Origin of the sequence: Roseburia hominis A2-183, from assembly GCF_000225345.1 — a bacterium.
GTDB lineage: Bacteria > Bacillota > Clostridia > Lachnospirales > Lachnospiraceae > Roseburia > Roseburia hominis.
Genome location: NC_015977.1, coordinates 2,075,586 through 2,536,958 on the forward strand (window position 1 = coordinate 2,075,586; position 461,373 = coordinate 2,536,958).

The window sequence follows — 461,373 nt, forward strand, 5'->3', positions numbered from 1 at the left end:
CGTTTCTTCCATTTCAGGACCACCGCTGTTCCACATCTTTCTCTCTTCGCCGTACGCTGCACACATTTCATCGTAGCTTCCAGTCTGAGTATCAAATGCATCTGCGTACTCTGCCTGCATCTCAAGTACTCTTGCCTGCTGCCAACCTACTGCCGGTGCAGCCGGTTTGTTGATAGGATTCATTGATAATTTAATTCCCCCATTTTGCAGCTCCTTTATCCGTGTGCATTCTTTTTAACAAATACAGCACAAATTCCCCGATCAAACATCTGTATTTGTATTTTCAGCACACTCCCGACACCTTTATTATAGTACATTATGTTTAATCGTTAAACAAATATCAGTCTATTCTACTTGTTTTTATATTTTTTCACTAAATTTATTTTTATTTTTGTTTGATAGCAAAATGGCTCAAAATTATTCAAAAAAATCGTTTGTTTTGCAATATTTTTTCTGTAAATTCATGTGAAACAAAGCGGACAAGTCCGCTTCAAGATTCCTGAATCCCTTAATCTTTGAGGTACTTGTTACGCTTTGCGCGCCAGATGCATTCTGCTTTAGCAGACATATTCCACATGCATCTGGTCGCATCCTCGCGGAGCGTTTTTTGCTTTATTGGAACATTACAGAGTAAATTTCCTATAAAGCAAAAAGAGGCTATCATATTCTCTAATATGATAGCCTTCCGTCTAGCGTAGTACCCTGCAATTGCAATTACCACGTAATCATTTATTCATTTCTTGGATCTAATCCACAGTTATGTGCAAAGAAGTGAGCTCCTCTGCGTAATGCATCTTCTGCGTCATCCATTACTTTGCTGTAGTGGATAAATGCATGAAGAGCTCCTTTATATTCATGATATTCAGCCTGAATTCCATTATTTGTAAGAATCTCATAAAGTAACTTACTGTCATCTCTTAATGGATCAAGCTCTGCTGCAACAAGGAAACACGGTGGGACATCATGTGTAAGATCATTTGCATAAATGTGGAAATAAGGACAATCAAAACGGTTTACATCAGGAGCAATATAACAAGATGGTGAAGATAAATCAGCTTCACTCATTCCATCCCACTTTCCGCCATGCTGATAGCTACTAATACTACTCATTAAGCCATATCCACCATAGTATAAGATATTACCTTTAATCTTGGACACATCAAAGCCTTCATCTCTTAAACACATGCAGACTCCCATCGCCATATTTGCTCCGCCGGAATCTCCTGCAAATCCAATTTTCTCCGGGTCAATTCCATATTCATCCGCATGCTCTGATACATAATGGCATACTGCAACACATTCTTTGATCGCACGAGGATATTTAATTTCCGGCGCAAGGGAATAGTCAATACCAATCACAACACATCCTGAATAAGCTGCAAGCTTTCTCTGTGCCATACTGTGTGTATCATTATTTCCTTCTACAAATCCACCACCGTGCATAAAGAAGATAACCGGAAGTTTCTCTGCTTTCACCGGACGAAGTAAACGTACCGGTACTTTATCTCCTTCATACGGCACATCAAAGTCAACTGTCTCTGCCATCACAGGACCGCCAGTGTTCCACATCTTTCTTTCTTCATTGTATGCTGCGCGCATCTCTTCGATCGTGTTTACCAGCGATGTATCAAATGCAGCTGCATACTCTTCCTGCATTTCTAATACTCGTGCCTGCTGCCAGTTCACTGCCGGTACTGCCGGTCTGTTCTTTGGATTGATTTGCAGTTTAATTTCTCCCATTTTGTAACTCCTTTCTCCATGTGACTTATTTTGACAAATCCGTCACAATACCTCAACATTGCTCATCTGTTTTTGTATCTTTTATACACTTCTGATACTTTATATTATAAAGTATTTTTTCACTATGTCAAATAAGTATTTGCATTTTTTCTATTTTTTTACTGACAAAGTCAACTCCGGTACCTGACTCTATCTAAATAAATAAAGCTGGTATCAAGCACTCCATTATACTTTTTTCGGATACCAATAATATTGTATGTTTCTCTATTTTATATCTGAAGAAATTTCATAATTCATAGACCTTGATTTTGCTGATGTTGCGGAGCATATAAAAAACAACTTACCTCGATCCGATATATATTTTGACAATAAATATCCACATCCAAAGGAGATAAGTTGCAAAATATGTATCGTCAACAATCGTTAATTAAGACCAGTTCTATGAATGGATTATATCTATCGTGAATTCACCTTGGATTTCTTCAAGATGGATCTTAATTCTCTGCCTAAAAATGCATCCTCTCTTAAATTTTCCAAGTTCAATTCTAATGTAATGGGGCTTTGTTTAACCATGCACGTAAATCTTGGAATGTCTCTTCGTAAGACCTAATATGCCTTAAAAGAACTTTACAACATTGACATATCCCACCAACAGGTAGCTAACTTCTGTAAGACAGTTGCTGTCTGCATCAAACCATTCGTAGACAACTACGATTACAATGCAAGAAAAATCTTTACTGCCGATGAAACCTACATAAAAATCCGTGGAATTAAAGCATACATCTGGTTTATTATGGATGCTGCCAGTCGTTCCCTTTCTTGGATACCGCATATCTACGGAGCGCGACGTTGGTGCATGCATTCTTTCGATGCGTATGGCTTTCAAACACGTCTCCAAGCTTCCTGAAAATTTCAAATTTATCGCTAATGGTTACAGCGCATATCCTCTTGCCGCCCAACAGTTTTATCGTGAGTTCAAAGAAGATTTTAAATTTGATATCACCAGGATTATCGGTCTTACAAACGGCGATGAAGTTTCTAAAGAATACCGCCCTTTCAAGCAGATGATAGCGCGACTTAATCGCACTTATAAAGCTCTCTATCGTCCAACCAACGGTTTTGACAACGTAGACGGAGCCAACTATGATCTAGCGCTTTGGGTTGCTTACTATAACTTCCTTCGCCCTCACAAACACAATAAATACAAGGTTCTTAATGATGTTGAGATGCTACATGGTGCTTCAAACATGCCTGGAAAATGGCAACTTCTAATCTTTCTCGGTCAACAAACAATCCTGAACTTACAAAACGGCGAAGCCGCTAACTGTTCTTAGATTAAGAGCCAAAGGTAATAACCCAGCCATCAGAACCACAGGTTCTGACAAGACATTTATGCCTTTGCCCTTGATGGCACGAAAAAGAACTGCTACACTGCTGTAATCGACATAAGAAAACAACTGTTCTTAAGTTCTTCGCCGTCGGTAATCGACCTACAGCGGTTCTTTTTCGTGCTGTCAAGGGTGGCGGCAAGCTGCCACTACCTATAATATCTACAGTTTTCAAAGTTCATCTGAGCCTTTTTCTTTAACTCGGTTTTTTCATTGGTCATTTGACACTATCGCAAGCCACAGGTCTACAGCAGGATTTTTGCTCTGTGGGACCCGAAAATCGCCGATTTACGGGTCCCACGGAACAATTTTAGCTCCCTGTGCCCAAAAACTTCGTTTTTTGCTGCTTTCTTCCCGCTTTTATCGGCATTTTCGGGTCCCAGACGGCTATTTTGTCTCTGTAGACCCGTGCATACTCCCGGACATCTCATTGTTCCTGACAAGACATCAAAAAAACAAATACAGCTTTCCTGACAAGGCACTAAAAACAGGACTCCTAACAACACAACAAAAAACAAATACAGCTTTCCTGACAAGGCAAAAAACGGTCCATGACATGCGTCACAGACCGTTTCTGTTACATTTTCTAGTTCTCATTCATCTTCGCAAGCTTCGCCGCCTGGTCCGCCGCGATACATGCATCGATGATCTCCTGGATGTCTCCGTTCATGATCTTATCCAGCTTGTACAGGGTAAGATTGATTCTGTGATCCGTCACACGTCCCTGTGGGAAGTTGTAGGTACGGATCTTCTCGGAACGGTCACCGGTACCGATCTGGCTGCGGCGCATCTCAGCCTCTGCATCATGGCGCTGCTGCTGCTCAATATCGTAGAGCTTTGCCTTTAAAAGAGCAAACGCTTTTGCCTTATTCTGGATCTGTGACTTCTCCGTCTGGCTGTACACGACGATACCGGACGGGTAGTGGGTCAGACGCACCGCAGAATCGGTCGTGTTGACACACTGTCCACCGTTTCCGGAGGCACGCATAACGTCGATACGGATATCCTTCTCATCAATGACAATATCAATGTCGTCGTCCACTTCCGGCATTACCGCCACACTGATCGTGGAGGTGTGGATACGTCCGCCGGACTCCGTCTCAGGCACACGCTGTACGCGGTGCACACCGGACTCATACTTCATCAGGGAGTATGCGCCCTGACCGTTGATCATAAAGGTCACACTCTTCATACCGCCGATGCCGGTCTCGTCCGCCTCAACAATCTCGGTCTTCCAGTTCTTGCTCTCTGCATAATGCTGATACATACGGTAAATCTCCGCAGCGAAAAGTGCCGCCTCGTCCCCGCCGGCACCGGCACGGATCTCCACGATAACATTCTTATCATCATTCGGATCTTTTGGAAGAAGCAGAATCTTTAACTCATGCTCCAACTCCTCCACACGCGCCTTGGCATCGTTTAATTCTTCCTTCGCTAGCTCACGCATCTCCTCGTCGGACTCCTCATCCAGCATAGCGAGGGAATCCGCAATATTCTGCTTGCACTGCTTGTACTCCTTATATGCAGCAACAATCGGTGCCAGATCGCTCTGCTCCTTCATCAGCTTGCGAAAACGCTCCGGATTGTTCGCGACATCCGGCTCACTGAGCTCGCTCATCAATTCTTCAAAACGAATCAGTAAATCATCCAACTTATCAAACATAACAAACATCCTTTCTTATCTCAAACACCAGACAACCGTCTGCACCAACTATGCAAAATTCTCTCCAATCCCGCAATCAACTAAAGCATTCCGGTCACCACACGGTCTTTTCTCGCCAGATCCTTTATCACCTGCACATCATGGAACCCGATCTCCCGCATAAGTGCAGACACCTTTTGCCCCTGATCGTAGCCGATCTCAAACAACAGATGTCCTTCCGGGTTCAGATACTGCTTACACTGTCCGATGATCTTCCTGTAAAAATACAGACCGTCCTCCTTGCCGTCCAGCGCTTCCATCGGCTCAAAATCCCGCACCTCCGGCATCAGCTTTGCAATCTCATCCGTACAGATATACGGCGGATTCGAGACGATCACATCAAATGTCCCCGTCACATGGTCAAACAGGTCGCTGTGTTCAAACAACACCGGCACATCATTGAGCCTTGCATTTTCCTTCGCAACATTGAGCGCCTGCTTGGATATGTCAACCGCATACCCCTCCACATCCGATACATTGTGCAGAATACTGACAATCACGCATCCGGACCCGGTACACAGATCCAGCACACGCATTCCGGGGCGCACGACCTTCAGCGCCTCTTCCACCAGAGTCTCTGTATCCTGTCTTGGGATGAGGACACTGGAATTTACTTTGAACTTCAGTCCCATGAATTCTGTCTCACCCACAATATACTGCAGCGGGACATGCTCTGCGCGCTTGCGCAGCGCAATCTGGTACTCGCTCATCTGCTCTTCCGGCATCTCCTCTGCCATATGAAGATAATAAAAACTGCGGTCGATCTTACACACCATTTCGAGCAAAAACCATGCATCGGTCTTTGCCTCCGCAATATCTGCCATGGACAGAACTTTCTCCCCCAGATTTACTGTCTCACGATACGTCATTTCCAACCTCCATCATGCCTGTTCCCGGATCTCTTTCACATAAGCCTTCCAGTCAAACACCGCCTCAACAGAAGCAATTCCGACCTCAATCATCGAATCATCCGGCTCTCTGGTTGTAATCCGCTGCAACAGGAGCCCCGGCTTGCTGAACAGATTGACAAGCATATGATCCGAGCGTCCGGCAAGCCGGATAAACTCGTACGATACCCCCGCAATCACCGGAATTGACACCAGGCGCAGCAGAAGCTGCAGGATCCGGTTATCCACGCGGATAAACAGAAAGAAGACTATGCTGATCAGCATGACAATCAGCAGAAAGCTTGTTCCGCAGCGCTTGTGCAGACGGGAACTCTTCCGCACATTCTCCACCGTAAGATCCATCCCCTGTTCAATACAGTTGATGCATTTGTGCTCTGCGCCATGATACATATAGACACGCTTAATATCCGGCATCAGTGAAATTGCCGCCACATATCCGATAAAGATGGTAAGGCGGATCACGCCTTCCAACAACGCAAGAAGCGTCTGCGATGTGATAAAACGCTGAAAGAATACGGATATGTAATAAGGAAGCACCATAAAAATCGCCACCGCAAGCACAATGGAAATTGCCACCGTACCGCCCATCAGCGCATTCTCCTGACGCTTTTCCTTTTTCTTCTGTTCCTCTTCCGTCGGCGCCGGCTTTTTGGCTCCGGCACGCTTCTCCGCTTTCCGGGACCCGCTCTTTTCCTCCTCTTCCTCCTCGAAAAAGGACGCCGAGAACGTCAGTGTCTTCATCCCCAGTACCAGCGATTCTATAAAACTGAACACGCCACGTAAGATCGGCATGTTTCTTATTTTCTTATTTTTAATCAGCCCTTCGTACGTCGAAGTCTCGACGACGATCTCCTGGTCCGGCTTGCGCACGGCTACCGCGTATTTTTCCTGATTCTTCATCATTACGCCTTCCATGACCGCCTGACCGCCAATTCCCGAATATCTCATAGTCAAAAACCCTGCTTGTGGCACACGAACCGTGCCGTATTCTATAAGGTAAAAAAGGTTGAGATTAAACAACCTCAACCTTATCTGTAACCGTTTTCACTTAGGAGCATAACGCTTCGCGCGTCATACTACTGCTGCTGCATACCATACTTCTTATTGAACTTATCAATACGTCCGCGAGCCTGAGCTGCTTTCTGCTGGCCTGTGTAGAACGGATGGCACTTGGAGCAGATCTCAACGTGGATATCTTCCTTTGTTGAACCTGTAACAAATGTGTTACCGCAGTTACATGTAACAGTTGCCTGATAGTAATCTGGATGGATTCCTGCCTTCATGATTTTCACCTCTTTATAATCTTATCGTTATTATGTTCCTGTCTGTCTCTATTCTCTTATGCCCGTATGCCCGATCCGCATATGGCACTTATTGCAAAGAATAGTCCCGAATAAACAGCGTTGTTATTTTATCATGGTTTTTACAAAAAATCAAGTTCTTTTTATACAATCCGGTTCTTTTTCACCATATGGATATATTCCTGATTGTTGCGCGTGCGGGCAAACATGTTCAGAATGTTCTCCACCGCCTCGTCGGTGCGCATACCGTTGATCGCCTTGCGCATGATCTCGACAGCCTCCTGCTCCTCCGGCTCCAGCAGCAGATCGTCGCGCCGTGTTCCCGACTTCACAATGTCGATGGCAGGGAACACACGCTTCTCGGAAAGCTTGCGGTCAAGCACCAGCTCCATGTTGCCGGTTCCCTTAAACTCCTCGAATACCACGTCGTCCATCTTGCTTCCGGTATCCACCAGCGCGGTGGCAAGAATCGTGAGGCTTCCTCCCTCACGCATGTTCCTGGCTGCACCGAAAAAGCGCTTCGGCATGTGCAGCGCCGCCGGGTCAAGACCTCCGGATAACGTACGTCCGCTTGGCGGAACCGTGAGGTTGTAGGCTCTTGCCAGTCTCGTAATGCTGTCAAGCAGGATCATGACATCCTTTCCGTGCTCCACAAGGCGCTTCGCCCGCTCGATCACCATCTCGGATACACGCTTGTGATGCTCCGGCAGCTCATCAAACGTAGAATAAATCACTTCCACATTCTCCCCGACAATCGCTTCCTTGATGTCCGTAACCTCCTCCGGTCTCTCATCGATCAGCAAAATAATCAGATGCATATCCGGATTTCCCTTTGTCACTGATTTTGCAATCTCTTTTAATAAGGTGGTCTTACCTGCCTTCGGCTGGGATACGATCATACCGCGCTGTCCCTTTCCGATCGGCGATACCAGATCCACAATGCGCATTGCGACACTGCAGCCCGGGCGCTCCAAGCGGATTCTCCGGTTCGGGAAAATCGGCGTCAGATCCTCAAAATTCTTGCGCTTCTGCGCGACACCCGGATGGTAACCATTGACCGATGAAACATATAACAGCGCCGAAAACTTTTCCTGCTGTGTCTTCACACGGGTATTGCCCGCCACGATATCGCCCGTCTTCAGATTAAACTTGCGGATCTGTGACGGCGATACATACACATCGTTCTCCCCGGGAAGGTAATTCTCACAGCGGATAAATCCATATCCGTCCGGCATAACCTCTAAAATACCGTTTGCCATAATTCCGCTGTCCAGATTCGAGATCGTCTCATCCACTGCACCGCTCTCCTTCGGGTTCTCCCGTCCCTCTCTGGGTTCCCGCGCCGGCCGCTGCTGCGCCTGCTCTCGCTGCGGTGTCTGCTCACGCTGCGATGTCTGCTCACGCTGCTTCGTATTCTCCTCTTTGCTCTGACGCTCGTCCTCTGCAACCATCAGATCTACCAGATCACTCTTTTTCATGCCGGAGATATTTTTGAGTCCTCTCGCTTTTGCAAGATCACGCAAAACAACGGCTGACAAGCTCTCATACTTTTCTCTCATCCATTCGCTCCTGTTCTTATCAATCTGCTATTTTCCTCTATGCTCTCAATCGTATTGGGAATCGTGTCTGAATTGACAAAATGAATTTACAATATGCGTATTATACAACACTTTTTCCAAAATAGGAAGTCCTAATTTCCTTGATTTGTCAAAATGATAATGGTATGATTTACGTATTGGTTTCTATATAAAAATACACTTTATATACAGGAGATTATATCATGGAGAATCAGACAATGACACTTGCCGAGAAGGCACTTCTTATGCACGAAAAATGGAACGGAAAGCTTGAGACCATCGCAAAATCCAAAGTAAACTCCCGCGAAGATCTCGCCATCGCATACACGCCAGGTGTTGCCGAGCCCTGCAAGGTAATCGCCAAAGACCCGGAGGCTGCTTACAAATATACCATGAAAGCCAACACCGTCGCCGTCATTTCCGACGGAAGTGCAGTTCTCGGTCTCGGCAATATCGGCGCATATGCCGCCATGCCTGTCATGGAGGGAAAATGCGTTCTGTTTAAGGAATTCGGCGATGTCAATGCCGTACCGATCTGTCTCGACACCCAGGACACGGAGGAGATCATTGCCACGATCAAGAACATTGCTCCCGCATACGGCGGCATCAATCTGGAAGATATTTCCGCACCGCGCTGCTTTGAGATTGAGGAGCGCCTGAAAGAAATGCTCGACATTCCGGTCTTCCATGACGACCAGCACGGCACCGCCATCGTTGTGCTTGCCGGCATTATCAACGGTCTGCGTGTTACAGGCAAGAAAAAAGAGGACTGCCGCGTCGTCGTAAACGGTGCCGGTTCCGCGGGCGTTGCCATCACAAAGCTTCTGCTCACCTACGGTTTTCGCCATGTCACCATGTGTGACCGCGAGGGCATCATCGGCAAAGATTACCCGAACTTAAACTGGATGCAGCAGAAAATGACCGAAGTCACCAACCTTGAGGATCAGCACGGCACGCTTGCCGACGCCTTAAAGGGTGCTGATATTTTTGTGGGTGTCTCCGCACCGAACATCGTTACCCCGGAGATGGTTGCTTCCATGAATCACGACTCCATCCTGTTCGCCATGGCGAATCCGGTTCCTGAGATCATGCCGGATGTGGCAAAGGCTGCGGGTGCCAGAATCGTCGGAACCGGACGCAGTGATTTCCCGAATCAGGTCAACAATGTCGTGGCATTCCCGGGCATCTTTAAGGGCGCTCTCGAGGGACGGGCAACACAGATTACCGAAGAGATGAAGCTTGCCGCCGCAGAGGCGATTGCCGGTCTTGTGTCCGATGAGGAGTTAAACGACGAATTTATCATGCCGGAAGCTTTTGATCCCCGGGTAGCACAGGTGGTAAGTGAAGCCGTCCGCTCTCACATCGTGCGTTAACCGGACGTATCATGAACGACGCGCGTTACTATTCCCTCAATACTTATTTACGCCAGACATTTGGCGAAAAGGTCTACCGCCTGTCTCTAAACGGCGGCATGACCTGCCCGAACCGCGACGGCAGCATCGATACCAGAGGGTGCATCTTCTGCAGTGCCGGAGGAAGTGGTGATTTTGCCGCCTCCCCGCAGCAATCTGTCACTGAACAGATTGCGCAGGCAAAGCTTCTCCTTCTGGAAAAAACAAACTGCCGCAAATATATCGCCTATTTTCAGGCATACACGAACACCTACGCTCCCGTCGGTGTTCTTCGTGCGCTTTACACGGAAGCTCTCGCACAGCCCGACATTGTGGCGCTCTCCATCGCCACCAGATGTGACTGTCTGCCGCCTGAGGTTTTAGATCTGCTGGCAGAATTAAATACCATAAAACCAGTCTGGGTGGAGCTCGGTTTACAGACCATCCACGAACATACCCTGCATTTGATACGCAGCGGTTTTTCACTCGCCCAGTATGAGCAGGCGGTATCCGCGCTTCACGCGCGGGGCATCAAGGTCATAACACATCTGATCTTAGGTCTGCCCGGTGAGACAACCGAAGATATGCGCGCTTCCGTGCGCTATCTTGCCGCACATCCGGTCTTCGGCGTAAAGCTGCAGCTGCTTCACGTCTTAAAGGGTACCGATCTTGGAACGCACTACAAAACCAATCCATTTCCGCTGTTTACGCTGGAGGAATACTGCGACCTTATCGCAGACTGCCTTGCCCTTCTTCCACCGGAAATGGTCATCCACCGTCTGACCGGCGATGGACCGCGCCGCCTGCTCCTCGCTCCGCTGTGGAGCACGGACAAAAAGCGCGTGTTAAACACGATAAACAGGCAACTTGTACAGCGCGATCTCTGGCAGGGCAAATATTATAGAAACGAGGAAACACATGGCTGAACCATTTACCATATACAAACTGACCATTTTAAATATGCTGGATAAGGTCGATTTTCCGCTGACCAACACGCAGATCTCCGACTTTTTTCTGGAGCAGGAATACACGGATTATTTCCGGGTACAGCAGGTCTTAAACGATCTCGCAGACTCCGGTCTGATCCGCACGGAATCCACACACAGCAACACGCAGTATTACATCACCGCCGCGGGGCGTGAGACGCTCGGCTTTTTCCGCGACAAGCTCACGGACGCGATCGAGCATGACACCATCGCCTATTTTGAAAAAAATAAAATGGCGCTCCGCACCGTCAACTCGATCATCGCAGACTATTACAAGACGCCGAATCAGGACTATGCCGTGCGCTGTCAGTTCCGCGTCCACGATACCAACTTAATCGACCTGACACTGACCGTCAAAAACAAAGAACAGGCGGAGGCGATCTGCAACAACTGGAAAAAACAGAACGAGGATGTCTACGCATATCTGATGGACATTCTGATGCAATAGACACAGATATTTTTCACAGACAGAAGGGAGTCCTTATTTTATGGGAAAAAGTGCTTTCAAACCCGGCAACATGCTCTATCCGCTGCCTGCCGTCATGGTAAGCTGCCAGTATCCCGGCGCATCCGATCCGGAATGCAGCAATCCTGCCCTCGCAGGCAGACCGAACATTCTTACCGTTGCCTGGGCAGGCACCGTCTGCACGAACCCGCCGATGCTCTCCATCTCCGTTCGTCCGGAGCGCTACTCCTACCACATGATTGAGACCGCCGGTGAGTTCGTGGTAAATCTCACAACCGAAGCGCTTGTACGTGCCACCGACTACTGCGGCGTGCGCTCCGGCAGAGACGTCGACAAGTTCAAGGAGATGCATCTGACGCCGCTTGCCTCCCGTGAGGTATCGGTTCCCGGCATTGCCGAGAGTCCCGTCAATATCGAATGCCGTGTGCGCCAGATCACGCCGCTCGGCAGCCACAATCTGATCCTTGCGGACGTCGTCGCTGTCACCATCGATGACGCGTATATGGATGAAGCCGGCAAATTCCACTTAAACGACACCGGGCTGATCACCTACTCGCACGGAGAGTATTTTCTTCTCGGGAAAAAGCTCGGCACATTCGGCTACAGCGTCCGGAAAGACACCCCGGGCAAAAAGGGAAACGGTGCAAAAAAAGGAACTCCCGGGACAAAACGGACTCCTGCAACAAAAGAGTTTTCTGCCAAAAAGGGAACTTTGTCAAAAGGTGGGCAGCAAGAAAAGCATGAAAAAGGATCAAAATAAATTCAGATAACGAAGGGATTTTTACGATGAAGATAAGATTTGGTATTGTAGGCTGCGGTTTTCTCGGAAACATTGTCGCAAACGCCTGGAAGGATGGTTTTCTGGAAGATTATGAGCTCGTCGGCGTGACCAGCCGCTCACAGGAATCGCGCGATAAGACCGCTGCGGAAACCGGCTGCAGATCCTGTCGGGATCTTGCAGAACTGCTCTCCTTAGAGCCGGAATATATTGTGGAGGCAGCGTCCGTGGAAGCTGTCCGGGATATGGCATGCACCGTACTCGAACACGGCGTCAGCCTCGTTCTCCTCTCGATCGGTGCGTTTGCCGACGCTGCCTTTTACGGGCAGGTCAGGGACGCAGCCCGCAGGGGATGCGCCAAAGTCCATCTGGCAAACGGCGCGATCGGTGGTTTTGACGTCTTACAGACGATCACTTTAATGGCGCAGGCGGGAAAGCTTGACGAGACCGCCGGCATCGAGACGCACACCGGCGCCCGCGGTTTTCGCAATACACCGGTCTGGGCGGAACACCTTTTAACCGATACCGAAAAGACGACTGTCTTTACCGGCAGCGCCAAGGAGGCGATCGCAACCTTTCCGCGCCGCGTCAACGTCGCCGTCGCCACCTCGCTCGCCACGACAGGACCGGACATCACGCAGGTAACCATGCACTCCGTTCCGGGCTGGACGGGCGATGACCACTGCATCACCGCAGAGATCGACGGCGTCAAAGCCACCGTGGACATCTGCTCTTCCACCAGCGCAATCGCCGGCTGGAGCGCGGTAGCCCTGCTCCGCAATCTCGCCTCGCCGGTTTGTTTTTATTAACGCCTGCTAATTTCCAAAAAGTCCTGACATCCAGTCATTGAACTCTTTTACTTTTAATGTCACGGAATCGACCGCATCGGAAAGCTCTCCGGCACTCTCGAGCATTTCCTGCGTCGTTCCGATGGCATCATTGATACCATCCACATCGACCTGCTGCAGTTTATCTGCCGCCTCACTCATTGCTGCCGTCATCTGACTCATCCGGTTGACAAAAAATCCACCCGCAATGAGCAGAATTACCAGCATTACCGCCAGCAGCCCGCTGATAAGCTTCTGCATTTTCAACTGTTTTTTCATCACTTCCAACATTTCTTCCATATTACAATCTTACCTCCGTTTCTCACTCATCCAACACTGCTTCTATACTATCTCATAAACGGACTGTTCATCAGTTCCTGTTTTGCTACTTCCATCGCACGTGCCACACTGCCCGGCGCAAACGGATTCGACAGATTTGCATAGCGCAATGTCTCCAGATAGCTCATGCTTCCGCCGCATTTGCAGAGATTTAAGTAATCCTGCCATGCTGTCTCGTGGTTCTCATAATTTTTCTTTTTGAACTCCATCGCTCCCATCGTCGTCAGCGTATAGTTGATATAATAGAACGGATAGAGATAGATATGCAGCTTGTGGTACCAGAAACCACCGCGGTCAAAGAAATCATCCGCGTCGTATTTTCTCCACGGCATATACTTCTCTTCCAGCTTCTTCCACTCCGCCGTGCGCTCCTTCGGCGTCAGATCCGGATTGCTGTAGCAGATGTGCTGGAACTCATCCACCGCCACACCGAACGGCACAAATGTGATCGCATCCATCAAATGTGCAAAGCGGAATTTATCTGCATCTTTTCCGAAAAATGCCTCCGCATACGGATAGGAAAACTGCTCCATCGACATGGAATGAATCTCCGCAATGTCGGTAGACTCTGAGTAGTACTCTGCAATCGGCTGGCTGCGCATTGCCATATATCCTGCAAACGCATGTCCCAGCTCGTGTGTCAGCACCTGCATGTCAAAGATTGTCTGATTAAAATTGGAGAACACAAACGGTGCCTGATAATCCGGAAGAAATGTCATATATCCCGTAGCAGCTTTTCCCGGCTTATTCTTCAAATCCATCAGTTCGTGCTCAATCATAAAATCAATGAACTCTCCAGTCTCCGGGCTGATCTTATGGTACATCTTCCTTGCCTCTTCCACCATAAAATCATCATCTCCCGCAGGAACGGCATTTCCATCCGGAAATACACGCTTCTCATCATAAAACATCAATGTATCCACACCAATCCGCTTCGCCTGCGCCGCATAGAGCTGTTCACACAGCGGTACGAGTTCCGTACGCACCTGCTCGCGGAACGCTGCCACCTCTTTTTCCCCATAATCCGTGCGTCCCTGCTGCATGTACCCCACCGGAATAAAGTTGGCATAGCCGAGGTTCTTCCCCATCTGATTGCGGATGGTAATGAGTTCCTCCCAGATCTCCTCCAGCCGCTTCTCATTGCTGTGGTAAAAATCAGAATATGCCCGCACAGCCGCACGCCGTACTTCTCTGTCCTCATGTTCAAAATACTTCTGTACACCATAGAGATTAAGCGTCTGCCCTTCAAATTCGATCGCCGCCGTTGCCATGATCTTCTGATATTCGTTTGTCAGCTTCGCCTCCTGCTGCATCAGCGGAATATTTGCCTCACAGAAAGTCTTCCTGTTCAGTTCCTTCTGTGCAAAATACTGTTTCCCGTACTCTTTCTCGATGTCATCGCGAAACGGACTATTCATCACTGCCGCATCAAATGCAAGAAACTTCGGCATCACGGTCGGTATGGTATTGTTGATATATTCGTCTTCCTTCTCATAATAAGTATCCGTCGTATCTAATGTATGGCGGATGGACGCAATCGTGCACGCAGTCATAAGCTTATTCTGCACGCGCTCTGCCTTCTTTAAGAGTTCCTTTAATCCCTCATAGGAGGCTGCCTCCTGTACCTGTTTTACCAGTTTTTCAAAAAGCTGTTCCACTTCTGTGAAATCCGGTCTCTCGTATTTCAGTGTTGAAAATGTAAAATCTGCCATATGCTCCTCATTTCTGCGCACCCCATCGCAGCAATTCTTCTCCTGCAATATCCGTAGCGCTTCTCTCTTTTTCGTTTTATTCTACGTTCCGCAGCTTTTCCTGTCAAGCAACAGCCGGTAACCGGCGTCCATGAGCACCATGCATAAAAGCATCAGAACCGCATAGCCTGCCAGATAGCCCGGGTTCCCCAGAAACGACGCCAGCCACTCCAGCGGCGATCCGGGCGAAGGCACATTCACAAACATGTAATTGGCATGAAACTTTTTGTCAAACAGGTAAACCGGCGGCACAACCACCAGAAGAAATACGATCACCTTCCACAGCGCCGCAAGCCGCGGGATAATGTTGTGCTGCAACAGCTGGCAGATCACGTAGAGCACAATCCCGGCATGGAAGGTAAATCCCTGTATCGTAATAAAATGAATCGCCGGATAGCGCACCCAGTCCGGGAATAAAAGCGCAAGCACGGTTCCCGGCAGACACAGGGTATAGAGAACCTGTCCCAGCCAGTCCCATTTGAAAAAGGCGTGAAGACAGCACAAAAACCCTGCCATGCTGCACAGGTGAAGCGGCAGTTGATACAGCGACATTTTCCCGATCAGAGCCAGCACCGCAATCCGGTACACTTCCAGTCCCACCAGAAAAATGCCGATTCCTCTCTCCGCCAAAAGCCTGCGCCGTCCTCCCCATCGCTTATAATAATGGAGGAACAGCAGTAAGAGCCCCGCGCACACGCCCAGCCATAATAAATGTACCGGACCAAAGTGGGAAAATCCCACCCCGTCCGGTATCTCATCTTCATATGTGAAAAAATAGGAAAGATCAATCCCCAGTCGTCTCATTTTCACACGCTTCTTTCACAGTGTTTTTCTCCGCGGAATTTCCCTCCGCCTAGTCTCTCTTTGCAACTTCTCCTTCTGTCGAATGTTCCTCCGCAGATTCTCTCTCTGCAGATTCTGCTTCTGCCGAATCTCTCTCCGCAGATTCCCTCTCCACAGAGTCTCCTTCCGCAGAATGTTCCTCCGTAGTATCTGCATTCGCCGGACTCTTATGCGTCTCATCCGCAGATTCTTTCTTCACAAACTTAAGCCGCGCCAGCTTCTCGCTCCACCATGCGCGCCAGCGTGCATGCCTTTCTGCCCGCGCCTCCTTCCGCTGTCTGCGGCGCTCGTCCCGCTCTGCCTTCTTCTGCGCTCTCGCCTCTTCCTTTCTGGTAAACTTCGCCTGCTTTTTCTCCTGCTTCGCGAACGCCCTTTCCTTCAGACGCACTTCCTTTAGCGCTGCCTTCTCGATCTCTACGATATAGCGGTTCGCCTTCTTGCGGTTCCTCCGGTCCATCCGGTACGGATCATACAGGAAGTAGGACAGTGCTCCGATCATGAGCACCACAACACCTGCCACGGCGAAAACCGGTACCAGAAGCGCATATTCCTCAAAACCAAGTTCGTAGCAGGTAAACGTCACGAGCATAACCGGAAACAGCAGCAGATACACGCCCTTCGTCAGCACCGTAAAAAACAGTGACTGCTTCCTCCCGTTGGAGAGCAATGCCCCCTCAATGGCCGTATAAAATGCCATAAAAATGCAGATCTCCGACCCGAACCCGTGCAGTATGCCGCAGATCGCGATCAGCACGAGCGACAGGAAAAACATGGCAAACGCCGTGCCCTGATACCACGCATTGCGGTACTCCGTCATCCCCTGCAGCTTGTCCTCACTGATCCCGTGCATCCGGTACACTTCCGTGCGGATGCGCTCCTCGAACTGCTCGTTGTACCGCTGCTCTTCCTTGGTATTGCGCAGATGATTCTCCACCGACAGGCTCATCCGGTCAATATATTCCTGCTCCTGCCGGATCCGTCTGCTGCGCAGCTTCTCGATCTCACTCTGTCTCTGGACCTCTTCCTCAAGGCGCATGACCTTGCCGATGCGCGGATTCTTCACTGTGATATCCGAGTAATCCGGCTCCATATCCGCGATCCGGACCCGCGCGCCGGTCTGCCAGACCTCCGCCTCATTTTCCGATCTCTCCGCCGGCTCTATGCTCGCCGATAACGTCTCTTTCGCCGATGTGCTCCCTGCCTCCTGCTCTGCCGGTGTGCTTCCCGCTGCCGTCTTTTCCGCTTCTGCGCTTCCCGCCATCGTCCGCGCCTTTTCCCCTGCTTTTTTCCTTCTGCGGCTCATTTGTACTCCCCTTTTCTTCATTCGTACTCTTTTTTCTCATCTTAGCACAGAATCCGTTGGATTACAAACGGGGGATTATCATTCGATTACTGCACCTCAAGGTAGGAGTAGCCCATCAGGCTCTCATCGACCTCGCGCGCGACCTCGCGTCCCTCGCGAATCGCCCAGACGACAAGGGACTGTCCTCTGTGCACATCGCCCGCCGCGAACACATTTTTCACGCTGGTCTCATAGGCGCCCTCCGCCGTTGCGACGTTGGTTCTGCCGTTTAAGTCCACACCGAACGCGTCCGCCACATATTTTTCCGTGCCGAGGAATCCGGCAGCGATCAGCACAAGATCCGCTTCCATCTTCTGCTCGCTTCCCGCAACCTCGGTCATCGTCACACGCCCGGTCTTCTCATCCCGCTTCGGTTCGAGCTTTACAGTGACAAGCCCGCAAAGATTGCCGTTCTTGTCTTTTAAGAATTCCTTCACCGTCGTCTGATAGATCCGCGGGTCGTGCCCGAACACCGCAATCGCTTCCTCCTGGCCGTAATCGGTCTTTAACACCTTCGGCCACTCCGGCCACGGATTATTCTCCGCGCGCTTTGCCGGTGCCTGCGGCATCATCTCAAGCTGTGTCACGCTCGCGCAGCCGTGGCGGATGGACGTGCCCACGCAGTCATTTCCGGTATCGCCGCCGCCGATAATGACCACTTTTTTCCCTTTTGCGGAGATATAGCTGCCGTCTTTTAGCTCAGAATCCAGGAGACTCTTCGTCGTTGCTTTTAAAAAATCCACGGCGAAATAGATTCCCTTGGCGTCCCGTCCCGGTGCCTTGATGTCTCTCGGATTCTTGGCGCCGCACGCTAAAATCACACGGTCGTACTCCTTTAACAGCTTGGAGGACTTTACATCCTTTCCGACATTGGTGCCGGTCACAAAGGTGATGCCCTCCTCCTTCATGACGGCAACCTTGCGGTCGATGACCCATTTTTCCAGCTTCATATTCGGAATTCCGTACATCAGAAGTCCGCCGACTCTGTCGTCCCGCTCATAGACCGTCACAGAATGCCCGCGCTTGTTGAGCTGATCCGCCGCCGCAAGCCCCGCAGGACCGGAGCCGATCACCGCGATCTTCTTGCCGGTGCGCACTTTCGGAGGCTTTGCCGCCGCATAACCCTGCTCATACGCATTCTCGATAATTCCGTGCTCGTTCGCCTTGCAGGTCACCGGATCTTCCCAGTGCCCGCAGGTGCAGGCAGCCTCGCAGAGTGCCGGACATACCCGGGAGGTAAACTCCGGGAAATTGTTGGTCTTCTTCAGGCGGTTGTATGCCTGCTCCCAGTTCCCCGTGTATACAAGATCATTCCACTCCGGAACCAGGTTGTGCAGCGGGCATCCCGAGGTCATCCCCATGATGTTCATTCCCGCCTGGCAGAACGGCACGCCGCAGTTCATGCAGCGCGCGCCCTGAATCTGTTGTCTCTCTTTGGACAGAGGAATGTGGAACTCATTAAAATTTTTGATCCGCTCCTTCGGCTCAATGGCGCGGGCATCTTCTCTGTCATATTCCATAAATCCTGTTGGTTTTCCCATAATTCTTTCCTTTCTCGAAAATGCATGAGTCACACATGTCAAACGACACCTGCTCACACACTATCCACGCGTATTTGCATAAAAAGCCTCAATCTGTGCCTGTTCGGAAGAAAGACCTTTCTCCTCCATCTGAACAATCGCCATAAGCATACGGTTATAGTCATACGGTATGACTTTCTTGAACTTCGGCAGATACTCGCTGAAATTATCCAGGATCTTCTTGCCCTTTTCCGAGTTGGTCAGCGCCACATGTTCCTTGATCATGTCCTTTAATTCCATGACATCATATTTGTTGGAAATCTCCTGGCTGAATACCATTTCCTTATTCATTCTTGTGTAGAGGTCATTGTCCTCATCGAGCACATAAGCAATACCGCCGCTCATGCCGGCAGCAAAATTCTTGCCGGTCTTGCCGAGCACGACGACACGGCCTCCCGTCATATATTCACATCCGTGGTCTCCGACACCCTCCACGACTGCGGAAGCTCCCGAGTTGCGCACGCAGAAACGCTCGCCTGCGACGCCGCTGATAAACGCTTTTCCGCTGGTTGCTCCGTAGAGCGCCACATTACCGATGATGATATTCTCATCCTTCTCATACTTCACGCCCGCCGGTGCATAGACGACAAGCTTGCCGCCGGATAATCCTTTTCCAAAGTAATCGTTGGAATCGCCGACCAGCTCTAACGTCAGTCCCTTCGGGATAAAAGCTCCGAAACTCTGTCCGCCGGCACCGTTGCATTTTACAATGAAGGTATCCTCCGGCAGTCCCTCTCCGCCGTACTTCTTCGTGATCTCCGAACCGAAAATCGTACCAAAGGAACGGTCGGTGTTCGTCACCTCCACATCAATGCTTCTGCGCTGCTTCTGCTCTAACGCACCCTTTAACTGTTTTAAGAGCACGGTCACATCCTTGGACTTCTCCAGTTCAAAATCATAGACATGCTTCGGGTCAAAGGTTACTTTCTCCTTCGGTCCCGCAAACGGGTTGTTCAAAAGATTGGAGAGATCGATCTCGCGGTCGCGTCCCGAAAGATCCTCGCGCACCTTAAGCAGATCGCTTCTGCCGACCATCTCGTCGATCGTGCGGCATCCGAGCTTTGCCATATACTCCCGCAGATCCTGTGCGATAAAGCGCATAAAATTCTCCACATATTCCGGCTTGCCGGCAAAACGCTTCCGAAGCTCCGGGTTCTGTGTCGCAATACCTGCCGGACAGGTATCCAGGTTACAGACGCGCATCATCACGCAGCCTAAGGTCACAAGCGGCGCTGTGGCAAATCCGAACTCCTCCGCTCCGAGCAGCGCTGCCGTAGCGACATCGCGGCCGCTCATCAGTTTGCCGTCCGTCTCAATGCGTACTTTGTTGCGCAGTCCGTTCATAATCAATGTCTGATGTGTCTCCGCAAGACCAAGCTCCCACGGAAGTCCCGCATTGTGGATCGAGCTGGACGGAGCCGCACCGGTACCGCCGTCATAGCCGGAGATCAGGACAACCTGTGCGCCTGCCTTTGCAACGCCGGCTGCGACCGTACCGACTCCCGCCTCGGATACCAGTTTCACGGTGATGCGCGCATCACGGTTCGCATTCTTTAAGTCGAAGATCAACTGCTCCAGATCCTCGATCGAGTAGATGTCATGATGCGGCGGCGGGGAGATCAATGATACACCCGGTGTGGAAAGTCTGGTCTTTGCAATCCACGGATAGACCTTCTTGCCCGGCAGGTGTCCGCCCTCGCCCGGCTTTGCGCCCTGTGCCATCTTGATCTGAATCTCCTGCGCGCTCACCAGATACTCACTGGTCACACCGAAACGTCCGCTCGCCACCTGCTTGATCGCAGAGCAACGGTTGACCGGGCTGTTCTTGCTCGCAAGACGGTCTGCATCCTCTCCTCCTTCGCCGGAGTTGGACTTGCCGTGCAGACGGTTCATGGCGATCGCCAACGTCTCGTGCGCCTCCTTGGAGATGGAACCGTAGGACATTGCCCCCGTCTTAAAACGCGTCACGATGGAATCGACACTCTCGACCTCCTCGAGCGGCACGCCCTTTTTCGGGTAATTGAAATCCATCAGACCGCGGAGCGTGATCTCTCTCTCTTCTTTATTCACAAGCTCTGTGTACTGTTTAAAGAGTTCGTAGTCGCCGCGCTTTGTCGCCTCCTGAAGCAGATGAATCGTCGCCGGATTGTAGAGATGCGGATCTGCGCCGCTTCTCATCTTGTGGCGTCCTCTGCTGTCCAATGTGAGATCCGTCTCTAATCCCAGCGGATCGTACGCCGCCGAGTGAAGCTCATTGACGTCATCCGCAATATCCTCCAGCGTAATGCCGCCGATCGGGCTGACCGTATTCGTGAAATACTTGTCAATCACATCCTTATTGATACCGATCGCCTCGAAGATCTTGGAACCCTCGTAGGACTGGATCGTCGAGATTCCCATCTTGGATGCGATCTTGACGATGCCGTTTAAAATCGCTGCATTGTAATCCTGAACCGCCGCATAATAATCTTTGTCCAGCATATGCTCGTCCACCAGCTGTTTTACGGTATCCTGTGCCAGATACGGGTTGATCGCACAGGCTCCGTAGCCGAGGAGCGTCGCAAAATGGTGTACCTCACGAGGCTCTCCGGACTCTAAGATCATGGCAACCGCCGTTCTCTTTTTCGTCTTTACCAGATGCTGCTGCAGTGCTGATACAGCGAGCAGTGACGGGATCGGCACATGGTTCTCGTCGATGCCGCGGTCGGAGAGGATCAGAATGTTCGCTCCCTCACGGTACGCACGATCCGCCTCCACAAACAGACGCTCGATCGCCTTCTCCAAGCTTGTATTCTTATAGTAGATAATCGGCAGTACTTCTACCTTGAATCCGTCGACCTTCATCGCCTTGATCTTCATCAGGTCGGTGTTGGTCAGAATCGGGTTGTTGACCTTCAATACCTTACAGTTCTCCGCCCGCTCCTCCAAGAGGTTGCCGTCCTCGCCGATGTAGACGGTCGTAGAGGTCACGACTTTCTCACGGATCGAGTCGATCGGCGGGTTGGTCACCTGCGCAAACAGCTGTTTGAAGTAATTAAACAGCGGCTGATGGTCACTCGCAAGCGCTGCAAGCGGTGTGTCAATACCCATGGCGGATGTACCCTCGCCACCGTTTTTCGCCATCGGCAGGATCGCCTCGCGCAGAGATTCGTAGGTATAACCGAATGCCTTCTGCATGCGCTGGCGCTCTTCCTTGGTATACTCCGGCACACGCTCATTCGGGATCTTTAAATCCTCGAGTTTTAAGAGGTTGCGGTCAAGCCACTCACCATATGGCTGCTTGTTCGCGTAAGTCTCCTTGAGTTCGTCGTCATCGATGACTCTTCCCTTGACGGTATCCACGAGCAGCATCTTGCCCGGACGCAGACGCTCCTTTACCACAATCTTCGTCGGGTCGATGTCCAGCACGCCGACCTCGGAGGAGAGGATCAGATAATCATCATCCGTAATATAGTAACGGGAAGGACGCAGACCATTGCGGTCAAGCACGGCTCCCATCATATCGCCATCGGAAAAGAGGATGGATGCCGGTCCGTCCCACGGCTCCATCATCGTCGCGTAATACTGGTAAAAATCCTTTTTCTTCTGCGACATGATATTGTTGTTTGCCCACGGCTCCGGGATCATGATCATGACTGCGAGCGGAAGCTCCATACCACTCATCACGAGGAACTCCAGCGTATTGTCCAGCATCGCGGAATCCGATCCCTCACTGTTGATGACCGGAAGCACTTTCTGAAGTTCGCCTTTTAAGTGCTCGGACTCCATCGTCTCCTCACGGGCGAGCATCTTATCGGCGTTGCCCTTGATCGTATTGATCTCACCGTTATGTACGATAAAACGGTTCGGGTGCGCTCTCTCCCAGCTCGGGTTCGTGTTCGTGGAGAAACGGGAATGCACGGTTGCAATCGCCGACTCGTAATCCTTATCCTGTAAATCCGCAAAAAACAGACGAAGCTGCTCCACAAGAAACATTCCCTTATAGACGATCGTACGGCTGGAAAGGGATACCACATAGGTATCGTCGTTGGACTGCTCGAAGACTCTTCGCGCCACATACAGCTTGCGGTCAAACGCCAGTCCCTTCTCCACATCCGCCGGACGCTTCACAAAACCCTGCATGATATACGGCATGCAGTCCACCGCTTTCTGTCCCAGCTTCGTCGGATCGGTCGGAACTTCACGCCAGCCGAGGAACTCCATTCCCTCCTTGCCGACAATGACCTCGAACATCTTCTTGGCACGGTTGCGCTTTAACTCGTCCTGCGGGAAAAAGAACATGCCGACACCATAGTCTCTCTCCTCACCGAGTTCGATTCCAAGCTGTTTTGCCGCCTTGGAAAAAAACTTGTGGGATATCTGCAGCAGAATACCGACACCGTCACCGGTCTTTCCCTCCGCATCCTTGCCTGCTCTGTGCTTTAAGTTCTCAACGATCTTTAACGCATTCTCCACAGTCTCGTGTGTCTTGATTCCCTTAATGTTGACAACCGAACCGATACCACAGTTATCGTGCTCGTAACCCGGATCGTACATTCCGGCTGCCTGCTTCCCCGCATCCGATACCGAGAAACGGTTGAGGGCGTCCTTCTTATAAGTGGTCTGCTCTTTCATAATCAGCTTCCTTTCTGCATTCTGTATTCCGATCAGCTGTCTTTACTGCACGGACAGTTGTCTTTACCGAATTTGTTATATCCTAATATACAACTTTCTCATTTGTTTGTCTACCAGTTTATTCTTATAATTGTCTGATTATTTGTATATAATGTTTATTTTTTATTATTATCAGATATTATTCATTATTTTTTGTATAAATAATTTTCTCACACACAATTCAACATATAAAAGCCCGGAAAAAATTTTGCATGCAAAACTTTTTCCGGGCTCTTTTTCTGCCTTTTCTTAAATTGTATCTGAATTATAACACCATTTTATGCGGTAACCGTATTCTCCAGATCTCCCACCAGATACTCCATGATGTCGCACAGCGTCACGATTCCGGTAACCCCGCCGTAGGCGTCTGTCACAACCGCAAAATAATTCTGCTGCTGTTTCATCTGCTCAAAAAGCCGGTTTGCCTTCATGGAATCCGCTGCCAGCATCGGTTTTTGTACCGCGCACTGCATCACTTTGTCACGCGTGTGGTCTTTCATGCGGAAATACGCTTTTCCATCGAGGATTCCCACGACATCCTCGCTTCTCCCCGCAAAGATCGGATAATAGGTATGTACGCTCTCCGCCAGAATCCGATCCCAGACGGCTTCATCCTCCTCCGTGGACAGAGATACCATCTCCCTGCGGTGCGTGCAGATCGTTCCGACCGCAATATCATCAAACCCGAACACGTTCTGTATCATCTCTGTCTCCTCGGTCGGAATGGTTCCCTGCTCTCTTCCCTCGGCGAGCAGCAGCCGGATTTCCTCCTCCGACACCGTCTCCTCTTCCTCCTCCGGGTCAATGCCAAACCGTCTTAACCAGAAATTGGTCGATGCGGTAAGAAGCCACACCAGCGGTGCAAAGATCTTCGCCACCAGGGAGAGCATTCCTGCCATTTTAAGCGCCAGCTCCTCCGCCTTTTTCATCGCCACCCGCTTCGGCACAAGTTCCCCGAAGACCAGATTAAAATACGCTAAAATCAATGTAATCACCACGATGCACGCGGATTTTAATGCCTCCTCTGCAACCGGTATTCCGGTGCCCCTCAAAAGCGTCACCAACGGCTGTGCAAAGTTTTCCGCGGCAAACGCACTCTGTAAAAATCCGGCGAGCGTGATCGCCACCTGGATCGTGGCAAGGAATTTTGCCGGCTGCTTTATGAGCGCCTCCAGCTTTCCGGCACGCCTGTCTCCCGCCTCGCAGAGCTGTCGGAGTTTTAAATCACTCATCGAGATTACCGCAATCTCCGCGCTTGCAAATACGGCATTCAAAAAAATCAAAACCATCAATAAGAATATGGGCTGCAACATGTCTGCTCCTTTCTGTTTCCGGCGTCCTGTGATACGCCCTCCTGCTGCCTGTTACGTGTTGTGTCATTTACGCACAAAAAGGTATGACCTTCCGGTGTCCAAAAAAGACCTCCGGTAAGCCATACCTTTACCTATTCATAACACTGCATGGAGCAGCCGTATTCTCTTTTTAAAAGCCTGCATATCTGTGTATCGCTGTCACTGTCCGCACTATCGTCCATGAAACTGTCACTCTCCTTCCTGCGATGCTAAATGGACCGGGGATCCCGCCATTCACGTCATTTAACATACCACAGGAAGCTATAACAGTCAATAACTGCACCTCTACAGATACTGCTAAGGTTTCAGGCAGCGGACGTTTTCTCCTCTTCCTGCCGCACTCCGCCCTTTTTCACCAGCAGAACCGCAAACGCTGCCACCGCAAACAGCAGCACCGTCACTGCAACACCTGCCGCTGTGGGCTGGTAGGCAAAGTCCAGCCAGCCAGTCTCGCTGCGCACAACCGCCATCACATTCGCCCCGATATGCGCCAGAACGGGCGCATACAAAAAGCCGGTTCTCTCCAGCAGCCACGCGAGCAGCAGACCTAAAATGCCCGCATACAAAAACTGTACCACGTTCCAGTGCATCACGCCGAAAATAACCGCCGAGAGCACGATTGCCGGCGCACTGCCGCACAGCAGGGATAGTCTTCTCTCCACGACACCACGGTACAAAAGCTCCTCCGCCAGCGGAATCACGAGGCAGGAGCCGAGCAGTTCAAACACAACCCCGCCGGCAAAAAACGCCTGATTCGCGCTTTGAAAGCCCGCGGACGCCTCAATGAGCGGCGTCATGGCAATCACGTTGTTGACAGCCATGCCAAGAGATGCTCCTGCAAGCAGTGAGCCTGCCACAGTGCAGAAAAACCTTGCGTCCGGTCTGATGCCGCGCCTGCCATAGACAGTCTCCCGCGCAGCGCGATCCTGCCCGTAATGCATCCAGACGAACGGAATCGTGGCAGCCGCGCAGAGCATCTGCCGCAGCATGTAGGATTCCTCCCCCGCGCCGAGCAGCAGCGTCAGAAAAAAGTAGGCAAGCGATGACACCACATAATAGATACCGATCGGATATATGATTCTCCAGATTTTATAAGCACCTGTCGTCTTCACTCTGCCTCTCCCTCTCCCGCTGCGTCATTCTCAATGTATGTCTCCACCTCTTCGATGCGGTCGAAGACCGCCTCCGCACCTGCGGCGAGCAGTTCTTCCCTGGTACCGAAGCCATAGCTGACACCGATACAGCGGATTCCGAACGCCTTTGCTCCGGCAGCGTCATACTTCGTGTCCCCGATCAGGCACAGTTCGTTTTTCCCGATATGGCTGCCCGCCATGCGGCGCCCCAGTTCCTCGAGCACTTCCGCCTTCGTACTGATCGAGCCGTCCAGCGTGGAACCTACCACCTCATCAAAATATCCCAGCAGATCAAAGTGCTCTAATATTCTTCTGCACGCTGTCTCTGGCTTTGAAGACGCAAGCGCAAGCAGATAACCATGCTCCTTGAAGCGCGCGATCGCTTCCCTGACGCCGTCGTAGAGGCTGCACTCGAAGATTCCCTTTACGTCAAACCGCTCTCTGTACTTTTCCACAGACTGCCACGCTTCCGCTTCCGTCATGCCATACTTTTCGCGAAATACCGGATCTAAGGGCGGTCCGATAAAGCAGCGCAGCTTCGTGCGGTCCGGCTCATCGATCCCGTAGGCGCGCAGTGCGTATTGCACGCACTTTGTGATGCCCTCCTCGGAATTGATGATCGTTCCGTCCAGATCAAATAATACAGCTTTTATCATCGTTATTTCTTCGTTCCTTTCGTGTCGCGGCCCGCCACATGCAGCCGGTTTAACATCACAGGCTTTCCTTTTACCTCCGTCTGGGCGCTCTCACCCTCGCCGAGCAGATGAATCGCAGTAAGCGCATCTCCGTCCGCAAGCCGCATGCCGCGGACGCCGACCGCACCCTTTTTCTTCTCCGGAATGGTATCCACCGCAATCCGAAGGAAGAAATCGCGCTCGGACTGCATGACGATCGTCTCATTCCCGGCAACCGGATGCACGAAAAGCACCTCGTCCCCGTCGGTAAGCTTCGTCGCCGCGGTCGTGCGCTTTGCAACGTCAAACTCGCTTCCGTCCACAATCTTAAGCATCGCCGTCTTCGTGCCAAAGATCAGCCTGTGGTTGCAGATCGCTCCCAGATTCGTGATATAGACAAAGTTCTCCTCACTGCTGTTATAATTGCTCAGATTGTCAATCGGCGTTCCCTTGTCGCGGAACTTGCCGAATGGCAGATCCAGCACCTTGAGCAGATGCATCTGTCCCTTGTTCGTAAAAATGCAGATCTTATCGGTATTCTTACAGGTCAGCACATAGCGGTTCTCCGCATCGGCCGCCTCGCGGTTGCGTTCATACGCCGCCACGTCGATCGTCTTCGCGTAGCCAAAGCGATCCATCAGGAATACCACGTCCATCTCCTCAATCTTCTTCTCCTCGACAACCGCCTCTTTGAGATTGTCAATGACAGTGCGCCGCGGTCTGCCATACTCCTTTTTGTAAGCTTCCAGCTCGCGGATAATCACCTTTGCCATCGCCGCACGGTTGCTTAAGATCTCATTGTACTCCGCAATATTGGCAAGCGTCTTCTCGTGCTCTTTCATCAGCGCCTCGATCTCGAGTCCGATCAGCTTGTACAGACGCATCTCTAAGATGGCATCCGCCTGGCGCTCCGTAAAACGCAGGCTCTGCGCGTCCTTTTGGGACTGCGCCGACTTAAAGGCAATCCCCTCGATGATTCCCTCGGTCAGACAGGCTCTCGCCATCTTGACGTTCGCACTGCCGCGCAGGATCTCGATGATAAGATCGATCACATCGCAGGCGTGGATCAATCCCTCCTGCACTTCCTTCTTCTCCAGCTCCTTGGCAAGCAGCGTTGTATACTTTCTCTTTGCCAGCTCATACTGGAAATTCACATGATGACGTATGATCGGCACAATTCCCATCGTCTCCGGTCTTCCGTCTACCACCGCAAGCATATTGACACCGAACGTGTCCTCAAGCTTGGTCTTCTTATATAATAGATTCTCCAGATTGGCAGCGTCCGCTCCCTTGCGCAGCTCGATGACAATGCGGATGCCCTCCTTGGAGGACTGGTTTGTGATATCCACAATGTCATTCGTCTTCTTCGTCTCCACGAGGCTGTAGACATCGTTTAAGAACTTTCCGATATTTGCACCGATCATCGTATACGGAATCTCGGTAATTACCAGGCGTTCCTTTCCGCCTTTGACCTGCTCAACCTCCACTTTTCCGCGGATCTTGATCTTCCCCACGCCTGTGGAGTAGATGGCTGTCAACTCGTCCTTGTTGGCGATCACACCGCCGGTCGGAAAATCCGGTCCCGGGATATACTGCATCATCTGCTCGGTGTTGATGTCCGGATTCTTCATATAGGCAATCACACCGTCAATGACCTCGCCGAAATTGTGCGTCGGAATGCTCGTCGTCATGCCAACCGCAATTCCCTCCGCACCGTTGATCAGAAGATTCGGCACCTTTACCGGCAGAACCTCCGGCTCTTTCTCCGTCTCGTCAAAGTTCGGCACAAAATCCACGACATCCTTGTCAAGGTCTGCTAAGAACGCCTCCTGCGTCAGCTTCTGAAGTCTCGCCTCCGTGTAACGCATGGCAGCCGCTCCGTCTCCCTCGATGGAGCCGAAGTTGCCGTGTCCGTCCACCAGCGTCTGTCCCATTTTAAAATCCTGTGCCAGCACCACCAACGCACCGTAGATCGAACTGTCTCCGTGCGGGTGATACTTACCCATGGTATCCCCGACAATACGCGCACTCTTACGGTACGGCTTGTCATAGCGGATGCCGAGTTCATACATATCATAAAGTGTCCGCCTCTGTACCGGCTTTAACCCATCCCTGATATCCGGCAGTGCACGTGAGATAATCACGCTCATTGCATAGTCGATATAGGATTTCTGCATCAGCTCCGAATACTCGGTGCGGATAATCTGTTCTTCCTGTTTCATGGTAATCCTCATTTCCTGCCGCTTCTTCCTGCGGCTCTCTCATCCCGCGCATGATCCTGCCGCACGGTATCGCATCTGTCATGCGTCCACGGTCGCATCCGTCGCATGCTCATAGATAAAGGTCTTGCGCGGCGGCACGTCATTGCCCATCAGAAGTTCCGTGATGTCGGACGCCATACGGCCGTCCTCGATCTCAATCCGCTTTAACAGCCGTCTCTTCGGATCGAGCGTCGTCTCCCAGAGCTGCTCCGCGTCCATCTCGCCGAGACCTTTATACCGCTGCAGCGTAAAACTGCCCTTGTGGCTCCGTCTATAGCGCTCCAGCGCCTCATCATCGTAGAGGTACTCTTCCTCGCCGCGGCTTGGAATCGCCTTGTAAAGCGGCGGCATTGCCACATAGACATGTCCCTCATAGATTAACTCCGGCATGAACCGGTAGAATAACGTCAAAAGCAGCGTGGAAATATGCGCTCCGTCGACGTCGGCATCCGCCATGATGATAATCTTGTCATAGCGGAGCTTCGTAATATCGAAATCATTGCCGTAGCCCTCGGAAAATCCGCAGCCGAACGCATTGATCATCGTCTTAATCTCCGCGTTGGCTAAAATCTTATCGATGCTCGCCTTCTCCACGTTTAAGATCTTACCGCGGATCGGCAGAATCGCCTGAAAGCTGCGGTCTCTCGCTGTCTTCGCGGAACCTCCCGCAGAATCTCCCTCGACGATAAAAATCTCGCAGATCGATGCGTCCCGGCTCTCGCAGTTCGCAAGCTTGCCGTTGGAGTCAAAGGAGAACTTCTGCTTTGTCAGAAGATTTGTCTTCGCTTTCTCTTCGGTCTTGCGGATCTTCGCCGCCTTTTCCGCACAGGAAATGACGGTCTTAAGCACTTCCAGGTTCTTGTCAAAATAGAGCTGGATCTCGTCGCCGGTCACCTTCGCCGTCGCCCGCGACGCGTCCTGGTTATCCAGCTTCGTCTTCGTCTGTCCCTCGAAGCGCGGATCCGGGTGCTTGATGGAGACGACTGCCGTCATGCCGTTGCGCACGTCCGCACCGGTAAAATTGGCGTCCTTATCCTTTAAGATGCCAAGCTCTCTCGCATAGGCATTAATAACAGTCGTAAACACCGTCTTAAAACCGGTGATGTGTGTTCCGCCCTCCGCGTTGAAAATATTATTACAGAAGCCCAGAATATTCTCATGAAATTCGTTCGTGTACTGGAACGCCGCCTCGACGGTAATGCCCTCAGTCTCTCCCTTAAAATACACGACGTCATGCAGAACTTCCGTGCTCTTGTTGAGATCCTTCACAAACCCCTTGATGCCTTCCGGCTCGTGGTAGACGATATGCTCGGTCTCCTCCCCTCTCCGGTCCTCATAGATGATCGTAAGCTCCGGGTTTAAATATGCCGTCTCATGCATACGGCTCTTGACCTCGTCCTCCTTGAAACGCGTCTTCTCGAAAATCTCCGGGTCCGGCAGGAAATTGACCTTCGTTCCAGTCTTCTTCGTCTTACCGATCTTCGGAAGCAGTCCGTTCTCAAGCTCCACCACCGGCACACCGCGCTCATAGCGGTCGTGATGAATGTAGCCGTCTCTGCTGATCTCGACGTCCATATAGGTGGACAGTGCATTCACGACCGAGGAACCCACTCCGTGCAGTCCGCCGCTGGTCTTGTATGCGGAATCGTCAAACTTGCCGCCCGCATGCAGCGTCGTGTACACAATTCGCGCTGCCGACACGCCCTTCGCGTGCATGCCGACCGGCACGCCTCGTCCGTTATCTTCCACTGTACAGGAGCCATCCGCCTCCAATGTGACATATATGGTATCGCAGGCACCCGCCAGATGCTCGTCCACTGCGTTGTCCACAATCTCGTAAATAAGATGATTCAGACCCTTTCTGGACACGCTTCCGATGTACATTCCGGGTCTCTTCCTTACGGCTTCGAGTCCTTCCAGAACGGAAATACTACTCTCGTCATAAGTCTCTTTCTTTGCCATGTTCTTCTTCCTTTCCTTGACATTCCTCTGGATAATATAACATACTGGGAAAACCCGTGCAAGCAACAGAACGTATGTTTTGTAAAAATTTTCTATTTTTGTGCAAACAGACGAAATACGCGGAAAAGAATCCGATTGCTTTCTTTGTCCGCGTATTATCATTTGCTTTTCTGTTGTATCTTACATGTTCATCAGCTCGGCTGCCTTATCCTTCAGATCAGAGGAAATCTCCTTCACCGAATCTGTGGATGCGGCGATCTCCTCGGTGCTTGCCGCCAGATTGGTCATCCGCTCATCCACTTCCCGGATAATCTCTGTCAGATGATCCGACTCCTCCAACAGCTTTCCGATCGCCTGACTGATCTCATTCTTGTTATCGTTGCTGTCGTTTGCGGTTGCTCTGCTGTTCTCCGAGAGATTCTTGATCTCCTCCGCCACCACCGCAAATCCTCTGCCTGCCGCACCGGCACGGGCAGCCTCGATGGAAGCGTTCAGTGAGAGCAGATTGGTCTGGTTGGCAATCTTCGTGATGTCGTTGTTGTTGTTCTCAAGCTTATCCAAAAGCTCCGTGATCGCCTCAAACGACTGCCGCATCTCCTGGCAGAATCCGGTCACGCCGGTCATCGCATCCGTAATCGCCGTGCTCTCGCTCGCATTGCTGCTATTCCCGGCAGCCATCTGCCCGATGGCGGAATCCAGTTCCTGAAAATCGGAATTCAGTCCCTCGATAATTCCTGCAATCAGATCGCTTCTGCGCTGGATCTCCACATTCGCCTGCTGGCTTTCCTCCGCAGCCGCCTGTGCCGCACGCCCTCTTTCCTCCGCCTCGTTCTTGATAAAATGAATACAGGAATTCTCACTGTTGCACCCGTTGTAGATCGCTGTCGCCATATCCCGGCAGGTCTTATAACCGCAGGCGCTGCAGTCGATCGCACGATCCATCGCCGTCTGCTTGTTCAGACGGCTGTATACTGCTTCTAACTCCTGGCCCTCCGGCACGCGGATCTCATTCCCCTTCGACCGGTCGGTATACCGGCGCGTAAAATCCGCCGGTTCAAGCTGCGCAAACTGACGGTTCAGCTGTGCCAGCCGCTGCTTCGACGTCGCCGATCTCGCCCACGGTCCCTTGACCTTCTTGCTCTTCTCCCGGATCTTATGCAGCTCGTAGAGCACATCATCCCCGGCAGTCTTCTCCGGCTCAACGCCCGTACCGTAGATGCATCCCATCGCACAGTTCAGCGCATCGACCATAAACGGCAGCTCCTTGTGCTCTGCGACACGCTTGCGATAGGCATCCAGGAATTCATAGACATGGCGCTCTCCCTCAATCTGCCGGATAAATACATCCTCTCCGCAGAACCAGTAGACATTCTCCTTCAGTCCTCCCGGCATCGGATAGATCGAGCCGAGACCGTATTCGATCTCATCGCTGACCCCCGGTCCACTGATCCGGTGCTTCCTGCAGTAATCCATCAGATGATCGAATGTCACATTATAAGAAACATAGCCGTCTGTATCCGGATCGGAAATCTCGTTCTTCTTCGCAATGCACGGACTGATGAACGCAAGCTTGTCCGTGATATGTAAATACTTCTTCGCGTAGATTGCCGCACACATCATCGGGCTGTGTACCGGCATCAGCTTCGGAAGCAGTTCCGGTGCATACATCTCGATGTAGTTGACCACCGCAGGACACGGCTGCGAGATCCCGCCCGTAAACTGATTCTTCGTAATATAATTGATATACGCCCAGGTCGTAATGTCGGCGCCAAAGCTGACACTGATGATCCGCTTTGCCCCCATCTGTCTTAAGCCGCCTAAAATCTGCTCATACTCTCTGGGATAATTCGCAAGAAATGCCGGCGCCAGAAGCAGTGAAATGGATTCGCCTCTCTGCAGATCCGCAAAAAACTGCTCCGTATCATCGGCATATTCCCTCGCCTGATGTTCGCAGGCATCAAAGCATGCACCACAGTTGATGCACTGTGCATGGTTGACCTCAATGCGCGGCTTCCCGTCCACCACGACAGCCTGATTCGCTGTCAGAACGGGACAGACCGAAATGCACCGGTTGCACCCAATACAGTTCTCATTCGTGTAAACATAGCCAGCCATAACTCTTCCACTCCCTTATGCTGTCTTTTGTTTAATTTTAACATATAGCATATATTTTTTCAACTAATTTAGTGCATTTTCACTATTCTTGACATACTGCATGTGGGAAATGACCATCATTGCAATCTTGAATGTCATCGCATCATCAAACTTGCGGATATCAAGTCCGATGACCTTCTCCAGGCGCTCCAGACGGTACACCAACGTGTTCCTGTGCACGTAAAGCTGTCTTGCCGTTTCAGAGATATTCAGATTGTTCTCAAAGAATTTCTGGATCGTTGTCGTCGTCTCCTCGTTGAACACATCCGGAATTTCATCCCCGAATACCTCATGAATAAACATCTCGCACAGAGACATCGGGAGCTGATAGATCAGTCTGCCAATACCCAGATAACGGTACGCGATCGTCTCTTTTTCCGCGTAGAAGATTTTTCCCACCTCAAGCGCCATCTTTGCCTCCTGGTAGGATTTCGCAATATCCTGCAGGTTGTTCACACGGTTGCCGTAGCCGACCCGGACGCGTACCATCGCCTCCGCATGCATATTGTCCACGATCATTGACGCCAGGGACACCAGATCCTCGTCCTCTCCCATCTCTCTGGTGTCTTTGATGAGCACAATGCTCTGCTCGTCCACCTCAGTCACAAAATCCCTGGTCTTCGCCGCGAACAGATTCTTGACCAGTTCGATCGCTGTGGCGTCCTTCTTCCCTTCCAGCTCGATCACAAATACCACGCGCTCCGCCTGTTCGATGTGAAGCTTCTGCGCCTTGTTGTACATATCTACCACAAGCATATTGCCGAGCAGGATATTCTGCATGAAGTTGTTCCGGTCAAACTGCTCCATGTAAGCAGACACAAGCGTCCGGATCTGGCAGACCGCCAGTCTTCCGACCATGTACGCGTCCTCCGCAGAAGATTTGGTCAAAAGGACATATTCCAGTTCCCCGTCCACATACACCTTAAAGAAATGACATCCGGACAGCATCTGGCTCTCCGCCATGGAACCCGCAAAAGAATTCACAGCGTACTCCATATCCCCTTCCGTTTCAAACGTCGCTGCCACCTGCTTTCCCTTATCCGTATATAGTGCCAGATCAATCTTGGAAATCTCTTTTATCTCATCTAATGCTGCCTGTATCTTGTGATTCGAAATCATGTGTCTCGCCTTTCCTGTCAAATATTACTGTACATTGACATGCCTCATGTGTTCCATACGTTAATAAAAACTGGGTACAACATGTGCACCCAGTTTTACTTTTAAGTCCTATTCAATTCTAACGGATTAGTTGGTAATTGTCAATTCTGTTTCTTTGTCGAATACGTGAATCTTCTCCGGATCAATTGCCATCTTGATGTGGTCGCCCATACGTGCAGTTGTTCTGGAATCAACCTTTGCAGTCATGCTTGCGCCTGCAACTTTGAAGTATAACAGTACCTCAGAACCTAATAACTCATATCCTGTTACATCTGTCTCGAATGCAGCATCCTTATGAGCCTCGATCTCGATCTCGGAATCACCGATATCTTCCGGTCTGATACCCATAACAACAGTCTTGCCGTTGTATCCGCCGTCAGCTAACTTCTTAGCTTTTGCAGGAGGAAGAACAACTGTTGTGTTCTCGAAGGAAAGGCTTACTTTCTCACCCTCAACCTTGCATACAGCATCTACGAAGTTCATCTGCGGAGATCCGATGAATCCTGCTACGAATAAGTTATTCGGCTCGTTGTATAACTTCTGCGGGGAATCTACCTGCATGATAACGCCGTCCTTTAATACGACGATTCTGGTACCAAGTGTCATAGCCTCGGTCTGATCATGTGTTACGTAGATGATGGTTGCTTTTAATCTGTTATGTAAGGAAGCGATCTCGGAACGCATCTGTACACGAAGCTTTGCATCCAGGTTGGAGAGCGGCTCATCCATCAGGAATACCTTCGGGTTACGTACGATGGCACGTCCCATGGCAACACGCTGTCTCTGTCCACCGGAGAGAGCCTTCGGCTTACGGTCTAATAACTTCTCAAGGTCAAGGATCTTTGCAGCCTCCTCAACTTTTCTCTTGATCTCATCCTTCGGAACTTTTCTTAACTTAAGACCGAATGCCATGTTGTCGAATACGGTCATATGCGGATACAGAGCGTAGTTCTGGAATACCATTGCGATATCACGATCCTTCGGCTCTACGTCGTTCATGAGCTTTCCGTCGATGTAGAACTCACCGGAGGAGATCTCCTCAAGACCTGCGATCATACGAAGTGTAGTAGACTTACCACATCCGGAAGGTCCTACGAAGATAATGAACTCCTGATCCTCTACTTCAAGGTTGAAATCCTTAACAGCCTCAAAGCCGTTCGGATATACTTTGCAAACGTTTTTCAATGATAAACTTGCCATTGGTACGATACCTCCTAAAATTTGTTCGTTTTTAACTACTCTTACTATACAAAAAAAACAGCCAAAATACCATAGACCGCCTACACAAAGAATTTTTGCTTTTCTTGTAGAATGTCACAGTGTTTTGGTTGTTTTTTCTATTCTTTCGTCAAACCGACAGGTTTTCCATCAAAAAGTAAGCACTTTGACGAACGCATTACTGTTTTCCAGTGCTTCCGAATCCGCCGCGGTTTTTGTTGCCGAGGCTCTCCACCTCGTCAAACGTGATCTTCGGCTGATTTTCAAAAATGCGGAACTGGCAGATGCGGTCATTGACGTGAATCACCGTGTCGCGCACCGCATAGACCGGCATCCGCCACATATCGTCATCCCCGCAGTAGGTGCCATCGATAATGCCGCAGCTGTTCGTCTGGATGATTCCGTAATTTTTGAAAGTGGAGCTTCTCGGTACCACATGCGCCTCATAGCCCTCCGGAAGCTCCATGGCAACGCCGAGTGGAATCAGACAGAACTCCCCCGCTTTCAGTGTCACTTCCTCAGACGCCCGAAGATCGATCCAGTCCGACTTTCCGTCAATATAGGTCAGACGTTCAATCGCATCCGTAAAATATTTAATCCTGATCTGTGGCATGTATGTTCCTCCTGTTATGTCGATTTCTTTATGTTTCCCACTCCGGGGCGCCATGTCGCATTTCTATGCTCCCCACTCCGGGGTGCCATGTCGCATTTCTATGCTTCCCACTCCAGGGCACTATGCTCTGCACGCCGGTCGCGCATCATCAGTTCCCGCACTGCTTCTTTTGCCGGCTTATCCTCAAAAAGCACACAGTTGACTTCCTCGATGATCGGCATATCGACCCCGTATTTTTTTGCAAGCGCGATCGCCGCCTTGGCGGAATACACGCCCTCGACCACCATCTTGACCTCATCCATCGCCTGCTTCATGGTATAGCCCTGCCCGATCAGCATTCCGGCTTTGCGGTTTCTGCTGTGTCTGCTCTCACATGTCACGATCAGATCTCCGATTCCGGTCAGACCGCTCAGTGTCTCCGCCTTTGCCCCCATCTTGATGGCAAGACGCGACATTTCCATGATTCCGCGCGTGATTAACGCCGCTTTGGTGTTGTCCCCGTAGCCGAGTCCGTCCGCCATACCGGCTGCCAGTGCAATGACGTTCTTCAGGGAACCTCCCAGTTCCATGCCGAGCACATCCGGGCTTGTGTACACGCGGAACACCTCATTCATGAAAATATCCTGCACGCCCTCTGCCACCTTGCGCTTCTTTGCTCCGGCAACAACGGTCGTCGGCAGTCCGACGCCAACCTCCTCGGCGTGGCTCGGTCCGCACATCACGGCAACCTCCGCCGCAGGTACTTCCTCTTCTACAATATCGGAGAGCGTCATCAGCGTATTTTCTTCAATGCCCTTTGCCACACAGACAATGATCTGTCCCGCCTTCACAAAAGGCGCCATGCTTTTTGCCGTGCTTCTGGTGAATACAGACGGTACCGCCAGAATCAGATATTCCTTATCTTCCACTGCCGCCTTAAGATCCGTGGTAAATTCCATATCCTCCGGAAGCTTCACTCCCGGAAGCTTATCCACATGCTCATGCCGTTCGCGCAGCATCGCGATCTCCGCTTCCACAATCGACCACACCGTCACCTGGCTGCCGTTGGTGTGCAACACTTTCGCGAGCGCCGTCCCCCAGCTTCCCGCTCCGATTACCGCTACTTTTGCCATATCTTTTATTTCCCCTCCTGTTTGTTCTTCTTGAACGTGAACTTATTCTCCGTGCCGTGCAGCAGACGTCCAATGTTACTCCTGTGACGCCACAGCGCCATCGCCGTAAAGCAGGCGCTCACCACATAGAACTCCGGGAGATATGCGGCATCGATATGCAGATATCCCATATGTCCGAAGATCAATACCTGCACCAGATAACTCGTCACCACCAGAATCGATCCAAGGGACACATATCTTGTGATCGCGATGGAACCGATGAATAAGACCAGACAGACCGGTGCCGCCATCGGGCACACAGCGAGAATCATGCCCGACGTGCAGGCGATTCCCTTTCCACCCTTGAACTTGAGGTAAAACGGAAAATTATGTCCGAGCACAGCTCCGAAGCCGGCATACAGTTCCAGAATCCTGACTGCGTCCGGGTAAGCGTTCCGGAACAGAACCTTCACCAGAAGAACCGCCAGAATTGCCTTGCACAGATCTCCCGCAAACGTGATCAGTCCCGCCTTGATTCCAAGCACGCGCAGTGAATTTGTCGTCCCCGCGTTGCCGCTTCCCTCATTGCGGATATCAATCCCCTGGCTTTTTCCGTAGAGATACCCCGTCTGAAACAGTCCAAACAGATACCCGATTCCCAATGCAATAACCCTTGCTCCTATCATCACTGCTCTTCCTTTCTCTCCCGAATAATGAATTTCAGTGCCGTTCCGCGGAAACCGAACGTCTCACGGATACGGTTCTCCAGATACCTGGTGTAGGAAAAATGCATCAATTCCTTATCGTTGACGAAAATCACGAAGGTCGGCGGCTTTACCGCAACCTGCGTCGTGTAGTAGATGCGCAGACGTTTTCCCTTGTCTGACGGCGGCTGCTGCATGGCAACTGCCTCTGTCACGATCTCGTTTAAGACACCGGTCGCCACACGCATGCTATTGTTCGCAATAACCACATCAATCAGCTCAAAAATCTTATTTAAGCGCTGTCCTGATTTTGCGGAGATAAAAATAATCTCGGCATACGGCATAAAGCTTAAAATCTGACGGATCTTCTCCGTGTGACGGTAGATCGTCTTGTCATCCTTCTCGATCGCATCCCACTTGTTGACCGCGATGATAATTCCTTTTCCGCGCTCGTGTGCGATTCCGGCAATCTTGGCATCCTGCTCCGTGACGCCCTCCGTCGCATCGATCACGATGATGCAGACATCCGCCCGCTCCACCGCTGTCACCGCACGGATGATGCTGTAGCGCTCGATCTCTTCCTTAATCTTATTCTTCCGTCTAAGACCTGCAGTATCAATAAAGACATATTCTTTTCCGTCGTAGGTAATGTCGGTATCAATCGCATCGCGTGTTGTTCCCGCAATGTCGGAGACAATCACACGGTCCTCCTGTGCCAGCTTGTTAATGAGGGAGGACTTGCCGACATTCGGCTTACCGATGATCGCAACCTTCGGGCGCTCGTCCTCCTCCTCGTCCTTCGCATAGTCCGGGAAGTGTTTGACCACTTCATCCAGCATATCTCCAAGTCCCAGCATGGATGCCGCCGAGATCGGGAACGGATCGCCGATGCCGAGATTGTAGAACTCATACACATCCGGCATGAACTTCTCAAAGCTGTCCACTTTGTTGACCACAAGCACGACCGGCTTGCCGGAGCGTCTGAGCATATCTGCCACCTTGGAATCCGAATCCTGCAGTCCCTGTCTGACATCCGTGAGGAAAATAATCACGTCCGCCGTCGCAATGGCAATCTCCGCCTGCTCTCTCATCTGCGAGAGAATGACATCTCTGCTGTCCGGCTCAATACCGCCGGTATCGATCATCGTAAAATGATAATCCAGCCAGTTGACGTCCGCATAGATACGGTCTCTTGTCACTCCCGGCGTATCCTTTACAATTGAAATTCGCTCTCCTGCAAGTGCGTTGAACAGTGTGGATTTTCCAACATTCGGACGCCCTACAACCGCTACTACGGGTTTACTCATCTATCTGACCTTTCCTTTCTATAAAAAACAGTATCATCCATCTTCTTACTGACAGGCAGACTTCACCTGTCCCTATCATAATCCTGACCGCTTGATTTTACAATATCTGTCCCGACTTGTAAAGCAGTTTAACAAAGGCAGGCAAGAGGAACTGCCGCAATAAGCATAGACCTCTTTGTGGGATACGTAATATTATTAGAAAACCAGCCCTTGGGATTTCAGATGAAAATGCAAATGGAAATTCGGTTCAACAAATGTGGCATTTCTAACCAACCGAATGTTTGCATCTTCGATGATCCGTGTCTTTCCAAGTTTGGAGCACTCCGCGGGTCATGTCCGCATCCCGGAGACAATTTGTAGGACTTTTTTGTGTGTCCCTTATGGCACCTCTGAACAAAACATAACCGCGCGAAGCCGCTGTCTGAGTCGGCATCTGCCCTATTTTCAATAGCAGATGCCGGCGAGTTCGGTTCGCGCGGTTTTATATTGTCTGTGAAGAGGTGCCATTAGGGACACCAGAAAGTCCGCCCATTGTCTCCGGTGTGTCGGACATACACCCGTCGGATTGTCCAAACGTGGAAGAGACACGGAATCCGATGCAAACATTCAGCCGGAAGAAATGCTCACATTTTTCTCAAACGAATTTCCACCTGCATTTCCACATGAAATCCCCAAGTATGTTTCTAAACCATATTACTTATCAACACAAAGCACAATATGCTTATTGCGGCAATTTCTCTTCCTGCTGTAGTTCTACTGCATCATGTCTTGGTTCGTCATCAGCTTCCACTCGTCATTTGTGATGCCAAGTTTCTCAAGCGTCTCTACGATATGCACGCAGTCCGGTCCGAACGTCAGATACAGATTGCCGCCCGCTGTCATCTCCTGCCCGTCCACAGCTTTTCCTTCCAGCTTCTCTAAACTGTTGTGATAGTCATAATAATACATCCAGTTGTCAACATACCTGCCTGTACTATAATATTCCAGTTCAATGTTGCTGTAGTACGTGTCTTCCGGCTGCTCGCAATACTGATAATACTTCGCCAGATTTCCATCCTCGATATCCGCCCGGATGGCCTTTAAGATCTGCTCAATCTCCTTCTCGGAAAACATGTGCGTATTGTTAAGCCCCGTAGAAGTATACAGATCCATATATCCAGAGGTAAACCGGCACTCTGAATTTCCGATACCAAAAATCTCACGCTCCAGATTCTCCGGCTCGCTCTCCCACGCAAGGATCTGCTCTGCCGGTGTACTGTCAGCACCCCCATCCGCCTCAGGCAGTGGAAGTGCATACCGCCGCTCCACCTTGGAACCATCCTGCATATAATACAGGAACGTTGTATAATAAAATCCCGAACCGGTACGTTCTACCTCCTGATAGGCATCCTTATTTGCAATAATCTGGCGCTGCAGCTCCGTCAGTGTCGCAAGTTCTTCTCCTTTCACCTGCACCGGATAATCCAGATAGACGAACGCCGTCTCCACATCCGCCACCTCCGGCACATAGCGCTCCAGACCGAATGCATCCATTTCAAACAGGGATACAAACACCACTGTGATCACGGCAGTCGCCGCCCACTCCAGCACGCGTTTTCTGCGAAATACCCTGAAATTCTTTTCCAGCAGCATCTCTGCTCCAAAGAAAAAGAGGAAACCCATCACCACACTGCAGAGCAGCAGCCACGGATATTTGCGCAGCTGCGGCAGATCCGTGAGCATGGATATGACCGTGACACCGACGACCAGACCTCCGCAGATTGCCGCTCCCCAGCGGAATACCGGCTTGATGATCCCGATGCTGACCCAGTCGCCCGCCGTCTCGATCTGCCGCCTCTTATACATCTGGCAGGCCACCACGACAAGCACAACTGCTGCCGCCGCATAGATTCCGATGAGCGGCATGCCCGTGATCTTAATGCCGGTAATTCCATTCCCATTCTCCGTGTAGATAAGACTGCTGCGAAGATTATTGTTCAGATAATAAAGCGGCGATAAAATGCAGCTTTTTCCCGGATTCCATGCATTCTCAATCCCGTAGCTGATGGTTTCAATCACCTTTGCAACAATAAACATGCATCCCACATACAGATAGTTGACGATCACATAATAGCATGGCATTGCAAACGCCTGCCCTGTGAACATCGCCACGAAAACCGCAAGTGAGTATGCAAAAAATGTCACACCAGCCTGTGCCAACAGCGCAGCGAACAGATACTGTATACAGGTAAACTGGTTTGCCAGGCATACGAGCACTGTGATAAAGAATGTGATGATCTCCGGCACGATCAGAAAAATGAGTCCTGACAGATAATTCGTCACATAAAGTTCCAGCCGGTTGACCGGCAACGCATGCATCATATTGGCGCTTTTTGCCGAATACAGATAGGAAAACACTGCCAGCGCCGCTGCCACTGCGAAGAAAAAGACCGGCAGAGGAGGGATCATCCGGTGTACTGCCAGCTCCACCAGCTGATACATGCGGTAGGTTGTGTCCTCGTTCCCCGTTCCATAATAGTAGTACGGACTGGCAGCCTTCTGCCACACCCATACGGGAATCACCACAAGGAGATATATCTGGTAAAGCAGCCACAGCGGCCAGAAATGCGTGAAGTTCTTCTTAAATATCGTGCGGTTAAAACAGGATGTCTTTGACTTCATAATCTGCCCCTCCCATCTCGTAGATAAATATTTCTTCCAGTGTCAGCGGCAGTACATCCACAATCGTCGGATTGCAATATGACAGTGCCGCCTCTGCTTCCTTTGGATCTCCCTTTACGATCATGGTATACACACGCCCTGTATTTGCCATGTGAAGCACCTGAAAATGTTCCGGAAGCTTCGGCATTCCGCTCTGACACGCCACCTGGATTTTCGACACACTTCCCTGCAGGTCGCTCAGTGAGCGCTCGATCATGATTTTTCCATGATGCATGATACCGACATGGTCACACACATCCTCAAGTTCACGCAGATTGTGGGACGATACAAGCACGGTCATCTCTTTCTCTGCGACCTCCGACAATATGATGCTCCAGATCTGACGCCGCATCACAGGGTCGAGTCCGTCCACCGGTTCGTCCAGAATCAGAATATCCGGCTTGCAGCAGATGGCAAGCCAGAATGCCACCTGTTTCTGCATTCCTTTCGACAGCCGTCTGATATTGCGCTTCACATCAATATTCGGGAAAAACTCCTGCATCCGGTAAAACAGCTTTCCATCAAAAGACGGATAGATCCCCTCATAAAAACGCTTCATCTCCATCGTGTCTGCCTGCATGAAATAAAACAGTTCGTCTGGTATGTACGCGATTTTTGATTTGACCGCCTTATTCTCATATACATTTTCCCCGTCGATCTGCACCTCTCCCTGATCCGGACGGTACACCCCCGTCAGGTGGCGGATGAGTGTGGACTTTCCTGCTCCGTTCGGTCCGACCAGACCGTAGATGGCTCCCTTTTCCACGTGCATGTCCACACCGTTTAGCGCCACAAATCCGTCAAATGCCTTTTTTAATCCGTTTACCTGAATCATACCTTCTCTCCTCCCTCTGCCGCATGTTCGATCCGTGTGATCAGATCGCTCCTGCTCACTGACAGGAAACAGAGCTCCTCCACCACTTCATCGAACTCTTCCAGCAGTTCATGCTGTCTCGTATTCAGGATTTCCCTGTGCTCCGCCACAAACGTTCCCTTCCCGGCAACCGTGTATGTATATCCCTCGCTCTCCAGATCGCGATACGCTTTCTGAATCGTATTGGGATTGATCGCCAGTCCGGACGCCAGTTCGCGGACAGACGGCAGCTTCTCGTTTGCCGAAAGAGAATTTGTGATAATCAGCTTCCGAAAGCCATCCTTGATCTGTTCATAAATCGGTTTGGAGTCCCGGTAATTTAACTGAATCAAATCATAACCTCCCATCTGTACCAACTGTACTATTTGTCTTAATACAGCTACTATAGCATGGAAGGTTCCCTCATACAATAAAGATAATCCTATGAAATTATTAACTTTTATTTAACTTCGGCATCAGCCCAGATATGCACACAGGAGTTTGAAGGTGTTCTTCACGCCGTCCACATGGCTTCTCTCGTAGCCGTGCGACGCGTACACGCCCGCGCCGATCAGTCCGTGGCGCACGTCATAGCCCGCCGTCAGCGCCACATCCGCATCCGATCCGTAATGCGGGTAGACGTCCACCGCAAAGTCAAGTTCCTCGCGCTTTGCCGCCGCAATCAGTCCCGTCACGACGTCGTAGTGATACGGTCCGTGGCTGTCCTTCGCGCAGATGGACACCTGTGTCTCCTCGCAGGCAAGACCGTCTCCAACGCAGCCCATGTCAACGGAAATAACCTCAGTCACACCCTCCGGAATCGAAGCGGCTCCGCCGTGTCCGACTTCCTCAAAGACGGTGATGTGCTGGTAGATCATGCGCTCCGGTGTGACATTCTCTTCCTTTAAATATCTCGCATAGCCAAGCAGGATGCCGACGCTAAGCTTATCGTCCAGGAAACGGCTCTTGATGTAGCCGCTCTCTGTGACGGTCGTGCGCGGATCAAAGCAGACGATGTCTCCCGTCATGATGCCGAGTGCCTCCACGTCCTCTCTGGAATGTACCTTCTCGTCCAGCACGATCTCCGTCTCGTCAAATGTACGCTTCTTGTCATTGTAATCGCCGTTGACATGGATGGATGCATTGGCAAGCTGCAGGGTTCCCTCGTAGACCTTTTCCCCGAAGCGGGTATGGATTCTGCAGTTCTCCGCCTCGGCATTGTTGGCGTTCATTCCGCCGACCGGTGTCACGCGCAGTCTGCCGTTGGACTTTATCTCCGCTACCATGGCGCCGAGCGTGTCAATGTGTGCCTCGAGCATCACGGCATTCTTTTTGTCCTTGCCGCCAAGCGCCACAAGCACGCCGCCTTTCGTGGTCAGTTTCGGCTCATAGCCGAGCTTCTGGTACTCTTTCATCACATAATCCGCCACCTCTGCAGTGTATCCGCTCGGACTGTCGATTGCCAGAATCTTCTTTGTCTCCTCGACCATATATTCCACATATTTTTTTGTCTTCATCTTTTTTCTCCTTTTCCGCTTTCTATTTGATTCTATCTACAGACCATACCTGAAGGACGATCTTATACATCCTTATTTCAGGTACAGAAATCCGCCCAGATTTCCGCGCTTTCCATGACTTGCGCGGTGGGAAAACAACAGCTTTGGATTGCAGCAGGTACAGATGTCCGTCACTGCCAGATGCTCTTTTCGCACGCCCGCCTCCTGAAAAATGATCTCGTTCGCCTTCCAGAGATCCAGCTGGTATTTTTTGTCTGCGTGAGCCATCCCGACGCTGTTCTTCTCACTCTCTGCCAGAATCTCCTGCTCATGCCCCGGAAATTCCTCCGCGAAAATATCTGCCACATCTGCGCTCACCTCATAGCAGTCCTTGCAAATGGACGGACCGACCGCGCAGACCACATCCTCTGGTCTGGTGCCGTATGCCTCCTGCATGGCAGACAGAGTGACCGCTCCCATGCGCGCCGCCGTGCCTCTCCATCCGGAATGGCTCATTCCGATGGCGCGGTGTACGGGATCCACCACATATAACGGCACACAGTCCGCGTAGAACGTCGACAGGACAAGTCCCGGCTCATCCGTAATCAGTCCGTCCACATCCCGGTAGTCCCGCTCTCTGGTCAGTCCTTTTCCGGCGTCCGCTGCCGTGACGCGGCGCACATTGACGGTATGTGTCTGATCCGAGCAGACAAACTGCCCCACCTCTGCCCCGAGTGCCCTCGCCAGGCGCCGGTAATTTTCACGCACCGCCGCCTCCTCATCACCTCTGGTAAAGCTTAAATTCATCGTAGAAAAAATGTCTGTGCTGACACCTCCGAGCCGTGTTGTAAAACAATGCTCCACGATCCCCGTGCGCTCCAAAAGGGGATATTTTAGCAGCAGAAGCCTGCTGCCGTCCTCATTTTCATGCCAGTCCTCCCGCAAAACCGGTTGTTCTGCTGGTTTTCTCACAAACGCTGTCAAGTCTCATCCTCCCGTCATCCCTGAAATTCAAATGCATGTTTCACAAGCCGTACTTCCCCGTCCGTTCCAAGCACCGCCGCCACATCAAAGCGGCAGGGCGTCGTCTCCCCATATCCGTGCGTCAGGCAGTAATATTGCGCCGTTCTGCTGATGCGGCGCTGCTTCGCCCGGTCCACCGCCTCCAGCGGATCGCCCGTCTGCCCGTCTCTGCGGTATTTCACTTCCACAAACACCAGGTATCTGCCATCGCGGGCGATGATGTCGATCTCTCCCTGCCGGCATCTGAAATTGTATCCAATCAGCTCGTATCCCTGTTCCTTCAGATACTCCCCCGCCCGTCTCTCATACGCTGTTCCCGTCTGCCGCCTGTTCATCCGGTATCCTCTCTCCCTGCCTTTCGTCCGATCCATCACCACGTTCCGCCGTCCGGGTTCTTCCCGTGCCTTCTGTTACCATCACGGCATCTGTCATCTGCCTACAGTAAGCCGGATTCTTTGAGTTTTCCCTTCATGCGGTCCATATCGTCCACAAAGACAAGGATCTCCGCGACCACCTCGTAGAGTTCCGGCGGAATCGTATCCCCGATCTGAAGTCTGGATAAGGTCTCCGCCAGCTTGTTATCCTGATAAAACGGAACATCGTTTTCTTTTGCCGTCTCAATGATGCGCTCCGCCACCTCGCCTTTTCCGACTGCGAGGATCTTCGGCGCCACCTCGCCCGGATTGTAGGCAACGGCGACCGCCGTCTTTTCTTTTCCTGCAATATGCTTGTTCTCCGCCATCGCCACATCCTCCCTTCAAAGAATCCTGCTTTCCTATGCTCTTACATCAAAAGAATAGCGGTGCAGGCTTCCCACCGTCGCCTTTCCTTTCTTTACGATGTTCTCCTTGAAACTGATGTCTTTTTTCTCATGTGTGACCGTGATGGAAGACTGGTAGCCCTTGCTCTTAAGACGCTTGTTCAGCACTTCCAGGTGCTTTTCCACCAGATCATAGGAGGCATCATCCTCCAGATAAAAATTGGTGCGTACGCTGCGGTTCTGCATCCGCACTGAGACGTCCGTGGAGCCGAGCTGCTCCATGTCCAGATGTAAAAATGCCGTCAGTTCCGCATCCGGATCGCGCAGATTCTTCCGGTTCGCATAGACATAGAGTTCCCCGTTCGCATTTTGTCCGGACATCTTTAACGGCAGCTGCACATAGTGATAAATCTGGTTCATCTGATTCATGAACTCCAGATTGCCGTGAACCTGCGATGCCGTCTGCAAAAACGTATTCTGCGTGCTTCCGGTCGCCCGAACCGCCTCCTCCATCTGGGAAAGCTGCTGCTCTAAGCGCTCATACAGCCCGCTCACCTTATGCTCCTGCTTTAATTCCTCCGGCTGCAGAAGCCACTGCTTCTCGATCACACTGCGGAAAATGGTCTGAAATTCCTTTCCGGCAAAAAGCTTCTGCATTCCCGCAAAGCCGAACCCGCCATTCTGTGCGAGCGCTCTGCCGAGCTTCTGTAAAAACTGTTCTGCCGTCAATTTTTCATTCAAGACCGGCTGCTCCTGCGCCGCTTCCTCCTGCGCCATCAGTTTCGCCACCTCCGGACCTTCTTCCGAGAGCGTATCCACAAAGACTTCCTCCTGCTCTCCGCCGGCAAAAATCTCCTCGTTGCCAATCAGAGCCGGAATGTTCCGAAGCATTTTTCCCAGATGCTCGATCTGCTCCTTCGACAACAGTTCCCCGACTGTCCCCGGAGTCTCTGCCGTCCTTCCATATGTCAGTTCCGCGGTCACTCCGACCCCTGTCTCTGCTTCTGCCGCTGCGCCCTGTCCCGCTGTCTCCGTGGTCGAAGCGGCACCTGCCTTCTCCGCCACTGCCGATGCCGCTGCGGTTCCCTGTTCCGCCGCCGTGGGCGCGCCCGCCTCTGCTTCTGCCACCGTGGCTGCATTTTCCTGTCCCACTGCTTCCGCGATTACTCCGGCGCCTGCCTCTGCTGCGGAAGATTCCTGTCCCGCTGCCGCGGTCACTCCGGCATCTGCCGCTTCCGCCCCGGGCATAAAAATATCGAGCATTTTCTCATAGAGAGAAAACGCCGTCTCCGGCGAGAGCGCCTCGTCCGAAAGCAGTTCCATCATATGTCCCGCTGCCAGATCCATCTCTCCCACGAGTGCCTGCCGGTCGGACAGATAATTTTCAAACTGCGCCGCCATCTCCTCCGTCACCGGGAGTCCGAGCTTCGTCATCTGCACGATGGTCTGCACATTGGCATCCGGATTCGCGCCAACCAGCTTCGCCATATCGAGAATGCTCTGTCTGTCGATCGACATCTGCTCCTGCATCATCGTATCCACCATCACAAGCGTCCGGTCCGTCGCAGGCACCTGCGCCGCCGAAAGCGCGTTGAGCAGAATCGGATTGCTGACATTTCCAAGCTCGGTGTACGGGCGGATCGCAATCGTCTGCCCGTCATTGGCGCGCACCTGGAAAAACATGCTCGAGCCCTGCTGTAAATCCATTTTTCCGTCCAGCCGCGCGGTGATGGTCTGTCCATTGCCCAGCGCCAGCGTCACTTTTCCGCCGCGCACACTGTTGATCGTCCCCTCGAAAATACTTCCCGCGGAGAGATCCCCGATCGTCGACACCAGTTTCTGAACGCTCTGCGCCCCATGCAATTCTTCCGTTCCGTTGGCCACATTCCGGCTGTACTGTCCTACCAGATCCGATATCTGCATGTATGTTCCCTCTTCCCGTCTAAACCTCTACAAAATTTCCAATAAAGCTCCGGCGATGAATCGACGTCGGACCGTATTTTTTCAGCGCCGCAATATGTTCCGCCGAGCCATAACCCTTATTCGCGGCGAATCCGTACCCCGGCATGATCTTGTCGTACTCCACCATCAGCCGGTCCCTGGTCACTTTTGCCACAATGCTGGCTGCGCCGATCGAGATGCTCTTGGCATCTCCCTTGATGATTGGCACCTGCCGTATCGCAACCCCGGGTATCGCCACCGCATCATTTAATAATATATCGGGTGCATCGCCCAATTTGCTTATAGCTTCCCGCATCGCCTCGTACGTTGCCTGCAAAATGTTAATCTCATCAATGCGCTCCGGTCCCACCATGCCGATGCCGACCGCCACCGCTTTTTCCATAATCACATCGTACAGTTCCTCTCGCTTTGCCGCTGAGAGCTTCTTGGAATCGTTGATATAGAGGATGTCGCAGTCCTTCGGCAGAATGACCGCTCCCGCCACAACGGGGCCGGCAAGCGGACCTCTCCCCACCTCATCAATCCCACAGATACGCGTATACATCCCGTACTCGCGCTCATACCTCCACAGCCGGTCAATCCTTGCACGCTCCGCCTCCAGCTTTGCGAGGCGTCCGTTCGCCTGCTCGATGAGCTTTTGTACGCCCGCGCGCTCGTCCGACCTGTATTTTTCGATAAAAGAAGGCAGCATGTTCTCCTCTGCCGCCTTGAATTCTTCCCTGATTTCTCCGATCTTTTTCGTCTCCATCTGCTTCCTCTCCCGCCGTATGTTCCCGCTGCCTGTGCTAATCGGGCCGCTCCAGTGTGATCCTGCCAAGCTTTCCGCTGCGGAATTCATCAATCAGAAGCGTCGCCGCCTTGCTGTAGTCAATCTCGCCGCCCTTCGCCACACAGCGGCGGTTCTCCGCAATCCCACGCAGGATCTCTGCCGGCGCCGCCGTCTCGTCGATATCCAGCTCCTCCGTTCCATAGCGCGCCTGAAGCGCTCCCGGATAGTAGGCGGTCAGCACTTTGATCAATTCCAGGGACAGCTCATCGATGTTTAAAATCTCATCCTTGATGGCACCGATTAACGCCAGTTTTAATCCGACCGTCTGGTCTTCAAACTTCGGCCATAAGATTCCCGGTGTATCCAGAAGTTCTACATTCTTGTTCAGCCGGATCCACTGCTTGCCCTTTGTAACGCCTGGCTTGTTGCCGGTCTTGGCGCACGCCTTTCCGGCGTAGGAATTGATAAACGTGGATTTCCCCACGTTCGGGATTCCAACGACCATCGCCCGCACCGGACGGTTCATGATGCCGCGCTTTCTGTCGCGCTCGATTTTCTCCTTGCACGCCTCCATGACGACCGCCGTCACCTGCTTCATGCCGTTTCTGTTTCTCGAATCCAGGCTTACCACATAATAGCCCTTCTTCTGAAAATACGCACTCCACAGCTTTCCCGCTTCCTCGTCCGCAAGATCCGACTTGTTCATAAGGATCAGCCGCGCTTTGTTTCTGCCCAGTTCGTCAATGTCCGGATTCCGGCTGCTGAGCGGAATCCGCGCATCGACAAGCTCGATGACCAGATCGATTAACTTAATGTCTTCCTGCATCTGACGCTTTGCCTTCGTCATATGCCCCGGGTACCACTGAAACTGCATAATTACTCTCCATTCTCTTACTGTCTGTTTTATAAAAATCCAAAGTCCTTAAACGGTGCCACGCGGAACCAGACTTTTCCGATAATATATTCCTTCTTAATGTTGCCGATGTTGGCATAGCGGCTGTCCTCGCTGTTATTGCGGTTGTCGCCGAGCACGAAATACTCGTCCTCACCCAGCGTGATCTCTTCCGCCGCCAGTCCGGCATCCTCCATCTGCGCCACATCCACATCTTCCGCAAACAGTTCGCCGTTGACATACACTTCGCCGTTCTTAATCTGAAGCGTATCCCCCGGCACCGCTATGACGCGCTTGATGTAATAATGTGACTTTTCATTGCCGTTCGGTAAAAATACAATCACATCGTTCGGCCTGGGATCGGTTACTTTGTATATAAAACGGTTGACCAGAATCTCATCCCCGCCGTTTAGCGTCTCCGCCATGGACTGCCCCACGACACTCGTCCGCAGTCCGACAAAATATACCAGTGTAAACGCTACCAGCAGTGTGATCGCGATCTCAATGATCCACACACACGCTTCCTTCACAACCGACATATTCACTTTTTTCTTCTGTCTGCCAAAGTTCAGTCCGCTTCTACGTCTGCGCATTCTTATCCTCCATGTGCCGTGTGCCCGCCGCACACGATTCCTGCTTTACTTTAACACAAACCCTGTGGCTTCGCAATTTAATTTTGGTGCCTTATAATACGAAAAAAACCGGAACACACTCCATATGGAATCCTGTTCCATACAAAATATGTCCCGGCTTCTTAGCGCTGCATTGTATTATTTTACAAGCTCTTTTACCTTTGCCTTCTTGCCGACACGGTCTCTTAAGTAGAATAACTTTGCACGTCTGACTTTACCCTGACGAACAACCTCTACCTTCTCAACGTTCGGAGAATGTAACGGCCAGGTCTTCTCTACGCCGACACCGTTAGAGATCTTTCTGACTGTGAAAGTCTCGCGGTTGCTTCCGCCCTGTCTCTTTAAAACAGTTCCCTCGAATACCTGGATACGCTCACGGTTACCCTCTTTGATCTTACCGTAAACCTTTACCGTATCACCTACGTTAAACTGCGGTACTTCTGCCTTGAGCTGCTCTGCTTCAATGCTCTTAATGATTTCACTTGCGTTCATTTTGTGACCTCCTGATTCATTGGATGTTCTTAATACGTCAATTCGTAACAGAGGACCATCTATTTATTCACAACTATTCCAGTATAACACAGATTGTACGGATTGCAAGCATTTTCGGCAAATATTTTCATTCTCTCTCTTCACGCTCCATCCAGTAGATGCGTCCCTTAGAAAAACAGAGTCCCAGGGCCTCCTGCAGTCCTTTGGATGCATCATTGCCGATCTCAACCTGACCGTAGGGTCTCTCACCGCGCTCTAATCCGAGATTGATCATATATGTCTCAAGTGCCATGCCGATCCGGCGTCTGCGGTACTCCGGCGAGACGAAGAGCATCCCGATGCCGCCCTCCGCGTGCATTCCGATAAAGCCCGCAAGCTGCCCGTCCACAAACGCACCGAAGAGCGCTCCTTTTTTGATCCGGTCTGTCACATACGCCTCATCCGATATCGTATTGTAATCGCGCACCACCGCGTCTAAGTGTTCCATCGTAAGCGGACGGATGACCACGCCGTTTTCAGCCGGTTTGCCGTCCATGCGGTACAGTCCGGTGACAGGCAGCTTTTCGTGCTTTGTATACACGATCTGGTTGCAGGTCATCGCCGTGCGAAATCCCAGATATTTTTCTGCCGGTTCCGTCATGAACTCCTGATGCAGCACCAGAAGGCCGCTCTCCTCCCCGGCGTCCCCGTGTAGAATTTCAAGCATCCTGCAGCCGGCTTTGATGTCCTCCGCCGTATGAAAATACGCCCCACTGACTTTATCCTGCAGACAGATATTTTTCCCTTCTGCAAAAACAAGGCGCGCCTGCCCGCGCGCAATCAGCTCGGTCATATCCACATGCAGCAGCTTGTCCCCGGCAAGCACCTTTTTGCAGGACATCAGTCTCTCGTAGCCTGCGTAGAGATCCGGCCGCCTCTCCTGTGTGCGGCGCTCCGCCTCCTGTCTGCGCCACTCGGCAATTTTTCTCTGATTGCCCGACAGCAGCACCTTTGGCACCTGCTTTCCGTGCCATTCCTCCGGGCGGCTGTACTGTGGATACTCTAACAGATCGCCCTCGAAGGACTCCGTCTCCCCGGACTCTCCGTTCGCCAGTACCCCGGGCACCATCCGTGAGATCGCGTCTATCATCACCATCGCCGGAAGTTCCCCGCCGGTCAGCACATAATCGCCGATCGACACGTAGTCCGTGACGGTCTCCTCTAATACACGCTCGTCGATCCCCTCATAGTGCCCGCACAGGAAAATAAGATCTTCCTCCTTCGCGAACTCCTTTGCCATCTGCTGGTTGAACACGGCTCCCTGCGGCGTCACATACACCGTGCGCACCGGTCTGTCCCGCAGCTCCTCCGGCTGCCGGCTCCTGATTTCCTCGCAGGCTGCCTTCCACGCATCGTAGACCGGCTGCGCCTGCATCAGCATGCCGGCTCCCCCGCCGTAAGGATAATCGTCAACTTTTTTATGTCGATCCGCCGTATAATCCCGGATGTTGACTGCATTCACGGACAGCAGTCCCTTTTTTGCCGCACGTCCAAGGATGCTCTCCGAGAGTCCCTGCGTCACCATCTCCGGAAACAGTGTCAGAATATGATAATTCATGCTGTGCCTCCTATTTTCGGTTGATGTCAAGCAGTCCCGGAAGCAGATGCACGCACATCTGTCCCTGCTCTACGTCCACATCGCGGATGCAGTCCCTGATCGCCGGAATGAGCACTTCCTCCCCGTCTGTCATGGAGATCACATAGACATCGTTCGCGCCGGTCTGCATCACATCCGACAGCGTTCCCAATTCCTCACCCTCGTCCGTCGACACCTTCATGCCGATCAGATCTGCAATAAAGTATTCGTCCTTTTTCAGCTTTACCGCGTTCTCTCTCGTCACATAAAGGCTCTTTTTGCGATATTTTTCCACATCATTGATATCATCAATTCCCTTAAATTTGAGAATCACCATATTTTTAAAGAACTTGACGCCTGCAATCTCAAGTTCTAATTTTTCTTTTCCGGTATCCAAAATCACATTTTTGAGTTTTTTGAAGCGCGCTGGATCGTCCGTTGTCGGAAATACCTTGACCTCCCCACGCACCCCGTGTGTCGTCGTGATGACACCGACCTGCAATAAATCTTCCATGCATGTCCTCCGTTTCTGTCTCTGATATCCGCAGTAGCCGCAATATGAACAAAGGAGCTGCCACCCCATTATCTGGCGCGACAGCTCCTCTGACCTGTTACTGCATGATCTCTACAATAACTTTCTTCTCTTCCTTTGAGGCAGCAGCCTTCACAACAGAACGGATTGCCTTGGCAATGCGTCCCTGTTTGCCGATTACCTTGCCCATGTCGGACTGCGCAACGCGCAGTTCAAGCACGATGGCTTTCTCATTCTCTGTCTCTGTTACGACGACCTGATCCGGATAATCGACGAGTGATTTCGCAATTACTTCTACTAATTCTTTCATTAGGTCCACCTCGCGAATCCTATTTCTCGATGCCTGCGCTCTTGAAAATACGAGCAACTGTATCGGTCGGCTGAGCTCCGTTAGCTAACCACTTCTTTGCTAACTCCTCATTTACATGATACTCGCTTGGATCTTTCGTTGGATCGTATGTTCCGATCTCCTCGATGCACTTGCCATCTCTCGGGGATCTGGAATCTGCTACTACGATTCTATAGAAAGGAGCTTTCTTCTGTCCCATTCTTCTTAATCTGATCTTTACTGCCATTACTTTCACCTCCTTAAATTTGCTTAACTGATCTATTTAGAATGCGTTATACGCAATTTCTAACATTAAAACGGAAGCTTGCCGAACATTCCACCACCGCGTCTGCCCTTCTTCATCATGCCAGGCATCTGCTTCATCATCTTCTTCATCTGTTCAAACTGCTTCACCAGACGGTTGACCTCCGCAATATCGACACCGGCTCCCACCGCAATACGGCGCTTCCTGCTCGGATTCAAAAGGGAAGGATTCTGTCTCTCCTCCGGCGTCATGGAATAGATGATCGCCTCCGTGCGCGATAAGCTCTTCTCGGCTGCTGCCTCGTCAATATCCGGCATCTTGCCTGCGCCCATCCCGAGTCCCGGCATCATACCGAGGATACTGGACAGACCGCCCATCTTCTTCATCTGACTCATCGACTCCAGATACATCTCAAAGTCAAATTCGTTCTTGCGCATCTTCTGCTCAATCTTCTTCGCCCGCTCCTCGTCAAAGTCCTCCTGGGCTTTTTCGATGAGGGTCAGCACATCGCCCATACCGAGAATACGCGATGCCATGCGATCCGGGTAAAACTGCTCCAGATCCGAAAGCTTCTCTCCCATACCCGCATAAAAAATCGGCTTACCGGTCACTGCCCGGATGGAAAGCGCCGCACCGCCTCTGGTATCACCGTCGAGCTTTGTCAGAATGACTCCGTCGATACCGATGCGCTCATCAAAGGTCTTCGCCACATTCACCGCATCCTGTCCTGTCATGGCGTCCACCACAAGGACGGTCTGATGCACTGTGACATTTTCTTTTATCTGAATCAACTCTGCCATCATATCTTCATCGATGTGAAGACGTCCGGCAGTATCGATGATAACGATGTTAAAATCGTTCTTCGCGGCATGTTCCATCGCCGCTTTTGCAATGTTCACCGGGCTGTTCTTATCGCCCATGGAAAATACTTCCACGCCCTGCTTCTGTCCGTTGATCTGTAACTGTTCGATCGCTGCCGGCCGATAGACATCGCCTGCCACGAGAAGTACCTTCTTGCCTTTCTGCTTGAACTTTCCGGCAAGCTTTGCTGCTGTGGTCGTCTTACCTGCTCCCTGAAGACCGGTCATCATGATGACGGTAACTGCCTTGCCGGGCTGCAGTGTGATCTCGGCTGTCTCCGAGCCCATCAGCTTGACCATCTCTTCGTTTACAATCTTGATGACCATCTGCCCCGGGTTCAGTCCGTTCATCACGTCCTGTCCGACGGCACGCTCCTCCACGTCCTTGACGAACTGCTTGACGACCTTGAAGTTGACATCCGCCTCTAAGAGCGCCATCTTGACTTCCTTAAGCGCTGTCTTGACATCCGCTTCCGTCAGCCGTCCCTTGCTGCGCAGGTTCTTGAATACATTTTGAAGTTTTTCAGATAAGCTGTCAAATGCCATCTATAACTCCTCTAATATCTGATTGGAAATCTGTTCAATCTCCACGATCACTGCCTCGTCATGGCTCTCATGAAACTGCTTCGTCAATGCATGAATCTGTTCCACGCTGCGCTTCGCCGACATGAACTTTGCGATCAGATGAAGCTTCTCCTCATACCCCTCAAGGGTCTTCGTACACCGCTTCACCATATCGTGAACGCCCTGTCTGCTGATACCTTCCTCGTCCGCGATCTCTCCGAGAGACAGATCATTGAACACGAAATCCTCATAAATTCTTCTCTGATGTTCGTTCAGCAGTTCTCCGTAAAAATCATACAGATACGCCTGTTCAATCTTCTCTTCCATCTGAAATCCCACAATCACGCCGTATCCGGCATCTCTCACTCATTGCCACCGTGATAGAATAGCATAAAAGGAAAAAGGTGTCAAGTATTTTTTCTTGACACACTTTTTCCTTCTTTTTACACCGCCATCGCCGTCTGCACGATCATGCAGAACAGGCATGCCGCCGCACAGATTCCGTAGAGAATCTCACTCTTTCCTTCTGTTGAAAAAAATCCCACGCCGGCCACCACGAACCCTGCTCCCGCGGCAATGACCGGCCACATGAAAAGACCGAAGGCAGTACCGCTCCATCTGCAGATCACAAGCGCCGCAGCAAAACCGCACGCTGCCGCAACAAGCCAAACCATGATCTGTTTTATCCATCTGCGCATAGGGATACCTCCATACCTTCGGTTTTCATTTTATAAGAAGATGTATTTGCACACAAACAGTACCGCCAGCACATACATCAGCGGTGTGATCTTCTTTGCCTTACCGCATACGACATTGATGATGACATAAGAGATAACGCCGATCGCAATACCCTCGGAGATGCTGTACATGAGCGGCATTGCAAGCAGGCATAAGTATGCCGGAATTGCCTCTGTCATATCCGTGAACTCGATGCTTGTCACCGTAGACACCATAAGGAAGCCGACGAAGATCAGAGCCGGTGCTGTCGCAAAGCTCGGGATCGAGCAGAAAATCGGGGACAGTACCACAGAGATCAGGAATAAGAATCCGGTCACTACAGAGGAGAGACCTGTTCTTGCTCCTGCTGCCACACCGGAGGAACTCTCAACAAACGTGGTGGTTGTGGAGGTACCGAGCACAGCGCCTGCGGTGGTTGCAACCGCATCCGCCAGCAGCGCTTCCTTGATGCGCGGCAGCTTGCCGTCCTTGTCCAACATATCCGCTTTATTTGCCACACCGATTAACGTTCCGAGTGTATCAAACATATCTACAAACAAAAATGCACATACAACTGCGATGAAGTCAAAGACACGCACATTGGAGAAATCCAGTTTGAAGCACTGTCCGAATGTCTGACCGATCGCGGTCAGGTCGGTAAATCCGAGCGCCGGGTATAAGGAATAAAAACCGGCTTCCGCATCCGGAACATAGATTCCTGCCGCCTGACAGATCATTCCAAGCACCCAGGTAATAACGATACCGAATAAAATCGCGCCTTTTACGTTCTTAATGTACATAATTGCAATCACAAACAGACCGATCAGCGCTAACAAAGCACAGATGCCGGCAGTCTTGAAATTGCTGGTAAAGTCAACATAGGAAACAAGTGTGGAGCTGTTCGCCACTACGATGCCGCCATTCTGCAGACCGATAAATGCGATAAACAGCCCGATGCCGACGCTCACACCTTTTTTCAGGTTCAGCGGGATCGCATTAAAGATTGCTTCACGCACATTGGTCAAAGAAAGTACGATGAAAACCAGACCTTCCACAAAAACAGCCATTAAAGCTACCTGCCAGGAATATCCCATCGCACCGCAGACCGTGTATGCAAAATACGCATTCAGTCCCATCCCCGGTGCCAGTGCAAACGGATAATTTGCAAGGAGCGCCATCGCCATGGTACCAATAAATGATGCCAGCGCGGTTGCAATGAGCACTGCTGTCTTATCCATTCCCGCCGCTGCAAGCATGGTCGGGTTGACTGCCAGAATGTACGCCATCGTCATAAAGGTTGTGATACCTGCCATGACTTCGGTCTTGGCTGTCGTGTTGTTTTCCTTCAGTTTAAACCACTTTTCTAACATTTTCTTTCTCCTCCTCTTTGTTTACAGACTCGTGCGCACCAGCTTCGGCTTATAACCTTTCTTCTCCAGCGCTTTCATGATCTGTTTTTTGTGCTCGGTGCCAAAGCTCTCGAGCGTAATACGGAGTTCCACTGCCGCGCTGCGGTTCGTTGTCACAAACTGGTTGTGCTCCAGTTTGATGACGTTGCCCTGCTCTGCGGCAATCGCTGCCGAAACCTTGGACAGTTCTCCCGGCTTATCCGGCAGAAGTACCGACACGGTGAAGATACGGTCGCGGAAAATGAGTCCCTGCTGTACCACGGAGGACATCGTGATGACGTCCATGTTGCCGCCGCTTAAGATCGATACCACTCGTTTGTCGGAAACATCCAGATGTTTCAACGCAGCTACGGTCAGCAGACCGGAGTTTTCCACAATCATCTTGTGATTCTCCACCATATCCAGGAAGGCCACGACGAGTTCATCATCCTCCACCGTGATGATGTCATCCAGATTTTTCTGGATATACGGGAAAATCTTGCTTCCCGGCGTCTTGACCGCCGTGCCGTCCGCAATGGTGTTGACCTGCGGCAGCGTCGTTACTTTTCCTGCCGCGAAGGAAGCCTGCATACAGTTCGCTCCCGCCGGCTCCACGCCGATGACTTTGATCTTCGGATTCAGAAGCTTCGCCAGTGTGGACACACCGGTTGCCAGTCCGCCCCCGCCGATCGGAACCAGAATGTACTCCACCAGCGGAAGCTCCTTAAAGATCTCCATGGCGATCGTTCCCTGTCCGGTTGCCACTGCCAGATCATCGAACGGATGGATGAAGGTATATCCCTCCTTGTCCGCAAGCTCATATGCCTTCTGGCACGCCTCGTCATAGACGTCTCCGTAGAGCACGACTTCTGCGCCGTAACTCTTGGTACGGTTCACCTTGATGAGCGGTGTGGTGGTCGGCATGACGATGACTGCCTTGCAGCCGTAGCATTTTGCTGCGTATGCCACACCCTGCGCGTGGTTTCCCGCCGATGCCGTGATCAGCCCCTTTGCACGCTCCTCATCACTTAACGTGCTGATCTTATAATATGCGCCTCTCACCTTGTATGCCCCGGTGAACTGCATGTTTTCCGGCTTAAGGTAAACCTTGTTGCCGGTCTGCTGACTCCAGTAATCGCTGTATACCAGCTTTGTCTCAAGTGTCACTTCTTTGACTTTTTCACTTGCTTCCTCGAACTTGTCTAATGTCAACATCCGCTTTTCTCCTCTCCTACTTCAAATAATGCGTTTACGAACTGGTTGGAATCAAACTTCTGCAGATCCTCGATCGTCTCCCCGACGCCGATATACTTGACCGGAATGCCAAGCTCCGAGTGGATTGCCACTGCGATACCGCCCTTTGCCGTGCCGTCCATCTTTGTTAAAATAATTCCCGTGATGTCGGCGCACTCGGAAAACTCTCTCGCCTGGTTTAACGCATTCTGTCCGGTCGTCGCATCGAGCACCACGAGTGTCTCACGGTACGCATCCGCATATTCTTTTTCCAGAATACGATTGATCTTTTTTAATTCCTCCATGAGGTTCTTCTTATTATGAAGGCGTCCCGCCGTATCACACAGCAGAACATCCGCATTTCTCGCCTTGGCTGCCGCCACCGCATCGTAGACGATCGCCGCCGGGTCTGCGCCCTCCTGTCCGCCGATCATATCCACACCGGCGCGGTTTGCCCACTCCTGCAGCTGGTCTCCCGCCGCTGCGCGGAAGGTATCCGCTGCCGCAAGCACGACCTTTTTCCCCTGGTCCTTGAGCTTTCCCGCCAGCTTTCCAACGGATGTGGTCTTGCCCACGCCGTTGACACCGATCACGAGAACCACGGATTTCTCCGTCTCAAAGCGGTATGCCGTCTCGCCGACATCCATCTGCTCCTTGATGCTGTTAATCAGAAGTTCCTTGCACTCTGCCGGATCTTTGATGTGATTCTCCTTCACTTTTTCCTTGAGACTCTCAATGATCGACTCAGTCGCATTGACGCCGATGTCTCCCATAATCAGAATCTCCTCGATCTCCTCATAGAAATCATCGTCAATGCTGGAAAATCCACTGAAAATGGAATCTATGCCGGATACGATATTATCTCTCGTCTTGCTGAGGCCCTCGACCAGACGTCCCCAGAAGCCTTTCTTTTCCTCGCCCATAATGTACTCATTCCTCCTGCTATTTGTCGAGATCGCCCTCGATCAGATTCACGGATACCAGGGTGGATACACCCTTTTCCTGCATGGTAATACCATACAGACGGTCTGCCGCCGCCATCGTGCCGCGCCTGTGCGTGATCACAATGAACTGCGTGCTCTTCGTCAGCTTATGTAAATACTTTGCAAAACGTCCGACGTTGGAATCGTCGAGCGCCGCCTCGATCTCGTCGAGCAGACAGAACGGGGACGGCTTTAAGTTCTGGATGGCGAACAACAGTGAAATCGCCGTCAGGGACTTTTCTCCACCGGACATCTGCATCATATTCTGCAGCTTCTTTCCCGGTGGCTGCGCGATAATGCGGATGCCGCACTCCAGAATATCCTCGTCCTCGACCAGTTCGAGCGTTCCTTTTCCACCGCCGAACAGCTCCTTGAATACCTTGTCAAACTCGGTCTGGATCTCCGCGAACTTCTCCAGGAACTGCTTGCGCATGCCGGTATCGAGTTCCTCAATAATGCCGACCAGCGTCTTCTCCGCCTCGACCAGATCGTCATGCTGGGTCTTCAAAAATCCGTAGCGCTCCGAGATCTCCTTGTAATCCTCGATCGCGTTGACATTGACATCGCCCAGCTTGCGGATCTCGTCCTTGATGGACGCGATCATCTTCTTCATCGCCGCAAGATCCGTGTATTCCTCGTTGCGGAGCTCCATCGCTGCATGCAGGGTCAGCTCATACTCCTCCCACATGTAATTGTTCTGATACTCGTGCGCCTCCTCCAGCTTTTCACGCTGGCTGTTCAGACGGAAAATCTCCTTGTCCAGATCGGAGATTTTCTTGGAGATGTCTTCGCGCTTCTGGAAAAATCCCTTGTATTCCGAGGACATTTCTTCCCTGCGCGCCGTGTGCTCCTTCAGTGCCTGCTCCAGCTGCTCGGAATTGTCCTTTGACGCCAGGATCGTCTTTTTGATCTCCTCAATATCGTGGCGCTTCTTCTCCGCATCCGCCTTCGCTTCCTTCGCCTCCGTGACGAATCCCTCGCGCTCTTCCTCGTAACGTCTTATCTCTCCATTCACACGCTCCAGATTCTGCAGAACGAACTCTAACTTCTGGCGCACGGCAGCTTCCTTTAACTGTACATCGGATACTGCCTTCTGGGCTTCTTCCTCTCTGCCCGCATTTTCATCCAGAATCTTCTGGAATCCGGCGCTCTCCTCCTCGATCTGTGCCTCCCGCTCCTTTGCCGACTGCAGTTCCTCTGCAATCTTGTCCTTGTTCTCCGCAATCTCACGGAGCTGGCTCTCAATCTCACGGTTCTCCATCTGTAAGCCTGCAAACACGTTCTCGCTCTCGTTCTTCTGCTCCATCGCGCGCTCCACGTTCATCTTCGCGGTATTCTGCGCAATGTACGCCTCCTGCAGGCTCGCCTTATTGCTCTCGACGTCCTCCGCAAGCAGGCTCTGCGCCGTCTTGATGTCCTCCAGACGGTTTTTAAGCTCTGCAATCTGTTTATCCAGATCTTTTACGTTCTTCTCGAGTTCTTCAATCTCGCGGTTTCTTGCGAGCAGATTGCTGCTGTTCTTAAACGCTCCACCTGTCATTGAACCGCCCGGGCTTAAATATTCTCCCTCCAGCGTCACAATATGTAACGAGTAGCGGTTCTTTTTCGCCAGCTTGATCGCATAGTCGATATTCTCCGTCACGATCACTCTGCCAAGCAGATAAGCGGTCACTCCAGCATATTTTTCCTCCGTCTTCACGAGGGTATTGGCAAGACCGATGACTCCCGGCTCCTTTAAGGCATCCGTGTTTTTAAAGTTGCCCTTGCCGTCCACACTCGTCAGCGGCAGAAACGTCGCCCGTCCGTACCGGTTCTGCTTTAAGTAGGAGATCATCTGTTTTGCCGTCTCCTCGTCCTCGGTCACGATGTTCTGGATATTTCCGCCAAGCGCTGTCTCAATCGCCGTCTCGTACTTTTTGTCCACCTGGATCAGATCGGAAACAACACCAAGGATTCCCGCGTTGCGGCTCTTCTGCTCCATGACGCGGCGGATGCTGTTGCCGTAGCCGTCATAGCGCTCCGCAATATTTTTCAAAGACTCCAGACGGGACTGCTGCTTATGGTACTGTGCAACCGCGCTCTCCAGCTTCTGATTGGCTTCCAGGGACTTGCGCTTCCACTCCCGGTTCTGCTCATCCATCCCGGCAGCGTTTTTCTTCAGTTCTGCGATCGACGCGTTCACCGCATCGAGCTCCTTCTGATAGCTTTCCAGAACGGAGATAAGATCCGCCTCCTCGGTCTTGCGCGCAAGCAGACGCTGCGTCAGCTGCGCCTTGCGGATGTTCACCTGCTCCATCATCGTGTCGTAGCGCTGCTGTCTCGCCTTGACGGATGCCTTGCGGTTCAACAGTTCGATAATCTCATTCTTGCCCTTTTCAATGCCCTCGGTGCAGCGCGCGATCTCCTCCTGAATGTTCCGCAGCTGCTCTGCCGCCGTCTCCTTTTCCGTCGCCGCAGCTGCAAGCTCTGTGTCGAGTTCCTGCTTTTCCGCTTCGTATGTACCGCGCGACTCGATGCGCTCCTGCTTTTCCCGATCGATCGAGTCCAGACGGCTCTTTAAATGCTCATCGGTCATCTCCGCCGTGTGGATCTGCTCATTTAAGACATTGATCTGTCCTTCCAGCTTTCCCTTGGTCACGGTGGACTGGCTCATCTCCTCACGAATGGATGCAATCTTGTCATCCATGGAAGCCATGTCCTGTTCCAGCTTCTCGTATTCACTCTTGATATTCTCGTAAGACTGGCTGGCTTCCTTCGATTCCTCGTCCGCGATGTGATATTTTCCTTCCACTTCCTTAAGCTGCGCCTCAATGCGCTCCACTTCCAGAAGGAACATATTCACATCATATTCTTTTAATTCTTCTTTTTTCTTCAGGTAGATGCGGGCTTTCTCCGCCTGACGCTCCAACGGCCCGACCTGGCGCTCCAGCTCGGCTAAAATATCATTCACACGAACCAGATTCTCGCGCTCATTCTCCAGCTTTTTCTGTGCTGTCGCCTTGCGCTTTTTATATTTTACAATGCCGGCCGCCTCGTCGAACAGCTCTCTGCGCTCCTCCGGCTTACCGCTTAAGATGCGCTCGATCTGTCCCTGTCCGATGATGGAGTACCCCTCCTTGCCGATACCGGTGTCGTAAAAAAGCTCCGTCACATCCTTGAGTCTGCACGGACTTCCGTTGATCAGATACTCGCTCTCGCCGGAGCGGTACACACGTCTGGCCACGGTGACTTCCTCAAAATCAATGGCAAGCTGATGATCCGAATTGTCCATGGTAATCGCCACATAGGCATAACTTAACGGCTTGCGGTTCTCCGTACCCGCGAAGATGACGTCCTGCATGCTGGCGCCGCGAAGCTGCTTGGCACTCTGCTCTCCGAGCACCCAGCGCACAGCGTCCGCGACATTACTTTTTCCACTGCCGTTCGGTCCGACAATTCCCGTAATTCCGTTATGAAAATCAAATACGATCTTGTTCGCAAATGATTTGAATCCCTGCACTTCAATGCTCTTAAGATACATATAAACCTCTCTCTTTCATCCAGAGCAATGCCTGATATGCCGCCTCCTGCTCCGCTGCCTTCTTGGTATGTCCGCTTCCCTCGCCGATTGTCGTATTCCCGATCACCGCCTCCACCAGGAAACGTTTGTCGTGATCCGGTCCCTCCTCGCCGATGAGTTCATAGTGAAGCGGTTCCTCGTAATGCCCCTGTACCACTTCCTGCAGAATTGTCTTGCTGTCATAGAACAGCTTCTTGTGTTCAATATCCGTCAGAATGAAGCGGTGGATAAAAGCTTTTGCCGGCTCAAAACCGCCGTCCAGATAGATCGCACCGATCACGGCTTCCAGCGCATCCGAAAGAATCGACTTGCGTCCTCTTCCGCCGGTCAGATTCTCCCCCTTGCCCAGATACAGATACTTTCCAAGGTCAATCTCCCTGGTGCACAGCGCAAGCGTCGGCTCACAGACGATGCTCGCGCGCAGCTTTGTCAGATCGCCCTCCGGGAGATCTGTATGCTCCTTGTAGAGGAACTCACTCGACACGACCTCTAAGACCGCGTCTCCCAAAAACTCCAGCCTCTCATTATCCGAAAGCTTCTTCATGTGCTTCTCATTCGCAAAGGAACTGTGTGTCAGCGCCTGCTGCAACAGTCTCTGCTCGTTAAACTCATAACCAATCACTTGTTCCAGTTCTGTCAGTTTTGACATTTCATTATCCTCCTCGTCTCTTTCGGAGGTCTTTTCTTGCCCTACAGCCTTTGTATAGAGTAAGAAAAAGCCTCAAAATCTCTGTGCCCCGCGGCAACGCCGCCATGCGGGTTCCTCTTATCAACAAAAGCCCTTGCTTTCCGGACAAGGGCTTTATGACACATCATCAAATTGTCTCTTATGAGTTTAAAGCATTCTTGATCTCTTCTACTGCATCTGATACGGTCACAATATGTTCTGCGTCTTCATTTGCAATCTCAATGTCAAATTCCTCTTCAATCCCCATAATGATCTGAAAAATATCGAGGGAATCTGCTCCGAGATCATCTACGAATGTGGTCTCCATCGTGATCTCCTCTTCATCCACATTCAAAACCTCTGCAATGATTTTTTTCAGCTTTTCAAATTCCATAACCTACATTCCTTCCTGTTCCGCAGAACTTACTATATTTTTCCTGATCTTTCCATTGATGTCCTCTTCTTTGAACGTCACACACTGAAAAATAGAATTCGTAATCTCTTTTGCTTTTGCACTTCCGTGCGTCTTGACCACAAGACCATTCAGTCCCAGAAGCGGTGCACCGCCGTACTGTGTTGCATCGAAAGTCTTTAACGTAGACTTTAATGCCGGCAATGCAAGTGCTGCACCAATTTTACTCTTCAACGTGCTCATCATGCCTTTCTTGATGGCACCGATTAACGTACTGCTGAGTCCTTCGTACAGCTTTAAGATGACATTTCCAACGAAAGCCTCGCAGACAATCACGTCCGCCTCTCCCTTTGGAATCTCTCTCGCCTCAATGCTTCCCACAAAATTGATGTCTTCACACGCCTTCAGCAGAGGAAATGTCTCCTTCACAAGAGCATTGCCCTTCTCCTCCTCTGCGCCGATATTGACAATCGCCACTCTCGGCTTCTTCACTCCGAGAACATTCTCCATATAAATGGAACCCATCTTCGCAAACTGCACCAGATGCGAAGCTCTCGCATCCACATTCGCTCCACAGTCAATCAGAAGAGAGACTCCCTTCTCCGTCGGAATCAAAGGTGCAAGCGGCGGTCTCTCAATGCCTTTGATGCGGCCGACAATCACCTGTCCGCCGACTAAGATCGCACCGGAACTTCCCGCTGACACAAATGCGTCTGCTTCCTTCTGCTTTACCATATTCATTCCAATGACAATGGATGACTGCTTCTTCCTGCGGATTGCATTCACCGGCGGCTCTGCAGTCTCTATCACCTCTTCTGCATGTACCACCTGAATCTGATCTTCGGGGTACGTATACTTTGCCAGTTCTTCCCGAACGACATCCTCCTGTCCTACCAGGAGCACCTGAATATCCGACCGTGCGTTCACGGCATCCACTGCGCCCTTGACCGGCTCCGCCGGTGCGTAGTCTCCGCCCATCGCATCCAATACGATTCTTGTCCTCACAGCCCCGCTGCTCTGCTGCATACTCCATCTCCCATCTGTCCTGCCGGAGTCTAGTTCTCCACGCCTACTAATGAATATACTATAACTCTTTCTATAAATCAACAATAAAAAATACGCTTATTTCTAATTGAAAAATTCCTGATTTCGTTCCTGCTCCGCCTCCAGATCTTCCGCCGACATATACTTGCGGAAAATGCGCTCCAGGATAAAATTCGCCACCAGGATGTAGACTGCCGGAAGCAGTATCATAAGCCACGGAAGCATCCACAAGCCAAAGGCGCTCGCTGCCAGAAGCACCAGAAGAAGCAGCGACCACGGAAGATTCGCCACCGCAATCAGCGCCGCGTTCTTAAACGACTGCCCCAGACTGTTCTCAAAGCGTGCCATGTAGGCAAACAGATATACCGCCAGCATCACGACAAGCACAATCAGTACCAGGAAAACCACATACAGCACGCCGCTCTTTTGTCCCTGCGCAGCAAACTGATACATAATATAGCAGTCCAGTCCCAGAAACAGAACCACTCCTGTCAGAATCAGCGCTGCGAGCGCCGCCTGCTTAAAGTTGCTCTTAAACGCATGCCAGTATTCCTTCCACAGATAGCTTCTTCCGTGCCGGATTACCTTATTGACCGCATAATAGAGCGCCGTCGTTGCCGGTCCCGCCAGAAACGATGTCAGCCAGCACAGAATCCATCCGAATACTGATGCGCTCTGCCATGCCAGGAAAAATGTCGTTGCCATCGGGATGCAGCAGAACACCCACAGCACGCTTAGGATCACACAGTCAACCACCTTACTGAGTCCCTGAAAAAACTTATTATCCAAATTAAAAAAATCACCCATATGAATCCTTCTTTCTGTCTCCTATGTTTCTCCTGTTATTTTCTCATAACATGACACGATCGCCCGAAGCGGGACGCCCCAGTCACGCTCGCCTCCGGCGTCCTGTGAACATCCGAATATCATGCTGACCAGCTTTCCGTTTTCATCAAAAACCGCCGATCCGGAATCCCCGTCGGTAATCGCCATGCGCACTTCCGTCTCCTTCTCTCCCCGTCCCCACAGGAATTCCGTCTCTTTCCGAAGAAGACTTCCCGTCAGCATGTGGAGCACATTGCCTTCCTGTCCGATGCGCACGATTCCGACCGGCAACTCTGCATTGCCAAGTTCTTCCCAACTCGCAAGATCATACGCCACCGTCTTTAGCTTTTCCTGCACTTTCTTTGGAATCGCCGTCCGGTCAACCGCCACGACGCCCACATCATAAACATCGTCGGTACCCGCTTTGCTTCCCGTAACGCAGGTTCCATCATAAAAATACACATCCCAGTCGTCGTACTTTGCTATGACATGGCGGTTCGTACACAGATACACCGTATCTTCCGTCATTTCCATAATAAAACCGGAACCCGCGGTATGTCCTCCCTCCGGCGTCCCGTGATAAATCTGTACCACCGACGGCAATGCCTGCTCCAACACCGCTTCCATAGTGTCTTCCGCACCGTCCGTCTCCACCCCGGTTCCTTCACTGCTCTGTACCGCTTGTTCCGTTCCCGTCCCGGTCTGCCCGCTGCCCGGTGCCATTTGTTCTGTTTCCGCTCCAGTCTGTCCGCTGTCTTGCGGCATCTGTTCCGTGCTCTGCGGTATCTGCTCCGTTGTCCTGCTCTCTTCCCCGGCAGCATCCTGTGTCTGTTCTGCACAGCCTCCCAGTCCCAGTAAAAGCCCTATACCCCAAAGCGTCAGCACTGCCTTCATCCTGCATCTATGCACTCTACGCATTTCTTCTTCAATCCGTTTCCACCAGTTTTTCTCTTGTACCATATTCATTTATTATAGCTTTCCATAACGCCCCGGTCAAGGAACAAAAGGCGCAGCACAAAGTGTTTTCCTATAAAGAAAAAACAGCCGCGTCTCCGCGGCTGTTTTTCCCTAAAGAATCATTTTAGTAATTGTACTCGGATGCATACTCACCATACATTGTGGTCTCGTCTGCATTGTAGTTGTTGATGTCAACAACGCTTCCGTTCTCAATCTTAAATACATTCCAGATGGTACCTGCCTGATTCAGAGGTACATTGTACTCTTTCACAAGAACAGATCCCTGGTATACCTTTACGTTTGCGCCAGACTCAGACATCTTTGTGGATGTAGCGTCATAACGATCTGTAAAGTCTTTTACAGAGTAATAGTAAGTAGCATCTGTACGTGCATTTACGATGGTTACCGTCTCCGGTCCGTAGGAGCTTACATCATCCACATCCAGGGATGCGATCACGTTACCGTCCGTATCTCTCTCTACCTTATTGTAGTAAGCGATGTGGAATACAGAGTTGGCATCATCTAATCCAACCAGGTGGGAATCGAGATCTCTCGGTGTCTCACCCCAGGTAAGAACGATTCTGAATTCTGTGCTGGTAACCTCGCTTGTGCTGGTCGGGCTTAATACGCCTTCGCATGCACCAATTGCATTGGAGCTTGCTACGTTTACAAAAGTGGATACGAATCCGTCTCTTGCGAACTCAAGGGTGTAGTAACCTCTCTCAAGAGAGAAGCTGTAATTGCCGTCTGCATCTGTGGTGGTCGTAGCGATCACATCACCGGACTGATTGTTCCAGTTCGCACGTACATTTACGGTTACACCTTCAATACCAAGACCTGTGGTTGCATTCTTTGCAACGCCTGCAACGGTATTCACACCGCTCATATCAGAGCTCAACAGCTGGAATGTTGGCAATGTGAAGCTTCCATTGTCAGCGTTGATGCTGATGGAGTTCACTGTCAAGGTTAAGTAACCAACAGCTGCTGCCTGAACGGAGTATACACCCGGTACGAATTCCGGAATCTCATAGTAACCGTTTGCGTCTGTGGTAATCTCATAGTAACCATCGCCTACAACCAGACCATTCTCCGGCTCCTCTGTCTCCTCTGTAGACTCTGTTGCCTCCGTAGACTCTGTTGTCTCTGTAGCTTCTGTAGACTCTGTTGTCTCTGTGGCTTCTGTAGACTCTGTTGTCTCTGTAGCTTCTGTAGACTCTGTTGTCTCTGTAGTTTCTGTGGACTCTGTCGTCTCAGCCGTTGTCTCAACAGACTCTGTAGCTGCTTCTGCTTCCTCTGCTGTTGCATTGAAGCTTGTCAGTCTGAATGTAACTGTTGCGCCTGCAACCGGTGCACCTGTCTCCGGGTTTGTCAGACGACCGTTTGTTCTGATCGGTGCTGTGTTGGTAGAAGTATTGTTGCCGTTGTCAGCGCTTCCTGTATTAGAAGATCCGCTGTAAGAAGACTCTGTGTAGCTGGATGTTGCTACTACAGCTGCGCTCGCATCTCTTCCCTCTGCTCTACCGAACTTTAAGTAATGCTTGTAAAGCGCAAGCACATCGTAACCGAATGCTGCCTTTAAGTCCGGATATCTGTCTGCGTATGCTCTTGCATCAAAGGTGCCGAAAGAATTTCTTCCCTCATTAAAGCCGTATTTGATGTAGTGATTCACATATGCATCCCAGTTATCGCCGAATGCCGCATCCAGATCCGGGTATGCTGCTCTGTATTTCTGTACGTCGATAAGTGCTGTGCTTGTTCTGCCCTCGCTCTTACCAAATGTCTTATAATGCTTGTACAATGCTGTCTGATTCGTACCGAATGCATCCTTGAGATCGCTGTAGGTCTCAGAATAATACTGTGCATCAAATACATCTCTCAATGTTGCTGCAGATACGGTTGCCGTACCTCCGAATGTCAACACACCTGCAAGAACAAGTGCTGTAATTCTGCGAGCCATTCCGCTTCTCTTTGCGGAGCGCTTCGTTTCTGTCTCGTTCAATTCCTTCTTCACTAACATTTCCTCCTTGTTGTTGTGACGTTACATGTATCATTGTAAATATCTGGAACAAAAAAAGTAACCACTTTTTAACAATTTGTTAACACTTTTTTTCAATACCAGAACAGAGTATACGGAGTTTCCATGAGAACCAAGTGTGCGCTTGCCGCACACTTGCGCGCCCTCGCGGTATGCAAAGCATTATTTACCTCACCGCGAGGTGTGCATCCCCGCGGAGCGTTTTTGTGTAATAGGAACGGAGTTTCCTATTACACAAAAAAGAGACCCGGCAGATCCGGATCTCCTCTGTACCGCTGGAATTAGTCCTGCGGAATGATTTCTTTTTTGTTGTAAGAGCCACAGTTCTTGCATACTCTGTGAGGCATCATCAGCTCTCCACACTTGCTGCATTTTACTAATGCAGGAGCAGTCATTTTCCAGTTTGCTCTTCTTTTATCTCTTCTTCCTTTGGAAGATTTATTCTTCGGACAAATAGACATTTACTTACACCTCCTTAAATTTGTTAAAGACATCTTGGATTGCTGCCATTCTTGGATCCAGTTCTGTTCTCTGGCAATCGCAGTTCCCCTTATTCAGGTTCATTCCGCACACCTTGCAAATTCCTTTGCAATCTTCTCTGCACAGAACTTTCATCGGCCAGTTCACCAAAATCTCTCCATAGATAAGCTTATCTATATCCAGATTTAATCCAATCAGGTAGTCTGTTTCTTCCATTTCATCATCCACAACTTCCGTTCCGTCCATGCGGAGCTTCTTGTCGATGACAATGTGGATGTCCGTCGGAACTTCCGTAAGACATCTGCTGCACGGGATTGATACTGTAAGATCCGTCTCCCCGCTCAAAAGCAGCTCACTGCCCTCGCGGTTCGCAATCCTGAGATCAAACGGCGCGCTCTTCGTGATCGGGAACTCACCAAGCCTCGATACAAACGTATCCTGCTCGATATGAACCTTCTCGGTAACTTCTCTGTTCTCACAAGATACAATCTCTGAAATATCAATCTGCATGGTTTACTCCTTCGCCTCATACATATGAGGTTTTCACACCTAACCAATTATACATAGGCGTCCCTGGTTTGTCAATCACTTTTTTGCTTTTTTGTCAAGGAATTTCCCTTGACAGCAAAAACTATTTTACAAGCGCTACAGTCTCTCTTGCAATCGCAAGCTCCTCGTTGGTCGGGATCACGCATACCTTTACCTTGGAATCCGCGGTAGAGATGATCGCCTCGTCGCCGTGGGTTGCATCGTTCACTGCCTGATTTACCGTCACGCCGAGATAACCGAGATAAGACATTACCTTCTCACGAACCAGGTTCACGTTCTCACCGATACCCGCGGTAAATGCGATGGCATCTACGCCGTTCATTGCTGCGACATAGGAGCCGATGTATTTTGCCACACGATAGCTGAATACCTCGATCGCATTGGTTGCAAGCTCGTTGCCTGCCTCGTGTCCTGCCTGCAGGTCACGGAAGTCAGAGGAGAGACCGGACATTCCCTGTACGCCGGACTTCTTATTTAATACATTCATGATACCTTCGATATCAAGATTCTCTTTCTTTGCGATGAATTCCATGATCGCCGGATCAATATCACCGGAACGTGTTCCCATGACAAGTCCCTCAAGCGGTGTCAGACCCATGGAGGTATCTACGCACTCGCCGTTTAATACGGCACTGATGGATGCGCCGTTGCCGAGATGTGCCACGATGATCTTGGAATTTTTAAGATCCATACCAAGGAACTCTGCGGTACGCTTAGATACAAAGCTGTGGCTTGTTCCGTGGAAACCGTATCTTCTGACCTTGTATTTCTCATAATACTCATGAGGCAGACCATAGAGATATGCTTTCTTCGGCATTGTCTGATGGAAAGCGGTATCGAATACGCCAACCATCGGTACGTTCGGCATCAGCTCCTTGCAGGCATCGATACCGATCAGGTTTGCCGGGTTGTGAAGCGGTGCAAGATCGTTGCACTCCTCGATTGTCTTTAATACTTCCGGTGTCAGAAGTGTAGATGCTGCGAACTTCTCTCCACCGTGTACGACACGATGTCCGACAGCATCAATCTCGGAGAGACTTGCGATTGCGCCGGTCTTCGGATTCACCAGTGCATCTAAAACCATCTGGATTGCCTGCTTGTGTGTCGGCATTGCAGCTTCTGTAATCTCTTTGTCCAGTCCGGTCTTCTGGTATACCAGTCTTCCGTCGATTCCGATTCTCTCACAGAGACCTTTTGCCAGTACCGCTTCGCTCTCAGAATCGATGAGCTGATATTTTAATGAAGAGCTTCCACAGTTGATAACTAATACGTTCATAATATCCTCCTTGTTTTGCGAAGCAAAATCCGAGCCCTCTGGCGAGGAGAGGATCTGCCTCCTTGTTTTGCAAAGGTCTGTCTCTCACAGACCGCATATAGTTTTAGTATACGCTTGTCACGCCCGCGAAACAAGCCAGTAATTGCCAGTTTCTTTGTACAAAATGAAAAACAGCCTGACAAAAATTTAACAGTCACACCCCGCTTTCGTGTTCGTCAACCCGCACCGCGTGCACCACAAACCGCAGCCCGTCACCCGAGCAGGTGGACAGTGTCAGAACCTTGTCATCCTTTCCCACCGCAACGCCCGTATCCTTGTAGGAAGACTTAAGCAGCTCTGTGAGGAACCCGTCAAAAGTCTCATCCGGCAGATACCCGGTCGTATAGACGTCCGAATCTTCCGGGACATCACTGTACGCAAAAATCTGGTAGCGGTAGGCTGCATCCTCCGTAAACACGGTAAAATACGCATTTTTTTCATAAAAGCCGTCGTTTTTATATTGTTTCAGCGAACCGAACATGCTTCCGTTTTTCATGTTGTGCCCGTACAGAATCGTGTGGCAGTCGTTAAAATCGGGGACATTGTTCCCCTCCATAAAAATGCAGCCGGATTTCGACGCATTTCCATAGAGATCGGTATGCAGGTAGGTCTCGTCATCCCCGGAATACAGAGTGGGATAATTGATCTGCTCTATATTGTCAAAATAAATCCAGCCGGTCACATCCGGATTTGCTTCCTTTAGCGTCTCAAAATCCACCTGCAATGCCTCATACCATGCCGGCAGCTCCTCTCCCTCCTCCGCCGGATCATCCGAAGATGTCCCCGGCTGTCCGGTCACATAAGCCTCGCGCAGCGCCTCGTAGGTATCGTCCGCCCGCTTGTACGCGAGCAGCGCCGGGATCAGTTCATAAAGGGCTGCCGCAATCAGCAAAAGTCCTGCCGCAATCAGAAGAATCGCTCCAATGTTTCTGTTTCTCTTCACGTGAAATGCTCCTTTTTCTTTTTTTCTATTTCACAGTATGCTATGATAGCTACAGTTTTTATTACATTGCAGTACGGGAGGATCCGCCATGAACGTCATTGGCATTATCGCAGAATACAACCCATTCCACAACGGGCACGCCTATCAGATCGCGCATGTCAGAAAAAATCTTCACGCCGACTATATCGTTGTCGCCACAAGCGGCGACTATGTACAGCGCGGAGAGCCCGCCCTTCTGGACAAATACACCCGTGCCCGCATGGCGCTCTCCTCGGGTGCAGATGTCGTGCTCGAGCTTCCCGTACTCTGGTCCACCGCTTCCGCAGAGCTTTTCGCGGACGCCGGAATCTCCCTCTTTGAGAAAACGGGCTGCGTAAACGGCATCTGTTTTGGCGCTGAGAGCGGCGACCTTGCCCTCCTTCGCCGCATTGCGGACGTTCTCGCGGATGAACCGGCGGATTTAAAGGCTTCCCTGAAGCACAACCTAAAATCCGGCAGTACATTCCCAAAGGCAAGGGAAGCTGCCCTGCTCTCGTATTTTTCCGGCTCCGCCGGTCAGGATGGCGCCCTGCCCGTATCCGCAGAGGCGCTCTCCTCCCTGCTCGCCTCCCCGAACAACATACTGGCTCTGGAATACTTAAAAGCGCTGCGCCGCCGCGCGTCTTCGATCACGCCCTATCTGCTAAAGCGGGAAGGCGCCGCGTACCACGAAACATCCATCCGCTCCGGCGCCTCCGAAGTCCCGGCCTCCGCATCCGCGATCCGGCATACACTCTTCGCCGGTGGCGCCGGAGCATCCGAAGATTCTGCCGACGGGATTCTGCATCATGCCATGCCGCAGGAGGCACTGTCCATCCTGCAGGACTACCGGGCAGATTTTCCGCTGCTGTGCGCCGATGACTTTTCCAGCATTCTGGGTTATCTGCTGTTAAGCAGTTCTGCCTCACAACTCGCCCGGACCGCCGATTCCTCCCCGGAATTTGCCAACCGCATGCGAAACCAGCTTCCTTATTATACCTCTTTTTCCTCCTTCGCGTCACGGTTAAAAAGCAAAGAAATGACTCTCACGCGCATTAACCGCATTTTGCTGCACTCCATCCTTGGCATTACTTCTTCCGATTACGCATGCGGCAATGCCCTGGATAAAATTCCCTATCTACGCATTCTCGGCTTTCGGAAAAGCGCCGCTCCCCTGCTTGCCGCACTAAAAGCCTCTGCTGCAGTTCCGCTTATCACACGGCCGTCGCAGGCGCCAAAGCTTTTGTCCCCGGATGCCATGCAGGTGTTTGAGCACGATGTATTTGCCGGGAATCTCTATCTGCAGATGCGCAATCAAAAAGGCGGCACGCCTCTGCGCGCCGCCCGCATGCAGGAGCATGACGTTCCCCCCGCCTCCGAATATCAGCGGCAGATCGTCATCCTGCCATAGTGCAGTCTCATTTTTTTGTCTTTTTTCCAAATACGGCGGCGGACAGCAGTGCTACCAGCGGGACCGTACACACGATACCCACGCTTCCCGCAATGCACTGGATAATCTCGATCGCCACAAAGTCCGTATTCATCAGCTGCTGAAAGCTGACGTCATAGGAGTAGATCATCAACATCATGTTCAGCGATGTCCCGGCGACTGCCAGGATTAGCGTGTTCGCCATGGTTCCCATCGCGTCTCTTCCGATATTCATCCCGGAGGCAAACAGCTTCGCCATGCCAAGCGACCGATCCACCTGATGGATCTCCGCCACCGCGGAACAGATACTCATCGCCACATCCATCACGGCTCCCATACACGAAATCAGAATACCGCACAAAAACAGATCCCGGATCTTCAGTTCCGTGGTGCTTGTGATCAGAAGCAGTGTCTCCGCCTCATCCATCTGGTAAGTCGTAATCGACATGGCATTCTGCGCGATCAGTGCAAACACTGCTCCCGCAAGCACACCCAGCATGCTTCCGATTGCCGCCACAACCGTCTTGGTCGAGATGCCGTCTATCAGGAAGAAACTGACAAAATTGCAGACCAGAATGAGCAGGATAGTGACCGCCAGCGGCGAGTAACCCTTCAGCGCAAGCGGCAGTAAAATCCAGAGGATACATACCACGGTAAACGCCAGCCCCGCCACAGATTTTGCACCTTTTTTCCCTCCGATCAATACGAGAAGCAGCACAAACGCCACGATGCAGCCAATCATCTGCGGAACGCGGTAATAATTGTAGACCGAGACCTGATATTCGTCCTCCCCCGTCGTGTCGATGCGGATGGAGATTTTATCCCCCTCCGCCACCCTGACGTTGTACAGGGAGCTGAAATAATTTTCCACAATAGCCGTGTCGCCCTTGTAACGTCCGGTAAGGATCTCTACCTCCAGCGTCATACTTCCCCGCCAGATTCCGTCCATCTCCTCATCCACCGTCTTGTGATCCTCCACAACCCGCAGGACTCTTCCGACCTCATAGTCCGTCCCCGCCATGTTGCTGCTCCTATAAACCGGTCTGTCTTTATTCGCGAACCAGATCAGTCCGCAAAAAGCAACGGCAGCCAGTGCCAGAAGCACCAGGCTGCGTATCTTGCTCTTTTTGAAATTCATGTTTTAACCACCCTTATTTCAAAAATATCCTTTTTTTGCGTGCTGCCGCTGCAAGCAGAACCATACCTGCAAGAAGCATCATCACTGCTACTGCAAGCGGAGTGTCATCCCCCGTCTGCACTGCAGGCATCTGATCCAGCACCACCACATAATCGGATGCATGTACAAAGGTAAGCTCCACATTTCCGTTTGCATCTACTTTTCCGGAAGATGCCAGTTCCAGCCGTCCCTTTGCTTCATTGTAATAATATAACTTTGCATACATGCCCGCATACTGTGTTCCCACCGGCAGCGTCATCACTGCGGTAAAACCGAATGCGCCGTCATGGTTTAAGCTGATCTGGAAATAATCTCTTCCCGCCGCGGTCTGTCTCGCAAGCGCATCCGGCACGGCATGGCTGTTGATCGTCACGCCAAAGTCCATATCCGGAACCGTATCCGATGTCACGTTTCTTCCGTCAATCGTCCACACGATTCCATTTGCCAGCCTAAATACCAGACGTACATCCCTTCCGCGCACTGCCGCAATGACATCTCCCGGCACAGAAACACCGTCTGCAAGGAGAACCGTGACTGTGCTGCCGGCGGATGCCGCTGTCACTCTGTTTCTGACCGGATCCCAGTCATTCTGCGAAGCAACCGTCACCGCATCTGTCGTCTGTCCGTCCGATACAGTCACGCTGCCGCTTACACTTCCTCCATTTCCATTTCCGTCCGCGCTGTCAGTTCCGCTGTCTGACGAACCTGTATCTCCCGGTGTCTCCGTATCCGGTGTCTCGGTATTGCCCGGCGTCTCCGTGTCATCCGGCATCTCCCCGGACGTCACTTCCACGATCTCATCGCAGTTTCTTACACGCAGACAGGTCACTGCCTCGTCCGAGGTTCCCTCCGGATGTGCATAGACCACGCCGACCGCCGACACGCGTTTTCCTGTCGACACAACCGATGCGAGTTCATTCTTTCCTGTCGTTGCCGATAAGATATATCCGTCGATGAAAATATTGGCATTGACGCCGCTGCCGTCATCCAGCCAGAACTGTGATACGCCGGTGCCCGCCGCATCATAGAGTACATCCGTTACCGTTCCCTCCACCTGTACCAGCTTACCGCCGGACTTTTCATAGTCCATGGCGTCTTTTGCCGACAGTTTCTCCGGTGCAATCACCTTCGGCTCCTCGTCCAGAATCCGGCTGCTTATCACCTTAAGCTCTTTATCGCCCTGGTAGGCGTCCACATATCCGGTAATCTCCACCTTGGTTCCGATGGCAAGTCCGCTCTCCGCATACGGGAAAATATCAATTCCCGCGGTGTCGTCCTGGATATAGATCGTATCAAAGAAGGTGTTGCCCTCCACGGCTGTTCCTGCGGTCACATAGCCTTCCACGCGGTAGACATCGCCCGCCGTACCGTTCTTACGCACTTCCGCAATCGTAGACAGCGGAAGCTCCACTTTCACTTCATCTAAAATATTTTCTGCAATCGTGCGGTTTAAGTATGGCAGATCCCAGATATTGTCCAGCTCCGCCTTCACCTCAAAGTCGGAAATAAATACGGTTCCCGCAACAAAGACATTTGCACCGCTTCCCAGTGTCTCATGTGCGAGTGCTACCATATTGCCTTTTTCCACATACGTCGGGCTTCCGGTAACTCTGTTTCCCGCATCATCCTTGCAGTCGATCGAATACGTTGTATCATATCCGCTCACAAGCGCTTCCGCACGTCCGGCTGTCACCGCATCCGCATCCAGCGCCACGGTACATCCGCTGTACGCACTGTACTCCTGCTCCTCGCTTGCGCCGCGCAGATATCTGGAATCCTTGTTGTAGGTTCCTTTCAGATATAAGCGGTACGGCTGTCCGCCGTTGTTCGTCTCATCGTACGCCTCGTCGCTGTTTAATCTGGTCGATGCCCCGATCGCAGCCAAAAGCTTATTCATCTCTGTCGCTGTCTGTCCCGAAGTAGAATCCTGATAATCGGCAATACCGCAGGTAATCAGCGTACCGCCATTGTCGGTATAGTCTTTTACCATCTGGATAAAGCTGTCTTCAAAATGCGACACGGTGTAATCTCCGGCATTTGCTGTCCCGGATTTCTTCGCCGGTGCCGAGATCACAAGCAACGCACAGTTTGCAAGCATCTCCGGCGTAATCTCGTCTGTGACCACTTCCACCTTGACGTTCTTTGCTCCCGCAATCGCCGTAAAGTTTCCGACGTTACCGCCATAGTAACCGGTCACATAATCGTTGTAATGGGTTCCGTCGATGATAACCTTTGTCACCATCTCCGGTGTCGCGTAGCTTAATTTTAAGACGCTCTTGTATACCTTCTGCACGCCGTTCATCGTCGCATGCACAACTGCTGTCATCTCCATGCTGCCGACGCCGTCATAGGTATAGTCAAAGCTGTAGCTTCCCGTGCTCATGGATGCGACGCTTCCCAATCCTGCTGCGGCAAGATCCGCCTCATGTACGGTCTCTCCGCCCACCTCAAACGTTATGGAATCAATCGCGAGCTCGCTGTTTTCATTATTATAGAGTCCAAGGTTCACCGTCAGCGGCTCTCCCCTTACCGGAAGCACCTCGTCCGTGGAAAAGCTGTCAATTCCTGCCGCCTCCACAGAGCCTACCCATACCGGTGCCGTCACGGCGATATCACTGTCCGCTTCCACAACCTTAATATAGTAATAGGAATAATCATTTTTCACATCAAAGGTGACCGTCTCCTCGTTTCCGGAAACATTTTTCTCGGCAAGCACCAGTCCTCCGTTTGTGATGACCTGTACTTTACCGATGGACGCATCCGTCGGATCACTTAAGTCAACGGAAAGATGTACGGTATCTCCGGTCGCTCCATCCTCTAAAATGGAACCCATGATGTAGCCGTCCAGCGTGTAATAGATGCTGAGGTCGTTATCCTCTGTCGCATACACGCGGTAATTGCGCATGGCATCGTAAATATTTTCCTGCGTCAGGCTGTCCACAAGGACAACGGAACGCGCCGTGTTTGCATCGCCCCACAAGCCCTTATGGTTATCCTGGTTGTTGGTCGGAGCAAGATGCCAGCCCTTGTCCAGCGCGCGCTGGTAATACTCGTAGGACGGGAAGTAACCCGAACTTCCGATCGCACCCTCGCCGTTTCCGACCTCGATCGTCGTAATCAGCTTGTCGATCTCCTCGTCATAGTATGCGAAATCGCTGAAATCACCGAACGTCGTTCCCGGGTGGTTAAACTGGCTGATGGAATCCGGCTGTGTCTTTAAGGTCGCGTAATAATTCTGCAATGCCGTGCTGTAAGTCTTGTACTCATTCTGGGTACGGCTCTGGAAGCCTTCGGTGTTAAACGTATTGATGTGTCCAAGTCCGTTCGACCAGGTCATCTCAAACCCATAGATGCACACAAATCCACTTGTCGTATACTGCGTGGCAAGCGCATGGCCTTCCTTCCATTCCTCACTCATCGAGCCGTCCGAGATGGACGCGCTGTCCGCATTGTCAAACGAGTTGGAGTGATCTGTCACCGCAACAAAATCCAGATTGTCAACGTTCGTTGCATGCTGGTATGCATCCTCACAGCTTCCCGCACCATCCGAATAGGAAGTGTGGGAATGTAACTGTCCAAAGTAAATCTGATATTTTTCGTTTGTGCGCTCGGTAAAGGAAAGTGTGAGCACACTGCTGTCCAGGTAACCGTCTTTGACGGCTTTCACCTTATAGGTAACCGGAAGCTCTGTCAGGGCGAGCTTTTCGGTATAATCCTGCCAGGTTGCACCGTCGTCCGCGGAATACTGAATCGTCGCACCCTCGGTCTCACAGGTGAGGTTCACCGCGGTATTTTTCACCACGCTGCCGCCGTTCGGCGTTGCTTTTACCGTTGCCACCTGTGCCTGCTGATAAGAGAATGTACGGCGGATGCTGTCCTTATAGCCGTCCTTTGTCGCATAGGCAGTCACAACTGCCGGAAGGTCTGCAAGCTTTGGCTTCGCCGACGCATCATAGATCTGCTCCGCGCCGCCGTTTACACTGTAATGGATTGTTACACCCTCCGTGGCGCTTGTCAGTGTCAATTCACTGCCCACAGCTACCACGCCGCTCTGCGGTTCTGCTGCCACATATCCGCAGAGATCTGAGGCGATCAGCGGATTGCCTGTCACTGTCACCGTGTCCATACGGATCACTCCGCCCGCTGCCGGTGCCTTATCTCCCTTGGCAGAAAGGCTGCCCGGGACCATGCGGATGTAGAGACGGTCTGCATTCGCCGCCTCGTTCGGAATATCAAACGTGAACGAAATATAGTTTGCCGGCGCAAGGCTTGTCTTTGCCACACCGTCGGTAATTTTCTCCGCGGCGCTCACTTCCTGCGGCTCACCGCCCACGTATTTCGTGTACTTATAAGCATAGGTTCCTGTGGAAAGGTTTTTAAAATCCACACCGTCCGTAGAATACTGCATCTGGAAGGAACCTGCTCCGGTGTTGCTTGCGCGAAGCCGGAATGCGAGCACCATGTTGGCATAGCCCGTTGTCGGCATCACAAACTGCGCATAATCATTGCTTCCGCTTCCAATGCCCTTTCCTCCCATATAATAGGAAGTCGAACCGGTGGAAGTGCTTGTGGCCTCGGTATACGGTGCCACTGCCGTTCCATTTACCACCGCCGAATATATAGCATCCGCATCCAGCAGATCATTTGCATTGAGAGAATCTCCTGCAATTCCGGTATCTGCCGTCACACCTGCCGTCTTGTAATCTGCCGTTCCGGACCACTGTGCCACGTTTTCCGTGACGGACTCGTCCGCACGGATATGAACCGACGGTGTTCCCTCATCGATCAGATAAAAATAGAATACATACGCCGCATCCGAAGATGATTTGTAGCTGTATGTCGTAAAACCGCTGTAATATTCCAGATACTGTTCTGTGGTATTATTATATTTTGCGTTGGCATTGATCACATAGTATCCGCCGTTCTCATTTGCCTTCTGCAGCTTCCAGAGACTGTAATCTCCCGCCGCGTCCGCAAACGTCACGGAGCTGCCCGTTGCGCCGGACGTCAGATATTTTCCACCGCATGTAAACGTATAATAGCCGTTTTCATCCACGGAAACCGTAAGTTCTGCCGCATCTTCCGGAATGGCAAGCGCACCATCCGCCGCAGTCGCTGACACGCCCTTTAACTTCTTGCCGCTTGCGGTCTGGGAGAGCACGCTTCCGGTTCCGTTGTTCTCGTAATAGAGGGCGACAATATTTCCGTCCGAAAGTGTGGTGGCAAGTGCTGCCTCCTTGCTCTTTGCACCCTGTTTTACCGTGTAGGCAAATTCTGCCGTCTCACTCGTCTCATAACCTTCGAGTTCGGCTGTCGCGTAGATCGTCACATCTTCCTCGATCACAAGCGCTTCGGTGTATGTCTTGTCTGCACTGTCCAGATCGGTATGGTATGTGATCGTTGCTCCCTCCGTCGCACAGGAGAGCTCCACCTTCGTACCGGCTTCCACATCTCCCGGCTCCACGGAAGCTTTGACTTTGGAACAGACCGTTCCGTCTGTCGCCGCCTCGCCCTGTGTTCCGGTGACTACAATGTTGTTGATGCTGGTCACACCGTTCGTGCCGACTGTACTCTGGTTCACACTTGTATTTCCCTGCATTGTCACACGCAGTGTAAACGCTTTTCCGGACAGTGCCGCCGGGAGTACCGTCTGCTGATACACCGGGGCAAGATCCGTACTTAAGGTCACATCCGTTCCGCTGATCTTTGTCCAGCTTGCTCCGTCAATGGAATATTCCAGTGCAAAGTTGGCAGGACCGGTTCCGCTGGAGCGCATGTCTGCAGAAAATTTTAAATCTGTGTAACCTGCAGCATTGACCGCAACCGTAAAGCCCGCTCCCTCGCTCCATCCTTTTGCTGCGATTCCCTTGCTGAATCCGCTGTAAGATGCTCCGCTTACGTCAAGCGTTCCGCTGCCCGCTGTCGCTGCTGTCGGAAGTCCCGCTTCCGGTGCCGCCGTATAACTGAAGGCCGCAAGGCTTTCTGCACCCGCCGTCTGGATGAGCGCCGTATTCTGGTCTGCCCCAGACTCCGTATTCTGTACCGCATCCGCCTGCGCTGCACCATCTGTCTGCGCTGCATCCGTCTGCACTGCACCCTCTGCCTGCGCTGCGTCCGTCTGACCGGCGTTCCCTGTCTGCGCCGCACTTTCTTGATTTATTGTGTTCTGTGCACCTTCCGTGCTGTCTGCTCCGCTCTCCTCTGCCGGTGACGGATTTTCCGCCGCTTCACTTCCGGCCGCTGTCTGCACCTCTGCTGCCATAGCAGTAACAAAAGACGCATCTCCTGCTACTGTCGAAAACACCATGCAGACTGCGAAGAAAAGCGCACATAAGTTTTTCCAATGATTCTTTTTCTTCATTTTCACAACTATCCTCTCATTTTCTTGTATGTAAAATAAACTGTAACGTTTATGAATCTTCTCTTCTACCCTTGTCCGGTAAAGCCTTGTAAAAAAAGTGTAAAAAAGAATCTCGCTTGCGAGATTCTCCGCGCGCGAGCGGTTCGCAAAGCGATATTTTCCCTACCGCGAGCTGCGCATCCTCGCGGAGCGTTTTTTATTTCATAGGAAGGTTCTACTTTCACACATGAATGTATCACGGTATTTCCTATGAAATAAAAAAGGGCTGATGCACCCTGCATACATCAGCCCTCTTTGGCTCTTCCTAGTGATGGAACAGACGGATTCCCGTAAATGCCATCACCATATGATATTTATTGCAAGTCTCAATCACATGATCGTCGCGGATGGAACCGCCCGGCTGTGCCACATACGCAACGCCGCTTCTGTGTGCGCGCTCGATGTTGTCGCCAAACGGGAAGAACGCATCCGATCCAAGAGATACCTCTGTGTTCTTATCCAGCCATGCCCGCTTCTCCTCTGCGGTAAACACAGGCGGCTTTTCTGTAAAAATATTCTGCCATGCGCCTTCTGCCAGCACATCCATGTAATCCTCGCCAATATAGAGGTCAATGGCGTTGTCCCGGTCTGCACGTTTGATGCCCGGCTTAAACGGAAGGGAAAGTACCTGCGGCGACTGACGCAGCCACCAGTTGTCCGCCTTGGAACCGGCAAGTCTCGTGCAGTGGATTCTGGACTGCTGCCCCGCTCCGATACCGATCGCCTGACCGCCCTTGACATAGCACACGGAATTGGACTGCGTGTATTTTAAAGTGATCATCGCAATGGCAAGATCTCTCTTCGCCGCCTCCGGAATCTCCTTGTTCTCCGTCACAATATTGTCGAAGAAATGTTCATCGATCACCAGCTCATTTCTTCCCTGCTCAAATGTGATTCCGAACACTTCCTTATGCTCGATCGGTGCCGGCACATAATCCGGATCGATCTCAATGACATTGTAATTGCCGTTTTTCTTCGCTTTTAAAATCTCAAGTGCCTCATCGGTGTAACCCGGGGCAATGACGCCGTCCGATACCTCCCGCTTGATGACAAGCGCTGTCTCCTTGTCGCAGACATCCGAAAGAGAGATAAAATCACCGAACGAGGACATGCGGTCTGCGCCGCGCGCACGAATATAGGCATTTGCAAGCGGTGTAAACTCCACATCCATGTCATCCACCCAGTAGATCTTGCGCTCCACCTCGGAAAGCGGAAGTCCGACTGCCGCGCCCGCCGGCGACACATGCTTAAAGGAGGTCGCTGCCGGAAGACCGGTTGCCTTTTTTAACTCGGACACGAGCTGCCAGCCGTTGAATGCATCCAGAAAATTGATATAACCCGGTCTGCCACAAAGCACCTTGATCGGCAGTTCGCCGTTCTCCATATAGATTCTGGACGGCTTCTGGTTCGGGTTGCAGCCATATTTTAATTCTAATTCTTTCATGATCCTATTCTCCTCACACGTTCTTGTTGATGATTCTCGTCTCGTATTTTCCGTTCTCAATCTCAATGTAACGCACAAACAAAGATACTTTATTGTCTGCGTTTAAGTTCTCCCAGACCGTGTTTGTGAAGGTGTCGATGTCTCCCTCGATGCCGACAAGCTTCGGCTCTCCCTCAAAACTCGGCAGCGGATTGCCGTCTCCCATGTATGTATGGATAAAATGTCCCTCGCCGGCCACCGGATTCTGGTATGCAAACGTATAGCGGTTGCAGGCGTCCGGATTGCCGTTGTTACTCTTTAAAATAGACATCGCGTAGTTGTAGGTATTGTTCTCGATGTGCATGATACCGGAAATCCGCGGTGTATAGTTCGGTGCGTCCGGCTCAAACTCTCTGGTGCGCAGCGCCTGCTCGAATGTCTGCTGCTTGTCCATCAGTTCGTAAATCGTATCGGTCTGATCGCCGTTTGTCACGATCGTCTTGTTGCCAAGCACGCGGACCGGTGCATAAATGATGAGACTCGGATCTGTCAGCTTGGACGGATCAAATGCCTGTGTGCGGATTCCTTCACCATCCTCCACAAAGACCCTGTTGCGGCTGTTCTCGCTTCTTCCCATGATAAAGTATGCGGTTACCGCATATTTTCCATCCCCGGATCTGCCAATCACAATTCCTCTTCCCGGATATGTATTGGACGAAAGTTCCTTCGCAAGTGACATCATCTTCATGATTTTCCTCCTTCACATCACACATTGCTACATTGATTGCCTTCTTCCATCTTATCATGCGGATTTTCTTTTTACAAGGAATGCGCTGTCATTAGTATCATGAATTTATTTACTGAATTCTATTAGTTTTACTTATCTATATCGCGAAGCGCCTGCATCAGAAGCCCGGCGCGGTTCTTCCACCTGTGCCGCTTTTCTGCCATCCGATATCCCCGCTCCGCCAGCTCTGCCATCCGCACCGGATCCTCAAGCAGGCTTACCACCTGATCCGGAAGCTGTTGTAACGCCCTCAGGGAGTAAAAGCAGATATTTTCTCCGTCCCGGCACTCTTCCCGCAGATACCGGCTGTCGTCCGTGAGCGCCGCCGTTCCCTGCAGCATCGCCGTAAAGACGCGGTCATGTGCTCCGTCTTTAAACCAGGGCATCACGTTTAACGCGATCCTGGCGTCACGCATCGCCTGCACACACGCCGCCGAGTTCACTTTTCCGCCACTCGTCCGCACGTTCTGCGGCTTTTTGCAGTGAATTTTCTCCCAGTCTGCTCCGAATACCCGCACTATGATACCGGCATCCGCGAGCGTCTGCACTACTTTTTCCCGGAAATAGCTGCGGACAAACAGATCAATCCAGATCATCCCGGACATCGCTGCGCAAAGCTGCTCTTCCGGCACTGCCCCAAGCTCGTTGCGGATGTGCCGCTCCATAACCGCATCTACAGACTGCGCGGGATCCGCGATCAGATCTTCCGTGATCCGCCGGTAAAAGATCCGATAATCGTCATCCAGCGCCTTTACTTTTTCCTCCAGCATCTCCATCGACACATAGTTGGCCGCAAATACAAGGTCAAAGGTTCTCTGCCCATACAGCACAGGCTCTGGCACATCCGCTCTGTGCGTTCCGTGTTCCCCGTCTCCATGCGAAAAAAGAAGTTCATTGCCCGCCAGCGGCAGGAACTCCACCTTCACCCCCGGGTAAAAACGCCTCACATAGCCGACGTGCTCTCTGTCCACACAGAATACCCGCATCCGCTCCCCGGCTTCCTTCAGACAGCTGTGATAGTAGAGCGGATGATCCACCAAGATATTTAAGACGGGAAGGTTCTCCTCCTGCCAGATACTGCGTCCGCTCTCCGCCTGAAACACAGCCTCCCCGCGCAGCCCGATGAAATTAAAGGTGACAAGTGCCGTCTCTTCCCGGTCCAGAAAATGCAGCATTACATCCATCGACTCATACATCCGCTCATAGTCGATAAAGCAGGTCTCATACCCGTTCCTCTCCAGTTCTCGTGCAATCTGTTCGGAAAAATATCCCAGCGTCTCCACCGCATTTTTTATGAAAATGATTTTTCTGATCTCTGCCATTCTGTGCTTCCTCTGTCCGGATAAAGGAAAAACAACCTCCCTGAATCATCCTTTCGGATTCTGTCTGATCAGAGAAGGTTGTTTTCTATCACTTATTTTCCATGACTCATGTTCGTTATATTTTAATTCTTGAAGCTGTGGATCGGCGCCGGGATTCTGCCGCCGCGGTTGATGAACGCGTCACAGGAGAACTGGTTCACCGGCATGATCGGCGCATAGCCAAACAGTCCGCCAAATTCTACCGTATCGCCCACCCCTTTTCCGATAACCGGAATCAGGCGCGCCGCAGTCGTCTTCTGGTTGACCATGCCAAGCGCCATCTCATCGGCAATCATACCGGAGATGGTCGTCGCCTTGGTGTCTCCCGGAATCGCAATCATATCGAGTCCCACGGAACATACGCAGGTCATCGCCTCAAGCTTCTCAAGTGTGATCGCTCCTGCCTGTACCGCATCGATCATGCCCTGATCCTCGCTGACCGGAATAAAAGCGCCACTTAATCCGCCGACATAGGAGGAAGCCATCACGCCGCCCTTTTTCACCTGATCGTTCAGCATGGCGAGCGCCGCAGTCGTTCCCGGTGCTCCCGCATACTCAAGTCCGATCTCGCAGAGAATGTCCGCCACGGAATCGCCGATCGCCGGTGTCGGCGCCAGAGACAGATCCACGATACCAAACGGGATATTAAGAAGTCTGGATGCCTCCTGTGCCACCAGCTGTCCGACTCTCGTCACCTTAAACGCCGTCTTCTTAATGGTCTCACAGAGCACCTCGAAGTTCTCGCCGCGCACTTTTTCCAGAGCAGTCTTCACCACTCCCGGTCCGCTGACACCGACGTTGATGATCGCATCCGCCTCCGTCACACCGTGGAACGCGCCTGCCATAAACGGGTTGTCATCCGGTGCGTTGCAAAATACAACAAGCTTCATGCAGTCCGCAGAATCGCGGTCCTTTGACTGCTCCGCAAGCTCTAAGAGAATCTCTCCCATCAGCTTGACTGCATCCATATTGATGCCGGTCTTCGTGGATGCAAGGTTCACCGAACTGCAGACACGCTCTGTCCGGCAGAGTGCCATCGGAATCGAGTGAATCAGCATCTCATCCGCCTTCGTCATACCCTTCGACACCAGCGCCGAATAGCCTCCGATCAAGTTCGCCCCAACCGTCTTGGCTGCGCGGTCCAGCGTGTCCGCAATCGTCGCAAAATCCTCCGGCGTCTTGCAGGCTGCACCGCCCACCAGTGCAATTGGTGTCACGGAGATACGCTTATTGACAATCGGTATCCCGTACTCGTTCTCAATCTTCTCTCCGACTGCCGCCAGATCCTTCGCCACGGTCGTGATCCGGTTGTAGATATTCTCATTGAGCTTTTTTAAATCAGAATCAATACACTCCAAAAGACTGATACCAATCGTGATGGTACGGACATCGAGATTCTCCTGCTCCACCATCTTGTTGGTCTCATTTACTTCCCATATGTTAATCATTCCGTCTATCCCTTTCTGTGGACATTATGTCCATCGGTCGATCTTCCTGCACATTTTCCTAGATTCTGTGCATTTTTTCAAAAATCTCTTCCTTCTGACATTTGATGGACACACCGATCTGCTCCCCTACCGCATCCAGATCCTTCTGGCAGTCCCCGAAAGATCTCGATGACTGACTCATGTCCACAATCATCATCATGTTAAAAAATCCGGACACGATCGTCTGCGAAATATCCAGAACATTGATATGATTCTCCGAAAGATAGGTACATACCTTTGCGATAATACCGACGGTATCTTTTCCAACGACTGTTATGATTACTTTGTCTACTGTATTCTCCATGCCAATCTCATTCCTCCTGCTTCCACGTTATCACTTTATCGTATTAACACTGATTATAATACACAGGGCTTTTATAAGTCAATGCTTTTAGATTGCTTTTGTGCCAGGGCAGCATCATCATTCTCTTATTCACCCGGTAGACGCGCACACCGTCCGTCAGCCGGATCACAAGCTGATCGTGCGTCACCCGCCGGAAAAACTGCACGCTCTGAATTCTCTCCCCCGGGAAAAACAAAAACCCATACGGGTCGAGTCTGCCGGTGAGATCATTCACCACGATCACAGAAATGCCCGTCCTGCCGAAATGAATGACAAAATGCTGCACCTCAAGCATCGTCGCCATCATCGTCCGCATAAAGGAATACTTTGGCAGAATCACCGCATAGATTGATGCATGGTCGGTGTAAGGAATATTCCTGGCGTATAGATAATTCTGAATATCGGATTCTTTGATCATCTTGTTCGTACTACCTCAATTCCGGCGCCTGCCTCCAAAAGAGCTCTTCGCCTGTTTCTTTTATGATATCCGTGTCTGCCGGCATATGCAATTTCTTTTCTCCCACCTTAGAACCGCACCAGCTCGGACGGCTCGTCTCTCTTTGCCACATACATCGGAAAATCATCCCCCTTATAAGGATTATCTCCCATCGCCACTTCCAGCCGTACCGTCTCGTACGCAAGTTCCGCATAGTTATTTTCCTTGGACAGATGTCCTAAAAAGACCGTGCCGAAATGATCGTGCAGCACCTCCCCGAGCAGCCGCCCGGAAAGCTCGTTGGACAGGTGTCCCTTCTCTCCGAGAATACGCTGTTTTAACGGATACGGATAACTTCCGACCTGCAGCATATGTACATCATGATTCGCCTCGAGAAGAAGCACGTCCAGCCCCTTTAACTTCTCCACAATATGGTCGTCATAAATTCCCAGATCCGTCATGACCGCCATGGATTTTCCGGGCTGCTTCATCTTATACGCCACCGGCTCAGCCGCGTCATGTGAGATGGCAATCGGCTCGATCGTCATATCTCCGATCGTAAAATCCTCCCCCGCATGAATCTCATGAAACAGGGCGGGATCGATCGTTCCGACGGATTTGGTGTGCAGTATCGCATCGATCGTCCCCGGAGTCGCATACATCGGCAGACCGTAACGTCTCGCAAGGACGCCAAGTCCTGCGATATGATCCACATGTTCATGTGTGATCAGAATTCCCTGCATCTCTTCCGTTTTCAGATCAATCGAATTCAGACCGGATTCAATCCGCTTTCCGCTGATTCCGGCATCCACTAAAACATGACATTCATCTGTTCCCACGCAGATACAGTTGCCACTGCTGCCGCTTGCTATACTGCATAATTCCATTTTATTTCTTCCACTCTCTATCTGTTAATTTCCTGCCAGCGAAGCTCGATCTGGTCTCCCTCGGAGAGCACTGCCGAATACTGTGCCTGCTGTCCGTTCAACTTTGTGATGATCGCTCTTCCCGCAGATGCCGTTAAATCAAAATCGTAAAAATCAAAAATATCTACAAAGATGTAGCTCTTCTTTCCGGTCAGACGTACCGGCTGCTGATTGATAAACACAACCAGTCCCAGATCCGTCTTCTGCGAAGCCTGCTGCACTTCCCCTTCAGCCGGCTGCTCCACAGCGCTCTCTGCTCCCGTGGCATCTGTCACAGATGAAGGTTCCTGTGACATTCCATGCTCCGCTTCCTCCGCCTCTGTACCGGTCTGTGCCTCACTCTCTGCGGCATCCACTTCCTCTACCGTCTCAGCCAGAGTCTCGTCCGCTGTCTGCTCCGTCCCGCCAGCCGCAGCCGTCACAGGCTGCTCCGCAACCGGAAGTTCTGCCGGATCCACCGCCGCTGCTCCGAAAGAAAGCACCACCCAGTCCACGGAAAAGTTCTCGTACACAAGACTCTCCATGGTTGCCACGCGGTTATTCACAAGAATCTCATGATCCATGTCCACTTCCACATCCATGAATGCCGCCAGCTGCTCCACGGTATAAAAGCTTCTCGTCTCAACCGCATCGCCCTCTTTGATCTCATAGGACGGCAGTTCCAGACTTCCGTTGACTTCCAGGCACTTCGGACAGCGCACGATCCTGCCGTTGACGATTACCTTCATCTCCGAAGAGGAATACTCATCCAGCTGCTCTAAGGTACATACCGCCGCTTCGCCCTGTGTCGACGCTTCGATCACGATGTCGCTGTTCGGTTCCAGCGGGGTGTTGATGTTGACCAGACGGTCATTCATATAGATCTCTGCGGACTCTCCCAGCTCACCTCTGACAATCCGCGGAGTGCCGTTCACGGTGAAATTGAGTTCCTTGCCGCGCTTCGGGAACAGTTCCTCATTCGGGAAACCGGCCTGCAGGGCTGCATCCACGATTGTCAGCTTATTGTTGTCATACAGCTTGATCCGCTCCCCGTTAAAGCGCACCATGATAAAGCTGTTTCTCTGATCGTAATAATTTAAGCAGATACCGATCGGCGTGACGAGCAGCGGATCCTTCTGGATCTCTGTCTGAAGAAACGTCACTTCCTGCAGCACTTCCTCACCGCGCAGCGCTACACGCTCTGCCGGCAGATCCAGCTTCTTGGCAAGCATCTCCGTGTAACCGTGGATCTTACCGCCGCCGCCGACGATAAACGCCGCACTGACGCTCTTGTCTCCGTTCAGCTCCTTGATCTTCGCCGCTACCTCGGTCGTCATCTTATCCACCACCGGCTCCGTCAGCTTCCACACATCCTTCGACGGAATCGTGTGCTCGATCATCATAATATCCTTGTAGGTCACCTGATCGTCCATACCGCTCGAGAGCTTGATCTGCTCCGCCGTGTTGAAATCCACCAGATAACTCTGCACGATCAGCTCAGTGATCTCATCCCCCGCAAGCGGAATCATACCGTATGCGATGATGCTTCCGTCTCTCGTCACGGAAATATCGGATGTTCCCGCACCGATATCCACGAGCGCAATATTTAACAGTCTGTAATTCTCCGGAATCGCCACATTGATCGCCGCAATAGGCTCCAACGTCATGTTTGCCACGGTCAGACCCGCCATACCGACTGCCGCGTACAGACCGTCCACAACATCCTCCGGCAGGAACGTCACGATGATATCCTCGCTGATACGTTCTGCCTTATGGGATTCCAGACTGGAGAACGGTTCATCATTTAAGAAATACTTCATGACGGAATAACCCACACAGTAAAACTTGTAGCGGGTATCGTTCATTTCCTTTAAAATGGACTGTGCCTTTTCAATTCCAAGCAGATCCAGTGTATGAATATCCTCGCCGGTAACGACCGTCTCCTCCGGGAAATCATAGCTGATGTTGGTCGTCACCGTCTTTAACACACGGCCTGCGGCTGCAATACACACTTCGGTCAGTTCCTGCCCGATCTGTGACTCCAGCTCCTCCTTCACCTTGGCAATGGTATGCCCCACGCGTCCGATATCATGGATCTGGCCGTCCAGCATGGCACGCGTCTCGTGCTCAAGCATATACTGTGCCACCACGACAAATTCATTCTCCGTCTTATAGCCTACGGTTCCCACCACATTTCTCGTTCCAATATCAAGACCAAACACCAGCGGCTGGTCGAATACGCTCGTATCGCTCATCTGCAGTATCTCCTAATCTCTATTTCTTCTCCGAAAGCGCCCTGTCAATCTGCGCAAAAGCCTCCGCCACACTGCCGTTGTTGTCAATCACAACCCTGCAGTGCTCCCGGTAGACTTCCTCCGTCAACTGGCTGGCAAAAATCCGGTCTACCTTTTCCGTGGAATATCCTCTGCTTGCCATCAGGCGTTCTCTGCGAATATCCTCTCTGGTATAAATATACCAGAGTTCGTCACAAATTTCATCATAATGTTCTTCAATCAGAAGCGCTGCCTCCAGCACCAGAAGCTTTCGTTTTCCACCCTGCTTTTCTCTCGCCGCCTCTTTTTCCACATAGACGCGCACCGCCGGGTGTACAATGGCATTCATCTGCCTGCGCTTCGCCTCATCGGAAAAAATGACTGCCGCCAGTTTCCCCCGGTTCAGTCCGCCCTGCGGCAGGAAAATATCCTCCGCGCCAAACGTCTCACAGATCCTGTCATAGCACTCCGTCCCGGGAGACATCAGCTCATGGGCGATCTCATCCGCAAGCATCACGCGGGTATCCGGCTTCTTCGCCAGGTATCCCAGTATTTCCGACTTGCCGGCTCCTACACCGCCGGTAATTCCTATAAATCTCATCGTTTTACTGCACCTCTATTTTGCCTGATACCAGTCACTTCCCGCATGCACATCAATCTCAAGCATCACCGACAACTGTGCTGCCCCGTGCATCTCTTCGGCAAGAATCTTACGCACTTCCTGCTCTTCCTCTACCGCTGTCTCCACCAGCAGTTCATCGTGCACCGTCAGAATCAGCCGGGATTTTAACCCCTCCGCCAGCAGGCGGTCATGCACCCGGTTCATGGCGATCTTGATAATGTCCGCCGCCGTTCCCTGTATCGGGGAATTCATCGCAATGCGCTCCCCGAACGAACGCTGCATAAAATTGCTCGAAGAAAGCTCCGGAATCGGACGTCTTCTTCCGAACATCGTCGTGACATAGCCTTTTTCCTTTGCCTCCGCCACCAGTCCGTCCAGATACCCCTTGATCTTCGGATAGGTCTCAAAATAGCGCTCAATGTACTCCGCCGCCTCTTTCTTCGTGATGGAGAGATCCTGGCTGAGTCCGAAGGAGCTGATTCCGTAGACGATACCGAAATTGACCGCCTTGGCATTGCGGCGCTGCAGATCGGTCACCTCGTCAAACGGGATATGGAATACCTGCGACGCCGTCGTCCGGTGAATATCCTGTGCATTCCGGTATGCCTCGATGAGCTTCTCATCCCCGGACAGATGCGCCAGCACGCGCAGCTCGATCTGGGAATAATCCGCGTCCACAAACACAAAACCGCTCTTTGGCAAAAATGCCTTGCGGATCAGTCTTCCCAGTTCAATCCGCATCGGGATGTTCTGGAGGTTCGGCTCCGTGCTGCTAAGGCGTCCCGTCGCCGTGATGGTCTGATTGAAGGACGTGTGGATTCTTCCGTCCTCTGCGATATAGTTCACCAGACCGTCCGCATAGGTGGACTTTAGCTTGGTCAGCTGTCTGTACTCCAGAATATCCGCCACAATCGGGTAATCCGGCGCCAGACGGTCCAAAACATCCGCCGCCGTCGAATAACCGGTCTTCGTCTTCTTGCCGTTCGGCAGGGAAAGCTTTTCAAATAAAATCACACCGAGCTGCTTGGGAGAATTGATATTGAATTCCTCCCCGGCTTCCTCATAGATCTTACGCTCGAGTTCGTCAATGCGCACGGCAAGCTTGTCTCCGTACTCCTTTAGCGCCTCCCCGGACGCAATGATTCCCTCTTTTTCCATATCTGCCAGCGTGAAGACAAGCGGCATCTCGATCTCGCGAAACAGCGCTTCCATTCCGGTGTCCGCAAGCTCTTTTTCAAGCGGCTCCCTGGTCTTGTATGCCACGTATGCCATATAGCAGACGCACTTTAAAAATTCCTCCGGCTTTTTCTCAGCCGCCTTCTCATACGTGAGCTTCTCTATGAGATCCTTTCTCGACAGAATCATCAGTCCCGCATAATCCTTGGCAATGTCCTCATACGGATATTCATTCTTAATCGGGTTTAAAAGGTAGGCCGCGATCGTGTTGTCGAACAGGTTCTCCTCCGAGATCGTTCCAAGACATTTTTTCTCAAGCATCCCCAGTTCCTTTAACTGCGGCTTTAAGTCAAGTGTCGCATAGGAAGCGGCTGCGCTCCCCGCAAACAATTCACGGATCTTACGGCAGGGAAGTGCTTCCGATGCCTCCACGTAACAGATTTCCTCCTCACCACATGCAACTGCAAGTCCGAGAAAATCCGGGATATGACAGCTTCCTGCCGTCTCCTGCTGCCCCGCCTCTTCGCCGGAGTTCTGCATCGCAAAGCTGCCAAACAGATTCATCTGACCGTCAGCCTCCGTGTGGGCGTCATGCGTTTCCTCCTGTGGCACCACATAGAATCCACATGCTTTTCCACGCAGGGATGCAAAAAATGCTTCTGCCTCCTGCGCCTTTTCTATCTTCTTAAAATGCTCCTCCGCCGTATTCTTCGGTGCTTCCACGGAGAATCTGCCGAGGAGATTCTTAAATTCCAGTCTCTTACACAACAAATAGGCTTCCTCTGTATACAGATCGGAAACCTGTTCTAAATGCGCGTCCGCAAGCTTGTAGGCAATGTCCGCATCGATATCGATCGTCGCCAGCGTCTTGCTCATCTGCGCCATATCATAATGCTCTTTTAAATTCGTGCTTGCTCTCGGCGGCTTTAATTCATCCACATGTGCGTAGGCATTCTCAATACTGCCGTATTTTGCGATGATCGCCGTCGCTGTCTTCTCGCCAATGCCGGGAACTCCCGGAATGTTGTCGGAAGTATCACCCATCAGTGCCTTCACATCAATAAACTCCGTCGGCGTCACCTGATACTTCTCGAGGACTTCCTTCGCGTTGTAGTCCTCAATCTCGGTTCCCGTCCTCTTCGTCTTCGGGATCCGGATCTTGATATGATCTGTTGCAAGCTGCAGAAGATCACGGTCACCGGATACGACCGCAACCTCCACGCCTGCCGCCTCACTGCGCTTTGCGATGGTTCCAAGCAGATCATCCGCCTCGTAACCGCCTTTTTCAACGATGGTCACACCCATCGCGCGCAGCATCTCTTTCATCAGGGGTACCTGCTGCTTTAACTCTGCCGCCATCGGCTTGCGGGTACCCTTGTATTCCGCAAACATCTTGTGGCGAAACGTCGGCTCAGACACGTCGAACGCAACCGTCAGGTAATCGGGCTGCTCCTCCTCCAGTATCTTGAACATGATATTTAAAAATCCGTATACCGCGTTCGTGTGAAGTCCCTCGGAATTGGTCAGATCCGGGATTCCGAAAAATGCCCGGTTCAAAATACTGTGTCCGTCAATCAATACCAGCTTTTCGCTCATTTCTGTCTCCGTTTCTAGATTGCTCTTGTATACTTCTTCAGCCACTCATTCTCTTCCGGTGTCATGTACGGAGAGAGTGTCTTGTATACCATTGCATGATAGTCATTTAACATCTTCTTCTCACGTCCCGTCATCTCGTCCGGATCAATGGCATCCAGATCAATCGGTGCGTAAGTAATATTTTCAAAATTCATGAACTGACCGTACTCGTTTTTCTCCGCCTTGTGGCATACCAGTTCGTTCTCGGTACGGATACCGTACTTGCCTTCCAGATATACGCCCGGCTCATCCGTCGTGACCATACCCTCTTCCAGCGTGCCGTTATCATGGCGCTCCGGCACCACTCTCCAGCGGAAGCCGTTCGGTCCCTCGTGCACATTCAAAATGTAGCCCACACCGTGTCCGGTACCGCACTTGTAATCAATGCCCATCTGCCAGAGCGGCCCGCGGGATAAAATATCCAGATTCAGTCCGGTGCAGCCGTAGAGGAACTTGGCGTTTGCAAGGTTCATGTTGGAGCGGCATACCGTTGTAAAATGCAGCCGCATCTCGTCTGTGATCGGTCCGAGCGCCATCGTTCTTGTGATGTCGGTCGTTCCCTCGAAATAGTGTCCGCCGGAATCCACCAGCAGGAAGCCTTCCGGCTTTAACTCGGCATCCGATTCCGGAGTCGCCGCATAGTGCATCATGGCAGCGTTCGGTCCGTATGCACAGATCGTGTCAAAGCTTAACTCGATAAAGTTATCCTGCTCTCTTCTGCGCGCCTCCAGGTAATCCGATGCGGAGATCTCCGTCATCGGAATCTTGCCGATATTGGTCTTCAGCCAGTACATGAATTTGGTGAATGCCACACCGTCCTTCACATGTGCCTTGCGGATATTCTCCACCTCGACCGGATTCTTGACCGCTTTCATGATCTCGGTCGGGTTCGGCTGGTCCACAATGCGGATCTCTTTTTTCAGGCTGCTGGTAATGCGGTAGTTGACCGTATTGCCATTCATCAGTACGCATGCGTCCGCCGGGATCTCTTTCACATAATCATAGATTGCATCGTAAGGTCTGGTTGTGATGTGATTCTCCTTCAGATATGCTGCAATCTTCTCATCCACAACTTCTTCCTGTAAAAACCAGATGCACTCCTTGTCGGTAAGCACCAGGTAGGACAGGATGACCGGCACGTAATCGATGTCTCCGCCGCGGATGTTTAACAGCCATGCTATATCGTATAAGGAAGTCAGAATATGCACATTGGCTCCCTCTTTTTCCATTACCTTGCGCAGATCCGCGATCTTGTCTGCCGTGCTCTTGCCGGAGTACTTCTCCTCAAGCAAAAACAGCGGTTCCTTAGAAAGCGCCGGGCGATCCTTCCAGATCAGATCAATCAGATCCTCCGTCACGTACAAAGACCCCTTCTTTTTCTCCGCAATGGCGAGAAGCTTTCTGCCCCAGCTTCCGTTCACCACTCTGCCGTCAAATCCGATGCAGCCGCTCTCCGGCAGTTCTTTTTCAACGAACTCATCCACGGTCGGCACACCCTCTTCCCCCATGCGGTAGAGCATCACGGTACTTCCGGCAAGCTGCTTTTCCGCCTGCACGAAATAGCGTCCGTCTGTCCACAGTCCTGCCTCTGTCAGGGTAATGACCGCCGTGCCTGCCGATCCGGTGAAACCGGTGATAAACTTTCTGGCTTTAAAATGCTCCCCTACATATTCGGACTCATGAAAATCGGCGGTCGGTACAATATAAATATCGATCTTCCGCTTTTTCATCTCCTCGCGCAATGCGCTTAATCTTTCCTGAATCATAGTATTCTCCATTCCGGAGCGTCTATCCGCTCCATTTTGTTCTAAATATCTGTGTACTCAAAGAACTTTGTATCAATCTCCGGATAAGACCGTTTCAACGAAATCGGTCTTCCGGAACGGTTCAAAAAGCAGTGGGAACTTGTTCCTGTAGTGCGAAGTTCTCCCGTCGCCTTATCCGTCATCCGGTACTCCACTTCCATCTTGATTCCGTTATACTTGGTAATCCGCGGCTCAATGACAACCACATCATCAAAATGAACCATGCTGTGATACTCGCAGGACACCGACAGCACCGGGCTGATGATCTCCATCGCCTCCATCTCCTTATAGGAGAGTCCGATCTGCTCCATCAGATCCATGCGCGCCTCTTCCATCCATTTGATATAGTTGGAATGATGAATGATGCCCATCTGATCCGTCTCGTAATACTTGGCGTGATGCTCATAAGGCCGAATCTTGATCTCATCCACCTGTTTTCCATAGAGTTCGATTTCCTTCTCTGACATCTGAATTCCTTCTTTCCTTGCAATACATAGACCAATGGCGGCTGCTTTACTTCGCCGGGCAGCCCGCTCATTGCCTACGCGTACATTATCCCACATCCCATTTAAAATTTCAATATCCGCAGACAGCGTTCTAAGCTTCCTTCCGTTCGCTACGACCGGCTTTTGGGCATGTGGCAATTTCCTCTTTTATCTCATTTTATCTCTAATCTTCAAAATATTCTCTGTAGTCATCCTCATTCGAGAAGAGCATGTATTCTCCGTTTACATATCCCATATAGCCTGCCGCTACAACATATCCTTTCATAAAAAATACACTCCTTTCGTCATCTGATAAAAGGAGTGTATCGCATCATGTGTCCAATTCTTTGGACACATGATCCTGTTTATTATCTTTAACAGCTTTAATAAGTAATATTATCAGAATACACTTCGGGATTTCATGTGGAAATGCAGATGGAATATTCGTTGGAGAAAAATGTGAGCATTTCTTCCGGCTGAATGTTTGCATCGGATTCCGTGTCTCTTCCACGTTTGGACAATCCGACGGGTGCATGTCCGACACACCGGAGACAATGGGCGGACTTTCTGGTGTCCCTAATGGCACCTCTTCACAGACATCGGCTTCGCACGGTTATGTTCTGTTCAGAGGTGCCATTAGGGACACACACAAAAGTCCTACAAATTGTCTTCCGGGATGCGGACATGACCCGCGGAGTGCTCCAAACTTGGAAAGACACGGATCATCGAAGATGCAAACATCCGGCTGGTTAGAAATGCCACATTTTTTGAACCGAATTTCCAGCTGCATTTTCATCTGAAATCCCACGGTGTGATATTCTGATAATATTACTTATCCCCAAAAAGAGTTCTATGCTTATTATTGCGGCAATCCTCTTCTGTCATCAGTCCTTTGATTCCACCACAAGAAGAATCCCGCTCTCAAACGAGATCTCTGCCGTATCTGCCACGATCTCGTTGCTCACGCCAAGCGAACAGAATCCACGCAGGCAGGCGTCCGTGAGGGGATATTTAAATCCCTTCAGCGTCAGATGCTCCACACATTCCGTATAGGGAATGAGCGACACATACGTTCCGAACTGTTCCTTTCTCGCAAGAGTCATTCCCCGGTCAATCATACAGATGCGGTTATGGGCATCGCAGATCTGGATGGGAATCCCCGCCTTTAGCCCAATTCCAAGCAGTTCGATATTCCCCAGCACATGATCCAGCCGTGTCCCCGTCGCTCCCAAAAGCGTGATGCGCTCTGCTCCGCGCCGGATCGCAAGCCGGATTGCAGACTCGGTATCCGTGTCGTCCTTCTCCGGAATCAGCTTCTGGATCGCCACACCGGGCAATGTCTTAAAATAAGCAAGAGCCTCCGTTCCCACGGAATCGAAATCCCCGACAATCACATCCGGCACCCGGTGGCTGCGGTACAGATATTCCATTCCGGCATCCGCAGCGATAACGGCATCCGGCTTCTCTTCCTCAAACCATCTGTCCGCAAAAGAATCGTCGATCGTTCCGCCTGAAATTATTACAAAATGTTTCATACGCTCCCCCGCTTTTCTCCCGCCGTTCCTTAAGAATTTAAAATATCCAGAAACATCTGGGTGTTTTCAGCGACATCTCCGTTAAAAACAGCGCTTCCCGCCACGATGATGTTGGCGCCGGCACTCATAATCTCCTCCACGTTGGAGAGATTGACCCCGCCGTCCACCTCAATGTCTGTTTTCAACCCGCGCGCATCAATCATTTTCTTAAGATCACGAACCTTCTGCAAGGTATACGGGATAAACTTCTGCCCGCCGAATCCAGGGTTCACCGTCATAATCAGCACCATGTCCACTTTTTCAAGCACATACTCCACCGTCTGCAGCGGCGTAGCAGGATTTAACGCAACCCCCGCAAGAATCCCCCGCTCTTTGATGGAAGCAATCGTGCGGTCCAGATGCTTGCAGCTCTCTGCATGCACGGTAATCAGATCGGCTCCGGCTCCGACAAAATCCTCAATATAGCGCCCCGGCTCCTCGATCATCAGATGCACGTCGAAGATCCGGTCCGTACAGGGACGGATGGAGCGGATTACCGGAAGTCCGAAGGAAATACTTGGCACAAACATTCCGTCCATGACATCAATATGTACATACTGTGCCCCTGCCTCGTCCAGTTCACGGATCTGCTCTCCCAGTCTTGAAAAATCTGCGGATAATATGGATGGCGACAAACAATTCATCTCTCTTACACCCTTCTTTTTAATATTTCTTCTGTTCTTTTAATTCCTGATATAACTGCCTGTAATTCTCATAACGGAGCCGGCTGATTTTCCCGGCTTCCACCGCCTCTTTTACCCCGCAGTCCGGCTCCCCGATATGACTGCAGCCCTTAAAACGGCAGTTTGGCTCATACTCCTCAAATTCCGGATAATACCACCACAGATCTTCCTTTTCCAGTCCCGGAATATCCAGCGTGGAAAATCCCGGCGTATCCATGATGTAAGTCTGCTCTTTAATCGGAATAATCTCCGAGTGGCGGGTCGTATGGCGGCCTCGCTCAATCTTTCTGCTGATTGCCCCAGTCTCCATCTGGCGCTCCGGCTGCAGACAGTTGATGAGCGATGACTTGCCCACACCCGAGGGTCCTGCCACCGACGTCACCTTTCCTTCCAGCCGCTCAAGCAGCACATCGATTCCCCGCTGCTCTCTCGCCGAGGTATACACCACCGGATAGCCACACTGTTCGTAGACATCCGAAAACGCGTGCAGCTCCTCCCCGGTCAGAAGATCACACTTGTTAAAACAGATCGTAACCGGCACCTTCTGATATTCCATCATAATCAGAAAACGGTCCAGCAGATTAAAATTTGGCTTCGGCTTTGCCGCCGCAAAAATCACAAGCGCCTGATCGATGTTGGCAACCGCCGGACGGATCAAGGCATTTTCTCTCGGAAGAATCTCCTCAATATTTCCAAGCATCTGCTCCTCATCCAGCACAGCAATCGTCACGTTATCGCCCACCAGCGGCTTGATCTTCTGGTTGCGGAAAATTCCTTTTGCCTTACATTCATAAATTCCGGATCCCGCTACGTGAACGTAGTAGAATCCGGAAATTCCTTTTACAATCTTTCCCTGCATATTCTTATCCATTATGATTCCGGTGTAAACTGGTAGGTGCTCGTGGTCTGATCGTTGATCTTGTTGCCATTTAAATCCAGCCATGAGATCACCAGATAGCCCTCTTTTGCAAGCAGTCCCGTCTTGCTGATGGAAAAATCATCTGTGATCGCCTTATTCCACTGTCCCAGCACATTGCCGGAAGTATCATACAGCGTGATTGTTGCGCCGGATACGTTGGACGTATCGCCCGGCAGGTTGATCGTCGCCTTGAAGCTGTAGGTCGTTGCTGTCACACTCTGGGACGGTGACGGTCCCATGCTTACCGTGATCGTGATGTCGCTGCCTTTTTCCACCTGCTTGCCCGGATCAATACTCTGATCCATGACAATGCCTTCCGGGTAACTATCACTGTACGCCGTCTTGACCGTCACATTAAAATCCGACAGCAGATCTCTCGCCTGCTCCTCGGACTTGTAGGTCGTCTTCACATCCGGAACGGTCACTGCCTCTGCGCCCTGGCTGATGACGATCGTGATCGTATCACCTGTTTTTGCCTTATCACCTGCGGACGGTGTCTGGGAAATGACTTTTCCCTCCTCCACACTGTCATCGTAAGCGTATGTCTTGTTCGGCTTGAAACCTTCCTTTTCCAATGCAGACACTGCATCATCCTCAGAGTCTCCGGTCACACTCGGCACTTCCACACTGCCCTTGCCGTTGCTGATCACAACGCCGATCGTCGTGCCCTCTTCGACTTCCTTGCCGCTCTCCGGGTCCTGATTGGCGATCTCTCCCTCATCATAGTCGTCAGAGGATACTTCGCCCTTGTTCTCCAGCTTTAATCCCTTCTTCTCCGCCTCGGTCTGCGCATCCGCATAAGTCGTACCGCGGAAATCCGGAACGGTAACCGTATCTGCATTCTGGCTCTCGGTCTGCGTGGTCTCTGTGCGCGACGTCTCCGTATCAGACTGCTTCTTGGACTTGATTCCGCCGAACAGATTTACCACAATCACAATGATGATAATCACAATCACGACTGCCGCGACAATTCCCATGATCGTAATCGCTTTCTCCATCTTCGGATTCAGATCGCCGTCATCCTCGTCATCCAGCTCATCATCGTCCACATCTTCTGCGTCGTCCTCATCCTCATCGTAGCGGTTCATCTCCTCCGCTCTCGCGTGCACCGCCTGATCCGCCTTAAGATAGAGGCTGTCTGCCTCCTCCTTGATCTGCTTTAAGTCGTCCTCTCCGATAATGCGCGTCTTGTCCTGGTTGGTTGCAGGAACCATCACGACAAAATCCTCATTCGGGCTGACAAGCGCCTTGCGCAGATCCGTCAAAAGTGCCGTCATGGACTCATAACGGCGGTCCGGATTCTTCTGCGTACATTTTAAAATGATCTTCTCCATACTGATTGGAAGATTCGGAGCGTAGGCACTCGGCGGAACGATCTCCTCCTGCAGATGCTGGATGGCAACCGCCACGGTCGTATCCCCGTCAAACGGCACACGTCCCGTCACCATCTCATACATCACAATACCGAGGGAATAGATGTCGCTCTTGCCGTCCACAAATCCGTTGCGTGCCTGCTCCGGAGAAGAATAATGCACGGAGCCCATCACATCGGAACTGATCGTGTTGCTGCTTGCTGCACGCGCAATACCGAAATCCGTTACTTTTACCTTTCCTTCTGTAGAAATAATAATATTCTGCGGCTTGATGTCACGGTGGATGATGCCCTTGCTGTGCGCCGCCTCAATACCTCTTCCCACCTGAATGGCAATGCTGACTGCCTCCTTAAAAGAAAGCTGGCCCTTTTTCTCAATATATGTCTTTAACGTGATGCCTTCCACATACTCCATCACGATATAATGCATTCCTTTTTCGCTTCCGACATCGTAGATATTTACGATATTCGGATGTTCTAATCCCGCGGCAGACTGTGCCTCCGTGCGGAACTTTGTCACAAAATTCAGATCCTCCGAAAACTCCGGCTTTAAAACCTTGATTGCCACAAAACGTCCGAGCGTAAGATCTTTTGCCTTATATACGTCAGACATTCCGCCGGCACCAATTTTCCCTATGATTTCATAACGGTCCGCTATATACATTCCCTCTGTTAACATATTAAACCTCCAACCTGATTTACAAAGAACTTCATTCTCTATCTAGTCTCATCTGAAAACGGCTCAATCAAAACCACCGTTATATTATCCTTACCGCCATTCTCGTTCGCGGCGTCGATCAGCCGTTGTGTTTTCTCCACAATATCACGCTGTCCCAGCACGATCCGCTTGATATCCGTATCATCGACCATATTGGTCAGACCGTCCGAACACAACAGAACCGTATCTCCCGGCACAAGCACCGTCTCGAAGAAATCCGCCGACACCTCCGGAAGCACGCCGATCGCTCTCGTAATAATATTTTTATCCGGGTGCACTTTTGCATCCTCTTTGTCCATCTCTCCCAGCCGAACCATCTCTTCTACCAGAGAGTGATCTCTTGTAATCTGTGTGATACGTTCCTGGTTGATCACATACAACCGGCTGTCGCCGACATTCGCCGTGTAGAGCTTATCGCCAACCACGACTGCCGCAACAATCGTCGTGCCCATGCCCGCTTTGCTCGCATCCGCGTTCGCCTCCGCAAGCAAATGTTCATTTGCATATCTGACTGCCTCACCGAGCACGGTCACCGGCTCGCTCTCCTCGGATTCTGTTACGTATTCCACAATCTTTTCAACTGTGAAGCGCGAAGCATAATCTCCAGCCGCATGGCCTCCCATACCGTCTGCTACCAGAAATAAATCCGGAAGCCTGCCCACGGAGGTCTCTGATGTGTACATATAATCCTGGTTCGTCTCACGCCGCTGTCCCACATGCGTCATGGAAAACGTCTTCATTCTATTCCTCCATTATTAGAATAGCAGTACCTGCCTGCCATTTATCCAATTACCAATGTTAGCATACAACGCGAAAAAGGGCAAGACTTACTGCTCCTGCCCGACACACCCCGTCTCCTGCCCGGTATGCTCCATTTCCTGCTCTTTGTGCATATGCTTGCGTCTCAGCTGCCCGCATGCACCGTCAATATCCCTGCCCATCTCCCGGCGCACGGTCACGGTGAGCCCGTTTCTCTCCAGCTTTTTCTGGAATGCATGCACTGCACCGTCATCCGGCTGTCTATAGCTGCGTTCCTTGATCGGATTGACCGGAATCAGATTGATATGGCAGTTGATCCCGCGCACAAGCTCTGCCAGTTCTGCGGCATCCTCCGCCGTGTCATTTACACCCGCCACCAGACTGTACTCAAACGTGATGCGCCGGCCGGTCTGTTCAAAATAGTAACGGCAGGCATCGACCGCTTCCTTAATGTCATATTTGTTCGCCACAGGCATCAGCTGCAGGCGCTTTTCCTGGTTGGATGCATGAAGCGAAAGCGCCAGCGTGATCTGCAGCTTTTTATCCGCAAGCTCCCGCATGCGCGGAACGATCCCGCAGGTGGAGACCGTCAGGTTCCGCTGGCTGATATTGAGTCCGTTTTCATCGCTCAGCAGTTCGATGAATTTTAACAGGTTGTCATAATTATCCAGAGGCTCGCCGGTTCCCATCACCACAACATTGGAGATCCGCTCGCCGATGTCCGTTCCGATCTGATAGATCTGATCGAGCATCTCGGACGGCCGCAGACCGCGCACCAGACCATCCAGCGTGGAGGCGCAGAAACGGCAGCCCATCCGGCAGCCGACCTGCGAGGAAATACAGACGGAGTTCCCGTGCTTATAACGCATTAAGACACTCTCGATGACATTGCCGTCGTCCAGAAGAAACAGGTACTTTCTGGTACCGTCAATCTTCGAGATCTGCACATCCGCCTTTTTTAAGCTGGTCAGCGTACAGTTCTGATTCAATTTTTCAATGAGAGCCGCAGAAATATTGGTCATCTCCGAAAAGGATGCCACATGCTTTCTGTGAATCCACTCGTAAATCTGTTTTGCCCGGAACTTTTTTTCTCCGAGCGACTCGACAAATGCGGTCAGTTCTTCCAGATTCAACGATTTAATGTCTGTCTTTTCCATTCCTTATCCGTTGTCCTGCTTTCGCTTAAATTTTGCTATAAAAAATCCGTCCCCGAGATGTTCTTCCGGGAACATCTGCCGCATCGTATCGAGGGCGAACTCCGGGTGCGTCTGCTCAAACCATCTGGCATTCCCCTCGTTCTCCGCCGTGTGAATCGTGCAGGTGGAATAAATCAGTGTCCCGCCCGGCTTCACATATTCACACACCACAGACAGTATCTGCCTCTGCAGCGCCACAAGCGATTCCTCCCCTTCCGGGTTCATGCGGTACTTGATATCGGTCTTTCTGCGCAGCACCCCGAGTCCCGAGCAGGGAAGATCCGCAATCAGCACATCCGCCGTGCGAACCGATGTCTCGTCCAAAACAGTCGCATCCTGACACTTCGCCGTGATATTCGTAAGCCGGCATCTTTTTATATTCTCATCAATCAGCGCCACTTTCTGTTCGCTGACGTCCCGTGCCTCCACATGACCGGTACCTCTTAACTTTTCCGCAAGATGAATGCTCTTGCCACCCGGCGCCGCACAGACGTCAATGCAGTGATCGCCCTCCTTTGGTGCCGCATATTCCGCCACCATCATGGAGCTGATGTCCTGCACATAGAACAGTCCTTCCTTAAAGCTTGAAAGACCGTTTAAATGATCAAACCCAAAGATCGTATATGCATACGAAAGTCCGGGATATTTTTCCGTATCCAGCGGAACCGCGGTAACGCCCTCCTCCTTAAAACGCTCTGCGAGCGCCTCCGGCGTGATCCGTTCCAGATTCGCACGGACGGTGATCGGCGCTTCCAAAAGGGACGCTGCAAGAATCTCTTTTGTGCGTTCCTTTCCGTAATCGCCGATCCACTGCGCAACGATCCATTCCGGCATCGAGTAGCACACCGACCAGGCTTTTACGGCATCGACGCTCTCCTTTGGATATGTAAGCTGATCCAGACCGCGCGAAACACCGCGCAGTACCCCGTTCACGAAACCGGACAGCTGTCCGAAGCCCTTTTTCTTCGCAAGCTTTACCGCCTCGTTGCAGGCGGCGGATGCCGGTACACTGTCCATATATTTCAGCTGGTATACGCCCATCCTAAGAATGGCGCGGATCACCGGTTTCATTTTTCTGACCTTTACTTTTGAGAACTGATCCAGAATATAGTCCAGTTCGATCTGGCGCTGAATGGTGCCCTCCGCCACTCTCGTTAAAAAGGCACGCTCTCTTTTGTCCAGATACTGGTACTTCTCCAGCACCGAACGGATCACCAGATGGCTGTACTGTCCCCTCTCCGTCACTTCTAAAAGGATCTCAAGAATCAGTTCCCGCGTATTCACGGAATCAGTCGTCACGTCTTCTTCCTCCAAATAATAACACCAGACGAAGCAGCTGCAGAATCGATGCCGCCGCACTCGCCACGTAAGTAAGTGCCGCCGCCTTCAACACTTTTCGCGTATAAGGCAGCTCACTGTCGCTTAAGATTCCCTGCTCTCCTAAAATGCGCAGCGCGCGGTGCGATGCATTGAACTCCACCGGAAGCGTCACAAGCTGAAACAGAACAGCGAACGAAAAACAAAGAATTCCAAGGTCGATCAAAAATGTCCCTGTATTGCTGGTAAAAAATAATCCGATTAAAATTAAAGGCCACGCCAGCGTAGAACCGAGATTTGCCACCGGCACGATCGCCGAGCGCAGCGCAAGCGGCACATATCCCTGCTGGTGCTGAATGGCATGTCCACACTCATGCGCCGCCACACCGACAGCCGCCACCGACGTGCTTCCATACACAGAATCCGACAGATTCAGCGTCTTGTTCGACGGATTGTAGTGATCGGTCAGATTGCCCGATACATGCTGCACCGACACGTCGTAGATTCCTGCCGAGTGCAGAATCCGTTCCGCCGCCTGTGCTCCGGTCATGCCGGACATGCTGCGGTAGGAAGCATATTTGTTGTATGTCGACTTCACCCTCGCAGATGCAACCAGACAGATGACTGCTCCGATGAGCACGAGTATATACGTCGGATCAAATCCCCAGTAATAGTATGAATATGGCATAGTAATCACCCTTTCTTAAAATATGTGCCCTCTTCGATCTCATATCCGTTCAGAAATGCCTCCACCGGCATACGCTTCTTGCCCTCAAGCTGAAGTTCACTGATGGCAAGCATTCCCTTTCCGGTCTGCACCAGAATATGATCTTTTTCCACTTTCACAATGCAGCCCGGCTCCGCCCCGGACTCCTCAGAAACGACCTGCGCCTTCCAGATCTTTAACATCTTATCGCCCAGTCTGGTATAGGCACTCGGCCACGGATCCAGTCCGCGGATCAGGCACTCAATCTCTTTTGCGCCCTGTTTCCAGTCAATGCTTCCCATTTCTTTGTAAATCTTGACGGTATGCGTTGCCTGGGAGTTATCCTGCGGCGTGTAGGTTGCCGTTCCCGCATCGATCGCCTCCATCGTGCGCACGCACAGCTTCGCGCCGACCTCGGACAGCCGGTCGAACAGACTGCCGCCCGTCTCATCCGCACGGATCTTCACTTCTTCCTTTAAGATCATATCTCCAGTATCAAGTCCCTCGTCCATGCGCATCGTCGTCACTCCGGTGACGGCGTCGCCGTTTATGACCGCCCACTGAATCGGTGCGGCACCGCGGTACTTCGGAAGCAGCGACGCGTGCACATTCACACACCCGTAGCGCGGCATATCCAGAATCGCTCTCGGTATAATCTGCCCAAAAGCCTCCACAATTATGATATCCGGATGATATGTCCGCAGACGCTCGATACACTCGCTGTCTCTGACTTTCTGCGGCTGATATACTTCAATGCCGTGCTCGAACGCACATGCCTTGACCGGTGTATAGCGGAGCGCCTTGCTTCTTCCCACTGCCTTATCCGGCTGGGAGACAACCAGCACCACCTCATGTCCCGCTTTTATGATTTCTTCCAACGTTCCCACCGCGAAATCCGGTGTTCCCATGAATATGACTCTCATCACTGACCTCCATTTTCACAGATCATCCATGCTTTATTCTTCCTCATCACTCTCATAGGTGACTTCGTGAAGCGGACCTTCCACCTTCTCAGTGTACATGTGTCCGTCCAGATGATCCAGCTCATGACAGATGGCACGCGCCATCAGCTCTGTCCCCTCAATCTCATACTCTTCCATATCCAGATCAAACGCCCGCGCTTTCACGTAGTTCGGTCTGGTCACGGTGCCTGCCTTGCCCGGAAGGCTCAGACAGCCCTCGTCGCCGGTCTGCTCGCCGGAAGTCTCTAAGATCACCGGGTTGATCATCACAACCGGTCCTTCGCCGATGTCGATGACGACGATGCGCTTTAACACGCCGACCTGCGGACCTGCAAGTCCCACGCCGTTCGCCTCGTACATCGTATCAAGCATATCCTCTGCCAGTTCTCTGATCTTCGGTGTAATCTCTGTAATCTCTCTGCATTTTTTGGTCAATACAGGATCTCCCTGTATTCTGATTGTCCTAAGTGCCATCTTTCCTCCATTCTGCCTAAAAGCCGTTCACCGGATTGAAATCAAACATCACGGTCACATTCTTATAGTACCGGCTCTCTCTGGCATACACTTCTGTCCTATTTTTTATCTTTACCAGCGTGTCATAATTTTCTGCCTTGAGATAAATTATTTTTTTATAAATATCATTCACTTTTGCGATCGCCGCGTCGACGGGTCCCACGAGATAGACCTTCTCTTTCGTATTCTTCCCTGTATACGCATCCGCTGCCGCCGCAAGCTCTGCCGCCATGGCATCCGCCGCCTCCTCGCTCTTAGAGGCGCACAAGATCACAAGCATGTTCCAGACCGGCGGGTAAAGCATGATCTTGCGGTACGCAATCTCCTGCTCGTAAAACGCATCGTAGTCCTGCGCCTTCGCCGTCTCTATGCTGTAATGCTCCGGGTCATAAGTCTGGATGACGACCTCGCCCGGCTTATTCCCGCGGCCGGCTCTTCCTGCCGCCTGTGTCAGAAGCTGGAATGTCCGCTCCGCCGCGCGATAGTCCCCGACATGCAGCGAGAGATCTGCTGCAAGAACGCCAACCAGCGTCACATCCGGGAAATCATGCCCCTTTACGATCATCTGCGTACCGATCAGGATATCCGCCTCGTGATTGGCAAATGCCGATAAAATCTGCTCGTAGTCTTCCTTGCCCCGCGTGGTATCCATATCCATGCGCAGCACGCGCGCTTCCGGAAATCGTTTTCTGACAACCATCTCGATCTTCTCAGTTCCAGCCTTAAACCCGCTGATGTACTTCGATCCGCACGCCGGACATTGTACCGGCACCGGCTCCGTATACCCGCAGTAATGGCAGACCATCCGCCCGTTCGCATGCTGGCTCAGCGATACATCGCAATGCGGACATTTTATCACATGTCCGCAGGCTCTGCAAGAGACAAAGCCCGCCACGCCCCTGCGGTTGATAAAGAGCATGGTCTGTTCTCCCGCCCGCAGGCGCTGCTCCATCAGCCCGTCTAACCTGCGGCTTAGGATGGAGCGGTTGCCCTCTCTTAATTCCTGCCGCAGATCCACCACCCCGCATGCCGGAAGCGGTCTTTCCTTCACGCGCTTTGTGAGCGTAAGCAGCCGGTATTCCCCGCGCTTCGCCCGGTAATAGCTGTCCACCGACGGCGTTGCCGATCCCAGCACAACGCTCGCGTCAAGCATGGCAGCCCGCGCGATGGCGGTCTCCCTCGCATGGTAGCGCGGAACCGTCTCACTCTTATAGGAAGTCTCATGCTCCTCGTCAATGATGATAAGCCCCAGATTGGCAAACGGCGTAAACAGTGCTGACCTCGGACCGATCATCACGTCGATCTCCCCGTTTTTTGCCCTAAGGAACTGATCGTAGCGCTCCCCCGGTGACATTCTGGAATTCAGTATGGATACCCGGTCGCCAAACCGGTTATAGAACCGCAGCACCGTCTGATAGGTCAGTGCGATCTCCGGAATCAGGACGATGGCCTGCCGCCCCGCCTTCTGCATCTTTGCGATCAGTTCCATATAGACTTCGGTCTTGCCGCTGCCCGTCACGCCTTTTATCAGATAGGTCGACCGGATTCCCTTCTCGTAATCCGACCAGACCGCATCCACCGCTTCCTGCTGCTCATCGTTTAAAGTGAGCCCATATCCTCTGCTGGTCAGGTGGGACACCGGATTGCGGTACTGCGTTTCCCGAATTACTTTGACGACGCCGGATTCCTCCATCGCCCGGATCACGCTTCCCGACACCCCAAGCTTGTGTGTGACAAGATCCCAGTCCAGCTCCTCCTCTTCCAGCAGCGCACGAAGCAGCCTGGCGCGGGCGGTGCTGTGGCGTCTCTCATACGCTCCCAGCTGGTTCTTCGCTTCTACCGGATGAAGCGCAAGCCGCACCCTTTTATGTTCCACAGCTTTTTTCTTCTCCTTGATCGGAAGTACCATCTTTAGCGCCTGGTTCATCGTGCCGCCGTAATGTTCCCGCATCCAGCCCGCAAGCGCGATCAGATGGGACTCGATCGGCACACTGTCCGTCACGATCCCCGCAATATTTTTCAGCTTATCCTCGTCATACTCCGCCTCATCGGAAAGCTCGACCACATAGCCGGTGATCCTGCGGCTGCCAAACGGAATATAGACCTGCATTCCGACTGTGATCCGCTGTGTGAGATACGGCGGAATACGGTACTCAAATGTCTTATCCAGTTTTTCCTGTGAAATATCCACAATCACCTTCGCATATTCCGCCATCTGTCCACCTCGTTTCTGTCTGTATTCTCCCCCATGTCAGGGCTTCGTCTCGCTTCCTCCACCAGCTCGTATTCACTGAGCGGATAGCGCACGCCGCGAATCTCCTGATATGCCTCGTGCCCTTTTCCCGCAAGCACAAGCATGTCATTCTCCATGGCTTGCGCCATGGCATACCGCACGGCTTCCCTCCGGTCCGCAATGCGCACATACTGTCCGCCAGTTCCCCGGATCCCGTCCTCAATGTCGTCCAGAATCTCCTCCGGGTCTTCCCAGCGCGGGTTGTCGGAAGTCAGTATCGTAAGATCCGCCAGATGTCCCGCCGTCTCTCCCATCTTCGACCGCCTGAGCTTCGACCGGTTGCCGCCGCACCCGAACAGTACGATAAGACGCCGCGGCTTAAAACCGCGCAGCATTTCCAGAAGATTTTTTAAGCTCATCTCATTGTGTGCATAGTCAATCAGAATGGCATAATTTTCGGACTGCCTCACGTTCTCGCATCTTCCGGGGACTTTTGCACTGCGGAGCGCAAGACCGACGTCGCTCTCCGTGGCTCCCAGATGTCCTGCCGCCCCTATGGCCGCCAGCGCATTGTAGACGTTAAACATTCCGGGGAGCTGCATTCTCACCGGATACACCGCCGTCTCCACACGCACCAGAAAGCTTCCCAAAAGTTCTCCCGACTGCATGAAAAAGCGGATATTCTCCGCCGTCACATCCGCCGGATGCCACAGGGAAAACGTCTCCACGCTGCAGGTATGTCCCTGCAGTATACGCTCCGTGTGCGGATCATCCCGATTGACAATCCCGATCCGGCACTGGCGCATCAGGCGGCTCTTGCAGAACAGATATTCCGCAAACGACGCATGTTCGCCCTCCCCGATGTGATCCGGCTCGATGTTTAAGAACATGCCGATGTCAAAAAATATCCCCTCCACCCGCTGCATCTTCAACCCCTGGGAGGAGACCTCCATCACGCAGGTATCACAGCCGTTGTCCACCATCTGTGCAAGATACTTCTGTATCTCGTAGGCTTCCGGCGTCGTATGTACTGCCGGAAGCACGCCATCTCCGGTATCGATCGCGATCGTTCCGATCATTCCGGTCTTGTGTCCGCTCTCACGAAGAATCGCAGAAAGCAGATATGCCGTCGTTGTCTTCCCTTTCGTTCCCGTGATTCCGACCATCCGAAGCTTTGCCGCCGGATAATCAAAAAAAGCTGCCGCAAGTTCTGCGAGCGCATGCCTGGTATCCGCCGCGATCACGATGGAAACCTTCCATCGGTCTATAATCTCCGAGATCCGCACACCAAACTGTTCCGTGTACAAAAGCGCATCATTGTCCAGCGGAACCACATTCTCCGCCGCAATCACAACTGCTGCCGCCCCGGCTTCCAGCGCTCCCTGCAGATAGTCATGCCCGTCGGCATGCAGCCCTTTTAGGCAAACAAATAGGGAGCCCTCCCTGACATTCCCGGAATGGTAACAGATGTCTGTTATCTCACGGCTCTGGCTTCCCTGCACATGTTCATATGTAAGATGTTTCAATAATTGATTCAGCCGCATGTCATCCTCTGCCGAATTCGCTTTTTTTATTATATGCCAGATCTTAAGGTTTTACAAGTTATCCCGATTTATTTCATTTTAATTTCAGAAAATGTACATATTTTGTCAGGAACCGGAAATACTGAAATAAACGAAAACCGGAGGAATCTCTCATATGCGCGGACGTAATTTTCTCATCTGCGGACTGACCGGCTGGTGCATGGAAATTCTGTTCACCTCCGCAGGCTCCCTCGCAAGACACGACGGCCGTCTGATCGGTCAGACCTCCCTGTGGATGTTCCCCATCTACGGTATGGCTGCCTGCATCGGTCCGGTCTACGCAAAAATAAAAAAGCTGCCGGCACTCCTGCGCGGCAGCATCTATACAGTGGGTATTTTTTCATTCGAGTACTTAACCGGATCACTCTTAAGGCGGCATCACTTCTGCCCCTGGGACTACAGCAGCGCCAGGGCAAACGTCAACGGGCTGATCCGGCTGGATTATGCCCCGTTGTGGCTTGGCGCAGGTCTGCTCTTCGAGCGCATCCTCGTGCACACCGACCGTCTCACTTAACCCGTCAGCGCGCGGCGATGCCGCACACTTCCTACAGATCCACATCATCTGCAATGCCTGCACCGATGTCCTGCATGTTTAATGTGCGTCTCTTGATGCGCGCCGCCTCGGATGCCTTCAGAAGATAATTCTTAATCTCCTTTGCATGCTTGATATGACTCAGGCGAAGTTCCTTGTCTGTCACGTCTCCGGTGTAGCAGATGATCGTTCCCAGCCCGAAAATCCGCTCCGGCAGTGTGGCTGTCAGCTTGACATCCTGCACTTTGTACATGTAGCAGTCATTCTCTTCCACCTTGATCAATCCCTCATCGACGGTAATCATATCCTGACTGATCGTATATTTGGTAAATGTCCATGGAAGTCCGAAGAAAAGTAACCGTTTACGCTCCTGATACTTTACCTCCTCCGCTTCTCCCTGACTAAAATTTGTCTCTTCTGCCATGTCTGTTCTTCCTTTCCTTGTATGTTCCTCCCCAGGCGAAACTTTTTGCATTCTTTTCTGCGTACCTGTAGTTTACTTCATTTTTCTTTTTCGCGCAACCAAATATCAGAAAACGGCTTCCATCTTTTGAAATATCATGCCAAACAGCCCGTCTTTTCCCGATTCGTGCGTAAATATTTTTCCCCTTGAATTCACAGAATGATTATTATATGATAGAAAAAATGCCTGGAGACAGACAGATTTGTTCTGCCGTTTCCGGTCAATACAAGGAGGATTTTATGCGTCATTTAATGAGCCCATTGGACTTCTCCGTCGATGAGTTGGACAAGCTTTTGGATCTTGCCAACGATATCGAGAAGTACCCACAGAAGTATGCCCATGCATGCGAAGGGAAAAAGCTGGCAACCTGTTTTTATGAGCCAAGCACCCGTACCAGATTAAGTTTTGAAGCTGCCATGTTAAATCTCGGCGGTTCTGTTTTAGGTTTCGCCAGTGCCGATTCCAGCTCGGCAGCCAAAGGTGAAAGCGTTTCCGATACCATTCGTATTATTTCCTGCTATGCAGATATCTGTGCTATGCGTCATCCAAAGGAAGGTGCACCTCTTGTTGCCTCCCAGAAATCCCGAATTCCCGTTATCAATGCCGGCGACGGCGGTCATCAGCATCCCACCCAGACTCTTACCGATCTGTTAACCATCCGTTCTTTAAAAGGACGCCTTGGCAATCTCACGATCGGACTCTGCGGCGACTTAAAATTCGGACGCACCGTACATTCTTTAATCTCTGCGCTGATCCGCTATCCGGGCATCCGTTTCGTGCTGATCTCCCCGGAAGAACTTAGAATTCCAAGCTACATCCGCGAGGACGTCCTTGCAGCGAACAATATCCCATTTACCGAAGTGGAGCGTCTGGAAGACGCCATGCCGGATCTGGATGTTTTATACATGACCCGTGTACAGAAGGAACGCTTCTTCAACGAGGAAGACTACGTCCGCTTAAAGAATTTCTACATTCTGACCAAAGCGAAGATGGATCTCGCCAAGGAGGATATGCTGGTGCTTCATCCGCTTCCGAGAGTCAACGAGATCTCCGTCGAGGTCGACGACGACCCGAGAGCCGCCTACTTCAAGCAGGCACAGTACGGCGTCTATGTCCGCATGGCGCTGATCCTAACACTCTTAGACATCAGGGTCGATTAAATAAAATCGGCAGAAAGGACAGATACATGTTAAATATCAGTGGAATCCACGAGGGTTTTGTATTAGACCATATCAAAGCCGGTATGAGCCTGCAGATCTACCACGACCTGAAGCTCGACGAGCTCGACTGCACGGTTGCCATCATCAAAAACGCGAAGAGCAGCAAAATGGGCAAGAAGGATATCTTGAAGGTGGAATGCCCGGTCGAAGCGTTGGATCTCGACATCCTCGGCTTCATCGATCACAATATCACAGTCAACGTCATCAAGGACGACAAGATCTATGAGAAAAAGGAACTGCACCTTCCAAAGCAGGTCAAGAACGTCATCACCTGCAGGAATCCGCGCTGTATCACTTCCATCGAGCAGGAGCTTGACCAGATCTTCCTCCTGACCGATGAAGAAAAGGAAGTCTACCGCTGCAAATACTGCGAAGAAAAATACCGGAATCCCAACCGCAGATAAACCGACTGTGCCTTTTTAAGGGATAAGCAGTATTATTAGAAACAGATACCTGAAAGTTCCAGATAACCATACGGCGGCAAATTTTGACCGCAAAATCCGGTATTTCTAACCAAGCGAAGGCTGGCATTCATGATGATCCGTGTCTTTCCAAGTTTGGAGCACTCCTCGGACGGTGTCCGCAAATCATGAGACAATTTTAGGAGCTTTCGTGCGGCGCTTTGCACGCTTCCGAGTAAAACCTAATCGCGCGGACTGATGTCTGAGGAGATTTCTGCCATGTTTTTAATAGCAGAAGTCTCCGAGTTTCAGTCCGCGCGATTTTATAATGTTTATGAGGGAGCGCGCATTAGCGCCGCTAGAAAGTCCGCTCATTGTCTCTGATTTGTCGGACACCCTCCGGGAGAGTCCAAACGTGGAAGAGACACGGAATGAAATACCAGCCGCGGCATGGAAGAAATACTTGAATTTTGCTTCAAAAAATTTGCCGCCGTATGGTTATTCCGGAACTTTCTGTTCTCAGTTCTTCCTGTAATACTGCTTATCACTACAAAAGACACTGACCGCTTACAGCAATTCTTTTAAGATCTGGTTCACCAGTGCAGGATTTGCCTTTCCCTTCATCGCTTTCATCGTCTGTCCGACCAGAAAGCCGATCGCTTTTTCTTTTCCATTGTGGTAATCCTCCACCGACTGCGGATTCTCCGCAATGACTTTCGCCACCGTCTCACGGAGTGCTCCCTCGTCATTGACTGTCAAAAGCCCCTTTTCCTTCACATAGGCTTCCGGATCAATGTCCTCTTTAAAGACTTTCTCGAAGACTTCCTTTGCCACGGTGTTGGTGACGGAACCGGCATCCGCAAGATCCACCAGCTTTGCAAGATGTTCCGGTGAAAAGCGGATCTGATCCGGATCCATTTCATTTTCTTTTAACAGGCGGATTGTCTCCGTCATGATCCAGTTGGAGACTTTTTTCGGCTTTCCGCAGATCGCGGCCGCTGCCTCAAACAGATCTGCAAATGATTTGTCTCCGGTCAGGATCTCCGCATCGTATTTTGGCAGACCGAACTCATCCTGATAGCGGATCAGCTTCTCATCCCGCATCTCCGGCTGGCGTGCCTTCACGCGCTCAATCCACTCGTCGCTGATGACCACCGGAACCAGATCCGGCTCCGGGAAATAACGGTAGTCCTGTGCGTCCTCCTTGGATCGCATCGCGTGGGAGGATTCCTTGTTGTCATCCCAGCGGCGGGTCTCCTGGATGACCTTTTTCCCCTCCTCGATCAATTCGATCTGGCGGGCGCGCTCGCCTTCGATGGCTCTCGCGATCGCCTTGAAAGAGTTCAGGTTTTTCATCTCGGTACGTGTTCCAAACTCAGCGGCTCCCGCCTCCCTGACGGACAGGTTGACGTCGGCACGCATGGAACCTTCGTTTAATTTGCAGTCCGATGCACCGAGATACTGGATGATCAGCCTCAATTTTTCCAGATAGGCAATGACCTCCTCCGCGGAGCGCATATCCGGTTCCGACACGATCTCGATCAGCGGAACGCCGGAACGGTTGTAATCCACGATGGACACGTCCTCCCACTCGTCATGCACCAGTTTTCCCGCATCTTCCTCCATATGGATCTCGTGGATACCGATCGTCTTTTTGCCGGCAGCCGTCTCGATCTCCACGCCGCCGCTGCGGCAGATCGGCAGATACAGTTGGGAAATCTGATAGTTCTGCGGGTTATCCGGGTAAAAATAGTTCTTGCGGTCAAATTTGCAATACTGGGTGATTGTGCAGTTCGTCGCAAGTCCGACCGCCATCGCATATTCCACCACCTGCTTGTTCAATACCGGAAGGGATCCCGGCATACCGGTGCACACCGGGCAGGTGTGGCTGTTGGGCGCTCCGCCAAAGGCTGTCGAGCAGCCGCAGAAAATTTTTGTCTTTGTCGCTAATTCTACATGGACTTCCAGTCCGATTACGGTTTCGTATGTTTTGCTCATCTATCTCATCCTCCCACTGTCATCGTGCCAACGGACTGTGTTCGTAGCTTCTGGTCTGCTCATAAGCGTATGCCGCGCGGATGATTTTTTTCTCCGCAAAGCAATCACCGATGAGCTGCAAACCGATCGGGAGTCCGCTCTGATCCGTTCCGCAGGGAAGCGTAATTCCCGGGAGTCCCGCAAGGTTCACGGAAATCGTATAGATGTCGCCCAGATACATTTTCAGCGGATCGCTCAAGGACTCGCCAAGCTTCGGTGCCGTCGTCGGTGCCGCCGGTCCTAAGATCACGTCATATTTTTCAAATGCCTTGTCAAACGCCTGCTTGATCAGCGCCTTCGTGCGGAGTGCCTTTAAATAGTAGGCATCATAGTAACCGCTGCTCAGCACGAAAGATCCCAGCATGATACGTCGCTTCGCTTCCGCGCCGAATCCTTCGGAGCGGGTCTTTTTGTACATATTGTGAAGCCCGTCATACTGCTCTGTGCGATAACCGTATTTGACACCGTCAAAACGTGCCAGGTTGGAGCTCGCCTCCGCGCAGGCGATGACATAGTAAGCCGGGATTGCATACTCGACCAGACTTAAATCAAACTCCTCCACGATCGCACCTTTCTCCTCCAGCTTCTTTGCCGCGCCAAGAACCGCCGCCTTTACCTCCGGGTCCAGTCCGTCGCCGAAATAGTCTCTCGGGATACCGATCTTCATCCCACGCACATCATCCACAAGCGCCGTTGTAAAATCATAGTCCTCGCGCTGCACCGATGTGGAATCTTTGACGTCATGTGATGCGATCGCCTCTAAGATCGTCGCGCAGTCGGTCACATCCTTGGCGATCGGTCCGATCTGATCCAGGGAGGAACCGTAGGCAATCAGTCCGTACCGGGATACCGTTCCGTAAGTCGGCTTGATGCCGGTCACGCCGCAGAAGGAGCTCGGCTGACGGATCGAGCCACCGGTGTCGGAACCGAGCGCATAGCTGCACTCTTCCGCTGCAACCGCCGCGCAGGAACCGCCCGACGAACCACCCGGCACATGCCCGGTGTTCCACGGATTTTTTGTCACGCCGTACGCCGAGGTCTCGGTCGTGCTTCCCATAGCAAACTCATCCATGTTCGTCTTGCCGAGGATGACCGCTCCTGCCTTTTCCAGATTAAGGACCGCCTCCGCTGTGTAGGTCGGGACGAAATTGTATAAAATTTTGGAAGAACAGGTCGTAAGCAATCCCTTCGTGCACATGTTGTCCTTGATCGCTACCGGCACACCCGCAAGCGGTCCGGTCAGTTCTCCCGCATTAATCTTCGCCTGCACTTCCTTGGCACGCTTTAATGCGCCCTCTCTGTCGACCGTCACAAAGCTGTGCACCTGTGCCTCACGCTTCTCAATCGCATCTAAAGCCGCCGTCACTGCCTCCTCGACGGTCACTTCTTTTTCTTTTATCTTTCTGCCGAGTTCCACGGCAGTCAAACTCATCAAACTCATCTGTTTTCCTCACTTTCCCTCTTTCATGCGCATGCACGCTCTCTCATGCCCTGCCTTATGAGATCGTCTTCGGAACCTTAAAGCCGCCGTCTTTTTTCACCGGAGCGTTCGCAAGTGTGTCTGCACTTCCGTCGCCATTTGTCACCACATCCTCCCGGAATACATTATTCACCGGGAATACATGCGACATCGGTTCCACGCCCTCCGTGTCCAGTTCATTGAGTTTGTCAATGTAATCGAGCATCTCCCCCATATCTTTCTTCGCCCGCTCTTTTTCCTCGTCGTCAAGCTCCAGCTTCGCAAGGATTCCGACGTACTCGATCGTCTCATCGGAAATCACGTTCTTCGGTGTGCGCTCTGTCTGCGCTCCCTGCTTCTCCCCTTTCGCCTCTGCACCGTCCGCTGCCCATCCTGCAGTTCCATTCAACTGCACGCTATCTGTCGTCTGTGCCGCATTCCCGACACCCACGTATGTCACCATGCCGTACAATGCGCAGTCACAGATACCGGTATTGTTCCAGTCTGCACGAATTCTAGTACCCTCGTAGTGCATGCCGCATTTTTTCATGACCTCTCCGGAATATGGATTCTTCGGATCATGTCTGGACTCCAGCCGCAGTACGCCGACCTCCTCAAACAGATAGCGCATGACCTCGGCAAGTGCCTCCGTGGTAATGCCTTTGTGCCAGCGGCTCCTGCTGATGCAATAACCGATCTCGCAGGACTGTGCCTTTTCATTGCGGCTCACGACAGCGATACTGCCGACCGGCTCTCCGCTCTCCTTTTCCTCGATACACCACTGGTATACCTCCGGATTGTCATAGGCCGCTACCCACTCTTTTAATATCTGTCTGCTGATCTCTGCGCTCTCGTGTGTCGGCCAGGTCAGAAACTTTGTGACCTCAGGATCGCCCGCCCAGTTCTCATACATTTTTTCTGCATCTTCTAATGTAAAACGTCTCAAAATCAGCCGCTCTGTCTCAAGCCGTTTTGTTCCCAAATCTTTCACTGTCATTCTCCTCTCTGCATCCCGTACGTCCCGCCGAAACGCTCCCGCACTTTTGCATTCAGCTTTTTGTATACTCTCTCAATCATCCACGGTTCACTGCACGCCGCGAGCGCCTCCTCCAGGAAAAACCACCGCACACCGCTGTTCTCGTCCGGCTTGATGCGAAGCACTTCGGCTTCATCCGCCTCCAGAAGATACGACACATTCAGATGCAGATGCGACGGCACGTAGGCTCCACGCTTCTCATGCCCGTCGACCGTCAGAATCTCAAGTGAAAAGATGTCTTCCGAAATCGCCCGTATCTCTGTCACGCCGGTCTCCTCCATCGCCTCGCGCTTCGCAACCGCCAGAAGGTCTCTGTCTCCGTCCGCATGACCGCCCGTCCACGCCCACGAGTGATAAATGTTATGATAGATCATCAGCACCTTATCGTGCGTGGCGTTCAACAGCCACGATGACGCTGTCATATGCGCCACCTGATTCTCTCTTGTAAATAAATCCGGCTGTGTGGCAAGAAGCTGCCGCATCACTGCCTGATCGTGTGCTTCCTGCTCATTGTACGGCTTGTAGTCTGCAATCTGTTGTTCTATGTTCATGTGTGAGTTCCTTTTCTGTTGTTATTTTAAGCCGTTTTGTTCTCTTTGCATTTTTCTACAGTTCCAGGCGGCTTAGAATCTAAAAGGGATTTAAGCCGCTTTGTTGCTTTTTATTTTTCTACGGTTCTAACCGGCTTAGATCCAAAAGCGATTTAAGCCGCTTTGTTCTCTTGGGTCTTGTTTACGGTTCCAGGCGGCTTAAATCCCTTGGGAACAGGGTTGTCTCGCGGACATTGTCCTCGCCGACCAGCTTCATGGTCAGGCGCTCAAGTCCGATTCCCAGTCCGCCGTGCGGTGGCATGCCGTATTTGAATACCGCCAGATACTGTTCCATTCCCTCGGTCGTCATGCCGCGCTTCTCGATCTTATCCAGCAACATCTGATAATCGTGGATTCTCTGACCACCTGTCGTGATCTCCAGTCCGTGATACAACAGGTCAAAGCTCAGCGTGTATGTCGGATCTGCGGGATCGTCCATCGCATAAAACGGACGTTTTTTCGACGGGTAATGTGTCACAAATACAAAATCCGCACCACATTCTTCCTTATAATACTGTCCGATCAGCGCTTCCTCTTCCGGCTCAAGATCGTAAGGATTTCTGATCTGGCGGTGATATTTTTCCGCCACTTTCTGTTTCGCCTCATCAAAGCGAACCGCTGGGATCTGCTCCACATTCGGAAGCGTCACGCCAAGCATCTTTAATTCCTTGGCGTAATCCCGCTCCAAAAACTTCATGGTATATTGTAAAAATCCGGTTTCCATCGCCATGATGTCCTCAAATCCGTCGATGTATCCCATCTCAAAGTCAAGGCTGGTATATTCGTTCAAATGACGCTTGGTATTGTGCTTTTCCGCACGGAACACCGGCGCGGTCTCAAATACCCGGTCGAACACGCCCACCATCATCTGCTTGTAAAACTGCGGGCTCTGCTGCAGCACTGCCGGTCTGTGAAAATACTCCAGCCGGAACAGATTCGCGCCGCCCTCGGCGCTTTTCGCTCCGATCTTCGGTGTATGAATCTCCGTAAACCCTTCGCTGTACAGAAAATCACGGAATCCTCTGACCACGCCCTCCTGGATGCGGAACTTCGCCCGCTCTCTGACGTTGCGCAACGCAATCGCACGGTGATCCAGATTCGTCTCCAACGTCGTTTGCAGTTTCCACTTGGAAATCGCAAACGGAAGCTGTTCCGCCGGTTCCGACAACACGCGGATTGTATCCAGACGTACCTCAAATCCGTTCGGCGCGCGGTGCTCTGCCCGCACGGTTCCCTCCACCTCGATGGTCGACGCTTCCTTCAGTTCTTTTAAATCGAACTTTGTTTTTCCCTCTTCAAATACGCACTGCAGTAATCCCTCTCTCTTGCGCAGGATCACAAATGCAACCTCGCCCATATCGCGGATGGTGTGGACGGCGCCATTCACTTTTACCTGTTTTCCCTCGAAATCCCCGGAAAGGATTTCACTGATTTCCACCGTTTCTTTTTTGCTCACTCCTGTTACATATTCCATATTGTACGCTCCTTTTCGTCCGGTGCTGCCGGATTGATCTAGGTGCGGGACGGGATTCCTTTCGTGCATCGGCTGCTTTCTCATTTAACCTGATGCAATATTTCCTAAATAGAACAAAAAAGCCCCGGAAAGACAAACTGTCTTTCCGGGGCGGGATCTTCTTCTGCAACTTCTGCTTGTATTCCCGCGGTACCACCCGCTTTGAAAAATGATTCACAAAAATCATTCTTCCACTCTTTGTGCTTAACGCGCACCAACGTACTGACCTACTTTACCGCTGCCGTCCCACTCTTACTTCTACCCGCAGGATAACCGCCTGTTCAACCAGTCTGCTCCAGAGTGTTCCCGTTATCTTCTCTCTCAAACAGCGCTCTCAGTCGGTGACGCTGTATTCCTGTCGATGTCTGAAGATAAGAGTCTCCTTCATAGCCTTTCATGCTTTAACAATTTAATGTTGTAACATTTATACCACATCATTCTGGGGTTTTCAAGATATTTTTTCAAATATTTTGTAAAATATGTGCGGCACGGTGCATTACTGACATCTTCTCTAAATTGCACCTTTTTCTTTTAAGTACGCGAGAAATCCCTCGCATCCGGCATCCACGTCCCGGTAGGTATCCTCAAAATTACCGCTGTACCAAGGGTCTGCGATTGAGCAGCCCGGTCTGTCCGTGTAATCTAACAACAGCCTGATCTTCCCCTCCGTATCCGCTCCCGTGATCCGGATCGTATTGCGGATATTCGCAGTATCTGCACAGAGTAAATAGTCATAATGCTCATAGTCTTCCCTGGTCACCTGCCTGGCGCGCTTGCCGCTAAAATCCGTGTACGCCGTCCCGTCAATCCCACGCCGTCTCAATTCTGCCTGCGCCGGCGGATAGATCGGATTGCCTTTTCCGTTCCAGATCTCTTCTGTGGAGGTGGCAGCGGAAGCGATCTCGAAACGGGAAGTGAGACCTCGCTTTTCGACTTTGTCTTTTAAAATGAACTCTGCCATTGGGGAACGGCAGATGTTGCCGTGGCAAATAAATAATATTTTTATCATGCCTTAAAAACTCCTTGAAAATACTGATTTTATTTCACTTTTACGATAGATTATTTTCTTTACTTTCGTCGCATATCGTGACATAAATCCGCATATTCTGTTATCCAGATTTAGTAAAAATCTTAGTAAAACAGATCGATCTTCTCATTTTACTAAAGACTTTTTTCACTTAGGTTATCTTTTTTGTCGCAATTTTCTAATTATTTAAGCCATCTTCGTATATTTGCCAAATTCTTTCTTAGCATCTTCTGCTCCCAGATGCATATATGTATTCATTATTACTCCAATGGCAGAATGTCCAATAAAATACTAAAGTGTTTTATGGTTTATCCCGCTATTACTGCAACAAGTATGCCACAAACATGTGGTGTGGTTTTAGTAACTATTCTTTTAAAATTCCATTATGTTTAGCCCTTGTCCGCTCAAAGTACTTTTCCCAATGTAAAGCAACTTCCGGGATATTCTTCTTGTCTAAATACCAAAATCCCTTATATCCATCTATCGCCGGTCCCTTCTTTAGCTTTTCGGTTTTCTACAATATGACTTTAAAAATCTTCTGTTTTCCAAAACTGTCTGATAAATGCGTATCTACCATCTACTCGCTGGCTTTCTCTATTTCATAAAATACCCCTCTTTTTATCACGTCTGTTCTGCTTACGCCTTCTTTCGCTCAAATGCCTTTTTCCCTTTCTTCAAAGCAGCCCTAGCGCAATAAATATATTATACCATACCAAGGAAGATTTCACCATTTTAAAAGTTTTATGTTTTTACTAGCCACAAAGCTGTCGTATGATTAGGAAATTTTTCAAATTCTCGTTGATTGATTAACGCCTCCCACCTAAACAGTAAAACAATAATCAAACTCAGCATCCTCAGAAATCATTATCTTTCCCCTTCTATGGAATCCGTTCTGATGATCAATCTACAAGTTTTCTTTCCAGTTCTGCTTCGTCATCCATTCCAATCATACTCCTACTTTTCATTAATGCTAAGTAAAGCATTCATTCTGTCAGACTCTCCATTTTTCCGGATAACTCCGCCCCTTGTGGGAATGACTTATTTACCTCCGCTTTCGCTGTTTCAAACTGATGGTTCACATTTGCTAAGCTTTTCCTTTGCCCTAGCTAATGCCTACTCAGTTTTTAATAGTTACTTTGATTTTCTGTGTTTTAAATCTTTGTCTTACTCCCTTCGTTTTTTTGTGGATAAAAAAGCACCTTAGACTTTTTTCAAACTCTAAAATGCTCCTTAACTATATTATTATTTGATTATCCGATATTTCCACTAAAAGATAATGACTTTATATATTGCTCCATAAAGTCATAATCTGGCTCCCCATCTTTATCAATCGGAAGCTTAATCTTTGTATCATTCATATGTTCCAAATTCCATTTTCTGGCGTAAGAATGTAATTCGCCTTCCAATCTAAGAATTTGACAAAAAAATAATGCTAAATGAGGATTTAATTCCCTACCTTTTAAATATAAAACATTTACATCATCAGACGCCCAAAAAGGTACTTCTTGATAAAAAGCTTCACCAATCGAACCGTTATACGTCAATGAAATAGTATTACCTTCATGCATTGGTTCTTGACCTATATAACCAGTTACCCCATTATTAATTGCTGTAGCACCTATAAAGGGAGTATCTCCCATTGTTTGATCAGCTTTTGTTAATCGTTTCCCTTTCTTTATATCAAACAATTTGTTTAACTTGAAATAATCCCATTTTCTGTCATTTAGTGATATTCTTTTATTAATTGCAGGTTTAGCATATTTCTTTTCAAACTCATCTTTATCAATGTTATCTAAATACCAACACGCTTTATTATATCCCTCGTTCAAAAAGTAATCTGGTATCTGTGATATATCCGGAAGTTGATTATACTTCGGGAAAGTTTTTATTTCATCAAGATCTGGAATAAATAATTTTCCAATTGTTCTGTTTGCACCACGTCCATATGAATACTTATATTGATTATATCGAATAATGGTACAATACTGAATCATAGTCCACATATCCATATCTTTAATAGGTGTTAGATATGCTATATCTCTTCCAGAATAGTATTCTTCTTCCTGATAAAACGCTTCTAACACACTACCCGTCAAAGCTACAGAAATTGTTTTGCCTGGATTAGGTTTCACATTCTCCATTCGTGAAACACGAGCGGATACACCATTTTTACTCTTTGTTCGCGACACATAGTTTATCGCATCTTCTGAATCATCAATAGTAAGATAGCATAATTCCAGATTAACACCATATGTAACAGTGAATATTTCATCGAGCCGTTTCATACTTAATCCCCCAACAAACCCTTTTCATCCATGTACTTATACAATGCATATTTCTTGATTGTCCTTTCAAATACCGAATCATCCAACTTATTATAATCAGTTTCAATATATGCTTCTGCCAACGCTTCATCATTCGGGTTAATCTTTTTACGAAGCCAAATTGTATCATCAATGGCTGCGGTACCATCAAGTTGGTTTATCCATTCTTCTCGTATACTACTCCATGCACCGGTGTCTTTTCTTCCGTTGTGTGGAATAACCTTGAATCCATCATTTTGCCATCTTCCGAAAAATGTTGCTTTGTTTTTATCATGTGGAATGTGCGCTTTAAATACCATAATGCAAGTAGCTGTTCCTACATGGCTATCATAGAATAATTGCGGTGGCATTGTCATACATGCAAGTAATGTATGATACTTCAATAACTCTGCTCTTAATTTAGTACCACTATTTCCCGCACAAGACATAGGAACAATAGCCAAACCAATACCTCCCTTTTTCAAATAATGAAGCATGGAAGCAATGAAATCTAACTCATCTTGCCCCTTTTGAATTGCAACTTCTCTTAATCCACTATTTGTAAAATCTTTTTCATACTTATTTAATAAATCATTATTGGCTTTTATCTCATTTTGGCAATTAAAAATAGCTTCTGAATAATCTTTTCCGTCTGTCTTTTTTCGATATTCCTTGATTTTTTTATTAAGCCTTTTATTCTTATCTTTTAGCTCATTTATCTGCTTAACTATAGGATATTCTTGCTTGGAAGAATTATCCTTTTTATCAAGTGAATATGGTGGATTAATCATACCAATATCTATATCACCAAAATCACTTAACGCTTCATTTAAAGGAATTTTACCTGTATCTGTATATGTCTTTCCGCTATCATCTACCGGAGCGTAAGAATCTATCAACAGTGAAGAACAGTTAAATAAATTTGATTTGCCATCCCCGTGAAATCTCATGTTAGCATAAGCAAGTGCATACATAGATGCATCACGTTCAACTCCTATTAAGCTGTTCTTCTGTGCATCCTCATATCTAGATACCTTCTTTTCATCGCTAACTACTTCACTTTGAATATTTTGTTTTATCCTGTTAAGAGAAGCAATCAAAAATGCTCCTGTTCCACAACAAATATCTAATATCTTTGTATTCTCATCAAATTTTCTGTCACTATAAAACTCCGCAATATCGCAAAAAAGTTCTGTCACATGCTTGGGCGTTAATACAATTCCCTTTTCCTTTGCATTGCCTTTTGTAAATCTTAAGAAAGTAGTATAAAATTCACCCATTACATCAATACCAGTATAAGTATCTAGTACTTCAATTACGTTTTCATACAAAGAATATATGCAGCATGACAAGACAGTATCTCCGTCTGGAAATAATTTATCTTTTCCCTTTGGTGCCTGTGTCAACTCATCCTTTGCAAGAAGCGTATCATAAAACTTTTTTAGAGATATTCTTTTTCCCTGCGGAATTCCATCTATATCCCAAATTCCTCTTATATATGATTCATCATATATATCTTTGCCATCGCCATACAATGAGCTTTTAAGCTGATTAACAGCACTTTTTCCAATCGGATCAGAAAGCATTTTCTTCGCTTTAGTACTCTTCTTATGGTCAATTGCATTTTTTGTGTTTTTATATAATGCAGATTCATGATTAGTTAAGCCAAGAATGATTGCTGACACAAATCCTGCTTTTGAATTATCTTCAATGCCATTCTGCCTTAAGAAGTTAGCACAATTAAGCGTATACCTTCTTAACTGCTTTCTAACAGTTTCCTCTGTTTCTCCCATTCTTCCAAGAACACTGTTAACATCAGACTTATACTGGGTAATAGATACTAGCGAATTATCCAAATAACCATCTTCAATAAGTGCAATACTCGAAATCTCCTCACCTTTAGGCCAAACAAAAGACGAAACTCTTGCTGTTTGCTCCGTTTGACCTGAAATGCCAATAGATATAACATCATAATCGGATTTCAAAAAAGATGCATACCATAACGCTCCGTTTATTGCATACTTTTCAGTTTCATCTGCCCCACCATACCCATGTTTAACATAATCTTCAACGTCATCTAGACATGAATGATCATCTACAGAGCCCTTACATTCAATAACTATAATGATGTCTGAACCATCAAGTGTTACAACATAATCTGGCGTTCCCTTTGAACGCATAGTCTGCTTCTTTGATGCTTTTTTAAATACATCTTTCAGCCAATCATAAGACGTTCCCTTATAGCTATCTTCTTTGAACCAAGTTATCCCATCCACTGTTGTATTTTGCGCCATAGGATAGCCATCAATTTCTTTCAGTTTATCTGCAACCAAACCTTTGGTTGTTTCCTCGCTAGAATCTTTTTTAGCCATTGTTCTTATTCTCCTTCTCAGTATTCTCAGTAATAATCTTTGATGCCTCTAGCAAGGCAGTTCTTCTAACAAACTCGCTATACGAAGCGTAGGTTTCTAACCGAGCAGCTTGTTTAAGCTTTTCAAGTTCTTCCTCACTAACACGTATACTCATTGAATATGTCTTATTCATATTACCCCCTCCTACATACATTATATTCCATACGTGGAACAAATACCATACAAATCTCCACTCATTCTTCAAAGCTTATGTTCTTCATTAAAGTTCATTAAATCCCTTCTCTGCTATTCTTATTCCACTGAAATTCTTTTCTACTTTCAATAAATAACAGTACTCTTAGACATTTCATAAATATTATTGCTGTCTGTTGAATCGGTGCTATCAGTACAGGGCCACAATTGGCATTACATTATCACAGAAAGGAAATCCACTATATCCGTCTATAGATTTCTCCACTTTAGTCGCGTTCCTATTCATGATGATTGTTTGAAACAGTTGTGCCACATCCGTATCAAACTACAACACCATTATATCACTATAGTTTATCAGCATATCGCATATACTATATTTTCTACAACTAGTAGTCGATATTCATGTTTTGCTTTTCAAGATCAACGCCTTTCTGTGTCAATTTGTAAAATTCAGATATTTAGAAATTTTCTCATTTAGTCTTTGGAGATTGCCTCTCTTATGACTACATCATTAACCAATACTCCAGCAAACTGACATCCAAATGGATTCTTTAACGAAATATCATCATCAATTATCATCCAAAAAGCTAGTCGTAACGCCCTCCGGGCGGTATGAACGGAACCATAATGAGAAGATTTCATAATTATCAAATTTCATATCTGCAATTTTTACTTAATATATTTATATGATGTCATTTTATTCAAAAGAATTACATCATACCCCGCCAGCAATGCGTCTATATTATCTCTTGCATTTTTACATTGAAACAAAGAGGTCATAACCGTTATTTGTGACATTTCAACCGTTTTTAGTAATTCTGGTACAGAATAATCAAAGGCATTATTAAGCGAACAATATCTAAATTGCTCAATATTAACACCACATTCCGTATAGAACTTCTTCTGTTCTTCTTTCAGCCTTTGCATCAAATTTCGCTTACTACGGCCTTCGCTTTTTGTATCACCCACAATTCCGACATATAAATATACCGTATTATATCCTGTCTTCTTTCCTGTCCAAATATAAAGACAATCTTGCACTTCAGAATAATTGCTGATTTTATCAAATGAAATCCATTCACTTGGACTATTCCACACTGGCGCTTTTGACATTTTTCCGGTTTCTTCCCGAAATCCTTGTTTCAATAAAGCTTTCAGTTTTTGTGTTGCCTTAGTTTCCGGTCTATTGATCACATTTTCAACTGTAAGGAAATACAAACCACCACTTTCGCATAATGAGCATATCAGCTTTTCTCCAATAGAAATCTCCTCAACATATGTATGAATTCCATCCATCCTTAACTGATTAAACTGAATCGAATCATTAACAGTAAATTGCCACGCTGCAGCTGTTCCTCTTTCTTTATTTTTATGCTTAGGCGAAAATGTTATAGAAGATTTACGTCCCGCATACTGAAAAATACCTTCAACACTCCCTGATGCATCCCAATTTCTACAACATTGTATAGGCAAACCCATAACACCATTTTTCAAAGACATAGGAGTAATATTAATTTCCACATTTTCCATAAACTCACATCCCTTTCCACTATTTCATCCATTGACCCTATTACCAAATCACACATCAAGTTCTATGCTTGCATATTTTAATGCTTACATTTTTCCACCAATACGAAAATTTTCTTCATAATTTATAATCGATCTTTTATAACTCTTTTCCTCTTCTCTTCCATTCTACCTCAATCGTCGTTCTATTTACAAGTATAATGCATCATATCATCTTCAATTTTCTGCTCATCCTTCTCCTCTCAATCTCCCCCAGTTCCCTTCCACACAATGCTTCCACTTGTATCCAGAGGCTTTCCCAGACTTCCTCATCTTTCATGTCAAACAATGGTTTTGTTTTGATTCCCGGAGTTACAAGAATAGAACTGCATACTTCCCTATATTTTGCATTAAACTCCATTATTCTTTTCTTAGCCGCCTCGCTATCGAATGGGCTTGATTGACAGATTTGCGTTGCAAGAAGAATATCATTCTCCAGTTCCGTAAGTTTTCCCTTATGTTTCAAATATTCCAAAACGCCCTCCATCGCCTTATCCATTTTATCCATATACGCCACCTTCTCTTTCCTAATAATAAAAAACTTTGTCATACCGCATTTGTCGAAAATTATCATATTCCGTCGGCATCCTGCAAAAAGTCCCAAGAATCTCCCCCTTTCTACCGATGCCCTAAAATATCCCCTGCATCGTCTCTCCCATTACCAGACAAAAGGCATATCCTCTTTTAGGATTCCTTCCCTGCGGCGGATTGCTCCTGCCTCTTGCGACATCCTTTGTCATCGCCACAGTGCGATCCCCGCGGAGCCTTTTACTTCATAGGGCGCATTTTCCTATAAAATAAAAAACGAGAAATCCGATCATTTCCCATCGGACTTCCCGTCATTCTTCTTATCCTATTTTCCCCATCCCCTACTCATAATCGAACTTCCCGTCGTTTTTCTCCTCCAGTGCCTTTATCATATGGTAGGTAAACTCATTGTACGGTGTCGGGATCCCCAGTTCACGCCCCATGCGCACCACCGCGCCGGCGAACATGTCCACTTCCGTGTGGCGCCCCGCATCCAGATCCTGCAGTGTGGAATAGCGCGCCCGATCCCGCACCTTACTGCCGAAGGTGGACGAGGTATCCGCCTTGTCAAAATCGATCCCCTTTTTCTCCGCGATCCGGTCCACCTCTTCCCGCAGCCGGTCCCGCAAAAATGCCACATGCTCACTGTCACGGTAGGCGCCTACCCCGCACCCCACCATCGCCTGTGCCTGGTTGTTCGGTACGTTGAGCCGGAATTTGCTCCAGATCTCCGTGCGGATGACGTCCGTCGCACGGTAGTGCAGCCCTGTACCCGCGAAAAGATCGTTCAGCGCCTCAATGCGTCCGGTGCCTCTGCTAAGATCCGCCTCTCCATATACAATACCGATGGTCGTCTCCGGATCGAATACCACCTGATTGCCCTTTCGCTCCGAGGCAACCTTGATCAATGAATAGACAATTTGGGACGGATCAATGACCTCTCCGATGATCTCCTCGCTGTCCACGCCGTTCATCAGGCTCATCACTGTCGTGTGTCCGCCTGCCACAGTCTGAATATCGCCAAGTGCCGGGCGAAGTGCCTGATACTTGGTTGCAACGATTAAAAGATCGACACCGGCAGCCTCCTCCGGCGTCCTAACAGCGGGGTGGTATACCTGCCCGTTAATGACAAAGCCGTCCCTCTCATAGCGCGCCTTCCGCTCTCCCGATGCGACTACGCACAGATCAATCTCTTTCTTTTTTGCAAGCCCCCACATGACATAAGAACCCACTGCTCCTGCGCCAAGAATGGCAACCGACTGATATTTCATTGTTTTAACCCTCTTTCTCCTGATACCTGCTTATCATTTCCTCACTCCGCTAATTATGAAAGCAGAAAATATTTCATATAAACATTGCCAAAGATCAACACGGCAGCTGCAACGATCAGCACAATCAGTCCGAAAACGGCAATTTTCTTTAACATGCTGTGTTTTTTCTCAAAAGAGTCGTTTTCTTCCTGGTCGATCACTTCCACATTATCCATTTTCATTCTTTGATGATCTGCAATATTTCCCTCCGTCTGGCTTTGATCTACAGCCAGCAGAAAATCTTCTTTTGCGCGGGTTGCATGCATACTTTCCTCTGTCTGGCTTTGATCTACAGCCCGCGGGAAATCTTCTTTTATGCGGGTTGCATGCATACTTTCCTCTGTCTGGCTTCGATATACAGCCAATGGATCCGAGATATGCATGATCTTACTCCTGAACTCGAAAAGCCATAAAACATCTTCTTCACTGCAGGGATAATCCTCAAACGAGCCTTCCCCGTGTGCCATCTGATTCCTTATATGTCTTAGTTCTCTAAGCCTGTCATATGTCTGATTCCATTCTGGAATCCTGTTTCTTTGCATGACCGGAACAGCCATCATATCATTCAGATAACATGTTACGCCGCCGCTGTTTATACCGTACATTTCCGAACAAAGTTTATCCAGCTTTTTATATTCATCAAAGAAAATGATACTTGTATTCTCTGGCACGTTCTGTACCTCCTACCTCTTCTCCCGCAGCTTTTTCAGATATGCATTCTTCACTTCATTCTCATGCCGGAGTCTTCCGATCTCATCCTTCAGATACTGCACATACTCTCTTGTCAGCTTCACACCGCCCCGGACCGCCACGTCCTCATGCTGCTCCATCTCATCCAGCCACTGCTGCAGCGATTTATCCCGAATATCATTAAACGTCGTATCTTCCTTAAAAAACATCGCTCTCTCCATTCCCCGCATCATTTTCCCGCGCACCCGCATCTTCCAGCTCCAACCGCATCAGCACGAGTTCCTGCCATCTGCCGTCGCGGGTCAGAAATCCCCGCGGATTTCTTCCGTATTCCACAAACCCGTACTTCTTATACAGTCTCACTGCGTTCTCATTGTCACCGACCACCTCAAGTTCCAGCTGCCGGAATCCGGCTTCTTTCGCGCAGTCAATGCAGGCGCCGGTCAGCGCCGCGCCGATTCCCTGTCCCCAGTATTCCCGCAGGATACTGATGCCGAAATCCGCGCGGTGCCTTAGCTTCTCGCGCGTACTAAGCGCATGGTTTCCCGCCGATCCCACGAGGATGCCGTCCACAAATGCACAGATCTCAATCTCCGTGCGGCTCGCCTTTTGCGCGGCAAGCCGTTCTTCCATGTCCTCCACCGAGTGCGTCCCTTCGTCCGCATACGTTGTCAGAAAATCCGTCTCCGCGTGTGCCTGTGTAAAATAGTGCAGAAACGCCGCTGCATCCGCCCGTTCCGCATTTTTCAAAAGACATTTTCTTTGATCTTTTAAACTGATCTCCCGGTAATATAACATGTTGCTCCTCTCCCGCTTTTGCGCAGCAAGCCTCTCATCAAACCTCATTTGTCACCGAGTATAGCACACTCCTACGCAAAAAGAAAGAACGCACTCCTGGACACATCAGAACCTACTTTGCTGCACACGCACGTAATTCTGCAATCTGCTTCTCCGTCAGCGGTACCGTCGGAGAATTGTCATCACAGGTGTTCCTGTTTTCCACAATTAAACTTGTGTCTGTTATCCTTTCTTCCATGCGAGCCACAATCGCATTCACTTTTTTATCTCCACATCCATCTCTCTCTCCTTTCCCTCCACAAAAAACTGCCCTGTTTTTCTATTTTTATTAGTAAGAAAACAGGGCAGTCCCATACACAGTCTTCTGCTCCTTGTTGCAGTACGCCATGTGCATGTCATTGTAGTATAGTTCAATTCCGGAAAACACCGGGTACACGGTAACTTTTCCGGTCCCCGTCCCATCCTCCGTTTCCACTCTCTTCCCGTCTGATCAGTTCTCATCCAAACAATATTTTTCATCTGTTCTAAATCATGGTATACTGGATTGCAGCGTAAAGCAACAACAAATCCGCGCAGATACATAAAGGAAGTTTATCATATGAAACGAATCGATTTTGAACATGGAACCATCACCGGAAATATTTTAGGAGCCGCCCTTCCCATGCTGGTCGCACAGCTCTTAAGCCTGCTCTACAATATTGTAGACCGGATCTATATTGCCCGCATCCCGGATGTCGGCACCACAGCGCTCGGCGCCGTCGGACTCTGTTTTCCAATCATTGTCATCATCACCGCCTTCAGCAATCTTTTCGGCAGCGGCGGCGCCCCGCTTTTCTCAATCAGCCGCGGCGGCGGAGATACCAAAAAAGCCGGTCAGATCATGAATACCTCATTTACCATGCTGTGCGCCGGCGCTCTGGTGCTGATGGCAGCCGGCCTGCTGTTTGCAGCGCCAATTCTTAAGCTGTTCGGCGCCTCGGATGCCGCCCTGCCATACGCCTATCCTTACCTGATGATCTATCTGCTCGGCACGCTGCCGTCCATGATTGCCACCGGTATGAACCCCTTTATCAACGCGCAGGGGTACTCCGTCGCCGGCATGCTCTCGGTTGCCATCGGTGCCGTGACCAATTTTCTCTTAGATCCGCTTTTTATTTTTGTCTTTCATCTGGGAATCACCGGTGCCGCACTTGCCACCGTTCTCTCCCAGACGCTGTCCGCGCTCTATGTGATCCGCTTTCTACACCGGCGCGCGGAATATAAGGTGCGGCTGCTGCGCCCGGCTGAGTGGAAATCCAGTCTGGTCGAAGCAAAAAACATTATAAGCCTCGGCACCGCCGGATTTATCATGCAGCTCACGAACAGTCTGGTATCCATTTTCTGCAACAATGTCCTCGGTGCAACCGGCGGCGATGTCTACATCTCCGTCATGACCATCATCTCAAGCGTCCGGCAGATGGTGGAAACACCGATCTACGCGATCAATGAGGGAACCTCGCCGATCTTAAGTTACAATTACGGTGCAAGACGGCCGGACCGCGTGCGAAAAGCGATCCTGACCCTCGCCCTCCTGATTCTGCTCTATACCGCCGTCATGTGGAGCAGCATCATCCTTGCCCCGCGGGCGCTGATCGGCATTTTCAGTTCGGATGCCGCACTGGTTGCTGACGCCATTCCCTCATTAAAGCTTTACTTTGCCGCATTTATTTTCATGGATCTGCAGTACATCGGACAGACCGTCTTCAAATCCCTGAATAAGAAAAAGCACGCCATCTTTTTCTCCCTGCTGCGCAAAGTGTTCATCGTCGTGCCGCTGACCTATCTTCTTCCTTATGCTTTCGGCATGGGAACAGACGGTGTCTTTGCCGCAGAACCGGTATCAAACGTCATCGGTGGAAGTCTATGCTTTATAACAATGTTGTCTACAGTGCTGCCGGAATTAAAGCGGATGGAAAAAGAAGCGTAACCCGTTTCTCCCTGCTGTCTTTGTATTCAGACACACTGCATTCATCTCCTATGTTTCTTCGTACTCCGCCAGTTCTGTCTCCGTCTCAAGCATCCGCTCCAGCAGACTGTCCTGGTTGGCTTCCTCCGCATCCACAGCGCTCTGCAGTTCCATCAGCTTCGGATAATCACTCGCAAGCGCCGGATCTAACATCTGCATCTGAAGCTCCGCCAGCTTCTCCTCGCTCTCCGCAAGCATCCGCTCATACTTTTCCTTCTGGCGCTGCAGCCGGGAGCGCACCTTGCCCGGATTGTAATAGGTCTTCTTGTCAAAAACATCCGAGAGCGTCGGAACACTGCCGGTATCCGCCGCCCCTCTCACATGGGCTCCCTGTCCTGCGGCACTTCCCATGTTCCGTCCTGCGGCATTTCCCGCTTCCGCTGCCACGCCGCCTGTTCCTTTGCTGCCCGCGTTCCGTTCTGCGGTGCCTCCCGCGTTCCGCCCTGCGGCGCTTCCCGCATTCGCTGCCACGCCGCCTGCACACTTCTGCTTCTCTGCGAGGTATTCCTCATAATTCATCGCATACTGCCTCACGGCGTCCCCGGAAAATTCCAGAATGCCCGTGGTGATCCTGCTGATAAAATAGCGGTCGTGCGACACGAACAGCACCGTCCCCTCGTACTCGCGCAGCATCTGCTCTAACGCTTCTTTTCCGATGATGTCCATATGGTTCGTCGGCTCATCCATGATCAGAAGATTCGGTCTGGTCTGAAGCATTTTGCACAGTGCGAGACGCACCTTCTCCCCACCGGAGAGCTGCCCCATTTTTTTCTCCACATCCTCCCCGGAAAATAAAAAGCCGCCGAGCGCGCTGCGCACCTCCTCGCGCAGGTACCCCGGATACGCTGCCCAGAAATTCTCAAGCACGGTCTGCTGGGGCGGTGCCTGCTCCATCACCGCTTTCTGCTGGTCAAAATACCCCCACTCCACGTTCTGCCCGAATTTGAAGCTGCCGCCAAGTGCCGGCAGTTCTCCGATCAGTGTCTTTAATAATGTAGATTTTCCCTTGCCATTCTCCCCGATGATCGCCAGACGCTCCTTTTTCTGCAGCAAAAAGGACACCTCTGCCAGCGGTGCATCATAGCCGATGGAGAGGTCTTTTGCCTGAATCACATTGGTGTAGCTCTCGATACGCGGCGTATACCGCCCGTGAAATGCGCGCGTATCAAAGCGTCTCGGCTTCTCAATCTTCACCATGTGCTCGATCGCCATGCGTTTTGAGCGCGTCGCCGCCACCTTGGTCGGTGTGTTCTTCCACTTTTCAATCCAGTCCGTCAGCCGTTTGATCTCTTTCTGCTGTTCCTCGTAATCCTTCTCCTGCTTGATGAGATCCTCCTGCTTGCGCTGCATGAAATACGTGTAGTTTCCCGGATAGCGCTTCATCTCGTGATACTCGATCTCATAGGTCACATCCGCCACCTTGTCCAGAAACATCCGGTCATGCGACACGATCACGACCGCTTTGTCATAGCCTTTCAGATAATTTTCCAGCCACTCGATTGTCGGCAGATCCAGATGGTTCGTCGGCTCGTCGAGCAGCATGATATCCGGGCGCGTCAGAAGCAGCTTTATAAACGCCACTTTCGTCTGCTGCCCTCCGGAAAAACTGCCGATCGGACGCCGCAGATCCTCCAGTGCAAATCCAAACCGCTGGAACATCGTCTCCATATCCCTGCGCCAGGAATATCCCCGCATCGCCTCCATCTGCTTCTGCAATCTGTCATACTCGCGCAGGAGCGCCCCATCCGGCGCAGTCTCCTTTGTCTCTGCCGCCGTCTTCATCTGCTCCTCCAGCTCTTTCATGCGCTCCTCACAGGCAAACACCGGTACAAAAACTTTTTTTAATTCGTCCTCCACGGTCACCTCCGCGTCCACAAAGTTGACCTGCCGCAGGAAACCGATCTCCTGGCCTCCCGCCATCGTGATGCCGCACTCCTCGTCACTGTCTAAGTTGCTCATCTCTATATCCCCGGCAATCAGCTTTAGCAGGGTCGTCTTTCCACAGCCGTTGCGCCCCACAACCGCAATTTTTTCCCTGTCGTGTACCTTAAAATTGACGTCCCGCAGAATCACGTCCCCGCCGAACTGGACGCGTGCGTGTCTGATCTGATACCTCATAATTAAAACCCACTTCTTTCTATATTATAGTGCAAAAGCCACGGCTGTCTGCCGCGGCCTCTCTTTTCCATGGAACTTCATATCTCTGCCGATAAACTCCTGTTTTGAACTCTTTTGGATTATACCGAATCCCTTCTGTACTGTCAACGCCTCCCGCCGCAGGTTCCCCCTCTTTTCCTCTCCCATTTCTATACAGAATTTGCTAAAATTTTAACAATTTTTTATTGATTTTATGAGTTAACTATGTATAATTATGGTAGGGGAAGTTGGCAAATTCCAGCATCCCGGAAAAGATATCGTAAAGCCTGCTATCCGCAGGTGTTTACCATATAAATATGAAAGGAAAGAGGTTTAATAAGATGGCAACAATCGATTTAAGCAAGTACGGTATTACCGGAACCACAGAAGTTGTGTACAATCCTTCTTATGAGATGTTATTTGAAGAGGAGACCAAACCGGAGCTGAAAGGCTACGAAAAAGGACAGGTCAGCGAGCTGGGTGCAGTGAACGTTATGACCGGTATCTATACAGGTCGTTCTCCAAAAGACAAATTCATCGTTGTAGATGAAAACTCCAAGGACACTGTATGGTGGACCTCCGATGAGTATAAGAATGATAACCACCCGGCTACCCAGGAAGCCTGGAATGCAGTAAAGGACATCGCTATCAAAGAGCTCTCCAACAAGAGACTTTTCGTAGTTGATGCATTCTGCGGTGCAAACAAAGATACCCGTATGGCTATCCGTTTCATCGTTGAGGTAGCTTGGCAGGCACACTTTGTAACCAACATGTTCATCAAGCCAACCGCTGAGGAGCTTGAGAACTTTGAGCCGGATTTCGTTGTATACAACGCTTCCAAGGCAAAAGTTGAGAACTACAAAGAGTTAGGTCTGAATTCCGAGACTGCTGTTATGTTCAACATCACAAGCAAAGAGCAGGTTATCGTTAATACCTGGTACGGCGGAGAGATGAAGAAAGGTATGTTCTCCATGATGAACTACTTCCTTCCGCTCAAGGGTATGGCTTCCATGCACTGCTCTGCAAACACAGACTTAAACGGCGAGAATACCGCTATCTTCTTCGGTCTTTCCGGTACAGGTAAGACAACACTTTCCACAGACCCGAAGCGTCTTCTGATCGGTGATGACGAGCACGGCTGGGATGACAACGGTGTATTCAACTTCGAGGGTGGATGCTATGCTAAGGTTATCAACCTTGACAAGGATTCCGAGCCGGATATCTACAATGCAATCAAACGTAACGCACTTCTTGAGAACGTTACTCTGGATGCAAACGGCAAGATCGATTTCGCAGACAAGAGCGTAACCGAGAACACCCGTGTATCTTACCCGATCGATCACATTCAGAACATTGTTCGCCCGATCTCTTCTGCACCGGCAGCAAAGAACGTTATCTTCCTGTCCGCAGATGCATTCGGCGTACTTCCGCCAGTATCTATCCTGACACCGGAGCAGACACAGTACTACTTCCTGTCTGGATTCACAGCAAAGCTTGCTGGTACAGAGCGCGGTATCACTGAGCCGACTCCTACTTTCTCCGCTTGCTTCGGACAGGCATTCCTTGAGCTGCATCCGACCAAGTACGCTGAGGAGCTTGTTAAGAAGATGGAGAAGAGCGGTGCTAAGGCATATCTTGTTAACACAGGATGGAACGGCACAGGCAAGCGTATCTCCATTAAGGATACCCGTGGTATCATCGATGCCATCTTAAACGGCGCCATCAAGACTGCTCCGACCAAGACGATTCCATACTTCAACTTCGAGGTTCCGACAGAGCTTCCGGGTGTTGATTCTGGAATCCTTGATCCGCGTGATACCTACGCAAATGCTTCCGATTGGGAGACAAAGGCTAAGGATCTGGCTGCAAGATTCGTTAAGAACTTCGCAAAATACGAAGGCAACGATGCTGGTAAGGCACTTGTATCTGCTGGTCCGCAGGCATAATTGCTGCGAACAATCCGCCTAAGAATCATAAAAGAAGGGACTGCCGCATAAAGCGGTCAGTCCCTTTTTACGTGGTAAGTACTATAATGGAAAACAGATCATGCCCTTCGATTTCAGATGGAAATGTAGCTGGAACATTCGTTGAAAAAAATGCGTACATTTCTTCCTGTCGGATTTTTGCATCGGATTCCGTGTCTCTTCCACGTTTTGACAATCCACGGAATGTGTCCGACAAACCGCAGACAATGAACGGATTCCCTAGCGTCCCTAGCGGCACTGCTTCACAGACAATATAAAACCGCGCGAACCGAACTCGTCGTCATCAGCTATTCAAAACAGGGCAGATGACGACTCAGACAGCGGCTTCGCGCGGTTATGTTCTATTCAGCAGTGCCGCAAGGGACACACGAGAATCCTAAAATTGTCTGCGGGTTGCGGACACACCCGTGGAGTGCTCAAAACTTGGAAAAACATGGATCATCACGGATGCAAAAACCGACGGGGTAGAAATGCCGCATTTTTTGATCCGAATTTCCAGATGCATTCCATCTGAAATCGAAGGATATGATCTTCTCTTTATAATATTACTTATCAAGTCAAAAAGGGGCTGCCCCATAAGCGGGCAGCCCCTCGTTTTACTGCATCTTAAAGTAATCAATACTGCTGACCAGCTCATCTGCGATCTCGCGGAGCTGCTCTGCACTGACATACACCTGCTTGAAGGTATCCACTACCTCTTCCGTCTCATCGTACGTCTTCTTTGTGCTGTCCACATTGCCCTGCGCGATCTCTGAGAGTTCGCTCACTGCCTGCAGCACTTCATTTCTGGAGCTTTCAAGGTGTCCTGTGCTCTCCTTGATCTGACGGATACTCTGCATGGAGCTGCCGATCTGCGCGATTACCTCTTCCACTACCTTCTGCGTATCCTGCATGCTCGCACTCTGGTTCATAATGATCTCCTGCATCTGCTGCATAATCTCAACCGCCTTTGCAGAATCCTCGCTGAGTGTCTTCGCAGTCTCCTCAATCTCCTTGCTCGACTCATTCGACTGCTCGGAGAGCTTCTTGATCTGGTCTGCCACAACACCGAATCCTCTGCCGCTCTCTCCGGCTCTCGCCGCCTCGATCGAAGCGTTCAGGCTGAGAAGGTTCGTCTCCTCCGCAATCGACGTGATAAACGCGGTTGCCTCATGGATCTTCTGTACCGAATCGTTGGTCCGGTTCGTCTGCTCCTGCACTTCACCGATAATGCGTTCCACCTCGATATTGATGTTCCGCAGATTGTTGAGCGTCTCTGCCGCCTTCTCACTGGACTGCTGCATGGAAGCTGCATTGTCATCCAACAGTTCCACCTCTGCCGACGTCTCGGTAATATTCTCACCCATAATACGCATATGTTCCGATGTATTCTGGGAATTCTGTGCCTGTTCAGTGGAATTCTCCACAATCTGGTTGACTGCCATGCGCACATGATCCATGGTTCCGTTTGTCTGGTCTGCCGCTGTACCGAGCAGTTCGGACGCATCGAGCAGGCGTTTGGCATTTTGTGAAATCTCCTGGATAGTTGCCTTCATGGCATCCCGCAGCGTGATCGTCACGCGGGACAGATCACCGATCTCGTCGTGTCTCCCGAGCAGCTTGTCTTCTACCCAGACATTCAGATCGCCGTCCGCCACTTTTCCTACCACCTCAATACTGCTGCGGATATTGCGGCTCATTGAGGTTGCAAGCTTCATGCCGATCGCAATGCATAGGATCATCACCGCACACACCGCCATGCTGATTGTTCCCAGAATCTTGTTGATCACGGCATCCTTTTCCTGCTTGTCCGTTCCCACAAAAATCATACCGATAATCTCATCGGTCGATCCGTTCTGATATACCGGTATAAAATATCCATAGTTCAAAGTGCCCTCGATCGACACCGCATGGCTGAAATAGGATTCGCCGCCCTGTAGTACCTTTTCTACAATCCGGTCACCGGCTTTGGAATTTAAGATGCGGTTCCCTCCTGCATCGACCGCCGATGTCATAATGCGGGTATCTCCGTAGAAAAATGTGACGTCCATTCCGGTATTGCCTTTGATACGGTCTACCAGACTCTCGGACTTTGAAATATTATAACTGCCCTTCCAGATATCTCCATTGCTGGTCTGGAGATAATCTCCCGTATTCTGATCGTAGGCTGCGAGCGTGGCTGCCGCCGTTCCCCGAAGTGCTTCCTCAATCTCCTCCAGCATGGCGCTCCGTACCATTGTGGTTGTCAAAAACATGGAAATCAACCCCAATATAATAACCGGTGCAATTGTAATCCCCAGAATCTTTTTCTTAATGTTCATACTAATCTCCATTTCGTCTGTGCATCTGCATGTCGCTTTTCGTCCGGCTGCTCCTTAATCCACAACATTCACCGTCTTAAAATACCAGTTGATGCCGCCGGTGATTGTCGCATCGTCGAGCGTCTTGCCCGCTTCACCGACCGTCTCTCCGGTATTTGTCTCGATCACACCGTCAAATACACCGTTCTGTCCCGAAAGGATCTGTTCCTTCGCCTCGTCTACCTTCTCCTGTGTGCCCTCCGCACAGAAATCCGCCAGATTGGTAAGAGCGACCAGATTCTCGTTCATGCCGCCGTAATAATTGCTTCCATCCCAGGTTCCGTCAATCAGGCTCTGCACTGCCGCGGTATAGTAGGCACTCCAGTTCCAGATAACGCTGCACAGGCAGGCCTCCGGCGCATTCTTGCTCATGTCGGAATTGTACCCGATGCTGTATACGCCACGCTCCTGGGCAAGTGTCTGCGGATACTCCGTATCACAGTGCTGGGCGATCACATCACAATCCATATCCAGAAGTGTCTTTGCCGCATTCTCCTCCGCCTCCGGATCATACCAGCTGTTCGTCACCTTGACGTAAACCTTCGCGTCCGGATTGACCGAATAGATACCGAGCGCGAACGCATCGATTCCTCCCGTCACCTCTGAATTGCTGTTATCCATGGCAGCCACATAACCGATCTTGTTCGTCGTGGTATTCATTCCCGCCACAATACCGCTTAAGTAGCGCGCCTGATAGATTCTGCCGAAATAGTTATTGAAATTCCTGCCGTTGCTCATATAACCGGTTCCATGGGAAAAATAAACATCGGGATATTTCTCCGCCATCTCCGCTGTCGCCTCCATGTAACCCCAGCTGGTCGCAAAGATAATGTTGCATCCCTCGTCGATACACTCCTGAATCGCCTGCTTTGTCGCATCCTCATCGGAATCTGGGACATTGATTTTCCGCACAATCTGATCGTCGGAAAGTCCGAGGTTCTGCTGCATTCCCTGAATTCCCAGATCATGCGTGTATGTGTATCCGCTTCCCTCTGCCGGGTCTGACAGATGAAGCACCCCGACCTTGATCTCGTCCTTCGGAATTCCCTCCGTCGCGGATGCTGCCGCAGCCGCCGACTCCGTCCCTGACGTCTGCTGCACGCTCTCCGCTCCGGCATTTGTAGCATAATCATCAATCTGCGTATCTGCACCGCAGCCGGCAAGCAGAAAACTTCCCATGGCTGCCGCAATCAGTCTGATCCATTTTTTTCTCATATCCGGTACTCTCTTTCTGTATGCTATTATCTGCCAACTTTTTACATCTGCCTTTATTATACACATTTTTTATTTTGTCATCAATAAATTTGTAAATTTTTGGAAATGTATCAGAATGTTTTCTCTGAAACTTTCATAGGAAAGTTCCACTTTCACACATGAATGTATCACGGTATTTCCTATGAAATAAAAAAGCCTTCACAGTTCTGCCGCATTTTACTGCCAGTGGCAAATCTGTAAAGACTTTTCAAAATACATATTCAGTTAGCTCAAAAGATTCTGCATGCTCTTTAAGCTGATGACCAGCGTAGAGGTGTTATGCAGAAGCGCTGATGTGGTCGGCTGTAAAACGCCGCCGACTCCTAGCAGGATCAATCCGGTATTGAATCCGACAATCACGCGGTAATTCTTGCGAATCCGCTTCATCAGGCCGTCGCTCAACAGCTTTAAGGTCACGATCTGATAGAGATCATCCGAGCTTACCATGATATCCGCGATCTCACGCGCAATCTCCGCACCGTCCGAAATCGCGATGCCGACATCCGCCGCAGAGAGTGCCGGGGAATCGTTGATGCCGTCTCCGACCATGATAACCTTGCGTCCGGCTGCCTTTTCACGCTCGACAAAACCGGCTTTATCCTCCGGAAGCACCTCGGAATAATACTCGTCCACACCGACGCGCTTTGCGATGGCGCTTGCCGTCCGCTCGCTGTCACCCGTCATCATGACGATCTTCTTGATACCGGAGCGGCGCAGGGAATTGATAACTGCCTCCGCCTCCTCACGGAGCGGATCTTCAATACAGATCACGGCTGCAAGCTGTCCCTCGATGGCCAGATACAGATGGGAATACTCCTCCGGCAGGCTCTCGAACAGTTCCTTCGTACCCTCAGGAAGGGCAGCTCCCTCATCCTCAAATACAAAATGATAGCTTCCAATCACGGCTTTCCTGCCGTTGATCGTGGTGGAAATACCATGTGCCACCACATACTCCACCTTGGAATGCATTTCCTCATGATCCAGACCTTTTTCCCTGGCTGCCTCAACAACCGCTTTTGCCATGGAATGTGGGAAATGCTCCTCCATGCAGGCTGCAATCCTAAGAAGTTCATCCGGGCTGTCCCCGTTAAAGGAAACCACTTTTGCCACGGTCGGCTTTGCCTTGGTCAGTGTGCCGGTCTTATCAAAGACGATTGTATCTGCCTCAGCCATTGCCTCTAAATATTTTCCGCCCTTGACCGTCACATTGTAAAAACTAGCCTCACGGATCGCCGACAATACGGAGATCGGCATGGCAAGTTTTAATGCGCAGGAGAAATCCACCATCAGAATCGACAACGCCTTCGTCACATTCCGGGTCAGAAGGTATGTGAGCGCCGTGCCACCGAGGGAATACGGTACCAGACGGTCCGCCAGATGCTCTGCCCGGCTCTCAAGCCCGGACTTTAACTTCTGGGATTCCTCGATCATCTGCACAACCTTGTCGTAGCGGCTGGAGCCGCCTACCGCCTTCACGAGAATGGTAAGCTCCCCTTCCTCGACTACAGTTCCTGCATAGACATAATTCTCACTAATCCGGCGTACCGGCTCGGATTCTCCGGTTAAGGATGCCTGGTTGACCATCGCCTCGCCGTCTGTCACGACGCCGTCAAACGGGATTACATTGCCCATATGGACAACCACCTCGTCTCCCTCACGGACTTCCTTCGCGCCGACAAGAACCTCCACGCCGTCCTTCTTCAGCCATACTTTGCCGACATTCAAAGACATGGTGCGCGCAAGGTCGCCGACGGACTTCTTGTGCGTCCACTCTTCTAACAGCTCGCCGATGCCAAGCAGGAACATGATCGATCCCGCCGTCTCGGTATCACCGCGCAGAATAGACACTCCGATCGCCGTCGCATCGAGTACCGGTACTTCGATCTTTCGTGCCGCCAGTGTCTTTATGCCCTTCCAGATGTAGCGGAACGACTTGACCGTCGTCCAGCACGCCCGGATGGGATACGGCAGAAAAATCTTGGATGCATAGCGTCTCACCACTCTGCCGATCAGCTTCTCCTGGTAGCTTGCATTCAGCTCTCTTCCGGAATTCTCGATCAGCCCGTTCGGCACCTCCACATCTTCATAGTGGAAATGTCTGAGCTTGTCAATCAGTTCCGCTCTGCTGCCGTCATAACAGATGACTGCGTCACCCGTACGCTCATACACCTTGGCGCTTGAGACCTGTATATCATTTTGTAAAAAATACAGAAGCGTATCCGCCTGTGCACAACTCATGCGGTACTGTGCCACGTGAATCCGCATCCGCCCCTTAATCTCATGCTTGATTGCAAACTTCACTTTACTCGCCTCTTATCAAAATCTTATTCTTCGGTGTTCTCTGCAGTCCCGGTCTTCTCTGCTGCTTCTGCCTCTGCATCTGCAAATGCCTCTGCCTCAGCCTTGGCTGCGCGCTCCTCATTGATCTCCTTTGCGCCTGCATAGATGTCTCCGGCATTCTCCTGTACGGTGCTTACGGTGTTCATCACACACTCTTTTGCTCTTAAGAAAGCTGCGGTACAGCTTGTGTAAACCTTCTTGGCATCCTTGCTGGAAAGTACCTTGATACCGGCTGTTCCAAATAATACGCCGCCTGCAAAAATTCCTGTCTTCTTCCAATCGATCTTCTCAAAACACTTTAACATATGTATCCTCCATTTCTATGCACAATCCCGTGCATCCTTTGCTGAACATGTTGTTCGCTCTTTACATTATTGTGCATTATAGTACCGCTTTTTGTATTTTTCCAGTATTTTTTCGTTATTGATAAACTTCATCATTATCCACCATTTTCCATCCTGCTCCCGGTTTTTAATACCTCCGCCGGATGGCTGCGTTTTTTCCTTATTATAAACCGGTTCATACCGGCTGCAATAACCGATGGCATCAAAAACCTGTAAAACAGCAGAGATTTACTCGATCCCTGCCACTCCTTTTATTTCTATATTTTTCTATTTCTCTTCCGGTTCGTCCCCAAGCATCTCCGTAAGCGTGTGCCAGCCGAGTACCGCGCATTTGACACGCGCCGGCATGTGTGAAATGTCCACAAGCGCCGATGCCTCCTCGAGTTCTTCTAATTCCTCGTCCGATACCGTCCCTTTAATCATCCGAAAGAACAGATCCGCCAGGTGCATGGCCTCTTCCTTGGTCTTTCCGATGACCAGATCCAGCATGATATCCACGGAAGCCTGTGAGATGGCGCAGCCGTCGCCCGTAAAGGTTCCCTCCGCAATCCTGCCATCCTCCACGCGCAGCTGCAGCACAATATCATCCCCGCAGCTCGGATTCACACCCTCAAGCACCAGATTCGCATCCGCAAGCTTCTCCTTGTGACCCGGATAGCGGTTGTGATCCGTCAGCACCTCATTATAAAATGTCCGGTTATTCATATCCCATCATCCTCCTGACTTGTGCCAGCTGATCCAGAAATCGTCCGACATCCTCTGGCGTATTATAAAATGCCACGCTCGCTCTGGCACAGGACGAAATGCCGAGCCATTCCAACAGCGGCTGGGCGCAGTGATGTCCCGCCCGCACCGCGACGTGCGCCTCATCTAAGATCGATGCAATATCATGCGGGTGTACATCATCCACGGTAAAGCTCACAATTCCGCAGTGCTCCTTTTCGTCCCCGCTTCCCAGAATATGCACGCCCGGAATTTTTTTCATTCCGGCAAGCAGCTGGGCGGTAAGCATCTCCTCGCGCTCCGTGATTTCTTTCCAGCCGATGGATTCCAGATAATCGATCGCGGCGGCAAGCGCGGCCGCGCCTCCCGCATTGACCGTCCCTGCCTCAAACTTATGGGGAAGTTCGGCAAATACGGCTCCCTCTCTCGTCACACGGTCAATCATCTCCCCGCCGGTCAGAAACGGCGGCATCTCCTCTAAAAGTTCCTGTTTTCCATAGAGCACACCGATCCCCATCGGCGCCATCAGCTTGTGTCCGGAAAATGCCAGAAAATCCACGTCAAGTGCCGTGACATCGATCGGCATATGCGGCGCTGCCTGTGCCGCATCCGCCAGTACCACACCGCCGTTTTCGTGTACCATCCCGATCAGTTTTTCTGCCGGGGTCGCCCGTCCAAGCACATTCGAGACAAGTGTCAGCGCGGCAAGCTTTGTGTGCGGTGTGACGGCGTCACGGATTTTCTCCTCCGTAAAACTGCCGTCCGGTTCACACTCCAGATATTTAAGTGTGGCTCCGGTTTGTCTCGCCGCCATCTGCCACGGAAGCAGGTTGCTGTGATGCTCCATGATCGTGACGAGGATCTCATCCCCGGGCTTTAACCGGGACAGCGCATAACTGTACGCCACCAGATTGATGCCCTCGGTCGTATTTCTGGTAAAAATGATTTCTCTCTCACTCTTCGCATGTACAAACCGTGCGACGCGCTCTCTCGCATGCTCATACTGCTCTGTCGCCTCCACGCCCAGCTCATAGAGCCCGCGCAGCGGATTGGCATTCCAGCGCTCATAGAATTCCCGCTCCGCATCGAGCACGCACGCCGGCCGCTGTTCTGTCGCCGCGTTGTCGAGGTAAGCGATATCGCTTTCCGCAAGCAGCGGAAAATCTTTTTTATAATCTGTCATATGCATTGCTCCTTCAGATAAGTGTCAACAGCGCCGCGCACCTCCTCTGACGGGATCTGGCTGTTTATCGCTTCGATCTTCGCCAGTGTCAGAAGTCTCTGTGCCTCCTCCGGGGGAATGCCTCTCGTGGCGGCATAAAAGAGCATGTTCTCGTCGAGCTTACCGATGGAAGCGCCGTGATTGCCCTCCACATCCTCCTCCGCGCACAGGATTAACGGGATGGTCTGGTTGACCATATTGTCACCGACAAGAAGCACATCCTCCTTCTCGTCTCCCTTAGCTCCCACACAGCCGTGCACAAAATCGATCGTTCCGCGCAGCAGCTTCTTCGCCTCGTTCTTTAAGATGCCCGATATCTGCATATTGCTCTTCGTCTTTTTCCCGCGGTGTCTGGCGACATAATTCATATCAATCTTCTGCCTGCCGGTGCCCAGATATCCGCTTACGAGTTCTGCCGTGCTCTCTTCTCCGCTAAGTTCAAACAGTGTTCCCGTATAGACCTCGGCGCCACCCAGTTCCAGCTGCACTTCCTTCACAGCGGCATCTTTTTCACACGAGACACCCACATCATGCAGGCAGACGGCTTCCGCATTCATCGTCTGCACCACATACAGTTCTACTTTCGCGCCCTCCCCGGCATATACCTTCGTCTGGATGGCGGACATCATCCCGCCCGTCTCCTCGCTCTCGCAGAGCAGAATTATTTTTGCCCGGCTGTGCGCTCCGGCATAGATATGCAGGCGGTTATAGGCGTGCTGCCCGCTCCGGTAAGCAAAACGGTACACATACGGTTCGCCGCAGTCTGCATTTTCCGGAATCGTCAAAAGCTCGGTATCCCATGCCGCATCTGTCTCCGACGGCTGATCCATCGCCTCGCCCATCCCGGTTGTGATTTTATCCCAATCCGTCTGCTGCGCCATCCGCAGCTGCTCTGCCTCTGCCTGCCCTGCTTCTGCCACACTCTGTTTTATCGCTATACTGCCGTCGATCCGCGGCATCCCAATCACGGTTTCATTCATTTTCAGCCAGTTCCAGGTCTTTGCAGGAAGCCGGTTGACTGTGATCGTCTGATTCTGTTTTGTCATAAGCTCCTCCTTTACCCGATGCTGCCCTTCATCTCAAGATCAATCAGATTGTTCATCTCCACCGCATACTCTAACGGCAGTTCCTTTGACACGTTGCTTGCAAAACCGCTGACAATCATCGACCGCGCTTCCTCCTCGCTGATACCGCGGGACATCAGATAGAACACGGCGTCATCGCTGATGCGGCCGATTTTAGCCTCATGTCCCACATCCGCGTCTCCTGTGCGGATGTCCATCGCCGGAATCGTATCCGATCTTGAGATGTCATCGAGCATCAGCGACTGACAGGAAACTGCCGATTTGCTGCCGGCGGCTTCCTTTGTAATGCTCACGGAACTCCGGAACGTGCTGATACCGCCGTCCTTGGAGATCGACTTGGTGTTCATGTACGAGGAGGTATCCGGTGCGGCATGCACCACCTTTGCCCCGGTATCCAGATTCTGACCTTTTCCGGCAAACGTGATGCCTGTAAATTCCATGTGCGCCCCTTTTCCCTTTAAGATACTCATCGGATAGAGATACGATACATGGGAGCCGAAGGAGCCGGACACCCACTCGATCCGTCCCCCCTCCTTGACCAGCGCCCGCTTGGTGTTCAGATTGTACATGTTTTTCGACCAGTTCTCGATCGTGGAATAGCGCAGTGTCGCGCCCTCCTCGACAAACAGTTCCACACAGCCCGCATGGAGGTTCGCCACATTGTATTTTGGTGCGGAACAGCCCTCGATAAAATGCAGATACGCCCCTTTGTCCACGATGATGAGCGTGTGTTCAAACTGCCCTGCTCCCGGCGCATTGAGCCGGAAATAGGACTGCAGCGGAATCGTCACCGACACCCCCGGCGGCACATAGACAAACGATCCGCCTGACCAGACTGCTCCGTGCAGTGCGGCAAATTTGTGATCGTTCGGTTTGACCAGTTTCATAAAGTGGCTTTGCACCATATCCGCGTATTCGCCCTTTAACGCGCTCTCCATATCCGTGTAGACCACGCCCTGGGCTGCCACTTCTTCCCGCACATTGTGATACACCAGCTCCGAGTCATACTGCGCCCCGACACCTGCCAGCGACTTGCGCTCCGCCTGTGGGATACCGAGCCGCTCAAAGGTGTCCTTGATGTCCTGCGGCACATCCGACCACTTTGCCGTCATCTTTGTATTCGGCCGCACATACGTCACGATATGGCTCATATCCAGCCCCTCAATCGACGGTCCCCAGTCCGGCACCGGCATCTCATTGTAAATCTGCAGTGCCTGAAGCCGAAACAGTTCCATCCACGGCGGATCCTTTTTTTCACGGGAGATCTGCTCGACGATCGCCTCGGTCAGTCCCTCATCGACCTTGTAAGCATCCCGTTCCTCATCCTTCACATCGTATATGCTGCGGTCAATGTCTTCTACGTATGTCTTCTCTTTCACCGCTCATCCTCTCCTTTTTGTGCCAGCTTCTCATACTCCTCGTAACCTTCGCGGTTGATCTTATCCACCAGCGATGCATCCCCGGATGCCACAATATGCCCGTTCACCATGATATGGGTTGCGTCCACATGAAGCGCGTCCAGGATGCGCGTGCTGTGCGTGATGATTAAAAGTGCGCCGTCCGGATTCTCCTTCTGGTACTCGCGGATTCCCTCGGATGCAAGCCGCACCGCATCCACGTCCAGCCCGGAGTCTGTCTCGTCTAAAATGGCAAGATCCGGTTTTAACATCATCAACTGCAGGATCTCGGATTTCTTTTTCTCACCGCCGGAAAATCCCACGTTTAAATCCCGCCCGGCGTAGGAGGGATCCATGTGCAGCACTTCCATTGCCGCTTTTAATTCTTTTCTGAAATTCCAGACGCGCATTTTATTTCTGCCCTGCTCGCTCAATGCACTGCGGATAAAGCTCTCGAGGGAGAGTCCCGGCACCTCGAGCGGTTCCTGAAACGACAGGAACATTCCCGCCTTGGCGCGCTTGTCTGCCGCCTCCTCCGTGATGTCATTTCCCTTGAAAAGGATTTTTCCCTCTGTGACGCTGTATTTGGGATTGCCGGTCAGAACATACCCCAGTGTCGACTTTCCCGCACCGTTCGGTCCCATCAGCACATGCGTCTCTCCTTTTTTTATCGTAAGCCCGACCTCGTGCAGGATCACCTTATCCTCCACGCGCGCCGTAAGCCCTTCTACCTGTAAAATCTGCTCTGCCATAGCTGCCTCCGTTTCTGAAGCGTTTTCTGCAGACGGAATCCTCTTTCACGATTCCCTCCGCTGCCCTTTTGGTTTTCTTTGCGACGCTCCCACACATCTTTCATATCCTAGTTGTAAGGTAGGATATGATTCAACCACATTCTAGAACGAAACCGTGAAGAAAGCAAGAGAGAAATCGCCCCGCTATTGAGATTGTTTCTCATTTTTACAGAAGGCGTGCGACCGCATTCCGGATAGAAGCAGGCGGGGAAATTCGGATCGCACAATACGGAATTTCTAACCCTGCCGCTTTTTACATCTGCGATAATCCGTGTTTTTCCAAGTTTTGAGCACTCCGCGGGTGTGTCCGCAGGCCGACAGACAATTCAAGGACTTTTGTGTGTTCCTTACATCACTAATGAACAAAACATAACCGCGCGAAGCCGATGTCTGAGTCGGCATCTGCCATGCTTTCAATAGCAGATGCCAACGAGTTTCGGTTCGCGCGGTTTTATATTGTCTGTGAAGCGGTGATGTTAGGAACACTAAAAAGTCCGCGTATTGTCTGTCGGCACGCTCTCTTCCGAATCTATGCCTCCGCAAAACGTGCGAATGAAAGTTCCGCTCCGTTTGCCACGCGGCTGCAGATATTGACTGCCCGGCTCATCACATCCGAAAACTGTCCGTCCTTTGTGACGACAAAAAGCATCCGCTCGTCTGCTTTGATCGAGACGTCCTCCACGTCAGCGATTTCTCTCATCTCCCGCTGTACTTCCCTGCTCTCATCCTCTGTCAGCTTTTTTGATAATCGATAATATCTTCCCATAATGCCATCCTTTCTGATCGTTGCATGTTCGGGGTTAGTTATATCTAATCCTGTTTTTATTATAGCACTGCGATCTGAAATGAAAACGGGGTTGCTGATAAGTTTTCTCATTATATCCGGCTCTGCCGCATCTTTTTTCCATATTCTGCACATACTGTGCCTGTCGCAATACGGATTACCCGGTATATCAATAAAAATAGGAGAAATCAACATGGGAAATAATATGGAACTCGATTACGAAATGTTCTGCTACCAGTGTGAGCAGACTGCTAACCAGAAAGGCTGCACCAAGCTCGGTGTATGCGGAAAAACTCCCGAAGTCGCAAATCTGCAGGATCTTTTAATCTTTCAGATCAAGGGCATCAGCTGCTATGCCAGGCCTCTGATCGAAAAAGGCACTCCTATGGATAAAAGTGTTGTCAGCTTCATCGAAAATGTGCTATTTACCACACTTACGAACGTTAATTTTGACGTGGAAGTACATGTCGAACTTTTGCGCGAATCCCAGCGCATCAAAGAAGAACTCCGGGCTTACGCAGGCGCTCCCAGTCAGCCCACGCTTCACGCCACCTACGATCTTCCGCAGACCAAAACCGAGATGCTGCGCGACGCGCCCATCGCCGGTATCATGTATGACAAGTCGCTCGATCCGGACATCCGGTCCCTGCGTCAGACCGTTCTCTACGGACTCAAAGGCATCAGCGCCTACGGGCATCAGGCGAGAGAGCTCGGCTATTACAGCGATGAGGCGGATGATTTCTATATTCTCGCCCTGGAAGCCCTCACGGACGACCGGCTGTCGGTCGAGGAACTGATCCGCCTTACCATGCGCACCGGTGAGATGGCAATCGAAGTCATGAAAAAACTGGACGAAGCCAACACGACCATCTATCAGAACCCAGCCCCGCAAAAAGTCAATGTCCACCTGAAAAAAGGTCCGTTTATCATCGTCTCCGGGCACGATTTAAAAGACCTTGAAATGCTTTTAAAGCAGACGGAGGGAACCGGCATCCATATCTACACCCACGGAGAGATGCTTCCCTGTCACGGTTATCCGGGGCTGAACAAATATCCGCACCTCGCCGGGAATTTCGGCGGTGCCTGGCAGGATCAGCAGAAACAGTTCGACAATCTTCCCGGCTGTATTCTCATGACCACCAACTGCCTGATGCGCCCGCGCGACTCCTACAAAGACCGCATCTACAGCACAAATGTGGTCGGCTGGGACGGTGTGAAGCACATTGGCAAAAACGAGAACGGCGAAAAGGATTTTAGCGCCATCATAGAGCAGGCACTGGAACTCGGCGGCTATCCCGAAGACCAGGACGTACAGGAAATCCTCGTCGGCTTCGGTCACCACGCCACACTGGGCTATGCTGATGCGATCGTGGATGCCGTAAAATCCGGAAAACTGCGCCATTTCTTCCTCATCGGCGGCTGCGACGGAGCGCGCCCCGGACGCAACTATTACACCGAATTCGCCGAGATGGTTCCACAGGACTGCCTCATTATGACCCTCGCCTGCGGCAAGTACCGCTTCAACAAGCTGGACTTCGGGGAGGTGGCGGGTCTTCCGAGGCTCCTCGACATCGGACAGTGCAACGATGTCTACTCTGCCATCCGCATTGCCACTGCTCTCGCCGATGCATTTGGCACGGATGTCAACGGTCTTCCGCTCTCGCTGATTATTTCCTGGTATGAACAGAAAGCCGTCGCTGATCTTCTCGCTCTGTTAAGTCTCGGCATCCATGACATTTATCTCGGTCCCACTCTGCCCGCCTTTTTGAGTCCGAATGTCCTGCAATACCTGACAGACACGTTCCACTTAAAATCCATCAGCAACGCCAGGGACGACATCCGCACCTGCCTCGGACAGGCAGTCTGATTTCCGCAGCTTTAACCGAATTGTTGAATTATATTCTGATTATATACTATATCCTTCTGTCACTACAGCGTCTCTCCCTCCAGGTAGCGATGAGGTAAAATCCGCTGACTGTCTCCTGTCATCTGCTCCACTTCCGGTTCAGCGTCTATCATGGCAAAAAGCATCTCAACGGCACTTTTTGCCACCTCATCCACCACATTGGAGATCGTGGAAAGCTGCGGTGTCACATATGCCAGCGTATCGATATTGTCAAATCCGGTAATGCCGTAATCCACCGGCGCCTTTCTTTTTGCCCGCTTCTGATCCTTCATGATCTCAAGTGCATACTCATCTGCGGTACAGACAAACGCCGTCCGCTTTCCTTCTTTTAATATGGCATCCACTTTCTGCAGGTAATCCCAGGAGAGAATACACTCCGGCCGGAGCGCGGGATAGCGTTTCATCTCTTCCTCATACCCCAGCAGACGCTCCTTGTGAACATACAGATTCTGCCGGTTTTTTGTATCTAACGGCGGGCAGACAAACACGATGCGCTCATAGCCCTTCTCTGCCGCTCTCTGCACTGCCTCCCGCACTGCTGCCCGCTGGTCGATCCCAACAAACGGGATGCCGTCCGCAATCCGGTTATCCACAGAGACAATCGGGCGGTGCAGGGACTCCAGGAATGTCCGGTACGCCTCCCCCTCGTTGACCGAGGAGAGGATGATCCCGTCAACCCGGTAATCCGCAAGTCTTGTCAGCTGCTCGCGCTCCGTCCCGGCATCCCCGCCGTGCAGCGTAATGTTGACGCCGTAGCCGCGGGCATATGCCTCCGTGCTGATCGTCGAGAGCATCTGGGCAAAATAGCGGTTCTTCACGTCCAGCACGACGACACCGATGTTGTACGTCTGTCCCTTAGCCAGTCCGGTGGCAAGGAGATCCGGCCGGTAGCCGTGTTCCTTTGCCACCTGAAGGATCATCTCCTTTGTCTCCGGCTTAATCCGCCCGGTTCCATTTAATGCCCGGTGTATCGTTGTTCTGGAAACGCCGCACAACTGCGCCAGATCTTTTGTCGTGATCGCCATATTTTCCTGCTCCCCGTTTTCTTTCTTTTCAAAAAACTTTCTTCTATTTTAATCGAATCTGAACCATTTGAAAAGAGAGAGGTACAAGTTCCACTGAAATTTCGTTTCCGCTGCAGGAGACGTTTTCCAGTTCCACAGGTGTTACACAGTCATGTTCCTTTTGATTTGTCGCTTTCTTATCCTCGTGAAACAGTGCAATACTTTTTAAAACCGCCTCCGGCTCCATGCCCTGTAAAGAAACGGTCGCCTCGGCACTCTCCTCCATACGGTTTACAAAGAAAACCGTCACTTCATGCTTTTGCCCGTCATAGACGAGCACATGATCCACACAGGGTACCGTCTCAAACGTGCTGCACGCGTAGGTGTCTCCCGTATACCGTGTATCTAACGTCACGCCGTGCGCATACTTCGCCATCAGGGCAAACGGATAATACACCGGCTGCACCCACACACCGCCGTCCTTCTCTGTCATAATGCAGGAGCTGATATTCGTAAGAAGCGACTGGCAGGCGATCTTCACACGATCCGCCCGTTTTATGAAATTCATCAGCATACTTGCAAACAGAAGCGCATCCTCCATGGTATAGATCTGCTCGCTGATCGCAGGTGCCGTCTGCCACGGTGCATCCTCCACCGATTTCTGCACCTGCACGTCGCTCATCGACCAGACGCCCCACTCATCAAAACAGATGTTGATCTTATGTGACATTTTCTTTTTTACCCTCACATAGTCGCAGATGTTTAAGACCGTCTCGATATAGCGCTCCATATCCAGCGACTGTGCCAGAAACTCTGACGTGCCCTTCTCCTGTCCCCCGTAATACTGGTGCAGGGAAATGTAATCGAGGCAGGGATAACAATGTTCCAGTACGGTCTGTTCCCAGTCACCGAACGTCGGATTCGTGGACATCGAACTTCCGCACGCCACCAGCTCGATGGATGGATCTAAGATTTTCATCGCCTTTCCGGTCTCATAGGCAATCCTGCCGTATTCCTCCGCCGTCTTGTGCCCGATCTGCCAGTCTCCGTCCATCTCATTGCCCAGACACCAGGTCCGGATGCCGTACGGCTTTTCATGTCCATTTGCCGCCCGGAGATCACTGTAGTATGTGCCGGTCTCCATATTACAATATTCCAGCACCGCAAGCGCTTCCTCGATTCCCTTGGTCCCAAGATTCACTGCATAGATCGGTGCAACCTCTGCCGCATCCGCCCACTTCATAAATTCATCCAGACCGACCTCGTTTGTCTCAATACTTTTCCACGCCAGATCCCGCTTCCTCGGGCGTTTCTCCACAGGTCCGATCCCGTCCCGCCAGTCATAGTTGGAGACAAAATTGCCCCCAGGATAGCGCACCGCCGTGACCCCCATCTGCCTTACCTTCTGCAGCACATCGCCCCGGAATCCGTTTTCATCTGCAGTCTTATGCGATGGCTCGTAGATGCCGGTGTACACCACTCTTCCCATGTGCTCCACGAAGGAGCCGTAGATACGGTCGTCAATCCTGCCTTTTGTAAATGCCGTATCAGCTTTAATTGTCACATGTCTCATCTTCTCTCTCCTCTGCCTCTATTCTTTCATTCCCGATGTTGCGATTCCTTCCATGAAAAACTTCTGTCCGAACAAAAACAGCAGTAACAGCGGCAGAATCGCAATCACCGTAGCAGCAAGTGTCGGACCATATTTGATCGAATTACTTCCAACCAGAATTGCAAGTCCTGCTGACAGCGTCCGCATTTCCACCGAACTTGTCAGCATCATCGGATAAAGCAGATCGTTCCAGTTATTCATGAAATGATAGATTCCCAGTGTCACAAGTGCCGGCTTTGCAAGCGGCAGAATGATTTTCAGATATATTTTCCACTCTCCCATACCATCAATTTTCGCAGCCTCATCCAGCGATTTTGGTATGCCCGAGAAGAAGGAGGTCAGCATGAAAATACCGTAGGCACTCGCTGCGCGTGGTAGAATCAGTCCTAAGAACGTATTTAAAATTCCAAGCTTATATTCTTCCATATAGAGTGGAATCATCACCACCTGAAACGGAATCATCATCGTGAGCAGGATGATTCCAAAGAGCAGTTTTCTTCCTGTAAATTTCATTCGGGCAAATGCATATGCTGCCATAGAATCAAAAAACAGACTGATGATGGTGACACCCCCTGCAAACACAACCGTGTTAAGCAGCATTCTGGCAATCGGGAGCACTTTCCACACATAGGCAAACTGTGTTGTGACCCACTCTGTCGGGAAAAAGATTGGCGGCCACTTGATGACGTCCGCATCCGACTTGAAGGCGGATACGCCGAGCCAGAACAGTGGAAGCAGCACCAGCGCTGCAAACAACAGAAGTACCAATGTTCCGATCACCCGCTGCGCACTTATTTTTCTCATGTCTCGTCACCTCCCTGGGGGAAAGCATATTTTCTTAAGATCACGGTTATAATCGCAATCATGCAGAACAAATAAACGGCGATTGCTGACGCATATCCGAGATCATACGGCGCTGTCTGAAATCCCCGGTTGTAGATATAACCCACGAGCGTCTCGGTCGCGTACTGCGGGCCGCCTCCCGTCATGACGTAGATCTGATCGAATACCTGCAGCGCCATAATTAACGTCGTCACCACGCAAAAACCGATCGTATCCCGTATACCGGGTATTGTGACATAGAAAAATTTCTGCAGCCCGGTCGCGCCGTCAATCTCCGCCGCCTCATATAACGACTCAGAGACGCCGAGCGCCGCCGCCGAAAGGATGGTAAGCGTATATCCGAACCCTTTCCACACCGTAACAAAAATCACCGTAGGCATCGCCCATGTCGTACTTGAGAGCATGTTTGGCATCGTGATACCGATTTTTCCAAGCAGATATGGCAGCATTCCGTAGTGCGTATTGAGCAGCATCGACCACATGATGCTGACTGCCGTCATAGAACACACATAGGGCAGGTAAAATACGGTTCTCAAAAGCTTGTGCAGTTTTGTATTGCGCAGCATAAACATGAGCAGCAGCAACGCCACGATCATCTGGAGGGGTACCTCAAGCAGTGCGAAATAAAATGTATGAAACGTAGCATTTGCCACACGCTCATCCTGAAACATTTTGATGTAGTTGGCGATTCCGGCGAACGAGATATTTTTCATATAAATATCAATATTCATCAGACTGATCCCGATCGCTCCCGCCAGCGGTATAAATACAAATACGGTAAGTATGAGCAGGGAAGGCGCGATAAACGCATACGCCTTCACCTGATGCTCCATACGGTGTTGTCTCTTTTTTACTTTCATAATTTCCATCCTTTACAGCTTGCAGCTATTTTTGCGTCAGTGACCGTCAGACATCAGTCGGAGATCACCGCGTCCAGCGCGTCCGAAGCCTCCTGTACACTCTGCGTCACGTCTGCCCCGGATAAAATTTTCTCCATCATCGGTTTCATGACATCATTGTCAATCATGCTTCCGCATTCCAGTCCCAGATGCCAGTCACGTCCGATCTCGGATGCCTTGGATACTGCACTTAAGATCTCGTTGTTCTGAATGTCCGCATCCTCAAGAACAGAGTAAGACCATACCGGGAAGCCGTTCCGGTTCGACCACTCTTTTAACACATCATCAGACAGCCAGTATGCCATAAATTTATACACTGCCTCTTTGGTCTGTTCGTCGGCCCCTTTCGTCAGCATGTAAGAGCATCCGCCCTCCGGGGAGTACGCGCCGTCGCTTCCGCCCGGGATCGCCGTGATTCCATAATTCAAACCAAGCTGTGTCAACCCGTTGATGTTCCATGGACCGCTGGTATACATTGCAAGCTGGCCGGACTGGAACATCGTGTCCGCATCCGCTGCGGTGAGTCCCTCCGGGGATACCCCATCCTCCGTCGCAAGCTTCTGAATCCACTCCAGGGTTGCAATATTTTCTTCGGAATTTAAAAGGTTCTGTGTTGCATCCTCATTGATGACATCTCCGCCGTTCGCCCACAGGTACTCGCAGTAATAACCGTAATCGGTCGGAAGTCCCAGTCCATACTGATTCTTAGACGGATCGGTGCAGGCGATCGCCGCCTCGCGCAATTCATCGAGCGTGGTCGGCGGGTTCTCCGGATCAAGACCTGCCTCCGTGAAAAGATCCTTGTTGTAATACAGATACTGCACATTGTACTGCATTGGTACGCCGTAGAGCGCATCGTCTATGTAGGATTTTGCAAGTACATTTTCATAGAAATTACTCTTGTCAATGCCCATCGTATCCCAGAAATCGCTGATATCCTCGATCAGTCCATTCTCCTCATACTGATGAAGATACTCAATGCCCACCAGCACAAACGACGGTCCTGTACCGGTCGATACTGCCGTTGCAAATTTTGTCTGCAAGGTATCATTGTCCATAATATCAATCTGCACCGTAATATTGTCCGTATTGGTTTCATTGTAGTTGTCGATGATTTCACGCAGCACATCTCCGTCTGATCCGGTAAATGGTGCCCACACAGTCAATGTGATTCCTTCTCCCGCAGCACTTCCGCTGTCTTTTTCTGTCTTTGCTGCCTCTGTTGCCGTGCCTGCACTCCCCTGTGCATCCGCTGTCTGGCTGTCTGCTGCTGTGCTGCCGCACCCTGCAAACATGGTCGCTGCCATTGTCATTGCCAGTAATCCCGCCATTGCTCTTTTTTTCATGTTATCCTCCATTCTGCAGACACTTTGTGTCGAGGCAACCACAGATGCAACCTCTGATTTGCACGGGCAATGAATCTGCACCCGTAACGTGTCTTCCATCTCGTTTGCTCTGCGATAAGGGCTCATTTTGTGGTGTCTGCCGCATCAAACAGCCCTGTGCAAAATGCAGTATCGTCCGCATTTTTGCACTACTTCCTCCCCATACATTGTTTTGTTGTGATTTTTTCTGTTTTGCGTACACGTGTACATTTTTGTGTAAAAATATCGTCCGCGCATTTGCGGACTCGTGTACTCAACACACTATTTATTATACCAACAGCATATGATTAGCGCCTATTAGGAAAACACACTGTCAAAGGGGTTTGTAGCGGGGGTTAGCCCGCTACTGCGGTATCTTCCGTAGTGTTGATTTCAATGTACTCGGCAATCTTGCGGAGCTCGTCAGCGAATTTGAATTTCACGCTGATATTGCCGTTTTCATAGACCTTGATATAGTCCACAAGTTCAACCAAGATTTCACGGTTGAGGGCTTCAATGTTCTGATACTTCATAAAGGCTACCAGTGCAGGATGCTCGTTGTCCACACCGTTTGCCAGTTCTGCGCGTTCAGCGTTCAGCCGGGTAAGCACCGCGGAAATATCAGAAGTCTGCCGTTCATAGTCAGCCTTCATATCCCGGTATTCCTGCTGGGTGATTTCACCGTCTTTCCAGTCCTGATAAAGAGATTGCTTGTAGCGTGTTATCTTTGTCAGTTCCCGCTCTTTTGCAGCTATCAGATCGTCCAGTCGGTAGGACTGGCTTTTTTTGATTGGAGCGGAATTGATCTGCGTGACGATTTCCGAGTAGGAAACAGCCAAATGTACCTGATGCTGTACAGCGAACAAAACAGCAGCCTCCAGCCGTTCATGCTTGATTGAGTGCATGGTGCAGGCTGTCCGGGAACGGTTCTTGTAGGTTGAGCAAGAATAATATACATTGTTGTTCTTGCCAACGCATCGGGTAATGGCCCGCCCGCAATCGGCACATTTCAGAAAGCCGCTGAATAAATGTACCTCACGGCCTTTCGGGGAAGTACGGGTATCACGCTGTAAGAGAGCCTGTACCTTGTCGAAAGTTTCATAGTCGATAATGGCCTCATGCGTTCCAGCCACTTCCACCCATTCCTCGCGTGGAACAGCTTCAATCTGGTGTACCTTGTAGCTTTTCACCCGGCTTCGGCCTTGGGCTAAATCCCCGGTGTAGGTCGGATTGGTAAGAATGGAGTGGATCATGCGGACTCCCCACATAGGATCGTCATACCCTCTTGTCGAAACAGGCAAGCCCTTTTGTACCTTGTAAGCCGAGGGGCTCGGTACGCCGTGTTCGTTCAGGTACAGCGCGATAGCACGTTTTGATGACCCTTGAATAAGCATTGTGAAAATGAGTTTGACATTTTCAGCAGCATCGGGATCAACAATCAGCCTGTGCTTGTCCTTTGGGTGCTTTACATAGCCGTAAGGAGCAAATGCTCCGATATACTGGCCGTTGCGCCGTTTGTAATCAAATACCTGCCGGATCTTTTTGGAAGTCTGATAGCAGTAATTATCGTTCATCACGTTTGTAATGGGAACGATGATATTTGAAACGCTGTCGGGGTTCTTGTAGCTGTCCACATTCTCAGCAAGGCTGATAAAGCGAACACCCATTTGAACAAACAGGTTATCGATCAAACTTCCGGCATCGCTATAATTTCGTGCGAAGCGGGACAGGTCTTTTACTATAACGCAGTTGATTTTACCACTCATGACATCCGCCAAGAGCCGTTGAAAATCTTCACGGTTGGCGTCCGTTCCAGTATGACCATCATCCACATATTCCGTGATGCTTTCAAACTCGTCAATGTTTCGTCGGTAAAAATCGTTCAGTAGGTCACGCTGGTTCTTTACGCTGTTGCTATCGTCTTTTCCTTTTTTCAAATCTTCCTTTGAAAGCCGGATATAGATGCCCAGCCGCCAGCGGCGGATTGTGTAAGAGGGAGAGAAACTCTGCTGATACCCTCTGTTTTTTGCTCGTGCCATTGTTCCTCCTTCCCTATCACATTACACTTATATTATAACTCTGTCCGGGGAGGACAACAAGGATGCCTCCGCTTCGGGACACTTTGTCTCGAAGAAGCAAAACGAGCTGTAACCGAAGTTACAGCCCGCTTCTTTGCCGCAGCAGGAAATCCGTCAGCTTATCTTGGAGAGATGGCCCGCTTTCAGCAAATTCAATTTTCACGCCAACACCACCGATGCAAAAGCAGTATGGATTTTTGACAGTCTGCAAAAATCGAGTGATGCGCTCCTTTCGGGAAAGCGCATTGTCAAAGGTCATACCGCTCACATCAGGCAGGGACTCGGCAGCCACCGCGCCAATGTCAACGCTTCTCATTTGTTCAAGTTCCTGTGTAGTTAATTTCACGGTAAACCTCCTTCGCAGATTGATAGAACGCCTCCCTCTGTTTGGTAGGGAAACGCAACAGGCCAGCACCACTGGGATGCTGGCCTGTTGCCTTACTCCACCTTGGGACACTTTGTCTCGAGGTTTATTATAGTTTTTGAATATTAGAGAGCGCCGCACATATTTACTTGGCCTGTCCAAAGACAATCTTTATTTTCTGTGCGGCGCTCTCAACGCAAGTAAAGCGACACGCCCGGAGGAACAGGCAGCCAACCTGTTCAGCGCCGGATCATGGCCTTGGGATGGCCGGGCTCATTTACGATGTTGGTGTTGTTCGCTCAATCTCTTTTTGGAAATGTCACCGCGCACCCACCGTCTGGCTCCCCGAACTTACTCAGGGTTGCCGTTATTCCCTTGCGTTAGGAAGAAAACCTCCTCTCATAAACCGAGACATTTTTTCATCAATTCCAAGTGGGTTAAGATGAAAAAATCAAAAAGTTTTTTTCATGCGTTCAAGGCCACGCTTGATCGACTGGCGAATAGACTCCTCATGTACGCCCTCGGCCTCGGCAATTTCCTTAATCGACTTGCCAAGAATGATATGTGCGTCAATTCTGCGGCCCTGAATCTCCGGCAGAGAATTGAGAGCGTTCCACAGACGAAGAAAGGTTTCCATTCGTTCAAGGAGCTCCTGCGGGGTCGGCTCATGCAGGCAAGCGGAATATTCAATCCCGTCATCGCAGTCCAAAGAATACTGCGCCTTGTGCCGGGAGAGCCGCCGCTGGTAGGCCATTTCATAGCGGGCATCGGCCTTGAATACCTCGGCCACCTCGTCAGAAACTTCGATAAGCTGATCCTGCGTGTACCAATAATAAAAATCTTTCAGATTGATAGTAGTCATCGTAAAATCCTCCATTTCAGTTTGTTCGGGGTTGGTCGGAAACGAAATGGAGTAACGGCGGAGAACGGCACCGCACCTCGGGACACTTTGTCTCGAAGTCTGGAAAGCAAAATGCGCCTGCGCGACACAAAGCCGCACAAGCGCATGAAAATATATTATCGGTTATGTACTGTTTAATTTCACATTCAAAGCCGGACTGCTCCGATGGAGGGGCTACGCTTTTTTTAGCTGGTGCAGATCATGGATACTGCGAAACAAAAAGAAGGACACGGTAAATTAACCTCCAATCGGCTACCGTGTCCCTGCAAGTCGTCATAGGATTGTGTAAACGCAAAGAAACGGCGGCTCTGAAAATCAAAGCCGCCGTTTCATAGGCGCGTGAAAATGTGTCTGCTCTGCGACGGCTTTTTTTCTTTTGCCGTCGCGCGGCAGATTAACATATGAAACTATAATTCATTGATGGTTGCAGTAATCGACATATTGCGAATTCGTTTTGCCGGAGCATATACAGCTGCGATTGCCGCAATCGAGACAAACAGAAGAATAATGCCCAAAGAGATAATTGGGAACTGCCACACAGCAGATGGAAAATGCCCTGCAATAAGGAAATCATACAGCGATTTGCTAAGCGGCAAGCCAATAGCACAACCAACAACGCACCCCAAAACAGCATAGGTGAAGGCTTCACAGGCAATCATTTTCGTCATTTGCCGTTCATCCATTCCTACTGCCCGCATAGCTCCATATTGCTTCATTCTGGCAGACACACTCATGGAAATGCTATTGACAATGTTCATTACCGTTACCAGTGCAATAATTGCCAAAAACGCATAAACACAGAAAACAAAAGCCATATAAGTTCCCGTAGTGCGCTCGTCGCGTTTATCTCGAAAGCTATATGTTTGATCTACGGAATTCTGGATTGCCTGAACATTTTCGTCCGTAACATCTCCCGTTGTTTGTATCAGCACAAGAGAATAACCTTCCTCTCCTGTCAAACGGACAAATGTTTCATCAGAGGTAATCAATGTGAGCTTTCCATTTGTCAATCCATTCTCACTAAATGGGTCGTTTTTTAACAGTCCGGCTATGGTAAGGGTTTCATCCCCAATCTGAACAGTGTCACCGATTTTCCATGTGCTGTCCTGATCGGATGTTGCCAAAACAAAATTGCTGTCCCCAAAAACTTTGGACAGATCACTCCCCCTTTTCAAAGCACTGTCTTTTTTCAGACATTGTAAATCAAAATCATCATAAGAAATCATGTCGGTTGTACCGGAAAATCCGGTATCGCTATTTAATCTGGCAGGAACATCAAACGCGCTACGCCGCCCGTAAACCTCTCTCACTCCATCCATTGCACGGATGGATGTAAGCAATTCCCGAGGAATCGCATTACCGTCATCACTTGCAATATCAATATCTGATGTGGCAGCTGACTGAGGTATCAAATAATCCACAAAATCGATCATAACGGAAAAACTCAAAAATAAGATGATACTAAGTGCAAAAGAACCTGTCATCAGAAATAAATTTTTCTTCCCGGAGACCGCATGGTCGATACCGAGAAGCGCTTCAATCTTTCCGAATCCTGTATACTGGCAATGATGCATTGTTTTTCCGTGGTCTGCATTTCCAGACACCGCTGTGATAGGAGATACTTTCGCGGCATGTTTCGCCGGAGCATTTGCGGCAATCAGTACAGTAATCAGTCCCACAAAGATACCGCAAGCAATGCCAAAAATACTAATGCCAAAGAGAGGAATATCAGAAAATTCTTCTTTGACTACAAAACGCAGTACCGCGCAAAGTCCCCATGTAGTAACAACCCCTAAAACAAGACCGATGGGTACAGCCGTTTTGCACCAGTTCAATGCCTCCAGACGAACAAACCGAATAATCTGCTGCTTACTCATACCAATGCAACGCATCATTCCAAAAAATTTAGTTCTCTGGGCAACGCTGCTGTTCATGCTGCTGGAAATCATCAAAACGCCTGCAATCAAAATCAGCAGGAACAGAACAACCGCAACAGAAAGAAGGGTTTGCCCCATGGAACTGCCGAGCAAGTCTCCAATAGAGAAACTTCCATGCTTACCAACCAATCGGGCCTGTTCCATCCGAAAACCCATTTCTGCCATACTGAATACTGCTGTTACCATAAACACAGCAAATACAATGCAAAGCAGCGTCATACGATTTTGTCGGCGGTGAACTTTAGCGGAGATGGGAATAAGACTAAGATAGCTTTTCATTCACGGCACCTCCCAAAATCAGTCAAAGTACCATCCGATACCTGTAATACCCGGTCTGCCGTTTGCGCAATACTGCGGTTGTGGGTAATCATAATGATGGTCTGCTCGTATTTTTTCGATGTTTCTTTGAGCAATGCTATGACCTCACTGCTGTTTTGTGAGTCCAAATTTCCTGTTGGCTCGTCTGCCAGAATCAGAGAAGGACGGGTAATCAATGCGCGGCCAATCGCCACTCTCTGCTGCTGGCCGCCGGATAACTGGCTCGGCAAATGGTTACGGCGTTCTTTCAGATTAAGAACAGTAAGCAGTTCTTCCAGATATTTTTTGTCCGGCTTCTGATAGTCAAGCAGTACAGGAAAAATAATATTTTGCTCTACCGTAAGCTCTGGCACAAGGTTGAACGCCTGAAAAATAAATCCGATATTTCTGCGACGGAAGACGGTCAACTTCTTGTCGTTCATAGAAAAAATATCCTTGCCGTCAATCAATACCTTACCCGACGTAGGCGTGTCCAATGCGCCGATCATATTCAGCAACGTACTTTTACCAGAACCGGATTCTCCAACGATTGCCACATATTCTCCTTTGGGAACAGAAAAACTAACATCTTTCAAAGCCTTGACTGTGGTTTCTCCGCTGCCATAGGTTTTACAAATATTTTTGACTTCTAATAAGTTCATCGTGCAAACACCTCTTTCTCAATGATTTTGCTGTCGTAAACGGGTAAACTTTCGTTCCTGTTTACGATGGAAAGAATAGCACCCTAATATTACTGTAGCCCTACAACCAGCCTACAATTTTGTAGGAATTGGGAAGTTCATTATAAAACTCGTTCCAATTCCTAATTCACTTTCCACTTCTATTAGGCCTCCATGAGCTTCGATAATCGCTTTTGCCAACGGCAGGCCAAGCCCGATCCCCTGTGTATCCTTTGAAAAACGGCTGCGATAAAACCTTTTGAAGATATGGTGTAAATCTTCTGGATGAATTCCGCACCCGTTATCCTTTATTGTGATTTGAACAGCGGAGGGTAGTGCCGTCCATTTGATGTAAATGGTATCGCCCTTTCCTGTATGGTCAAGTGCATTTTTTACAATATTGCCAATCGCTTCGCCCAACCAATCACGGTCACAGAAAAGAGAAATATCATCTGCACCAGATAATACGATTTCTTTCTGTTCCTGCTTGGCACGATATGCAAAGTGTAGCTCCAAATCCTGCATCATATCCGCTACATTTTCTATTTCCTTTTCAAATGCAATAGAACCAGCGTCCAACTTTGTGATTTTGAGAAGGTTTTGCACCAGCACTTCAATACGGTCCAACTCCTGCTCGGACAGATTAGCAAATTCTTTCACAGAGGACACTTCTATATCCTCGTCCTGAAGCAGTCCGTTATAAATGTTCAGAGCTGCCAGTGGTGTTTTCAGTTGGTGTGAAATGTCGGAGATTGTATTTTTCAAAAACTCTTTCTCTCGCAACTCGTTATCTGCATGGGCATTTAACACTGCCGCTAAAGAATTGATGGAATGAAACAGACGGTACAATTCGCCCTCATTGTCACATTCAATACGGGCATTGCGATCACCATCAAGATACGCATTGATTTGTAATATCGCCTGCTCCATGATCTGATTTTGCCGATTAAAATATACAAAGCAGACTGCCCATACAGCACCGCCAGCCAATAGAAAAAGGATTAGCAATAACAGAGAAAGCCGGCGATATGACAGCCACAGAAAAACCTCGGCTAAGAGAAATGTAATCCCAAAAACCAGTGAAAGCGAAAGAAATAGATTTTTGATTTCTTTATTTGCCAGTATCTTCATTCTGCACCTCACCCGATAATATTCCATTTATATCCCATACCTCGAACAGTCAGGAGCATTTGTGGTTCACTTGGATTATCCTCGATCTTCATACGAAGCCGACGCATATAGACCGTAAGGGTACTACTGTCGATATAATTCCCGTCGCAATCCCATAGCTTATCTAAAATTTGTCCCTTTGTCAGCACCATGCTTGGGTTTCGCATAAACAAGCACAGTAGCTTGTATTCCGCGGCAGTCAAATCCAACAGCACCCCATTTTTGAAAACCTGTCCTTGCAGCAAAAGAACCTTGATGCCATTCGACTGCAATTCTGTGTCTGCTGCTTGAAAAGAATTTGCACGTCGAAGTAAGGCGTTAATCCTTGAAACGAGAACCCCCAGTTTGAACGGTTTTGTGATATAGTCATCACCTCCAATATCCAGCCCCATAATAATACTTGTTTCCTCATCCGAAGCCGTCAGAAAAATAATTGGCACCTTTGATGTAAGTCGAACTCTTTTGCAAAAGTCAAAGCCAGACCCATCTGGCAGAGATATGTCCAACACCAACAAATCATATTTTCCGTCTGTCCACAATTTCTCCGCTTCTTTGAGCGTTCTGGCGATATTTAATTCAAATCCCTGCTTTTTGAAAGCAAAAGAAAGCCCGTTGATCAGGCTTAGATCATCTTCAAGAAGTAATATATTACTCATACTTTTCTGCCTTTCCTTGTTTTGTTCGACCATCAATCGGCTTTTCCGCATCCTTTGGAATTAGCCAGATAGTTGCCATCTTTACAGCGCCGGGGATACGCCCAGCAGCGCAATAGTAATTTACTCTACGAGGTGTCACGCCCCATTTTTCGGCGGCCTCTTTTAGTGTCATATAATCCATTCTGCACCTCCATAGAGTATATTATAGTTCTTCGACTCGAACAATACAAGTTTGGGAAGAAAAGAATATGAAATTAAATAGTCAGTAGTATGAAATACACAATCGTTCAAATAATATCACATGAAATGTAAAATCATATCAGGTGATGTTATGAAGATAGAACGAGATGAAAGACGCTTTGATTTTCACGATATAGGGCTCGCCATCAAGCGTGCAAGAGAAGCCAGCGGCATGACACAGGAGCAACTGGCCTATATTGTTGACCGCGCTCCGCGTACCATTATGTATAACGAAAATGACGGCCAGCATCCAAGCCTCAACACCTTTTATCAGATGGTCACAATGTTTGATATATCGGTGGATCAATACTTTTACCCGTCCCAAAATAGCGGGAGCGAGTGCAGAAAGCGGATTGATGCCATGTTGAACGCCTTGGACGAAAGAGAATTGAAAATCGTTGAAGCTACAATCCAAGCAATGAAAGCATCGAAAGAAACGGAGGAAACGTAAAAGAAAGCGTAACCTCCGTTTTTTGCGCCATGTTGCGGGTTGCGCGTTTTGGCAAGCAATTCGGGTGTGGCCACACTCCGAAATTTTTGCAGGGCGCAGGGCCCGCAAAAATGCTTGTTGGGGAGCTCCCCAAACCCGCTGTACTTCGGGACAAATTGTCCCAAAGTCCCGGTGCGCTGCACCGTAGTCTGCGGCCCGTCACTATCGTTCCTGGGCCTTATTTTCACGCTCGTCTGTTATGCCGAGCAGATGATCAATGTTCGCTTTTACCGCCACGGCCTCCCGCATTTGCCGCTGGGCTTCCCGGTATTCTGCATAAAGCTCTTTCTTTTGTCCCGCCAGCTCACGGCGGGATTTTTTTAGTATTTCAATCTTAGGGAGTTTTGCGCCGTTCAGTATGGTGTTCATAGTATCCTTTGCCGCCCGGTAAGTGGCAAGCTCCGCTTCGTGCTGGGCCAGATACTTTTTGCTGTACCGCGCAGCTTTGTATCCATCAAACACCGGGCGAGTCTTGGCATAGTCCACCGTGGCAGCCATCAGCTCCGAGGTTTTGGAAAGAGCCTCCTCCGTTGTGCGGAGCTCGTCAGACAGCTTGTGAAAGTGATCCACCGCAGCCTCGGTGCTGGCCGTCAGTGCCGCATAGTCTGTCAGATGATGCTCCTGCAAATACTGGAGCGCGGCGGCCATTTGTTTTAGGTTGTAGACCTTGGCCCATCGTTCATAGGCCGGGCCCTTGCCTTGGGCCATACGCTCTTGAATGTCGATGATGAGATTAACTCGCCGTGGCGGAACCGTGGGCTCCTCGGGCAGTTCGGGGAGTGGACGTTCCCCGGCAATTACCGCCTTGATGTCCTCCGGGTCAAATCCAACTCCAAGTGTAGAAGCCCGGAGCCGGGTCGGTTTTTCCTGCCCGGGTGCAAGGAATGAGATGACACCGCCCCGCCCATGTTTCACCGCAAAGCCGGACTCCTCCATGAGACGAAGAAAGTCGGCAAAGTCCGTGGGCTTTTTCTCCAAAGCGGCGAGAACAGCCAGCCGCACCCGCTGCTTGGCAGAGGGTGGCTTTTCTCCGATCCACTGTCCATAGTGGAGAAAACGACCCTTGCTGTGCTGGCACGGATTTTGGATAACAGACAATTCATGTTCGATGCACACGCGGTCAGAGAGCCGCCGCAGGGCAAAGGACGAACCAATGAAATTATGAAATTTCCGGGAGCGGTCAAAGGCCGTTGCGTTAAAATAAATGTGATTGTGGATATGGGCCTTATCGGTATGCGTACAGACAAAGAATTGATGCTTTCCCTTTGTCCAGCGCATCGCCGTTTCATAACCGATACGGTTTGCTTCTTCCACCGTAACCTCCCCGGGCAGAAACGCCTGCCGGATCTGAAAGAACAGTGCCCCGCGAGATACGGCCCGGCCTGTCTCTGCATGGTATTGACTTTTTACCAGAAGAAACTCGGCGGGAGCCGTGTTCGGATCGCAGAGATAGGAAGATACGGCTCCCAGCTTTTCCGGGTTCAGGCCATAGGTGAAACGATCCTCCATCGTTTGAATTGCACTTTTTCCCGCCGCTGTTTTATAAGGGCGGATGTAGGTGGTCGCCGTAGAAATCCCTCCTTCCGGCAAACAGTATTTTTACTTTGGGACACTTTGTCCCGAAGTAGAAAAAGCCGGGGAGCGGTATCAACCACTCCCCGGATGGGTCAGAGCTCTACCAGCGCGGAGAGCTGTTTCAAAAGATCAGACAGCGGCCCCCACAACGCGGCATAGTCCCGCTGTAAGGCTGCGAGTTCTTCGGGATAAATCGCGCCGTAGGTGTTGGCTTGAATTGCCACTTGGTTCAGATTGTTGGAGCATCGCCGCTGGAGCGAAACCAGCTCACGAACAGGCGAAAGGTCAACATGAAGCACATACCCACTCAGGGCCATTTTCCGCATATAGGCTCCCATGTTACGGATGCCAGCCTCCGCCATACGTTCTTGAATCAGGGCCTGCTCCTCCTCCGACACCATCACATGAAGATGGATCGGACGGCGGCGTTTCTTTGTCATCGCTCCTCACGCTCCCGGCTGCGGCAGGCGCGGGGCGGCTCCTTTACCTTATCCAGCGGCTTTTCCTGTTCGTCTGCCGGAACAGGGTGCGGCAAATGAAATTCACGGTGCAGGCGCAGCACCTCCAGTACAGACAATTCCTGTTCACGTTTCTTTTCCATATACGTACCTCCTTATCTATCGCCACGGTCAGGCTGCCTCCGTTGGGGAGCCGGAGCCTCCGAGCCGCGATCTGCCTCCGCCAACTTTGCCGCATTTTTCATCTGCTCGGCAATCGGACGGGGCCTGTCGGGATTATCAGGCGCAGGACGCAGCTCATAGTCGGATGCCTGTTTTTCCGTTAGCGGGCGGGTATAGGTAAGATAGCCCCAAGCCAAGAACGAGCCATTTTCCACCGGGATGCGCTGATCGTAATTGAAGATTTCATCCGGCTTGTTATAAGGCGGCTTCGGGAATGTCCCGATGTCCACAGGCCGCTGGGTCGAATAATACTTGTAAAGGCCGGGAGCCTCGGTCTGCCTGATCCCGACGTTATAAATACGCTGATAGTCCTGCACCCGGTCTGTGAAATCCTGTTCCATCGCGGTGCGGTCATTTCCATAGTGACCCCATTCATACTGCCGCTGGCCGTCCCTGTCATCATAGCAGGCCCATGTGACATAGCGGGATGGCGCGGTGGGATGTTCGCCCAATGCAAATCCTCGTCCATTTTCCAGCATGACCGCCTTCAAAATGGCGTAGCCTTGATTTTTGTCCATAGTACACCTCCCATCATCGAGACATTTCTTTGTTTTCTCTTTTCACAAACGGCTGGAGCTGATAGGGGCTTGTACCGTCCTCGGGCCGCAGAAAGTCTATCCGGGCCGCAGCACGGATGGCGTTCTGGTTAAGCTGCCGCTGCCATGCCCCTTGGCTGGGAGCCCACTTAAAGCCGTTGCTTTTCAGTTCCTGCCGCTGATTGGCATCGGGCTTTTCCTCAAAAATAAGCTGCAAACGATTTTCAGCCTCGTTGATTTTTGCCTCGCCTCCGGGGAATGTCCAGCCTGCAAACTCGGAGCGGCTGCTCAGTTCCTCAATGCGCTGGCGTACACGGCGGATGTTGGCGTTGTTGTTGGAAAGCAGATAGGCGGGGTACGGCTTACTTTTGTCCAAGTGCCATGACTGCGCCATATCTGCCTTGAGCTTTTCTGCCTGCTCCGGCGTAAGCTCCGGGCAACCGTCCAGCGTTTTGTGTTTCCGAAAATACGCATTGACCTCCTTCATGGTGGTCTGCTGGGACTCCAGCCCCTCCAGCTTTTTTGTCAGTTTTTCCACGGCAAGATCATCGTCTGCGCTGATCCCACCCATACCAACAGAGCGGATTTTATCAAGCAGCTTTGAAATCTCCGCATACTCTCCATAGTTGCGATCCCGGGCGGCGTTCTGCTTGTGCTTTTTTGTCACAGGGAAATTGCCGCCCCCGGAGATCAGAATAGAGGGCACCCGGGCATCAATCACATTGCGTTCATTCAGATTTTCCGCAAGTTTCCGGGCATAGCGATCCACCAGCGCGTCAATCTTATCGTGGTACATGGGATCGACACGGACTTTCTGGCGTTCTGCCGCCGCATACGCTTCATCGACCATTGCCCGGTAGCCCGCCGTAGCGGAGCCCGGCTGATAGTCAGAAAAGCTGTTCATATCCTTTGCCCGCTTTGCGGCTTCTTCATTGATCGGATAATATTTCGGCATAGTACCTCCTTCCACAAAAGCCGGAACTTTGGGACAAATTGTCCCAAAGCCCCGGCAGCTAAAATGTTGACAGCATCTCACGGAAACAGGGGCAGACGTAGAAACATACGCCTCCCGCAGAAAAGGGCCTTAAAAAGCCTTGTCACAGGCGGGTTTGGGGTGTCCTAATTGTCAACACATCAGCCCCGCTTTTTTCGCATATATTCCCGCTGCTGTCTGCGGTGTGCCGCCTTTGCACAGGCCGCCGAACAATAGGTTTGCCGTCCATCAGGAGCCACGGCTCTGCCGCATACCGGGCAAACCTTGAAATCCGGCCTTGGCCCTTCTGCCAGCAGCGCAGCCTCCAGCGCCGGATCAAGGGGCAGAACTGCCTCGCGGAAGTAGCGGCAATAAGCCCCCGTCCAGCATTTCCCAAACATATAGCACTCGCAATCCAGCGGCAGGCAGCCGCAGTCCCGGTCATAGTTGGCACACCATTTTGATACCAGCCTGCGGATTGCCGTTTTTTCTGTCCGGGTCAGTTCTCGGCCCACAGCATCACCTCCCGTTGCCCGGTGGTTTGAGTTGCTCCCGGTAGCAGAACACGCAGCCGATCCCGCGCCAGTAAGGGCAGCCGTCACAACGGGAGCCCTTCGGCGGCAGGCTGGGCGGCACACCCTTAAAGTAGCTTTTTTCTTTCATAAATCCCTCATAGGGGTTGTTGGTAAATCTCATTCATTATCCTCGCTTTCGGTATCGTCCTCGTCCCAAGGCGGCCCATCGTCCTCGGGATCGTCATAATCAGCCAGTTCCTCGCTGTAATCCTCTTCGGGTACAGCAGCTTTTTCATGCTTCGGGCGGTAAATTTTGAAGTACCAGCCTGCACCGCTGCCCAGAACAGCCACAGCCAAAATCAGCAGAAGCGTCCCGGTATTACTTTTCTGCTGGGGCTCGGGTTCCGGCTCCTCCGCAGGTTCCGTCACCGGAGCGGGTTCGGGAGCTGTGCCAGCACACTCGGTCATATTGACCGCGCAGACCTCGCAATCCGTATGGATGGCTCCGGGCGCACATTTTTCTGTGCAGGAGCAGGCCGGAAGTTCTCCGCCAGCGGCCTCCAGTGCCGCCAGCAGATCGGCTTCATCCACCATGTTCAAAAAGTAGGTGTGATACTGTTCGCCGTCCTCGTCCACAGGCTTGTCATAGTCAATGACAATGTAAAAGGTGTTGCCGCCGCTGGTTTCCACCGTGATGAACTGTTTGTTGGTTGCGGCATCGTAGAGCAGATCGCGGGTCACAAGGTTTCCATCCTCCGAAAAGCCCTCGCCCGGGGTAATGGTAGGCGCTGGCTCCGGGGCCGGAGTTTCTTCCACAACAGGCGGTTCCTCATTCCCGCCGTCCGAATAGGCATAGGCCGGGATTGCAAAGCCGCATAAAAGAACGGCGGAGCAAAGCCCCGCTGCCAACATACGAAAGTGTTTCATATTCAGTTTTCCTCCTTCTTTTCTTCTTCGGACTTCGGGACACTTTGTCCCAAAGTACCTCCGTCCTTCAGCTTTTCAAACAGCAGCGGGAGCTCCGTAAGGGAAATGCTCATACCGCGCACAATGTCCACGATCTCGCTGTTTTCCGCCTCCAGCTTTTTTTGCTCCAGCTCCTTGAGCCGGGCCTGCTGTTCACTGATTTTGGCCTTGACCTTATCAATCTCGGCCTGAATTTTCATGCTTTTGGTAGTTGCCATTTCAAAACCTCCTGTCACGGTAAACGCCCGTAGGCGTAAAAATGAGATTGCCAGTAGCTTGTATTCAAATTTGCGTAGCCGATGGGATCTCCGCAATGCAGCATTTTCCCGTCACCGACATAAATCCCGCAATGGCTCACGCCCGGCGTGTCATAGGTGCCTTTGAAGAACACCAGATCACCGGGTTTGGGAGAGCTGGTCGGCGTACAGATGTTATAGAGCCCCTGGGCTCCCAGCCTGCCAACATTCCAGCCGGAGTGATTGATGACCCATGAAACATAGCCCGAGCAATCAAAGGAAGTAGCCGGAGAACTGCCGCCCCACACATAGGGATAGCCGATGTATTTCTGCGCCTCGGCAAGCATCGCGGCAAAGATTTCATCGTCCAGATATTCTCCTGGCACCTCGTAGTCACCGGGTTTCCCGGTAATGTACTTGTTCACATAGGGAGAATCCGGGAACAGATCAGGGCGGTTCCCCAGCGTTGCCATATAGATGGCATATCGGGAAAGCTGATCCTCGCCCATAACGTACACAGGTACATGGGACAAATCAAAGTTTTCCAGCGTGACCGTACAGATGTAATAATCGTAAGGCACCTGATAGGTGTCCGTATGGGAGTTGCCGTCCTCGTCCGTCCATGTGTCGGTTTCTGTGCGATACCGGGTTTCCACCACCACATCCTCCGTGAGAATGTACTGGCGGTCAAAGAGCATTTGCAGCGTTCCCTGTACCTCGCCTATTGTCCATTGTCCCTCATGGAGCGCACACAAAAGAGAAAGCAGCACATAGGGATCATGTTCGATTTCGTCCAGATCGAAGTGGTATTCGTCATAGTCGTGGGTGCTTTCATAGGTGTCCAGATAATGCTGTAAATCATCTTCCAGCGCACAATAGGCGGCTTCGGCGGCCAGCATATCACGATCCTCGCAAGGATAGGTGCTGGCTCCTAATGCACCGGCCCCGGCGTTCCCCAGCATAAGCATGGTAGAGGAACAGGACTGCATAGCAAACAGGAGTAACACACAGAGCACCGCAATCACGGCACCTGCGGGATGACTTTTGACAAATTCCACTGCCCGGGCAGTCAGGCGTTCTGTGGCTGTGGCAGTTTTCCCAGCCGCAGCCGCGCTCTGCTTTGCAGCCTCCTTTGCCTGCTTGCGGTATTGCCTGCGGAGCCGTTGCTTCTGCCAGTAGCGGGTAAGGGTATTTTTCGTCAGCTCCGGGTGCTCCTGTGCGGCGGTGTGAAAATGGTAGTCCGCTGTGTACTTGGTATAGCGGGCCTCGGCCTTGCGTACCACTTTTGCCGGATGTTCCCGGACTTTACGGCGCACAAAGCGAGAGCCATGCCGTAGCGCGGTTTCTCCCACAAGCTCAGAACGGTGTGCGCCTTCCGTGCCGACATTTTCCTGTTCCACTTCAAAAATCTTGCCATGCACGAAGCTGTGAACGGAACCGCTGGCAACACGGCCTATGCGTTTTACCGGGCCGGGCTTTTTCGGCGGCTTTTGCTTTGCCAGCTTCTCCCGGGCCTGTTCCAGTTTTTCGCCTTGGGACTCCATGTGGAGCTTTGCCGCCGCAGCCTGTTCCTGCTGGCTCTTTTTGCGGAACTTGGACTTCGGGACACTTTGTCCCGAAGTGTCGGAAGCCTCCGGCCCGGGCTGTTCCCCGTCAGGGGCGTGGGCGGTCTGCGACCAAGCCTCCTCCTTGGTTTTATTCGTTTTTCGTTTCATTCTTCATATCCTCCGGGCGGGTAGTCAGCAGGTCATAGATTTCTCCGCGAGGGAACCGATCCACAAACGGAATGGTTACATTTCCATAGAACAACAGCCCCTCGCCGGAATTGCTGTGTGTGATATAGGAAAGCTGATGCTCGGAAATACCGAGCTGTTTTGCCAGAATGGTACGGTCACTCTGCGCCTGCGAAAGCAGAATCATAAAATCCGTGTTGTCCAAAATGTTCTCGATTTCCCGGCTGGCCAAAAGGTCTTTGACGTTCTGCGTCAAAGCAGACGGCACACATCCTTTTTTACGTAGCATTTTCCAGACTGCCACAAAGTAGCTGGCTGTCAGCGGATCGCGGAGCAGGATATGAAACTCGTCAAAGTAGCACCAAGTCGCCGCACCCTCGTGGAAGTTCTGATCCACCGCCTGCGAAACAAACTCATTTGTGATGTGCATTGCAATCTTTCTAAGGTTTTCGCCCATGTTTTTCAGAACGATGCACACCACACGGCTGTCCGTCTTGACGTTGGTAGGATGGTTAAAGAGATTGAGGGAGCCTGTGCAATAAAGCTCTAAGGCAGTTGCCACGCGCCGGGCTTCGGGCTCCGGCTGGCGTAAGAGCTCTTCGTACAAATCCTGCAACAGCGGTGTTTTTGCAGTTTCCAGTCCGAGCGCCTGTTCCCGGTACACCAAACGCACACAGCGGTCAATGACCGTCTTTTCAATGGGCTGCAAGCCTTCCTTGCCGCCGACCACCAGCTCGCATAGGGACAAAAGAAAATCCGCCTTCATGGAAAGCGGGCTTTCTCCGGCGGCCATATTGAGCTCCACATCCATCGGATTGAGGTGGTGCGGGCTGTCCGGGGCAATCTCGATCACCTGGCCGCCCAGCCTTCGCACCAGCGGAGCGTATTCGCCCATCGGGTCAACCACGATGATCCGATCCTGCGGGATGGTGAGAAACACATTCAAGAGCTCGCGCTTTGCGGCAAAGCTCTTGCCGGAGCCCGTAGAGCCCAAATACATCCCGTTTGCCGATTTCAGCTTTTTGCGGTCAGCCATGATGACATTGTGAGAAAGTGCGTTCATGCCATAGTAGAGGGCCTGCCCAGCCATGCGGAGCTCCCTTGTCATAAAAGGAATAAAGATGGCTGTGGAGCTGGTGGTCATACCGCGCTGGATTTCTACCTCGTTGTAACCAAGGGCCAACGAGGAAACAAAGCCCTGTTCCTGTTGCCAGTCCAGACGGCGCAGAGCGCAGTTGTATTTCTGCGCGATACCGCCCACGGTAAACACATCGTTTTCCAGCCGCTGGCGGTTAGGAGCAAGGTTTACCACCGTAAAGGTCAGCAGAAACATTCGCTCATTGCGGGATTGCAAATCAGCCAGAAGCTCCGCTGCGTCCTTGCTGAATGTAATCAGGTCAGGGGGAAGAATATCCGGGTCATAGCCGGAGCGCACAGCCTTTCTCTGTTCCTCCACTTTCATTTTTCCGATGTCCGAGATTTTCCCCTTGATGGTCTTAATTGCCTTGAGCTGATCCACGGTCTGAATGTGCATGGTCACGGTCATTTCCGCATCCAGCTCCAAGATTTCTGCCAACAACTTATCCGAAAGCTCCGATGCCATAATCTGTAAGTAGGACACCGCGCCCCAATACTGGCCGATACGGAATGTGCGGGACTGGCGGAAGTCGAGACTGTCCGGGGCAATAAAGTCTTTTGTGCCAAGCCCGGTCTGTGGGATGTCTTTCCACGAAAAGCGGAACGCCTCGCGGCTCCCCGGATGCATCTGGCTATGAAGCAGCGCAAGGCGGGCCCGCCCGTCCATAGGCTCCGAGGGAACGCCCAGCCGCTTAAAGTTTCCCATGACATCAGCCTCCACACGCTCCAGACGGGGCCGAGCCTCCGCAATCCCCTCGGCGGGTATGCCAAAGGTGATGTATTTTGAGCGTTCAATGCCGTTATTGCTTTTGGCAATCTGATTTTTCAGCATCCCGGTAAACTCGTCCCGGACGCTGTTATAGTTGTCATCCGCTTTCGGGATATTGACTTGATAGCGGCTGCGGGAATGGGAACGGCGATTGATAAAGGAAAGCTGGAACGGCAGCGAACTGTCAAAGTAGTTGAGAAATGAACTCCATCCGCTGAATATGGCAGTCTGATCCTCGGTGGATGCCACGGAGTAATTGATGTCCTCATATTCCACAGTTTTTGTATAGAGCCCACCCGGGAGCTTGCACACACCGTCCGGGTGCATGGACAGATACGGGATTGTCTGCTGGGCAGACAGGGCCGCCCGGCCTTTACCCTTGGCGGCGGCTCCGTTTTTCTTCTTTGTGTTTTTCAATCACATCCTCCTTTCCAGCGCCCGGCCCGGTAAAGGGCGCATAAATGTTTTCGGTTCGGTAGGCCCTGATCCCCGGCCTTAGAAACTTGACCCGGATGATATTCCGCACAACCTTTTCAAAGGGTAAGCCGTCCTTTTCATACATCGCCAGCAAGAACGCCGGGAGCATAATTCCAAGCATGAGAAACATCGCCCCGGTATTGCCGAGGGTGGCACGGGTCAGCAGATAGGCCGGAATCCCCACCGCGCCCGCGCTGCCGAAGCAGACAAGCTGGCGTTTGGTGAGGTTGAAAGCCATCTTTGTTTTGATTTTGGATAAATCGTTTGGTACGTTTACATAGGGCATGGATCACACTCCTTTCTGCACTTCGGGACAATGTGTCCCAAAGTCCGGGATGGTTGGTGTTACTTCATTTCCCCATACAGCCCAGCCGCGCGGGGTCTGTCTGGCAAAGAGCTCCACGCGGGGCAGATCGCCCATCAGGGAAATGATTTTGTCGCGGGCCTCGTCCGGCTTTTTGCTGTGGGCCTCAATCGGGGAAATGATAAATTGATGAATATTGGTAGCCTGCCGCTTCGGATGTCCCTTGGTAGCCAGCAGACAAATTTCCGCGTTGCCCCTTGTCCAGAAGCCAAGGCCATAAAACCAGCTATCTGCTTTCTTGTTCTTTTTCAGCCAGACGAAAGCAACGCTTTTGTAGGTGAAGCCCCAAGCCTCAATCAGCCGGAGCGCCTCCGGGAGCTGCGGGAAAGTAGCCCATAAAAAGAGTGCGCTGTCCGGGGCCGCAAGATCAGCCACAGGCAACGCACATAACTCTTCAATGCTCATAGTGGGATAATGATTTTCCGCCGCGCCCTGTACTTTCTTAGCCGAGTAGCGCCAAGGGGGATCGGCGTAAATGATAGAATACTGCTGGATAATTACACTCCTTTCTCGCCGGAGCTTTTTACTGCCTGCGCCGCACGGATGCGCTCACTGGCGGCGGCATAAAAGGACGGGGCCGTTTCAAAGCATACAAAGCGGCGTTCTGTGTTGATGGCTGCAATCGCGGTTGTGCCGGAGCCAACGCAAATGTCCGCGACCAGTTCTCCGGGACGGGTGTAGGTGCGGATCAGATACTCGCAGAGCTCCACAGGCTTCTGTGTAGGATGGATGCCGCCGGACACCGTAGGCACAAATAGTACATTTCCGGGATAGCGGCGGCCATCGTTGGACTCGGAGCCCTGCCGTTCAAATTTCCCATAGTTGGAGCTTGTACCGCTTCGGGAATGAACACGGGTATAAGGCTTGCCATAAGTAAACTGCGGATTGTAGACCGGGGACTTCTGGTAAAACACCAAGATATTCTCGGACTTTTTCAGTGGAGCCCGGTTTGCATTGAGAAAGCCCGTTCCGCGCTCCTTGTACCAAATCCACTCATAGCGGAGCATGGCGAGGTTGGATGCGCCCAGCACCTTGTCAAAGGGGCACTGTGCGAAAAACAGCACTGCGCCATTCGGCTTGACCGCCCATTTCACCGCCTCCCACAGCTCCGGGAGCGGCAGGGGCACATCCCAATAATTCCGGGTTGTGCCGTAGGGCGGATCAGTCAGCAGCATATCCACGCTATGTTTTGGCAAAGAACGCAGGCCCTCGATGCCGTCCATGAGAAACAAGCCCTCCTTCGGGACACTTTGTCCCAAAGTGCGGCTATCGGTCATTGCGGGCCTCCTTTGCTTTGGCAGGTGCAGGCCGGGCGGCATTTTCTTTTCCAGCTTGTTTCGCGGCCTCGGCCATCTGCTCCTTGATCGGGGCAGGCCGTACCGCCTGGGCCCGTGCAACAAGCTGTTCCACCGCCGCATGATACGCCTCCACACCAGCCGCATTGATCCGTTCCTGTATGGCACGGTCAGGAATCCGAACCGTAGCCCGGTATCCCGTCCGGCTGGCAGGATCGGGCTTAGAGGGAGCACCGAGGAAAATCCCGTTTTTCCCATCCACAACCTTAAAATCGTCGATGACCACACCGCCAAAGTTGACGCTGGCGAAGCCGATCAGTTTACCCTGCGGCTCAATCGGGCGGACAGATACTGTGATCGGAACAACCGCCTCTTGCAAGACGGCATCCGTCCGCATTTTTACCGCCTCGTCAATACTAACGCCCTTGACTTCCGCAAGCTCCGCGATGGGAGCATCAAACAGCCAGCGCCGCTCCTCCGCAGCAATCTGCTCCGGGGTCAGCAATACATCGTCTTTCTTACTCAGATAAAATTCCTCCTTTCCGCTTGCCGGAGCAGGCTGGGCGGGATCGTCCATCAGCTCTTTCCTTTGCAGGACGGCCTCTGTTTCCACCATAAAGCGGTAAGCATCCGCCTCAGTAAACTCCTCCGGCGTTTTTCCATTCCATAAGCGCGTTCCATCCGCCCCGTATCTTCTCGGCATAAGCACCTCCTCCTGTTAATGAGCGCCAAAGATACGCTGGGCAATGCTCCCGGTCTTAAAGAGCATGAAGCAAAGCAAAACCGTGTAGCCCACAGTTCCCCAAATCGCCCCGATGGGATCGCCGCTTGTTGCGATGCCTTGAATGAGCACCGCGTAAATTGCAACACATACAAGAATCAGCAGCCCTTGAAAGCCCACGGCAAACAGGGACTTGATGTAGTTTTGCCCGGTGCTGCCAAGCTCCCGGTTGGAAAGCGTAGCAACGGGGATGGGGGCCAGACTGGTCAGCAGATAGATTTCCAGCATCCTGCCATACACCAAAACGAAAATGATAATCCCCATCGCCTTCATCGTAAATCCAATGAGCGCAGACTGCAGCCAAAGCCCCAAAAGCGGCCCTAAGTCCATCGCCTCCAGCGAGGTTTCCAGTTCGGCAAGCATATCCGCCGAAACATCGGTAGAGCCTTGAATCAGCCCGCCTGCCTGCGCGATAACGCTCTGCGACACATCGAACACAGCCATGACGATATTGAATGTGTTTGACAGGATTAAGATTGCACAGGCCGTTTTGAACATCCATTTATAGAGGTTCGCAACGTCAACCTCGTGCATATTGTTCTTTTCCAAAAGCATCTGTATGAGCTCATAAGTGGCAACAAAGGTCAGCACCATTCCGGCAATCGGCAGGATCACCGTTTCGGAAAGCTGTCGGATCAGGGAGAAAACCCCGGCGTGCCACGCCGCCGGGGTAGTCCCTACCTGTGCCGCAATCTCTCCGACTTGGGTATTGACAGTATCAAAAAGACCTTCGAGGTTCCCCATGATGCCGCCAATCAGAAGCTCTTTGAGCCAGTTTGTGAGCCAGTCGGTGAGAAAATCCATAAGCGCCTACCTTAAAACAGGCCAGACAGCAGAGGGATCAGTGTGGTGCCAATGACGATGATGCCGCCACCCGCCATGAGCTGCTTCATGCCCTGGGACTTTGCTTATGTGTGATAAAGAAGTAATAGAAGTGTAAAAAATTTTGCCGTTCCTATCCGGCACATGAGGTATGTCGGATAGGTCGGGCGGTTAGGTGTCGGGCAGTTCTACCTTGCCGACAAAAGAATAATAGATTTCGATTTCCTGTCTGCGTAACTTGCCCCGGCGTTTCCCGTCAAGGGCAACGCTTTCATGGACAACGATTTTCTCCACAAACTCCCGCAGCAGAGTAGGGGTAAGTTCTTCAATGGTAGTGTGCCTGCGTACCACATTCATAAACTTTTCAGCGTTTGCGGTGGCTTCCTGCGCTTTGGAAAGTTCTTCCCGCAGTCTGGCGGCACGTTCTTTCAGTTCTTTCTGCTCGGCTTCATAGTCTGCCGACAGCTCTGTGAAACGCTCGTCCGATATGCGCCCGGTTACGCTGTCCTCATACAGCCGCTTGAAGATAGCAGATAACTCGGCTATGCGTTTCTCGGCGGCTTCCAGCTCCTTTTTCTTGGCGGCGTTCCTGCGTCTGTCCCCGTCCTCATTCTGCTCGATTAAAAGCTTCATAAACCGGGCTTCATGCTTTGCCGCATAGCTGGTAACTTTCCGCAGATTGGAGAGTACGCCAGCGGTCAAGAGGTCAGTGCGGATAAAGTGCGCTGTGCAGTCGGCGGTGCGTTTCTTGTAGCTTCCGCAGATATAACAGTCCTGCTTGCGCTTGTCCGTCTGGTATCGCTGCTGGTACATGACGCTGCCGCAGTCGGCACAAAAGAGTATGCCGGAGAACAAGCCCACTTCGTCATAACGGTTGGGGCGTTTGCGCTGCTTGCGTAACTCCTGCACCCGTTCCCACGTTTCCCGGTCAATGATAGGCTCATGGTGGTTCTCAAAAACCGCCTGCTTTTCCGGGGGATTTTCTATGCTGTGTTTCAGCTTGTAGGACGGCTTCTCGGTCTTAAAGTTTACCAGACAGCCCGTATATTCCCGGTTTTCCAGCAGATGAACCACGGTATTGGTCGCCCACTTGCACTCATAGCCGGGGTGGTAGCGGCGGGTGCTGCCCGTCCTGCGGTATTCCAGCGTCCCCGGCGTGGGGATTTGCTGCTCGGTCAGCATACGGGCTATCTTGGTCGGACCGTTCCCGGCAAGGCAAAGGCTGTAAATCTGCCGTACCACCGGGGCGGCTTCCTCGTCAATGATAAAGTTTTCGTCCTCGTCCATGAGGTAGCCATAGACGGGCTTGCTTGTGATGGGCTTTCCGCTCATGCCCTTAGAGCGTTTTACTGCCTTGATTTTCTTGCTCGTATCTCTCACCAGCCATTCGTTAAAAATGTTCCGCAGCGGGGCAAAATCATTTTCCCCCTGTGCGCTGTCCACTCCGTCATTGATAGCGATGAAGCGGACACCTTTCTGTGGGAAAATCATTTCTGTGTACATTCCCACCTGTAAGTAGTTTCGCCCTAACCTCGACATATCCTTGACGATAACTGTCCCGACTTTCCCTGCTTCAATGTCTGCAAGCATGGCTTGAAATCCGGGTCTTTGAAAGTTCGCACCGGAATAACCGTCGTCGGTGTACCAGCGCAGATTAGAAAATCCATTCTGTTTGGCATAGGTTTCCAAAATCCTCTTTTGGTTGGAAATGGAATTGCTCTCGCCTTGCAGCTCGTCCTCATGGGACAGTCTTGGGTAAAGGGCGGTAATGAGTTGCTGGGTGGTCTGTCTTAACATAAATTCCTCCGTTTCCGACAGCCAGCCCCACTATTCCGTACCTTGATTGTACCACATGGGGCGGCTGTCTGTATAGCGGCAAAAGCGTCAAATCTGCTTCTTTACGGTCGGTAAAAATGACGGTTTTTCAATCAGGCTTATCACAGGTCAAATATCCGGCGGCGGCTTCTGCTTCCAGCACTTTCATCATCTTGTCAGCGGCGGTGTCGGTCGCCCCCTCCTTGAAAAAGCCAGACACCACAAGGATTGTGTTGCCTATCCTCGTTTCGGTCACGCAGTCCGGGCGGCGGGCAGGGCGTTTGTTTCTCTGGGTGTCGGTCATAGGCAAATCTCCTTTCCGGCAAGCAGCCGTTTCAGCTGTTCCATTTTTCCCTGTGCGGCGGCTTTCCTCAAATTCTCCCCGGTAAAGCAGAGAGGGGAACACATTTCAAGCAGGCGGTCATAAATCCGGGCGTGGGCGGTGTCCTCCGGGTGCTGCAATTCCTCCAGCGTGAGGTTGGTCGTCACAATCAGCGGCTTCCTGCTCCGGTAGCGGCTGTCAATCACATTGTAGACCTGTTCCAGACCGTATTCTGTGCCACGCTCCATTCCAAAATCGTCAATGATGAGCAGGGGGAAGCTGCAAAGGCGGGAAATATATTCGTTCCTGCCCGCAAAGCTGGCGGCAAGGTCGTTTAATATTGCTGCAAAGTTTGTCATGCACACCGGGACTTCCTGCTCCATGAGGGCGTTTGCAATACACCCGGCAAAATAGCTTTTCCCAGTGCCTACCCTGCCCCACAAGAGCAGCCCGTAGTTCCCGTCCTTTATCTGTTCCCAGCGTGCCACATATCCGGCGGCGTTCTTCATCTGCGGGCAGCTGCCGTTATCGTTGGCAAATGTCCAGTCCTGCATGGTCTTGTCTGTAAAGCCCTGCCGTTTCAGCCGTTCCACCGTTTCAAGGTGGCTGCGCCGCTTCTCGGCGGCTTCCCGTTCCTTACGGGCTGCCCGCTGGCAGTCGCACTCTGACGGGTGGCGGTCACGCCCGAAAAAGGTCTTGCCCTCTGGGAAATAGGCTTCTTTGGGTTTCCGGCATTTGCCGCAGTATAAAAGCCCGTCCTCCCCGGTGTAATCCTCCGGCTCGGCTGTGGTGTCGGTCATAGGCAGTATGGTGTTGTGGATTGTATCGGTCATAGGCTTTCTCCCTCCTTGAATGAATAGTCCGGTATGCCTTTCTTTGGCTTCTCTTTGGCAGCGTCCTCCTGCGCCCACTTGTAAATGGTGGCTGCATGGCTCTGGTACTGCTTCCCGGTGGAAGCGATGTGGCAGGAAAGGCGGTCAAGGTAATACTCCCACTTGCCGGGGAAGTCCTGTTCCAGCTCCAAAAGTTCTGTGTCAGAAAGAAATACATTTTTATATCTGCCATAAGCGGCGGGGGGCTGCCCCTCACTCGCTCCTTTTGTTTGGCTCTCTATTAGGTTGTTTATATTAGTTTGGTTAGGGGACGGTTTTCCGACCGTCATAAGGTCAGTTTTCCGGCTGTCAGTTGGTCGGTTTCCCGCCCTTATGAGGGGCGGTTTTCCGTCCGTCAGTTGGTCGGAAAACTGTACCACTGGGATAGGCGGCACTTTCACATACAGACGGTTGGCGGCAGAAAAGCCCGTCCGTCTGCGTTCCAGCAGCCCGGCAGCGTCCAGTTCGTTCAGTGCGCCCTTTATGGTGGTGCAGCCTTTATCCAGCATTTCCGCTATCTCTGCTATGGGGTAGACAATGTATGTCCGTCCCTCGCTGTCCTGCCAGCCGTTCTTCTGCGAAAGGGTGGAACGGTCTAACAGCAGCGCATATAACTCTCTTGCGGTGTGGGATAGGTCTGTTTCCAGCAGGAAACGGGGGTAAGGCAGGTAAGCGGGCAGCTCCGTTCCTGCGGTCATATAATCAGCGATAGGGTTCACCTCCTTGTGGTGTCTGTCTGTGGGTTCTGTTACGCTTTTAGGGGGCGTTTTTAAGGGAAAAGGATAAATGTATCACGCACCCTTTGACACCCTCCAAAAAAGCCTTGATTTATGCGGGTTTGAAATGCCCTAAAGCGTGACATTTCTCCCTTTGTTTCCGCTTCCGTTTGGCGGCGTTTATCCGCTTCATGCGTCCGGCGCAGTCCGGGCAGTATTTCCCCCGGTTGGATTTTGGGAAGAAGAACGCCCCGCAGACAGCGCAGCGTTTCCGGCTTCCCCGGCGCAAGAGGGCGGCTTCCAGTGCTTCATCAAGGGGCAGGACAGCGGCGGTAAACCAGCGGCAGAGCAGCGAATAGCTGATACTCTGTACACACACGCAAGGCTCGCCGTCCTCCAACAGCAGGCAGTTCCCGCTGTCATAGTTGCAGCACTCATGCACAAGGCGGCGGGCTGCCCGGTACTGGCGGTAGTCCATGCGGGGGATATTACCGTTCATGGCTCTGCTCCTTTCTGCGCTGCGGCTCGCTCCGGCGTAAAATCTGGTCGATATTGCCCTTGACAGTCTGCAAGCGGCGGTACTCCTCCCGTTTTGCCCGGTAATCGTTGTAGCCGCTGTTTTTCTCTTTGATAAGGCTTTCAATCTCTGCTTGCAGGGATTTATAGCTCGGCAGCTTGGAAATGCCGTTCTCCCTGAAATAGCGGGCGGCTGCGTCTGCTATGATAAAGTCACTTTCATGCTTCTGACGGTAGGCTGCTTTTGCTTTGGCGTTTTTCTGCTGTTTCAGCCCGTCCCGGACAGGGCGGGTCTTGGAATAGGCAAGCACCTGCCGTTGCAGCTCCTTTTTCCCGTTCAGCGTCTTTTCCACCTGCTTCAACCACGCAAGGCTTTCCTGCATGGCGGCATAGGCGGCAGAACAGGCTTCGTCCAGTTCCTCCGGGGAGGAAAAGCCGTACTGCTGATAGGCGGTAACGGTAGCTGCCATTTGCTTTAGGTTGTGCTTTGCCGCCCAGCGGTCATAGCCCACGCCCTTGCCCTCGGCTCGCTTGGCTTCCCGGTCAACCATGCGCTGCAAGGTGTTGTCTGCCGGGGTGGTTTTTGCAGCTTTTTCCCCTTGTAACGGCTTTTTAACTGCGGCAGGGTATTCGGGTATGGCTTTGGTCTGTTCGGCAGCTCTGTGGGCGTTCTGCGTGAGCAGGGCAAGGACAGCAGCCTTGTCAAAATCGTCCCCCAGCTTTCGGGCTGTGATAGGCTTTGTCCTGTCCGGCGTGAGGTAGGAAAGCCGCCCCCGGCTCTCCTTGACGGTCACACCCTCCCGCAGCAAAAGGGAAGAAAACTCGTCAAAGCTGCCAGCTTGGGAAAGTGCCTGCCGTATCGTCCGGCGCAGCTTCGCCTTGTCCGTTTCAAACTTGGTGGGCTTGGTCGGCTGTCCGGCGGCTTCTCTGGCGGCGTTCTCTTTGTCAAGGGCAAGCTGCCCTTTCTTTGCCGCCCAGTATTCCCGTTCGGTTATCCGTTCCTTGCTGCCGTTCAAGAGGTCGATTTGGTAAAGCCCCTCCCGGTGGCACATTTCCATGACTTCGCTCTTGAAATATTCCATAGCGGCGTTGGTGCAGCGGTGCTTGCAGCCCTCCAGCGTGTCGGCTGGTCTGTCCATGTAGGGCAGAAGCGGGACTTCGTAAATCCGCAGGGAGTTGATGACGATATGCACATGGATATTCCCGCTGTGGTTATGCCCGTCCGGGTGGGTGCAGATTAGGGCTTGGTGTCCGGGGAAATGCTCCTTGCAGAACTGCTCGCCCAGCTCCTGCGCCCGGTCTACGGTCAAGCCGTTGTCTGTCCCGTCCCGTGGGTCAAAGCTGATGATATAGTGGTGGCTTTTCACATCTTCCCGTTTTTGGTTTTTCTCATAGCGGAGATTGGCTCGCATACAGGCAACAGCGAAATCCTCGCCCCCGCAGTTGAGGGAAGAAATGCGGTAATCCTCCCTCGGTATCAGCCGCCCGTTTTCATCAAGGGTGGGCTTCATGGTAAACTCGTCATGCTCAAATGTGAGGTAGGCTTCCGCTGCGCCATAGTCCGCATTTTTAGAGCTGATATGTTTGAATGTTGCCAACAGCGTCACCCACTTTCTGCAAGACTTCAAACTTTAGGGCGGCAAGGTCGGAAACCGCCGCCCGTATTTCCCCGGCAAGCTGCGGATAGGGACTGTGCCACTCGTTCAGCGTCCGGGCTATCTGGTTTAAGTTGCCGCCGATCCTCCCGTATTCGGCGGTCAGCTTCCCGACAGCGGCAAGCAGCTCGTCATTGATGGGGGAAACGGTTATGATGGGGCGTATGGCTGCCCCGGTTATGGCTTGCCGGATAAACTCGGCTTGGCTCATGTGGTAAGCAGAAAGCCGCTGGGCAAACTCGGCGTATTCTTCCTCGGTCATGCGTGTTTTGACTACCCGGCTGCGGTGCGGCGTGTTGTATCGTTTCATAGGTGGTTGACCTCCTTTCTGTGCGTGGTGTCCTCTCACTAATAGGAGAAAAACAGGGTGTGAAGCGGAACTGTTTTTGAAAAATCCGAAAAATATTTTGAGGGGTTTTTCAGCGGCGCAAGCCGCATAAGCAGGGTTTGGGGAAGGCACTCCCCAACAAGATTCCCGCAGGGGCAAAATGAGCGATAAGCGAATTTTGGCACCTCGGTAGAATCTTGCTCTAAGAAACTGCCGGCCTGCCGTTCACTTGCTACTGCCACTTTTTCAGAAAATCTATAACCAGCTTTTTTTATAAAAGGCTGCGGGCTGGCGTTTTTCCCTTACTCCCTACAAACCACAAAAGAGCAGAATGGACGGACTTTCCGGCAAGAACTTTTCCGGCGGCTCGGTCTTTCCCGACAATAAGGCGTTTCGGAAGCTGCGTTTTGCCCGCTGTCTGAAAAAAATGGCAGCCTTTTTTGGTTTCACTGTCTAATACGGAACTTTTGGAAATTTGCCAAAAATGGACGCAAAAAAAGCAGCAAATCTTTTTCGGATTTACTGCTTCATGTGCCGCTGCGGTGCGGCGGGATGGATATTCAGTTGAAATAAAAGAGGATGGTGGTACTTTAGTCTATCGACTCTTTACTAACTATTAGGTAATCTTGAAAGATTTTCCTTGAATTTATCTAAAGAATGTTCATTGTTTCCCGCAAAAATAAGTGGAATTGTATATTCATATGATATGCCATTTTCATAGTCCGATAATTGTATTTTTATAGTATCATCCCTCTCATCTTTAGGTGCTATATATATGAATGAATTTTTATTTATATCAGATATTTTCCCTTTTTCAGAAGAAACAGTATAACCCCAGTCTGTTAAATTTGTCTTTATTGTAACTTCTGTTTCTGTTTCTTTTCTAGTCTGCAATGCTGTTTTATCGATTTGGATATCAAAAGGAGTCGAACCTAACAATTCACTGTTTATATTTACAAGTTCTTCTCCATTTGTTTTAGAAATATTAGATTCATCTTCATAATTTTGTTGAGATTCATCTTTTGGTGTTTCTCTGTTACATCCTAATAAAAAGCATAAAATAATTAGTACTAATACAGAAAGTTGTTTTTTTTGCATTTATTTCTCCTTTCATATTATCAAAGAAAGCACTGAGAGTACTTTCAAGAAATTTTGAAATATTCTCAATGCTTTCTATAAAAATACATAGCTCTTTGTTACATTGTCATTTTAACATAATAATTGGTAAAATGCAATAATTTATTTTCTATTTACGAGAAAATACTGTGCATATTATCTTATTTAGGAATAGTTAAGGCGGCTACCTAAATCTTTTTATTACTTTACCGCACATGAGCATTGGAGCCCGGGTTATCCGAGCCGTAGCCCTCCAGCAGATTGACCACACCCCATACGCCAAGGCCAGCGCCGAGAGCGATAACGAGGGTCTGTAAAGTGTCGATTGCAGATGAGAAAAATGCCATATAAGCCTCCATTTCTCCGGGATTTTTCCGGTAACAAAAAAGCCGCCCATGCAGGCGGCAGGTTACAAACTTCGGGACACTTTGTCTCGAAGCGTTTATGCAAAGGCGTCTGGATCGTCGATGTCATCATAGTTGAGGATGTCCTCGTCCTCTTCCGTGAGTGCATCGTCCGGCACAGCCACCTCATACATCGTACACGCCTCGTTCAGCCCGGGCCGCCTGCGGCGGTTAATGAGCCTGTCGAGGTCAAAAGCGTTTTTCTGTTTATCGGCCTCCGCCGTATAACGGTAGTTCGGATGCCGTTTCAGATCATACTTGGGAGAGAAGAACGGGGGCAGGCCCCGAAGCTGCAAAATACATTTGTCTCCCGGCATGGTTGCAAGCTCGGCTGGGGTCATCAGTTCCCGGCCCAGCCGCTGGGTGTTTTGGCTGTAGCTTTCCGACTGGCCACGGGAGCGGCTGTCGGTCTGCATACTGATTGTGGCTTTTCCCAGCCAGTTCTCGGAGATTTCCTTGATAGTGCTGGCTTCGCGGCCACCGAGGAACACCACGCTGTCCATGTTGCCGAGGATTGTCTCGGCGTGCTTATCGTAAATGGCCTTGCACTGTGCCAACTGTTGATACAGCAGGCAAAGACTCACCTCGCGGGAGCGGATAACCGCGACCAGCTTTTCGAGCTGGGGCACCTGTCCCGTGTTGGCTGCCTCGTCCCACAGCACCCGTACATGGTGCGGCAGGCGGCCACCGTGAACATTGTCCGCCCGTTCACACAGGAGGTTGAACATCTGCGAAAATGCAAGTGCCACTAAAAAGTTGTAGGTCTGCGTGGTATCGGAAATAATGAAGAATACCGCCGTTTTCCGATCTCCGATGCGGTCAAGCTCCAATTCGTCATAGGCCATGACCTCACGAAGCTGCGGGATGTCAAAGGGAGCCAGTCGCGCACCGCAGGAAATCAAAATGCTTTTTGCCGTCTTGCCAGAGACAAATTGTCAAGGACTTTTTAATCAAATTCACAGAAAACTCACAAAAGGTGCCAGAAGCACTGTATGGCTCCTGACACCTCATTTAACAGATTACATTTTTCCGTTCAGCAGGTCTTTGCAGAGATACGCATAGTCTGGCAGCTGGTTGATATATGGCTCCCAGAGCCGCTTGATTTCGGCTAACTCCAGCGGGTCGGCTGCTTCCAGTGCATGATCGTTGCCAGTCATATATAAAACATCCGTAGCAACATCATCCAAACACTTGCCGCAGAGATCGGCGGCAGATTCTATCCTGATACCGGTATCCACATAGACTGGATTTACGCCAATCGTCAGCCAGACATAGCCCACCTTGTCCGACCAGAGCAATTCAAAATCAGGGCTTTGCCGCAGATGTTCCGCAAAGACTTCCTTTACTCGCTCAATTTCATGTTTCTCTTTTTCTGTGTAAAGCATTTTCATGTCCTCCTTGACAAAAATTTTGGTGCGTACCATCATCAGTTTAGCACAAGGCGGCTTAGTTTATCAGTCTGTCACATCTGCTGAATTTCATTTTTGAGCATACGCTTGATTTTATCGCTCATGGTTTCTGTGCTGGTATTGCTGAAATGGACATGAACCTTGTAGGTCGTCTTGCCGATTTTCTTTACCATCGCTGGCGTGTTTTCCGGCGCTCTGGCCGCAGCAGCGGCGTCTGCCATCTGCATAGTACGGGGTTCTTTGTTCATAGCGCTCCTTTCTCCGAACGGGTCTGTGCCGCCCGGTAAAAAATCAATCGTGCTTACTGTTTACAATGTCTTTTGCTGCCTGTCGGGTGACACCGGCATTTTCTTCCCGGAAATTCTTCCCGTCAAAGAGGATCGGCGCACACCGTTCCAAAATACGGTCATAGATACGGGCGTGGGCCAGATCAGGCGGATTTTTCAGCTCGGACAGTTTCAAGTTTGTTGTGATAATCATGGGTCTTCGGCTGCGATAGCGGCTGTCGATGACGAAAAACATCTGCTCCATAGCATATTCGGTACTGCGCTCTACACCCAGATCGTCAATGATAAGCAGGTCATATTCGTCAAAGCTGGCAATAAACTCTGACCTGTCCTCAGAGAACATCCCTGTCAGGCGGTTCAGAATGGTGGGGAAGTTCGTCATCAGCACCGGCACATCCTGGTCAAGTAGAGCGTTGGCAATACATCCGGCGAAAAAAGACTTGCCGGTTCCCACATCTCCAAACAGTAAAAGCCCGATATTGCTCTTATATGCCTCTTTCCAGTTCTCCACATAGGCATGAGCCTTGTCCATCAATGGGTTTTGCCTGTTATCATTGGAAAATGTGTAGTCGTACAGATAACGGTCTTGCAGGCCCTGTGCCTTTCGGCGTTTGATACGCTCCATGCGGCGCTGCCGTTCTTCAGCAGCCTTGCGCTGCTCCTCAGCCTCCCGCTGGCACTGGCAGATGCAGTGCGGCATAAAGTAGCCGGATTTCCCGAAGCATGGCACAACGGTCTGCCTCTGGCCGCCGCATTTCTTACAGTGAATGAGCCCGTCTGACGGGTCTATATACTCGTCCTCAGCCAATTCCACACCGGCAGCTGCCTTGTCGATGAATGCCCGGATTTCTGCGGTAATCTCAATCATACAGTTTCATCCTCCTTTACGCTGTAATCCCGGTTGCGTGAGGGTGTGACCGTTTTTTTAGCGTCCTCACCGGCCCAACGCCGGATGGTCGCTGCATGGCTCTGATAACGCTTGCCAGTAGAAGCCATGTACTCGGACAGCTTTTCGATGTACTGTTCCCATACAGCAGGAAAGCTGACCTGCAAGTCTGCCAGTTCTTCATCCGTCAGGAAAACATTCTGGTAACGGCCATAGGTGTGGGAAGGGTGCCCCGTTTCAGGGCGTACCTTCTCTATCTCTCTCTTTATCTCTATCTCTTTCTCTAACTCTATCTCTATCTCTGGTGGACGAATGTCGGACAAATGTCCGCCACTTGTCCGGAGCGCAGAAAGAGCCTTATTTTGAAGCCTTGCAGCCCGCTTTCGCTCGGCCTCGGTAGAGGACTGGCCTATTAAAAGTTCGATGTTGCTCATGTAGAATGTGCCGCTGTCCAGCACTTCCACAAGACCCAGCTTCAAAAAGATCTGCAAGGCTCTCTCCACAGTGCCGATCTGCTGGCGGGTAATGGTAGCGATCATCTGCGCTGTGTAAGGGATGTCCTCGTCAAGCTGGAGCCGCCCGCCATGTTTCAGCGATTTCAGGTACAGCTTGAGCAGAATGTTGGAATACAGCACACCGTCCTGCATACTTTCCAGCAGCACGATGGAATCATCATCAAAATAGTTTTCTTTGAGTTTCAGGTAATAATATTTTCGATTGTCTGACATAGGGTTCCTCCTTAGGGGTTCTTTTGGGATTCTGTACGCATTTTAAGGCTATTTTAGGGGTCAGAGGATAAATCTATCAGACTGCCTTTGACACCCTCAAAAAAAGCCTTGATTTACAAGGGTTTTTCAGCCCCTAAAGCGTGACATTTCTCCCGTTGTTTCCGCTTGCGCTTTGCGGCGTTAATCCGCTTCATGCGTGCGGCACATTCCGGGCAGTATTTAGCCCGGTTAGAACCGGGGGTAAACAGCGCCCCGCATACGGCGCATTTCTTAGCATTCAGCCGGTGGAACAGCGCCGTTTCCAGTTCCTTATCCTGCGGCAATACCGCCGCCCGAAACCACCTGCACAACAGGGAGTAGGAAATGGACTGGACACAGATACATTCCTCCCCATCGTCCAGGGCGATACAGTTTCCGGCAATGTAGTTGCAGCACTCATGCACCAGTTTCCGCGCTCTGCGGTACTGGCGGTAATCCATGACAGGGATAGGTTCAGTCTTGTTGTTCTTCATAAATGATTTCTTTCATAAAGCAGGTAACCTCCTTGAATGAATTTATTGTTAAATATTCGTGCAAAGTATTGTTTTCTTCGTGCAAATGGCATATACTATAATTGCCAGCAGAAAGGGGTTGATCGTATGGCTGGAAATACCACAAACATCAGTATCCGCATGGACGCAGATTTGAAAGCGCAGGCGGACGCACTGTTTACGGAACTTGGCATGAACCTGACTACGGCGTTTAACATCTTTGTGCGCCAGTCGCTTCGTGAAGGCGGCATTCCCTTTGAAGTAAGGCTGGAACAGCCGAACAAAGAAACGGTTGCTGCCATGCTGGAAGCGGAAAGGATTGCAAAAGACCCGTCTGTAAAGGGCTACAATGACCTTGACGAGTTATTTGCTGACCTGAAAAGATGAAAGAAACCAAATATACCGTCAAGTACACGACCAGTTTCAAAAAGGACTACAAACGAGCCATCAAGCGTGGCTTGAAGATTGAGCTGCTGGAGCAGGTCGTAGCATTGCTGGCAATGGGCGAACCGCTGCCGGATAAGAACCGTGACCATGACCTGTCCGGCGATTGGGCAGGTCATCGGGAATGTCATATTCTCCCGGACTGGCTGCTTGTCTATCGCATAGAGGATGATGTTCTGGTGCTGACGCTGGCCCGCACCGGCACACACAGCGACTTGTTCGGCAAATAAACAGTCTGCCGCCGTATGGGGAAACCTGTACGACGGTTTTTCTGTATGCAAAAGTATGTCGTGAAACGCGACGCACTTGACAGGGGTACGCCAAAACGCGGTAGCCTTTACCGCTCCGGCCCACGGTCGTGAGACTTATCCCTTTCCTGTCGGGACAGCTGATCGGCGGTTTTGCGGAGCCGTTCCACTGCTTTCAAATCCTCCCGCATGGATTTCATGGAAAGCGTGTCCGTCTGCTTTCCGGCGGTCAGCTGGTCGATTTCCCGCTGCCATGCCTTCGGGGTAATTGCCTCACCGCTGTCTTTCAATTCTTTCAGATACCGGGCTGCTGCGTCATACAGGATCAGTTCCCTGCTGTGGCGCTGCTCAAACTGTTCCCGCTTTTCCGGCTTTACTTTGGCAAGCTGTTTGTGGATGGACTTGTACTGATTGTACTGTTCCCACATCTCCCCGCGCTCGGTAAGAGCGGCGATCCGGCGTTCTGCCTTGACGATCTTTCCCCGCAGGTCATAGTAACGGATGTTCATATCAGCGATTTTTTCATGGAGCTGCTGCATAGATTGGATGCCGTTTGCCTGCAAAAAGCTGAATAGTGCAGCGCTTTCCTGCAAGGCCCGGATTTTGCCGGTGCGGGTGCGGGAAGTGTTCAGCTGCTGCTGGGCCTCCCACAAGGCGGTCAAGCTGCTTTGCTGTGTTTGTGGTTTTTCCGCTTCATCTTTCGACCAGCGATAAAGACGGGTAATGCGGGCTTTGATTTCTTTCAGCAGCTTGTTGTCAGCGGCAATCTGCCGGTTTACTTCTCCCTTGTCGGTGCGGATGCCGCGCTTTTCCATTTGGCTGGCGGCTGGCCCCAGATGGACAGAGGGAATCTTATCAATGCCCTGCCGCTTGTAGCTGCGGTGGTCAATGCGCTCCGGTCTGCCGGCAGATTCCAGCGCCCGATTGGTGTAGGCCGCCCACGCTGCCCGCCAAATCTCCACATTTCCTTTATCGTTCCAGTTGGTCGTATCCTCTCTGTGATTTTTCCAGCCGCCTTTCCCATCCGGGATACGCTGTCCATTCTCGTCCAGATCGTATGCCTTGCGGCACTTTGCGCCCCACTGTCCATTTTCTTTCAGAGGCCGGAGCGTCAGCATGATATGGACATGAGGGTTACCGGTTCCCTTGTCATGGATAGCAAAGTCAGCACACATTCCTTTGTCTACAAAGTTGTCCTTCACATAGGTGCGCACAAGGGCAAGCTGCTGTTCACCGGACAGTTCACGGGGCAGAGCTGCCTCGATCTCACGGGCAAGCTGGCTGTCCCTTGCTTTCTCGATTTGCTCCACGCTGTTCCAGAGGATAGAACGGTCTGCAAATTCCGGCGGGGCGTGGGCAGGAAGCATGATCTCCGCATGGACAATGCCGCCTTTCCGGGTGTAGTCGTGGGTCATTCCGTCCCATTCATTTGTCAACTTGGTTCCGCTGCGGTAAGCAGCTGCGGCAACGGCAGAACGGCCTGCGCTGCGCTTGATGATACTGACGGGGATATGACAGAAATCTATGGGGAACACCTCCTTTCAGTGAGGGATAACAGGCTCTGTGGAGCCGGACAAACGCAAAGTGGGTGTTTGGCTGCGCAGAGCGCACAAGGGGTTTGGGGAGCGTAGCTTCCCATCGCGGACGAAGTACGCAACGCCCCCGGCAGGGCGCACAGCACCGGCAACGGTGTATAAGTGCGCCCTTGTAAACAAGGGACTTATGGCGTATCCCCGGATTTTGACAGGTTTGCAGTCAATTCCGCAGCCCCCGGAAGATGGGACAGGGCAATCAAAAATGCTTTGACCTCTGCGCCGGAAAGGTTGGGAGCCAGCGGAAAAATCCCCTCCAAAATGGCTCCGCGCTCAATCAGGCGGCGGGTGCGAACCCTGCGTTCTTCGTTTCGCTGCTTGTTCTCCAAAATCTTCTTTCGGTTTTCAAGCTGCCGAATCTCCTTCAGAACTTCCTCTTGTTCCTCACTTTTTGTTTGGGCTGTATTCTGTTCGTTCATGTCATGCACCTCTTTTCTTTGGAAATACTCATAGATTGACCGTCCATTTCTGACGCACAAAGTACCGGCGCAGCCTCCGCAGTGCGGCATGGATGGATTTTCCCGCCTGTGATGGCGTGATACCCTCCATTGCGGCAATATCTTTCACTTTCATACCCAGCATATAGCGGGCGTGGACACGGCGGGCCTGCATAGGCGGCAGGGAAGAAATGGCTTCATACAATCGCCGTATCAGTTCTTCGTATTCGGCTAATTCTTCTTTTTCTATCAGATGATCCTCCGGCGATGGCTGTGCCCAGCCGATTGCGGCATTTTCGATTCCGTCGTTACAATCGAGGGAATAAAACGCCTTATACCGGAACATCTTGCGCTCTCTGGCGGCCTCGGCTCTCTTATCCAGAAGAAACGCTTCGACGATCTCATCGGACACCTCCACAAAAATGTCCTCTTTGCAAAATGGATAATATTGTTTGAGATTGATGGTCTGCATAGGCACGCCCTCACTCTGTTTGAAAAAGGTCATCATAGCAGCGGCGCATATTCCGCAGACCCCGACGGATGGAAACGCTGACCTTGCTGCTGTGGACGCCCTCTCTCCGGGAGATTTCCGGCTGCTTGATACCGGCAATGTAGTAGGCGTGAACACGGCGGGCCTGTGTCGGAGTGGCATGAGTCAGAGCCACCAGCAGAGCTGCTATCAGGTGCAGGCGGGTGGTCATTTCTTCTCGTTCCAGCAAAATATCTTCCGGCGATCTGCTGTGTTCCAGTGCGTAATTTTCCAGCCAGCTGTATGCGTCCAGAGAGTAGTAGGCGCGGTGGTAGACTTTCCGACGCTCATAGTTCTCCATCTCCCGCTGGGCCTGATACATCGCTGCCCATACCTCGTCCGTAACATCCACAAACTCGTCATGCCGGTAGTGGGGATACATCCACCGCAGATTGATTGTTTTCATAGGCTTACCTCCTGAAAATCGGAGAGGCGGGCAGCTCGTCCGCTGTCCGCCCCTCGCTGAGATAAGGGAAATGATCCCTTTCACTTGGTAGCCAGAAAACAGGTCATTCGTTAAGCCTGTTCTCAAAGAAATTTATAAATTTTTTTCTGACCGCCTCCACACTTTGATACACAGCCACTTTGGAGCAGCCGCACAGCACACCGATCTCTGCAAGGCTCAGCCCGTCAAGCGCATAGAGCAGGAACCGGCGGCGCTGAGCCTCGGTACAGGTGTCCAGAACCGCCATCAGCTCATGCAGCGTTTCCATGCGGCAAAGGTATTCTTCCGGCGTTTCACCGTAGGCTCCTACACCCTCGGTGGTAATGATGTACTCGTCAAACTCCCGGCCATCCCAATGCCGCCGCTGTTCATGAAACAGGTTCTCCGTTTTGTGATCGGCCCGGTCAAGAAATTCATAGACTTCCAGCGTGACCTCCACGGCCACAACTTGTCCGTTATAATTGATGGTAACTTCCATCTGCCTTTCCTCCATTCAGATTTTTTGGGTAAATCTGAATGAGGCGGCGGGGAGCGGCACCGGGGATAAAGTTCGGGCCATGCTGACCCGATGTTCCGGCTCCATAAGGACAAAAAAGCGCCCGGACGGCATAAAGCCATACGAGCGTAATAGAGTATATTTTGTTGTTCAGTTACATGGTATAGTGCATACTGCTGACCGCATTGCTCCGCTGCTGGGAACAGGCTTTTTTTAGCTGGTGCAGATCACGGGCACTGTGAAAAAAGGCAAAAATAGACACGGCGGCAATCCTCCTATGTGCCGCCGTGGATTTACACGGTGTTAGGTCGTCGTTGGTTTAGGATAAACGAAAAGAAACGGCGGCTCTGCAAATCAAAGCCGCCGCTTCATAGGCGCGTGGAAATGTGTCTGCTTTACGACGGCTTTTTTTCTTTTGCCGTCGTCCGGCAGAATGTTACTCCATATTCAATTCAATGCTTCCAGTGAAATTTTCACATTCAATGCCGATATAGTTTCCACCTTCAGGGAGTGTAATTGTATCACTATATGTTCCGGTTGTTTCAAGCAAAGTGACTTCTTCATCAGCTTCAGAAATCCAAAATACTTTTGCAGTTCCATCCGTAACCTCCAGCGCGCAGTCAATAGACAGATCCTTACCCGCTTCACGCTTTATGGAAGTTCCGCCGAACAAATACTCTGTATCTGAAAAATCCTCATAGTTGGCTGTATAGCTTCCTGTATAATCATCAATTCCTTTTTCTTTCGTACCTTGTAAGGATGAATTTCCGGTAAGTGCTATGGAACCAGCAGACTGAACAATATTGTTATACTGATCGAGAACTTCATCTTTTGTACAACCGGAAAGCACAGAAGCGCCCAACAGTATCAAGCATAATGATAGAACTATTTTCTTCACAGGTATCACCTTCCTTTCCTGCGTACAGCACGCTTTCCTTTTCCCTTGGAATTTGCCTGTTTACGGGATTTTATTTCTTTTTTGTTACTGGACATCAGTAACAACAGCACCGCCCAGAGAACCATGATGCCAACCCCAATGACTGCCAGCAAAGGATTCGGGGCTGTGGTTGTTCCGGCATATCCACTCATGTCAAAGCCCACTAAAATCAGCGCAGCAGAAAACGGATAGATGCTGGCAAGGATACCGCCTTTGAAGAACAGCATGCTATATCCAAGGAAAAACGCCAGAATGGAACCTCCCAGATATGCCCCTCGGATCTGCCCAAAAATCAAGATCAGCGGCATACAGACCAAATAGGTCGTCAGAGCTGCCAACACGATCTGTGTACCTCCATGAAAAAACACTTCCACTGTCAGTCCCGATAATCCAACCGTCAATCCAGTAATCAAGGTAACGCCAACGCTGTATATTCCCAGCAGGACTGCAAAAATCCCGACCCAAAAGAGCTTAGCTCCCAGCATTTTCGGCATGGAAACAGGAATTGTCATGATGTTTTTCAGCGTATCATGGGTGGATTCTCTGTCAATCAGCCAGCTGCCAATCATCACCAGTGAAATCGGAAAAAACATCTGCGTATTGCCCCAGACAACATTCTCAAACAGAGTGGAAAAATCATAGTTTGGATTTCGGTACTCCGCCTCCACAATCAGCTGGCTCCCATATTGCACCAACGGACAGAGTGCAAGCGCCACCAGCCCCACCCAAAGTATTTGGCACCGGCGTAGCTTGAGCAATTCTGCTTTTAATAAATCCCACATAATTACACCCCCTTAGATTTCCTGGCGCCGGTAAACCAACGCAATCAGCGCAAGAAATACAACGGCTTCCACAACAATCACACCGAACACCTGAACACCATTCAGAAAATACGGACTGATCCGTTCCAACAAGTCTGCCAATTCCGCACTGGTCTGGCTTTGGTCATAAAATTGGAAGGTCCAGCGGAAAGCCAGCGGTCCCGGAAACAGGGTTCCGATATTCAAACCAAAAGGCTGTGTGAGGAACGCATCGCTCATCGAAAGGATATAATTTGCAGTCGTATAGAAAAAGGTAATCACGACCGACACGATATAGTTTTTATTAAGAAGAACAACGAGCAGGATACATGGAAGTGCGCCTACCCACATAATCAGCCCTTCTTCTATCCCAACGCCAAACAAGATCCAAAACCCAACCGGCTCCCAGCCCTGAAACAGCAAAACCGCAAGATTTACCAATCCTCCAACTGCCATAAAGCCAACGGCAAACAATAGCAAAACCAGCATCTTGGACAGCACCAACTTGGTTCTGTTTATCGGTATGGTAACAAGGTTTTTTAGTGTGTCATTGTCCAGCTCCTCAAACAGCAGATTGGAAGCCAGTATCACAAGGAGCGGCATCAAAAGCAAATAAGCACTGAGCTGGAACAGGCTGGACATCACTCCATTTACAGCATCCACATCAGTGTTTACATCTGCCAGAAAGAAAGCATAAGCCAATGGCATGAAAACAGAAAGCAGCAGAGAAATAAATACCAAGGGCTTCCGTTTTAATTTCAAAAATTCGCATTTGATTAGTTTAAGCAATTCCTTCGCCCCCTGTCACACGCTTGAAGTAATCTTCAAGACTTTCTTCACAAGTATGCGCCTCCGATACCTCCAATCCGTTTTCTACAAAGGCAGTTACAATTTTCCCCACAGGCAGATCAAGGTTGTGCAGGCGCAGATTGTGGTCGTCCTGTATGGAAAAATGGTTTTCATGGAAATTGCGTTCCAAAATTCTTGCCGCCTGTGCAGTATCAGAGAGTGTAAACCGGATATGCTTACTGCTTTTTTGCTCCAGTTCAGCAAGGCTTTCTTCTTCCAGCAATGCGCCGTGATCGATAATTCCAATATCGTCAGCCAGCAGGGAAATCTCCGAAAGAATGTGACTGGAAATCAAAATGGTTTTTCCTCTTGCGTCGCAAAGCTCCCGAATAAAAGAGCGTACTTCTGCAATACCGATAGGATCGAGACCGTTGATCGGTTCATCCAAAATCAAAAGTTCTGGATCGTGCATAACGGCAAGGGCGATGGCAAGCCGCTGCTTCATACCAAGAGAATACTGAGAAAAGAGTTTTTTATCTTTGTAGGGAAGTCCTACCAAATCCAGAGCATCTTTGATGGCATGATTGTTTGGTACACCCCGCAGAGTAGCAAAAATACGCAGGTTTTCTGTGCCGGTCAGATTGGGATAAAAACCGGGGGACTCAATCAAGCTGCCGATACGGGGCAGCAATTTCTTTTCATTCCCCTGTAAAGACTTTCCCCAGATTTTGACCTCTCCGGAAGTCGGCTTCGTTAAGCCCAACAGCATTTTCATGGTAGTGGTTTTTCCGGCTCCGTTTCTGCCAAGCAGACCATAAATTCTCCCACGCTTCACATGGATATTTAAGTCAGCCACACTCTTTTGCGAGCCATATTGCTTCGTCAGATTTTTTGTTTCAATGATGTAATTTGTATCCATATTCAAAACCTCCTGTTCTGTAAGGTATTCTATCACGCCAACCTTGCATTAACCTTGCCGCAACCTTGCATTAACCTTGCAATTTGAAATCCGGCAAAAATGACAAAGGTTCCCGCCATAAAGACGGGAACCCGCTTAAATCTCCAAAGGAAAAAGCAACATAAATTCAGTTCCTTTTCCCGGCAAACTTTCAACTGTTATACTCCCACCCATCTTTTCTACAAGCTGATGGACAATAGAAAGACCAAGTCCGCTGCCTTTTTCAGAGCGTCCTTTGTCACACTTATAGAGCCGTTCAAAAATGTGTTTCAAATCTTCCTTCTCAATTCCCACTCCATTATCCGCCAGCAGCAGCTCCATGTTATTTTCCTTCTTTGACAGGGCAATTTTGATTTTGTCTGCATGGCTGTGAGCAATTACATTTTGAATGAGATTGTTGACGATCCTCATATAGCTGTCCATATCCAATCTTACCCGGACAGGCTGTTCGGGAATATCGATGTCATACTCAACCTGTTTATCCTCAAAAATCGGTATCCAGTCAATGAGGATATTTCTTGTCAGCTCTGCGGCCTCAACGCTCTGGATCTCCAAAGCAAACTCGTTTGAATTTAACTTGAACCAGTCAAAGAGTACATCAATATATTCTTTCAGATCATGGGCTTTCCGGCGGGCGGTTTCAATATAATCATCCCGGTCTTTTCCTGTGACCAGTCCTTTGTGTGCAGCGTCAAGATACCCAATCAGAGTAGTAAGGGGCGTTCGCACATCGTGGGAAAGGCTCGTCATAAGCTGGCGGTTGGTTTCTTCTGTCTGCCGTACAGTTGAAAGTCTGCTTTCATAGGCCACAACGATCTCGTTGATTTCATAGGCAAGAGGTGCTGTCAGTTCATTTGTTGCAGATAGAATACGCCGGTTGCCATTTCCGTCTTTCACATCAACCAGTGCATCGGTCATTTCTGCGATTTGCTTTTTTACGCGCCGAATGAGAACGATGGAAGTCAATACAGCCACAACAGCAATCACAATGGACAAGAATACGATAATTTCCATGCTGACTACACCTCCTTATTAAACCGGTAGCCAATCCCTTTGACCGTTTGTATATACTTTGGGCTTGAAGGATTGACTTCTAATTTTTTACGAAGTCGGCTGATAATCGCCATAATGTTACTGTCATCATAGAAATATTCTTCGCCCCAAACTTCCTCATAAATCTGCTGTTTTGTCAAAATTTTCCCTTGATGCTTTGCACAGTACAGGAGCAAATCAAATTCCTTTGGTGGAAGTTCAAAAGTGCCATTTTCCGTCGTAACAGAACGATTTTCAAGGTCAATTTGCAATCCATCAAAATCCAGTTTTTGCACAGCTCCGGCTTGATGATTAAAACGGGTGTAGCGGCGAATGAGGGACGCAATACGGGCAATCAGTTCGTCCATATCAAACGGTTTTGTCAGATAATCGTCCGCCCCGGCTCGTAAGCCCCGCACTTTAGAAATGCTGTCATTTTTGGATGTGAACATCAAAATCGGCAGGCTGTTCTCTTTGCGGATTTCTTCCAGCGTTTCAAAGCCATCCATACCGGGCATCATCACATCCAGCACTACAAGCTGGTATTCCTGCTCTTTTAATTTCTGTAAACCCTCTTTTCCAGTATTACAAAAATCAGCTTCTATGTTTTCTGCTTGTACGCTGCGTTTAATCAAAGCACACAGTTCTCTGTCATCATCTATAATCAGGATTTTATTCATGGCGCAACTCCTTCCCTTGTTTTGTCCTTCCGTCAATCGGCTTTTCTGTGTTCTTTGGGATCAGCCAAACACCAGCCATCTTCACAGCGCCGGGGATGCGCCCTCCGGCGCAATAATAATTTACCCTACGAGGTGTCACGCCCCACTTTTCGGCGGCCTCTTTCAATGTCATATAGTCCATTTCGCACCTCCACAGAGTACATTATAGTTCTCTTTCTCGAACAATGCAAGGAACGAAATGTGAATTATAAACTTCAACCAACCTGCATATAGCAACATTCCACGGACAAAGTATGAATTATACAATGTAACTGGGTGATGTTATATGGCGAAAGTTGAAGATTGTCCCGGTTTTGAAACCTTCGGTGCAGATGTCAAAGCCGCACGAGAGGCAAAGCGTTTGGCACGAAAAACATTGGCAGAAATGGTTGGGATTGAATGGCGGTATCTTGCCAACATTGAGAATCAAGGTGCGATTCCGAGCCTGCCTGTGATGATCCAGTTGATTAAGGTCTGCGGACTTCCCGTAGAGCGATATTTTAACCCGGAGATCATGCGGGAAGAAAGCGCACAGCGGCAGCGGGTCAGCCACAAGCTGAAGCTCTGTCCTGAACAATACCTGCCGATTATCGAAGGTGCCATAGACGGGGCGCTCAAAATGGAACAGACTGCGAAGCAGAAGGAGGACGCATAATCGCGGCCTCCTTCTGGCATTTCTATATCAAGGTTCCCGGCACTTTTCCAAAAGTTCCCGACACCTCTGCTGGATTTCTCCGGTTTCTGTCACAGTCAGCTCGCGGTCATTTCCGGTAATCTTATCTTCCAGAAAGTTAGCGTATGTACTCAACAAAGCGTTCCGTAAATCCTCCGGGGTTTTCTGTATCTCGGCGCTGTACCAGTCATTCCGGTGGAGCTCCCATGCCATCAATGTATAACCGTGGCTGGTCTGAACCACCTCATACAAAGGGTCATCATCCAGATATGCCTGAAACACTTTCAAAACCTTTTCAAAGGTCAGCATTTCCCGCACCTCCCATTCAGCTGCAAATCAGTTCCCTGATTAAAATTTCCTCAATCTGTGCCGTTAATGTGTTCATCAGCCCCACCCAACGCATAGGGTGACAGGCTTTCAGTTCTTCCGTGACACCCGCAACTTCCATCATGTGAGGCAACATGGTTTCCACACGCCCCTGTGCTGTCCGCTCAATCTCTAACAGGTGTGGATACAGCTTCTCGCTCATCAGCAGATGGTTGTAGAGAATGGGGCGATGTTCCTTTAGGTAGGATTTTCGCATTCTGCCGTACTTGCCGATAGAAGTTTCCGGCTGTTCAGAAAGTTTTAGGTTGGGTATATCATAATCTCCACAACGAATGTAAGTCAACTTACTCATATTCATTCTCCTTTGCTTCGTGATGATTAGACTGCTGCGCTGGCTGCTATGCTGCCTTTGCGTGGTTCTTCTTTCGGCAGCTGTCCGACAGTAGAAAAAACGCCTTTTTTCATATCCTCAGCCCGGATCAGGGCTTTCTTAGCGTCCATTTCCGCTTTTTTCTTCGCCTTGATTTTGTCCTCATACCGTTTCTGTGCGCCGCTGGCTTTCCGCTTCAAATAATTCTGATGAAGCCTGTCCTTGCGTTCTTCTTTTTTCCGCAGTTCTTCCTGTTCCTCCGGGGTTAAAGGAACCGGCTGTAAGGATGGTGGGATATAGCGTCCTAAAAAATTGAAGTAGATTTCAATTTCCTGCGTGGTGTCCTGACTGCCTTTTCGGGCGCGTTCGTGGACAAGGATTTTCTCTACAAACTCATTGAGCATGGTGTTTGTCAGCGTGTCAAAATTCTCGTATTTATCAATCAGGGCTATAAATTTCTCCGCTGATTTCTGGCTTTGCTCGTAGCCGGTAACAGCCTTTTCCAGCTCCGCAATTTCAATCTCAAGTGCGTCCTGCTCTTTGGCATACTGTGCATCAAGCGCCCTATATCGTGCATCCGGCAGCTTGCCGAGGACATTGTCCTCATAGATTTTGCAAATCAGTTTTTCCAGTTCTCCGGCTCTCTTTTGAGCAGCGGCCAGACGCCTGCGCTTTTTCGCTATATCGGCACTCTGTTGGGCAACCTGCGTTTCCTGAACGGTGTGAATAAATTCCGTCCGGTCATTTTTGGAATATTCAGCGATAGCCCGGAGCGTGTCGGAAACCAATGTCAGAACAGCACTCTCATTGATACGGTGTTGTGTATGGCATAGTGTCCCACACGGAACTTTGGTATAATTGGAACAGGTATATTGAGAAATCCTCTTGCCATTGTTGGTGCGGTGGACATACATCTTGCCGCCGCAATCGGCACAATAGAGCAATCCTGTGAGGGGAGCCGCTTCGCCCCAGCCGTTTGGATAACGCCGTACATTGCTGCGGATTTTCTGCGCCAAATCAAAGGTCTGCTGGTCGATAATGGCTTCATGGGTATTCTCAAAGATCGTCCATTCGTCCTCAGAAACATAGTGGCTTTTCTTGTCCTTAAAGTGCTTGCGGGTCTTGAAATTGATGGTGTGCCCCAAATACTCTCGTTTTTTCAAAATGTTCACGATGGTAGATGATCCCCATCCATAGGGGTCTTTGACCGGCTTTGAACGGTTCACACCCTCGTTGAAGCGGGCAAGGTGTACGACGGGAATTTCAATCCGATCTGCGGATAATTTGCAGGCAATCTGATAAGGCCCATATCCCTCCAGCGTGAGGGAGAAGATACGGCGTACCACTTCGGCGGCTTCCTCATCTACCAGCCAATGCTCCCGTTTTTCGTCCCATAAGTAGCCGTAAATCACAGTGCCGGTCAGGTGCTTGCCGCTCATACCTTTTGCCTTAAACACAGAACGGATTTTCCTGCTGGTATCACGGGCGTAAAATTCATTCATGATGTTGCGGAATGGGGTAAAATCGTCATCGCCTTTCAGACTGTCCACACCGTCGTTGATGGCGATCAGACGAACACCGCGTTGCCGCAAAACCTCCATGACCTGACCGACCTTCAGATAGTCGCGCCCCAACCGGCTCATGTCCTTGATGACGATTGCCTCTACACGCCCTGCCTCCACTTCCTCCATCATCGCCAAAAATCCGGGGCGGTCAAAACGGGTGCCTGAGATACCATCATCTGTAAAGTGCGTAGGGTTTGGCAGCCCATTCCGGCGGGCAAAATCCTCTAACATCTGTTTTTGGTTGGATATGGAATTGCTCTCGCCCTGTAACTCGTCGTCCCGGCTCAGGCGCTCGTACAGTGGGGTAATTTTTTCATTTCTCATGGCTGTACCTCCTGAAACAAAAATGCTCTAAGTGATTGCTTCACTAACCATGACAAAATCATGATTAAGAAGTCACTTAGAGCATATATCACCGCTGGCCAATTTGTACTTTTTATACTGTTTGACCGCGAAGCAATCCGGCTTACGCTTTTCGAGCCCGGCAAACATATAGTCCACCGCGTTCATAAAATCCTCGTCATCCTCCTTGACCTCCATGCCGGAAATCATATCCACAAGGGTATTCATGTTCCGATCCTCGGCAGGCCCCTCGAAAATGATGTAGGCGATCAGAGCACAGTACAAAAGCGTTTCCGATTTCGTCCAGAATGGATCGCCTTCCTTGCCTTCGCCCTTGGTGTTGGAAATCAGGGCATCCACGAATTTCAGAATATCGGCCTCGTTGCGGATATACGCCAGCGGGTTATAGTGCATGGATTTTGAAAAATCTATGCTGTTGAATACCTTGATTTTGTACCCGCGTTTTTGCAGGAAACCCCCGACCTGTCCCAGCACACCGCCTTTCGGATCGACCACCACATAAGAGGAATGAGCCTGTAAAAGCTGGGGCGTGAGCCAGAAGCGGGTTTTGCCGGAGCCGGACGAGCCGATAATGCAGCAATTCAAGTTTCTGGCATTTGCGGGGATTTTCGGGCGGGTGTTCATCGTGAGAAACTCTGTCCCGGTCAAAATCACGTTGTTTTCAAACCTTGGATCAACAAACGGTTTGATGTCTTTTTCCGTTCCCCACCGGGCGCTGCCATATTCTGCATCCCGCCGAAACTTCTTAGCGTTCTTGCTTTTGAAATAGATCAGCAGCCGGAAACCAACTGCGCCTACAATACCGACAAGCCAATCCAGCGGAGCAAGACCGGGTGCAAAGTCAGCAAAGGCCGGGCCAATCGTCTGGCCCAGCCCGATGAGCTTATGTGCAAAATCGTTACCCGCCGCCAGCCGGTAGGCCGTTCCCAGCTTGAGGAACGCCCACAGGATGAACAGATAGGGAATGTTCAGAATGAGATATTTTCTAATCTTATCTGTCCTCATGGGCCACCTCCTTTGCATGTTCTTTCTGTTTCGGCTTTTCTTTGGAAAGCTGATCCGCCGCCTGTTGCAGTTGTTCTCGGATGGGAACTCGGTTCGATTTTGCTTTGCTTAACACCTTCCGGGAATACTCAGAAAAGCAGGCGGTCATTGCGTCTGCCTGTCCAGCCTTGAAAAACAACAGGTATTTGTCCGGCCCGGTTTTATAGAACGCATAGTCTACATTCCATTTCCGGGCCACACGGTCAAAGGACTTGGCATCCCCGGATAGCTCGATGCTGTTTGTGGATGTACCGTGTGCCATGAGCTTTCGCACACTTTGCTTGCCGTGTGGTGTTTGCCGCCCACGGTATGCCTTGCGGATCTTCCGCCCCACCATACCCAGCACATACGCCAGTCCCCGCGCCGTCAGCTTGGTTGTTTTTACGGATATGGCTATCGTGCGCCGGGAAATATCTTCATCAATCAGTTACACCGCCTCCTTCCTTGGGACAATTTGTCTCGAAGTACCGTCACCGATCCCCACGGTCTTTTTTCTGCATTTGACGGTAGCCCTCCAGCGAAGAACCGTCTATGATTTCCTGATAGGCGGCCATTTGCTCCCGGATAGAGAGCTTCGGGAAAGAGAATACCTTATGTTCCTTGGGAATATCCTGCAAGCCGTGATACACTTCCACGAAATGATCGCTTTCTTTGACAACATAGCCGCCCGGGGCAAAATGGCCGTTTTCGTGGATGCAGGCATCCCGGCCATACGCCTCATAATCGAAATACGGTTTTACCTGATCCGGCACATCCAACATTTCCAGATCGTCCACATAAATGCGCCCCAGCGTTTCCTCATCGGATACGCCGGGGTAAAAGCCGTAACAGTCCAGATTTTGTGTCAGATTGATGATGTCCCGCACCGAAGAACAGTGATCGCCGCTGTCGAGGACGGCCTCCAGTGTTTCCAGCTCCGATGAGGTAAGCTCGGAAAGCAGGCAGGCCAGATGATTAAGCTCGTCCAGATTTTCATACTCGCTCAAATGGTCATAGAGCCCCAGCACATCCCCATCGAAAGAGGTAATAAAAATTTCCTGATAGCGGACGCCATCCACGCCGATCCGTTTCAAAAGAGCCTCCACCTCCTGGGCGGTTGTGGGAAATTTCAGTGTTTCACCCACAAGCTGGCCCTCGCTGTACTTTCCGGCGTTGGTAACGTAGGCTTCAAACAGGGTTGCCATTAGCGGCGGCCCTGTCCCTTGACGGTCAGGATGCCCTCAAGGGTTGTTGCCGTAATTCCCAGCCGCTGGGCCACGGCAATATCATTTTTCATGGCTTCGGTCATACTGTGCCCGCAAACAACCAGCACATGAGAACGGCGGAGCAGGTCACGGCTCATGTCGATGCCGCTTTTATGCTCCTCGGGAACAGCATCATTGAGAAACAGGGGCAAGTACAAAGGCGGACAAATAGGAGAAAAGCCTGCCTCATACACGGTGCGGCAATACTGCGCCGCCAGTTCTGCGTTTTCGCTATCGCCGCCGAGCCATGCAGCGGTGATATAAGCAAGGGGTCGTTTCATCGTTCATACCTCCGATATTTTAATAAGAAAGTTCAACCCAAACCCCACGCCCTTTCCCAGTCTTGGGAAAGGGGGCGGCTCTGGAGGATATACCCCCGCCGCTTGCCGGGGAAATAGCACAGCCGGGGCAGACCGTCAAGGGCGAGCCGCCGAAAACGGCGGTGCGCTGCACCCTTGACGGCCCACTCCCGGCTGTACTAAAAAACAGGCGGCGACGGGGGATATATACCACCAGAGCCTCTGCGCGAGGGCGGGGCCCTCGGGACAAAGTGTCTCGAAGTTGTTACTTGTCAAGTTCCTGCTTTTTCGGGGCTTTTGCCAGCTCCGGCGGCTGTTTTTCTTTCCAGTCATCCAGCAGGGACATAATCTGTTCTTTCATTTTGGCGGGAGTGACCTCCTTGCCAAAATACTTTTCCAGTTCCGCAGTAGAAATAATCACGCCTCGATCCTCCTTTTTCTGTTCTGATAAGATACCGTCAATGACATCGCCGTTGAGCTTGCCTTCCTTATCCAGCTCCCGGAGCCGTTTGGCCTGGGCCAGCGAGGGCGAAGCCTGCTCCCCGTCAATGGAAACAGCAATAAGCCTCTGATTTTTCGGTTTGATGTAGGAAAGCTCCACGGCAGGCATGAAGCCCATCTTTTTATCGTCTACCTTATCCAGAAGCTCCGGCACAAGGGAGTTGAGCCGCAAGTAGCGCATGACCTTTTTATAGTTCATTTCATGCGCCTCGCCTACAATCTCAACCGAGCGTTTCCCGACATCGCCTTCCGCAACACCTTTCAGCCGCCCGCCCTGATGCTTGATGTCCTCAACCTCGAGTTCCAGCAGCGCGGCCAATTCGCTGGGGAGCATCCCGTCACGCTGCTTGTTGCTGTCCTTCATGGCCTGTACCGCTTCGTGGTCGGTCATTTCACGGACGATAAAGGGCATTTCCTCCAGTCCAGCCAGCTCACTGCCGTGGGTACGGCGATGGCCCGCTACAATTTCATAGCCGTTTCCATCTTTCTCCGGGCGGGCAAGACCGGGAACCATTACACCGTTTACGCGGATAGAAGCAACGATTTCCTGCATCTTCGCATCGTCCCGTACCTTAAAGGGGTGCGGACGGAATGTGTGAAACGGATGAACCTCGGAAAGTTTCAGATAAACCAGCTTGCCTTCCTCAACCGGGCGGGGCGGTGTAGTCGGCTCGGGAGCCGTCTGTTCCACAGCAGCAGTTTCCTTCAGTGCCGTATCCTGTGCGGGCTTAATGGGCTCCTTGGCATCCGGGGCCTTTCCATCGCTTCGGGACACTTTGTCTCGTTTGGACGGCTTGGGCTTGTCAGGGGCCGCCTTATCCGCCTTGGGTGGGCGGCCCTTGCGGGCCCCAGCCGATTTCTCCGATTTTTGATTTTCAGTCGCGGCCTTTTCTGCTTTCGGCGGACGGCCACGGCGCGGCTTTTTCGGTTCCTCCGTATTGGTGGGCTGCTGTGTTTCTCCGGGGGCTGCCGCCTCCGGCGCTTCGGGGGTTTCCGCCTTTTCGACTTCGGCGCGGGCGTTCTGTCTCTTTTCTGCCATAAGCTCATTGATTTTGTCAAAGGACACAACCACATCGCCGGGCTCAGGTATGGCAGGCCCGGTCTGTTCCTGCTGGGGTTCAGATGCTACGGCCTGTTCGGGTGTGGCGATAGGCTCGGCGGCCTCCGGGGAAATATTCTCCGCAGGGCCAGTATTCAGTTTTTCATCGGCCATTTACGATCCTCCTTTTCGTTAAAGTTGCACAAATTTGAACGCTAAAATTTTGTAGTTATTTTTGCGCCTCCTTTCCGTCTATCCACGCAAAAAAGCCGCCCGTTTCTCATGCCGGACGGCTTTTTGCGTAATGTGATAGATCAAATATTATTTTTTCTGGTTTGCAGGCTCCGAAAAGCCTTGTATTTACAGTGTTCCTAATAGGAAGTAATCATAGTTTCTGTCAATTATATATTTTTCATGTATTTGATCTATAAATTTTGTGAAATATTACTGATACGAAACGCTCACAAATCGCCAGACACTTCTACGCTCCCCTGACATCCTCCCGCACCTCATAATACCCCTGTGGATAATGACAGGCAGGACAAACCTTAGGCGCACTGGTTCCGACCACAATATGCCCGCAGTTCCGGCACTCCCACACTTTCACACTGCTTTTCTCAAACACCGCCTGTGCCTGCACATCCCGCAGGAGCTCCCGGTACCGCTCTTCATGCATTTTCTCAATCGCGCCAACCATGCGAAATCGCGCTGCAAGCGCCGCAAAGCCTTCCTGCTCCGCCGTTTTTGCAAAATCCTCATACATGTCTGTCCACTCATAGTTCTCCCCGTGGGCTGCGGCATCCAGATTCTTTCCCGTATCGCCGATCAGTCCCAGTTCCTCGCCCCACATCTGCGCATGTGCGCGCTCGTTATCCGCCGTCTTCTCAAAAATCGCGGCAATCTGCTCATAGCCTTCCTTTTTTGCGATCTCCGCAAAAAAAGTATAGCTGTTTCTCGCCTGTGATTCCCCTGCAAACGCTGCTTTCAAATTCTTTTCCGTCTGTGTTCTGGCATACTTGTTCATAGAATCCTCCATTTTTTCACACGATCTCTCGCTCTAACTCTTTGCTCCAACTTCTGGCTTCAGCTTTTTGCTCCTGTCTTTTACTCCAACTTCTGGCTTCAGCTTTTTGCTCCGACTTTTACTCCAACTTTTGGCTTCAGCTTTTTGCTCCTGCTTTTTGCCTCAACCTTTCATTCCTGCCTGTTGTTCCTGCCTGCTGTTCTTGCCTTTGCCTTATTGCGCTAGTATGTCCGATCCGTCGGAATTTATTTATCCTGCCGGCAAACTTTTTGACGGCTTTTTTCTATTCCCACAAACCTGTTCTTCAAATATTTCTGGGGTCTTCCCTGCCTGCATAGCAATGTGCGGGTCTGACACGGCTTTTTTTCTCTCTCAGACCCGCAATAGCATATTTTTTTGCGTTATGTAAATTTGTTTTCCTTCTGTTCGGGTCTGATTCGTGAAAATCAATCTCCCAGACCCGTTTTTTCTGCTTTTTCGGGTCTGGCACGGCTTTTTCTTCCTCCCAGACCCGCAAGAGCTGATTTTTCGTTTCTTTTTCCCTCTTGCAATGGCATTTTCGGGTCCCGCAAGTCTTTTTTCCTTCTGTAGACCCGCAGTAGACTGACAAGCTCCTCCATACTTCCATTGACCCGAAAAAAGCAAAAAACAGGTCATCTATCAAACTGGAAAAAAATTGCACCTGGCAGGCAGAAAAAACAGCCGGCGCAGAATGCGCCGGCTGTCCGTACATTTCCCTTTTCAAAGTTTTATTTTTTCTGCAGACTTCTTTTCTTTCTGCACTGTGGCTGTCTACACTGCCGCCACGCCAAGTCCTGATAAGCTGCTCAAGCAGTCTCCTCCTGCTCATCTGCAGTCTGCACTGCCGCCACGGCAAGTCCCGAAACGATCCGCTATCCCGATCCGGGCTCACTCCCTAAGATCAGCGCTTCACATTGAAGGCCGCCATGCCGGGATATACCGCAGCATCGCCCAGCTCCTCCTCGATGCGCAGAAGCTGGTTGTATTTTGCCACACGCTCGGTTCTGCTCGGTGCGCCAGTCTTGATCTGGCAGGTGTTTAATGCCACCGCAAGATCTGCGATCGTCGTGTCCTCCGTCTCGCCGGAGCGGTGAGAGGAAATTGCCGTATAGCCTGCCTTATGTGCCATCTTGATTGCCTCCAGTGTCTCTGACACAGAGCCGATCTGATTTAATTTAATCAGGATTGCATTTCCGCAGCCACTGTCAATTCCCTTCTTGAGACGCTCGGTGTTCGTTACAAAAAGATCGTCGCCGACAAGCTGCACCTTATCGCCCAGCTCCTTCGTCAGCTTCTGCCATCCTTCCCAGTCCTCCTCATCCAACGCATCCTCGATGGAAATAATCGGATACTTCTCCACCAGCTTCTTCCAGTGCTCAATCAACTCCTCGGAAGTAAACTTTGTACCTGCCTTCGGCAATATGTACTCACCCTTCTTTGTGCCTTTCCACTCGGAGGACGCCGCATCCATGGCAATCATGAAATCTTTGCCCGGCTCATAGCCCGCATTTTTCACTGCCTGTAAAATGTACTTGATCGCTTCCTCATCGCTGGCAAGATCCGGTGCAAAACCACCCTCATCGCCGACGGAGGTTGCAAGGCCTTTGCTCTTTAACAGGGCTGCCAGTGCATGGAATACCTCTGCACACCAGCGGAGCGCCTCCTTAAAGCTTGCCGCGCCGACCGGCATAATCATGAACTCCTGCACATCCACCGTATTGGCTGCATGCGCGCCGCCATTTAAAATATTCATCATCGGAACCGGAAGTCTGTTGCCGGAAATTCCGCCAAGGAAACGGTACAGCGGGATATCCAGTGCGATCGCCGCCGCTCTTGCCGCTGCAATTGATACCGCAAGGATGGCATTTGCGCCAAGCTTTGACTTGTCCTTCGTTCCATCCGCAGCAATCATTGCCGCATCCAGCGCGTAAATATCGCTTGCGTCCATGCCGCAGATCGTATCGTTAATGACCGTGTTAATATTCTCCACTGCCTTTGTGACACCCTTTCCAAGGTATCTCGCTTTATCTCCATCACGAAGCTCCAGTGCCTCAAACTCTCCCGTCGAAGCGCCTGACGGTGCCATGCCTCTTCCCACGGTGCCATCCGCAAGTATGACCTCCGCCTCAACGGTAGGATTGCCTCTGGAATCCAGTATCTCTCTTCCGATTACCTTTTCAATCTCCAAAAAATTCATGCTTCGTTCTCCTTCCATCTGATCATCTGATTCTCTGATCTTTTCAATCATCTGATTCTTTGATCCATCCGGACTCCGGCTTCCGGAAAACACACCGGAAGGCGTTCGTTACATAGGATGGAACGCGTCCCGGTGCAGCTGTTTTCCGGCAGGAAACGGATTCAGCAGCTCCTCCCCTGTAAGAAGTCCTAAAATGATTTGCACTATAGTTAGTCACGCCTAACTGTCGTCATTATAACGGTTGGCGAAAAAGATTGCAACCCCGGATGTTGATACTTTTTCTCATTGCGGATTCTCCGCCGGATAAGAACGCCCTTTCCCTTACTGCACCGCTACTCCGCCGTCATCTTCATCTGACGGATATTTTGGAAAAATACTTCAAGCTTTGCCAGCGATCCGACCAGCGACATCGAAAGCATCACCGCAAGCGCCGCCTGCGCCCCGGTAATGCTGACGCGGTCCGCCAGATACAGGCTGACCGGAAGCGTACTGCATCCTTCGCTCTTCGCCAGACACTGCATCTGCTCCTCATTCCGGTAAGTCTCCATCGTCTCTCTCCTTTTTACCGTGTGCAGCATGGCTGCCCTCTGCGTCAGAACAGGAATACCATAACAAACAGCAACTCATAAAATACGCCCTGCCCGGGATTCCTCATAAATAAAGCTCCGGTTTCACACCTTCGCACCTATTCACTAAACGGAATACCCCAGACAGGGCGCTCTATCCAGACATCCTTTTTCTTACTTTTCATGACGGAATGCGGAAAAAAGTCCCTTCTTTTCGTAAGGTTCCCTCGTCACAGTTCCCATCTCATAGCCGGTCTTGTCGATGACTTCCTTTAACTTTGCATCATCAATGTCCTGTTCGGTCAGAATGACTGTCTCCCCTTTTGCATGGGAAGAGGTCACCTTCTTCACCGGAAACGCAGCCCTCACTGCCTCATTCACATGTGCCTCGCACATTCCGCACTGCATGCCATCCACTTTTACCACAATTTTTTCCATTGCTGTTCTTCCTCCGTATTACTTCTGTCTGCATATATCCTCTATCAGCTCCACCCATTCCTTCGGATGTACTGCAAGAAGCTCCTCATGCTGCATGTCCAGTTCATGCAGTACCGGGTGCGCAAAATGCCTGTGATAGCGCGCCCGGTATTTTTCTCCCATCTTTAAGGCATATAAAATGTGGATCTCGGTGCCCGCCGGATCGATCGCATCCGGCAGCGGCGTAATCAGATCCGAATAAAACTGATTGCGCAGGCTCTCCTTTGTGATAAAGGAGAGATCCACACCGGCGCCGCGCATCATGCCGATAAACGCATCCACATATCCGTCTCCCGCCTTGCGCCACTTCTCCAGCTTACGGTTTAAAAACGGAAGCCGAAATCTGCCGGTCGTAAGAAACGGATAAATCATCGGCAGCATCAGGGCTGTCATCAGCTTCGCCGGCAGTTTTGCAGACTGATCCAGATCCGAACCGCCGAGAATGCCATAATCCATATGAATCACTCCGCGTGCTGCCATAAGTCCAACGAATGACCCGCCGAGTGAGCAGCCGTACGCCGCACAGATTTTCCCGTCATAGTGTTCCTTAATATATTCCTCGATCTTCGCCGTCTCCTCGATCATCGTGGGAAACTGCGTCTGTTCCGTCTCGTCAAACCCGTCGTAAGAGACGCACGCCACCCGGAATGTCTCCGCCAGCGGCTCGATCACCTTTCCAAAATTGCTGCGCCAGTAACAGCCGGTTCCCGGCAAAAGCATGAGAACTGGCTTTCCCTGCTCTCCAACTTCATATACTTTCATCTGTTCCCACTCCTGTTTCTATGGTATATTTTTCGGAATCTTTTCTGGCGTTTTCATACCCAGCAGACACAAAGCCATCCGCCCGTTCTAATAAAAGTGTCAGCCCAGCGCCACATCGAGCATCATCATGACGCTGAATCCCACCGCAAAAAATATCGTGCCGACATCCGAGTGCTCTCCCTGCGACATCTCCGGAATCAGTTCCTCCACGACCACATAGAGCATTGCCCCCGCCGCAAAACTGAGCAGATACGGCAGTGCCGGGACAATCAGTCCCGCCGCCAGGATCGTGAGAATCGCCCCGATCGGCTCCACAATCCCCGAGAGCACGCCTCCTAAGAATGCCTTCGGCTTTCCGGTTCCCTCCGCCCGAAGCGGCATGGAAATAATCGCCCCCTCCGGGAAATTCTGAATCGCGATTCCAAGCGACAGCGCCATCGCGGCCGCCGCGGAAATCTGGGTGCTGCCCGCCAGATACCCCGCATACACAACGCCGACCGCCATGCCTTCCGGGATATTATGTAATGTGACGGCAAGCACGAGCATCGTCGTGCGCTTCAGCTGGCTCTTCGGTCCCTCCGCACTCTGGCTGTTACGGTGCAGATGCGGGATGATATGGTCGAGCAGAAGAAGAAACAGGATCCCACACCAGAACCCTGCGACTGCCGGCACAAACGCCAGCTTTCCCATATCGACAACCTGCTCCATCGCCGGAATCAAAAGACTCCAGATCGACGCCGCCACCATCACGCCTGCGGCAAATCCCGTCAGCATACGCTGCAGCCGGTCTCCCATCTCCTTTTTCATAAAAAACACGCACGCCGCGCCGAACGATGTTCCAAGAAACGGTATCAATATTCCGTAAAATACACTCCAGTTCATTTGCAAGCCTCCTTTTCAGTTAGCTTTTACTAACCTTATTTTATCAATCACTTCCTATTTGTCAAGCCTCCCGCCAGTTCCGGCGCAAAATGTGCGGCAAAAAAAAATTTCCATGATACAAAAACGGACACTGAATCTTCTTCAGTGTCCTCCCATCACTTCTAACCTGCACATTCCTGGTACAGCGTCTTTTGTCCGGTCCCGCCGAAGATATCCATAATATCCGCCATTCCCACTCCGTAGGAAAGCAGCAGTACCAGATTTTCTTTCGCGTACTCAAACCGCTGGAATAGCTGCTGCTTCTGTTCCAGGTTCTCATATACCTTCCAGTACCCGGTGCAGAGATAATCTCTTCCCTGATGCTCGATAAACCCTCTCACATCCTCCACCGGATAACCCAAAAGCAGTCCCATCTCATGAGGGAAATCCCTGCGCTCCTGCATGTACCTGCGGTAACGCATCCGGAAAACAGGAAGCACCGCCTCCAAGGAAGTATCCTGATATCCCAGTTTATGCAGCATCCTTTTCACCTGTTCCTGTTCCATGTATTCTTCCAGGCTTTCTCTTCGGTATAAGAGCACAGCCGCTTTTCTGCCGGTTGAAAAAAGCACATACATGGATATTCCGGTATCCCGGATCAGCTCCCGAACCTGACATACTCCCTCACACGGAATATTGAACAGATTCGACGGCTTTAAGCCTGCGATTAACGGCGCACACTGCAGTGCAAGCTGCAATTCCACATCTTTTGGCTCCATCTGCTGCAAAATCTCCCATGTCTCACGACTCATGCCGATCCCTCCTGTATCAACGATCTTTTGAGTTAGTCTCCTCTAACTATCTGTATCATATACGACATCAGGCATCTTGTCAAGGATCAAAAGAATTGTCGCAATAAGCATAGACTGCTTTTGAGTGATAAGTAATATTATTAGAAACACACTTGGAGATTTCATGTGGAAATGCAGGTGGAATATTCGTCTGGAAATGCTGTAAAATCAAGCATTTCCCGTCTTAAAAAATGTATTATATCATCTTTTTGCGCTGCTTTCTGCGCATCTGAAGTTCCGCAGGAACTTCCAATATGAATCCGATATGATTCATTATATCATCCACACATGAAATCAAATACATAGCACTGTAAAATCAAAGTAAATATTTCGATCAACAGAACCTTTTATGACAACATCTCTTTCACACAGGTACTTCGATAATCACTTGGTGATATTTTATATCTTTCTTTAAATACTCGGTTAAACGTTCTCTGACTTTCAAATCCACTATCCAGACAAATATTTGTAATAGAATCACTCGTATTTTCCAAACGATGGCATGCATAGTTCAGCCTTGCATCGTTAAGATATTGATTAAAGTTTCTATGAAATGTCTTGGAAAAGAGTCTGGATAAAACATATTTGCTCACGCCCAGGTCTTTTGCCATCTCTTCCAACGAAAACTTCTTCTTGAAATTTGCTGATATATAGGAAACTGTCTGGTAAATAAGATCGTTGCTCCCCACACTGCTCTTTTCTACCAAGTTTAATTTTCCTATGCAGCGTGCCAACACAATTTGAAAATATGCCTGTGCAACAGTAATATCCGACTGTTCTGTCTCTAAAATTGCATTTATAACCCTATATACCTCCGGTTCAACCTTTTCCGCTTTGATGATTGGGTATTCAGGAGCCATGGATTGCATGATATCTGCAAATTTGGCTATCGTAAATGGCGATGCAATCAGATAAGTCGCTTTATTTACACCGGGTGTCAGTACCTGATAGTGATGAATAACATCTGGAAATACAAAGCCTATATCTCCTTTTTCCATATGGTATAGTTCCTGTCCGACACCAAGTTCTAATGATCCACTTGTTACACAAACGATCTCCAGTGCATTATGAAGATGTGGTTCAATATGTTTTGACTTCCTATTTATTGCTATAATCTCCTCTTTTGTGTCAACATATTTTAACTGCATGAAATACTCCCCTTTGCAACATTTGTCTATATCTTCTTTCGATTTGGCAAGCAATCCTTTTACACCTATCTTATAATCAACTTGTAAATAAGGAAAGGAGGAATTGCAAATGAGCAACCTAAAAAAATATCTGAATGACCTTTTAGTATTCTACACTGAATATTTTGAGCATCCTTACCATGTATAAATACTAAAAGGACTATTTTGTGAAAACTGAATATTTTCTTAAGGCCATTTCACAAAAATGAAGTGGTCCTTTTTTATTTTCAAAATACAGTTCTATCACTTTATATATAGAAAAAAGCACTGTCCCATCGAGCAACGACCAGACAACGCTTTCTCCTGTCAATTCTAATTTATGTCTAATGCATCTGTTACTTCATCTGCAGCAATTCCTTTTTCTGCTTTCAGTTTTTTATTTGCATCTTCTACATTCATTTTTGAAAGTACAAACATAATCAATACATCAAAGATTAACGGAAGCCAAAGATACATGAACTGCATCATATCAAGTGCAGACTGTGGCTGAGTTGCATTTGTTCCGACATATCCACTAAACTCAAGCATCCATCCAACAACAGCGGTTCCAATACCTCCACCAATTTTTACACCAAGAGAAGTACAAGAGTACATCGTTCCGTCAATTCTCTTTCCCTGCGTAAGATAAGTGTATTCAGAGCAAGATGCGATAACTGCATTCATATCTCCCTGCCATGGTCCCTGACCTAAGGCTGCAAGAGCTGTAAATGCCATCATCAGCGGAACACTGCCCATATATCCGGCAACAACAACAAGTGCTCTACCGATGACTGCTAAGACGTAGCCTCTTAAGTTCAGTTTATACATACCTTTCCACTTACCAACTAATGTCGGTGTGAAAATCAGGGCAATGATCAGTGGAATATTTACTGCCCATGCAAATTGTCCAAACAAATTCTTATTTTTCAGTACCCATGTCATGTAATAAATACCAGCTCCAATCATGGCACCATATAACTGCTGTAAAATATATGTTCCACAAATCATCATGTAATATTTGTTTTTGACAAGAAGCTTGAATGCCTGTACCATTCCATACTTTTCATTATCATTCTTTACTTCTCCTTCATTAAGTTCTTCCTCCGGAAGTTCCTTAACAGAAAGTGCTGAAATCGTATTTACGACCAGACCAATGATTGCATAGATAATAGCAACCGTTCTCCATGCCGCAGCATCTCCACCACATTTATCTACAAATCCAACTGTAATCGCCTGAATCAGAAGACTTGTTGAAAATGCAAAAATAAAACGGTAAGATCCCATCTGTACACGCTCTTTGCTGTTCTTTGTAATCAGTGACGTAAGTGCTGAATAAGCAATATTGTTTGCTGTATAAAACACACCATTTAACAGTGTATAAGAAATAAAGAACCATGCATATTTAGCCGTTGTTCCCAAACTCACCGGTACTGCAAAGCAGCAGACCAGCGTAATGGCACAACCAATATATCCGTATAGCATCCAGGGTTTCGCTTTTCCCATTTTACTGTGTGTTTTGTCAATCATTGATCCAAAAAATATATCCGTAAAACCATCAAATAGTTTTTATACGGCAATCAGGGTACCCACGACACCTGCAGCAAGTCCTACCGAGTCCGTCAGATAGACCATCATAAAAGATGTCAGGAACGCATAGACTACATTACCTGCAATATCACCTGATCCGTATCCAATTTTGTTATACCATTTCAAATACTTTTTTTCTTCCATAGAATTCTTTTGCTCCTCATATTCATTGCACTTAGAATCTCAAGATGCCTAATTCTAAATTTTTCTTTTGTTTCGTTTTTGTCTGATTGCTCTGTATATCCGGACTTTACATTACAATCAGACTCTCTTTCCTTGTTTACGGGTTACATGAAACTTTATTACCCCTTTACATACGGTATCAGTGTAAACTGAAACCGGAATAATACATCATCAAATCGGTACTGCTCCAATACAACTGGACCACAACTATTAGAACCAATGCCATTTAATGCGTAGTCAACACAGAATACTACACTATCTGATTCTATTAATTCATAATTATGCGTTTTCTTCTCAAGTTCTTCCTGTGTATAATAAGAAGCATTGAATGAAAATGCCTTTTCTGCGGATGCCACAATTCCATATCGGCTGTTGTTAAGCTCTACATATTCACAATCATAATGGCTTCCATTTTCCTGTGGACGGATATAGTCCTCATGTAAATCCCCTACATCTGCCCGGTACAAACCGTGGCTCGCAGCCTGATGTTTATCACAATAACTTTCCTGTGGTCCCATTCCAAAGTATCTTACAGCTGAAAGTTTTTTATCCAGGAACATCCTCACACCAAATCTCGGAAGATCCGGGAATTCATCGTCTTTTGTTACTGCAATATCTACATCAATCTTTCCAGCAGCTTCTATTTTCCATGTAATCGTCACATCAAGAATCTTCTGTACTGTCTCTGCCACAACGGAAGCATGGCTTGTAATCTTCACACCATGTTTTCCCTGCACAACCTCTGTCGTATAGGCTCTTGTGTAAGCCTTATCATAGTGGGCTTTCTTCCATTCAGACTTGATGTACATATCGTTATCTGTTGGAGCTCTCCAAATATTTAATTCCATCGGATGGTTCAAGTATTCCCGCCCTGCGAATTTCATCTCTGTAAAGAGTGCAGTACGTTTGTCTATGGTATAAGCAAATTCACGCCCCTTGATATGAATCTGTGTATCATTTTCATTTACCTGTAATTCAGAGTCCACTACTGTTTTTGGTTTCCATTTCTCTGCAAGTTTACATTTTGTATCCTCTTTACTTACCTCAATTTCATCAAATCCAAGAATATGGTCTTCATCCAACAGTGGCAATTCTTTTTTCAGATGATAAATAAGTTTTAAATAACATTTCCCATTCTCTGGAACATTGATCTTCAGGTTTGTTTTTCCTTCCCCGTGTGGTGCCACAGAAAACTCCGGAAGTATGCCTTTGCTGATCACAAGACCATCCTGTGTCAGTTCATAACTGATCTTCACATAATCTTTCAAGTCATCAAAATCCATGTAGTTATGAAGCACCAGTTCTCCGCTTTCTTTGTTATAGGAAATAACTCTTGCCGGGCGATAAACATTCTTGTATTCCAAAAGTCCTGTATGTACCGTTCTGTCCGGATATACTAATCCATCCATACAGAAGTTGCCATCATGAATTTCTTCGCCATGGTCGCCCCCATAAGCATAGATTGTCTTTCCATTCTCAGCAGTTCCATGGGCAATCGCATGGTCACACCATTCCCAGACAAAGCCGCCGCACATTTTATCATTATCCTGAATCATCTGGAAGTAATCTTCAAAATCTCCAGGTCCGTTTCCCATGCTGTGACAGTACTCTACCAAAAGGAAGGGTTTGCTTCCATCTTTATCCAGATATTCCTGAATTTCGGAAAGCGCTGGGTACATCCGGCTGTACACATCCAGATTGCTGTAATCATATGTTTCATCATAATTACGGTATCTTGCACTCTCATATTGTGTGATGCGGTCTGGATCATAATTCTTTGTCCATTCCAGTGCTTTTTCAAAGTTGCAGCCATAAGCACTCTCATTTCCCATTGACCACATGACAATACAGAAACGGTTTTTGTCACGTTCCACCATGAGTTTTACGCGATCAACGATTGCCTCTTCCCATACCGGATCATCTGCAATCTTCTCATTCCATCGCTTGAACCGATTGTAATCGGTGTCTTCTTTTCTGTAAATCATAAATGGACCATGAGCTTCAATATCTGCTTCATCTATCACCATGAATCCATACTTGTCACACATTTCATAGAAAAATGGTGCGTTCGGATAGTGGCTGGAACGGATCGCATTAAAATTATGCTGCTTCATTAACGTAAGATCGGTTGTAATCTGTTCCAGACTGATTGTAAATCCCGTAACCGGATCGGAATCATGTCGATTGACTCCACGGAATTTAATCTTCTGTCCATTTAGATAAATGACCTGGTCTTTAATCTCTATCTTTCTTAATGCAATGTGATCCACAATTACTTCATTTTCTGTTTCAAGAATCAGTTTATACAGATATGGATTTTCTGTATTCCAAAGTTCCGGACTTGCGATTTCTAATACAGCTGTTCCTTCTTCAGCAATACTTCCTAGTGCTACAACTGCTCCGTTTCTATCTTCAATCGAAATTTTTACATTTAACGGAGAGTAGAATTTCATTTCAATTTCTACTTTCGCAAGCATATCCTCAATTCTTGTTTTAATATGATAATCACTGATTGCCTGTTTTGGGCGTTTCAAAATGTACACATCCCGGAAAATACCACTCATACGGAATTTGTCCTGATCTTCCAAATAGGAACCATCACACCACTTCATTACCAACACTGCCACCGTATTCGTTCCATCCTGAAGTACATCGGTAACATCAAACTCACTGGTCATATGCGAAACCTGGCTGTATCCTATGTAAGAGCCATTGATCCATACGTAAAAGCAACTGTCTACTCCTTCAAAGTTCAAAAAAGATTTTGGCGCTTTCTCATCTCTACTGTACTCAAAAGTATGTACATAGGCTCCACACGGAATGTCCTGTGGCACATATGGTGGATCAAACGGAAATGGATACCGGATGTTTGTATACTGGTGTGTATCATATCCAGCCATCTGCCATACACTTGGAACCTGAATCTCATCAAAATTTTCTGTATCATAATTCTTCTCAAAGAAAGAATCCTGAATGTCATAGATGCTGTTAAAATACTGGAATTTCCAAGTTCCATTCAATAACTGCATACGATCTGACTCTTCTCTGTGTTCCACCAAGTTATCCATTCTTCTGGATGCCGGAATATAATAGGCTCTGGCTGGCATTGTGTTTTCGTGCAGTACGCTTAGATTTTCATAATAACGTGGTACGATCATAAATAGCTCTCCTCCAATACATATACTTTTTTGTTCTTTGTTTTCCTAAAGCAAACCTTATACTTTACTTTTTGTTTACGTTCCTTAGTTATGCTATATATAGCTTATCCTAATCCGCAAAATATGTCTATGAATTGGATTAGACAAAATATGCACTAAATGATACAATGATAAAAAGTACGAAAAGAGGTGCTGTCCTATGTATTTGAACACCGGTTATTTGAACCACTCACATATGGATTTCAAAGACAAAAGTCGTCCGCTGATTGTCGGTAGCTGTGGTACTTACCGTCTTTCCAGACATCCCAAACTTCCGACCTACCGTCCAAGGGGTCGTCTGGATTATCAGATTATATATATCACTGCTGGTTGTGGGCATTTTCATTTTGATAATGTAAATAATGAAACGATTGTTCCAGCCGGCAACATTGTACTGTACAGACCGAAAGAACTCCAAAAATATGAATATTACGGAGAAGATAAGACAGAAGTATACTGGATTCACTTCACAGGAAGCAATGTGAAAAATATCTTACGTCAATATGGGTTTCCGGATAAAGAACGTGTCTTTCAAGTGGGTACATCTAATGAATATGAACAAATTTTCAAACGTATCATTATCGAGCTCCAACGCTGTCAAGACAATTATGAGGAAATGCTTGTCCTTTTGCTACGTCATCTTCTGATCAGTTTCCACCGGGAACTGACAAGAGAGCACATATTAAAAAATGAATATCTTGATTATGAGATGGATAATGCTGTTACCTTTTTCAGTGAAAACTACAATCAAAATATCAATATTGATGATTATGCTGCCTCACGAGGCATGAGTGTCAGCTGGTTTATCCGAAATTTCAAAAAATATACCGGTTCTACACCAATGCAATTCATTGTGGGAATCCGCATCAACAATGCTCAGATGTTACTTGAAACAACAACTTATTCCATCAATGAGATTTCTAAGATTGTCGGATATGATAACCAGCTTTATTTCAGTCGGCTTTTTCACAAGTTGAAAGGATATTCGCCGAGAGAATACCGAAAGCTGAGAAACAAATTCTGAAATCCCACGATGTGGTCTTCTTTCTGATAATATTACTTATCAAAGCAAAGCACGATATGCTTATTGCGCCTGTTACGGGAGCAGTCCCTGCTCCTGCATCTCACGCGCCACCTTCACATATTCCCGGCTGTTGCGGTAAATATCTTTTTTCTCCGCTTCCGTCAGCTGCCGCACGACCCTCGCCGGGCTTCCGAGCACCAGCGATCCATCCGGCACCCGGGTGTGCTTTGTGACAAGGCTTCCCGCCCCGACGATACAGTCACAGCCAATCTCCGCTCCATCCAGGATCGTCGCCGCCATCCCGATCAGCGTCCGGTCGCCGACCGTGCATCCGTGGACAACCGCCTGATGCCCGATGGTCACATTGTCACCAATCACCACATCGCCCTCGATGCTCGCATGAATCGTACAGCTTTCCTGAATGTTTGTCTCTCTTCCGATCGTGATGGTTCCCTCATCCCCACGCACGGTGGAGTAAAACAGCACACAGCTGTCCTCCCCGATCGTCACGTCTCCGACCACCATCGCCTCGCGTGCAATCCGCACACCTGGAAGGTCTGTAATCCGCTTATAGTTCATTTTTCCACACTCCTTATACCAGCTCCGCATTGAACTTCTGTGCATTTTCATCCCAGCGGGTAAGACGGATCCTCTGATCTTTGCCAGCGAGCATGCGCGCCGGTGTCCCCCTGCCAAGAAGATATTTTTTCGACAGCGATGCTCCATGTGAAGTGCCCGCGATCACGCCGCGCAGCACACCGGTCGTCGTTGCCTCCGTCTGTGTCAGCGTTACTGTCTGACCGATCATGGACTCATGCCAGGCTCCCGTACCGCCCGCCGGCTGTGACGGCTTCTCAGCGGATGCCTCTGCCGCAGTGCCGAATGCCTCTGCCGTCCGCTGTCCTCCTGCACATTTGAAATTTTCCAGTATAAATTCACAAATCTTGCGCAAATCATGGCGTCCCGACTCGTTTAATATCTCCAGATTCAGATGCGCGGATGTATTGCGGCAGTTGTTTAAGCTGTACATATCCTGCTTTAACTCATCAAGAGACGAATACAGGCTGAAATACTTTTTCATAATATCCCAGTGTTTGCGGATAATCTGAAAGTAATCATTAAACGCGAGCACATTCAGCTTGGAGATGATAATATTTCTCTGATCCGCCTCGTTCTCGGTCGCAATCCGGCGCAGATTTTCCAGATAATCATCCTTTCGCTGCACATCCTGACCGAGTACCGTCTCCCATTCTTCCGAGTATTCCTTACTGAGTGCCCGCATCAATACGTCGCGGATGCTCCGCTCCGTCTGCTCTAACATTGCTGCGAGCGAATCCAGTTCATCCAAAACAGCAAAATCCTTCACAAAATCAACAAAATACGGAGAGATCGGCTCATATACCAGTTCTCCCTTATCGCGGTAATCCGTGAGACCCGCCAGTTCAAACACATTTTTTTCAGACTTCTCCACACGGGTCACAAATCCATAGTCATACAGCTTTTCCACCCACTCGTTAAGCTTTTCGGAATATGCAGGGCCGATAAACTTTTCAATGAAGATGCCCATGCTGCTTCTGGTCTTGCTCTGATTCACATACTCTGTTCTCATGAGTGTACACATACGCTCATACGCCGTCTTGATGAAAGCTCCCCGCTCCCGGAAAATCCATCCGATGTCAACAGGACTCCCGTCCAGATTCTCGATTTCATCCCGCATCTGCATCAGCAGCCCCGGCGACCGTCCGCACAGACAAAGGATCTGCTGTCTTTCCTTCTCCTCCAGAAGACCGCACGGCATATCCCTGTAGAAGTTAAAATACTCTTCCAATTCCTCATTGGAAAAACCTTTCAGTGCCAGTGCCGGAAACGCATCCTGAAAATTCGACCCCTCCTGCATATGATGCGCGATCGTGCTCACGCTCCGCCTGGAGATCGTAATGATCGACAGATTCAGCCGGTTGGCGCCCTTTGGCGTCAGACCAAACAAGCGCTGGAAAAACTGCCCGTCCTTGAAGATTGCCTGTGCCCGGTCAAATTCATCGATTGTCAGAATCATCCGGATTCCAAGCTTTGTATAATATTCAAACAACGAAGACAATTCTCTCGTAGCATTCATCTTAAAGACGACGTCATCCTGATGCCCGATATTTTCTTCAAAGAACTGATAGGATTTGAGGATTTTCTCCACCAGCCTGTCATTTGGCACAGGTGCATCGCGAAGCTCCTCTTCCCCGATGGTATCAGAAAATTTTAGAATCAGTACTGTCCAAAACTGCCAGAACGAGGTTCCTGCCTCCAGCACCGTATTAAAATAGTAGGTGTGCGGCTTTGCCGCCCTCTCCAGTTCGTCGCTCAGGTGCCGGATCAGTGTCGTCTTGCCGATGCCGTTTGGTCCAATCAGCGAATAACACTTGCCATAATCTCCTTCCTCCACGAAGAAGACCTTTTTCCTCAGTATCTGGCTGACCTCCTTTCGTTCAATATATAATTCACCCATTATTCTCTTCCTCCGTTCTTCTGTAACATAAATTCCACAAACAATCCGGTATTGATCTTCACTCTTCCGCCGGATGTAATGGAGATCACACGGCGTGCCTCAAGCAGATTCTTGGTCCGCTCGATCTCCTCCGTGCTATATCCCTGTTCTTCTGTGAGTTTCCGGTTGATCTCCTTCATGTCGGACGTTCTCTGATCAAAGGATTTCACCGTGGCAAACGCCGCACTCTTCAGATACTGATACGTCTTGCGGCTTTCCGGATCTTCCACGCTGTCGCCGTCTTCCACCAGAAGGATATCAAAATCCGTCAGCAGCAGCTCTCTGATAAACTGCCGTACCATCTCTTCCACATCGCTGACGAGAATCCGTGATCTCGGACAGCGGTCACTCACAAAGTAAGCAAACATCTGGCTGCACAGCCGCATCAGATACGTCGGATTACATCCCGACAGATCCAATAGCTTCTCCACCGCCCGTCTTCCAAGTTCCGTGTCGTATACGTCATACCCGAATGCCCGTTCCATCGGCTCCTTCACCAGCCGGACGGACGCCTCCTCATCCAGCGCCGCAATCTCCACAGACTTGGCAAATTCCGCCGTGTGGTTGAGTACGCCAAGGCTGTCAAATGCCCGCATCATCGCCTCATGTCCGATGATCACCTGAATAAAACCATACTGTGAAAATGTCTTGATAAAGTTCGGGATAGCCGCCAGGCTCTCATTTTTCTCTTTGTCTCTGCGTATCTCGCTCATGATGGTCGTACATAGAAGCGTAAATTCATCCATAAACAGGAGAATCACATGTTCCCCGCCATCATACCGGAAAAACTCCCGGAAAAATCTCTCGAAGAGCGCCGCCCACGTCTCATTGCCTGCCGGATCAAACAAATCCGGAATTTCAAGCTGATTCTGTCTTAAAAGCTCCACCACATCCGGATGATGATCGTAGATCTCATTTTCAAAGCGGGACAGAATATTGGCATAAAACGACCGCTTAAAGTAAGGAAGCAGTTCCACGCCGCCGGTTTCGTCCAGAATGTTATTAAAATTCAGCATGATCGCTTTTTGGCGCAGTTTCTCATTGTCCTTGATATAATTTTTTATCTGATAGACCAGACTGGTCTTGCCGCTCTTTTTCTGTCCGTGGATAATGACTGCACTTCCCGGAATGAACTGTTCCTCTCCGTCTACGGTTCTAAGGATACTGCTTCTTATCTCGCGGCTCTCCTCCTCGCGCCCGAAGAACATCTTATTGTCTTCCAGCGGTTGTCCCTGCGACGGTTCCAGATACGGATTCTCTGCACCGGTATCCTTACCTTCCATCCTGCCGGTGCCGTACTGCAGTTCCAGATAATTGCCGGCATCCTCGCGAACCGTCTTTTTCTGCAGACTGCCGTTGCGGTCATTTTCCCCGGTCAGAAATGCGGTCGTGTATTCGTATTCCACGGACCAGCCGATATTTAAGCTTCCTGTATATCCTTCCTCCACGCTGATCGCAACCTCGACCGGGATCTGATCCCCGGCAGCCAGGTGCTTCTGTTCCAACACGATTTTAGAAGGAACGTCCACGCCCTCTGTGTAGGATTCCAAAATAATCCCGACGTTGTCCGCCGACTGGAGGTTCATATTTGCTGCTCCGTTCCCGACGATCAGCCAGAACGTCTTCTGTCCGTTCTCGATCAGTTCCTGGTTCGGCTTGCACCAGATCTTCGGGCGGGTCTTCTCATCCTGATACATGGAGTTCAGCAGCTGTGCGATCTCTTTTTTCAATTTTGCAAAAATGTTGGCGCCATCCGCTCCGTCCGTACACATCCACAGAATCTCTACCGCCTCTCTGCTCGGATGCTTCTTGATCTCTTCCTCCAGTTCGCGGATCTCCCGGTAGGCATCCCGCAGCAGGCGCTCCTGTAATGAAAATCCCGGCTGATTGGTGTAATCGCAGACGCTCATGCACGCCCTCTGCAGCTTTTCAAAGCGCGCTCTGTCATCCTTTCCCGCCAGCTTTAAAAAACGCACCTGCATGTTTAAAATCAGTTCTCTCACATCCGCAGAGATATTACTTCCAGAGAGGATTCCGGTCAGGTTTGCCGAAAAGCGGCTTCTGTCCTTCTTATAGCGCTCCCGCAAGGCCTGCAGCGCTTCCGCAAGGCTGGTCGTACGGATCATATCGTCAATCTGCACCGCATATCGAAGCAGCTCATTGGTCAGCGTCGTATTCTTCTTTAAAATGGCGCAGACGGTCTCCATACTCTTCTGATCCAGCAGCATCATGTGGGAGATAAGTTCACTCATCTGCCTGCAATTCTGGTTCAGCAGCGTCTCAAGTTGTCCGCGGTCTGCGGTCTTCCCTTGCTGTAAGTAGTTGGCAAGCTGCTCTCTCGTGCCGAAGTCCTGCAAAAACAGCTGATAGAGACAGTCGCCCATCGAGAATTGCGCTGCATTTTTCTTATTGCTCTTTCTGAGCGGATAACGCAGCAGAACGGACAGGTAATACGTCTGCTCCCCGAATACCATATTGGCGTCCAGACCGATCTTGCGGCAGTTCTTCTGCAATGTGCCGATCAACAGTCTTCCGATCTGGTTCTCTCTGTCATATTTTCCACCCGCTTCCGCGCCATGCTCCAGCTCCACCTCCGGATAGGCAAGCGCGATTTTGGCAGCCGCAAAGGATTGCAGTTCCCCCGGCTGTCCGTGAAGAATATCCACTGCTCTCTGTGCATTCTCACTATTTTCCGGCATGCTCTGCTCGTTTAAGGTCACTCCCTTTAACAGCAGCTGGCTTAAATCCACCTGTTCCATACAGAACTTTGCCAGATTCTCGCCGATCGCATTTTCCAGCGTGACCGAAGCTTCATCCGCCTCGAATTCCTCCGTCTGAGCTTCCGGCTGTGCCTGTGCTCCTCCTGCCTCCACAAGTCGCGCCTCCAGTTCCAGTCCGTCCGCACCCGGTGCAAAAACAATCGCCGTTTCCTTATTCACATATCCCGCCAGTATCTGTGAGGCACCGTAAACCGGATAATATTTCGTCGCGTTACGGTAACCCAGATAAATATCACGCCCCGCATCGTATTGGATGGTTGCCGTCTCTCTCTGACACCGGATCTCTATCACAGATTCTGCCAGAGACAGCACCGTCTGTCCCTCCTCCGCAAACACATGGTGCACACATTTTACAAATACTCTCTGCCCGGTGAGCGTATGGCTCTTAAATGCCCGGTTGATCATACCGTCCGAGAGCACAGACATATAGTGTTTTGCCTTCTGGTCCACCACGATTGCCCGGTGCAGTTCATCGCACTGCGTGACCGTTCCCTCCTGCCAGCGGATCAATCCGCTGTAAGCTTCCGATATGCGGTGCACTTCCGTGATCCGGTTGTCCTCGCAGGCGAAAATAACATGCAGGCGTGTCACGTTCATCTGGCTCTTTAAAATATTGATGACGTTCGGGTCTGCCAGCGTCAGGGAAAAATTCATGACACGGTTGATCACCGCAATGCCTTCCTCCATATTAAAGTCTGTGACAACACCGAAACGGTAGATCTTCTGAATCTCATTTTTCAGGATCTGTTTTCCGTCCTTTACACGGTAAAAATCATCCCCCACGCTGTCGATCACGTGGTAAGCCGCCGTGGAATCCGTCATCTCGAAGATCACACTCTCCCCGCTGCAAAGCTCCGGAATATCAAAATCCACCTGTTCCGGTACGGCGGTGCCAAGCGTGGACATTACCTGCTCCACTTTCCGCACCTGCAATGCATCCGCCTCAATTTTAAGACAGATATACTGGTTCTTCGCAAAGGACGCCAACACCAGAACCGGATAATTATAATCAACGGACGGATGCTCCATGCCGGTTTTTTCATTTACCATTGTGCCGCCCGGCACATATTTTACCAGATAACAGTGCTTTGCTGTCTTTATCGTCTCTTCCGTTTCGATCTGTGCAAGCTCCGGATTGAAGATCGCAATCGCGCCGTCCGGTGCATACTCCTGATCTGTCACAAGCTTTTTATTGATATAGCAGTCGCTGATCAGCGCATAGTGTCCGTTGTAGAGAGAGATAATTCCGAGTTTCGGAGAAGCCCCCACATAGCGCGCCTCCTCCGTTTCCAGATATTCCACAAGCGGCAGTGTCTTTGAAACAATCTTTTTTGTCACTGCGGTCACCGCCACCGGAGCGGTTGACTTTTTCTCCGGATACGGATGTCCGGCACCGATCTTCACATCCTTCGCGCATGTCTTGCCATGCAGGGTATACGGGGTATATAAAACCTCGTAATAATAACTTTTGGTATTCAGCTTCGGCATCGTCTCACAGTCAATGTCGGTCTGCTTGAAATAGACGGTTCCCTCCTTGTCCTCCAGATGGGCTTCCAGTTCTTCCTCCGGTACAATAAAACCGAACCCTGCACTGACCGGCTGCTTGATCATGTATTTTACGATATAACCGCGCAGTCTCTCCGGTTTGGATTCTTCCTGCTTCTCCTCTGCAATGACAGTCTTCTCTGAGATCAGAGCGACATCCTTCGCCGCGCAAAGCTTGCCCTTTAAAGTCTGCTCAAGCGTAAATGAAACCCTGCGCCCCAGAACCAGCTGCGATGCCTCACCGGCATCTGTGAGATTATTGACATGGAACCAGTATTCCCCGGAAATATAACCGGTACCGTTATCCGTGCGGTAAGCCGTAATGAGTCCCACATACCGCACCTGCGCGATATCTTCCGTCTGCAGAACCGTCTCTTCTGCGCCATCGTCTCCCGCAAGAAGCGTCAGTTTTTCATCCGTGTATTCCTTCAGCTTTCCGGCAGTTCTCTCTCCATTCGAGAGCAGCACTTCCACGTCCTGTCCCACAAACTTCTTCGCATAAAAAACAGAGACCGGCAGCATCTTTACCTCGCCGTTCCTGTCAATCCACACTTTCGCATAATCCGCATAAGGATACATCTTCTCCAGCGTCACACTGACCGCCTCCTGCACCACCTCACCCGGTTCTTTGGCGCAGGTGTAGGAAACCACGTAGATATTGCCCGGTTTGAATCCAAAGTCAATCTGCTCCTGTGAAAACATGACATTTCCGCGCGGCAATCCGGCGTTCTCCATCTTCGCATAATTCTGTGAGACATAGCAGTTCCCGATAAAGCCGTTCGTCCGGAGTGCATTCGGGAAAAATAAAATAATTCCCCTTCCTGTATACCCCGCTTCCGCCGGTTCTTCCTTTCCTGCCGCATTCACCAGCCGGACATCCTTGGCGATCCATTCGCAATCCGTAATTCCCGGCACAAAGGAGACCTGATCTCCAACGTCGATCTGCGCTGCTCCGGAATGTTCCGGCACTCTGCACCAGAAACCATCTTCTGCATCCCGGCTTCCGACTGCGATCTTCCACGTATCCGTCTTCCCCCGGCTGCCCGGTTCCCGCACACGCACCACTTTCCCGCAGTAGCGGATTTCCTGCATATCGGCAAACGGAATCATGGACACGCCCTCACCGATCAATACGAACATGGTGTCCGTCACAGCCGACACGACACCCTCCCGACAGCTCCCGTCCTTCATGGTGACATGCAGTGAATCGTTGGTCTCCGGAAGCGGGAAAATCTCCTTCACCCCGGCAAAATCGACCGGAACCTGTCCGCCGCCTGACTGCTCCAGCATCCCGGTTCCATCCTGCTGCAATCTGCCGACTAAAAATGTTCCATCAAAAAGGCTGTAAATTGCTGCCGTCCGGCTTAATTTTTCCGCGCAGATCTTGTGTATGTGCGATACCAGCCGGATGTCATCCGCGCAGATCTTTCCGGATGCAAGCTTCAGATGGCAGGACACGGTACACGCAAAATCTCCATACCGCATGAGTTCCAGTTCCGCAGCATCACGGCAGGCTTCCGGCGCAAATGTAAAATTCCCGATCATTCCGGTATCACGCATCACATCATAATCTGTCAGTTCCCCTGCCAGCCGGATATCCGCCACATCCGAAAGCATGATCTCCCTGCCCTCTACAGTGATCGTCTCCGCCGTGATGTTCTGCAGAATGCCTTCCGCCCTGCTGTCATCTTTCAGCGTCACTTCGACTCGGTTTAATAAATAAATCCCGATCTCTCTGACCGTTATATCTTCACCCATACAAGCTACTCCTTCTACAACCCATCATGTATTTATGGTATTACAGCACCCGCGCTTTTGCAAGGAATTCTTTCCACGCAAACCGCCCGGAGATTCACGGTGCTCGTCAAATCTGCATACAGTCATACACTATAAATAATGTCTTTCTGCATTTCATAATCTCCCGGCGGATTCATGCAACTTTCTGTACCATGGTTGTATTTATTCCGGCTGCTCTGTATTCTGAAACTTCGGGTCTACAGCCGATAAAATACGCCGTGAGACCCGTTTTCTGGAATATTTTGATCATTTTTTCTATCTGCTGGAGCGTTCTCGGGTCTACAGCCGATAAAATACGCCGTGAGACCCGGAATTTTACAATTTCCGGGTCTCACGGCGTATTTTTTGCTTCCAGTGCCCAAAAGCCATGGATTTATCCCTCTTTTTCTCTCTTATCAAGCGGTTTTGGGGTCTCACGCAGCTATTTTTCCTCTGTAGACCCGCGCCAGCCTTCTCCAGGCTTTCTCACAAACGTTTTCTGCAATAAAAAATATGCCACGACACATTTTCGCACCAAGTGCGGTCGCCTGCGGCATGTCTCTCCTTCGCGCAAGTGTGCATCCTGCCCGGAGGGCTAAAAGCACCTTGTCAAGCGTCTTCCTGTACCGTAATATTCCGCACCCAGATATATTTTTTATAATGTAAGTACACAGCAGGAATCTTCACAATCTCGTCGAGGTTCACGATACAGTACACCACCATGACCGGCCATTTCAGCACGAATGCCGCAAAGAAGCCAAACGGTACGGAAAAGCACCACATCGCCCCGAGATTCCCCTTCATGTCGAACTTGGAATCCCCACCGGCACAGAAGATGCCGTCCAGCACTGTCGTGTTGACCGACTGCGCCATGATATTGCAGCCACAAAAGATCAGCATGTACTGCAGATACTCCGCCGCCGTCTCACTGAGCGGTGCAAAACGCACGATCAAAGGCGAGATCAGCATCAGAAGACCGCCTGTGGTCATGCCGACCACGATTGCCATGCGCGTCAGCCTGCCGCCGTACACTTTTGCCTTGTCCAGCTCTCCGGCGCCCAGCAGGTTTCCGATCAGCACGCCCGCGCCGCCGCTGACGCCGCGGATCAGGCACGATAGCATATTCTTGGCGATCGTGGTGATGGAGTTTGCCGCCACCGCGTCGCTTCCCATGTGTCCCATAATCACAGAGTAGGACACGTAGGCGATTCCCCAGACGAGTGCAGCGCCGAGCACCGGCATGGTATAACGCCAGAAATCTTTTGTCAGAACGGCATCCGCCGCATGGAACATTTTCTTCCAGATGATCTGCACACGCCCGGACTGCTTCGTCTCCAGATAACTCCAAACGAGCTCCACCAGACGGGCGGCAACCGTCGCGTAAGCCGCTCCCTGTATTCCTAACGCAGGAAGCCCCAACAGCCCGTAGATCAAGATCGCATTGCAGATAATATTCACAACGACCGCTGTACAGCTGATCCGTGAACTGACCGTGGCATAGCCGGTATTTTTCAGCAAAATCAGGTAAATCTGTGAAATACCGCACAGCAGATATGACAGGGACACCGCGCGCAGATAGACCGCTCCGCTCTCAATTAACGCAGGATCGGACGTAAAAATGCGCATGAGCACCTCGGGTGCCACCGCCGCAAACACGGTGAACGCACCGCTGAATATGAGATTGGTGCGCAGTGCAATCGGCATGACCTCCTCAATGGAAGCCGCGTCCTTTTTCCCCCAATACTGCGCTGCCATGATTCCGGAGCCGGCGGAGATACCGCTGATAAACAGATTTAAGACAAACTGGATCTGCCCTGCCAGAGACACCGCTGACAGGGAGGTCTGGCTGACCGCCCCAAGCATAATGGCATCTGTGGCGCTGACTAGCGCCAGCATAAACTGCTGCATCGTGATCGGCAGCACCAGAAGCTTTAATTTCTGGTAGAATTCATCGTGGAAATTGATTTTCGCAAACATAATTTTCATCCTTTACATGTATATCTCATGAGATTTTATCATCTATGTCTTGCCGCCGTCAATTTCCTTTCTTGCCCTTTTTCAGGCAGATTCCGGATTTTTTTTTACATATCCTGCACTTTTTACAGATTCGGTCTTTTCACCGTCCACTCGTACGTTCCGGCAGGCACATTCTCACTTCTTCCATCCGGAAGGAGCACGACCGCCTCCACCGGCGTTGCAAGCCGGATATGACAGCCGTCCGCTTCGTACCGCCATGCGCTCTCGATCTTCCCTGCCACGGAAAGATAGCTTCCGGATACGCCTCCCAGGCGCTCGTCCGGATAAGGTGCAAAATGCAGTTTTGCAAAGCCCGGCTTTTCCGGTCTGATTCCAAGGATATATTGATAGTAAAACTCCCCGACACTGCCGAATGCGTAATGGTTAAAGGATACCATATTTTCACCGGAGCCCGCCATTTTCTCCTCGTTGACGGTTCCGTCCGGCTTTAGGGCATCCCAGCGCTCCCAGGTTGTCGTCGCGCCACATTTCACCTGGTACATCCACCCCGGACAGTTCTCCTGCAGTAATACATCATAGGCAAGTTTCTGCTCTCCCGCCTCCACCAGAAGCGGCAGTAAATGCTCCGTCGCAAAAAATCCCGTCTGCAGCCCGTTTTTACGGATGTTGGCAACAAAGTTTTTCTTGACCCGTTCCCGCAGCTCGCCCTCCGGCAGCACATATTTTAATGCCATGATGTAAGCGGACTGATAATCCTTCGCCACGATTCCGTTTTTGCTCACAAATTTTTTGATATAAGCGTCCGTCGTCGCGGCAAGCTGTCTGCGGTACCGCGCCGCATCTTCTCGCTTTCCAAGCCGTTCTGCCGTCTCGCTGATGACCTTTAAATCATGCACGATGAACGCGTTTGACACCGGATTGTTGTGCATCGCCTGCCATGCGATTCCTTTTCCCATCGCAAGCCAGTCGCCTAATGACGGACCGATCCAGAGATTTTTCTTCCCCATCTTGCGGATCTCCGCCTCCACGAAAAGCTTCATGCTCTCATACTGGCGCGGCAGTGCCTCCTCGTCCCCGAACTGACGGTACATCATCTCCGGCAGAATCGTGACCGCATTGCCCCATCCCAGCATACTGATAAATCCGATCCCGGCAGGTCCCGTCTGCGGCACCGTGGCGCACACATATCCCTCGGTGTTGTCAAGCTGCCCCAGCTCCAGATCGCGAAGAAAATTTTTCCAGAACGCATCCGTATTGAAATTATAAGCCCCTGTCAGCGCAAATACCTGCCCGTCCCCGGTATAACCCATGCGCTCATCCCGTTGCGGGCAGTCGGTCGGCACTTCCACATAGTTGGATTTCTGTCCCCAGACCTGGTTCTCATAGAGTTTCTGCACCAGCGGATTTTCACAGGAAAAATATCCGGTACGCTTCATCTCTGTGTGAAGTGCGTATGCCCTGATCATCCCCGGCTGATATGCCGCACCGGAAAGTTCCATATAACGAAATCCCATATAAGTAAAGCGCGGGCGGTATTTTTTCTTCTCCGCACCTGCATGGTAGACAATCGTCGCCTTCGCTTTGCGCAGATTTGCGGTGTACAGGCTGCCGTCGGCATTTAAGATCTCCCCGTGCCGGATCGTAATTGTCTCATTTTTCAAAAAAGAAGGATCTATTTCTACAATTCCGGCAAAGTTTTGCCCGAAATCAAGGATCGTCACATCTCCATGCACCGTTGCCTCCCGCACCGGCATCTCATCCTGCAGACGCACTTCCGTAAGCGTCGGCTCCAGTGCGAACGGCGCCTCCTTTGTGTAGGCGGACGCATGACCGGTCACGTTCTCTCTTCCGTCTGCAAAATAAATCTCACCATCGTACTCTCCGGCATATTCATACGGGGATTCCAGTTCCTCCACCGTCTCGTCGGAGACAATCCTTCGGCTTCCTGCCGCATCCTCCAGTTCCAGAATCCATGCAACCGCCGGCTGCTCTCCGTATATCTGTGTCTGATTTTCGCAGAGAAAACGCCCGCAGTACCACCCCTGTCCGAGATAGACCGTCAGCGTATTTTCTCCTTCCCGCAACAGCTCCGTAACCTCGTGTGTCTGATAGAGCACACGTCTCGGATAGTAGGAAAATCCCGGTGCAAACATCTGGCTCCCGATCTTCGTGCCGTTTAATTCTGCTTCGTACACGCCGAGGGCTGTGCCGTAAAACACAGCTTTTTTGACCTGTGAAGCCGTAAATTTCTGCCGGTATACAAAAACCTCGCCCTCCCGGTATTCTTTTTCTGAAGTGATCCACTGTTTTCTTAATTCTTCCATCTGCATTTCCATCCTTATTCTGCCATCTCCCGCTCTGTCAGATCCGTGCGTTTAAAAACTGTGCGCTTACCTCCAGCGACCGCAGCGGAGAGTTATCCACCCAGTTTTTATGGCTTTCTAAAATCACGGCATCCACATTCACGTTCTTTGCCTGTGCAATGAGTGCATCCAGATTCATATTGCCGCAGCCAAGCTCCATGCTGTCCGATTTTAAGATCGGCGTCATGGCAGGCTTCAAAAGACGAGTGCCGCGGTCATTGATATGATAAAGCTTCATTCTCGTGTCCAGTTTTTTCATCAGGGCGAGCGCATCCACGCCCGCCTCCGTCGGCCAGTAGGAGTCCAGCTCAAAGTTGACATATTCCGGATCTGTCTCCGAAAGGAGCAGATCATACGCCGTTTTCTGCGGCTCAACGTGCAGGAACTCACAGTTATGGTTGTGGTATAAAAGTTCAATGCCCGCCTCTTTCAAAATTTTTCCGGAGGTATTCAGATCCCGGCACAGCCCCTGCACCGCGGCTTTATCCGAGTAATCAAAGCGGTACATTCCCGTGATGACGACATATTTTGTGCCGAAGGCTTCTGCCTCTTTTGCAACCGTCTCCGGCTCCCGTCTGATCGTTCCAAGATCTTCATGGATGCTCGTCACACAAAGTCCCGCTTCTTTTACGAGTGCATTCCAATCATAGCTTCCGCCTTTTCCGACCGGCATTCCTGCCGCCTTCGTGAGCATCCGCACCAGAAAAGAGGTCGGCTTCACCATAAAACCGTTCAGTTCGATTCCGTCGTAGCCTGCCGCCCTGATCCGCCGCAGCGTCTCTGCCGTCTGCTTTTCATTTTTCGTTACTGTTCCAAGCATGATCTGCTGTACTGCTTTTTTCATTCCTCTGCGCTCCTTACTTCGTGTTCCCTAGTTCTTTGGAATTTTCTGCAATGCGTCGTTTAACGCTTTCATCTGCTCCTCGCTCACAGCGTCTCCCGCCTGCTTTAAGAGACTTGCCAGTGTCATGCGCTGCATCATCCGCTGCAATGCCGGGTTGTCCTTCACGCTCTCCGCCACATCGCCGCGGCTTGCGGAAGCCTGTGCCATCAGGCTCTGCACAATGGCGTTTGCCATCTCATTTTTCGCCAGTTCCCCCAGTGTATCGGAAATCGAATAGTGATCGGCTTTAAAATCCTCTTTGTCAAACCAGTTGACCACGTCGCCCTGCTTGTTGAAAATGTAATCCGGATTCGGTGTGTCCACTTTTCTCACTGTAATCTCATCGGTGCAGTCCCCGGACACTACCCGGATCGTGTGCGTTCCCGTAATCGGCACCCGGAATCTGAAGATGCGTGCACCTTCTTTCGTCTCTTTCTCTGCTCCGTCCACAAAGAGCGAGACCTTCTTCTGGTTGGAGTACACTTTGATCTCCGTCACATCCTCTGCACGGTCCGTGTACCTGCTGCCGCAGAGATGCACAAATGGGGCTTTGCTCCAGTATGCCTTGTATACATAGAACGCATCCTTTTTGATCCTGCGATCCATCGTCACAAGCCCTTTCTGGTTCTCGCCGTGCTTGCCACCCTCGTCGCGCCCGTCCGCAGCGAAATCAAACAGATTCCATACATGCGTTGCCCACAGATACGGGCGCTCCTCAATCATTTTTGCCATATGCTCGTGGTAAACGCACTGATATTCCTCCGTGTAATCGCCCCGCTCCGGATTCGCACTGTGGTACGCCGGATTCGCGTCCGCGCCGTATTCGGAGAGTCCGATCACCCGGTCGGGGTAAGTGCTGTGATATTCGTCAAAAAAGCTGTCGTTCTGTTCCAGTTCCCCGATGTACCAGCCAAAGTAGAGATTGTAGCTGTTCATATCCGGTATCTCCAGCATCGGGCTGTCCGTCTCTAACATAAAGACATCCGCCATAACCGTCGGACGCGTCTTATCCAGTTCATGACACAGATCATTTAATCTACGGTGATTCTCCAGCAGTTCTTCGTTCACCGCGCTTGCTGCCGTGATCTCATTGGAAAGTCCCCAGCAGACAATCGACGGATGATGATAGTTCTGCACGATCAGCTCCTTCATCTGGCTTAACGTATTTTCGGTGCCGTCTGTCATGTGCATCGTGATATACGGAATTTCCGCCCACACAATGATTCCGTTCTCATCGCAGAGATCGTAGAACTCCTGCGCGTGCTGATAATGTGCCAGGCGGATCGTGTTGGCACCAAGCTCTCTTACAATCGCCATATCCTCCCGGTGCATCTCGTATGTCAGCGCATTGCCCGCGCCCGCACGATCCTGATGACGGCTCACGCCGCGTAGCGGATAAGATCGTCCGTTTAAGAAAAAGCCCTCTTTGGGATCTATCTTAAAGCTGCGGCAGCCAAACGTCCGCTCCACGACATCACCGCCCGGAAGTTCTGCTTTTACCGTATACAGATACGGATCCTCCACACCGTCCCAGAGATGCACATTTTTAAGCGCAAACACGGCTTTTGCATAACCGTTTTCCACGGGAACCGTCTGTGTCTCTCCCGCCACGGTGACCGTCACGTCCGGTGCTTCCCCCGTCATCCACAGTTCCACCGTCACGTCTGCGTCCGCCTGTTTCTCTGCAGCGTCCAGAATCGTCACCTCCGGCGTCACTTTCATGCCGTTTCCGCCTGCATAGTCCATCACAAAATGCACTTTAGGCACCGTCACCAGCTTTACCATGCGGTACAGCCCGCCGTAAAAAGTAAAATCGGCTTTCTGCGGATACACCTTTGTGTTGTCAGAGTTATCCACATATACTTCTAACAGATTGTCCTCTGTCAACTGCTCCGTCACATCTACCCGGAATGTAGAAAATCCGCCCTCGTGGTGGAACAGCTTCGTTCCGTTGACCACAACATCCGCCGTCATCGCTGCGCCGTTAAATTCCAGATACGCTCTTCCTCCCTTTTCCAGTTCCGGTTTTGCAAAATGACGCACATATTTGCAGGTTCCGCGATAATAATCGTTTCCGCCGTCCTGCCCGTCAACCGCGTTCCAGGTGTGCGGGAGCGTCACCGCTTCCCCGCTTTCACTCTGTGGATTTTTATAAAATGTCCAGTCTTTTTCCAGCACTATTGTATTTCTCATCTATTCCGTTTTCCCTCTCTTTTCTTCTCTCTATTTCATTTCCTCAATCACTTTTTCCACTTCTGCCTGTTTTTTCTCCTGAATGCTCTTCTGTACTTCCTCCATCTTCTCTTTGGAGAGCGGCGTCTCGCGCATTGCGCAGAGCGTACATACCCAGCCAATCAGCGGGAGTCCGAAATACATGCTCATCGTCATCCAGAAGATTGCCGGTGTGGACGGGTCGGTCGGCTGTGGCATCGTGTGCCTGTAGCCGATCAATGCCACCAGACCGGTTGCAATCGCTGCAGAAAACGAGGATACTAACTTGTCAATAAAGCTGTATGTACCTGTCACTGCTGCCGGAATGAATTTACCACTGCGGTCTAACTCGTAATCAATGATGTCCGCCATCATCGCATTGCTTGACATCGTCACGCACATTTTTGCACCATTTAACACCAGGGTCAATAATACATATACAATCATCATAGGAAGCGTCGTCGCAATCAGGGTCGGATCAATGAAAATAAACAATACCACAAGCACCGCCGCCACGGTGATGCACACATACGTCCACGTCACCATCGCCTCTTTATTTCCGTGCTTTCCTGCGTATTTCGCCCCGATAAACGCGAAGATGATCGAAGGAAGCATACCGATTACACTTAAGATTGTCCCAAGCTGCATATTGCCGATAATAATTCCGAACAGCATCGTCGTCACAACCGCCTGGCTTGCCGTCTGGCTCGCGATCTTATCCGAACTTGCCGCAACGATGAACGTCTGCAACGCACGGTTGGATTTGACCAGCTCCCACATATCTTTTACTTTTACCGGCTCCGCCTTCTTCTTGCTCGCCACGCCCACAAAATTTTCCGGTTTATCGATATCCGATACCGCGATGCTGCAGAGAAGTAATCCCACACCCGATACTGCCACGCAGACGATGCAGGATGCTGCAAGCATCTCTACCGAATAGACATTTCCATATTTTGGGAGCAATATCACCGTAATCACGATGTTAAGAATCATCGGCACCAGATAGTTATAAGCTGTACTCCAGACGCCTACCATCGGGCGCTGCTTCGGGTCGTTCGTAAGCATCGCCGGAACGATCTGCGCTGTGACGTTGCACATCGTATAGCCGATCACATACAGGCAGTAGAGCAGCACGAACAGCACGATTCCATGTCCCTTTCCACTCGCCCAGCAGTACATGATCAGGACTGCCAGTGACTCGATCAGCCATCCTGCCACCATCAGAATCCTGATCTTTCCAAACCGCGTGTTCATCTTATCGATGATGATCGCAATGATCGGATCTGTGACGCCGTCCAAGATTCTTGTTGCAGTCAGGATAATGCCTACCACCGCTGTTGCAATGCCATACCCTTCGTTTGCCACATAGCTTGCCAGTCCAAGCAGCACATAAAAACACATTCCAATCCCAGAACTGCATCCTGCAAGCGCTACCCTCCATGTCTTTGCACGGCGGTAGACAATGCCGTTTGTCTCCACAGACTGTTCTTTTTTCTTTCCAAACATTTTTATACCCTCCAGACTTTTCCGTATTTTGCCGCTTCCGTATGTCTGCTATATCTGCGGCCTCTGTTTTCTATGGCTTTATTCTAGCCGGTCTTTTTCCTTTCTGTGTTTACAAATTCGTTGTTATGTACTAAAATTCATGTTATAAAATGATGTATTGCTATTTTTCTAACATTTTCACGATTTTGTAAACTCCGGGTTTTATAAAATCTTATATAGTAACATCAGATTACAAGAGATGCACAGGAAAAATACGGCTGACGCTGTATTTTTTCACTGCAGAATGGAGGATTTTATGAGATTACCGGAACATTTTTTGATCGGGGCTGCCACAGCCGCCCATCAGGTAGAAGGGAACAACATCCGCAGCGACTTATGGGCGATGGAGCACATGAAGCACACCAGCTTTTTGGAGCCGTCCTTAGACGCGGTCGATCACTACCACCGCTATGAGGAAGATATTAAGCTTCTGTCCGACGCCGGCTTAAACGCCTATCGTTTTTCGATCGAATGGGCGCGCATCGAGCCGGAGGAGGGCGTGTTTGATGCAGGGGCCGTCGCATATTACCACGACGTCATCGCCTGCTGCAAAAAATACGGTGTGGAACCGTTTGTTACCCTGCATCATTTTTCCAGCCCGAAATGGCTGATGACCAAAGGCGGATGGGAAGCTTCGACTACGCCTGCCGACTTTGCCCGCTATGTTCATTATATTATGGAAGAACTCGGCAGCGAACTGCACTATGTATGCACCATCAACGAGGCAAATATGGGCATTCAGGTCGCCGCAATCGCCGAGCGCTACAAGCGGCAGATGATGGCGCAGATGCAGGCAGCACAGACAGCGCCAAGGAGCGGCGACAGCGCGGACGGTACGGTGCAGGTCGGCATCAATCTTGAGAAAATGATGGAAAATCAAAAGGCAACCGCCCTTGAAAATATGGAAGTCTTCGGCGTGGAAAAAGTAGAAAACTTTACCTCCATGCGCACCAGAGAGGGCGATCTTCTCATCATGAAAGCACATGAGCTCGCCAGAAAAGAAATCAAAGCGCTCTATCCGGACATTAAAGTCGGTCTGACCTTAAGCCTGCACGACATTCAGCCGCAGGCGGGCGGCGAGGCGCGCGCAGCCTCTGAGTGGGATGAAGAATTTTTACACTATCTCCCTTATATTAAGGAGGATGATTTCTTAGGCGTGCAGAATTATACCCGCTCCCTGATCGGTCCGGACGGTCAGCTTCCGAATCCGGAGGGTGCCGAACTGACCCAGATGAATTATGAGTTTTACCCGGAAGCTTTAGAGCATGTTCTGCGCAGGGTGGCAGAAGATTTTCACGGTGACCTGTATGTCACTGAAAACGGAATTGCAACTTCCGATGACACCAGGCGCGTCGCTTTTATCGATGCCGCACTTAACGGCGTCGCTGCCTGCATCCGCGATGGTCTCCCGGTAAAAAGTTATTTTCACTGGAGTCTCCTTGATAATTTTGAATGGCAGAAAGGCTACTCGATGACTTTTGGACTGATTGCGGTCGACCGCAGCACACAGACAAGACATCCGAAGGAAAGCCTGCGTTTCCTCGGAAGCTGGAACCGCTAAAGAAAGGAATACCCACATGGACATCAAAGAACGTCTCTCTTTTTTTCAGGAAATGGTTCAATGTGAATACCCGCTTCATCTCTGGCACTACAGCCCGGAGTTTGAGCTGATCGAGACAGACTGTCCGGCAGAACTCATGCTGCCGGACATTATCTCCATGCTGGGTTTTTCCTCTCTCGTACTCGCACATATCGAATCCGGGAACCGCATGCCGCTGATTTTGGACACCGAGTTCGGACTTCTCTGGATCGCCGGTTTTGAGTATCAGGGCTTTGCGCTGCAGCAGATCCACATCGTCGGTCCTGCTTTTACCGGAAGCAACTCGCATCTGGTTCTGCGTAAAAAGCTGGATTCCTACCAGCTTACCGTCAAGCTGCGCTCTAAAATTGTAAAGCAGATCGAGAGTGTGCCGATCATTCCGTCTTCCGTGCTGCTCTCCTACGCCATCATGTTTCACTGCGCCATTACCGGCGAGCGGATCACCGCGGATCTGATCTCTTTTACCTCACACAGCACGACAAGCGTTCCGGATGACTCGCCGCTTCTCTCCGGGGAGCATCCGGGCATCTGGATGGCGGAACAGACATTTCTCTCCATGATCCGCGAGGGAAATCCGGAATACAAAAAGGCTCTTGCAAAATCCATGACCTTAAGCTCCGGCGTCAAGGCCGAGATCGGCGATTCACTCCGCATGAGCAAAAATAATCTGCTGGTGCTCCTAACCCTGTGCAGCCGCGCTGCGATCGATGGCGGTCTGAATCCCTCCATCGCATACACCCTAAACGATTACTATGCCGGGCGCATCGAGGAATGTAAAACGACTGCCGACACGACCAATTTAAGCCGCGAATTTCTCGATGATTACGTCCACCGTGTCCGCGCCGCAAAGGAGACGAATGCACATTCCAGGCAGATTCAGAACATCTGCGACTACATCAGTCTGCACATCCGCGAACCGCTCTCGATCTCTCTGCTCTCCGAACGGCTCGGCTACACGGAATATTATTTTTCCCACAAGTTCAAGGAAGTGACCGGCGAGAGCGTGAATGCTTATATCCGCCGAAAAAAAATAGAAGAAGCAAAGCTTCTTCTATCGGGTACCCGCATGAGTATTCAGGACATCAGCGATGAACTGTCCTTCGGCAGCCGCAGTTTCTTTTTCTCCAGCTTTCAGAAGGAGACCGGCATGTCACCGACGGCATACCGCGGGGAGCACTGTAAGGGGTGAGGGGAGAACCTGATTGCCCCAACATTTCTTTTTGAACCGTTTATCCAGATCTATTTCCCGTATCACCTGCTCTTTCATTCCAGATTTTTGAGATAATCGTTCTTCTAAATCATCCTGTAGAGTAGTTGATATTATAGCAGACGAAATACCTGTTCCACGGAATCAGTAAGATTCTCCATGGCTTTTTCCCGCTGCATGGCCTCCTCTAACGTGCACACCCCGCGCACGATCGGGAAAAATGCGTCGATGCCGTTGTCATTGCACGCAGTTGCTTCTTTTGTGACCGAACCGGCGAACGCAATCACTTTACAGCCATACTTCTTGGCAGCCCTCGCAACCCCCACGGGCGCTTTTCCCATTGCAGTCTGAAGATCCAGCCGTCCCTCTCCGGTGAGCACAATCTGCGCTTTCTTTGCCTCCTCCTCAAAATGGATCACGTCTAATATCAGCTCGATTCCCGGAACCAGTCTCGCCCCAAGATAACTGATAAAGGCATATCCCATGCCGCCGGCTGCCCCCGCGCCCTCCCGGGCTGCATAGTCAACGCCGATCCGCTCGGCAGTGATCGCGGCGTAATGCTTCATATCCGCGTCGATACGCGGCATTTCCTCTTCCCGTATGCCCTTCTGCTTTCCATAAATATAGGTCGCCCCTTTTTCTCCGCAGAGCGGATTCGTGACATCACATGCAATCTGAAAATCACATTCTTTCAGTTCCGGCATCAGATGCTCCAGTGAAACGAAATGTATTTTACCAAGCGCATCCGCTCCCTCTCCTGCTTCCTCTCCATCTTTGGTCAGAAACTTCACACCGAGCGCTCTAAGCATTCCGATTCCGCCGTCATTTGTTGCGCTTCCGCCGATTCCGATGATGAATTTGCGGTATCCGCGCGAAACGGCATCCCGTATCATCTCGCCCACTCCATAGGTGGTGGCTTTTCCCGGATTTCTCTGCGCTTCCTCCACAAGCGTAATGCCCGCGGCCTGCGCCATCTCCATAACCACCGTCTTTTCATCCGCAAGGATTCCGTAGTAAGCTTTTACCCGGCTTCCCATCGGTCCCGTCACAGACAGTTCCACTTTCCTTCCGCCCAGCCCCTCTATCAGGGCATCTGTTGTGCCCTCTCCTCCGTCTGCCAGGGGGCGGACCGTCACATTGGCATGCGGATAGACGCGCAACACCCCGTCACGCGCCGCATTCCCCGCTTCCATGGAAGTCATACTCCCCTTAAACGAATCGATCAAAACCATTACATCCATCTTTTTCTCCTTACAGGCATGCAAACTGAGTAATTTTATCTTACATCAGTTTGGAGGTTTACACAAACTTTGGGATGCTCCCGTTGATGCCTAAAAATAAGCTTCAACTTCCTTTTCTGAATAGTACTTACTAAAAGTATGAAGTATGTTCTCAAATGTTTCTTCATTTAATCCATACAAGAGTGCTACTAATCTATCTATTTCTGCTATTATTTGTTTTCTAGAAATTTTTCTCTTTATCGGCTAGATACTCACATCCGCAAATAAGTTATCCAGTCTTTGGTTGCTTGCGTATAACATTCTTATTCGAGAATTAATATGCTTTTCAATTGTTGCTTTTTCTCCCATATAGACCAACTCTTTTTCAAATGATTTTGTATCCGGAATAGGAATCTGTTTAATAATTGTCTGCGTCAAATCAAGCCCCGCCATTTTTAATCTTACAATATAATCAAATACTACTGAATTAAATAATGCTAGTATGTGTAGCATTTCCTTCTTAGGCAAGCATCATTAAGCAAGTTACCACTAATATTTTGTATATATGTGGACTCATACTCTATATTATTAGGTCTTGTCGATAACATTTTCCTTTTTAGCTCAACACATAACCGTGCTTCTTTTTCAAGAACAACTGAAGAATAAATATTATCATTAACAGGAATTTGTCCAATATATCCGCCCGCTATTGTAAGTTTTGGAGACATCATTCTCACATAATATGCCGCTATTCTTGAATTCAAGAAAGCTAAATGTGCATATTCGTTTCCTTCAACAACTCTAATTCCTGGACCAGACGCAATAAAAATCTGATTATCCAGCAAAACTCTAACATTTAACCCTGCTGTTCCTGTATCACTAAATAGCATTTGAGTATCACCAAAATATTTTACATTTCTTAACGCAGACCCCTTTTGAGACTTAATGTACTCTCCTTCCTTTCCCCATTTGACTACACTATCATTTAATCCCTGCCATCTGCAGTAACCTCCCCCATTACTTACAGCAACCCAATCCGTTTCACCAAAATGTTTCCAAAAATAACCCACAAGTTCTTTAGCATTACCTGTCGATGTTCCTTGCATTGGAACTGCAACATTTCGATATGGTTGCTTATTTGCTCCCATTACATTTAAGGTTCCTTTACCAGAAAAATCGTAACCATTCGGTCCAACTAACATATCTTGCCCAATATATAATCTACCTTCATTACTAATTAGCTTATCAATTTTTTCTTTTAATGAAAATGAAGATAAATTGAGTATTTCAACATTATTATCTGAGCGTGCAATTTAGATGCACAACCCTTGGCTTTCCGTTAAGCCTTGGATTCAAAAATGATGCAATGATCCCATATCGGGTCTGCACAAACGGCATACTGCACCTTGATGCACCTGCCACAGAAAAGATTAGAATTGATTTCATAGACGAGACTTTGATTGGCTTCGGTTTGATTTGAAGTCTGCTCTTTTCTATGGCACACATTGCTACCTGTAATTGTACCATAGTTTTTTTTCGGATAGATTTTCCAAAATCAAAATGGGCAGAAGAAAGCTCCCAAATCATATGTGACTTAGAGGCTTGATTCCAACCATTTGTTTTCTCACTTACTAGTAACTGAGACAATAGTCTTGTACTTATTCATTATCTAATTTTTTTCTACTTCTTATTGTCCAAATAAAAATATATCCATCCATATTTTTTATCAAAATCTATCTCCTTCATTATATCATATCCTGTACACACCACTGATACTGGATTAATTGGAATTGGCAATGGAATATTACTCACAACCCCTTTTACAATATTCTTAGTCACTTGAGGTCTAAAACGTTGTGCCATTTCAATTAAATCTTTTCTTACTATTTCCTCCAGAATATCTTGTCCTAGCTTTTTGTCTTCAATGCTTTCACTCAACTCTGTAAGTTTTTTTCTAAACTGTGTCCAATAGTTGTGATGCCTTATCTCTATAATTTCATCCCATGAGTACTCAGAAATATCAGGTATTATTGCTGTAATAATATCGCTAAAATTACTATATCCCATATCTGTTGTACTTCCAAAAACTTTTCCCAACATCTGCTGTTCCATATCCATTGGCAAAAAAGTACAATTCGCTTTTGCATTAAGCAAGGTCCAATATTTAACAGAATTCGCTATTCCAAAACCTTCCCATACTATTTCATGCATGGCGCCACCGTAAGTTTTAGGACTTGATAATTCCTTTGCATATTTATCCTTCAAAACATCAGCAGCATCTTTAAAATAATCATCTTCAATTATTGATTCGTCCATAAAACTAATCGAAGGAAGTAGGGTTTCTGAAGATATTTGTACCTTCTTCATTTCCTTAAAAGTATCACTACTCCATTGTTCCTTTTCTGCTACATCTTCCATAACCTTCTCAACAAGCTCTTTGCCTGTTCCTAACAGCAAATTATCAAACCATAATGTTGCTAATTTCCCTTCCAGATTGAAATTCGCATTATTAATAGCTAAATTATTATAAGACATAAATGCTTTCACTTTTACACCTCAATTTCCAGTATACACAACCAAAACCTTGTAATTCTTTTTTATGAAAATAACTGTCTTACAAACTCACTTCTTGTTCCTCCCAGTTATAATATTTACAAAGATAAGAGTATACCCTTCTAATTGCAACAATCACATCCTGTATATCTTTTTGTAAGCTTTCAGTACAATAGCTATCATCTATTTCCAGTCGATGTATTAGACCATGTCTTCGCTCCAAAATATCATTGACCTGTTCATACAGATTCTTTTTTCTATTATGATAAGGTTTCTTCAATGCTTGTCCTATATCTAGCTTATTATCTAAAGCATGAAAATTTGAACAAATTTTTTGTATATTCTGAAATGATAATGTACTTGCAAAAACTTCTTCTACGGTCTTCTCTCCATTACTTATATCCACCATATCATATGGTGAAAATTTAACATTTAATATTTTTTCTTTCCGGTCAGAATATTTCAGCAATGCAATGTATGTTGTTCTGAAATATTCTTCAATTAAAGAACATAAATAAGTCGAATACACATTTGCATTAAACATGTTTGGAGTGGGAATTCCACTTATTTCATACATTGATTTCTCTGCTTCTACATCACTAGGATACTTACTCAAAGTATGCTTTAAACTGCTGAAATTATTAAATAACCTCTCCACTGCAAAATAGCATCCGCTTTCTGCACCTTTGATAAGAGTAGCCTCTGGAAAATATCTATTCTTCCCATAATCACTTTCAAACGAGGCATCACAATATTGTTTTAGACACCTAATCGTTTCATTCATCTTCTGCAGATCATATCCTACTGCAAAGTACTGACTTCTAACTCTGTATACCCATTCTTCCTCATTTTCGTCGCACAACCAGACATGAACACCAGTAAAAAACTTATAGTCATCATCATTACCACAATAAAAAGAATCCCCTCTTTTTTCATAATCCATCAGCATCAATAGTTTTTCAATGGCTAACTTAGTGTATTTCTTCTTTATATGCACATATGCATCGTATCCCATATTGGCACCTTCTCTGTTGTTTTTCACAATAATTGTACCATAGACTGTCTATTTCGGAAATTATTTTCCAGCGAAAACAGGAAGAAAAAACCTCCAAATCTTTGAAGACTTAGAGGTTTGATTCCAACAATTTTCGTTTACTTTTTCAATATATTCTGCCAATCAACTTTGTTATATAAAATTCTGATTATGTACACTACATCATCCTCGCTGTCATAATGGTAAAAGATATTGTAATTATCAAAGCGCGTCATCCGCAAACCTATTCTTCCCAAAAGTTCATCATCTACTAAAGGATGCCCTATCGGATATTCTCCCAGCCTTTCTGCAGCTTCGAGAATACCTTCCGTTATTCTTCTTGATGCTTGAGGATTACAAAGATCGACAAAAATATAGTACTCTATATCCAGCAAATCATATTCTGCCGGTTCGGTAAATACTACATTAGCCACGCTCTTCTCTCCTCTTCTTCAGTTTTTCTCTCACTTCATCAATCGTACTGGTTCTGCCTTCCTGCATTGCTTTATAGCCTTCACCAATCAATCTATATAATTCCAATTTTGCAGTATCTGATGTTTCTGCTACTACCTGCGGTTTCGTTGCCAACATACAATCACACCCTTTCTTCTCATTCCTAGTATAGCATATCCTAATGCTCACAACAATTGTTTTTTCCTAATTATATTATATGCTGTGGAACAACAAAACACTCGTCCAACTATTTATGTAAAAAGGAAATTGTTGTCAAAATATCAATTGCGTCCTGCTCATTCACAATCCACTTTATCTTCAGTTCATGTGCCGTCACATTCCTTACCATATGTGTAATTCCGTTTAACATCTCTTTTAACCCATTTTGTGCATTCCTTTCCGAAGGTGTCTGCAATGAATTTATTGCCAGTCTGGGATTATTAACTACAAAAGCATTATTAAATAAATTGGAGTCGTCATCCTGCATCCCTGTCTTTTCTCTTACCTTCTCTGACAAACTCTTTGCAGCTTCAAAGATTGCATGAAAATAGTTCTCCTGTAAGTATTCTTCTTTACAGCACTTTATTACATCCTGATGAATATGTCTTTTTTGTAACTCGCTTACCAAATCTCTTGTCCGTCTTTCGACCTCCGATATTGTGGTTGCTGCCTCTATCTTTAACAGCTTTCTCTCATTTGTCATCTGTAGCCCGATTAACATCAATGGTTTATTTATCTCTAATAAAATCTCATCATAATCACCATTTTGACCGTTAATGAACCTTACCGGTTTTAAGCTCTTTTTAATAAAATTAAGAAAAGCATTTGATGCTCCGTCTATTTCTTGTCTCGTTAAAAAAGTGTAGTAGATTCTTTTCCATTTTGTACTTTCATTGCTTGTGTCCCTGACTCCGCATTCCCGAAAAATTTCGTTCATTTGGCTTCCTGTCATGCATTCTGCAACTATTCTAGATAACACTTCAACTTCTGAATTCGCAAGTTTTCTAATCTTCTCTGCCATCATCATTCTCCCTTAATACCAATCCTGATACTGTGCCATTTCCTGCATCATATCAGATTCCCAATCTGCAACTGCTTCAAATTCACAATCACACCCATCACAAAAATTAAAAATTGCCTGCATAAACTCATACACATTTTTTTAATCCAAATCAATATTATCAAAACGATATTCCAAATGTTTCCTGTGTATATCCACTGTTTTCCCTAACAGTTTTCAACCTTTGCCCGATCCGTATGTTTAACTCTTTTTTCTGTTTTTCTCCATATTCATGCTGTTCACCTCGCTTTACGTTAATGATAGCAACGCAAAGCGTCCGCAAACAGATTGTATCGCGTCTGTAATTATGTCGCGTCGCAACTTTCTCTCTAACATGAAAAGAGAGTAATAAACCCCCCGATTCATCACTCATCTCAACATTCTGTCATTTTTTGAAAACCTGCCAACACACTGCGGTATCAGCAGGTTTCCTTCTTTTTTATTTATGTCTTAATTATTATGTTTCTTCCTTTTTCTTCTTCGCAGCAAAAAATACAATAGTTTTACTCTACTTTTCTTAATATAGCCATATCCAGGTTACACCAGTCATCAGCACCAGCAACGGAATAAACACCTATTTCCAATGTATTGTTTGTCACAACAATTTCATCTATACTGAAAATATTCCAGTTAATATCACTTGTTTCTATCGTGGTATTAAGTTCATCTCCACCATAATTTTTAGCATAAAGCTGCAAAACATCCTGATCCCCGTTAGTCATCGCCCAAACAGAGAATTGATAAGTTCCATTTGGAATGTTTGTAAATGTTTTATATATCGAGCAGGAATAATCCGCATCATCCCAAAATGTTAATTTATAATTACCGTCATAAGCGCTTCCATATTCTGTCTTGACCGTATTCGAATCAGTTGTATCGCTCAGCCACACATTCCATCCACTCGGTGAAGTTGTTACTTCATTCTGCTCAAAGTTGATGTTTGTCAGCAGATTTTCACTTGGCTGATTCAAAACCTTAATAGATTCCAAAGCATTTCCATTAAAGTTAAAAAGCGTCATATTATCCCATGTATTACTTGGCGTAACAGTATCGTTCTTATATGCAACTCCCGCTGAAGAAGCATATGTACCGCCTTCCACCGGAACCCATTCCGGCTCCCAATAAAAATATCCAATGCCTTTATCATTCGGAACATTCAATATAACCGACTCTAAATCATTCATAAACTGAAACTGTCCTTCCACTGTTGCCGGGTATCCGCCGGTTTCTTCATCTCCGCTGATAAAAACATTTCCTACACCATCGCCATCTTCCGTGGTCCATGCATATGCAGTTTCTACAACACATACTTCTTTATCATATGTTGTTGCAAGATAGTTTAAATTATATTGCAACCCTTCCATTGTTCCGTGCCACATCGGATAATATGATAGTCCGAACACATCAAAATCAAGATTGGGTGCTTCTTCCAATAATCCGCCAAAAAACCATGTATACAATTCATTCTTTCCACCCTGATCCAAATGAAGCACAATCTTTGTATTTGAAGCAGATGAATCCCTGACACCTGAAATTGCCGACTGCAAAAGTCCTGCCAGTCCGGAAAAATCCTCATCTGTTCCAATTTCTCCATCTTCATGAAGGATTCCGGAAGATATTTCATTTCCAACCTGTACCATAATCAGGAACAATTCCCTCTGATGCAAAATTATTCAAAGTTGTTTTCATATATGAATACAATGTTTCTTTCAATTCCGAATATGATAAGTCCTCCCATGCTTTCGGTTTAATCTGATTTGCCGGGTCAGCCCAAAAATCACTTAAATGAAAATCAATCAGAATATTCATTCCCAAATTTTGGGCTCGTTTTGCAAGTGCCAGTGTTGTGTCATAATCATTGTTTCCACCACCATATGCATTTCCGTCTTCATCATAGGGATCTACCCATAATTTCAATCTTACATAATTTGCCCCATTATTATGTAAGATTGTCAAAGCATCATTCGCAACATTATTCTGATAATACTGTGCACCCAAATCTTCCAACATATCCAACGTTGACACATCTACTCCCCTTATAAAATCATCTGTCTCAACCGCCCCCGTGAGGGTTGATGCCTGCACCGTAACTGTCGATGCGCTTATAAGCTGTACTGCTGCAAGCGCAACTGCCATAACTGATAAAAATTTGTTTTTTCTCATAGAATCTCCTTTCTACTACAATGTATTTATGGTTAATATCCCTTACAGCCAGTAAGGAATTATCCATCTTGTTGCATAAGCTGTATATTGATGGAGCAATAGGTATATTAGCTTCCTTTCTCACTAAAAATTGTAATGTTATCCTTTAACGCCTCCAGCAACCAATCCATTCTGAATGAACCTCTGCAGACACATGAATACAATCATAATCGGCAGTGATGAAATAACTGCCGCGGCAGAAAACAGTGTCCAGTGTGCCGCAAACTGATCGCTGATGAATGACTGCAGCCCCAATGCCAGTGTCATCTTCCCCGGTGTCTGCAAAAAGATGGATGTAATCACATATTCGCTGTAAGTCGCAATGAACGAAAATAAAAATATGACTGCCAACTGCGGCATTGCAAGCGGTATAATGATTTTATAGAATACCTGAAACTGATTCGCTCCATCCACCATGGCAGCTTCATCCAGTTCTACCGGGAGTCCGTCAATATATGATTTCAGCAACCAGATATTATAGGCACTTCCACCTGCCAGCACCAGAATAAGTGCAATACTGTTGTCAACCAATCCGAACTGATAGATTAAGATATAATAGCCTGCCACTGCCATACTGTTCGGAAACACCTGTAGCACAAGCAGGGACATTAATCCATACTTTCTTCCAACAAACCGAAGCCTGGCAAATGCATACGCTGCCAAGGAAGTAAGAATTAATTGAATGATCGCAACTATGAAGCAAAATTTTAATGAATTCAATACCCAAATTGTAAAATCGGTTTCCCGAAACAGTGTCACATAATGCTCCACACTGAATTTCTCTGGAAAAAGTGAGGACAGAAAAAAGCTATCTCCTGCTGAAAACGAAGACATTACAATCCATGCAACCGGAAACATCACAACAAGTATCGTAATCCAGATTACAATTCTGCTACCCCACAGGGTTCTCATTTCAGAGGCTGTCATTTTCTCTTTATATTTCATGTTAATCAACCTCCTTAAATGCACCAGATAAATGCATATTAATCAGCGTAAAAGTACCGACAATAATAAAAATCAGCACACTAAACGTAGCAGACAGTTCATATCGGTTCGACCATGTTGTCATTTTATATGTCGTACTTGCAAGAATATCCGTATATCCTGCAAACTGATTATCAACCCTTGCCGGTCCACCCTGCGTAATCATATAGATATTTCCAAAATTATTAAAATTAGCTGCAAATGAGGAAATCACCAACGGAATAGACAATTTTGTCACCATCGGCAACGTAATGCTCTTAAAACACTGAAATTTTGAAGCTCCATCCATTTTCGCTGCCTCATAGTATTCTGCCCCTATTGCCTGTAATCCTCCAAGACAAACATTCATCATATAGGGAAATCCAAGCCATACATTTACAATGATCAGTCCTACTCTCGCCCATAATGCATTCGTCAACCACGGTATATTCCATGCAATCCCGATTGCATGGAGAAGATTATTAATACCTCCGTACTGCTCATTTAACAATCCCTGCCATGCTAAGATTGCGATGGTAGACGGCAGTGCCCAGGGAACGATAAGAATCGCCCGATAAATTTTTGACTCCTTCATATGCGGGTTGTTCAACAGAATTGCAAGAATAAGTCCCATTGTATAGGAGCCTGCCGTACTGAATACGGCAAAGCATATCGTCCATCCAAGCACTGGAAAAAACACATTCTTTATGCTCCCCGAAAATACGGTCAAGTAATTTACCAGTCCGACAAAGCTGTAATCATTCAAATGATACATATTATAGTTTGTAAAAGACAAAATTACCGTATAGATAATCGGCAAGCATGTTACCAACAGTATAGATATCAGTGCCGGTGCCAAATAAGCATATGCCATACCATTCTTTTTCTTTTTCATACCATCACTACTTTCCCGAATTCATCAATTCAATTGCTTCTTTCAGCTGGGTAACCATATTATCCGTCGCCTCCTGCGGTGTTTGTTCCCCTGCCCACATAGACCTGATGTTATTCGTATGAATTGTCCAAAGCTGCCCCATTTCTGAAACAGTCGGCATTGGCTCACCGTTCTGAATCTGTGCGATAAATGCCTGTGTGTATTCGTTACTTTGTATTTCATCCAATTGCTGGTCTGCAAGCTTTGCCGGTATTCTGTCTCCGGATTCATACATACCCAATGCGCCATTTTCAATTAAGTACTGGATAAAATTCCATGCCTGCTCCTGATTGTTACTGCTGTTGCTTACAAAACTTACCTGAGTTCCTACCGGTGTCACAAAGGGCTGACCATTGAAAGTCGGCATCTCAGAAATCGCAAACGGTGTTCCTGCAGAAGTAAAGCCATCAATATCCCACGGTCCGCCAATATAATAAGCACATTTTCCATTTTGGAAATTGCTTCTTGCAATATCAGCTGTAACATCTGCTGTAAGCAGATTATATTGGTTGCACAAGTCATTGATAAACCCATATGCTTCCACAGATCCTTCATTTGCAAGACCAATATCGCTTGTATCATATGCGCCGTCTTTATAATCAAAGATATATCCACCGCATGCTCTCACAAACCCAAGATCATAATAAATGCTGGTAGCATCAAACTGGACGCCGCCGTTGTCAACCGCCTGCTCTACTAATTCCTCCCATGTTGCCGGAATTTCTGAAACCATATCTGTATTATAAAATAATGCTGTTGTCTCTACCGAGAGCGGAGCTGCATACCTTTTTCCATCTACATAACATGCCTGAATGGCTGCATCCGAAAAATCACTATCCGTATATAAATTCTGTGGCACTTCTGCCGTAAGACCTGCATTCACATAATCTGCAAGCTGATCATTTGGAATTCCCACAACTGCATCCGGTCCCGAAGAACTTTTTACTGCCTGCGCAAACTGCTGGACTGACGGTGACTGATGGATTACTTCTACCTCATAACCGTTCTGTTCTCCCCATTCATCTGCATATTGTTGTATGGTATCCACTTCCACGCTCATATTTGTCCAAATAACGAGTTTGGAATCTGCTGTTCCCAGATTGCCGCATCCTGACAGCATTCCTGCTGTCGTGAGTACCACAAGCATCGATAACATGATTTTTTTCTTCATGAACTTTTCCTCCTACATTGTTTTCATATTTACTAATGCACTGTTCGCATTCCCCTTTTCATCAAACAACGCCATATTCGCCATTGCATTTCCTGCTGTTTCTGTCTCTTTCATATATATGCTTCCGCTTTTGCTCGCCCATGTGCAGCCTTCTACTGGCAGCCATGCCGGTTCCCAGTAAAAGACACCGATTCCCCTTGCACCCTTTACTTTTCTTACAGTTGCAAATAAATCTCTTAAAAAAGCTTCTTGTCCTTCCTGTGTTGCCGGATACCCGGTCATCTCCGCATGTTCCTTGGAATACACAATACCGTTACAGCCAAACGTTTCCGTTGTATAGCCTATGGATGTCTCTGCCACCAGCACATCCTTATCATACCTGCTGCTGATATCATCCATATTGTCTAAAAGCTTATTTAAGCTTCCGTTCCAGTGCGGATAATACGACATTCCTATCACATCATAATCCAATCTGTAGGGAGCAATCCGATCAAACCATTGCCGGTACATCTCGTTGTCCGTTCCAAAATCAAGATGCAGTACTATTTTAGCTTCTGGGCATTCCTCCCTCACTCCTTTGATGCCTGCCCAAAGAAGTCCTGCCATGCTTTCCGACCGGTCTACATATCCATCTGGCCAAAGCAGTCCTTTCGTAATCTCATTTCCAACCTGCACCATTGACGGAACGAGTTTTCGATTTTTCAGTGCCTTTAATGTATCAACGGTATGCAAATATACCGCAGTTTCGAGTGCTTCACCCGTTAATTTCCTCCACGCTTTTGGTTTTATCTGTTTTGCGGGATCTGCCCAAAAATCACTATAATGGAAGTCCAGCATAAAATCCATTCCACTTTCCACCGTTCTTTTTGCGATTCCAATAGTCGTCTGCAGATCATTTCCACCACCTCCATAGGAATTTCCTTTCTCATCATAGGGATCTGGCCATATTCGGATTCGTACCATATTAGTTCCACACTCTTTCAGTAGATGAAACAGATCTTCCTCTTTTTCATTCAGCCGATATGTCGCTCCACTATGCTCCAATTCCTTAATCATGGAAATGTCCATGCCTTTTATAAATTCCATTCTTTACTCCTTCACAAGTGTCAAATCATCAATGGTTCCCCAGCCACCCGGAGCTGTTGAAACACGAATACCTACCGTAATTTTTCCATCTGTCGGCGTAATCCCGGAAAGCTCTGCCGTGTACCAGTTTACATATCCATTCAGCTCACCATCGACCTTCACTTCTTCGCCATCAACAATCGCATAAAAATATGCCTGCGCATTTTCATCACCTGCAGCCTCTCCCTGAATGTGTGCAGTTAGTTTATAAGAACCGTCCTCCAATCCGCTTACTGTCTGTTCTGCTGAAAAATTCACATTGCTGCTTCCCGAATAAAAATGTAAAGACTGTACACCTTCAAAACAGTCTGTTTCACGGTCATACACATCCAGTTCCTCTGTAACGTCATCAATGTTTGTTACCGTCCATCCGGTAAAATCTGCTTCCTCAAAACTACCGTTTACCAAATAGTTTCCATTCGCATCTGCGGTTGCAGTCTTAGCTGCATCAGCCCCTCCACAACCTACCAGTGATGCCATCATCCCTGCTACCAAGAGCATTCCTGCCATTCTCTTCTTCATAAGCTTTCTCCTTTTCTTTTCTCAATCAATTATTTACTTATTTTTAGGTAAATTATTTACTTGTTCAGATTGTATCATTCTTACACACAAATTTCAATAGAGACATATTATTTTGCACTATATTAACAATTTTTGCATTCTATTTTTGTGCATATTATCCATTTACAGAAACAAAAAAAGATGCCATGTTTTCTGGCATCTCTTTTATTCTAACAACTCTTTCGAAAAATCGGAATTCCATTCACAAAAACCAATTTCGTCACTCTGCCCCCATACAGCACCCGATTCCTCAGCAAATCCAATGCTGTCTCGCAAATACAGGGAATATCTATATGAATGGTCGTAAGTGGTGGAGACATGTATTTTGCTATATTTAAATCATTGATGCTGAATATTGCCATCTGCTCTGGAACCAAAACTCCCTCTTCATTCAATGCCTGCAGCACTCCGACCGCCAATGTGTCGCTTGCAATACAGAGTGCCGTCGGTAATGCTTTCTTTTTTAACAACTCCTTTCCCATACGATATCCGTCATCTACCGTAAACTTCTCTGAAATCAGAATATAATCTTCATTCAGACAACCGTAATAAGCTGTGCTTTGTCGAAAAGACCATTCCCTGATATCCATAGCCGGTTTCCCCGTATCAATGTTTCGGTCACTTCCTCCAATAAAACCAATAGATTTATGTCCTTTTTCAATAAAATAATCAACCATCTGCGTCACAAATGAATCCATGTTCGGCTTTACCGCATCAAACAGTTTTTCATCCGGCGAAGTTCCAATAAATACACCTTTTTTACATATCTTATAGAGCTTATTAATTTCTTTCCTGGCAAGCCAGCCAACTGCAATAAAAGCATTCAAATCCTTCGGAATCGCATCCATTCCGTCATTACGGTCATAAATGCTTAACTGAATATTCATCTTCTTTGCCTGTTTGATAATCTCTTCTCTGACCCCACGATAAAAATCATCCTCCAGTTCATCCTTATTATCTGTAAAGTATAATAAGGCGACATTTTCGATTTTAGGATAAATAACTCTTTTTTTATATCCAAGTTTTTCTGCTGTTGAAAAAATTGCATCCCTTGTCTCATCACTGACCGATATTCCTTCATCATAATTCAGCACTCTGGAAACTGCTGCACTAGAGACACCTACAATCTCTGCAATTTCTTTTATTGTTGCCATTCCTACTTCTCCATTTCTCCAAGTTATATGTTTTCACACTTCCAAGTAATTATTTTACATAATTTTTTTACCTTGTCAAATATACTAAAACATAACTTTATATCTCTAAAAATCACTGCTTTCATATAGTGATGCAACTAATTCTTTTGAGTATAAATAAAAAAACATTTTCAAATATTTACTGTCAAAAGTATCTCTTTACTCAGGTCCTTTATCCAAAGCAATCCTGACATTTTTCTTCCTCCTGTTCTTTTGAAAATAAAAAAGGCAGTACCTATTTCATCTCTAAAATAAGTACCGCCTCACATATTCATCTGCTATTTACTTTTATTTCCTCCTCTCTTTTTTGCTCAAATCACCCAAAAATCTCTTTTTTGCACCTATGCATCTATAAAAACGGGGAAAAAAATAGGGCAAAAACTGGTCATTTTTCGTTCCAATTTTTGCCCTCAAACCACAACATCTTGTGGTTTAACATGCCTATTTTTCTCATTTCCCACAATACTGCATCAGAACCACCGACTCAACGGTATTACCTTTTTCCCACAAGAGCCGCCTTACCTCTTGTCCATCACGATATATCGGGAAATTAAACTCTATCGACTTCAAAGGCATCTCTGACTCTCCATTAGGATATATCTGAATTTCCTTTATTAGATAAGTTATAAGGCTTTTCTTTTCCTCGTCACTTATTATATCATAGAGCTTTCCGAAATTCAGCATAAGCTTGTAAATATTGTCCATAGTAATTGCTTCCATTTCGATAGAACTTCTTCTCAGCTTTGCATCTTCAATCCGTTCTTCCAACTCGACAATCGTATCATACAATCCATCAAGCCTTAATGTCATGTCGTGGATTTTTCTTTCTCTGAAACGAGCATCAATAGGCAGATTATCAATCTCTCGCTCCAGACGGGCTTTATTCAAATCTACTTCTTTCAGCTTGCTCTCATAATTGGCAAGTTCCTTATCAATAGCAGTGGTATCAGTCTGTACGCCAATACGCTTTTCTATCTCTTTTGCAAAATATTTATCACTTACCAATTCTTTAACAGCTTCAATTACAAGTGGTTCAATGTCTGTTTTTCTAAGCGATGCCTTGTAATCACAATGATGCCCTCGCTCCTGCTTGTTCCTACCGCAGATATAATAGTAAACTTCTTTGTATGTGCCATCTTTATTCGTCCACGCATGTTTATTCGTATACATTGAGCTTCCACAAATAGGACACTTTAATATTCCCGTCAACAGATGCGACCTGTCCTTACCTATTTTGGACGGCTGCTTAATTCCTGTTGCCATACGTTTTGTGTAAGCTTTTTGCCATAATTCTTCGCTAACTATTCCTTCGTGTTGTCCATCTTCCAGAATATAATCATCTGTATGAACCTGCTTATATTCATTTTTTGTGCCTTTTACCTTTTCTCGTGTTCTCCTGCCATAAGCAATCTTGCCACAATAGACAGGATTATCTAATATCAACCGTATGAAATGGCTGCTCCAAGTTTCTAATGTTCCATTCTGACGGGGTATCTTTTTTATTCCTTGCAAATTAAGATATTTTGCGACTCCGCCAAGCCCTATGTCTGAATTGGCAAACTTATCAAATATAATTCGAATTGCTTCAGCTTCGGTTTCTTCTATTAAGAGCTGATTGTCTTTCAGATAATATCCATACGGAGCAAAACCGCCATTCCAACCTCCCTGTCTTGCTTTTTCTCTGCGTCCGTTCATTGTCTGTTCAATGATATTTTCTCTTTCAATTTCTGCAACCGCAGATAATACAGAAATTAAAAGCTTTCCGCTTGTCTGTGATGAGTCAATACCTTCCTCAATACAAATGAGATTTATTCCATACGACTGCACAAACTCCAATGAATTTAGAATATCTGCCGCATTTCTTCCAAATCGTGAAAGTTTATAAACCAGAATATAATCTATCTCCAATCCGTTCTTTATATCAGAAAGCATCTTCTTAAAAGCAGGTCTCCCCTCAATAGATTTTCCCGATTTACCTGCATCTTCATATATACCAACAATCTCCATTTCCTCTCTGTCAGCAAATCGTTTCAGGCTATTCTTCTGCCCTTCAAGGCTATATCCGTCCACCTGCATTTCAGTACTTACTCTCGGATATAGAACACATTTCTTTCCTTCTCTGTTCATCGTACCACCTCCATAAATTTATAGGGAAATGTGATATGTAAGGCTGCGTAACCTACGCAGCACAATCCAATTCCTGCAAAACGGTCTTTCCATATTTTTCAACTATTTGCACCATAACATTGATAAAAGAATTGAATGTTTCGGTTTCATCTTTCAACTGTTCGTTTTGTAGTTCTGTATTTTGAATTAAATTTTCATTTCCCATAAACGAATACCTCCGCTAAAGTTAAAACGGCTGTACCTCTAAATTATAGAAATACAGCCGCCATTTTACCAATGTGCAAATCTATCCCTCATACCTGCTTTACACTTTTTTCATATTTTTTTAAGTGCAACACTAATGGCAAGAGCCTTGTCAACCCTTCTCTGCTTCTCGCCAATCTCTGCCACCTCCTTTCCTAACTGCTCATAGGCTACGGCAACCTTGCCGCTTTTGTCGTAAGCAAAAATACTTTTGCCTTCTGCGGTAGCTTCCACCGCACGGATAGAATGTGGTATCTCGGTATCAAACACCTTGATTTTCTGACCGTATGCACTTTTGACCGTTGCCGTAATTTCCTTAGAAATGTTGGTACGGGGCATTACCATAGTCATTAAGATACCGTCTATCCGCAGCTTTGGGTTGATTTGCCGCTTGACCATTGATACGGAGCGAAGCAAAAACTCCAGACCTTTAGCAGAGAGATAGTGGGGCTGTGTCGGGATAATTACACTGTCAGCCGCCGCCAGAGCATTGATGGTTATCATACCTAAGCTCGGCATACAATCAATAAGCACATAATCGTAATTCTTTTTAACCTCATTGACATAGGTTTTCAGCACACGCTCACGGCTCATTGCATTAATTAGCCTTACCTCAAAGCCCGACAGCTCAATGTTTGACGGAAGCAGGTCAACGCCCTCTCTGTGGTGGATAATACCCTGTGAAACATCAAGCGTTTTATCGTCTATGATGTTCTGCATTACAGTAGAAAGCGTTATGGGAATATTGTCTGGTCTGTTATAACCCAGAGCCATCGTAAGATTTGCCTGTGCATCGGCATCAATCAGCAGGACTTTTTTACCCTGCTGCACCAGACTTACACCCAGATTAACCGCTGTGGTTGTTTTTCCGACACCGCCTTTCTGGTTAGTCAGAGCAATCACTTTGCAATTTGACATAGATGCGTCCTCCTTTCACATAGATTTAGCCACTTTGTCAAGGTAGCTATGTAAACAGTACCAGAGAACGCAAAAAAGCCGCCTACTCTTAAAATCAATAAGAATAAGCAGCTTTGTAATTTGCCTTAGACATATTCAATTTTCATTCTCTTGGTCGGTGTATTTATGACCTTAAAAATAAGCTTGTCAACACAATCCGTATATCTGCCTTGCTGTATGCGCTGATTTTTTAACTCTACAAGGCTATGTATCAAAAGTTTTCTTTCGTGGCTATCCAAATACAGATGATTAAATTTCTCTCTCATAAGCACACCTCCACTTCTTTAGCTTCATTATATTGGAAAGCATGAGAAAGGACAAATCTGCAAAAAGGGGCAAAAAATAAGCGTACCATTATTTCTAACGATACGCTTTTTAGATTTATTTATTGCTTTTCCAATTTTTGATAAAGAGTAATTTGTCTTTCGAAAGTTGTAATACTTTATGTTTATTTATAATTTGTGCCGCTTTCTCATCATAAGAACTCAATTTATCAATAGCAACGAATATTTGCTTTTCACTTCTACTATATATTGAAATAATGTTTTCCATTGCAACATTTTCAATGTTTTTTAACAATGGCAAATCATGAGCTATAGCCGGCAAACGGGTTAATTCCAGCAATGAAAGATCAAATGATATCAAGTTAGCAAAAGCTGTACCTGTTCCAGTATCCCCCGCAGTATTAAACGAATATTTACTTCCGTGAATATTCAGTGTCGGTGCTCGCCTTCCATCAACATATATTTCTTTATTTAGCTCGTACATTTTGACATTTATTTCATTACATATTTCATCTAATGCCTTTTCTTTTAATTCACTTAAATCATCATTAGCCTGTGATATAGTCCCCTCCAATTGTTTCTTCTTGGTATAGTATCCATTTTCATCATTAAGCTGTTTTATTTGTGCCACCAAATCAACCACTTCATCTACTGCTAATTTAGGTGCATCTTTTATGGACAATTTCTGTTCAATTTCCTTATCTATTTCTATTATCTGATTATTAATTTCCTCGATTTTAGCTTTTAATTCCTTCTCTACTGCTACAAGTTCACTCTTTAATATTTTATTTATATTTTTATGGAAATCCTCCACCTTATTAACCTGTTCTACATTAAAATCTGGAAAATAATACACAAATTGTTCTAACTCAGCACTAATTTTCACAGGTTTATTCTTTATATTATTTTGTGTTCTTAGCAATCTGCTTTGATATGAGTTTAATTTAATAGTAAGTTGGCTTTTCTCCCTCTTAAGTTTTAATATTTCTTGAGAAACCATTGATTCTAAATCAAGCGATGTTGTTACAATTTCCTTCTTTATTTTTTCTAATCGTACGCTTAATTCTTCAATCTTTTTTTCATTTTTATTAAATAAACTTTTTGTGTTGACATTCGGCAAAAAATTCTTTTTTGCTGCATCAACCAATGTAGTTTTGTCACTTTTTAATTTTTCTATTTGCTCCTCATATGCTTTTAATGATTTATATTTATCAAACAATTTTAAAAGAGCTAATATAGATTTAGGTGCTGTTTCTTTTTCAAAATACTGGATAGGTTTTCTTTCATTTAAATTTTCCTTCCCATAAATTCTGAAATATCTACCAACAATATTTCTAAATGTTAACGATTCTAATTGACAATCATACTTTTCTTGCAACCATGCGGTAAATTCTTCCGTTGTTACACTCTGTAAAATTTCAAATTTCTCATTACAAATAGATACAAATTTGTATTCATTTGTACTTCTAATAAAATAGTAATCCTTATTATCAAAATTAAAAATAAATCTGAAATCATGATGACCCAAATTATCTACTACATCATGATTTTTACTTATATAATCATCGCCTCCAAAAACAAAGTCAATAATCATAAGCATAGTTGATTTTCCTATCGAATTAGAAGCAATATCATCTCCTACAATGGCATTTAAACCCTCATGAAATACAATTTCTTTCTGCAAAAATATATTACAACTAATTTTTTTCAACATACTGTATCACCTGCAACCCCTCATTATATTTTATTTTGCCAAGAACATATAGAACGTCCAGAGCCAACATATATTCATTTAAATCTTCAAAATGAGTTTCCACTTGTTCGTATAACCCAATTACTGAAAAATCTGAATCACTAATCTTTTCTAAAATATAAACCGTTTTTGCCAGAATACAATCTTGAAAGCTTATTAGCTTATTCGGCAATATCATGAAAACACCTCACAATCTTGTATAAAATATGCAATCACAATTTCACAAGCCCTTCTTGAATATGACCCTGTCTTTTCATTAAGCCAATCCACTAAAGAAGCATATACGAATTCTTGGTTAGGATTAATTTGCATAGTTTTGCAATAGAATCCCTTTATTTGAGCCGCCAGGGTATCAAATTTATATGGTGTTACTTTGTCCATTTCAATAAATATCTTATGAATATAGTCAAAATAATCTACCACATCGTTTTTAATGGTACGTTTTATTGCAAAAGGTAAGGTGTCGTTGGCTTTTTGCTCTATCTTCAAAGATTCATAACTTAACCGTACCAAGTCTTCCTCTAAAGATTCATCATTTAAATTCTTTAATATTTCCTTTATTTCTTCCTCTATATTAAAAAGTGCATATGTATTTTTTAGCTGTGCATCTTGCAACAATTTCTTTTTAAGTCTTACCCACGAGCGATATTCTTCTATAGTTCGTGGTGTATCAAATTTTTTATGACATATTCTACAGACCGCTATGACATTAGCCAGACTATTAACGTCTTTACTCAAACGTTCCTCGTCTTTTAACAATTCGACTTCCTCTGGACGAGGATTCGCAGGATATATATGTGCCACTTCAAACATTTTAATAATTTGTCCATTCTTGGTATTAGTTAATGGCTTTCCACAAATTGGACATCGCCCATCGACCTCATTAAATAATACCATTTTTTCATTATCACTAAAAATCCTTCGATTATCTCCCATGTTTACCACCTACATTTATAAAATCGTTACTATATTTAATCTTACCATATAGAACGGTAAATGTCGTTTTATAAATTTTATAACTATGCACTAAAAATTAGCTACATACGCCAAAATATTTCAATGCATCCTTTATCGCTTCCACTTTCTCCGCTGTCGGATGCTTCCTCGGCTGTTTCAATTCTTCTACCGCATTAGGAGCATCATACATCGGCAATCCTAAATCTCTCTTTACCTCTGCGATATATGCGGTATGTACTTTGAAGCCGTATTTAGCTTCTATGTACTCCTTTATCATTTTGTAGGTCACTCGTTCCTTGGGCTTGTACTCTTCGGCTCTTTTAGCGATATTATCAAGCGGAACTTTTCCCTCACCTTCGCCAAACTCAACTTTTACGTTGATATGTCCGTCTGGCTTTTTGTGGGAAAGCAGTACAACCGTCTCAACATGCAACGGCATCTTTGTTGGAACACACATTTTCTGCCTCGTGTTCTTCAAAAGAACACACATCTTTATCATTCAACAAGTCATGATTATCGCTCATTTTTAAGCTCCTCCTTGTTGTCTACACAGCCTTTTCACAAAGATTCATATATCGGTCTCTGGCATATGGTATACTTCTGTCATCCATACCCTTTAGCACAAATGTCAGCTTATACGGATCAGCTTTGCCATCCTCTTCCATATCACCGACAACGACTTTCTCCACAATGCTTTCAAATACTACTCTGTCAAATTCATCAAGTACATCAGCCCCTTTAAGCTTCTGCCTGATGAGTTTCATCTTATCAGCAATATTCTTCTGTGATAATACGCAGTCAGAAAATAAATGCTTTTCTTCTTCACATTTATCCAACTTATTGCTAATCTCACTGTATTTATCGTCATAGGCTTCTTTAGAAATTTTATCATCCAGATACATATCAGTCAATTTTTTTCTCTTCTTTTCAAGCGAGGGAATCTCTTTCTCAATACGCTTCAATTTTTCTGTACTGTCGTCTTTGGATAATGTTTCTTCCACTGATGACAACACAGATTCAAGTACATCATCAAAATTCTCTGCAAGCAACTTAAACATCTCAAGAAACGCATTTTCGATAACCACTTCATCTACGGCTTTGCTATGTGGGCAGTTTGCAATTCCCTTATTCGTTGCCGTCCGGCATTTCCATACCGGCTTTTTATGCTTTGTATCCTGATTATGGGAACGTCTGGTGAGATTAGTTCCACAGAAACCACACTGACACATACTGCTAAAAGCGTATTTTCTTGCAAACTTGATTCTCTCCGCATCTGATACATTTTCATTAGTACGATATCTGCTTTTTAAAATATCCTGAACTTTATCCCACTCTTCCTCTGAAATAATGGCTTCATGATGATTCTTCGTATAATATTTATTGGATTCACCGTGATTATCCAGACGCCTCTTTGATATCGGGTCTACTGTGTAAGTTTTTCCCATAAGCAAATCGCCCTTGTACTTTTCATTCTTAAGAATTCCCCTAACACCGCTGTCTGTCCACTTAACATTGCCCTTTTTATTGACCTTACCAAGCCTCGTAAGCTCCTTCGCAATTCTATATGCACCATATCCCTGCAGATACAAATCATAAATCAGGCGAACTGTCTCTGCTTCTGCTTCATTGATAGTTATACTCTTATCCTCCGGGTTATAATCATATCCGAGACATCCGTTAAATCCCATCAGCTCTCCTCTGGACATTTTCATCTGCACACCCATTGTCACATTCTGGGATAAAGACTCAACCTCATTCTGTGCAAGAGCAGATAAAAGTGATAACTGCATCTCACTTTCCATCTTTGATGTGTCAATATTCTCTTTTTCAAAAATTACTGTAACTCCCTTTACCTTCAGCATTCTGGTATATTGCAGTGTATCAACAAGATTTCGTGAAAATCTTGATACTGACTTCGTAATTACAATATCTATAAGACCATTCATACAATCATCAATCATCTTAAGAAACTGCTCTCTTTTCGTTGTTTTGGTTCCTGTGATACCCTCATCAGCGTATATCCCAACCATAACCCACTCTTTATTGGAATCTATCTTATCCTGATAGTACTGCTTCTGTGAATTAAAGCTCTGTATCTGCTCTTCTCCATTCGTGCTGACACGGACATATGCTGCTACTCTTTTTCTTGTAATAGTAAGTGGCTTTCCCATCTTTCTGCGGTCTCTGATAACAGGACCATCCACTTTCTTTATTACTTCTACCTGTTTTTCATCCATAGAAAACGCTCCTTCCCTAAAATCTGTCTGTATAAAATAAATTGGCAGTAACATCATTTCTGCTACTGCCTACACTATAATTCAAAATATAAATGTTAACGAATGTGCGGCTATGCTGTCATAAAAGTTATAACATCATATTCACTCATAATATGAACTCTTGTTCTACTGTACTCATCTTCGGTAATCAGTCCCTTGCGGAAAATCCACCCAAGTACAGCCAGTTTCTTGGCTAATTCTAATTCTTTTGCCATGTGTAAACACCCCCTTCTTAAAATACTAAACATATCACCTTCTTTTACCGAAATCTCAATTGTGATAATCATACCGTTGAAAGATACTTCATTTGGCTTTCTGCATATCACATGTTGTCAGTCTCACAGCTGACCTTTAGTCCCCCGAATCGCTTCGTGACCTGTGGGCTACTCCTGTTCGAGTCCGTTTCCCACCCTTGACGGAAGTGTCTTCACCCGCTCCGTTTCCTACCGGAAACATCTTCGCTGGTTCTGTTGGCATATGATAAAGCTCATTTAGTTTTCAATGTGCAAAAAAGTTGTAGAACATATGTTTGTTCTATGTTATAATATTTATAGCCATTTCAGATATCTTCTGCTGTCTGCTGGCTATGTTTTGTTGTGATAATGATAGTAAATTTTGAGAATGAAACACATTGACGACATGTTGACTGGAAGTTGACATAGACATGGAGAAAGTATGAAAAATCAATTGACATTTGCACATGTGACAGGTGCATTACTTGACAATAAAATAAAGACTTACCCACAGCACCGGCTTGTGCGTGACCTGTTTTCGCTCTGCCTGTTGGATGAAGCCTCTGACTATGGTGAAGCTTCAGATGATAACATCACCTTCAGCCGCTGGTGTAATGGAGCAAGACCTGTTCCTGTAGATATTCTGAATGAATACAAAAATGATACCGGGCGTAATCAGATGATTACGGACTTTAAGAACAAGATTATTCCTAATCTTATAAATGTTTCTAATACCAGATACTTGTTGGAAGATATGATTAATAACAGCCGAAAAATAATTGGCATTACCAAAGCTGATGAATTAATTGCCATTGATGATAATGCCACATTTTTTACAGATGTTATGCTTTACGCCATATTATCTGACCATAACAGAAAGAACCTGTATTCACCGGAGCTTACTGACATTCTGCTAAGTAATCGTTTGCCGGCTGTTGTAAAAGAATTCATCGGAAGAAATGATGAGATAAAAGAATGTGGCAGACTGCTTGCTTCTGAATCCGTTGTTTTCATAAATGGAATCGCAGGAATAGGAAAAAGTGAACTGGCAAAATATTATGCCAGCAGGAATAAAAAGAAATATACCAATATCATCTACCTGTTTTATTCCGGCAGCCTGCGAAAAGACATTGCAGCCATGGAATTTTCAGATGATACATCAGATATGGATGAGGATGCTCTATTTGACTCACATTACCGACTGCTACGCTCCCTGCATCAGGACAGCCTTGTGATACTGGATAACTTTAATGCACTTCCTAAGGATGATGCTTTTTTCAAAGAATTTGTAAAGAATGATTTTGAATTGCTTGTCACGACACGCTGTGAAGTAAAACAATATGCTTCGATTAAGATTAAAGAGATAGCATCTGAAAAAGACCTTTTACAGCTTTTTGCTTCGCATTGTCCTTATTCGGATGATGATACTGAAACAGTTAAACAGATAATAAGAGAAGTTCATTCCCACACCCTGACTGTCGTATTATCAGCTCTTTCACTTGCAGCAGGCGGTCTTGAGCCTGATGAATTACTGCATGAATTAAAGCAGTGTGGGCTTAATATCACAGATAGTGAAAATGTGGAATTATATAAAGATGGGGATTATTATGATGGGCTTATGATTGAACATTTGCGTATTCTTATGCAGATCAGCCGGCTTAACTCTTCTCAAACCGATATACTTAAGAACCTGTCAATCCTTCCGGTATCCGGCGTGTATAAGAATCATTTCAGGAACTGGCTGCAGCTCGCCTCTTTACATGATGTTAATTATCTTGCCCGATATGGTTTTATAACAGATGACATAGAGAATAAGAAAATAAACCTGCATCCTCTGATACAGGAAATCATATATGAGGAATTAAATCCTTGCATTTCCAATTGTCAGACACTTGTAAACAGTCTTCACTCAATCTGCTTGATGCATGGCTTAGAAGTCCGAAAGCCCGATAATACGATACAGGCTATGATAAGTGTTGTAGAAAACATCATCAATGATAATTCTGCCTGTTATCTGCTATTCCTTCAGGATATGTTTCCATATCTTGAAAAATACTCTGTCAGGGATTATATGTCAAAACTGGCTGACCGGATATCATACCTTATGGAACAGGAGCATATCGATTCTGTCTGTGACAGAGCATTACTTTTAGACTACAAAGCAGAGCTTTCATACATTAGAAAGGATTATGATGTGGCTGTAAAGAAACGTGAAAAAGCTATACACCTGCTTGAAAATGAAGATGACACTATGAACACCATGAATCAGAAGCGCTATATCAATCTACTCTCAAATCTTTATAACAATCTGTCCAATGTATATCTTGCACTTAAAAAAACTGATAAAGCAACCGAAGCCTTACACAAGGCATTTGAGATAAGGATTTCATATGCTGACACCGGCATAATTGAAACGCATGATATGCTCCAACAGATGCTTAATCTTGTAAATATGCTGATACTTGCTGGTGATTTAGAGCTTGCACGGCTTGTCCTTAATCAATATGATGCTCTTGTAACAGATAACGAAGGCTACAACACTTTAGATTATGGCTGCTGCCGACTTGCTTCCGGAATAATTGCATTAAAGGAAGGTAAACCAGTAGAAGCCGAAAAGAATCTACTGGCAGCAGAGAGTATTATCAATGCTGCTATGGATACCAGTGATTCTGATTTAGCTTCATCTGATACTGCTGTTTCAGCATTTGATAATTATGTTTCTAAGAATAACTATCTGAAATCTGTATACGGATATCTGAATAATCTATATGCCAGATGGCACAAGCCTGAGAAAGCACTGGAATATAAAGAAAAATGGCTGAATGCCAAGAATGAACAAAATAAGAATATCACACACAGAAACGCATAAACTATTAATGCCACTAAAAAATACTGTTTGACATCGCCAGATATCAATGGTATAGTATCTTTAGTGGTTGCGCTGCGGAAACTTGCGATGCCCGCAGCCGGTGGAGTTCCATGCGTGGACTCCACTTTTTTTATGCCAAAATAAAGGAGGATTCAGAAATGGCTAATAAAACATTTTTCACATATGATGAGCAAATCGAAAAGCTTGAAAAAGAAAAACAGCTTGTTATTTCCGATCCTGAATTTGCCAAAACCACTTTACAAAAGTTAGGCTATTTTTCATTAATCGGCGGTTATAAGGATTTATTTAAACATAAACCATCCGGTAATTATCTACATGGTGTTACTTTTGAAGAAATTACCGCTTTCTATTACTTTGACGAAGAATTAAGAACGCTCTTTCTAAAATATATCTTACATGTGGAAAGACAGTTGAAATCCATGCTTTCCTACTACTTTTGCGAAAAATATGGAGAACAACAGACGGCATATTTAACTGCAGGTAATTATAACTATACTCGCAGAAATCAAAGCAAAATAAATCGCCTGATTACTACCTTAAGTAAAACTATCGCCTTGCCAAGCAACTATAGTTATATCACTCATCATGCAACAATGTATGGAAATGTCCCTTTATGGGTAGCAACCAATGCGCTTACGTTTGGACAAATTTCAAAAATGTATCAATATACGACTTCTGATATCCGCACCAAGGTTAGTCTGAATTTTGCCAATATGTCAGAGGTTCAGTTGCATCAGCTCATCCGTATCCTCGCAAGCTGTAGGAATGTATGTGCTCACAACGAGAGACTTTATTCATTTCAAGTAAATGAAGCAATCCCTGATACTGTTTTACATAGCAAATTACAACTACCACGGAAAAAAGGACAATATGCTATTGGAAAGAAGGATCTATTCGCAGTAGTGATTGCTTTGCGTTATCTTATTGACAATCAGGAATTTAAACAATTTAAAGCTGAGCTCAAACAATTGATTCATTCCGTTCGCAAGAACTGCCCACACATCAGCCAGGAGCTGCTATTTTCCAAAATGGGTTTTCCTGAAAAATGGGAAAAAATTATGTGCTATAAAAAATAGTTGCATGACGTACAATCAGTGAGAGAAGTTACACCATGTTTTCTATTAATATAACCGACGTAACTATTCTTCATCATAAAAGTCATCAAGTACATATGTTGTTACAGGTGTAATATAAAGTTCATACTTAATAACAAGCCTTACCAGATCATTGCCATCAATTAACGTTATTGGTGTACCTTCTCTTGCTGCCTCCCTTGCTGCATTAGTAAATCTGCTATTTGTAATAAACACTCCATAATCTGCCTGAAATTTATTCATAGCCCCCAAAAACTGATTTATATCAGGCTCACTCACAGGAGCTGTGTTATATCGTTTACATTGAATTACAACTCTGGTTGTTCTGAAATCATCATCGTCTGTATGATATCCATATCCATCAATTCCACCATCATTCGATATTTTAATACCCTTATCCGTAAACTGTACTCCCATTTTAGTCAGTAATGCTCTCGAGAATTGTTCAAATTTCTTAGGAGACATATTTGCTATTGCACTTTGCAATTTGACCTTAACATCATCCAATATATCATCAGCATTTATACTGTTTTCATCTTCGATTTCTTTTGGCATTACACTATTCTTCTCTTTATTCTTAGCTGATTTTTCTTCCCAATAAACAGCTGCCTTTTCTCGAACCTCCTTCTTAACATCAAAATTTGAAACATCAACAGCGGCTCCTTTTTCCGTTAATGTCACAAGTGGTTTATATCTAACATATGTAAGGAATCCCAAATAACTTAACTCTTTAAGAGCAAAATTAAACTTAAAATCAAATTTCTTATATTTAGAACCGGTTTTATTAGATGTATATAGCTTTTGTTCAAATTCAGCAATCTTCTCGTCTTTTTCGCTAATTCTATCCCTAATTTCTGCTCTCTCCAATTGCCCCCCGGCTTCTTGTAGCACTTCTATGATTGGCTTTATTAAGTATGAAACTTGTTCCTCTGTATTTAATGTATCGTAAAACATTATGTGTCTTCCTTTTCTTTGCATATTTTGTTATTTATTAAATAATATCCAATATTCTTGTAATATGATAGCCCATATCATAATAATTATTTCTCTGATAAATGATTATTTAGAAGAGATGGCAAAGACCATCTATGACTATTGGTTTGTGCAATTTGATTTTCCTGATGAAAACGGAAATCCATACAAATCTTCTGGGGGTAAAATGATATTTTGCAAGGAACTAAATCGAAATATTCCTCAAAATTGGGAATATACATCCGTCGGGAATATTACAAAATGCCTTGATTCTGATAGAATTCCACTTTCTAGTCATCAACGTGAGGAAATGAAAGGTACAATTCCTTATTATGGTGCAACTGGGATAATGGATTATGTTAATCGTCCGATTTTTTCAGGAGATTTTGTACTTTTAGCAGAAGACGGTTCTGTGATGGATGACAATGGAAATCCAATATTACAACGAATATCTGGTGATGTATGGATTAATAATCATACGCATGTTTTACAACCTGTGAATGGTTACTCCTGCCGTTTATTATATCTACTATTGAAAAATATACCTGTATCAATGATAAAAACCGGTTCAATACAACTGAAAATTAATCAAGCCAATTTGAACAGTTATAACATTTTGAATATTCCCAAAGAAATCCGTACACAATTCATTAATCAGATTGAACCTATGGACACCAAAATCATACAACTTCAAAAGGAAAATAACATTCTAGTGCAAACCAGAGACTGGCTTCTTCCAATCTTGATGAATGGTCAAGCAACCATCGAAGATTGAGGTGCTAAATAATCATTTATCTGGTGATTTTTTCTGATTTTCTCATCAATAAGTGAGAGTAACTTGGTAACTCTTTCTTGTATTTTCAAACTTGGAAGAGGAATATCTATATTCTCAAAAACACTCTTACTAAGTATTGGTGTTCTGGTAACAGATGCAATTGAAAATAAATAATCTTTTTTCCCTTTTAACCAATAATAAACATATCTTGGATCAACCAATTTATGATTAAAATCTATTATTGCATTAATCTGTTGGTTTGTCGCACACCTACTATTACACATAGCAACATTTCCCATATCCCATCCTATACATCCTGTAAGCACACTTATTCCATCAATGGAATTTGATTCTATTGATTTCAATCCCTCCTCAGTTATAGTTTTTTCAGACTTTTCTATCAAGTAATCACCGTGTAAATCAGAAGGTGAAATAAACATTATATTTCCTCCATAATATTCATTCACACCAGTTAATGGAGTTTTTCCTGTTACTACACGTCCTATATCCTTAATTTTCATAAAGACATTTCTCCTATCCAATATATTTTCTATGAGCAATCTTAACATTACTCTGCTTGACCATTGCATATTGCAATGTTGTATCTATTCGTTGATGTCCTAATAATTTTTGTAATTGTTCTATTGGCATCCCCTTATCAATGGCTACTGTTGCCAGTGTTCTTCTAAACTTATGAGGATGAACTTTCTCTATATTCAATCGCTTTCCCATTTCTCGAAGTCTCAGTTCTATCCCACCTATTTTCATTCGATTGTATGGTGCTTTAAGTGATACAAACAATGCCTCATTATTATCTGTCCTTGAATCAAGATAATTCTGCAAATGTATCTTCGTTCTGGCATCAAAATATACCATGCGTTCCTTATCTCCTTTACCAAACACAATACATTCTCTTTCATCAAAAGAAATATCATCTCTGTTCAGTAGCACCAGTTCACCCACACGCATTCCTGTTGAAGCCAAAATATCAATCAGCGCTAAGTCTCTTGGATTATCGCAGTTATCTCTCATAGATTCTAATTGTTCATCTGTGTACGTTTCCTTTATAGTACTAGCAGCCTTAATTCTATGTATTCTGCGAACTGGACTTTTAATAATATAATCCTCATCCTCCAACCAAGAAAAAAAACTTGAAAATATCCTTCTAATATTATCAATTGTTACCTTGCTTGATTGTTTCTCCTTCTGATATTCCGCCAAATAAGTTCTTAGGTCTTCTGTAACAATTGTACAAACTGATTTTCCAATACTATCAAGCATTTGCTGTATTGTATTTTTATAGTATATCAGTGTTTTTTCTGAACAACCTTCAATCCTTTTTGCAGAAAGAAATACTTCCAAATAATCCACTTCTTTTTTCTCTGTATCAGCTTCTTGTTTGGCTTCAATGGAAACATTATAAAGATATATCTCCAATGTAGTCTTCAACTTGCTTAATTGTTCATTATTTAGTGACGAAATCATCTCTCTTATGATCTCTGATATTATTTTCTCTTTCATGTGTTTCTCCTTTATATGTGAGAACCACCATGAAGTGGAGTTCTTGTATTTGCTCTCGCCACTTTCAAGAGTTATTTTTTATATTATAAATGATTATTTATCATATCAATCTTCGATGGTGGTCTGACCATTCATTAACATTGGAAGAAGCCAGTCTCTGAGAGTGATAAGCTGCACATTTTCTTTGGTGTTGCTATTGATAAGATTATATATAGGTAATATTGAATCATTGAACTGATTTAACAGTGATTGTGGTGGAATAGGCACAATCAAATTTTTCAGAGTTTCTTGACTTACATTCTTCAAAATGGAACCACCGGTTTGAGTTGCGGAACTACCTTCAAATTGTCTTAAATATAATGTTAAGTAGTTTTGTAAGGTATTATCAGATGGTGTACAACAAATAATAAATCCACAAAAAATTATATTACTACTTGGATTGCATAATATTCTTGTAGCTCCTGGTATCCCACTACGGGCAATGATAATGCTATCATCAGATACATAGTATTTATCACCTTGTTGCTTTGGAAGACATATCTCATCAAAATTGCTTTCGTCAAGAAAAAGCGTAGAAGATGAAATGTTTCGTACATTAATAATTTTATATATGGTATTACCATCAACATTTTTGTCGTAGTTAATACCGTTACGAAAAGAGCATATTGTCCCCAGTGGCTTAACTTTCCAATCGGCTGGAATTAGATGATTAATCATTTTATTCCATACCATTAGCCCATTTGAAGCCTTGTATGGTTGTCCGTCCTCGTTAGGAAAATTATATTGAGTGAACCAATAATCATACAACAGCTGGAGTTGCTGCTCTAAATAATCATTTATCTCCTTATTTTTTTGAATTTTGCACTCAACAGCATAAAGCATATCCCCAATTCTTACCTGTTCTTCATAAATTGGCAAGTAAACATCCAAAAACGTAAAAATATCCTCATTAAAACTTGCTCTCAAAGTCATAAAGGCATTATTAGTTACAGCTTTACGAAACAATTCACTTCTAAAATAAAATGCCATGTACTTGGGATATGCTATTCCTTCTTTCTTAGGTCTAAGGCGTTTTGTAAATCCACTATAAGTTGCTTTTGGATAATCCTTTACTGCTACACAACTCATAGCTAGTTCGTCTATTGTTTCACTTGTTCGTGTAATAAGGACATCTCCTGCTTTTATCGAATATATCTCCTGTTCTTTCTCATTTGTATCCATCAAATCAAATAACTCATCTGGCAAAAAATAATTATTAAAGACCGTGCTAAAAGATACAAATGGTGCACCATGTCCAGCCTGTTCTTTTGTAGATGAAATTCCGGAACTCATCTCATATAAATCAGATAAAGCATATTTTGTAATCCTACTCATATTTCACCTTCTTTAACTGTTCCAAAATTTCTGTCTGCAGTGCATTTCCCTCAGCAAACAATTCCGTTAATTTTTCTGTATATCCATCCATTTTTTTCTGAAACTCTTCTTGTGTCAGCTCAACATATTCAATCTTTACTTCAAAATACTGTCCTGCGCTGAATGAACATTTTTTCTGCTCTATCTTGTCATAATCTACAACCACAGAAAAATCATCCTTTGTTTCAAAGTTATTAAAGGTATCGATAATATTCTCTATTTCTTCTGGTGATAAAACCGTTCTTTGGTTTTTTCCATCTACCTTAATCTTTGTTCCAAGTTTAGATGCATCCATTAAGATTGCCTGCTCATACTTCTTTGAATTGTCTAAAAATAACACAGATACATTTGTTCCTGTCGTAGCAAAAATATTGCTTGGCATTGAGACAACACCTCTGAGCATTCTGTCTTCAACAATGCGTTCTCGTATTTTCTTAGGGATTCTAGTTCCTGCTGTTAGAAATCCTGTTGGAACTACTACGGCTGCTCTGCCACCATTCTCTTTCATGGAAAAAATAATGTGCTGTAAGAACATCTGATAGATTGCCATGCTATCCTTGTTCTTATTTGGTACATTAGGCACTCCAGCCCAAAATCTTTCTTTATAAATATCTCCCGCAAGAGTATCTCTGTTATCAGAAAAATCCACATTAAATGGAGGATTGCTAACAATATAATCAAATTTCATCAAACCATTTTTCTGACGGTTCAAATGCTGTGGAGAAAGAAGTGTATCTCCATGCACTACATGACCAAGTGAATGTACCAAGTTATTTAAAATAAGATTGAGTCTCAAAAATTCATTAGACTTTTGAGAAATATCCTGTGTATAAATCGTACAATTACTTTCGCCAATTTCATGTGCAAGTGCAAGTACCAGAGTTCCAGAACCTGCTGCCGGATCATATACGGTTACATTCTGCACACCTTCCGGCACCATAATTCTTGCAATAATACTTGCAATAGAATGTGGTGTATAATATTCTGCATACTTGCCAAAATCCTTGTTATAATCCTTAATCAGATACTCAAAAATAGTCGCAAAAAAGTCATATTTCTGTGAAAAAGCCTCTGCAAAACTGAATGTAACTAATTTATCAATCATAGCTTTGCAGAAATCAGACCTCCGATTTGACTCTGTTACATTTTGAGATAAATTCTGATCAAATAGACGAATCTTATCACCGGAGCCAGTACTTACAGAGAACACATCTAGATTAGTGTTAGAAATATCCCATAAGGTTGAATCAAATAATTCGTTAAACTTCTCATCATTCTTATGATTGAAAAGATAAGATATAAAATGCTCTCTCTTGAGTTTTGCAGTAGCCGGTGGTAGAAGCATCATAAGCATTTCATAGTCATCTTCTGACATAATATTTAATGCCTGCTCCACATTCTCGGAATTTTTTAACTCTTCATCCGCCTGCTGTACCTCATAGATAAACTTATCATTTAAAAACTTATACAAAAAAATCTCTGTTATAATCTTATATTCACTACTAGCATTACCAAGTCCAAAATTGGTACATACTGTCTTAAGATCATCTATCATCTGTTTTGTATTTGCTATTATTGCTTCTGTTGTCATCAGGAAACCCAATCCCTTTCTAATATATATTCTTTCGACAGGCAATTATCTATAAACATAAGTTGAGGTTTGTCTATTCTAACATTTTCTCCCATACATGCTCTCAAAATAATTGGCTGTAACGATTTAATAAAATAATCCTCATTATCAAGGATATTCTCATTATGAGCAATCTGATCATCTGCCTTAGACTTAACACTCATTAAAATTCTATGTACAGTAATTGCATCTGCAATGGGTGGTGGACTACCCATAATTCTCTTATGAGTTCTCATGTATTTAACATCACCTGAATACTTTGCCGCAAGCATACGATCTGCCAGATTTCTTTTTTCTGCCTTCTTTTTCAAAGTATCCAGTTCCCCCATCATCTGCTTCATTTCATCTGTTGTGAGTTCCTCAATATTTTTCTTCTTGAATACCCGCTTTAATTCATCAAGAAGTGCAATGTATTCTGGATCTTTTGGATCAAGGCATCTGTCTACGATTTCTCTTCTTGTTTTTTCCAGGCTATCTCTAAATGCATCAGCAATGATAAGTTCTTCTTCTTTTATCTTGCGAAACTGGAAATCTATCTGATCCAATGCCATATTGAGTACCTGTGACATATCCTCTGATGAATCAATGCTATTTTTTAAGTTAATAATGCTAATTCGATTATTGACCTCATTCAGACACTTAATTGCATTCTCGACATTGAAATGTTCGTATAAATCCTCATACCCATACAAACGGATCAGATTATACATCGCCTTATAATTTTCTAATGCTTGTCGTAAATCAAGTAACTGCTTCTTATCATCAATCTCGCTAATTTGATTAATAAAACTTACCACATTGCTTGTATCATATAGAAAAAGCTGATTTTTTACAACATTCAGATCTTTTTCAATATCTTCTTTGCTCTTAAAAATATTACTATAGTTTTGTACCTCATCTCCAAGTTCAGATTGAAGTTCATCAAAATATGCTTTATTTGTTTTATCAAACTCATCTTTGATATTTGCAAAATCAACAACATATCCATAATGATAACCTTTATAGGGGCGATTTACTCTAGTTAACGTTTGAAGCAGATTATGTGCTTTAATCATTCGTGCCAAATACTGCTTTTTTAATCGAGGAGCATCAAAGCCGGTCAAAAGCATGTTATAGACCACCAAAATATCTATATTGCCTTTCTTAAACTCTTCCTGATCGTTTTTTCTATCCTGCTTTGTGCCTTCATCATGAAGTACCAGTGCATGTGTATAATCTGAAAAACGATTTAACTGCCTGTCCACTTCCCTTGCCTGTTCCGAAGAATCACAAACAATCATTGCTCCGATAGTAGAATCTAATGCTGTCCTGCCTTCCCCAAAATCATGAATGATATAATCAACCATCTTTTCTACAAATTTAGGATGAGCATATAAATTTTTCTTTGCTATGCTTCCCTGTCTTACTATTTGATTAAGTGTATCATTCATCTGATTCTTATAAGTCGTTTCAATTTCCTCGCGAATCAGCTTTAATGTGTAACCATCTGCAATTGACTGATTATAATAATATTTATGAATATAATTGCCAAATACATCTTTTGTATTGTATCCATCTCCAATAAGAGGAGTACCTGTAAGCGCTATCTGCACCGCATCTCTATCAGATGCCATAAGATTTGCCAGAAATGATCCTGTTGGATTATAACTCCTATGTGCCTCATCCAAGAAGTAAACTCTCTGTACATCCACATTATAGTCAGATGGTTTAGTAACAGAATCCTTGGAAAACTTTTGAATATTGATTACAGTCATTGTCACTTTCCCACTGGTATTTGACTCTCCGGGATTTGTAATATCTGCAATAAACTCTTCCTTATCTTTTATCAATTTTACTTTAAGACCTCTAGCTTCAAATTCATTCTTCGCTTGCTCTGCTAAATCTAAACGATCCACTATAAAGTAAAACTTGGCAATCTTCCCCTCCTCTTTACTAAAATAGTCGGTCAAGAATCTTACATTGGAATATGCAAGTGCTGTTTTTCCGCTTCCCTGCGTGTGCCAAATTACACCTTTTCTAACTCCTTCTCTCAATTTATCTCGAATTGCCAATGTTGCAAACAACTGAGGATATCGCATAATATGCTTCTCTATCTCTGTAATACCATCTTTGTTGGTTGTGGTTTTATAACATATTCCATACTTTAATAAAAACAATAATCTTTCTTTTGTATATAAAGATGTAATGATACGATTTGTAGGCGAGTTTTCCGATAAGGAAGAAGCATACTCTGGAGTTCCTTTAATAGAAATCAGATTTGTATCACTTAAAATAAAAGCTTCCTCCTCTGGATTAATTGCTTGCATTTTTGCCCCTAATTCCTCTGCTCTCTGCTCACGAAACTTGCTAAAAAACATTCTTTTATAGCTGCTGGAAGCATAAAAAGCTCCTTGAATTGGTTCAATATCAGAGTCATCATATTCATTATTATTAGAAAACACTGTAAACTGAGTCATTCCAACAAACCGTCGATAAATCTTATTTCCAAACCTTCTCTCCATACGACTTCGTTCTGTCAGAATTCCCTCACGGTTATTATGACGCTTGACCTCTATAAATGATAATGGCATTCCATTAACCAGCACAACAATATCTGGGCGAAAATTATCATCACCATTTTCATATGGTAATTCAGTTACTACTGTATAGTCATTCTGTGTTCCGCTTATATCATTAAAATCAATCAACTTTATTCCATTAATATCTGATTGCAATATCTGAAAAAATGATTTTCCAAGATCATCATTATCTAATTTAATCTTTAGTTCTCCGATAATTTTCTTTGCATCCGCAAGTGTTAATTCTGTTTGATTAATTCTATTAATTGCAGACAAAAACTGACTATAAAAAATGTTAGTATCACCATCATAGTCTATGTTACGTTCTTTATCTTTAATTGACATATAGGTATATCCAAGCCTTGTAAAATGTACAAGTGCCGGAATCTTTACTCTGGAATCTTCTGGTCTTCCCATAAGTGCCTTTCACCTCCAATACGTCATCTAATTCTTCTTACGAGGATCAGTCGGCTTTACCGCATCCTTTGGTAACAGCCATGTTTTCCCTTTTTTCTCTGCACCAGGCACTCTGCCCTGACTACACAAAAGGGAAATTCTTCTTGATGAAATCCCCCATTTTTTTGACATTTCTACCGTTGTTATGTAATCCATGATTTCCCTCCAAACGATACAATTAGTCTACTATAAGTATATTCTTTTATCGGAACACTTGCAAGCAAAATAATGTTATGATTATTGATTAACTAGTTCTACATTTATCAACACAAAAAAGGGTGAGGGATTTCACTCCATCACCCAATATTCTATCTTCTTTTATCTTTTCTTCTCTACATAGTTTCTATCCATATATCTGTTTTTATCCCTTTCCTCGCCAATCTGATATCTATCTGTCCTATTCTCTTCAGTTGGAATATTCTCATTCTTTTTAACGTGATTAACATTCCATTCCTCAACATCTTTCACATAATCAGCATATTCACCTTTGGCCGCATAATAAGTACTATAAAAATCCCTTACATTATCATAACCATGTCGTTGCACAATAGATGACAAATAGCGTTTCATATTATCAATCTGTTTGTTCAGTTCATATATTTGATTCTGCAACCCTCCACGCTTTCGTGCCTTAAATGCACCATTACATTCTGACAATTCTATCTCCAGCTCGCTGCGTTTATGCTCCTGCGCAAATATTGCTTCATTTTGCTTTTGTAATTCATCATAGATATTCTGAAGACTTAGGTATTTTTTTGCAAGTGGTGACATTGTTGGCATTGTTGGATAAGTCTTAGCCTCAATATTTCTACTTTCTTCTGACACAATATCCAGCATCTTTTCTGCCACACCAACCGCAGCCAGCATAATGCGATTAATAAGAAGTTCAAGCACTGCAATAGCAAGCTTTATAATACTTGCAAGAAGATCCGGTCTGTCTCCATATAAATCTATGGAATACCTTACCTTTTCTGTTATTTCATTCTTCTTTATCCTTGATATGTCCTCTTCTGACACTCCGCTTACAATTGCTCTGTCAACAGTCCTGTTCCATTCCTGTCGTACCTCATTGTCAGCCTTTATTTGTTCTTCCATTGGATTATTTTTGCCTATTTTTTTAGTAGCAAGATATGGACTGTTCTTATCAAAGACTTTAAGTTTATCCTCTTCATGCAGCACAAGCTGATTTATTTCATTTGTAAAAAACACCTTTGCCTCATCAAGAAATGAATCCTTTTTAAATCTATCGACTTTTATAGAAAACTCTTTTTTCTCATAGACCTCGCCTTTTCTGATAATCTTACAGCCATTACGGATGTCACCACTTGCATCCAATATCTCTTTCTTAGTACGCACATGTTTCCCTCTTTCATCATAGAACATGTTTCTTGATGCTACCTTAACAACCGGCTTTTCCAGTTTCGTCCTCTCTGCAAATATCAGATGAATATGAAAGTTTGTCTTTCTTTTGTTATGATGCAGGGCTGCATAGCAGTCCACACCATACTTTTTCTTGAAATCCGTAGCAAAATGTTTGATAAGATAATCATGCTCATAATGATACAAGCCTTCCGGTAATGCTATAATCAGCTCTCTTGCCTCAATATATTTTCCTATCGTTCCACTTTTAGCAAATTCTTCTCTGTTGCATTTTGCAAGATCTTTCCAAAAAGAACGAAGTGGCTGTGTCGCATATATGGCATATAGATTTTCCTGTTTAACTGTACTTGTTATATAATCAATTCTCCCCATGACATTATGGAGTTTCGTCATCTGTATAAATGAATGTCTTGGCATTGCTATCATCTCCTTCTTTTTATCAGCTACATTTAATTCTTCAAATGCAGCCATAGTAATATTTATTCTCAGGCTCGATGCAATCGCGAAATCCCCGGAGTACAAAACGAAGTTTTGTGCGGAGGGTGTATTTCGCTCTCAAACGCCGAGGGCTGTATTTGAACTTCTCTTGCCCCTTGCTTGAAGCATCTCTTGCTCTGATAATTATCTAAAATCTCGTAAAGGTGTCTTTTCACATTAATTGACGGCAATTTGTTACAGCATTTTTCATAGCTGACTTCACTTTATGCCGTCGCTCTTATATAATGCCGTCGCTTTGTGCCATCACTTTTCCTTTGTTCTTTTTCCGACTTTCTTTCGTTCAAGTTCCATGCTGTCGGATTATTACGGCATTTTAAGTTACTGCCGTCGGATTGTTCAGTCGCTTTTTATTTCTGCCATCGTTTTATGCCGGCAGTCGCTACAATATTTGCAGATAAAAATAAGGACCATGTATTTCTACACAGTCCCTGTCTCTATAATCTATATTCTATTGCTAATCATTTATCATCCATCTTAGTGCACTCTGTACTAATGTCTCATCTTCTTCATAATCCTCTGACTCCTCATCAGATATGCTTTTCGTTCCTGTCTCCATAGCAGCATCAGCTTTATTCATTACTGACATAGCACCTCCACCAGTCTGAATTGCAGCCAGCAGACTTCCTACCATTATCATAACTTCCTTATTGGCTTCCTGACGTGCTTCTTCCTTTGCCGCCTGCCTGATTCTTTCCTCAATTGCTTCCATATCTTCTGTTGATACAAACTCCGGCTCTTTCTCTTTCTTTGGCTGCGTTAATTCTTCCTGCCCATAATTCTCGATATAATAAGTTGCTGCATCTATAAAAAACTGATTCTTTGACTTAAATATATCCAAATTTAACTCATTCAGAACCTTATTAATAGTTACATGAGCCGGATTAAGCATATTTAATCTCACTGTAAACTTAACTGTCCTGTCTATCGCCATAATTATTCCTCCTCATAATCTTTCTTTACATATAATCCCAGTAAGGCAGGAAGATTGGAAAGTACTTTCCTTTCTACCTTTCCAACTATCCTGTCCGCAAATGCATCTTCTTTTTCCCTTGTTTCCAGATATGGATCTTCCTGTATACGCATAACTCTCTCATAATAATAATTGATTGCTTCAATCACGAACCTGTTTTGTGACTTAAATCTTTCCCCCACATCTTTGCTGTGAAGGCTCTCCCATGCCATAATATCAGATTCCTTATCCATATTAAATCGTATATTCTGATTTTTATTCATATAATCACCTGTTCCTTCCATTATCTTTAATCTGTTTTTCATGCCACTCTTTTACGAGCCTCTCTATAAGTTCCACCTTTTGCTTTGGAGTAAAATCATCTGGGAAATACTCCTCAAGTGTACTGGCACAAATCTTAATCTGTTCCCGCTGGTTCGGTTTTTCCTCTTCCAATATTGAATAGATTGCATCCATATCCAGCTTTCCGCTCTGACTTATACGTTTCATCCTGTTTGCCTGCGACAATGATGGTGTGCACTGCTCTAAATCCATGACTGCATGAAGCTCATACTGCTCATTCTCCGACAGATAAGACAGTTCTACTGCAATCGTGAATGCAATCTTCCCATCATCAACCATATCAAGTATCTTTGGGATAAGCTTTGTAAGCCTTATATATCGTTTTATCTGTGCCACACTCTCTCCCACCTGTCTTGCAAGTAATTCATTACTATTTATTGTACTTGTATTATTGCCCTTCTCATTTAGCTGACTTCCATCTGTAAACTTTGGTCCAACTTGAGCCAAAGCCCCACTGTCAAGGTGCTTTCCCTGATGTTTCATTGCATCCAGCTTCATCTTATACGCAAATGCTTTCTCGCTAGGTTTGAGATTCTCTCTATGCAGATTAGAATCAACCATTGCCACAACTGCCTGATCATCATCTAATTCTCTTATCACAACCGGAACCTTCGTCTCTCCTGCCCAAATTGCTGCCTCCTTCCTTCTATGTCCTGATATAACTTCATATCCATCACCGTATGGATTAGTCCTTACAAGAAGTGGCACAAGCACTCCTTCTTTTTCAATACTTCTCATAAGCTCGCACAATTCTGTATTCATCTCTACTTTAAATGGATGATTTTTGAAATCATGCAATCTGTTTACATCTACATTCCGGATCGTCTCCATAATATCGCCTTTCTCGAACACATCGAATCAGCCCTTCAAAACGTCTTAATAAAAATCCGTTTTAAAGGTATAAAAAAGACCACTCACTTTCAATTTTTCTTGAAAATGAACGGTCTTTCACGTTTCTTTTATTCTGTTGAATGATAAAAATATTACTTTTCCTTTGATGTGTTTCCGAAGCCGCAGTCCAATACCACAGACACGTTTACTCCATCAGAAATTGCCTTTTTGTATGTTTTACGGTCACTCTGATCAAACCTGAAAAACCTCTCAAAGTGCCTAAAATCAAGGATTTTTACGAATCTATCCGATGTAGTGCAACTATTGTCTCTATATGCACAGTCGCCGGGAACATATCCACGCAGCATACCTTCTTCACCTCATACCCCCTCGCCTGCAGCACCTCAAGGTCTCTCGCCAGGCTGGTCGGTTTGCAGGAGATATACACCATCTGCGGCACACCGTAGCGGATGATTTTCTCCAGGGCTTTCGGATGGATGCCGTCACGCGGCGGATCGAGCACGATATAGTCCGGCTTCTCCTCGATCTCATCAATCACCTTGAGCACATCTCCCGCGATAAACTCGCAGTTTGTAAGACTGTTTAACTTTGCATTCTCCTTCGCAGCTTCGACCGCCTCCGGAATAATCTCCACGCCGATCACCTTTTTTGCAACTGGGGCGAGCATCTGCGCGATCGTACCGGTTCCGGAATAAAGGTCAAACACGACTTTTCCATGCTCCGCGACATCCGCATCCGTTCCGCTCGGCAGGGCATCCCCGATGAACTCCCGCGCCGTCTCATAGAGCACCTCCGCGCCCAGAGAGTTCGTCTGGAAAAAGGAGAACGGTGTAATCTGAAAACGAAGTCCTAACAGTTCTTCATAGAAATGATCCTGCCCCAAAAGCACATCCGTACCCTCGTTTTTGACGGTGTCCGCCACACTGTCGTTGCGGGTGTGAAGCACACCGGTGAGCGTTCCCTGATAGGCGGCAGCACACAACGCATCCTTCCATCCGGCAAGAAGCGCCTCTTCCTCCCCTTCCGCTATCTGTGTCGTCGTTACCAGATCCACCAGGATCTCCCCCGTCTTTACCGCCTTGCGCACCAGAAGATGACGCAGATATCCGGTGTGGCGCAGTTTGTGATAATACGGCAGATTCCGCTCTTCAAAATAGTCTAGCGTCACTGTAAGCACCGTGTGAAAATCATCGTCTACAATCCGGCATTCCGGGACATCCACGATGTCATAAAAGCTGCCACGCTTGTGCATGCCGAGTGCCAGCGGTCCGTCCTTGTACGCATCGCCGAACGAAAACTCCATCTTATTCCGGTACTCCTGCTGTCTCGGGCTCGCCTTGATTCCAAGGAATTCATAGTCTGTATTTTCCGGTACAATGACGTCATCGATCAGTTTTTTTACCTGTGACGCCTTCATGGCAAGCTGCTCCTCGTAAGGCAGCGTCTGATATGTGCAGCCTCCACACTCTCCGGCATGGATACAGGCAGCCTCCGGCTGCTCCTTCGGCGAGTGCTCCAGCACCTCAAGCAGTCTTCCCTCGCATTTTCCCTTGCGCACTTTATTAATCGATGCGGACACTTTCTGTCCCGGGACTGCATTTTTTACGATCACGCGTCCCCCGTCTTCCGTTCTCACAATTCCCTTGTTCGGGAACTCTACGCATTCTACCATCCCCTCAATAATCTGTCCCTTTTTCACGTTCTATCCTCCATTGTCCGTCCAGTTTCTTCTGCACATTGCCAAACATAAAAAATCCTGCATGCAGGATTCACTCGCCTGACTCAGCCACTTACGATATCGTTTCCTGCTACAGAATAAAGTGTGCGCCTGCCGCACACTTGCGCCTGTCTTGGCAGACTGCCTGATGCGGTATGCAAAGCATTATTTACCTCACCACGAGGTGCGCATCCCCACAGAGCGTTTCCTGTTACATAAAAATAGGGCTGCATCTCTCTGCAGCCCCATGCCCTTTGTCTTAATCTTCGGTTGTTTCCTCTTTGTCCTCAGACTTTGCCGGCGCTTCCTCATCATCGTCCTCGAAGAAATCATCATCAAAATCATCCTCGAAATCGTCCTCGAAATCCTCAAGATAATCCGGCGTAAAGAAACGGTAGATGCCGTATATCGCTGCAGCTACAGCCGCTACAATACCGATAATTGCAAAAATCCATACTACCTTGGAGGTCTTCTTCTCCTCCACTTCTTCCTTCTTATTCAGAAGTTCGTTTAACTTTGTCATGTTGATCAGATCTTCCATCTTATTCATCAGATTCCCCTCCTTGATTTATCTTCATTTATTGCATGTCTTCTTATTACGCACATTATAGCATATCTTTCCCTGTTCGCCTATAAAAAATTTATAAATTAAGACATTTTATACTTTTTTTAATTTTGCAAACGCTGCAAACATTTTCTTGGTTCCCGCCGCGTCAAAATCGACCGTCACCTCAAAATCTCTGCCGCCGGGCACGATGGCTTTTACCGTTCCCTCTCCGAACTTCATGTGGGACACACGGTCGCCCACACCGTAGCTTAGGCTTCCGCCTTCCGTATGTACCGATGAAAACGCTCTCGCCTGCATGCTCTGACCGGACAGCTGATCCCGCATCGTCGGCCGCTTCTTCCGTACCGGCTCCGCCGTGCGCCGCTCCCTGTTTTCCAGATATGCCGGCTTTTTGATCTCGCCGTTTAAAAGCTCCGGCGGAATCTCCTTCACAAAGCGTGAGACCTTGTTGTACTGTGTCTCGCCGCGCACCATACGCTGTCTCGCCGACGTGATGACAAGCTCCTTCATCGCTCGTGTAATGCCGACATAGGCCAGCCTGCGTTCTTCCTCCAGCTCACTGCTGGCATTGTCTGACGTGATCGACATATAGCTCGGGAACAAACCGTCCTCCATTCCCGCCAGAAAGACCTTCGGGAACTCCAGACCTTTGGCGCTGTGCAGTGTCATGAGAACCACATAATCGTTCTCCTCGCCGACGCTGTCAATATCCGCCACGAGTGCAACCTCCTCTAAGAAACCGCTTAATGTCGGCTGTTCTTCGCCCTCCTCGTAGGCGACCACCTTACTTAACAACTCATCGATATTCTCGATCCGCGCCTCCGCCTCGTCGGTGCCTTCCGCTTCAAGCTCCTTCACGTAGCCCGTCTCCTCGATCACCTCTCTGAGCAGATCCGCCACACCGATATACGGCAGCTTGCTGCGCATCGTCTGAATAAACGTCACAAACGGCTTGATTTTCGCTGCACTCTTGCCAAGGGACGGTATCTCCTCCGCACGCTTTAAGGACTCGTAAAAACTGATGTCGTACGCCTCCGCATAATCGGATACACGATTTAGCGTCGTCGCACCAATTCCGCGCTTCGGTACATTGATGATTCTTCGCACCGCCAGATCGTCCCTCGCATTGTCGATCGTCTTTAAGTACGCCAGCAGATCCTTGACCTCCTTGCGCGCATAGAAATTCACACCGCCGACAATCTTGTACGGGATATTGGACACGATAAAACGCTCCTCAAACAGACGGGACTGCGCATTCGTGCGGTAAAGCACCGCATAGTCGCCGTAACCGTACTTTCCTTCCCGGACACCGGACGCAATATCCCTTGCGACATAATCCGCCTCCTCGTAGGCAGTGTCAAACTGCTCAAAGTCGATCTTCTCTCCTTCGCCGTTTGCCGTCCAGAGCGTCTTCGCTTTCCTTCCGACATTGTTCGCAATCACACTGTTCGCCGCGTTTAGGATGTTCTGCGTCGAACGGTAATTCTGTTCCAGCTTGATGGTGACCGCATCCGGAAAATGCTTTTCAAAGTTTAAAATATTGTAGATATTCGCTCCGCGGAACTTGTAGATCGACTGATCGTCATCACCGACCACGCACAGATTTTTGTATTTGCCCGCGAGAAGACGGATCAGTTCAAACTGCGCCGTGTTCGTATCCTGATACTCGTCCACCATGATATAGCGGAAACGCTCCTGATAGTAGGCAAGCACCTCCGGATCCGTCTGCAGCAGCTCCACCGTCTTTACAATGAGGTCGTCAAAATCCAGTGCATTGTTCTTCTGCAGCGCCGCCTGATACTCCTGATAGACCTGCGCCTGCTTTTTCTTCGCAAAATCACTCGATGCCGCCGCCTGCAGGGCAAACTGCGTCGGACTTACAAGCTCGTCCTTTGCAGAGGAGATCGCCGCCAGAAGGCTGCGCTCCTTGTAGATCTTGGTATCGATATTCAGGCGCTTGCAGATCTCCTTCATGACGCTCTTGGAATCATCCGAATCATAGATCGTAAAATTCGTGTCGTATCCGATGCGGTCAATGTGTCTCCTTAAGATGCGCACGCAGGTAGAGTGAAACGTCGACACCCAGATGCTCTCCGAGCCGTATCCGACCAGCGCATCGATTCGCTCCCTCATCTCGCCAGCCGCCTTGTTGGTGAACGTGATCGCCATAATATTGTATGGATTGACGCCCTTTTCCTCGATCAGATATGCCGTCCGGTGTGTCAGCACTCTCGTCTTGCCGGAACCCGCTCCCGCGAGAATCAGCACCGGTCCTTCGGTGGTTATAACGCCGAGCTTCTGCTGCTCGTTTAATGTATCATAAATACTCATGCCTGTTTTTCCTTTTCCGTTTATAGTGATATGAGAAAGTATAACACATTTCTCTCTGTTTTTCGATACCATACAGAACATATTTTCTATTTTTCATGCTGGGACACTGTCATATACATTTCCCAACATTTGTCTCTTGTCATCTGGTTTTGAAAACTATATAATGTGATAAGAGGTGACACATATGGACAACGATACAAAAAAATTTCTGAGTGATCTGTTAGCAGAATTACAGAGAATTGATTATGTCAGACCGGAAGATATTCCGAACATTGATTTATATATGGATCAGATTACCACATTTATGGATTCCCAGTTAGAGACATCCAAACGGCATGCGGATGACAAGATTCTGACCAAGACGATGATCAACAACTACGCCAAGAACAATCTTCTCCCTCCGCCGGAGAAGAAAAAGTACACCAAAGAGCACGTACTGACGCTGATTTTCATCTACTATTTTAAAAATATCCTAAGCATCAGTGACATCCAGAGCATCTTAAATCCGATCACGGACAAATATTTCGGAAAAGACGGCAGCTACAGCTTGGAAGACATCTACCGTGAAGTCTTCGGACTCGAGCATCAGGAGACACAAAATCTCATGAAAGACCTCGCCAGGAAGTTCAACACCTCGTGTCAGACATTCCCGGATGCTGCCCCTGAGGACGCCGAGCTTCTGCGGAACTTCAGTCTGATCTGCATGTTAAGCTACGATGTCTATGTCAAAAAGACCATCATCGAGCGCCTCATTGACACGACCACCTCGGACAAGTCCAAGGCAGAAAAAAATAAAAAGTAATCGAAAAAGCCACAGGCACGGGCAAAAGTTCCCGTTCTCCTGTGGCTCTTTTTATCTGTCTCTACTACTTGTCCGTATTCTGCATGCGGCTAAATACCATGTCATAACCGTCATTTCCATAATTCAGGGATCGGTTGACACGACTGATCGTAGCAGTCGATGCTCCGGTCTTCTCCGCAATATCCAGATAAGTCTTCTGGTCACGCAGCATCTTGGCAACCTCGAACCGCTGTGATAAAGAAAGCAGCTCATTTACCGTACATACATCCTCAAAAAATGTGTAGCACTCTTCTCTATTCTGTAAGCTCAAGATGGCGTCAAAAAGATGATCCACTGCATCTGTCCTAAGTTTCTTACTCATGTTCTTCTCCTTCTTCCCAAAATGGATTCTTTTGTTATTTTAGCATATTAAAGTTTTAAAGTAAATACCCAAGTTTCTGTCCATGCACGCACTTTTTCCACTGCTTGCATTCATGAAATCCGATTGTTATAATAATAGAAGTATCTGGAAATTGCAAGAACTTTATTTCATACCAACGATAACTGGAGATTATAATAATGAAGAAATTAAAACAATTCCTGTTTATTTTTGTCCCGCTGCTTCTTGTGATTGCGATTCAGTTTCTCGCAACCTACTTTGCCATGGGACTTTCCCTGCTGATCGAGAGCGGCTGGTACTCTGTCACCGGCAGCGCGGGGTTCCTCGATATTGTAGATGACGCCTTTTCCCTGTGGAGTTCCCAGCGCTTCAACACCGGCGTACTGTTAATCTACAATGCCATGTCGATCGCCGTGTTCGGTCTGTGGTACTACTGCCGGTACGGCGGCAATTACCGCCCCGCTCTGCGCCAGACGTTTCATCCCGCTGCAATCGCAGGCATCGTCATGCTGATGCCGGGCACACAGTATCTGACGACCTATATCATGAGCTTTGTCGCGGCGCTCTTTCCGCACTGGATGGATGCATATGAATCCCTGCTCGAGACGGCAGGTCTCGATGATCAGATCTCCATTCTGATGGTCGTCTGCTCCGTCATCTTCGCCCCGTTCTGCGAGGAGCTGGTCTTCCGCGGCGTCACCATGCATCAGGCAAAAAAATGTCTGCCTTTCTGGGCAGCCAATCTGCTGCAGGCGCTGCTTTTTGGCATCTTCCACATGAACATGATCCAGGGCATCTACGCATTCTGTCTGGGGCTTGTTTTAGGCTATGTCTGCAACCGCGGCGGCAGCATCTATTACTCGATCCTTTTACACATGCTGTTTAACTTCTGGGGAACCGTGCTCTCCGGGCTCATCCCGTTCGGCGACACGACGTTTTCTCTGATCTTCTGGTTCCTGTTCGGCATCGCCATGACAGTCGGCGGTCTGATCGTCTTTACCTCCGGCATCCGAAAGCTGCAGGCGGCCGGCCGCTCATCGGCTATGCCTCTTTCAGATATTCCTTCAGGAACCGAATAAACGTCTCCATCTCTTCTCTCGTTCCGATGCTGATGCGCAGGTAGTTGTTGATGCGTTCCTTGGTAAAATGACGCACATAGATATGCTCCCTGCGCAGCGCCTCGAACAGTTCTGTTGCCGGCACGCGCTCGTGCGAAGCAAAGATAAAATTGCTCATCGAATCCCCGAACGTAAAACCTAACGCCCGCAGCTCTTTTTTCGTCCACTCTCTCGTCTCGATGATCTTTTTTCTGGTCTCCTCAAAATAAGCACGGTCACGGATCGCCTCCACACCAAGTGCAAGCGCTGTCCGGTTCATCGTATAAGAATTAAACGAATACTTCACGTCATTGATATAACGGATCAGCTTCGCATTTCCCATCGCATATCCGATGCGCATTCCCGCCATGGAACGCGATTTGGAAAATGTCTGCACGATCAGAAGATTGTCATATTTTTCAATCAGCGGCAGCGCCGACACCCCTCCAAAATCAATATACGCCTCGTCCACCACAACGATCACGTCGCGGTTGTGCGCGATGATGTCCTCGATCTTATCAAGCGGCATCAGAATGCCGGTCGGTGCATTCGGGTTCGGGAATATCACTCCGCCGTTTTCCCCGTAATAATCCTCCACCCGGATCTCAAACGCATCATCAAGCGCTTTCGTCTCATACGGAATGCGCAGCATATCTGCCCACACATCATAAAAAGAATACGTAATATCCGGGAAGAAAACCGGCTTTCCGGAATTAAAGAATGTCAGAAAAATCATCGCCAGCACATCATCCGAACCGACCCCGACGAATACCTGATCGCTGCCCAGTCCATAATATGACGCAATCGCATCCACAAGCACCTTACAGGTCGGTTCCGGATACAGGCGCAGCGTATCCGGGTTAAATCCGGCAAGGGCCCTCTGCACCCCCGGCGCGGGCGGATACGGATTCTCGTTGGTGTTCAGCTTGATCATCCGCTCCGCCTGCGGCTGCTCCCCCGGCACATACGGCACCACTTTTCTCACATATGACTCCCAGTTCTCCATCCTTTTTCCTCCTACTTGTCCAGTCCGTACACTGCCGCCAGCTTCGCAAATGCAGGCAGGGAATGTTCCACGGTCTCATGGGACACACAATATGCGAGACGCACAAACCCCGGACAGCCGAAAGCACTTCCCTTTACCATTAAAAGATTAAATTTCTTTCCCTCGTTTACAAATTCTTCTTCGTTTTCCACCGGCGACTTCACCCACAGATAAAATGCTCCCTCCGGCTTAATGCAGGTAAATCCGAGCTTTGTCAGTCCTTCGTAGAGTCTGCTTCGGTTCTCATCGTAAAATGCAACATCCGTCTTCTCCGCAAGGCAGCGCGCCACGGCTTTCTGAATCAGGGACGGTGCATTGACAAATCCGAGCGTCCGGTTTGAGATCTCAATGCCGCGGATCAGCTCTTCGGCGTCCGCCGCTTCATCCGGCACCACGACATAACCGATACGCTCTCCCGGAAGGGAAAGGGATTTGGAAAAAGAATATCCCACCAGGGTATTGCGGTAATATTTTGTCAGAAAATCCTCCTTATTCCCGTCATACACGAGTTCCCGGTACGGCTCGTCCGAGATCAGGTAAATATCGGTTCCAAATTCAGCCTGCTTTTTCTCTAAAATCGCTCCGATCTGCTCCATCGTCTGCGGCTTGTAGATCACGCCGGTCGGGTTGTTCGGCGTATTCACGATAAGCGCCTTCGTCCGCGCGGTAATCTTTGACTCCAGATCGGCAAGATCCGGCTGAAACGTCTCCAGATTCGGCTGTACAATCACAATCTTTGCATCAAAATTCGCCGCGTACTGGCGATACTCTCCGAAGAACGGCGCAAACACGATAACCTCATCATCCGGGTCAAGAATCGTCTTGAAAATAATGTTGAGCCCGCCTGCGGCGCCGACTGTCATCACCAGATTGTGCGCCGTAAACTTTGTTCCGAAACGTTCGTTCAAATTCTCTGCGATCGCCTGGCGTACTTCCTCATAGCCCGCATTTGCCATATAACCATGAATGCCCAGAGAACCTGCCGCTCCCTTTGCATCCGCCTCATCCAGAAGGTCACGGATCGCATCGTTTAACGCCTTCGGCGCCGGGGTTGCCGGATTGCCGAGTGAGAAGTCAAACACATTCTCCTCCCCGTACTTTGCAGCCATCTCCCTGCCCTCATTGAACATGGCGCGGATTGCCGAATTGCCCTCCAGCGCTTTTTGTATTCTCTTTGATACCATAATACCTATCCTCTTTTCTGCGGTCTGACCCGCATCGTTTTCTCATTCCTTTACTTTACCAAATTACCACGTGAAAGTAAACGGTCATTTGCAAAAATTTGCTCCATGCACAAGTATAACACATTTATCGGGAATTGAAAAAAAGAACGGACAACTTCCGGGGAAAAAATCCCCGTCCCGTAATCCGTTCTTTTCCTCTCTCTATTTCTATGCGTTCACCGTATCCACAAAGCACATGAAGGCTGCTCTGCCCTCTTCCGTGCACTTGTAGACTCCTGCGTCGGTGAGAACCTCCTTAAATACCAGACCGATCTCTGTCTGAACGATCTCATGTAACCTCTCCGGTGTGATCTCGCCCTCCAGACCGCTGCCGGCGGTAAAGCCGTACTTTGGAAGAAATTCCTCCACCCAGTCTGCATGCTTCGCCAGCTTCTCGTCCGCACGGATGTCAACGCCGTCCAAGATCGCCTGCTCCAGATCCGCCATCTCATCCTTTAAGCGTGCCGGAAGAACTGCCAGACCCATAACCTCGATCAGACCGATGTTCTCCTTCTTGATATGATGAAGCTTTGCATGCGGATGATATACACCGAGCGGATGCTCCTCTGTCGTAATGTTGTTGCGCAGTACCAGATCCAGCTCATACGCATCGCCGCGCCGTCTTGCGATCGGTGTGATCGTATTGTGCGGCTCGCCGTCTGTCTCGGCGTAGACGAATGCCGCCTCGTCCGTGTAGCCTCTCCATGCGAGGAGAATCTTGTCTGCCAGATCGATCAGACGATCCTTGTCCGTAGCGCTGATACGGATGACAGACATCGGCCATTTTACAATGCCTGCCTTTACATCCTCATATCCTTTGAATGTGATCTCGCGCTCCACCGGTGCCTTTGCCATGGCGAACTCATAATGACCGCCCTGGAAATGATCGTGGCTTAAGATGGATCCTCCGACGATCGGCAGATCGGCATTGGAACCGACAAAATAGTGCGGGAACTGCTGCACGAAATCAAGCAGCTTTCCGAAGGTAGCGCGCTCGATCTTCATCGGTGTGTGGTTTGCGTTGAACACAATGCAGTGCTCGTTGTAGTAAACGTACGGAGAATACTGGAAAAACCAGTCGCTCTGGTTGATGGTCACCGGAATGATGCGGTGGTTCTGTCTCGCCGGATGGTTGATACGTCCTGCGTATCCCTCGTTTTCCTTGCACAGAAGGCATTTCGGATAGCCGCTCTGCTTTGCCAGCTTCGCCGCCGCAATCGCCTTCGGATCCTTCTCCGGCTTCGACAGGTTGATCGTGATATCCAGCGTTCCAAACTCTGTGTCCGCCGTCCATTTCAGATCCTTCTTCACGCGGTATCTGCGGATATAGTCCGTGTCTCTGGACAGCTTGTAAAAATAATCCGTCGCCGCCTGCGGAGACTCCTTCTCATAAAGATCATAGAAACGGCGTACCACCTCGCTCGGTCTTGGAACCAGCATGCTCATGATCTTTGTGTCAAACAGATCGCGGTATGTAATCGTATTGTCCGGAATCAGCATCTGCTCCGCCGCGTAATCGAGCATCTCTGCAAGGATCTGTGGCAGTGCCTCCTCGGCGCTCTCCTGCGTCATCGGCGTGCGCTTCTCATAAGCCGCCGTGACTTCATCCTCCAGTTCGTCAATGTGAAACAGCTCCAGCAGACGGTTGATCGTAAACCGCTTATCCTGCGGCTCTATGAGTCCCGTCACCAGTCCGTATTCTGTCAGTTCCAATATTCTTTCCTGTATCATGATCCAACCTCGTTTCTAAATATACTCTGTCACTACGCCAATTTTACCGGGCCGTCGCCGATCTCTACGACATAGAAATCTGCGGCATAGCCAATCTTGTTCTTATAGGCGGTTCCGACCTTCTCGATAAACGCATCCACCGCGTCATCCTTCACGATGCTGACCGTGCATCCGCCAAAGCCCGCACCCGTCATGCGGGAACCGATCACACCGTCGATCTTCCATGCTTCCTCAACCAGGGTATCCAGCTCGATTCCCGTTACCTCGTAATCATCACGCAAAGATACGTGGGAGTCATTCATCAGCTTTCCGAACAGCGCGACATCGTTGTTCTGCAGTGCCTCCACCGCCTTGATCGTTCTCTGGTTCTCATATACGGCATGTTTTGCACGCTTTTGGCACACCGGACTTGTGATGGCATCCTGATACTGCTCAAACTGCGCTTCTGTCAGATCGCCGAGCGCGTTGATCTTTACCACTTTCTGCAGTTCGGCAAGCGCTGTCTCACACTCACTGCGTCTCTCGTTGTATTTGGAATCACCGAGTCCGCGCTTTTTGTTGCTGCAGGAGATCACAATCTTCGCATTCTCGAGCCTGATCGGCGCATACTCATACTTTAAGGTCGCCGTATCCAGGAAAATCGCATGTCCTGCCTTGCCCATCGCAATGGCGAACTGATCCATAATACCGCAGTTGACGCCGTTGAACTTGTTCTCGGAATACTGGCCGATCAATGCCAGATCCTGATTCGTCACATCAAAGCCGAACATATCACGCAGGATGAATCCGGTCAGCACTTCCACCGATGCGGAAGAAGACAATCCGGAACCGTTCGGAATATTGCCGAACAGCACGAGATCCATACCGGACTCCACTTTCATGCCCTTCTCGCCGAACGCCCACATCACACCCTTCGGGTAGTTCGTCCAGTCTGCTTCCTTCTCCGGCTTTAAGCCCTCCACGGAAGACTCCAGCACACCGAGATTCTCAAAATTCATGGAATAAAAGCGAAGCTTCTTGTCGTCTCTTTTTCTCGCCACACCGTAGGTACCGATCGTGAGCGCACATGGAAATACATGTCCTCCGTTGTAATCGGTATGCTCACCGATCATATTCACACGTCCCGGTGCGAAATAAACTCCGATCTCTCCCTCATCCCCAAATAATTCTTTAAACTTTGCAAGTACTGGTTCCCAGATCATGCGTTACCTCCTTATACATCATTTTTTCTATGAATGGTTTCTGTTACCGTCCTGTTGTAATTCTATTATAACGTCTCTGTGTTCCTTTGCAATAGACCTTTTTCAAACTGCAACATAATCAAAAAAACATGCAACAAAGTTGCATGTTTTTCCGATCTGTCATTTATCATTTTTCACAATGCCATCGATCACAATCTCCGTTCATGCGGCAGCCCCGTTTTTTATACTTCCGGTTTAAAATCACGGATCAGTGCAAGCGTCGGCAGTGCGTTGCCATCGTAGTCAAACAGCGCCTGATTTGCCCACTCGTTTCCACATGGTCCCGGATCGTTCATGTATTTTAAGGATGCCGGTGTTGCCCAGCCGGAGCCCGGTACCGGAATCCATGCCGGCTCCCAGTAGAAGAATCCCTTTCCTTTTCCGCCTTTGATGTGGCTGATGCGGTTCAAGAAATCCTCCATGAAATCGTACTGCCCCTGCTTTGTCATCGGATATTCGATCTTCTCCACAAGCGCCGGTCTGGTCGCATATCCCTTGCGCTCTTCATCGGAAAGCTTCTCGTAATTCTTGTAGTCTTCCATCGTATAGCCCATGGAAACCTCGGCAATCACCAGATCCTTGCCGTAGCGCTCTGCAATGTCATTCATGTTGTCGTTTAACATCTGCAGTGATCCGTGCCAGAACGGATAATAGGAAAGTCCGATAATCTCGAAATCCTCCCCCCGCTTTGTAAAATTGTCGAACCACTCGCGGTACAGCGCATTGTTTCCGCCGTTATCCAGATGAATCATCACCGGAATCGCCGCATCCGCTTTCCGCACCGCACGAATTCCCGCATTGACGAACGTCGCAATATTGTCATAGTTCGGGACTTTTCCCTCCGGCCAGAGCAGACCGTTGGAAAGTTCATTTCCCACCTGCACCATGGTAATATTGACGCCGGCATCCAGGAATGTCTGCATGGATTCCAGGGTGTAATCATAGACCGCCTGCTCCAGCTCCTTCACACCGTAATCTGCCCATGCCTTCGGCTTGATCTGTTTGCCCGGGTCTGCCCAGAAATCGCTATAGTGAAAATTGAGAAGCACGCCGAACCCTGCCGCCGTCACACGCTTTGCAATCTCAAGAGAAGTTTTCAAATCATTCTCCCCTGCGCCGTAAGATTCGCCGGTCTCCGACCACGGATCATTCCACAGACGGATACGGATGGTATCAACGTCATAGCTCTTCATGATCGCAAGGAGATCCCGCTCCTCCCCGTTATCGTAATACTTTGCACCACACCGCTCCAGTTCGAGCAGTGTGGACAGATCCATTCCTTTTACAAACTTCATATGCCTCTTCACGGGCACAGATCTCATTCCATGCCCGCTCTCTCCTTTCTGTTTTTTTATATTCCACGGAAACCGAACCGCAGTGCTAACGGCTTTGTCACATCAATGTGATATTCCGGATGAACCGGAGCTCCCCAGCTGTCGTCTCCGCCGATGCCCATCTGTGCCAGTGCCACACGGACAACCGTGTAATGTACCTCAGGCAGTTCATACGCATGCATTGCATTTTCCAGTTCATGCGGTGTATAAGGCAGTGCGGAAAATGACAGTTCGTCTCCGGTAAAGAGCATGCCTCTTCCTCTTGCATCCGTCACCTTCGCGTAGCGCACGCCTACTTTGTTGCCGCACTCCTGCGGTACCAGATACTGCGCCATATTATCCGCCACGCGGTTCTTATATACACCGAGCTTCGCGCCGCATCTGCGGTCCGCATACGTCTCCTGCGGTCCAAGTCCGTACCACTCCAGTCTGTCGTAATCCGCATTCAGCTTAAAAAGCATTCCAAACTCCGGCATATCGCCCAGCTCCTCCACCGGGTCATAGGTCAGCTCGGTCTGCACATACGCATCCGGCGTCACGGTGTAGGTCACGCGGCATTTTGCCTGCGGCGTGGTCGGAAGCAGGTAGGTATATGTGATGGAGACGCTGTTCTCCGCCTCTCTCACAACCGGTTCCTCATAATCGAACATGCCCTTGCTGCTCATGCCGGCATACATACTCGCGATCTTCCACTGCGCCATCCGCCCCTGCATGCGGCTTCCGCAGTCATTGTCAATCGGCGCACGCCAGAAATTCGGCATCGGTATCTTCTCAATCAGCTCTTTTCCCATGTAGCGGTAGGACACCAGTCCGCAGCTGTTGTAGGAAAACAGTACGTCAAAATTCTCTCCCTTCACCCCCAGATTCCACTTTCCGCGGATGATCTGAAGTCCCGCCTTACGGTTCGTCACGCACTTTCCTTCATATTCTGCCGCGGCATCGCCGATTGTCCCACCATTTGCAGGTGATTTTGCCGCAAAAATCTTCTGTCCGAATGCGATCTCATGCCCCGGCTTTGCCCAGAGCAGTTCTCCGCGCAGTACAAACGATACGGTCAGTGCGTATTCCGCCCCGGCTTCCTTTCCCGCATGTTCCAGTTCATCGGCAAGAGCCATGCAGCCCTCCAGTTCTTCCAGAACAAACGTCTTTTCCGAGAGCGGTGCCACAGACAGCGCTATTTTTCTGCGGCCTGCCGCCACGCCGTTCTTCTCCAGCAGAAGGATGCAGTCATACTCTGCCGTATCGGTAAACAGGTTTTTATTTTTTACCGTAAAACCATCTTCGGTAAAGGATACGCTGATGTTCTGGTAATTGAATTTTACTTCCTGCATCTTCGGTGACTCGGCGCGCCCCTTTGCATAGCAGATGCCGTTGCCGCTGAAATTATAGTCCGTCGGCCGCTCTAAGAAGTCACCGCCGTACGCCTGGAATTCCTTCCCGTAGCGATCCTTTTTCGTGATGGACTGATCGATGTAATCCCAGATAAATCCGCCCTGATAGCGCGGCTCTGTGTCGGTCAGATCTGTGTACTTGTGCATCGCGCCGCAGGAATTGCCCATCGCGTGCGTGTACTCACAGCAGATAAACGGCTTCTCTTTCTGCTCTGCCAGATTTTTCACAATCCGCTCTACCGGCGGGTACATCTGGCTTTCCATATCGCTGCTTCCGTTGTAGCGTCTGTCGTTATAGACTCCCTCGTAGTGAACCAGGCGGTCGGGATCCAGCTCTCTGAACTTCTCGGACATCTGATAAATCACACTTCCGCCGTAGGACTCATTGCCGCAGGACCAGATTAAGACCGCCGGATGGTTCTTATCCCGCTGATAGCAGGAATTCACGCGGTCGAGCATTCTTGCCTCCCACTTCGGATTATCCCCCGGCACAATCGTCCGCGGATCGGCAATCTTACGCATCGCCGCCGCATCCCAGCTTCCGTGCGACTCCATATTATTCTCTGCAATCATGTAGAGTCCGTAGATGTCGCAGAGCTCATACAGTCCGATATTGTCCGGATAATGGCAGGTACGGATGGAATTGATATTGTTCCGCTTCATGGTCACGACGTCGGTGAGCGTCTCCTCCATGCTCACCACACGTCCGGTCAGGGAACTGAATTCGTGGCGGTTGACGCCCTTAAACACAATCCGCTTTCCGTTTAAAAGCATCAGTCCGTCCTTCATCTCGAACCGACGGAAGCCGATCTTCGACGCGACGACCTCCTGCAAAGCGCCCGCCGCGTCATACACCTCCATCCGAAGTTCATACAGATACGGCTCCTCCGCGCTCCACAGCTTCACATCCGCCACTTCCCGCGAGACATGTAAGGTTCCTTCCATCTTCTCCTCCAGAGCAAACACCTCCGTGCCCTCCGGTGTCTCATAGCGGCTCTCCGCCAGATCAAGTCTTCCGCGCTCCACAAGCTGTATGCGCACACTTCCGCTGCCGCAGGAGCGAAGATCCAGCTCCAGCGTGCCGCAGGACAGATTCTCCGCCACCTGTGGACGGATCTTAATGTCACAGAGATGCGTCTTTGGAATCATGTAGAGATAGACGCTGCGGAAAATACCGGAAAACCGGAAGAAATCCTGATCCTCGCACCAGCTTCCGATCGTCCACTTGAATACCTGCACCGCCAGCTTGTTCTCCCCGTCCTTAAGATAAGGCGTCAGTTCAAACTCGGACGGCGTAAAAGAATCCTCACTGTATCCGACATACGCTCCATTCAGCCAGAGTGCCATGCCGCTCTCCGCTCCCTGGAACGAGATAAACACACGCTCTCCCAAAAAGGACTCCGGCAATGTGAAATATTTCACATAACTTGCGACCGGATTGAACTTCGTCGGCATCTCGTCCGTCCAGACGTCTTCCCTTCCATCCCACGGATACTGCGTGTTCGCATATTGCGGACTGTCATAGCCTTCCATCTGGATATGTGCCGGCACGCGGATGTCATCCCATCCCCTGCAGTCGTATTCCGGCTTTTCAAATCCATGGATCGTCTGCTCATAGTTTCTCGCATAGTGGAATTTCCATGATCCGTCTAAAAACAGGCGGAAACTGCTCTTTCTTCCGAGCGGATCCAGCCACACGTCCGCCTCATCCCAGTTCCGGTACGCCACATGGTCGGAGTGCGCCGCCACGCGGTTCTCCTCGTAATATTCCGGATCACTTAATCTCTCAAACAAAAATTCTCCCATACTGTTCATCCCCCAATTTATGATTGCTGTTATTGCGTTTGTTAAGTTCATTATAGCGAAAAAATGCGCATTTTGTACTTATTTTTCGGCACAAAACGCGCATTTTCAACCATTATTTATTACCATCCTTTTCGCGCGGAAATATTGTAATTTAAAAGCTTTGTCTCGTAATTTTCCGGATTGATTTTCCACTGATAGGGGGATGTGTTTAAAAACTTTTTAAAATTCCGGTTAAATGTGGATGTTGTCGTAAAGCCTACCTTCTGTGCCACAATGTCCATCGAATCCGTCGTCTTTTTCAACAGATCGCATGCCTTCTGAATCCGGACAAGATTGATGTAATCCACCGGAGACATGTTCATACAGGACTCAAACAGCCTTCTGAAATGCGTCTCACTCATATGACATTCCTGCGCCAGCTCCTCCACCCGGATCATGTGCATATATTCCATGCGCACATAGTCGAGTGCCGCCGCAATCTGCGTCACTCCCGAATGTTTCTGCATTTCCACACCCTGCACTTCCTGCTTTGCCTCCTGCTCCTCATTCAGCCGGATAATCTCTATCACAAGAGAATACAACAGACCTCTCACGCTGTCCGTATAATGGCTGCGCCGTCCCCGCATCTCCTCCATGATCTGCCGGACAAGAAACGCGAGATTGTGATTCTCCCATTCATGGAGAAACAGCGCTCTCCGGTTGACTTTCCGGATCAGTTCCCGGCAGAACAGCTCGTTCTTCGGATACATTTCCGCAATAATCTGCGCCGGATCAAAAAACAGATATTCCCAGTAGCTTGGTCCTTCTTTTGTATTGCTGATCGTCACATGAGGATAGTTGTTCGGTATAATACTCACCATGGCAGGCTGATAGGGGCGCTGTTCTTCGTCCAGAATCAGTTTCCCCGTACCGTTTCTGCACACTCCGATCTCCATCAGATTGTGAAAATGAAGATGTACCTCATCATGACCATAATCCCGGATCCAGTTTTCTCCAAGAAGTGCCAGAACATATTCATTTTGCGGTATCTCATAGAACCGAAGCTCGATGGTATCTTTCTTCTTTTTCCCCATAATTACTCCATTTTCTCCCCGCTGTGGCAGCGTAAAGCTCCTCGCCGTGACAGTTCGATTCCGCTTCGCTTCTTCTCGCTGTGGGCTGTCGCATTCTTCTGCAACCAGCTCTGCGCTCCTCGCCGTGACAGCTCGATTCCACTTCGCTCCGTCTCGCTGTGGGCTGTCGCCCTATAGAGAAATCCAGCAACACCTCTGGAAAGCAAGCTTTCCTCCGGTGTCACTGGATTTCTCTACACTGCTCGTAGCTTAATCAAAGTCGAACTTGTCGAACCGCTGGTGCATTGCCTTATAGCGGAAGCGGATCATCTCATTTTTCTCCAGGACGTCTTCTTCTGTTCCTCTGTACTGGCAGCGGATACAGCTGTAAATACCTGTTTCCTTATTGTAAAACATATCAATGTCCAGATCTCTTAAAAAGCAGGACGGGCATCTATAATTTAATTTGCCTTTGCCAAGTTGAGCCATGTTGCAAATACCTCCTTATCTGAGATTGTTTTTCTGTATCCCAGGGTAAACATCGGTGAGAATGCATATCCCTCTTTTACATATCCCTCTGCGTCCGCGTTGGATGCAGTCATGGATACGCGTGTCTCGATCTCCGGAATCACGGCGCTTACTTCTGTCGCACCCTTGACACCCTCCTCGCGGCACTTGTACTCATAATGGATCGTCTTCTCTTCCGGTCCGTCGATCTTTAAGGTGATATGGGACATATCCTCGGAATACTCGGTTGTGCCGTAGCATGCAACCATATACTCGTTTAAGGTAACCTCTGCACTCGGGTCACTCATCTCAAGGATGGTACGCTCGATCTTGATGTTGGAGGAGCCTTCCTCAAAGTACTCTTTTGTCTGAAGCTTTACAGTCAGATCTCTGAACTCGATCGTTACCGGATCCAGTGTCAGGATTCTTGTCTTTCCCTCCTGTGAAAAATGTGCGTGTGTCGGGCAGAGACACAGATCTACTTCCTCACCCTTGTAGGAAAGCTTCGCACTTCTTACAGTTCCCTCTCCTGCGTAATGTGTGAAGTAACCTGCACGGTACTTCTCCTGAATCAGGAACGGATAAGAGGCATCCTGTACATGCTTTGTGCCGATACCAACCGGCCACTCCAGTTTCGCTGCATACGGACGAAGGTCGACGATTGCACCGCCCTGATCCATATTGACGCAGGCTCTCATGTACGGATCACAGTACCAGAACAGCTGCTTGTCTGATCCGTAGAGGATATCTCTCCAGAGCGCACACTCCGGCTCATTGTAGTTGCCGGCATCCACGCCCTTCTTCTCGCGGTAGTAATCTGCGAACTCGGACATCGTCATATCGACTAACTTGCCCTCTTTTTTCAGCTTGCCGTAATATGCACAGCCGTCGCTGTAAGACTTGTAGAGAAGCTCATACGGCTGCTCCCAGCGTCCCATCTTGTTCATCCAGCCCGGTCCTACAAACATCATGTTGTATGCATAACCGTTGTTGTATTTTCCTAACGAACGATACTGATCGATCAGGTTGTACAGATACGGGTACTCCCAGGTCTTTGTATCGTAGATCATTCCGCGAAGTACATTCTGCGGATGCGTTCCGAAGTTGGAGCCGTTACCGTCATAGCATGCGATCAAGTCGCGGGACAGATGCGGGATTGCAACGATACCGCTGTCCTCAGCCGCATTGGCTGCCGGTGCATGTGTATTCTGCTTGGACGGGATCCACGGTGCCCATGGGCCGCCGTCGAATAACGTATACCAGGAGTTGTTGCAGGTATGGTAAGCTTTCGGACCTTCCTCCCAGCAGGTGGCAACCGCACACTTTACGGTCGGATAAGCTGCCTTGATATAGTTAGTCAGATCGGCATCCATGTAATAGGAACCGGTTGACTCCGGATAGAATCCGAATCTGTCATGGAACTTCTCAAACACATCGTTGACGATGGCTTTTTTGTCCTCCATGGAGAACATCCAGATACAGAAGTCCTTGGTCTTGTATTTCTCACGGAACTCCTCACACGGAAGTCCGAGCAGAGATAATGCGATCTCGTCTCCGTATACGTCGTGGTCATGCTTCGCAATCTCCACTGCCTCATCATTGAAAAGAGATGCGTATGTCATCTGAATGGTTACTTTTAACCCATTCTCATGTGCGAGTCTCTGCTGTGTCTTGAAAATATCCAGAGATTCTGTCAAGAGAGCCTTGTCTCCGATGTCCTCTTCCTTTCCCTGTCCTGTGACAGTTGCGGAATACTCCGGAACCATCTCTGGTCTGTGAATCAGATTTAAAATAAATTGATCCATTTTCTTCCTCCTCAATTTCTATATTTCTTTCATTTTTATGAAAAAGATGCCTGGTGCATCCTCACCCGCCTACCTAAAAACTTGTATTGCACTTTGAAAAATGCCGCTTTTGCATTTTTCTAATGCGAAGTTGGAAATACTCAGACATTGCAGCCAATGCTGCAATGCCTGCAATAGTATTTCCCTTCGCTATTTATCCCTTCACCGAACCGCCGGTAATTCCTTCTACATAGAACTTCTGCATGATAATGAACAGAATACCGATCGGGATACCGACCATAACGCCGCCCGCGCAGAATCTCGAGAAGTATGTCGGGATCAGAGTACGATTCAGCATGTTGTAAAGTCCGATCGCAACGGTCCAGTCTGTCGAGATACCGGAGTTTAAGATGATCTTTGCAAAAACGAAATCTGTCCACGGTACCAGGAAAGAACTGATAACAGTGTACACAATGATCGGCTTGGAAAGCGGAAGCACGATCGTGAAGAATGTTCTTGCCTCGGAAGCACCCTCCAGATACGCAGCCTCACGCAGGGATGTCGGAATCGTATCAAAGAATCCCTTCGCCACAAGGTAACCCAGTCCGGATGCACCGGAGTACACCAGAATCATACCGATATGGCTGTTGGTTAAGTTGACGGACTTCAAAATAAAGTAAATAGCGATCATGGACAAAAAGCCCGGGAACAGCTGCAGCATAACTGCGATATTCATGAGAGCTTTTCTTCCTTTGAAACGCATGCAACTCATTGCATAGCTGACCATCAATACAAAAGAAGTTGAAATCAGACATACAAAAATAGCAATAACCAACGTATTCTTAAACCAGATCGGGAACTGTGATACCGTGTCCGGTTCAAAGAGCATACGAGTATAATTGCGGATCGACCATGTCTCCGGGAAGAAGCGGCTCGTGTTCATGCCGTCATATCCGCTGAACGAGGTTACAATCAGCCACACGATCGGCGTGATCCAGATCACTGCAAGCACTGCAAGCACTACGTGAAGCAAAACGGAATTAACAATTTTTCTCTTTCCCATCATCTGAATGTATCCTCCTTATCTCCTTTAATCAGGAAGTTAAAGGCAAATAATGTAATGACTGCACATACGATAAAGACGCAGATACCGATGACGGATGCCATCTTATAGTTGTACTGCTCACTGGTCAGACGATACAGCCAGGTAACCAGAAGATCAATCTCCTTACCCCAGGAAGCCGCCAGTTTCTGGTTGGTCGTTGTGTAAATATCCTGTGTCAGCAGGTAAATTACATTAAAGTTATTGATGTTTGCCGTAAACTGTGTTACGAGGTATGGTCCTGTGATAAACAGCATATACGGCATTGTGATCTTGCGGAAAATCTGGAATGAGTTTGCTCCGTCAATCTTCGCACTCTCTTTTAACTCTTCCGGAATGTTCATAAGTACACCGGTTGCAATCAGCATCAGATAAGGAACACCTACCCATATATTGATGACAACGATCGTGATTTTCGCCCAGACCGGATCGCTCAGAAACGGAATATAATTTGCTTTGATCCAGCCAAGATTCTGTAACAGATCAACCAGGCCGATGCTCTTACAGAATGAGTTGACAATTCCTGTGTTTGCGAAAAAGTTACGCAGCAACAGCAATGTTACAAACTGTGGAACGGAAATAGCTGCAACAAAAAGCGTTCTCCACATCTTTTTTAATTTTGTGTTCTTGTTGTTGATCAGAAGGGCGAGAATAATTCCTCCAAAATAGGTCGTAAATGTGGCAAGCACTGCCCAGAGCAGCGTCCATCCCAGAATTCTCCAGAATGTATATCCGAATGTGGAGGTAATGCTCGTGGTAAACAGGGACTTAAAGTTTGCAAGTCCCACCCAGGTAAACAATGCATTTGGCGGCATATGACTCTTATCATAGTTCGTAAATGCAATGCAGATCATAACGACCAACGGCATGATATTAAAGATAATCACACCCAGAACCGGAAGCGCCAGCAACGTAAAATGAAACTTATCATTCAGCATCTCATTGCAGTCTTCCTTAAATGTATTGATGTGCTTTCCCGCTTCAGCGCGAAGCTGTAAGCGGTATGTATTTCTCACGTTTGCCATCCAAAGCAGGATTCCCACAATGAGAAAACTCAGACTGATGACACCGAAGAGCAGAATCAGAAGGGAGTTATCATAATCATTGACCTCATTCTTCATCGTTGCCGGGTTGTACACCATCGCACGCTCTACCGTACCTAAGGTATTCAGCTGGCTGATATATGGCACCCCGATCAATACCGTATATAGAATTAACCCGATTTCCAGTAATGTTACCAGAAATCCCTTGATGATTTGTTTTCTTTTCCAATAACCGGCACCCGCTACGAGCAGCGATGCTTTCACTGCACCGTCCCCTTTGGCGGCAGCCTCACCAAATTCCTTAAAGAATTTTCCGATTGCTCCGAAGAATGCAGCCACCGGATTCTTTTTACCTTCCTTACTATTCATGCAAGCACCCATGCCTTTCCATAACCGTCATTTTCTGTAAAATGGCGTTCTCCTTGTATCTTTGCTGCACGCAGTGTATACCTGTTCTGCGTGTTCTTTGGGTTCTGTTGATATTCAGATGAAGAAAAAGACCCACTCACGATTCCCATCTTCGTATGCGGGCCTTTTTCTCTTCATACACTCTTATAAAATCGTGTTACTGCTTATTCTGTCGGCTGTGATGCAGACTCTACCAGATTATCCAGCAATGTCTGTACATCTGTTCCGTCCGGGTTACCCTGAGCAATGATCTCACCAAATGCTTTGGACGGATCCCAGTAACCGCTGCCTACTATCTGAACAACACCGTTAGCACCATTCTGTGCGGTAACTGCAGCGATTGCTACATTTGCTTTAACCTCATCAGACTCGCCAGCTGCAATGTTGGACGGTCCGATCTGTCTCTCAGCAAAACGTGTCTCCTGGCTCTGCTCGTTGGTTAAGAACTTTGCTAATTCCATAGCCCAGCCAACCTGTGCAGAGTTTGCATTAACACCGATCATCTTGTAACCAGCTGCAGAACCCATCGGAACCTGGTTGCCAGCGCATGTATAAGTCGGAAGTGCGCATGCTGCATATCCATCACCGAATGCTTCCTGTACTGCTGCTGCATCCCATGTACCGGAAACGATAGCACCAAGCTCACCAGTTGCAATCTGGTTTGCTGTATCACCGTCTGTGATTGGTAAGAATGCCGGGTTTGTTGCGATTGCAAGCATACCGTCTACAACATCGGTACCCTTGATACCGTCAGCAGATGTTCCGTTCCAGTCCATTGCTGTGCTTCCGTCATCATTTAATACTGTTGTAAATCCTGCTCCGTAGAAGAAACCTGCATTGTACCAGCCGCTTGCAAGCACCATTCCGGCTTTCTTGCCTGCTGCTGCACAGTCTGTAAGGATTGCATCCCAGTTGGTCGGATCTGTTACAACATTGCTGTCATAATATAAGAAGTATCCGTTATCAGCAGACATCGGGTAAGCATATAATGTACCGTCTACGGTAGCTGCCTCAACAGCACCTGCTACGTTCTCACTGGAGACGGTATCAACATCCTGTACTGCCTGTAATACACCTGCATCTACAAGATCAATCAGCTGATCACTTGCGAATGCGAATACATCAGCTGCTGCTGTCGGATCAACTAAGATATCATCCTTTGCATTTGCCTCAGACTCTACACCAACTGTAATGTCAAATGTCTGATCCGGATTTGCTTCCTTAAACTGCTCAATAAGCTCGTTGGTTAATGTCTGGTCTTCCTCAGCGGCCCATACTCTTAAAGCAATGGTGTCTCCGCTTGCTGCAGGAGCTGCTGCTTCCTCAGTACCTGCTGCTGCGCTGTTGTCTGCTGCGCTGTTGTCTGCTGCTGCATTGCTGTCTGTTGTCTCGCTGCTGCTTCCGCCGCATCCGGCTACCATGGTTGCTACCATGCTCGCACATAATAATGCGCTCAAAACTTTTTTCTTCATTTTGAAAATCCTCCCTTTTCTTTTTCAAAACTTTTTCAGAACGCCGCATGCCCAATTCCGTATCGTACCTGCGGTACTGCGCATCTTATTGCGCAATCGGTTGTTCTATGATTAAAGTATATTACGTGCCTGTTTTGATGTCAATGTTTATATTTTATAATAAATTTGCTTTTTTTTTTGGCACAAATGCACAAGTTTTAAAAAAATATCAGCTTTTCGTGGAATCATTCATTATTTTTGTGCAACCGATAAACCCGAATATTCCAAGCATATTCCACTGTTTTCTTTATATTTTCCAACATTTCAAGCGCATATTGAGCGATTTTGCTGATTTTCCCATTCCCTGCACCATTTCCGGCGTGTCAGACACCGTATTCCGACACAATCCGCACTGCCCGGTGTGCACTATTTCGTGGATTCCTTGAGTACGACCTCATATGGAAGTAATGTCTTCTGCTTTACCTCCAGTCCCTCCACAAGATCTAAAAGCGTCCGGCACGCCACTTTTCCAAGTTCCTTGGCATCGAAAGCAAGCGAAGTGATCGACGGCACATGGTTCTCGAGAATCGTGCTGTCATAAAAAGATGCCACCCGCACATCCTGCGGCACCCTGACGTGCTGTTCCCGCAGTACCTTTAAAACCCTGCTGGTCACCGCATCGTCCATGCACAGAATGCAGTCCACATTCTGTTCCAGGATCTCCTTTACCGTCCGATCGACGCGCACCCGGTTTTCCGGGCTTAAATACAGCAGATTCTCATCGAGCGTCTCCCCCTGCTGTTCATAGGCGTCCCGGAATCCGAGCAGACGGCTGTGCGTTACCATGTATCCCTCGTCCTCGCCGATCAGTGCAATCCGCTTTAAATTCTTCATTAAAATAATGGATGTCAATTCCCGGCAGGCACTTCTGTGGTTGTGGTCGATCTGGATTACACCCTCATAATTCGTACTTCCTGTCGTCACAAACGGAATATTTTTCTGCTGCAGGAATTCAATCTGTGCATCCTCCAGAAAGGTACGCATCAGAATCACACCGTCCACCTTATGATTTGCAACAATCCGCTCCAGTGAGGAAATGTCATTCATCTGACACATCGTAAGCAGAATGTCGTATCCGACGGTCTCCGCCATCTCCTGAATGCCGAACAGGCAGCGCTGGAAGAAATTCCAGTCCACCACTTCATAATCGCGCGGCATTACCACACAGATATTGTACGTTTTCGACTGTGCCAATCCCTTGGCGATAGCGTTCGGCTTATAATCGTGCTCCTCTATGTATTCCATGACCCTCTTGCGGGTCTCTTTCCCGATTCTTCCCTTTCCGGATATTGCGCGTGAAACCGTTGTCTTTGAAACCCCTAACGCCTCCGCTACGTCCGCAATGGTAATATCTTTTTTCTCTTCCTTCTCCATAGTAACCTCCAACTCTGGACTATCGTCCGGAGTTCCCTTAATTTTGCGCTGGTTGCGCAATCTTTTTTTATTATCAAACACAATTCCAGAAAAATCAATCCACTTTTTTACCAAAAATGTGCTCTCATATTTTGCAGTATTTACGGTACTTTCTGTTGTTTACAGTTCATTTTTGCGATGATATAATGAAAAAGCGCAAGCGGTTGCACGTTTTTTGTGCCAGCATGTGCAAAACAACTACTTCTTATAGAAAATTTTAGAAAAGATTGGAGATCACCCGATATGAGAACAGATCACCTGCTCTTTGGAGCAGCCTACTATCTGGAATATTTGCCGTATAACCGTCTGGAGACAGATATGGAAATGATGGAGCGTGCCGGCATGAATACCATCCGCATCGCCGAGTCCACCTGGAGCACCTTAGAGCCGTCCGACGGCGTCTTTGACTTTACCTGCATCGACCGCATGATACAGACCGCCGCAAAGCATCATCTTTCCGTCATCATCGGAACCCCGACTTACGCGATTCCGACCTGGCTGGTGCGCAAATACCCGGATATTCTCGCCGTCACTGCGAACGGGCAGGAGCTCTACGGTCACCGTCAGAACATGGACATCACGCACCCCGGCTACCGTTATCACGCCGAGCGCATCATCCGCGCCATGATGGAGCACTTAAAGGACGTTCCGAACATCATCGGCTTCCAGCTGGACAACGAGACCAAGAGCTACGGGACGGCAGGTCCGCGGGTTCAGCAGATGTTCGTCGCTTCCCTGAAGAAAAAATACCCGGACATTTTGGATTTCAACCGTGAATTCGGTCTGGATTACTGGAGCAACCGCGTGAACGACTGGGCGGATTTTCCGGATGTACGCGGCACGATCAACCAGAGTCTTGCCGCAGAATTTCAGCGTTTTCAGCGCTCCCTCGTCACAGAGTTCCTCTCCTGGCAATCGGACATTATCAAAGAGTACAAACGTGACGACCAGTTCATCACGCAGAATTTTGATTTTGACTGGACCGATCACTCTTACGGCTATCAGCCGGAGGTCGACCAGTATGACGCCGCCCGCTGCATGACCGTAGCAGGCGCCGATATTTACCATCCTTCGCAGGACGACCTGACCGGAGCTGAGATCACTGTATGCGGAAATATTGCGCGCAGCTTAAAGAAGGACAATTATCTGATCTTAGAGACAGAGGCGCAGGGTCTGACCCCGTGGCTCCCCTATCCGGGGCAGCTGCGCCTGCAGGCGTACAGCCACCTTGCAAATGGCTCCAACAGCGTGATGTACTGGCACTGGCACTCGATCCACAATGCGATCGAAAGCTACTGGAAAGGCGTGCTTTCCCACGATTTTTCCGAAAATGCCACCTACCGGGAAGCCAGCGAAATCGGCGCGGAGTGGAAGCGCATCGGCACACACCTCATGAATCTGAAAAAGGAAAACCGCGTCGCCATCCTGCTGGACAATCTCTCCCTGGCGGGGCTGCGCCAGTTTCCGCTTGAGACCACCGGTGACCACAGCTACAATGCCGTGATGCGCTGGCTTGCCGACGCCCTGTACCGCAGAAACATCGAGTTTGACATGGTCTCTTCCGGCGAGCGCGATTTTTCCGCCTATGATTTTCTCGTTGTTCCGGCGCTCTATGCCGCATCCGACGATCTCCTCGGCGCGCTCGACCGCTACGTGGCAGAAGGCGGACACCTGATCGCCACTTTCCGCACCGGCTTCGCCGACGAACAGTTGAAAATCCACCACGACGTACAGCCACATCTTCTTGGTAGGTGCCTTGGCATTCACTACGACCAGTTCACCTACCCGAAGAATGTCCGCATCGCCACCACAGACGGCAGGAGCGCCCTCACACACGACTGGATGGAGCTTGTCACCTGTGACACCGCGACGCCGCTCGCGCATTATGACCATCCATTCTGGGGCAGTTATGCCGCCGTGACCGAGAACGCCTATCAGAAGGGCTCCGCCCTCTACCTCGGCGCTTTCTTCGATGATGAACTGTTGGAGCCGCTGCTCGTATCCTACCTCTCCAGACACGGGTATGAAGGTCTTTCCGAAGACACACCGCAGTTTCCGCTGATCGTAAAGCGCGGCACAAACGATTTTGGCAAAAATCTGTGCTACTACTTCAACTATTCGGGAGAACCGCGGACAGTGATCCACACCGGAAATGCGGGCACCGATCTTTTAACCGACACCCCGGTTGCCGCCGGTGCCGTCCTGACACTGGCTCCCTGGGGGCTGGCGGTCGTCGAATCATAGATGCCTAAAAACCCGGTGTATCCCGGGGACACGGCGGAGAAAAGCAGGGACAGGTAAAAACAGAATGGTAAAATGTTCCGGGTGGAACTTGCCGGCGGCGGTTCTTTGGAGCAAAATCTGAGCATTTCTTCCGCATCGCGCCTGGCATCGGATTCCGTGTCTTTGCCACGCTTTGACAATCCACGGATGTGTCCGGCAAACCGCAGACAATGAGCGGATTCCCTAGTGCCTCTAATGGCACTGCTTCACAGACAATATAAAACCGCGCGAACCGAAACTCGTTGCCATCTGCTATTAAAAACAGGGCAGATGGCAATTCAAACATCGGCTTCGCGCGGTTATGTTTTTTTCAGCAGTGCCATAAGAGGCACACGAGAATCCTAAAATTGTCTGCAGGTTGCGGACACATCCGTGGAGTGTTCAAAGCTTGGAAAGACATGGATCATCGGGGATGCCAGGCGCGGTGTGGATTAGAAATGCCGGATTTTGTGATCAGAACTGCTGCCGGCAAGTTCCACCCGGAACATTTTATCATTCTGTTCTTAACCTGTCCCGGCTTTCCTCTTCCGTACCCCCGAGATGCGCTGAGGGGTTTTTGCACGCCGGATGTATTCTACACCGCCCGCCCCAGGAAGCGTGTCAGTTCCTCGATCGGTATCGGTTTGGAATACTTGTAGCCCTGCAGGTACAGTGCATTCATCTGCTTGCACTGATCCTCGTCTTTTTCGTTCTCCACACCCTCAAACAGAATCTCATAGTGCGAATTCTTGAAAATATCGGAAAAGCTTCCAACCATATAGCGGGATTCTGCATTTTTCCCTGCCAAAATAGTCAGCGAACGGTCGAACTTGATCACATCGATCGGCAGACCGATAATGCGCTCGAAATTCGAGTAGCCCGTTCCAAAGTCATCCAGATAGAATTTGATTCCCAGCTTCTGAAGACTGGTAATCGTATTCTTAATGTTGTCAAATTCCGTCTCATTCCAGCTCTCCGTCAGTTCAATCGCAACTTTTTCATACGGGATTTCATTCTGGCGGATGATGTCCATGACATCCTTGCAGAATTCCTTTCTGCGGAATTCCAGAATAGAAAAATTAACGGAAACACGGTCGATCTGATACCCCTCCTGCTCCAGGCGTTTGATCTGGCGGCAGGTTTTATTTAAGATGATTTTGCTGAGCGTATGAATATAATCGTGCCGCTCTGCCATCGGTATGAACTGATCCGGATATACCATTCCTGTTTCCGGCAGCTCCAGCCGCATCAGCGCCTCCGCCGAGGCAAACCGGTTGGTACGTGTATTTAGCACCGGCTGGCAGTACACTTTAACGCGCTCATCCTCCAAGTCGCAGTGTGCATTGATGTCCTTTAATTCGCCTAATATGTAAGATGCCTTCCGATATTCTATGATGTCCTTATTCTGACACTCATATACCGCGCCAACCGGTATTTTCTCTTCCATAAACTCATTCAACGCCAGATACTCACCTGCCTCACGCAGCCTGTCATCTGCATGTGCAATCAGCACCCGGTAGCCCAGTCCATGTTCTTTACACACACGCTCAAACGTTTTTTGTATGTTATATTTTCCGTTTTTCTCCGCTTTATTACTCAGTCTCTGATACACCAGTGCAAGCTTATCATCCTGCAGACGGAACAGGCAGAATGTTTTGAAATAATTCTCCGCAAACGTCAGAATCGTACGCGGAAGTTCTGGTATCTTTTTGAGATTGGTTTCCGGGAATCCCATGAAGATTACAGAAAAATCATCGTCCCCCACATCTCTCAGATAGCTGTCAAACGCACCAGCATCAAGTGTTCCTGTCTCCCTGTCGTAAGATGTATAATGAAACAAAAACAGCACTCCCATATAGGGAAGTAATAGTGCCATGCAGCTATAAGATGTAGATACATATTCTGCCTCCAGTGCAATCATGCCAAACGAAAACAGTAAAATATAGGCAAGGCAGCGCAGCATTTTCAGCACGAACTTCTTCCGGTACGTAAAAAGCACAACGACAAGAACGATACAGTAATAAATATAGGCAAAACGAAACGGATCAAAATAGAAATTCTGATGAACCATCAGATCTGCATCGATATAAAAACCCAGATGCGTAAACGGTGATCCGATCTCAAGAAAAGCAAACACCGCATAGCCGCCCCAGGATACCGCGCCCAAGAGTCTTGCCGGTCTCTCTTCCAGCTTAAGAAGTGTACCGAAGTAATTGCAGAGCAGCACAAACGTGAGAATCAGTAAAAGATATATCCCATCCTGTAACACATAAATAAGAATCTTCCGGGATTCTGTAATCCGTGTGATTGCTGTATGGAAACTGATACTGCAGACCGTCGCCATCATCAGGCAAACCGTTCCCGCTTTGAAGATAATCAGGCTCTTCTCTCTTACCGTATAGGAAGAATGCAACAGCAGCCAGCAGATGATGCAGAGCACAATCGCGCTGATATCGGCTACATAAGTATAATTCTGATAGAACAAAACATCCGTCATAAACTCATTCTCCCCTTCGATCATTTTCCCTTTATATTATCATTATACATTTATTGACAGCAGATTTCAATTTTTTCACGCAAAATGACAGCAAAGGGGCAGAGAAGCGGTAAAGCTTCTCTGCCCCTTTTTCTGTCATCTTTGGCTGCACACGCCTATTCGTAGCGGAGTGCATCGATAACTTCCATCTTTGACGCCTTGTTCGCCGGATAATAACCGAAGAACACTCCTGTCAGCATCGAGAAGAACAGTGACAGTAAAATTGCAGTTGCCGATGGATGCACCTGCATAATAATGTAATTGGAATACTCGGAATACATATTGGCAATCACAAACTTCGCTGCCTGGCCGAGCAGTGCTCCGACACCAACACCGATCAGAATACCGATAATGCCGCCGATTAAGCAGAGCATGATCGCCTCAATGACAAACTGCATACGGATCGTCCGCCGCTTTGCGCCGAGTGCCATACGCACACCGATCTCCCTCGTCCGCTCCGTGATCGACACAAGCATGATATTCATGACACCGACACCGCCGACGATCAGCGAGATTGCTGCGATTCCGGATACTGCAATCGTGATGACATTGAGCACCGTGTTGATCATGCCCATGCTGGACTGCATGTTGCTCGCTGTCACATGGAAATTCGTATTGTTCTGATATACCTCATCAAAATAATTCTGGATATCTTCCGTTGCCTGGTTGACATCCGCAAGGGGCGTCAGGAGCAGATTAAAGTATTCATAACCAGTCTTATCTGCCCCCTGCAGCTTGAAGCTGGTCTGGATCGGAATCATCATATAAGTGGAACGATCCTTTTCTCTGACAGATGTATCCACTTTTCCAAACAGTGCCGCATTGTATTTGTAAACACCTACAACAACAAAATCATAGATCGATCCGTCGTCCATTGTTACCGATACCGTCTCGCCAATCGGGTCTTTGTCTCCAAAATAATTCTTTGCCATCGTATCCGCAACAACGCAGACTCTTTTCTTCCCCAGATTGTCTGCCCTGGTAAGATTACGTCCCGCCTGCATCTCAAGCTTCATATACTCGAACTGTTCTGGTGTCATGCCATCCACACTGACATTGGCATAATTGTCGGAATCCGCCTCATCCTTGATCTGCCCGCCTCCAAGATAATTCTCGGCAGCGATACCCTGAATTTCATCCGGATACTGCGCAACCAGTTCATCGATCATCTCCTGTGACACATAATCACTCTGTGTCATATCCGGATAAATCCAGGTATCCCAGTCTGCATCGTCCTCCGGATAGCGCGCCTCCACATAGCCGGAAACTGTGTTGCCGCCGAGGGAATTCATTGTCGCGGTCAGGGTGCTCTGTATGGAACCGCCGATCGTCGTGATGATGATAACGGAACTGATACCGATAATAATACCGAGCATCGTGAGCAGTGAACGCATCTTGTTCGACAGAATACTGATGATTGCCTCTTTTATGTTTTCAAAAAACATCAGTGCTCACCTCCCCTGTTGTCCCCCACGATCTCACCGTCTAAGAGGGTAACAATACGCTGTGTCTCCGTCGCAAGCTCCTGGGAGTGTGTGATGAGTACAATCGTTTTCCCCTGCTCTTCATGTAACCGATGAAACAGATCCATGACCATATGTCCGGTCTTGGAATCCAGCGCTCCGGTCGGCTCATCCGCCAGAATGATTGCAGGATCATTGATCATCGCGCGGGCGATCGCCACACGCTGTTTCTGTCCGCCGGAGAGCTCATTTGGTCTGTGATCTGCACGCCCGTCCATTCCCACCATCGCCAGCATCTCCATCGCACGCTCCTTCGCATTCTTCGTCTTTTCCTCACCATATATAAGCGGCACCATGACATTTTTCAATGCATTGGCTCTCGGCAGCAGATTAAAGTTCTGAAACACAAAGCCGATTCTGCGGTTGCGGACCGCACTCCGCACCTCGTCCGTCATGCCGTTGACGTCCTGTCCTTCCAGATAATAGCTGCCGGAGGTCTGTCTATCCAATACTCCAATGATATTCATCAATGTACTTTTTCCGGAACCCGACTCACCGACGATGGAAACGAACTCTCCCTGGTTCACGGTAAGATCGATTCCGTGCAGGATTTCCAGTTCATTGGGCTTACCTACATAATATGTCTTTACAATTTTTTCCATTCGGATTACTGGTTCACTCACTATTCGCTAACCTCCGTACCTGTACCGTCTGTCAGTCCCATATCCTGTTCAGAATACATCTGCTCCGGTGTAAATGTCTGTCCCTCGGCTATCGAAAATGTCGTGTCGTAGATCAGCATATCTCCCTCTGCGAGATCACCGCCGGTCACTTCTGTATAATAATCCACCTCATCGCCGACCGTGATATTCCTGCGCACTGCGGTTGCGTTTCCGCCATCGTCCGCCTCAGCCACAAGAACATACGCCTGCCCGTTGTCATCATACTGGATCAGATCATACGGAACTGCCAGCACTTCTCCCTTTGCCTGGATCATGACTTTTGCCTTCACAGCCATTCCGATTAAAAGTTCCTGATTGTCGAGCGCGATCTCAATGGAATAACCACCGGCAGAAGTCGTGCTGCCGTCGCTTCCCGTCGTGCCCTGACTCTTCACACGGACCACTCTGGTCACGGTTCCCTTGATCTGCTCATCACCCGTCGCATCTGCGGTCACAGTTGCCTCCATGCCTTCCTGAAGCTTTAATACATCCGCCTCCTGCACGGTTGCAACCATCTTTAAGGAACTCGTATCCTCAATCGTCATGATGACGTTCTTCTCTGCATTGATGTCTCCGACCTTGGAATTCACCGCTGTTACCACACCGCCGCACGGCGCTGTGATCTCGCAGTCCGCCAGCTGTTCTTTCAGATTGCTGAGTGTGTCCTTGGATGTCGTGTCGGTGTCTTTGTACTTGTTCAGCTCCTGTGCCTCCTGTGCTGTCTCAATCGCACGGTTGGTGGTCTCTACTGCCGTATCATAAGCAGTCTGCGCATCCTCCACCGCCTGCTTGGCAGCGAGCAGTGCAGCGAAATCCGCCTGTCCCTGATCGTAGAGCATCTGTGCGCCGTTGTAGCTGTCCTTTGCGCGGTCGAGTGTCTTCTGCGCCGCCGCAAGCGTCGTTGTCTGGTCATCCTTCGCCTGCTGCAGGGCGTCCGCCGCCTGCTGTGTATTGATGCTGCTCACCGCATTCGCATTCGACATGGACTTCTCTAAGTCTGCGATCTTCTCCTCGATCGACGTGGAGTCCAGTGTGCATAAGACGTCACCCTCTTTCACGATATCGCCGACCTGCACATTCATGGAAGTGATCTCGGACGCCGCCTTTGACGTCACATTCGTGCTGCTGGCTCCGGCAACCGTTCCCTTAACCGAAATCGTATCGGACAGATCCCTCTTCTGTACCGGCTCCACTTCCACGGTATTCACCGCCATCGCCACCTGCTTGGTCGCGTTATGTATGGATATACCGATCCAGACCACCAGAACTGCCACAATAACCAGCACAACGATCAGTACCTTCTTTTTCTTCTTTGGCTTTGCTGCTATCGCGCCTGCATTCTGCTCGTTTTTTTGCTTCTTGTCTTTCATTCTCGTCTCTCCCTTACCTGTATTTTACAAATTTATGGTGATTGTATCATTATCACCCCTCAAAAAAAAATGGGTTTAAGTAAAACTTAAGAATTCTTAGGAAATCCTACCATTTTTTTAAAGTTTCTTTGTACTATTGTAATAATACAGTATGTTCATTTGACTGTCAAGACATTTTCTCAGACGTAAAATTTTTCTGGAATACAGACATCATCTCTCTGGTCAGCGACAGCCCCTCTGGATCTTCCGGCACATCCGAATAATGCACCCACTCCGCTGTCGCAAGCTCTCCCGTGTCCAGCACAATATCCCGCTCTCCGTCCAGTTCACAGAAATAACCAAGAAGAAGGTTCTGGTCAAATCCCCACGGCTGGCTCTTATAATAGTGGATATTCTTCACCTTAAGACCGACTTCCTCCTGCACTTCCCGCATGACCGTCTCCTCCGCCGTCTCCCCGATCTCCGTAAATCCAGCGATGAGCGCGTACCGTTTGTACTCCCTGTTGGCGTAGGTTGTCATCAGAATATACTCTCCGTCCGTCACCCCGACAATCACCGCCGGTGCGATCTTTGGGAACACCTGGTTGCCGCATGCGGGACAGAATAACATCCGCAGCGTTCCGTTGTGCATGAGTTTCTGTCCGCATCTTCCGCAGAACCGGTTATCCCGATACCACTCGTACAGATGCCATGCCGTGGCAGCCGCAAGGATGTGCTCCTTCGGCTTTCCCGACCGCACCGCAAACATTTTTTCAAAACAGTATCCTTCCGGTGTGAGATGCTCCGGCAGTTCCGTCAGAAAATACGTCTCCTCCCCAACGGAAAACAGATAGATGCTCTGCGGCGCCATTTCTCCCGCCGTCTCACAGATCTCCCGGAGTTCCCGGTAAGTAAGGAAGGCAAGCGTCTCTCCCTCCCTTACAAGGATCTTGTTCTCCCTGTAGATCATCATATAGCTGGTATCGTCCGGCTGTTTTTTTTCGTACTGATTCTGCAGATGCAGTGGTAAAATATCCTGTATCATTTCGTCTCTCCTTTATTACATAATTTTCCATGAAACAAAAAACTGTCACAATAAGCATATCATGCTTTGCGTTGATAAGTAATATTATAAGAAACACACTTGAGGATTTCATGTGGAAATGCAACTGGGAATTCGTTGGAGAAAAATGTGAGCATTTCTTCCGACGAAATGTTTGCATCTGATTCCGTGTCTCTTCCACGTTTGGACAATCCGACGGGGCATGTCCGACACACCGGAGACAATGGGCGGACTTTCTGGCAGCACTAACTGCACTCCCTCGTAGACATGATAAAACCGCGCGAACAGAAACTCGTTGCCACCTGCTATTGAAATTAAGGCAGGTGACAACTCAGACATCTGCTTCGCGCGGTTATGTTTTACTGCAACATAAGGATGGCTGATTTATGCCATCCGTTGTTTGGTGCTGGTAAGTGCTGCACGAAAGTCCTACAAATTGTCTTCCGGGATGCGGACATGACCCGCGGAGTGCTCCAAACTTGGAAAGACACGGATCATCGAAGATGCAAACATCCGGCTGGTTAGAAATGCCACATTTTTTGATCCGAATTTCCACCTGCATTTCCATCTGAAATCCCGCGGTGTGATCTTCTAATAATATTACTTATCTTTTTAAAAGAAAATGGTACAATCAGTCGCCGTCCGGCTTTACTCAGGGTCAGATCCGATGCAGCTTCTGCTCATATTTTTCCTGACGAACCGGAAGACGGAACGGATTGTTGACATAGACGATCATGTACATGCCGGCTGCTGTAATCATACCTGTCACAACGTCGAAGACGGAGTGCTGTTTTAAAAACATGGTTGAGAGAATGATGCTCACCATGAGGATGGCGGAACCGCAGCGCATTGCGTGTTTGTGCTTGAACGCATCGGAACGCCATACCGCAATATTGACCGCAATCGAGTTGTATACATGAATGCTTGGAAACAGGTTCGTCGCGGTGTCGGAAGCGTACAGCCACTTGACGATATGTACAAAAATATTATCCCGCGCAAAGGTTGTCGGTCTTAGGTAATGTCCGTTCGGATAAATGGTGGACACAATCAGGAAAATTGTCATTCCGGTAAACAGCATTGCGCACAGCCGGAAATATTCGGAACGGTCTTTTAAATAGAAATAACCGATGCCCCAGCCGACGTAGCCGAACCATAACAGGTAGGGGATGATAAAATATTCACAGAACGGAATGTAATCATCCAGCGCGGTGTGAATGACATGAAAATGTGTGGTGACGGTCTTCTCGAGATGACCAAACCATGGAAGATAGATTGCAAAATAAGATAAAAGAAACAGAGCCTTGTTTCGATCAATAAAGCCACTGATTCTCTGACGAAGTTCTGGTTTCATAATATCCATCCTTTCTATAATAAATAGCAGTATATCCAATTTCTTCACGTTTGCGATTATAGCACACGCATTTCTGCGAGACAATCGGCTTTCTTTTTTTTTAAGAAAGATTATTTAAAATTTAAGAAAACGTTCATACATCGAAAGATCGTTTGTGCATTTATACAATAAGAAATAAAACGAAGATTTTACATAATTGTTACGATTGGGGGAAGTTGTTGACAAACAAAAAGGGTCATTTATAATAAACCATGTGTTTTCACTGAAAGAACAGGCATATAAATGTTTACGATAAGAGGAAAGGAAACAGAAAATGAAAAAGAAAATCGGGATTACCGCGGCAGTCATTCTGGGAATACTCGCAGTCTGCTATATCGGATTCGCGGTGTTTTTCCAGAGCCACTTCTGCTTTGGCACTACGATAGATGGCATTAAAGTGGGAGGATGCAGCACCGTAAAGGTGGAGCAGCTCATAGAGGAGGAGATCGGAGGATATGAGCTGACTCTGGTGGAACGCGAGGATCAGACGGAGACCATCACGGCATCACAGATCGGCGCGGCGCCGGTTTTCCACGGGGAGATAGAAGAACTGCTGGCGGATCAGAACGCCTTCGCATGGCCGGTGATTCTGTTTGGAAAGAGTGCACTGGAACTGGAAAAAACGGTTGCCTTTGACGACACAAAGTTTTCCGGGACGATCGAAGCGCTTTCCTGCATGCAGGAGGAGAATCAGAGAAAGCCGGTGGATGCGTCCTGTTCCGGCTATTCCGCAGCGGACGGCTATACGCTTGTCCCGGCGGATTACGGAACGACGATCGATGAGACAGCGTTGAAAAACGCGGTGGCAGAAGCCGTGGAAGGGCTGGAGGACACACTCGACCTGGAGAAGAACGGCTGTTATGTGGACCCGGCGGTGGGAGACGACGACAAAGATCTTCTCGCCGTGATCGACGAATTAAACCAGTACGTTGCATCGACGGTCACCTACGATTTCGGGGATCAGACAGAAGTTGTGGACGGCAGTACGATCAGCGAGTGGCTTTCGGTTCTGGACGGTGAACTGGAGGTTGACGAGGAGGCGGTGCTCGACTATGTCAAGGGACTTGCCAAGACTTATAATACCGCGTACAAACCGAAGACGTTAAAGACTTCTTACGGACCGGAAGTGACGATTTCAAACGGCGCTTACGGCTGGAAGATTGACACGGAGGGAGAGGTGGCACAGCTGCTTGAGGACATCAAGTCCGGCAAGAGTGTGGAGCGAGAGCCGGTCTATTCCCAGACGGCGAACAGCCATGGCGAGAATGACTACGGCAATTCCTACGTGGAGATCAACCTGACATCGCAGCATCTGTTTGTATACAAGAACGGAAGTCTGGTTGTGGACAGCGATTTTGTATCGGGAAATCTGTCAAAGGGACACGGTTCTCCGACCGGAGCGTTCAGCGTGACCTATACGACCACGGATGCCGTGCTGCGCGGAGAGGACTACGCGACGCCGGTAAAATACTGGATGCCGTTTGCGGGAGACGTCGGCATGCATGACGCGAGCTGGAGAAAAAGCTTCGGCGGGAATATTTATAAGACAAACGGATCGCACGGATGCATCAATCTGCCGACATCCGTGGCAAAGACGATCTACAATACGATCGAGAAGGGCTGGCCGGTACTGGTGTACACGCTTCCGGGAACAGAGAGCGCCGCACAGCTGCAGCAGGATGTGCAGACCGTGATTGATCTGATCAATTCCATCGGTGAGGTAACGGCGGACAGTGAGACAGTCATCGCGTCAGCGCGCAGCCAGTATGATGCTCTGCCGGATTCTACAAAGGCGAATGTGACAAATTACGATGTGCTCGTGGCAGCCGAGGCATCACTGGCACAGATCAAAGCGGCGGGAGAGCAGACGGGAATGTAGTCTGTCTGCCGCATGGAATTGTCGCAATAAGCATAGACCTCTTTTGGGTGATAAGTAATATTATCAGAAGATCACACCGCGGGATTTCAGATGGAAATGCAGGTGGAAATTCGGATCAAAAAATATGGCATTTCTAACCAGCCGGATGTTTGCATCTTCGATGATCCGTGTCTTTCCAAGTTTGGAGCACTCCGCGGGTCATGTCCGCATCCCGGAGACAATTTGTAGGACTTTCGTGCAGCACTTACCTGCACTTCCGCAGTAAAACATAACCGCGCGAAGCAGATGTCTGAGTTGTCACCTGCCTTAATTTCAATAGCAGGTGGCAACGAGTTTCTGTTCGCGCGGTTTTATCATGTCTACGAGGGAGTGCAGTTAGTGCTGCCAGAAAGTCCGCCCATTGTCTCCGGTGTGTCGGACATGCCCCGTCGGATTGTCCAAACGTGGAAGAGACACGGAATCAGATGCAAACATTCCGTCGGAAGAAATGCTCACATTTTTCTCCAACGAATTCCCAGTTGCATTTCCACATGAAATCCTCAAGTGTGTTTCTTATAATATTACTTAGGTCAGTTTACAAGGAACTACACGCAGACCGTGAAACGGGCTGCTGACAACAAACGGCGCTATGCTCCCGGCTGGGTGCATAGCACCTGTTTGTTGCGGGGGTTTCCAAAGGGGGCAGCGCCCCATTTGGCACACGACTTTGCGGAGCAAAGTGTAGTGTGTTATACGCTCTGTCGGCGTTGCCCTGAAAATACCGTTGCCGCCGGGGAGGGCAAGGGCATTTGACGCGGCAGGAAAGCAGGGCTTTGTTTGGGGCTGGTAAGCCGGAAACAAAGGGCTGATTTCAGCAGCAGACAGGGCGTATTATGAAAGCCCCCGTCCCTCGTCCTCCGCCCCCGGCCTATGGGACAAAAAGTCCCAAAGCTCTGGACACCGTGACCAGATGTGTGGCCACACTCCGGGAAAAGTAGCAGGACGGCAGGAAACCGTCAAGGCTGAAATGAATGGGCTGACGCCCGGCCTTGACCGTTCCCCGCCGCCCCGCTGGATGGGTGGACAAGGTGGCCAATCCCTAAAAGTGTTTGGCCGCACTCGTTCATTTTGGGGCCTTTCTTCTCCCAAAATTGAAATGGGCGGGAAAGCCCTAAAATGGCTTTCCCGCCTTGATTACCCATTAGCAAAGACGGGCGAGACTGTCAACGGCGGCGCTGAAAGCGCCGTTCATCTTGACCGTTGACTGGCTCGCCTGGCTTTGCTACTGCCCGTAAGAGATGGAAAAACAAGATGGAAAACAAGGTTAAAAATGGTTGACAAGTCTATCGGATGTGTGTTATACTGTGCGACAGTTTGAGATTGGAAGGAGGCTTACGTGTGTTAATTTGTGTACGCTAATAAGCAATAAAAAGTAGAAGTACCTTTCCACATGATGGTGGGCTTTTTTTGCGTGCGTATGCAAAGGAACACGTAGGTTTGACACGAGCAGTCTTTGAACTGTATCGTGGTGTTTTTTCGTGCTTTGTTGTTATGCAGGCGTCTGCCCTCTCTGTGGGACAACGCCTGCTTTTTATTGCAGAAACAAAGGAACAATGCAATAAAAAAGGAGGTTCGCATTATGACCCAAAACAACAATTCATGGAGAAAAACTTATTTTACACTTCTTGCCGGACAAGCAATATCCTTTATTAGCAGCGGTATTTTGCAAATGGCCATTATCTTTTATTTGGTTGCGAAAACTAATTCTGCAATCATATTGACGGCGGCAACACTGATTGGATTTTTGCCGCAAGCCTGTTTAGGCCCGTTTGCAGGTGCTTTTGTTGACCGGCACAGCCGTAAAAGCGTAATGATTGGTGCGGATTTGATAATTGCCGCCGCTGGCGGTATTCTGGCGCTGGTGGCGTTTTACATGGAATTGCCCGTATGGTCTATTATGGTTGTCCTGTTAATCCGAAGTGCGGGAACTGCTTTTCATTCTCCAGCATTCAGCGCAGCAACACCTATGATTGTGCCAAAAGAGGAACTTACAAAATGCGCTGGTTACACGTCGACCATGCAAGCAGTAAGTGCGATTATCAGTCCAGCTGCCGCAGCGTTTTTATATGCTGTTTGGCCTCTTAATGCAATTATATTGTTAGATATTGTGGGTGCAATCCTTGCCTGTGTGACTGTTGCGATTTCGTCCATACCAACGCCTGAACTATGTCCAGAAACGAAAAGACAACAGTTTTTACAGGATATGAAAGAGGGGTATGTGGTATTAAAGCAAAACAGGGGCCTCTTTGCTCTGCTCTGGATTGGTGTAATTTATATGTTCTTTTATATGCCAATCAGTACGCTTTTTCCTCTCATCTGTATGTCATACTTCAAAGGAACACCGGCCCATGCCTCTGCCGCTGAAATTGCTTTTGCGGTTGGTATGCTGCTTGGCGGAGTCATTCTGAGCATTTGGGGCGGTTTTAAGAAACGGCGGTACACCATCGGTCTTTCCGTTCTCCTGATGGGCGTTAGCAATATGCTCTCCGGGCTTTTGCCGCCAGACGCATTTCTTGTCTTTGTTGTGTGCTGTACTGTTATGGGAATTTCCGCTCCATTTTACGGTGTGCAAAATGCGATTTTTCAAGAAACGGTCAAACCAGAATATCTGGGGAGAGTTTTTTCTCTACTGACAAGCGCCGCTTCCCTCGCCATGCCGTTTGGCCTTGTCATTTCCGGGCCTCTGGCGGAGCGGCTGGGAGTTGAGAAATGGTTTGTCATTTGCGGAATTGGCATTATCATCGTTGCGCTTGCCGTATTTTTACTACCCGGTTTGAGAGAGATTGACAATACGCAATAATCAACTGCACCTTTTTCTATTACTAAACAAAATGCCTGGATGGTGGTTCTGAAAAACCAGAACCGCCGTTCAGGCATTTTTTATCTTCGTCCTCTCTGCGGTTTTGGATTCTTCAGCAAGTCGGATTTTTCCGCAATCTTTTTCAGCCACTTCCGTTCTTCTACTGACAGCTTCCTAAAATTCAGCTTGAGCCGTTTGCAGATAAACGCCAAGTACGCTTGTTCCGTGTCGCTGTCCTGGCTGACGATTTCACCAGCAGTTTCCAGCATTTCTTTTAGCGGGTTATCCTCTGGGACGCTGAAAAAATCGTCCTTGTGTGTTTCCCGCAGAGCAAGGGCAATCCCGTTTATGTCCCGTTGTATCACATAGCGGCAAAACTCGTCCTCATCAATATGGGCGGTGATAAGCTGTCTTAACTGCGTATCACTCATGCCAGGATTATGCTTTTTTATAACAGTTGCGCTCATCGTGTCCACTATGGCGTTTGCACCCTGCGCCTGTTTCAGTGCCGTTCCGTTCACATAGATTTCAAGGTCAGCCATCAGCCGGGGGAAATCCGGGTGCGCCGCCAGCTCACACAGCAGGGTATTGTCTATCCTCCCGCTTTTCAGCAGGTCAATCATTTCATCACTCAAACGCAGGTCTGCAAGATCGGCGTTTGGGTGATTTTTCATTTCAGACAGCCCCAGCAGATAATCAGCGGTCACACCGTAAAACTTCGCCAGCCGGATAAGGGCATAGTGGCTGATGTCCTTGAAGTCTTCCGTTTCGTAACTGCCCAGCGCAGACTTGGAAAGCCCGGTCTGCTCCGCAAGCTGCCCCAGCGTCAAGCCACGCTCCACACGTAGGTCTTTTAATCGCTCTTGTATGGATAAAGACATATTCACCCTCCTTGCTAGCTCAACGAAAGAGAAGCCGTTATGCTATGTACTATGCTCATAGCATAACGGCATAGGCATTTACAGTTTTATTTTACCATTTGCTACATCTTCACGAAATTTATCAACAAGCTTCGCTGTCAGCTTGGATTTACCGTAGTGTTCAAGTACAAAAGTACGATAACTTTTTCCATCTACAAGCACATCACTTTTTCTGGTCAACAACCAATTTCCGTTACCTCCTCCCTGTTCTCTAATATTCCAGTCTTTCCCATATCTTTTATAGATTTCATCTTTTTTACCTTGAACAGACATTGATTCGCTTGGAATATAAACAATTTGCATAATAGCTCCTCCTTTATTTTGTGCAAGAAGACCAGAAACCTGAATTTGTCTTTTATCTTTTTTTGATTATATCACAAATCCGAGAGCGTGGAAATAGGGAGTTTTTCAGGCTGATTTCCTACCTCTTGGATATACGGCACAGGCGGTCAAAAAGGTGTAGACTTGGGATAGTTCATCGATGGACAAGCACCTTGGAAACAGAACACGCCAAAGAAAACGGAGGGACGCATGAGCAAAAGACCCTATCAACACCTGCCGCCGCTGGAACACAGGCCGGACGGCTCCCCCTACCGCATAACCCCGCCCCAGAAGAGACGAGCCAGCGGCCTGATACGCCGGGAGTGCTGCAACTGCGAGGACGGAAACTGCCTTGCGCTGGACGATGGCGACACCTGCGCCTGTCCGCAGATGATTTCGTTCTCCGTCTGCTGCAAGTGGTTCCGCTGGGCGGTCTTGCCGCTGGACAGGACGCTGGAAGCGGAGATTTACCGGGACAGGGACTTGAAACGCTGTGCGGAGTGCGGCGGTGTGTTCGTCCCGAAGTCCAACCGGGGCAAATACTGCCCGGACTGCGCCGCCAGAGTTCACAGGCGGCAGAAAACAGAAAGTGAACGGAAAAGGAGGTCTGCTGTGGACAGTTAAGAGCGGGAAAAGCCTTGATTTGCAAGGCTCCGCAAGCCCTCAACCGGGGCGGCTGGTATCATTTATCATTCGCCCCGGAAAACGGGCCTCTAACCGTCCACAAAACACGCTATGACAAACACGATTTATATTCACCAGCCGGAAAAGGCGTTCAGTTTCACCCGGCTCCCCAATTTCCTTTTTGAAGCACCCACATTCCAGCCCTTGAGCAACGAAGCGAAGGTGCTGTATGCCTTTGTCCTGCGCCGGGCGGAGTTGTCCCGGAAGAACGGCTGGGCGGACGAGTACGGGCGGGTCTACCTGTACTACCCCATCTGCGAGGTGGTCGCTTTGCTCCGCTGCGGGCGGCAGAAAGCGGTCAACACCCTGCGGGAGTTGCAGTATGCGGGGCTGGTGGAAATCCAGAAACAGGGCTGTGGAAAACCCAACCGCATTTACCCGAAATCCTATGAAGCGGTTCCAAACACCGACTTCAAGAAATCCGGTTATGGTACGCCGGAGGGCTGAAAACCGTACTTGGCGAGTACGAAAATCAATCCTCTTGAAGTACGGAAATCTGACGGTATATAGAAATACAGAGATTAAAACCATCTATTTACATTCATTCCATTCCAATCCTATCAGAGATATTTTCGGCGGGAAAACCCGCCGGAAAGGAATGGAATGGGGAAAGGAGTTCAATGGCACAACACGCAATTTTGCGATTTGAGAAGCACAAGGGCCACCCGGCGGGGCCGCTGGAAGCCCACCATGAACGGAAAAAGGAGCAGTACGCCAGCAACCCGGACATTGACACCAGCCGGAGCAAGTACAATTTCCACATCGTCAAGCCGGATGGCCGCTACTACCATTTCATTCAGAGCCGCATCGAGCAGGCCAGATGCCGCACCCGCAAGGACAGCACTCGGTTTGTGGACACGCTGATTACCGCCAGCCCGGAGTTTTTCAAGGGCAAGTCCCCAAAGGAGATAGCGGCCTACTTCCAGAGGGCGGCGGACTTCCTCATTGACCGGGTGGGCCGGGAGAACATCGTTTCGGCTATGGTACACATGGATGAAAAAACGCCCCATCTGCACTTGGTCTTTGTGCCGCTGACAAAGGACAACCGCCTGTGCGCCAAAGAAATTATCGGCAACCGGGCCAATCTGACGAAGTGGCAGGACGATTTTCACGCCTGTATGGTGGAGCAGTACCCCGACCTGGAGCGTGGGGAAAGCGCCAGCAAGACGGGCCGGAAGCATATCCCCACCCGGCTGTTCAAACAGGCGGTCAACCTCTCCAAACAGGCGAGGGCCATTGAAGCGGTTCTCTCCGGCATTACCCCGCTGAACGCCGGAAAGAAGAAAGAGGAAGCCCTCTCCATGCTGAAAAAGTGGTTTCCGCAGATGGAGAACTTCTCCGGGCAACTGAAAAAATACAAGGTCACAATCAATGACTTGTTAGCGGAAAATGAAAAGCTGGAAGTCAGGGCAAAGGCCAGCGAAAAAGGCAAGATGAATGACACGATGGAACGGGCGAAGTTAAAAAGCGAACTGGACGATATGCGGCGGCTGGTTGACCGTATCCCGCCGGAGATTTTAGCGGAACTGAAACGGCAACAGCGGCAGCATGGAAAGGAAAGGTGATCTTATAAGTAATATCAGATACAAAAAGGAAATCGAAATCGTGACTTTTCAGGGAAAGGAAATCACACTGGAAAATCTCTCCCCGGTGTTCACGCCGGAACAGGAAGCAGCCAAACGCCGGGAACTGGAACAGCAGCTTTATGAGGTGTTCCGCAAGTACGCCGACAAGCGGGAGAGTGAGGAAGCCGGGACATAAGGTTTTCCAAACCCATCATTGATTTGCGGGGCTGCTGGCGGTATAATAGAACTGTCAGCAGCTCCGTTTCTTTTTTAAGAAAAGGAGCGACAATATGAACAATCGGATAGACGCAATCTATGCAAGACAATCGGTAGACAAAAAGGACAGCATTTCCATTGAAAGCCAGATTGAATTTTGCAAATACGAGTTGAAAGGCGGTAACTGCAAGGAATACACAGACAAAGGGTACAGCGGCAAGAACACAGACCGTCCGAAGTTTCAAGAACTGGTGCGGGACATCAAGCGGGGCTTGATTGCAAAGGTCGTGGTTTACAAGCTCGACCGTATCAGCCGTTCCATTCTGGACTTTGCCAACATGATGGAGCTGTTCCAGCAGTACAATGTGGAGTTTGTGTCCTCTACGGAAAAGTTTGATACCTCCACGCCGATGGGACGGGCCATGCTGAATATCTGTATCGTGTTCGCCCAGCTTGAACGGGAAACGATACAGAAGCGGGTAACGGACGCTTACTACTCCCGCAGTCAGCGGGGCTTTAAGATGGGCGGGAAAGCCCCTTACGGCTTCCATACGGAGCCTATCAAGATGGACGGTATCAACACAAAGAAGCTGGTGGTAAACCCGGAGGAAGCGGCCAATATCCGGCTGATGTTTGAGATGTACGCCCAGCCCACAACTTCCTACGGGGACATTACCCGGTACTTTGCCGAACAGGGGATTTTGTTCCATGGCAAAGAGCTGATACGCCCCACGCTGGCGCAGATGTTACGCAATCCTGTCTATGTGCAGGCAGACCTTGATGTGTACGAATTTTTCAAAAGTCAAGGTACAGTCATTGTCAATGACGTTGCCGATTTTACGGGCATGAACGGCTGCTATCTGTATCAAGGGCGAGATGTAAAGGCCAGCAAGAAAAACGACTTAAAAGACCAAATGCTGGTACTGGCTCCCCATGAGGGTATCGTCCCCTCCGACACCTGGCTGACCTGCCGCAAGAAGCTGATGAACAACATGAAAATCCAGTCTGCCCGGAAAGCCACCCACACATGGCTGGCAGGAAAAATCAAGTGCGGGAATTGCGGGTATGCTCTTATGAGTATCTACAATCCCTCCGGCAAACAGTATCTCCGCTGCACGAAACGGCTGGACAATAAAAGCTGTCCTGGCTGTGGGAAAATCATCACTTCGGAACTGGAAGCGGTTGTTTATCAGCAGATGGTAAAGAAGCTGGCAAGCTACAAGACGCTGACAGGAAAAAAGAAAGCGGCAAAGGCAAACCCGAAAATCACCGCCCTGCAAGTGGAACTTGCCCATGTAGACAGCGAGATTGAAAAGCTGGTGGACAGTCTGACGGGGGCAAACAATGTCCTGTTCTCCTATGTGAATGTGAAGATAGCGGAACTGGACGGGCGCAAGCAGGAACTTCTGGCAAGGATAGCGGAGTTGACTGTGGAGGCCATCAGCCCGGAACAGGTCAGCCAGATTTCCGGCTACCTCGATACCTGGGAGAATGTATCTTTTGATGACAAGCGGCGTGTGGTGGATTTGATGATCACCACCATAGCCGCCACAAGCGACAGCTTGAACATCACATGGAAAATCTGACTGGCGGCACCCCTCCCGTCAGATACCTACCCTGTGTAGTCCCTTGTAAACTGTACTTTATCACTTATAAAAGAAATGTGTACTTTCCTTCCGATTAGATATAATACATATTCTGCTCGGTCTCGTACTCACGCACAAATTCATTCACCAGATCCGCCAGCGTAATGCTCTCTAAGATCCGCTTCGTCTCCTCGTTCACGCGATCCCACAACAGCGTGTCCATCACCTTTGACACCGTCTCGCAGAGTGCATCCTCGTTCACCGATTCCGGCTCGATACTGTAGCTGCCCTCCAGCGCGAGGATCATCTGTGCAACCGTAATATTTTCCGGCTTATCCGCAAGGACGTAGCCGCCCTGCGCGCCTTTGACGCTCTTAACAATACCACCGCGCTTTAAGCTGGAAAACACATGCTCCAGATAGTGCACAGAAATCTGATTCCTGTTTGCAATATTTACCAGCGACACATGACCATTGGTGGAATTCACCGCCAGATCAATCAGCGCACGGATCCCATAGCGTCCTTTCGTGGAAATCTTCATATCAGTTCCTCCCTTTATACCCTATCTCCAGATCTTTTTTCATAGTAATCTTATATGAATACTATATTATCATCTGTCTTCTCGGAAGTCAACCGCTTTATGAAAAGAATACGCGCTAAGTAATATTATAGGAAGTATGTCCTGCGATTTCGGGTGGAACTGCATGTGGAACATTCGTTGAAAAAAATGTGTGTATTTCTTCCAGCCGGATGGGCTGCATCTGATTCCGTGTCTCTTCCACGTTTGAACAATCCCGGAGGGTGTCCGGCAAGCCACAGACAATGAGCGGACTTCCTGGTGTCCCTAATGGCACCACTTCACAGACAATATAAAACCGCGCGAACCGAAACTCGTTGGCATCTGCTATTGAAAACATGGCAGATGCCAATTCAGACATCGGCTTCGCGCGGTTATGTTTTGTTCAGTGGTGCCAATAAGGGACACGCACAAAAGTCCTAAAATTGTCTGCGGCTTGCGGACACCCTCCGTGGAGTGCTCCAAACTTGGAAAGACACGGATCATCACAGATGCAGTCACCGGCTGGTTAGAAATGCCGCATTTTTTGAACAGAATGTTTCATAGGCATTCCACCAGAAATCTGCATGTAATGCTTCCTATCATATTACTTATTGCAAAAGGTCCGATACTTATATGTTATTCTACGCTTCGACCGTGCGCTCTCCCGACTTGATCTCGTCCAGGATTTCCGCTACGGCTTCGCGCTCGTCAAAATGATATTTTACACCCTTGATCTCCTGATAATCCTCATGCCCCTTGCCGAGCAGCACGATCATATCCCCCGGCTTTGCATGCGTCATGCAGTAGGCGATCGCCTCCTTGCGGTCGTCAATCTCGATGTATTTTCCGTTGCTTTTTGCCAGACCGACCTTGATGTCGGCATTGATGTCGCGGATTTCCTCATCGCGCGGATTATCGCAGGTCAGAACGCACAGATCTGCAAGTTCTCCGGTCACCTCGCCCATATCGTAGCGTCTTAACTTGGAGCGGTTGCCACCGCCTCCATAGACACAGATCAGGCGCTTCGGATGGTACTCTAAGAGTGTCGTCAAAACGCTTCTCGTGCTCACCTCATTGTGCGCATAATCGATAATCATCGAATAATCCTTCGAAACCGGAAGGATCTCCACACGCCCTTTGACCTGAACCTTCTCAAGTCCGTCGAGCACTGCCCGGTCCGGAATACCGACAAGGTTGCACACCAGCATCGTCACCATCGCATTGTACACAGAAAACCTGCCCGGAATATGCACTTTTACCTTGCAGTCCATGCAGCCGCTCACGGTAAAATGCATGCCGAGTCTGCCGCCCTCGTTGATATAACCGATGTCCGACGCAAACAGATCCACCACCTGGTCTTTCACATCATTTCCCTCTGCGGAAAATGTGCGCACCTGACAGGTGTGTCCCTTTAAAATCTCCTCCCAGTGAGGATCATCCGCATTGACGATGCCGACACGGCACTGCCGGAACAGAAGACTCTTGCAGTACAGATACTCCTCGAACGACTCATGCTCCGCCGGTCCGATGTGATCCGGGGAAAGGTTGGTAAATACGCCGTAATCAAACAAGATGCCCGCCGTGCGGTCCAGTTTCAATCCCTGCGAGGACACCTCCATAACCACATACTCGCATCCGGCTTCCACCATAGCCGCAAACATCCGGTGAAGTTCATAGGACTCCGGCGTCGTATTTTTCGATGGGATGTGCTCATCACCGATCATCGCGCCGATCGTTCCGATCAGTCCGACCTTCTTCCCCGCCATCTCAAGCACGCTCTTGATCATGTAAGTCGTCGTCGTCTTTCCTTTTGTACCTGTAATGCCGATCGTGACCAGCTTACGGTCCGGATGTCCGAACAACGCCGCCGACATGTAGGCAAGCGCACGTCTGGCTGATTCCACTTGAATGACCGTGATTTGATCCGGAATCTGCTGCGCCTCATCGGCACGCTCGACAACGATCGCCGACGCACCCTTTTTCACCGCATCCGGGATGTATTTATGTCCGTCCGTCACAGCTCCCACCATGCAGACAAACACCGTTCCCTCTGTAATCTTCCGGGAATCATAGATGACATCCCGCACATCGACATCCATGCTTCCCGAGAGACACTCGTATTTGAATTCACTGCAAAGTTCACTTAACTTCATTTTATCTCCATTCCTGCGCCACAATCGCGCATCTTATGCACTGCTGCTTATCTGCGCCTCTTATCCGATGATGTGTGACGCGTCGATTTCCGACTCGAATACCGTGTGGGAAGGTCCCGTCATGAACAGATGATTCGTCTTCTCATCCCACTCGATGAAAAGCGGTCCGCCGATCTGCTCGACCGTCACTTTCCGGTCTGTCCGTCCGGTGAGGACGCCTGCCACAACCGCCGTCGCACAGCCTGTCCCGCATCCGATCGTCTCGCCGGTTCCTCTCTCCCACTCGCGGATCTTAATATAATCCTTCCGCACAAATTCCACGAACGTCACGTTCGTCTTATTCGGAAAAATGGATGTCATATGTTCAATCGTCTTTCCATAGCCTTCCACATCCAGATCTGCCACAGAATCCACATACATAGCACAGTGCGGATTTCCCCAGGATACCGCCGTGATATGGAATGTCCGGTCAAGCACCTGCACCGGCTGCTCCACGAACTCGGGCAGCTCCGTGACTACCGGAATCACTGCAGTGACCAGTCTCGGCTCACCGATGTCCGCGCGGATATTCGATACCAGCCCGTCGGTCACGGTGAGGGTCAGATGCTGCATTCCGCCAAGTGTCTCGATCACAAGATCTGTCTTGTCCGTCAACCTGTGATCGTATACATATTTTCCGACGCTGCGCAGAGCGTTGCCGCACATTTCCCCCTCCGTGCCATCCGGGTTGAACATCCGCATACGGAAGTCCCCTTTCTCGGACGGACAGATCAGTACCATTCCGTCCGAACCGATTGCAAAATGACGGTCACTGACAAACCGCGCCAACTCCGGCAGATTCTTTAATTCCTGATGAATCGCATCAATATACACATAGTCATTGCCAAATGCCTGCATCTTTGTAAATCGCATCTTCTCACCAATCTCCTTTATCAGCCGTTCATTGCGCGATCCAGATCGGCAATGATATCCTCTACGTTCTCAATTCCCACTGACATGCGAAGGAAGCAGTCGGTGATACCGAGCTTCTCCTTGATGTCTGCCGGCGTGTCCTCATGTGTCTGTGTCGTCGGATATGTGATGAGAGTCTCCGTTCCGCCGAGACTCTCCGCGAACATAATCATGTCTACGCCCTTTAAGATCTTCTTCACTGTCTCAAAACTATCCACGGTGAAGGAAATCATACCGCCGAATCCCGTGGTCTGCTTTCTCGTCACCTCATAATCCTTGTGATCCGCAAAGCCGACATAGTAGACTTTTTTCACCTTCGGCTGTGTGCGGAGCCACTCGGCAACCTTCATCGCATTTTCATTGTGACGATCCATGCGGACTGCCAGCGTCTTGATTCCGCGCAGCACCAGCCAGCTGTCCAGCGGCGCGAGCTGACTTCCGTGGGACTTCATATGAATATGGATCTGATCGGCGATCTCCTCGTTGTCTTTTATTACCACAATGCCAGAGATGGTGTCGTTGTGTCCTCCCAGATATTTTGTGGAGCTGTGTGTGACAATATCCGCGCCAAGCGTGAGCGGCTTCTGGAAATACGGAGTCAGAAACGTGTTATCCACCACCGTGAGTGCATTCACGCTCTTTGCGATCTCAGAGACTGCGTGGATGTCCGCCACCTTCATCATCGGGTTCGTCGGTGTCTCAATGAAAAACATCTTCGTATTCGGCCGGATCGCCGCCTTCACCTCATCCAGATCCGACATGTCTACATAGGTATGCTCAATACCGTATTTTCCAAAAACGTCCCCAATAATGCGGAAGGTTCCGCCATAAATATCATCCGATAAAATGACGTGCTCGCCCGGATTCAACAGGGAAAAGACAGCCATGTTTGCCGCCTGTCCGCTGGAAAATGCGAATCCCTTGATTCCGCCCTCAAGAATTGCCATCGTGCGCTCTAATTCCTGTCTGGTCGGATTCTCGAGACGGCTATATGCAAAGCCGGTCGACTCGCCAAGCTCCGGATGGCGGAATGTCGCTGCCTGGAAGATCGGCATGCTGACTGCTCCGGTGAGCGGTTCCGTTCCCAGCGCGCCGTGCACGGCCTTGGACTCAAAGTGCAGATTTTCCTTTGTATCAAAATCGGTATAATTACTGAAATTTTTCATATTATTTTCCTCCATCTGTTTGGACATGCGTTTCTTCATATACAACTATTATACAAAACACTTTTTATAATATATAGTCTCAAAGTGCTTTTTATATTGCAAAAAGTGCTTTTTTATAATACAGTAATAGAAAAAGGAGGACGCACGCGATGCCGGAATACAAAAAGGTCGGATACTTAACCACCAGCTTTAAGATGTTTCATTTAAAAGATACTTCCCGCCGGGAGTTTCACTACCACTATCACGATTTTCACAAGATCCTGATTCTTCTCGGCGGTGACGTGACCTACTGTATTGAGGGGCGCACCTACCAGCTTGCCCCGGGCGATATTGTCCTGGTCAATGCCGGGGAAGTGCACAAACCCGAGATCCACTCGGATCTTCCCTACGAGCGCATCATTTTATATGTCTCCCCGGATTTTCTTACGGAGTACGCCGGGGAAGACTGCGATCTCTCCTTCTGCTTTAAGCAGGCGTACCGCGAGCAGGCACACATCCTCCGTCTGCAGGATTCCAAGGGCGGCAGGCTCGGCGCCTCCATCCGCGCGCTGGACGCCTCCTTAAACGACGACGACTATGCGGCGGCGCTGCACCACCGGCTTTTATTCCTGGAATTTATGATTCAGCTCAACCGCGCCGCCCTGCACCACCACATTGAATTCGTGGGAGACTCCGCTTCCAACGAGAAGATTCTCTCGATTCTCACCTATCTAAACGCTCATCTGACCGAGGATCTCTCGATCGATGACCTGGCCTCCCGCTTTTACTTAAGCCGCTCCTACCTGATGCACACGTTCAAGGCGCAGACCGGCTACACCATCGGCGGCTATCTGCTCACCAAGCGGCTGTTTCTCGCCAAAGAGCTGATCGCCGCCGGCACGCCGATCACGGAAGTATGCTATTCCTGCGGCTTTCAGAATTACTCGACCTTCTCGAGAGCATACAAAAAAAGCTTTGGGGAATCCCCGAGGGATTACCGCCAAAGCCTTTAAGCCATGCCCGCAGAGCGGGCTATGTTCACAGAGCGGGCTATGCTCACAGAGCGGGCTATACTCGCTCTGACATCTCATTCATGAGTGTAGGTATCATCTGTTTCTTACGTGAGATAATGCCGTCCAACAGGATGCCATCCGCATCCTCCTGCTTCTTGAACGCATGCGCCAGAATTTTTCCGGCATCCTCCCCCGCAAATATAATCTTGGAAGATTCCTCCAAAATATCCGTCAGCATGACATATACCATATTTAAACGCTTCTCGCCGAGCACCTGCGGCAGGAACGGGCGGAGCTGTTCTCCGATCTGTTCTAATTCCTCTCCGCTCATGGCGCTGATCTGGGCAACACCGAAATCACAGTCTTCCGTGTGGAAAATCTTAAAATCCTGATAGAAAATCTCTTCGGTCGTCTTGTTCTTGAAATCACTTCCGGCGCGGAACATTTTCTTCGCATGATCCTCAATATCCACATCCGCAATCTCTGCGAGCCGCTTTGCAACGCTCTTGTCAAGCGGCGTGCAGGTCGGTGAGCGAAACATCAGCGTGTCGGAAATGATCGCCGAGAGCAAAAGTCCCGCGATCTCTTTCGGAATCTCCACCCTCTGTTCCTGATACATCTGATAGATAATTGTCGAGGTACAGCCGAGCGGCTGATTCCGGAAATAAACCGGCGATACGGTCTCTAAGCTTCCCAGTCTGTGATGGTCGATGATCTCTAAGATCTCCGCCTCTCCGATTCCGTCCACCGCCTGTGACTTCTCGTTGTGGTCGACAAGAATGATCTGTTTTTTCTGCATATTCATGAGGTTACGTCTGGAAATCATTCCGACGTAGTTGCCGTTTGAGCCGAGCACCGGGAAATCTCTGTGGCGCACCCGCGACATGACATCCTTGACGTCGTCCACATAATCGTCAATGTCAAACGTGACGAGCTCCCGTCTGGTCATGTACTGCTTGATCGGCATACTCTGATTGATCAGACGCGCCACGGAAAATGTGTCGAACGGCGTTGTGATAATCACGCAGTCCCGCTTCTCCGCAAGCTTTTTGACTTCTTCCGCCACCTCGAGACCTCCGCCGATGATGATGCAGCTCGCGTTCGACCGGATCGCCTGCATCTGCGCCTCCTCGCGGTCGCCTAGGATCACCAGATCGTCATCCTCGATATAATCCGCCATGTATTCCGGGTTGGAGGTTGCAATCACAACTTTTCCGCGCACAAAATGTGCATGCTCATTCCCGGCGTAGACCTCACCGTCGATCGTCTCCGCAATCGTCTTGTACTGTGTGCGCGCTTTTGAGAGCACGCAGTTGTCCAGCACGTCCATGTAGGACGTCGCAATATCCTTGGTGACGATCACACCTTCCAGCTTGCCGAACTGATTGGTGACCGGAAGCGTTACAACCTCCAGCTTTTTCATCAGCTCCCATGCCCGTTTCAGCGAAATCTGATTGCTGACACCGGCCGTCTTGCGGATATTGATATCCTTGATCTGTGCACCGGCATAGGTCACAAGCGGCGGTTCCTCCACGCCAAAGCGCTCTAACACGTAGCGGGTCTCCTCATTCACCGCGCCCGCACGCTTTGCCACATAAGTCTTCTTGTCCCCGCTCTGGTTTTTCAGATATGCATAAGAAATCGCGGCGCATATCGAATCCGTATCCGGATTCTTATGCCCCACGACCCACACTTTCTTTGATTCTGTACTCATATGATCTTCTATTCCTTAAAGCTAAAAATTAAACACACCGAGAGAATACAGGATGAATCCGATCAGAACAACAAAGTTCAGAATTGCAAACCAGGAAAGACATTTGACATATCCCTTCACCGATCCGACTCCCTGCTCCATCTCGTCCATCTTTTCGATCTTGGAATCAAATTCGTTGAACAGATCCTGAATGTTGCGGTAGCACTTCACGTTCTCCGAATGTACCTTCTCGGAGAGATCTGTCTTGATGGATTCCAGCTGTGCTGTCGCATTCTCAAGCAGCGCCTTGACCTCGGCGATCTGTCCCTCGGAAAGCTTCTTGTTCGCGATTGCCTGCTCCTCCAAAAACTGCTTGTTTGTCGCAAGCTGCTCCTCGGAAAGCTTTTTATTTGCAGCAATCTGATCCTCATTCAGCTTGCGGTTCGATGCAAGCTGCTCCTCGCTCGCACGCTTTACCTCCGCAACCTGCCCCGAGATGCTTGTCTCAATCTCGGTCATCTTCGCTGTCACACGGTCTGCCAGATCATCGACCTTCTTCGTGAACTCTGTCACGATCTTGTCAGCTTCCTCCTGGCGCTCCACCAGAATGTGCTGCCACTCCTCGGCCTTGCCTTCCCGCTCGTTGACAATCGACTGCAGTTCCTGTACTTTATTCTCCTTCGCTGCAAGCAGATCCTGCAGCTGTTTCGCCTTCTCACGAAACTCGTCGATCTGACTTAATAAGAAATCTTCCTTTTCCACTTCTGTCTGTATCCTTTCCCGTTCCTGCGTGCTCTCCCCGGTCTCTAAAACCCTGGTCTCCCGAACCTTATTATTGCTCTCGCGCTTCGGGTGTGTCTTATATCCCTCCGCCCGTTCCGGCTCTCCTGCAGGTCTTCCTTGTCTGGGGTGAATCTGCGCCAGTAAAAGCTGAAACAGGTTTGCCATAAACGCTTCCTCCCTTTGTGTCTTCCGAACAAAAAACACCTATGGGTATTCTATCATTATCATTTTTCTTTGTAAAGCAGGAAAAAGCAACCGCCTCCCGCTCACTCTTTCCGGCGGAAAAGCAATGGTGTCTCCGCCGCCAGCATTGCCAGCCATCCGATCAGGTAGGCAACCGGCAGTGCCACAATTCCAAGTTTCATGGAAAATACCAGCGGAATGGCTGCCGCCACCCGCACTCCCATGTTGATAAAACTGCTGCTGAGCGTCACCTTGAGGTCGCCCATTCCGCGAAAATATCCCTGAATCCCGTTTGTGGCCGCCGGCAGAAAATACATCACCGCAATCGCATGCAGATAGATCACTCCCAGGGAGATCACCTCCTCATCCGTCACAAACAGCTTCATCAGCGGACGCGCAAACACAAAGCAGACCACACAGATAAAGAGCGCATAGATCATCTCGATCCACAGCCCGCAACGGAATCCCTCCCGGATCCGCTCCTTTTTGCCGGCACCTTTGTTCTGTGCCAGCAGCGCGGTCATCGCATGGGCGATATTCTGCTCCGGAGTGTAGGCAAAATCATCAATGCGGTTTACGACTGCAAACGCCGCCATGACAGAGATTCCCATTGTATTGACAATCGCCTGGATTCCGATCTTGCCGAGCTGTACCGTCGCCTGCTGCATGGCGCTCACCCAGCCAAACTGCACCGTCTTATAAAATAACCTCCGGTCAAACACGCGCCACTTGCGCCCCAGGCAGAGAATCTTTACCTTTTTCTTAATATATAGCCCGCACAGCAGACAGCAGAGTGCCTCGCTTAGCACCGTCGAAAAGGCACATCCGTTGCTGCCCCAGCCTAGCACCACCACGAAAAACAGGTCTCCCGCCACATTGAGTGCAGCGCTGATCATCAGAAAATAAAGCGGCGATCTGCTGTCGCCAAGTGCCCGCAATGTGCTCGCATAAAAGTTGTAAATAAACGTAAAGATCAGTCCGCAGAAAATAATGCGGAGGTACCCCGTAGCAATCGGAAGCACTTCCTCCTGCGTCCTTATCAGCCGAAGCAGCCACGGCGTCAGAAAAACGCAGACGGCTGAAAGCAGGACGGAAAACATCAGCCCGCCGATCATGGTCGAACTGATCTGCCGCTCCAGGACATCATAATCCTTTGCGCCGTAGTGCATTCCCATCAGAACGCCTGCTCCCATGCACATGCCACTGATAAACAGAATCGCAAGCGTCATCAGCGGACTGCTCGTACCGACCGCGGCAAGCGCCGTCTCCCCCACAAATTTTCCGACAATCATACTGTCGACCGCATTGTAGAAAAGCTGAAACAGATTTCCGAGAACAAGTGGAATTGTAAAACCTACCAGAAGAGGCGGTATCGCTCCTTCCGTCATATCCTTTGTCATTGCAGATGCCTTTCTATCTTTTGTTATTCTGCTTCAGAATGTGTATGATCCTTCCCTCATAATACACCGCAATCGCTGCAATCAATACCACGATAATCAGGCTGTATCCCTGTTTTAATTCTTTCCCGAGCGCATCACAGACGCTGGTGAATAAAAGTCCCTCCACAAAGACAAGCTTGACCATCCGAACCATCCGAAGCGTATACTGTCTGATCTTACCGCTGCATACCTCCCTTGTCAATCCGTTCACACGTTCCGGGTAGACGGCAAGGAGGGTCAGACCCACATATACCAGAATCATAAACACAAGATTCATCATCAGGTTCACCGGATTGACGTGGAACGCGATCCCGTAATAGATCTGTAACCCGAGATAGGCGATCGCCGATACGATACCGACTGCCTCAATGAGCATCACCTGCCATGTCATCTCGTTCTTTTTCATATGTCTCACACCTCCTTTTCCCTCTCTTTTTCTTACAGCAAAAGTTCCTGCGCCCAACACTGTGTCAGCCGCTCTAAATTCCATGCGGCATTGGCAGGACTCGTAGACGGCAGCTTTTTTACTTCCGGCATCTCCGCGGTCAGACAATATTTAGAAAACAGGCGGTACGCCGTATCCCCGTTGGCACAGATGCGCCGGATGTCCGCCGTCTTTAAGATCACTTCCATGTCATTCGCCGTCACATTGCGGATCGAACTGTCCGATGATCCTGCAATGTCACAGGAGGCAATGACATCCCACAGCGCAATATGGTGCTCTAACAAAAACGCCTTTTTCTGCGGAATCGTCTCCGGCAGCGTATCCTCAAAGACCGCTGCCAGCACTTTCCAGAAACGGTTCTGCGGATGACCGTAATAAAACTGCTGTTCTCTCGACTTTACAGACGGAAAGGATCCCAGAATCAGAATCCGGGATGCATCGTCATAAACAGGTCCAAACGTATGTGTCACATGCGTATATTCCATTCTCTTACACCAAAACGGCATCAGTGCAGACCGCACTGATGCCCTCTTCCCTCTCTATTACTGATAATCTGCCACATTGGAACTGTCCACCTTCTCGAACGGTACCCAGACGTAAAGTCCGTCGTCCGACAGGCCTTCCATTCCCTGCGTCGTTCCTCCGGAACCGAGTGCGATTGCCGCCTTGACAGCCGCCTCACCCTGTCCGCTTCCCGACTGGTATACGGTAAATGCCATATCCCCCGCCTGGATTGCCGCACAGCCATCTGCTGTCGCGTCAATTCCAAGAACCGGTACTCCCGATATGCCATTCTTCTTGCAGGAATCGATGACTCCAAGCGCCATGGTATCATTGTTGCATACCACCGCATCAAACTGCTTGCCTGTCTGCAGGAACAGATCGAAATAATCTTCTGCAATTCCCTGCTCCCAGTCTGCGTTATCCTCAAACACGACGTTGATCTTCTTGCCGGATGCCTTAAGCGTATTTTTGAACTCCTCGGATCTTCCCTTGGTTGCGGAATGATTCTTCGGTCCCTTTAAGAGTACCACATTGATCTCATCCTTGTCACTCATCTGATCCAGAATATATTCTGCCTGGTATTGTCCGGCAACTCCCTCATCCGATCCTACATAAATGTATTTGTCCGGTTCCAGCACCGATGCATCCGGACAGCTGTTGTAAAATACAATCGGAATATCTCCCGCCAGCGCTTCCAGTTCCAGCGCAGTGTCCGCATCGACCGGTCCACACATGATCGCATCATAATCTTCCGCAACCGCCTGTTTAATCTGCGCTACCTGGTTCTCGATGGAGTTCTCCGCATCGTACACCACGATCTCTGCTCCACTCGCCTCCGCTGTCTTCTTTGCCGCATCGATCAATGTATTACGGAACGCATCTGCCTGTGACAGTGATACATAGATCTTCACTCCCTTGCCATTCACCGCGGTATCTCCTCCTGTGCTGCCCGCCTGGCAGCCTCCGAGGCACGTCACTCCCAGCGCAGCCACGAGTGCTGCACTCATCAATCTCTTCATATCTGATACCCCCCTTAAATGCGAAACAGCTTAACCTGATCTGCCAGCTGTATGGATGACTCTGTCAGGCTTCTGGATTCTTTTGCCACGTTCTCACTGTTCTCTGCAATTCCCTTTGCCTGCGTCAGCATGGACTCTGATGTTGCAAGAATCTCATCTGAGCTTGCCGCCTGCTCCTCCGAAATTGCCGCCACGTTGGTCGCCACTTCATCTACCTGATTGATCTTGTCAACCATCTGGTCGATCAGAGCGCTTGTCTGCTGAATGTTGTCATAAATCCTATCAAAGGTATCAATTGCCGTATGAATCAATCCACTGCTCTCATTGATATTGTCGGCGCTGTCGCCTGCCTGACGCACTGCATCCGCCACAAGTTCATTGACCTCATGGATGAGCTTTGAAATATGCTCTACCGATGCGGTACTGTTGCTTGCAAGCGTTCCGATCTCAGAAGCGACGACTGCGAATCCTCTTCCTGCCTCGCCCGCTCTCGCTGCCTCAATGGAAGCGTTTAAGGACAGGAGGTTGGTCTCCTCCGCAATATTTCCGATCAGCTGTACAATCTCAACAATCTCACCGGATGCCGTACCCACTTTATTTACCGCCGCTTCCAGATTCTGGATAGAGGTGCGGATATTCTCAAGCGCCTCGCCGACATGCTCCATATCCTCGCGTCCCTTCTGGGATACCTCAACAGTCTCGCGCATCTTGTTGCCGACATTCACGCTGTCGTCCTTCGTGTCTGCAACCACACCGGCAAGCTTGGTCGCGTTGTCTGCAATCTCATTGACGGAAACGGACAGCTGATCCACCGTCATATTCAGCTCACTCATGGACTGGGACTGGACATTTGCCGCCGACTGCATCTCTCTGGACACACTGTCGCTCGCATCCGCCTGCGTTCCCAGTTTTCCGGAAATGTCTCCCATGGACGCAATCATCTGCTTCATGGATGCGATAAAGCGCTCCACGCTGCGGCTCATAAGCGCAATCTCATCATTGCCGCTGCTCTTGACCGATACGGTAAAGTCGCCGTCCGTCAGCGCCTTGATGACGTTCGTCAGCTTCCGGACAGGTGCGATCACAACATGCGTTGTGCGCTCAATCACTACACACAGAATCAGAATGGAGATCACACTGATCAGAATCATCAGATTCCTGAGGTTCGCAAGGTCTGCCAGTACAATGCTGGTCGGAATATAGGAAACCAGAATCCAGTTAGTTCCGGATACCTCCTTGAACACGGTCATATTGCCGTCCAATGTGGAAAAGCTGTAATCACGATCCGCAATCTTCGCCGCTACACTCTGCTCGAATGCACTGCTGCCGTCGCTGCCGAGCGTCGTGGAAATCTTCGCTGAATCACGGCTTGCCAGAATCGTTGCCGTATCCTTGTCCACGAGGATAGCCTCCGCATTCTTCATCTCGATAAACGCATTTACAATGACGGAAATGCGGTCGAGCGTCATATCCGCAGAGATGACTTTCATCTTGCCGCTGCCGTCATTTAAAATACCGGATGCACTGATGACACTGACGCCTTCTGAATTAACATAGGAAGATCCGATCGCCATATTGACTCTGGTCAGTCCCTCCTGATACCAGACACTGTTGACCGGATCCGACTCACTCATCGCCGAATCCGACGCTTTCCAGAGCTTTCCGGTCTCATCCGCGATGTAAAGTCCCTCCGGATAATTTGAGTTATAATTATAGTAGGAATCCAGCATGGTCTGTAATTCCTTGTCGTCCGGCTTCGTGTTCTCTATCGTTGTCTTCACTATCTGGAACGCCCCGATATTCTGTTCCAGCCAGCTCTCAATCTGCGACGCCTGATTCTCCACCGATGACTCCAGCAGATTCTCGGAATAGCTCTCAATCAGCCCTGCCGACGTGCGGTAGGCGATCAGTACGAGCACCAGAATGCTGACAATGACAACCGGAACGATCACACCTAAAAGCTTAACCTTAATCGATACGATTCCTTTTTCCTTTTGCATGTGCCTCAACTCCTTTTCTCTTGTGATACCCCAGATTCTATGATAATTGCATAATAATCTTGTCAATATTTTCTCATTTTTGCATATTACTGTCAACATCTATCGACGGATTCCCGCCCTGAAGTCGCATGTTTATACCATTTCCGAGCGCCCTTTCGTCTCAAATTGTATACACGTATTATTTTTCAAATACCTGTATCTTTTCTTGAAAATGAACTGCCCTGTGCTATAATTATTTAGGTTAATGTCTACGCTTTTGCGTACACAAGAGAGGAGAACCCCAGATGGACAATTTAATCATTCCAAAAGATTATCATTCAGAATTGAATTTGCATGATACACAGATTGCGATCAAGACGGTCAAGGACTTTTTCCAGGGACTGCTTGCACTGCGCCTGAATCTGTCCCGTGTATCCGCCCCTCTGTTTGTAGACCCGCTGTCCGGTCTCAACGACAACTTAAACGGTGTGGAGCGCCCGGTCACCTTCGACATCAAGGAGCAGAACGGCAGAACCGCGGAGGTTGTTCAGTCACTTGCCAAATGGAAGCGCTACGCGCTCAAAAAATACGGCTTTTCTTACGGGGAAGGTCTTTACACCGACATGAACGCCATCCGGCGCGATGAGATCACCGACAATATCCACTCCATCTTCGTGGATCAGTGGGATTGGGAGAAAGTCATCAAGCAGGAGGAGCGCACGCTCGACACCTTAAAGGAAACGGTGAACACCGTATACAAATGCCTGCGCAAGACCGAAAAATACATGGCGATCCAGTACGATTACATCGAGGAGATCCTGCCGCACGACATCTTTTTCGTCACGACGGAAGAGCTTGCGGAGATGTTCCCGGACAACACGCCGAAGGAGCGCGAATACTATATCACCAAGACCAAAGGCGCCGTGTGCATCTTAAAGATCGGCGATACGCTGGAAAACGGCGAACCGCACGACGGACGCGCGCCGGATTACGACGACTGGGCGTTAAACGCAGACATTCTTGTATACTATCCGGTACTTGACATTGCCCTTGAGCTTTCTTCCATGGGAATCCGCGTGGACAAAAAAGCCCTGCTGTCCCAGCTTAAAAAGGCAGGCTGTGAAGACCGCGCGAAGCTTCCGTTCCAGAAGGCGATCATCGACGGCGAGCTTCCTTACACCATCGGCGGCGGTATCGGTCAGTCCCGTATCTGTATGTTTTTCCTGCGCAAGGCGCACATCGGCGAGGTGCAGTCCTCCCTGTGGCCGGATGAGATGATGCAGGCATGCGAAAAGAGCGGAATCCAGCTGCTGTAAGCCTCGATTAAAAAAGGAATTGCCGCGATAAGCATAGATCTCTTGGGAGTGATAAGTAATATTATCAGAAACACTCTTCGGGATTTCATGTGGAAATGCAGATAGAATATTCGTTGGAAAAAAATGCGAGCATTTCTTCCGGCTGAATGTTTGCATCGGATTCCGTGTCTCTTCCACGTTTGGACAATCCGGCGGGTGCATGTCCGACACACCGGAGACAATGGGCGGACTTTCTGGTGTCCCTAATGGCGCCTCTTCACAGACAATATAAAACCGCGCGAACCGAACTCGTCGGCATCTGCTATTAAAAATAGGGCAGATGCCGACTCAAACAGCGGCTTCGCGCGGTTATGTTTTGTTCAGAGGTGCCATAAGGGACACACACAAAAGTCCTATAAATTGTCTTCCGGGATGCGGACATGACCCGCGGAGTGCTCCAAACTTGGAAAGACACGGATCATCGAAGATGCAAACATTCGGCTGGTTAGAAATGCCACATTTTTTGAACCGAATTTCCATCTGCATTTTCATCTGAAATCCCACGGTGTGGTTTTCTGATAATATTACTTACCAATCCAAAGAACGATATTCTTATTGCGGCAATTCCTTTTTGTCTCCTTTATTATTCCAGCAGCCCCAGAAAGATTTCTCTCCGCTCCACTTCTTCCGCTTCCTCATTTCCGTCCGCCCTGGCGTGCAGCAGCGGATATTTTGACCCCGTGCGCAGCATCTCCATCACCGACGCATAGTTGGCATATTCCGGTGACACCAGAATCATTCCTTTTCCACGCGGCAGTTCCTGCTCCATCAGGCTGCACAGATAGCGGAGGTTTGCTCCGTGAACCAGCGGAAACTTCTCCCGGATCTCCTGTAAGCGTTCGTCCGGCTGCTTCCAGCTGCCGTAAACGCCGCGGTAAATCTGCATAAATTCATGCAGCTGTTCTGTAAAATGCTCCGGAATCTTTCGCCCCGACTCCGCAGCAAGGAACCACAGATATTCCGAGAGCGGCATATACACCGGAACAAAAGCATGTTTCCTCACCGCTTCCTCCATATTCTGATTCAGATAAGCGCTATGCAGCACAATCGGATCGCCGGCCAGCAGCAGCTGTCTGTCCTCCGTCACATATACCGCCCACTCCTGTAAAAGGCTTTTGGTCCACTCCCTGCTCCAGGCATCCGGCGCGGCGGTCTTCTCCCGGAAAGAGGCACGCACCTTTTCCCGCCACTCCTCATCTAGGCAGTGCCATGCATCCCCGAGTAAGAGCACCTGCCACAAGATATCCGCTTCTTCCGCAAAAAGCAGCTGTTCCAGAAACGGTGTCACAAGATGCGCCCTCTTTCCGTCCGCATCTAAGACCGCACGCAGGATTTCCGGAACCATTCCGTCCGCCTCCGCACCCTCGGTCTGGAATACCAGAAACTGTTTTTCCTCCCCGTCCGTCTCCTGCAGCCGGTTTGCAATCTGTCCTGCCGCAGCCGAGAATGTACAGTATTCTTTTGCGGTGCTGTACGCTTTTCCCGCATGAAGATCCTGCGCCGTGTAATCCGGCAGTACTGCCGTGCGTTTTCCTTTCTGATTCAGGTAAAGTGCCATCCACTCTGTATACACGGACAGCGGCGGCAGATACACCGTCTCCTGCTGCGGTTCTTTCGTCTCTTTCATGCCTTTCTTCCCGTCCCGAAGCCGCTCGGACAATACGGCTGCCTCCGGCAGTATGGCGCGCTCCGTGCAGTTCTCTACATGGGATAAGCTGTTTAAAAACGCCTCGATTCTCGTTATCACTCCCACCTTGGACTGATGCTCGTCCACCTCTATTTTCAGGTACGGCTTGTCCCCCATAATTTCCGCAAAAAGGTGGGAGATCATGCCGTCCGGTCCGCAGCCGTGGTTCGTCAGATAGACGGCATACAGATTCGGATGCTCCTTAATGATCTTCGCTCCCGACAGAATGTGCTGCGCAAATGGCCAGTACAAATTTGGATAATGACCGGACAAATCCACATCATGTCCTTTCAGATGGGAAAGTGTCAACACTCTGCACCCTCTCTTTAACAGTTCCCCGGGAATTCCCATATTTAAAACCGGGTCTGACACGCCGTAGTTTCTTGTAATCAGAACGAGCACCTTGTCCTCCGGTTTCAACTCGTCCAGGATCTGCGCGCCCAGTTTTTCAGAATTCTTCTCACAGCGCACCATCGCCGCCGCGCCCTTCGCGAGCGCCGCCGCACACCGTGCCTTGTCGCATCCCAGTTCCTGACCCGCTTTGATCATCGCTCCCGCAAGCTGCGGTTTTCCCATATCCAGATCCAGAACCGGGCAGATCAGCTCCACGCCGCGCTCCGAAAGCCCCAGCACACTTGCGACAATCCGCGGCGCTGTCTGCATATAGACACAGCCGTAATTGTGCGCAACGCCGGAAGTCTCATGCCGGATCGTATGGATACACGGGATAAAAATGTAGTCCACCTTTTTTCTCGCAAGCCATTCCATGTGCCCGTGCAGTAATTTTACCGGATAACAGGTCTCCTCCGCCGCCATCTCCTGTCCGAGCGCAATGATCTTATCGTCCGTCTCCGGCGACAGCAATACATTAAATCCGAGAGTCTTAAAATACTGGTACGCCATCGGGAAAAATTTATAAATCATGAGCGCACGCGGGATTCCCACAGTCTTTTTCCCCGGCAGCAGCGTTCCGTCATAGCCTGCCAGGAACCATTTCTGGCTCTTCCGGTAATTCTCCTCGTTCCGGATGCTCTCCTTTTGGGATGTACCGCCCTGCTCTTTTGCCGCGAGCGCCGCTCCGTATGCCCCGGTCACATCGTAAAACGGCGTGATGTGAAGCCGTTCTCCAAACACTTCATAGAAAGCCGCAACGATTCCCTCGTTATGCACGACTCCGCCCTGAAGGCAGATATGTTCTCCCTTGCGCTTATTGCCGACTACCCTGTTTAAATAGTTTCTGACAATCGAGCGGCACAGCCCTGCACAGATATCCTCCTTGTCCGTGCCTGCCGCAAGCTCCGCTGCAATCTTGGATTCCATCAACACGGTGCAGCGCTCTCCCAGATCGATCGGCACATTTGCCTTCAAGGCACTGTTTCCGATCTCCTCCAGCGATACTTCCATGCGGTTCGCCTGTTCCTCGACGAAGGAGCCCGTGCCCGCCGCACACACTTTGTTCATCTCGAAATCGACAACCTGGCCGTCCCGGATACTGATGTATTTGGAGTCCTGACCGCCGATCTCAAACACGGTATCCACCTCCGGGCACAGATGGGCAGCCGCGCGCGCCTGCGCCGTGATCTCATCCAACACCGTGCCTGCACCGGTCTTCTCCGCGATATAGTACCGCCCCGATCCCGTGACACCAATGCCTTCCCACGTGAGTGCTTCCCCGTATTTCTGCTTTAACTGTGCCATTCCCTGCTGCACCGCGCCGAGAGGATTGCCGCGCGTTCTAAGATACAGATCGTCAATGACGGCTCCGTCCTCCCCCGTCAGCACAAGGTTTGTGCTCGTGGATCCCACGTCAATCCCGAGCCAGAGCTTTTCCCCGCCATGTAACGGTCTGGTCCGGTGAAGTGCCTCCTTCTCGTAGTCATATCGCGGCAGCGCCTTTCTTTTTTGCTCCTCATCCGCCACCTCCCTGCGGACCGGGTGTTTCCAGTCGAAGGCCAGCTTCCCGTGACATGCACAGGCTGCGATTCCGGCAGCAGACACCACAGCTCCCTCTTCCCCGCAAAGTAGTTCTTCCTCGTTTAATCCGAAGATATCACAGATGGCGAGGCGCACGCCTTCATTATAGACAACGCCTCCCGTCACAAGCACCGGCGGCTGTACCGGAAGCTTCCGCACGACCGCAGATTTAAAATTACGGATCACGGCATAGGAAAGTCCGAGCAGAATATCTTCCACCGGCACACCTTCCTGCTGTCTGTGGATCAGGTCTGTCTTGGCGAACACGCTGCACCGTCCCGCAAGCCGCGGCACACTTTTCGCCCGTCTGACATACTCCGAGTAGGCGGACAGCGGAAGTCCGAGCCGGTACATCTGATCCTCGAAAAATGCTCCCGTTCCGGCGGCACATTCCCCGTTCATGGCGTAGGAGAGCGTCTCTCTCTCACGGATTCCGGTAAGGAAGCAGGAATTCTGTGCTCCCATCTCTACGATGCTTCCCGCGTCCGGATAGAGCATTCTCTGTCCTTCCAGAAGGCTGCTGATGCGGTTGATCTGCACTTTCTTTTGGATCCCCGGATACAAACAGACTGCACCGGGATTGACCGCTGCATACAAAATCCTGTCGCCGCACGATGTCTCCACCTGCCCAAGCATGTCCACAAGATTCTGATACAGTTCTCCGCGATGCAGTCTGTAATCTTTATATATGATGTTTTCGCCTTCGACAACAACGATGGAAATACTTCCATTTCCGATGTCGATTCCAAGTCCTGCTTTTCTCATTGCTTTCCTCCGAAATTGCCTCTTACGCATAGTTAGAATATTCTAACTAAATGTATCACATTGCAAGAGCCGTTTCGGTTGCAAAAGCAACGGAATCAGTTTTCTATTAGAGAAAGATTCTCAAATAGTTTGATCAGTCTAACTTCAATCCTGCCAGAAGCGAGCCAAGGCTGGTTCCTGTGGATGTGTGGTCTGTATATGCCTCCAGATCTTCCACGCCTTCGGTATCTACCATCTCCTCTGCCAGCGCCTTCATGGACAGGCTGATCTTATTGTCGTTGGTATTCAATACCTTTGCCTTGACTTTCTCTCCGACCTTAAGCACTTCGGACGGCTTTCCGATTCTGCGCTCACAGATCTGTGAGATGTGTACCAGTCCGCTCAGTCCGTTGCCCAGATCAATAAATGCGCCGTACGGCATCAGGCTCTCGACAGTTCCCTCAAGCACGGTTCCCGGCACGATCATAGAGATCTTGTGATTGCGCTCCTCCGCCTCTGCCTCGAGTGCGACCGCCTTTCCGGAAAGCACGAGCTTTTCGCGCTCCTCATCCACCGTGATGACCCGGACCGGAATCTCTTTTCCTACCCAGCTCTCCGTATCCTCCACATAAGCGGATGTGATCTGGGATGCCGGAATGAACGCGCGGATCCCCTCAAGATATGCCACAACGCCTGCCTTCACGCTCTCCTTGATGCGGACGGTTACCGTTGTACCCTCCTCCATCATCTCTTTGAGCTTCTCCCATGCCTGCTCTTCATTGGCTTCCCTGCGTGAGAGAAGAATGTTGCCTGCGCCGTCGTCTACCCGGATCACGGTCGCCTCGATCGTATCCCCCACATGCACAGCCTCCGCCAGTGAGAAATCCGGATCGCTGCTCATCTCCTCCGCACTGATAAATCCCGGTGCATAATATTTCAGGTCAAGCGTAACGCCCTCCTCGTTGACATCGATCACCGTGCCGGTTAAAATATCTCCCTCTCTGATTCTGCGGAAAGAAGCTTCTAACTCCTCCTTGTAATCATCCATTGATTCCATGTGTCTTAAACCTCCATCTCTTTTTCTACCTGTAGTGTACCACATTTCAGTCTGATTACAACCTTGAATAAGTCACCGTCCACCTCGATCGTCAGTTTTCCGCCCTGCGCCTCGGTAAAACTTCTGGCGATGGCAAGCCCCAATCCTGAGCCCTCAGTACCGCGTGAGGTATCGCCGCGCACGAAGCGCTCCGTGATCTCCTCCGGATCAAAATTCAGTTCCGTTGCCGACATATTTTTGATCGTAATCTCCACGAACTCCTCCGGTGCCATCCCGTATTCCTGTACCTGCACGTACACACGGCTCTGCGGCATCGCATATTTCTGGATATTGACAAACAGATTTTCAAAGATGCGGAATGTCTTCTGATTGTCAAGCACCACGATCACTTTTTCCTCCGGCACATCCCATCGCAGCACAAGCCCCATCGCCGCAAAGCGCTCCGTATGCTCCACCGCAACCTGCTTTAACAGATTCACCACATCGACTTCCATCGGATGCAGCACAATATTGTTGCTGGTCGCCTTGCTGACCTCAAAAAGATCCTCGATCAATATTTTTAACCGCTGGCTCTTTTTATCGAGCGTCTCAATGTATGACCTGCGCTCCTCCTCCGTGATGTCCTCCTTCTTTAACAGTTCCACGTAGGTTGTGATCGCCGTGAGCGGTGTTTTTAAATCATGGGAAACGTTCGTGATGAGATCCGTTTTCATTCGCTGGCTCTTCACTTCCTCATCCACCGCCTTCTTAAATCCGTCGCGCACCCTGGAAAGCTCCACCTTCATCGGCTCATATATTCCCAGATCCTCGGTGATCTCCGTGTCCAGATCTCCGTCCGCCATCCGGCTTACACTGCGCAGCAGCGCCTGATAATCTCTGCCGATCCTGTCATAATATTTTTTGATAAAACAGAACACAAAGATGGAGTACACGATCAGCGCGCCGATGCCGAAAAACCACATCATCGAGCAGAGCGACAGCACCGCAAAGTTGATCAGCACGATTTTCCAGATCGTCTTTGTGGATTTTTCTGAAAAATCCACATGCGCCACCTCATAGCGGAACGTGTTCCACAATTTTTTCAACCACGGAAAAATCTGATAAATCAGGCTGTACTGTCTGATATATTCCCTGACTCCCAGGAAAAATACCGGACGCAGTACGCGAAGCGCCGCGTACCAGATGCCATACAAAAACAGGAGCGGGACCATCATCTGTCCAAGCTGTAAGATGGCTCTCCAGGCATTGTTTCCAAGTAAAACATCCACTCCTTCGCTATAATAGGAATAGCTTCTTATGATATCGTAGAAGTTTTCCTCCATACATGCCATGCAGCAGACGGCAATCACCGCCACCTCCATGAGATACCATTTCCCCGGGCGTTGCATTGGTATGTCTTCGTTCCAGATGCGCCTGCTCGTCATAAGAAACATCCATCCCGCCACCGCAGCAAGGCTTACCAGAAACAGAATGCTTCCGCCGGACGCACGGTACACTAACACCACCTGCACCCAGTAATTTGTCATATCCTCATACGGATCTCCCAAGGAAATCGTATCACTCGTTGATACCGGAAGCCCGAAGATCACCTTAAAGTCCTTCGGTCCCTGCAGCTGCCCTGCTTCCACATATCCGCCCAGCGACTGTCCCAAAAGATTTTCCCGGTCTACATTCTGAAACGCCTTGATCAGAACGCTGCCGCTGATATTTTCGTCGTACAGCGGTGTCACTTCCAGCGCGCCCTCTTTGTCAAAGGATAAGCATACGATGTCCGTATAATACTGCTTTATCTTCTCCGTCACAGTTCCATCCACGCATGTCTCGAGCGGCTGATCCGTATTTTTCACGCAGTCGGCACTGCTTTTGTATACACAGTAATCGATGTTCCAGCTGTCACTCTCAAACTGGCTTTTCCATTCGTCAAACGTAGAGGTTACCGTGTCCTTTACATACTGGTAATCTTCATCATCCGTCGGCAGATTCAAAAACAGTCCGCCTGCATCTGCCTGCCCGCTCCGCTCCATCTGTTCTACATACAGGACATAGCTGCCCTGATAGAGTGTCTGTACCGTATCGTTGTCCACGCTGTCCGAGGACTCGCGCATCATCTCCGCTTTCTGCTGCTCTTTCTGTCTCTCAGCCGTCCGGTACACCACCGGGAAAAAACACATGGTAATGATCGTGATGAAAATGATTCCCGCGATCGCTATGATAATCCGCTTGCTGCTGTTTACGGCATTGCTGTTGTTGCTGCTGTTGCCGGCACCATTATTTCTGCTGGCACCACTGTTGCTGCTGGCATCGTTATTTGCGCTGACATTGTTATTGCCGGCACCGTTGTTTCTATTGTTGTTTTTCAATTTTATATCCAACACCCCACACCACCTTTAAGTATTTTGGATCTTTCGGGTTGATCTCAATCTTGTCCCGGATATTTCTCACATGCACCATAATCGTATCGGTATTGATCGCCTTTTCATTCCACACGCGCTCATAGATCTCGTCCGCCGAATATACACGCCCCGGTGTCCGGATTAAGAGCGCAAGTATCTTGAACTCAATCGGCGTCATCTTCACCGGTTTTCCATCCACAAACACCTCCACGGTGTCCTCATTCAGTTCCAGTCCTCCGATCACATGAATCCGATCATTCTTTTCCTCCTTCGGACTCCTGTTTGCAAACTGCGTATACCGGCGGAGCTGGGAATTGACGCGCGCCATCAGTTCCAACGGTGTAAACGGCTTGGTCACATAATCATCCGCCCCGATATTTAACCCGATCACCTTGTCGGTCTCCTCTGACTTCGCCGAGAGCATAATGACCGGAAAGTCATATTTTTCCCGCAGCTTCATGGTCATTGTAACGCCGTCCATGCGCGGCATCATGATGTCGACGATCGCCAGCGAGATCTTCTCCCGCTCCATCACCTCAAGTCCTTCCACGCCGTCTGCCGCCTTGAATACGTTGTAATTCTGACTCTTTAAAAAGATTTCAATTCCGTCCCTGATTTCTTTATCATCCTCAACAATTAAAATGTTATATTGTTCCATTTTTCCGCTCCTGCTCTTGTTCTCTTTTCTGCTATCATAACACATCCGCCGCAGAATCACACGCCTCCCCGTGCATTGATTACATTTTACCTGATCTGCCGCAAAATTCCCCGCAGAAATACCCGAAAAATTTCTAAAGAATTATTTAGAATTATTATCTTGACAACTGCCACTTCGTAGTGTATAGTAGTACAAGTGCTGAGGCAACTCACACAGATGCTGCTGTGGCTCAGTCGGTAGAGCGTCGCATTGGTAGTGCGGAGGTCACGGGTCCGATTCCCGTCAGCAGCTTCATTGAGAAGAAGCGCAAATCCTTGAATGAAAGGGTTTGCGCTTTTTTGTGCTATGGTGTTACAGTGTTACGGTATTATGACAAATGTATTGTGATGGAAGTCTGGATGAGGGGGAATATACGGTTGAGGCGTTAATGCTATCTCGTGTCCAAGGGGGAAGTAGAAAAACTTTTCTCGTCCTGCGGGTCTCAGCGATACTTTTTCTATTCTGGGACCCAATTTTTGCTTCTATGCGGGTCTGGTTCGCACTTTTTCTCGTCTCAGACCCGGGTTGCTCTTCCCTTCTGGCATTATGTCAACCTTTTTCCATTCTTTCCGGGTCTGGCACGCACTTTTTCTGCTCTGGAACTTCGCCTTTCCCTTCTATCAGCCCCGGATTCCAATTTGTTTGACGATTCTTCACACATTTTTCAACACTGCTTCATACCTTTTTCACATTTATCCGGTATCTTAATCATTGTCAAGAGGAAATCCCCATTGACACAATTTCTTTTTCATAATATGGCCGGTAAGTCCCCCACATCTTACCTGCTTCTCCTTCTTTTTATAAAATGATAAACGTACAAAACGCCTCACCATCCGGTGAGGCGTTTTGCGTATTCCTGTTGAATACCCAGATTCTGTCAACTTCTCCTTTACTACATGCGATTCATCATCTTAATGTGTGACTTGAACAGGGAATAATATTTCATTCCCTTGTCTTTGCCATAGTGCCCCTGCAATGCTGCGCGGAGAGAATTGAGATTCTTTCGCTTTCCGTTTGCCTGATAGAGGAATCCCGAAAAATCTTCCGGCGGTTCCTTTGCATATTCACTGTGGTCAAAAACCATTTTGCAGTACATGTCAAACTTTTCTTTTAAGCCATAAGCCGGAAGTTCTGACCAGTAAGACGCATACTCTGCATTCGTCTTCAGTTCCTGATACAGCCGCTTGCCTTCTTCCTCGCCGAGAAGCGCAACCAGCGCATTGTGAAAATCCACCAGATTTTCCTTGCTGATGCAGGCACACAATGTCTTTAAAATTGCTCTCTCTGCATTCAGATCCAGTCCAAACTTCACTGGCGCTTCACTCTGGTCCGTGGCATTTGACACACTCTGTGGATTCTCTGACATTTCTTCTTTCAAATCCATCATTTCTGTCATCTGTCCGGATTGTTCCTCCGTCAGATCCGGCTTCTCATTCCCTGCGTTCTGCGTCTTTGCTTTGTCACTCTTCTGTGACTTTTCCGAACGATCCGGTTCTGACATACGCTCAGACTTTTCTGCTTTGACTGCTTTCGCTGACTTTCTTGACCGTTTTGCCCTGCCAGTCTTCTCTGCCGGCTCAGCCTTCCCGGATTTCTCTGCCAACCCAGCTTTTTCTGCCGATTCCGACTTCTCGGATGTCTCTGCATCCTCAGCCTTCCCGGTCACTTCCGGCTTCCCGGATGTCTCCGCATCCTCAGCCTTTCCGGTCACTTCAGCCTTCCCGGATGTCTCTGCATCCTCAGCCTTCCCGATCACTTCCGGCTTCCCGGATTCTCCTGCCAACCCAGCTTTTTCTGTCGGTTCAGCCTTCCCGGATTTCTCTGCATCCTCAGCTTTCCCGATCACTTCTGCCTTCCCGGATGTCTCTGCATTTCCAGCCTTCCCGGACGCTTCCGGCTTCCCGGATTCTCCTGCCTTACCGCCGGCTTTCGACGGTTCTGACTTCTTGGATGACCGTGGCTTCTTTGACTGCTCTCTGCCACGCTCTGCTTCCGCTTCCTGTCCAGTCTCCCGAACCTGCTCTGCTTCCGCTTCCTGTCCAGTCTCCCGAACCTGCTCTGCTTCCGCTTCCTGTTCAGTCTCCCGAACCTGCTCTGCTTCCACTTCCGGGCCAGCCGCTCTGGTCTGTTCCTGTTCCGGCTCTACTGCTGCCCCGGATTCCTTTGCCACGCGCTGCTTTTTCTCTGTCAGCATTCTGTGGCATTCCTTTCCGCTTAAACGGCTCACAGGCATTTTCCGTGTTGACCAGTAGCGCACCGCAGCGTCAAATCCCGTATCATTTGATACAATAACATACTCCCTGTCCGCGTTCTGGCTCAGGCGATAGCCAAGTTCCGATACCAGCTGGAAATCCAGCGCATTGCTTCCCTCAAAACACTTAATAAAGTCTGCTTCCTTTTCCGTCTCCTTGAGCATCCTCACATTTTCGTAATTCATATGCGGGCTCTTTGTCGTATAAAATACAAGAACCTCGTCATCTTCCTGCGAGGATACCAGAAGCGGCACCCATATATCTCCTACATTCTCACTGTCAACCAAATAAATTTTTCCCATTCATTCTCCTGCTGACAGAATCCTTTTTTATTATACCACATTCCGCTTTTATACTGCAATGTTGTTTTTCCGCTGACGCTTCTTCACTTTCCCGTGTTCTGTTTTATAAAATATCGATGTACTCACCCGCAAGCGCCTTGTTCATGCTGCGCACCGCACAGAATTTTCCGCACATGGAACAGGTGTCCTCGTGCTCCGGTTTGCGGTCCTCGCGGATTTGTTTTGCGGTCTCGGGATCAATCGCACATTCCCACTGTGCATCCCAGTCCAGCACACGGCGTGCGTCTGCCATCTTGTCGTCAATCTCTCTTGCACCCCGCACGCCCTTGGCAATGTCTGCCGCATGCGCCGCAATTTTCGATGCAATGATACCCTGCTTGACATCCTCCACATTCGGAAGCGCCAGATGCTCCGCCGGTGTCACATAGCACAAAAATGCAGCTCCATTCTGCGCGGCGATCGCTCCTCCGATCGCGGAAGTGATATGGTCGTACCCCGGGGCAATGTCCGTTACAAGCGGTCCCAGTACATAAAACGGTGCTCCCATGCAGATCGTCTGCTGAATCTTCATATTCGCTGCAATCTGATCCATCGGCATGTGCCCCGGTCCCTCTACCATGACCTGCACATCTCTTGCCCAGGCGCGCTTTGTAAGCTCGCCCAGCCGCACCAGTTCCTCAATCTGACACACATCGGACGCATCCGCCAGACAGCCCGGTCTGCAGGCATCGCCCAGAGAGATCGTCACATCATGCTCCCGGCAGATCTCAAGAATCTCATCGTAATACTCGTAAAACGGATTCTCCTCTCCGGTCATACACATCCACGCAAACACCAGCGAACCGCCTCTGGATACAATATTCATTTTTCTCTTGTGCTTCCTGATCTGCTCGATCGTCTTGCGCGTGATTCCGCAGTGCAGCGTCACAAAATCCACGCCATCCTCGGCATGCAGGCGTACCACATCAATAAAATCCTTTGCGGTCAGTGTCGCAAGATCCCTCTGATAGTGAATTACAGAATCATATACCGGCACGGTTCCGATCATAGCCGGACATTCCGCCGTCAGTTTTCTCCGAAACGGAATGGTGTTCCCGTGCGAGGAGAGATCCATGATCGCATGCGCTCCCATGTCAACTGCCGCCATCACTTTTTCCATCTCCACGTCATAATCCTTACAGTCTCTGGAGATTCCGAGATTTACATTGATCTTCGTCCGCAGCATCGAGCCGACACCCTCCGGGTCAATGCATTTGTGATGCCTGTTCGCGCAGATGACCACCTTTCCCTCCGCAACGAGCGGCATCAGCTCCTCTGTGGTCATGCGCTCCTTCGCCGCAACCTTCTTTAACTCCTCTGTCACAATTCCCTTGCGTGCTGCTTCCATCTGTGTTGCATACTGTTCCATATTTTTCTGCTCCATTTCTGCAGAGGGTGTACGAAAAAATCCGGCGTCGCAGTGACGCCGGATTCCACAAACTATCTGATCCATCATTCGCTCCCTACGACAGTATTAACTGACAGGTTCCAAGAGTCAGGTTTTAACCTTCTCAACCGTTTACGCATGCGCACAGTCCCTCTGCGATATATTCTTTTTCCTCTAACACCTTATCTCAATTCTATGCTTCTGTCAATCTCCCTTTCCTCAGAACTGCTCTTTTCCATAACAAAAAAAGAACAGCCATCACTGGCTGCCCTTTTAGGAGAAGGTATTTTTACTATGGGGTATAGCAAAAACTATATATAATGTATTGGGGGGTTTTTACGGTTATTATAGTACCATGACTGCGCAAAGAAGTGTGCACAAACTTCACAAAACTTCTGTTCCATTTCTATACATTTTGTACAGTACCTTAGGACTAGTATTTTTATTTCCGCAAAATTTTGCACAACCGGTTGTTCATTTCCCGCTCTTTTTTGCAAAATGCCATTTTTTGCCTTCCCTCTATCTCTGCCGGATCTTTCCCTTGATACGCGAGAGCGCATTGTCGATTGTCTTGGGACTTTTTCCGAGTTCCTCCGCTATCTGGCGGTAATTTTTTCCTTCCAGATATGCGTCTAAAACCTGGCGCTCGAGCGCGCTTAACTGTTCCCGCAGCTGCTCCCAGAAAGCGGTAAAATTCTCCTGCTCAATCACCAGCTGTTCCGGATCGTCCATCTGGTCGGTGAGAAGCGTCTCCGCCAGAGATTTCCCTTCCTCCGTGGTCTGGGAATAAAAGGACACGTAAGTATTCAGAGGTACATGTTTTTTCCGGTTGGATGCCTCCACCGCACTGTAGAGCTGTCTGTTGATGCACAATTCCGCAAAATGGAAAAAGGATGTCTCCCTGTCGGACCGGTAATCCCGGATTGCCTTAAACAGTCCGATCATCCCCTCCTGAATCAGGTCATCCGTATCTCCGCCAATCAAAAACATCGCATTTGCCTTGCGAAGCACCAACGGCTTGTACTTTTCCAGGATATAATCCATGATCCGCTCGTCGCCTTCGCGCAGTTTCTGGATGAGTTCTTCATCCGCCAGCTTCTGATATTCGTCCACGTCTTCCTCCGTCTTCCCTCTCTGCCCTGCTATGCCGCCCAAACGTTCCGCGCACGGCTGTATTTTCCGCAGCATAAAAATCTGTCCGCCTATGCCTGCTCTGTCATCTTACATCATCCGCTGTCTGACGATCTCATAGGCAAGCACACCGGCTGCTACGGAAGCATTCAGAGAATCAATGTCACCCTTCATCGGAATGGAAGCCACATAATCACAGTTTTCGCGCACCAGCTTGCTGACACCCTCACCCTCGCTTCCGATTACAAGACCGATCGGTCCCTTCAGATCCAGGTCATACATCTGCGTGCCGCCCATATCCGCGCAGACAAACCAGATGCCCTGCTCCTTTAACTCCTTGATCGTCGCCGTGAGATTCGTCACCTTGGCAACCGGCGTATAGTTCAGCGCGCCGGCGGACGTCTTTGCCACAGTCGCGGTCAGTCCCACCGCCCTGCGCTTTGGAATAATGACCCCGTGTGCTCCGCAGAGATTCGCGGTACGGATGATCGCCCCGAGATTGTGCGGGTCCTCAATATTATCCAGCAGAAAAAGGAACGGCGGCTCTCCCTTTTCTCTTGCGATCTCCAGAATGTCATCCACTTCCGCATATTCATATGCTGCCGCCACCGCGATCACGCCCTGGTGCTTCTTCGTCTCCGAGAGCTGATCCAGACGCTCTTTTTCCACAAAATGGATAATGGTATCGTGCTTTTTTGCTTCTCTTACGATCGTGCGCACCGGTCCGTCCTGACATCCGTCCAGCACAAAAAGCTTGTCGATTGTCTTGCCGGAACGAAACGCCTCAAGCACCGCATTGCGTCCCTCTATTTTTAATTCCTCGTATCCCATGTATTCTCCTTTTCTTTCTGCTTCCGGCAGGCGCTTTCTGCTGCCTGCAGCATCCTCTGCCACCGGCAGACGCTCTATGCTTTCGCCCTCTGATTCCTCTTCCCGCGGCAGACGTTCTATAACTTCAAATGCAGCCCGTCCACACCGGTCTTCACCAGTTCCACCAGACGCTCAAACTCATCCTGCAAGTACAGCCATCCCATCAGCGTCTCAAACCCGGTGGCCTTGCGGTAGTCGGACATCGTCGCATTCTTTGCCATCGTCGGCGACTTGGCATTTCTGCCGCGCCGGTAAATGTCCGCTTCCTCCTCTGTCAGAAGCGGCAGAAGCACCTCCATCATCTCGGCCTGCGTGTGCGCCTTGACAATCTGGCTGGTCCGTTTGTGCAGTTCTCCCGCTCTGGTATTCCCTTTTCCCACGACAACAGAACGGATGACGAGATCATAGATCCCGTCACCGATATAAGCCAGTGTCAGCGGTGAGTAGGTGCGGATATCGACTTCCGCAATCCCGAACTGTTCCTTAATATAAGAATCGATTCCTCTTCCCATACCAGCTTCCTCTCCGACTCACGCTTTATGCCAGATCACACCCTCGCGTGTGTCCTTTAACACAATTCCTTTTGCCAGAAGATCATCCCGGATCGCGTCCGCCTTTGCAAAATCCTTCTCTTTCTTGGCAGCTTTGCGCTCCTCAATCTTCTCTAAAATATATGCCTCAAGCTCTGCATCCACCTCTGTGTCTTCCGCCGGATTCTCCACCTTCGCCGTCGTCAGGTTCAAGGAGAGCACGCCGTCAAAATCCTCCGCCAGCGCACGCTTGGTTGCATCGTTTAAGGTATCATCCTTGAGCAGGTCATAGACGATTGTAATCGCCATGGAAGTGTTCAGGTCATTGGAAATGGCATCACAGAATTTTTCCTTGTACTCTGCAAATTTACCCTCATCCACTGTGCCGTCCGCCTTCAGATCCGCGATTCTCTTCACAAGCTTCTTGTAGGCAACGCTCATGTTGTCCAGCACCTCGTAGGAAAACTCAAGCGGCTTTCTGTAGTGGGACTGCAGGCAGAACATACGGTACACGATCGGATCGTATCCTTTTTCCTGCAGAAGCGACACCGTAAGGAAATCCCCCTTCGACTTGCTCATCTTGCCCGACTTGTCGTTCAGGTGGTTCACATGAAACCAGTAACCGCACCACTTGTGTCCCAGATAGCTCTCGGACTGTGCGATCTCGTTGGTGTGATGCGGAAAAATATTGTCCACGCCGCCGCAGTGGATATCCATATATTCACCCAGATGCTTGATGCTGATGCAGGAGCACTCGATATGCCATCCCGGGTATCCCACGCCCCACGGACTATCCCATTTGAGCGCCTGATCCTCGAATTTGGACTTTGTAAACCACAGAACGAAATCATTTTTGTTCCGCTTATTGACGTCCTCCTCCACATCGTCGCGCACACCGACTAACAGTTCTTTCTCGCTCTGGGAAGAAAAAACATAATAGTCGTCCAGCCTGGAAGTGTCAAAATAGACATTTCCGCCTGCCACATAAGCGTAGCCCTTCTCCAGCAGCACCTCGATCATGTGAATAAACTCCGGGATGCAGTTGGTTGCCGGCTCCACAACGTCCGGACGCTTGATATTTAACTTTTTGCAGTCATCGAAAAACGCGTCCGTGTAAAACTTCGCAATCTCCATCACCGTCTTGTGCTCGCGCTTCGCACCTTTTAACATCTTATCCTCACCGGTATCCGCATCGGAGGAAAGGTGTCCCACGTCCGTGATATTCATGACACGCTTTACATCGTAGCCCACATAACGCAGTGCTTTTTCCAGCACGTCCTCCATGATGTAGCTGCGCAGATTGCCGATATGCGCGTAATGATATACCGTCGGTCCACAGGTATACATGGCAATCTTTCCATCCTCATGCGGAATCACCGTATCGATATTTCTTGTCAGTGTATTGTAAAATTTGAACTTATTCTCCACTTTGGTATTCTCCGTTTCTTTTTATTCTTATTATTCCTGTGACGCTCCGGCTCCCGTGCTTAAAATACGCACTTCTTTTTCCAGATCCAGCACACGGTTCACCAGTTCGGCATTCTCATGCTGCAGCACGGTGATATCCTCCTTCACAGGGTCCGGAAGATGCACCTGATCCATGTCATCCTGCGGTGTCCTGATATTGTCGCGCTTTACAACGCGTCCCGGCACTCCGACCACGGTGCAGTTCGGCGGCACTTCCTCGATGACGACGCTTCCGGCGCCGATCTTGGAATTATCCCCGACCGTAAAAGAACCGATAATCTTCGCCCCGGCACTGATCATGACATTGTTCCCGATCGTCGGATGACGCTTTCCGGTCTCCTTGCCGGTACCGCCAAGTGTCACGCCCTGATACAGCGTCACGTTATCTCCGATGATCGACGTCTCGCCGATGATGACGCCGCTTCCGTGATCGATAAAAAATCCCTTGCCGATCGTCGCTCCCGGATGGATCTCAATGCCTGTTTTCCTGGCTGCGCGCTGCGAAATAAACCGCGCCCAGAAATAATGCCCTTTGAGATAAAGCTTATGCGCCCTTCTGTAGCTTAGCATAACATGAAATGTCGGATAAAGCAAAACTTCCATCGGACTTTTGATCGCCGGATCGCGTTCCTTGATTACCTGAAACTCTTCCTTCATATACCTTAGGATACCCATCTCTTCCCATTCCTTTCCACATACAAACCAGAACAAAGTTTCCTATTACAAAAAAAAGGATCATCCGTCTCCTAGAGACGAAATGATCCGCGGTTCCACTCTACTAAAATCATATGATTTCACTTGACGCATGTAACGTATGCCAGACGTACCCGGCTACGGCATCCCTACATCCTGCGGTGCAGATGACTCTCGCCGGATCAGCTCACGGAGGCACTTGGGGACTCTCTCTTCCAAGACTGCTTTCAGCCGGTGACAGTCTCTCTCTGACGAATGTCCGAATCCTTACTCTTTCCGATCTTCGCTTTTCCAATTCATCTTTTTATCGGCAGAAGATACCTCTCCTGCCTACTATAGTTTATGCACTTCCTGTGTTTTTGTCAATCTTTTTTCACTGCATGTTTCGTCTGCAGCCGCCTGAATTCTTCTTAGCTCATTGTACGCTTCGTCCGCAGCCGCCGCAGCCCGCGCAGCCTGCCGCAGAGTCCGCCACAGTAAAACTTCCCTCATAAAAACTGGAAAGCGCGCAGATCGCCTGTGAGGAAATCCCTTCCTCCGTTCCGGTGAAGCCAAGTCCCTCCTCCGTGGTCGCCTTGACATTGACCTGATCCGTACTGATGCCGAGCGCTCCCGCGATGTTTTCCTCCATCTGCGGGATATGCGGGCGCATCTTCGGCTTCTGCGCAATGATCGTCGCATCAATGTTCTCCACCACGTAACCCCTCTCCCGGATCAGCTCCGCCACATGGGAGAGCAGCTTCATACTGGAAATTCCCTTATACTGCGGATCAGTGTCCGGAAAATGCTTTCCAATGTCGCCTAATCCCGCCGCGCCCAAAAGCGCATCCATAATCGCATGAAGCAGCACATCCGCATCCGAATGTCCGAGCAGACCAAGCGTATGCGGGATCTTGACACCGCCGATGATCAGATCTCTGCCCTCAACCAGTTTATGCACGTCGTAACCCATTCCTACTCTCATGATACCCTCACTTTCAAGCCTTTTCCTATGAAAGAACAAAAATCCCCGGACACACAACTGCTTGTATTCCCGAGGACTCTCTAGTAGCGGAAGGGAGATTTGAACTCTCGACACCACGGGTATGAACCGTGTGCTCTAGCCAACTGAGCTATTCCGCCATATTATATTGATATCTATGGGACCTATAGGGCTCGAACCTATGACCCTCTGCTTGTAAGGCAGATGCTCTCCCAGCTGAGCTAAGATCCCATATTCATCGGTCGCTACCGCAACCGACTTGATTAGTATACTATCCGTATTGCAAAAAGTCAACACTTTTTTTCTATTTTTTTGCATCTATTTTCCCGGGGCAGTTTGAAGGCGGAAAAGACCGCTTTTCGCCTTCTACTCTTCCTCCAACAGACGATCCACCAGCTTCACACATTCCGCCGCATCCTTGGAATAGCCGTCTGCTCCGATCTCCTCCGCAAAGCTTTCCGTGATCGCCGCACCTCCGATGACAACCTTCGCCGTACATCCGCGCTCTTTGACAAGCTCCACCACGTCCTTCATGCGCATCATCGTCGTCGTCATCAGCGCGGAGAGCCCTATCACCCTGGCATTTTCCTTCATCGCGGTATCTACAATCAGATCTGCCGGGACATCTTTTCCCAGATCAATCACATGATACCCGTAATTTTTCAGCATCAGCACCACAAGATTCTTCCCGATGTCATGGATATCACCCTCCACGGTCGCCACGACGAGCGTTGCCTTCGGCTCCTTGTCCGAGCGTGCTAACATCGGCTCTAAATATTCGATCGCCACCTTCATCGTATTCGCAGAAGAAATCAGCTGCGGCAGAAAATACTTCTGCTTGTCGAACAGCTCGCCGACCTCGTTGATCGCCGGGATCAGATGTCCGTTGATGATGTCATCCGGCTTCTCCCCGGTGTCTAACGCATGTTTGACCTCGTCTAAAATATGATTCTTATTGCCCTTTAAGACCGCCGTAAAAACCGCACTGCGCGCCTCATTCGCGTTCCCGGAATCCTTTGCGCCGCCTGCGTTTCCCGCCTGTCCCGCGGCAGTACCTTTCACGGCAGCGCCCTTCGCCGTCCCGACAGGTACCCACACATGTTCCATGCCCTCATGCTTCTCGGACAGATAATTCATGCGCCCGATATAGCGGATGCCGCTCTCCTCCTTGTTCAGAAGCATGTCCGATGCAAATGCCGCATTCATCAGAAGTTCCTGGGAAGGATTTGCAATCGCCATCGTAAGGCCATTTCCGATCGCCATTGTGAGAAATGCCGTGTTGACATAGGAGCGCTCCGGAAGTCCGAACGAAATGTTGGACAGTCCGCAGACCGTCGGCAGTTCCATCTCATTTTTGCAGAAAGAAAATGTCTCAAAACACTCCAGCGCCGCCTTCGGATTGGCACCGATCGTCGCCACCAGTCCGTCCACCACAATGTCCTCTTTTCCCATGCCGATCGCTTCCGCGCGTCTTAAGATCTCGCGGATGATCCCGTGCTTTTCTGCAGAATCCTTCGGCAGCCCCTCGTCCGAGAGCGGCAGCAAAATAAACATGGCACCGTACTTCTTCGCGATCGGCAGCAGATACTCGATCTTTTCTTTTTCCAGAGAAATGGAATTGACAAGCGCACGTCCCGGATAGATGCGCAGCGCCGCCTCGATGATATCCACATGGCTGGAATCGATGCAGAGCGGCAGATCTACCGTGGAAGTCACTTCATAGATGGCGTCTAACATCATCTGCTTTTCGTCAATTCCGTTCATTCCCATATTGATGTCCAGAATCTGTGCGCCGTTCTCCTCCTGCTCCGTCGCCATGGTCCGCACCATACTAAGACTTCCCTCTTTTAACTCCGCCTGCAGCTTTTTCTTTCCTGTCGGATTGATCCGCTCTCCGATCACCATGAACTTACCGTCAAGCCGGATCTCCACATGCATCCGCTCCGAGGCGAGCATACGTCTTTTCTTTGTGAGAGGCATATGCACCGGCATGGAACCCACCGCCTGCTTTAATGCGCAGATATGCTCCGGTGTCGTGCCGCAGCATCCGCCGATGATCGCCGCGCCCGCCTCCACAAGCTTCGCGCCGACTGACGCAAACTCCTCCGGCGTGGTACGGTATACGGTCACGCCGTCACAGAGCTCCGGCATACCGGCATTCGGCTTTGCCAGAAGCGGAATCGTCGCATACTCCGCCATCTGCTGTACCGGATCAATCATCGCCTCCGGTCCGGTGGAGCAATTCAGTCCCACAGCATCCGCTCCGAGGCTCTGCAGCACAATCACCGCAGTCGCCGGATCGGTTCCGTAGAGCGTCCGCCCATCCTCATTGTAGGTCAGCGACACCATAATCGGGAGATCACACACTTCGCGGATAGCAATGACCGCAGCACGGCATTCCTGAAGACTCATCATGGTCTCCACGACAAAAAGATCCGCTCCCGCCTCGCAGATCACCTTCGCCTGCTCCTTGTAGACTTCTACCAGATCCTCAAACATCAGATCGCCGAGCGGATAAAGCTGCCGTCCCGTCATCGTCAGATCGCCCGCCACATATGCCCTGCCGCCTGCCGCGCGCTTTGAGAGCGCCACCAGCTCACGGTTCATCTGCACCAGGGAATCCTCCAGTCCGTACTCCTCCAGCTTGATCCGGCTTGCCGTAAAGGTGGGCGCGAACAAAATATCGGTGCCCGCCTCCACATAGCGCTCCTGCAATTCTATCAGAACCCCCGGGTTCTCCAGAATCCACTGCTCCGGGCAGACCCCGACCGGCATTCCTGCTTTCTGCAGATTCGTTCCTGTCGCGCCGTCCAATATCACCGGTCTGCTTCCCACAAGTGTTGCAAATTCCTCTCTGGTCATTCCCGTATCCTCTCTATCATCCGTTCTCGCTTATCAAGCCACATCTTACCATTTCCCCATGCCGGGTGCAAGTATTTTCCAATGTTTCCTGCAATCCGCGCCACGGCACCGCCGTTTCTTGATTGTTTTCCCATTTTATTGTATCATTCTGTAGATACATTTACAGAAAGGATACTCGACTATGAAACAGCCTGTCAGTCTGATTGCCCTCGATATGGACGGCACTCTTTTTAACGGACAAAGTGAGATCTCAAAGGAGGATCAGGACGCCATTCGCGAAGCTTCCTCCCGCGGAATTCACGTTGCCATATCGACCGGACGCCCTTACGCCGGGCTTCCCGTCACACTTTTATCCGGTCTCGGCGTCTCCTATGCCATCACCTCCAACGGTGCTGCCGTCTATCATCTGCCGGACCGCCTCTGCATCCATGAATCTGCGATGGAGCCTGCGCTTGTATGCCCCATCATCGAAGAACTGCAAAAAAAGAGCATCCATATGGATGCTTTTATCAATGGCGACGGCTTCAGCCAGCGTTCCTGTGAGGGAAAGATCGACTGCCTGGACATGCCCACATCAATCAAACGCTACATTCACCGGACCAGAACCTTCACCGATGATCTCGCTGCCTATATCCGCGTCCACAATCTGAACGTCCAGAAGATGACGCTGAATTTTTATCCGCAGGAGGACGGCACTTTTCTCTACCGCGACGAAGTGATGCAGATCCTGTCAGAGCACCCCGAGATCACCTTTCTCTCCGGCGGCTACCACAATCTGGAATTCACCAGAGCGGGCGTCACCAAAGGAAACGGTCTCACCCTGCTCTGTTCGCACCTCGGCGTCGATATCGAAGAGACGCTTGCCTGCGGCGACACCCAGAACGACATCGACATTTTAAAAACCGCAGCGATCGGCGTCGCCATGGAAAATGCCCTGCCGGAAGTGAAGGAGATCGCAGACTTTGTGACGCGCTCCAATGAAAACAGCGGCGTCGCGCATGCAATCCGCACGTTTGCCCTGTGATGCAGGCGCTTAAGCGTGTGTGATCACGCCGCCTCCCGCGACATAGTCTCCGTCGTACAGCACCACTGCCTGTCCCGGTGTCACGGCGCGCACCGGCTCTTCAAATTCACAGCAGATCTCATCCGCACCGGTGCGCCGCACGGTGCAGCAGCTTCCCGCATGCGAGTACCGGATCTTTGCCTTCAGGCGAACCGGCTCCTCAATGTCGGAGAGCGCCATAAAGTTCAGCTGATTCGCATACAGCCGGTTTGTATACACATCTTTATCACTTCCGAGAACCACCTCATTTGTCTCCGGGCGTATCTCTGTCACAAACACCGGATATCCAAACGCAATCCCGAGTCCTTTGCGCTGTCCGATCGTATAATGTGTAATTCCCTTGTGCCGCCCTAAAATCTCTCCGTCCACCGACACAAAGTTGCCCGGCGGCGGGACCATTTCCCCGCACTCTCTGTCTATAAATCCGGCATAATCATTGTCCGGTATAAAACAGATCTCCTGGCTGTCCTTTTTATGTGCAACCATCAGTCCGATGTCTTCCGCAATCGCACGGATCTCATCCTTTGTGTAATCTCCTACCGGCATGAGGGTATGGGAGAGCTGCTTCTGCGTGAGATTAAACAGCGCGTAGGTCTGATCCTTTGCCGCCGTCACGGAATTGCGGATAGCATATCTTCCGTTGGAAAGCTGTTCCACGCGCGCGTAGTGGCCGGTCGCAATGTAATCGGCTCCGATCTCCAAGCTCCTCTGAAGCAGAGATTCCCATTTCACATAGCGGTTGCATGCAATACACGGATTCGGCGTGCGCCCTTTTAAATACTCCGCTGTAAAATAATCCATGACATTCTTCTTGAACTCGCGCTTGAAATTCATCACATAATACGGAATCTCCAGACGATCCGCCACCCTGCGTGCGTCATCCACCGCCGAGAGTCCACAGCATCCGCCGCTCTCCGCCTGTGTAAACTGATCCTCATCCTGCCAGATCTGCATTGTGACTCCGATCACATCATATCCCTGCTGTTTTAACAAATATGCCGCCACGGAAGAATCCACTCCGCCCGACATACCGACTACTACTTTTTTTCCTGCCATGCCCGCTCCTGCCAACAAACATATGAGGTTGCCACACCTTACGGTATGGCAGCCTCATCTCTTCGTGTCTTCCAATGTTAAATTCCGGAATTGTAAAGATCTCCGGTGCTGTAATTATAAGTATACATACCATTCTTGCTGTAGGTATTCGCCTTCGCCGCTTCACTCTTCGCGTTGGATGCGATCTTCAGGAGATCCACATTCGTCTGCGTCGCATAAGATCCGTGCGTTGTAAACAGTGACTTCAGCTTGTCCATATCCGCCTTCTCAAAGCTCTTCTCGTCCACGGAAAGTCTGCCGTCGGCATCCACGGTAATGCCCGCTTTCTCCAACGTCTTCTCATTCGCTCTGGCGTTGCTCTTCAAAGAGTTCGCCGCACGCAGAATGCTCTTCGTCTTAGAATCGTCCGCCCGATCCAGCAGTGAATTGTAATCATCCACATACGACTTCACCGCCTTATAGATGGCATCACGGTCATACTCCTGCGTCTTCGTGCCGTCCTCCGCGGTCTTCTCCACTTTGTTGAACACAGAATCCTTTCCGGTTGCTGTCAGCTTGGAAAGCGACTTCTCCGTACTCTCCGCCGCACTCTCAATCCGGGTCAGTGTCTTCGCGTCATCCTTCGCGGTTGAGATCGACGGGCTGACCTTCGTGGCGCTGTCCGTGGAATCCGACTTGCTGTAATAGGCACTCAAAAGCTTGAAATAGCTTCCGTTGCGGATCGTCGCATAATCGGAATAATTGATTCCGAGCAGATCGCTTCCGCCTCCCAGCAGAGAGGAAGTTGTATTGTTCCGGTTCAGACTGGAAAATAACACGCCCAGTGACGATGAATCATATCCTGAAATACTTGCCATACTCTATCACTCCTTTGAAAAAAAGCATCTGACCTCCGTGTCAGAATGTTGATCCGGCTGTTGCATTTGTGCACAATACCTTCTTGTTACCTCATGTTCTATATCGTCATTTTAGCCCGAAACCTTAGATTTTTCAAGCATTTTCTGGTGCTTGTCCTTATTAAAATGTTTAACTATTGTTCATAGTTTATTCATATCTTATTGCTACAATAAAATTATCAAAAAACAAGACAATTCGTTACAATATATTTGATAATTTTTTCATAATAGCCCAGGCGCGCGAGTGTCTGGGCACTCCTCATTTTAGGGAGCTCCCTTTTATGCAGACAGAGAGGGGCGCCGCACATGCGCGGCACCCCTCTCTTCTATTCCAGATCCATCCGTTCTGTATTATTTCTGATCATTATACTTCACATCACGCACATCATAACCGTGGCGCTCTAACGCGCGTACCACACGCTCAAAATCCGGTGCTTCCACCCGAAGGAAGATCTCTGCCAGATCCATAACATCCGTCGGAATCACCATCATGTTGCAGATGTCTCCGCCCTCCTTAGCAATCAGCTCACAGATCTTGCCGAGCACACCTCGGATATCATACGTGTAGATTGCCATGGAATTGTGTTTGTTACCAAAGATCTTCTGATATTCCTTGAATACCGCCTGCTGCGTCACGATTCCAAGCAGCTTGTTCTGCTCGTTCGTGATCGGAATAAAACGAACTTTGGAGGTGATAAACATTGCTGCCGCTTCCTCAATCCGTGTATTCTCACCGATGGTCTCAATTCTTGTCTTCATGAACTCCATCACTTTTCGCTGTGCAAATTCTTCTCTGGTCCCTGTATAGTTCCGGAAAAATTCCTCAAACAAAAACTGTTTGGACAAAACACCCACAAACTGCTGTCCGTCCACTACCGGAAGCGAGAGAAGTCCCTGCTCGTCGATAATCTTCATTGCCTCTTCTACCGTATTCTCCACGCTGATACACGCCAGCTTACTGAAAGGCATCATAATTGCTTTTACACGCATAACCAATACCTCCTGTCTGCTTTTATTGTAAGTATATTATACACTAAATATTCTCAATTTGCCAGTCTATCGGTGCGATTCCATGCTCCTCAAGAAACGCATTTGCCTTGCTGAAATGCCGGCACCCGAAAAATCCCCGGTATGCCGAGAGAGGGCTCGGATGCGGTGCCGTTAAGATCAGATGCTTCGGATTCGTAAGCATCGGTATTTTGGACTGCGCCGGTCTGCCCCAGAGGAGGTACACAATCGGACGATCCTGGGCATTTACTGCCTGAATGACCGCATCAGTGAACTGCTCCCAGCCTCTTCCCTGATGGGAATTCGCCTGGTGCGCGCGCACGGTGAGGACGGTGTTGAGCAGAAGCACTCCCTGATCTGCCCATTTTTTCAGATAACCGTTATTCGGAATGTAACAGCCCAGATCATCATGCAGTTCCTTATAAATGTTCTGTAGGGAGGGCGGGATCTCCTTTTGCTCCGGCAGCACGGAAAACGAAAGACCATGTGCCTGATTTACATTGTGATAGGGGTCCTGCCCCAACAGAAGCACCTTCACCTCACTAAGCGGCGTAAAATGAAAGGCATTAAAGATATCCTCCGCCGGCGGGTAGACCACTGTTCTGCTGTATTCCTCCCGCACAAATGTGTATAATTCCCGGTAATACGGCTTTCGGAATTCCCCCTGGATTGCCGGAAGCCAGTCATTGTCAATCATCGACATATCCCACTACTCCTTTTTTCACAGACAGCAGTGTGGGCGCACCGTGCTATCGCCGCACAGATACGCCCCTCGCTGCCAGATCGTTCTTCAGATCCATAATCTCAAGTTCTTTATAGTGAAACAGGGATGCCGCAAGAACCGCATCCGCTTTTCCCTTTGTCAGTGCATCATAAAAATGATCCTTCGTCCCGGCGCCGCCGGAAGCAATCACAGGAATCGATACATTTTCCGCGACCTGTCTGGTCAGTTCAATGTCATATCCCGCTTTCGTGCCATCGCAGTCCATGCTTGTCAGAAGAATCTCTCCTGCGCCAAGCCGGTCTGCCTTCATCGCCCACTCGACGGCATCCAGACCCACATCAATCCGTCCGCCGTTCTTATAGATATTCCACCCGGAGCCGTCCGCGCGTCTCCTTGCGTCAATCGCAACCACCACGCATTGGCTGCCGAATTTGTCTGCCGCCTCCGAGATCAGTTCCGGCCGGTTGATCGCGGAAGAATTGATCGCAATCTTGTCTGCGCCCTCGCGGAGCAGTGCCTTAAAATCATCCACCGTCCTTATGCCGCCTCCGACCGTAAACGGAATGAACACTCTCTCCGCCACGCGGCGCACCATATCGACCACGGTATTTCTGGCGTCCGAGGTAGCGTTAATGTCCAGAAATACCAGTTCGTCCGCACCTGCCTTATCGTAAGCTGCCGCAATCTCCACCGGATCTCCGGCATCCCTCAGATTCACAAAATTAACACCCTTTACCACACGCCCGCCATTCACATCCAGACAGGGAATCACTCTCTTTGTAAACATCGCATGCCTCCGCTATATTTCCGCAAAATTCTTCAGTATCTGAAGTCCCACTGTGCTGCTCTTCTCCGGGTGAAACTGGCACGCAAACAGGTTGCCCTTCTCCACGGAAGCATGAATCGTCACGCCGTACTCTGTGGTCGCCTTCACAATCGACGGATCTTTCGCTTTCAGGTAGTAGGAATGTACAAAATAGACATACGGCTGTTCCTTCAATCCGGCAAACAATCTTCCTTCATGCGGGAAATCCAGTGAATTCCAGCCGATGTGCGGGATCTTAAGTCCCGGCGCCTCCGGAATCTTCACGATCTCTCCGTCCAGCAGATGAAGTCCCTCCACGCCGTCACTCTCCTCGCTGCCCTCAAACAGCAGCTGCAGACCCAGACAGATGCCGAGAAACGGCTTGTCTTCCTGCACAACCTCGCGGATCACCTGATCCAGCTCATATTTTTTCAGCTGCTGCATTGCCGTTCCAAAAGAACCGACACCCGGCAGTACCACTCTGTCTGCCCGGCGTATGCTGTCATGATCTCTCGTGACCACACATTCCTCACCCAGCGCGAGGAACGCCTTTTCCACACTTTTTAAATTGCCTGCGTCATAGTCTATAATTGCTATCATTCTCTCACTCCGTCGATGTCATCCAAGTCCTGCTGCCGCCAATATCGAATACAGTTCCTGCGAGTAAGTATCCCGCTCTCTCTCCGCGTACAGTTCCTGTGCGCGCTCCTGCGTAAGTCCAAATCCGGACAGTCCTGCCACCGCCTGGTCTCTGATCTTCGCGAGTTCTGTGGAGCAGCCGTAAGCCGCAGCCTCCTCGCTGTACTTATCGCATCTTCCGACCGCGCGGATGAGGGAATCCAGTGCCATGTCATAAATACCGTTTTCCATAAAGGTCTGGTATGCCTGATATTCTCCGGCTGCATTCGCCATGATGCTGTACTTCTGGTAGGTCTCCTGATCTGCCTCCTTGACCGTAAGTCCGCTCACATCCGCGAACGCTGCCTGATAGTCGCCCAGTTCATACGCCTGCTTGGCATTGTTGAAGCTCAGGGTATATCCGAACAGATTCGTTCCCACCAGCACAAGTGCGAGGAAAGACGCCGCCATGACCATAATCAGCACCACCGGCTTTTTCGGAAGCGGCGGTGTATTGTCCGGCTCCTTCGGCTTCTTCGGCTTCTTGGCTTTCTGTGCTTTTTTCTCTGCCTTCGCCTTCTTCGCCTGTGCCTTCTTCTCCGCCTTCTCTTTCTTCTCCTGCGCCTTCTTCTCTGCTTTTTCCTTCTTTGCCTGCGCTTTCTTCTCTTCTTCTGAAATCTCCGGTTCCGCCTCTGTCTCCGGCTCGGCTGCCCCCGTTCCTTCCAGTTCCTGTAAGAGCTTTAAATTCTCATCGGAAAGATCATCCAGCTCCGGTGCCTGTTCTAAACCTTCCGGCTGTAATTCCCCGGTGTCCGCTGGTGCCTCCTCCGTCTCTTCCTCCTCACCAAACAGTGCGTCGCCGATTCTCTTGATCAGGCTCTTTTTCTCCTTTGCAGGAGCCTCATCCCCGGCATCTGGCTCATCTTTTTTCTTCTTTTTGCGGCGCTTTTTCTTTTTCCCGTCGTCCTCGTCCTGCACCTCATCCGCAGTCTCCGGCATTGCCGTCACGTCCGGCATTTCTGCGTCTGTGTCTGCGGCCGGAGCAGTGGGATCCGCCATCTGGCTCATATCCGGGAAATCGCCCTCCGACTGCAGCAGATCCATCAGATCTGAATCGTCGTCCTGGAAATCACCAATGGTATCGACCATAAGATCTCCGTCCTCCGACGCATGGGCAGTCTCCGCCGCTTCTGCACCGCCGGTGCTCTCATCCGCATCCCTTGCGCTGTCTAAAATGCCATCCAGATCCTTGAAGAACTGATTGTTCTCCTCCGTCGTCTTCTGTGTTCTTTCCTCTCCAGGCGCCTGATCCAGCTCATCCTCGAACTGTCTGATAAATGTGTCCGCATCTCCTTCCAGATCTGTATCCGCCTCAAAGGACTTTAAAAAATCGTCTTCCTCACTCATACCAGCTTTTTTTGTCTCCTGTTCTTTTTCTGCATAAAGCCCGTCTGCCGTATCGCCTGGCTCCGTCTCACGGGCTGTGTCGGCAGGACTTCCTCCCTCTACGGAGTGCAGCAGCCCATCCAGATATTCCTCTGCTCCGCTCATACGATACCTCCATCGACCTATAACTTAAGCGGGGGATGTGATCCTGCTCCATCACATCCCCTCTTCATTTCATTCTCAGTCCATGCTCTTGTCAATCAAGTCGTCAATCGCCGAAACAAGACTGCCAATCTCCGGCTTTGTCAGCTGGGCATCCGCTCCAAGCTGTTCTCCCTTGATGCGCATCTCCTCATTTACAAGAGATGAGAAAATAATCAATGGAATCTTCTTCATATTGTCATTTGTCTTAACCAGCTTCGTAAGGCGGTGTCCGTCCATCAACGGCATCTCAATATCTGTGATAATGCAGTGTACTTTCTCACGCACATTGCCTGCTTTTTCAAACTCCTGCAGCTTATCCCATGCCTCCTGACCGTTCATTGTCACAATCAGGTTCGTGTAGCCTGCCTTCTTCAGGCAGTCTGTGATCAGTCTGCTAAGAAGCGGGGAATCCTCTGCGATCAAAATCGGAGATTCACAGCGCTCACGCTGTCCCATGTCGTCCATATCGGACATCTTCAGTCCTGTCTCCGGGCTGATGTCCGTCACAATCTTCTCAAAGTCAAGGATGATGATCAGCTTGTCATCCATCTTGATGACACCGGTCGAGGCGCTGTTCTGCTCGGTATTGATCGTGGCATCCGGCTTGATGATCGCCTCCCAGGAAACACGGTGGATACCAAGCACGGCATCTACGTGAAATGCAATGTTTAACTTGTTAAAGTTCGTAATGATAAAAAGTCCCTCTGTCTTCGCATCATCCGGCATTCCCAGACAGCGCTTCAGATTTACCACAGAGATCATCGTATCACGCGGCATGAAGATTCCTTCGATACTCGGATGTGAATTTGGGACAGGCGTAACCGGCTGATAGGTTAAAATCTCCCTGATCTTTGCAACATTGATTCCGTAATGATTGTTTCCCAAGGTAAATTCCAGAACTTCCAGTTCGTTTGTTCCCGATTCCAATAATATATTTGTATCCATTCGTCTCTCTCCTCTCGCGTAATACCGCAACGTATCTATCTGACAGCATTATAGCACATTGGTACCTGAAATGCATTGTTTTTCATGCGTTTTACAGAATAATTTGTATCATTTGATCCATTTGCACATACAGTTCCACACTGTCTGCCGACGCCACATCATCCGGCACCTGGAATACAAGTACCAGGCGGGTGCTCCCTCCCGCAGGAATCGTACCCTGATAGGTGGAAAAATCCGTATCCAGCAATGTGGTCTCCGCCGTGCTCTTGACCGACTGGTTCAATACAACCGTGAACTTCGGGCTGACACTCAAAACATCAAGACCCACTCCGTCCGCCCCGGTGTTGGTCACATCTATGGACAGCACCAGATACTGTTTTCCGGCATCCGGGGTCATCTCATAATAATCACCTTCCATGTACCCCGGTGCAAGCTGCGCGCCCGCATAGGTCATCTGAATGCCGTCGGCTCCGAACAGTTGATCCAGAGATGCCGATCCGGCTGCCGCCACCGACACAGCAGGTGCCGCAGCTTCCGCAGATGCGGCTGTTCCCGTCTCTGACGCGTCCTGTGTCTCCGGCGTCTGCGGCACCGTGACATCCTCCTGCGTCTCCTCCGGTTCTTCCGGACTCACATACGTCAGACCTTCCCGCTGATATGTGTTGTACTTCGTGACGATATGCGCCGCATAATTGACAATGACGTTCTCCTCGTCGTCTGTCAGGTCATAGAGTGCATCACCACACCCGCCCAACAGCATCGTTGCAGCCATCACCGCTGCCATCATCTTGATTCTTGTTCTTCTCATAGGACTCCATTCCTCACGCAAAGTATAAACTAACATTATGTTAGCATTTTAAAGGAAATATAGCAACAAAAAAAATTTTTTGCTGCATCATGACTGTTTTCCTTTTTCCAGTTCAAACCAGAATTCCACGCCATCCTCATGGTTGATCACGCCACACTGCTGATGGAACGAGTCCATGATCGCCTTCACAATGGAAAGACCGATTCCGCTGCCGCCGTACTCTCTCGTGCGTGCCTTATCGACTTTGTAGAACTTGGACCAGATTTTGTCGATATCCTCCTCCGGAATCGGGTCTCCGGTATTGAAGACGCTGATGCGGACGTTCTTCTCCTGCTCCCTGCAGCGGATGGAAATCTCCTTTTTTCCTCCCGCATAATGAATGGCATTGCTCAGGTAGTTCGTCACGACCTCCTCCGTCATAAATTCATCCGCCCACACATAAATGGGCTCTGCGGGACATTCCGTCACCGTAATGCCGCTCTGCCCGATGAGGATATCCACCGAGTGCAGCACGCCCCGGATGAGCTCTGTTACGTCGAAGCGCTCCATCGTGATCGTCTCGTTTCCGGATTCCAGCTGGTTTAATGTCAGAAGCTTTTTCACCATCTGATTCATCTTATCCGCCTCGTCCATGATGACCTCACAGTAAAAATCCCGGCTCTGTGCGTCATCGTTGATACATTCCTTCAAGCCCTCCGCATATCCCTGGATCAGGGCAAGCGGCGTCTTTAATTCATGCGATACATTCGAGAGAAATTCCTTGCGCTGGCGGTCTATCTGCGTCTTTTTCTCAATGTCTAAAAGGAGCTGGTTGTTTGCGCTTTTCAATTCCGAGATCGTATGCTCGAGCGCCTGCGACATCTCGTTCATGTGCGTGCCGAGTTCATCGATCTCATTGCGCCGCTTTCCTTTCGGCGTATAGCAGACCTCAAATTCCAGCTGGGTCATATGCTTGGAAATCTCGGTCAGTTCCAGGATCGGATCGGTGATTCTCTTAGAGATGAAGACCGACACAACCGTGCTCACCGCAATCGCCAGGATCCCGACGTACAGCAGGAACTGGTTCGACGTCTTGGCGCTCTCCCTTATGCTCTCTAACGCCGACCGCATCAGCACCAGATTGCCGTTTGAGAGGGTTCCGTACAGTACCAGATATTCCGCATCCAGCCTGGTGTCCGTTCTTCTCTGGATCACATAGTCCTCCGCCTGCGCCAGCACCGTGGTCTCATTCTGCGTACCACCGAAAATAATGTCCGTAAACTCGATTAACATACGCTGTGTATCGTTCACGGAGGATCTGACAATCGTGCGGTCCGGGCTGATCACCATGACCGTGATATTGCCGTTTGCGCAGAGATTGTCAAATGTCACATCAAACGAGCTGTCGTCAAGGCTTCCATCCTCGCTTGCCGCGTCAATCGTAGTAAATCCGGACAGCAGTACATTTTCTTTGTTCATCACATAGTAGCGCTCCAGAAATACCGTGTTAAGCACCCAGCAGAGCGCCACGGTTCCCGCCACCAGACCGATGATAATTCCGGCGATTTCCCTGGTCAGTCCGCCCTCTTTCGGATGTCTGCCGCGCCCCTGTCTCTTTTTATCAAAAAGTCCCTTCATTCCGCGTCACTTCCATTATTCTTCCGTCACTTCAAATTTGTAGCCCATGCCCCAGACCGTCGTGATATATTTTCCCTTATCTCCCATCTTGGCACGCAGCTTCTTGACATGCGTATCAATCGTTCTCGCATCGCCAAAGTAATCGTAATTCCAGACGCTGTTCAATATCTTCTCGCGTGAGAGCGCAATCCCCGCATTTTCCATAAAGTATGCCAGCAGTTCAAACTCCTTGTAGCTTAAATCGATCCGCTCTCCGTCAACCGTCACCATGTGGGCTGCCTTGTCCAGAACGATTCCTCCCATGGAGACCGCCGCTTCTTCATCCTGCGTCTTTCCGCTCCGGCGCAGAATGGCTCCGACACGCGCAACCAGTATCTTCGGAGAAAAAGGTTTGGAAATATATTCGTCCACACCGAGTTCAAATCCGTTCAGCTCGTCGCTCTCCTCGCCCTTCGCCGTCAGCATAATAATCGGAACTTTCGATGTCTCCCGGATCTCCCGGCACACTTCAAATCCGTTGCGCTTGGGCATCATGACGTCTAAAATAATCAGCGCTATGTCTTTTTCCCGGTAAAATAAATCGAGGGCTTCCTCGCCGTCTCCCGCCTCAAGCACCTCGTATCCCTCTCTCACAAGGAAATCCCGCACCAGCTTGCGCATTCTGCTCTCATCATCCACCACCAGAATTCTGATCTTATCCATGTTCCCGTATCCTTTCCGCTTTTTATCGTCATTCTAACAGCTACTTATGAAAAATCTGTGTATTTTCCGCTCTATTCCGGCATGATTCCAAGCTCTTTTTCCTTCGCCTCGATCGCTTCCTGCCTCTGGTCGAGCCGCTCCTCCCACGCCTCGTATTTGTTGATCAGCTGATTCTCGTAGTTTAACACCGTCGTATTATTGGTCGTCGCCGTAATTGCAAACATCGCCACAACACATACTGCCAGAATAAAGGCGATCCAGCGCACAATGCGGTAGCGTCTCCTGTAGTCCGCATTTTTTACCACGGTCTGCGTCTTCGGCTTTGGTGCCGGCGCGCGCTTCGCCTTGCGGAGACTCTCCTCCACCTGCGGATGCTGCACCGGAATCGGGAAAATATCTTCCTTCCGGATAAACGGAATCGACTGCAGATACTCCTGCAGATCCTTCAGATAAGAATAGCCGACTGCCGTGTCAAACAGCCGCTGCTGTATCATTTTATTATAAATGCGGAGTACCATCTCAGGGTCGTCCATCTGGGCTTTCTCCTTGACGTATTTCACGCCCTCCGCCTCTTTTCTCGCCTGCGCGGCTTCCGCCTCATTTGCAAATAAAAATCCCTCCACGACCATGGAGGTCTTTTCCTGTTCTTTTTGTCTCTTTTCTACAGACATTCTTCGATCCTCATCTCTTCCGTTTCTGCTGTGATTTTGCTCTTATTATAGGAAATGGCAGTGTGAATTGCAAGTCAGGGAGATGTAAAGATTCCGCATTTTCCCATAAAAAAAGCGCCCTGCATGGCGCTTTTTAAGATGGAGCTGACTGTTTCGCAGTCGAACTCTGAAAACTCTGTAAACGGTATTTCCGTCGGTTCCCCACTAAAACAGCCTGTAACTGTAATTTTATCATCATAGACATAAATCTTATCAACAAAATAATTCAATACAGAATCTCTTATTTCTGCATCATCTAAGTTTGCATTAGCGTACTGCTTAAAATACTCTTTTACAGAATGTTCATCTACAATTAGTCTTGCCTTTGCCTGTTCCACTTCGATTGCATCCGTCAAAGAACCTTTTTCTATCTCTAACTGTTGGAGTTTATCAGTAAGCGCAGAAGACATTGCGCCATTAGCAATAGCATTCACAATATTAGTTATCTGCTTTTCATTCTGTTTAAGCATCTCTTCCAGACTGGCAATAAAAGCAGAATTATCATTCCGGCTCTTGTGGTAATTTGCTATGTCTACAGCCAACGATGCAAGATTCTCACTATCATTCAAAAATGTTTTCAAAATTGATATAACATTAAGCTCCATTTGATGTTGCGGTATGTTTTTTAGGGTACACTTGTGTTTTCTGTGATTATTGCATGCGTAATAATAATGCGTAGCACCTGTTTTAGACGTTCCTGATAGCCCATGCATGCTTTCCCCACATTTTCCACAGTATAGTTTTCCTGTCAGCCAGAAACGGCTCTCAGAGACGTTTTTAGCCATTGTACTGCTTTTGTGGCACTTTATCCGTCTATTCAGTTCAAAGCGTTCCTGTGCCGTTTTAAACAGCTCACAGGGGATAATAGAGGGCATACCATCAGGTATGACTATGTCATTATAATGATACTCGCCTATATAAGCCCTGTTATGCAGGATATGACGTAAACTGTTAATAGTAAATTCATTTCCACGTGTTGTCTTGATTCCTGCATCATTTAATTCATTCATAATCTGTTGCATTGGCACACCTGATGCATATTGTTCAAAGATACGCCGGACAACTGGTGCTGTTTCCTCGTCTATAACATAATGCTTTTCACCGTCAACAGCATATCCCAGTGTCTTGTGACCATTATACAGCGCATGTTCAGCATTATACCTCATACCTCGCATGACATTAACCCTAAGTTGTGCAGAATAAAATTCAGCCATCGACTCTAACATCGCCTCAGTAAACTGTGATTCCGGTGTGTCCTCGTTTGCCACTGTTTCCGCAACATACTTGACACGACAACCTGCTCTTCGCAAAGTATCTTTAGCAATCGCGATATTAGTTCTGTCTCGCCCTAATCTATCAACTTTCCAAACTATAAGCGTGCTAGGTTTCAGCTTTGCAACTTCTGAGAGCATCTGTTGAAATCCAGGGCGGTTATCTGTCGTTCCTGAGATTGCTTCATCACTATATTCCTTTATGATTTTTAAGTCATGCGTTTGTGCAAAAAATTTTGCCTGTTCTCGTTGTTGGTCTATGGACGCTTCATTTTGAGCATGTGATGAAAAGCGATAGTAACAGATTGCAAGGTTATTGTCATTATATTTATATTTTTTCAAAAAAAGCACCCCTTTCTGCTTTGGATTATAGCAAGCGGGGTGCAGGGTTGCAATATGATTTTTACTAGTCTAACTGCCATTGGGATGCAGACCAGTCAGTATTCCGAACTGCATCTGCAATTCTTTGTGTGTCGCGTCGTATGCGCTCTGTTCTATCTAGTGGATGATGCTGTGCATATTCGTTATATACATCCAGTTCGCTTTTTTTAGTTTTGGAACTAACCCTAGACGCAAGAAATTGTTTCACTCGTTTCATTTCAGGCGTATCCTCATTTTTTTGACTTTCAATGTAAAGACGCATCTGTTCTTCAACAGCATTATCAATATTCGCAATTCTATTATTATAATCTTTCAGCGCACATTCACAACTTTGTTGTATCGGTGCAGTAATCTCTTGAGCTTTTGCATTGACACGATAATCAAACTCGCGCTCGTACTGTTGTATCGTTTCTTCTGCTTTACGGTCAGCCAATGCATCAGCTCGAACATCTATTTCATGCTTAATATTTTTCTGCGTAGCAAGCGTATCATTATAAGTTTTTATAGCGTCTCCCAGTTTAGACTTTGCATCAATAAGAATTTCATTCGCCTCATTTAATTTTTTTTTGCGCCAAAAACTTGCGGTACTGATTCGGTGTCAATCCACCTTTTCCATCTTTCTTTTTCTGTTCAAGATAAACCTTTCGCTCATCACGATATTGTTTATCAGTATTATACTTTTGCCAGTCGGTCACATCATTATCTTCAATATCCCACCCCTTATCACGCATGTGTTTCGGGAATTCCTGTTGCATCAAAGATAGATGCTTGGCATCAATCAAATTGCCTGTATACTTGCCATCAGCATTTCGTGGTATTCCTGCACCATGTAAATGCTCATCCGCAAGGGAGAATCCCTCATCAACATGTATCGCAGTGAACAGCCTATTCTCATGTGAAAATACTTCTGGCATTATCTCACACATAGCATCAAAACTATCTTCATAGAACTTCGCTTTCTGCTCGTCCGTCCATTGCTCTGTTACCTCAGCCGGCGGCTTAATAACATAGGCATAACCAAGCACAGCGTCAGCCTTTGATTTTCTATATCTTATAACTTCCTGACCCGTTCTTTTGTCTGTACACTTAACTTCAATAGTATCTCCCTGTTTCTCGATATAGTCCCAGAGTTTGAAACCGCTGGAAAAGTTTTCGCCATCAATATAATTTGTATATGTGTTGTGTTTTGAATCTTCATGTCTGATTATTTCACTCGATGAAATCCTATCCGCTCCCATCTCAGCACATATAAATTTTCCAGCACCTCGCTTGTTTGATTTTGTAACATGCCCCTGTCGTTGTAGTCCCATTATTTGCGGACAGCATTGAAAGCCCATAAGTTACACCTCTTTCTGTAGATTATCTATCTCCGTAGCATATTCATTACATTGTTATTAGTTCTAATCCCAATGTAACTGGGCATTGGGGTTGCAAGCAACCCGCAATACCCTTCTCATAGGGGGAAATCCCCCTGGCGAAGCCTACCCCCTTTTTCGCGCATTACGACTGTTTCTCATTGTTCGCCTGCATTGCTCGTTGAAGTAATGTATCGAACAATAGCACACCATCCTGACCAAAATTAGTACGAAGAAAATCGCATACGATTTTATTTTCTTCGTTCATCTTCTTCTGTTCTGCAATTCGTGCTTCACGCTCAGCTTCTTTCTGTGCCTTTCGCAACTCCGCTTTTAATTTCTTCTGTGAAGTCTGATATGCTTCTTTCTGTTTCATAAGTTCCGCCTGTAATTGATTAACCGTTTTCATGTTCTTCTCCTTTCTATGAACCATTGTCATAAAGACTAGCAAATGCCTTTTTTTGTCGTTCTGGAAAGTCACCGAACGGACAGTGGTTTGTTACAAAAGCAAAAGCATCAAAATCATTTCTGCTTTTCTCTGCATGATAGTTTTGGATTGTATCATTAAAGACTTTCTGAAATTGTAGAAAATCCCTCATGCGTTGTTTCTGCTCCTCGACCAATCCCCGTGTGCTTGGATTTAGCAGATAAAGTTCAGCAGAACTATCATCACCCACGACTTTGCATACAAAAAATCGTGAGAACATTGCCTTTACGTGTGAATCTTCTTCTTTGTAAGAAAAACCGCATTTGAAAAGCCACTCGCGAAAAGGTAAGTTGCTTGTAACAATAAGCCACTCGCCAGCCCAGATAGGATTATTTCTGCCTCGTCTGTATGCTTTGCATGCGTAATTGTCCGACATATTCAATAGATTAGGACACACATCATCATCAACAATAATTGCATCATGACTTGGTTTTAAACTGTCAAATTTACCTGTTCCACCGCCACCAACATGTAATGTTTTCCTGCCTGCCAAAGCCCGTTCAGTCGCATAAGTCTTGCCAGTATTCGGCGCACCATGAATGAAAATACATTTGCGTAAAATTGGCACACGTTCATCAAATTTTTTCTGACACCCTCTCATATAACTTTCCTGCACAGTTTTCATACTAGCATTACAACGCTCAGCAAATGATAAGGTATTGTACCACTCATCAAAATCTTTTAATTCATAGCCTATATTAAAAGCATATTCATCCAGTTCAGCCATGCGTTGTTTATCAACTTTGTTCGTCGATGTTGTCAGCCTTGTATATCCATCCCTGATTGTCTGAATTTCCTCAATGGACAGATTACTTATATACTCATCAAGTTCATAATGTTCCTTATGTTTTGCCGCATCTTCTGTATCATGTGTGAGATAAGTTGTTGCAATAGCAAACTTCTTATGAATTGTATCTATGCCCTTGTTTCGTACTATCAGTGCATCATCAATGCCTTTTCGGAAAATAATACCAAGCATGTTCATAACAGTCTGAACGTGAACACGTTTTTTACTGTCAGTACAACGTACAATAATGTGAATGTGTGGTTTTAACCTTGCTTCTGCATACAAGTCATGCACATCAAGTTTTATATCTCTGTCATGGATAATCGCAATCACTTGATACGTTGTTTTTTCAACACTTTGCACACGCTTTATAAAATCAATAATTCCATTTGGCAACTGTTCAATATAGATTTTAAAAGCGAACTGTCGCAACTTTGACCTAAATCCAATCGTATAGTTCTGAGCATCTTTATCAGTCAATGGATTAGGAACAATGCCACCGTCACTGTATGGTCTATGACAATTTATGATTTTATGAACATATATCATCCTCTGTTGTCTGCTGGTGTCTGGAAAAGCAGTATTGACACAGTTTATAATGTCAGTTATAATTGCGTCATCAGGATAAGTGTGTATAGCACTTGTGGATGTGTCTGTGTAGGTAGTCACGGACACATCTTTTTTTATATCATCAAGAAACATGTCATTCATAACGCATCACACACCTTTCTTCTCATTCTTCTGGCGGTAGAAATATACCCATGATGCAACTGTGCTAGGTGAAACACCTAAACGCCCACCAATTTCCATGTAAGAACATGTTTTGCACAGATTTCTTAATTTGCGTGCTGACGGACGCTTTGTTGGGCGTCCAATCTTTGGTGGCAGTCTATAATATTTCTTCCAGTTACAAACAGTAGAACGGTCAACACAATAGAGCTGAGCAATCTGCTCTATTGTCAGCATGTCTGATAAATGCTGGAGCGTTTCTTTATCAGGTCGTCTTGACGGTCGTCCACCTTTTCTTGTTTCAAGCATGTCGTCACTCCTTTAAATAATTTTAGGCACAAAAAAGCGGCAGACAGGAAAACGTATAGCTATGCTATACACTTTCCTGTTCACCGCTTTTAACTTCGCAACTGCTTGTTCTCACAGCTGGTATGACTAGCTGACATGGAGCATATAAAACTTTGTCTTACGAGTTTAGTCTGCACCCTCATAGACTTCATGAACTTATCGTTCAAACCATGCACGCACTTCGTGAACACCGCTTATATGTTGTTGCAAATAGAATACTACTGTTTTTAGACAGTGTCAATCAATATCTCGACCTTTTACAATCCTTTCTTAATAAGCAGTTTCTCAGTAAACACGGGAAAAGTGAGCAAAATAATCTTTTGAGTTTTTAGAACTATATGGTACAATTAAAAAGGTAATTTACCAGACTGAATTTGTATATGGAGGAAAATTGATATGAAAAAAACTGCCGTATTATTATATGATTCATTTTGTAATTTTGAAATCAGTCCTGCGCTTGAGATATTGGCACTCGCTGAAAAACCAATTACAATTTTTGGGATTTCAAAACAGGCAATCAGAAGTGAAGATGGATTATCAGTAATTCCCGATGCTACTATTGATAATTTTGATTTGGATGCGTATGACAGCTTGATATTGCCTGGTGCAATGGATATCAGAGAGGCTATTGAAAACAAAAAAATAATAGATTTCATCAAAAAGTTTGACGGAAAAACAATAGGAGCTATTTCAATTGCACCTCTGTTACTTGTCAGAGCCGGATTACTTAATGGAAAACCGTTCATGGCTGGTGTCAATAAAGAAGAGATTTTTGAAGAAGGATTTTCCGAAAGTGATTTAGCAGAAATGGTGAGCTGGGATGACAATATAAACAAGCCCATTAAGGATGGATATATTATAACTGGCAATATAATCACATCAATATCATACAATTTTGTCAAATGGGCATTGGCTTTCGGAAAAATGGTAGGAATTGATATTCCTGCAAAAACGTTTGGTATTCAATAGTTTTCCGTTTATGATAAAACCATGTTGCCACAAAGACGTTTTTCGACTATTTACAATTTTTGAGGCTGGGGACGTTTTGGGGACTTGGGGACGCTTGGGGGACTTGGGGACGCTTGGGGACGCTACCTTGGCGTGGAGCGTCCCCAGCCTTGTGCGTAGTATTTACAAGGCTTTGCGCCACTTTGGGGACGATGGGGACGCTTTTTTTATAAAACAATGTTCTTAGAGAATAAAAATGTTAATACAAAATGCCGTCAACCCCAGAATCTACAAGGCTTAGAAGTTTTTAGACTGTCAAACAGTTTTTAGACAGTCAATAAATATTGATAGTCTAAAAACCCCCGTAGCCTGTTTTGAGTTTTTCGACTATTTACAATCATATAAAAAAGGGGCTTACGCCCCTTTTTCATTCTACATCACCAATCATGCGATTATCTTCGATACAAGCCACATATTCTCATAAAGCATAATGCGAATAGTGGGTTCGTCACATAGTTGATAAGTGGACCAGACGGGAATCGAACCCGTGTCCGAAGAATAATCCCCTGTCCTTCTACGAGCTTAGTCTGTCCTTTGACATTCCCTCTGCCGTCCGGGAACAGACACCCTTACGGTTTTGGTAGCTTCATGGTACGCCCGCAGGCTCAAAGCTTTGCCTGTGTCGTTTCTCACATCGTCGAAGCCTGGGTCCTAAAGTGTGAGTGCTCTAGGTCAGACTGCTGCCATTAGGCAGCGTATGCTAAATTATCTTCAGCGTTTAAATTTAATTGTGGAATTTGACGCATCCCGTGCGGCTCGCTTCTCCAGCTTCATATTCCCCGTCGAAACCTTTACTGGCCCCTGTTATTTATAAAAAATCTAATACAGATTCTTTACCTTGAAATCACGCTCTGCCTCGCGGCGCATGTCTTTCTTCGCAATGTCCTGCCGCTTGTCGTAGAGCTTCTTACCTTTGGCAAGTGCAATCTCCACCTTCACGAGGCTTCCCTTCAGATATACCTCCACCGGAACCAGCGTGTAGCCCTGCTCTGCAAGCTTTCCCGTCAGCTTCCGGATCTCTGACTTGTGCATCAGAAGCTTCTTGGGGCGGAGCGGATCTTTGTTGAAAATGTTGCCCTTCTCATAAGGGCTGACGTGCATGCCGTAGACGATGACCTCACCGTTCTCGATGCGCACAAACGCTTCCTTGATCGAACACTTGCCCATGCGCATGGACTTCACTTCCGTCCCGTGCAGTTCAATGCCCGCCTCAAACCGCTCCTCCAGGAAATAGTCATGGTAGGCTTTTTTGTTATTCGCGATTAACTTCTTCTCGGTCTTTGCCATCCCGACTATCCTCCTTCGCTTACTGTCTGCACTGCCGCTTTTCATCTGCACTGCTGTTACAGTATACCCCACAAATTTTTATTCTGCAATAAACTTCTGGTTTAATTTTTCATTTTCTTCGTCTTCTGTTCCGGTAACGACACGAAAGTCGATCGTTCGCATAAACGAATCTGTCGCTGCCACGACAATCTTTACCTTCTGACCAAGCTTGTAGCGCTTTGCGGTGGTCTCCCCGATCAGCTCATAGGTGCTCTCGCTGTAGTGGAAATAGTCGTCTGTCAGCGTCGTCACATGCACAAGTCCCTCCACGGTATTCGGCAGTTCGACATAGAAGCCCCACTCGGTCACGCCCGAAATGACACCCCAGAACTCTTCCCCCAGATGTCCGGACATGTACTGTACTTTCTTTAACTTGTCACATTCGCGCTCTGCCTCATCCGCCCGGCGCTCCATCTCGCTGGAATGCTTTGCCACCTCCGGCAGAATCTTCTCATAATGCTCGATGCGCTTCGCATTCATTCTTCCGCGCAGATTGTCTTTGATGATCCGATGAATCTGCAGATCCGGATAACGGCGGATCGGCGAGGTGAAATGGCAGTAATAGGAAGTTGCCAGTCCGAAATGCCCGGTGTTTACGGTGCTGTACTTTGCCTGCTTCATCGAGCGGAGTGTCAGCCGGCTGATTAACGCCTCCTCCGGCGTCCCGTCAATCCGAAGCAGCAGCTTCTGGAGTTCCTTCGGGTGTACTTCATCCTGCCCGATATGAATCGAATAGCCAAAATTATTGATAAACGTTGCCAGCTTGTGGATCTTCTCCGTATCCGGGTTGTCGTGGGTACGGTACACAAACGGCAGTTCCTGCCAGAAATAGTCCTGTGCCACCGTCTCGTTGGCAAGCAGCATAAAATCTTCGATAATCTTGGTTGCAACATTGCGCTCGTACGGCTTGATCTCCACAGGGCGTCCCTGCGCGTCCAGAATGATCTTCGTCTCCGGGAAATCAAAATCAATCGATCCGCGCTTCATCCGTTTTTTGCGGAGAATCGCCGCCAGATCCCGCATCCTCTCAAACATTGGCACAAGCTCCTCATACTCACGGATCTCCGCCTCATCGTGATCCTCCAGGATCTTTTTGACACTGGTGTAACTCATGCGGCGGTCGACCTTAATGACTGTCTCCGCAATCACGTGATCGATCACATTTCCCTTCGCATCCACGGTCATGATACAGCTTAATGCCAACCGGTTCTCCCCGGCGTTCAGCGAACAGATGCCGTTGGAAAGCGCATGCGGAAGCATCGGAATCACACGATCGACAAGATAGACCGATGTGCCGCGCTTTAGAGCCTCCACGTCAAGGGCGCTGCGCTCCTGCACATAATTCGTGACATCCGCAATATGAACGCCCAGGCGGTAGACATCCCCCTCCTTCGTCAGGGTGATGGCATCGTCCAAATCCTTGGCATCCTCTCCGTCGATCGTCACTGTCTGCCAGTCCCGCAGATCCATGCGGCCTGCCATATCGGCCGTGCTGACCTCACCTGCCACGCGCTCCACCTGATTCATGATCTTCTCCGAGAACTCGGTCGGCAGATCGTAACCTCGCACGATCGAGAGAATATCCGTCCCCGGGTCGTTCACATGTCCCAGAATCTCTACGACCTTTCCCTCCGGCTTTTTTCCATTGCCGCCGAAATCCGTCAGTTCCACCACGACCTTATGTCCGCTCACCGCACCTTTCGAGCGCTCCTGCGGGATAAAAATATCCTGTCCAAATCTCGGATTATCCGGCACTGCGAACCCGAATGTCTTGCTTTTTTCATAGGTACAGACGATCCGGCTGACCCCGCGGGTCAAAATCTTTGTGATCTGCCCCTCTCTGCGCCGTCCGTGCCCCTCGGCGCGTGTCAGCGCCACCTGCACGGTATCGCCGTGAAAAGCACCGTTTACCTGGGATTCCGGAATAAAAATATCCTCATCCTCCTCCTCGACCGTCACAAAGCCAAATCCTCTCGGATGCGCGGTAAAAACGCCTGTCAGGAATTTTCCTTCCGACTTCATGTACTTGCCTTTCGATGACACTTCCACTTTTCCCTCCGCCACAAGTGCATCCAGCACTTCCGCGAGGTCTCTTCTGTCACTCTTTGGCACATTTAATACTGCCGCGATCTCCTTCGCCTTCATCGGCACATAAAGCTCATCGCAGATCAGTCCGTAAATTGCTTTTTTTCGTTCCTGTAAAAGTTCTTCTCTCATATCCTTCCTCTCCACAGCAAAAAAGCTGCCGCAGATGCGACAGCCTCATTTCTAAAAGATTCCCAGATTCAATACAGCGGCAATGATGATGAACAGCGCAACCAGAATCTTGGTTCCCGTCACCAGCCGGCCTTCCATGGAACGTCCCTTGTTTCTTCCCCAATACGTATCTGCCGCTCCGGCGATCGCTCCGAGTCCTGCGGACTTTCCTTCCTGTAATAAGATAATGACTGTCAACGCCAAACAAATCAGTATGAAAACAACGGTTAAAATCGTCTTTAAAATTGCCAAAATAATTCCCTCCTACGGTAATCAACTCACAACTTTAGCTATTATAGCATACTCCCCCCGCGTTTTCAACTGTTTTTTACGCTCTCCCGAAAGGCTCCGCCGGAGAAAACTGCGCCGTCTCGCCAAGCTCCTCCTCAATCCGCAGAAGCCGGTTATACTTTGCGGTGCGCTCCGCCCTGCACGGCGCACCGGTTTTGATCTGCCCCGCATTCACCGCGACCGCAAGATCCGCGATAAACGCATCCTCCGTCTCCCCGGAACGGTGGGAGATCACCGTGTGATAACCGGCACACTGCGCCATCTCGATGGCATCCAGCGCTTCCGTCAGCGTGCCGATCTGATTCACCTTTATCAGCACCGCATTTCCCGCATTTAATTTGATGCCGCACTTGATCCGCTTGGGATTTGTGACAAACAGATCATCGCCGACAAGCTGCATGCCATCTCCCAGACGTCCGGTCAGACTCTGCCAGCCCTCCCAGTCGTCTTCCTGCAGACCGTCCTCGATAGACACCAGTGGAAAACGCTTTGCCAGATCTTCGTAGAGCGCGATCATCTCCTTTGCATCCCTGCAGATTCCATTCTCCCCCGGGAAATGGTACATTCCCGTCTCTTCATTATATAATTCACTCGCCGCAGCATCCATCGCGTAGACCACATCTTTTCCGACCGTATAGCCCGCCTTTTCCACCGCTTTTCCCAGATACCGGAACACCTCACCGGCATCCGCAAGATCCGGCGCAAAGCCGCCTTCATCGCCGACCGCCGTAGCATATCCCTCCTCGTTTAAAATCTGGCGCAGGAAATGATATACCTCCGCGCCCATGCGCAGCGCTTCCCGATAGCTTTTGGCGCTAATGGGCAGGATCATAAATTCCTGAAAATCCAGTGAATTCTTCGCATGGACTCCGCCGTTTATGACATTCATCATGGGAACCGGCAGCCGCTTGGCGTTGCCTCCGCCAATATAGCGGTAAAGCGGCATATCGAGTGCCGCTGCCGCCGTCTTCGCGCAGGCGAGCGACACGCCTAAGATCGCATTCGCCCCAAGATTTCCCTTGTTGTCTGTCCCGTCCAGCTCGACCATTCTGCGGTCGATAAGTGCCTGATCCAAAACATTCATTCCAAGAAGCGCTTCCCGGATCTTTGTATTGACGTGATCCACCACCTTCTTCGTGCCCAGTCCGAAATACTCCCTGTCGCCGTCCCGAAGCTCCACTGCCTCAAATCTTCCGGTGCTCGCTCCCGACGGAACCGACTCCCGCGCTGTAGTCTTTCTCCCCGTTGTCTCCGTCTCGGCGGTCACCTCCACCTCCACGGTCGGATTGCCGCGGGAATCCAGGATCTCCCGCGCGTGTACCTCTGTAATTTTCATAGTAAGTGCCATAAAAAATCCCCTTTCGCGTAACATACTTCTGCATCATAGTATGTCCCGCAAAAGGGGAAAGTATTACTCGAGAATTCTTCCGTCCGTAGAGATAATGTCTACCTGCCACGGAATCATCTTACCGCTTGCCGCGAGTGCATTTTTCACCGCCTGCTCGATTCCTCCGCAGCACGGCACTTCCATGCGAACCACGGTAATGCTCTTAATATCGTTCTGCGCAATGATCTGGGTCAGCTTCTCCGAATAATCCACATCGTCTAACTTCGGACATCCGATCAGCGTGATGTGATTGCGGATATATTTTTTGTGGAAATTCGCATACGCATACGCTGTACAGTCTGCAGCCACCAGAAGCTTTGCTCCGTCAAAATACGGGGCGCGCACCGGAACCAGCTTGATCTGCACCGGCCACTGTGTCAGCTCCGACGTAAGTTCTGCCGCACTCTCTTCTGCGGCGGTCGGACAGACTGCCTGCTGCTCATGGCGGATCGTCTTCGCCTGGGTTCCCGGACATCCGCACGGAAGCGGCTGTGACGCTATCGCCTGCTGCGCTGCTTTCTTTCTCTTATTCTCCTCAACTGCCGCAGCATCATAAGCCGCCGCCTCACGCTCCACAAAATGAATCGCATCCATCGGACAGGTCGGCAGACAGTCGCCAAGTCCGTCGCAGTAATCGTCCCGCATCAGCTTGGCCTTGCCGTTTACAATACTGATGGCTCCCTCGTGGCAGGCGTTTGCACATGCTCCGCAGCCGTTGCACTTTTCTTCCTCAATCTCAATGACTCTTCGTAACATCATATCCTCCATTCTAACTCCGGCACGCATGCCGGAAATTCTCTCTTGACTTTTCTTCCACAGGATACTACAATAGCGTCAACATTTCTGTTGTTTTTACAACAAAAAGTCGAAAGGACGAAAAATAATGCAAACTTTCCAAGGATACGATGCCCTCTTGCAGGCCTCTCCCGTTTTTTATGATATTGCACCCGAAGAAATCCATGCCATGCTCGACTGTCTGTCGGCAAAGACCCTCTCCTATCCAAAGGGCAGCTTTCTCTTTCACTACGGCGACCATCTGGATTCTCTCGGTCTTGTGGTAGAAGGATGTGTGGATGTCATGAAGGAGGATTTCTGGGGCAACACAAATCTGATGACCCGCTGCCGCCCCGGAGACATCTTCGGAGAATCTTATGCCATCCGTACAAACTGTGCGCTGGAAGTCAGCCTCTACGCCGAGCAGAATTCCACTGTGCTCTACTTAAACGTCTCAAAAATGATGACGCTCTGCTCCCGCGCATGTGAATTCCACAACCAGCTCACAAGAAATCTGCTCTCCGTTCTCGCCGAGCGCAATTTCCAGCTCGGACAGAAATTAGAGCACATGACCAAGCGGACCACCCGTGAAAAGCTTCTCTCCTATCTGTCGAGCGAGGCGCGCAGATCCGGAAGTTCGTCTTTTGATATTCCCTTTAACAGACAACAGCTCGCCGACTATCTCTCCGTAGACCGGAGCGCCATGTCGAACGAGCTGTGTCATCTAAGAGACGAGGGTCTCATTTCTTTTCAGAAGAACCACTTCACGGTGCAATTCCCTTCGTCTTGAGGAAATCCACCCAGATTCCGTATTTCGAGCCGTACAGATGCAGATTGTCAAACGTGAGATCCGCTCTTAAGTTTCCGTCTGCATCACATACGACATCATTCACATCAATGTAAAAAATAGTCTGATTATCCGCAAGTTCCGCAATTCTCATATTGCGTTCATTGATTCCCTGATTGTTAAAAATTTTGTCCGAGTCGGACTTGGCCTTTGCAACCCGCATGATACCCTGCACATAGATGATCGCATCGGGCTGGAGTTCTCTAAATTTCTGAACCGACTGCGCGTACTGCTCCATAAAACCGTCCAGGGTTCCTCTTCCCATCTCATTGATGCCGATCTGGAAATAAATTTTGCCAAACTGCCGTCTGGAAAGCGCATCCTCAAGCGTGGTCTTCTCCCCGTCCACCTCACAGAACTTTTCCGTCCACATATCGTAGATTCCAAGCCCTGTGGACGCGTAAAAGGTCGCATTGTCCAGCCCGCCGTAATCGCGCAGCCCCACAGTTCTCGAATCCCCGATAAAGACCGCGTCGTCGAACCAGTCGTCATCCACCATACAGAATTCCCGCGTGTGCGGCGCCTCTTCCGTCTCTGTCTCTCCGACCGTCTCCGTCCCGCCGGCAAGCTCAGTATCAGAGACACTCTCCCCCGGCAGCAGGATGGACGGCAGCTTTCCGTTCTCTCCTATGCCGTCCGGCGCACCCACATGACTCCACGGAAAAATTCCGTCATGCAGTCCGTCAAACACCAGGACGAAGTATGGTGTCGTTCGTATATCAACCGTATAATTCTTATATATTGTATCTTTCCCCAGATAGCCGACAACCGACAGCGCCGCCCACAAGATAAGCAGTGCGACCGTTACCGGACATTTCAAAAGCTTTCTCAAATCCATCCACCACACATTTAAAAATTAAAGTACAAAAACGGATTGTTTGCCGACACCGCCAGATAGTACATGCAAAGCCCGAAAATGCCGAGCAGTATCACCCTGCCGATCCATTTGCGCTCGATCAGCCGATAGCAGGTCTCCGGAAGCGGCGTTGCAAAGAGCACGCCCAGAAGAAACAGCGGTGCATAGTCATTCAGATATTTTAAATAATCCAGATGATTGATGACTCCTGCCGCATGCCCCGCAAACGGGAACAGCCGCGTCATATAAACGCCAAGCTCCGACAGATCGGTGACCGCAAACGCCACCCAGCTGAGCGGAACAACAAACAATACATAAAGATGACCGATCACCCTGCTTTTATCCAGCAGGCGCAGCAGAAAGAGCTTTTCTACCAACAGGCAGCAAAGCAGAATCCCGCCCCAGATCAGGAAGTTATAATTCGCCCCGTGCCACAACGCGGTAAGGCTCCACACCACAAACAGATTGAAAAAGGTGCGCGCCTTTCCCTTCCGGTTGCCTCCCAGCGGAATGTATACATATTCCCTAAACCATCTGCCGAGCGTAATATGCCATCTGCGCCAGAATTCCGTGACTGATTTTGAAATGTAGGGATAGCGGAAGTTCACCGGGAGCTCAAATCCCAGCATCTTTCCGATTCCTCTCGCCATCATCGAATATCCCGCGAAATCAAAATACAGCTGCAGTGAGTAAGCGAACGCTCCCATCCATGCAAGCTTTGTTGAGATGCTGTCGAACCCGATCATCCGGATGCTGTTCCAGAGTGTGCCGATCCGGTCCGCAATCACGACTTTTGCTGCAAGTCCGATAATCAAGAGCTTCATTCCCTCTTCCAGCTGACGTGCCTTGATCGTGCGCTCTCTTCCCAATGCTACACGCACATCCGCATAATTTGTGATCGGTCCCGATATCAGCTGCGGAAACATGGTCAGATACGTTCCCAGCCGAAGCAGCGACTGTTCTGCCGGAATTCTTCCGCGGTACACATCAATCACGTACGCCATAATCTGAAACGTGTAAAAACTGATTCCAAGCGGAAGTCCGGATGCCAGACCACTGTACTTGAAGAAAAACAGCACGCCCAGATCATACCCGAGCGCAAGAAGCAATAAGCGTTTCTGCCTGATTCCCCGCCCGTCCGTATTCTTCCGGTACATCAAACGGGTCAGCGTGTAATTGACCAGAACGCACGCAAGGAGAATCGTAATATAACCCGCCTCGCCAATTGTATAAAAGACAATACTTCCCCCCAGCAATGTGACATTGCGTAACTTTTTCGGTGTAAGATAATATATCACTAAAAAAACCGGCAAAAACCGAAATAAAAACTCAAAACTGCTAAATAACATTCCACAGACTCTTTCTATCTGACTTCTATCTACTGTATCCCTATTTACTATACCTCATTATAGGCGAAATATTACAAAATGGTGAACTATTACTGAAAGTTTGTGAAATTGTATCATTTTTGTCATAAACGCTCTATTCTGTAATCTTTTCGTAACTATTTTGCCTCAAACAGCGCCTCGATCTCACCGATGAAATAGAGCGAACCAAACGCAACCGTGCGATGTGTTTCATCGAGCCGCCCTCTCTGAAAACAGGACGCAAAATCATCAGCTGATGCAGCTGCAATTCCTTTCCGCCGGATGCAATCCGCCAGGGCGTCCGCCTGCAGCGCCCGCTCGCACTCCACCGTGCAGGTCGTAAAATCAATGGCAAGCGGCAGCAATTCCCCGATCATTGTCTCATAATCCTTATCCGCCATCACGCCCATGATAAAATGAAACTTTTCTCCCGGGAAAAGCGCCACGAGGCTCTCTCTTAACGCTTCCACGCCGTTGCTGTTGTGTGCGCCGTCCACCAACAGGAACGGTTTTTTTGAGAGGATTTCCATCCTGCCCTTCCATACGGTCTTAGCGATCCCCTGACAGACTGCGCGCCTTACGCCCTCTTCCCGCTCTTTTGTCCCGCCGCAGATCCACTCTGTATGTCTCCTGAAAAATGCCTCCGCCCCGAGAAGCGCCGCGACAGCATTCTCATACTGATGAACGCCAAGCATGCGCATGGACAGATCACGGTAGGCACCAAACGAAAAATACTGTCTGCCGTCGCGGTAAGTCTGCTCTTTTATCTCCAAAGGGTCGATCAGCCGGAAATCTGTAATTCCTTCCTCCCTGACCTTCGCCTCAAACACCGTCATGACTTCTGCCTCCTGGTTCTCAAGCACAAGCGAGGTGCCTTTTTTGATGATGCCCGTCTTTTCCGCAGCAATCTCAGCAAGCGTATTTCCAAGCACCGCCATGTGGTCATAGCCGATCTTTGTGATCACGGTTACATCCGGCACACCTACGGCATTGGTTGCGTCCAGCCTCCCGCCAAGTCCGGTCTCTAAGATCATGACATCGCATCGTTGTTCCTTAAAATAGAGGATTGCCATGGCAAGTGTAACGTCAAACATCGTCGGCTGTACGCCAAAATCCATCGCAAGAAGCTGCACGCCGATCCTCTGCGTATCCTCCTTAGAGATCATTTCCCCGTTTATCTGGATGCGTTCCCGAAAGTCCACAAGGTGCGGGGAGGTAAACATCCCGACGCGAAGTCCCGCCTCCCTTAAAATTGCGCAGAGAAAAGCAGAGACAGAACCTTTTCCGTTCGTCCCTGCTATGTGTATCAACGGAATCCCCGCCTGCGGACTGCCAAGCGCCTTTAACATGCGCCCGGCAACCTCCACTCCGGCAAGATTCCCGAATCTTCTGATCTGATTGATCTGATCTACTACTTCTTCATATGTCATCTGTGTCCCGCGTTCCTCTCCGGGCAGCAGCGACACACCCGCGTGTCTTACACTGCCATGATTACGCCGCCATCATTTGCATACATACTGCTGACACCGGCAGTATTTATGATAATGATTTTCTTGAAATTTGCAAGCTTTTCTATGCGGGCTTTTACCGCTGCGGCGCGCTCCGGGCAGTTGCAGTGCGCGATGGCAAGCACACGCTGTTCGCAGTCCCTCGTGCGCCCGATCATATCCTGCACCATTTTCTCAAGTGCCTTGTTCATTCCGCGCGCCTGACCGAGCTGGCAGATCATGCCCTCCTTTGTGGAACCCATTACCGGCTTGATGTTGAGCGTATTGGCAATCAGGGCTTTCAGATTGGTCAGTCTTCCGTTCTTGCGCAGAGTCTCTAACGTCTCTAAGACAAAATAAGTATTCATGGAGCTGATGTACTCCTCCGTTCTGGCAACGACCTCCTCAAACGGAAGACCTGCCTCCTCGAACTCCTGCACCTTAAGACCAATAATCGTCTCCCCGATCGATGCAGACCTGGAGTTAAATACATAGATCTGCTTGTTCTCTCCCGGATGTTCCTCCTCGTAGAGGTTCCTGCCGAGTTCTGCACTGTTGTAGGAACCGCTCAGCTTCCCGGAGAGCGTCACCACATATACATGCTCCGCTTCTCCCTCATACGCCTGCATATACTGCTCCGGTGACGGGCAGGCGGACTTCGGTCCCGTGATGCTCTTCTTCACCCGGCGCAGAAAATCAAGCTGGTTAAATGTCTCATCATCCTTAATGCGGTAACCGTCCACCTCAAGTTCTAAGGACACTGTCTCAAAATGTCCGTCCTTCTTCAGTTCCTCCGGTAATTCCCCGCAGCTGTCCACAACAATCTTATACATGGCAATCCCTCCACCTGTTCTATGGTATGTGTTTAATGTTATCAATAAACCGTTAATATATTTTTCGTTTCTATCGCATGTAGTATTCAATACTATGTTACATTAACACAAAAACCATTTTTTGTATAGAGGTAATTTCTAAACTTTATCTAAATTATATCTTACGAAGCATTCTTTCTCACGAAGCGAGTGTAAAATATGCGGTCACAAGATCCTTTAACGCCTGCTGGTCAGCGCTGCCCATCAGCTCCCGCGCGGAATGCATGGCAAGAAGCGGGATTCCGATATCCACGGTCTTCACCGGAAGAAGCGCAGAAGCGATCGATCCAAGCGTACTTCCCCCCGGCATATCCGAGCGGTTCACAAACTTCTGGTACGCGATCTTCTCTTTCTCACAGATCTGCTGGATGATGGCAATCGCCTCGCAGTCTGTCGCATAGGACTGCGAACTCGCCTCCTTGATACAGAATCCCCTTCCGAGCACGGGCTTGTTGGTAAGATCCATTTTTCCTGCCTGGTTCGGATGGATGCCGTGCGCCACATCCACGGACAGCAGCATGCTGCGATAGAGATCCTGCTCCGCCGTCTGTTCCCGTCCCAGCTCTTTTAAGATGCGGCGCAGCATGTCATGCAGCAGAATCGAGCCGGCGCCCTGCTTCGTGCGGCTTCCGATCTCCTCGTGGTCAAACAGTGCGATCAGGTTGATTCCCTCCATCCGCCTGGCATCAATCAGACCGGAGATGAGCGCCGCGCAGGAAGTCAGGTTATCCAGGCGCGGACTTGAGATAAAATCATCGTTGAGACCGATGAATTCCGGATTTTCCTTACAGTATACGGTCAGTTCAAAATCCAGAATGTCAGTCTTCTCCACAGACAGCTCGTCTGCCAGGAATGTAAGGAAGTAGTCCGCTTTTTTCTCCTCCTCCGGCAGCAGCGCAAAGACCGGCAGCATATCCGTCTGGCGGTTCAGCTCCACACCCTTGTTGACCTCGCGGTTCATGTGGATCGCCAGATTCGGAATGGTCAGAAGATTTTTTTCCGATACAAACTCCACAATCTTCGGGGCAAACGCGTCCTGTGTGCGCACTGCCACACGGCCGGCAATACCGAGCGGACGATCCAGCCAGGTATTTAAGATCGCGCCCCCGTATACTTCCACATTCACCTGCGCGTAACCGCAAGCCGTCACATCCGCCGACGGCTTGATGCGCAGGCACGGAAAATCCGTATGTGCTGCCGCCATCCGAATCTGCGGCGTCTTTGTCTCCTGCCAGCCGCCCCCCACCGTAAACGCGAACAGTGTGGTGTCATGATGATTTACATAATATCTTCCGTTTTTCTGCAGCTTCCACGGCTCATCATAGGGCAGTTCCAGAAATCCCGCGCTCTCCAGGCGCTCTTTGCAGGCGCGGACTGCCTGTACCGGCGACACACCTTTTTTCAGCAAATCAAATAAAAGTTCTGTCTCTTTCATGTCTATGTCCTCTTTTCTTCTTTATCTGTGACCCCTTCCGGGGCTGTTCTCTCAGCTTCCTATCATACCAGAAATCATATTGTGAAGCAAACCTTCCCAATCGGCTTTCTATTTGTCCCCAATCTGTGTTATACTACACAAAGGCAATGCGCCCCAATACTATATGACACGGAGAAGACTATGATTGCACTTTCCCTACCGGAAATTAAAGATTTTATGAATAAACTGCTGTGTACGGACACGTTCGGGCACTTTCTTCTAAAGGAAGCCGTCATCTTGGGCAGCGTCACCTGGAGCTTAGACGGCACGATCCAGCCCGATTTTTATTCATCAGATGAAGCCGATGCGCTCGGACTGACGGGACTTTCTTTTCTCCCGTTTGAACAGGTACGTCCGCAATGTTTTGACCTGATCAAGGGCAGACGCACTCCTTCTTATTTTAAATTTGTCTTTCTGCTCTCCCCGAAGAATCTGGAACGGACACTGCTTTCGACCCACAGTTCTTTTACCCCGGAGGACATTACGGGAATGTTTATCAATCTGAAATTCCAGCAGAAAAAACTGCTCCTTACCACGGGCATTTCGTACCGGATTTTCTCCGTGGACAAGAGCCTCGATCAGGAGTGGGATTCCCTTGTAAAGCGCTTTCTCACTGCGCATGAAATTAGTTTTGAAGAACTTTAATTTATTACTTTACTTTTATAAATTCTTATGATATTGTACTAATAGCTGTAAGTTACAGTTAGTATTATTTTTGGAGGTACTTTTTGATGAAAGGTACAGTAAAATGGTTCAACAACCAGAAGGGTTACGGATTCATTTCTGACGAGTCAGGCAACGATGTATTCGTACATTACTCAGGACTTAACATGGAAGGTTTCAAGTCTCTTGAAGAGGGCGCTTCCGTAGAGTTCGACGTTGTAGAAGGATCCAAGGGACCGCAGGCAACCAACGTAACTGTAGTAAAATAATTACTGCAGGCGGTAAGCTTACCGCGTTAAATCACTAGTTTCATGTACCTTTTTCTTAAAATAGACTTGTTTTATTTGTTAGATTAAGATATTGCAAACAATGGATTTAAAAAGAGTCTGTCACAAGTTTTCTTGTGGCAGACTCTTTTTGTATATGAACTTAGCAGATCAGGTTAGGATTATCCTGTTTTTTCAGGCATTTCACCACATTGACAATACCGCTCTCCGCCATGCTTTTTACCGCTTCCTCTGTATAAAACGCAATGTGCTGCGTCATCGTCACATTCGGGAACTGTCTCAGATACGCCATATTCCGGTTTGCAAGAATATCCGACCGGCGATCCATATGGTAGATTCCCTCCTCATGCTCGATCACATCCAGTCCCAGCGCACCGATCTTCCGCGTCTCGATTCCCTCGATGATGTCATCCACGCGCATCAACTCTCCTCTCGCGCAGTTGATCAGAATGACGCCGTCCTTCATCTGGTCGATCGCCTTTTTATCAATCATATAACGTGTCTGATTGGACAGTGGCGTGTGCAGTGAGATAATATCACTCTTCGCGTACAGTTCCTCCAGAGAACAGTATTCGATTCCAAGCGCCGGATCGGCATTCTGACGTCTGCTGTATGCCAGAATCCTGCAGCCGAACCCCTGCAGATTCTGTGCCACCTTCTGTCCGATTTTTCCCGTTCCGATGATACCGACGGTAAGATTACGAAGCTCCCTTCCGATCAGCCCGCCAAGCGAATAATCGTTGGCATTCCCGCGGAACAGTGCCTGCTTATAATTGCGAAGCGACATTAAAATCAGCATGACCGTATACTCGGCAACGCCGTCCGGATCGTAGTAGCCGTTGCAGACGTGAACGCCATTGCTCTTCGCCGCATTCATGTCAATATGGTCATACCCGATGGTACGTGTCGCAACGACGCGGATACGCCGCTTTGCAGTCTCCTCAATCAATGCGGCGTCCATCTTTGTATCTCCAAGAATCGTAATGCCGTCCGCTCCCTCGGCACGATCAATGTTGTCCTGTGTCATCGGCCCCTGCACCAGTGTAATCTCTATCTGCTCCTGCTGTGCTGCGGCAAGCAGGTAATCTTTTTCATCCGGTCTCACTTCATAAGCTGTGATTTTCATGGGTATCCTCTCTTTCAAGCATTCTGCACTATTTTCTAAAATGTGTTCACCGTGAACACGTTGTTATAGAATTATCATAAATTGCTCCGGTCTGCAAGCCGATGCTTTAAAGGGATGAATAATCCTTGTCATTTTTTTGTTTTTCCTTGCATAACAGAAAATATTGTGCCAAAATCAAAACAACAGACACTGACCCGGACAGGAGGTTCTTGATGGAGCAGCCGATTTTATCTTTTCTTACCGCATATTTTTCTGACCTGCATATCCAGTGCAGACTGACCGACCGCAAACAGTTAGAACTGGCGGATCTGGATCTCGGACTGCGCAACAGTATCCTGATGCAGGAAGCCGATGCGCAAAAACAGGCGCCATTTCCATTTGTGCAGAACACCATCTATTTTATTGTAGATTATTACGAGTGTAATTATTCTTTTTTCCGTCTGCCGGATAAAAGTGCCTTCCTGTTCGTCGGGCCTTTTCTCTGGAAAGAATTTGAGCGCTCCCAGATTCTGTCGCTTATAAACCGGCTGGATATTCCGGCTGAACTTTTTCCACAGCTGCAGGAATATTATCACGCCCTGCCGCTGATCGCGGACAAAGCCTCCATGACCGCCCTGCTGCGCCACGTCTATCAGACGCTGGATGCCGACGCGGATGTATCCGTACAGACCCTGCATTTGAAAGATCTCGAGACCAGAGAGTCCTTTTTGGAAAAGCACCAGTTTGTCGTACCGGAGGACCCGGTCTTAAGCATGCACCTTCTTGAAGAGCGCTACCATATCGAGGATGAGCTGCTCGACGCCATCTCTCACGGCAACAGCGCCCGTGCCCTCTCCTTCATGGAGGCTCTCGGAAACCTGCGCTTTGTCCCCCGCACGGAGGACGCACTCCGCAACCGCAAGAACCTGATTCTGACCCTCAACACGCTGTTGCGGAGAAAAGCGTACGAAACGGGCGTCCACCCGTTTTATATCGACGCCGTCTCCGGCAACTTTGCGCGCATGATTGAGAGCATCCAATCCGTGGAAGAAATCAACGATCTCATATCCTACATGGTTCAAAGTTACTGTCAGCTCGTGGAACAGCGAAGCATGAGTTCGTATTCCGATCCGATCCGCCAGATTCTCGTCACCATAGACGCCTCACTGGCCGGGGACTTAAGCCTGAAACGTTTTGCCAGCGAACTGTTTTTGAATACAAGCTACCTGTCCACGCTGTTCAAAAAGGAAGTCGGCATGACCCTGACGGACTACGTCAACGCAAACCGTATCGAATACGCCAAGAAGCTGCTACGCAGTACCCTCCTGCCGGTGCAGGATGTTGCGGCAGCCTGCGGCATCCCCGACGTCCACTATTTCACACGGCTCTTCCGCCGCATCACGGGCATGACACCACGCGAGTGGAGACGCTAAAAGACCGGGCATGGAATGTGGCAGGCATGGATTTTGCAAATATACTGTATCTGCCTGTTCCGGACTGCCAACCGGCGGCGGGAATCCGAAACGCAAAATGGGGTATTTCTAATCTATACCGCGTTTGGTATCTCCGATGATCCGTGTTTTTCCAAGCTTTGAACACTCCGCGGAGAGTGTCCGCAATCCGCAGACAATTTTAGGACTTTTGTGCAGCGCTTGTCTGCGCTTCTGAATAAAACATAACCGCGCGAAGCCGATGTTTGAATTGGCATCTGCCTTATTTTCAATAGCAGATGCCAACGAGTTTCGGTTCGCGCGGTTTTATATTGTCTGTGAAGAAGCGTTGCTAGCGCTGCTAAAAAGTCCGCCCATTGTCTGCGGTTGTCGGACATCTTTCGCGGATTGTCAAAACGTGGAAAGACACGGAATCCGATACCAAACGCGGCATAGAAGAAATGCTCCCAATTTGCTTCAAAGGATTCCCGCCGCCGGTTGGCAGTCCGGAACCGTGCAGGTACAGATTTTTTTAAATCTCTGCCCACCACATTCCATGCCCCGGTCTTTTAAGCTTCTATCTTAGTCTACTCTCTTAATCTTATTGAGCTGTGCGTTGAGTCCGAGAAGATCTTCTTTCTTCCACTCAACCTTCGGTCCTGCCGCACCCATCAGGTTGATCATACGGATGACCGTAAATCCGCCCAGCATTTCCAGCATCTTCGGGTTCGCCATTGCTCCTGCTGCAGGATTTCCGTCATTTTTTTCATTACCCTGACTCATTCCCGCTGCAACTTTTGACATCAGTCCCATGAAGAGTGCTTTTCCCTCTTCGGACTTCATGATATCAGAAAGTCTGTCATTCAGTGAATAATATCCTTCCGGCTCTGTGATGTCGAACCAGTTGAGGATTGCGCCGCTCTCTTTCAGGCTGTACTCCTCGTTGAAGGTATCCACCTTGCGGATGTGGCTCTCATCCTTATACGCTCCGGCAACAGCCACCAGTGTGGATTCTCCGACATTCGGTACCTCAAAGTGGAAGAAATGATCCTCCGCCTGAAGCTTTCCTGCACTCTTGCCGTTGACAAACAGCTCTACCTCCGGCAGATTGGAGTATACAGTTACCTTCGTGGTATCTTCCACGCGGTCTACATAGCGTTTTCCGCACAGATGTACGAACGGCTCATCAGACAGCCATGCCTTGTATGCATAGAAGGAATCTTTCTTGTACTTGCGGTCGAAAGTTACCAGTCCCTTGTGGTTCTGACCGTTCTCACCGCCCTCGTTTCTCGCATCTGCACCGAAATCGAACATGTTCCATACATGCGTTGCCCAGATATACTTTCTGGTGAAGAGCTGCTTGATCATCTCCTCATGATAGTATGCCTGATACTCCTCGGTGTAATCGCCCTGCTTCGGATCAGAGGTATGCCAGTTCAGCGCCTCGCATCCGTACTCGCTCATTCCAAGCGGGATATTCGGGAACTCTTTGTGGAAGTTGTCCATCCACGGTCCGTTCATGGATACGTCTCCGCCGTACCATCCGAAGTAATGGTTGTAAGAGATCACATCCGGAATCTGGATGTACGGATCGTGAATATCACACATGGATACCACCGCGATCGTGGTCAGTCTCGTGTGATCCATCTCATGAACCATGTCATTTAAGATTCTGTGGTTCTCAAGCAGATCCTCATCCGAGCTTCCTGCCATCGTGATCTCGTTGGAAAGCCCCCAAACCACGATACTCGGGTGATTGTAATTCTGAACAACCAGCTCTTTCATCTGGGAAATGGTATTCTCACGTCCGTTCGGCATGTGAGAGGAAATGTACGGAATCTCAGCCCAGATTACAAGACCTCTCTCATCGCACAGATCGTAAAAATACTGATCGTGCTGGTAGTGAGCCAGGCGGATCGTTGTAGCACCGAGCTCGCAGATTAAGTCAATATCCTCTCTGTGATGCTCCGGAAGCAGCGCATTACCGATTCCCCATCTGTCCTGATGACGGGATACACCGCGCAGCGGATATTCCTCTCCGTTTAAGATAAATCCTCTCTCCGGATCAATCTCAAAGGTACGGCATCCGAAACGTGTGCTTACCGCATCAACGGTCTCCTCTCCGGATACAAGAGCCACCTCTGCGGTGTACAGATACGGATCTTTCTTTCCGTTCCACAGATGAACTGCCGGAATGGAAAGTACAGCCTTTGTCTCGCCGGCTGCGGTCTCTGTCTTTGCAACCTCTTTGCCCTCTGCATCTTTTACGGTATATACAAGCTTCTGGTCTGCAGCTGCATTCGTCAGGAATACCTCTACCTCCACGCTGGCATCCGCGCCCTTGATCTCCGGTGTCACCTTAATGCCAGGTCCGCCGTAGTAGTCCAGATCAAAATGGGACTTATTTACCGCAATGATATTGACGTCACGGTAAAGTCCGCCGTAGAATGTGAAATCTGCATTCTGCGGATATACTCTGTCGTTTACGCCATTCTCCACAGCGATCACAATCAGGTTCTCTTCTTCTGTGAGCTCTTTTGTGATGTCTACACGCCAGGTGGAATATCCTCCGTCGTGATGTACCACTGCCTTGCCGTTCACATAGACGTCTGCGGAAGCGTTTGCTCCTCTTAACTCCAGATAATAGCAGTCTGCCTCCGGCAGTTCGCTCTTCTTTAACTGTTTTGCATAATAACAGGTTCCGCGGTAATAATCGTTGCCGCCGTCCTGTCCGTCAATCTCATTCCAGGAATGTGGAAGTGTTACCCAGTACCACTTCTCTGGCATCTCCTTCGGCACTTCTGTGGCTTCCTTGGTAAATGCCCATTTCGTATTAAAATTGATTACTTCTCTCATGTGTCGCATCCCTCCATAAAAAGTATCGTCAACATTCATCTGTCTGCATCGTAACACAGAACCGCACTTTTTTCTTTAGATAGTTTTTGGCAAAAATGGCACAATATTTAGCATTCTACCTTTATTTTGAAAAACAAGTTCAATTCTTTGCCTGATATTTCAGGATCAATACGGAAAAAACCAGAATGCCCACGCACGGAATCAGATTGCAGAACATTCCGGTCACAAGCCCCACACGATCAGCAATCACACCGATCAGCCACGGCATCACGATCGCGCCAATCCCTGCCACCGGCAGCATCACACCGAGACTCGTTGCATTCATCTCCCTGCCGGCTCCCGCCACGGCGATCGGATTGACCCCTGCCATGGCGAATGCAAAGGCGAACAGCATGGCGATGGCTCCCGTCGGATGCTGCATGTATACAAGCCCGCAGTACAGCACGCTGCAGCAGCCGCCCATCCACGCAAGCGTGCGAAAAATATGATGCACCGGAAAAACGAACGCGATCAGAAGTCTGGCGATCAGAGTCGCCCCCCACATCACCGTTACCGTGTATGCCGCAAAGGAACCCGAGAGGATTCCCATGTCTTTATAGTATGTCACGAGCCATCCCGTCACACTCGTCTCCGCCGCATTCTGGCAGAATAAAAGTCCGGTAATCAGCCAGAATTTCGGATCCTTCAAAAATGCAAACGAGATCTTTCCCCGTTCGCCGTTCTTCTCTTTGACCGCGCCCGGAAGTCCCGCCGTCAAAAATATCATCCACAAAAGCAGCCCCGTCACCGCCACTCCCACCATCGGCAGAGTGTCGTTGATTTCAAGAAGCGACGCCGCAAGAAACGGACACAGCAGCGCACCACTCGCATAGCAGGCATGTAGTATGTTCATGCCGCGTGTGCGATCGGCACTATTGTCTTTTACAAGGATTGTGCAATTATTGAGTGCCCCTCCCTTTGCAAATCCGACCAACAGAAATGCCGCCATCAACACGGCCGGCATTCCAGTCACCGCCATCAGAAAGTACCCTAGGAAATAACCGCTGCAGAGAAGAAGCACTGTATTCTTCACTCCGATTTTCTGCGGCAGAATACCCGCCGCAAAGGACGCCGCCATATTTCCAATGCTCATCAGTCCGAGCATCGTACCCGTCATGCCATAGTCAAATTCATATTTTCCCTGCAGAATACTTACAATAATCCCGCTCGATATTGCGCAGATACCGCTCAAAAAGAATGTAATATAGCCGGTGTTGCGCCATCTTCTGCCCCAGTCCGTTGTATGATTCATCTGTACCTTCTCCCCTATAACCACTTACAGAGAGCCGCAATACGGCTCTCTGTAACAATACTTCCTGTGTTCCTGCTAAATGTTTATCTGTTTTTACCCGCACCGAACTTGTCGAGAATCGAACCGTCCGAAAACTTACGGATGTATCCAATCAGCTCGTCCGATACGCTGACGATGTGCGCTTTTACGCCATCGCACTCCTTCACCACGCCGCGGAGACGTCCCATATTATCTGTGGTGACCTCTGCGCTCTTCGCATTCTCATCTGCCGAAGCCGTAAGGGAAGTGACCCCGTTCTCAATGACGCTCTTGTGATTCTCAAGATCGCCGACCTCCGTGCCGATTCCGCCGATAGCATCTCCGACCTGTTCGATTTCTCGGTTCAATGATTTGAAGATCTCCTCCGTGTCATGAATCTTCTCATTCTGTCTGGAAAATGCCTCCGATACCTGCTCGGTAATCTGAACGCTGTTGCTTGAATTATCCAGCAGGACATTCACGACATGGTTAATCTGCTCTGTGGACTCTCTGGACTGATCCGCCAGTGTCCGGATCTCCTCCGCGACCACAGCGAATCCCTTACCGTGCTCCCCTGCTCTGGCAGCCTCGATGCTCGCATTAAGGGCCAGAAGGTTGGTCTGGCTTGAAATTCCCGCAATGATCTCAGTCGCCGTCCGGATCTGCTGCGCGGACTGATTCGTCAGATCTGTCTGCTTTCTGACATTCTCGATCGCAACGCCGCTCTCCTCACTGATGGCAATCAGCTCCTGCATAATCTGCTCCGCCGAACGGTTATATTCACGCATGGCCTGCGCACTCTTCGTCAGATCCTCAATATTGGAAGAAATATGATCGATCGACACGCTGATCGCGTCCACCTTTTCCTTCATATCCGCCGTCTCAGACGCCTGGGACACCGTATTGCCGGTGATCGTATCGACAGCATCTGCCGTCTGATCCATCGACTCCGACATTTCCGAGAAAATCTGCTGGAAATCACCGGATACCCCTTCGAGCTCATCCACAGCCTTGCGGATTCCTCCAAGCACCAGCTCAATCGATGAAACGGACGTCTCGATGGAACGCACCATCTCCCCGATGCCGTCTTCACGGTCGGCAAGCTTTTTTGCCTTTTCCGCAACTTTTGTATTCTCCGATACCTTTCCGTTAATCACGGACCGGATCTGATCCAGAATCGACTTGATCACCATGAAGATTCCGCCGAACACGGCAGCCACGATCACGCAGATCAGAATCATCGCCATGACTGTTCCGATCACTCCGCTTTCCAATAATTTTAAAATGATCAGAAACGCCACCAGCACAATGGCAAGAAAGCCGGCAAGCGGTGCCATCACTTTCCCCCACATCTCATTTTTCTTCGTATCTTCCACGCAAATCCCTCCGCTTTCGTATGGTAATGTATAACACTTGCCTTCATTGTACCATAATTACCGCAAAATACAAACAGCTTTTACGGCTGCCCCATGGCAAGCTTTGCCTTCACGATACGCGTCACGGATTCATTGATCCGCTCCTCGGTGATCGTTCCGTCATTCACCGCATTCAGAATTCCTGTATAGGCGGTATTGTAGTCCGCCGGCATCAAAATCATGTCTGCCCCGGCTGTAACTGCCAGAACCGCCGCCTTGTCCGAATTGTAGAATCCGGTGATCGCTTCCATATTCATGGCGTCCGTAATGACAATTCCGTTATATCCCATCTGTCCGCGAAGCACATCGGTAATCAGCACCTTCGACAGCGTAGCCGGCGCATTGTCTCCAGTCACATTCGGAGCCGAGATATGTCCGACCATCACAAAATTCACGCCGCCGTCAATCGCACTCTGGAACGGGACGAGTTCTTCCGCCATCAGTTCCTCCAGGGTCTTGTCCGTGGACACCGCCCCGTCATGAGAATCTCCGGAAGTGCCGCCGTGTCCCGGGAAATGCTTGACCATACCGTACACTCCCGCCGCGGAAAGTCCCTGCAGTTCAGACGTCACCATTCCCGCGACCGTCTGCGCGTCCGACCCGAACGAGCGCTGTCCGATCACCTGATTGTCCGGGTTGGTAAGGACATCCGCCACCGGCGCGAAATCCACATTGAATCCGAGTGCCGCAAGATAGCTGCCGATCGTGCTTCCCGCATTGTATGCATTCTGCACATCCCCGCTCGCTCCTATATCGCTCATATTGCCGACGTCCGTCACCCCGAAGGCATCATTGCCGGCGATGCGCGCGACACTGCCGCCTTCTTCATCCACACATAAAAATACCGGAAGTCCGGTGCGCTCCCTTGCAATCTCCTGCATATTGGAGAGCATGGTGGTCGTCTGCTCCGGGTCGGTGAGGTTGTCTGCCATATACACAATTCCGCCCACCGGACGGCTCTGATAAGCTTCCTTTGTGGTGTCCCCCGCAGCCGTCACACCGCTTGCATATCCGGTCAGCGCATTCGGCGTAATCACAAACATCTGCGCGATCTTATCCTCAAGCGTCATCTGGGACACAAGCTGCGCCGCCTGCTCCTCCACCGGATCGGTCTGTACTTCCGTCTGCGGCTGTTCCGTTACTTCCTCCGTCGCCGCGACATTCTCTCCCGGCAGCTCGGTTCCGTCGGTACCTTCATTCTGTCCGCCTCCCTTTGGCAGCAGGCGTCCCACAAGAAATACTCCGCCCGCGACTAACACGAGCAGGATCAGCACGACTATCACACACACAATGACCGCACTTTTCGTATCTTTCTGTCTTCTCTGACGTCTCTCTTCCTGATTCATATGCTTCCTCTTTCCAGGTGTTCTCTTTTTCTATGGTCTGATTATAGCAAATCTTTTCCGGAACCGAAAGAGCTATTTTCCCCTTAAGCCTGCGCCGGCACCGTGGATACCACCAGACTCATCTCTCCCTGCATCTCCACCTCGCCGAATCCGCACGGTAAAATAAAGTGATCTCCCTTTTTCACCGGCTGGCCGTTGACGATACCGCTACCTTCCAGCACAGACATCAGCAGGAACGGATGATTCTGTGCAAAACTGCATGTTCCGTTGACATCCAGCTTGTAAATCTGATAGTATCCGCAGGCGTACAGCTCGTTCAGCCGGTTCTCCGGCAGTCCGAGTGCAGACGTTACACTGTCCTCGACGGATTTCGCCGGAACGGTGATCACGTCGATACTCTTCTCAATGTGAAGCTCTCTCGGCTTGCCGTTCTGCAGTCTGTCATAATCGTACACACGGTAGGTAATATCGCTGTTCTGCTGTGTCTCCAGGATCAGAAGCCCGCCCTTGATGGCGTGGACGGTTCCCGGATCAATCTGGATAAAATCTCCCTTTTTCACCGGAATCTCGCGGATAAATTCGCTCCAGCGTCCCTCGTGGATCATGGAGGCAAGCTCCTCCTTCGTCTTCGCATTGTGACCGATCACGAGCGTGGCGTTCTCGGGCGCATCCATAATGTACCAGCACTCCGTCTTGCCGAAAGAACCGTTTTCATGTTCCTTTGCATAGGCGTCATCCGGATGTACCTGAATGCTCAAATCCGCCTTCGCATCGATGATCTTTGTCAAAAGTGGGAAGCGGTCGTAGGCGAGGTTTCCAAATACCTCCGGGTGCTCCTCCCACACTTTTGACAGTTTCATGCCGGCGTACACACCGTTCCTGATGCTGCCGTCGCCGTTCGGATGTGCGGAGATGCCCCAGCACTCGCCGATGTCATCCCCCTCCACCGGATAGCCGAACTCCGTTCTAAGCCGGGTGCCGCCCCAGATATTGTGTGTGCACACCGGATCTAAAAATAAGATTTCTTTTGTTGTCTGATTCATTGTCAACATCCTTCCATTCGTCTCGATTATTTTCTGATACCAGAAAGCGGAATCCTTCACAATCCGCCTCTGGCTTGCAAAATCCACATAAACAATGCCGAACCGCTGCTTATATCCGTCCGCCCACTCAAAATTATCCAGGAATGTCCAGAGGAAATAGCCGGCTACATTGGCGCCCTCATCGTATGCCTTCTGCATTGCCCCGATATAGGAATCCAGGAAAGTAATGCGGTTCGGGTCATGTACCCTGCCGTCACTGCTCACCAGATCATGGCAGGACATGCCGTTCTCCGTAATGTAGAGCGGCAGCGGATAGCGCTCCGTCAAAAACTTAATGCCGTAATAAAACGCCTCCGGCGTCACCGGCCAGTCCGATCCCGTCTTCGGGAACCCCGGCGCACGGTCTACAAATTCCGGCTCGCCGTCTGCGCCGGCGCGGACGTAGTACCCATTATATATATTCTGTCCCATAAAATCAAGCGGCTGATAGATCAGCTCCATATCCTCCTGTGTGATCTCCGGAAGATACGGCGCAAATTTTTTCAGCCCCTCCTCGGGGTAATGTCCAAGGAATACCGGATCGGAAAACCACGATACATTCCAGGTCCAGTTATCGATCGGATTGTAAAATCCGAAATACACCTTTTTCGCCGCCTCAATGTCCTCCGGCCGGTCGGTGTACGGATACGCCACGCCGCCGGTCGGAGCGAAACCGATCTTGACCGGTCGGACCGCATATCTGCGCAGGTTGATGACCGCCTGCCCGTGCGCCATCAGAAGATGATGCGCCACCAGAAACGTCTGCGCCACGGGAAGCTTCACGCCCGGAGCATGAACACCGCTCAGATGTCCAAGACCGACCACGCACTGCGGTTCGTTGATCGTAATAAAATATTCGCAGATGTCGCTGAAATTCTCGGCAACCACCTTCGCATATTCTCCGAACCATTGCACCACGTCCGGGTTCTGCCAGCCGCCCCGCTCATAAAGCGCCTGCGGGAATTCCCAGTGAAACAGCGTCAGGTACGGCGTGATGCCGTTTTCCTTCATCGTGAGAATCATATCGCGGTACATGGCGATCGCTTTCTCATTCACGCGCCCGGTTCCCTCCGGCAGAATCCGCGCCCAGTTCAGTGAAAAACGGTACGCCCGGATCCCCAGATGCTTCATCAGCGCAATATCTTCTTTATAATGATGCATATGATCGCAGCTTGTGCCTGCATTCTGATGTTCAAACACTCTGCCGTCCGCCGCAAACATATCCCAGACGCACGCGCCTCTGCCGTCCGCCGCATCCGTTCCCTCTACCTGATAGGCGCTGCTCGCAACACCCCACACAAAATCCTCTCGAAACATTCTTATAACCTCCTGCTCCTGCAATCGCAGTGTCTCTCTTTATCTTCCAACATTTTTTCTGATTTTGCAATCCTTTTACACGCACATTCTGCAAAATAGGCTGTCTCTTGCCGTCAGTCTCTTCCTCTTCTCCCCGCTGCGATCACGGACACCAGATAAAACGGAACCGCATCGTCCTCATGCGTCTCTGCGAGGCGGATCGTGACGGTGTGCCGCCCCTCTTTTCCGTGTTCTAAAAGCGTCGTAAGTTCCAGTTTGTCTCCCCAGCTCTCATCGAAGTTTGCATCCAGCCGCACCGCATGCTCCTCATCGCCGTCCACGACCGCCAGTGCAGCCGGCGCCGGAAGCTTTACCGATTTCCGGTACTGGACGGCAATGCAGCTGCCCTCCACCAAAAAGGTGATGGCATCCCCCGTCTTTTCCGCCGTCCAGCCATAGCGGAAGCAGTCCGTGATTCCATTCTGTGCGGTCTCATCGGGCGTAAATCCATCCAGCGTGGGCTGCTGCAATCCTGCCATATCCGGCGCCGCGGCATTGCGGATGCGGACAGAATCCTCGTAGGCATTTTTTGTAAGCGGAACCGGAAGCTTTGCCCCCGGTGCAAAACTGGCATTGCTGCCGGTCAGTTTTCCGCTTCGTACCTGCTCCAGAAAATAAGTAATCACCGACGCCACCAGCGCATGTCCCTCATCGTTCGGGTGCAGATCATCCGGCGTGATCGCGCGGTTTTCAATCCGTCCTGCCACCACCTCCGGGTAAATAGAGCTCTGCATGCTGACCGACGGCAGATCATAATGTCTGCCGATTGCCGCGTGCATCACCTGCGCGTTGGCTCCATTGTGGTAAAACACGTTGTGTACCAGAAGAACCGCCGGATTCCACGCAGCACCAAGGATTTTCCGCACCAGTCCTTCATAGGTCTCCTTAAAATGCTCCGTGCTCTCATCATTGACGGAAAATTCCACAATTACAAAGTCCGGTCTCTCCGCCAGAAGATCCGTCCCCACACGCGCCGCGCCGAACTCCGATGTCGTGCCGCCGATCCCAGCATTGCAGTAGACAAACTCCGCCTGCGGAAAGGTCTCTTTCCACCATGTATACACACGGTAGGCATAGCACGTCTGCGGTGTCGAGGAGAGGCTTCCCTGCGTGATCGAGCCGCCGATAAAACCGATTACCAGCTGCTCTCCGCGTCTGGCGCGCGCCATGACCTCCTTCATTCTGCTCACATCTCCCACATTTGCAATTCCCTTTTCCAGATCAATCTGCATATTCATGTTTCTGCTCCTTCTCTCTTTCTTTTCCCTTTATTGTCTCTCACACATCCCAGATTTTATCTCCGAGTGAACGGATATAGGAAGCCAGCTCCTCTGACATCTCCTCCGCTTCCGGAATCCGGATGTGTCCGGGCGTTCCAGAGCCGTTTCTCCGGTATAAAAAGTGGTGCACGCGCTCACTTGCGATCTGCCCACACACCGTCCCAATCGACGCATCCCAGTTCGGATGATGTTTTAAGATAGTTGTCGTAAGAATGATCTGCGCCTTGGGATAGCGCTTCATCAGTGTCTCGATGAATTCCCGGTAGCGCTTCCGCCAGTGCTCCGCCGCACTGCACTCCGGATCCGACGCCATATAGTCCACCGGATGATTGTCATTCTGCCCGATGGCAACCACCACCACCTGCGGCGTATAGCGTGAAAAATCCCATTTCTTTACCTCTCCGAGATCAGGATTGTATGCGAGCTTGTCGTAACAGGACTCCACACCGTAGTACGCCGGTGCGCCGAACCATCCCGTCCCGTCAAGCAGCGCAATGCCGCCCTGTGAGGTATCGTGAAGTTCTGCCCCAAGCTTTCGCGCCGTCATCCAGGCATAGGAATACCAGCTGTTGGAATACTGTCCGTCGTGCACCGGATCCTCTTTTCCGACATAGTCGACCGCCTCCGACACCTCGCCGCACGAGACACTGTCGCCAAACACTTCCATCCGGCGGGCGGGCTTTGGCTCCGGCGGCAGAAGATCTGCGCCGCCATCCACGGTAAATCCGTAGAATGTCACCGTATGGCAGGCGTCCATACGCTTGAACAGCATGAGTTCATGCCGCGCATCCGGCAGCTGCCCCGCAATCTCATAGGTTTTCTTTTTTCCGTCATTCAAAAGGCGGATGCGCCCCTGCACCCCGTCTAAGAGATAGCCCATCTCATTTGTCCAGTACGCATGATGGTTGGCAAGCGTGACTGCCACCGATGTTCCGGTAAAAATCATTTTCACCCAGCTTGCCGCATAGATAAGCACCGGCGCCTTCGGATCGTCGTCATCGATTCTTCCGCTGTACTGTAACATCGGATCGTCCGGCTCGATATTCCTGACCATTTTTTTTTGCTGTCATTTCTTTTCCCCCTCTGCCTTCCGGCTCCCCGCCGGATACGCAGCAGGGCTGCGAAAGCCCCGAGGTGTTACGCACACAATGCGTCCTTCTCTTTCCGGCTGCCGCAGCCCCATCATTCCAGTTCTCTGTTATCTTTTTCCGATCTCGGTATCGGTTGTCGTCACCACACTGTGTTCCTTGATGTAATCGATGATGTCATCCAGTTCCGTGAACGCCAGTCCCACATAGCTGTCTGCCGCTCCGTAATAGATTGCAATCTTTCCGCTCTCCGAATCGTGGATTGTTGCACACGGGAAGCATACGTTCGGCACGAATCCGCGCTCCTCATACCACTCTTCCGGAGTCAGAAGAAACGTCTCACAGCGGTACTTCACGATGGAAGGATTGTCGATGTCTAAGATCGCACCGCCGATCGAGTACACATATCCGTTGCAGGTGCCGCTCACACCGTGGTAGAACAGAAGCCATCCCTCGGATGTCTCGATCGGAGCTGCACCGCCGCCGATCTTTAAGGACTCCCACCACTCGGAACCCTTGCCCATCACATGACGGTGTTTTCCCCAGTAGGTGAGATCCGGACTCTCACTGATAAAAATATCGCCGAACGGTGTGTGGCCGCTGTCGGACGGTCTCGAGAGCAGCATGAAATTGCCGCCGATCTTGCGCGGGAACAGCACCGCATTCCGGTTAAACGGCAGGAACGGATTCTCGATTCTGGTAAATGTCTTAAAATCCGTTGTCTTCGCCATACCGATCGCTGCGCCGTAGAAATCCTGACACCAGATAATATAGTAGGTATCCTCCACCTTCACAAGTCTCGGATCATAAGCGTAGACCGGCATGAAGGACTCACCGTTCTCGTCCACAAAGTTAATCTTGTTTTCCTCAAAATTCCAGTGGATGGCATCCTTGCTTCTTCCCAGATAGATATACGGAATTCCGTTCGTCTGTTCTCCGCGGAAGACGCCGATGAACTCATCCCCGTACGGCATCACCGCACTGTTGAAGATTCTCGCCACGCCCTTCACCGGATTTCTGCCGATGATCGGGTTCTCCTTGTATCTCCATACCGGTGCTCCGTTTAACTCCGCCGGGCGCTCCTGCCATGGCACATTCGGTACTTTGGGGCTGATCATTTTATATTTGCTCATAACTTCTACCTCTTTCTGCCGCCGACGCGGCTCATTTTTCTATGATGACCGTATTTATTCATTCGCTTTTAAAAATGCAAGATTCTTCTCGATGAGACCGCACCGCTGTGCCACACACTCCACCGATCTTCCCGGATCGGACGGCGTATGGAATACGTAGTCCACCAGCTTCTCCACCGTCGTGGTCGCCACATGCATCCGTGTATCCGAGGATGCGTAGTAAATAAACACCTCGTTTTTCTCATTGACGACCGCTCCGTTGGTAAATACCACATTGCTGACATCCCCGACGCGCTCCTCACCTCTCGGTCCGATCAGAAGCCCGGACGGCTCGGCAATCACCTTCGACGGATCTTTTAAGTCCGTTGCAAACGCATAGATGACATAACGCAGTCCCGCTGCCGTGTTGCGCACACCGTGAGCGATATGAATCCATCCCTTTTCCGTCTTGATCGGCGTCGCACCGGCTCCGTTCTTCGCCTCCGTGATCGTATGATACTTGCGCAGACTCGTCATTTTTTCCTCATCGATCACAGCGTGTGTGATGTCCTCGCAGAGACCGAATCCGATGCCTCCGCCGCTTCCCGTCTCGATAAAATCATCCATCGGTCTCGTGTAAAACGCATATTTGCCGTCGACGAATTCCGGATGCAGCACCACGTTTCTCTGCTGCGGGGAACGCAGCGTGATGAGGTTCGGCAGGCGCTCCCAGGTCTTTAAATCCTTCGTGCGGACGATTCCGGCTGCCGCCACTGCCGCTGAGAGATCGCTCACACTCGTATCCTTTGACTCGGAGCAGAACACGCCGTAGATATAACCGTCCTCATGCTTCGTCAAGCGCATATCGTAGACATTCGTCTCCTCCGGGCAGGTATCCGGCAGAAGAATCGGGTAATCCCAGAAACGGAAACCGTCGATTCCGTTGTCGCTCTCCGCCACGCCGAAGAAAGACTTTCTGTCATTTCCCTCGATGCGCGCCACCAGATAATATTTTCCGTTCAGCTCGATCGCTCCGGAGTTCATCACGGCGTTGATGCCGAGACGCTCCATAAAGTGCGGATTGGTGTCAGGGTTTAAATCATACCGCCAGGTCAGCGGAATATGTTCTCTCGTGAGAACCGGATACTCGTAACGGTCAAATACGCCGTTGTAAAAATCCGACTTCTCGTTTTTCCGTGCAAGCAGTTTTTCCTGCTTTTCTTTTTCTATATAATATCTCTTATGCAGCATAACCAATTCTCCTCAATTTTCCTTGATGCGTCCCAGTACCTCTATACACATGCGCCCGTTGTGATACGGACATTTCCACGGTTCCACGATCGGCCGGTCTAAAATCGGGCTTCCGTCCTCATACACTTCCCAGTACCACTCGCTTCCCCTGCGAGGATCAATGACATGTTCTTTGATGAACTGCCACTCCGCCAACGCCGCATCCCGGTACTCCGAATGATCCGGCATCTGTTCACAGGCATTTAAAAATCCGACTACTGTCTCCGCCTGCACCCACCATACACGGTGTGTATTGACTACGCCCCTGTCACACTCATTTGCCAGGGAGTGTCCGTCAAACGCCGTCTCATAAATATGTGCCGCAAGCGCCTGTGTGATCGGAACAATTTTCGCCTCATACGCCTCATCGCCCAGCACCTTGACGCCGCGGTCCAAAAGCCACGCTGTCTCAATGTCATGCCCGTAGGAATGCAGATCTAAAATCGTGTGATACCCGGCATCGAAAAATACTTCCTGTCTCCGCTTCGCCGGATTGTATACTTTCTCTGCAAACACATCCATGATCCAACGGAGGCGCTCCCCCACGGTCTCATCCCGCGACACACGGTACAGCTCCGTGTACGCCTCAAAAACATGAAGCAGGGTGTTCATCGTCTTATCTGCAAGCACGCCGTTCTCCGACAGCTTCTCGTTGGATTCCGGCTGGAACTCTCTGGTAAAAGCCTCCAGGTATCCGACCTCATCCGTACACTTCTCTTCGATCAGGGAAAAGAGCTGCTTCGCCAGTGCAAGCGCTTCCTCGTCGTGCGACGCCTCATAGTAGGAGGACAATGCATAGATGCAAAACGCCTGGTTGTAGGTGTGCTTTGTCGTATCAAGCGGTGTCCCGTCATAGTTTAATGACCAGTAGATGCCGCCGTACTCCCGGTCGATGCAGTGCTCTTTCAAAAAGACGTAGCCGTGTTTTGCTTCCTCCAAGAGCGCCTCTCCGGTATAGCCTGCGCTTCTACAGTCTTCCTCCGTAAAAAGTCCCTTTCGATATGCCGTGTAGGCATTGGAGAAAAACCATGTGATGCGGCTGTTTAAAATGCATCCTTTTTCCGCTTTCTGATCCAGTGCAAGATCATAAGACAGCCAGCCGTAATAGCCGCCGTAAGTGTCGTCACGCAGTGCACGCCAGAAGGGAATGATATGTGTGAGAAGTTCCGTTTTAACTTCTCCTCGCATGCTTTCTAATGTTTCCATCGCTGTTCCTCTTTTCCTGTAATCAGCCCTTGACTGCGCCTGCCGTAATGCCGCTGTAGATCTGCTTCTGGAATACGATAAACACGATGAGTGCCGGCAGCAGGGAAATGATAACACCTGCACAGATCAGGTTGTACTGGCTTCCAAGCGGTCCGGTAAAGGTATAGAGGGAGATCGCCATCGTCTTTAAGTTTTCCTTGGTCAGATACAGGTTTGCCGAATAGTATTCGTTGTACACGCCCACGCCCTTTAAGATGCAGGCGGTCACAATTGCCGGCTTTAGCAGCGGAAGCATGATCTTCCAGTAGATCTTCCAGTAGGACGCTCCGTCGATGATTGCCGACTCATCCAGCGACACCGGAATATTTTCCATGTACTGGATAAAGATGTAGATGGAGATGACATCCGTTCCCATCATCATGATGATGTAGCCGTACAGATGATTGATAAAGCCAAGATCATGCATGATCTGGTAGACCGTTACCTGCATGGCAACACCCGGAAGCAGTGCCGCGAATAAAAACAGGTTGCGGATCAGCCCGTTGCCCGGGAACTGGAAACGGTTTAACACATACGCAAGCTGTGTACCGATGATGATGGCTCCGATCAGGACACAGACCATAACGATCACGGAATTCACGAATGCCCTTCCCATGTTCGCACGCTGGAACGCTTCCACAAAGTTGTCAAAATTGAACCAGTTCTGCGGCAGTGTCATAACATTCGTCGTCTTATACTCTTCCTCCGTCTTGAATGCAGTGATGACGCAGGAAATAATGGGAATCACGGCGACAAAGGAAAAAAACACAAGCGATACATATTTAAAAATGATCCAGATAATGGCTCCTGCCGAATACTGTTTTCTGCGCTTTTTCATTTACATCGCCCCCTTTGCTGCTTTTTTCGCCGCTCTCTGTTCTTTGTGAAACTGTTTCAACCGCTTTCTCTCTTCCCTGGTCATGACTTCATCGTCCTGATCCGCATTGCGGTATACATATTTAAAGAACAGTTTCTGTAAGATCGTACATGCGAAAATGATAAGAAGTAACACAACCGCCATCGCCGACGCGAGTCCGACCTTCTGGCTGGTATGTGCAATATTGTTCATGTTGATAAAATACGTTGCCGTTCCGTTGGAACCTCCGGTAATTACGAACGGCTGCTCGAATGCGCTCAGTGCTCCTGTGATGGATAAAATCACATTCAGCGTCACAATCGTCTTGATGCTCGGCAGTATGATATGTACAAACTGCTGAAATTTATTTGCACCGTCCAGCTCCGCCGCCTCGTACATCTCGGAATCTACAGACATAATCGCTCCGATAAAAAGCACCATGTTGTTGCCGAAATATCTCCAGACAGAAGTTGCAACCAGTGACCAGTTGTTGATCTTCTGATCGCGCAGCCAGTACGGAAGACTATCCAGTTCAAATCCAAACCATCCGAGGATGGAATCGAATACAAATCCTCTTGTGTAAAAATATTTAAAGATAAATCCGATCGCAATACCGCTGATCAGATACGGGAAAAACATCAGTCCCTTAAAGAGATTGCCTCCCCTTGTCTTAAAGCTCAAAATCGTTGCAAGGAACAGCGCAAGCGCAAGCTGTACCACCGAACCTACCATGTAGTAGAGGCTTAACCACAGGGATGCAAAAATATCCTTGTTGCGGAATACCTCGATATAATTCTTCCAACCCACAAATACCCGTTTATCTACCGGCGTGGAATATTTCATTTTGTAAAAACTGAACTTCACCATTTCAGCAAATGGCACATAGGTAAATGCTGCCAACAGCACAAGCGGAATTATGGTAAATGCCAGTATAATCAGTGTCTGCTGCCCCTTCCTGCTTTTTGCCCACTTCAGGAATCCACGCCTGGCTGTTTTATTTTCTACTTTCTTTACTGATGTCGCCGCCATATCCAACCTCCATCTTTTTCACCCTGTTTTTAAAATAACGGGACCGGAAACAGATCTCTCATTCCGGTCCCGTCTGTGCATGATGTCTTATTTATTCTGCCGTCACGCCATTGTCTTCCTGTGCCTGTGTCCACTTCTCATTCCACTCAGCCATGATGTCATCGTAGGACATATCACCGTTAGAAGCATGCTCAATGATCTCCTGAACCTTCTCTTTTCCGCCTGCATTGATGTTCAATCCGGAATCAGCGTTCAATGCATTGAGTAAATCTTCCTCGCCCTCTAATGCGGACTCGTCGGATACAAATGTCACATCACCGAACTCTGCGTATGCATCCGGATAATCGTTATCGTCTGCAGCGATCGGGATACCGCCCTCGTTGTATGCAAAACCGGACTCTTCTGTCATCCATTTTACGAATACCATTGCTGCTGCCTGATGATCTGCATCCGATGCCGCATTGATACCGAAGCTGTAGTCAGCGCCTGCGGAAGCATACTGCTTGCCGTCGATCGTGATCGGGAATGGCATGTAGCCGATATCCTCGCCATGAGAATCAGCGTCTACCATCTGGGAATATGCCCAGGAGCCAAGTACCATGGTCGCGATCTCGCCTCTGTTGATCATGCCCTTGGAATCTTCCCAGGACGTTGTGGTGAAGTCATCCTCTGTCAGTCCGTCTGCCACTGCATCGTAGAGTACCTTGTACAGTGCATACGGATGTGTGTTATCGCCGTAATCCTGGAACGGATCCTTTGTGTGAAGAAGCTTCTGGTTCATATAGGTAGAATCACCGGTTGTCGTACCTGCGATCTGTCCGTCCCACTGCTCCATCGGCCATCCGTCTGCATAGTTCGTGTAGAGCGGAATGATGGAAGAATCGTAATCCTTGATTGCCTGCAGTGCCGCGATGAACTCATCCGGTGTCTTCGGTGTCTCTGCAACGCCGGCCTCTGTGAAGACTCTCTTGTTGTATACAATACCCTGTGCATTGCCGGTAGAAGGAACACCGTATACCAGTCCGTCGTAATCCCAGGTATTTGCGAACTTGATCTGTCCTTCCATCTCATCGAGTGTACCGTACGGCAGGAAATACTCACTTAAGTCTGCCTTGTCAACTGCCGGGATCATCATGATGTCGCCCCAGTCACCGCTCTGTAAACGAAGCAGGGAATCGTCGGAATAATTGGTATCCGTCTCAACCTCTACGGTGATATTCGGGTACATCTCATTGAAATCAGCAATGTAAGCTTCCCAGTTCTTTCCCGGATAGCTGTCCTCGGACATATCGGTTCTCTGGTTGAATACATGGATGGTTGTCGTGATATCGGTGTAATCCTCGCCCAATTTGATGCTTGCATAATTCAGAGCACCATCTGTGGTCTCTGCTGCATCCCCACTCTCAGTTGTGGTTGCTGCCACACTTCCTGTTGTCGCATCATCAGATGCTGCGCTGCTGTCAGATGAACTGCCGCCGCATGCTGCCATGCTCAAAGTCATTGCTGCTGCCAGGCTGACTGCCAGAACTTTTTTCAACTTCATAATAAAAATCCTCCTTTTTTATAGCTCATTTTGTAGCTTAATTTAATTATATATTTTTTCTATTTTTAGTCATCACATATTATTGCATAATATATTATTTTCTTGCGTTTTCCTGCATTTTCCACATGTTATACAAATTTTATATCCTGTTTTTAGTCATTTTTCATATTTTAGCCTCTTCTTTTTCTCTCTTTTTCCTCTTAATTTAATTTTAATTACTTAATTTTTGCTATTTTTTAACCTAATAATCAAGAAACCTATTGTATTGCAAAATAGTTCCGCTATAATATAGGATAGTTATGCAGAAAGGACCGATTCTTATGGAACCCATCACGATCAAGGCACGCCTGAATCAGGCTTATCACTTCTCCGGGGCAGCCGGAAACGGCATTCGTTTTTCCGATCTTTCAGACGACCCGGCTTTCGTTTTCCGCGAGGACACATCGGCTGTACACAACCGTTTTGTCCCTGCAGGAGGGCGCATCAGCTACGCGTCCCCCGTCCGTCTGACGCGGGATGCGCTGCCGTACCTCCTCTTTCTCTATGTCGAATCCGGAAGCGGCACTTTAACGACTGCCGGCGACGCTGTGCAGGAGCCGGAATCCTGCCAGCTTGCACCGGGGGATCTCATGCTTCTTCCGGATCAGACCGCATACCGGTTTTCCACGACGCATACCCCTTTCTGCTACCACTGTTTTTATCTGTCCACAGAGTATTTTTCGGAATATCTTCCGTTTTTGTGTGCGGACGACCGCATTTTTCATACGAACCGGACCGAGGCGGATGACATCGTATGGCGTATTCTGCCCTACCTCTCCCGCGAGCTGCTCTCCGATGAACCAGTTTCCTCGCTTCATCTGACCGCCATGCTCTCGCTTGTCCTGTCCTCCCTCGCCGCTTCCCGCCGTGCTGCATCGACGCCTTCCCTTCCCGCGCATGTGGCACACATGAAAGAGATTTTCGACACCGATTACGCACATTCCCACTCTCTCGCCGCGCTCGAGAGTTCTCTCGGAGTCAGCCGCTACCGGCTCTGCCATGATTTTTCAGACTGCATCGGTGTTCCGCCAATCCAGTATCTGAACCGGGTCCGGCTGAAAGCCGCACGCACGCTGCTGCGCACGACAACCCTCACCATCCGTGAGGTCAGCGCCGCCGTAGGGATTGAAAACACGACACATTTTATCAATCTGTTCAAAAAAGATGCCGGAATCACACCTCTGCAATTCCGGCAGTCTTCCCTGCACTAACCCATATTTTTTCTGGCTTTTACGCTGTCCTTTGTGACCATATGTCCCTCGACGATACAGATTCCCTGGCGGTACGGTTCGCCTGCCATTTTCTTGATCAGCGTGTGAACCGTCTGTCTCGCCATCTCCTTCATATCCACCTCATAAGTGGTGATCGCCACATCACAGAGTCCCGGGAAAAGATAATTGTCATATCCCACAACCGATATATCCTCCGGCACACGGTATCCGTGCTCATGCAGCCTGCGGATCAGAAAACTCGCCGTCAGATCACAGTTACACACAAAAGCCGTCGGCATCTCCTTTGGCAGCTGCAACAGCCGGTCCATATCAATCTTGCCCGTATGGATGTCGCGGTCTGCGATCGTCCAGTCCCCCCTCACCGCAACGCCGTGCTCCATCAGGGATTTCGTATACCCCAGATAGCGGTCCGTGATGGATCCCGTTGCAAGCAGGGTTCCCACATAGGCAATCTCCCTGTGTCCCATGTCGAACAGATAATTCGTCATGCGGTAAGCACCGTAATAGCTGTCCGAAATCACCGCATCCGTATCTGTCTTCTCGTCACAGAAATCCATATACAGAAGCGGAATTTTTGCTTTTTCATTCAAAAACTTCAGATATTCTCCCGTCAGGCGTCCGATGATAATCAGACCGTCCGCCTTCTGCTCCTGCACAAGCTTCGGCATCTCGCAGGCAGTCTCCATCTGTGCGCTGACCACTTCCATCAGCGTAAAACATTCCTTCGCCACCGCGCGCGTCGCCACCTGCTGATACATCTGCAGATAGAAGGAATCATACTTATCCAGCCAGTGCTCGGCAATCAGCACACCGATATTATAGCTTTTTACCGCGTGTTCGCGCCGCCTGGCGGACGGCTGTTTGTATCCCATCTCATCGGCAAGCGTTTTTATCTTCTCCCGCAGTTCCTCGCTGACGCCTTTCTGTCCGGACAGCGCCTTCGATACGGTAACCGTACTCACGCCAAGCTGTCCCGCAATATCTGCCAGCTTTACCGCTTTTGCCATTTTTTCATCCTCCAACTACTGTTCATCAGGCACCTCGGATAAGTGTATCAGTGCCGACTGGAAATCTCCCCACATCGCCGGAACATTCAGTCCCGCATGCAGGAGGGTATCTCCGCAGTACACTTCCCCCGTTGTCTCAACACGATATTTTTTCTTCTCATCAAGTCCCGGTATCCGGATCCGTCTGCTGTGCACATTCGGTCTGCCAAGCACCTGAACAAAGGTGATCAGCGCCTCCGACTGATCCTTTGCCACCACCTCATAACAGTCAAACGAATCATTCTGCGAATAGGAAGCGATCCGGTAATAGTCGCCGCTTCGTATCAGCGCATGATATTTGTGGTACAGCGCCACCTGCCCCGGAATTTTCGCCCGGTCTTCCTCCGGAAGCTTTGTCACATCCAGCTCGTAGCCGAACGTACCCGCCAGCGCCACATTTCCTCTGGTCTCAAACGGAGTCACGCGTCCCACCGTGTGGTTCGGGCAGTCGGACACATGCGCGCCGATCGCAGAGAGCGGATACAGCAGCGCCGTTCCCTCCTGAATCTTTAAGCGCTCTATGGCATCCGTGTCGTCGGAGCACCAGATCTGCGGACTGTAATACAACATTCCCGGGTCAAATCTCGCCCCACCGCCGGAGCAGTTCTCGAGAAGCAGCTGCGGAAATTCGGTGATCAGACGCTCCTGTAATTCATAGACGCCCAGTACATAGCGATGCAGCAATTCTCCCTGCTTTTCCACCGGAAGCACACCGCTTCCCAGATCGGTCAGCTGCCGGTTCATATCCCACTTGACATAAGCGATGTTCGCGCTGCGCAAAATGGATGCCACACACTCATACGCATAATCCCGCACTTCTTTTCTGGAGAGATCGAGCACATACTGATTTCTCGACCGGCACGGCATTCTCCCCGGAAGGGCAATCGCCCAGTCCGGATGCGTCCGGTACAGCTCCGAATCCGGCGAGATCATCTCCGGCTCAAACCAGATGCCGAACTTTAATCCGATCTCATTCACCTGATCGACCAGCCGTTTTAATCCACCCGTAATCTTCTGCTCGTTTACCTGCCAGTCGCCGAGACTTGTGTTGTCATCGTTGCGGTGGCCGAACCATCCGTCGTCCATGACCAGCATCTCGATTCCGGATTTCTTCGCCTCTCTCGCAATCGCAAGCAGCTTCTCCGTGTCAAAGTCAAAGTAGGTTGCCTCCCAGTTGTTGATGAGCACCGGGCGCTCCCTGTCCTTATACGGGCTGCGGATCAGATGCTTCCGGTAGAGATCATGCAGCGTTCTCGTCATCCTGCCAAGCCCGGCATCCGAATAGGTCAGCACAACCTCCGGTGCCGTAAATGTCTCCCCCTGCTTTAATTCCCACTTAAAATCCTGCGGATGAATTCCCAGCACCACGCGCAGGGAATCAAACTGGTTCTTCTCCACCTGCGCCAGGAAATTGCCGGAATACACAAAATGGAATCCGTACACGCGCCCCTGCTCCTGTCCGGCGTTTGCGGACACCAGCGCCACGAACGGGTGCTCCTGATGGGAAGATTCACCGCGGCAGGAGCCAACAGACTGTTTTCCGTAGCCGATCTGGCGGTATTCGATCTGTCGCTCTCTCGCCCAGGAACCATGCAGCGTCAGCATCCGGTAATCCTCCGCGTCAAGATCCAACGCCGTAGAAAATACCTTCGTAAGATACACCGGTTCTTTGGCATGGTTCGTCACGCGCACGCTCCGCGTAATGACATCCACGTCATAAAATGCCGTGTAGTACAATGTGACCGTAAGATCCAGCACTTCATCCGCCAGCACAATCTCAAGCGTCTCACACTCTTCTTCGCTGCCGAACGTGGCCGGAAGTCCCGGAAGTCCCGGTTTGCCCGCATAGATCTTATGCTCCCTGTAAAGCGGCTGCACCGCCGTATTGCCGTTTTTGTCCGATACGGAAATCGCACTCTCCCTGTAATCGCCGACGCCGTGCCCCGGATACTCCATCGGAAACGCATCCAGAAAAGAGCTCCGGTCGCGGTTGTTCTGTGAAGGAACAAACGGTGCCTCCCCGGTGCGCATCAGCGCACGGACGTCATAGTCCGTGATCTTTGCGCCGTAATAGATATGTCCCAAAAACTTTTCTTCATCCACGATACCGATCAGATAACTGGTATGTGGTGTATCCAGTTTAAAAACCCGTTCTTTTTCGTAATAATGAATTGCTCCCATACCATCTCCCGCTTCTTATTTCAACAGATCTTCCTTCAATGCCGCAAGCTTTGCATCCGCGTCTGCAAGGGAAGTCCCCTTTACGCCAAAGTAGTATTTGATCTTCGGCTCCGTTCCGGACGGGCGCACACAGCACCACGCATTATCGGAAAGTTCATAATAAAGTACGTTGGATGCCGGCAGTCCGGTCTTTGTCACCTCGCCAGTCACAAGATCCTTTCTGGTGTCCTCCTTGTAATCGCGCACCGCCAGTACCCGATGACCGCCCAGCTCCTTCGGTGGGTTCGTGCGGTACTCACTCATCATCGACTGAATCTGTGCCGCACCGTCGATTCCCTTTAAGGTCTTCGTCTCCAATCCCTCTCTGTAATAGCCGTACTTCTCATACATATCCAGCATTGCATCCCACAGGGTCTTGCCGTGCTTCTTGCACCAGGAAGCCACCTCGCAAAGCATCATGACCGCCACGCACGCATCCTTGTCTCTCGCGTAGGTTCCTGCCAGACAGCCGTAGCTCTCCTCCAGTCCGAATACATAGTGATAGGTATGCTGCTGCTCGAAGAACTTGATCTGCTCTCCGATATACTTAAATCCGGTCAGCACCTCGATCAGCTTCACGTTGTAGGCTGCCGCGATCGCTTTTGCCATATCTGTCGTCACGATCGTCTCCACGAGCGCCGGGTTCTCCGGCATGGTTCCCATCGCCGTCTTCTCTCTTAAGATGTACTCTGCGATCAGCATACCGGACATATTTCCGGTAAATGTCACATACTCGCCGGTCTTTGTGTCCTTGCAGTACACGCCGAGACGGTCTGCATCCGGGTCTGTCGCGAGCACGATGTCCGCATCGACTTCTTTTGCCAGCTTTAACGCAAGTTCAAATGCCTTCGGGGACTCCGGGTTCGGGTAGGATACCGTCGGGAAATTACCGTCCGGCAGCTCCTGCTCTTTTACCACGTACACCTGCTCGAATCCAAGCTCCTTTAACACGCGGCGCACCGGAAGGTTACCGGTTCCGTGGAGCGGTGTGTATACAATCTTAATGTCCTTCGCCATCTCCTTGATGACTTCCGGATGGATCGACTGCTTCTTCAGCTCCTCCATGTAACGATCGTCGATCTCTTTTCCGATGACCTTGTAAAGTCCTGCGGCAACGGCATCTTCTTTCTTCATCGTCTTCACCTGGTCGAAAGATGTCACCTTCGCCACTTCCGCCAGGATATTCTTGTCGTGCGGCGGTGTGATCTGTGCTCCGTCCTCCCAGTATACCTTGTAGCCGTTGTATTCTCTCGGGTTATGGCTCGCCGTAATCACAATTCCGGAAATACAGCCGAGTTCACGCACGGCAAAGGAAAGCTCCGGCGTCGGACGCAGGCTGTCGAACACATACGCCTTGATGCCGTTTGCGTTCAGGCAGAGCGCCGCCTCATCCGCAAATTCGGTGGACATGATTCTGGAATCGTGGGCGATCGCAACACCCTTCTCCTGTCCGTTCTGGGAGAGAATGTAGTTCGCCAGTCCCTGTGTCGCCTGACGCACGGTATAAATGTTCATGCGGTTCGTTCCCGCTCCGATCACGCCGCGCAGTCCGCCGGTTCCAAACTCTAACTGACGGTAAAAACGATCCTCAATCTCCGCCGCATCGTCCCCTATTGCAGCAAGTTCTGCCTTTGTATTCTCATCAAAATACGGGTTTGTGCACCACTCTTTGTAAGTCTCCATGTAACTCATATCTCTTCTTCTCCTTTTACTGATATTCTTCTGCCGCGCAGAAGGAAGCTTTCTTGCTTTAAATTATAAACTTTTTTAAACTGATTGTAAACTAATTTTAGTTAATCTTCTGTCACGGTTCCATCCGATGCCACAGCTGCTTCCGAAATGCCGTCCAGATAATTCAAAACCGACTCCGCCTGTCCGCCTTCGGCAGGATATGTCACGCCTCCCGCCGCATACACCGGCACGAACCGGTAGGATGCCCGCCCCGCGGCGTCGATCGTCACCTCAAGCATCGCCGACCGGTCGATACTCTGCCCGAAGATAAAATTGCCAAGACTGTAGAATACCGGCTTCCCGTCGATATAGGAGACCCCCTGCAGACAGTGGGTGTGCGATCCCACAACCACATCCGCCCCGGCGTCGATACACGCCTTCGCAATCTGTGTCTGGTTCGCCTCCGGATATGCCTGGTACTCCACGCCCCAGTGCGGATAGACCGCCACATAGTCGCAGGTCTCCCTCGCTTCCTTAATTACCTCCACAAGAGCCGTGGTGTCATAGCAGCTAAACAGTCCCGGCACTGCATTTTCCACCTTCCAGTCCGCCGTCGGGACAACCCGGGATACCGCGATAAATCCGTATTTTTTCCCGTGGACTTCGATTACCTGCACCTGCTTTGCCCGCTCCGCGGAATCGCCCGCGCCGCCATATAGAATTCCGGCACCGTCTAACGCTGCAAACGTATCCGAGAGCGCTTCCCTTCCATAATCAAGTGTGTGGTTGTTGGCGAGTGATACCACATCCACGCCCATCTCATTTAATGCCTTTACATAGCCCGGACTGCACCGGAATGTAAACTGTTTGTCCGCCATCGGCGTGCCGCGATCCGAGAACGGGAATTCATTATTCACCATCAGAATATCCGCTGCCCGAAGCTCCTCCAGCAGTTCCGGTGCAACCACGCCCTTGATTCCGTCCGCATCATAACCCGCCTTAAACGCATTTGCAAACAGGACATCCCCGGTAAAAAGAATCGTCGTACTGCCATCCGCTTCCGCCTGACCGCCCGCTTCCGCTTCTTCGGCCACTTCCGCGGCTTCCGTTCTCTCCTCCGCCTCCGTGGTCTCCACCGCGGTCTCATTCTCCTCCCTGGCAGGCGCACGATCCGCTCCGCTATCCGCCCCCGCATGCTCCGTGTCCTCACCCGATACCACAGCTGCCGGCTCTTCGCCCGGCACCTTTACTTCCGGCGTGCTCCCTTTCGTCCGCGCCACGGCAGCAATACAGCCTGCCACCATGACAATCGACAGCACATACAATATGATTCTGCACTTTTTATTCATAAAATTCCTCCCTTATTCTTCTCTCTCATCGTCTCTAGTGTATCAGTGCTTTGTGTTTCAGGCAAGAAAAAAGACCATTCCGGCAAACTGGCATGGTCAATTTAATCGCAACTGGACATTTTTATCAATCCATCTTGTGTTATACTCTTATGCATCAACGTTGAAATACAAACTTTTATATGAATCTGACAGAATGGAGACTTCCTAATGACAAATCAAAATATTAAAAAAATGGTAACTGCTGCCCTTCTCGCCGCCATGACATGCGTGGCGACCATGATCATCAAGATCCCGACACCAACCTTCGGCTACATTCATCCGGGAGATGGCTTCGTTCTGCTGTGCGGCGTCGTGCTTGGCCCACTTCCCGGAGCGCTCGCTGCCGGCATCGGCTCGATGTTCTCAGACATTTTCTCCGGCTACGTGACCTGGGCTCCTGCAACTTTCATTATCAAGGCGCTCACGGGCGGCATTGCCGGACTGCTCTTCCATCGTTTTAAAAACACCCTGCACTCGAAAAAGGGACGCTACGCAGCGCTCGCAATCGGCGGCATCGTCGGAGAAGCCATCATGGTCATCGGCTATTTTCTCTACGAAACCGGACTTGCCGCACTCGGCAGCGGAGCCTTAAACCAGGCATCTATCGCCGCCGGCATTGCTTCCTCTGCGACCGGTATCCCGTTTAACATCGTACAGGGTGTTGTCGGCATTATTCTTAGTCTGATACTGCTTCCGGTGCTCTCTAAAATCCCGGATGTCCGTGACTGGATCGAGCGCTAGGCGACCACCTTTCCTCCGAAGATGACCTTCTTCGTGGACAGGTCATCCTTGGAGAGAAGGACACAGTCGCCGCGGTGGCCTGCGGTAATGCTTCCGCACACATCCGCCGCACCGATCGCTCTCGCCGGATTATAGGTTGCAGCGCGCACGGCTGTCTCTAACGGGATTCCCATGGAGACAGCCTTTCGCATGCAGTCCATGAGATTCGTCGCCGAGCCGGCAATCGTTCCGTCCTCTAAGGTTGCAAGATTGCCACGCACAGTAACCGGAAGTCCGCCGAGGGAATACGCACCGTCCTCCATACCGGTCGCCATCATGCTGTCGCTGATTAAGATCATACGCTCCGCCCCGAACAGGGAAAATACCACGCGGACCGCCGAAGCATCAATATGAATCCCGTCGCAGATCAGCTCCGGCATGACATGCTTCGCGTCAAACGCCGCGCCAAACACGCCCGGCGCGCGATGGGTGAACGGCGGCATTGCATTGAAAAAATGCGTCACATGATCCGCCCCCTGTGAAAATGCGCGGTATGCAGTCTCGTAATCACTGCAGGTATGTCCGACCGAGATATGTACCTGATCCGCCAGCCGGCGGATGAACTCCTTGGCACCGTCCGTCTCCGGTGCAATCGTAATCAGACGCACCAGCCCGTGTGCTGCCTCCTGCAGCCGCAGGAACATCTCTACATCCGGATTCCGGATATAAGCCGGATTCTGCGCACCCTTTTTCTCCATGGAAATAAACGGTCCTTCCAGATGAATCCCGATCAGTCTCGCCCCGGTGTCCTGCTCTGCCTCCGGTCTCTTTGTATACGCATACGCATTGGCACACACCGTCTTAAGCGTCTCCTCCGAGAGTGTCATCGATGCCGGGCAGATGCTTGTCACACCCTGGCGAAGCTCGTACGCACCGATCGCCTGCAATGCCTCCGGTGTTCCGTCCGAGAAATCATGACCTGCACATCCGTGAAAATGGATATCCACAAGCCCCGGAATCAGGTAATCTCCCCCTGCGTCCAGAATCTCTTCCCCGTCCGTGCCGGCCGCTTCACTCCCCGCAAAACAGCCGTTTTTTATCCGGACATCCCGCTCCACAAATCCGTGCTCTACCGTGTATACAAGTGCATTCTTAATTCTCATCTTAAATCCCCCATTTCCCTCTGACTTTACCTCTATAATGGTGACATGGAAAGCGCTGCCTCATCGCAGACAACCGTCACATCCGGATGCATCTGCAGGATGGATGCCGGCACTTCCGGCGTCACCGGTCCGAAGAACGCGCGTGAGACGATATCTGCTTTGCTCTCTCCCGAGACAACCACCAGAATCTTTTTTGCCTGCATGATCGTTCTTATTCCCATAGTATATGCCTGCTTGGGCACTTCGTCAATAGAGGTAAAAAAACGTGCATTAGCCCGAATGGTACTCTCTGCCAGATCCACCAGATGTGTCTCCTTCTCGAACGCTGCACCCGGCTCATTAAATCCGATATGTCCGTTATTCCCCAGCCCCAAAAGCTGTAAATCGATTCCGCCGAGCGACTTTATGATCTGCTCATGCTTCGCGCAGGCATCTGCCGCGTCCGGGTTTGTGCCATCCGGGACATGCGTTGCCGTCTTATCGATATTCACATGGTCAAACAGGTTCTCCTGCATAAAATAGTAATAACTCTGCGGATCCGTGTGTGCCAGGCCGCGATATTCGTCCAGATTGACCGTTGACACTCTGGAAAAGTCAAGATCTCCCTTCTCATACCACTCGATCAGCTGGCGGTATGTTCCCACCGGCGTCGATCCCGTGGCAAGACCGAGTACACAGTCCGGTTTCATAATAATCTGCGCCGAAATGATATTTGCCGCCTTTCTGCTCATGTCCTGATAGTCTTTTGCTCTGATAATGTTCATCGTAATCCCTTTTTCCTTTCTCTCATGAGGCAGGAGACGCCTTCCCGTCTCCCGCCCGTTATTTACTGCAGATTTTTCTGCCTCTGTCTTGACTTTATCAGCCAGGCAACGCCCTTTCAAGGGTTTGCAGGCAACTGCACAAACAGGGATAAAAAAAGGCAAGCGCAAATCACTTTTCATTTTCCATGGAAGATGATATGATACATACATCAATACCTGTCAGGAGATTTTTACATGGTTTATGCGATTATTGCCGGCGGGGTATTCCTGTCGGATCTCATCTTAAAGCGTTACATGGACAAAAAATATGCCCGCAAGGTGCGCCATCCGCGGCTTGGGGGCAGGATTGTCCTGGAAAAATATTATAACAAAGGCGCGGCTTTGAATTTCATGGTAAAAAGGCCAAATCTTCTGCGCATCATCCACACCGTCATTCTTGTCGTTGTCGGGATTTTTTCCTATTTTCTGATGCGCCTTAGCGGACACGCGCTGGAAAAAACGGGCGTTGCACTCCTGCTCGGCGGCGGTTTAAACAACCTTTACGACCGCTACACGAAGGGGCATGTCGTCGACTATTTTCATCTGAATTTCGGTCCGAAATGGCTGCGCGCGATCGTCTTCAACATCTCTGACTTCTGCATTTTCATCGGGGCACTGCTCGCCGTTGCCGGATCGGAGGTCTCATGACCAGAGAATCCTATGAGAAAATCACCGGCATCTTACGGGGACATCCGCGGCGCATCCGGCTGGTATGCCTGCTCAACCACACCTTGACCGGCTTTATTTTTGTGCTGTACCCGGCGTTTCTGCTGCTGCTTTTTCTTGAGGGCAGCGCTTTTTTCCTGCGGGCGCTTCTCGTTCCCGCCGTCTCCTTTGCCGCAGTCACGCTCTTCCGACGGATCTTTAACGCCCCAAGACCTTATGAGAAGTTCGGCCTTCCGCCTGCCATAGAAAAAGATACGGCCGGGAAATCTTTTCCCAGCCGTCATGTCTTTTCCGTATTTATCATTGCCGCCACCATTTTCTATGTCCACCCCTCCGCCGGCATTCTGCTCGGACTCCTAGGGGTTGTCCTTGCCGTCCTGCGCGTGATCGGCGGCGTTCATGAGCCGCGCGACGTCATCGCAGGCGCTCTTGCAGGGATTCTGTGCGGTGTGCTCGGATACTATGTACTCTAGCCGTCCGGCACCTTACTTTCCCAGTACCTGATTCCGGTATTCATTGGCAGAGACTCCCTCCTGCTTCTTAAATACCCTCGAAAAATGTGCCAGATCTAAAAATCCCACCTGCTCGGAGATATCTCCGATGCGCAGCGACGGATCTTTTAGCAGTTCTTTCGCATGCTCGATACGGACGTGATTTAAAATATCCGAAAAGCTCTGCCCCGTGTGGCGGTTTAAAAGCTTGCTTAAGTGCCACTGACTCACATACGTCTTCTCTGCCACCTCGCAGAGCGTCAGCTTCTTCGTATAATTCTCCTCAATGTAAGTCAGTGCATTCTTCACGATAAAGCTGCTTGATGCGCTCTCCTTGTGCGCTTCCGCCGCTTCTTCATCCTGCGGATCACGCTTCGGCTCATCCCCGGTAATTCCTTTCCGTTTTAAGTTCCCGCACATCTTGCCGATGGCTTCTTCCAGTTCGTCCATGTTGGACGGCTTGAGCAGAAAGCGCGTCACCCCGAGACGGATTGCCTCCTTCGCGTACTCGAAATCACGGTAGCCCGTCAGAACACAGACCTCGAGATCCGGGAACTGCGAGTGGATCGCAGCGATCATCGCCAGTCCGTCCATCTCCGGCATGCAGATATCCATAAACACAATATCCGGGTGAATCTCCTCGATAATCTTTTTCCCTTCCAGTCCGTCGTGCGCCGTTGCCGCGACCTTACAATTCCACTTTTCCCACGCGATGCTCCTCGATAACCCTTCCACGATGATCGGTTCGTCATCCACAATCATCACCTTGTACATAGCCAATCCTCCACTTGAGCAAATTCCGCTCTCTTTCCAAGAAGTCTAGCCTTTCACGGCACCTGCTGTCAATCCTTTGATGATATTTTTCTGTAACAGCACATACACAATCATGACCGGGATGACAATGATCGTAACCGACGCCGCCATCAATCCGAAATCGGTTCCATACTGGGAACTGATCTGTTCTAACAGTGTGGAGATCGGATACCTGGTCGGGTCACGCATCATGATTTTCTGTACAAAGAGGTCGTTATAAGACCAGAGGAAACTAAAGATGGCAACCGTTGCAAGTGACGGTCTGCAAAGCGGAACAATAATTTTTCCAAATACCTTAAATACATCTGCGCCTTCCATGTAGGCAGCTTCCTCCATCTCCAGCGGGATGCTCTGCATGAAACCGGTCATAACGATCGTCGCAAAGCTTAAGTTTCCAGCAATCTGCGGCAGGATAACCGCAATGCTTTTGTTCAGAAGCCCCCATTCCACCATCATCTTAAACACCGGAATGATCGTGGAAAATACCGGAAACATCAGACTTGCCACGATGAGGCTGCGGATCAGCTCCTTGCCTTTGAAATGATATCTGGTAAGTCCGAATGCCATCAGCGACGCGAATACCATAACGCCTACCGTTACCGTGCCGGAGATCACGAAGCTGTACCTATAGGCTCTTAAGACGTTTAACCGCTCAAATGCCGTCTGATAATTCATCCAGGTGAACGTCTCCGGAAGTGAGAAGGAGGAGCGGAGCACCTCCGCGGACGGTTTAAAGGAATTCAGCACCACCCACACAAACGGGAAAATGGTGAGCACCGCCCAGAAGATCAGTACGAGATAAATGACAACCGTACCGGCTCCGATTCTCCTGTGTTTTTTTCTGACTGTCGTTACACTTACTGCTGCATCCATTTAAGCCACCCCCTTCTTTTTCTCTGCTCTTGCGCGCTTTTTCGCTTCTTTGTCGTCCGCATCTGCCGTAAGAAAGCCGACTGCCTTCGACACCACAATGCCGAGCACCACGATCAGTACCGCCAGTGTAGAACCATAATCATAATTGTTCAGTCCGAAGGTCTGCTGGTACATATACGTTCCAAGGAAATGGGTCAGTCCCTGCGGCGCGCCGTTTGGCACCATGACCCACGGAAGATCAAATACTTTTAATGCTCCCGTTACCGCCAGTGTGACCGATGTAAAGAATACCGGTTTCATCATTGGCAGTGTAATATAAAATACCTGTTTAAAGCGGCTGCATCCATCGATGGACGCCGCTTCATATATGTCGTCAGGAATATCGCTTAACCCCGTGAGTAGAATGACAAAGTAAAAACCGATGTAACTCCACAGCGTCGGGATACAGACCATGATAAATGCCAGGCTGGGGGAAAGCCAGTTGACCGGCTTTGCTCCAATGCTCTCTAAAATCTGATTCAGCATACCACCGTTATAGTTGTAGAATAATTTGAACAACAGACCAATCGCCGTTGCAGAAATCACTACCGGAAAAAAGTACACCGTACGGAATAACTGCTGAAGCTTTTTTATCTGTGAAACCATTACCGCAAGCACAAATGCGATTCCGACCTCAAAAATCACCGTGAGCACCATCATCTTCAGGGAATTGACGAGTGCCGTCCTCACATCCGGGTCTGTAAACAATTTCTTGTAATTTTCAAATCCAATAAACTTCCATTCAGTTCCCGGCATCTCGATGATTGCCGTCATATCATAAAAGCTGTTCTTAATATTCTGCACGAACGGTATGTAAAGAAAGACTAACATGAACAATAAACCCGGTACCAAAAACACCACAAGCGGCCATTTTTTCTTATATAACATCTTTCTTCCACCTTTCTATCATAAAAATAACTGTTTTTTGGGTGCAAAAAACGAAGGGGCCGCTGGGCATAGCCCCTCCGTCATACTGTTTTCTGTATCTGATTTTACTGCTGCACCAATGTGAGTGCCTCGTTGATGGCATCTTCCGCCGACATAGCACCTGTAGATACCTTGACAATCTCTACCACAAGTGTCTTGTATGCATCGCCGATTCTGGAATCTGTCGGTGCCACGATCGCCGTTGCGTTGCTTGTGTACTCTGCGATAGACTGTGCAAACGGTGTTGCACCCTCTACCGGTGTTACCTCAACAGCTGCCTGGGACACAGCGCCGGTTGCTTCCCAGTATCTCTGAACGCCTGCCTGGCAGGTGTGTGCCATGACGAATTTCACTGCTGCATCTCTCTTGTCCGGATCTTCCCATGCCTTCTTTGTGATATAGAATCCGGAAGAGATACCGCCTACCAAAGAGCCCGCCTCTGCTTTCTGATCCGGAACACCCGGGAATGCGATCACAACGGTGTTGTCGGTATCCTCGATGTTTCCTGCATACCAGGAACCGTCTAACTGCATGGCAGCTTTCTTGTCGCGGAATAACTGGCCTGTGTATGCGTCATCAACGGTGTCGGTATCCTCCGGGAATGCCCCCATATCTCTTAATGTCTTAAACATCTCAAGACCCTTTACCCATCCTTCCGGCGCGCTCGTCGGAATGGAAGTATACTCATCCACGCCGGATGCATATAACATCAGGAACTCAATCCAGTAATGCGGTACGTTGTTTAACGAGCAGGCAATCGGAATGATGTCGTTCTCCTTGAACGTCTCAATCGCTGTCTCCATGGAAGCCCAGTCTGTCGGAAGTTCCAGATCGTACTGGTCGAACAGATCCTTGTTGCAGTATAAGCCTTCCCAGTATCCGGTTGTCGGAACCGCACGCTCAACACCGTCGGTGTTTGCTGCTGCCTGTAATGCGGAATCCAGTGTGTCTGCCGCATAGTCCGGATATTCTGCGCGGATGTCTTCAATTGATACCAGCTTATCCGTTGCAATGATGCTGTCTGCGGTTGCATCCGTGAAGAACTGGATGACATCCGGCTCATTGCCTACGGAGAAGTCCGCATTGACTGCTGCTTTCCATTCCTCATCGGATGTCTGTGAATTGTCTTCGATCGTTATGTAGTCATACTGCTCCATAAACTCTTTGTTGATTGCTTCGTAGGTCTCCTTATTCGGATCGGTTCCTCCGAACATCGACACAGTTCTTAATGTCACCGGATTTCCGGATGCTTCTGCAGTACCCCCGCCTGCTTCTGTTGTTCCGGCTGTCTCTGTCTTTGTGTCGGCTGCCGTGTTGTCTGTCGTTGCAGTCTCATCGGACCCTGCCCCGCATCCTGCCAGCATGGACACTGTCATTGCGCCAGCCAGCATCATGGATAATACCTTTTTCTTCATAGTCAAAACCCTCCTTGTTTTTGTTCCTGCAAATGTTTTTCATTTGCTATACTGATATTATACGAGCAGAACTCACAAAAGGCATTAGACCCATTTGACATTATTTGTTCAATCTTGCTATGTTCTTTAACTCATTTTGCGCTTCGCTTCTCTCTTTTAACGATATTTCATCCTCATGGTCAACGTACGGTATCGTAATCGTCGAAACCGTGATGCAGTCTTCCTCCTGCTCGATCGACAGACCGTATTCGTCCCCATATACCAGGCGGATTCTGCGATTCACGTTCTGAATCCCAATGGAGGTGTGGCGTCCGGTATTCTTCGGAAGCTTGCTCTCATCGCCCTCCAATATAGCATGGATCCGCTCCAGCTCCTCCTCCGTCATCTTTTTGCCCGTATTGCGCACTTTTAAGTAGACATTTTCATCATCGTGGTATACGTGAAGCCGGATGACGCCGTTTTTTACCGTCTCCACCCCATGCACAATCGCATTTTCCACAATCGGCTGTAAGATCAGCGGCGGCACCATCAGATAGAGCAGATCATCGTCAATCTTGCGCTCGATCGAGAGTCTCTGCCCGAACCGCATGGACATAATGTAAAAATAGGCATCAATGCACTGCAGTTCCTCCGCAAGGTGAATCTCCTTTACATTGGCGCGGTTCATCCGGTAATCAAGCACGGTTCCCAGCGATTCAATCATTTTAGACACGACCGTATCTCCCGACATCCGTGCCTGCCAGTTCATCATCTCTAACGTATTGTTCAGGAAATGCGGATTGATCTGCGCCTGAAGCGCCTGAATCTGTGCATCCTTGCGCGCAAGCTTTTCACTGTACATGGAATCAAACAGATACTTCACCTGCGCGGACATGCTGTCGAAGCTCTCCTTCATCTGCATAAATTCCTGATTGGGCATGTCTCCCTCGACCGTGATTCCCATCTCTCCCGCTTCCATCCGTCCGGAAGCGCGGAGCATCCGGTCGATCGGGTGCTGGATATTCCTGCGGATAAAATACACCACATAGCCAAACAGCGGAATCAACAGCAAAAACATCAGCGCAACAATCGTATAGAACTGGTACAGCCCGGAATAGAGTTCGCTCTTTCTGGCAAAAAGTACAATGCCGATGTGAAAATCATCCCGCCGCTCCTGATACAGATACGCGCGGTAGGTAGCGTCCTCCGCCTTTGAGAATGTGTGGCTGCTCACCCCGTCATACTTTTGCAGAAGCTGCTCTAAAAGCTGTTCCTTGTCACTCTTCTCCTCGTTTTTCACAAAGTCAACCCGCGCATCGCGGCTTCCGAAGCAGACCACCATATCATTCAAAAGACCGGTATCCACATCCTGAAACACCTTGCTGCGGTTTAACTCCACCACCAGCGTACCGTACCGTGTATAATCCATCGTCGTGTACAGATTGCGGACGATAAAAATACGCCCGTCGACCACCCGCACGCAGGCATACGCCGAATCCGAATCTATCACATCTTTGAGGTAAGGCTGTATCTCATCCACATAACTCTTTAACGAGATGCCGGTGCGCGAAGAAAAGCTCTCCGGATCTTCGGTTCCGTAACAGTAGTAGGCATACATATTAAAACGCTCGTCCAGATAGAACTTTCCGCGCAGACTGGTATAGACATCCTGAAGATAGTCGTTTCTGGAATAGTCTCCCCGGAGGTATTTTTTCCAGGCATTCTCCCAGGTCTTCTCATAGGAAGGTCTCTGGCAGAGCGTGATGGCATCCTCGATGCGGATCGATGCAAAGGAAGCCATATTCTCTAACTGATCCTCCATCAGACCTTCCGTCTTCTCAATGATTCCCTTCCGGTAGGAGCTGGTGGTATATGCAAAAAATACCGCGATCGGGACACCCCAGCACAGGATGACAAATACTATAATTTTCTTCTTCAATGACGACAGTCGTCTCTTTTTCTCCATAAAAATCTCCATTCCTGCATGCGAAAAAATGTATTTTCACACGGCTGCCTCCCCGTTTTCTCTCTCCATTATAGCAGAACACCGCCGCGCGGACTAGTTATACCGTGTCTTTCCAAGCTTTGAGCACTCCACCGGAGATGTCCGCAAGCTGCAGACAATTTTAGGACTTTCGTGTGCCTCTTATCGAATTGCTGAACAAAACATAACCGCGCGAAGCCGATGTCTGAATTGCCATCTGCCATGTTTTCAATAGCAGATGGCAACGAGTTTCGGTTCGCGCGGTTTTATATTGTCTGTGAAGCAATTCGATTAGAGGCACTAGAAAGTCCGCTCATTGTCTGTGCTTGTCGGACATTCCCCCGGTGGATTGTCAAAGCGTGGCAAGACACGGAATGGAATGTGAAATGCGGCGTTTTTCTACTCTACAGATCAAGGAACTGCTCGTATCTGGTGCAGATGTCCGCCGCCTCGACGGCATCCGGCATCTCGCAGAAAATGCGCAGCAGCGGCTCCGTGCCTGAGAAGCGGGCGATGACCCAGCCTCCATTTTTGAAGTAGACCTTGCTGCCATCCAGATAGGAGACATGGTCAATCTCTTCCGGCAAATCCGGCAGCTGCTTCTGCTCCATTAAAACTTCCTGCATCTTAAGCTTTTTCTCCAGTGTGAACTTATAATCACGCTCTTCCATATGGATCTCCCCACATTCTGCGTGAATATCATCCATGATCTGCGAAAGCTTTTTCCCGGTCACTGCCAGCATCTCGATCAGAAGCGCCGCCGCATAGATGCCGTCTTTTCCGTTGATGTGCCCGTGTACGGTCAGACCGCCGGAAGACTCGCCTCCGATGATGGCTCCTGTCTCCTGCATCTTAGCGGAGACATACTTAAAACCAACCGGCACTTCATAGCATTTTTCTCCGAACTGCTCTGCCACTTTATCCAGCATATGGGTGGTCGCTATATTGCGCACCACAGGTCCATGCCAGCCCTTAAACTTTACAAGATAGTAATACAGCAGCACCAGAATATCGTTCGGATGCAGGAAATTGCCCTTGTCGTCGATCACGCCGATACGGTCCGCATCTCCGTCTGTAGCGATACCGATGTCACACTGTTTTTCCACCACATAATTCTGCAGTGAGTGGAGCGTTGCAGCGGAAGGCGCCGGAAGTTTTCCGCCGAACAGTGTATCATGTCTGTCATGAATTGTCGCCACCTCGCAGCGGGCAGTTAAAAGAATCGTCTTTAACGATGTCTCACTCACGCCGTACATCGGATCCAGTGCCACCTTAAGATCAGCGTCGCGGATAGCTTTCATATCCACCGATGCAATGATATTGTCTATGTACTCATTGAGCGGATAGATCTCCTCGATATAGCCCGCCGCTTTTCCATCCTCATATGCAACCGCGCAGACGCCGTCCGATGCGATGTCGGCAATGTAGTCCTCCAGATCCTTCGTCTGGATCTCGTCGGCATCACGGCCGCCCGCAGTAAACACCTTGATTCCGTTATAGATTGCCGGGTTATGGCTTGCGGTAATCATCATTCCGTACGGAAAATCATGCTTCATCACGTAGAACATGACAAGCGGTGTCGGCGAGGATTTGTTGATCAGGTATGCCTTGATCTGTGCCGCTGCAAATACCTCTGCCGCCCACTGCATGGCTTCTTTGGAGAGGAATCTGCGGTCATATCCCATAACGATGCCCTGCTCGGTCACACCCTCGCTCTTCATTTTGTTGACCAGCCCCTGCGCCAGAAGCTGTATATTTGCCTTTGTAAAATCGTCTCCAATCACGGCTCTCCAGCCGCCGGTTCCAAATTTGATCATATCAATGTCCCCTTTCTTTTCCTGTGCTATCCCATCACAACTCTGACGTCATGTCTGCTTCCCTGTGCCATCACTGGGATACGTTCGACCTTCTCTCCGTCCAGATACAATTCCTGCACGCCCTTCATCACGCCGTCCGGGTTTTCCACGTGAATATCATACTCTGCCCCGCGCCAGCGTCTGACGGCGGAAAATTCCTTCCAGTCTGCCGGGATACACGGATCAATGGTCAGGTGTTCAAAATCCGGCCGGATGCCAAGCATATATCTGGTTGCGGAAAAATAAGCCCAGCCGCCGCTTCCGGTCATAAACGGATGACGTGCCCGTCCGAATGCTGTGTGGTCTCTTCCGACCACAAACTGGCAGTACGAATACGGTTCTGACTGCCGGATCTCAATCATATTGTTCTGATAATACGGGCACAGTGCGTTGTAGAACTTCATTGCACGGTCGCCGCGTCCCAGCACGCACTCCGCAGCCCATGCCCACGGATTCGGATGGGAGAAAATGGAGCCGTTCTCCTTCAATCCCGGATAAACGCGCGTCACAAATCCGATATCGTCATCCGGCACGGTGTACGATGGAGCATTGAGCAGAATTCCATACGGCGTAAACAGATACTTATCCACGGAATCCATCGCACGTTTTCCTTTTTCCACATCGGCTGCACCGGAAAGCACTGCCCATGCATTGGACTCCAGATGTACCTTTCCTTCCGCATCCTCCGATGTTCCGATCTTCTTTCCGTTCTTTGTGATACCGCGGATGAACCATTCCTTATCCCACAGTTCCCTGTTACAGACATTTCCTACCCGCTCGCGCATCGCCTGATATTTTTCCACATCCTCCGTGCGTCCGAGATATTCTGCCAGCTGCAGGAAGTGGCAGATCGCCCAGTAATGCAGGAAGGACACCATTGCGCTCTCTCCGCCGCCTAAGTTCAGACAATCGTTCCAGTCTGCGCGGAGTCCCTTGCAGATTCCGGTTGCGCCGACCTGTTCCGCGGAAAAATCCAAAATCCGCTTCATATGTTCATATACCGTTCCCTCGCCTCCGTCGGCATAGGTCACGGTCTCATCTGCAAATCCAGTCTCTCCCGTCTCCTTGATATATTCGATAATGGATGGCACCAGCCAGAGCGCATCATCCGAGCAGGCATCCTCCAGCCCGTGCACAATGTCCTTCGCGTTCACTGTCGGGATGACCGTCGGAGACTTAAACGGCTTTTTCTTTTCCTTTTTTGCATCCGGGTCAAACCATTCCGGCGAGAACAGATGCAGTCCGTAGCCTTTGGTTGTGAGTCCGCGCAGCAGTTCCACGATGCGCTGTCTGCATTTCTCCGGATTGGAGTGCGGTATCGTCATTGCATCCTGCGCCGTATCCCGGTATCCCAGACCCGTGCGGCCACCTACCTCGATAAACGATGCAAAACGCGAAAACATGATATTTACTTCCGCCTGATAGAGGTTCCAGGTATTGATGAGCGTATTCATTCCCTCATTCGGCGTCCTGATCTGCAGCTGTGCAAATTTGTTTTCCCAATACTCCCTTAACTGTGCATACGCCGCATCCACATTTGCCATGTCAGAATATTTTTCCCGGATCTTTTTTCCCGCTTCGCGGCTGCCCTCTCCGAGCATGAAGATCAGCCGTACTTCCTCTCCCGGCGCCAGCACAAGATCCTTCTGTAAGCTTCCGCAGTGGTTGTTTCCAAGCTCGTGAGAACCGCTGCATGTTCCGCACTCCACCGCAATCGGGTTGTCTTCCGTCCGGTATGCTCCCAGAAAGCTGTCACGCAGACAGTCAAATCCGTCCGGCGTCACATTCGACGCGAAATACTGATAGCCGAATTCCTCATAGAACAGATCATACTCGATGATATTTTCATCGTAGGATGATCCTGCACAGTAGAGGCTCATCTGGAAATTCTGGTTGTCAATCATAATGTGATGGAACGAGAACTCACAATACGAAAATACCGATAATCTTCTCTCTTTGTCTGTGGTGTTCTTAAGACGCACATCCCACAGTTCCACCGCATCGTCCATCGGAACCATCAGCGTCTGGCTTGCCTTGATTCCCTTGTAATCGCACTCATAGGTCGTGTAGCTCATGCCGTGTCTGCAGGTATACTTTGCCTGATTAAGCGGTTTGCCCACCGGCTGCCAGGATATGCTCCAGTAGTCTCCGTCCTCGGCATCCCTCAGATACACATAATGTCCCGGCCGGTCCATCGGCACCGCATTTCCGCGAAAACGCGTCACCCGGTGATACTCCGGAGACTGATAGAACATGTAACCGCCCGCCGTATGATTGACCACGACGCACAAATCCTTCACGCCGAGATAATTTGTCCACGATACCGGCAGGTCGACGCGGTCAATGACATATTCCCTTTTCTCATTGTCAAAATGTCCGTACTGCATAAAAAATCCCCCTGTCTTACCTTCCTATTTTCATTCCTTCTGAAAATATTATAGTAAGACAGAGGGCGAAATTGTATTGCCACGCATGGCATAATTTGCATATTTCTGTCATTCTAAAACAGAACCTAATCGAGTGCCTTCTCCAGCTCCTCAATCACGATCCGGAGTGCCTTGATCCTGGCGTACTTCTTATCCACAGACTCGAGGATATGCCACGGCGCATAGGTCGTGCTCGTCTTTGTGATCATCTCATTGACTGCCGTCTCATACTGATCCCATTTTTCCCGGTTCCTCCAGTCCTCCTCCGTGATCTTCCACTGCTTTTCCGGCGTGTTCTGCCGCTCGTTAAAGCGCTCCAGCTGCGTATCCTTGTCGATCTGCACCCAGAACTTGATGATGACGGCTCCCCAGTCATGCAGCTCCTTCTCAAATTCATTGATCTCGTTGTACGCGCGCATCCAGTCGTTTTCCGTGCAGAATCCCTCCAGCCGCTCGACCATCACACGTCCGTACCACGAACGGTCGAAGATTGCAATGTGACCGGTCTTCGGCAGTCTCGTCCAGAAACGCCACAGATAATGTCTTGCCTTCTCATGCGGCTCCGGGCTTGCGATCGGATGCACCTCATAGCCCCTCGGGTCGAGCGCACTGGTGATCCGCTTGATGTTGCCTCCCTTTCCGGCAGCATCCCATCCCTCATAGGCGATGATGACCGGAACCTTCTTGCGGTACAGGCGGTTGTGCAGCTCGCCAAGCCGCTGTTTTAAATGCTTTAACTCCTTGCGGTACGTCTCCTCATCGAGCGTCTTATCGAGCGGTATCTCCGAGAGAAGCGGCATGCGCTCTAACGGGAATACATTCTGCAGAAGCGGAACCGCCATATCACGGTTGTCAAGCGCAATGTCAATTCCCTGCGTCAGCGTCTCAAGCACCTGCAATTCCGTCCACTTCTTCGACTTTGCATCCACAATATACCACGGTGCGGACGGCATATTCGTGCTCTTCAAATAGGAAGAAAACGCATCCATGCACTTCTCGTAGTGACTGTTCTGCCACAGATCCTTTTTCCCCACACGCCAGACGGTGTCCTTTTCATCCGTGAGGCGCTCCATCCGTCTGGTCTGCTCCTTCTTGGAGATATGCAGGAAAAACTTCATCACAAGGTAGCCGTTATCCGTCAGCTGACGTTCAAAGCGCCGCACACTCTCGATGCGCTTTGCATATTTTTCCTCGGAAAGCTCCCCGTGAAGGCGCTCTTCCACCACCTCATCCATCCAGCCGGAATCTAAGAACACAAACTTTCCCGCCTCCGGAATCCGGGTAAAATGGCGGTATAAAAACGGCTTGCGCTCTTCCTCCCCGGTCTTTCTCTCCATGGACTCCACCTTAAAATGGCGCGGGTCAATATTCTCGATGATCTGACCGATGCAGTAGCCTTTTCCCGCCGTTCCCCAGCCTTCCAGCAGCACCAGTACCGGCACTTTCTGCTCCTTGATGAGAAGCTGCTGGGCGGCAAGCTTTTCCCTGGCTGCCGCAAGGCGCATCTTTAATTCCTCTTCCCCGGGTCTTACCGGCTCTTTCCACTCTCTCAGCATAAAAACCTCCGTTCCGCAGACGCAATGCGTCGCATTTTTCTTCTCCTATAACAGCGGTGCAAACAACCGCAGAATACACTGTATGATGCGAAGCCCCATACTCCGCTTTCCCTTATACTGTTCCGTCACCTCGCGCGACACCTCAAATATCTGCGCAAAGTCCTCTCCAATGGCACCGATCGCCCCGCAGCCATGCAGCAGCACGCCGTTCTCAAAATGATGGTACAGGCTTCTATAGTCAAAATTGATCGTTCCGACCGTCGCCGTCTCCCCATCACAAAGTGTCTGCTTCTGATGGATAAATCCCGGCGTGTACTCATAGATACGCACGCCGCGCCGCACCAGAGGCGCATAGTAGGAGCGTGTCGTCTGATACACTAACTTCTTATCCGGGATTCCCGGTGTCACAATCCGCACATCAACGCCGCGCTCGGCAGCCAGACACAGTTCCCTCGTCATATCATCGCTGATAATCAGATACGGCGTCGCCGCATAGAAAAAGTGTTTCGCACTCTTGATGAGATTTAAATAAACATCCTCCGCAAAATAACCGTCCGTCAGGGGGCCGTCCGCATACGGCTGTACAAAACCGGTGTCTGCCGCGCGGTAATCCAGCTTCGGAAAATACGTCTGAAACTCATGGTCCGCCTCCGCCGTGGCATTCCACATCTGAAGAAATGTCACAGTCAGGCTTGCCACCGCATCTCCCGCAAGACGGATTCCGGTATCCTTCCAGGTTCCGTACGGGTGCGTGATATTAAAATATTCATCCGCAAGATTGTAGCCGCCCGTGTAGCCGATCTTTCCATCCACCACCGTAATCTTTCTGTGATCGCGGTTGTTCATGAAAATGTTTAAGACCGGAAGCACCGGATTGAACACCCTGCACTCTACGCCGATGGCTTCCATGCGCTTGATAAAGCCCGGATCGATAAAGCCGATACTGCCGACGTCATCGTAAAACAGGCGTACCTCCACCCCGTGTGCCGCGCGCTCGGCGAGCACGTCCTTAATCCTGCCGAACGCCTCCGCTTCCTCGATCGCGTGATATTCCATAAAGATAAAATGTTCTGCCGACGCGAGATCGTGTAGCTGCGCCGCAAGTCCCTCCGCCGCATCCGGGTAAAATGTCACATCGGTATTCCGGTACACCGGATAATGCCCAAACCGCTTGATATAGCGGCACTGGTTCGCCACCGCAAAATCCTGCTCCTCCAGCCGCCCAAGCACTGCCTCATCCTGGGGAATCTGCTCAAACAGCACCGGTTCAATCGTCTCAAAGCGTCTGCGCATCGCCTTTGCGACCACATTCTTGTGTCCAAACACCAGATATATGCAGAGCCCCAGCACCGGAAACGCCAGAATCAGAATAATCCAGGGCATTTTAAACGCAGCGTTCTCGTGCTTGGCGTAAATGCTTAACGCCACAAGAAATGCTCCTACACTAAAGCATAAACTGATTGCCGTAGAATATGCATTCAACCGCAAAAACAGCAACAAAATCCACAAAACCTGCAAAAGCAGGGATAATCCTACAAACACAAGTCTTCCCACACTGTTTTTCACATTAGACTTCTGTTCCGTCCGCATCTTCTGTCTCTTCATTCCGCATCCTCTCCTTATCATATCAAAAAAGCTTTCATCTGCAAACCCGGATGAAAGCTCTTTTTTATTCTTATATTGATTTTCTTTTGTAACGCCATCCTAAGCCTCTGCAGACAGCTGTAATCTCGCCGTAATCTCCCGCACTTCTTTCATAATCGCGGCATACATTTCATACTCAAGTCCAACCGGCGACATATGCGGACATTCCTGCTTCATCCGATAGGCCTGTCTTAACAGGCTGCGTTTGTTCTCCTCAAGCTCCCAGATCTGCTCTCTGCTCATAACTTCTCCACTTTCCGCACACCGGCGTCCCCCGCCTTCTTCTGTGCTATTCTCTTCTTGGTGTATATATCTTGTACACACACCTCTACCATCATAGCATATATAGTGGAAAATGCATCAGGAAGTTGTTCGGCATTTTTACCAAATTTTGTGACCGGATTTGAGGACTTTGCCTATTTACAAAACGGCTTTTATCTATTTCTCACAACTGCATCAGCATTTCAAGAGCCTGCTTTTTCATGATACAAATTCCCTGCTCTCTGATATGTGCAATGTGCCCCTGATCGGAGTAGTGCGCATCGTCATACTCGATCGTTCCGAACGCAAATGGACGCATCTCCTCCTTGGCAAATCCCGTAAAATCCAGAATCAGATAGTACGCGCCGTCCATCTTGTAGAGACTGCTCTTTGGAATCTTCCCGCGAAAAGCAAGCAGGCTCATCCTGCGCATATTCTCAAAGGAAGAAAAGCGCAGTGCACAGATCATCGGGTCGGTGCGCTTATGCGTTCCCGCAGCGGCTGCCGTATCCGCCGTATCTGCTGCGGCCTGTGCGTTCCCCTCCTCTGCCTTGGCCGTTTTCCCTGATGCAGCGTCCGGATCCAGCTGGCTGATCATATGACTGACCGTATTCACCAGATCCCTCAGTGACACCTCTTTGTCTGCGCCAAAAGTGATCGCCATACTGTGATCCTGCAAAAGCTCCGCCTTCACCATCGGAGAGATGCCCTCCATCTGAATATGTTCCTGTTCCTCGACGAGTTCTAAGACAGTATGCATGAATTCCTGCGTGATCTCGCTGTTCGCAATGATCTCATCAATATCGTATCCGAGACTCTCGATCTCCTGTTCCGTCAGTGCACAGCGGATTTTGTTATCACCGATATGTTCTATTTCCATAAATGATCAATCCCATCTATTGTAAAATGTTGTTTTTAAGTGATACCATTATCCTATTTTTTGCACTATTTGTAAAGTGGCAATCCTTAGAATACCTTTTTTTGCATAATGCGGACACTGCCCGCAAAGGATACCGCCAATGTGGCCAGGGAAACCAGAAACACTACCGCAGTCACGGCCGCAGGATTTAACTGCGCAGACCACCTCAGCCCTCCCGCAAAATTCTCCGGCAGAAGCTTCCTTGCTGCAATTGCAGCCCCAAGCACCGCAAACCCCAGAATCATGGTTGCTGTCCTGCTTTTTTCCATACCGTATTTCAGGCTGACCGGAAGCATGACTGCCAGAAAAATTGTCATCTCTAATAAAATAAGGAACATGGGCATCAGCCATTCTAAAAGAGACACCACATCTCCACGGATATAATCCGCCACAAAACCGGCCGCTGCGGAAACTGCCCAGAAACCACCGCCGCACAGCAGCATAAATACATATTTTTCCAGCACATAATCTTTTCTGGTCACCGGAAGCGTGAACAGAAACAGATAGCCGTGATCGAATTCGTCATACGAGATCGTGTTTACTGTAAAAAGCATGCCGAACATGGTACAATATCCCACAATGATCTGCGCCGGCTGACCGCTGCAAAGGAAAATGGCCGCAATCAGAATGATAATCGTAAAATACCGCTTCTGCCCTGCCAGAATCCGAAAATCCTTCGTCAGTAATCCTTTCATAGCTTCTCCCCCCTCGCTGTCAAAATCAGAATATCATCAATGCTGCCTTTTTCCATCACAAGATCCGGGTAATTTTCCTGATAATACCGGCGCTCGTTCGTCAGCAGGCGATAACCATACGCTTCCCGCATTCCGGCAAGCAGATATCTACGATCCAGCGCCTGATACTGCCGTTCATCCACTTTTAAGATACCATATGAATCCAGAAGAACATCCGTCTCCCCGTGAAGCACGATCTTCCCCCGGTCAATCATATAGATATCATCGCAGAACTTTTCCAGATCGCTGGAGATGTGGGAGGATATCAGGACAGATCTCGGTGCTCCGCCGGTTCCCTCCGAATCCAGATATTCCTGCAGTTCTTCAAGCATCGCCTCTCTGGACATCACATCGAGTCCCAGCGTCGGTTCGTCCAGAATCAGCAGGTCAGCGTCATGTGACATCGCAATCAGCAATTTCAGCTTTGCCTGCATCCCGGTAGAAAAATCTTTGATTTTTTTGTTCGCCGGAAGTTCATACCGCTGACATTTTTCCAGGAACCTGGCCTCATCAAATCTGGTATACAGATTCCGCAGAATGGCGGTTACATCCCGGACGGTAAGGAACTGGCTGAAGCCCGAATCCGCAAGGGATACCCCGATCCGCTCCCGGTCTTTTGCAGTCAGTTCTGTATATGGTTTTCCGAAGATCCTTATCTCACCCGTCTCCGGCGGCACCAGCCCCAGCAGAATCTGAAATGTCGTCGTTTTTCCCGCTCCGTTCGCCCCGACAAATCCGGTTGCCATCCCGGGCTGCACTTCCATGGAGCAGTCCAGTTGAAACGACCCGTATGCCTTTGTTACTTTGTTCAGTTGCACCATCCCATCATTCATATGATTCTCCATTCCTGTGATTGCACTCCTATGCTTCCAAAAACAATTCCAGAACCGCCCGCAGTTCTTCGTCGCTCATGCCATACGCCCGCGCCTTCGCCACCAGCTGTTCCATCCGCTGCTCGATCTCTCTTTTCTGTTCTTCCGCAAGCAGTGACGGATTCACCCCGAGCACAAAGCTGCCCTTGCCATGCACCGTTGCGATCAGCTGCTCCTCCTCAAGGGCATCATATGCCTTTTTTACGGTGAGAGCGCTCACCTTAAGATCTTTTGCAAGCATTCTCACACTGTCAAGTGGCGCTCCCTCCCGCAGGGTTCCCTGCAGGATCTGTTTTTTTATCTGCTCTACGATCTGCTCATAGATCGGCTGCATCGATGTGTGATCCACAATTATCTTCATTTTTTTGTATTCTCCTCCACCTCTGCGCAGTATGTAGGTTTTCCTTCGACAAACAGTATATAACAGTATAGAACTGTTGTCAACTGTTATATACTGTTTATTACAAAACATTGGTTGCTTTTATATAAAAAATCCCGGTCTTAAGACAGAACTGTCATTCTCTGTCCGCGAACCAGGATTTCCTCTCTCATCGTTCCTTTTTATCTCTTTATAGTGTTATCAGTCAATTCTGATATTTCTCACATCAAAAGCTTATTGTTTCTTAATTGCATCCATCTCATTCGTCCAATGCAAGAAATGCATCTTTTATTGCAGACACGTCCTCGTCGAAGCCCATGACATATAAAATCACATCCCCGATGCTCTCCACCGCAACACTCTCCGCCTCCACGCAGATCCATTTTGCAGGATTGGCATTGTCCAGAAGCGTCTGTTTTGCCTTTGGCACATCGGTTCCGTCCGACACGCGCAGCACAACGCACTGATATGCCACCGACGTCATCATCGGAGCAGAATACGCCGAGTCAGTATATGTGATCTCATCTGTGCCCAGCACATATTCTTCCATATCCGCATCGATCGTCGTCATCTCATAATCCTGCATGGCCTCCCGCATGGATTCATCCAGATCGGCCGTTTCGTAAACTTTGTTTAAAATGTCAATACAGCTTCCGCTCAGTGCCTCCGCTTCCTCAGAAGTGCTCGTCTTCCCGCAGGCGGCAAAAGAAAACAACATCACGAACATCATTCCCACCGCAGCCACGCGCTTCCCGTATCCTGCCCTGCCGTTCGTTTTACGGTTCTTTCCGGTTCTTTTTCCCATATTCTCTCTGTGATCTCCTTTTTCATTCAAGTTTTCTACTTTATATAGAGTAAAACAGGCTTTTGGAGATAGTCTGTCCAAAAGCCTGTGTCTTTATTGCTGTCGTTTTACGCTATTTTTCTTCCGGCATCTGAATGCGGATATGAACGTCGTCCAGCTGCTTCTGATCTACAGTCGCCGGTGCTCCCATCATGATATCCATCGCGTTCTTATTCATCGGGAACGGGATGATCTCACGAATGCTCTCCTCGCCGCAGATCAGCATAATCATACGGTCAACACCCGGAGCGATTCCTGCGTGTGGCGGTGCTCCGTAGCAGAATGCATTGTACATGGCAGGGAATTTTGCCTTCACATCCTCCTCGCCGAGACCAACCAGTTCAAATGCCTTGATCATGATCTCCGGGTCATGGTTACGAACCGCACCGGAGGAAAGCTCTACGCCGTTGCACACCAGATCGTACTGGTAAGCAAGGATGGAAAGCGGCTCCTCGTTGCAGAGTGCGTTCATACCGCCCTGCGGCATGGAAAACGGGTTGTGACAGAACTCCAGTTCTCCGGACTCCTCGCCGATCTCATACATCGGGAAATCTACGATCCAGCAGAATTCGTAGCAATCCTTTTTCATGTGCTTCTCGCTCGCAGCGCCAAGCAGTCTGCGGAGTACGCCTGCGGTCTTCTGCGCTGCCAGCTTCTTGCCTGCGGTCAGACCGATAAAGTCACCCGGCTTTAATCCGAGGGCAGCAATGACTGTCTCCTTGCGCTCCTGCAAGAACTTGGAAATACCTCCCACAAATTCGCCGTTCTCATCCAGCTTGAACCAGTAAGCCTTGTTGGCTGTCTGCACTTCCACCTCGGCACAGATTCCGTCGATCACTTTTCTGGTCGCAGTAAATCCGTCCACGACAACCGCTTTTACGGTCTGTCCCTCGAACGGACCGAATCCGCAGTCTGCCATGACGTCCGTCGCATCCTGCAATACCAGATCAATGCGGAGATCCGGCTTGTCGGTGCCGTACTTGTCCATGGACTCCAGATATGGAATACGCACAAACGGAGCCTTGGAAGCAGTCTTGTATACACCATACTTTTCAAATACCGGCGGCAGTACCTCCTCGACAACAGAGAACACATCCTCCTGGGAAGCAAATGCCATCTCCATATCGAGCTGATAGAACTCTCCCGGAGAACGGTCTGCTCTTGCGTCCTCATCACGGAAACACGGTGCAATCTGGAAATAGCGGTCGAATCCGGACGCCATTAAAATCTGCTTGAACTGCTGCGGTGCCTGCGGCAGTGCATAGAACTTGCCCGGATGATTTCTGGCCGGTACCAGATAATCTCTCGCGCCTTCCGGGGAAGAGCAGGTCAGAATCGGAGTCGTGATCTCTAAAAATCCCAGCTCGTTCATCTTATTGCGGAGCTCTGCCACGATGCGGCTTCTGAGCACGATCTTGCTCTTGACCGACGGATTTCTCAGATCCAGATAGCGATATTTTAATCTGGTGTTCTCATCCGCCTCTCTGGACTGGTTAATCTCAAACGGAAGTGCATTGTAGATACACTTTCCAAGGATCTCGATCCCTTCCGGCACGACTTCAATCTCTCCGGTCGGAAGCTCTGTATTCTTATTGGAGCGCTCTCTGACGGTTCCTGTTACGGAAATGGTGGACTCCTTGTTCACTCCGTCCAGCTTCTCCATCATCTCTTCTGTCTCAACGACAATCTGGGTCGTTCCATAGAAATCTCTTAAAATAAGAAATCCCAGGTTCTTGCTGACCTTGCGGAGATTCTCGTACCATCCGACGAGCGTTACTTTCTCTCCCGCATTGGAAAGACGCAGCTCATTACAGTTATGTGTTCTCGACTGTGTCATTTTCTTAACTCCCTTGTATCAATCTAAAAATGTTCTTCAAATCTGTCCGGGCAGCAGCCTGTCCGGCGCTTTTTTTATCTTACACCATGAAACGCGATTTTTCAACGGTTTTATCCGTTCTAAATAATTCTGACAAACACTCCGATAAGCACGAACACAAGGATCGTCAATCCAAATCCACGCAGCGTTATCTTTGTTCTCCGTAACGGATCTTTCAGTGCCTCCTCCAGACAAATCCTCTCAAGTTCATCCAGCACACGCCATAATTCCGGATAATCACGACTGTTAAACTCATATTTTATGTCTTCCACGCGTCTGCCTATGTAGCGGCATGCTTCCTCCGACCACTCCTGTGCCCTCACATGTTCACCAACTTGTCTCCAGAACTCTGGTTCTTTGTACAGGGTAATCGCCAACTCCGATTGCAGGAACTCTTCCCAGCGTTTCTTCTGGGTTCCTTCCCCCTGCAATGTGAGACCTCGCAGCCGCTCCGGCAACTCCTCTGTCAGCATTTTCCTGCTTCTCTCCTGTCCGGCACGAATGCGTGCAAAATACTCCTGCCATTGTGCTTCTGTCTCATCGGTTTCAGGCTGTCCGTTTTCCTTCTCCAGCGCCGCGTCCCGCTCTCTTATACCTTCCCGTGCCACCGGTTTCACCGGACTCGGAACCGTCCTGCTTCCGTTCAGGTCACTTTCTTTCTCTTGTCTTTTCGCGTATTGAATGGCGCGCTGGTAAGCATCGTGAAGCACTGCCCACTCCTCTGGCTTTTCCTCCCTGTGACAACTCTTTACTCTGGCAGCATACACTTTTTTGATCTGTTTTTGATCTGTAGTCTGGGAAATTCCCAGTATCTCCCATATTGTCATATTCTTCTAGCTGGTCAGATGTCCGCCCCTCCACAATTCATATTCCTGTTCCTCTTTGCGGTAATCCGCCTGATCCTGCGCATCGACCGCCTGCTTACTACTCTCATACCACCGGGAAAAACCGTCTGCTGTTCCCTCAAATGCCGTCTCCTGCAGACACTGCTCCTCCACATAGTCCAGAAACAGATTCAGCTGTTTTCTGCCCTTGTTGATGGAGAGGACATCCTGTCTTCCCAGATAATAATTAAAATACTGTACACGACTATCAATCTGTTCCCGGATATATCCCGTTGTCTCACGATGCAGCTTTTCAGCACGCGCAAGCACCAGCCTGTTTTCCTCAAGATCTCTCGGATGAATCTTCAGTTTATTCAACTGCTCCAGTCTTTTTTTCAGTTCCTCTTCTGATAGTTTGATCTTATCATTCCGGATCACCAGCTGTTTTTCCTGTCCTGTCGATACGACGTGCACATCTACCACCAGAATTCCATTGATATCGTAGGTATAACGCACCCGCACCTTCTCTTTTCCTTCCGGTCCGACAGGAACCGGAACCGTGATGCTTCCCAACAGCAGATTGTCCTCCGCGTACATTGCTTCCCCCTGGTATACTTTAAACCTCATTTTGGTCTGCCTGTCATGTGCCGTCGTCATAATAGTCTCCCTGCTGACCGGGAGCGCCATGTTCCTCTCAATCAGCACATCACAGAGATCACGGTTCGGATCTGCTTCGTTGTATTGGGACACGCTGAGAGAAAACGGACAGATATCCGTAAGAAGCATATCGCGAATATCCGCATTGCGTTCCTTGATGCCTGCATACACTCCTGCGCCGAGCGCAATCATATAATCCGGGCTGACAACCGCAATATCCGTGCGCTGCAACAGATAATTCAAATACTTTTGCACCACCGGCATTTTACAGGACCCTCCAACAAGCACTACCGCATCTACTTCTCTGGCACTCTTCTGCCCGTCCGACAACACACGCCGGATCGGTTGTGCCATCCGTTCAAACAGCGGCTCCGCCTGCAGGATCAGCTCCTTTCTGGAGACCTCCATCCGATATTCTCTCCCAGCAAGTGTCACACACATCTGTGCAGTCTCCTGACCGGTCAGTTCAAACTTACAGTTTTCCGCACGTTCCAACACAATTGCCGCATCCTCAGCTGAGAAGCGGTTTTCAGAAAGTCCGCACGACTTCCAGAACATATCTGCAATCAACCGGTCAAAATCACTGCCGCCGAGATGATTGTCTCCGCTGACCGCCAGAATCTCCACAATGTTATCAAAACACTCTACTAATGACACATCGAGCGTTCCCCCTCCAAAATCAAACACCAGCATGACGGCATCCTCCATCTGGCTTCGGCACTGATAATATAACGATGCAGCCGAAGGTTCATTAATGATGCGCTCCACATGAAATCCTGCCAGTTCCCCCGCATTTTTTGTTGCATTTCTTGCAAGATCGTTAAAATATGCCGGTACACTGATGACCGCTTCCGTAATCTCCTCCCCCAGATAATGCTCCGCGTCTTCCTTTAATCTTTTTAACACAAGCGCGGAAAGTTCCTCCGGACGGTATTTTTTTCCGGCGAGCGAATATATCTTTTCCGTTCCCATAAATCGTTTAAAAACGCTTACTGTATCCTCCGGGTGTGTAACCAGACGCTCCTTTGCAATTTTTCCCACGTACACCGTGCCATCTTTGCCTATACTAACTACGCTAGGCGTCAGATAGTCTCCAAACGCATTCGGAATCAGATGACTCTCTCCATTTTCCCACACTGCCGCCGCACTGTTTGTCGTTCCAAGATCAATACCGATAATTCTTCCCATATGCCCTCCATCTGCAAGCTGTTTCTCTTTTTTTACTTTATACCGTTCGTAATCTCCTTTAAGAAACGTGCACATCCACGCGAAGCTTTTTTATGTAATAGAAACGAAGTTTCCCATTATGTAAAAAACGCCATAGATCATCCTATGGCGTTCTCTGTCAGATCATTTCCGGATCAGTCTTTGTAAAACTCGACAATGTCCTTGTAGCCCTCGGCTGTCAGCTTCTCTTTCTGGAACTTCTTGTTCTTGTTCATGCGCACGACAAGCACCTGCTTCCCAGCAACACGCTCCTCCTGTGCCCTGGCGATCACTTTCGATACCTGCTCCGAGGTACAGCCTTTTTCAATGAGGTATGCTACCTTCGGGCGCTGCATCGGCACGGTGAAACCGCTCTCCATCAGAAGAAGAATGATGCGCTCAAAGCCGATGGAGAATCCGCACGCCGGAACGTCATTTCCGGTGAACTTGCCGACCATCTTGTCGTAACGTCCGCCGCCGCCGCACGCTGCTCCCAGCTCCGGCATTGCGATCTCAAAAATCGTTCCTGTATAATAGCTCATTCCGCGTACGAGCGTCGGATCGAATACCATCTTAAAGTCGGCTGTTTTTGCCGCCTCCACACTGTCGATGATCTCCTGAAGATTCTGCTCCACCTCCGGCTCCAAAAAGCCCTGTAAAGTGTCTGCCAGATATTTGATACCGTTCTGTGCCTTGGATACGCCCTCAAACAGCGCCAGATACTTGTCAATCGACTCCTTCGCATAGCCTTCCTTGGCAAGTTCTTCCGCCACGCCGTCAAGACCGATCTTGTCCATCTTGTCCAGAATAATGAATACGGTATCGAATTCTTCCTCCGGGAAACCGCTGTACGCTGCCATGGCCTTTAAGATGCGGCGCTCATTGATGCGGATCTCAAAATTCTTGAATCCGAGTCTGCCGATCGTCGTTGTCGTTGCAAGGATCAGCTCGATCTCCGCGAGATTGCTCGGCTCACCGATAATATCAATATCACACTGCATAAACTGGCGGTAACGTCCGCGCTGCGGGCGGTCTGCACGCCACACACTGCCCATCTGCAGTGCCTTGAACGGGGACGGGAGATCATTGGCGTTGTTCGCATAGAAACGGACTAACGGCACCGTCAGATCGTAGCGCATTCCAAAATCGACCAGATCCGCCTCTTCCTTTGCCTCTGCGATCTTTAACTTCTCACCGCGCTTCATCACTTTGAAGATCAGCTTCTCGTTCTCGCCGCCCTGCTTATTGCTCAGATTTGCAATGTTCTCCATACAAGGTGTCTCAATCGGTGTGAATCCAAAACTGCGGTAGGTCTCCTTGATGACCTGCTGCACGTAATCCCGGATCTGCATCTCCTCCGGTAAAATATCTTTCATGCCGTTGACCGGCTTCTTGCTTAATGCCATGAGCGTTCCTCCATTTTCTGCCTTATATCCTCCGATTATTATACGTTTTGTATTCCTGCACGTCAAGCATCAAGGACCATGCAATCATTTATCACAAATATGATCCTGTCATTAAAAAATCACTTCAAAAACTGTGCCCCCAGACGGATTGTCCCTGATTACAATATTGCCATCATGCACTCTCACAATTTCATAAACCAGCGCAAGTCCAAGGCCTACTCCCCCCAGTTCCCTGCTTCTGGATTTATCCACACGAAAGAATGGTTCAAATACCCGTTTTCTGAGTTCCTCTGGAATTCCGCTTCCTGTATCCTCTACGGAAAGAAAAACATGTTTTTCTTTCCACTCCGCCATCACAACAACCTGTCCACCCGGACGATTGTATTTTATAGCATTCTCAACAAGATTATATACCAGCCTGTAAATAAGGATATCACTTCCCACCATAGTTACATCCTTACATTTTCCAATAAGCCTTATATTTTTCTCCATTGCAAGTGGTTCCAGATCCGTCAGGACCTCTTCTACAAGTGCATCAACCATGATTTTTTCATCACGTACCACAATCTGAAGTTCACTCATATCCAGAAGAATCTTTACCATCCTGCTGAGTCTTTCGTTCTGCTCCGTCATCATGGCAATTGTCTTTTCCGCACATTCGTCATTGCCCGGGTGCTCCATCGAATTATATAAATCAAGCTGTACCTGCATCAGCGACAACGGTGTACGAAACTCATGTGCGGCATTTGCCGTAAATTGCCTCTGTACCTCAAATGCTTCTGAGAGGCGTTCCAGCATCTTGTTGTAAGAAACACTGAGCCGGTTTAATTCCTTAACTTCATTCTCTTCTATCCTCGAATCTGCCAGATTTTGTGCCTGCACTTTCTCAATTTTATCTGAAAAATTTCTAAGCGGTTTAAGTACATGTCCGCTTAGAAAATATGTGGCAACACCTCCAAGAAGCGCAAGCAGTGTAGAGAACAGCAAGCTTCTTTTTTTATAATCTGCTTTGTTGTTATATACCTGAATGGAAAAATCATCTGCAAAATCATCCCATTTATCATCTGGAATATTAATATATATTTCATCAGCCTCCTCACTGTTGTCCTCATCACTCTGGGCATCAACAGTATCCTGCAGCAAATCAATATAATACACACCGTTCTTATATACAAACAGGGTAAGGCATCCACATATGACTGCAATAAACAATGTAGTTATGATCGTAAGCCTCCACTGAAGTGACATTTTTTTCATTGTTCTGATTCCTCTCGCATCTTATAACCCTCACCAACCTTGTTCACAATCGGATCATATCCCAGCACTGCCTTAAGTTTTTTTCTGAGAGAAGACATATGTACCCTGATAGCTCCGCTAAAACTATCCACAGATGCATCCCATACATGCTCTATCAGTTCTTCCTGGCTTACCGGTCTGCCCTGATTAAGAAGCAGATATTCCAAAATTCCACTTTCTTTTCTGGTCAAAGGCACCCTCTCTTCTTTTGCATATGCCTCGCGCTTTTTTGTATCGAACCTTATGTCCCCATTGTTCAGGCAAACATCTCTCTGTACAAATTTACGTCTTGTCAGGCTTCTGATCCGCGCCTCAAGCTCCTGCAGATGAAATGGTTTTTCCATGTAATCATTGGCTCCTGCATCCAGCCCTTCCACTTTATCCGCTATCTGGCTTCGCGCAGACAGAATCAGCACCTTTGTCTCCTCATTCTCCCGCCTGAGTTCCCTTAGAATATCCATTCCATCTATGCCCGGTAAATTCAGGTCAAGCACAATGAGATCATATTCCTCCGTCAGGACATATTCAAGCGCCTCGCTTCCATTATAAGAGGTATCCACCTCATAGCCCGCATCATACAGACTTTTTGCAATTGTATCACACAATTCTTTTTCATCTTCAACAATCAATAATCTCAAAATATTTCTCCCGCTTCTTAACAAGGATTTTACATCCACTATTGTATAATACTACTGTCAGCTGGTCAACAAAGACAATAACAGCAAACGAAAGGAGTAATCTGTCTGATGCGGAAAAGAATATCACAGTTCGCTTTATTCATCACCGGTACACTTATGATCGGTTATGGTGCAATCAGAGGCGAAGCAGCTACCGTGCTTGGCAAAGCAATTAAATTATGTCTGGAGTGTGTGGGAATTGGATAAAAAAACAACTATACGATCAAAAAAAGTAGCCCGGGTACGCGGGTGGATTCAGGCAGCTGCCACATTGCTTACCAATATTCATATTCCAAATTTATTTAAAGGAAAAATATATCAGGGAAATGCCAAAACAGTATGTGTGCCGGGATTAAACTGTTATTCCTGCCCTGCAGCTGCAGGCGCCTGCCCAATTGGAGCTTTTCAGGCAGTCGTCGGATCCTCAAATTTTAAATTTTCGTACTACATAACCGGCTTTTTCATTCTGCTCGGTGTGACACTTGGAAGATTTATATGTGGATTTTTATGTCCTTTTGGATGGTTTCAGGATCTGCTTCATAAAATCCCCGGGAAAAAATTTTCTACGGCCAGGCTAAAGCCTTTGAGATACCTGAAGTACATCATTCTTATCGTTTTCGTTATAGCACTGCCGATGCTTGTGACGAACTCCATAGGAATGGGGGATCCGTTTTTCTGTAAATACATATGTCCACAGGGCGTTTTGGAGGGTGCCATACCTCTGTCCCTCGGGAATTCCGCCATACGATCTGCACTTGGCAGGCTGTTTTCTTTTAAATGCCTTATTTTAATTACTGTTATTGTCTTAAGTATTTTGTTTTACAGACCTTTTTGCAAATGGCTTTGTCCCCTTGGTGCAATTTATTCACTTTTTAATAAAATATCCTTTCTCAACATCAAGGTCGAAAACAGTAAATGTGTCGGATGCGGTCTGTGTACAGGTGCATGCAAAATGGATGTCGATGTCCGTAAGACTCCAAATCATCCGGAATGTATACGATGCGGCGCCTGTATGAAAGCCTGTCCAAAGGATGCAATCCATTACCAGTTTATGGAAAAAACATGTAGCAGCAATCTCAATAACCAGCAATAGCCAGCCGGCAGCTATTTAATTCTTATCAATTAAAGGAGTATTTATCATGAAAACAAAAAGAAACATTATCGCACTTTTTACACTCTGTACCGCATTATCAATCACCGGATGTGCCGGGCAGGAGACTTCAAAAACAGAGAACACGCAGAATACTGCTGCTGTATCCGCCAGCGAATCATCTGCCGATGACTCCAATGCAGCGCTTGATGATTTATATCAGCAGGAAAACCAGATCTTTGCAGATCATAAAGATGTATGGGACAAGGTTTTTGGCATGATGAATAAAAGTACTGCTGATCCAGATGGAAATTATGCTGATTATCTTGCTGATACTGTCGAAGCAAACAAGACTTCGTTTACAGACAGCGAGTTAAAAACTCTTACCGATGATATTAAGACCATTCGTAAAATCGAAGAACAGATCACTGAAATTGAAAGCCAAAATGCTGTATCCGATACTTCCGGCGCCAAAAATGATTCCGATGATACAGCCCCTTTCCAGAATTTCTCCGGAAAAGATTTTGATGGCAATGCCGTTGATCAGAATTTGTTTTCCGGGAATGCCGTAACTGTCATAAATTTCTGGTTTACCGGCTGTAAGCCTTGTGTTGCTGAATTATCTAAACTTAACGAATTAAATGACGCTATTAAATCAATGGGGGGCGAAGTTATTGGTATTAACACCGAAACTTTTGATGAAAATGAAGCTGCTATAAAAGAAGCAAAAAAAATCCTTGAAAGCCAGGGCGCCGCTTATCGCAATCTTTCCATTGACTCTGATTCAGCCGCCGGTAAATATGCTGCTGATATTATGGCATTTCCAACAACAATTTTAGTCGATAGAAATGGTAATATAATAGGCGAACCTATGCTCGGCGGAATCGATAACCAGGACAACTATGATGCTTTGATGAAGCAGATCCAGTCTGTGATTGATGCTGACAGCGCAAACAAGTAAATTCTGACATTCTGTAGCATCAATGACCATTCACAAATGCGAAAAAGGACATTTCTAAGTAATTAGAAATGTCCTTTGGGATACTCCCGAGAATACTATCCCAGCAGATAGCACTCTCCCCTCTGAATCAATTCTGTTCTTCATCCAGCCATTCTTTTAGCTTTTTCTGTAACAGTTTATTATCTGGCAAATATAATTTATACTCTTTTGCATAAATTTCTCCTTCAACTTCCGAGTATCATGAATGTTCTTTCACATACTGCAAAAATTCCGGTGTCTTTGACCAGTATTTTACACCCCAGTTTTCAAAATTCCATTCTTCCATGTAATCATTGCACTCGAAATCAACATAATATATTTCTTCGTTATTTACAACAAAATTCGTTGGAAAATAATCAATATTTGTATTGGCAGCATATAACAGCGCACACATTCTATGCAATTGCTCGATATAGTCAGTTTTCATCTTGTCTTCTAAAACCAACTGATAAATCGTGTCGCCGTCAATAAACTCCTTCAAAATGCGTTCATTTTTCACATCTGCTTCAAGCATGGCAGGCATCTTTATTCCGATCTCTTTCAATTTCTTGTAATCCCTGATTTCTGCCTCAAGCTTGTTTCCGAACTGATAATAATCACAAGGTTCATGATGTATCTGCTTCAAAACATACCTGTTATTTCCAGACTCTGCCAAATAAGAATATCCACCTTTTCCCTTTCCTAGCAATTTAATTATTGTATAGCTTTTCCCATTTACGGTCATTTCTTTATTCATGTGTTTTCTCCTTTGTTCTACATCACATTGATTACTGATTTGTAATATTCTGCTTCAATATTACAATAGAAATATAGTTTTCACAAAGGTTAAACGTGTAACCCGCCACAAAATTCTCATTCGATTTTTGTGATATTTCCCCATATTTCAAATTTTCTGGAATGTCATGAAACTCTTCCTGAAAAATTTCAATAATGAAATTCTCTCTGAAATCACGAAAACTCAGGTGTTACTTCTTTCCAAAGAAGGTATTGTAGACACTTCTTTCATTGGCTCATTTTGCTCCTAACGCTGTGTTATTCATGTTCTTTTTCTCCTAGAATAATTGACTATAACAGAAAAGGACGAACTCATCTGCTAAAATGAATTCGTCCTTTAAGGCACAGTTATTAGGTTGTTTCAATACATCTCACAGGTTATTCCGTATTATTGGATACTTTTTTGATGTACTATTTCAGGATGAATAACCCTTTTATTCTTCTGCAAAAAGCTTCTGCTTCCGCTGTATCATCTCATCAATCCTTGCGATATACTGCGCTACATCCTTGACATTCTCGGCACGTTCAATCCGGTGCGTGCCATCCGGATTCGGCTCTGTCCAGACACGTTTTGTCGAAGCTCCCGCTCCGCATGCCACAATGGTCTGTTTCTCCTCCATAATCAGCACATTGTACACGCCCGCCATGCCCTCTTTTGCATAGCCGACGTTCTCCAGATTGCCCGCCATACCTTTCTGCCGGTACAGATAATATGGAAAAAGCCCCATCTGCGCCGCACAGTCCGCAACCAGATCCATGTGCTCCTGCGTGTTGATGATCTTGTAATCCTTATAATCTTCCTTGAACATATTCAGCCGCGCTGCCCGCTTGAGTGCCAGCGAATGTACGGTCAGATTGTCCGGTGCAAGCTCTGCCACCTGCTCCATCGTCCGGCGCACATCGTCCAGTGTCTCTTCCGGAAGTCCCATTATCAGATCCATGTTGATATTGTCAAACCCGAGTTCTCTTGCCATGTGAAAACTCTCCACCGTCTGCTCCACCGTGTGATGTCTGCCGATCAGCTTTAATGTCTCCTGCTTCATGGTCTGCGGATTGATCGAGATGCGCGAAATTCCATGCTGTCTCAACACCTTCAGCTTTTCGTATGTAATGCTGTCCGGTCTTCCCGCTTCCACCGTGAATTCCAGGCAGTCTGATAAATCAAAACTGCATTTAATTTTCCGAATCAGTCTGTCCAGCTGATAAGGTTCTAACGTCGTCGGTGTACCGCCACCGATGTAAATGGAATTTAAATGTCTGCCCGCAAACTTCACCGCCGCAAACTCAATCTCCCGCTCCAGCGCATCCAGGTAGGAATCCACACGCTTCGCCCACGATGCAATCGGATAGGAGGTAAACGAGCAATACAGACAGGTCGTCGGACAGAACGGTATCCCGATATACAGGCTGTACCCGTTGTCATAATCGATCTTGGAAAGCAGGGAGAGCTCCCTCTCTGCAATGTCTGTCGCAAGGCAGATCTTCTCATCCGACGCAAAATAAGTCTGCTTCATATACGTATAGATCTCGTCCCGGCTTTTTCCCTCTTCGAGCAACTTCATCGGAATCTTGGTCGGCCGGATTCCCGTGAGCGTTCCCCACGGCAGATACTGACCGGTCGCATCCGACAGAAGCGCATACAGATTCTGTTTCAGCCGGTTCTTCGTCTCCGGGCGGTCTAAAGGATCGACTGCAAAGGTACGCTCCACCGCAGGCGCCGTCTCTCCCTGCTGCCAGCGCAGCGTTATCGCATCGTCCGTGTACTCCACATGCATGCGGGATGTCACCGGCTCGTCATACTCCTTCTTTTCCGCGGATACTCCGACGTATTCCGACGGATAAAATGCCTTGATGAGTGAATGGATATCGTACTCAAATTCCGGTTGATTCAATGTTACTTCTATCATATCTGACTCTTTTCTAAACTAAATATTATATCATCTTTTTGCGCTGCTTTCTGCGCATCCGAAGTTCCGCAGGAACTTCTAATATGAATCCGATAGGATTCATTATATCATATGCGTCTTTGCTTCGGCAAAAGTCCGGAAAACCTCTGGTTTCCCGGATCATACGCTTACAGATATGGATTGTATCTGCGCTCTGTTCCGATCGTCGTGGTGTCATTATGTCCGGTGTAGACGGTCACTTCATCCGGAAGCGGCAGTAACTTCTCCTTGATGCCGCGAATCAGCGCCGAAGCGCTCCCCTTCGGAAAATCCGTCCTTCCGACCGACTGGGCGAACAGCGTATCCCCGGAAAAAAGGGCGTCCTGATAGGCAAAATAATAACAGCAGCCACCCACCGTGTGTCCCGGTGTAAACAATACCCGGATATGGAATCCCGCGAGATCAAACTCCTGCTCATCCTTCAGAAATACATCCGCGCGATAGGTCGTCTCCGCTCCCGTCCATCCGCTCAGATTCAGCTTTGGATCATCGAGGGTCTCTCTCTCATGCTCCTCGGCATAGACCTTGATACCAAAATGCGCTGCGACTTCCGCAGCGCCCCCGGCATGGTCAAAATGTCCATGTGTCAATAAAATTGCAACAGGATTTAACTTTTCTTCCTCTATGATCCGTATCAGACGATCCGCATTTGCCCCCGGATCAATCAGAATCATCTCTTTCGTCTCATCATTGACCGCGAAATAGCAGTTCGTCTGCACCGGTCCTACCACATACTGTTCTACCTTAAGAGGCGCCATCTTTTTCCCTCCGTCTGCCTTTCCTGCTTCATCAGCCTGTCGTTCTCACAATATCAATCACGCTGTCGATCTGGCGCAGCTTATCAATCACGCTGCCCAGCTCCTCTCTGCCCTTCGTGCTGAAGGACACATCGATCGTCGCCACGCCCTGTTTGCTCGTCTTGGAGTGGATCGCATCAATATCGATCTCACGCTCCGTGAACACTCTCGTGATGTCGACCAGAAGTCCGGTACGGTTGTTACCAAAAATCTTGATCTCCGCGCGATACAGACCATTGCTGCCGTCCTGACCGTCATGCTGCCATTCCGCATCGATCAGACGCTCCTTCTCCATATCTGACAAGTTGATGATATTGACGCAATCAGTTCTGTGGATGGACACGCCGCGTCCCCTCGTCACAAAACCCACGATCTCATCTCCCGGCACCGGGCTGCAGCACTTGGAAAAATGAACAGCGACATCGTAAAGTCCCTTGACAATGATTCCGCTCTTGGAGCGCTTCGCCGACTCCGGATTCTTGTTCTCGGAACCGATGGTCTCAAGAACCTCCTCGTCCGTGATCCGCGCCAGATGATCCCGCTTATATTCCTCGTACATCTTATTGACAATCTGGCCTTCCTTTAAGCCGCCGTGTCCAATGGTCGCCAGACAGGAATTCCAGTCATGGAAACCATATTTTCTCAGCA

General features: G+C 49.0%; 397 protein-coding genes, 3 tRNA genes, 1 other RNA gene, 8 pseudogenes, 1 riboswitch and 1 other annotated feature (2 of these 411 running past the window's edge). Of the genes and pseudogenes, 50 read left to right on the top strand and 359 right to left on the bottom strand.

The annotated features are described in order from the left end of the window. A protein-coding gene (locus RHOM_RS09345) for an alpha/beta hydrolase fold domain-containing protein (protein WP_014080060.1) crosses the window boundary here: on the bottom strand, positions 1–183 show its start. 318 nt of this gene lie to the left of the window's left edge; only the first 183 of its 501 coding nucleotides appear in the window; it begins with the start codon at positions 181–183; the stop codon falls past the left edge of the window. 546 nt (positions 184–729) lie between these two features. Next, positions 730–1,740 (bottom strand): alpha/beta hydrolase fold domain-containing protein, encoded by a 1,011-nt coding sequence (locus RHOM_RS09350; protein WP_014080061.1) that lies wholly within the window; start codon positions 1,738–1,740, stop codon positions 730–732. A 445-nt stretch (positions 1,741–2,185) separates the two neighbouring features. On the opposite strand from RHOM_RS09350, the pseudogene RHOM_RS18290 reads away from it, so the two are divergent. Then, positions 2,186–3,074 (top strand): annotated as a pseudogene (locus RHOM_RS18290) (IS6 family transposase); the annotation flags it as partial. Positions 3,075–3,714: 640 nt separating this feature from the next. On the opposite strand, the gene prfA reads toward RHOM_RS18290, so the two are convergent. From prfA to rho, 5 genes are all read right to left on the bottom strand, one after another. Further along, the gene (gene prfA, locus RHOM_RS09360) at positions 3,715–4,791 is read right to left on the bottom strand and encodes a peptide chain release factor 1 (protein WP_014080063.1); all 1,077 of its coding nucleotides are present in this window, start codon (positions 4,789–4,791) and stop codon (positions 3,715–3,717) included. An 80-nt stretch (positions 4,792–4,871) separates the two neighbouring features. After that, a complete protein-coding gene (prmC, locus tag RHOM_RS09365) occupies positions 4,872–5,699 on the bottom strand; it encodes a peptide chain release factor N(5)-glutamine methyltransferase (protein WP_014080064.1) in 828 nt (275 codons plus the stop codon). 12 nt (positions 5,700–5,711) lie between these two features. Beyond that, positions 5,712–6,686, bottom strand: coding sequence for a DUF1385 domain-containing protein (locus RHOM_RS09370; protein ID WP_014080065.1), 975 nt, complete (start codon positions 6,684–6,686; stop codon positions 5,712–5,714). Positions 6,687–6,814: 128 nt separating this feature from the next. Further along, entirely contained in the window at positions 6,815–7,021 is a 207-nt protein-coding gene (gene rpmE, locus RHOM_RS09375; protein ID WP_014080066.1) for a 50S ribosomal protein L31, read from the bottom strand. A gap of 161 nt (positions 7,022–7,182) precedes the next feature. After that, positions 7,183–8,598 carry a transcription termination factor Rho gene (rho, locus tag RHOM_RS09380; protein ID WP_014080067.1) on the bottom strand — a complete coding sequence of 472 codons (1,416 nt, stop codon included), beginning with the start codon at positions 8,596–8,598 and terminating at the stop codon, positions 7,183–7,185. 236 nt (positions 8,599–8,834) lie between these two features. Here rho and RHOM_RS09385 point away from each other — a divergent pair, with 236 nt between their 5' ends. From RHOM_RS09385 to RHOM_RS09405, 5 genes are read left to right on the top strand one after another with little or no spacing between them, the layout of a single operon-like run. Continuing rightward, entirely contained in the window at positions 8,835–9,989 is a 1,155-nt protein-coding gene (locus RHOM_RS09385; RefSeq protein WP_044024959.1) for an NAD(P)-dependent malic enzyme, read from the top strand. Between the two features lie 11 nt (positions 9,990–10,000). After that, complete coding sequence (locus tag RHOM_RS09390) at positions 10,001–10,933, top strand: TIGR01212 family radical SAM protein (RefSeq protein ID WP_014080069.1); 933 nt, start codon at positions 10,001–10,003, stop codon at positions 10,931–10,933. After that, positions 10,926–11,441, top strand: coding sequence for a DUF4364 family protein (locus RHOM_RS09395; protein ID WP_014080070.1), 516 nt, complete (start codon positions 10,926–10,928; stop codon positions 11,439–11,441). The genes RHOM_RS09390 and RHOM_RS09395 overlap by 8 nt, the downstream gene beginning before the upstream one ends. Before the next feature lie 40 nt (positions 11,442–11,481). After that, positions 11,482–12,219: a flavin reductase family protein gene (locus RHOM_RS09400; RefSeq protein ID WP_014080071.1), complete on the top strand. Its 738-nt coding sequence runs from the start codon at positions 11,482–11,484 to the stop codon at positions 12,217–12,219. A gap of 26 nt (positions 12,220–12,245) precedes the next feature. Continuing rightward, the gene (locus RHOM_RS09405; protein ID WP_014080072.1) at positions 12,246–13,046 is read left to right on the top strand and encodes an aspartate dehydrogenase domain-containing protein; all 801 of its coding nucleotides are present in this window, start codon (positions 12,246–12,248) and stop codon (positions 13,044–13,046) included. Positions 13,047–13,052: 6 nt separating this feature from the next. On the opposite strand, the gene RHOM_RS09410 is transcribed toward RHOM_RS09405, so the two are convergent. The 52 genes and pseudogenes from RHOM_RS09410 to srtB form a co-directional block, all read right to left on the bottom strand. Then, positions 13,053–13,364 (bottom strand): hypothetical protein, encoded by a 312-nt coding sequence (locus RHOM_RS09410; RefSeq protein WP_014080073.1) that lies wholly within the window; start codon positions 13,362–13,364, stop codon positions 13,053–13,055. 47 nt (positions 13,365–13,411) lie between these two features. Further along, positions 13,412–15,115: a M3 family oligoendopeptidase gene (locus tag RHOM_RS09415; protein ID WP_044024960.1), complete on the bottom strand. Its 1,704-nt coding sequence runs from the start codon at positions 15,113–15,115 to the stop codon at positions 13,412–13,414. An 81-nt stretch (positions 15,116–15,196) separates the two neighbouring features. Then, the gene (locus RHOM_RS09420; protein WP_014080075.1) at positions 15,197–15,958 is read right to left on the bottom strand and encodes a YwaF family protein; all 762 of its coding nucleotides are present in this window, start codon (positions 15,956–15,958) and stop codon (positions 15,197–15,199) included. A 49-nt stretch (positions 15,959–16,007) separates the two neighbouring features. Beyond that, positions 16,008–17,321 carry a hypothetical protein gene (locus RHOM_RS09425; RefSeq protein WP_143761700.1) on the bottom strand — a complete coding sequence of 438 codons (1,314 nt, stop codon included), beginning with the start codon at positions 17,319–17,321 and terminating at the stop codon, positions 16,008–16,010. Positions 17,322–17,386: 65 nt separating this feature from the next. Next, on the bottom strand, positions 17,387–18,880 hold the full coding sequence (locus RHOM_RS09430; protein ID WP_014080077.1) for a glutamate synthase subunit beta: 1,494 nt from the start codon (positions 18,878–18,880) through the stop codon (positions 17,387–17,389). Between the two features lie 60 nt (positions 18,881–18,940). Further along, on the bottom strand, positions 18,941–23,455 hold the full coding sequence (gene gltB, locus RHOM_RS09435) for a glutamate synthase large subunit (RefSeq protein ID WP_044024961.1): 4,515 nt from the start codon (positions 23,453–23,455) through the stop codon (positions 18,941–18,943). Positions 23,456–23,850: 395 nt separating this feature from the next. Then, complete coding sequence (locus RHOM_RS09440) at positions 23,851–24,885, bottom strand: hemolysin family protein (protein WP_014080079.1); 1,035 nt, start codon at positions 24,883–24,885, stop codon at positions 23,851–23,853. 344 nt (positions 24,886–25,229) lie between these two features. Continuing rightward, positions 25,230–26,036, bottom strand: a complete 807-nt coding sequence (locus tag RHOM_RS09445) for a CPBP family intramembrane glutamic endopeptidase (RefSeq protein WP_014080080.1) — start codon at positions 26,034–26,036, stop codon at positions 25,230–25,232. Further along, complete coding sequence (locus RHOM_RS09450) at positions 26,033–26,713, bottom strand: HAD hydrolase-like protein (protein WP_014080081.1); 681 nt, start codon at positions 26,711–26,713, stop codon at positions 26,033–26,035. The genes RHOM_RS09445 and RHOM_RS09450 overlap by 4 nt, the downstream gene beginning before the upstream one ends. A gap of 2 nt (positions 26,714–26,715) precedes the next feature. Beyond that, complete coding sequence (locus RHOM_RS09455) at positions 26,716–28,953, bottom strand: DNA gyrase/topoisomerase IV subunit A (protein WP_044024963.1); 2,238 nt, start codon at positions 28,951–28,953, stop codon at positions 26,716–26,718. Positions 28,954–29,031: 78 nt separating this feature from the next. After that, positions 29,032–30,954 (bottom strand): DNA gyrase/topoisomerase IV subunit B, encoded by a 1,923-nt coding sequence (locus RHOM_RS09460; RefSeq protein ID WP_014080083.1) that lies wholly within the window; start codon positions 30,952–30,954, stop codon positions 29,032–29,034. A 180-nt stretch (positions 30,955–31,134) separates the two neighbouring features. Continuing rightward, entirely contained in the window at positions 31,135–33,069 is a 1,935-nt protein-coding gene (locus RHOM_RS09465; RefSeq protein WP_014080084.1) for a [Fe-Fe] hydrogenase large subunit C-terminal domain-containing protein, read from the bottom strand. A 63-nt stretch (positions 33,070–33,132) separates the two neighbouring features. Beyond that, a complete protein-coding gene (locus RHOM_RS09470) occupies positions 33,133–34,227 on the bottom strand; it encodes a PucR family transcriptional regulator (protein WP_014080085.1) in 1,095 nt (364 codons plus the stop codon). A gap of 126 nt (positions 34,228–34,353) precedes the next feature. Continuing rightward, complete coding sequence (locus RHOM_RS09475; protein WP_014080086.1) at positions 34,354–35,466, bottom strand: ABC transporter ATP-binding protein; 1,113 nt, start codon at positions 35,464–35,466, stop codon at positions 34,354–34,356. Positions 35,467–35,662: 196 nt separating this feature from the next. Further along, a complete protein-coding gene (locus RHOM_RS09480) occupies positions 35,663–36,151 on the bottom strand; it encodes a dUTP diphosphatase (RefSeq protein ID WP_370810711.1) in 489 nt (162 codons plus the stop codon). 44 nt (positions 36,152–36,195) lie between these two features. Further along, positions 36,196–37,209 carry an NAD(P)H-dependent glycerol-3-phosphate dehydrogenase gene (locus RHOM_RS09485; RefSeq protein WP_014080088.1) on the bottom strand — a complete coding sequence of 338 codons (1,014 nt, stop codon included), beginning with the start codon at positions 37,207–37,209 and terminating at the stop codon, positions 36,196–36,198. Positions 37,210–37,214: 5 nt separating this feature from the next. Then, positions 37,215–37,874 carry a glycerol-3-phosphate 1-O-acyltransferase PlsY gene (gene plsY, locus RHOM_RS09490; protein ID WP_014080089.1) on the bottom strand — a complete coding sequence of 220 codons (660 nt, stop codon included), beginning with the start codon at positions 37,872–37,874 and terminating at the stop codon, positions 37,215–37,217. After that, complete coding sequence (der, locus tag RHOM_RS09495; RefSeq protein WP_014080090.1) at positions 37,874–39,199, bottom strand: ribosome biogenesis GTPase Der; 1,326 nt, start codon at positions 39,197–39,199, stop codon at positions 37,874–37,876. Before der ends, plsY begins: the two co-directional genes overlap by 1 nt. A gap of 753 nt (positions 39,200–39,952) precedes the next feature. After that, positions 39,953–41,860 carry a hypothetical protein gene (locus RHOM_RS09500; protein ID WP_014080091.1) on the bottom strand — a complete coding sequence of 636 codons (1,908 nt, stop codon included), beginning with the start codon at positions 41,858–41,860 and terminating at the stop codon, positions 39,953–39,955. Further along, positions 41,835–42,734, bottom strand: a complete 900-nt coding sequence (locus RHOM_RS09505; protein WP_014080092.1) for an ABC transporter ATP-binding protein — start codon at positions 42,732–42,734, stop codon at positions 41,835–41,837. The genes RHOM_RS09500 and RHOM_RS09505 overlap by 26 nt, the downstream gene beginning before the upstream one ends. After that, entirely contained in the window at positions 42,731–43,105 is a 375-nt protein-coding gene (locus tag RHOM_RS09510) for a GntR family transcriptional regulator (RefSeq protein ID WP_014080093.1), read from the bottom strand. The genes RHOM_RS09505 and RHOM_RS09510 overlap by 4 nt, the downstream gene beginning before the upstream one ends. Before the next feature lie 123 nt (positions 43,106–43,228). Then, the gene (locus RHOM_RS09515) at positions 43,229–44,269 is read right to left on the bottom strand and encodes a M42 family metallopeptidase (RefSeq protein ID WP_014080094.1); all 1,041 of its coding nucleotides are present in this window, start codon (positions 44,267–44,269) and stop codon (positions 43,229–43,231) included. A gap of 72 nt (positions 44,270–44,341) precedes the next feature. Continuing rightward, entirely contained in the window at positions 44,342–45,232 is an 891-nt protein-coding gene (gene pgeF / locus RHOM_RS09520) for a peptidoglycan editing factor PgeF (RefSeq protein ID WP_014080095.1), read from the bottom strand. Positions 45,233–45,246: 14 nt separating this feature from the next. Next, the gene (locus RHOM_RS09525; RefSeq protein WP_044024661.1) at positions 45,247–45,642 is read right to left on the bottom strand and encodes a YraN family protein; all 396 of its coding nucleotides are present in this window, start codon (positions 45,640–45,642) and stop codon (positions 45,247–45,249) included. 65 nt (positions 45,643–45,707) lie between these two features. Beyond that, complete coding sequence (locus RHOM_RS09530; protein WP_014080098.1) at positions 45,708–46,013, bottom strand: EscU/YscU/HrcU family type III secretion system export apparatus switch protein; 306 nt, start codon at positions 46,011–46,013, stop codon at positions 45,708–45,710. A gap of 33 nt (positions 46,014–46,046) precedes the next feature. After that, a complete protein-coding gene (fliK, locus tag RHOM_RS09535; protein ID WP_014080099.1) occupies positions 46,047–47,954 on the bottom strand; it encodes a flagellar hook-length control protein FliK in 1,908 nt (635 codons plus the stop codon). Between the two features lie 19 nt (positions 47,955–47,973). Further along, positions 47,974–48,741 carry a ribonuclease HII gene (locus tag RHOM_RS09540; protein ID WP_014080100.1) on the bottom strand — a complete coding sequence of 256 codons (768 nt, stop codon included), beginning with the start codon at positions 48,739–48,741 and terminating at the stop codon, positions 47,974–47,976. A gap of 37 nt (positions 48,742–48,778) precedes the next feature. Beyond that, positions 48,779–49,636 carry a ribosome biogenesis GTPase YlqF gene (ylqF, locus tag RHOM_RS09545; RefSeq protein ID WP_014080101.1) on the bottom strand — a complete coding sequence of 286 codons (858 nt, stop codon included), beginning with the start codon at positions 49,634–49,636 and terminating at the stop codon, positions 48,779–48,781. A gap of 29 nt (positions 49,637–49,665) precedes the next feature. Continuing rightward, positions 49,666–50,247 (bottom strand): signal peptidase I, encoded by a 582-nt coding sequence (lepB, locus tag RHOM_RS09550; protein WP_014080102.1) that lies wholly within the window; start codon positions 50,245–50,247, stop codon positions 49,666–49,668. A 177-nt stretch (positions 50,248–50,424) separates the two neighbouring features. Further along, the gene (gene rplS / locus RHOM_RS09555) at positions 50,425–50,778 is read right to left on the bottom strand and encodes a 50S ribosomal protein L19 (RefSeq protein WP_014080103.1); all 354 of its coding nucleotides are present in this window, start codon (positions 50,776–50,778) and stop codon (positions 50,425–50,427) included. Between the two features lie 127 nt (positions 50,779–50,905). Next, positions 50,906–51,658, bottom strand: a complete 753-nt coding sequence (locus RHOM_RS18420) for a GNAT family N-acetyltransferase (RefSeq protein ID WP_334290589.1) — start codon at positions 51,656–51,658, stop codon at positions 50,906–50,908. A 6-nt stretch (positions 51,659–51,664) separates the two neighbouring features. Beyond that, a pseudogene (gene trmD, locus RHOM_RS18425) lies at positions 51,665–52,375 on the bottom strand (tRNA (guanosine(37)-N1)-methyltransferase TrmD); the annotation flags it as partial. Between the two features lie 10 nt (positions 52,376–52,385). Further along, positions 52,386–52,907, bottom strand: coding sequence for a ribosome maturation factor RimM (rimM, locus tag RHOM_RS09565; RefSeq protein WP_014080105.1), 522 nt, complete (start codon positions 52,905–52,907; stop codon positions 52,386–52,388). A 97-nt stretch (positions 52,908–53,004) separates the two neighbouring features. Next, positions 53,005–53,235, bottom strand: coding sequence for a KH domain-containing protein (locus RHOM_RS09570; protein ID WP_014080106.1), 231 nt, complete (start codon positions 53,233–53,235; stop codon positions 53,005–53,007). 19 nt (positions 53,236–53,254) lie between these two features. Further along, positions 53,255–53,500, bottom strand: coding sequence for a 30S ribosomal protein S16 (gene rpsP, locus RHOM_RS09575; protein ID WP_014080107.1), 246 nt, complete (start codon positions 53,498–53,500; stop codon positions 53,255–53,257). 65 nt (positions 53,501–53,565) lie between these two features. Continuing rightward, on the bottom strand, positions 53,566–54,924 hold the full coding sequence (ffh, locus tag RHOM_RS09580) for a signal recognition particle protein (protein WP_014080108.1): 1,359 nt from the start codon (positions 54,922–54,924) through the stop codon (positions 53,566–53,568). Continuing rightward, complete coding sequence (ylxM, locus tag RHOM_RS09585) at positions 54,925–55,269, bottom strand: YlxM family DNA-binding protein (protein WP_044024966.1); 345 nt, start codon at positions 55,267–55,269, stop codon at positions 54,925–54,927. Positions 55,270–55,385: 116 nt separating this feature from the next. Beyond that, entirely contained in the window at positions 55,386–55,640 is a 255-nt protein-coding gene (locus tag RHOM_RS09590; RefSeq protein WP_014080110.1) for a hypothetical protein, read from the bottom strand. A 30-nt stretch (positions 55,641–55,670) separates the two neighbouring features. After that, positions 55,671–57,029 carry an NCS2 family permease gene (locus RHOM_RS09595; protein ID WP_014080111.1) on the bottom strand — a complete coding sequence of 453 codons (1,359 nt, stop codon included), beginning with the start codon at positions 57,027–57,029 and terminating at the stop codon, positions 55,671–55,673. A gap of 21 nt (positions 57,030–57,050) precedes the next feature. Beyond that, positions 57,051–58,262 carry a threonine ammonia-lyase gene (ilvA, locus tag RHOM_RS09600; protein WP_014080112.1) on the bottom strand — a complete coding sequence of 404 codons (1,212 nt, stop codon included), beginning with the start codon at positions 58,260–58,262 and terminating at the stop codon, positions 57,051–57,053. Beyond that, the gene (ftsY, locus tag RHOM_RS09605; protein ID WP_014080113.1) at positions 58,256–59,203 is read right to left on the bottom strand and encodes a signal recognition particle-docking protein FtsY; all 948 of its coding nucleotides are present in this window, start codon (positions 59,201–59,203) and stop codon (positions 58,256–58,258) included. Before ftsY ends, ilvA begins: the two co-directional genes overlap by 7 nt. A gap of 19 nt (positions 59,204–59,222) precedes the next feature. Further along, entirely contained in the window at positions 59,223–62,783 is a 3,561-nt protein-coding gene (gene smc / locus RHOM_RS09610; RefSeq protein ID WP_014080114.1) for a chromosome segregation protein SMC, read from the bottom strand. Then, complete coding sequence (gene rnc / locus RHOM_RS09615; protein ID WP_014080115.1) at positions 62,773–63,471, bottom strand: ribonuclease III; 699 nt, start codon at positions 63,469–63,471, stop codon at positions 62,773–62,775. Before rnc ends, smc begins: the two co-directional genes overlap by 11 nt. Before the next feature lie 178 nt (positions 63,472–63,649). Continuing rightward, positions 63,650–63,883 carry an acyl carrier protein gene (gene acpP, locus RHOM_RS09620; protein ID WP_014080117.1) on the bottom strand — a complete coding sequence of 78 codons (234 nt, stop codon included), beginning with the start codon at positions 63,881–63,883 and terminating at the stop codon, positions 63,650–63,652. Positions 63,884–63,886: 3 nt separating this feature from the next. Further along, positions 63,887–64,927 (bottom strand): phosphate acyltransferase PlsX, encoded by a 1,041-nt coding sequence (gene plsX, locus RHOM_RS09625; protein ID WP_014080118.1) that lies wholly within the window; start codon positions 64,925–64,927, stop codon positions 63,887–63,889. Between the two features lie 102 nt (positions 64,928–65,029). After that, positions 65,030–65,752, bottom strand: a complete 723-nt coding sequence (locus RHOM_RS09630; RefSeq protein WP_014080119.1) for a YesL family protein — start codon at positions 65,750–65,752, stop codon at positions 65,030–65,032. Positions 65,753–65,773: 21 nt separating this feature from the next. Further along, positions 65,774–66,736, bottom strand: coding sequence for a S1 family peptidase (locus RHOM_RS09635; protein WP_014080120.1), 963 nt, complete (start codon positions 66,734–66,736; stop codon positions 65,774–65,776). A gap of 115 nt (positions 66,737–66,851) precedes the next feature. Beyond that, positions 66,852–68,738, bottom strand: coding sequence for a carboxypeptidase regulatory-like domain-containing protein (locus RHOM_RS09640; RefSeq protein ID WP_014080121.1), 1,887 nt, complete (start codon positions 68,736–68,738; stop codon positions 66,852–66,854). A gap of 305 nt (positions 68,739–69,043) precedes the next feature. Next, positions 69,044–69,223 carry a 50S ribosomal protein L32 gene (gene rpmF, locus RHOM_RS09645; protein ID WP_006858546.1) on the bottom strand — a complete coding sequence of 60 codons (180 nt, stop codon included), beginning with the start codon at positions 69,221–69,223 and terminating at the stop codon, positions 69,044–69,046. Positions 69,224–69,227: 4 nt separating this feature from the next. Next, positions 69,228–69,752 carry a YceD family protein gene (locus RHOM_RS09650; RefSeq protein ID WP_014080122.1) on the bottom strand — a complete coding sequence of 175 codons (525 nt, stop codon included), beginning with the start codon at positions 69,750–69,752 and terminating at the stop codon, positions 69,228–69,230. A gap of 121 nt (positions 69,753–69,873) precedes the next feature. Further along, a complete protein-coding gene (locus tag RHOM_RS09655; RefSeq protein WP_014080123.1) occupies positions 69,874–71,067 on the bottom strand; it encodes an acetate kinase in 1,194 nt (397 codons plus the stop codon). Between the two features lie 193 nt (positions 71,068–71,260). Further along, positions 71,261–72,049: a class B sortase gene (gene srtB, locus RHOM_RS09660; RefSeq protein WP_014080124.1), complete on the bottom strand. Its 789-nt coding sequence runs from the start codon at positions 72,047–72,049 to the stop codon at positions 71,261–71,263. An 88-nt stretch (positions 72,050–72,137) separates the two neighbouring features. On the opposite strand from srtB, the gene RHOM_RS09665 reads away from it, so the two are divergent. Then, complete coding sequence (locus tag RHOM_RS09665; protein WP_014080125.1) at positions 72,138–73,478, top strand: tRNA(Met) cytidine acetate ligase; 1,341 nt, start codon at positions 72,138–72,140, stop codon at positions 73,476–73,478. A gap of 7 nt (positions 73,479–73,485) precedes the next feature. Here the strand turns inward: RHOM_RS09665 and RHOM_RS09670 are convergent, their stop codons facing one another. The 26 genes from RHOM_RS09670 to RHOM_RS09800 all read right to left on the bottom strand — a co-directional run bounded on the left by RHOM_RS09670 (position 73,486) and on the right by RHOM_RS09800 (position 110,307). After that, positions 73,486–74,634, bottom strand: a complete 1,149-nt coding sequence (locus tag RHOM_RS09670) for a YibE/F family protein (protein ID WP_014080126.1) — start codon at positions 74,632–74,634, stop codon at positions 73,486–73,488. A gap of 13 nt (positions 74,635–74,647) precedes the next feature. Further along, positions 74,648–81,034 carry a CehA/McbA family metallohydrolase gene (locus tag RHOM_RS16540; RefSeq protein ID WP_014080127.1) on the bottom strand — a complete coding sequence of 2,129 codons (6,387 nt, stop codon included), beginning with the start codon at positions 81,032–81,034 and terminating at the stop codon, positions 74,648–74,650. Between the two features lie 304 nt (positions 81,035–81,338). Beyond that, positions 81,339–82,517 (bottom strand): phosphoribosylaminoimidazolecarboxamide formyltransferase, encoded by a 1,179-nt coding sequence (locus RHOM_RS09685; protein ID WP_014080129.1) that lies wholly within the window; start codon positions 82,515–82,517, stop codon positions 81,339–81,341. 13 nt (positions 82,518–82,530) lie between these two features. Beyond that, positions 82,531–83,244 carry an IMP cyclohydrolase gene (locus RHOM_RS09690; protein ID WP_014080130.1) on the bottom strand — a complete coding sequence of 238 codons (714 nt, stop codon included), beginning with the start codon at positions 83,242–83,244 and terminating at the stop codon, positions 82,531–82,533. A 128-nt stretch (positions 83,245–83,372) separates the two neighbouring features. Further along, complete coding sequence (locus RHOM_RS09695; protein ID WP_014080131.1) at positions 83,373–84,605, bottom strand: glycosyltransferase family protein; 1,233 nt, start codon at positions 84,603–84,605, stop codon at positions 83,373–83,375. Between the two features lie 122 nt (positions 84,606–84,727). Beyond that, positions 84,728–86,092, bottom strand: a complete 1,365-nt coding sequence (locus tag RHOM_RS09700; protein WP_014080132.1) for a PFL family protein — start codon at positions 86,090–86,092, stop codon at positions 84,728–84,730. Positions 86,093–86,150: 58 nt separating this feature from the next. Beyond that, a complete protein-coding gene (locus RHOM_RS09705) occupies positions 86,151–86,435 on the bottom strand; it encodes an ACT domain-containing protein (RefSeq protein ID WP_014080133.1) in 285 nt (94 codons plus the stop codon). Positions 86,436–86,478: 43 nt separating this feature from the next. After that, a complete protein-coding gene (locus RHOM_RS09710; protein ID WP_014080134.1) occupies positions 86,479–86,892 on the bottom strand; it encodes a hypothetical protein in 414 nt (137 codons plus the stop codon). Between the two features lie 107 nt (positions 86,893–86,999). Continuing rightward, positions 87,000–87,797: an MBL fold metallo-hydrolase gene (locus RHOM_RS09715; RefSeq protein ID WP_014080135.1), complete on the bottom strand. Its 798-nt coding sequence runs from the start codon at positions 87,795–87,797 to the stop codon at positions 87,000–87,002. A gap of 17 nt (positions 87,798–87,814) precedes the next feature. Next, a complete protein-coding gene (locus tag RHOM_RS09720; RefSeq protein ID WP_014080136.1) occupies positions 87,815–90,070 on the bottom strand; it encodes a cell division FtsA domain-containing protein in 2,256 nt (751 codons plus the stop codon). 19 nt (positions 90,071–90,089) lie between these two features. Beyond that, positions 90,090–90,689: a dephospho-CoA kinase gene (gene coaE, locus RHOM_RS09725; RefSeq protein ID WP_014080137.1), complete on the bottom strand. Its 600-nt coding sequence runs from the start codon at positions 90,687–90,689 to the stop codon at positions 90,090–90,092. A 15-nt stretch (positions 90,690–90,704) separates the two neighbouring features. Then, complete coding sequence (polA, locus tag RHOM_RS09730) at positions 90,705–93,482, bottom strand: DNA polymerase I (protein ID WP_014080138.1); 2,778 nt, start codon at positions 93,480–93,482, stop codon at positions 90,705–90,707. Positions 93,483–93,496: 14 nt separating this feature from the next. Beyond that, positions 93,497–95,287 carry an aminopeptidase P family protein gene (locus RHOM_RS09735; protein ID WP_014080139.1) on the bottom strand — a complete coding sequence of 597 codons (1,791 nt, stop codon included), beginning with the start codon at positions 95,285–95,287 and terminating at the stop codon, positions 93,497–93,499. Positions 95,288–95,328: 41 nt separating this feature from the next. Next, entirely contained in the window at positions 95,329–95,793 is a 465-nt protein-coding gene (locus RHOM_RS09740) for an acyl-CoA thioesterase (RefSeq protein ID WP_014080140.1), read from the bottom strand. 902 nt (positions 95,794–96,695) lie between these two features. Further along, positions 96,696–97,346, bottom strand: a complete 651-nt coding sequence (locus RHOM_RS09745; RefSeq protein ID WP_014080142.1) for a thiamine diphosphokinase — start codon at positions 97,344–97,346, stop codon at positions 96,696–96,698. A 29-nt stretch (positions 97,347–97,375) separates the two neighbouring features. After that, positions 97,376–98,029 (bottom strand): ribulose-phosphate 3-epimerase, encoded by a 654-nt coding sequence (gene rpe, locus RHOM_RS09750; RefSeq protein ID WP_014080143.1) that lies wholly within the window; start codon positions 98,027–98,029, stop codon positions 97,376–97,378. A 19-nt stretch (positions 98,030–98,048) separates the two neighbouring features. After that, positions 98,049–98,927 carry a ribosome small subunit-dependent GTPase A gene (gene rsgA, locus RHOM_RS09755; RefSeq protein ID WP_044024968.1) on the bottom strand — a complete coding sequence of 293 codons (879 nt, stop codon included), beginning with the start codon at positions 98,925–98,927 and terminating at the stop codon, positions 98,049–98,051. 11 nt (positions 98,928–98,938) lie between these two features. Then, positions 98,939–101,038 carry a Stk1 family PASTA domain-containing Ser/Thr kinase gene (pknB, locus tag RHOM_RS09760; RefSeq protein WP_014080145.1) on the bottom strand — a complete coding sequence of 700 codons (2,100 nt, stop codon included), beginning with the start codon at positions 101,036–101,038 and terminating at the stop codon, positions 98,939–98,941. Positions 101,039–101,076: 38 nt separating this feature from the next. Next, positions 101,077–101,817 (bottom strand): Stp1/IreP family PP2C-type Ser/Thr phosphatase, encoded by a 741-nt coding sequence (locus tag RHOM_RS09765; RefSeq protein WP_014080146.1) that lies wholly within the window; start codon positions 101,815–101,817, stop codon positions 101,077–101,079. A gap of 87 nt (positions 101,818–101,904) precedes the next feature. Continuing rightward, positions 101,905–102,993, bottom strand: a complete 1,089-nt coding sequence (gene rlmN / locus RHOM_RS09770; protein WP_014080147.1) for a 23S rRNA (adenine(2503)-C(2))-methyltransferase RlmN — start codon at positions 102,991–102,993, stop codon at positions 101,905–101,907. A gap of 3 nt (positions 102,994–102,996) precedes the next feature. Further along, a complete protein-coding gene (gene rsmB / locus RHOM_RS09775; protein ID WP_014080148.1) occupies positions 102,997–104,331 on the bottom strand; it encodes a 16S rRNA (cytosine(967)-C(5))-methyltransferase RsmB in 1,335 nt (444 codons plus the stop codon). Continuing rightward, the gene (locus tag RHOM_RS09780) at positions 104,321–105,037 is read right to left on the bottom strand and encodes a zinc metallopeptidase (RefSeq protein ID WP_014080149.1); all 717 of its coding nucleotides are present in this window, start codon (positions 105,035–105,037) and stop codon (positions 104,321–104,323) included. Before RHOM_RS09780 ends, rsmB begins: the two co-directional genes overlap by 11 nt. Positions 105,038–105,042: 5 nt before the next feature. After that, positions 105,043–105,978, bottom strand: coding sequence for a methionyl-tRNA formyltransferase (gene fmt / locus RHOM_RS09785; RefSeq protein WP_014080150.1), 936 nt, complete (start codon positions 105,976–105,978; stop codon positions 105,043–105,045). Between the two features lie 33 nt (positions 105,979–106,011). Next, positions 106,012–106,491: a peptide deformylase gene (gene def, locus RHOM_RS09790; RefSeq protein WP_044024663.1), complete on the bottom strand. Its 480-nt coding sequence runs from the start codon at positions 106,489–106,491 to the stop codon at positions 106,012–106,014. A 16-nt stretch (positions 106,492–106,507) separates the two neighbouring features. Beyond that, on the bottom strand, positions 106,508–108,745 hold the full coding sequence (priA, locus tag RHOM_RS09795; protein ID WP_014080152.1) for a replication restart helicase PriA: 2,238 nt from the start codon (positions 108,743–108,745) through the stop codon (positions 106,508–106,510). Continuing rightward, positions 108,724–110,307: a UDP-N-acetylmuramoyl-L-alanyl-D-glutamate--2,6-diaminopimelate ligase gene (locus tag RHOM_RS09800; protein ID WP_014080153.1), complete on the bottom strand. Its 1,584-nt coding sequence runs from the start codon at positions 110,305–110,307 to the stop codon at positions 108,724–108,726. Before RHOM_RS09800 ends, priA begins: the two co-directional genes overlap by 22 nt. Before the next feature lie 154 nt (positions 110,308–110,461). Here RHOM_RS09800 and RHOM_RS09805 point away from each other — a divergent pair, with 154 nt between their 5' ends. Beyond that, entirely contained in the window at positions 110,462–110,860 is a 399-nt protein-coding gene (locus tag RHOM_RS09805) for a putative ABC transporter permease (RefSeq protein ID WP_014080154.1), read from the top strand. Between the two features lie 31 nt (positions 110,861–110,891). On the opposite strand, the gene RHOM_RS09810 is transcribed toward RHOM_RS09805, so the two are convergent. Beyond that, entirely contained in the window at positions 110,892–111,302 is a 411-nt protein-coding gene (locus tag RHOM_RS09810) for a PH domain-containing protein (RefSeq protein WP_014080155.1), read from the bottom strand. Positions 111,303–111,580: 278 nt separating this feature from the next. Between RHOM_RS09810 and pyrB the strand changes: the two genes are divergently transcribed. Together pyrB and RHOM_RS09820 are read left to right on the top strand one after the other, a co-directional pair. Further along, the gene (gene pyrB, locus RHOM_RS09815; protein ID WP_044024664.1) at positions 111,581–112,501 is read left to right on the top strand and encodes an aspartate carbamoyltransferase; all 921 of its coding nucleotides are present in this window, start codon (positions 111,581–111,583) and stop codon (positions 112,499–112,501) included. A gap of 26 nt (positions 112,502–112,527) precedes the next feature. Then, the gene (locus RHOM_RS09820) at positions 112,528–112,965 is read left to right on the top strand and encodes an aspartate carbamoyltransferase regulatory subunit (RefSeq protein ID WP_014080157.1); all 438 of its coding nucleotides are present in this window, start codon (positions 112,528–112,530) and stop codon (positions 112,963–112,965) included. 564 nt (positions 112,966–113,529) lie between these two features. Here RHOM_RS09820 and gatB read toward each other — a convergent pair. From gatB to RHOM_RS09895, 16 genes and pseudogenes are all read right to left on the bottom strand, one after another. After that, a complete protein-coding gene (gatB, locus tag RHOM_RS09825; protein ID WP_014080159.1) occupies positions 113,530–114,960 on the bottom strand; it encodes an Asp-tRNA(Asn)/Glu-tRNA(Gln) amidotransferase subunit GatB in 1,431 nt (476 codons plus the stop codon). A 19-nt stretch (positions 114,961–114,979) separates the two neighbouring features. After that, the gene (gene gatA / locus RHOM_RS09830; protein ID WP_044024665.1) at positions 114,980–116,440 is read right to left on the bottom strand and encodes an Asp-tRNA(Asn)/Glu-tRNA(Gln) amidotransferase subunit GatA; all 1,461 of its coding nucleotides are present in this window, start codon (positions 116,438–116,440) and stop codon (positions 114,980–114,982) included. A 55-nt stretch (positions 116,441–116,495) separates the two neighbouring features. Further along, entirely contained in the window at positions 116,496–116,780 is a 285-nt protein-coding gene (gene gatC, locus RHOM_RS18305; protein WP_304281532.1) for an Asp-tRNA(Asn)/Glu-tRNA(Gln) amidotransferase subunit GatC, read from the bottom strand. 219 nt (positions 116,781–116,999) lie between these two features. Continuing rightward, positions 117,000–117,455 (bottom strand): annotated as a pseudogene (locus tag RHOM_RS18310) (GNAT family N-acetyltransferase); the annotation flags it as partial. After that, the gene (locus RHOM_RS09840) at positions 117,452–118,045 is read right to left on the bottom strand and encodes an NUDIX hydrolase (RefSeq protein ID WP_014080162.1); all 594 of its coding nucleotides are present in this window, start codon (positions 118,043–118,045) and stop codon (positions 117,452–117,454) included. The pseudogene RHOM_RS18310 and the gene RHOM_RS09840, both read right to left, overlap by 4 nt. Positions 118,046–118,226: 181 nt before the next feature. Beyond that, complete coding sequence (aspS, locus tag RHOM_RS09845; RefSeq protein ID WP_014080163.1) at positions 118,227–119,558, bottom strand: aspartate--tRNA(Asn) ligase; 1,332 nt, start codon at positions 119,556–119,558, stop codon at positions 118,227–118,229. A 550-nt stretch (positions 119,559–120,108) separates the two neighbouring features. Next, entirely contained in the window at positions 120,109–120,606 is a 498-nt protein-coding gene (locus RHOM_RS09850; protein WP_014080164.1) for a low molecular weight protein-tyrosine-phosphatase, read from the bottom strand. Positions 120,607–121,874: 1,268 nt separating this feature from the next. Next, the gene (locus RHOM_RS16990; RefSeq protein ID WP_014080165.1) at positions 121,875–122,909 is read right to left on the bottom strand and encodes a restriction endonuclease subunit S; all 1,035 of its coding nucleotides are present in this window, start codon (positions 122,907–122,909) and stop codon (positions 121,875–121,877) included. Positions 122,910–122,911: 2 nt separating this feature from the next. Continuing rightward, the gene (locus RHOM_RS09860) at positions 122,912–125,299 is read right to left on the bottom strand and encodes an HsdM family class I SAM-dependent methyltransferase (RefSeq protein ID WP_014080166.1); all 2,388 of its coding nucleotides are present in this window, start codon (positions 125,297–125,299) and stop codon (positions 122,912–122,914) included. Next, entirely contained in the window at positions 125,292–125,471 is a 180-nt protein-coding gene (locus tag RHOM_RS09865) for a type II toxin -antitoxin system TacA 1-like antitoxin (protein WP_014080167.1), read from the bottom strand. Before RHOM_RS09865 ends, RHOM_RS09860 begins: the two co-directional genes overlap by 8 nt. Before the next feature lie 689 nt (positions 125,472–126,160). Beyond that, positions 126,161–127,021: a hypothetical protein gene (locus RHOM_RS09870; RefSeq protein WP_014080168.1), complete on the bottom strand. Its 861-nt coding sequence runs from the start codon at positions 127,019–127,021 to the stop codon at positions 126,161–126,163. A gap of 202 nt (positions 127,022–127,223) precedes the next feature. Next, entirely contained in the window at positions 127,224–127,631 is a 408-nt protein-coding gene (locus tag RHOM_RS09875) for a hypothetical protein (RefSeq protein ID WP_014080169.1), read from the bottom strand. A 295-nt stretch (positions 127,632–127,926) separates the two neighbouring features. After that, on the bottom strand, positions 127,927–128,856 hold the full coding sequence (locus tag RHOM_RS09880; protein ID WP_014080170.1) for a ketopantoate reductase family protein: 930 nt from the start codon (positions 128,854–128,856) through the stop codon (positions 127,927–127,929). 53 nt (positions 128,857–128,909) lie between these two features. Beyond that, a complete protein-coding gene (locus RHOM_RS09885; RefSeq protein WP_014080171.1) occupies positions 128,910–129,566 on the bottom strand; it encodes a DUF6548 family protein in 657 nt (218 codons plus the stop codon). Between the two features lie 12 nt (positions 129,567–129,578). Beyond that, positions 129,579–129,794: a hypothetical protein gene (locus RHOM_RS09890; protein ID WP_014080172.1), complete on the bottom strand. Its 216-nt coding sequence runs from the start codon at positions 129,792–129,794 to the stop codon at positions 129,579–129,581. Further along, on the bottom strand, positions 129,784–130,383 hold the full coding sequence (locus tag RHOM_RS09895; protein ID WP_014080173.1) for a GNAT family N-acetyltransferase: 600 nt from the start codon (positions 130,381–130,383) through the stop codon (positions 129,784–129,786). Before RHOM_RS09895 ends, RHOM_RS09890 begins: the two co-directional genes overlap by 11 nt. Positions 130,384–130,981: 598 nt before the next feature. On the opposite strand from RHOM_RS09895, the gene RHOM_RS09900 reads away from it, so the two are divergent. After that, positions 130,982–132,349, top strand: coding sequence for an MATE family efflux transporter (locus RHOM_RS09900; RefSeq protein WP_014080176.1), 1,368 nt, complete (start codon positions 130,982–130,984; stop codon positions 132,347–132,349). Between the two features lie 48 nt (positions 132,350–132,397). Here the strand turns inward: RHOM_RS09900 and RHOM_RS09905 are convergent, their stop codons facing one another. Beyond that, positions 132,398–134,506 carry an ABC-F family ATP-binding cassette domain-containing protein gene (locus tag RHOM_RS09905; RefSeq protein ID WP_014080177.1) on the bottom strand — a complete coding sequence of 703 codons (2,109 nt, stop codon included), beginning with the start codon at positions 134,504–134,506 and terminating at the stop codon, positions 132,398–132,400. A gap of 359 nt (positions 134,507–134,865) precedes the next feature. On the opposite strand from RHOM_RS09905, the gene pckA reads away from it, so the two are divergent. Continuing rightward, positions 134,866–136,470 carry a phosphoenolpyruvate carboxykinase (ATP) gene (gene pckA / locus RHOM_RS09910; RefSeq protein ID WP_014080179.1) on the top strand — a complete coding sequence of 535 codons (1,605 nt, stop codon included), beginning with the start codon at positions 134,866–134,868 and terminating at the stop codon, positions 136,468–136,470. A 635-nt stretch (positions 136,471–137,105) separates the two neighbouring features. On the opposite strand, the gene RHOM_RS09915 is transcribed toward pckA, so the two are convergent. The 10 genes from RHOM_RS09915 to RHOM_RS09960 all read right to left on the bottom strand — a co-directional run bounded on the left by RHOM_RS09915 (position 137,106) and on the right by RHOM_RS09960 (position 148,770). Further along, on the bottom strand, positions 137,106–138,809 hold the full coding sequence (locus RHOM_RS09915) for a methyl-accepting chemotaxis protein (RefSeq protein ID WP_014080180.1): 1,704 nt from the start codon (positions 138,807–138,809) through the stop codon (positions 137,106–137,108). Positions 138,810–138,863: 54 nt separating this feature from the next. After that, a complete protein-coding gene (locus RHOM_RS09920) occupies positions 138,864–140,063 on the bottom strand; it encodes a BMP family ABC transporter substrate-binding protein (protein ID WP_014080181.1) in 1,200 nt (399 codons plus the stop codon). Between the two features lie 264 nt (positions 140,064–140,327). Beyond that, the gene (locus RHOM_RS09925; RefSeq protein ID WP_014080182.1) at positions 140,328–142,403 is read right to left on the bottom strand and encodes a heavy metal translocating P-type ATPase; all 2,076 of its coding nucleotides are present in this window, start codon (positions 142,401–142,403) and stop codon (positions 140,328–140,330) included. Between the two features lie 23 nt (positions 142,404–142,426). Beyond that, entirely contained in the window at positions 142,427–142,747 is a 321-nt protein-coding gene (locus tag RHOM_RS09930; RefSeq protein WP_014080183.1) for a DUF6110 family protein, read from the bottom strand. A gap of 306 nt (positions 142,748–143,053) precedes the next feature. Continuing rightward, positions 143,054–143,491, bottom strand: coding sequence for a Fe-S cluster assembly sulfur transfer protein SufU (gene sufU / locus RHOM_RS09935; protein ID WP_014080184.1), 438 nt, complete (start codon positions 143,489–143,491; stop codon positions 143,054–143,056). Next, positions 143,484–144,698, bottom strand: coding sequence for an aminotransferase class V-fold PLP-dependent enzyme (locus RHOM_RS09940; protein ID WP_334290584.1), 1,215 nt, complete (start codon positions 144,696–144,698; stop codon positions 143,484–143,486). Before RHOM_RS09940 ends, sufU begins: the two co-directional genes overlap by 8 nt. Then, positions 144,689–145,777: a SufB/SufD family protein gene (locus tag RHOM_RS09945; protein ID WP_014080186.1), complete on the bottom strand. Its 1,089-nt coding sequence runs from the start codon at positions 145,775–145,777 to the stop codon at positions 144,689–144,691. The genes RHOM_RS09940 and RHOM_RS09945 overlap by 10 nt, the downstream gene beginning before the upstream one ends. Before the next feature lie 11 nt (positions 145,778–145,788). Beyond that, a complete protein-coding gene (gene sufB / locus RHOM_RS09950) occupies positions 145,789–147,195 on the bottom strand; it encodes a Fe-S cluster assembly protein SufB (protein WP_014080187.1) in 1,407 nt (468 codons plus the stop codon). Beyond that, a complete protein-coding gene (sufC, locus tag RHOM_RS09955) occupies positions 147,192–147,965 on the bottom strand; it encodes a Fe-S cluster assembly ATPase SufC (RefSeq protein WP_014080188.1) in 774 nt (257 codons plus the stop codon). The genes sufB and sufC overlap by 4 nt, the downstream gene beginning before the upstream one ends. A gap of 568 nt (positions 147,966–148,533) precedes the next feature. Next, positions 148,534–148,770, bottom strand: coding sequence for a hypothetical protein (locus RHOM_RS09960; RefSeq protein WP_014080189.1), 237 nt, complete (start codon positions 148,768–148,770; stop codon positions 148,534–148,536). Positions 148,771–148,981: 211 nt separating this feature from the next. Here RHOM_RS09960 and hcp point away from each other — a divergent pair, with 211 nt between their 5' ends. Beyond that, a complete protein-coding gene (hcp, locus tag RHOM_RS09965) occupies positions 148,982–150,655 on the top strand; it encodes a hydroxylamine reductase (RefSeq protein ID WP_014080190.1) in 1,674 nt (557 codons plus the stop codon). 62 nt (positions 150,656–150,717) lie between these two features. Here hcp and RHOM_RS09970 read toward each other — a convergent pair whose 3' ends face one another. From RHOM_RS09970 to RHOM_RS10030, 13 genes are all read right to left on the bottom strand, one after another. Next, a complete protein-coding gene (locus RHOM_RS09970; protein WP_014080191.1) occupies positions 150,718–151,719 on the bottom strand; it encodes a LacI family DNA-binding transcriptional regulator in 1,002 nt (333 codons plus the stop codon). A 43-nt stretch (positions 151,720–151,762) separates the two neighbouring features. Continuing rightward, on the bottom strand, positions 151,763–153,271 hold the full coding sequence (arfA, locus tag RHOM_RS09975; protein ID WP_014080192.1) for an arabinosylfuranosidase ArfA: 1,509 nt from the start codon (positions 153,269–153,271) through the stop codon (positions 151,763–151,765). 18 nt (positions 153,272–153,289) lie between these two features. Further along, on the bottom strand, positions 153,290–154,114 hold the full coding sequence (locus tag RHOM_RS09980) for a carbohydrate ABC transporter permease (protein WP_014080193.1): 825 nt from the start codon (positions 154,112–154,114) through the stop codon (positions 153,290–153,292). Beyond that, the gene (locus RHOM_RS09985) at positions 154,111–155,013 is read right to left on the bottom strand and encodes a carbohydrate ABC transporter permease (RefSeq protein WP_118098152.1); all 903 of its coding nucleotides are present in this window, start codon (positions 155,011–155,013) and stop codon (positions 154,111–154,113) included. Before RHOM_RS09985 ends, RHOM_RS09980 begins: the two co-directional genes overlap by 4 nt. 53 nt (positions 155,014–155,066) lie before the next feature. After that, entirely contained in the window at positions 155,067–156,398 is a 1,332-nt protein-coding gene (locus tag RHOM_RS09990; protein WP_014080195.1) for an ABC transporter substrate-binding protein, read from the bottom strand. A 374-nt stretch (positions 156,399–156,772) separates the two neighbouring features. Next, the gene (locus RHOM_RS09995; protein ID WP_014080196.1) at positions 156,773–158,455 is read right to left on the bottom strand and encodes a recombinase family protein; all 1,683 of its coding nucleotides are present in this window, start codon (positions 158,453–158,455) and stop codon (positions 156,773–156,775) included. Between the two features lie 118 nt (positions 158,456–158,573). Then, positions 158,574–158,840: a DUF6870 family protein gene (locus RHOM_RS10000; protein ID WP_014080197.1), complete on the bottom strand. Its 267-nt coding sequence runs from the start codon at positions 158,838–158,840 to the stop codon at positions 158,574–158,576. 469 nt (positions 158,841–159,309) lie between these two features. Continuing rightward, positions 159,310–159,720, bottom strand: a complete 411-nt coding sequence (locus RHOM_RS10005) for a sigma-70 family RNA polymerase sigma factor (protein ID WP_014080198.1) — start codon at positions 159,718–159,720, stop codon at positions 159,310–159,312. A 446-nt stretch (positions 159,721–160,166) separates the two neighbouring features. Then, positions 160,167–161,975 carry an ABC transporter permease gene (locus tag RHOM_RS10010; protein ID WP_014080199.1) on the bottom strand — a complete coding sequence of 603 codons (1,809 nt, stop codon included), beginning with the start codon at positions 161,973–161,975 and terminating at the stop codon, positions 160,167–160,169. After that, the gene (locus tag RHOM_RS10015; RefSeq protein WP_014080200.1) at positions 161,972–162,655 is read right to left on the bottom strand and encodes an ABC transporter ATP-binding protein; all 684 of its coding nucleotides are present in this window, start codon (positions 162,653–162,655) and stop codon (positions 161,972–161,974) included. The genes RHOM_RS10010 and RHOM_RS10015 overlap by 4 nt, the downstream gene beginning before the upstream one ends. A 111-nt stretch (positions 162,656–162,766) precedes the next feature. Then, positions 162,767–163,804 carry a sensor histidine kinase gene (locus RHOM_RS10020; RefSeq protein WP_014080201.1) on the bottom strand — a complete coding sequence of 346 codons (1,038 nt, stop codon included), beginning with the start codon at positions 163,802–163,804 and terminating at the stop codon, positions 162,767–162,769. A gap of 8 nt (positions 163,805–163,812) precedes the next feature. Further along, positions 163,813–164,499, bottom strand: a complete 687-nt coding sequence (locus RHOM_RS10025; protein WP_014080202.1) for a response regulator transcription factor — start codon at positions 164,497–164,499, stop codon at positions 163,813–163,815. Next, entirely contained in the window at positions 164,492–164,680 is a 189-nt protein-coding gene (locus RHOM_RS10030; RefSeq protein WP_014080203.1) for a helix-turn-helix domain-containing protein, read from the bottom strand. Before RHOM_RS10030 ends, RHOM_RS10025 begins: the two co-directional genes overlap by 8 nt. 150 nt (positions 164,681–164,830) lie before the next feature. Between RHOM_RS10030 and RHOM_RS10035 the strand changes: the two genes are divergently transcribed. Further along, complete coding sequence (locus RHOM_RS10035; protein ID WP_014080204.1) at positions 164,831–165,190, top strand: helix-turn-helix domain-containing protein; 360 nt, start codon at positions 164,831–164,833, stop codon at positions 165,188–165,190. Between the two features lie 201 nt (positions 165,191–165,391). On the opposite strand, the gene RHOM_RS10040 is transcribed toward RHOM_RS10035, so the two are convergent. From RHOM_RS10040 to RHOM_RS10140, 23 genes and pseudogenes are all read right to left on the bottom strand, one after another. Further along, entirely contained in the window at positions 165,392–166,738 is a 1,347-nt protein-coding gene (locus RHOM_RS10040) for a relaxase/mobilization nuclease domain-containing protein (RefSeq protein WP_044024667.1), read from the bottom strand. Between the two features lie 158 nt (positions 166,739–166,896). Continuing rightward, complete coding sequence (locus tag RHOM_RS10045) at positions 166,897–167,244, bottom strand: plasmid mobilization protein (RefSeq protein ID WP_014080206.1); 348 nt, start codon at positions 167,242–167,244, stop codon at positions 166,897–166,899. After that, complete coding sequence (locus RHOM_RS17695; RefSeq protein WP_014080207.1) at positions 167,241–167,405, bottom strand: hypothetical protein; 165 nt, start codon at positions 167,403–167,405, stop codon at positions 167,241–167,243. Before RHOM_RS17695 ends, RHOM_RS10045 begins: the two co-directional genes overlap by 4 nt. Before the next feature lie 12 nt (positions 167,406–167,417). Continuing rightward, a complete protein-coding gene (locus tag RHOM_RS10050; protein ID WP_014080208.1) occupies positions 167,418–168,002 on the bottom strand; it encodes a defense against restriction DarA-related protein in 585 nt (194 codons plus the stop codon). A 13-nt stretch (positions 168,003–168,015) separates the two neighbouring features. Beyond that, the gene (locus RHOM_RS10055; RefSeq protein ID WP_014080209.1) at positions 168,016–168,975 is read right to left on the bottom strand and encodes a hypothetical protein; all 960 of its coding nucleotides are present in this window, start codon (positions 168,973–168,975) and stop codon (positions 168,016–168,018) included. Between the two features lie 179 nt (positions 168,976–169,154). Continuing rightward, a complete protein-coding gene (locus RHOM_RS10060) occupies positions 169,155–169,508 on the bottom strand; it encodes a cysteine-rich VLP domain-containing protein (RefSeq protein WP_014080210.1) in 354 nt (117 codons plus the stop codon). 177 nt (positions 169,509–169,685) lie between these two features. Further along, positions 169,686–170,435, bottom strand: coding sequence for a DUF4366 domain-containing protein (locus tag RHOM_RS10065; protein WP_014080212.1), 750 nt, complete (start codon positions 170,433–170,435; stop codon positions 169,686–169,688). 2 nt (positions 170,436–170,437) lie between these two features. Then, entirely contained in the window at positions 170,438–170,692 is a 255-nt protein-coding gene (locus tag RHOM_RS10070) for a DUF4315 family protein (protein WP_014080213.1), read from the bottom strand. 14 nt (positions 170,693–170,706) lie between these two features. Further along, positions 170,707–172,425 carry a C40 family peptidase gene (locus RHOM_RS10075; RefSeq protein ID WP_014080214.1) on the bottom strand — a complete coding sequence of 573 codons (1,719 nt, stop codon included), beginning with the start codon at positions 172,423–172,425 and terminating at the stop codon, positions 170,707–170,709. Then, on the bottom strand, positions 172,406–174,766 hold the full coding sequence (locus RHOM_RS10080; protein ID WP_014080215.1) for a VirB4-like conjugal transfer ATPase, CD1110 family: 2,361 nt from the start codon (positions 174,764–174,766) through the stop codon (positions 172,406–172,408). The genes RHOM_RS10075 and RHOM_RS10080 overlap by 20 nt, the downstream gene beginning before the upstream one ends. After that, the gene (locus RHOM_RS10085) at positions 174,723–175,112 is read right to left on the bottom strand and encodes a PrgI family protein (protein WP_014080216.1); all 390 of its coding nucleotides are present in this window, start codon (positions 175,110–175,112) and stop codon (positions 174,723–174,725) included. The genes RHOM_RS10080 and RHOM_RS10085 overlap by 44 nt, the downstream gene beginning before the upstream one ends. A gap of 3 nt (positions 175,113–175,115) precedes the next feature. Next, positions 175,116–175,685: an MT-A70 family methyltransferase gene (locus tag RHOM_RS10090; protein WP_330364897.1), complete on the bottom strand. Its 570-nt coding sequence runs from the start codon at positions 175,683–175,685 to the stop codon at positions 175,116–175,118. Between the two features lie 2 nt (positions 175,686–175,687). Further along, positions 175,688–176,467, bottom strand: a complete 780-nt coding sequence (locus tag RHOM_RS10095) for a DNA-methyltransferase (RefSeq protein ID WP_044024669.1) — start codon at positions 176,465–176,467, stop codon at positions 175,688–175,690. Further along, positions 176,457–177,188, bottom strand: coding sequence for a septation protein SpoVG family protein (locus RHOM_RS10100; RefSeq protein ID WP_014080219.1), 732 nt, complete (start codon positions 177,186–177,188; stop codon positions 176,457–176,459). The genes RHOM_RS10095 and RHOM_RS10100 overlap by 11 nt, the downstream gene beginning before the upstream one ends. Before the next feature lie 15 nt (positions 177,189–177,203). Beyond that, complete coding sequence (locus tag RHOM_RS10105) at positions 177,204–178,070, bottom strand: VirB6/TrbL-like conjugal transfer protein, CD1112 family (RefSeq protein ID WP_014080220.1); 867 nt, start codon at positions 178,068–178,070, stop codon at positions 177,204–177,206. Positions 178,071–178,081: 11 nt separating this feature from the next. Next, positions 178,082–178,174 (bottom strand): annotated as a pseudogene (locus RHOM_RS17975) (Maff2 family mobile element protein); the annotation flags it as partial. 85 nt (positions 178,175–178,259) lie between these two features. Beyond that, positions 178,260–179,885, bottom strand: a complete 1,626-nt coding sequence (locus RHOM_RS10110) for a recombinase family protein (protein ID WP_002594230.1) — start codon at positions 179,883–179,885, stop codon at positions 178,260–178,262. A gap of 127 nt (positions 179,886–180,012) precedes the next feature. Next, positions 180,013–180,207 (bottom strand): transposon-encoded TnpW family protein, encoded by a 195-nt coding sequence (locus RHOM_RS10115; RefSeq protein WP_002594231.1) that lies wholly within the window; start codon positions 180,205–180,207, stop codon positions 180,013–180,015. Then, positions 180,204–181,058, bottom strand: a complete 855-nt coding sequence (locus RHOM_RS10120; RefSeq protein WP_002594232.1) for an ATP-binding protein — start codon at positions 181,056–181,058, stop codon at positions 180,204–180,206. Before RHOM_RS10120 ends, RHOM_RS10115 begins: the two co-directional genes overlap by 4 nt. Beyond that, on the bottom strand, positions 181,055–181,795 hold the full coding sequence (locus RHOM_RS10125; RefSeq protein ID WP_002594233.1) for a replication initiator protein A: 741 nt from the start codon (positions 181,793–181,795) through the stop codon (positions 181,055–181,057). The genes RHOM_RS10120 and RHOM_RS10125 overlap by 4 nt, the downstream gene beginning before the upstream one ends. Before the next feature lie 130 nt (positions 181,796–181,925). Continuing rightward, positions 181,926–182,312 (bottom strand): cysteine-rich VLP domain-containing protein, encoded by a 387-nt coding sequence (locus RHOM_RS10130; protein WP_002594234.1) that lies wholly within the window; start codon positions 182,310–182,312, stop codon positions 181,926–181,928. Continuing rightward, positions 182,302–183,927 (bottom strand): relaxase/mobilization nuclease domain-containing protein, encoded by a 1,626-nt coding sequence (locus tag RHOM_RS10135; RefSeq protein ID WP_014080221.1) that lies wholly within the window; start codon positions 183,925–183,927, stop codon positions 182,302–182,304. Before RHOM_RS10135 ends, RHOM_RS10130 begins: the two co-directional genes overlap by 11 nt. Next, entirely contained in the window at positions 183,899–184,294 is a 396-nt protein-coding gene (locus tag RHOM_RS10140; RefSeq protein WP_014080222.1) for a plasmid mobilization protein, read from the bottom strand. Before RHOM_RS10140 ends, RHOM_RS10135 begins: the two co-directional genes overlap by 29 nt. 349 nt (positions 184,295–184,643) lie before the next feature. Between RHOM_RS10140 and RHOM_RS18125 the strand changes: the two genes are divergently transcribed. Next, a complete protein-coding gene (locus RHOM_RS18125) occupies positions 184,644–184,769 on the top strand; it encodes a hypothetical protein (protein WP_007037420.1) in 126 nt (41 codons plus the stop codon). 152 nt (positions 184,770–184,921) lie between these two features. Here the strand turns inward: RHOM_RS18125 and RHOM_RS10145 are convergent, their stop codons facing one another. The 8 genes and pseudogenes from RHOM_RS10145 to RHOM_RS10180 all read right to left on the bottom strand — a co-directional run bounded on the left by RHOM_RS10145 (position 184,922) and on the right by RHOM_RS10180 (position 189,654). Beyond that, complete coding sequence (locus tag RHOM_RS10145) at positions 184,922–185,410, bottom strand: hypothetical protein (protein WP_002569239.1); 489 nt, start codon at positions 185,408–185,410, stop codon at positions 184,922–184,924. Between the two features lie 224 nt (positions 185,411–185,634). After that, positions 185,635–185,775: a Maff2 family mobile element protein gene (locus RHOM_RS17005; protein ID WP_014080223.1), complete on the bottom strand. Its 141-nt coding sequence runs from the start codon at positions 185,773–185,775 to the stop codon at positions 185,635–185,637. Between the two features lie 95 nt (positions 185,776–185,870). Next, positions 185,871–186,767, bottom strand: a pseudogene (locus RHOM_RS10155) (VirD4-like conjugal transfer protein, CD1115 family); the annotation flags it as partial. Between the two features lie 84 nt (positions 186,768–186,851). Then, positions 186,852–187,217 (bottom strand): hypothetical protein, encoded by a 366-nt coding sequence (locus RHOM_RS10160; RefSeq protein ID WP_014080225.1) that lies wholly within the window; start codon positions 187,215–187,217, stop codon positions 186,852–186,854. 77 nt (positions 187,218–187,294) lie between these two features. Further along, complete coding sequence (locus tag RHOM_RS10165; RefSeq protein ID WP_005933543.1) at positions 187,295–187,489, bottom strand: transposon-encoded TnpW family protein; 195 nt, start codon at positions 187,487–187,489, stop codon at positions 187,295–187,297. A gap of 43 nt (positions 187,490–187,532) precedes the next feature. Then, a complete protein-coding gene (locus RHOM_RS10170) occupies positions 187,533–188,396 on the bottom strand; it encodes an ATP-binding protein (protein WP_005933545.1) in 864 nt (287 codons plus the stop codon). Continuing rightward, complete coding sequence (locus tag RHOM_RS10175) at positions 188,393–189,142, bottom strand: phage replisome organizer N-terminal domain-containing protein (protein ID WP_005933547.1); 750 nt, start codon at positions 189,140–189,142, stop codon at positions 188,393–188,395. The genes RHOM_RS10170 and RHOM_RS10175 overlap by 4 nt, the downstream gene beginning before the upstream one ends. Positions 189,143–189,255: 113 nt before the next feature. After that, complete coding sequence (locus RHOM_RS10180) at positions 189,256–189,654, bottom strand: cysteine-rich VLP domain-containing protein (RefSeq protein ID WP_005933550.1); 399 nt, start codon at positions 189,652–189,654, stop codon at positions 189,256–189,258. A 126-nt stretch (positions 189,655–189,780) separates the two neighbouring features. Here RHOM_RS10180 and RHOM_RS10185 point away from each other — a divergent pair, with 126 nt between their 5' ends. After that, positions 189,781–190,059 (top strand): type II toxin-antitoxin system RelB/DinJ family antitoxin, encoded by a 279-nt coding sequence (locus tag RHOM_RS10185; RefSeq protein WP_005924829.1) that lies wholly within the window; start codon positions 189,781–189,783, stop codon positions 190,057–190,059. Next, positions 190,056–190,346 (top strand): type II toxin-antitoxin system YafQ family toxin, encoded by a 291-nt coding sequence (locus RHOM_RS10190; RefSeq protein ID WP_002596328.1) that lies wholly within the window; start codon positions 190,056–190,058, stop codon positions 190,344–190,346. The genes RHOM_RS10185 and RHOM_RS10190 overlap by 4 nt, the downstream gene beginning before the upstream one ends. 107 nt (positions 190,347–190,453) lie before the next feature. Here the strand turns inward: RHOM_RS10190 and mobQ are convergent, their stop codons facing one another. From mobQ to RHOM_RS10250, 12 genes are all read right to left on the bottom strand, one after another. Continuing rightward, positions 190,454–191,899 (bottom strand): MobQ family relaxase, encoded by a 1,446-nt coding sequence (mobQ, locus tag RHOM_RS10195; RefSeq protein ID WP_014080226.1) that lies wholly within the window; start codon positions 191,897–191,899, stop codon positions 190,454–190,456. A gap of 185 nt (positions 191,900–192,084) precedes the next feature. Continuing rightward, positions 192,085–192,375, bottom strand: coding sequence for a DUF3847 domain-containing protein (locus tag RHOM_RS10200; protein WP_014080227.1), 291 nt, complete (start codon positions 192,373–192,375; stop codon positions 192,085–192,087). A gap of 28 nt (positions 192,376–192,403) precedes the next feature. Continuing rightward, entirely contained in the window at positions 192,404–192,865 is a 462-nt protein-coding gene (locus tag RHOM_RS10205) for an RNA polymerase sigma factor (protein ID WP_014080228.1), read from the bottom strand. 10 nt (positions 192,866–192,875) lie between these two features. Beyond that, positions 192,876–193,328: a sigma-24 (feci) gene (locus RHOM_RS10210; protein WP_014080229.1), complete on the bottom strand. Its 453-nt coding sequence runs from the start codon at positions 193,326–193,328 to the stop codon at positions 192,876–192,878. A gap of 103 nt (positions 193,329–193,431) precedes the next feature. After that, a complete protein-coding gene (locus RHOM_RS10215; protein WP_014080230.1) occupies positions 193,432–193,845 on the bottom strand; it encodes an RNA polymerase sigma factor in 414 nt (137 codons plus the stop codon). Positions 193,846–194,299: 454 nt separating this feature from the next. Next, positions 194,300–194,761 carry a hypothetical protein gene (locus RHOM_RS10220; RefSeq protein WP_044024973.1) on the bottom strand — a complete coding sequence of 154 codons (462 nt, stop codon included), beginning with the start codon at positions 194,759–194,761 and terminating at the stop codon, positions 194,300–194,302. 5 nt (positions 194,762–194,766) lie between these two features. Beyond that, entirely contained in the window at positions 194,767–195,582 is an 816-nt protein-coding gene (locus RHOM_RS10225; RefSeq protein ID WP_014080233.1) for an ABC transporter permease, read from the bottom strand. Positions 195,583–195,594: 12 nt separating this feature from the next. Continuing rightward, positions 195,595–196,389 (bottom strand): ABC transporter permease, encoded by a 795-nt coding sequence (locus RHOM_RS10230; protein WP_014080234.1) that lies wholly within the window; start codon positions 196,387–196,389, stop codon positions 195,595–195,597. Beyond that, a complete protein-coding gene (locus RHOM_RS10235; protein WP_007860248.1) occupies positions 196,382–197,308 on the bottom strand; it encodes an ABC transporter ATP-binding protein in 927 nt (308 codons plus the stop codon). The genes RHOM_RS10230 and RHOM_RS10235 overlap by 8 nt, the downstream gene beginning before the upstream one ends. 135 nt (positions 197,309–197,443) lie before the next feature. Further along, positions 197,444–198,361, bottom strand: coding sequence for a sensor histidine kinase (locus RHOM_RS10240; protein ID WP_014080235.1), 918 nt, complete (start codon positions 198,359–198,361; stop codon positions 197,444–197,446). 5 nt (positions 198,362–198,366) lie between these two features. Next, positions 198,367–199,059, bottom strand: coding sequence for a response regulator transcription factor (locus RHOM_RS10245; RefSeq protein WP_002594745.1), 693 nt, complete (start codon positions 199,057–199,059; stop codon positions 198,367–198,369). Beyond that, a complete protein-coding gene (locus RHOM_RS10250; protein WP_014080236.1) occupies positions 199,052–199,240 on the bottom strand; it encodes a helix-turn-helix domain-containing protein in 189 nt (62 codons plus the stop codon). Before RHOM_RS10250 ends, RHOM_RS10245 begins: the two co-directional genes overlap by 8 nt. Before the next feature lie 144 nt (positions 199,241–199,384). Between RHOM_RS10250 and RHOM_RS10255 the strand changes: the two genes are divergently transcribed. Next, positions 199,385–199,753, top strand: a complete 369-nt coding sequence (locus RHOM_RS10255; protein WP_014080237.1) for a helix-turn-helix transcriptional regulator — start codon at positions 199,385–199,387, stop codon at positions 199,751–199,753. Positions 199,754–199,780: 27 nt separating this feature from the next. On the opposite strand, the gene RHOM_RS10260 is transcribed toward RHOM_RS10255, so the two are convergent. The 19 genes and pseudogenes from RHOM_RS10260 to RHOM_RS10350 all read right to left on the bottom strand — a co-directional run bounded on the left by RHOM_RS10260 (position 199,781) and on the right by RHOM_RS10350 (position 219,376). Next, a complete protein-coding gene (locus tag RHOM_RS10260) occupies positions 199,781–200,080 on the bottom strand; it encodes a hypothetical protein (protein ID WP_014080238.1) in 300 nt (99 codons plus the stop codon). Between the two features lie 16 nt (positions 200,081–200,096). After that, the gene (locus RHOM_RS10265) at positions 200,097–200,450 is read right to left on the bottom strand and encodes a TnpV protein (RefSeq protein ID WP_014080239.1); all 354 of its coding nucleotides are present in this window, start codon (positions 200,448–200,450) and stop codon (positions 200,097–200,099) included. 26 nt (positions 200,451–200,476) lie between these two features. After that, positions 200,477–202,357, bottom strand: coding sequence for a recombinase family protein (locus RHOM_RS17980; protein WP_014080240.1), 1,881 nt, complete (start codon positions 202,355–202,357; stop codon positions 200,477–200,479). A 90-nt stretch (positions 202,358–202,447) separates the two neighbouring features. Further along, positions 202,448–203,401, bottom strand: a pseudogene (locus tag RHOM_RS17985) (type IV secretory system conjugative DNA transfer family protein); the annotation flags it as partial. Next, the gene (locus RHOM_RS10280; protein ID WP_155177692.1) at positions 203,388–203,867 is read right to left on the bottom strand and encodes a DUF3801 domain-containing protein; all 480 of its coding nucleotides are present in this window, start codon (positions 203,865–203,867) and stop codon (positions 203,388–203,390) included. The pseudogene RHOM_RS17985 and the gene RHOM_RS10280, both read right to left, overlap by 14 nt. 43 nt (positions 203,868–203,910) lie before the next feature. Continuing rightward, positions 203,911–204,624 carry an antirestriction protein ArdA gene (locus RHOM_RS10285; protein ID WP_014080243.1) on the bottom strand — a complete coding sequence of 238 codons (714 nt, stop codon included), beginning with the start codon at positions 204,622–204,624 and terminating at the stop codon, positions 203,911–203,913. Continuing rightward, positions 204,624–204,965 carry a DUF7768 domain-containing protein gene (locus RHOM_RS10290; protein ID WP_003020223.1) on the bottom strand — a complete coding sequence of 114 codons (342 nt, stop codon included), beginning with the start codon at positions 204,963–204,965 and terminating at the stop codon, positions 204,624–204,626. The genes RHOM_RS10285 and RHOM_RS10290 overlap by 1 nt, the downstream gene beginning before the upstream one ends. Positions 204,966–205,248: 283 nt before the next feature. Next, the gene (locus RHOM_RS10295) at positions 205,249–206,697 is read right to left on the bottom strand and encodes a ParB/RepB/Spo0J family partition protein (protein ID WP_014080244.1); all 1,449 of its coding nucleotides are present in this window, start codon (positions 206,695–206,697) and stop codon (positions 205,249–205,251) included. Between the two features lie 307 nt (positions 206,698–207,004). Continuing rightward, positions 207,005–207,547, bottom strand: coding sequence for a rubrerythrin (gene rbr, locus RHOM_RS10300; protein WP_014080245.1), 543 nt, complete (start codon positions 207,545–207,547; stop codon positions 207,005–207,007). 304 nt (positions 207,548–207,851) lie between these two features. Beyond that, entirely contained in the window at positions 207,852–208,397 is a 546-nt protein-coding gene (locus RHOM_RS10305; protein WP_014080246.1) for a hypothetical protein, read from the bottom strand. A gap of 72 nt (positions 208,398–208,469) precedes the next feature. Beyond that, complete coding sequence (gene eno, locus RHOM_RS10310) at positions 208,470–209,765, bottom strand: phosphopyruvate hydratase (RefSeq protein ID WP_044024975.1); 1,296 nt, start codon at positions 209,763–209,765, stop codon at positions 208,470–208,472. A 332-nt stretch (positions 209,766–210,097) separates the two neighbouring features. After that, positions 210,098–210,343, bottom strand: a complete 246-nt coding sequence (locus tag RHOM_RS10315; protein ID WP_207635404.1) for a hypothetical protein — start codon at positions 210,341–210,343, stop codon at positions 210,098–210,100. Between the two features lie 162 nt (positions 210,344–210,505). Further along, positions 210,506–210,769: a heavy-metal-associated domain-containing protein gene (locus tag RHOM_RS10320; protein ID WP_014080249.1), complete on the bottom strand. Its 264-nt coding sequence runs from the start codon at positions 210,767–210,769 to the stop codon at positions 210,506–210,508. An 18-nt stretch (positions 210,770–210,787) separates the two neighbouring features. Next, positions 210,788–211,570, bottom strand: a complete 783-nt coding sequence (locus RHOM_RS10325; protein ID WP_014080250.1) for an alpha/beta hydrolase — start codon at positions 211,568–211,570, stop codon at positions 210,788–210,790. A 99-nt stretch (positions 211,571–211,669) separates the two neighbouring features. Next, entirely contained in the window at positions 211,670–212,452 is a 783-nt protein-coding gene (locus RHOM_RS10330; RefSeq protein WP_014080251.1) for a ZIP family metal transporter, read from the bottom strand. Between the two features lie 161 nt (positions 212,453–212,613). Next, positions 212,614–213,243, bottom strand: coding sequence for a DUF3793 family protein (locus RHOM_RS10335; RefSeq protein ID WP_014080252.1), 630 nt, complete (start codon positions 213,241–213,243; stop codon positions 212,614–212,616). Between the two features lie 386 nt (positions 213,244–213,629). Then, positions 213,630–214,430, bottom strand: coding sequence for a helix-turn-helix transcriptional regulator (locus tag RHOM_RS10340; protein WP_014080253.1), 801 nt, complete (start codon positions 214,428–214,430; stop codon positions 213,630–213,632). A 351-nt stretch (positions 214,431–214,781) separates the two neighbouring features. Further along, positions 214,782–216,179, bottom strand: a pseudogene (locus RHOM_RS10345) (MFS transporter). 158 nt (positions 216,180–216,337) lie between these two features. Next, positions 216,338–219,376 (bottom strand): glycoside hydrolase family 2 TIM barrel-domain containing protein, encoded by a 3,039-nt coding sequence (locus RHOM_RS10350; protein WP_014080254.1) that lies wholly within the window; start codon positions 219,374–219,376, stop codon positions 216,338–216,340. 199 nt (positions 219,377–219,575) lie between these two features. Here RHOM_RS10350 and RHOM_RS10355 point away from each other — a divergent pair, with 199 nt between their 5' ends. Next, the gene (locus RHOM_RS10355; RefSeq protein WP_014080255.1) at positions 219,576–220,439 is read left to right on the top strand and encodes an AraC family transcriptional regulator; all 864 of its coding nucleotides are present in this window, start codon (positions 219,576–219,578) and stop codon (positions 220,437–220,439) included. Positions 220,440–220,511: 72 nt separating this feature from the next. Here the strand turns inward: RHOM_RS10355 and RHOM_RS10360 are convergent, their stop codons facing one another. The 8 genes from RHOM_RS10360 to RHOM_RS10395 all read right to left on the bottom strand — a co-directional run bounded on the left by RHOM_RS10360 (position 220,512) and on the right by RHOM_RS10395 (position 238,016). Next, entirely contained in the window at positions 220,512–221,018 is a 507-nt protein-coding gene (locus RHOM_RS10360) for a gamma carbonic anhydrase family protein (RefSeq protein WP_014080256.1), read from the bottom strand. Positions 221,019–221,031: 13 nt separating this feature from the next. Continuing rightward, complete coding sequence (locus RHOM_RS10365) at positions 221,032–222,936, bottom strand: ATP-binding protein (protein ID WP_014080257.1); 1,905 nt, start codon at positions 222,934–222,936, stop codon at positions 221,032–221,034. After that, positions 222,936–229,058 carry an ATP-binding protein gene (locus RHOM_RS10370; RefSeq protein WP_044024671.1) on the bottom strand — a complete coding sequence of 2,041 codons (6,123 nt, stop codon included), beginning with the start codon at positions 229,056–229,058 and terminating at the stop codon, positions 222,936–222,938. Before RHOM_RS10370 ends, RHOM_RS10365 begins: the two co-directional genes overlap by 1 nt. A 627-nt stretch (positions 229,059–229,685) precedes the next feature. Beyond that, positions 229,686–231,053 (bottom strand): MATE family efflux transporter, encoded by a 1,368-nt coding sequence (locus RHOM_RS10375; protein ID WP_014080260.1) that lies wholly within the window; start codon positions 231,051–231,053, stop codon positions 229,686–229,688. Between the two features lie 122 nt (positions 231,054–231,175). Then, the gene (locus RHOM_RS10380) at positions 231,176–233,377 is read right to left on the bottom strand and encodes an alpha-L-rhamnosidase (RefSeq protein WP_143761704.1); all 2,202 of its coding nucleotides are present in this window, start codon (positions 233,375–233,377) and stop codon (positions 231,176–231,178) included. 37 nt (positions 233,378–233,414) lie between these two features. Continuing rightward, on the bottom strand, positions 233,415–234,260 hold the full coding sequence (locus RHOM_RS10385; RefSeq protein ID WP_014080262.1) for a sugar phosphate isomerase/epimerase family protein: 846 nt from the start codon (positions 234,258–234,260) through the stop codon (positions 233,415–233,417). A gap of 27 nt (positions 234,261–234,287) precedes the next feature. Next, positions 234,288–236,492, bottom strand: a complete 2,205-nt coding sequence (locus tag RHOM_RS10390) for a glycoside hydrolase family 2 protein (RefSeq protein WP_014080263.1) — start codon at positions 236,490–236,492, stop codon at positions 234,288–234,290. 30 nt (positions 236,493–236,522) lie between these two features. Continuing rightward, positions 236,523–238,016, bottom strand: coding sequence for an MFS transporter (locus tag RHOM_RS10395; protein WP_014080264.1), 1,494 nt, complete (start codon positions 238,014–238,016; stop codon positions 236,523–236,525). Positions 238,017–238,311: 295 nt separating this feature from the next. On the opposite strand from RHOM_RS10395, the gene RHOM_RS10400 reads away from it, so the two are divergent. Further along, on the top strand, positions 238,312–239,616 hold the full coding sequence (locus RHOM_RS10400; protein ID WP_014080265.1) for a glycoside hydrolase family 1 protein: 1,305 nt from the start codon (positions 238,312–238,314) through the stop codon (positions 239,614–239,616). Positions 239,617–239,632: 16 nt separating this feature from the next. Continuing rightward, entirely contained in the window at positions 239,633–240,844 is a 1,212-nt protein-coding gene (locus RHOM_RS10405; RefSeq protein ID WP_014080266.1) for a helix-turn-helix transcriptional regulator, read from the top strand. A 131-nt stretch (positions 240,845–240,975) separates the two neighbouring features. On the opposite strand, the gene RHOM_RS10410 is transcribed toward RHOM_RS10405, so the two are convergent. The 26 genes and pseudogenes from RHOM_RS10410 to RHOM_RS17710 all read right to left on the bottom strand — a co-directional run bounded on the left by RHOM_RS10410 (position 240,976) and on the right by RHOM_RS17710 (position 264,142). Beyond that, positions 240,976–242,103 (bottom strand): glycerate kinase family protein, encoded by a 1,128-nt coding sequence (locus RHOM_RS10410; RefSeq protein ID WP_014080267.1) that lies wholly within the window; start codon positions 242,101–242,103, stop codon positions 240,976–240,978. A 243-nt stretch (positions 242,104–242,346) separates the two neighbouring features. After that, complete coding sequence (locus tag RHOM_RS10415) at positions 242,347–242,535, bottom strand: hypothetical protein (protein ID WP_143761708.1); 189 nt, start codon at positions 242,533–242,535, stop codon at positions 242,347–242,349. Positions 242,536–242,579: 44 nt separating this feature from the next. Beyond that, positions 242,580–243,284 (bottom strand): hypothetical protein, encoded by a 705-nt coding sequence (locus tag RHOM_RS10420; protein WP_143761710.1) that lies wholly within the window; start codon positions 243,282–243,284, stop codon positions 242,580–242,582. A 478-nt stretch (positions 243,285–243,762) separates the two neighbouring features. Beyond that, positions 243,763–244,629, bottom strand: a complete 867-nt coding sequence (locus RHOM_RS10425) for a hypothetical protein (RefSeq protein WP_044024672.1) — start codon at positions 244,627–244,629, stop codon at positions 243,763–243,765. Positions 244,630–244,696: 67 nt separating this feature from the next. Then, positions 244,697–245,650 (bottom strand): hypothetical protein, encoded by a 954-nt coding sequence (locus RHOM_RS10430; protein WP_014080271.1) that lies wholly within the window; start codon positions 245,648–245,650, stop codon positions 244,697–244,699. Positions 245,651–245,787: 137 nt separating this feature from the next. After that, positions 245,788–246,102 carry a type II toxin-antitoxin system RelE/ParE family toxin gene (locus RHOM_RS10435; protein ID WP_014080272.1) on the bottom strand — a complete coding sequence of 105 codons (315 nt, stop codon included), beginning with the start codon at positions 246,100–246,102 and terminating at the stop codon, positions 245,788–245,790. Next, positions 246,095–246,259: a hypothetical protein gene (locus RHOM_RS17700; protein WP_014080273.1), complete on the bottom strand. Its 165-nt coding sequence runs from the start codon at positions 246,257–246,259 to the stop codon at positions 246,095–246,097. Before RHOM_RS17700 ends, RHOM_RS10435 begins: the two co-directional genes overlap by 8 nt. Before the next feature lie 109 nt (positions 246,260–246,368). After that, positions 246,369–247,142 carry a TIGR02391 family protein gene (locus tag RHOM_RS10440; protein ID WP_014080274.1) on the bottom strand — a complete coding sequence of 258 codons (774 nt, stop codon included), beginning with the start codon at positions 247,140–247,142 and terminating at the stop codon, positions 246,369–246,371. 542 nt (positions 247,143–247,684) lie between these two features. Next, positions 247,685–248,821, bottom strand: a complete 1,137-nt coding sequence (locus RHOM_RS10445; protein WP_014080275.1) for a glycosyl hydrolase 53 family protein — start codon at positions 248,819–248,821, stop codon at positions 247,685–247,687. Next, positions 248,802–249,344 (bottom strand): glycosyl hydrolase 53 family protein, encoded by a 543-nt coding sequence (locus RHOM_RS16545; RefSeq protein ID WP_014080276.1) that lies wholly within the window; start codon positions 249,342–249,344, stop codon positions 248,802–248,804. Before RHOM_RS16545 ends, RHOM_RS10445 begins: the two co-directional genes overlap by 20 nt. Positions 249,345–249,482: 138 nt before the next feature. Continuing rightward, complete coding sequence (locus tag RHOM_RS10450) at positions 249,483–250,328, bottom strand: sugar ABC transporter permease (protein WP_014080277.1); 846 nt, start codon at positions 250,326–250,328, stop codon at positions 249,483–249,485. Position 250,329: 1 nt separating this feature from the next. After that, a complete protein-coding gene (locus RHOM_RS10455) occupies positions 250,330–251,241 on the bottom strand; it encodes a carbohydrate ABC transporter permease (protein ID WP_014080278.1) in 912 nt (303 codons plus the stop codon). A gap of 7 nt (positions 251,242–251,248) precedes the next feature. Then, positions 251,249–252,451: a sugar ABC transporter substrate-binding protein gene (locus RHOM_RS10460; RefSeq protein WP_014080279.1), complete on the bottom strand. Its 1,203-nt coding sequence runs from the start codon at positions 252,449–252,451 to the stop codon at positions 251,249–251,251. A gap of 12 nt (positions 252,452–252,463) precedes the next feature. Further along, positions 252,464–253,537, bottom strand: coding sequence for a glycoside hydrolase family 53 protein (locus tag RHOM_RS10465; protein WP_014080280.1), 1,074 nt, complete (start codon positions 253,535–253,537; stop codon positions 252,464–252,466). 3 nt (positions 253,538–253,540) lie between these two features. Continuing rightward, complete coding sequence (locus tag RHOM_RS10470; RefSeq protein ID WP_014080281.1) at positions 253,541–254,098, bottom strand: hypothetical protein; 558 nt, start codon at positions 254,096–254,098, stop codon at positions 253,541–253,543. 209 nt (positions 254,099–254,307) lie between these two features. Continuing rightward, entirely contained in the window at positions 254,308–255,291 is a 984-nt protein-coding gene (locus RHOM_RS10475; RefSeq protein WP_014080282.1) for a LacI family DNA-binding transcriptional regulator, read from the bottom strand. 489 nt (positions 255,292–255,780) lie between these two features. After that, positions 255,781–257,457 carry a recombinase family protein gene (locus RHOM_RS10480; RefSeq protein ID WP_014080283.1) on the bottom strand — a complete coding sequence of 559 codons (1,677 nt, stop codon included), beginning with the start codon at positions 257,455–257,457 and terminating at the stop codon, positions 255,781–255,783. Positions 257,458–257,509: 52 nt separating this feature from the next. Next, positions 257,510–257,662 (bottom strand): hypothetical protein, encoded by a 153-nt coding sequence (locus RHOM_RS17705; RefSeq protein ID WP_014080284.1) that lies wholly within the window; start codon positions 257,660–257,662, stop codon positions 257,510–257,512. Positions 257,663–257,772: 110 nt separating this feature from the next. After that, positions 257,773–258,618: a ParA family protein gene (locus RHOM_RS10485; RefSeq protein WP_014080285.1), complete on the bottom strand. Its 846-nt coding sequence runs from the start codon at positions 258,616–258,618 to the stop codon at positions 257,773–257,775. 125 nt (positions 258,619–258,743) lie between these two features. Then, positions 258,744–258,923 (bottom strand): hypothetical protein, encoded by a 180-nt coding sequence (locus tag RHOM_RS17990; RefSeq protein ID WP_014080286.1) that lies wholly within the window; start codon positions 258,921–258,923, stop codon positions 258,744–258,746. Between the two features lie 115 nt (positions 258,924–259,038). Next, on the bottom strand, positions 259,039–260,655 hold the full coding sequence (locus tag RHOM_RS10495) for a DUF2326 domain-containing protein (RefSeq protein ID WP_014080287.1): 1,617 nt from the start codon (positions 260,653–260,655) through the stop codon (positions 259,039–259,041). Continuing rightward, entirely contained in the window at positions 260,639–260,872 is a 234-nt protein-coding gene (locus tag RHOM_RS10500; protein ID WP_006525954.1) for an ABC-three component system middle component 7, read from the bottom strand. The genes RHOM_RS10495 and RHOM_RS10500 overlap by 17 nt, the downstream gene beginning before the upstream one ends. After that, complete coding sequence (locus RHOM_RS10505) at positions 260,869–261,630, bottom strand: ABC-three component system protein (RefSeq protein ID WP_006525955.1); 762 nt, start codon at positions 261,628–261,630, stop codon at positions 260,869–260,871. The genes RHOM_RS10500 and RHOM_RS10505 overlap by 4 nt, the downstream gene beginning before the upstream one ends. Before the next feature lie 97 nt (positions 261,631–261,727). Next, positions 261,728–262,084: pseudogene (locus RHOM_RS10510) on the bottom strand (RNA methyltransferase); the annotation flags it as partial. 112 nt (positions 262,085–262,196) lie between these two features. Continuing rightward, positions 262,197–263,888: a recombinase family protein gene (locus RHOM_RS10515; protein WP_014080290.1), complete on the bottom strand. Its 1,692-nt coding sequence runs from the start codon at positions 263,886–263,888 to the stop codon at positions 262,197–262,199. A 110-nt stretch (positions 263,889–263,998) separates the two neighbouring features. Next, on the bottom strand, positions 263,999–264,142 hold the full coding sequence (locus RHOM_RS17710) for a hypothetical protein (protein ID WP_014080291.1): 144 nt from the start codon (positions 264,140–264,142) through the stop codon (positions 263,999–264,001). A 460-nt stretch (positions 264,143–264,602) separates the two neighbouring features. Between RHOM_RS17710 and RHOM_RS10525 the strand changes: the two genes are divergently transcribed. Then, positions 264,603–267,029, top strand: a complete 2,427-nt coding sequence (locus RHOM_RS10525) for a tetratricopeptide repeat protein (protein WP_014080292.1) — start codon at positions 264,603–264,605, stop codon at positions 267,027–267,029. A gap of 158 nt (positions 267,030–267,187) precedes the next feature. After that, positions 267,188–268,126, top strand: coding sequence for an Abi family protein (locus RHOM_RS10530; RefSeq protein ID WP_014080293.1), 939 nt, complete (start codon positions 267,188–267,190; stop codon positions 268,124–268,126). 63 nt (positions 268,127–268,189) lie between these two features. Here RHOM_RS10530 and RHOM_RS10535 read toward each other — a convergent pair whose 3' ends face one another. Beyond that, complete coding sequence (locus RHOM_RS10535; RefSeq protein WP_014080294.1) at positions 268,190–269,098, bottom strand: restriction endonuclease; 909 nt, start codon at positions 269,096–269,098, stop codon at positions 268,190–268,192. Positions 269,099–269,216: 118 nt separating this feature from the next. On the opposite strand from RHOM_RS10535, the gene RHOM_RS10540 reads away from it, so the two are divergent. Next, positions 269,217–269,891, top strand: a complete 675-nt coding sequence (locus tag RHOM_RS10540; RefSeq protein WP_014080295.1) for a restriction endonuclease subunit S — start codon at positions 269,217–269,219, stop codon at positions 269,889–269,891. Here the strand turns inward: RHOM_RS10540 and RHOM_RS10545 are convergent. The 13 genes from RHOM_RS10545 to pcrA all read right to left on the bottom strand — a co-directional run bounded on the left by RHOM_RS10545 (position 269,870) and on the right by pcrA (position 286,127). Further along, positions 269,870–270,412: a restriction endonuclease subunit S gene (locus RHOM_RS10545; protein WP_014080296.1), complete on the bottom strand. Its 543-nt coding sequence runs from the start codon at positions 270,410–270,412 to the stop codon at positions 269,870–269,872. The two genes, RHOM_RS10540 and RHOM_RS10545, sit on opposite strands and share 22 nt — an antisense overlap. 13 nt (positions 270,413–270,425) lie before the next feature. Then, positions 270,426–271,412 (bottom strand): site-specific tyrosine recombinase/integron integrase, encoded by a 987-nt coding sequence (gene xerA, locus RHOM_RS10550; protein ID WP_014080297.1) that lies wholly within the window; start codon positions 271,410–271,412, stop codon positions 270,426–270,428. A gap of 105 nt (positions 271,413–271,517) precedes the next feature. Further along, complete coding sequence (locus RHOM_RS10555; RefSeq protein ID WP_014080298.1) at positions 271,518–272,786, bottom strand: restriction endonuclease subunit S; 1,269 nt, start codon at positions 272,784–272,786, stop codon at positions 271,518–271,520. Continuing rightward, entirely contained in the window at positions 272,779–274,416 is a 1,638-nt protein-coding gene (locus RHOM_RS10560; protein WP_014080299.1) for an HsdM family class I SAM-dependent methyltransferase, read from the bottom strand. The genes RHOM_RS10555 and RHOM_RS10560 overlap by 8 nt, the downstream gene beginning before the upstream one ends. Next, entirely contained in the window at positions 274,416–277,430 is a 3,015-nt protein-coding gene (locus RHOM_RS10565) for a type I restriction endonuclease subunit R (protein ID WP_014080300.1), read from the bottom strand. The genes RHOM_RS10560 and RHOM_RS10565 overlap by 1 nt, the downstream gene beginning before the upstream one ends. A 27-nt stretch (positions 277,431–277,457) precedes the next feature. Then, positions 277,458–277,625, bottom strand: a complete 168-nt coding sequence (locus tag RHOM_RS10570; RefSeq protein WP_014080301.1) for a MerR family transcriptional regulator — start codon at positions 277,623–277,625, stop codon at positions 277,458–277,460. Between the two features lie 162 nt (positions 277,626–277,787). Then, the gene (locus RHOM_RS10575) at positions 277,788–279,320 is read right to left on the bottom strand and encodes a MobA/MobL family protein (RefSeq protein WP_014080302.1); all 1,533 of its coding nucleotides are present in this window, start codon (positions 279,318–279,320) and stop codon (positions 277,788–277,790) included. A gap of 481 nt (positions 279,321–279,801) precedes the next feature. Further along, on the bottom strand, positions 279,802–280,278 hold the full coding sequence (locus RHOM_RS10580) for a hypothetical protein (RefSeq protein WP_014080303.1): 477 nt from the start codon (positions 280,276–280,278) through the stop codon (positions 279,802–279,804). Between the two features lie 2 nt (positions 280,279–280,280). Next, the gene (locus RHOM_RS10585; protein ID WP_015521688.1) at positions 280,281–280,622 is read right to left on the bottom strand and encodes a hypothetical protein; all 342 of its coding nucleotides are present in this window, start codon (positions 280,620–280,622) and stop codon (positions 280,281–280,283) included. Further along, complete coding sequence (locus RHOM_RS10590) at positions 280,585–281,490, bottom strand: ParB/RepB/Spo0J family partition protein (protein ID WP_014080305.1); 906 nt, start codon at positions 281,488–281,490, stop codon at positions 280,585–280,587. Before RHOM_RS10590 ends, RHOM_RS10585 begins: the two co-directional genes overlap by 38 nt. Positions 281,491–281,785: 295 nt before the next feature. Then, a complete protein-coding gene (rlmD, locus tag RHOM_RS10595; protein WP_014080306.1) occupies positions 281,786–283,210 on the bottom strand; it encodes a 23S rRNA (uracil(1939)-C(5))-methyltransferase RlmD in 1,425 nt (474 codons plus the stop codon). Positions 283,211–283,487: 277 nt separating this feature from the next. After that, complete coding sequence (locus RHOM_RS10600; RefSeq protein WP_014080307.1) at positions 283,488–283,778, bottom strand: hypothetical protein; 291 nt, start codon at positions 283,776–283,778, stop codon at positions 283,488–283,490. A 108-nt stretch (positions 283,779–283,886) separates the two neighbouring features. Beyond that, positions 283,887–286,127, bottom strand: a complete 2,241-nt coding sequence (gene pcrA / locus RHOM_RS10605; RefSeq protein WP_014080308.1) for a DNA helicase PcrA — start codon at positions 286,125–286,127, stop codon at positions 283,887–283,889. 184 nt (positions 286,128–286,311) lie between these two features. Here pcrA and RHOM_RS10610 point away from each other — a divergent pair, with 184 nt between their 5' ends. Continuing rightward, the gene (locus RHOM_RS10610; RefSeq protein WP_014080309.1) at positions 286,312–286,929 is read left to right on the top strand and encodes a DUF1836 domain-containing protein; all 618 of its coding nucleotides are present in this window, start codon (positions 286,312–286,314) and stop codon (positions 286,927–286,929) included. Positions 286,930–286,993: 64 nt separating this feature from the next. Here the strand turns inward: RHOM_RS10610 and RHOM_RS10615 are convergent, their stop codons facing one another. Continuing rightward, positions 286,994–287,290 carry a YerC/YecD family TrpR-related protein gene (locus RHOM_RS10615; protein WP_014080310.1) on the bottom strand — a complete coding sequence of 99 codons (297 nt, stop codon included), beginning with the start codon at positions 287,288–287,290 and terminating at the stop codon, positions 286,994–286,996. 197 nt (positions 287,291–287,487) lie between these two features. Here RHOM_RS10615 and RHOM_RS10620 point away from each other — a divergent pair, with 197 nt between their 5' ends. Continuing rightward, positions 287,488–288,387: a CPBP family intramembrane glutamic endopeptidase gene (locus RHOM_RS10620; RefSeq protein WP_014080311.1), complete on the top strand. Its 900-nt coding sequence runs from the start codon at positions 287,488–287,490 to the stop codon at positions 288,385–288,387. On the opposite strand, the gene hisC is transcribed toward RHOM_RS10620, so the two are convergent. The 13 genes from hisC to RHOM_RS10690 all read right to left on the bottom strand — a co-directional run bounded on the left by hisC (position 288,350) and on the right by RHOM_RS10690 (position 306,957). Then, positions 288,350–289,411, bottom strand: a complete 1,062-nt coding sequence (gene hisC, locus RHOM_RS10625; protein ID WP_014080312.1) for a histidinol-phosphate transaminase — start codon at positions 289,409–289,411, stop codon at positions 288,350–288,352. The genes RHOM_RS10620 and hisC overlap by 38 nt on opposite strands. An 11-nt stretch (positions 289,412–289,422) precedes the next feature. Continuing rightward, positions 289,423–290,634, bottom strand: coding sequence for a pyridoxal phosphate-dependent aminotransferase (locus RHOM_RS10630; RefSeq protein ID WP_014080313.1), 1,212 nt, complete (start codon positions 290,632–290,634; stop codon positions 289,423–289,425). Between the two features lie 207 nt (positions 290,635–290,841). Further along, complete coding sequence (gene galT, locus RHOM_RS10635) at positions 290,842–292,404, bottom strand: UDP-glucose--hexose-1-phosphate uridylyltransferase (RefSeq protein ID WP_014080314.1); 1,563 nt, start codon at positions 292,402–292,404, stop codon at positions 290,842–290,844. A 32-nt stretch (positions 292,405–292,436) separates the two neighbouring features. Continuing rightward, positions 292,437–293,606, bottom strand: a complete 1,170-nt coding sequence (locus RHOM_RS10640; RefSeq protein WP_014080315.1) for a galactokinase — start codon at positions 293,604–293,606, stop codon at positions 292,437–292,439. A 221-nt stretch (positions 293,607–293,827) separates the two neighbouring features. Continuing rightward, a complete protein-coding gene (locus RHOM_RS10645) occupies positions 293,828–294,940 on the bottom strand; it encodes a glycoside hydrolase family 53 protein (RefSeq protein WP_014080316.1) in 1,113 nt (370 codons plus the stop codon). Between the two features lie 56 nt (positions 294,941–294,996). After that, positions 294,997–298,176: a glycoside hydrolase family 2 TIM barrel-domain containing protein gene (locus tag RHOM_RS10650; RefSeq protein ID WP_014080317.1), complete on the bottom strand. Its 3,180-nt coding sequence runs from the start codon at positions 298,174–298,176 to the stop codon at positions 294,997–294,999. 119 nt (positions 298,177–298,295) lie between these two features. Beyond that, positions 298,296–299,249, bottom strand: a complete 954-nt coding sequence (locus RHOM_RS10655) for a helix-turn-helix domain-containing protein (RefSeq protein ID WP_014080318.1) — start codon at positions 299,247–299,249, stop codon at positions 298,296–298,298. Between the two features lie 249 nt (positions 299,250–299,498). Next, entirely contained in the window at positions 299,499–299,717 is a 219-nt protein-coding gene (locus RHOM_RS10665) for a hypothetical protein (RefSeq protein WP_014080319.1), read from the bottom strand. After that, positions 299,690–301,540 carry a hypothetical protein gene (locus RHOM_RS10670; protein WP_014080320.1) on the bottom strand — a complete coding sequence of 617 codons (1,851 nt, stop codon included), beginning with the start codon at positions 301,538–301,540 and terminating at the stop codon, positions 299,690–299,692. The genes RHOM_RS10665 and RHOM_RS10670 overlap by 28 nt, the downstream gene beginning before the upstream one ends. A gap of 193 nt (positions 301,541–301,733) precedes the next feature. Continuing rightward, positions 301,734–302,585, bottom strand: a complete 852-nt coding sequence (locus tag RHOM_RS10675; protein ID WP_014080321.1) for a sugar ABC transporter permease — start codon at positions 302,583–302,585, stop codon at positions 301,734–301,736. Further along, positions 302,582–304,033 carry a carbohydrate ABC transporter permease gene (locus tag RHOM_RS10680; protein WP_014080322.1) on the bottom strand — a complete coding sequence of 484 codons (1,452 nt, stop codon included), beginning with the start codon at positions 304,031–304,033 and terminating at the stop codon, positions 302,582–302,584. Before RHOM_RS10680 ends, RHOM_RS10675 begins: the two co-directional genes overlap by 4 nt. A 203-nt stretch (positions 304,034–304,236) precedes the next feature. Continuing rightward, complete coding sequence (locus RHOM_RS10685; RefSeq protein WP_014080324.1) at positions 304,237–305,544, bottom strand: extracellular solute-binding protein; 1,308 nt, start codon at positions 305,542–305,544, stop codon at positions 304,237–304,239. A 405-nt stretch (positions 305,545–305,949) separates the two neighbouring features. Continuing rightward, positions 305,950–306,957 carry a LacI family DNA-binding transcriptional regulator gene (locus tag RHOM_RS10690; RefSeq protein WP_014080325.1) on the bottom strand — a complete coding sequence of 336 codons (1,008 nt, stop codon included), beginning with the start codon at positions 306,955–306,957 and terminating at the stop codon, positions 305,950–305,952. A gap of 282 nt (positions 306,958–307,239) precedes the next feature. On the opposite strand from RHOM_RS10690, the gene RHOM_RS10695 reads away from it, so the two are divergent. Beyond that, the gene (locus tag RHOM_RS10695) at positions 307,240–309,240 is read left to right on the top strand and encodes a beta-galactosidase (protein ID WP_014080326.1); all 2,001 of its coding nucleotides are present in this window, start codon (positions 307,240–307,242) and stop codon (positions 309,238–309,240) included. A 613-nt stretch (positions 309,241–309,853) separates the two neighbouring features. Here RHOM_RS10695 and RHOM_RS10700 read toward each other — a convergent pair. The 6 genes from RHOM_RS10700 to RHOM_RS10725 all read right to left on the bottom strand — a co-directional run bounded on the left by RHOM_RS10700 (position 309,854) and on the right by RHOM_RS10725 (position 317,742). Beyond that, positions 309,854–311,755, bottom strand: a complete 1,902-nt coding sequence (locus RHOM_RS10700; protein ID WP_014080328.1) for an EAL domain-containing protein — start codon at positions 311,753–311,755, stop codon at positions 309,854–309,856. Positions 311,756–311,910: 155 nt separating this feature from the next. Beyond that, entirely contained in the window at positions 311,911–313,239 is a 1,329-nt protein-coding gene (locus tag RHOM_RS10705; protein ID WP_014080329.1) for an ABC transporter permease, read from the bottom strand. Next, positions 313,239–313,919: an ABC transporter ATP-binding protein gene (locus RHOM_RS10710; protein WP_044024676.1), complete on the bottom strand. Its 681-nt coding sequence runs from the start codon at positions 313,917–313,919 to the stop codon at positions 313,239–313,241. Before RHOM_RS10710 ends, RHOM_RS10705 begins: the two co-directional genes overlap by 1 nt. Positions 313,920–313,939: 20 nt before the next feature. After that, positions 313,940–315,349, bottom strand: coding sequence for an efflux RND transporter periplasmic adaptor subunit (locus RHOM_RS10715; protein WP_014080331.1), 1,410 nt, complete (start codon positions 315,347–315,349; stop codon positions 313,940–313,942). 166 nt (positions 315,350–315,515) lie between these two features. Next, on the bottom strand, positions 315,516–316,373 hold the full coding sequence (nudC, locus tag RHOM_RS10720; protein WP_014080332.1) for an NAD(+) diphosphatase: 858 nt from the start codon (positions 316,371–316,373) through the stop codon (positions 315,516–315,518). Positions 316,374–317,049: 676 nt separating this feature from the next. After that, a complete protein-coding gene (locus RHOM_RS10725) occupies positions 317,050–317,742 on the bottom strand; it encodes a phosphatase PAP2 family protein (protein ID WP_014080333.1) in 693 nt (230 codons plus the stop codon). A gap of 313 nt (positions 317,743–318,055) precedes the next feature. Here RHOM_RS10725 and RHOM_RS10730 point away from each other — a divergent pair, with 313 nt between their 5' ends. Further along, positions 318,056–319,660, top strand: coding sequence for a L,D-transpeptidase family protein (locus tag RHOM_RS10730; RefSeq protein ID WP_014080334.1), 1,605 nt, complete (start codon positions 318,056–318,058; stop codon positions 319,658–319,660). Positions 319,661–321,278: 1,618 nt separating this feature from the next. Continuing rightward, a complete protein-coding gene (locus RHOM_RS10740) occupies positions 321,279–322,499 on the top strand; it encodes an MFS transporter (protein WP_014080337.1) in 1,221 nt (406 codons plus the stop codon). An 80-nt stretch (positions 322,500–322,579) separates the two neighbouring features. Here the strand turns inward: RHOM_RS10740 and RHOM_RS10745 are convergent, their stop codons facing one another. Next, positions 322,580–323,380, bottom strand: coding sequence for a helix-turn-helix domain-containing protein (locus RHOM_RS10745; RefSeq protein ID WP_002575858.1), 801 nt, complete (start codon positions 323,378–323,380; stop codon positions 322,580–322,582). Between the two features lie 78 nt (positions 323,381–323,458). Further along, on the bottom strand, positions 323,459–323,722 hold the full coding sequence (locus RHOM_RS10750) for a hypothetical protein (RefSeq protein WP_002575859.1): 264 nt from the start codon (positions 323,720–323,722) through the stop codon (positions 323,459–323,461). Positions 323,723–323,950: 228 nt separating this feature from the next. Between RHOM_RS10750 and RHOM_RS10755 the strand changes: the two genes are divergently transcribed. From RHOM_RS10755 to RHOM_RS10780, 5 genes are all read left to right on the top strand, one after another. After that, entirely contained in the window at positions 323,951–324,364 is a 414-nt protein-coding gene (locus tag RHOM_RS10755) for a cysteine-rich VLP domain-containing protein (RefSeq protein WP_002575860.1), read from the top strand. Between the two features lie 111 nt (positions 324,365–324,475). Further along, positions 324,476–324,871, top strand: a complete 396-nt coding sequence (locus tag RHOM_RS10760; RefSeq protein ID WP_002575861.1) for a replication initiator protein A — start codon at positions 324,476–324,478, stop codon at positions 324,869–324,871. A 173-nt stretch (positions 324,872–325,044) separates the two neighbouring features. Next, complete coding sequence (gene mobV / locus RHOM_RS10770) at positions 325,045–325,989, top strand: MobV family relaxase (RefSeq protein WP_002575862.1); 945 nt, start codon at positions 325,045–325,047, stop codon at positions 325,987–325,989. Between the two features lie 40 nt (positions 325,990–326,029). Next, positions 326,030–326,185, top strand: coding sequence for a hypothetical protein (locus tag RHOM_RS10775; protein ID WP_002575863.1), 156 nt, complete (start codon positions 326,030–326,032; stop codon positions 326,183–326,185). 94 nt (positions 326,186–326,279) lie between these two features. Then, on the top strand, positions 326,280–327,791 hold the full coding sequence (locus RHOM_RS10780; protein ID WP_002575864.1) for a recombinase family protein: 1,512 nt from the start codon (positions 326,280–326,282) through the stop codon (positions 327,789–327,791). 94 nt (positions 327,792–327,885) lie between these two features. Here the strand turns inward: RHOM_RS10780 and RHOM_RS10785 are convergent, their stop codons facing one another. From RHOM_RS10785 to RHOM_RS10800, 4 genes are all read right to left on the bottom strand, one after another. Then, entirely contained in the window at positions 327,886–328,332 is a 447-nt protein-coding gene (locus RHOM_RS10785) for an RrF2 family transcriptional regulator (protein WP_014080339.1), read from the bottom strand. A gap of 659 nt (positions 328,333–328,991) precedes the next feature. Next, positions 328,992–330,503 (bottom strand): UDP-N-acetylmuramoyl-L-alanyl-D-glutamate--2,6-diaminopimelate ligase, encoded by a 1,512-nt coding sequence (locus RHOM_RS10790; RefSeq protein ID WP_014080340.1) that lies wholly within the window; start codon positions 330,501–330,503, stop codon positions 328,992–328,994. Positions 330,504–330,563: 60 nt separating this feature from the next. Beyond that, positions 330,564–331,415: a diaminopimelate epimerase gene (gene dapF / locus RHOM_RS10795; protein WP_014080341.1), complete on the bottom strand. Its 852-nt coding sequence runs from the start codon at positions 331,413–331,415 to the stop codon at positions 330,564–330,566. A 20-nt stretch (positions 331,416–331,435) separates the two neighbouring features. After that, positions 331,436–332,620, bottom strand: a complete 1,185-nt coding sequence (locus RHOM_RS10800) for a trans-sulfuration enzyme family protein (protein ID WP_044024979.1) — start codon at positions 332,618–332,620, stop codon at positions 331,436–331,438. 149 nt (positions 332,621–332,769) lie between these two features. On the opposite strand from RHOM_RS10800, the gene RHOM_RS10805 reads away from it, so the two are divergent. Next, entirely contained in the window at positions 332,770–333,612 is an 843-nt protein-coding gene (locus tag RHOM_RS10805) for an AraC family transcriptional regulator (RefSeq protein ID WP_014080343.1), read from the top strand. Between the two features lie 55 nt (positions 333,613–333,667). Here the strand turns inward: RHOM_RS10805 and RHOM_RS10810 are convergent, their stop codons facing one another. From RHOM_RS10810 to RHOM_RS10840, 7 genes are all read right to left on the bottom strand, one after another. Further along, on the bottom strand, positions 333,668–335,326 hold the full coding sequence (locus tag RHOM_RS10810; RefSeq protein ID WP_014080344.1) for a putative manganese-dependent inorganic diphosphatase: 1,659 nt from the start codon (positions 335,324–335,326) through the stop codon (positions 333,668–333,670). A 21-nt stretch (positions 335,327–335,347) separates the two neighbouring features. Then, complete coding sequence (locus RHOM_RS10815; protein ID WP_014080345.1) at positions 335,348–336,253, bottom strand: hypothetical protein; 906 nt, start codon at positions 336,251–336,253, stop codon at positions 335,348–335,350. 101 nt (positions 336,254–336,354) lie between these two features. Next, positions 336,355–337,671 carry an MATE family efflux transporter gene (locus RHOM_RS10820; RefSeq protein WP_014080346.1) on the bottom strand — a complete coding sequence of 439 codons (1,317 nt, stop codon included), beginning with the start codon at positions 337,669–337,671 and terminating at the stop codon, positions 336,355–336,357. A 13-nt stretch (positions 337,672–337,684) separates the two neighbouring features. Next, positions 337,685–338,116: a hypothetical protein gene (locus tag RHOM_RS10825; RefSeq protein WP_014080347.1), complete on the bottom strand. Its 432-nt coding sequence runs from the start codon at positions 338,114–338,116 to the stop codon at positions 337,685–337,687. Between the two features lie 32 nt (positions 338,117–338,148). After that, complete coding sequence (locus RHOM_RS10830; RefSeq protein WP_044024677.1) at positions 338,149–338,640, bottom strand: DNA-deoxyinosine glycosylase; 492 nt, start codon at positions 338,638–338,640, stop codon at positions 338,149–338,151. Positions 338,641–338,697: 57 nt separating this feature from the next. Beyond that, positions 338,698–339,678 carry a sugar ABC transporter substrate-binding protein gene (locus RHOM_RS10835; protein WP_014080349.1) on the bottom strand — a complete coding sequence of 327 codons (981 nt, stop codon included), beginning with the start codon at positions 339,676–339,678 and terminating at the stop codon, positions 338,698–338,700. Between the two features lie 14 nt (positions 339,679–339,692). Further along, positions 339,693–341,678: a methyl-accepting chemotaxis protein gene (locus tag RHOM_RS10840; RefSeq protein WP_014080350.1), complete on the bottom strand. Its 1,986-nt coding sequence runs from the start codon at positions 341,676–341,678 to the stop codon at positions 339,693–339,695. 284 nt (positions 341,679–341,962) lie between these two features. Here RHOM_RS10840 and asnA point away from each other — a divergent pair, with 284 nt between their 5' ends. Continuing rightward, positions 341,963–342,973: an aspartate--ammonia ligase gene (asnA, locus tag RHOM_RS10845; RefSeq protein ID WP_014080351.1), complete on the top strand. Its 1,011-nt coding sequence runs from the start codon at positions 341,963–341,965 to the stop codon at positions 342,971–342,973. A 622-nt stretch (positions 342,974–343,595) separates the two neighbouring features. Here the strand turns inward: asnA and RHOM_RS10850 are convergent. From RHOM_RS10850 to RHOM_RS10865, 4 genes are all read right to left on the bottom strand, one after another. Then, positions 343,596–347,438: an acyl-CoA dehydratase activase gene (locus tag RHOM_RS10850; RefSeq protein ID WP_014080352.1), complete on the bottom strand. Its 3,843-nt coding sequence runs from the start codon at positions 347,436–347,438 to the stop codon at positions 343,596–343,598. Positions 347,439–347,571: 133 nt separating this feature from the next. Then, a complete protein-coding gene (locus RHOM_RS10855) occupies positions 347,572–348,474 on the bottom strand; it encodes a 30S ribosomal protein S1 (RefSeq protein ID WP_014080353.1) in 903 nt (300 codons plus the stop codon). Between the two features lie 5 nt (positions 348,475–348,479). Then, positions 348,480–350,834: a sensor histidine kinase gene (locus RHOM_RS16550; RefSeq protein WP_143761712.1), complete on the bottom strand. Its 2,355-nt coding sequence runs from the start codon at positions 350,832–350,834 to the stop codon at positions 348,480–348,482. Beyond that, a complete protein-coding gene (locus RHOM_RS10865) occupies positions 350,818–351,525 on the bottom strand; it encodes a response regulator transcription factor (RefSeq protein WP_014080355.1) in 708 nt (235 codons plus the stop codon). The genes RHOM_RS16550 and RHOM_RS10865 overlap by 17 nt, the downstream gene beginning before the upstream one ends. Positions 351,526–351,743: 218 nt before the next feature. Here RHOM_RS10865 and RHOM_RS10870 point away from each other — a divergent pair. Further along, positions 351,744–351,816 (top strand) — tRNA-Thr (locus tag RHOM_RS10870). Positions 351,817–352,456: 640 nt separating this feature from the next. Here RHOM_RS10870 and RHOM_RS16555 read toward each other — a convergent pair. The 12 genes from RHOM_RS16555 to RHOM_RS17590 form a co-directional block, all read right to left on the bottom strand. Then, positions 352,457–354,118 (bottom strand): PIN domain-containing protein, encoded by a 1,662-nt coding sequence (locus tag RHOM_RS16555; RefSeq protein WP_014080356.1) that lies wholly within the window; start codon positions 354,116–354,118, stop codon positions 352,457–352,459. A 103-nt stretch (positions 354,119–354,221) separates the two neighbouring features. After that, entirely contained in the window at positions 354,222–355,526 is a 1,305-nt protein-coding gene (thiC, locus tag RHOM_RS10880) for a phosphomethylpyrimidine synthase ThiC (RefSeq protein WP_044024984.1), read from the bottom strand. 74 nt (positions 355,527–355,600) lie between these two features. Beyond that, positions 355,601–355,709, bottom strand: a riboswitch (TPP riboswitch). A gap of 354 nt (positions 355,710–356,063) precedes the next feature. Then, a complete protein-coding gene (sigH, locus tag RHOM_RS10885; protein WP_014080358.1) occupies positions 356,064–356,732 on the bottom strand; it encodes an RNA polymerase sporulation sigma factor SigH in 669 nt (222 codons plus the stop codon). A gap of 33 nt (positions 356,733–356,765) precedes the next feature. Continuing rightward, on the bottom strand, positions 356,766–357,506 hold the full coding sequence (gene rlmB / locus RHOM_RS10890; RefSeq protein ID WP_044024986.1) for a 23S rRNA (guanosine(2251)-2'-O)-methyltransferase RlmB: 741 nt from the start codon (positions 357,504–357,506) through the stop codon (positions 356,766–356,768). Between the two features lie 116 nt (positions 357,507–357,622). After that, complete coding sequence (locus RHOM_RS10895; RefSeq protein ID WP_014080360.1) at positions 357,623–358,057, bottom strand: Mini-ribonuclease 3; 435 nt, start codon at positions 358,055–358,057, stop codon at positions 357,623–357,625. Positions 358,058–358,075: 18 nt separating this feature from the next. After that, a complete protein-coding gene (gene cysS / locus RHOM_RS10900) occupies positions 358,076–359,503 on the bottom strand; it encodes a cysteine--tRNA ligase (RefSeq protein ID WP_014080361.1) in 1,428 nt (475 codons plus the stop codon). Positions 359,504–359,533: 30 nt separating this feature from the next. Further along, positions 359,534–360,217, bottom strand: coding sequence for a serine O-acetyltransferase EpsC (gene epsC / locus RHOM_RS10905; RefSeq protein ID WP_044024987.1), 684 nt, complete (start codon positions 360,215–360,217; stop codon positions 359,534–359,536). 70 nt (positions 360,218–360,287) lie between these two features. Then, positions 360,288–360,528 (bottom strand) — a binding site (T-box leader). A gap of 122 nt (positions 360,529–360,650) precedes the next feature. Continuing rightward, positions 360,651–361,199 (bottom strand): 2-C-methyl-D-erythritol 2,4-cyclodiphosphate synthase, encoded by a 549-nt coding sequence (ispF, locus tag RHOM_RS10910; protein ID WP_044024678.1) that lies wholly within the window; start codon positions 361,197–361,199, stop codon positions 360,651–360,653. An 84-nt stretch (positions 361,200–361,283) separates the two neighbouring features. After that, positions 361,284–361,357: transfer RNA gene (locus RHOM_RS10915), tRNA-Met, on the bottom strand. Positions 361,358–361,375: 18 nt separating this feature from the next. After that, positions 361,376–361,448, bottom strand: a tRNA-Val gene (locus RHOM_RS10920). Positions 361,449–361,583: 135 nt separating this feature from the next. Next, positions 361,584–364,079, bottom strand: coding sequence for a homocysteine S-methyltransferase family protein (locus RHOM_RS10925; protein WP_014080364.1), 2,496 nt, complete (start codon positions 364,077–364,079; stop codon positions 361,584–361,586). Next, positions 364,076–364,213, bottom strand: a complete 138-nt coding sequence (locus RHOM_RS17590; RefSeq protein WP_014080365.1) for a hypothetical protein — start codon at positions 364,211–364,213, stop codon at positions 364,076–364,078. Before RHOM_RS17590 ends, RHOM_RS10925 begins: the two co-directional genes overlap by 4 nt. A gap of 47 nt (positions 364,214–364,260) precedes the next feature. On the opposite strand from RHOM_RS17590, the gene RHOM_RS10930 reads away from it, so the two are divergent. Beyond that, positions 364,261–365,103, top strand: coding sequence for a Cof-type HAD-IIB family hydrolase (locus tag RHOM_RS10930; RefSeq protein WP_014080366.1), 843 nt, complete (start codon positions 364,261–364,263; stop codon positions 365,101–365,103). 9 nt (positions 365,104–365,112) lie between these two features. Here the strand turns inward: RHOM_RS10930 and mnmA are convergent, their stop codons facing one another. The 18 genes from mnmA to RHOM_RS17415 all read right to left on the bottom strand — a co-directional run bounded on the left by mnmA (position 365,113) and on the right by RHOM_RS17415 (position 381,940). Further along, entirely contained in the window at positions 365,113–366,198 is a 1,086-nt protein-coding gene (mnmA, locus tag RHOM_RS10935; RefSeq protein ID WP_014080367.1) for a tRNA 2-thiouridine(34) synthase MnmA, read from the bottom strand. Positions 366,199–366,275: 77 nt separating this feature from the next. Then, positions 366,276–367,055: a hypothetical protein gene (locus RHOM_RS10940; protein WP_014080368.1), complete on the bottom strand. Its 780-nt coding sequence runs from the start codon at positions 367,053–367,055 to the stop codon at positions 366,276–366,278. Positions 367,056–367,445: 390 nt separating this feature from the next. Then, positions 367,446–368,084: a CBS domain-containing protein gene (locus tag RHOM_RS10945; RefSeq protein WP_014080369.1), complete on the bottom strand. Its 639-nt coding sequence runs from the start codon at positions 368,082–368,084 to the stop codon at positions 367,446–367,448. A gap of 43 nt (positions 368,085–368,127) precedes the next feature. After that, positions 368,128–368,805: a uracil-DNA glycosylase gene (locus RHOM_RS10950; protein WP_014080370.1), complete on the bottom strand. Its 678-nt coding sequence runs from the start codon at positions 368,803–368,805 to the stop codon at positions 368,128–368,130. A gap of 46 nt (positions 368,806–368,851) precedes the next feature. Beyond that, positions 368,852–369,613 carry an imidazole glycerol phosphate synthase subunit HisF gene (gene hisF, locus RHOM_RS10955; RefSeq protein ID WP_014080371.1) on the bottom strand — a complete coding sequence of 254 codons (762 nt, stop codon included), beginning with the start codon at positions 369,611–369,613 and terminating at the stop codon, positions 368,852–368,854. A 12-nt stretch (positions 369,614–369,625) separates the two neighbouring features. Beyond that, positions 369,626–370,231: an imidazole glycerol phosphate synthase subunit HisH gene (gene hisH / locus RHOM_RS10960; protein WP_014080372.1), complete on the bottom strand. Its 606-nt coding sequence runs from the start codon at positions 370,229–370,231 to the stop codon at positions 369,626–369,628. An 18-nt stretch (positions 370,232–370,249) separates the two neighbouring features. Beyond that, complete coding sequence (locus tag RHOM_RS10965) at positions 370,250–371,800, bottom strand: hypothetical protein (protein ID WP_014080373.1); 1,551 nt, start codon at positions 371,798–371,800, stop codon at positions 370,250–370,252. Positions 371,801–371,875: 75 nt separating this feature from the next. Next, positions 371,876–372,784 carry a chemotaxis protein gene (locus tag RHOM_RS10970; protein WP_014080374.1) on the bottom strand — a complete coding sequence of 303 codons (909 nt, stop codon included), beginning with the start codon at positions 372,782–372,784 and terminating at the stop codon, positions 371,876–371,878. A 91-nt stretch (positions 372,785–372,875) separates the two neighbouring features. After that, positions 372,876–373,592, bottom strand: coding sequence for a DUF4352 domain-containing protein (locus RHOM_RS10975; protein WP_014080375.1), 717 nt, complete (start codon positions 373,590–373,592; stop codon positions 372,876–372,878). An 87-nt stretch (positions 373,593–373,679) separates the two neighbouring features. Further along, on the bottom strand, positions 373,680–375,209 hold the full coding sequence (locus RHOM_RS10980) for a sensor histidine kinase (RefSeq protein WP_014080376.1): 1,530 nt from the start codon (positions 375,207–375,209) through the stop codon (positions 373,680–373,682). Between the two features lie 15 nt (positions 375,210–375,224). Then, complete coding sequence (locus tag RHOM_RS10985; RefSeq protein WP_014080377.1) at positions 375,225–375,911, bottom strand: response regulator transcription factor; 687 nt, start codon at positions 375,909–375,911, stop codon at positions 375,225–375,227. Positions 375,912–375,982: 71 nt separating this feature from the next. Beyond that, positions 375,983–376,582, bottom strand: a complete 600-nt coding sequence (locus RHOM_RS10990) for a hypothetical protein (RefSeq protein WP_014080378.1) — start codon at positions 376,580–376,582, stop codon at positions 375,983–375,985. Between the two features lie 74 nt (positions 376,583–376,656). Then, the gene (locus RHOM_RS10995) at positions 376,657–378,243 is read right to left on the bottom strand and encodes a recombinase family protein (protein ID WP_014080379.1); all 1,587 of its coding nucleotides are present in this window, start codon (positions 378,241–378,243) and stop codon (positions 376,657–376,659) included. Between the two features lie 55 nt (positions 378,244–378,298). Next, positions 378,299–378,706, bottom strand: a complete 408-nt coding sequence (locus tag RHOM_RS11000; protein WP_014080380.1) for a hypothetical protein — start codon at positions 378,704–378,706, stop codon at positions 378,299–378,301. 118 nt (positions 378,707–378,824) lie between these two features. After that, complete coding sequence (locus RHOM_RS11005) at positions 378,825–379,610, bottom strand: plasmid recombination protein (protein WP_014080381.1); 786 nt, start codon at positions 379,608–379,610, stop codon at positions 378,825–378,827. Positions 379,611–379,773: 163 nt separating this feature from the next. Continuing rightward, complete coding sequence (locus RHOM_RS11010; RefSeq protein ID WP_014080382.1) at positions 379,774–380,037, bottom strand: hypothetical protein; 264 nt, start codon at positions 380,035–380,037, stop codon at positions 379,774–379,776. Positions 380,038–380,050: 13 nt separating this feature from the next. Beyond that, complete coding sequence (locus tag RHOM_RS11015; RefSeq protein WP_014080383.1) at positions 380,051–381,613, bottom strand: hypothetical protein; 1,563 nt, start codon at positions 381,611–381,613, stop codon at positions 380,051–380,053. Between the two features lie 6 nt (positions 381,614–381,619). After that, the gene (locus tag RHOM_RS17415; protein WP_022519379.1) at positions 381,620–381,940 is read right to left on the bottom strand and encodes a helix-turn-helix domain-containing protein; all 321 of its coding nucleotides are present in this window, start codon (positions 381,938–381,940) and stop codon (positions 381,620–381,622) included. A gap of 435 nt (positions 381,941–382,375) precedes the next feature. Between RHOM_RS17415 and RHOM_RS11020 the strand changes: the two genes are divergently transcribed. Next, complete coding sequence (locus tag RHOM_RS11020; RefSeq protein ID WP_014080384.1) at positions 382,376–382,948, top strand: DJ-1/PfpI family protein; 573 nt, start codon at positions 382,376–382,378, stop codon at positions 382,946–382,948. A gap of 500 nt (positions 382,949–383,448) precedes the next feature. Here RHOM_RS11020 and ssrA read toward each other — a convergent pair. The 6 genes from ssrA to RHOM_RS11045 all read right to left on the bottom strand — a co-directional run bounded on the left by ssrA (position 383,449) and on the right by RHOM_RS11045 (position 389,003). Beyond that, positions 383,449–383,788: a transfer-messenger RNA gene (gene ssrA / locus RHOM_RS17035) on the bottom strand. Between the two features lie 18 nt (positions 383,789–383,806). Then, positions 383,807–384,274 carry an SsrA-binding protein SmpB gene (gene smpB / locus RHOM_RS11025; protein ID WP_014080385.1) on the bottom strand — a complete coding sequence of 156 codons (468 nt, stop codon included), beginning with the start codon at positions 384,272–384,274 and terminating at the stop codon, positions 383,807–383,809. A gap of 78 nt (positions 384,275–384,352) precedes the next feature. Continuing rightward, on the bottom strand, positions 384,353–386,530 hold the full coding sequence (gene rnr / locus RHOM_RS11030; RefSeq protein WP_014080386.1) for a ribonuclease R: 2,178 nt from the start codon (positions 386,528–386,530) through the stop codon (positions 384,353–384,355). Between the two features lie 51 nt (positions 386,531–386,581). Next, positions 386,582–386,821: a preprotein translocase subunit SecG gene (gene secG, locus RHOM_RS11035; protein ID WP_014080387.1), complete on the bottom strand. Its 240-nt coding sequence runs from the start codon at positions 386,819–386,821 to the stop codon at positions 386,582–386,584. A 76-nt stretch (positions 386,822–386,897) separates the two neighbouring features. After that, positions 386,898–388,208, bottom strand: a complete 1,311-nt coding sequence (gene eno / locus RHOM_RS11040; protein ID WP_014080388.1) for a phosphopyruvate hydratase — start codon at positions 388,206–388,208, stop codon at positions 386,898–386,900. A gap of 63 nt (positions 388,209–388,271) precedes the next feature. Beyond that, positions 388,272–389,003 (bottom strand): ATP-binding protein, encoded by a 732-nt coding sequence (locus RHOM_RS11045; RefSeq protein ID WP_044024679.1) that lies wholly within the window; start codon positions 389,001–389,003, stop codon positions 388,272–388,274. A 127-nt stretch (positions 389,004–389,130) separates the two neighbouring features. Between RHOM_RS11045 and RHOM_RS11050 the strand changes: the two genes are divergently transcribed. After that, on the top strand, positions 389,131–389,811 hold the full coding sequence (locus tag RHOM_RS11050; RefSeq protein ID WP_044024680.1) for a Crp/Fnr family transcriptional regulator: 681 nt from the start codon (positions 389,131–389,133) through the stop codon (positions 389,809–389,811). Here the strand turns inward: RHOM_RS11050 and RHOM_RS11055 are convergent. The 5 genes from RHOM_RS11055 to RHOM_RS11075 all read right to left on the bottom strand — a co-directional run bounded on the left by RHOM_RS11055 (position 389,786) and on the right by RHOM_RS11075 (position 395,885). Continuing rightward, positions 389,786–390,700, bottom strand: coding sequence for a GDSL-type esterase/lipase family protein (locus RHOM_RS11055; RefSeq protein WP_014080391.1), 915 nt, complete (start codon positions 390,698–390,700; stop codon positions 389,786–389,788). The two genes, RHOM_RS11050 and RHOM_RS11055, sit on opposite strands and share 26 nt — an antisense overlap. A gap of 17 nt (positions 390,701–390,717) precedes the next feature. After that, a complete protein-coding gene (locus RHOM_RS11060) occupies positions 390,718–392,073 on the bottom strand; it encodes an MBOAT family O-acyltransferase (RefSeq protein ID WP_014080392.1) in 1,356 nt (451 codons plus the stop codon). A gap of 155 nt (positions 392,074–392,228) precedes the next feature. Continuing rightward, entirely contained in the window at positions 392,229–393,521 is a 1,293-nt protein-coding gene (locus tag RHOM_RS11065; RefSeq protein ID WP_044024990.1) for a bifunctional folylpolyglutamate synthase/dihydrofolate synthase, read from the bottom strand. Positions 393,522–393,568: 47 nt separating this feature from the next. Further along, positions 393,569–394,411, bottom strand: coding sequence for a DegV family protein (locus RHOM_RS11070; protein ID WP_014080394.1), 843 nt, complete (start codon positions 394,409–394,411; stop codon positions 393,569–393,571). Positions 394,412–394,589: 178 nt separating this feature from the next. Continuing rightward, positions 394,590–395,885 carry a M18 family aminopeptidase gene (locus RHOM_RS11075; protein ID WP_014080395.1) on the bottom strand — a complete coding sequence of 432 codons (1,296 nt, stop codon included), beginning with the start codon at positions 395,883–395,885 and terminating at the stop codon, positions 394,590–394,592. Between the two features lie 216 nt (positions 395,886–396,101). Here RHOM_RS11075 and RHOM_RS11080 point away from each other — a divergent pair, with 216 nt between their 5' ends. Both RHOM_RS11080 and RHOM_RS11085 read left to right on the top strand, forming a co-directional pair. Next, positions 396,102–396,569 (top strand): DUF5721 family protein, encoded by a 468-nt coding sequence (locus RHOM_RS11080; protein ID WP_242823130.1) that lies wholly within the window; start codon positions 396,102–396,104, stop codon positions 396,567–396,569. Positions 396,570–396,655: 86 nt separating this feature from the next. Further along, the gene (locus RHOM_RS11085; protein WP_014080397.1) at positions 396,656–396,856 is read left to right on the top strand and encodes a cold-shock protein; all 201 of its coding nucleotides are present in this window, start codon (positions 396,656–396,658) and stop codon (positions 396,854–396,856) included. Between the two features lie 160 nt (positions 396,857–397,016). Here RHOM_RS11085 and RHOM_RS11090 read toward each other — a convergent pair whose 3' ends face one another. Then, positions 397,017–398,000 carry a D-isomer specific 2-hydroxyacid dehydrogenase family protein gene (locus RHOM_RS11090; RefSeq protein WP_014080398.1) on the bottom strand — a complete coding sequence of 328 codons (984 nt, stop codon included), beginning with the start codon at positions 397,998–398,000 and terminating at the stop codon, positions 397,017–397,019. A gap of 212 nt (positions 398,001–398,212) precedes the next feature. Between RHOM_RS11090 and RHOM_RS16560 the strand changes: the two genes are divergently transcribed. Continuing rightward, entirely contained in the window at positions 398,213–399,412 is a 1,200-nt protein-coding gene (locus tag RHOM_RS16560) for a helix-turn-helix transcriptional regulator (protein ID WP_014080399.1), read from the top strand. Positions 399,413–399,991: 579 nt separating this feature from the next. On the opposite strand, the gene RHOM_RS11100 is transcribed toward RHOM_RS16560, so the two are convergent. The 13 genes from RHOM_RS11100 to RHOM_RS11160 form a co-directional block, all read right to left on the bottom strand. Then, positions 399,992–402,265, bottom strand: coding sequence for a glycoside hydrolase family 2 protein (locus RHOM_RS11100; RefSeq protein ID WP_014080400.1), 2,274 nt, complete (start codon positions 402,263–402,265; stop codon positions 399,992–399,994). Between the two features lie 139 nt (positions 402,266–402,404). Continuing rightward, a complete protein-coding gene (locus tag RHOM_RS11105; protein ID WP_014080401.1) occupies positions 402,405–403,556 on the bottom strand; it encodes an MFS transporter in 1,152 nt (383 codons plus the stop codon). Positions 403,557–403,639: 83 nt separating this feature from the next. Further along, the gene (locus RHOM_RS11110) at positions 403,640–404,950 is read right to left on the bottom strand and encodes a methyl-accepting chemotaxis protein (protein ID WP_014080402.1); all 1,311 of its coding nucleotides are present in this window, start codon (positions 404,948–404,950) and stop codon (positions 403,640–403,642) included. Between the two features lie 80 nt (positions 404,951–405,030). Continuing rightward, positions 405,031–406,335: a glycoside hydrolase family 3 protein gene (locus RHOM_RS11115; RefSeq protein ID WP_014080403.1), complete on the bottom strand. Its 1,305-nt coding sequence runs from the start codon at positions 406,333–406,335 to the stop codon at positions 405,031–405,033. An 83-nt stretch (positions 406,336–406,418) separates the two neighbouring features. Next, a complete protein-coding gene (locus tag RHOM_RS11120; RefSeq protein ID WP_014080404.1) occupies positions 406,419–408,734 on the bottom strand; it encodes a GH1 family beta-glucosidase in 2,316 nt (771 codons plus the stop codon). Positions 408,735–408,847: 113 nt separating this feature from the next. Continuing rightward, positions 408,848–410,011 (bottom strand): SGNH/GDSL hydrolase family protein, encoded by a 1,164-nt coding sequence (locus RHOM_RS11125; RefSeq protein ID WP_014080405.1) that lies wholly within the window; start codon positions 410,009–410,011, stop codon positions 408,848–408,850. Between the two features lie 40 nt (positions 410,012–410,051). Then, positions 410,052–411,107, bottom strand: a complete 1,056-nt coding sequence (locus RHOM_RS11130) for a GDSL-type esterase/lipase family protein (RefSeq protein ID WP_014080406.1) — start codon at positions 411,105–411,107, stop codon at positions 410,052–410,054. A gap of 144 nt (positions 411,108–411,251) precedes the next feature. Continuing rightward, positions 411,252–412,274 carry a glycoside hydrolase family 130 protein gene (locus tag RHOM_RS11135; protein ID WP_014080407.1) on the bottom strand — a complete coding sequence of 341 codons (1,023 nt, stop codon included), beginning with the start codon at positions 412,272–412,274 and terminating at the stop codon, positions 411,252–411,254. Between the two features lie 54 nt (positions 412,275–412,328). After that, entirely contained in the window at positions 412,329–413,504 is a 1,176-nt protein-coding gene (locus tag RHOM_RS11140) for a glycoside hydrolase family 130 protein (RefSeq protein ID WP_014080408.1), read from the bottom strand. A 12-nt stretch (positions 413,505–413,516) separates the two neighbouring features. Next, positions 413,517–414,749, bottom strand: coding sequence for an AGE family epimerase/isomerase (locus RHOM_RS11145; RefSeq protein WP_014080409.1), 1,233 nt, complete (start codon positions 414,747–414,749; stop codon positions 413,517–413,519). Positions 414,750–414,771: 22 nt separating this feature from the next. After that, positions 414,772–415,626, bottom strand: a complete 855-nt coding sequence (locus RHOM_RS17790) for a carbohydrate ABC transporter permease (protein WP_014080410.1) — start codon at positions 415,624–415,626, stop codon at positions 414,772–414,774. Further along, entirely contained in the window at positions 415,627–416,673 is a 1,047-nt protein-coding gene (locus RHOM_RS17795) for a carbohydrate ABC transporter permease (RefSeq protein WP_014080411.1), read from the bottom strand. Between the two features lie 91 nt (positions 416,674–416,764). Next, entirely contained in the window at positions 416,765–418,216 is a 1,452-nt protein-coding gene (locus RHOM_RS11160; RefSeq protein WP_014080412.1) for an ABC transporter substrate-binding protein, read from the bottom strand. 299 nt (positions 418,217–418,515) lie between these two features. Between RHOM_RS11160 and RHOM_RS16565 the strand changes: the two genes are divergently transcribed. After that, on the top strand, positions 418,516–419,466 hold the full coding sequence (locus RHOM_RS16565) for a helix-turn-helix domain-containing protein (protein WP_014080413.1): 951 nt from the start codon (positions 418,516–418,518) through the stop codon (positions 419,464–419,466). Here the strand turns inward: RHOM_RS16565 and RHOM_RS11170 are convergent. The 4 genes from RHOM_RS11170 to RHOM_RS11185 form a co-directional block, all read right to left on the bottom strand. After that, on the bottom strand, positions 419,463–420,494 hold the full coding sequence (locus RHOM_RS11170) for a LacI family DNA-binding transcriptional regulator (protein WP_014080414.1): 1,032 nt from the start codon (positions 420,492–420,494) through the stop codon (positions 419,463–419,465). The genes RHOM_RS16565 and RHOM_RS11170 overlap by 4 nt on opposite strands. 15 nt (positions 420,495–420,509) lie before the next feature. Beyond that, positions 420,510–422,714, bottom strand: coding sequence for an alpha-galactosidase (locus RHOM_RS11175; protein WP_014080415.1), 2,205 nt, complete (start codon positions 422,712–422,714; stop codon positions 420,510–420,512). A gap of 15 nt (positions 422,715–422,729) precedes the next feature. Continuing rightward, complete coding sequence (locus RHOM_RS11180) at positions 422,730–424,445, bottom strand: phospho-sugar mutase (protein ID WP_014080416.1); 1,716 nt, start codon at positions 424,443–424,445, stop codon at positions 422,730–422,732. Between the two features lie 101 nt (positions 424,446–424,546). Further along, positions 424,547–425,773: a CapA family protein gene (locus RHOM_RS11185; protein ID WP_014080417.1), complete on the bottom strand. Its 1,227-nt coding sequence runs from the start codon at positions 425,771–425,773 to the stop codon at positions 424,547–424,549. Positions 425,774–425,980: 207 nt separating this feature from the next. On the opposite strand from RHOM_RS11185, the gene RHOM_RS11190 reads away from it, so the two are divergent. Then, positions 425,981–426,553 (top strand): ECF transporter S component, encoded by a 573-nt coding sequence (locus RHOM_RS11190; RefSeq protein WP_014080418.1) that lies wholly within the window; start codon positions 425,981–425,983, stop codon positions 426,551–426,553. Here the strand turns inward: RHOM_RS11190 and nagA are convergent. Then, positions 426,550–427,695 (bottom strand): N-acetylglucosamine-6-phosphate deacetylase, encoded by a 1,146-nt coding sequence (gene nagA / locus RHOM_RS11195; protein WP_014080419.1) that lies wholly within the window; start codon positions 427,693–427,695, stop codon positions 426,550–426,552. The genes RHOM_RS11190 and nagA overlap by 4 nt on opposite strands. Positions 427,696–427,727: 32 nt before the next feature. Then, on the bottom strand, positions 427,728–428,459 hold the full coding sequence (nagB, locus tag RHOM_RS11200) for a glucosamine-6-phosphate deaminase (RefSeq protein ID WP_014080420.1): 732 nt from the start codon (positions 428,457–428,459) through the stop codon (positions 427,728–427,730). 234 nt (positions 428,460–428,693) lie between these two features. Between nagB and RHOM_RS11205 the strand changes: the two genes are divergently transcribed. Both RHOM_RS11205 and RHOM_RS11210 read left to right on the top strand, forming a co-directional pair. Continuing rightward, on the top strand, positions 428,694–429,146 hold the full coding sequence (locus tag RHOM_RS11205; RefSeq protein ID WP_014080421.1) for a signal peptidase II: 453 nt from the start codon (positions 428,694–428,696) through the stop codon (positions 429,144–429,146). Beyond that, positions 429,143–429,637, top strand: a complete 495-nt coding sequence (locus RHOM_RS11210) for a phosphatase PAP2 family protein (RefSeq protein ID WP_014080422.1) — start codon at positions 429,143–429,145, stop codon at positions 429,635–429,637. The genes RHOM_RS11205 and RHOM_RS11210 overlap by 4 nt, the downstream gene beginning before the upstream one ends. Before the next feature lie 12 nt (positions 429,638–429,649). Here RHOM_RS11210 and RHOM_RS11215 read toward each other — a convergent pair whose 3' ends face one another. From RHOM_RS11215 to RHOM_RS11315, 21 genes are all read right to left on the bottom strand, one after another. Then, complete coding sequence (locus RHOM_RS11215) at positions 429,650–430,429, bottom strand: response regulator transcription factor (RefSeq protein WP_014080423.1); 780 nt, start codon at positions 430,427–430,429, stop codon at positions 429,650–429,652. A gap of 45 nt (positions 430,430–430,474) precedes the next feature. Beyond that, positions 430,475–431,341 (bottom strand): carbohydrate ABC transporter permease, encoded by an 867-nt coding sequence (locus RHOM_RS11220; protein WP_014080424.1) that lies wholly within the window; start codon positions 431,339–431,341, stop codon positions 430,475–430,477. Continuing rightward, positions 431,342–432,268, bottom strand: a complete 927-nt coding sequence (locus tag RHOM_RS11225; RefSeq protein ID WP_014080425.1) for a carbohydrate ABC transporter permease — start codon at positions 432,266–432,268, stop codon at positions 431,342–431,344. 104 nt (positions 432,269–432,372) lie between these two features. Next, complete coding sequence (locus RHOM_RS11230) at positions 432,373–433,722, bottom strand: ABC transporter substrate-binding protein (RefSeq protein WP_014080426.1); 1,350 nt, start codon at positions 433,720–433,722, stop codon at positions 432,373–432,375. 100 nt (positions 433,723–433,822) lie between these two features. Next, positions 433,823–435,667, bottom strand: a complete 1,845-nt coding sequence (locus tag RHOM_RS11235) for a sensor histidine kinase (RefSeq protein WP_014080427.1) — start codon at positions 435,665–435,667, stop codon at positions 433,823–433,825. A gap of 422 nt (positions 435,668–436,089) precedes the next feature. Beyond that, positions 436,090–437,502 (bottom strand): phosphoglucomutase/phosphomannomutase family protein, encoded by a 1,413-nt coding sequence (locus tag RHOM_RS11240; protein ID WP_014080428.1) that lies wholly within the window; start codon positions 437,500–437,502, stop codon positions 436,090–436,092. A 26-nt stretch (positions 437,503–437,528) separates the two neighbouring features. Further along, positions 437,529–439,928, bottom strand: coding sequence for a GH36-type glycosyl hydrolase domain-containing protein (locus tag RHOM_RS11245; RefSeq protein ID WP_014080429.1), 2,400 nt, complete (start codon positions 439,926–439,928; stop codon positions 437,529–437,531). A 125-nt stretch (positions 439,929–440,053) separates the two neighbouring features. Beyond that, positions 440,054–441,523 carry a polyphosphate:AMP phosphotransferase gene (gene pap / locus RHOM_RS11250; RefSeq protein WP_014080430.1) on the bottom strand — a complete coding sequence of 490 codons (1,470 nt, stop codon included), beginning with the start codon at positions 441,521–441,523 and terminating at the stop codon, positions 440,054–440,056. A gap of 45 nt (positions 441,524–441,568) precedes the next feature. Beyond that, on the bottom strand, positions 441,569–443,128 hold the full coding sequence (gene cls, locus RHOM_RS11255; protein WP_014080431.1) for a cardiolipin synthase: 1,560 nt from the start codon (positions 443,126–443,128) through the stop codon (positions 441,569–441,571). A 99-nt stretch (positions 443,129–443,227) separates the two neighbouring features. After that, the gene (locus tag RHOM_RS11260) at positions 443,228–443,410 is read right to left on the bottom strand and encodes a hypothetical protein (protein WP_014080432.1); all 183 of its coding nucleotides are present in this window, start codon (positions 443,408–443,410) and stop codon (positions 443,228–443,230) included. Between the two features lie 202 nt (positions 443,411–443,612). Then, positions 443,613–444,308: an adaptor protein MecA gene (locus tag RHOM_RS11265; RefSeq protein ID WP_014080433.1), complete on the bottom strand. Its 696-nt coding sequence runs from the start codon at positions 444,306–444,308 to the stop codon at positions 443,613–443,615. Between the two features lie 86 nt (positions 444,309–444,394). After that, positions 444,395–445,042: an ABC-2 transporter permease gene (locus RHOM_RS11270; RefSeq protein WP_014080434.1), complete on the bottom strand. Its 648-nt coding sequence runs from the start codon at positions 445,040–445,042 to the stop codon at positions 444,395–444,397. Beyond that, a complete protein-coding gene (locus RHOM_RS11275) occupies positions 445,039–445,902 on the bottom strand; it encodes an ABC transporter ATP-binding protein (RefSeq protein WP_044024997.1) in 864 nt (287 codons plus the stop codon). The genes RHOM_RS11270 and RHOM_RS11275 overlap by 4 nt, the downstream gene beginning before the upstream one ends. A 40-nt stretch (positions 445,903–445,942) precedes the next feature. Then, positions 445,943–446,314 carry a GntR family transcriptional regulator gene (locus RHOM_RS11280; protein ID WP_014080436.1) on the bottom strand — a complete coding sequence of 124 codons (372 nt, stop codon included), beginning with the start codon at positions 446,312–446,314 and terminating at the stop codon, positions 445,943–445,945. 277 nt (positions 446,315–446,591) lie between these two features. Continuing rightward, entirely contained in the window at positions 446,592–447,137 is a 546-nt protein-coding gene (locus tag RHOM_RS11285) for a hypothetical protein (protein WP_014080437.1), read from the bottom strand. A 112-nt stretch (positions 447,138–447,249) separates the two neighbouring features. Next, positions 447,250–449,013, bottom strand: a complete 1,764-nt coding sequence (aspS, locus tag RHOM_RS11290; protein ID WP_014080438.1) for an aspartate--tRNA ligase — start codon at positions 449,011–449,013, stop codon at positions 447,250–447,252. Positions 449,014–449,132: 119 nt separating this feature from the next. After that, the gene (locus RHOM_RS11295; protein ID WP_014080439.1) at positions 449,133–449,879 is read right to left on the bottom strand and encodes a J domain-containing protein; all 747 of its coding nucleotides are present in this window, start codon (positions 449,877–449,879) and stop codon (positions 449,133–449,135) included. 6 nt (positions 449,880–449,885) lie between these two features. Then, entirely contained in the window at positions 449,886–451,721 is a 1,836-nt protein-coding gene (locus RHOM_RS11300; RefSeq protein ID WP_158307319.1) for a molecular chaperone HscC, read from the bottom strand. 173 nt (positions 451,722–451,894) lie between these two features. Then, positions 451,895–453,145 carry a histidine--tRNA ligase gene (gene hisS, locus RHOM_RS11305; protein ID WP_014080441.1) on the bottom strand — a complete coding sequence of 417 codons (1,251 nt, stop codon included), beginning with the start codon at positions 453,143–453,145 and terminating at the stop codon, positions 451,895–451,897. A 111-nt stretch (positions 453,146–453,256) separates the two neighbouring features. Continuing rightward, positions 453,257–454,402, bottom strand: coding sequence for a sensor histidine kinase (locus RHOM_RS11310; protein WP_014080442.1), 1,146 nt, complete (start codon positions 454,400–454,402; stop codon positions 453,257–453,259). Beyond that, on the bottom strand, positions 454,399–455,079 hold the full coding sequence (locus tag RHOM_RS11315) for a response regulator transcription factor (RefSeq protein WP_014080443.1): 681 nt from the start codon (positions 455,077–455,079) through the stop codon (positions 454,399–454,401). Before RHOM_RS11315 ends, RHOM_RS11310 begins: the two co-directional genes overlap by 4 nt. 108 nt (positions 455,080–455,187) lie before the next feature. Between RHOM_RS11315 and RHOM_RS11320 the strand changes: the two genes are divergently transcribed. The 3 genes from RHOM_RS11320 to RHOM_RS11330 are packed head-to-tail and all read left to right on the top strand — an operon-like array spanning position 455,188 to position 457,169. Continuing rightward, positions 455,188–455,325 carry a CD1871A family CXXC motif-containing protein gene (locus tag RHOM_RS11320; protein ID WP_014080444.1) on the top strand — a complete coding sequence of 46 codons (138 nt, stop codon included), beginning with the start codon at positions 455,188–455,190 and terminating at the stop codon, positions 455,323–455,325. Further along, positions 455,318–456,211, top strand: coding sequence for a 4Fe-4S binding protein (locus tag RHOM_RS11325; protein WP_014080445.1), 894 nt, complete (start codon positions 455,318–455,320; stop codon positions 456,209–456,211). The genes RHOM_RS11320 and RHOM_RS11325 overlap by 8 nt, the downstream gene beginning before the upstream one ends. A 46-nt stretch (positions 456,212–456,257) precedes the next feature. Next, positions 456,258–457,169: a TlpA family protein disulfide reductase gene (locus tag RHOM_RS11330; protein ID WP_014080446.1), complete on the top strand. Its 912-nt coding sequence runs from the start codon at positions 456,258–456,260 to the stop codon at positions 457,167–457,169. A 238-nt stretch (positions 457,170–457,407) separates the two neighbouring features. On the opposite strand, the gene RHOM_RS11335 is transcribed toward RHOM_RS11330, so the two are convergent. From RHOM_RS11335 to RHOM_RS11350, 4 genes are all read right to left on the bottom strand, one after another. Continuing rightward, complete coding sequence (locus RHOM_RS11335; RefSeq protein WP_014080447.1) at positions 457,408–457,944, bottom strand: BUD32 family EKC/KEOPS complex subunit; 537 nt, start codon at positions 457,942–457,944, stop codon at positions 457,408–457,410. A 472-nt stretch (positions 457,945–458,416) separates the two neighbouring features. Next, positions 458,417–459,889, bottom strand: a complete 1,473-nt coding sequence (hemZ, locus tag RHOM_RS11340; protein ID WP_014080448.1) for a coproporphyrinogen dehydrogenase HemZ — start codon at positions 459,887–459,889, stop codon at positions 458,417–458,419. Between the two features lie 167 nt (positions 459,890–460,056). After that, positions 460,057–460,686, bottom strand: coding sequence for an MBL fold metallo-hydrolase (locus RHOM_RS11345; protein WP_014080449.1), 630 nt, complete (start codon positions 460,684–460,686; stop codon positions 460,057–460,059). Positions 460,687–460,717: 31 nt separating this feature from the next. After that, positions 460,718–461,373, bottom strand: the 3' portion of a protein-coding gene (locus RHOM_RS11350) for a RelA/SpoT family protein (RefSeq protein WP_014080450.1). The gene runs 1,711 nt beyond the window's last position; 656 of the gene's 2,367 nt are visible here — the last part of the coding sequence; its start codon lies off the right edge, out of view; it ends in the stop codon at positions 460,718–460,720.

Coding starts and splice junctions, on each gene's coding strand:
- RHOM_RS09350 (WP_014080061.1), bottom strand. CDS start 1,740: ATGGGAGAAATTAAACTGCAAATCAATCCAAAGAACAGACCGGCAGTA.
- prfA (WP_014080063.1), bottom strand. CDS start 4,791: ATGTTTGATAAGTTGGATGATTTACTGATTCGTTTTGAAGAATTGATG.
- prmC (WP_014080064.1), bottom strand. CDS start 5,699: ATGACGTATCGTGAGACAGTAAATCTGGGGGAGAAAGTTCTGTCCATG.
- RHOM_RS09370 (WP_014080065.1), bottom strand. CDS start 6,686: ATGAGATATTCGGGAATTGGCGGTCAGGCGGTCATGGAAGGCGTAATG.
- rpmE (WP_014080066.1), bottom strand. CDS start 7,021: ATGAAGGCAGGAATCCATCCAGATTACTATCAGGCAACTGTTACATGT.
- rho (WP_014080067.1), bottom strand. CDS start 8,598: ATGAGAGAAAAGTATGAGAGCTTGTCAGCCGTTGTTTTGCGTGATCTT.
- RHOM_RS09385 (WP_044024959.1), top strand. CDS start 8,835: ATGACACTTGCCGAGAAGGCACTTCTTATGCACGAAAAATGGAACGGA.
- RHOM_RS09390 (WP_014080069.1), top strand. CDS start 10,001: ATGAACGACGCGCGTTACTATTCCCTCAATACTTATTTACGCCAGACA.
- RHOM_RS09395 (WP_014080070.1), top strand. CDS start 10,926: ATGGCTGAACCATTTACCATATACAAACTGACCATTTTAAATATGCTG.
- RHOM_RS09400 (WP_014080071.1), top strand. CDS start 11,482: ATGGGAAAAAGTGCTTTCAAACCCGGCAACATGCTCTATCCGCTGCCT.
- RHOM_RS09405 (WP_014080072.1), top strand. CDS start 12,246: ATGAAGATAAGATTTGGTATTGTAGGCTGCGGTTTTCTCGGAAACATT.
- RHOM_RS09410 (WP_014080073.1), bottom strand. CDS start 13,364: ATGGAAGAAATGTTGGAAGTGATGAAAAAACAGTTGAAAATGCAGAAG.
- RHOM_RS09415 (WP_044024960.1), bottom strand. CDS start 15,115: ATGGCAGATTTTACATTTTCAACACTGAAATACGAGAGACCGGATTTC.
- RHOM_RS09420 (WP_014080075.1), bottom strand. CDS start 15,958: ATGAGACGACTGGGGATTGATCTTTCCTATTTTTTCACATATGAAGAT.
- RHOM_RS09425 (WP_143761700.1), bottom strand. CDS start 17,321: ATGAAGAAAAGGGGAGTACAAATGAGCCGCAGAAGGAAAAAAGCAGGG.
- RHOM_RS09430 (WP_014080077.1), bottom strand. CDS start 18,880: ATGGGAAAACCAACAGGATTTATGGAATATGACAGAGAAGATGCCCGC.
- gltB (WP_044024961.1), bottom strand. CDS start 23,455: ATGTACGATCCGGGTTACGAGCACGATAACTGTGGTATCGGTTCGGTT.
- RHOM_RS09440 (WP_014080079.1), bottom strand. CDS start 24,885: ATGTTGCAGCCCATATTCTTATTGATGGTTTTGATTTTTTTGAATGCC.
- RHOM_RS09450 (WP_014080081.1), bottom strand. CDS start 26,713: ATGATAAAAGCTGTATTATTTGATCTGGACGGAACGATCATCAATTCC.
- RHOM_RS09455 (WP_044024963.1), bottom strand. CDS start 28,953: ATGAAACAGGAAGAACAGATTATCCGCACCGAGTATTCGGAGCTGATG.
- RHOM_RS09460 (WP_014080083.1), bottom strand. CDS start 30,954: ATGGCAAAGAAAGAGACTTATGACGAGAGTAGTATTTCCGTTCTGGAA.
- RHOM_RS09465 (WP_014080084.1), bottom strand. CDS start 33,069: ATGGCTGGCTATGTTTACACGAATGAGAACTGTATTGGGTGCAACCGG.
- RHOM_RS09470 (WP_014080085.1), bottom strand. CDS start 34,227: ATGATTTCGAATCACAAGATACAGGCAGCATTAGATGAGATAAAAGAG.
- RHOM_RS09475 (WP_014080086.1), bottom strand. CDS start 35,466: ATGGCAAGTTTATCATTGAAAAACGTTTGCAAAGTATATCCGAACGGC.
- RHOM_RS09480 (WP_370810711.1), bottom strand. CDS start 36,151: ATGGCGCCCCGGAGTGGGAAACATAAAGAAATCGACATAACAGGAGGA.
- RHOM_RS09485 (WP_014080088.1), bottom strand. CDS start 37,209: ATGGCAAAAGTAGCGGTAATCGGAGCGGGAAGCTGGGGGACGGCGCTC.
- plsY (WP_014080089.1), bottom strand. CDS start 37,874: ATGATAGGAGCAAGGGTTATTGCATTGGGAATCGGGTATCTGTTTGGA.
- der (WP_014080090.1), bottom strand. CDS start 39,199: ATGAGTAAACCCGTAGTAGCGGTTGTAGGGCGTCCGAATGTTGGAAAA.
- RHOM_RS09500 (WP_014080091.1), bottom strand. CDS start 41,860: ATGAAGTCAAAGACATCCTGTTTTAACCGCACGATATTTAAGAAGAAC.
- RHOM_RS09505 (WP_014080092.1), bottom strand. CDS start 42,734: ATGATTCAGGTAAACGGATTAAAAAAGGCATTTGACGGATTTGTGGCG.
- RHOM_RS09515 (WP_014080094.1), bottom strand. CDS start 44,269: ATGAAGACAAAAAAATATGTGGAATATATGGTCGAGGAGACAAAGAAG.
- RHOM_RS09525 (WP_044024661.1), bottom strand. CDS start 45,642: ATGGATCGGACGAAAGGCAGGGAGAGAGGATACCGGATGAACAGGCGG.
- RHOM_RS09530 (WP_014080098.1), bottom strand. CDS start 46,013: ATGGCGGAGAACAAGCATATTGCAGGAAAAGAAAAGACGGCGGTCGCC.
- fliK (WP_014080099.1), bottom strand. CDS start 47,954: ATGCAGATATCGGATCTGGTAGGACAGTACAGCCGGAATGTGGCCAAC.
- RHOM_RS09540 (WP_014080100.1), bottom strand. CDS start 48,741: ATGGAGACGAAAAAGATCGGAGAAATCAGGGAAGAATTCAAGGCGGCA.
- ylqF (WP_014080101.1), bottom strand. CDS start 49,636: ATGCAGTTTCAGTGGTACCCGGGGCATATGACGAAGGCAAAGCGTCAG.
- lepB (WP_014080102.1), bottom strand. CDS start 50,247: ATGCGCAGACGTAGAAGCGGACTGAACTTTGGCAGACAGAAGAAAAAA.
- rplS (WP_014080103.1), bottom strand. CDS start 50,778: ATGAACGCAAGTGAAATCATTAAGAGCATTGAAGCAGAGCAGCTCAAG.
- RHOM_RS18420 (WP_334290589.1), bottom strand. CDS start 51,658: ATGTCCTGCAAAAAGGTGCTTGCCGGGGACAAGCTGCTGCATGTGGAT.
- rimM (WP_014080105.1), bottom strand. CDS start 52,907: ATGGAAGATTTATTGCAGGTCGGTGTCATCACGACGACACACGGGGTG.
- RHOM_RS09570 (WP_014080106.1), bottom strand. CDS start 53,235: ATGAAAGAATTAGTAGAAGTAATTGCGAAATCACTCGTCGATTATCCG.
- rpsP (WP_014080107.1), bottom strand. CDS start 53,500: ATGGCAGTAAAGATCAGATTAAGAAGAATGGGACAGAAGAAAGCTCCT.
- ffh (WP_014080108.1), bottom strand. CDS start 54,924: ATGGCATTTGACAGCTTATCTGAAAAACTTCAAAATGTATTCAAGAAC.
- ylxM (WP_044024966.1), bottom strand. CDS start 55,269: ATGGAAGAGAAGATTGAACAGGCGTATCTGTATGATTTTTACGGAGAA.
- RHOM_RS09590 (WP_014080110.1), bottom strand. CDS start 55,640: ATGCGCAGATGGATAAAACAGATCATGGTTTGGCTTGTTGCGGCAGCG.
- RHOM_RS09595 (WP_014080111.1), bottom strand. CDS start 57,029: ATGTTAGAAAAGTGGTTTAAACTGAAGGAAAACAACACGACAGCCAAG.
- ilvA (WP_014080112.1), bottom strand. CDS start 58,262: ATGTTGACATTAGACAAGTTCGAGGAAGCAAGTGAAAAAGTCAAAGAA.
- ftsY (WP_014080113.1), bottom strand. CDS start 59,203: ATGGGCGAGGAAAAGAAAGGCTTCTGGGGACGTCTGGTCGAGGGCCTC.
- smc (WP_014080114.1), bottom strand. CDS start 62,783: ATGTATCTTAAGAGCATTGAAGTGCAGGGATTCAAATCATTTGCGAAC.
- rnc (WP_014080115.1), bottom strand. CDS start 63,471: ATGTCAAAACTGACAGAACTGGAACAAGTGATTGGTTATGAGTTTAAC.
- acpP (WP_014080117.1), bottom strand. CDS start 63,883: ATGGAATTTGAAAAGCTGAAAAAAATCATTGCAGAGGTTTTGAATGTG.
- plsX (WP_014080118.1), bottom strand. CDS start 64,927: ATGCAGCAGAGCAGCGGGGCTGTGAGGACAAGAATCGTATTGGATGCG.
- RHOM_RS09630 (WP_014080119.1), bottom strand. CDS start 65,752: ATGGGTGATTTTTTTAATTTGGATAATAAGTTTTTTCAGGGACTCAGT.
- RHOM_RS09635 (WP_014080120.1), bottom strand. CDS start 66,736: ATGAATATGGTACAAGAGAAAAACTGGTGGAAACGGATTGAAGAAGAA.
- rpmF (WP_006858546.1), bottom strand. CDS start 69,223: ATGTCTATTTGTCCGAAGAATAAATCTTCCAAAGGAAGAAGAGATAAA.
- RHOM_RS09650 (WP_014080122.1), bottom strand. CDS start 69,752: ATGCAGATTGATATTTCAGAGATTGTATCTTGTGAGAACAGAGAAGTT.
- RHOM_RS09655 (WP_014080123.1), bottom strand. CDS start 71,067: ATGAACGTATTAGTTATCAACTGTGGAAGCTCTTCATTAAAATATCAG.
- RHOM_RS09665 (WP_014080125.1), top strand. CDS start 72,138: ATGAACGTCATTGGCATTATCGCAGAATACAACCCATTCCACAACGGG.
- RHOM_RS09670 (WP_014080126.1), bottom strand. CDS start 74,634: ATGAATTTCAAAAAGAGCAAGATACGCAGCCTGGTGCTTCTGGCACTG.
- RHOM_RS16540 (WP_014080127.1), bottom strand. CDS start 81,034: ATGAAGAAAAAGAATCATTGGAAAAACTTATGTGCGCTTTTCTTCGCA.
- RHOM_RS09685 (WP_014080129.1), bottom strand. CDS start 82,517: ATGAAAGAATTAGAATTAAAATATGGCTGCAACCCGAACCAGAAGCCG.
- RHOM_RS09690 (WP_014080130.1), bottom strand. CDS start 83,244: ATGAAGATGATGTCACTTGCGAAGGAACTTTCGTCCAATACATATCCG.
- RHOM_RS09695 (WP_014080131.1), bottom strand. CDS start 84,605: ATGGCAGAGATCAGAAAAATCATTTTCATAAAAAATGCGGTGGAGACG.
- RHOM_RS09700 (WP_014080132.1), bottom strand. CDS start 86,092: ATGATTAACATATGGGAAGTAAATGAGACCAACAAGATGGTGGAGCAG.
- RHOM_RS09705 (WP_014080133.1), bottom strand. CDS start 86,435: ATGGAGAATACAGTAGACAAAGTAATCATAACAGTCGTTGGAAAAGAT.
- RHOM_RS09710 (WP_014080134.1), bottom strand. CDS start 86,892: ATGATCAAAGAATCCGATATTCAGAATTATCTATACGCCAGGAATATT.
- RHOM_RS09715 (WP_014080135.1), bottom strand. CDS start 87,797: ATGGAATTATGCAGTATAGCAAGCGGCAGCAGTGGCAACTGTATCTGC.
- RHOM_RS09720 (WP_014080136.1), bottom strand. CDS start 90,070: ATGAGCGATACGAGCGTATTCGACCAGCCGCTGGTGTTTGGTCTTGAT.
- coaE (WP_014080137.1), bottom strand. CDS start 90,689: ATGAGATTTATAGGAATTACCGGCGGTGTAGGAGCCGGCAAGTCGGAA.
- polA (WP_014080138.1), bottom strand. CDS start 93,482: ATGAGCGAAAAGCTGGTATTGATTGACGGACACAGTATTTTGAACCGG.
- RHOM_RS09735 (WP_014080139.1), bottom strand. CDS start 95,287: ATGATTCAGGAAAGATTAAGCGCATTGCGCGAGGAGATGAAAAAGCGG.
- RHOM_RS09740 (WP_014080140.1), bottom strand. CDS start 95,793: ATGTCAGAGAAGGAAATCGAACTCTATGGAAAACAGGTGGATGAGATC.
- RHOM_RS09745 (WP_014080142.1), bottom strand. CDS start 97,346: ATGAAACATTTTGTAATAATTTCAGGCGGAACGATCGACGATTCTTTT.
- rpe (WP_014080143.1), bottom strand. CDS start 98,029: ATGAATTGTTTGTCGCCATCCATATTATCCGCAGATTTTTCAAGACTG.
- rsgA (WP_044024968.1), bottom strand. CDS start 98,927: ATGCAGGGAAAGATTGTAAAAGGAATTTCCGGATTCTACTACGTTCAC.
- pknB (WP_014080145.1), bottom strand. CDS start 101,038: ATGTTAACAGAGGGAATGTATATAGCGGACCGTTATGAAATCATAGGG.
- RHOM_RS09765 (WP_014080146.1), bottom strand. CDS start 101,817: ATGAAGACGTTTTCCATGACGCATGTGGGACAGCGGCGTGAGACGAAC.
- rlmN (WP_014080147.1), bottom strand. CDS start 102,993: ATGGAAAAGACAGACATTAAATCGTTGAATCTGGAAGAACTGACCGCA.
- RHOM_RS09780 (WP_014080149.1), bottom strand. CDS start 105,037: ATGCCATATTCATACTATTACTGGGGATTTGATCCGACGTATATACTC.
- fmt (WP_014080150.1), bottom strand. CDS start 105,978: ATGAGAGTCATATTCATGGGAACACCGGATTTCGCGGTGGGAACGTTG.
- def (WP_044024663.1), bottom strand. CDS start 106,491: ATGGCACTTAGGACAATCAGAATACAGGGAGATCCTGTATTGACCAAA.
- priA (WP_014080152.1), bottom strand. CDS start 108,745: ATGGCGGAATATGCGAAGGTGATTGTGGATATTTCACAGGAAAAACTG.
- RHOM_RS09800 (WP_014080153.1), bottom strand. CDS start 110,307: ATGCGGCTGAATCAATTATTGAAACATCTTACATATGAACATGTGCAG.
- RHOM_RS09805 (WP_014080154.1), top strand. CDS start 110,462: ATGCGCGGACGTAATTTTCTCATCTGCGGACTGACCGGCTGGTGCATG.
- RHOM_RS09810 (WP_014080155.1), bottom strand. CDS start 111,302: ATGGCAGAAGAGACAAATTTTAGTCAGGGAGAAGCGGAGGAGGTAAAG.
- pyrB (WP_044024664.1), top strand. CDS start 111,581: ATGCGTCATTTAATGAGCCCATTGGACTTCTCCGTCGATGAGTTGGAC.
- RHOM_RS09820 (WP_014080157.1), top strand. CDS start 112,528: ATGTTAAATATCAGTGGAATCCACGAGGGTTTTGTATTAGACCATATC.
- gatB (WP_014080159.1), bottom strand. CDS start 114,960: ATGAGCAAAACATACGAAACCGTAATCGGACTGGAAGTCCATGTAGAA.
- gatA (WP_044024665.1), bottom strand. CDS start 116,440: ATGAGTTTGATGAGTTTGACTGCCGTGGAACTCGGCAGAAAGATAAAA.
- RHOM_RS09840 (WP_014080162.1), bottom strand. CDS start 118,045: ATGAACATAGAACAACAGATTGCAGACTACAAGCCGTACAATGAGCAG.
- aspS (WP_014080163.1), bottom strand. CDS start 119,558: ATGGAATATGTAACAGGAGTGAGCAAAAAAGAAACGGTGGAAATCAGT.
- RHOM_RS09850 (WP_014080164.1), bottom strand. CDS start 120,606: ATGATAAAAATATTATTTATTTGCCACGGCAACATCTGCCGTTCCCCA.
- RHOM_RS16990 (WP_014080165.1), bottom strand. CDS start 122,909: ATGAAACGGCTCGATGAAATATTCACTGTTACATATGGTGTTAATCTG.
- RHOM_RS09860 (WP_014080166.1), bottom strand. CDS start 125,299: ATGGCTAAAAAAGATTCTAGCGAGGAAACAACCAAAGGTTTGGTTGCA.
- RHOM_RS09865 (WP_014080167.1), bottom strand. CDS start 125,471: ATGAATAAGACATATTCAATGAGTATACGTGTTAGTGAGGAAGAACTT.
- RHOM_RS09870 (WP_014080168.1), bottom strand. CDS start 127,021: ATGGAAAATGTGGAAATTAATATTACTCCTATGTCTTTGAAAAATGGT.
- RHOM_RS09875 (WP_014080169.1), bottom strand. CDS start 127,631: ATGATAATTTTCGACAAATGCGGTATGACAAAGTTTTTTATTATTAGG.
- RHOM_RS09880 (WP_014080170.1), bottom strand. CDS start 128,856: ATGAAATATCAGTCGGTTGCCATTCTTGGCGCAGGAGCAGTGGGTTCT.
- RHOM_RS09890 (WP_014080172.1), bottom strand. CDS start 129,794: ATGTTTTTTAAGGAAGATACGACGTTTAATGATATTCGGGATAAATCG.
- RHOM_RS09895 (WP_014080173.1), bottom strand. CDS start 130,383: ATGTTATATTACCGGGAGATCAGTTTAAAAGATCAAAGAAAATGTCTT.
- RHOM_RS09900 (WP_014080176.1), top strand. CDS start 130,982: ATGAAACGAATCGATTTTGAACATGGAACCATCACCGGAAATATTTTA.
- RHOM_RS09905 (WP_014080177.1), bottom strand. CDS start 134,506: ATGAGGTATCAGATCAGACACGCACGCGTCCAGTTCGGCGGGGACGTG.
- pckA (WP_014080179.1), top strand. CDS start 134,866: ATGGCAACAATCGATTTAAGCAAGTACGGTATTACCGGAACCACAGAA.
- RHOM_RS09915 (WP_014080180.1), bottom strand. CDS start 138,809: ATGAACATTAAGAAAAAGATTCTGGGGATTACAATTGCACCGGTTATT.
- RHOM_RS09920 (WP_014080181.1), bottom strand. CDS start 140,063: ATGAGAAAAAAATGGATCAGACTGATTGCGGCAGCCATGGGAAGTTTT.
- RHOM_RS09930 (WP_014080183.1), bottom strand. CDS start 142,747: ATGTTAAAGTGTTTTGAGAAGATCGATTGGAAGAAGACAGGAATTTTT.
- sufU (WP_014080184.1), bottom strand. CDS start 143,491: ATGAATAACCGGACATTTTATAATGAGGTGCTGACGGATCACAACCGC.
- RHOM_RS09940 (WP_334290584.1), bottom strand. CDS start 144,698: ATGCATATGACAGATTATAAAAAAGATTTTCCGCTGCTTGCGGAAAGC.
- RHOM_RS09945 (WP_014080186.1), bottom strand. CDS start 145,777: ATGACAAAACAGAATCAGACGATCACAGTCAACCGGCTTCCTGCAAAG.
- sufC (WP_014080188.1), bottom strand. CDS start 147,965: ATGGCAGAGCAGATTTTACAGGTAGAAGGGCTTACGGCGCGCGTGGAG.
- RHOM_RS09960 (WP_014080189.1), bottom strand. CDS start 148,770: ATGGGAAGATATTATCGATTATCAAAAAAGCTGACAGAGGATGAGAGC.
- hcp (WP_014080190.1), top strand. CDS start 148,982: ATGGGAAATAATATGGAACTCGATTACGAAATGTTCTGCTACCAGTGT.
- RHOM_RS09970 (WP_014080191.1), bottom strand. CDS start 151,719: ATGGCGATCACGACAAAAGATCTGGCGCAGTTGTGCGGCGTTTCCAGA.
- arfA (WP_014080192.1), bottom strand. CDS start 153,271: ATGAGACATGTGACAATTAAAGCTGATACGGCATTTACAAAAGGCAGG.
- RHOM_RS09980 (WP_014080193.1), bottom strand. CDS start 154,114: ATGAGAAAAATAAGTGCGCAGCGGGTGATCGGAACATTGGTACTTCTG.
- RHOM_RS09985 (WP_118098152.1), bottom strand. CDS start 155,013: ATGAAAGTAAAAAAGAGACAACACCGTATGGAGCATCAGGTGAAGGCG.
- RHOM_RS09990 (WP_014080195.1), bottom strand. CDS start 156,398: ATGAAAAAAAGAGCAATGGCGGGATTACTGGCAATGACAATGGCAGCG.
- RHOM_RS09995 (WP_014080196.1), bottom strand. CDS start 158,455: ATGGCACGAGCAAAAAACAGAGGGTATCAGCAGAGTTTCTCTCCCTCT.
- RHOM_RS10005 (WP_014080198.1), bottom strand. CDS start 159,720: ATGACTACTATCAATCTGAAAGATTTTTATTATTGGTACACGCAGGAT.
- RHOM_RS10010 (WP_014080199.1), bottom strand. CDS start 161,975: ATGAAAAGCTATCTTAGTCTTATTCCCATCTCCGCTAAAGTTCACCGC.
- RHOM_RS10015 (WP_014080200.1), bottom strand. CDS start 162,655: ATGAACTTATTAGAAGTCAAAAATATTTGTAAAACCTATGGCAGCGGA.
- RHOM_RS10020 (WP_014080201.1), bottom strand. CDS start 163,804: ATGAAGATACTGGCAAATAAAGAAATCAAAAATCTATTTCTTTCGCTT.
- RHOM_RS10025 (WP_014080202.1), bottom strand. CDS start 164,499: ATGAGTAATATATTACTTCTTGAAGATGATCTAAGCCTGATCAACGGG.
- RHOM_RS10030 (WP_014080203.1), bottom strand. CDS start 164,680: ATGGATTATATGACACTAAAAGAGGCCGCCGAAAAATGGGGCGTGACA.
- RHOM_RS10035 (WP_014080204.1), top strand. CDS start 164,831: ATGAAGATAGAACGAGATGAAAGACGCTTTGATTTTCACGATATAGGG.
- RHOM_RS10040 (WP_044024667.1), bottom strand. CDS start 166,738: ATGGAGGATCGTTTCACCTATGGCCTGAACCCGGAAAAGCTGGGAGCC.
- RHOM_RS10045 (WP_014080206.1), bottom strand. CDS start 167,244: ATGACAAAGAAACGCCGCCGTCCGATCCATCTTCATGTGATGGTGTCG.
- RHOM_RS17695 (WP_014080207.1), bottom strand. CDS start 167,405: ATGGAAAAGAAACGTGAACAGGAATTGTCTGTACTGGAGGTGCTGCGC.
- RHOM_RS10050 (WP_014080208.1), bottom strand. CDS start 168,002: ATGGACAAAAATCAAGGCTACGCCATTTTGAAGGCGGTCATGCTGGAA.
- RHOM_RS10055 (WP_014080209.1), bottom strand. CDS start 168,975: ATGCCGAAATATTATCCGATCAATGAAGAAGCCGCAAAGCGGGCAAAG.
- RHOM_RS10065 (WP_014080212.1), bottom strand. CDS start 170,435: ATGAAACACTTTCGTATGTTGGCAGCGGGGCTTTGCTCCGCCGTTCTT.
- RHOM_RS10070 (WP_014080213.1), bottom strand. CDS start 170,692: ATGGCAACTACCAAAAGCATGAAAATTCAGGCCGAGATTGATAAGGTC.
- RHOM_RS10075 (WP_014080214.1), bottom strand. CDS start 172,425: ATGAAACGAAAAACGAATAAAACCAAGGAGGAGGCTTGGTCGCAGACC.
- RHOM_RS10085 (WP_014080216.1), bottom strand. CDS start 175,112: ATGCCCTATGTAAACGTACCAAACGATTTATCCAAAATCAAAACAAAG.
- RHOM_RS10095 (WP_044024669.1), bottom strand. CDS start 176,467: ATGACCGATAGCCGCACTTTGGGACAAAGTGTCCCGAAGGAGGGCTTG.
- RHOM_RS10100 (WP_014080219.1), bottom strand. CDS start 177,188: ATGCCGAGAAGATACGGGGCGGATGGAACGCGCTTATGGAATGGAAAA.
- RHOM_RS10105 (WP_014080220.1), bottom strand. CDS start 178,070: ATGGATTTTCTCACCGACTGGCTCACAAACTGGCTCAAAGAGCTTCTG.
- RHOM_RS10110 (WP_002594230.1), bottom strand. CDS start 179,885: ATGTTAAGACAGACCACCCAGCAACTCATTACCGCCCTTTACCCAAGA.
- RHOM_RS10115 (WP_002594231.1), bottom strand. CDS start 180,207: ATGACCGACACCCAGAGAAACAAACGCCCTGCCCGCCGCCCGGACTGC.
- RHOM_RS10120 (WP_002594232.1), bottom strand. CDS start 181,058: ATGACCGATACAATCCACAACACCATACTGCCTATGACCGACACCACA.
- RHOM_RS10125 (WP_002594233.1), bottom strand. CDS start 181,795: ATGACCGCAGGAACGGAGCTGCCCGCTTACCTGCCTTACCCCCGTTTC.
- RHOM_RS10130 (WP_002594234.1), bottom strand. CDS start 182,312: ATGAACGGTAATATCCCCCGCATGGACTACCGCCAGTACCGGGCAGCC.
- RHOM_RS10140 (WP_014080222.1), bottom strand. CDS start 184,294: ATGAAACGATACAACACGCCGCACCGCAGCCGGGTAGTCAAAACACGC.
- RHOM_RS18125 (WP_007037420.1), top strand. CDS start 184,644: ATGGACGGACTTTCCGGCAAGAACTTTTCCGGCGGCTCGGTCTTTCCC.
- RHOM_RS10145 (WP_002569239.1), bottom strand. CDS start 185,410: ATGCAAAAAAAACAACTTTCTGTATTAGTACTAATTATTTTATGCTTT.
- RHOM_RS17005 (WP_014080223.1), bottom strand. CDS start 185,775: ATGGCATTTTTCTCATCTGCAATCGACACTTTACAGACCCTCGTTATC.
- RHOM_RS10160 (WP_014080225.1), bottom strand. CDS start 187,217: ATGCTTTACACAGAAAAAGAGAAACATGAAATTGAGCGAGTAAAGGAA.
- RHOM_RS10165 (WP_005933543.1), bottom strand. CDS start 187,489: ATGAACAAAGAACCCCGTACTATGCAGATGGCAGACGCCGCTGCTGCG.
- RHOM_RS10170 (WP_005933545.1), bottom strand. CDS start 188,396: ATGATTGAGATTACCGCAGAAATCCGGGCATTCATCGACAAGGCAGCT.
- RHOM_RS10175 (WP_005933547.1), bottom strand. CDS start 189,142: ATGTCAGACAATCGAAAATATTATTACCTGAAACTCAAAGAAAACTAT.
- RHOM_RS10180 (WP_005933550.1), bottom strand. CDS start 189,654: ATGAAGAACAACAAGACTGAACCTATCCCTGTCATGGATTACCGCCAG.
- RHOM_RS10185 (WP_005924829.1), top strand. CDS start 189,781: ATGGCTGGAAATACCACAAACATCAGTATCCGCATGGACGCAGATTTG.
- RHOM_RS10190 (WP_002596328.1), top strand. CDS start 190,056: ATGAAAGAAACCAAATATACCGTCAAGTACACGACCAGTTTCAAAAAG.
- RHOM_RS10200 (WP_014080227.1), bottom strand. CDS start 192,375: ATGAACGAACAGAATACAGCCCAAACAAAAAGTGAGGAACAAGAGGAA.
- RHOM_RS10205 (WP_014080228.1), bottom strand. CDS start 192,865: ATGCAGACCATCAATCTCAAACAATATTATCCATTTTGCAAAGAGGAC.
- RHOM_RS10210 (WP_014080229.1), bottom strand. CDS start 193,328: ATGAAAACAATCAATCTGCGGTGGATGTATCCCCACTACCGGCATGAC.
- RHOM_RS10215 (WP_014080230.1), bottom strand. CDS start 193,845: ATGGAAGTTACCATCAATTATAACGGACAAGTTGTGGCCGTGGAGGTC.
- RHOM_RS10225 (WP_014080233.1), bottom strand. CDS start 195,582: ATGTGGGATTTATTAAAAGCAGAATTGCTCAAGCTACGCCGGTGCCAA.
- RHOM_RS10235 (WP_007860248.1), bottom strand. CDS start 197,308: ATGGATACAAATTACATCATTGAAACAAAAAATCTGACGAAGCAATAT.
- RHOM_RS10240 (WP_014080235.1), bottom strand. CDS start 198,361: ATGGAAATTATCGTATTCTTGTCCATTGTGATTGCTGTTGTGGCTGTA.
- RHOM_RS10245 (WP_002594745.1), bottom strand. CDS start 199,059: ATGAATAAAATCCTGATTATAGATGATGACAGAGAACTGTGTGCTTTG.
- RHOM_RS10250 (WP_014080236.1), bottom strand. CDS start 199,240: ATGGACTATATGACATTGAAAGAGGCCGCCGAAAAGTGGGGCGTGACA.
- RHOM_RS10255 (WP_014080237.1), top strand. CDS start 199,385: ATGGCGAAAGTTGAAGATTGTCCCGGTTTTGAAACCTTCGGTGCAGAT.
- RHOM_RS10260 (WP_014080238.1), bottom strand. CDS start 200,080: ATGCTGACCTTTGAAAAGGTTTTGAAAGTGTTTCAGGCATATCTGGAT.
- RHOM_RS10265 (WP_014080239.1), bottom strand. CDS start 200,450: ATGAGTAAGTTGACTTACATTCGTTGTGGAGATTATGATATACCCAAC.
- RHOM_RS17980 (WP_014080240.1), bottom strand. CDS start 202,357: ATGAGAAATGAAAAAATTACCCCACTGTACGAGCGCCTGAGCCGGGAC.
- RHOM_RS10285 (WP_014080243.1), bottom strand. CDS start 204,624: ATGGCAACCCTGTTTGAAGCCTACGTTACCAACGCCGGAAAGTACAGC.
- RHOM_RS10290 (WP_003020223.1), bottom strand. CDS start 204,965: ATGAAACGACCCCTTGCTTATATCACCGCTGCATGGCTCGGCGGCGAT.
- RHOM_RS10295 (WP_014080244.1), bottom strand. CDS start 206,697: ATGGCCGATGAAAAACTGAATACTGGCCCTGCGGAGAATATTTCCCCG.
- rbr (WP_014080245.1), bottom strand. CDS start 207,547: ATGAACAAGTATGCCAGAACACAGACGGAAAAGAATTTGAAAGCAGCG.
- RHOM_RS10305 (WP_014080246.1), bottom strand. CDS start 208,397: ATGAGCAGGAGGAGACTGCTTGAGCAGCTTATCAGGACTTGGCGTGGC.
- eno (WP_044024975.1), bottom strand. CDS start 209,765: ATGAATTTTTTGGAGATTGAAAAGGTAATCGGAAGAGAGATACTGGAT.
- RHOM_RS10315 (WP_207635404.1), bottom strand. CDS start 210,343: ATGCTGCACACGGTAAAAAGGAGAGAGACGATGGAGACTTACCGGAAT.
- RHOM_RS10320 (WP_014080249.1), bottom strand. CDS start 210,769: ATGGAAAAAATTGTGGTAAAAGTGGATGGCATGCAGTGCGGAATGTGC.
- RHOM_RS10325 (WP_014080250.1), bottom strand. CDS start 211,570: ATGAAAGTATATGAAGTTGGAGAGCAGGGAAAGCCAGTTCTCATGCTT.
- RHOM_RS10330 (WP_014080251.1), bottom strand. CDS start 212,452: ATGAACTGGAGTGTATTTTACGGAATATTGATACCGTTTCTTGGAACA.
- RHOM_RS10335 (WP_014080252.1), bottom strand. CDS start 213,243: ATGAGTCGTGAGACATGGGAGATTTTGCAGCAGATGGAGCCAAAAGAT.
- RHOM_RS10340 (WP_014080253.1), bottom strand. CDS start 214,430: ATGCAGTTAAAATATGTTGACACAAAAGAGGAGATTATAGCAATAAAT.
- RHOM_RS10350 (WP_014080254.1), bottom strand. CDS start 219,376: ATGATCGTACCACGTTATTATGAAAATCTAAGCGTACTGCACGAAAAC.
- RHOM_RS10355 (WP_014080255.1), top strand. CDS start 219,576: ATGTATTTGAACACCGGTTATTTGAACCACTCACATATGGATTTCAAA.
- RHOM_RS10360 (WP_014080256.1), bottom strand. CDS start 221,018: ATGAACTATAAGCGGATTACAGACCTTCCAGGTGTGCGGATTGCACGC.
- RHOM_RS10365 (WP_014080257.1), bottom strand. CDS start 222,936: ATGGGTGAATTATATATTGAACGAAAGGAGGTCAGCCAGATACTGAGG.
- RHOM_RS10370 (WP_044024671.1), bottom strand. CDS start 229,058: ATGGGTGAAGATATAACGGTCAGAGAGATCGGGATTTATTTATTAAAC.
- RHOM_RS10375 (WP_014080260.1), bottom strand. CDS start 231,053: ATGTTTGCGAAAATCAATTTCCACGATGAATTCTACCAGAAATTAAAG.
- RHOM_RS10380 (WP_143761704.1), bottom strand. CDS start 233,377: ATGGAAGAATTAAGAAAACAGTGGATCACTTCAGAAAAAGAATACCGG.
- RHOM_RS10385 (WP_014080262.1), bottom strand. CDS start 234,260: ATGAAAAAAGCAGTACAGCAGATCATGCTTGGAACAGTAACGAAAAAT.
- RHOM_RS10390 (WP_014080263.1), bottom strand. CDS start 236,492: ATGAGAAATACAATAGTGCTGGAAAAAGACTGGACATTTTATAAAAAT.
- RHOM_RS10395 (WP_014080264.1), bottom strand. CDS start 238,016: ATGTTTGGAAAGAAAAAAGAACAGTCTGTGGAGACAAACGGCATTGTC.
- RHOM_RS10400 (WP_014080265.1), top strand. CDS start 238,312: ATGAGATTACCGGAACATTTTTTGATCGGGGCTGCCACAGCCGCCCAT.
- RHOM_RS10405 (WP_014080266.1), top strand. CDS start 239,633: ATGGACATCAAAGAACGTCTCTCTTTTTTTCAGGAAATGGTTCAATGT.
- RHOM_RS10410 (WP_014080267.1), bottom strand. CDS start 242,103: ATGGATGTAATGGTTTTGATCGATTCGTTTAAGGGGAGTATGACTTCC.
- RHOM_RS10415 (WP_143761708.1), bottom strand. CDS start 242,535: ATGGCGGGGCTTGATTTGACGCAGACAATTATTAAACAGATTCCTATT.
- RHOM_RS10420 (WP_143761710.1), bottom strand. CDS start 243,284: ATGTTAGTTGGACCGAATGGTTACGATTTTTCTGGTAAAGGAACCTTA.
- RHOM_RS10430 (WP_014080271.1), bottom strand. CDS start 245,650: ATGGGATACGATGCATATGTGCATATAAAGAAGAAATACACTAAGTTA.
- RHOM_RS17700 (WP_014080273.1), bottom strand. CDS start 246,259: ATGTTGGCAACGAAACCGCAGGTAGTAGCAGAAACATCAGATACTGCA.
- RHOM_RS10440 (WP_014080274.1), bottom strand. CDS start 247,142: ATGGCAGAGAAGATTAGAAAACTTGCGAATTCAGAAGTTGAAGTGTTA.
- RHOM_RS10445 (WP_014080275.1), bottom strand. CDS start 248,821: ATGGTACAGGTTGGAAATGAAATATCTTCCGGAATCCTTCATGAAGAT.
- RHOM_RS16545 (WP_014080276.1), bottom strand. CDS start 249,344: ATGAGAAAAAACAAATTTTTATCAGTTATGGCAGTTGCGCTTGCAGCA.
- RHOM_RS10450 (WP_014080277.1), bottom strand. CDS start 250,328: ATGAAATATAAAGAGAAAATGACAGCCTCTGAAATGAGAACCCTGTGG.
- RHOM_RS10455 (WP_014080278.1), bottom strand. CDS start 251,241: ATGAAAAAGAAAAAGAATGGTATGGCATATGCTTATTTGGCACCGGCA.
- RHOM_RS10460 (WP_014080279.1), bottom strand. CDS start 252,451: ATGAAGAAAAAAATCATGTTATCGATGCTTGTGGTACTCACGACAGCA.
- RHOM_RS10465 (WP_014080280.1), bottom strand. CDS start 253,537: ATGGAATTTATAAAAGGCATGGACATTTCCATGATTAAGGAATTGGAG.
- RHOM_RS10470 (WP_014080281.1), bottom strand. CDS start 254,098: ATGAAGAAGAGAATGGCAGGAATGCTCTTGGTAGCAGGGATGATGGCA.
- RHOM_RS10475 (WP_014080282.1), bottom strand. CDS start 255,291: ATGGCAACAATAAAAGAAATTGCAGAGATTGTAGGTGTCTCTAGTGCA.
- RHOM_RS10480 (WP_014080283.1), bottom strand. CDS start 257,457: ATGAACAGAGAAGGAAAGAAATGTGTTCTATATCCGAGAGTAAGTACT.
- RHOM_RS17705 (WP_014080284.1), bottom strand. CDS start 257,662: ATGGGAAATGAAAATTTAATTCAAAATACAGAACTACAAAACGAACAG.
- RHOM_RS10485 (WP_014080285.1), bottom strand. CDS start 258,618: ATGTCAAATTGCAAAGTGATTGCTCTGACTAACCAGAAAGGCGGTGTC.
- RHOM_RS17990 (WP_014080286.1), bottom strand. CDS start 258,923: ATGAGAGAGAAATTTAATCATCTGTATTTGGATAGCCACGAAAGAAAA.
- RHOM_RS10495 (WP_014080287.1), bottom strand. CDS start 260,655: ATGTTGAAAAAAATTAGTTGTAATATATTTTTGCAGAAAGAAATTGTA.
- RHOM_RS10500 (WP_006525954.1), bottom strand. CDS start 260,872: ATGATATTGCCGAATAAGCTAATAAGCTTTCAAGATTGTATTCTGGCA.
- RHOM_RS10505 (WP_006525955.1), bottom strand. CDS start 261,630: ATGGGAGATAATCGAAGGATTTTTAGTGATAATGAAAAAATGGTATTA.
- RHOM_RS10515 (WP_014080290.1), bottom strand. CDS start 263,888: ATGGATGAAAAACAGGTAGAAGTAATAAAGAAAGTGGATGGTCCTGTT.
- RHOM_RS17710 (WP_014080291.1), bottom strand. CDS start 264,142: ATGGCAAAAGAATTAGAATTAGCCAAGAAACTGGCTGTACTTGGGTGG.
- RHOM_RS10525 (WP_014080292.1), top strand. CDS start 264,603: ATGAAAAATCAATTGACATTTGCACATGTGACAGGTGCATTACTTGAC.
- RHOM_RS10530 (WP_014080293.1), top strand. CDS start 267,188: ATGGCTAATAAAACATTTTTCACATATGATGAGCAAATCGAAAAGCTT.
- RHOM_RS10535 (WP_014080294.1), bottom strand. CDS start 269,098: ATGTTTTACGATACATTAAATACAGAGGAACAAGTTTCATACTTAATA.
- RHOM_RS10540 (WP_014080295.1), top strand. CDS start 269,217: ATGGCAAAGACCATCTATGACTATTGGTTTGTGCAATTTGATTTTCCT.
- RHOM_RS10545 (WP_014080296.1), bottom strand. CDS start 270,412: ATGAAAATTAAGGATATAGGACGTGTAGTAACAGGAAAAACTCCATTA.
- xerA (WP_014080297.1), bottom strand. CDS start 271,412: ATGAAAGAGAAAATAATATCAGAGATCATAAGAGAGATGATTTCGTCA.
- RHOM_RS10555 (WP_014080298.1), bottom strand. CDS start 272,786: ATGAGTAGGATTACAAAATATGCTTTATCTGATTTATATGAGATGAGT.
- RHOM_RS10560 (WP_014080299.1), bottom strand. CDS start 274,416: ATGACAACAGAAGCAATAATAGCAAATACAAAACAGATGATAGATGAT.
- RHOM_RS10565 (WP_014080300.1), bottom strand. CDS start 277,430: ATGGGAAGACCAGAAGATTCCAGAGTAAAGATTCCGGCACTTGTACAT.
- RHOM_RS10570 (WP_014080301.1), bottom strand. CDS start 277,625: ATGGATTACATAACAACGGTAGAAATGTCAAAAAAATGGGGGATTTCA.
- RHOM_RS10575 (WP_014080302.1), bottom strand. CDS start 279,320: ATGGCTGCATTTGAAGAATTAAATGTAGCTGATAAAAAGAAGGAGATG.
- RHOM_RS10580 (WP_014080303.1), bottom strand. CDS start 280,278: ATGGCGATAGACAGGACAGTTAAGTTTACAGTGAGATTAAATATGCTT.
- RHOM_RS10585 (WP_015521688.1), bottom strand. CDS start 280,622: ATGAAAAACAGATTAAAGATAATGGAAGGAACAGGTGATTATATGAAT.
- RHOM_RS10590 (WP_014080305.1), bottom strand. CDS start 281,490: ATGGAGACGATCCGGAATGTAGATGTAAACAGATTGCATGATTTCAAA.
- RHOM_RS10600 (WP_014080307.1), bottom strand. CDS start 283,778: ATGAATAAGATGGAAGATCTGATCAACATGACAAAGTTAAACGAACTT.
- pcrA (WP_014080308.1), bottom strand. CDS start 286,127: ATGAGTATTTATGATACATTAAACGAGCAGCAGAAGCTCGGCGTTATA.
- RHOM_RS10610 (WP_014080309.1), top strand. CDS start 286,312: ATGGACAACGATACAAAAAAATTTCTGAGTGATCTGTTAGCAGAATTA.
- RHOM_RS10615 (WP_014080310.1), bottom strand. CDS start 287,290: ATGAGTAAGAAACTTAGGACAGATGCAGTGGATCATCTTTTTGACGCC.
- RHOM_RS10620 (WP_014080311.1), top strand. CDS start 287,488: ATGAAGAAATTAAAACAATTCCTGTTTATTTTTGTCCCGCTGCTTCTT.
- hisC (WP_014080312.1), bottom strand. CDS start 289,411: ATGGAGAACTGGGAGTCATATGTGAGAAAAGTGGTGCCGTATGTGCCG.
- RHOM_RS10630 (WP_014080313.1), bottom strand. CDS start 290,634: ATGGTATCAAAGAGAATACAAAAAGCGCTGGAGGGCAATTCGGCAATC.
- galT (WP_014080314.1), bottom strand. CDS start 292,404: ATGATACAGGAAAGAATATTGGAACTGACAGAATACGGACTGGTGACG.
- RHOM_RS10640 (WP_014080315.1), bottom strand. CDS start 293,606: ATGATCTGGGAACCAGTACTTGCAAAGTTTAAAGAATTATTTGGGGAT.
- RHOM_RS10645 (WP_014080316.1), bottom strand. CDS start 294,940: ATGAAGTTTGTAAAAGGAATGGATCTGTCCACACTGCTCGAACTGGAG.
- RHOM_RS10650 (WP_014080317.1), bottom strand. CDS start 298,176: ATGGGAGAATTTTTGTTTGAGAGATTAAGTGATCCGGAATATTACGAG.
- RHOM_RS10655 (WP_014080318.1), bottom strand. CDS start 299,249: ATGGGGAAAAAGAAGAAAGATACCATCGAGCTTCGGTTCTATGAGATA.
- RHOM_RS10665 (WP_014080319.1), bottom strand. CDS start 299,717: ATGGCTCAACTTGGCAAAGGCAAATTAAATTATAGATGCCCGTCCTGC.
- RHOM_RS10670 (WP_014080320.1), bottom strand. CDS start 301,540: ATGGATCAATTTATTTTAAATCTGATTCACAGACCAGAGATGGTTCCG.
- RHOM_RS10675 (WP_014080321.1), bottom strand. CDS start 302,585: ATGATGGGAAAGAGAAAAATTGTTAATTCCGTTTTGCTTCACGTAGTG.
- RHOM_RS10680 (WP_014080322.1), bottom strand. CDS start 304,033: ATGAATAGTAAGGAAGGTAAAAAGAATCCGGTGGCTGCATTCTTCGGA.
- RHOM_RS10685 (WP_014080324.1), bottom strand. CDS start 305,544: ATGAAGAAAAAAGTTTTGAGCGCATTATTATGTGCGAGCATGGTAGCA.
- RHOM_RS10690 (WP_014080325.1), bottom strand. CDS start 306,957: ATGGAGAAGGAAGAGAAAAAAGATATTACCATTGCGGACGTAGCGGAG.
- RHOM_RS10695 (WP_014080326.1), top strand. CDS start 307,240: ATGAGAACAGATCACCTGCTCTTTGGAGCAGCCTACTATCTGGAATAT.
- RHOM_RS10700 (WP_014080328.1), bottom strand. CDS start 311,755: ATGACGGATGTTTTGTTCTATCAGAATTATACTTATGTAGCCGATATC.
- RHOM_RS10705 (WP_014080329.1), bottom strand. CDS start 313,239: ATGTTTTTTGAAAACATAAAAGAGGCAATCATCAGTATTCTGTCGAAC.
- RHOM_RS10710 (WP_044024676.1), bottom strand. CDS start 313,919: ATGGAAAAAATTGTAAAGACATATTATGTAGGTAAGCCCAATGAACTG.
- RHOM_RS10715 (WP_014080331.1), bottom strand. CDS start 315,349: ATGAAAGACAAGAAGCAAAAAAACGAGCAGAATGCAGGCGCGATAGCA.
- nudC (WP_014080332.1), bottom strand. CDS start 316,373: ATGATACAGGATATTTTACCACTGCATCTGCAGAATCAGTACGAAAAA.
- RHOM_RS10725 (WP_014080333.1), bottom strand. CDS start 317,742: ATGAAACCAGAACTTCGTCAGAGAATCAGTGGCTTTATTGATCGAAAC.
- RHOM_RS10730 (WP_014080334.1), top strand. CDS start 318,056: ATGAAAAAGAAAATCGGGATTACCGCGGCAGTCATTCTGGGAATACTC.
- RHOM_RS10740 (WP_014080337.1), top strand. CDS start 321,279: ATGACCCAAAACAACAATTCATGGAGAAAAACTTATTTTACACTTCTT.
- RHOM_RS10745 (WP_002575858.1), bottom strand. CDS start 323,380: ATGTCTTTATCCATACAAGAGCGATTAAAAGACCTACGTGTGGAGCGT.
- RHOM_RS10750 (WP_002575859.1), bottom strand. CDS start 323,722: ATGCAAATTGTTTATATTCCAAGCGAATCAATGTCTGTTCAAGGTAAA.
- RHOM_RS10755 (WP_002575860.1), top strand. CDS start 323,951: ATGAGCAAAAGACCCTATCAACACCTGCCGCCGCTGGAACACAGGCCG.
- RHOM_RS10760 (WP_002575861.1), top strand. CDS start 324,476: ATGACAAACACGATTTATATTCACCAGCCGGAAAAGGCGTTCAGTTTC.
- mobV (WP_002575862.1), top strand. CDS start 325,045: ATGGCACAACACGCAATTTTGCGATTTGAGAAGCACAAGGGCCACCCG.
- RHOM_RS10780 (WP_002575864.1), top strand. CDS start 326,280: ATGAACAATCGGATAGACGCAATCTATGCAAGACAATCGGTAGACAAA.
- RHOM_RS10785 (WP_014080339.1), bottom strand. CDS start 328,332: ATGAAGATTTCCACGAAAGGACGCTATGGGATCCGTGCGCTGATTGAT.
- RHOM_RS10790 (WP_014080340.1), bottom strand. CDS start 330,503: ATGAAGTTAAGTGAACTTTGCAGTGAATTCAAATACGAGTGTCTCTCG.
- dapF (WP_014080341.1), bottom strand. CDS start 331,415: ATGCGATTTACAAAGATGCAGGCATTTGGCAATGACTATGTGTATATT.
- RHOM_RS10800 (WP_044024979.1), bottom strand. CDS start 332,620: ATGAAAAATTTCAGTAATTATACCGATTTTGATACAAAGGAAAATCTG.
- RHOM_RS10805 (WP_014080343.1), top strand. CDS start 332,770: ATGCCGGAATACAAAAAGGTCGGATACTTAACCACCAGCTTTAAGATG.
- RHOM_RS10810 (WP_014080344.1), bottom strand. CDS start 335,326: ATGAGTACAGAATCAAAGAAAGTGTGGGTCGTGGGGCATAAGAATCCG.
- RHOM_RS10815 (WP_014080345.1), bottom strand. CDS start 336,253: ATGGCAAACCTGTTTCAGCTTTTACTGGCGCAGATTCACCCCAGACAA.
- RHOM_RS10820 (WP_014080346.1), bottom strand. CDS start 337,671: ATGACAAAGGATATGACGGAAGGAGCGATACCGCCTCTTCTGGTAGGT.
- RHOM_RS10825 (WP_014080347.1), bottom strand. CDS start 338,116: ATGAAAAAGAACGAGATGACATGGCAGGTGATGCTCATTGAGGCAGTC.
- RHOM_RS10830 (WP_044024677.1), bottom strand. CDS start 338,640: ATGGAATATACGCATGTGACACATACGTTTGGACCTGTTTATGACGAT.
- RHOM_RS10835 (WP_014080349.1), bottom strand. CDS start 339,678: ATGAAGAGATTGATGAGTGCAGCACTCGTGGCTGCGCTGGGAGTGACG.
- RHOM_RS10840 (WP_014080350.1), bottom strand. CDS start 341,678: ATGCAAAAGGAAAAAGGAATCGTATCGATTAAGGTTAAGCTTTTAGGT.
- asnA (WP_014080351.1), top strand. CDS start 341,963: ATGGACAATTTAATCATTCCAAAAGATTATCATTCAGAATTGAATTTG.
- RHOM_RS10850 (WP_014080352.1), bottom strand. CDS start 347,438: ATGAGAAAAGCAGGACTTGGAATCGACATCGGAAATGGAAGTATTTCC.
- RHOM_RS10855 (WP_014080353.1), bottom strand. CDS start 348,474: ATGGAATCAATGGATGATTACAAGGAGGAGTTAGAAGCTTCTTTCCGC.
- RHOM_RS10865 (WP_014080355.1), bottom strand. CDS start 351,525: ATGGAACAATATAACATTTTAATTGTTGAGGATGATAAAGAAATCAGG.
- RHOM_RS16555 (WP_014080356.1), bottom strand. CDS start 354,118: ATGGGAAAAATTTATTTGGTTGACAGTGAGAATGTAGGAGATATATGG.
- thiC (WP_044024984.1), bottom strand. CDS start 355,526: ATGGAACAGTATGCAACACAGATGGAAGCAGCACGCAAGGGAATTGTG.
- sigH (WP_014080358.1), bottom strand. CDS start 356,732: ATGCTGCGGAAAATACAGCCGTGCGCGGAACGTTTGGGCGGCATAGCA.
- rlmB (WP_044024986.1), bottom strand. CDS start 357,506: ATGGGATACGAGGAATTAAAAATAGAGGGACGCAATGCGGTGCTTGAG.
- RHOM_RS10895 (WP_014080360.1), bottom strand. CDS start 358,057: ATGGGAAGAGGAATCGATTCTTATATTAAGGAACAGTTCGGGATTGCG.
- epsC (WP_044024987.1), bottom strand. CDS start 360,217: ATGGGTATCCTAAGGTATATGAAGGAAGAGTTTCAGGTAATCAAGGAA.
- ispF (WP_044024678.1), bottom strand. CDS start 361,199: ATGAGAGTAGGAATGGGTTACGACGTGCATAAACTGGTTGAGGGCAGA.
- RHOM_RS10925 (WP_014080364.1), bottom strand. CDS start 364,079: ATGACCAGAGAGGAATTTGCAACACTTGTGGGAAGCAGACCGGTGATA.
- RHOM_RS17590 (WP_014080365.1), bottom strand. CDS start 364,213: ATGGGAAAACAATCAAGAAACGGCGGTGCCGTGGCGCGGATTGCAGGA.
- RHOM_RS10930 (WP_014080366.1), top strand. CDS start 364,261: ATGAAACAGCCTGTCAGTCTGATTGCCCTCGATATGGACGGCACTCTT.
- mnmA (WP_014080367.1), bottom strand. CDS start 366,198: ATGGCAGGAAAAAAAGTAGTAGTCGGTATGTCGGGCGGAGTGGATTCT.
- RHOM_RS10940 (WP_014080368.1), bottom strand. CDS start 367,055: ATGGCAAGTATTTCAGGATATGATTCATCGTCACTGGGCGTGTTATTT.
- RHOM_RS10945 (WP_014080369.1), bottom strand. CDS start 368,084: ATGCGTGTAAAAGCAATTATGATGCCTTTCAGTAAGCTGGCGTGTATC.
- RHOM_RS10950 (WP_014080370.1), bottom strand. CDS start 368,805: ATGTCGATGATTGACAATGACTGGCTTCCGGCAATCCAGGGGGAATTC.
- hisF (WP_014080371.1), bottom strand. CDS start 369,613: ATGTTTACAAAGAGAGTGATTCCCTGTCTGGATGTGAATGGCGGGCGT.
- hisH (WP_014080372.1), bottom strand. CDS start 370,231: ATGATAGCAATTATAGACTATGACGCAGGCAATTTAAAAAGTGTGGAA.
- RHOM_RS10965 (WP_014080373.1), bottom strand. CDS start 371,800: ATGAGCGGAGCAGAGGAATATCTGGATGGGCTGCTGCACTCCGTAGAG.
- RHOM_RS10970 (WP_014080374.1), bottom strand. CDS start 372,784: ATGGATACAAATATATTATTGGAATCGGGAACAAACGAACTGGAAGTT.
- RHOM_RS10975 (WP_014080375.1), bottom strand. CDS start 373,592: ATGAGAAGAACAAGAATCAAGATGATGGCAGCGGTGATGGCTGCAACG.
- RHOM_RS10980 (WP_014080376.1), bottom strand. CDS start 375,209: ATGAAGGGACTTTTTGATAAAAAGAGACAGGGGCGCGGCAGACATCCG.
- RHOM_RS10985 (WP_014080377.1), bottom strand. CDS start 375,911: ATGGATAAGATCAGAATTCTGGTGGTGGATGATGAGAGCAGAATGCGC.
- RHOM_RS10990 (WP_014080378.1), bottom strand. CDS start 376,582: ATGTCTGTAGAAAAGAGACAAAAAGAACAGGAAAAGACCTCCATGGTC.
- RHOM_RS11005 (WP_014080381.1), bottom strand. CDS start 379,610: ATGGGCTTTCAATGCTGTCCGCAAATAATGGGACTACAACGACAGGGG.
- RHOM_RS11010 (WP_014080382.1), bottom strand. CDS start 380,037: ATGAAAACGGTTAATCAATTACAGGCGGAACTTATGAAACAGAAAGAA.
- RHOM_RS11015 (WP_014080383.1), bottom strand. CDS start 381,613: ATGAATGACATGTTTCTTGATGATATAAAAAAAGATGTGTCCGTGACT.
- RHOM_RS17415 (WP_022519379.1), bottom strand. CDS start 381,940: ATGCTTGAAACAAGAAAAGGTGGACGACCGTCAAGACGACCTGATAAA.
- RHOM_RS11020 (WP_014080384.1), top strand. CDS start 382,376: ATGAAAAAAACTGCCGTATTATTATATGATTCATTTTGTAATTTTGAA.
- smpB (WP_014080385.1), bottom strand. CDS start 384,274: ATGGCAAAGACCGAGAAGAAGTTAATCGCGAATAACAAAAAAGCCTAC.
- rnr (WP_014080386.1), bottom strand. CDS start 386,530: ATGAGAGAAGAACTTTTACAGGAACGAAAAAAAGCAATTTACGGACTG.
- eno (WP_014080388.1), bottom strand. CDS start 388,208: ATGGCACTTACTATGAAAATTACAGAGGTACACGCGCGGGAGATCCTG.
- RHOM_RS11045 (WP_044024679.1), bottom strand. CDS start 389,003: ATGTTACGAAGAGTCATTGAGATTGAGGAAGAAAAGTGCAACGGCTGC.
- RHOM_RS11050 (WP_044024680.1), top strand. CDS start 389,131: ATGCAAACTTTCCAAGGATACGATGCCCTCTTGCAGGCCTCTCCCGTT.
- RHOM_RS11060 (WP_014080392.1), bottom strand. CDS start 392,073: ATGTTATTTAGCAGTTTTGAGTTTTTATTTCGGTTTTTGCCGGTTTTT.
- RHOM_RS11065 (WP_044024990.1), bottom strand. CDS start 393,521: ATGACATATGAAGAAGTAGTAGATCAGATCAATCAGATCAGAAGATTC.
- RHOM_RS11070 (WP_014080394.1), bottom strand. CDS start 394,411: ATGTATAAGATTGTTGTGGACAGCTGCGGGGAATTACCGGAGGAACTG.
- RHOM_RS11075 (WP_014080395.1), bottom strand. CDS start 395,885: ATGAAAGAGACAGAACTTTTATTTGATTTGCTGAAAAAAGGTGTGTCG.
- RHOM_RS11080 (WP_242823130.1), top strand. CDS start 396,102: ATGAATAAACTGCTGTGTACGGACACGTTCGGGCACTTTCTTCTAAAG.
- RHOM_RS11085 (WP_014080397.1), top strand. CDS start 396,656: ATGAAAGGTACAGTAAAATGGTTCAACAACCAGAAGGGTTACGGATTC.
- RHOM_RS11090 (WP_014080398.1), bottom strand. CDS start 398,000: ATGAAAATCACAGCTTATGAAGTGAGACCGGATGAAAAAGATTACCTG.
- RHOM_RS16560 (WP_014080399.1), top strand. CDS start 398,213: ATGGAGCAGCCGATTTTATCTTTTCTTACCGCATATTTTTCTGACCTG.
- RHOM_RS11100 (WP_014080400.1), bottom strand. CDS start 402,265: ATGAGAGAAGTAATCAATTTTAATACGAAATGGGCATTTACCAAGGAA.
- RHOM_RS11105 (WP_014080401.1), bottom strand. CDS start 403,556: ATGAATCATACAACGGACTGGGGCAGAAGATGGCGCAACACCGGCTAT.
- RHOM_RS11115 (WP_014080403.1), bottom strand. CDS start 406,335: ATGAATCAGGAAGAGAGACGTCAGAGAAGACAGAAAGATACGAAAAGT.
- RHOM_RS11120 (WP_014080404.1), bottom strand. CDS start 408,734: ATGTTTCGAGAGGATTTTGTGTGGGGTGTTGCGAGCAGCGCCTATCAG.
- RHOM_RS11125 (WP_014080405.1), bottom strand. CDS start 410,011: ATGAATATGCAGATTGATCTGGAAAAGGGAATTGCAAATGTGGGAGAT.
- RHOM_RS11130 (WP_014080406.1), bottom strand. CDS start 411,107: ATGGTCAGGAATATCGAGCCGGACGATCCGATGTTACAGTACAGCGGA.
- RHOM_RS11135 (WP_014080407.1), bottom strand. CDS start 412,274: ATGAGCAAATATAAAATGATCAGCCCCAAAGTACCGAATGTGCCATGG.
- RHOM_RS11140 (WP_014080408.1), bottom strand. CDS start 413,504: ATGCTGCATAAGAGATATTATATAGAAAAAGAAAAGCAGGAAAAACTG.
- RHOM_RS11145 (WP_014080409.1), bottom strand. CDS start 414,749: ATGGAAACATTAGAAAGCATGCGAGGAGAAGTTAAAACGGAACTTCTC.
- RHOM_RS17790 (WP_014080410.1), bottom strand. CDS start 415,626: ATGAAAAAGCGCAGAAAACAGTATTCGGCAGGAGCCATTATCTGGATC.
- RHOM_RS17795 (WP_014080411.1), bottom strand. CDS start 416,673: ATGGCGGCGACATCAGTAAAGAAAGTAGAAAATAAAACAGCCAGGCGT.
- RHOM_RS11160 (WP_014080412.1), bottom strand. CDS start 418,216: ATGAAGTTGAAAAAAGTTCTGGCAGTCAGCCTGGCAGCAGCAATGACT.
- RHOM_RS16565 (WP_014080413.1), top strand. CDS start 418,516: ATGCAGAAAGGACCGATTCTTATGGAACCCATCACGATCAAGGCACGC.
- RHOM_RS11170 (WP_014080414.1), bottom strand. CDS start 420,494: ATGGCAAAAGCGGTAAAGCTGGCAGATATTGCGGGACAGCTTGGCGTG.
- RHOM_RS11175 (WP_014080415.1), bottom strand. CDS start 422,714: ATGGGAGCAATTCATTATTACGAAAAAGAACGGGTTTTTAAACTGGAT.
- RHOM_RS11180 (WP_014080416.1), bottom strand. CDS start 424,445: ATGAGTTACATGGAGACTTACAAAGAGTGGTGCACAAACCCGTATTTT.
- RHOM_RS11185 (WP_014080417.1), bottom strand. CDS start 425,773: ATGAATAAAAAGTGCAGAATCATATTGTATGTGCTGTCGATTGTCATG.
- RHOM_RS11190 (WP_014080418.1), top strand. CDS start 425,981: ATGACAAATCAAAATATTAAAAAAATGGTAACTGCTGCCCTTCTCGCC.
- nagA (WP_014080419.1), bottom strand. CDS start 427,695: ATGAGAATTAAGAATGCACTTGTATACACGGTAGAGCACGGATTTGTG.
- nagB (WP_014080420.1), bottom strand. CDS start 428,459: ATGAACATTATCAGAGCAAAAGACTATCAGGACATGAGCAGAAAGGCG.
- RHOM_RS11205 (WP_014080421.1), top strand. CDS start 428,694: ATGGTTTATGCGATTATTGCCGGCGGGGTATTCCTGTCGGATCTCATC.
- RHOM_RS11210 (WP_014080422.1), top strand. CDS start 429,143: ATGACCAGAGAATCCTATGAGAAAATCACCGGCATCTTACGGGGACAT.
- RHOM_RS11215 (WP_014080423.1), bottom strand. CDS start 430,429: ATGTACAAGGTGATGATTGTGGATGACGAACCGATCATCGTGGAAGGG.
- RHOM_RS11220 (WP_014080424.1), bottom strand. CDS start 431,341: ATGGATGCAGCAGTAAGTGTAACGACAGTCAGAAAAAAACACAGGAGA.
- RHOM_RS11225 (WP_014080425.1), bottom strand. CDS start 432,268: ATGTTATATAAGAAAAAATGGCCGCTTGTGGTGTTTTTGGTACCGGGT.
- RHOM_RS11230 (WP_014080426.1), bottom strand. CDS start 433,722: ATGAAGAAAAAGGTATTATCCATGATGCTGGCTGGCGCAATGACAGTG.
- RHOM_RS11235 (WP_014080427.1), bottom strand. CDS start 435,667: ATGGAGAAAAAGAGACGACTGTCGTCATTGAAGAAGAAAATTATAGTA.
- RHOM_RS11240 (WP_014080428.1), bottom strand. CDS start 437,502: ATGATCAAATTTGGAACCGGCGGCTGGAGAGCCGTGATTGGAGACGAT.
- RHOM_RS11245 (WP_014080429.1), bottom strand. CDS start 439,928: ATGCAGTACGGACATTTTGACAATGAGAAAAGGGAATATGTCATTGAC.
- pap (WP_014080430.1), bottom strand. CDS start 441,523: ATGCTGAGAGAGTGGAAAGAGCCGGTAAGACCCGGGGAAGAGGAATTA.
- cls (WP_014080431.1), bottom strand. CDS start 443,128: ATGAAGAGACAGAAGATGCGGACGGAACAGAAGTCTAATGTGAAAAAC.
- RHOM_RS11260 (WP_014080432.1), bottom strand. CDS start 443,410: ATGAGCAGAGAGCAGATCTGGGAGCTTGAGGAGAACAAACGCAGCCTG.
- RHOM_RS11265 (WP_014080433.1), bottom strand. CDS start 444,308: ATGGAAATAGAACATATCGGTGATAACAAAATCCGCTGTGCACTGACG.
- RHOM_RS11270 (WP_014080434.1), bottom strand. CDS start 445,042: ATGAAAGGATTACTGACGAAGGATTTTCGGATTCTGGCAGGGCAGAAG.
- RHOM_RS11275 (WP_044024997.1), bottom strand. CDS start 445,902: ATGGTGCAACTGAACAAAGTAACAAAGGCATACGGGTCGTTTCAACTG.
- RHOM_RS11280 (WP_014080436.1), bottom strand. CDS start 446,314: ATGAAGATAATTGTGGATCACACATCGATGCAGCCGATCTATGAGCAG.
- RHOM_RS11285 (WP_014080437.1), bottom strand. CDS start 447,137: ATGGGAAAAAGAACCGGAAAGAACCGTAAAACGAACGGCAGGGCAGGA.
- aspS (WP_014080438.1), bottom strand. CDS start 449,013: ATGACACAGTCGAGAACACATAACTGTAATGAGCTGCGTCTTTCCAAT.
- RHOM_RS11295 (WP_014080439.1), bottom strand. CDS start 449,879: ATGACAATATGGGAGATACTGGGAATTTCCCAGACTACAGATCAAAAA.
- RHOM_RS11300 (WP_158307319.1), bottom strand. CDS start 451,721: ATGGGAAGAATTATCGGTATTGATCTTGGAACGACAAACAGTGCGGCG.
- hisS (WP_014080441.1), bottom strand. CDS start 453,145: ATGGCATTAAGCAAGAAGCCGGTCAACGGCATGAAAGATATTTTACCG.
- RHOM_RS11310 (WP_014080442.1), bottom strand. CDS start 454,402: ATGAAAAAAATGTCACTTCAGTGGAGGCTTACGATCATAACTACATTG.
- RHOM_RS11320 (WP_014080444.1), top strand. CDS start 455,188: ATGCGGAAAAGAATATCACAGTTCGCTTTATTCATCACCGGTACACTT.
- RHOM_RS11330 (WP_014080446.1), top strand. CDS start 456,258: ATGAAAACAAAAAGAAACATTATCGCACTTTTTACACTCTGTACCGCA.
- RHOM_RS11335 (WP_014080447.1), bottom strand. CDS start 457,944: ATGAATAAAGAAATGACCGTAAATGGGAAAAGCTATACAATAATTAAA.
- hemZ (WP_014080448.1), bottom strand. CDS start 459,889: ATGATAGAAGTAACATTGAATCAACCGGAATTTGAGTACGATATCCAT.
- RHOM_RS11345 (WP_014080449.1), bottom strand. CDS start 460,686: ATGGCGCCTCTTAAGGTAGAACAGTATGTGGTAGGACCGGTGCAGACG.